At 36.8% G+C, this 461,373-nt stretch carries 368 protein-coding genes, 9 tRNA genes, 1 other RNA gene, 1 pseudogene and 3 riboswitches; of the genes and pseudogenes, 161 read left to right on the forward strand and 218 right to left on the reverse strand.

All coding sequences use genetic code 11. The features are described from left to right. Positions 1-174: 174 nt before the first annotated feature. Genes C8N28_RS11380 through C8N28_RS11405 form a run of 6 tightly spaced genes read right to left on the reverse strand, consistent with a single transcriptional unit; the run spans position 175 to position 11,964 of the window. Positions 175-2,631, reverse strand: a complete 2,457-nt coding sequence (locus C8N28_RS11380) for an ABC transporter permease (RefSeq protein ID WP_132225021.1) — start codon at positions 2,629-2,631, stop codon at positions 175-177. 13 nt (positions 2,632-2,644) lie between these two features. Further along, entirely contained in the window at positions 2,645-5,086 is a 2,442-nt protein-coding gene (locus C8N28_RS11385; protein WP_132225023.1) for an ABC transporter permease, read from the reverse strand. Positions 5,087-5,119: 33 nt separating this feature from the next. After that, positions 5,120-7,552 carry an ABC transporter permease gene (locus C8N28_RS11390; protein WP_132225025.1) on the reverse strand — a complete coding sequence of 811 codons (2,433 nt, stop codon included), beginning with the start codon at positions 7,550-7,552 and terminating at the stop codon, positions 5,120-5,122. A 24-nt stretch (positions 7,553-7,576) separates the two neighbouring features. Then, positions 7,577-9,952, reverse strand: a complete 2,376-nt coding sequence (locus C8N28_RS11395; RefSeq protein WP_132225027.1) for an ABC transporter permease — start codon at positions 9,950-9,952, stop codon at positions 7,577-7,579. Positions 9,953-9,981: 29 nt separating this feature from the next. Then, positions 9,982-10,656, reverse strand: coding sequence for an ABC transporter ATP-binding protein (locus C8N28_RS11400; protein ID WP_132225029.1), 675 nt, complete (start codon positions 10,654-10,656; stop codon positions 9,982-9,984). A 57-nt stretch (positions 10,657-10,713) separates the two neighbouring features. Next, positions 10,714-11,964 (reverse strand): efflux RND transporter periplasmic adaptor subunit, encoded by a 1,251-nt coding sequence (locus C8N28_RS11405; protein ID WP_132225030.1) that lies wholly within the window; start codon positions 11,962-11,964, stop codon positions 10,714-10,716. Positions 11,965-12,135: 171 nt separating this feature from the next. Here C8N28_RS11405 and C8N28_RS11410 point away from each other — a divergent pair, with 171 nt between their 5' ends. Together C8N28_RS11410 and C8N28_RS11415 are read left to right on the forward strand one after the other, a co-directional pair. Next, on the forward strand, positions 12,136-13,341 hold the full coding sequence (locus tag C8N28_RS11410; protein ID WP_132225032.1) for an NAD(P)/FAD-dependent oxidoreductase: 1,206 nt from the start codon (positions 12,136-12,138) through the stop codon (positions 13,339-13,341). Positions 13,342-13,393: 52 nt separating this feature from the next. Further along, positions 13,394-14,131 carry a DUF72 domain-containing protein gene (locus C8N28_RS11415; RefSeq protein WP_132225034.1) on the forward strand — a complete coding sequence of 246 codons (738 nt, stop codon included), beginning with the start codon at positions 13,394-13,396 and terminating at the stop codon, positions 14,129-14,131. 11 nt (positions 14,132-14,142) lie between these two features. Here the strand turns inward: C8N28_RS11415 and C8N28_RS11420 are convergent, their stop codons facing one another. The 5 genes from C8N28_RS11420 to C8N28_RS11440 form a co-directional block, all read right to left on the reverse strand. Then, positions 14,143-14,421 (reverse strand): Trm112 family protein, encoded by a 279-nt coding sequence (locus C8N28_RS11420; RefSeq protein ID WP_132225036.1) that lies wholly within the window; start codon positions 14,419-14,421, stop codon positions 14,143-14,145. After that, positions 14,399-15,055 (reverse strand): thiamine phosphate synthase, encoded by a 657-nt coding sequence (locus C8N28_RS11425; protein ID WP_132225038.1) that lies wholly within the window; start codon positions 15,053-15,055, stop codon positions 14,399-14,401. Before C8N28_RS11425 ends, C8N28_RS11420 begins: the two co-directional genes overlap by 23 nt. 2 nt (positions 15,056-15,057) lie before the next feature. After that, positions 15,058-16,110: an AIR synthase-related protein gene (locus C8N28_RS11430; protein WP_132225040.1), complete on the reverse strand. Its 1,053-nt coding sequence runs from the start codon at positions 16,108-16,110 to the stop codon at positions 15,058-15,060. 2 nt (positions 16,111-16,112) lie between these two features. Further along, entirely contained in the window at positions 16,113-16,838 is a 726-nt protein-coding gene (locus tag C8N28_RS11435) for a class I SAM-dependent methyltransferase (RefSeq protein ID WP_132225042.1), read from the reverse strand. A gap of 68 nt (positions 16,839-16,906) precedes the next feature. After that, a riboswitch (TPP riboswitch) is annotated at positions 16,907-17,005 on the reverse strand. 27 nt (positions 17,006-17,032) lie between these two features. Then, the gene (locus C8N28_RS11440) at positions 17,033-17,587 is read right to left on the reverse strand and encodes a sugar O-acetyltransferase (RefSeq protein ID WP_132225044.1); all 555 of its coding nucleotides are present in this window, start codon (positions 17,585-17,587) and stop codon (positions 17,033-17,035) included. A 125-nt stretch (positions 17,588-17,712) separates the two neighbouring features. Here C8N28_RS11440 and C8N28_RS11445 point away from each other — a divergent pair, with 125 nt between their 5' ends. The 3 genes from C8N28_RS11445 to C8N28_RS11455 all read left to right on the forward strand — a co-directional run bounded on the left by C8N28_RS11445 (position 17,713) and on the right by C8N28_RS11455 (position 21,585). Beyond that, positions 17,713-18,948: a DEAD/DEAH box helicase gene (locus C8N28_RS11445; protein WP_132225792.1), complete on the forward strand. Its 1,236-nt coding sequence runs from the start codon at positions 17,713-17,715 to the stop codon at positions 18,946-18,948. A gap of 221 nt (positions 18,949-19,169) precedes the next feature. Beyond that, entirely contained in the window at positions 19,170-20,144 is a 975-nt protein-coding gene (locus tag C8N28_RS11450; RefSeq protein WP_317127338.1) for a GlxA family transcriptional regulator, read from the forward strand. Between the two features lie 85 nt (positions 20,145-20,229). Beyond that, positions 20,230-21,585 (forward strand): FAD-dependent oxidoreductase, encoded by a 1,356-nt coding sequence (locus C8N28_RS11455; RefSeq protein ID WP_132225046.1) that lies wholly within the window; start codon positions 20,230-20,232, stop codon positions 21,583-21,585. A 10-nt stretch (positions 21,586-21,595) separates the two neighbouring features. On the opposite strand, the gene C8N28_RS11460 is transcribed toward C8N28_RS11455, so the two are convergent. Then, positions 21,596-23,338, reverse strand: coding sequence for an ABC transporter ATP-binding protein (locus C8N28_RS11460; RefSeq protein ID WP_132225048.1), 1,743 nt, complete (start codon positions 23,336-23,338; stop codon positions 21,596-21,598). 143 nt (positions 23,339-23,481) lie between these two features. Here C8N28_RS11460 and C8N28_RS11465 point away from each other — a divergent pair, with 143 nt between their 5' ends. Further along, on the forward strand, positions 23,482-23,943 hold the full coding sequence (locus C8N28_RS11465) for a VOC family protein (RefSeq protein WP_132225050.1): 462 nt from the start codon (positions 23,482-23,484) through the stop codon (positions 23,941-23,943). Between the two features lie 32 nt (positions 23,944-23,975). Beyond that, a complete protein-coding gene (locus C8N28_RS11470) occupies positions 23,976-26,087 on the forward strand; it encodes a M3 family metallopeptidase (protein ID WP_132225052.1) in 2,112 nt (703 codons plus the stop codon). 74 nt (positions 26,088-26,161) lie between these two features. Here C8N28_RS11470 and C8N28_RS11475 read toward each other — a convergent pair whose 3' ends face one another. Together C8N28_RS11475 and C8N28_RS11480 are read right to left on the reverse strand one after the other, a co-directional pair. Next, positions 26,162-26,596 carry an META domain-containing protein gene (locus C8N28_RS11475; RefSeq protein ID WP_132225054.1) on the reverse strand — a complete coding sequence of 145 codons (435 nt, stop codon included), beginning with the start codon at positions 26,594-26,596 and terminating at the stop codon, positions 26,162-26,164. A 53-nt stretch (positions 26,597-26,649) separates the two neighbouring features. Next, complete coding sequence (locus C8N28_RS11480) at positions 26,650-27,540, reverse strand: DUF3078 domain-containing protein (RefSeq protein ID WP_246012813.1); 891 nt, start codon at positions 27,538-27,540, stop codon at positions 26,650-26,652. A 145-nt stretch (positions 27,541-27,685) separates the two neighbouring features. On the opposite strand from C8N28_RS11480, the gene C8N28_RS11485 reads away from it, so the two are divergent. Beyond that, positions 27,686-28,969: a M23 family metallopeptidase gene (locus C8N28_RS11485; RefSeq protein WP_132225056.1), complete on the forward strand. Its 1,284-nt coding sequence runs from the start codon at positions 27,686-27,688 to the stop codon at positions 28,967-28,969. A gap of 10 nt (positions 28,970-28,979) precedes the next feature. Here the strand turns inward: C8N28_RS11485 and C8N28_RS11490 are convergent, their stop codons facing one another. The 6 genes from C8N28_RS11490 to C8N28_RS11515 all read right to left on the reverse strand — a co-directional run bounded on the left by C8N28_RS11490 (position 28,980) and on the right by C8N28_RS11515 (position 34,476). Further along, positions 28,980-29,900 carry a hydroxypyruvate isomerase family protein gene (locus C8N28_RS11490; RefSeq protein ID WP_132225058.1) on the reverse strand — a complete coding sequence of 307 codons (921 nt, stop codon included), beginning with the start codon at positions 29,898-29,900 and terminating at the stop codon, positions 28,980-28,982. 223 nt (positions 29,901-30,123) lie between these two features. Then, positions 30,124-30,588, reverse strand: coding sequence for a 3-oxoacyl-ACP synthase (locus C8N28_RS11495; protein WP_132225060.1), 465 nt, complete (start codon positions 30,586-30,588; stop codon positions 30,124-30,126). Positions 30,589-30,642: 54 nt separating this feature from the next. Then, a complete protein-coding gene (locus tag C8N28_RS11500) occupies positions 30,643-31,122 on the reverse strand; it encodes a heme-binding domain-containing protein (protein WP_132225062.1) in 480 nt (159 codons plus the stop codon). A gap of 138 nt (positions 31,123-31,260) precedes the next feature. Beyond that, a complete protein-coding gene (gene fabF / locus C8N28_RS11505; protein ID WP_132225064.1) occupies positions 31,261-32,505 on the reverse strand; it encodes a beta-ketoacyl-ACP synthase II in 1,245 nt (414 codons plus the stop codon). A 78-nt stretch (positions 32,506-32,583) separates the two neighbouring features. After that, positions 32,584-33,822 (reverse strand): hypothetical protein, encoded by a 1,239-nt coding sequence (locus C8N28_RS11510; protein ID WP_132225066.1) that lies wholly within the window; start codon positions 33,820-33,822, stop codon positions 32,584-32,586. A gap of 90 nt (positions 33,823-33,912) precedes the next feature. Beyond that, complete coding sequence (locus tag C8N28_RS11515) at positions 33,913-34,476, reverse strand: RNA polymerase sigma factor (protein WP_132225068.1); 564 nt, start codon at positions 34,474-34,476, stop codon at positions 33,913-33,915. A gap of 256 nt (positions 34,477-34,732) precedes the next feature. Here C8N28_RS11515 and C8N28_RS11520 point away from each other — a divergent pair, with 256 nt between their 5' ends. Together C8N28_RS11520 and C8N28_RS11525 are read left to right on the forward strand one after the other, a co-directional pair. After that, the gene (locus tag C8N28_RS11520; protein WP_165870335.1) at positions 34,733-35,410 is read left to right on the forward strand and encodes a DUF4397 domain-containing protein; all 678 of its coding nucleotides are present in this window, start codon (positions 34,733-34,735) and stop codon (positions 35,408-35,410) included. 163 nt (positions 35,411-35,573) lie between these two features. Next, positions 35,574-36,107 carry an RNA polymerase sigma-70 factor gene (locus tag C8N28_RS11525; protein ID WP_132225072.1) on the forward strand — a complete coding sequence of 178 codons (534 nt, stop codon included), beginning with the start codon at positions 35,574-35,576 and terminating at the stop codon, positions 36,105-36,107. A gap of 65 nt (positions 36,108-36,172) precedes the next feature. On the opposite strand, the gene C8N28_RS11530 is transcribed toward C8N28_RS11525, so the two are convergent. The 6 genes from C8N28_RS11530 to C8N28_RS11555 all read right to left on the reverse strand — a co-directional run bounded on the left by C8N28_RS11530 (position 36,173) and on the right by C8N28_RS11555 (position 46,972). Beyond that, positions 36,173-36,934 carry a 3-keto-disaccharide hydrolase gene (locus tag C8N28_RS11530; protein ID WP_132225074.1) on the reverse strand — a complete coding sequence of 254 codons (762 nt, stop codon included), beginning with the start codon at positions 36,932-36,934 and terminating at the stop codon, positions 36,173-36,175. Between the two features lie 38 nt (positions 36,935-36,972). Beyond that, positions 36,973-39,939 carry a PA14 domain-containing protein gene (locus tag C8N28_RS11535; RefSeq protein ID WP_132225076.1) on the reverse strand — a complete coding sequence of 989 codons (2,967 nt, stop codon included), beginning with the start codon at positions 39,937-39,939 and terminating at the stop codon, positions 36,973-36,975. A gap of 96 nt (positions 39,940-40,035) precedes the next feature. Next, positions 40,036-41,577 (reverse strand): RagB/SusD family nutrient uptake outer membrane protein, encoded by a 1,542-nt coding sequence (locus C8N28_RS11540; RefSeq protein ID WP_132225079.1) that lies wholly within the window; start codon positions 41,575-41,577, stop codon positions 40,036-40,038. Positions 41,578-41,604: 27 nt separating this feature from the next. Next, a complete protein-coding gene (locus C8N28_RS11545; protein WP_132225081.1) occupies positions 41,605-44,913 on the reverse strand; it encodes a TonB-dependent receptor in 3,309 nt (1,102 codons plus the stop codon). A 150-nt stretch (positions 44,914-45,063) separates the two neighbouring features. Next, positions 45,064-46,218, reverse strand: a complete 1,155-nt coding sequence (locus C8N28_RS11550; protein ID WP_132225083.1) for a FecR family protein — start codon at positions 46,216-46,218, stop codon at positions 45,064-45,066. Positions 46,219-46,378: 160 nt separating this feature from the next. Further along, positions 46,379-46,972, reverse strand: a complete 594-nt coding sequence (locus C8N28_RS11555) for a YbhB/YbcL family Raf kinase inhibitor-like protein (protein ID WP_221410230.1) — start codon at positions 46,970-46,972, stop codon at positions 46,379-46,381. A gap of 391 nt (positions 46,973-47,363) precedes the next feature. On the opposite strand from C8N28_RS11555, the gene C8N28_RS11560 reads away from it, so the two are divergent. Further along, positions 47,364-48,224, forward strand: coding sequence for a GLPGLI family protein (locus tag C8N28_RS11560; protein ID WP_132225085.1), 861 nt, complete (start codon positions 47,364-47,366; stop codon positions 48,222-48,224). A 24-nt stretch (positions 48,225-48,248) separates the two neighbouring features. Beyond that, positions 48,249-50,879, forward strand: coding sequence for a peptidase associated/transthyretin-like domain-containing protein (locus C8N28_RS11565; protein ID WP_132225087.1), 2,631 nt, complete (start codon positions 48,249-48,251; stop codon positions 50,877-50,879). On the opposite strand, the gene C8N28_RS11570 is transcribed toward C8N28_RS11565, so the two are convergent. After that, the gene (locus C8N28_RS11570) at positions 50,874-51,665 is read right to left on the reverse strand and encodes a helix-turn-helix domain-containing protein (RefSeq protein ID WP_132225089.1); all 792 of its coding nucleotides are present in this window, start codon (positions 51,663-51,665) and stop codon (positions 50,874-50,876) included. The two genes, C8N28_RS11565 and C8N28_RS11570, sit on opposite strands and share 6 nt — an antisense overlap. Positions 51,666-51,804: 139 nt before the next feature. On the opposite strand from C8N28_RS11570, the gene C8N28_RS11575 reads away from it, so the two are divergent. Continuing rightward, the gene (locus tag C8N28_RS11575) at positions 51,805-52,098 is read left to right on the forward strand and encodes a hypothetical protein (protein WP_132225091.1); all 294 of its coding nucleotides are present in this window, start codon (positions 51,805-51,807) and stop codon (positions 52,096-52,098) included. A 6-nt stretch (positions 52,099-52,104) separates the two neighbouring features. Here C8N28_RS11575 and C8N28_RS11580 read toward each other — a convergent pair whose 3' ends face one another. Both C8N28_RS11580 and C8N28_RS11585 read right to left on the reverse strand, forming a co-directional pair. Further along, on the reverse strand, positions 52,105-55,497 hold the full coding sequence (locus C8N28_RS11580) for a family 16 glycoside hydrolase (RefSeq protein ID WP_132225093.1): 3,393 nt from the start codon (positions 55,495-55,497) through the stop codon (positions 52,105-52,107). A 29-nt stretch (positions 55,498-55,526) separates the two neighbouring features. Continuing rightward, the gene (locus C8N28_RS11585; RefSeq protein ID WP_132225095.1) at positions 55,527-56,795 is read right to left on the reverse strand and encodes a Gfo/Idh/MocA family oxidoreductase; all 1,269 of its coding nucleotides are present in this window, start codon (positions 56,793-56,795) and stop codon (positions 55,527-55,529) included. Between the two features lie 234 nt (positions 56,796-57,029). Here C8N28_RS11585 and C8N28_RS11590 point away from each other — a divergent pair, with 234 nt between their 5' ends. Further along, entirely contained in the window at positions 57,030-58,163 is a 1,134-nt protein-coding gene (locus tag C8N28_RS11590; RefSeq protein WP_132225097.1) for a putative sensor domain DACNV-containing protein, read from the forward strand. Between the two features lie 191 nt (positions 58,164-58,354). On the opposite strand, the gene C8N28_RS11595 is transcribed toward C8N28_RS11590, so the two are convergent. Genes C8N28_RS11595 through C8N28_RS11605 form a run of 3 tightly spaced genes read right to left on the reverse strand, consistent with a single transcriptional unit; the run spans position 58,355 to position 63,453 of the window. Continuing rightward, on the reverse strand, positions 58,355-59,401 hold the full coding sequence (locus tag C8N28_RS11595) for a ThuA domain-containing protein (protein ID WP_221410231.1): 1,047 nt from the start codon (positions 59,399-59,401) through the stop codon (positions 58,355-58,357). Next, on the reverse strand, positions 59,376-60,242 hold the full coding sequence (locus C8N28_RS11600; protein ID WP_132225099.1) for a sugar phosphate isomerase/epimerase family protein: 867 nt from the start codon (positions 60,240-60,242) through the stop codon (positions 59,376-59,378). The genes C8N28_RS11595 and C8N28_RS11600 overlap by 26 nt, the downstream gene beginning before the upstream one ends. Before the next feature lie 46 nt (positions 60,243-60,288). Then, positions 60,289-63,453 carry a PVC-type heme-binding CxxCH protein gene (locus C8N28_RS11605; protein WP_132225101.1) on the reverse strand — a complete coding sequence of 1,055 codons (3,165 nt, stop codon included), beginning with the start codon at positions 63,451-63,453 and terminating at the stop codon, positions 60,289-60,291. A 237-nt stretch (positions 63,454-63,690) separates the two neighbouring features. On the opposite strand from C8N28_RS11605, the gene C8N28_RS11610 reads away from it, so the two are divergent. After that, positions 63,691-64,644: a CAP domain-containing protein gene (locus C8N28_RS11610; protein ID WP_132225103.1), complete on the forward strand. Its 954-nt coding sequence runs from the start codon at positions 63,691-63,693 to the stop codon at positions 64,642-64,644. 59 nt (positions 64,645-64,703) lie between these two features. Here C8N28_RS11610 and C8N28_RS11615 read toward each other — a convergent pair whose 3' ends face one another. From C8N28_RS11615 to C8N28_RS11655, 8 genes are all read right to left on the reverse strand, one after another. Continuing rightward, positions 64,704-65,597 (reverse strand): YncE family protein, encoded by an 894-nt coding sequence (locus C8N28_RS11615; protein WP_221410232.1) that lies wholly within the window; start codon positions 65,595-65,597, stop codon positions 64,704-64,706. Between the two features lie 344 nt (positions 65,598-65,941). Further along, on the reverse strand, positions 65,942-66,781 hold the full coding sequence (locus C8N28_RS11620; protein ID WP_246012814.1) for a glycoside hydrolase family 16 protein: 840 nt from the start codon (positions 66,779-66,781) through the stop codon (positions 65,942-65,944). A gap of 40 nt (positions 66,782-66,821) precedes the next feature. Continuing rightward, the gene (locus tag C8N28_RS11625; protein WP_132225106.1) at positions 66,822-67,742 is read right to left on the reverse strand and encodes a hypothetical protein; all 921 of its coding nucleotides are present in this window, start codon (positions 67,740-67,742) and stop codon (positions 66,822-66,824) included. Between the two features lie 11 nt (positions 67,743-67,753). After that, a complete protein-coding gene (locus C8N28_RS11630) occupies positions 67,754-69,274 on the reverse strand; it encodes a RagB/SusD family nutrient uptake outer membrane protein (RefSeq protein WP_132225108.1) in 1,521 nt (506 codons plus the stop codon). Between the two features lie 12 nt (positions 69,275-69,286). Continuing rightward, a complete protein-coding gene (locus tag C8N28_RS11635; protein ID WP_132225110.1) occupies positions 69,287-72,400 on the reverse strand; it encodes a SusC/RagA family TonB-linked outer membrane protein in 3,114 nt (1,037 codons plus the stop codon). A 221-nt stretch (positions 72,401-72,621) separates the two neighbouring features. Further along, on the reverse strand, positions 72,622-75,531 hold the full coding sequence (locus tag C8N28_RS11640; protein WP_132225112.1) for a triple tyrosine motif-containing protein: 2,910 nt from the start codon (positions 75,529-75,531) through the stop codon (positions 72,622-72,624). A gap of 107 nt (positions 75,532-75,638) precedes the next feature. Beyond that, positions 75,639-76,304 carry an FAD-binding oxidoreductase gene (locus tag C8N28_RS11645; protein WP_132225114.1) on the reverse strand — a complete coding sequence of 222 codons (666 nt, stop codon included), beginning with the start codon at positions 76,302-76,304 and terminating at the stop codon, positions 75,639-75,641. Between the two features lie 500 nt (positions 76,305-76,804). After that, on the reverse strand, positions 76,805-77,326 hold the full coding sequence (locus C8N28_RS11655) for a hypothetical protein (protein WP_132225118.1): 522 nt from the start codon (positions 77,324-77,326) through the stop codon (positions 76,805-76,807). Between the two features lie 186 nt (positions 77,327-77,512). On the opposite strand from C8N28_RS11655, the gene C8N28_RS11660 reads away from it, so the two are divergent. The 8 genes from C8N28_RS11660 to C8N28_RS11695 are packed head-to-tail and all read left to right on the forward strand — an operon-like array spanning position 77,513 to position 83,086. After that, positions 77,513-78,235 carry an SDR family NAD(P)-dependent oxidoreductase gene (locus tag C8N28_RS11660; protein WP_132225120.1) on the forward strand — a complete coding sequence of 241 codons (723 nt, stop codon included), beginning with the start codon at positions 77,513-77,515 and terminating at the stop codon, positions 78,233-78,235. A 1-nt stretch (position 78,236) separates the two neighbouring features. Then, positions 78,237-78,785, forward strand: a complete 549-nt coding sequence (locus C8N28_RS11665) for a hypothetical protein (protein ID WP_132225122.1) — start codon at positions 78,237-78,239, stop codon at positions 78,783-78,785. A 4-nt stretch (positions 78,786-78,789) separates the two neighbouring features. Beyond that, positions 78,790-79,050 (forward strand): phosphopantetheine-binding protein, encoded by a 261-nt coding sequence (locus tag C8N28_RS11670; RefSeq protein WP_132225124.1) that lies wholly within the window; start codon positions 78,790-78,792, stop codon positions 79,048-79,050. Between the two features lies 1 nt (position 79,051). Then, positions 79,052-80,404, forward strand: a complete 1,353-nt coding sequence (locus C8N28_RS11675; protein ID WP_132225126.1) for a beta-ketoacyl-[acyl-carrier-protein] synthase family protein — start codon at positions 79,052-79,054, stop codon at positions 80,402-80,404. After that, positions 80,401-81,216 carry an enoyl-ACP reductase FabI gene (locus C8N28_RS11680; RefSeq protein ID WP_132225128.1) on the forward strand — a complete coding sequence of 272 codons (816 nt, stop codon included), beginning with the start codon at positions 80,401-80,403 and terminating at the stop codon, positions 81,214-81,216. Before C8N28_RS11675 ends, C8N28_RS11680 begins: the two co-directional genes overlap by 4 nt. Further along, a complete protein-coding gene (locus C8N28_RS11685; RefSeq protein ID WP_132225130.1) occupies positions 81,206-81,613 on the forward strand; it encodes a holo-ACP synthase in 408 nt (135 codons plus the stop codon). The genes C8N28_RS11680 and C8N28_RS11685 overlap by 11 nt, the downstream gene beginning before the upstream one ends. Then, positions 81,610-82,440, forward strand: a complete 831-nt coding sequence (locus C8N28_RS11690; protein WP_132225132.1) for an alpha/beta fold hydrolase — start codon at positions 81,610-81,612, stop codon at positions 82,438-82,440. The genes C8N28_RS11685 and C8N28_RS11690 overlap by 4 nt, the downstream gene beginning before the upstream one ends. Further along, positions 82,430-83,086, forward strand: a complete 657-nt coding sequence (locus tag C8N28_RS11695) for a 1-acyl-sn-glycerol-3-phosphate acyltransferase (protein ID WP_132225134.1) — start codon at positions 82,430-82,432, stop codon at positions 83,084-83,086. Before C8N28_RS11690 ends, C8N28_RS11695 begins: the two co-directional genes overlap by 11 nt. 5 nt (positions 83,087-83,091) lie before the next feature. Here C8N28_RS11695 and C8N28_RS11700 read toward each other — a convergent pair whose 3' ends face one another. Continuing rightward, on the reverse strand, positions 83,092-84,570 hold the full coding sequence (locus C8N28_RS11700) for a tetratricopeptide repeat protein (protein ID WP_132225136.1): 1,479 nt from the start codon (positions 84,568-84,570) through the stop codon (positions 83,092-83,094). A gap of 147 nt (positions 84,571-84,717) precedes the next feature. After that, positions 84,718-86,382, reverse strand: a complete 1,665-nt coding sequence (locus C8N28_RS11705) for a glycoside hydrolase family 10 protein (RefSeq protein ID WP_132225138.1) — start codon at positions 86,380-86,382, stop codon at positions 84,718-84,720. Positions 86,383-86,553: 171 nt separating this feature from the next. On the opposite strand from C8N28_RS11705, the gene cfa reads away from it, so the two are divergent. Then, positions 86,554-87,669 carry a cyclopropane fatty acyl phospholipid synthase gene (cfa, locus tag C8N28_RS11710; RefSeq protein ID WP_132225140.1) on the forward strand — a complete coding sequence of 372 codons (1,116 nt, stop codon included), beginning with the start codon at positions 86,554-86,556 and terminating at the stop codon, positions 87,667-87,669. 92 nt (positions 87,670-87,761) lie between these two features. Here cfa and rhuM read toward each other — a convergent pair whose 3' ends face one another. Together rhuM and mnmE are read right to left on the reverse strand one after the other, a co-directional pair. Next, complete coding sequence (gene rhuM, locus C8N28_RS11715) at positions 87,762-88,712, reverse strand: RhuM family protein (protein WP_132225142.1); 951 nt, start codon at positions 88,710-88,712, stop codon at positions 87,762-87,764. A 99-nt stretch (positions 88,713-88,811) separates the two neighbouring features. Further along, complete coding sequence (mnmE, locus tag C8N28_RS11720; protein ID WP_132225144.1) at positions 88,812-90,170, reverse strand: tRNA uridine-5-carboxymethylaminomethyl(34) synthesis GTPase MnmE; 1,359 nt, start codon at positions 90,168-90,170, stop codon at positions 88,812-88,814. Positions 90,171-90,232: 62 nt separating this feature from the next. Here mnmE and C8N28_RS11725 point away from each other — a divergent pair, with 62 nt between their 5' ends. Beyond that, positions 90,233-91,075, forward strand: coding sequence for an MBL fold metallo-hydrolase (locus tag C8N28_RS11725; protein ID WP_132225146.1), 843 nt, complete (start codon positions 90,233-90,235; stop codon positions 91,073-91,075). Between the two features lie 72 nt (positions 91,076-91,147). Here the strand turns inward: C8N28_RS11725 and ypfJ are convergent, their stop codons facing one another. Next, positions 91,148-91,996 (reverse strand): KPN_02809 family neutral zinc metallopeptidase, encoded by an 849-nt coding sequence (gene ypfJ, locus C8N28_RS11730; RefSeq protein WP_132225148.1) that lies wholly within the window; start codon positions 91,994-91,996, stop codon positions 91,148-91,150. A 313-nt stretch (positions 91,997-92,309) separates the two neighbouring features. Between ypfJ and C8N28_RS11735 the strand changes: the two genes are divergently transcribed. Then, a complete protein-coding gene (locus C8N28_RS11735) occupies positions 92,310-93,170 on the forward strand; it encodes a sigma-70 family RNA polymerase sigma factor (RefSeq protein WP_132225150.1) in 861 nt (286 codons plus the stop codon). Between the two features lie 86 nt (positions 93,171-93,256). Here C8N28_RS11735 and C8N28_RS11740 read toward each other — a convergent pair whose 3' ends face one another. From C8N28_RS11740 to C8N28_RS11750, 3 genes are all read right to left on the reverse strand, one after another. Then, positions 93,257-94,093 (reverse strand): 3-keto-disaccharide hydrolase, encoded by an 837-nt coding sequence (locus tag C8N28_RS11740; protein ID WP_221410233.1) that lies wholly within the window; start codon positions 94,091-94,093, stop codon positions 93,257-93,259. 149 nt (positions 94,094-94,242) lie between these two features. Next, positions 94,243-96,132 carry a molecular chaperone HtpG gene (gene htpG / locus C8N28_RS11745; protein ID WP_132225151.1) on the reverse strand — a complete coding sequence of 630 codons (1,890 nt, stop codon included), beginning with the start codon at positions 96,130-96,132 and terminating at the stop codon, positions 94,243-94,245. A gap of 317 nt (positions 96,133-96,449) precedes the next feature. Continuing rightward, positions 96,450-97,493: a porin gene (locus tag C8N28_RS11750; protein WP_132225153.1), complete on the reverse strand. Its 1,044-nt coding sequence runs from the start codon at positions 97,491-97,493 to the stop codon at positions 96,450-96,452. 672 nt (positions 97,494-98,165) lie between these two features. On the opposite strand from C8N28_RS11750, the gene C8N28_RS11755 reads away from it, so the two are divergent. The 6 genes from C8N28_RS11755 (at position 98,166) to C8N28_RS11780 (ending at position 104,884) form a co-directional block, all read left to right on the forward strand. Further along, positions 98,166-98,993 (forward strand): prephenate dehydratase, encoded by an 828-nt coding sequence (locus C8N28_RS11755; RefSeq protein ID WP_132225155.1) that lies wholly within the window; start codon positions 98,166-98,168, stop codon positions 98,991-98,993. Between the two features lie 46 nt (positions 98,994-99,039). Then, positions 99,040-100,146, forward strand: coding sequence for a chorismate mutase (locus tag C8N28_RS11760; protein ID WP_132225157.1), 1,107 nt, complete (start codon positions 99,040-99,042; stop codon positions 100,144-100,146). After that, positions 100,147-101,397, forward strand: a complete 1,251-nt coding sequence (locus C8N28_RS11765; RefSeq protein WP_132225159.1) for a 3-phosphoshikimate 1-carboxyvinyltransferase — start codon at positions 100,147-100,149, stop codon at positions 101,395-101,397. A 22-nt stretch (positions 101,398-101,419) separates the two neighbouring features. After that, the gene (gene aroC / locus C8N28_RS11770; protein WP_132225161.1) at positions 101,420-102,514 is read left to right on the forward strand and encodes a chorismate synthase; all 1,095 of its coding nucleotides are present in this window, start codon (positions 101,420-101,422) and stop codon (positions 102,512-102,514) included. 89 nt (positions 102,515-102,603) lie between these two features. Beyond that, positions 102,604-103,833, forward strand: a complete 1,230-nt coding sequence (locus C8N28_RS11775) for an MFS transporter (protein ID WP_132225163.1) — start codon at positions 102,604-102,606, stop codon at positions 103,831-103,833. Between the two features lie 97 nt (positions 103,834-103,930). Continuing rightward, complete coding sequence (locus tag C8N28_RS11780) at positions 103,931-104,884, forward strand: aldo/keto reductase (RefSeq protein WP_132225165.1); 954 nt, start codon at positions 103,931-103,933, stop codon at positions 104,882-104,884. A 2-nt stretch (positions 104,885-104,886) separates the two neighbouring features. Here C8N28_RS11780 and C8N28_RS11785 read toward each other — a convergent pair whose 3' ends face one another. The 4 genes from C8N28_RS11785 to C8N28_RS11800 all read right to left on the reverse strand — a co-directional run bounded on the left by C8N28_RS11785 (position 104,887) and on the right by C8N28_RS11800 (position 109,289). Next, complete coding sequence (locus tag C8N28_RS11785; RefSeq protein WP_132225167.1) at positions 104,887-105,627, reverse strand: menaquinone biosynthetic enzyme MqnA/MqnD family protein; 741 nt, start codon at positions 105,625-105,627, stop codon at positions 104,887-104,889. A gap of 1 nt (position 105,628) precedes the next feature. After that, positions 105,629-106,255, reverse strand: coding sequence for a histidine phosphatase family protein (locus C8N28_RS11790; protein WP_132225169.1), 627 nt, complete (start codon positions 106,253-106,255; stop codon positions 105,629-105,631). Between the two features lie 26 nt (positions 106,256-106,281). Further along, positions 106,282-107,490 (reverse strand): aminofutalosine synthase MqnE, encoded by a 1,209-nt coding sequence (mqnE, locus tag C8N28_RS11795; protein ID WP_132225171.1) that lies wholly within the window; start codon positions 107,488-107,490, stop codon positions 106,282-106,284. A 65-nt stretch (positions 107,491-107,555) separates the two neighbouring features. Then, a complete protein-coding gene (locus tag C8N28_RS11800) occupies positions 107,556-109,289 on the reverse strand; it encodes a phospho-sugar mutase (RefSeq protein ID WP_132225173.1) in 1,734 nt (577 codons plus the stop codon). 150 nt (positions 109,290-109,439) lie between these two features. Here C8N28_RS11800 and ychF point away from each other — a divergent pair, with 150 nt between their 5' ends. From ychF to C8N28_RS11815, 3 genes are all read left to right on the forward strand, one after another. Further along, positions 109,440-110,540, forward strand: coding sequence for a redox-regulated ATPase YchF (gene ychF, locus C8N28_RS11805; protein ID WP_132225175.1), 1,101 nt, complete (start codon positions 109,440-109,442; stop codon positions 110,538-110,540). Between the two features lie 79 nt (positions 110,541-110,619). Beyond that, positions 110,620-111,345 carry an SIMPL domain-containing protein gene (locus C8N28_RS11810; protein WP_132225177.1) on the forward strand — a complete coding sequence of 242 codons (726 nt, stop codon included), beginning with the start codon at positions 110,620-110,622 and terminating at the stop codon, positions 111,343-111,345. Positions 111,346-111,454: 109 nt separating this feature from the next. Then, a tRNA-Lys gene (locus C8N28_RS11815) sits at positions 111,455-111,527 on the forward strand. Between the two features lie 89 nt (positions 111,528-111,616). Here the strand turns inward: C8N28_RS11815 and C8N28_RS13930 are convergent. After that, positions 111,617-111,748: a hypothetical protein gene (locus C8N28_RS13930; RefSeq protein ID WP_262708406.1), complete on the reverse strand. Its 132-nt coding sequence runs from the start codon at positions 111,746-111,748 to the stop codon at positions 111,617-111,619. Positions 111,749-112,574: 826 nt separating this feature from the next. Here C8N28_RS13930 and C8N28_RS11820 point away from each other — a divergent pair. The 5 genes from C8N28_RS11820 (at position 112,575) to C8N28_RS11840 (ending at position 118,013) form a co-directional block, all read left to right on the forward strand. Then, positions 112,575-114,920 (forward strand): AAA family ATPase, encoded by a 2,346-nt coding sequence (locus tag C8N28_RS11820; RefSeq protein WP_221410234.1) that lies wholly within the window; start codon positions 112,575-112,577, stop codon positions 114,918-114,920. Further along, positions 114,904-116,304 carry an McrC family protein gene (locus C8N28_RS11825; protein WP_165870336.1) on the forward strand — a complete coding sequence of 467 codons (1,401 nt, stop codon included), beginning with the start codon at positions 114,904-114,906 and terminating at the stop codon, positions 116,302-116,304. Before C8N28_RS11820 ends, C8N28_RS11825 begins: the two co-directional genes overlap by 17 nt. A gap of 107 nt (positions 116,305-116,411) precedes the next feature. Beyond that, the gene (locus tag C8N28_RS13980; protein ID WP_132225808.1) at positions 116,412-116,552 is read left to right on the forward strand and encodes a winged helix-turn-helix transcriptional regulator; all 141 of its coding nucleotides are present in this window, start codon (positions 116,412-116,414) and stop codon (positions 116,550-116,552) included. A gap of 278 nt (positions 116,553-116,830) precedes the next feature. Beyond that, a complete protein-coding gene (locus C8N28_RS11835; protein ID WP_132225181.1) occupies positions 116,831-117,340 on the forward strand; it encodes a Crp/Fnr family transcriptional regulator in 510 nt (169 codons plus the stop codon). Between the two features lie 82 nt (positions 117,341-117,422). Then, complete coding sequence (locus tag C8N28_RS11840; RefSeq protein WP_132225183.1) at positions 117,423-118,013, forward strand: NAD(P)H-dependent oxidoreductase; 591 nt, start codon at positions 117,423-117,425, stop codon at positions 118,011-118,013. 90 nt (positions 118,014-118,103) lie between these two features. Here C8N28_RS11840 and C8N28_RS11845 read toward each other — a convergent pair whose 3' ends face one another. From C8N28_RS11845 to C8N28_RS11855, 3 genes are read right to left on the reverse strand one after another with little or no spacing between them, the layout of a single operon-like run. Then, positions 118,104-118,568 (reverse strand): cyclophilin-like fold protein, encoded by a 465-nt coding sequence (locus C8N28_RS11845; protein WP_132225185.1) that lies wholly within the window; start codon positions 118,566-118,568, stop codon positions 118,104-118,106. An 8-nt stretch (positions 118,569-118,576) separates the two neighbouring features. Further along, a complete protein-coding gene (locus C8N28_RS11850) occupies positions 118,577-119,620 on the reverse strand; it encodes an alpha/beta hydrolase (protein ID WP_132225187.1) in 1,044 nt (347 codons plus the stop codon). Positions 119,621-119,631: 11 nt separating this feature from the next. Beyond that, a complete protein-coding gene (locus C8N28_RS11855) occupies positions 119,632-120,192 on the reverse strand; it encodes a sugar O-acetyltransferase (protein ID WP_132225189.1) in 561 nt (186 codons plus the stop codon). 116 nt (positions 120,193-120,308) lie between these two features. On the opposite strand from C8N28_RS11855, the gene C8N28_RS11860 reads away from it, so the two are divergent. After that, positions 120,309-121,130: a helix-turn-helix domain-containing protein gene (locus tag C8N28_RS11860; RefSeq protein ID WP_132225191.1), complete on the forward strand. Its 822-nt coding sequence runs from the start codon at positions 120,309-120,311 to the stop codon at positions 121,128-121,130. Positions 121,131-121,196: 66 nt separating this feature from the next. Here C8N28_RS11860 and C8N28_RS11865 read toward each other — a convergent pair whose 3' ends face one another. From C8N28_RS11865 to C8N28_RS11875, 3 genes are all read right to left on the reverse strand, one after another. Next, positions 121,197-122,330 carry an NAD(P)-binding domain-containing protein gene (locus tag C8N28_RS11865; RefSeq protein WP_132225193.1) on the reverse strand — a complete coding sequence of 378 codons (1,134 nt, stop codon included), beginning with the start codon at positions 122,328-122,330 and terminating at the stop codon, positions 121,197-121,199. Positions 122,331-122,484: 154 nt separating this feature from the next. Then, on the reverse strand, positions 122,485-123,252 hold the full coding sequence (locus C8N28_RS11870; RefSeq protein ID WP_132225195.1) for an SDR family NAD(P)-dependent oxidoreductase: 768 nt from the start codon (positions 123,250-123,252) through the stop codon (positions 122,485-122,487). Positions 123,253-123,351: 99 nt separating this feature from the next. Then, on the reverse strand, positions 123,352-124,290 hold the full coding sequence (locus C8N28_RS11875; RefSeq protein WP_132225197.1) for a helix-turn-helix domain-containing protein: 939 nt from the start codon (positions 124,288-124,290) through the stop codon (positions 123,352-123,354). A 119-nt stretch (positions 124,291-124,409) separates the two neighbouring features. Between C8N28_RS11875 and C8N28_RS11880 the strand changes: the two genes are divergently transcribed. Further along, positions 124,410-125,048 carry a Pr6Pr family membrane protein gene (locus C8N28_RS11880; protein WP_132225199.1) on the forward strand — a complete coding sequence of 213 codons (639 nt, stop codon included), beginning with the start codon at positions 124,410-124,412 and terminating at the stop codon, positions 125,046-125,048. On the opposite strand, the gene C8N28_RS11885 is transcribed toward C8N28_RS11880, so the two are convergent. After that, positions 125,045-125,356: a hypothetical protein gene (locus C8N28_RS11885; protein WP_132225201.1), complete on the reverse strand. Its 312-nt coding sequence runs from the start codon at positions 125,354-125,356 to the stop codon at positions 125,045-125,047. The two genes, C8N28_RS11880 and C8N28_RS11885, sit on opposite strands and share 4 nt — an antisense overlap. 74 nt (positions 125,357-125,430) lie before the next feature. After that, on the reverse strand, positions 125,431-125,787 hold the full coding sequence (locus tag C8N28_RS11890) for a bleomycin resistance protein (protein WP_132225203.1): 357 nt from the start codon (positions 125,785-125,787) through the stop codon (positions 125,431-125,433). A 104-nt stretch (positions 125,788-125,891) separates the two neighbouring features. On the opposite strand from C8N28_RS11890, the gene C8N28_RS11895 reads away from it, so the two are divergent. Beyond that, a complete protein-coding gene (locus C8N28_RS11895) occupies positions 125,892-126,512 on the forward strand; it encodes a methylated-DNA--[protein]-cysteine S-methyltransferase (RefSeq protein WP_132225205.1) in 621 nt (206 codons plus the stop codon). 43 nt (positions 126,513-126,555) lie between these two features. On the opposite strand, the gene C8N28_RS11900 is transcribed toward C8N28_RS11895, so the two are convergent. Continuing rightward, a complete protein-coding gene (locus C8N28_RS11900) occupies positions 126,556-129,273 on the reverse strand; it encodes a carboxypeptidase regulatory-like domain-containing protein (RefSeq protein ID WP_246012815.1) in 2,718 nt (905 codons plus the stop codon). 5 nt (positions 129,274-129,278) lie between these two features. Then, positions 129,279-130,169 carry a helix-turn-helix domain-containing protein gene (locus tag C8N28_RS11905; protein ID WP_165870337.1) on the reverse strand — a complete coding sequence of 297 codons (891 nt, stop codon included), beginning with the start codon at positions 130,167-130,169 and terminating at the stop codon, positions 129,279-129,281. 545 nt (positions 130,170-130,714) lie between these two features. On the opposite strand from C8N28_RS11905, the gene C8N28_RS11910 reads away from it, so the two are divergent. From C8N28_RS11910 to C8N28_RS11940, 7 genes are all read left to right on the forward strand, one after another. Further along, positions 130,715-132,058, forward strand: a complete 1,344-nt coding sequence (locus C8N28_RS11910; RefSeq protein ID WP_132225209.1) for a TolC family protein — start codon at positions 130,715-130,717, stop codon at positions 132,056-132,058. 9 nt (positions 132,059-132,067) lie between these two features. Further along, positions 132,068-133,204, forward strand: coding sequence for an efflux RND transporter periplasmic adaptor subunit (locus C8N28_RS11915; RefSeq protein ID WP_132225211.1), 1,137 nt, complete (start codon positions 132,068-132,070; stop codon positions 133,202-133,204). A gap of 22 nt (positions 133,205-133,226) precedes the next feature. Beyond that, positions 133,227-136,391, forward strand: a complete 3,165-nt coding sequence (locus tag C8N28_RS11920; RefSeq protein WP_132225213.1) for an efflux RND transporter permease subunit — start codon at positions 133,227-133,229, stop codon at positions 136,389-136,391. Positions 136,392-136,537: 146 nt separating this feature from the next. Next, entirely contained in the window at positions 136,538-137,359 is an 822-nt protein-coding gene (locus C8N28_RS11925) for a universal stress protein (RefSeq protein ID WP_132225215.1), read from the forward strand. A 56-nt stretch (positions 137,360-137,415) separates the two neighbouring features. Next, positions 137,416-139,983, forward strand: a complete 2,568-nt coding sequence (locus C8N28_RS11930; RefSeq protein WP_132225217.1) for a DUF5686 and carboxypeptidase-like regulatory domain-containing protein — start codon at positions 137,416-137,418, stop codon at positions 139,981-139,983. A 251-nt stretch (positions 139,984-140,234) separates the two neighbouring features. Next, positions 140,235-140,852: an outer membrane beta-barrel protein gene (locus tag C8N28_RS11935; protein ID WP_132225219.1), complete on the forward strand. Its 618-nt coding sequence runs from the start codon at positions 140,235-140,237 to the stop codon at positions 140,850-140,852. A 130-nt stretch (positions 140,853-140,982) separates the two neighbouring features. Further along, complete coding sequence (locus C8N28_RS11940; RefSeq protein WP_132225812.1) at positions 140,983-141,339, forward strand: DUF488 domain-containing protein; 357 nt, start codon at positions 140,983-140,985, stop codon at positions 141,337-141,339. Here the strand turns inward: C8N28_RS11940 and pgl are convergent. The 4 genes from pgl to C8N28_RS11960 all read right to left on the reverse strand — a co-directional run bounded on the left by pgl (position 141,316) and on the right by C8N28_RS11960 (position 145,884). Beyond that, the gene (gene pgl / locus C8N28_RS11945) at positions 141,316-142,047 is read right to left on the reverse strand and encodes a 6-phosphogluconolactonase (protein WP_132225221.1); all 732 of its coding nucleotides are present in this window, start codon (positions 142,045-142,047) and stop codon (positions 141,316-141,318) included. The two genes, C8N28_RS11940 and pgl, sit on opposite strands and share 24 nt — an antisense overlap. A 236-nt stretch (positions 142,048-142,283) precedes the next feature. Continuing rightward, on the reverse strand, positions 142,284-143,798 hold the full coding sequence (gene zwf, locus C8N28_RS11950) for a glucose-6-phosphate dehydrogenase (RefSeq protein ID WP_132225223.1): 1,515 nt from the start codon (positions 143,796-143,798) through the stop codon (positions 142,284-142,286). Between the two features lie 29 nt (positions 143,799-143,827). Beyond that, positions 143,828-145,258, reverse strand: coding sequence for an NADP-dependent phosphogluconate dehydrogenase (gene gndA / locus C8N28_RS11955; protein WP_132225225.1), 1,431 nt, complete (start codon positions 145,256-145,258; stop codon positions 143,828-143,830). Further along, positions 145,258-145,884, reverse strand: coding sequence for an HAD family hydrolase (locus C8N28_RS11960; protein ID WP_132225227.1), 627 nt, complete (start codon positions 145,882-145,884; stop codon positions 145,258-145,260). The genes gndA and C8N28_RS11960 overlap by 1 nt, the downstream gene beginning before the upstream one ends. A gap of 110 nt (positions 145,885-145,994) precedes the next feature. Here C8N28_RS11960 and C8N28_RS11965 point away from each other — a divergent pair, with 110 nt between their 5' ends. From C8N28_RS11965 to C8N28_RS12015, 11 genes are all read left to right on the forward strand, one after another. Further along, positions 145,995-147,011, forward strand: coding sequence for a class I fructose-bisphosphate aldolase (locus C8N28_RS11965; RefSeq protein ID WP_132225229.1), 1,017 nt, complete (start codon positions 145,995-145,997; stop codon positions 147,009-147,011). A 65-nt stretch (positions 147,012-147,076) separates the two neighbouring features. After that, the gene (gene tkt, locus C8N28_RS11970) at positions 147,077-149,083 is read left to right on the forward strand and encodes a transketolase (RefSeq protein WP_221410235.1); all 2,007 of its coding nucleotides are present in this window, start codon (positions 147,077-147,079) and stop codon (positions 149,081-149,083) included. Then, positions 149,080-149,541: a ribose 5-phosphate isomerase B gene (rpiB, locus tag C8N28_RS11975; protein ID WP_132225233.1), complete on the forward strand. Its 462-nt coding sequence runs from the start codon at positions 149,080-149,082 to the stop codon at positions 149,539-149,541. The genes tkt and rpiB overlap by 4 nt, the downstream gene beginning before the upstream one ends. Next, complete coding sequence (locus tag C8N28_RS11980) at positions 149,542-152,310, forward strand: bifunctional transaldolase/phosoglucose isomerase (protein WP_132225235.1); 2,769 nt, start codon at positions 149,542-149,544, stop codon at positions 152,308-152,310. A gap of 11 nt (positions 152,311-152,321) precedes the next feature. Further along, positions 152,322-153,116, forward strand: coding sequence for an HAD-IIB family hydrolase (locus tag C8N28_RS11985; protein WP_132225237.1), 795 nt, complete (start codon positions 152,322-152,324; stop codon positions 153,114-153,116). A gap of 143 nt (positions 153,117-153,259) precedes the next feature. After that, positions 153,260-153,754, forward strand: coding sequence for a thiol peroxidase (tpx, locus tag C8N28_RS11990; protein ID WP_132225239.1), 495 nt, complete (start codon positions 153,260-153,262; stop codon positions 153,752-153,754). A gap of 9 nt (positions 153,755-153,763) precedes the next feature. Continuing rightward, complete coding sequence (gene idi, locus C8N28_RS11995; protein ID WP_132225241.1) at positions 153,764-154,282, forward strand: isopentenyl-diphosphate Delta-isomerase; 519 nt, start codon at positions 153,764-153,766, stop codon at positions 154,280-154,282. 108 nt (positions 154,283-154,390) lie between these two features. After that, positions 154,391-155,557 carry an efflux RND transporter periplasmic adaptor subunit gene (locus tag C8N28_RS12000; protein ID WP_132225243.1) on the forward strand — a complete coding sequence of 389 codons (1,167 nt, stop codon included), beginning with the start codon at positions 154,391-154,393 and terminating at the stop codon, positions 155,555-155,557. Between the two features lie 45 nt (positions 155,558-155,602). Beyond that, entirely contained in the window at positions 155,603-158,761 is a 3,159-nt protein-coding gene (locus tag C8N28_RS12005) for an efflux RND transporter permease subunit (RefSeq protein ID WP_132225245.1), read from the forward strand. A 10-nt stretch (positions 158,762-158,771) separates the two neighbouring features. Beyond that, complete coding sequence (locus tag C8N28_RS12010; protein WP_132225247.1) at positions 158,772-160,121, forward strand: TolC family protein; 1,350 nt, start codon at positions 158,772-158,774, stop codon at positions 160,119-160,121. Between the two features lie 72 nt (positions 160,122-160,193). Continuing rightward, positions 160,194-160,265 (forward strand) — tRNA-Arg (locus tag C8N28_RS12015). A 77-nt stretch (positions 160,266-160,342) separates the two neighbouring features. Here the strand turns inward: C8N28_RS12015 and bla are convergent. After that, the gene (gene bla, locus C8N28_RS12020) at positions 160,343-161,236 is read right to left on the reverse strand and encodes a class A beta-lactamase, subclass A2 (protein ID WP_132225814.1); all 894 of its coding nucleotides are present in this window, start codon (positions 161,234-161,236) and stop codon (positions 160,343-160,345) included. Between the two features lie 362 nt (positions 161,237-161,598). Between bla and C8N28_RS12025 the strand changes: the two genes are divergently transcribed. From C8N28_RS12025 to C8N28_RS12040, 4 genes are all read left to right on the forward strand, one after another. Beyond that, positions 161,599-162,756, forward strand: coding sequence for an AI-2E family transporter (locus C8N28_RS12025; RefSeq protein WP_132225249.1), 1,158 nt, complete (start codon positions 161,599-161,601; stop codon positions 162,754-162,756). A gap of 65 nt (positions 162,757-162,821) precedes the next feature. Beyond that, a complete protein-coding gene (lepA, locus tag C8N28_RS12030; RefSeq protein WP_132225251.1) occupies positions 162,822-164,609 on the forward strand; it encodes a translation elongation factor 4 in 1,788 nt (595 codons plus the stop codon). Between the two features lie 8 nt (positions 164,610-164,617). Continuing rightward, positions 164,618-165,496, forward strand: a complete 879-nt coding sequence (locus C8N28_RS12035; RefSeq protein WP_132225253.1) for a bifunctional 5,10-methylenetetrahydrofolate dehydrogenase/5,10-methenyltetrahydrofolate cyclohydrolase — start codon at positions 164,618-164,620, stop codon at positions 165,494-165,496. Continuing rightward, positions 165,496-166,119: a 7-carboxy-7-deazaguanine synthase QueE gene (locus C8N28_RS12040; RefSeq protein WP_132225255.1), complete on the forward strand. Its 624-nt coding sequence runs from the start codon at positions 165,496-165,498 to the stop codon at positions 166,117-166,119. Before C8N28_RS12035 ends, C8N28_RS12040 begins: the two co-directional genes overlap by 1 nt. Positions 166,120-166,123: 4 nt before the next feature. Here the strand turns inward: C8N28_RS12040 and C8N28_RS12045 are convergent, their stop codons facing one another. The 3 genes from C8N28_RS12045 to C8N28_RS12055 are packed head-to-tail and all read right to left on the reverse strand — an operon-like array spanning position 166,124 to position 168,667. Further along, on the reverse strand, positions 166,124-167,128 hold the full coding sequence (locus C8N28_RS12045) for an MlaD family protein (protein WP_132225257.1): 1,005 nt from the start codon (positions 167,126-167,128) through the stop codon (positions 166,124-166,126). Position 167,129: 1 nt separating this feature from the next. Further along, the gene (locus tag C8N28_RS12050; RefSeq protein WP_132225259.1) at positions 167,130-167,903 is read right to left on the reverse strand and encodes an ABC transporter ATP-binding protein; all 774 of its coding nucleotides are present in this window, start codon (positions 167,901-167,903) and stop codon (positions 167,130-167,132) included. Continuing rightward, entirely contained in the window at positions 167,903-168,667 is a 765-nt protein-coding gene (locus C8N28_RS12055; protein WP_132225261.1) for an MlaE family ABC transporter permease, read from the reverse strand. The genes C8N28_RS12050 and C8N28_RS12055 overlap by 1 nt, the downstream gene beginning before the upstream one ends. Before the next feature lie 224 nt (positions 168,668-168,891). On the opposite strand from C8N28_RS12055, the gene C8N28_RS12060 reads away from it, so the two are divergent. Next, positions 168,892-170,145 carry a DUF6600 domain-containing protein gene (locus C8N28_RS12060; RefSeq protein ID WP_132225263.1) on the forward strand — a complete coding sequence of 418 codons (1,254 nt, stop codon included), beginning with the start codon at positions 168,892-168,894 and terminating at the stop codon, positions 170,143-170,145. A gap of 73 nt (positions 170,146-170,218) precedes the next feature. Here C8N28_RS12060 and C8N28_RS12065 read toward each other — a convergent pair whose 3' ends face one another. Together C8N28_RS12065 and C8N28_RS12070 are read right to left on the reverse strand one after the other, a co-directional pair. Next, complete coding sequence (locus tag C8N28_RS12065) at positions 170,219-171,322, reverse strand: YncE family protein (protein ID WP_132225265.1); 1,104 nt, start codon at positions 171,320-171,322, stop codon at positions 170,219-170,221. Positions 171,323-171,341: 19 nt separating this feature from the next. Next, complete coding sequence (locus C8N28_RS12070; protein ID WP_132225267.1) at positions 171,342-173,333, reverse strand: TonB-dependent receptor plug domain-containing protein; 1,992 nt, start codon at positions 173,331-173,333, stop codon at positions 171,342-171,344. Positions 173,334-173,426: 93 nt separating this feature from the next. Beyond that, positions 173,427-173,627: riboswitch (cobalamin riboswitch) on the reverse strand. A gap of 133 nt (positions 173,628-173,760) precedes the next feature. On the opposite strand from C8N28_RS12070, the gene clpB reads away from it, so the two are divergent. From clpB to C8N28_RS12090, 4 genes are all read left to right on the forward strand, one after another. Then, entirely contained in the window at positions 173,761-176,352 is a 2,592-nt protein-coding gene (clpB, locus tag C8N28_RS12075) for an ATP-dependent chaperone ClpB (protein WP_132225269.1), read from the forward strand. A 64-nt stretch (positions 176,353-176,416) separates the two neighbouring features. Next, complete coding sequence (locus C8N28_RS12080) at positions 176,417-178,888, forward strand: ATP-binding protein (RefSeq protein WP_132225271.1); 2,472 nt, start codon at positions 176,417-176,419, stop codon at positions 178,886-178,888. An 83-nt stretch (positions 178,889-178,971) separates the two neighbouring features. Continuing rightward, a complete protein-coding gene (rnr, locus tag C8N28_RS12085; protein ID WP_132225273.1) occupies positions 178,972-181,095 on the forward strand; it encodes a ribonuclease R in 2,124 nt (707 codons plus the stop codon). Between the two features lie 12 nt (positions 181,096-181,107). Further along, complete coding sequence (locus C8N28_RS12090; protein ID WP_246012816.1) at positions 181,108-182,100, forward strand: polyprenyl synthetase family protein; 993 nt, start codon at positions 181,108-181,110, stop codon at positions 182,098-182,100. Positions 182,101-182,175: 75 nt separating this feature from the next. Here the strand turns inward: C8N28_RS12090 and rpmA are convergent, their stop codons facing one another. The 3 genes from rpmA to C8N28_RS12105 all read right to left on the reverse strand — a co-directional run bounded on the left by rpmA (position 182,176) and on the right by C8N28_RS12105 (position 183,485). Next, on the reverse strand, positions 182,176-182,538 hold the full coding sequence (gene rpmA, locus C8N28_RS12095; RefSeq protein ID WP_132225275.1) for a 50S ribosomal protein L27: 363 nt from the start codon (positions 182,536-182,538) through the stop codon (positions 182,176-182,178). Between the two features lie 42 nt (positions 182,539-182,580). After that, positions 182,581-182,892 carry a 50S ribosomal protein L21 gene (gene rplU, locus C8N28_RS12100; protein WP_132225277.1) on the reverse strand — a complete coding sequence of 104 codons (312 nt, stop codon included), beginning with the start codon at positions 182,890-182,892 and terminating at the stop codon, positions 182,581-182,583. Positions 182,893-182,987: 95 nt separating this feature from the next. Next, entirely contained in the window at positions 182,988-183,485 is a 498-nt protein-coding gene (locus tag C8N28_RS12105; RefSeq protein WP_246012817.1) for a hypothetical protein, read from the reverse strand. Between the two features lie 134 nt (positions 183,486-183,619). On the opposite strand from C8N28_RS12105, the gene rnpB reads away from it, so the two are divergent. Both rnpB and C8N28_RS12115 read left to right on the forward strand, forming a co-directional pair. After that, positions 183,620-184,002: RNase P RNA component class A (gene rnpB / locus C8N28_RS12110), an RNA gene on the forward strand. Positions 184,003-184,087: 85 nt separating this feature from the next. Beyond that, on the forward strand, positions 184,088-185,512 hold the full coding sequence (locus C8N28_RS12115; protein WP_132225279.1) for a sigma-54-dependent transcriptional regulator: 1,425 nt from the start codon (positions 184,088-184,090) through the stop codon (positions 185,510-185,512). Here the strand turns inward: C8N28_RS12115 and C8N28_RS12120 are convergent. The 5 genes from C8N28_RS12120 to pfkA all read right to left on the reverse strand — a co-directional run bounded on the left by C8N28_RS12120 (position 185,509) and on the right by pfkA (position 190,167). Beyond that, entirely contained in the window at positions 185,509-186,072 is a 564-nt protein-coding gene (locus C8N28_RS12120; protein WP_132225281.1) for a YqgE/AlgH family protein, read from the reverse strand. The genes C8N28_RS12115 and C8N28_RS12120 overlap by 4 nt on opposite strands. A gap of 64 nt (positions 186,073-186,136) precedes the next feature. After that, positions 186,137-187,222, reverse strand: a complete 1,086-nt coding sequence (locus tag C8N28_RS12125; RefSeq protein ID WP_132225283.1) for a dipeptide epimerase — start codon at positions 187,220-187,222, stop codon at positions 186,137-186,139. Positions 187,223-187,323: 101 nt separating this feature from the next. Beyond that, positions 187,324-188,319 carry a type I glyceraldehyde-3-phosphate dehydrogenase gene (gene gap / locus C8N28_RS12130; RefSeq protein WP_132225285.1) on the reverse strand — a complete coding sequence of 332 codons (996 nt, stop codon included), beginning with the start codon at positions 188,317-188,319 and terminating at the stop codon, positions 187,324-187,326. A gap of 1 nt (position 188,320) precedes the next feature. Then, on the reverse strand, positions 188,321-189,169 hold the full coding sequence (locus C8N28_RS12135) for a hypothetical protein (RefSeq protein ID WP_132225287.1): 849 nt from the start codon (positions 189,167-189,169) through the stop codon (positions 188,321-188,323). 14 nt (positions 189,170-189,183) lie between these two features. Further along, a complete protein-coding gene (pfkA, locus tag C8N28_RS12140; protein ID WP_132225289.1) occupies positions 189,184-190,167 on the reverse strand; it encodes a 6-phosphofructokinase in 984 nt (327 codons plus the stop codon). Positions 190,168-190,318: 151 nt separating this feature from the next. Here pfkA and C8N28_RS12145 point away from each other — a divergent pair, with 151 nt between their 5' ends. After that, positions 190,319-191,014, forward strand: coding sequence for an NUDIX hydrolase (locus tag C8N28_RS12145; RefSeq protein ID WP_132225291.1), 696 nt, complete (start codon positions 190,319-190,321; stop codon positions 191,012-191,014). A gap of 362 nt (positions 191,015-191,376) precedes the next feature. Here C8N28_RS12145 and C8N28_RS12150 read toward each other — a convergent pair whose 3' ends face one another. Then, entirely contained in the window at positions 191,377-192,225 is an 849-nt protein-coding gene (locus tag C8N28_RS12150) for an N-acetylglucosamine kinase (protein ID WP_132225293.1), read from the reverse strand. 376 nt (positions 192,226-192,601) lie between these two features. Here C8N28_RS12150 and accC point away from each other — a divergent pair, with 376 nt between their 5' ends. From accC to C8N28_RS12180, 6 genes are all read left to right on the forward strand, one after another. After that, positions 192,602-194,080 (forward strand): acetyl-CoA carboxylase biotin carboxylase subunit, encoded by a 1,479-nt coding sequence (accC, locus tag C8N28_RS12155; RefSeq protein ID WP_132225295.1) that lies wholly within the window; start codon positions 192,602-192,604, stop codon positions 194,078-194,080. A gap of 9 nt (positions 194,081-194,089) precedes the next feature. After that, complete coding sequence (locus tag C8N28_RS12160) at positions 194,090-194,680, forward strand: riboflavin synthase (RefSeq protein ID WP_132225297.1); 591 nt, start codon at positions 194,090-194,092, stop codon at positions 194,678-194,680. Positions 194,681-194,845: 165 nt separating this feature from the next. Further along, positions 194,846-195,151, forward strand: a complete 306-nt coding sequence (locus C8N28_RS12165) for a hypothetical protein (RefSeq protein WP_132225299.1) — start codon at positions 194,846-194,848, stop codon at positions 195,149-195,151. 34 nt (positions 195,152-195,185) lie between these two features. Then, the gene (locus C8N28_RS12170; RefSeq protein WP_132225301.1) at positions 195,186-197,669 is read left to right on the forward strand and encodes a penicillin acylase family protein; all 2,484 of its coding nucleotides are present in this window, start codon (positions 195,186-195,188) and stop codon (positions 197,667-197,669) included. 10 nt (positions 197,670-197,679) lie between these two features. After that, entirely contained in the window at positions 197,680-198,033 is a 354-nt protein-coding gene (locus C8N28_RS12175; RefSeq protein WP_132225303.1) for a hypothetical protein, read from the forward strand. 19 nt (positions 198,034-198,052) lie between these two features. Continuing rightward, complete coding sequence (locus tag C8N28_RS12180) at positions 198,053-199,030, forward strand: LuxE/PaaK family acyltransferase (RefSeq protein WP_132225305.1); 978 nt, start codon at positions 198,053-198,055, stop codon at positions 199,028-199,030. Between the two features lie 17 nt (positions 199,031-199,047). Here the strand turns inward: C8N28_RS12180 and tyrS are convergent, their stop codons facing one another. Together tyrS and gyrB are read right to left on the reverse strand one after the other, a co-directional pair. Beyond that, complete coding sequence (tyrS, locus tag C8N28_RS12185; protein WP_132225307.1) at positions 199,048-200,331, reverse strand: tyrosine--tRNA ligase; 1,284 nt, start codon at positions 200,329-200,331, stop codon at positions 199,048-199,050. A 42-nt stretch (positions 200,332-200,373) separates the two neighbouring features. Continuing rightward, a complete protein-coding gene (gyrB, locus tag C8N28_RS12190; RefSeq protein ID WP_132225309.1) occupies positions 200,374-202,326 on the reverse strand; it encodes a DNA topoisomerase (ATP-hydrolyzing) subunit B in 1,953 nt (650 codons plus the stop codon). Between the two features lie 110 nt (positions 202,327-202,436). On the opposite strand from gyrB, the gene C8N28_RS12195 reads away from it, so the two are divergent. Then, positions 202,437-203,102, forward strand: coding sequence for an OmpH family outer membrane protein (locus C8N28_RS12195; protein ID WP_246012818.1), 666 nt, complete (start codon positions 202,437-202,439; stop codon positions 203,100-203,102). Positions 203,103-203,138: 36 nt separating this feature from the next. Here the strand turns inward: C8N28_RS12195 and C8N28_RS12200 are convergent, their stop codons facing one another. After that, entirely contained in the window at positions 203,139-203,537 is a 399-nt protein-coding gene (locus C8N28_RS12200) for an RNA-binding S4 domain-containing protein (protein WP_132225313.1), read from the reverse strand. A gap of 45 nt (positions 203,538-203,582) precedes the next feature. Further along, on the reverse strand, positions 203,583-204,113 hold the full coding sequence (locus C8N28_RS12205; RefSeq protein WP_132225315.1) for a DinB family protein: 531 nt from the start codon (positions 204,111-204,113) through the stop codon (positions 203,583-203,585). A 165-nt stretch (positions 204,114-204,278) separates the two neighbouring features. Here C8N28_RS12205 and C8N28_RS12210 point away from each other — a divergent pair, with 165 nt between their 5' ends. From C8N28_RS12210 to miaA, 5 genes are all read left to right on the forward strand, one after another. Beyond that, positions 204,279-205,097, forward strand: a complete 819-nt coding sequence (locus C8N28_RS12210; protein ID WP_132225317.1) for a 2,3,4,5-tetrahydropyridine-2,6-dicarboxylate N-succinyltransferase — start codon at positions 204,279-204,281, stop codon at positions 205,095-205,097. Then, complete coding sequence (locus tag C8N28_RS12215; protein WP_132225319.1) at positions 205,098-205,685, forward strand: L-threonylcarbamoyladenylate synthase; 588 nt, start codon at positions 205,098-205,100, stop codon at positions 205,683-205,685. It begins immediately after the preceding gene. A gap of 114 nt (positions 205,686-205,799) precedes the next feature. Next, positions 205,800-207,221, forward strand: a complete 1,422-nt coding sequence (locus tag C8N28_RS12220) for a CCA tRNA nucleotidyltransferase (protein ID WP_132225321.1) — start codon at positions 205,800-205,802, stop codon at positions 207,219-207,221. Positions 207,222-207,286: 65 nt separating this feature from the next. Beyond that, positions 207,287-207,871 (forward strand): IS1096 element passenger TnpR family protein, encoded by a 585-nt coding sequence (locus tag C8N28_RS12225; RefSeq protein ID WP_132225322.1) that lies wholly within the window; start codon positions 207,287-207,289, stop codon positions 207,869-207,871. Then, positions 207,871-208,794 carry a tRNA (adenosine(37)-N6)-dimethylallyltransferase MiaA gene (gene miaA, locus C8N28_RS12230; protein WP_132225324.1) on the forward strand — a complete coding sequence of 308 codons (924 nt, stop codon included), beginning with the start codon at positions 207,871-207,873 and terminating at the stop codon, positions 208,792-208,794. The genes C8N28_RS12225 and miaA overlap by 1 nt, the downstream gene beginning before the upstream one ends. A gap of 11 nt (positions 208,795-208,805) precedes the next feature. Here the strand turns inward: miaA and C8N28_RS12235 are convergent, their stop codons facing one another. The 17 genes from C8N28_RS12235 to C8N28_RS12315 all read right to left on the reverse strand — a co-directional run bounded on the left by C8N28_RS12235 (position 208,806) and on the right by C8N28_RS12315 (position 225,319). Further along, positions 208,806-210,047 (reverse strand): OmpP1/FadL family transporter, encoded by a 1,242-nt coding sequence (locus C8N28_RS12235; RefSeq protein ID WP_132225326.1) that lies wholly within the window; start codon positions 210,045-210,047, stop codon positions 208,806-208,808. Between the two features lie 103 nt (positions 210,048-210,150). Beyond that, a complete protein-coding gene (locus C8N28_RS12240) occupies positions 210,151-210,462 on the reverse strand; it encodes a DUF3467 domain-containing protein (RefSeq protein WP_132225328.1) in 312 nt (103 codons plus the stop codon). A gap of 79 nt (positions 210,463-210,541) precedes the next feature. Further along, the gene (rpoC, locus tag C8N28_RS12245; protein WP_132225330.1) at positions 210,542-214,825 is read right to left on the reverse strand and encodes a DNA-directed RNA polymerase subunit beta'; all 4,284 of its coding nucleotides are present in this window, start codon (positions 214,823-214,825) and stop codon (positions 210,542-210,544) included. An 18-nt stretch (positions 214,826-214,843) separates the two neighbouring features. Beyond that, positions 214,844-218,653, reverse strand: a complete 3,810-nt coding sequence (gene rpoB / locus C8N28_RS12250; protein WP_132225332.1) for a DNA-directed RNA polymerase subunit beta — start codon at positions 218,651-218,653, stop codon at positions 214,844-214,846. Positions 218,654-218,815: 162 nt separating this feature from the next. Beyond that, the gene (rplL, locus tag C8N28_RS12255) at positions 218,816-219,196 is read right to left on the reverse strand and encodes a 50S ribosomal protein L7/L12 (RefSeq protein WP_132225334.1); all 381 of its coding nucleotides are present in this window, start codon (positions 219,194-219,196) and stop codon (positions 218,816-218,818) included. Between the two features lie 64 nt (positions 219,197-219,260). Continuing rightward, positions 219,261-219,782: a 50S ribosomal protein L10 gene (rplJ, locus tag C8N28_RS12260; RefSeq protein WP_132225336.1), complete on the reverse strand. Its 522-nt coding sequence runs from the start codon at positions 219,780-219,782 to the stop codon at positions 219,261-219,263. Between the two features lie 2 nt (positions 219,783-219,784). Continuing rightward, positions 219,785-220,483, reverse strand: a complete 699-nt coding sequence (rplA, locus tag C8N28_RS12265; protein ID WP_132225338.1) for a 50S ribosomal protein L1 — start codon at positions 220,481-220,483, stop codon at positions 219,785-219,787. Positions 220,484-220,505: 22 nt separating this feature from the next. Then, a complete protein-coding gene (rplK, locus tag C8N28_RS12270; RefSeq protein ID WP_132225340.1) occupies positions 220,506-220,949 on the reverse strand; it encodes a 50S ribosomal protein L11 in 444 nt (147 codons plus the stop codon). Positions 220,950-221,021: 72 nt separating this feature from the next. After that, positions 221,022-221,567, reverse strand: coding sequence for a transcription termination/antitermination protein NusG (nusG, locus tag C8N28_RS12275; protein WP_132225342.1), 546 nt, complete (start codon positions 221,565-221,567; stop codon positions 221,022-221,024). Between the two features lie 12 nt (positions 221,568-221,579). Next, positions 221,580-221,774 (reverse strand): preprotein translocase subunit SecE, encoded by a 195-nt coding sequence (gene secE / locus C8N28_RS12280; protein WP_132225344.1) that lies wholly within the window; start codon positions 221,772-221,774, stop codon positions 221,580-221,582. 17 nt (positions 221,775-221,791) lie between these two features. Continuing rightward, a tRNA-Trp gene (locus C8N28_RS12285) sits at positions 221,792-221,862 on the reverse strand. A 74-nt stretch (positions 221,863-221,936) separates the two neighbouring features. After that, on the reverse strand, positions 221,937-223,124 hold the full coding sequence (gene tuf / locus C8N28_RS12290) for an elongation factor Tu (protein WP_132225346.1): 1,188 nt from the start codon (positions 223,122-223,124) through the stop codon (positions 221,937-221,939). Positions 223,125-223,185: 61 nt separating this feature from the next. After that, a tRNA-Thr gene (locus C8N28_RS12295) sits at positions 223,186-223,257 on the reverse strand. A gap of 62 nt (positions 223,258-223,319) precedes the next feature. Continuing rightward, positions 223,320-223,392 (reverse strand) — tRNA-Gly (locus tag C8N28_RS12300). A gap of 80 nt (positions 223,393-223,472) precedes the next feature. Next, positions 223,473-223,553: transfer RNA gene (locus C8N28_RS12305), tRNA-Tyr, on the reverse strand. A gap of 41 nt (positions 223,554-223,594) precedes the next feature. Continuing rightward, positions 223,595-223,667 (reverse strand) — tRNA-Thr (locus C8N28_RS12310). 281 nt (positions 223,668-223,948) lie between these two features. Beyond that, on the reverse strand, positions 223,949-225,319 hold the full coding sequence (locus C8N28_RS12315; RefSeq protein ID WP_132225348.1) for an NfeD family protein: 1,371 nt from the start codon (positions 225,317-225,319) through the stop codon (positions 223,949-223,951). A gap of 221 nt (positions 225,320-225,540) precedes the next feature. On the opposite strand from C8N28_RS12315, the gene C8N28_RS12320 reads away from it, so the two are divergent. Both C8N28_RS12320 and C8N28_RS12325 read left to right on the forward strand, forming a co-directional pair. Then, positions 225,541-226,401 (forward strand): DPBB and LysM peptidoglycan-binding domain-containing protein, encoded by an 861-nt coding sequence (locus C8N28_RS12320; protein WP_132225350.1) that lies wholly within the window; start codon positions 225,541-225,543, stop codon positions 226,399-226,401. Position 226,402: 1 nt separating this feature from the next. Further along, positions 226,403-227,047: a uridine kinase family protein gene (locus C8N28_RS12325; protein WP_132225352.1), complete on the forward strand. Its 645-nt coding sequence runs from the start codon at positions 226,403-226,405 to the stop codon at positions 227,045-227,047. A gap of 28 nt (positions 227,048-227,075) precedes the next feature. Here C8N28_RS12325 and C8N28_RS12330 read toward each other — a convergent pair whose 3' ends face one another. Both C8N28_RS12330 and C8N28_RS12335 read right to left on the reverse strand, forming a co-directional pair. Next, positions 227,076-229,439, reverse strand: a complete 2,364-nt coding sequence (locus C8N28_RS12330) for an endonuclease MutS2 (RefSeq protein ID WP_132225354.1) — start codon at positions 229,437-229,439, stop codon at positions 227,076-227,078. 1 nt (position 229,440) lies between these two features. After that, positions 229,441-229,992 (reverse strand): DUF4296 domain-containing protein, encoded by a 552-nt coding sequence (locus C8N28_RS12335; RefSeq protein ID WP_132225356.1) that lies wholly within the window; start codon positions 229,990-229,992, stop codon positions 229,441-229,443. A 61-nt stretch (positions 229,993-230,053) separates the two neighbouring features. Here C8N28_RS12335 and C8N28_RS12340 point away from each other — a divergent pair, with 61 nt between their 5' ends. From C8N28_RS12340 to C8N28_RS12360, 5 genes are read left to right on the forward strand one after another with little or no spacing between them, the layout of a single operon-like run. Further along, on the forward strand, positions 230,054-230,734 hold the full coding sequence (locus C8N28_RS12340; RefSeq protein ID WP_132225358.1) for a YggS family pyridoxal phosphate-dependent enzyme: 681 nt from the start codon (positions 230,054-230,056) through the stop codon (positions 230,732-230,734). Positions 230,735-230,737: 3 nt separating this feature from the next. Then, complete coding sequence (locus C8N28_RS12345; RefSeq protein WP_132225360.1) at positions 230,738-231,190, forward strand: GNAT family N-acetyltransferase; 453 nt, start codon at positions 230,738-230,740, stop codon at positions 231,188-231,190. Positions 231,191-231,200: 10 nt separating this feature from the next. Beyond that, entirely contained in the window at positions 231,201-232,007 is an 807-nt protein-coding gene (locus C8N28_RS12350) for an RsiV family protein (RefSeq protein WP_132225362.1), read from the forward strand. A 16-nt stretch (positions 232,008-232,023) separates the two neighbouring features. Further along, positions 232,024-233,295, forward strand: a complete 1,272-nt coding sequence (locus tag C8N28_RS12355; protein ID WP_132225364.1) for an aspartate kinase — start codon at positions 232,024-232,026, stop codon at positions 233,293-233,295. Positions 233,296-233,298: 3 nt separating this feature from the next. Continuing rightward, positions 233,299-234,477: a class I SAM-dependent methyltransferase gene (locus tag C8N28_RS12360; protein ID WP_132225366.1), complete on the forward strand. Its 1,179-nt coding sequence runs from the start codon at positions 233,299-233,301 to the stop codon at positions 234,475-234,477. A 1-nt stretch (position 234,478) separates the two neighbouring features. Here C8N28_RS12360 and C8N28_RS12365 read toward each other — a convergent pair whose 3' ends face one another. Further along, a complete protein-coding gene (locus tag C8N28_RS12365; protein ID WP_132225368.1) occupies positions 234,479-235,075 on the reverse strand; it encodes a DUF502 domain-containing protein in 597 nt (198 codons plus the stop codon). A 68-nt stretch (positions 235,076-235,143) separates the two neighbouring features. Then, positions 235,144-237,597, reverse strand: a complete 2,454-nt coding sequence (locus C8N28_RS12370; RefSeq protein WP_132225370.1) for a bifunctional UDP-N-acetylmuramoyl-tripeptide:D-alanyl-D-alanine ligase/alanine racemase — start codon at positions 237,595-237,597, stop codon at positions 235,144-235,146. Positions 237,598-237,655: 58 nt separating this feature from the next. On the opposite strand from C8N28_RS12370, the gene C8N28_RS12375 reads away from it, so the two are divergent. The 3 genes from C8N28_RS12375 (at position 237,656) to C8N28_RS12385 (ending at position 238,454) form a co-directional block, all read left to right on the forward strand. After that, the gene (locus tag C8N28_RS12375) at positions 237,656-238,144 is read left to right on the forward strand and encodes a regulatory protein RecX (RefSeq protein ID WP_132225372.1); all 489 of its coding nucleotides are present in this window, start codon (positions 237,656-237,658) and stop codon (positions 238,142-238,144) included. 82 nt (positions 238,145-238,226) lie between these two features. After that, positions 238,227-238,302, forward strand: a tRNA-Gly gene (locus C8N28_RS12380). A gap of 66 nt (positions 238,303-238,368) precedes the next feature. Next, positions 238,369-238,454, forward strand: a tRNA-Leu gene (locus C8N28_RS12385). Between the two features lie 106 nt (positions 238,455-238,560). On the opposite strand, the gene C8N28_RS12390 is transcribed toward C8N28_RS12385, so the two are convergent. Further along, positions 238,561-238,779 (reverse strand): hypothetical protein, encoded by a 219-nt coding sequence (locus tag C8N28_RS12390; RefSeq protein ID WP_132225374.1) that lies wholly within the window; start codon positions 238,777-238,779, stop codon positions 238,561-238,563. Between the two features lie 153 nt (positions 238,780-238,932). Here C8N28_RS12390 and C8N28_RS12395 point away from each other — a divergent pair, with 153 nt between their 5' ends. The 3 genes from C8N28_RS12395 (at position 238,933) to C8N28_RS12405 (ending at position 244,128) form a co-directional block, all read left to right on the forward strand. Beyond that, positions 238,933-241,311: a TonB-dependent receptor gene (locus tag C8N28_RS12395; RefSeq protein WP_132225376.1), complete on the forward strand. Its 2,379-nt coding sequence runs from the start codon at positions 238,933-238,935 to the stop codon at positions 241,309-241,311. A gap of 143 nt (positions 241,312-241,454) precedes the next feature. Beyond that, positions 241,455-242,612 carry a helix-turn-helix domain-containing protein gene (locus C8N28_RS12400; RefSeq protein WP_165870338.1) on the forward strand — a complete coding sequence of 386 codons (1,158 nt, stop codon included), beginning with the start codon at positions 241,455-241,457 and terminating at the stop codon, positions 242,610-242,612. Between the two features lie 103 nt (positions 242,613-242,715). After that, positions 242,716-244,128, forward strand: a complete 1,413-nt coding sequence (locus C8N28_RS12405) for a S41 family peptidase (RefSeq protein ID WP_132225380.1) — start codon at positions 242,716-242,718, stop codon at positions 244,126-244,128. Positions 244,129-244,208: 80 nt separating this feature from the next. Here C8N28_RS12405 and C8N28_RS12410 read toward each other — a convergent pair whose 3' ends face one another. Further along, entirely contained in the window at positions 244,209-244,931 is a 723-nt protein-coding gene (locus C8N28_RS12410) for a hypothetical protein (RefSeq protein ID WP_132225382.1), read from the reverse strand. A 453-nt stretch (positions 244,932-245,384) separates the two neighbouring features. On the opposite strand from C8N28_RS12410, the gene C8N28_RS12415 reads away from it, so the two are divergent. The 4 genes from C8N28_RS12415 to C8N28_RS12430 all read left to right on the forward strand — a co-directional run bounded on the left by C8N28_RS12415 (position 245,385) and on the right by C8N28_RS12430 (position 252,847). Then, positions 245,385-245,957 (forward strand): NADPH-dependent FMN reductase, encoded by a 573-nt coding sequence (locus tag C8N28_RS12415; protein WP_132225384.1) that lies wholly within the window; start codon positions 245,385-245,387, stop codon positions 245,955-245,957. A 30-nt stretch (positions 245,958-245,987) separates the two neighbouring features. Next, on the forward strand, positions 245,988-247,019 hold the full coding sequence (locus tag C8N28_RS12420) for an LLM class flavin-dependent oxidoreductase (protein ID WP_132225386.1): 1,032 nt from the start codon (positions 245,988-245,990) through the stop codon (positions 247,017-247,019). A gap of 109 nt (positions 247,020-247,128) precedes the next feature. After that, positions 247,129-249,924 (forward strand): DUF7133 domain-containing protein, encoded by a 2,796-nt coding sequence (locus C8N28_RS12425; RefSeq protein ID WP_132225388.1) that lies wholly within the window; start codon positions 247,129-247,131, stop codon positions 249,922-249,924. A 166-nt stretch (positions 249,925-250,090) separates the two neighbouring features. Continuing rightward, positions 250,091-252,847 carry a DUF7133 domain-containing protein gene (locus C8N28_RS12430; RefSeq protein ID WP_132225390.1) on the forward strand — a complete coding sequence of 919 codons (2,757 nt, stop codon included), beginning with the start codon at positions 250,091-250,093 and terminating at the stop codon, positions 252,845-252,847. A 79-nt stretch (positions 252,848-252,926) separates the two neighbouring features. On the opposite strand, the gene C8N28_RS12435 is transcribed toward C8N28_RS12430, so the two are convergent. Both C8N28_RS12435 and C8N28_RS12440 read right to left on the reverse strand, forming a co-directional pair. Next, complete coding sequence (locus C8N28_RS12435) at positions 252,927-254,573, reverse strand: ribonucleoside-diphosphate reductase subunit alpha (RefSeq protein WP_132225392.1); 1,647 nt, start codon at positions 254,571-254,573, stop codon at positions 252,927-252,929. A 21-nt stretch (positions 254,574-254,594) separates the two neighbouring features. After that, positions 254,595-255,569 carry a ribonucleotide-diphosphate reductase subunit beta gene (locus C8N28_RS12440; protein WP_132225394.1) on the reverse strand — a complete coding sequence of 325 codons (975 nt, stop codon included), beginning with the start codon at positions 255,567-255,569 and terminating at the stop codon, positions 254,595-254,597. Positions 255,570-255,697: 128 nt separating this feature from the next. After that, positions 255,698-255,830, reverse strand: a riboswitch (cobalamin riboswitch). Between the two features lie 158 nt (positions 255,831-255,988). On the opposite strand from C8N28_RS12440, the gene C8N28_RS12445 reads away from it, so the two are divergent. The 3 genes from C8N28_RS12445 (at position 255,989) to C8N28_RS12450 (ending at position 259,749) form a co-directional block, all read left to right on the forward strand. Further along, a complete protein-coding gene (locus C8N28_RS12445; protein WP_132225396.1) occupies positions 255,989-258,748 on the forward strand; it encodes a hypothetical protein in 2,760 nt (919 codons plus the stop codon). Positions 258,749-258,910: 162 nt separating this feature from the next. Beyond that, positions 258,911-259,069 (forward strand): hypothetical protein, encoded by a 159-nt coding sequence (locus C8N28_RS13855; RefSeq protein ID WP_221410237.1) that lies wholly within the window; start codon positions 258,911-258,913, stop codon positions 259,067-259,069. A 50-nt stretch (positions 259,070-259,119) separates the two neighbouring features. Then, positions 259,120-259,749, forward strand: a complete 630-nt coding sequence (locus tag C8N28_RS12450; protein ID WP_132225398.1) for a PRC-barrel domain-containing protein — start codon at positions 259,120-259,122, stop codon at positions 259,747-259,749. A gap of 22 nt (positions 259,750-259,771) precedes the next feature. Here the strand turns inward: C8N28_RS12450 and C8N28_RS12455 are convergent, their stop codons facing one another. Both C8N28_RS12455 and C8N28_RS12460 read right to left on the reverse strand, forming a co-directional pair. Next, positions 259,772-260,284: a CinA family protein gene (locus C8N28_RS12455; protein WP_132225400.1), complete on the reverse strand. Its 513-nt coding sequence runs from the start codon at positions 260,282-260,284 to the stop codon at positions 259,772-259,774. Continuing rightward, positions 260,277-261,128: an SDR family oxidoreductase gene (locus tag C8N28_RS12460; protein WP_132225402.1), complete on the reverse strand. Its 852-nt coding sequence runs from the start codon at positions 261,126-261,128 to the stop codon at positions 260,277-260,279. Before C8N28_RS12460 ends, C8N28_RS12455 begins: the two co-directional genes overlap by 8 nt. A 192-nt stretch (positions 261,129-261,320) precedes the next feature. Here C8N28_RS12460 and lpdA point away from each other — a divergent pair, with 192 nt between their 5' ends. Continuing rightward, a complete protein-coding gene (gene lpdA, locus C8N28_RS12465) occupies positions 261,321-262,709 on the forward strand; it encodes a dihydrolipoyl dehydrogenase (protein ID WP_132225404.1) in 1,389 nt (462 codons plus the stop codon). Positions 262,710-262,803: 94 nt separating this feature from the next. Here lpdA and C8N28_RS12470 read toward each other — a convergent pair whose 3' ends face one another. From C8N28_RS12470 to C8N28_RS12500, 7 genes are all read right to left on the reverse strand, one after another. Further along, positions 262,804-263,664, reverse strand: a complete 861-nt coding sequence (locus C8N28_RS12470; protein ID WP_132225406.1) for a TIGR02757 family protein — start codon at positions 263,662-263,664, stop codon at positions 262,804-262,806. Positions 263,665-263,684: 20 nt separating this feature from the next. Continuing rightward, complete coding sequence (locus C8N28_RS12475; RefSeq protein WP_132225408.1) at positions 263,685-264,299, reverse strand: HAD family hydrolase; 615 nt, start codon at positions 264,297-264,299, stop codon at positions 263,685-263,687. Positions 264,300-264,461: 162 nt separating this feature from the next. Next, positions 264,462-265,676 carry an MFS transporter gene (locus C8N28_RS12480; protein WP_132225410.1) on the reverse strand — a complete coding sequence of 405 codons (1,215 nt, stop codon included), beginning with the start codon at positions 265,674-265,676 and terminating at the stop codon, positions 264,462-264,464. Between the two features lie 4 nt (positions 265,677-265,680). Next, on the reverse strand, positions 265,681-266,991 hold the full coding sequence (gene thrC / locus C8N28_RS12485) for a threonine synthase (protein WP_132225412.1): 1,311 nt from the start codon (positions 266,989-266,991) through the stop codon (positions 265,681-265,683). Between the two features lie 26 nt (positions 266,992-267,017). Beyond that, a complete protein-coding gene (locus tag C8N28_RS12490; RefSeq protein WP_132225413.1) occupies positions 267,018-267,995 on the reverse strand; it encodes a homoserine kinase in 978 nt (325 codons plus the stop codon). Between the two features lie 12 nt (positions 267,996-268,007). Continuing rightward, positions 268,008-270,461 (reverse strand): bifunctional aspartate kinase/homoserine dehydrogenase I, encoded by a 2,454-nt coding sequence (thrA, locus tag C8N28_RS12495; RefSeq protein ID WP_132225414.1) that lies wholly within the window; start codon positions 270,459-270,461, stop codon positions 268,008-268,010. A 274-nt stretch (positions 270,462-270,735) separates the two neighbouring features. Next, positions 270,736-271,494: a YoaK family protein gene (locus tag C8N28_RS12500; protein ID WP_246012819.1), complete on the reverse strand. Its 759-nt coding sequence runs from the start codon at positions 271,492-271,494 to the stop codon at positions 270,736-270,738. A gap of 160 nt (positions 271,495-271,654) precedes the next feature. Between C8N28_RS12500 and nagA the strand changes: the two genes are divergently transcribed. The 3 genes from nagA to C8N28_RS12515 are packed head-to-tail and all read left to right on the forward strand — an operon-like array spanning position 271,655 to position 274,447. Continuing rightward, positions 271,655-272,773, forward strand: a complete 1,119-nt coding sequence (gene nagA, locus C8N28_RS12505; RefSeq protein ID WP_132225415.1) for an N-acetylglucosamine-6-phosphate deacetylase — start codon at positions 271,655-271,657, stop codon at positions 272,771-272,773. Then, positions 272,770-274,071, forward strand: a complete 1,302-nt coding sequence (locus C8N28_RS12510; protein WP_132225416.1) for a DEAD/DEAH box helicase — start codon at positions 272,770-272,772, stop codon at positions 274,069-274,071. Before nagA ends, C8N28_RS12510 begins: the two co-directional genes overlap by 4 nt. Position 274,072: 1 nt before the next feature. After that, positions 274,073-274,447 carry a YccF domain-containing protein gene (locus C8N28_RS12515; RefSeq protein WP_132225417.1) on the forward strand — a complete coding sequence of 125 codons (375 nt, stop codon included), beginning with the start codon at positions 274,073-274,075 and terminating at the stop codon, positions 274,445-274,447. Here C8N28_RS12515 and C8N28_RS12520 read toward each other — a convergent pair whose 3' ends face one another. Both C8N28_RS12520 and C8N28_RS12525 read right to left on the reverse strand, forming a co-directional pair. Continuing rightward, complete coding sequence (locus C8N28_RS12520; protein ID WP_132225418.1) at positions 274,448-275,314, reverse strand: DUF72 domain-containing protein; 867 nt, start codon at positions 275,312-275,314, stop codon at positions 274,448-274,450. It lies immediately after the preceding gene. Positions 275,315-275,359: 45 nt separating this feature from the next. Next, positions 275,360-276,250 (reverse strand): CorA family divalent cation transporter, encoded by an 891-nt coding sequence (locus tag C8N28_RS12525; protein WP_132225419.1) that lies wholly within the window; start codon positions 276,248-276,250, stop codon positions 275,360-275,362. A gap of 212 nt (positions 276,251-276,462) precedes the next feature. On the opposite strand from C8N28_RS12525, the gene C8N28_RS12530 reads away from it, so the two are divergent. The 8 genes from C8N28_RS12530 to C8N28_RS12565 all read left to right on the forward strand — a co-directional run bounded on the left by C8N28_RS12530 (position 276,463) and on the right by C8N28_RS12565 (position 287,159). After that, complete coding sequence (locus C8N28_RS12530; protein ID WP_165870339.1) at positions 276,463-276,996, forward strand: DUF4142 domain-containing protein; 534 nt, start codon at positions 276,463-276,465, stop codon at positions 276,994-276,996. A 27-nt stretch (positions 276,997-277,023) separates the two neighbouring features. After that, positions 277,024-277,635: a DUF4142 domain-containing protein gene (locus C8N28_RS12535; protein ID WP_132225421.1), complete on the forward strand. Its 612-nt coding sequence runs from the start codon at positions 277,024-277,026 to the stop codon at positions 277,633-277,635. Between the two features lie 213 nt (positions 277,636-277,848). Next, on the forward strand, positions 277,849-278,439 hold the full coding sequence (locus tag C8N28_RS12540; protein ID WP_132225423.1) for an RNA polymerase sigma factor: 591 nt from the start codon (positions 277,849-277,851) through the stop codon (positions 278,437-278,439). A 144-nt stretch (positions 278,440-278,583) separates the two neighbouring features. Further along, positions 278,584-279,621: a FecR family protein gene (locus C8N28_RS12545; RefSeq protein ID WP_132225425.1), complete on the forward strand. Its 1,038-nt coding sequence runs from the start codon at positions 278,584-278,586 to the stop codon at positions 279,619-279,621. A gap of 202 nt (positions 279,622-279,823) precedes the next feature. Continuing rightward, positions 279,824-283,174: a TonB-dependent receptor gene (locus C8N28_RS12550; RefSeq protein WP_165870340.1), complete on the forward strand. Its 3,351-nt coding sequence runs from the start codon at positions 279,824-279,826 to the stop codon at positions 283,172-283,174. Positions 283,175-283,186: 12 nt separating this feature from the next. Then, on the forward strand, positions 283,187-284,767 hold the full coding sequence (locus C8N28_RS12555) for a RagB/SusD family nutrient uptake outer membrane protein (RefSeq protein ID WP_132225429.1): 1,581 nt from the start codon (positions 283,187-283,189) through the stop codon (positions 284,765-284,767). Positions 284,768-284,844: 77 nt separating this feature from the next. Beyond that, positions 284,845-286,011 (forward strand): esterase, encoded by a 1,167-nt coding sequence (locus C8N28_RS12560; protein ID WP_132225431.1) that lies wholly within the window; start codon positions 284,845-284,847, stop codon positions 286,009-286,011. Positions 286,012-286,022: 11 nt separating this feature from the next. Next, positions 286,023-287,159, forward strand: a complete 1,137-nt coding sequence (locus tag C8N28_RS12565; RefSeq protein ID WP_132225433.1) for an esterase — start codon at positions 286,023-286,025, stop codon at positions 287,157-287,159. Between the two features lie 113 nt (positions 287,160-287,272). On the opposite strand, the gene C8N28_RS12570 is transcribed toward C8N28_RS12565, so the two are convergent. Then, complete coding sequence (locus C8N28_RS12570) at positions 287,273-289,843, reverse strand: TonB-dependent receptor (RefSeq protein WP_132225435.1); 2,571 nt, start codon at positions 289,841-289,843, stop codon at positions 287,273-287,275. Positions 289,844-290,423: 580 nt separating this feature from the next. Here C8N28_RS12570 and C8N28_RS12575 point away from each other — a divergent pair. From C8N28_RS12575 to cysI, 4 genes are read left to right on the forward strand one after another with little or no spacing between them, the layout of a single operon-like run. Continuing rightward, positions 290,424-291,329, forward strand: coding sequence for a LysR family transcriptional regulator (locus tag C8N28_RS12575; RefSeq protein WP_132225437.1), 906 nt, complete (start codon positions 290,424-290,426; stop codon positions 291,327-291,329). A gap of 27 nt (positions 291,330-291,356) precedes the next feature. Next, complete coding sequence (locus C8N28_RS12580; RefSeq protein WP_132225439.1) at positions 291,357-291,992, forward strand: peroxiredoxin; 636 nt, start codon at positions 291,357-291,359, stop codon at positions 291,990-291,992. 3 nt (positions 291,993-291,995) lie between these two features. Beyond that, positions 291,996-293,819: an assimilatory sulfite reductase (NADPH) flavoprotein subunit gene (locus C8N28_RS12585; RefSeq protein WP_132225441.1), complete on the forward strand. Its 1,824-nt coding sequence runs from the start codon at positions 291,996-291,998 to the stop codon at positions 293,817-293,819. 44 nt (positions 293,820-293,863) lie between these two features. Beyond that, on the forward strand, positions 293,864-295,531 hold the full coding sequence (gene cysI, locus C8N28_RS12590) for an assimilatory sulfite reductase (NADPH) hemoprotein subunit (protein WP_132225443.1): 1,668 nt from the start codon (positions 293,864-293,866) through the stop codon (positions 295,529-295,531). Between the two features lie 25 nt (positions 295,532-295,556). Here the strand turns inward: cysI and C8N28_RS12595 are convergent, their stop codons facing one another. Next, the gene (locus C8N28_RS12595; RefSeq protein WP_132225445.1) at positions 295,557-296,843 is read right to left on the reverse strand and encodes an erythromycin esterase family protein; all 1,287 of its coding nucleotides are present in this window, start codon (positions 296,841-296,843) and stop codon (positions 295,557-295,559) included. 26 nt (positions 296,844-296,869) lie between these two features. After that, the gene (locus C8N28_RS12600; RefSeq protein ID WP_132225447.1) at positions 296,870-297,520 is read right to left on the reverse strand and encodes a phosphoribosyltransferase; all 651 of its coding nucleotides are present in this window, start codon (positions 297,518-297,520) and stop codon (positions 296,870-296,872) included. Positions 297,521-297,683: 163 nt separating this feature from the next. Here C8N28_RS12600 and C8N28_RS12605 point away from each other — a divergent pair, with 163 nt between their 5' ends. Together C8N28_RS12605 and C8N28_RS12610 are read left to right on the forward strand one after the other, a co-directional pair. Next, entirely contained in the window at positions 297,684-297,863 is a 180-nt protein-coding gene (locus tag C8N28_RS12605) for a hypothetical protein (protein ID WP_132225449.1), read from the forward strand. A gap of 81 nt (positions 297,864-297,944) precedes the next feature. Continuing rightward, complete coding sequence (locus tag C8N28_RS12610) at positions 297,945-298,508, forward strand: HD domain-containing protein (protein ID WP_132225451.1); 564 nt, start codon at positions 297,945-297,947, stop codon at positions 298,506-298,508. Positions 298,509-298,537: 29 nt separating this feature from the next. Here the strand turns inward: C8N28_RS12610 and C8N28_RS12615 are convergent, their stop codons facing one another. Next, positions 298,538-298,750 (reverse strand): hypothetical protein, encoded by a 213-nt coding sequence (locus C8N28_RS12615; RefSeq protein WP_132225453.1) that lies wholly within the window; start codon positions 298,748-298,750, stop codon positions 298,538-298,540. A gap of 158 nt (positions 298,751-298,908) precedes the next feature. On the opposite strand from C8N28_RS12615, the gene C8N28_RS12620 reads away from it, so the two are divergent. From C8N28_RS12620 to C8N28_RS12630, 3 genes are all read left to right on the forward strand, one after another. After that, complete coding sequence (locus tag C8N28_RS12620) at positions 298,909-299,439, forward strand: 5' nucleotidase, NT5C type (RefSeq protein ID WP_246012820.1); 531 nt, start codon at positions 298,909-298,911, stop codon at positions 299,437-299,439. A 90-nt stretch (positions 299,440-299,529) separates the two neighbouring features. Next, positions 299,530-301,398, forward strand: a complete 1,869-nt coding sequence (locus C8N28_RS12625) for an Nramp family divalent metal transporter (protein WP_132225457.1) — start codon at positions 299,530-299,532, stop codon at positions 301,396-301,398. 3 nt (positions 301,399-301,401) lie between these two features. Continuing rightward, entirely contained in the window at positions 301,402-302,838 is a 1,437-nt protein-coding gene (locus tag C8N28_RS12630) for an APC family permease (protein ID WP_132225459.1), read from the forward strand. A 33-nt stretch (positions 302,839-302,871) separates the two neighbouring features. Here the strand turns inward: C8N28_RS12630 and C8N28_RS12635 are convergent, their stop codons facing one another. The 8 genes from C8N28_RS12635 to C8N28_RS12670 form a co-directional block, all read right to left on the reverse strand. Continuing rightward, complete coding sequence (locus C8N28_RS12635) at positions 302,872-303,945, reverse strand: alpha/beta fold hydrolase (RefSeq protein ID WP_132225461.1); 1,074 nt, start codon at positions 303,943-303,945, stop codon at positions 302,872-302,874. Between the two features lie 21 nt (positions 303,946-303,966). After that, positions 303,967-304,470, reverse strand: coding sequence for a VOC family protein (locus C8N28_RS12640; protein WP_132225463.1), 504 nt, complete (start codon positions 304,468-304,470; stop codon positions 303,967-303,969). Positions 304,471-304,494: 24 nt separating this feature from the next. Further along, the gene (locus C8N28_RS12645; RefSeq protein WP_132225465.1) at positions 304,495-305,412 is read right to left on the reverse strand and encodes a ClpXP adapter SpxH family protein; all 918 of its coding nucleotides are present in this window, start codon (positions 305,410-305,412) and stop codon (positions 304,495-304,497) included. Positions 305,413-305,527: 115 nt separating this feature from the next. Continuing rightward, positions 305,528-306,031, reverse strand: a complete 504-nt coding sequence (locus C8N28_RS12650) for a hypothetical protein (protein ID WP_132225467.1) — start codon at positions 306,029-306,031, stop codon at positions 305,528-305,530. 87 nt (positions 306,032-306,118) lie between these two features. After that, the gene (locus C8N28_RS12655; protein ID WP_132225469.1) at positions 306,119-306,700 is read right to left on the reverse strand and encodes a Crp/Fnr family transcriptional regulator; all 582 of its coding nucleotides are present in this window, start codon (positions 306,698-306,700) and stop codon (positions 306,119-306,121) included. 77 nt (positions 306,701-306,777) lie between these two features. Further along, a complete protein-coding gene (locus tag C8N28_RS12660) occupies positions 306,778-307,395 on the reverse strand; it encodes an alpha/beta hydrolase (RefSeq protein WP_132225471.1) in 618 nt (205 codons plus the stop codon). 36 nt (positions 307,396-307,431) lie between these two features. Then, on the reverse strand, positions 307,432-308,367 hold the full coding sequence (locus tag C8N28_RS12665; RefSeq protein WP_132225473.1) for a ring-cleaving dioxygenase: 936 nt from the start codon (positions 308,365-308,367) through the stop codon (positions 307,432-307,434). Between the two features lie 13 nt (positions 308,368-308,380). Continuing rightward, the gene (locus C8N28_RS12670; protein ID WP_132225475.1) at positions 308,381-308,914 is read right to left on the reverse strand and encodes a YceI family protein; all 534 of its coding nucleotides are present in this window, start codon (positions 308,912-308,914) and stop codon (positions 308,381-308,383) included. A 206-nt stretch (positions 308,915-309,120) separates the two neighbouring features. Here C8N28_RS12670 and C8N28_RS12675 point away from each other — a divergent pair, with 206 nt between their 5' ends. From C8N28_RS12675 to arsB, 3 genes are read left to right on the forward strand one after another with little or no spacing between them, the layout of a single operon-like run. Further along, positions 309,121-309,450, forward strand: a complete 330-nt coding sequence (locus tag C8N28_RS12675; RefSeq protein WP_132225822.1) for an ArsR/SmtB family transcription factor — start codon at positions 309,121-309,123, stop codon at positions 309,448-309,450. Positions 309,451-309,482: 32 nt separating this feature from the next. Continuing rightward, positions 309,483-309,899, forward strand: coding sequence for an arsenate reductase ArsC (locus C8N28_RS12680; protein ID WP_132225477.1), 417 nt, complete (start codon positions 309,483-309,485; stop codon positions 309,897-309,899). Positions 309,900-309,906: 7 nt separating this feature from the next. Next, positions 309,907-310,980: an ACR3 family arsenite efflux transporter gene (arsB, locus tag C8N28_RS12685; protein WP_132225479.1), complete on the forward strand. Its 1,074-nt coding sequence runs from the start codon at positions 309,907-309,909 to the stop codon at positions 310,978-310,980. On the opposite strand, the gene C8N28_RS12690 is transcribed toward arsB, so the two are convergent. Beyond that, complete coding sequence (locus tag C8N28_RS12690; protein ID WP_132225481.1) at positions 310,946-311,848, reverse strand: TIGR01777 family oxidoreductase; 903 nt, start codon at positions 311,846-311,848, stop codon at positions 310,946-310,948. The two genes, arsB and C8N28_RS12690, sit on opposite strands and share 35 nt — an antisense overlap. A 214-nt stretch (positions 311,849-312,062) precedes the next feature. On the opposite strand from C8N28_RS12690, the gene C8N28_RS12695 reads away from it, so the two are divergent. From C8N28_RS12695 to C8N28_RS12710, 4 genes are all read left to right on the forward strand, one after another. Continuing rightward, complete coding sequence (locus C8N28_RS12695) at positions 312,063-313,262, forward strand: di-heme oxidoredictase family protein (protein ID WP_132225483.1); 1,200 nt, start codon at positions 312,063-312,065, stop codon at positions 313,260-313,262. A gap of 8 nt (positions 313,263-313,270) precedes the next feature. Beyond that, positions 313,271-313,729: a QcrA and Rieske domain-containing protein gene (locus C8N28_RS12700; protein WP_132225485.1), complete on the forward strand. Its 459-nt coding sequence runs from the start codon at positions 313,271-313,273 to the stop codon at positions 313,727-313,729. An 11-nt stretch (positions 313,730-313,740) separates the two neighbouring features. Continuing rightward, positions 313,741-314,973 (forward strand): hypothetical protein, encoded by a 1,233-nt coding sequence (locus C8N28_RS12705; protein WP_132225487.1) that lies wholly within the window; start codon positions 313,741-313,743, stop codon positions 314,971-314,973. A gap of 77 nt (positions 314,974-315,050) precedes the next feature. Then, on the forward strand, positions 315,051-315,941 hold the full coding sequence (locus tag C8N28_RS12710) for a hypothetical protein (RefSeq protein ID WP_132225489.1): 891 nt from the start codon (positions 315,051-315,053) through the stop codon (positions 315,939-315,941). Here the strand turns inward: C8N28_RS12710 and C8N28_RS12715 are convergent. The 3 genes from C8N28_RS12715 to C8N28_RS12725 are packed head-to-tail and all read right to left on the reverse strand — an operon-like array spanning position 315,922 to position 317,837. Further along, positions 315,922-316,509, reverse strand: a complete 588-nt coding sequence (locus tag C8N28_RS12715; protein WP_132225491.1) for a TMEM175 family protein — start codon at positions 316,507-316,509, stop codon at positions 315,922-315,924. The genes C8N28_RS12710 and C8N28_RS12715 overlap by 20 nt on opposite strands. A 17-nt stretch (positions 316,510-316,526) precedes the next feature. After that, positions 316,527-316,946, reverse strand: coding sequence for a DUF983 domain-containing protein (locus tag C8N28_RS12720; protein WP_132225493.1), 420 nt, complete (start codon positions 316,944-316,946; stop codon positions 316,527-316,529). A 12-nt stretch (positions 316,947-316,958) separates the two neighbouring features. After that, entirely contained in the window at positions 316,959-317,837 is an 879-nt protein-coding gene (locus C8N28_RS12725; protein ID WP_132225495.1) for a helix-turn-helix domain-containing protein, read from the reverse strand. 129 nt (positions 317,838-317,966) lie between these two features. Here C8N28_RS12725 and C8N28_RS12730 point away from each other — a divergent pair, with 129 nt between their 5' ends. From C8N28_RS12730 to C8N28_RS12740, 3 genes are all read left to right on the forward strand, one after another. Then, positions 317,967-318,287 carry a DUF6660 family protein gene (locus C8N28_RS12730; RefSeq protein WP_132225497.1) on the forward strand — a complete coding sequence of 107 codons (321 nt, stop codon included), beginning with the start codon at positions 317,967-317,969 and terminating at the stop codon, positions 318,285-318,287. Between the two features lie 77 nt (positions 318,288-318,364). Then, positions 318,365-322,684, forward strand: coding sequence for a CusA/CzcA family heavy metal efflux RND transporter (locus C8N28_RS12735; RefSeq protein ID WP_132225499.1), 4,320 nt, complete (start codon positions 318,365-318,367; stop codon positions 322,682-322,684). A 7-nt stretch (positions 322,685-322,691) separates the two neighbouring features. Next, positions 322,692-323,888, forward strand: coding sequence for an efflux RND transporter periplasmic adaptor subunit (locus C8N28_RS12740; RefSeq protein ID WP_132225501.1), 1,197 nt, complete (start codon positions 322,692-322,694; stop codon positions 323,886-323,888). A gap of 202 nt (positions 323,889-324,090) precedes the next feature. Here C8N28_RS12740 and C8N28_RS12745 read toward each other — a convergent pair whose 3' ends face one another. After that, a complete protein-coding gene (locus C8N28_RS12745; protein WP_132225503.1) occupies positions 324,091-326,016 on the reverse strand; it encodes an FTR1 family protein in 1,926 nt (641 codons plus the stop codon). Between the two features lie 263 nt (positions 326,017-326,279). Between C8N28_RS12745 and C8N28_RS12750 the strand changes: the two genes are divergently transcribed. From C8N28_RS12750 to C8N28_RS12760, 3 genes are read left to right on the forward strand one after another with little or no spacing between them, the layout of a single operon-like run. Further along, complete coding sequence (locus C8N28_RS12750; RefSeq protein ID WP_132225505.1) at positions 326,280-326,732, forward strand: GNAT family N-acetyltransferase; 453 nt, start codon at positions 326,280-326,282, stop codon at positions 326,730-326,732. 18 nt (positions 326,733-326,750) lie between these two features. Beyond that, on the forward strand, positions 326,751-327,287 hold the full coding sequence (locus C8N28_RS12755; RefSeq protein ID WP_132225507.1) for a hypothetical protein: 537 nt from the start codon (positions 326,751-326,753) through the stop codon (positions 327,285-327,287). Beyond that, positions 327,280-328,686, forward strand: coding sequence for an MFS transporter (locus C8N28_RS12760; protein WP_132225509.1), 1,407 nt, complete (start codon positions 327,280-327,282; stop codon positions 328,684-328,686). Before C8N28_RS12755 ends, C8N28_RS12760 begins: the two co-directional genes overlap by 8 nt. 14 nt (positions 328,687-328,700) lie before the next feature. Here C8N28_RS12760 and C8N28_RS12765 read toward each other — a convergent pair whose 3' ends face one another. From C8N28_RS12765 to C8N28_RS12780, 4 genes are read right to left on the reverse strand one after another with little or no spacing between them, the layout of a single operon-like run. After that, entirely contained in the window at positions 328,701-329,609 is a 909-nt protein-coding gene (locus tag C8N28_RS12765) for a hypothetical protein (protein ID WP_132225510.1), read from the reverse strand. Positions 329,610-329,662: 53 nt separating this feature from the next. Then, positions 329,663-331,399, reverse strand: coding sequence for an STN and carboxypeptidase regulatory-like domain-containing protein (locus tag C8N28_RS12770; protein WP_132225511.1), 1,737 nt, complete (start codon positions 331,397-331,399; stop codon positions 329,663-329,665). Beyond that, positions 331,339-332,319 (reverse strand): FecR family protein, encoded by a 981-nt coding sequence (locus C8N28_RS12775; RefSeq protein ID WP_132225512.1) that lies wholly within the window; start codon positions 332,317-332,319, stop codon positions 331,339-331,341. Before C8N28_RS12775 ends, C8N28_RS12770 begins: the two co-directional genes overlap by 61 nt. After that, complete coding sequence (locus C8N28_RS12780) at positions 332,316-332,888, reverse strand: RNA polymerase sigma-70 factor (protein WP_246012821.1); 573 nt, start codon at positions 332,886-332,888, stop codon at positions 332,316-332,318. The genes C8N28_RS12775 and C8N28_RS12780 overlap by 4 nt, the downstream gene beginning before the upstream one ends. 151 nt (positions 332,889-333,039) lie before the next feature. Here C8N28_RS12780 and C8N28_RS12785 point away from each other — a divergent pair, with 151 nt between their 5' ends. Then, on the forward strand, positions 333,040-335,370 hold the full coding sequence (locus C8N28_RS12785) for a TonB-dependent receptor (RefSeq protein WP_132225514.1): 2,331 nt from the start codon (positions 333,040-333,042) through the stop codon (positions 335,368-335,370). Positions 335,371-335,390: 20 nt separating this feature from the next. On the opposite strand, the gene C8N28_RS12790 is transcribed toward C8N28_RS12785, so the two are convergent. Next, on the reverse strand, positions 335,391-336,074 hold the full coding sequence (locus tag C8N28_RS12790) for a phosphoribosylaminoimidazolesuccinocarboxamide synthase (RefSeq protein WP_132225516.1): 684 nt from the start codon (positions 336,072-336,074) through the stop codon (positions 335,391-335,393). Positions 336,075-336,222: 148 nt separating this feature from the next. Here C8N28_RS12790 and C8N28_RS12795 point away from each other — a divergent pair, with 148 nt between their 5' ends. After that, positions 336,223-337,863, forward strand: a complete 1,641-nt coding sequence (locus tag C8N28_RS12795) for an NAD+ synthase (RefSeq protein ID WP_132225518.1) — start codon at positions 336,223-336,225, stop codon at positions 337,861-337,863. A gap of 65 nt (positions 337,864-337,928) precedes the next feature. Here the strand turns inward: C8N28_RS12795 and C8N28_RS12800 are convergent, their stop codons facing one another. Further along, entirely contained in the window at positions 337,929-339,233 is a 1,305-nt protein-coding gene (locus C8N28_RS12800; RefSeq protein ID WP_132225520.1) for an ammonium transporter, read from the reverse strand. A 55-nt stretch (positions 339,234-339,288) separates the two neighbouring features. Then, positions 339,289-341,460: a glutamine synthetase III family protein gene (locus C8N28_RS12805; RefSeq protein ID WP_132225522.1), complete on the reverse strand. Its 2,172-nt coding sequence runs from the start codon at positions 341,458-341,460 to the stop codon at positions 339,289-339,291. Between the two features lie 506 nt (positions 341,461-341,966). On the opposite strand from C8N28_RS12805, the gene C8N28_RS12810 reads away from it, so the two are divergent. The 3 genes from C8N28_RS12810 (at position 341,967) to C8N28_RS12820 (ending at position 346,192) form a co-directional block, all read left to right on the forward strand. After that, positions 341,967-343,079, forward strand: coding sequence for a glycosyltransferase family 4 protein (locus C8N28_RS12810; RefSeq protein ID WP_132225524.1), 1,113 nt, complete (start codon positions 341,967-341,969; stop codon positions 343,077-343,079). Then, entirely contained in the window at positions 343,076-345,235 is a 2,160-nt protein-coding gene (locus C8N28_RS12815) for an amylo-alpha-1,6-glucosidase (RefSeq protein ID WP_132225526.1), read from the forward strand. Before C8N28_RS12810 ends, C8N28_RS12815 begins: the two co-directional genes overlap by 4 nt. A 66-nt stretch (positions 345,236-345,301) precedes the next feature. Then, complete coding sequence (locus C8N28_RS12820) at positions 345,302-346,192, forward strand: SDR family oxidoreductase (RefSeq protein WP_132225528.1); 891 nt, start codon at positions 345,302-345,304, stop codon at positions 346,190-346,192. Positions 346,193-346,197: 5 nt separating this feature from the next. Here the strand turns inward: C8N28_RS12820 and C8N28_RS12825 are convergent, their stop codons facing one another. The 9 genes from C8N28_RS12825 to cobA all read right to left on the reverse strand — a co-directional run bounded on the left by C8N28_RS12825 (position 346,198) and on the right by cobA (position 356,870). Beyond that, positions 346,198-346,383 carry a hypothetical protein gene (locus C8N28_RS12825; protein WP_132225530.1) on the reverse strand — a complete coding sequence of 62 codons (186 nt, stop codon included), beginning with the start codon at positions 346,381-346,383 and terminating at the stop codon, positions 346,198-346,200. Beyond that, complete coding sequence (locus tag C8N28_RS12830) at positions 346,373-347,548, reverse strand: PepSY-associated TM helix domain-containing protein (protein ID WP_132225532.1); 1,176 nt, start codon at positions 347,546-347,548, stop codon at positions 346,373-346,375. The genes C8N28_RS12825 and C8N28_RS12830 overlap by 11 nt, the downstream gene beginning before the upstream one ends. 195 nt (positions 347,549-347,743) lie before the next feature. After that, positions 347,744-350,263, reverse strand: a complete 2,520-nt coding sequence (locus C8N28_RS12835; protein WP_132225534.1) for a sodium:solute symporter family transporter — start codon at positions 350,261-350,263, stop codon at positions 347,744-347,746. A gap of 8 nt (positions 350,264-350,271) precedes the next feature. Then, positions 350,272-351,201 (reverse strand): dihydrodipicolinate synthase family protein, encoded by a 930-nt coding sequence (locus tag C8N28_RS12840; RefSeq protein ID WP_132225536.1) that lies wholly within the window; start codon positions 351,199-351,201, stop codon positions 350,272-350,274. A gap of 13 nt (positions 351,202-351,214) precedes the next feature. Next, positions 351,215-352,852 carry a sialidase family protein gene (locus tag C8N28_RS12845; RefSeq protein ID WP_132225538.1) on the reverse strand — a complete coding sequence of 546 codons (1,638 nt, stop codon included), beginning with the start codon at positions 352,850-352,852 and terminating at the stop codon, positions 351,215-351,217. Between the two features lie 113 nt (positions 352,853-352,965). Next, positions 352,966-353,658, reverse strand: a complete 693-nt coding sequence (locus tag C8N28_RS12850) for a FadR/GntR family transcriptional regulator (RefSeq protein ID WP_132225540.1) — start codon at positions 353,656-353,658, stop codon at positions 352,966-352,968. Between the two features lie 190 nt (positions 353,659-353,848). After that, the gene (locus C8N28_RS12855; protein WP_132225542.1) at positions 353,849-354,955 is read right to left on the reverse strand and encodes a TlpA disulfide reductase family protein; all 1,107 of its coding nucleotides are present in this window, start codon (positions 354,953-354,955) and stop codon (positions 353,849-353,851) included. A 16-nt stretch (positions 354,956-354,971) separates the two neighbouring features. Then, the gene (locus C8N28_RS12860) at positions 354,972-355,577 is read right to left on the reverse strand and encodes a TlpA family protein disulfide reductase (protein ID WP_246012822.1); all 606 of its coding nucleotides are present in this window, start codon (positions 355,575-355,577) and stop codon (positions 354,972-354,974) included. Positions 355,578-356,108: 531 nt separating this feature from the next. Next, entirely contained in the window at positions 356,109-356,870 is a 762-nt protein-coding gene (cobA, locus tag C8N28_RS12865; protein WP_132225545.1) for a uroporphyrinogen-III C-methyltransferase, read from the reverse strand. 199 nt (positions 356,871-357,069) lie between these two features. Here cobA and nirB point away from each other — a divergent pair, with 199 nt between their 5' ends. Genes nirB through C8N28_RS12880 form a run of 3 tightly spaced genes read left to right on the forward strand, consistent with a single transcriptional unit; the run spans position 357,070 to position 360,781 of the window. Then, positions 357,070-359,583 (forward strand): nitrite reductase large subunit NirB, encoded by a 2,514-nt coding sequence (gene nirB / locus C8N28_RS12870; RefSeq protein WP_132225547.1) that lies wholly within the window; start codon positions 357,070-357,072, stop codon positions 359,581-359,583. A gap of 21 nt (positions 359,584-359,604) precedes the next feature. Beyond that, on the forward strand, positions 359,605-359,961 hold the full coding sequence (gene nirD / locus C8N28_RS12875; RefSeq protein ID WP_132225549.1) for a nitrite reductase small subunit NirD: 357 nt from the start codon (positions 359,605-359,607) through the stop codon (positions 359,959-359,961). Between the two features lie 4 nt (positions 359,962-359,965). Next, complete coding sequence (locus tag C8N28_RS12880; protein WP_132225551.1) at positions 359,966-360,781, forward strand: formate/nitrite transporter family protein; 816 nt, start codon at positions 359,966-359,968, stop codon at positions 360,779-360,781. A gap of 60 nt (positions 360,782-360,841) precedes the next feature. On the opposite strand, the gene C8N28_RS12885 is transcribed toward C8N28_RS12880, so the two are convergent. The 5 genes from C8N28_RS12885 to C8N28_RS12905 all read right to left on the reverse strand — a co-directional run bounded on the left by C8N28_RS12885 (position 360,842) and on the right by C8N28_RS12905 (position 368,876). After that, complete coding sequence (locus C8N28_RS12885; RefSeq protein ID WP_132225553.1) at positions 360,842-361,807, reverse strand: metallophosphoesterase; 966 nt, start codon at positions 361,805-361,807, stop codon at positions 360,842-360,844. A gap of 48 nt (positions 361,808-361,855) precedes the next feature. Further along, positions 361,856-363,667 (reverse strand): RagB/SusD family nutrient uptake outer membrane protein, encoded by a 1,812-nt coding sequence (locus tag C8N28_RS12890; RefSeq protein WP_132225555.1) that lies wholly within the window; start codon positions 363,665-363,667, stop codon positions 361,856-361,858. A 50-nt stretch (positions 363,668-363,717) separates the two neighbouring features. Further along, complete coding sequence (locus C8N28_RS12895) at positions 363,718-367,110, reverse strand: SusC/RagA family TonB-linked outer membrane protein (protein WP_246012823.1); 3,393 nt, start codon at positions 367,108-367,110, stop codon at positions 363,718-363,720. Between the two features lie 148 nt (positions 367,111-367,258). Beyond that, positions 367,259-368,242 (reverse strand): FecR family protein, encoded by a 984-nt coding sequence (locus C8N28_RS12900; protein WP_132225557.1) that lies wholly within the window; start codon positions 368,240-368,242, stop codon positions 367,259-367,261. A gap of 82 nt (positions 368,243-368,324) precedes the next feature. Then, a complete protein-coding gene (locus C8N28_RS12905; RefSeq protein ID WP_132225559.1) occupies positions 368,325-368,876 on the reverse strand; it encodes an RNA polymerase sigma factor in 552 nt (183 codons plus the stop codon). 321 nt (positions 368,877-369,197) lie between these two features. Between C8N28_RS12905 and C8N28_RS12910 the strand changes: the two genes are divergently transcribed. Next, positions 369,198-369,905, forward strand: coding sequence for a hypothetical protein (locus C8N28_RS12910; protein ID WP_246012824.1), 708 nt, complete (start codon positions 369,198-369,200; stop codon positions 369,903-369,905). Between the two features lie 181 nt (positions 369,906-370,086). Beyond that, positions 370,087-371,001, forward strand: coding sequence for a pirin family protein (locus C8N28_RS12915; protein WP_132225561.1), 915 nt, complete (start codon positions 370,087-370,089; stop codon positions 370,999-371,001). A gap of 29 nt (positions 371,002-371,030) precedes the next feature. Here the strand turns inward: C8N28_RS12915 and C8N28_RS12920 are convergent, their stop codons facing one another. From C8N28_RS12920 to C8N28_RS12930, 3 genes are all read right to left on the reverse strand, one after another. Beyond that, entirely contained in the window at positions 371,031-372,566 is a 1,536-nt protein-coding gene (locus C8N28_RS12920) for a SulP family inorganic anion transporter (protein WP_132225563.1), read from the reverse strand. A 144-nt stretch (positions 372,567-372,710) separates the two neighbouring features. Beyond that, entirely contained in the window at positions 372,711-373,766 is a 1,056-nt protein-coding gene (locus tag C8N28_RS12925; RefSeq protein WP_132225565.1) for an NAD(P)-dependent alcohol dehydrogenase, read from the reverse strand. Positions 373,767-373,778: 12 nt separating this feature from the next. Beyond that, positions 373,779-375,452, reverse strand: coding sequence for an FAD-dependent oxidoreductase (locus tag C8N28_RS12930; protein WP_132225567.1), 1,674 nt, complete (start codon positions 375,450-375,452; stop codon positions 373,779-373,781). 267 nt (positions 375,453-375,719) lie between these two features. Here C8N28_RS12930 and glk point away from each other — a divergent pair, with 267 nt between their 5' ends. Continuing rightward, positions 375,720-376,748 (forward strand): glucokinase, encoded by a 1,029-nt coding sequence (gene glk, locus C8N28_RS12935; RefSeq protein ID WP_185140147.1) that lies wholly within the window; start codon positions 375,720-375,722, stop codon positions 376,746-376,748. An 85-nt stretch (positions 376,749-376,833) separates the two neighbouring features. Here the strand turns inward: glk and C8N28_RS12940 are convergent, their stop codons facing one another. Together C8N28_RS12940 and C8N28_RS12945 are read right to left on the reverse strand one after the other, a co-directional pair. Beyond that, positions 376,834-379,263, reverse strand: a complete 2,430-nt coding sequence (locus C8N28_RS12940; RefSeq protein WP_132225569.1) for an ABC transporter permease — start codon at positions 379,261-379,263, stop codon at positions 376,834-376,836. A gap of 383 nt (positions 379,264-379,646) precedes the next feature. Next, entirely contained in the window at positions 379,647-380,504 is an 858-nt protein-coding gene (locus tag C8N28_RS12945; RefSeq protein WP_132225571.1) for a hypothetical protein, read from the reverse strand. Between the two features lie 313 nt (positions 380,505-380,817). Here C8N28_RS12945 and C8N28_RS12950 point away from each other — a divergent pair, with 313 nt between their 5' ends. Genes C8N28_RS12950 through C8N28_RS12960 form a run of 3 tightly spaced genes read left to right on the forward strand, consistent with a single transcriptional unit; the run spans position 380,818 to position 385,140 of the window. Beyond that, positions 380,818-381,990, forward strand: coding sequence for an aldose epimerase family protein (locus C8N28_RS12950; protein ID WP_246012825.1), 1,173 nt, complete (start codon positions 380,818-380,820; stop codon positions 381,988-381,990). A gap of 3 nt (positions 381,991-381,993) precedes the next feature. Further along, positions 381,994-383,835, forward strand: a complete 1,842-nt coding sequence (locus C8N28_RS12955) for a glycoside hydrolase family 2 protein (protein ID WP_132225573.1) — start codon at positions 381,994-381,996, stop codon at positions 383,833-383,835. A gap of 6 nt (positions 383,836-383,841) precedes the next feature. Further along, entirely contained in the window at positions 383,842-385,140 is a 1,299-nt protein-coding gene (locus C8N28_RS12960; protein WP_132225575.1) for an alpha/beta hydrolase family protein, read from the forward strand. Positions 385,141-385,159: 19 nt separating this feature from the next. Here C8N28_RS12960 and C8N28_RS12965 read toward each other — a convergent pair whose 3' ends face one another. Beyond that, the gene (locus tag C8N28_RS12965) at positions 385,160-385,552 is read right to left on the reverse strand and encodes an ester cyclase (RefSeq protein ID WP_132225577.1); all 393 of its coding nucleotides are present in this window, start codon (positions 385,550-385,552) and stop codon (positions 385,160-385,162) included. Positions 385,553-385,804: 252 nt separating this feature from the next. Here C8N28_RS12965 and C8N28_RS12970 point away from each other — a divergent pair, with 252 nt between their 5' ends. Continuing rightward, complete coding sequence (locus tag C8N28_RS12970; RefSeq protein ID WP_132225579.1) at positions 385,805-386,242, forward strand: Fur family transcriptional regulator; 438 nt, start codon at positions 385,805-385,807, stop codon at positions 386,240-386,242. 38 nt (positions 386,243-386,280) lie between these two features. Here C8N28_RS12970 and C8N28_RS12975 read toward each other — a convergent pair whose 3' ends face one another. The 8 genes from C8N28_RS12975 to C8N28_RS13010 all read right to left on the reverse strand — a co-directional run bounded on the left by C8N28_RS12975 (position 386,281) and on the right by C8N28_RS13010 (position 392,642). Continuing rightward, the gene (locus C8N28_RS12975) at positions 386,281-386,757 is read right to left on the reverse strand and encodes a DUF4625 domain-containing protein (RefSeq protein WP_132225581.1); all 477 of its coding nucleotides are present in this window, start codon (positions 386,755-386,757) and stop codon (positions 386,281-386,283) included. A 59-nt stretch (positions 386,758-386,816) separates the two neighbouring features. After that, positions 386,817-387,749 (reverse strand): DUF4625 domain-containing protein, encoded by a 933-nt coding sequence (locus C8N28_RS12980; RefSeq protein ID WP_132225583.1) that lies wholly within the window; start codon positions 387,747-387,749, stop codon positions 386,817-386,819. A gap of 29 nt (positions 387,750-387,778) precedes the next feature. Next, on the reverse strand, positions 387,779-389,992 hold the full coding sequence (locus C8N28_RS12985) for a TonB-dependent receptor (protein WP_246012826.1): 2,214 nt from the start codon (positions 389,990-389,992) through the stop codon (positions 387,779-387,781). 170 nt (positions 389,993-390,162) lie between these two features. Beyond that, a complete protein-coding gene (locus tag C8N28_RS12990; protein WP_132225587.1) occupies positions 390,163-390,510 on the reverse strand; it encodes a hypothetical protein in 348 nt (115 codons plus the stop codon). Between the two features lie 77 nt (positions 390,511-390,587). After that, entirely contained in the window at positions 390,588-391,022 is a 435-nt protein-coding gene (locus C8N28_RS12995) for a MerC domain-containing protein (protein WP_246012827.1), read from the reverse strand. A 406-nt stretch (positions 391,023-391,428) separates the two neighbouring features. Then, positions 391,429-391,875, reverse strand: a complete 447-nt coding sequence (locus C8N28_RS13000; protein WP_132225589.1) for a DinB family protein — start codon at positions 391,873-391,875, stop codon at positions 391,429-391,431. Between the two features lie 10 nt (positions 391,876-391,885). Further along, a complete protein-coding gene (locus C8N28_RS13005) occupies positions 391,886-392,212 on the reverse strand; it encodes an ArsR/SmtB family transcription factor (RefSeq protein ID WP_132225591.1) in 327 nt (108 codons plus the stop codon). A 7-nt stretch (positions 392,213-392,219) separates the two neighbouring features. Next, the gene (locus C8N28_RS13010; protein WP_132225593.1) at positions 392,220-392,642 is read right to left on the reverse strand and encodes an SRPBCC family protein; all 423 of its coding nucleotides are present in this window, start codon (positions 392,640-392,642) and stop codon (positions 392,220-392,222) included. 286 nt (positions 392,643-392,928) lie between these two features. On the opposite strand from C8N28_RS13010, the gene C8N28_RS13015 reads away from it, so the two are divergent. Beyond that, positions 392,929-394,035, forward strand: a complete 1,107-nt coding sequence (locus C8N28_RS13015; protein WP_132225595.1) for a helix-turn-helix domain-containing protein — start codon at positions 392,929-392,931, stop codon at positions 394,033-394,035. A gap of 77 nt (positions 394,036-394,112) precedes the next feature. Then, the gene (locus tag C8N28_RS13020) at positions 394,113-394,793 is read left to right on the forward strand and encodes a hypothetical protein (protein WP_132225597.1); all 681 of its coding nucleotides are present in this window, start codon (positions 394,113-394,115) and stop codon (positions 394,791-394,793) included. 145 nt (positions 394,794-394,938) lie between these two features. Here C8N28_RS13020 and C8N28_RS13025 read toward each other — a convergent pair whose 3' ends face one another. The 4 genes from C8N28_RS13025 to C8N28_RS13040 all read right to left on the reverse strand — a co-directional run bounded on the left by C8N28_RS13025 (position 394,939) and on the right by C8N28_RS13040 (position 405,624). Next, on the reverse strand, positions 394,939-396,240 hold the full coding sequence (locus tag C8N28_RS13025) for a DUF389 domain-containing protein (RefSeq protein ID WP_132225599.1): 1,302 nt from the start codon (positions 396,238-396,240) through the stop codon (positions 394,939-394,941). Positions 396,241-397,201: 961 nt separating this feature from the next. Further along, on the reverse strand, positions 397,202-398,428 hold the full coding sequence (locus tag C8N28_RS13030) for a glycosyltransferase (protein ID WP_132225601.1): 1,227 nt from the start codon (positions 398,426-398,428) through the stop codon (positions 397,202-397,204). Positions 398,429-398,509: 81 nt separating this feature from the next. Then, positions 398,510-401,074 carry a tetratricopeptide repeat protein gene (locus C8N28_RS13035; RefSeq protein ID WP_246012829.1) on the reverse strand — a complete coding sequence of 855 codons (2,565 nt, stop codon included), beginning with the start codon at positions 401,072-401,074 and terminating at the stop codon, positions 398,510-398,512. Between the two features lie 635 nt (positions 401,075-401,709). Beyond that, positions 401,710-405,624, reverse strand: coding sequence for a YobI family P-loop NTPase (locus C8N28_RS13040; protein WP_132225603.1), 3,915 nt, complete (start codon positions 405,622-405,624; stop codon positions 401,710-401,712). A gap of 590 nt (positions 405,625-406,214) precedes the next feature. On the opposite strand from C8N28_RS13040, the gene C8N28_RS13045 reads away from it, so the two are divergent. Then, on the forward strand, positions 406,215-407,195 hold the full coding sequence (locus tag C8N28_RS13045) for an AlbA family DNA-binding domain-containing protein (protein WP_132225605.1): 981 nt from the start codon (positions 406,215-406,217) through the stop codon (positions 407,193-407,195). 44 nt (positions 407,196-407,239) lie between these two features. Further along, complete coding sequence (locus C8N28_RS13050; RefSeq protein WP_132225607.1) at positions 407,240-408,142, forward strand: STM4504/CBY_0614 family protein; 903 nt, start codon at positions 407,240-407,242, stop codon at positions 408,140-408,142. A 534-nt stretch (positions 408,143-408,676) separates the two neighbouring features. Here C8N28_RS13050 and C8N28_RS13055 read toward each other — a convergent pair. Next, the gene (locus C8N28_RS13055; protein WP_132225609.1) at positions 408,677-409,147 is read right to left on the reverse strand and encodes a JAB domain-containing protein; all 471 of its coding nucleotides are present in this window, start codon (positions 409,145-409,147) and stop codon (positions 408,677-408,679) included. 387 nt (positions 409,148-409,534) lie between these two features. Here C8N28_RS13055 and C8N28_RS13060 point away from each other — a divergent pair, with 387 nt between their 5' ends. After that, complete coding sequence (locus tag C8N28_RS13060; protein WP_132225611.1) at positions 409,535-409,882, forward strand: DUF4160 domain-containing protein; 348 nt, start codon at positions 409,535-409,537, stop codon at positions 409,880-409,882. A 51-nt stretch (positions 409,883-409,933) separates the two neighbouring features. On the opposite strand, the gene C8N28_RS13065 is transcribed toward C8N28_RS13060, so the two are convergent. The 13 genes from C8N28_RS13065 to C8N28_RS13125 form a co-directional block, all read right to left on the reverse strand. Further along, the gene (locus tag C8N28_RS13065) at positions 409,934-410,455 is read right to left on the reverse strand and encodes a hypothetical protein (protein WP_132225613.1); all 522 of its coding nucleotides are present in this window, start codon (positions 410,453-410,455) and stop codon (positions 409,934-409,936) included. Positions 410,456-410,568: 113 nt separating this feature from the next. Continuing rightward, positions 410,569-411,627, reverse strand: coding sequence for a hypothetical protein (locus C8N28_RS13070; protein WP_221410238.1), 1,059 nt, complete (start codon positions 411,625-411,627; stop codon positions 410,569-410,571). After that, the gene (locus C8N28_RS13075; RefSeq protein WP_165870341.1) at positions 411,608-412,165 is read right to left on the reverse strand and encodes a DUF4138 domain-containing protein; all 558 of its coding nucleotides are present in this window, start codon (positions 412,163-412,165) and stop codon (positions 411,608-411,610) included. Before C8N28_RS13075 ends, C8N28_RS13070 begins: the two co-directional genes overlap by 20 nt. 28 nt (positions 412,166-412,193) lie before the next feature. Beyond that, positions 412,194-413,198 (reverse strand): conjugative transposon protein TraM, encoded by a 1,005-nt coding sequence (gene traM / locus C8N28_RS13080; protein WP_165870342.1) that lies wholly within the window; start codon positions 413,196-413,198, stop codon positions 412,194-412,196. A gap of 395 nt (positions 413,199-413,593) precedes the next feature. Further along, positions 413,594-414,211 carry a conjugative transposon protein TraK gene (gene traK / locus C8N28_RS13085; protein ID WP_132225621.1) on the reverse strand — a complete coding sequence of 206 codons (618 nt, stop codon included), beginning with the start codon at positions 414,209-414,211 and terminating at the stop codon, positions 413,594-413,596. Between the two features lie 11 nt (positions 414,212-414,222). Further along, the gene (traJ, locus tag C8N28_RS13090; protein WP_132225623.1) at positions 414,223-415,440 is read right to left on the reverse strand and encodes a conjugative transposon protein TraJ; all 1,218 of its coding nucleotides are present in this window, start codon (positions 415,438-415,440) and stop codon (positions 414,223-414,225) included. 5 nt (positions 415,441-415,445) lie between these two features. Then, the gene (locus C8N28_RS13095) at positions 415,446-416,075 is read right to left on the reverse strand and encodes a TerB family tellurite resistance protein (RefSeq protein ID WP_132225625.1); all 630 of its coding nucleotides are present in this window, start codon (positions 416,073-416,075) and stop codon (positions 415,446-415,448) included. A 6-nt stretch (positions 416,076-416,081) separates the two neighbouring features. Next, entirely contained in the window at positions 416,082-416,708 is a 627-nt protein-coding gene (locus tag C8N28_RS13100; RefSeq protein WP_132225627.1) for a hypothetical protein, read from the reverse strand. Position 416,709: 1 nt separating this feature from the next. Continuing rightward, complete coding sequence (locus C8N28_RS13105; protein WP_132225629.1) at positions 416,710-417,399, reverse strand: conjugal transfer protein TraI; 690 nt, start codon at positions 417,397-417,399, stop codon at positions 416,710-416,712. A gap of 18 nt (positions 417,400-417,417) precedes the next feature. Continuing rightward, positions 417,418-419,907, reverse strand: a complete 2,490-nt coding sequence (locus C8N28_RS13110; RefSeq protein WP_132225631.1) for a TraG family conjugative transposon ATPase — start codon at positions 419,905-419,907, stop codon at positions 417,418-417,420. Then, positions 419,900-420,253, reverse strand: coding sequence for a DUF4133 domain-containing protein (locus C8N28_RS13115; protein ID WP_132225633.1), 354 nt, complete (start codon positions 420,251-420,253; stop codon positions 419,900-419,902). Before C8N28_RS13115 ends, C8N28_RS13110 begins: the two co-directional genes overlap by 8 nt. A 2-nt stretch (positions 420,254-420,255) precedes the next feature. After that, the gene (locus tag C8N28_RS13120; RefSeq protein WP_132225635.1) at positions 420,256-420,591 is read right to left on the reverse strand and encodes a DUF4134 domain-containing protein; all 336 of its coding nucleotides are present in this window, start codon (positions 420,589-420,591) and stop codon (positions 420,256-420,258) included. An 11-nt stretch (positions 420,592-420,602) separates the two neighbouring features. Then, positions 420,603-420,875, reverse strand: a complete 273-nt coding sequence (locus C8N28_RS13125; RefSeq protein ID WP_132225637.1) for a hypothetical protein — start codon at positions 420,873-420,875, stop codon at positions 420,603-420,605. Between the two features lie 299 nt (positions 420,876-421,174). On the opposite strand from C8N28_RS13125, the gene C8N28_RS13130 reads away from it, so the two are divergent. Then, positions 421,175-422,104: a hypothetical protein gene (locus tag C8N28_RS13130; RefSeq protein ID WP_132225639.1), complete on the forward strand. Its 930-nt coding sequence runs from the start codon at positions 421,175-421,177 to the stop codon at positions 422,102-422,104. On the opposite strand, the gene C8N28_RS13135 is transcribed toward C8N28_RS13130, so the two are convergent. Both C8N28_RS13135 and C8N28_RS13140 read right to left on the reverse strand, forming a co-directional pair. Continuing rightward, the gene (locus C8N28_RS13135; protein WP_132225641.1) at positions 422,105-423,625 is read right to left on the reverse strand and encodes an LA2681 family HEPN domain-containing protein; all 1,521 of its coding nucleotides are present in this window, start codon (positions 423,623-423,625) and stop codon (positions 422,105-422,107) included. A 258-nt stretch (positions 423,626-423,883) separates the two neighbouring features. Then, on the reverse strand, positions 423,884-424,744 hold the full coding sequence (locus C8N28_RS13140; RefSeq protein WP_165870343.1) for an RteC domain-containing protein: 861 nt from the start codon (positions 424,742-424,744) through the stop codon (positions 423,884-423,886). A 392-nt stretch (positions 424,745-425,136) separates the two neighbouring features. On the opposite strand from C8N28_RS13140, the gene C8N28_RS13145 reads away from it, so the two are divergent. After that, a complete protein-coding gene (locus C8N28_RS13145) occupies positions 425,137-426,492 on the forward strand; it encodes a hypothetical protein (RefSeq protein WP_132225645.1) in 1,356 nt (451 codons plus the stop codon). A gap of 87 nt (positions 426,493-426,579) precedes the next feature. On the opposite strand, the gene C8N28_RS13150 is transcribed toward C8N28_RS13145, so the two are convergent. The 24 genes and pseudogenes from C8N28_RS13150 to C8N28_RS13265 form a co-directional block, all read right to left on the reverse strand. Next, on the reverse strand, positions 426,580-427,503 hold the full coding sequence (locus C8N28_RS13150) for a response regulator transcription factor (protein ID WP_132225647.1): 924 nt from the start codon (positions 427,501-427,503) through the stop codon (positions 426,580-426,582). Between the two features lie 16 nt (positions 427,504-427,519). Next, positions 427,520-428,089, reverse strand: a complete 570-nt coding sequence (locus tag C8N28_RS13155) for a GNAT family N-acetyltransferase (protein ID WP_132225649.1) — start codon at positions 428,087-428,089, stop codon at positions 427,520-427,522. Positions 428,090-428,202: 113 nt separating this feature from the next. Beyond that, positions 428,203-430,203, reverse strand: coding sequence for a conjugal transfer protein MobC (mobC, locus tag C8N28_RS13160; protein WP_132225651.1), 2,001 nt, complete (start codon positions 430,201-430,203; stop codon positions 428,203-428,205). Next, positions 430,204-431,463 carry a relaxase/mobilization nuclease domain-containing protein gene (locus C8N28_RS13165; RefSeq protein WP_132225653.1) on the reverse strand — a complete coding sequence of 420 codons (1,260 nt, stop codon included), beginning with the start codon at positions 431,461-431,463 and terminating at the stop codon, positions 430,204-430,206. Continuing rightward, positions 431,445-431,804: a plasmid mobilization protein gene (locus C8N28_RS13170; RefSeq protein WP_132225654.1), complete on the reverse strand. Its 360-nt coding sequence runs from the start codon at positions 431,802-431,804 to the stop codon at positions 431,445-431,447. Before C8N28_RS13170 ends, C8N28_RS13165 begins: the two co-directional genes overlap by 19 nt. A gap of 186 nt (positions 431,805-431,990) precedes the next feature. Beyond that, entirely contained in the window at positions 431,991-432,266 is a 276-nt protein-coding gene (locus C8N28_RS13175; RefSeq protein ID WP_132225656.1) for a hypothetical protein, read from the reverse strand. Further along, on the reverse strand, positions 432,242-432,577 hold the full coding sequence (locus C8N28_RS13180) for a helix-turn-helix domain-containing protein (RefSeq protein WP_132225658.1): 336 nt from the start codon (positions 432,575-432,577) through the stop codon (positions 432,242-432,244). Before C8N28_RS13180 ends, C8N28_RS13175 begins: the two co-directional genes overlap by 25 nt. 345 nt (positions 432,578-432,922) lie before the next feature. After that, entirely contained in the window at positions 432,923-434,833 is a 1,911-nt protein-coding gene (locus C8N28_RS13185; RefSeq protein WP_132225660.1) for a heavy metal translocating P-type ATPase, read from the reverse strand. Positions 434,834-434,843: 10 nt separating this feature from the next. After that, entirely contained in the window at positions 434,844-436,052 is a 1,209-nt protein-coding gene (locus tag C8N28_RS13190) for an efflux RND transporter periplasmic adaptor subunit (protein WP_132225662.1), read from the reverse strand. A 5-nt stretch (positions 436,053-436,057) separates the two neighbouring features. Then, entirely contained in the window at positions 436,058-440,374 is a 4,317-nt protein-coding gene (locus C8N28_RS13195; RefSeq protein ID WP_132225664.1) for a CusA/CzcA family heavy metal efflux RND transporter, read from the reverse strand. 558 nt (positions 440,375-440,932) lie between these two features. After that, entirely contained in the window at positions 440,933-443,419 is a 2,487-nt protein-coding gene (locus tag C8N28_RS13200; protein WP_317127339.1) for a multicopper oxidase domain-containing protein, read from the reverse strand. A 35-nt stretch (positions 443,420-443,454) separates the two neighbouring features. Further along, on the reverse strand, positions 443,455-444,318 hold the full coding sequence (locus C8N28_RS13205) for an ATP cone domain-containing protein (RefSeq protein ID WP_132225666.1): 864 nt from the start codon (positions 444,316-444,318) through the stop codon (positions 443,455-443,457). A gap of 22 nt (positions 444,319-444,340) precedes the next feature. Beyond that, positions 444,341-446,446 (reverse strand): copper-translocating P-type ATPase, encoded by a 2,106-nt coding sequence (locus C8N28_RS13210; protein ID WP_132225668.1) that lies wholly within the window; start codon positions 446,444-446,446, stop codon positions 444,341-444,343. 69 nt (positions 446,447-446,515) lie between these two features. Continuing rightward, positions 446,516-447,577, reverse strand: a complete 1,062-nt coding sequence (locus C8N28_RS13215) for a class I fructose-bisphosphate aldolase (protein WP_132225670.1) — start codon at positions 447,575-447,577, stop codon at positions 446,516-446,518. A gap of 102 nt (positions 447,578-447,679) precedes the next feature. Further along, entirely contained in the window at positions 447,680-448,738 is a 1,059-nt protein-coding gene (locus C8N28_RS13220; protein WP_246012830.1) for a type II glyceraldehyde-3-phosphate dehydrogenase, read from the reverse strand. A gap of 71 nt (positions 448,739-448,809) precedes the next feature. Continuing rightward, on the reverse strand, positions 448,810-449,289 hold the full coding sequence (locus C8N28_RS13225; RefSeq protein WP_165870344.1) for a heme-binding domain-containing protein: 480 nt from the start codon (positions 449,287-449,289) through the stop codon (positions 448,810-448,812). 22 nt (positions 449,290-449,311) lie between these two features. Next, the gene (locus C8N28_RS13230) at positions 449,312-450,895 is read right to left on the reverse strand and encodes an efflux RND transporter periplasmic adaptor subunit (protein WP_132225672.1); all 1,584 of its coding nucleotides are present in this window, start codon (positions 450,893-450,895) and stop codon (positions 449,312-449,314) included. Between the two features lie 23 nt (positions 450,896-450,918). After that, positions 450,919-452,382, reverse strand: a complete 1,464-nt coding sequence (locus C8N28_RS13235; protein ID WP_132225674.1) for a TolC family protein — start codon at positions 452,380-452,382, stop codon at positions 450,919-450,921. Continuing rightward, the gene (locus C8N28_RS13240) at positions 452,369-456,223 is read right to left on the reverse strand and encodes an efflux RND transporter permease subunit (RefSeq protein ID WP_132225676.1); all 3,855 of its coding nucleotides are present in this window, start codon (positions 456,221-456,223) and stop codon (positions 452,369-452,371) included. Before C8N28_RS13240 ends, C8N28_RS13235 begins: the two co-directional genes overlap by 14 nt. Before the next feature lie 80 nt (positions 456,224-456,303). After that, positions 456,304-456,888 (reverse strand): DUF3347 domain-containing protein, encoded by a 585-nt coding sequence (locus tag C8N28_RS13245; RefSeq protein ID WP_132225678.1) that lies wholly within the window; start codon positions 456,886-456,888, stop codon positions 456,304-456,306. A 58-nt stretch (positions 456,889-456,946) separates the two neighbouring features. Next, positions 456,947-457,486 carry a DUF3347 domain-containing protein gene (locus C8N28_RS13250; RefSeq protein WP_246012832.1) on the reverse strand — a complete coding sequence of 180 codons (540 nt, stop codon included), beginning with the start codon at positions 457,484-457,486 and terminating at the stop codon, positions 456,947-456,949. Between the two features lie 611 nt (positions 457,487-458,097). Beyond that, positions 458,098-458,319, reverse strand: a complete 222-nt coding sequence (locus C8N28_RS13255; RefSeq protein ID WP_132225680.1) for a heavy-metal-associated domain-containing protein — start codon at positions 458,317-458,319, stop codon at positions 458,098-458,100. Positions 458,320-458,470: 151 nt separating this feature from the next. Continuing rightward, positions 458,471-460,704 (reverse strand): annotated as a pseudogene (locus tag C8N28_RS13260) (heavy metal translocating P-type ATPase); the annotation flags it as partial. A 91-nt stretch (positions 460,705-460,795) separates the two neighbouring features. Beyond that, positions 460,796-461,314, reverse strand: a complete 519-nt coding sequence (locus C8N28_RS13265) for a helix-turn-helix domain-containing protein (RefSeq protein WP_449369354.1) — start codon at positions 461,312-461,314, stop codon at positions 460,796-460,798. Between the last annotated feature and the right edge of the window lie 59 nt (positions 461,315-461,373).

The following is a 461,373-nucleotide window of genomic DNA, read 5'->3' on the forward strand; positions in this document are numbered from 1 at the left end:
TCACTTAAAGCAGCCTGCAACAAGGCTTGTTTTACCTGCAGGTTGTTGTTCAACGCCTGGTTCAATGCTTCCTGAACAGTCAGAACCTGTTGTGCTTGGCTCGAAAAAGAAAAAAGCAAACATAATATGGAAAATGCAATTTTAAAATAGGTTCTATTCATTACTTTCATTTAATTATTCGTCTCTTAAACTATCTACGGGGTTGGCTCGTGCAGCTTTTACAGTTTGCATACTTAGGGTTATAAGAGCAAAGAACATCATCACAAGGCCGCTCAATAAAAATATCCACCAGCTCATAGGAGTTCTATAAGCAAAGTCTTCAAGCCATTTATAGGAAACCCACCAGGCAATAGGCGCTGCGATGACAAATGCGATCAACACAAGTTGCATAAAATCTTTCGATAAAATAGAAACGATTTGTGCAACTGAAGCACCTAATACTTTTCTTATACCGATCTCTTTACCTCGCAAGTTTGTTGTATAAATTACTAGTCCCAACAAGCCTAAACAGCTGATAATAATAGCGAATACTGTTGACCATCTTAAAAGATTTGCGGTATGTTGCTCGCTTTCATAAAAATTAGCTATTGTATCATCCAAGAATGTATAATTAAAATCCTCATCGGGATACATTCCTTTATATATTTTCTGTATTTCAGCAATGGTATTTCTCCATAAGGTTCCATCAACATTATTCGCTTTTAATTGGATATGAAAAGTTTGACCATTACTACCACCGAAAACAACAGGCCCTATAGATGCGCGCAAAGACTGGAAATGAAAATCTTTCATTATACCTACGATGGGCATATTGCTCCCATTCCATTTCAGAAACTTATTAAGAGCCTCTTCTGGATGTTGAAATCCTAATTCATGAGCATAGCTTTCATTAATAAGAAATTCTTTTATAGTATCGCTTCTTTCTACATTTCTACCAGCCAGAATTTTAATCTTGTAAACATCTATATAATCTGGATCGCCCCAGCGTAATTGTACATTTACATTGGGTGTTATCTCTTCCTTACCATCAATAAACGATAAATTGGTAAAAGACATTCCTTTATCTGCCGGAGCAAGAAATCCTGTACTTGCATTGGCCACACCAGGCAAAGATTTAATTTCATTCAATAGCAACTTCCCATGTGTAGTAATGCTATCTCGTGGCTGATTAAAATTGATAATTGCTTCTTTGTTAAAACCCATATCTGCCTGAAGCGAGAAATTGATCTGTTTACTTATCATTAATGTAGTAATAACAAAAAACTGAGCTATAACAAACTGGGAGACAGTAAGTGTTTTTCTTATCCAAGCATTACGTGTTTGAACAGAACCTGCGGAGATTTGATTTTTCAAAACCAGAACAGGCTTGAAATTAGATAATATAAATGCAGGGTATATACCTGAAAGGAAGCTTATTGATATTATAAGCAACAACAAAAATAATACAAACGAAGGTTGATTCAAAAGATCAAAATGCAATCCAGAAGGAATGAAATCCTCAAACATCTTAAGCAACAATGGAGTTAGAGCAACTGAGACTATGGTTGCTATTAATGTAATGAAGAAGGTTTCACTTAAGAACTGTAATACCAATTGCTTTTTTGAACTCCCCATTGTTTTCCTGACACCTATTTCTTTTGCCCTTTGTGAAGCCTGCGCCGTGGTGAGATTAATAAAATTGATACAACCCAATAACAACAAGAAAGCTGCAATAGAAAGCAAACCGTATAGTGTTGGCTTATGCACAATTCTGTTTCCACCACCTTGATATTTGTTGTTGAAGTGCAAATCATTCAAAGGCTGCAGGTGATAGGCCATAGATCTATCAGCATTATTAGCCTCTTTATCATATTTATTCAAAATATCTTTTAACTGCATCTCTACTCTTTCAGCTGTATTACCTTTTGATATTTTGATGTATAATTGAGAATACGACATCCAATCATTCCATACGTCCATCATAAACTGATATTGAAGGTTAGTTTTTGAAATAGTTGGAAAGGAAATAAACTCAAGTGCTGTAAAGGCAGTTTGTTCATTCAAATCTTTTACAATACCCGAAACAGTTACATTGATATCATTATAAGTAAGTTGTTTACCAATGATATTTGTTGCAGCAACGCCAGGGAAATAAAGTTTTGCCCTGCTTTCAGTAAGTACTACAGTAAAAGGGTCTTCAAGTGATACCTGTTTCGAATTGGCAACCCATTGATAAGACAATAATTGAAGATACTGTTGATTGGTAAACACAATATCCGATTGCTTCTTATAAATAACAGGATTTTCAGAGTTACCAAGAACGGATACCTTCACTGTAGCATCACCCTGAAATTGCATTACAGGTACTGTTGCATCAATACCTGTAACTTCATTTTGAATTGCAGTACTAAGCGGTGAGGGCACAGCTGCAGAATGCCCCTCGGTACCACCATTGTACTTTACGTCAAGAACTACACGATAAATTCTATCTGCATCCTTTTGAAATCTATCAAAACTAAACTCGTAATTAACGATTAAAAAAATTACTAATGCTGCGCTGATGCCAATTGACAATCCTAATATATTAATAAGCGAGAGAACTTTGTTGTTCCAAAAGTTGCGCAAGGCAATTTTAAAATAGTTTTTAATCATTGTCGTGATTTAATTATTCATCTCTTAAACTATCTACAGGGTTGGCTATTGCAGCTTTTATTGCTTGGAAACTCACTGTTACCAATGCAATCGCAATTGCTAATAATCCTGCAAATACAAACATCCACCATTGAACTTCAATATGATAGGCAAAATCTTGCAGCCATTTATTCATAGCCCACCAAGCGATGGGAGTAGCAATTAAAATGGCAATTAGGACAAGCTTTATAAAATCTTTAGATAGCAACTGAATCACACTATTTACACTGGCTCCTAGCACTTTTCTAATACCGATTTCTTTAACACGTTGTTCAGTAGAAAAAGCTGCCAGGCCAAACAAACCAAGACATGCTATTATAACTGCTAATACAGCAAAACAGGTAAAAACATAACCCATCCGTTGCACATCATCGTACATATTAGCATATACTTGATCCAAGAAAGTAAATCGAATGGTTTGATTTGGAGAAAAGGTTTTCCATAATGAAGAGACCGACTGCATAGCTTCAGACATATTTGCTGCATCTAATTTGACCGAGATGATGGAAGGGCTATTACCTAAAACCATGCAAAGACCACCGATATCATCTTTTAAAGATTCAAAATTAAAGTCTTGCACTACACCTATCACTGTATAAATATCGCCATTGGTAATACGCGCTCCAATAGGCTCTTTTAAACCAAGCGATTTTACCAAAGCTTCGTTAATAATAACTGACTGAGAGTCAGTAGTCATTTGCGCTGAAAAATTACGACCTTGAAGCAACTCAATTCCCATTGTTTGAATATAGTCTTCATCGATTTCCCATCTTTGGGCTGATACTGAATTTCCGTTTGACACATCTTCAACATTTGAAAATCCATTGCCATTTCTTTTTACTCCATTAGCTCGTATCGGCAAATAATCACCAACTGAAACACTCTTTACTTGTGGGATTTTGAGTAACTCGTTCTTAAAGGTTTTAACTTGTCCATCTAAAGTGTTCGTACCTTGAATAAGCAATACTTGTTCTTTGTTATAGCCTATTTTTTCATTCAGAATGAACTGCATCTGACTATAAACGATAAAGGTACCGATGATAAGAATTATAGAAGTTGTAAATTGAAATACAACTAAACCACTCCTGAGAAACGGGTCTTTTGTTCCTTTACTTAACTTACCCTTTAATACGCTAATGGGCTTAAAAGCAGATAAATAAAAAGCAGGATAAAGACCAGCAAACAATCCGATAATTATAGTTGAACAAATAATAGCTGGGATAAGCCACCAATCTGTCCAAGGGAAAGCCAACGATTTACCTGTCAATTCATTAAAAAGTGGCAACATTAACCAAGCAATTATTAAACCCAATAAAAAGGAAAGAAAACTATATAGCATAGATTCTGTCAGGAATTGAGAAATAAGTCCGCTACGGTAGGACCCTGCTACTTTCCTCATACCAACTTCCTTTGCTCGATTTGCCGATTTTGCAGTAGATAAATTAATAAAATTAATGCATGCTATGAGGAGTATAAAAATAGCAATACCCCCAAAAAGCCATACAAAACGAATATCTCCTCTTGGCACTGTTTTATAATCATCAATATCAAAAGATTTCAGATGAATATCATGTACTGGTTGTAATTGCAGGCTAGTGGAATTGATTAATTCATCTGCGTCTTTATTTCCAGCTTTCTTCATTTCTGGAATAACATGATTTGTTAACAATCCTGCGGTAAGTTTCTTTTCAAACTGTTTAATATCCGTTCCTTCTTTAACTTGTATGTAGCCAACATAATTACTTGCTCCCCAATTTGTTTGCTCACCAGGATAAAACTCAACTCCGGTCATCGTTAACAGAAAATCATAAGAATATAAATGAGAAGTAGCTGGTAAATCAACCATTACTCCTTTGATAGTATAGGGCTTACTTTTATCATTATTCAAATAAATCACCTCACCTATTGGGTCCTGATTAGGGAAATATTTCTGTGCTTTACTTTCAGAGATAACAATTGTATTGGGTTCATCCAGAGCATGTGCTCTTTCACCATACACCATTGGTATCTGTAATATATCTAAAAGCCCTTGATCGGCAAAAGTGAATCCTTCTTCATATGTGCTTTTATTATTATCTGCTGTCATTACTTGATTACTACCTGCACCAAACAATGAATTAGGTAATAGCCGCCCAGCTAGTTCTATTTCAGGAAAATCTTCCTTGATTACTTTTGTTAAGGGAGCGGGTAATGCGGTACCTTTATATGGATTCCCATCATTTTTAAATACACCTATAATTCTGTATATCTGATTCTCCTTAGGATACGATCTATCATAACTTAGTTCATTATGAATGAATAAGGAGATTAAAATACAAGCCGCTATGCTAAAAGCAAAGCCACCAATTTTAATAGCAGAGTACATCCTTTGCTTTAACAGACTTCGCCAGGCTATTTTAATATAGTAGGATATCATAATCTTATCTCTTGTTTTTACTTATCAAAAATCCTATTCATCTCTTAAACTATCTACAGGGTTGGCTATTGCAGCTTTTAGCGCTTGAGAACTAACTGTGAGCAAAGCAATAAATACGGCTATTATTCCTGCCATCACGAACATCCACCATTGGATTTGTACACGATAGGCAAAGTCTTGCAACCATTGATTCATCGCCCACCAAGCGATTGGTGAAGCTATAACAATGGCAATGAGTACCAATTTTACAAAGTCTTTAGATAGAATTTTCACGATTCCTGTTACTGTAGCACCTAATACTTTACGAATACCTATTTCTTTGGTTCGTTGAAAAGCAGTGAGTGTTGCAAGTCCGAATAAACCAAGACAGCTAATAAAAATGGTAACCCCAGTAGCCGCTCCAACGAGTTTTGATGTATTTTGTTCTTGTTGATATAGTGAAGCAATAGTTTCATCGTAAAACTTGTATTCAAATGGCACTCCCGGATATATTTTTTTCCATTCTGTTTCAATTACTTGTATCGCTTTTCCCCATTGATCTGGTTGTGAAGAAGGTAGTTTAATATTTAGAGTTCTGAAGTTATTCTTCTCTGAAATAAAGGCTGCAGGCTCTATACCACTTTTTAAACTGAATTCATGAAAGTCTCGGACCACCCCGGTAATCGGTAAATTTTTATCATTATAGTTGGTTAGCTGTTTACCAATAGCAGATTCAGGTGTTGGAAATCCAAATGCCTTCAATGCCACCTCGTTGATAATGTATTCACGCGTTGTATCAGATTTCTGCAAATTACGTCCGGCGAGAAGGGGAATATTATACAAGTCAATATAATCTGTATCTATGTTTTTAAACATGACCTGTTGTTGAATTCTTCCAGTATCGCTCTGATAAGTAAGAATAGTAGCCATCATATTATCGCTCATTGGAAGTTCGCCAAGTGCAATTGCTGTAATTTCCGGGTGTTTCTCCAATTCCTGTTTCAAGACAGATAACCTACCTTTAAATTCCTCATTAATATGTATTTTAAATGGAACATCAATAGTGAGTACAGCTTCATGATTAAAGCCAAAGTCTTTATTTAAAGAATACCGTAGTTGCTGTCCGATAATGACAGCACTAATAATAAAAACTTGTGCTACAACAAATTGAAATACGATGAGGCACTTACGTAAATTAAATCTTATCCCACCGTTTGTCTTTTCAACCTGTCCCTTAAGTACATTCACGGTTTGTACACGAGTAATGAGCCATGCAGGATAAATACCAGAAAGGATAGTAACTATTGAAATAAGTAAGACGCCAAAGACTATCATTCCTTTATAATTGACAAAGTCTTGCATACCTTCCGGAATAAAATCACTGAATAGCCGGAAGGCAAAAAAGGAAAATAAAAAGGATAAGAGTATAGCCAATAAAGTGATTGTCAATGTTTCACCCAAAAAACGATTGATTAACATAGCTGGTGTACTGCCTAAAGTTTTTCTAATTCCTATTTCTTTGGCTCTTTGAGGTATTTGTGCAGTGCTTAGATTAATGTAATTTATACAGGCTAATGCTATCAAAAAAACAGCGATACCAATAAGTCCGTATAATACTTTTTTGTTAGCTGTACGAGTATTTGAACCATACTCAACAGCAAAGTGTTTATCGACTAAAGAAAGAGCGTCATACCAGGTTCTATAATTATATTTCTCAAAATTCTTCTTATTATATGATTCATTTATAGTATTAAGCTGTTGAAGAACAGCATTTGGAGTTCCACCGTTCGCCAATTTTATATACAATAAGTTATCTGAATTCTTTTCATCCCAATCATCGCTTATTAAATCTTGGGATGATATAGCAAAGAATTCCTGCGCATCAAAACTACTAGGATATTCCAAATCAGCAACTATCCCTGAAACGACTACCGATAATGTATCATTGTATATAATTGTCTTACCTAATGCACTTTGCACAGGCGTATCAGGAAAATACCTTTGCGCACGTTTCTGAGTAAGGACAACTTTGTTTGGTGCATCCAATGCCGTTTTTGAATTCCCTGCTAACCATTTATATGGAATCATCTCAAAATAGGACGATAAAGTACCTACTTGTTTCTCCGGATTGTCAAAACTTAGTGGCTTTTCCTGGTCTTTATTTATCGTGACAGTTTCACTGTATCTATAATACATCGGAACAACTGCTTTCAACCCACTTATATCATTCAATAAGGGAGATAATAGCCCTTTGGAGACTCCTGCAAAACCACCCTCTGTTCCATCAGAACTCGAAGCCCTGCTTACAATTTGAAAGATCTGCTCAGAATCTGGTTGCCCTTTGTCAAAACTAAATTCATAATCGACCATGCGATATATGATCCAGCTAGCACTGATACCAATTGCAAGCCCTAATACGTTCAAGATTGTGAATAATCTTTGGCGCCAAAGATGACGAAGCGTTGTTTTGATGTAATTTCTTAACATATCTTGTGTTTTACAGATTGTAAATTATTCGTCTCTTAAACTATCGACAGGATTAGCAATTGCTGCTTTGACTGCTTGAAAACTAATGGTTACCAATGCTATTGATAAAGCTAAAATACCAGCCACAACAAATATCCACCATGAAATATCTATACGATAAGCAAATCCCTGTAACCATTTACTTGTTGCCCACCAGGCAATTGGTATGGCTATTACAAAAGCTATAAAAACTAACTTTAAAAAATCTTTAGATAACAGTTGAACAATACTAGAAATGCTTGCCCCTAACACTTTACGTATTCCTATCTCTTTGATTCTTACTTGCATGGTATAAGTAGTCAGACCAAAGAGCCCTAAACAGGAAATAAAAATGGCAATACCTGCGAATACACGAAAAAGTGTTCCCGCACGTTGATCTGATTGATATTGCGCTTCGAATTGTTTATCAATAAAATTATAAGAGAAAGGACTATTATCTGCATATTTCTTATACTGTTTTTCTACAACAGCAATAGCTTGCTGTGCATTCTCAGCAGTAGTACGGATATATAATATATTTCCTTTCCACCAGGTAAAGAAAATTATAGGAGATATCTTTTCTTTTAAAGACTTAAAATTAAAGTCCTTTACTACACCTATAATCGTCCCTTTTCTACTATGGAAAGAAATCTGCTGTCCTACATAAGGTTGTTTTAACCCCATCTGCTTAACTGCAGTTTCATTTAAAATAAAATGGGAACTATCGATTGGTGTACCGGTGAAATCTTTTCCTTCTAAAAATGGAATCTTCATAGTGGAAATGAAATCTTTATCTATTACAAGCTGTGTAATTATCATATTGCTATTTGCCGGCTTAGCTTCCCAATCAATGTCACCTGTTGAACCTTCAAGGTTAGAAAAATTATAAGCATCAGAAGTAGCAATATTTAAAATACCGGGTTGATTATTCAATTCGGCTTTTATAGCATCCAAATGATCTACTACTTGTTGTGGTAATGGGACCGTAAAAACATAACTTTTATCATAACCCAGATCCTTTTTCTTTAAAAAGCTCATCTGGTTACTCATAATTATAGTACAAACCAGTAAAATAATAGATACTGAAAATTGGAAAATAACTAGTGCTTTCCGAAATGAAGCAGTTCCCAAACCTGAAGTAAATTTGCCTTTCAAAGACTCAATTGGCTTAAAAGAGGATAATAACAGAGCAGGATAAATACTTGAAGCAAGCAGTGTACCTAAAACGGCTATAGTTATTGCTTTCCATACAGTAACATCTGATAAACTAAAAAAGAGCACTTTACCCGAAAGTGTATTATAGAGAGGCATTAGCAAAAAGATTAAAGCAATTGCTATTAACGTTGCCAGGAAGAACAGAACGACAGTTTCTGTCATAAACTGAAAGAATAATTGCCATTTGTTTGCACCTATAATTTTCCGAACGCTGGTTTCTTTTGCTCTCAATAAGGCTCGTGCAGTAGAAAGGTTTACATAATTAATACTGGCAATGGCAAGCAACAGGATCACAACCAACATAAATATCTGCACCATTCTAAGTGCAGAATTATTCCCATCTGCACTTGTCAAGTGAATATCAGCCAAATTCTGCAATCGAAAAGCAACGTCACTATCACCATTTCGAGCTTTTTTATAAGCTGCCGAAAACGCCTCTCCTATTTTTTCGGAACTTGCATTAGGTTTCAGTTTTACAAATGTATCATACCTGAAATTCCCCAAATCTTCATCAATGGTTTTCCAATCTCCATTTCCACCATTTATAGTAAATTGTTGGGCATAAATACCCATTGGAAATAATGCATCATAGTGCATCGAGGAATTTTCAGGGAAATCTTGTAACATCCCCGTCACCGTAAAATTATTTTCAAAAAATATGATAGTTTCACCTATTGCATCTGAATCACCAAAAAGTTTTTGAGCAGTAGATTGGGTAATAACAACAGAGTTATTATTAGGAAAGACAGTAGCTTTGTTTCCTTGTACCAAGGGAAAATCAAACATAGAAAGGAAACCACTGTCTACAAATGCAACTATATTACCATCCAACATCTTCTTCTTTTCTTTGTCGGAAAGAACTTGATCGAATTCGCTTAGTACCCTTACAGATGACTGAACTTCAGGAATAGATTGTGCAAATACATTTAAAGGACCTGGCACTCCTTCCCAAGTAATATCATCACCATTTGTTTGAAAATGAGTACTGAGTTGATAAATATCCTGATAGTCTTTATTGAACTTATCGTAGCTTAACTCATGCTGTACCCATAATAACAACATGATACCTGTTGCCAAACCTACTGCTAGGCCACTAATATTGATCAAAGTATAGAACTTATTCTTCCATAAACTTCGCCAAGCTGTTTTAAAATAGTTCCGTATCATATTGATTTACTTTAATTTAAGAGATTGATCTACCCTACAACTTCCATTACTATTTGCCCATCTAGCATTCTAATTATCCGATCGCTATATCTAGCATCATGCTCACTGTGAGTTACCATTACAACTGTGGTACCTTGTTCATTCAGCTCTGTGAGTAATTCCATAACTGCACTTCCATTATTTGAATCAAGGTTACCTGTAGGCTCATCCGCAAGAATTAATTTAGGATTATTCACCACTGCACGAGCAACTGCAACACGCTGTTGTTGTCCACCAGATAGCTGTTGTGGGAAATGGTTACGACGATGCATGATCTGTACTTTTTCAAGAACCTCTTCTACCCTCTTTTTACGTTCGGCAGCAGGAACTTTAGTATAGATTAATGGAAGTTCTACATTCTCAAATATGGTAAGCTCATCAATAAGGTTAAAGCTTTGGAAAACAAACCCAATATTATGTTTACGCAGGTCAGATCGTTTACGCTCATTAAATTGGGCTACTTCAATATCATTAAAGAGATAGCTTCCACCATCTAGATCATCTAATAAGCCTACAATATTCAATAAGGTTGATTTACCACAACCAGATGGTCCCATCACAGCTATAAACTCACCTTTTTTAACTTCCATTGATAGGTTATTTAAGGCTACAGTTTCTACTTCTTCTGTGCGGTATAGTTTTTGAAGATCAGTTATTTTTATCATGTTAATATCTAGCTACTGTTTCTATGGTTTCAAAATTTATTCTTAATATTTAATCTGTTATTTAATTACAAGCTCCTGAACTTTCTCATAACTTTCATAACTTGATGTAATTACTTTATCACCTGGATTTAATCCTTGTAATACCTCGTAATAATCAGGATTTTGTCTTCCTAATTGAATGTCAACCCGATAAGCTGTTTTACCATCTTTATCCAGTTTGAATATCCAGTTACCTCCTGTTTGTTGATAAAAACCTCCTTTTGGAACAACTAAAGCCTTTGTTTCATCACTTAAAGCTAAACGTATTTGCAAAGTTTGTCCACGTCGTATACCTTTAGGAATCTCATCAACAAACTCCATATCAACCTGAAAACGGCCATTAGTTACTTGAGTATAAACTTTCTTTATACGTAATTTATAAGTTTTTTCGGATAGTGTAAATTCACCTTCCAGATCAGAGTATATTCTCGAAATATAATGTTCATCAATATCTGCACGAACTTTAAAACCACTCAATACATCGATCTGCCCTAATCGTTCACCAGAACTTTTACTTTGTCCAATTTCAGCATCAAAAGAAGTTAACTGTCCATCAACAGGTGCTCGAACAATTAAATCTCCTACTTTTCTACGCATAAGTTCAAGCGCACTTCTAGTACGATTATAGGTTTGTTCACTTTGATCTAAGGATTGTTTAGTAGAAATAGAATCCTGCTTTAAAATTTGTTGAGCAAGTTCCTTTCTTTGCTTTTGATAATTATAATCGTTCAGTGTCTTTTGATATTCCTGAGAACTAATCACCTTTTTTTCATAGAGGACCTTATTCATATCATATATCCGTTTCGCCTCTCTGTATGCATTCTCTACATCTGCCATTTGATTTAAATGTATGACCGTATTTTGTTGAGCATTGGTTTTGGCAATCTCCATTTGAGTAAGGAGATTTAATACTTGAGTCTCCTGATTAACCAAACTTAATTCCTGATCGGTATTCGATAAACGCATGATGGCGTCTCCCTTTTTCATTATGGCGCCATCCTCTACAAACTTTTCTTCTACACGACCACCCACTGAGGCATCTAAATAGATAGTACTGATAGGCATTATCATCCCGTTAACGGGTATGTATTCTCTGAAAGAATCATTTTTCACTTCCGCAATAGAGATTCTTTCTCTATCGACATTCAGTTTTGAATTTCCCGATGTAAAATAATAACTTGCTGTTATCAATAGTAACAAGGCAACAACACCTCCAACGGTTGCGATGCGCTTATTGTTCCACTTCTTTTTAATTAGTACTCTATCCATAGTAAATTATCAGATATAATCATCTGCTCTTCTATCTATAGACAAGCTTGTGCCATATATATAATATCAAGATAAACAGAAACTTACAAACATAGCGGCTTTTAAAAGTGTTCATATTCGAACAGTCTATGTTCGGTTATAGTGCTCTATTAATATATATTCATTTGAACTATGAAACTAACATCTTACGAACCCTTCTGGCTAATAAAAAATGGAATTATTGAGTCGTATCCCTCCCTCAAAGAAAACCTAAAAACCGATATCCTTATTGTTGGTGGAGGAATAACCGGGAGTTTAATAGCTCACCAATGCATAACTGATGGTTACAATACTATTTTAATAGATAAACGAGAAATTGCGCATGGAAGTACCTCTGCCACAACATCGATGTTACAATATGAAATTGATGTACCGCTATATAAATTAATTGAAATGATTGGTAAAGAAGGAGCTGTAAAGAGCTACAAGGCTTGTTATCAATCTATTGACACAATAAGAGGAATAGTGGCAGAAATACAATCAAAATGTGGTTTCAAAAAGAAGGATTCTCTTTATTTTGCTAATTCCAAAAAAGAAGCACGGTGGCTAAAGAAAGAATATGAAGTCAGAAAGCAGAATTGTTTAGACGTAAAATGGCTTTCAGCATATGATATTTTAGAGAATTACAACATCCATCAAACATTTGGAGGTATTCTTTCATCACAAGGAGCAAGTATGGACGCTTTTCAATTTACACATGATGTATTAAAATATAACAACCAAAAAGGCTTAAAAATATACGATAAAACTGAACTAAAAAAGATAAAGTATCTTGATGAAGGAATAATTGCAGAGGTGAATGAAGGAGTATTTATTGAAGCAGAAAAGATTATTTATTGTACAGGATATGAAACAACCGCTATCATCAAAGAAAACTTCGTAAAATTATTAAACACTTATGCCATGGTTGGTGAAAGACACGGAGATGATCAATCTCAATTAAACGATACTTTATTTTGGAATACAGCCTCTCCTTATATCTATATGCGAACTACAGATGATAACCGATTATTAATTGGTGGCGAAGATGAAAGGTATAGTAACCTGCAAAAACGAAACAACCTGGTTGATAAGAAAGCAAAAAGACTTGAAAAATATTTAGCAAAACACCTTCCTGACTATGACTTTACGATTGATTTTTCTTGGTGCGGTACATTTGGAGAAACAAAAGACGGTCTCCCTTATGTAGGCGATCATAAGAGTTTTAAACATAGTTATTTTGTATTAGGTTTTGGTGGAAATGGAATTACGTTTTCAGCAATTGGAATGCAAATGATTTCCGATATGTTACTAAGAAAAGAACATGAACTATTGCCGTATTTTAAGTTTGGCCGTTAGTGCTCAAAAACTGATGTCATAGAAATTTGTTAAGCTCCTTATAGGGTCAAAAATGAATAATATACATATAGGCACATCGGGCTGGAGTTATAAAGGTTGGAAAGGAAAATTTTATCCGGAAAAACTTAAGCCAACCGATTATCTTTCTTTCTATGCTCAACATTACAAGGTAACTGAAATAAATAGCAGTTTTTATCATTTACCTCTAGCTTCCACAGTTCATAAGTGGGTTGAACAAGTTCCTGACGACTTTTTATTTTGCCCTAAAATAAGCCGCTATTTAACCCATATGAAAAAGTTGCATGATCCGGAAGAACCCTTAGAACGTTTTTTTGATATTTTCAAACCAATGAAAGAAAAAATGGGTCCTATATTAATCCAACTTCCTGCAAGTGTTAGGTTTGATGCAGCAACTGAGGAAATATTTTACGAAACATTAATGAGGAAACACCCTGAATATGAATTTGCAATAGAAACACGAGATAAATCCTGGTTTAGTGATGAATCATTAGACCTAATGAAAAGGTATAATATTGCATTTGTAATCGCACAATCAGAGCAATTTCCATATAAAGAGTTTATAACAGCAAAAAACATTTACGTTCGCTTTCATGGCCCCAAAGCATTATATGCCTCCTCTTATAATGATCGAGTTTTACAAGAATATGCTGATAAATTCCTCTCATGGAAAAAAGAAGGGCATCGCATTTGGGCATTCTTCAATAATGATGTCAATGGTCATGCATTAGACAATGCCTCAACACTTTTGAGGTATTTACGATCATCATAAGCTGTAATAGCTTATTTGCTTTCAGAATCAATTAAGCGAAAATTCTTAAATTCTTTCCCTTGCAATTGGTTATTCCAACTTTCAATCACTGGCTGCTCTAAATTAAATTCTCTATACTCATCAGGACTCATAATAGGAACTCCTTTAATAATTGGATAATACCGATTACACTGTTTACAACTAAGCATTCCTTCTAATATATTTTTTTCAAGGTCTTGAGTAATAACTTGCAGTGATAAGTCGGCTTTATCAAAAGGACAACAAAGTTTATTGATAGTTTCTGGTTTCATTATTCTTATTTTTTAATAGTGTTAAATATTGTTTTGCGACTAGAGCTGGGTTTTCAGCCCCCATTATTCCTGAAATGATGGCTACTCCATCGTAATTTAATTCTTGTAGTTCCTGCATATTATTTAACTGAATTCCTCCTGCCAGGAATATGGGTAATGACGTTATTTGTCGCGCTCTTTGTATATTCTTAAATGAAACTAACTCGCAACTACTACTTGTTAAAGAAGGGAAAATTGAACAGAAAGAAATATAGCTCAATTGATTTCGATCTGCCCATTCAATAACAGACAGGTCATTATTACAAGTAATGCCTGCTAAGAAATCCCTTTCTATGCTCTGCTTAATTTGATCATAGTCTTCTGGAATTACATCAAAATGAACCCCATCAAGTGGAAATGAGTTTAACAATTTCCAATCGTTGTTTATGATTACAGGAACTTGATATTGATGGCATAAATTACATATCTCACGAATGGCTTCATCTTTGTTTATAATCCCTTGCCAATTATCCCAAATCTGGACTACTGAAATATCTGCAGATAAGGCTTCTTCAAGTTTTTTCAAAAGCATTGTTCTATTCATAGAAGGATCAATAACCAAGTATACTCCACCCGATATCTTATTTCTTTCCATAATTATTTCCATCCTTCCTTATAAGCATTAAAAAATGCAGTCCAATAGGGATCTTTCCCTGAATAAAGCAATTCGCTTTCTTTACTATCCTCTATTAATTTAATTCCCCTCTCCTTTTCTGTTAATTCACCGACAATAGCACAATCTATGTTTTGCTTTTTAAGTCGGTTTATAACATCCTTTTCGAAGCCCTTCTTTACTGCAATAATCATTGAACCTGCTCCAATACAATAACGTGGATCAATTGAAAACAAATCACATATTTGCTTTTGAGCTTCACCCATAGGTAAGCAATCATTATAAATACATGCTCCATTTTGGGATGCTATGGCCAATTCATAAATAGCTCCCAGAACACCTCCTTCTGTAACATCGTGCATAGCTGTTATTCCAGAATTATTAATATCTGAACCAACTGCCACTAAAGCATCATTAACTGATGAGGTTTTGTAAAATAAACCGCAACCATCATCATATATTTCTTTACCTAGTTTATTCTTTACTGTTTTAGGAAAGCTCATTGCTAAAATTGCTGATGAAGAAATAGCACATTGTTTAGTTACTAATAATACATTACCTGACTTAGCATTCTTAGAAATAAGTATATCCTTTTTAGGTGCAATGGTAGTTAATGTTCCACCGCCAGCAATAGTAGAATTCTGTCCCTCAATAAAGCCCGTATGCCCACCTGTAATAGCTATCTGTATTTCTTTACAAAACATATGAATGTAATTCCAGTATGTTTTAAAATCTGCTGTAGAGAAATGTGCTGGAAGATTTAATACAAATTGAGCATACATAGCAGAATGGCCCGTAGTTGCAATATCGTTTGCCATTAAATAAACAGAGAGCCAAGCAGACTCTTCTAGACCCAAGGAAGGAATTAACGATAATGGATCACTAGCCGTAGCCATTGCTAATCCATTCGGTAAATCAATAACGGCTACATCAACGCCAAAACCGGGTCCACAACTAACTTCTTTTCGATTATATCCACAGTTCTTAAGAATTGTATCTTCAAAAAAATTGTGTTGAATTTTACCAAGCTCTTTCATCTCTAATAGTCTACATCATTCAACTTGACATACAATCCAAAGAAATCGCCATAAGGCACGCTCCACTGCTGTACTGGGAACCATTTTGGCAAACCAGTACATGTCCACTCAATCGAATAATCTCTTCCTTTCAAAGCCTCATGTATAATATTGCTTAATCGTTGAGGAGTATAAAAAGTTGCAGTTACGTAAAATGGATTTTTACCAAATACTTGTTGCACACGCCTGCGAAGCACTTTTGGAGAATTACGATTCATCATTCCCATAGCAATGCCATATTTTGCTACTCTTGCAGCTTCTCGAATTACTTTTACAGGATCTTTGTAATACTCAAAAGTGGTTATAAAAGCCAAAGAATCAAACGTGTGATCTTTAAAAGGCATATGATGGGAATCTGCCATCACTAAATCACCTTCAAATAAATGAATAGCCTGTGAAAGCATTAAAGGCGAAATATCACCACCGGTTGCTTCAATTCCTATCTCCTTCCACCATCTGGTGAAACGTGTTGTACCGCAACCAAATTCCAATAATGTTTTTATTCGACTATCTTTGGAAACGAGCTGTTCCATAACCTTCTTTTGCCATACTTCAGCACGTTTATAACGTCCTTCATACCATTGCTCATACGTGTCCGTATTTTCACGATTAAAAAACCACTCTGGCCTGTTTTGCCAGTTCTGATGACTTTGAGGAATAAGTCCGAAATCTTTCTTTTGTATTTCCATTTCATATTTTGTTAAAAAACAAAAGCCCCAAATTCTTTTAATACCAAAAGATAATGGAGCCTAAAATGGAAATATCTTAGCTGCATCCCTACGTTGGCATTATCCAAATCAGGTATCGGGTTTTATCTCAGCCTAATCTTTTTGATTAAGCACCCCGTGCAATTGTTCTGCAAGATACTAAATGTTGAGATCTATTACAACCTCCGAATGACTTTACAAGGGTTACCTGCGGCAATTACATCAGATGGAATATCCTTAGTTACCACACTGCCCGCCCCAATGATGGTTCGATCTCCGATGGTCACACCCGGACAAATTACAGCACTTCCACCTACCCATACATCTTCACCTATTGTAATAGCTTTTGCAAACTCAAGACCGGAAGATCTTTCTACAGGATCAAGTGGATGAGTAGCAGTATATATCTGAACATTCGGACCAAACATGGTTCTACTTCCAATAGTCACTTTCATCACATCAAGTATCACACAATTAAAATTAAAGAATACTTTTTCTCCGGTGATGATATTAGACCCATAATCACAATAAAAGGGTGCTTCTATCCATATACCAGGTCCGGCATTTGGTATCAATTCTTTTATTATATCAGCTTGTAGCTCTTCTTCATCTTTTCTGCTATCATTCAACCTCTTTGTAAGTAATCTGGCTTTGACCCTTTCTTCAGCAAGTTGAGGATCACTTGCGTTATATAGTTCTCCGGCAAGCATCTTTTCTTTTTCTGTCTTCATATTCAAACCTAATATATTTATGTACCTTTGCAAAAAAATTAATCATTTTAGTTAACCATGCAGGTTTACTGATTCTTTTTAAGGAGCCTCTCTTAAAAAGAGAAATGACACTTAAGAAAAACAATTTGACATTCGAACAATTAAATCTTATTGAACCTTTATTAAAGGCAATTAAGACAGAAGGATACACAAATCCTACTCCCATACAAGAGCAATCTATCCCTGTTGTATTAGAAAAAAAAGACTTATTAGCCATAGCGCAAACCGGTACAGGTAAAACAGCAGCATTTGCTCTTCCTATTTTACAATTGCTCCATGGTAACCGTACAAGCCCGAGAACGCTGAAATCCTTGATTTTAAGTCCCACTCGTGAACTAGCTATTCAAATAGGTGAAAGCTTTGCCTCTTATGGAAAACATACTGGACTAAAACATACTGTTGTTTTTGGTGGTGTACCTGTAGGCAGTCAAATCAGCGCTTTAAGAAGTGGTGTTGACATTCTGATTGCTACTCCGGGCAGGTTGCTCGATTTGCTAAACCAACGGGCATTGAACTTAGCGCATATAGAGATATTTGTGTTAGACGAAGCCGACCGTATGTTGGATATGGGATTTATTAATGATGTAAAAAAAATAACAGCTAAAATTCCTCAAAAGAAACAAACTCTGTTTTTCTCTGCTACCATGCCTTCAGAAATATCTGGATTAGCAAATGGCATTTTAAATAATCCTATTAGAGTTGAGGTAACACCAATCTCATCTACTGTTGAGAAAATAACTCAAGCTGTTTATCCGGTTGAGAAAAAAGATAAGCCTTCTTTACTGATCCATTTATTAAAAGATAAAAAGATGACCAGTGTTTTGGTATTTACCAGAACCAAACACGGTGCAGATAAACTAGTAAAAGTTTTAAGTCGTGCTTCTATTTCTTCTGCAGCAATTCATGGAAATAAGTCACAAAATGCAAGGCAAAAGGCCTTAAGCTTTTTTAAAGAAGGAAAAATCCGCGTATTAGTAGCTACTGATATCGCTGCTCGTGGAATTGATGTCGATCAACTTAGTTATGTTGTAAACTTTGATCTTCCTAATCAAGCCGAAACATATGTTCACCGGATTGGCAGAACAGGGAGAGCAGGATTGAGCGGAAATGCTTTATCATTTTGTGATCATGAAGAAAGACCTTTTTTGCAAGATATAATTAAACTTACTGCACAAAAGATCCCTCTGGTTGAAGACCACCCTTATGCAATTACGTTTGGAAATACCATTGTAGTTTCAGCTAAGAAAAAGAATACACAAGCAAAAAAACCTTTCAAAGCTTTTAAGCAAGAAAATCGCAGAAAAGCACCTGCTTACAGATAAATCTCCTATTTCAGCTATCTATGAGTTACTCCTAAACAACTTATAGGTAGCTGATAATTCATTTCCCCATTGAATTATCATACTTCAGACCTCCCTTTATTTGTAAAATAATTTTAATATATTGTTGCATAATTAATCTCTTATACAGGCTATTTCAATAGATCGCGTTTAAGATATGCATAATACATATCTGGCTTTAATAGAGATTGATAAAATTATTAATGATGAAACATATCTCTTTGTTAATTCCACAAGGCAATTGTAGTCTAAGTAATTTAGAAGCTACTTATAAGATGTTTACAATGGCTAATGACTTCCTTATACAACAAGGCAAAGCTACTTTATTTGAGATAGACCTGGTAGCTCTCGAAATGGGAGGTCAAAGCAGCAATAGTATTTTTACGATCTCTCCTACAAAAACAATACAACAAATAGAAAAGACTGATTTAATAATCATTCCGGCAATTCATGGAAATTACAGGGAAATCATACAAGCAAACAAGCGTTTTGCACCTTGGATCATTAAATGTTATAAAGAAGGAACTGAGGTTGCAAGTTTATGTATTGGAGCGTTTTTACTAGCAAGCACAGGTTTATTAAACGGAAAGAACTGTACAACTCATTGGATGGCTTCTGCTGAATTCAAAACAATGTTTCCTGAAATAAATTTAATGGACGATAAGATAATTACAGATGAGCATGGCATTTATACAAGCGGTGGAGCTTACTCTTCCTTAAATCTAAACCTTTATTTGATAGAAAAATTTGCTGGCAGAGAAATGGCTATCTTACATTCTAAGATTTTTGAAATAGAAATTGACCGTACCAGCCAATCTCCTTTTATTATTTTTAGTGGTCAAAAAAGTCATAACGATGAGATTGTATTAGAGGCCCAAGAATGGATGGAACAAAACTACCAGGAAAAAATTAACGTGGATCAGCTCTGCGATCAATTTGCAATTGGAAGAAGAACTCTGGAGCGCCGATTTAAGAAAGCTACTGGTAATACAATGATTGAATACATTCAACGAGTAAAAATAGAAGTCGCTAAAAAACAATTAGAGACAGGCTACAAGAATGTAAATGAGGTAATGTATGAAACGGGTTATTCAGATGCTAAATCCTTTCGGGATGTCTTTAAAAAATCTACTGGCCTTTCTCCTATTCGTTATAAAGAGAAATTCATTCATAACTAAAAAACAGTATATCTTGATCTCTGTTTAAACAAAAGATACTGCTCTAATATAAATCAGGGCTAATTTAAGTAAAGCAAACATTGACATGGATCGCACCAAAAGACATTATAAAAATCTAATTATAGGTTTCGGTAAAGGGGGTAAAACTCTAGCTAGTTTTTTAGCTTCGCAAAAGGAACCGGTCGCTATTGTTGAACAATCAAATAAAATGTACGGTGGCACCTGTATTAATATAGCTTGCATTCCTACTAAATCACTCATTGTAAATGCTGAAAAGGGTGTTCCATATAATGAAGCATTAGCCATTAAAGATAAACTCACTTCTAGCCTTCGTCAAAAAAACTACGATAAACTAAACCAAGAAGGTACTGCAGATGTAATTACAGGGAAAGCATCTTTCGTGTCCAGTAATGAAATAAAAGTAGTTTTTCTATCGGGCGAGGAGATATTTATTACAGCAGATCGTATTTTTATCAATACAGGTGCTGAACCGAGATTCCCTAAAATAGCAGGTATTGATTCAAAGAAAATATTTACGAGTACGTCAATAATGGAACAACAACAGAAACCCGAGAAACTAATAATTGTTGGTGGAGGTTTTATTGGGTTGGAGTTTGCAGATATGTTTACAAAATTTGGCAGCAAAGTAACCATATTAGATGTTGCTGATGAATTTTTACCAAAAGAAGATGACGATGTAAGAGCAGCCATATATCAAGTACTTACAGACAAGGGAATTGATATTATAAACGGAATACAGTTACAACAAATAGAAGACATAAATGACAATACTGTAAAGGTCCATTTTAATCATGAAGGTAATAATATGACTATCAATGCCAATGCTGTATTGTTAGCTACAGGTAGAAACCCAAATACAGAAGGGCTGAACTTACAAGCTGCTGACATCAAAACCAATGAAAGAGGATATATTATAGTAAACGAAGAGTTAAAAACGAATATTCCTAATATATGGGCTATTGGCGATATTAATGGCGGGCCGCAATTTACCTATATATCATTAGACGATTTCCGAATTATCAAAAACCAATTAACAAACCATAAGTATACCTCTATCAAACAACGTGGAGATTTTCCGTCCTGTGTTTTTATTACCCCTCCACTAGCGCAGGCAGGTTTACGCGAAAAAGAAGCTATTGAACAAGGATATAGAATTAAAGTCGCCACGCTTCCTGCAAATGCAATTCCCAAAGCGGCCATTTTAAAGGAGATCAGAGGGATACTAAAAGCTATTATAGATGCAGATACCAACAAAATCTTAGGCTGTACATTATTCTGTGCAGAGGCTCATGAAATCATTAACATTATTCAATTGGCCATCAAACATGAGATACCTTATACTGCAATGCGAGATACGATCTATACTCACCCGACAATGACAGAAGCATTAAATGATTTATTTCAAAATGTTCCTGACTAAGTAGACCATATTATTTTCTTTCTCCCACCTGTTGCCGCCACATAGCATAATATAACCCTTTTTGCGCAAGCAATTCTTCATGAGATCCCGTTTCAGAGATCTTACCTTTCTCTAAAACATAAATCATATCTGCATGCATAATTGTAGAAAGCCTATGAGCTATAAGAATCGTAATTCTTTCTTTACTTGTTGATATCTCACGAATGGTATTTGTAATATCCTCTTCGGTGAGTGAATCTAATGCAGAAGTTGCTTCATCAAAGATAAGCAACCTAGGGTTCCTTAATAAAGCACGAGCAATGGATATTCGTTGCTTCTCTCCTCCAGAAAGCTTTAACCCATTTTCTCCTAATAGAGTATTAATACCCTTTTCCGATCTTTTCAATAAATAGGCACACGATGCTTTATTCAATGCCTCGATTACTTCATCGTCGCTTGCGTCTCCCTTTACAAATAATAAATTCTCTTTAATTGTTCCTGCAAACAATTGCGTATCCTGAGTAACAAAACCAATCTGTCTACGCAATTCATTATATCGTATTTCTGTAGAAGGAATACTATTAAAAAGAATTGAACCCGATACTGGCTTATAAAGACCTACTAATAATTTAACTAAGGTTGATTTACCTGATCCTGAGGGACCAACAAATGCAATCGTTTCACCAGAGCTCACCCTAAAAGAGATGTCATCGATCGCATTCATACTGGCTGTTCGATGGCTAAAAACAACATCTTTAAAAGACAGGCTTTTTAACAACCCTATTTCCTTTGGCGACTCAGGTCTTCGTTCAATAGGTTTTTGCATCAACTGGTCGAAACTAGTAATAGATGCTTCTACTTCCCGATAGCTAAGGATTATATTTCCTAAATCTTGTAGTGGTCCAAAAATAGAAGTAGAAATGAATTGCATAGCGATTAGTTCACCTGTACTTAATACTTCACGAAATATTAGCCAAAGAAGGATAAATAATACCGATTGCTTTAACAAATTAAGTGTCGTTCCTTGAAGAAAAGAAAGCGTACGCACTCGTTTTGTTTTCAACATCTCCAGATCATATATCTTTTGCGTTTGGGTATTTAGTTTTCGAATTTCAGGGAAAGTAAGTCCAAGGCTTTTTACCAATTCTATATTGCGTAAAGATTCAGTAATTACTCCTGCCATCTTGTTGGTCTCTTTATTAATAGATCGTTGAAAAACTTTGATCTTTTTGCTTAATAGCCCAGTTAACGAGCCAAGCAATAAAATACCGATCACAAACACAGGAACGAGCATCCAGTTTTTTGTAATCGAATACCAGATCAAGAACCCCATTCCTACAATGGATGAAAATAAAATATTAATAAAAGAATTAAGAAAGCGTTCTGTATCTGTTTTTGCCTTCTGAAGAATTGATAAAGTTTCGCCACTATGTTGTTCTTCATATTCTTGAAAAGAAAGCCGAAGTGTTTGCTTTAACCCATCATTAAAGATTTGCATACCAAAACGCTGAACTGCCAATCGAGTAAAATACTCCTGAAAAGCCTTCATGATTCTCGCTGCTACAGCAATTGCAATCGCAATTCCTAGCCAATAAAGTACTCCATTAATTAATTCCTGCTGACTTAGATTATTCGGATTGTTTGCATATTCATCAATTATTTTCCCAAAAATTATGGGATCAATTAAACTCAATAATTGTGCTATGGCAGCCAATACCAATGCCAGAACCACCCACCATCTTTGTTGCTTGAAATATTTCCAGAGAATCTGCATTATTATAAATATCCAATAAAATTTCAATTAGCCGCAATTATTAGGATAAATAATATTTAATGTTTTATCTTTAAAAATCAATAGCAGTATTTTCTGCAAAAAACACCATTAATCATTTACACATTAATCTTTAAAATTTAAGTATGAGAACATTTGCTCTAATGCTAACACTAATCCTTCCTTTTATTTTTTCAAATGCATCAGCTCAAACTACACCTGATCCAGAAAGCGCACGACTTGAACATATTGCTGTCTATGTAACTAACCTGCAAGAGAGTTCAGCCTTTTATAAAGCTGTCTTAAAACTGACTGAAATTGAAGAGCCTTTTAAAGATGGAAAACACGTATGGTTCACACTAGGTGCAGCAGGACAAATGCATTTAATTCAAGGTGCACAGAAGAAAATTGAACACGATAAGAACGATCATTTGTGTTTTAGTGTACCTTCTATTGATAATTTCATTGCAAGATTAGATCAACAAAAAATCGAATATACTAACTGGCCAGGTACTGAAAAAGCTCCTACTGTTCGTGTAGACGGTGTTAAACAAGTATACTTTCAAGACCCCGATGGGCATTGGATTGAAGTTAATGATGCAAGATAATTTTAATAAATTGCCTTCTTAAAATCGTTCTTATGAAAAAAAATCCACTATTCTTAATTTTAATAACTGGATTAAGCGTTTCCGCTTGTAATAATCAATCAGCCGGAACGAATGCCAGTGCAGACTTACAAAACAATCCCTTAATGGAGGAAAGCACACTACCATACTCTACTCCAGATTTCTCAAAGATCAAGGATGAACACTTCAAACCTGCGTTTATTGAAGCAATGAGGCAACAAACTGAAGCTATTAATGAAATTACTAGCAATAGTGAGGAACCCACCTTTGATAATACAGTACTCGCTATCGAAAAAAGTGGTGTATTATTAGAACGTGTAAGTAATCCTTTTTATGCTCTAACCGGCGCCAATACAAACGACGAACTAGAGGAAATCCAAGAATTTCTAGCACCAAAATTATCTGCGCACTACGATGCTATCTATCTTAACGACACTTTATTTCAACGCTTAAAAACTTTATATACCAAACGTTCAGAACTAGGACTAGATCAAGAATCTCTTAAGTTATTAGAAAACTATTATGAGGATTTTGAAATAGCCGGAGCAAACTTATCTGCATCCGATAAGGAGAAGCTAAAAGAAATAAACGCGAAAGAAGCTACTTTAACAACCAAATTCAATCAAACTTTACTAGCAGCAAATAACGCAGGTGCTATCATAATAAAAGACAAAGCTGAATTAGCCGGTCTATCAGAGAGTGAAATAAGCGCGCTGAAAGATTCAAGCAACTGGAAAATAACTTTACAAAACACAACCCAACAGCCCTTATTGCAATCCCTGGAAAACAGAGATCTTCGCGAAAAACTGTTCAAGGCTTCCTGGAATCGAGCTGATGGATCTAAAAACGATACCAGAGCTACCATTATTGAACTAGCTGAATTACGTGCTCAAAAAGCAAAACTTTTAGGCTTTTCTAATTATGCTGAATGGAGCTTGCAAAAAACAATGGCTAAAACTCCTGCCCATGTAATGAATTTATTTGATGGTCTAATTCCTGCTGCTACAGCTAAAGCCCGAAATGAATCTACCGTTATACAGGCTATGATTAAACAAAGCGGTGAGGATTTTGATTTAGAACCATGGGATTGGAATTTCTATGCAGAGAAAGTACGTAAGGCAAAATTTGATCTTGATGAAAATCAAATTAAACCATACTTCGAATTAAAAACAGTATTGGAAAAAGGTGTTTTCTTTGCCGCTGAAAAGCTCTATGGAATAACATTTAAGCAACGTACAGATATACCTACGTATCACGATGATGTACTGGTATACGAAGTATTTGAAGAGAATGGAGAACCCTTAGGTTTGTTTTATGGCGACTTCTTTGCACGTGAAAGCAAACGAGGTGGTGCATGGATGAGTAATTTAGTAACCCAGTCCAAATTATTCAATAAAAAGCCTGTTATATACAATGTATGCAACTTTACCAAGCCTTCAGAGGGTGAACCAGCTTTATTGACCTATGACGATGTAGTTACCATGTTCCATGAATTTGGACATGCTTTACATGGATTCTTTGCAGATCAAATGTACCCAAGTTTATCAGGCACTTCTGTGGCTCGTGATTTTGTTGAGTTTCCATCTCAATTCAATGAAAATTGGGCATTATATCCTGATGTATTAAAAAATTATGCTAAACACTATAAAACAGGCGAGCAGATTTCTCAAACATTAATTGATAAAATTGAAAACGCAGGAACCTTTAATCAAGGCTATGCATTAACAGAATATTTGGCAGCTGCCGATCTTGATATGCAATGGCATATGATTCCTGCTGATTTAAAAATAACCGATGCAAATCAATTCGAAAAAGATGCATTGCATAAAACAAAACTAGATGTTGTGCATGCAGTATCTCCACGTTATCGCTCAACTTACTTCTCCCATATCTTTGGAAGCGGCTATTCAGCAGGTTATTACTCCTATTTATGGACAGAAATGTTAGATCATGATGCATATAATTGGTTTGAAAATAATGGTGGTTTAACCAGAGAGAATGGTCAGCGTTTTCGCGATATGGTTCTTTCTCGTGGAAACACATTAGATTTAGAGGAAATGTACAAAACATGGAGAGGTAGTGAACCTAAAATAGAGCCTCTGTTGAAAGCAAGAGGATTGAATTAAGACTCCAATTCAAATAATAAGGAAGGGCTGAATAATTAAATTATTCAGCCCTTCCTTATTACAAACTATATTAACTATTGTTTCGCAAATCGCATCATTTCTATACCATCTGTATAAAAACTTAAGGTGTCACCATTTACTTTATAGGTTTCAACTTTCAGAAGCGTGCTTACAAAAGTAGCTTCTCCATTTCCCGGACAAGCCATCATTGTAGAAAGTGGATTATCAAACTTTATTTTATCATTATCCCTAACGATTGCACTACCGAAAGAATTGCAGCTGGTATTACCATTAATTTCATTTTTATCTAAATCAAAGGTAATAGTTGGCTTTTTCTCAGGATATAATCCTTCAAAGGCTATTCTAGGGCCTGTAATATAATTAAGAACCCATGTTCCTGCTAATGCAGTATCATCCTTATTGGCAGAATGACCTTTCAAAAGATTACAAGAGCTGATCATCACGCCAACTAAAAGAAATAAAACCAAAGTCGTTTTTTTCGTATTCATACGGATTATCTAATTAATATTCATTCAAAGCTGTTTCTCTTATAAAAACATTACTAGAATTTATAAGTAACACCAGCACCCAATATTTGTTTAACTTGTAAAGCTGGGCGCGTTCCTGATACTCCATCCTCTTCATAAGGAAGCATCGTATTATCATCATAAATTAATTGTACACCAGCATTTACTGTTACGAACCTATTCACTTTCATCAACAAATTTGCAGTATAATCCACATCCACATTTTGTGGATCTTCTAAATAATTAGAGTATAACTTTAATATATTTTCGAACGTTATGTTTTCTACAATTTCTCTTTTATAATAACCATTAAAAGAAGCACCAAACTCAAAGCGTGATTTTTCACCAGGATTAACACCATAGGCACCGATACTTGAAAGATAATCGTCTCCTACAAAAACAAAACGGGCTGCAGCTGGAGATACATTAAAATGAAAATTATCAGATTCCTTATAAGCCATACCAGGCCCAAAGCTTAAATAAGCAGGAGCAAATGCACCTGAAATAAGCTCTTTTGTACCGGCTGCATCATCGTATATATAACCATCAGTAAACTGTGTTTTGAAGTCGGCAAAAAAGGTATACAACCATTTCTCCGAGGCCTTATAACCTAATAAACTATTTAAACTAACCTGGTCATCATTCTTTCTCCAATCCCTATCTTTTTGTTTATTAAGACCATAACCCATAATTACTTTATTATCCCAGCTCCATTTATCTTTTTTATAATTAAAATCATAATTCAACATTAAATTTGCTGCAAAAGCATTTTCACCTCCTGCTGCCCAATTCGAAAAAGAACTCTGATTAATTAAAAAGGTGTTTTCACCATGGATACTCCAGCTTGAATCTGGCAAAGCAATATCTTGTGCATTTGCATTAAATATTAACGTAGCACTAATAATAGAAAGTAAGATTTTCTTCATTTTACTAATTTTAAGAATAAATTTTTGACCTTTAATTAAAATACATTCTAATACCAAAAACCATTCCATAATGTCTAAGCACAATAGTTAATATAAAAACAGGTATGATTTCTCAACATTTAATCAAATAACTTGTTCTGTATTTATGAGCAATAAAAGCATTTTTCTTATAGGCTGTGTATCAATTGTTATTACGATGTTTTTTTCCTGTAATAACAAATTCACTAACACGTTATTTAAAGGCAAAACTCCTCATCAGCAATACGAACAGCAGTTAATGGATGCCGGCTTAAATGGTACCGCTTTATTCAAACAATGGGTAAATGCTTCAAAACAAAGCATTCTTCAACCTATATCCATTGATGTACCTTATCTGGAAGAAGCTTACTTTGCAGCTGATAAACCAGATGCTGTAGCTTTTATTTTTGATGCCCGAAAAGGCGAGCAGTTACAAATAGAATTAGAACTACAGACACTAGATAGTACAAGGTTATTTATTGATTTATTTGAAACAATAGTAGATACAATTGAGCAACAATCTGCTATCTATTCAGCAGATACACGCGATTCATTAATAACTTATAACATTCAGGATGATGGCAGATATCTGCTTCGTATTCAGCCTGAATTATTATCTGATATTTCTTATAAACTTCAAATCACCGCGGAACCTTCTTTAGCAAATCCAGTTGAGTCAAGAGCCAAACAGAACATTGGCAGTTTTTTCGGTGATGGAAGAGATGCCAATTCAAGAAGACATGAAGGAATTGATATTTTCGCTGAAAAACTCACTCGCGTTGTTGCTGCAGCGAATGGTATAGTAAGCAGGGTTGGAACAAACAATTTAGGAGGGAAAATAATCTTTTTAAGACCCGAAGGTCAATCAATAAACTTATACTACGCACACTTAGATAGCCAACTTGTAACTACAGGGCAAATAGTAACTTTAGGAGATACTTTAGGATTAATTGGAAATACTGGTAATGCACGTACAACTCCACCACATCTTCATTTTGGAATATATACCCGGCAAGGTGCAGTTGATCCACTCCCATTTATTAGACCAGGTAAATCTAACCCTTCAAAAATCACTGCTGATACAAAACGCATTGGAGACACCGTTCGATCAATTAACAGCAGTATGATGGCCAATATTCCTTTGGTAATAAATGGTGTTGTTCAAAATAGTTATCGGGTTGTATTTCCAGACAAAAGCAAAACGTTCATCTTACAAAATCAAATTACAGACATAAGTAAGCCATTAAGAACTATCACTTTAAAACAATCTAAGATACTGTATGCTGAACCCGATTCATCCTCTGCCCATAAACAGAAATATCAATCCGGAATCCAGCTTACAGTAGCTGGAGAATATAATGATTTTTATTTTATAGAAAACAAATCAATAAAAGGGTGGATAAAACAGTAGAAAAGAAAGTCTACATAAAAGCATCTACTTCTCGATATGCTTCAATAAGACGTTGTTCTCCTTCTTTACCAGTACCTGATATACCATGCTCCATGCCAACAACACCCTTATATCCTTTCCCGTGTAAATATTTAAATATATTTTTATAATTTATTTCGCCGGTTGTAGGCTCTTTTCTTCCAGGATTATCTCCTGCTTGTATATAGGCGATTTCACTCCATGTTCTTTCCATATTGGCTATTAAATCTCCCTCATTACGCTGCATATGATATACATCATACAAAAGTTTACAAGAAGGGCTATTTACTGCTTTGCAGATCATATACGTCTGATTAGATGTTCTCAAAAATAAATCAGGCGAATCACTTAACGGTTCAAGTACCATAATAATACCATGTGGTTCTAATATCTCAGCTCCTCTTCTAAGTGCTTCAATAGTGTTTGCTGTTTGAATTTCAAACGAATGATTACGAAAAAAAGATCCGGGCACCACAGTGGTAAACTTAGCACCACATCGTTTTGATACCTCTATTGCCTGCCGACATCCTTTTAAAAAAATATCCACATTTTCTTGCTTTCCGGCAGCTAATGTATTTGCGCCATTTCCCCCTTTATCCAACACAAATACACCCATAGCCATTCCTAACTTAGCCAACAGATCACCTATTTTCTTTTGCTCTTCTGGCGACCTTCCCGCCATGCCATTATCTTCAATTCCACGAAAGCCCTGATCATACATAAATTGTATCTGATCCAGCATATTGTTCCCTGCTAAATTTTTAAACATTCCATCATGAGGGCCATAGTTTAAATTAAATGGTTGCCCTTCGGCAGCCTTTTGCATTTCTGTAGCACCCACAGCCAAACCACTGCTGGTCAGTAAGGCTCCTGTTGCCAAAAGTCCTTTTTGTAAAAACTCAGTTCTTTTCATTGTTTAAGTTGTTAATTACGAACATAATTCCGTGTTTAATAAATAATTGGCTATTATAATTACTGTAATTCACTAAAATAAACGATAATCTGGCAGAAAAACAAATACTGGGAGAATAAAATATGAATGGCAGAAAGAACATTGTTAGTTCAATGCCTAAGGTAAATTGAGAGAATATCCTCAATTATTTCCCGGTTTGGATCTGCTTAAATCCTGATAGAGTTTAATATACCTCTTCTATTATCTGAGAAACGCCATTGAAAACGAAATCATCGCCGCGTTCTTTTCCAATAAGAACCTGCCCTAAAGGTGTGGCTGGAGAAATTGCCATAAGAGATTGTCCGTGCACTTGCAGCTGACCAATACTAACGGCTATATAAAGCAATGCTTTGGAGGTTTTAACCAGTGAACCCGCACTAATCCGTTCACTAACTTTCACGCCCCTACATTGTTCTAATTGAAAAAGGATTTTTTTAGCCTCATAAAGCTGACTATTATTTCTATCAATATCTTGTTGCATCATTTCACGCGTTGTCTCATACTTATCCCCAGCGCTACTTTTTGTGTCATCCTGGCTCGCTTCGCGCGCTTGCAATAAAGCATGTTCCGCATTTGCTATTCGGCTTTTTATTGCCTCAAGACATTGCAAATAAACTGCATCTTTAAATAATTGCTTGCTAATTTCCATTTAATGAATCCTTAATCATATATCAATTAAGCACATCATTAAATTTTATGCTTATTAATTGATTTGAGCTAAATTTATTTCACTTATTAAGCTGTTAGCCCATTCAGTTAAAAGAGTTCTCTGATCGCTATTTAATTTCGTACCCTTATGAAGAATTGTATAAGATGTCAACGGCATCCCATCTCTCTCCATTTCTTCTTTCAGGTCTTCTGCCTTTTTAAGCTGTCGTTCCTTATTATATGAACCAAAATCACTAAAGTTCAAATGTCTTTTTCCATCATTAATGTGCCCCTCTAAAAACATTGCCGCAGGCTGTACATTAATATACCATGGATAATCGGTATTATTGCTATGACAGTCGTAACACGATTTCTGCAAAACACTCTCTACATCTGCCGGAACAGTATATAGATTGGTTATATCAGTTGCTAATTTTGTCGTCTGAACGTTACGTGGCGATTTCTTAATAAATTGAATGCCAACAACAGCGACTATAACAACCGCCCAAATGCTTAAACGTGTATTCCGTTTCATAATTTAGAATTAGAGGTTTACAATAATATTTGACAACAAAAATTTGCTATACTCAAATATAAATTATAGTATTCTAAATATGGACAGAATATGTAAAAGTTCTGTGACAGCTAATTGCCTTATAAAGACATTTAAAATCTATTTAAGCTTTTTAAATACAATAATTCCATTGTGTCCGCCGAAGCCAAATGTATTGCTCATCGTAACATCAATATTCTTCTCAAGCGCTTCTTGTCTAACGATATTAATATCAGCAGGAATTTCAGGATCTAAATCGGTTAGATTGATTGTAGGTGGCACAACCGAATGTTTGATTGCTAAAACACTGGTAATTGCTTCAATAGCACCTGCAGCACCCATCAAATGACCGGTTATAGACTTTGTAGCACTAATATGTAAATTCTTTGATTTATCTTTAAACAGCTTAGTTATTGCTTTTATTTCGCTAATATCGCCTACTGCAGTAGAAGTTGCATGCGCATTTAAATAATCTACATCTTCAGGGTTCAGGTTTGCATCTTCTAAAGCAAAACGCATAGCAGTACCAGCACCTTCGCCTTCAGGATGAGTAGATGTCATATGATAAGCATCAGCGGTCATAGCTGCACCACCAACTTCTGCATAAATGGTTGCATTTCTTGCTATCGCATGTTCATACTCTTCCAATATAAGCGCACCAGCGCCTTCGCCCATTAAAAAGCCGTCTCTTCCCGTATCAAAAGGTCTGCATGCAGCTTGAGGATCATCATTTCTTGTTGTCATAGCCTTCATAGAGCTAAAACCACCTACAGATGCTTCAGTTATAGGAGCTTCCGATCCACCAGTAACAATTACCTTAGCTTTTCCCCAACGGATATAATTAAAGGCATCCATTATAGCAGTATTCGCTGATGAACAAGCTGTAACTGTAGTATAATTAATACCCATTAGTCCATATTTTATAGAGATCATTCCTGAAGCCATATTGGCTATCAACTTTGGAATAAAGAATGGACTAAAACGTGGTTTGTAATCATTGTCGGCATATTCTCTAACCTGCTCTTCGAATGTAAGCATACCTCCTTGGCCAGAACCCCAAATAACACCTGTATCATATGGGTTCATGCTGCCAAAATCTAACCCAGAGTCTTCAATAGCCTCTTTCGCGGCTGCAAGAGCATATTGTGTAAAGGGATCTGTTCTTTTTAATTCAGCCCGATCAAGAAATAATGAAGGATCAAAACCTTTTAATTCACATGCTATCTGTGTGCGGAAAGCACTGGGATCAAATTTTGTAATTCTTCCAGCACCACTTCTACCATTTGTTAAACTATCCCAAAAAGTTTGAATATCGTTCCCTATTGGTGTTAAAGCGCCTATTCCTGTTACAACAACTCTTTTCATTTAATCTGTTTTAATCTCTAAAATTGACAATAATTGCAAAGATACAAATCTAGGGCATTCTACCTTCCTTTCATGTCTTTAAAACATCACTTTTATCTTCAATCCTGCATTCATCAATTTTACTTCCCTGTCTGATAGTTTACCTACCGGCACTTTAAGAAAAGGTTCAAGAAGAAGTTTTGTTTTACCATAAAAATCTTGTTTCTTACCTATAGAGAGATTAAAATAACCAATATTATTGTTTCCTTTAGAATCTGCTTCTTTAACAGGTTCCGTGTATTGTCTTGTAACCGTAGAATAAACAGTTGACTCTACCCCTGTTTTTGGATCTTTCACAAAGCTTTGTGAAACAACATCTGTTTCATATTGATAGGACTTATTTTCATCCAAAACCGTCAAAAGTGATACTCCCATAGATGCATAAAACCCATCACTTACCTGATATACAATCGACAATGGAATATCTAGAGCCTGCATAGAGGATTCAACACCAACCTTTCGGGTTGAAGAAGAAATTTCAACGGGCTTCATTTCATTAGCTGCATTAATCTTGGTAAAAACCAATCCGCTTGTCAGTGATACTTTATCAGAAAGTCGGCGTTCTGTGAAAACACCTCCACCATAATTCATTTTATCTGAAATAAAGGAAGAAGAAAGTTCAACCCCAAATTTCCAATTCTCATCATTATTAGGATTGCCTTCTCTATTTCCTATGTTTTCAGAGAGGAATACTGGACTCTCAAAAGGGCTAATTAACTCAATTTCTTTTTTGTTGCTATCAGGCCGCATCCTCTCAGCTTCCACTATTTGCTCTTTCTCTTCCACTTTAGAAACCTCCACTTCCGATGCAGCAATACTATTTATATTCTCTTCTTTTATACCTTTAATTTTAGATTCTGCATTAAAATGTTGCTGTGCTATTCGAGTATCTTGAACCTTAACTCCTTTATGAACTTCTATCTTCTCATTCTCTTCTTCCATCTGAGTTATTGGAGAAGATGAATCTGTACTTTCCTTACTCTCCCTATCATTAGATTTTTCCCTTTCAATATTTGTTATTTTTAATTGACTATCTGAATGATACGCTTTAAATACTGAAACAATTGATATTAAAAGAATCAATGATGCAGCCACAGCCATTATTCTCCTAATGCCTAAAAAGGACGTTCTATTAAAATCTTTTGCAGGTATCGATATCAGTTCCGTGGCTTGTTTTTTTTTGCAAAACTTTTCCCAAGCCCCTTCCTCATATGGAAGCTCATAATTCATGAGAGTCTCTCTGATCTCTTCAATTATTCTATCTTCTTTGTTTTTCATCAGAATAATTTGTTTTCTTAAGCGATGAAGCTATCATGAGTGTTCATCATCTTCTATTTGTAAGTTACTGAACTCATGATGGTTCCATATCTATTTTACAACTGACTTGAGGTATAAGCCCCTAAGTTTTTCTTTTGCTCTTGTTAAATAAACCCTGCTTGAACTGGATGGGATTTCAAGCATCTCTGCTATCTCCTCATGATTAAAACCTTCAATTTCATATAAACTAAAAACCGTCTTATGCATAGGCAAAAGCTTATTTAAAAGACCCATAATATCTGCCACATTCAAGCTATCATCGTAACTTTGGCTATAAGATCTCTCATGTTCATCCGACAACTCTTCATAATAAAGTGTAGATTTTCTTTTACGAATCTCATTCAAAGCCGTCCGAACCGTAATCTTTGCCAACCATGCTTTAAACACCTTATTAAAGTTGTTTTCATCATCACAAGTAAAAGATTCCATATGATTAAATGCCTTCATAAAACTATCATTTACAACCTCTTTTGCTATATCACGACTGGTTATATACCGCAATGACACACCCATAAGGTAACCCCAATAGTGTTTATATATCCGTTCCTTTAGGCGCTCATCAGCCTCCTTCAAGCATTTCGAAATATCTCGTATTAAATCGGTTTCAGCACTCAATTTTACTGCTTAACATAAGTATTAATGATATAAGCCGGCATCATCTGCTCTTACCATTATAAAACCCATTTTTAAGGAAAGTGCTACAAAAAATATTATTTAGGTCTATGAAAATTCATGAATAATATTTTTGAAATCTTTTGTAGCAGATTAGATTTCTACTGTGTTTTGGCAGCAAACAGTATTTATTAATTAACAAAAAACAATAATTATGAATTTCTATCAAAACTTAAAAAACGTGTCACTTTTAAAAACAATGAAACTGCCAATCCTTTGCTTGGCTTTAGCGGTTACTTATTCATCTTGTAGTGATGATGATAATCCTATGCCTAATCCTGATACTGCTATTGTATCTGTATATCATGCATCACCAAGTACAGATTCATTAGATTTCTACCTTGATGCTAAAAAAGTAAACTCAAAACTTGTCGGTCTTGGCGATAGTATCAATTATGTAGAAGCCTTTATTGGCGACCGCGTTGCAGAAATCAAAGGAAAAGACGGTGCGTCTATCTTTAAAGAATCGATCAAGCTCGAAAAAGACAAAGCCTATTCATTGTTTATAACAAATGAAAAAGACAAAGATGATGCAGAATATGTACAAATCACTGATGACTTGACAAACCCTGCTGAAGGAAAAGCAAAAATAAGATTTGTACACGTTTCTCCAGATGCAGGAAAGCTTAACCTAGCTGTAACTGGTGGTGAAGACCTATTTACAGATAAAGAATTCAAATCAGCCACTGAGTTCAAAGAAATCACTGCAGAAAAACAATCTTTCGAAGTAGTTGATCAAGAAAGCAATGCTGTATTGTTTACTTTAGAAGATGTGGATATTAAAGCTGGAAAAATATATACCATTTGGGTAAAAGGCTTAAAAGACACTGAAGACGATGCTCTGAAAATTGAAGCTATGGTGTACAACAATAAATAAGCAAGACAATATTAAAAAAGCAAGAGGAGCCAATCATTTTGATTGGCTCCTCTTGCTTTAGAACCAATTATATGAAGCATTTTTATATTTTTGTAACTTAATTATTATTGCTATATTGTTTTCTATACATAATAATAAACCATAGAAGGCAATATAAAGTAATATGATTGACCTATCCATTGAGTATTTGTTTCGAAAACATTATTCGCGATTATGTCATTTCGCCTGGCAAATACTCAGCGACAATGAGCTAATTGAGGATATTGTACAAGATGCTTTTATGGGATATTGGAACAATAAACATACCATAGCAAATAATGATATTGCTATAAAAAACTTCCTCTATACTTCTGTCCGACATGCCTGTTATAACATCATTCGTCGAGAAAAAGTAGAACAGCGATACCACCTGCTCAATCAAACTGAAACTGTTGAAGAGCTCCAAACAATAGCAAAAATTATCCGGGCTGAAGTAATGGATGAGATTTATAAAATTATCCAAACTATGCCAAATGGATGTCAATCGATATTTCGATTGGGATACTTAGAAGGATTAACAAACCCTCAAATTGCTGAGCAACTGAATATAAGTATCAACACAGTAAAAACTCAGAAACAACGAGGTCTAAAAATCATTAAGAGTAAACTCAGTCCTGAACTATTCTCTCTTCTAACTCTTGTATTTATAGAAGGGTAAATCATGTTATTAAGAAGAAAGCCAAGAACGACTGTTCTTGGCTTTCTTCTTAATAACAATTCGCTTTAAAGCTTACGTATCCAGATATTTCTAAAACTTATTGTTTCTCCATGATCTTGTAACATTATAGGACCGTCTCCATGTGCTTTATATTTTGGTATACCTATATAAGCACTATTCCCTTTATATTCTGAATTATTTTGAACAAGTACCCCATTATGCAGTAAAGTCAAACGAGCAGGACTAAATAAAGCACCATCCTCTTTAAATCGAGGGGCAATGTATATTACTTCATAAACATTCCATTCCCCTGGCATTTTCATCGCATTTACTAAAGGTGGAACTTGTTTATATAAGCTACCGGCCATCCCATTCACATAAGTTTCATTATTATATGAATCAAGGATCTGCAACTCATATCCTCCCTGCATTATAATTCCACTATTTGAACGATGCTGACCATCACCAACTACTTTAGCAGGCGTTTGCCATTCTATGTGTAATTGGAAGTCTCGGAAATCATCTTTTGTATAAATAGAACCTCCACTCTTCACTACAGTTAGGACATTATCTGTAATATTCCATTTTGGTATCTCCCCATTTCTAGTTTTCCATTGAGACAAGTCTTTTCCATTAAAAAGAACAAGGGCATCCGAAGGAGCCTCCTGACCAATACCTGGCGTAACTACTCGCGGTTGGGGTTCCCATACTTCAGTCATTTCCGGAACCATTTTCGGAACCTCAGCTACTTCTTTCGTTTGCGCATAAGTGTTGATTACATATGGTGTAATCAATGAAACCAATATATATTTAATGTATTTATTCATATTATTTATTATTAAAATTCATTTAAAATGATGTGCTTTTATTCGTTCGGTATATTATTCATTGTGTACCATGCCTCTGTTGACCAAAGAGTTGTATCAGATTCATTCACCATTGTTTCTCTATTGAGACGGAAATAGAGAACATATTTTTCTTTCATTGTTGGTAATTCTAAAGTCACCTTCTTTCGATCGGGCGATACAATAATATTCTTTATTTCTAAAGTCTCTTCATCTAAGTTTGGTCCTCCATAATTTCCAGTAGGTTCGTACCTCCATTGTTGAATATTATAATCAGTTGCCTTAGTACCAACCCCTGGCTTTAAAGGTTCAGTAAATTCAATTTCAACGCCATTGGATTTAGCTTTGATCGAGAGCATTTCAAAAGTAGATTTATGATTAAAAACAATCTTTTGCAAACCATATCGCAATTTTCCATTTTGTCCCCAATTGCCACCATTCCCTATACCACCAATATAAAGAGCACTATCTGGCCCCCATATTATACGGTTTACACCAGCTTCAAGTCCTTGAGTAAACCGGAATACAACTCCTTGATATTCTCCATTAATTTTCTCAGCAAATACACGTTTAATTCCTCCAATCGTAACATCTCCATGAATCATTTGATTCTTATAAGGTCCAACATTGAATTTAGCAGGCTGACTTGGAGAATTACCAATCTTGTCATGTTCCAAGTAAACTACAGGAAGTGTTTCTTTCATATTAGCTGTTTCTTCCATATGTCCTGCACGTGAACCATACCATGCCCCTTCAGTCACATGAACAATTTTATTTGCAGGTAGCCAATCTCCTTGATTATCTGCGATAAACATTTCGCCATCAATACCAAAACCAATACCATTTGGTGTCCTCAAACCTGTTGCAATGAATTCTATTGCACCTGTATCTTTTGAAATCTTAAAAACCTTACCTCTATCTGCTGCTTGAACTGGAGCCGATGGTCCAGGACCATTTAAAGCTAATGACAATGTTCCATAAAAATATCCATCTTTATATTCCAAACCGAAAGCAAATTCATGATTGTTGTTTGTACCTTTCCAACTATTATTAATTGTTCGGTATTCATCTATAATACCATCACCATTTAAATCAATCAACTTAGTCAACTCTTGCTTTTGTAGTACGTAAATCTCATCATTTACCACTTTTAACCCCAAAGGTTCCTGTAAGCCGTAAGCAACTCTTGTTACCTTAATCTGATCTGGATTATTACCTTTCACTCCATCTAAAACATACACTGCTCCAACAGAATCCCACGTACTTACAACTAGTTTACCATCTGACATAAAATCCATACCAGCTACCTTTGGTTCAAAACTATCAGGTCGAGCTTGGAATAATGTAAAACTTGGATGAAGATCTTTAAGAGAAGCTCCATCTCCCGGAAAATTAATTACTTTTTTAGCTAAAACCTCTGGCCGATTATTTGTTGCTTTAATCTGCGTATCTTTAAATGTAAAAACTTCAGCAGGAATAACAGTATAAGTATCTGTACCATATGGACGCCATTGTAAAGACATCCTTTTTTCACCACCTCGCTTATAATATTCATAAACAAAAGGATGTTTGCCTGCCTTTAAATCAATAACACCTTCCTTAACAGCAGCCATATTTCCTTCAGTCTCAATTATCATTTTGTCATCAATAAAAAGTCTAGTCCCATCATTACTTGCAAGTCTGAATTCTACCTTTATATCTTCTTTTATATTTAAATATCCACTTGCTTGAATAGCAAAATTTCTTTCGAAACCCTTAAAGTTTTTCTCAAAATCATCATTATATGCATGCAAAATATTTGCATAACCAGTTAATTCAGGAATGTTATTTCCTGTAATTTGAGGAAACCCATATAATTCATAATCTAGTTTATAAAGATTAAGAGCAACACCTGGCTTTTCAATCGATACGCTATTAATAGCGGTTGGTTGTTGAAAAACAAAGTCTTGGTTTGTATCCGGCATTATGCTCCTCAATCGATTTTCACTCGCTGAATCAATGTTCAAAATATAAGAAATCATTGCATTAGCATCAACAATTGATAGTTCAGAATGAGGGATCATCGGAACTTCACCCCAATTACCTACAGTTCCTTTAATTACATGTTCAATTAATAAATCATGATTGGCCTTAGTATTTCTATAACGCGAAGCAATCGAACGAAAAGATGGTCCAATTATTTTATTGTCAACATCATGGCAGGTTAAACAACTCTGGCTTGCAAATAAAGCTCCTATAACATCTTCCTTTTCTACTGTTTCTACAATTAGAGGAGCAATAGGCTTTGGTGTGATATTAATAGAAATCGAAGTCTCTTCATTATTCTTTAAAAAGAGGGTGCCATTCATTAGCAAATATTTCTTACCCGAAATATTCTCTACCTCCTCTTTGTGTAATACAAATTTCCCATTTGTATTTACTTGCTCCTTAGACTCAATAGAGCTAACATTCATCTTTAATCCTACGCTAATACCTTCAGGTATTTCCGAGGTTTTAAATACCCTTGTAAATCCCACCTTATTGTCACTCTTAGGATAAAATTCAGGTTGTTCATCCACCTTAATAATCCCATTATTATAATGCAGCTCATATTTCAGAGTAATTTGGTCATTAAGAACAGTATGACCTTTATAATGTATTTCAGGTGTAATTTCAGAACCATTGGCAATAATAATCCATGGATTTCCTTCTGGCTCTTCCATATAGGTATTACCATTTGAGATAGGCAGACCACTTTTACCATATACTGCACCTCCTAAATGTACACCACCTACCCAGACCTTATATAATGAACCAGTTTCTGTACTATAAGCAACCCAAAGTTTATCATTCAATCCTATGCTTATCATCCTCATTCTCGAGTCCAGATTTGATCTTACAATCCAATCTTTGGGTCTGTCCACATTATTTCCCTTATAATTAAAGGAATATAAAATGGTAGCGAAGCAACTCACTAGTATTATTGCTATAAATTTAATGTATTTCATCTTTTAACGGTTAATTTGTATGAGATCAAAATATCCCAATTGACTTTGTAAATGCTTCAAATTCAATTGGGATACATCTACAATAACATCCTTGAATTAATTATATCCTGGATTTTGGTCAAGGTTCGGATTACTTGCCCTTGCTGTAGAGGGAATCGGAAACAATTTCTCTGTGATAAAATCAGTTTTCCCTTTAAATAATTGCGGATCAGCAAATGTACCAAATCGTATCATATCAGTTCTACGGGTCATTTCTAAAGAAAACTCTCTACCTCTCTCATCGTAAATATCCTTTAATGTTAAAGTTGTATATAACTTTGAAGGATCGTCATTGAATGCTCTACCTCTGATAAGGTTAACATTACTAATGGCTTCAGCCATAGTTCCATTAGTAGCTCCTCTTAATATAGCTTCTGCCCTCATCATATATATATCGGAATATCTGTATATTACAACATCATTGTTTGCATTATTCCCTAAAGCATTCTTATCCGGAGCATATTTAATATTCCTTGCTCCAGCTAGTTTACCTAAATTATCTGCACCTCCTACATCATAAGCAGGGAAATAATAGGGATCAAGAACTATATTAACACCATTAAATACCAATGGTGTACCATCTTCATTATATTGTTGTCCATACAACCACTGCTTTTTACGAATATCATCATCATCATAAGAATCTAAGAATGCAGGTTGTGTGCACCAACCATTCCAACCACCTGCTTGCAATCCAAAAGTATAACGATGTGCCGAATGCAGCATTTTCTTAAATAACCAATTGCCAGTAGCCTTTTGCGCATCAAAAGGTATTGCCCAAATTATCTCTTTATTCGCAGGTCCATTAGTAGGACTGAACATATCAAAATAGTTAGCTGAAGACGATAATGTATACGCATTCGAACCAATAACTGCATCACTATGCTCAACTACTTTATTCCAATAAGTTTTACCTGCATAAACCTCAGCATTGAGATAGATTTTCGCTAATAAAGTATGTGCCATCCATTTCGTAGGACGACCATAGGTTGTAGCATTTACATCTTCTGATAAAAGATCAACGTTAGCCTCGATCTCTCCTACAACAAATTCAAACACCTCTGCTCTAGATGATTGAGATGGTGCTTCTGCCTTATCATCAAAAGTGGTAACAATAGGTATATTTCCAAATGCATCCAACATAGAATAATAATACCAAGCCCGCATAATTTTGATTTCTGCAAAAGTCCTTTCCTTTTCTGGTGACTCTGGTGCGCTTTCTAAAGATTTTAATATTCTATTACAAGTAGCAATAGCTCCAAATCCCCAATTCCATGAATTTTTCATTAATTCGTGAGAAGCTGTCCATTCATGATAGTGCATAACCTTCCATTTACCTCCATCAAACCAATCTCCTCCACGTGCAGGAATCAAGACTTCGTCTGTCCCAGTTGATTGCAAATCAAAATAATTATTATCAAAGAATTTTTGGGCCGCAACATAAATTGGCCCTGTTAATACTGCATACTGCTCAGGAGTACTCGGAAAATTCTTGTCGGTATACACCGAATAAACATCTTCATCCAACTTCGTACAAGAAGTTAGCATTAATAGGGGTACCATGAATGTAGATAACCCTTTTATAAATATATTTTTCATCTGCTTTTAGATTTAAATTTCTGTAAATTAAAAACTAAGATTTACTCCTAAAGTATAAGAACGAGTCTTAGGATAATAGTTCTGGTTATCTATACCTGGAGATAGACCTCCAAGTGATACTTCTGGATCAACTCCTGTATACTCAGTGATTGTAAATAAATTTTGGGCGGTGACATAAATTCTAGCGGTACTAAAACCTTTTATACCTGTCATATCAAAATTATATCCCAATGTTGCATTATCTAACCGTAAAAAAGACCCGTTTTCTAACCACCTACTTGAAGCTACCGGAGTTTCAAATATCCCTTCGTCAGCGGCAATTTCAAGCACATTATAGGTGCCAATCTGATCCAATCTAGAAAGGTTTGCACGAGTAGCATTAAATATCTTATTACCATAAACACCTCTTATAAAGATATTTAAATCAAACCTTTTATATTGAAAAGAGTTAGACCAGCCAAAAGTAAACTTTGGTAAGGCATTCCCCATTACCTGATAATCATTCGGTGTAATTAGCTTATCTGAAGTAACAATCTCTCCATTGCTATTTTCATAAATTGTTTTCTGTAAGTCAGAATCAAAACCTAAATATTTCACAGTATTAAAAGTGCCCACAGCTAAACCTGGTTTAACAAGATGAACATACTGTCCGGTCCATCCAGAAAGACCTACACCACCTTCTAATCTTTGTGTTACATTTAAGTTTCCGATATTGCTACTTAAAGAACCAATTCGATTTTTATTTGATGCGAAATTTGCGGAAGAATTCCATTTGAAGTCTTCCTTATTTATTATTTTAGCATTTAATGCTACCTCAATTCCCTTATTGGTCATCGAAGCACCATTAGCAAGTAATCTATTATATTGATATGGAGGAGTAGGAACGTCATAGGTATACAACAAATCATTTGTCTCCTTTGAATAGTATTCAATTGTTCCACCTAAAACTCCTCTAAAAATTTCAAAATCTAAGCCTATATTAAACATTTGTGTACTTTCCCATTTCAAATCAGGATTAGGATTCTGAATAACAGAGTAGCTATTCGTCCACTCTCCATTATATAAGAATTGAGAGTCTTGTGGTCCATATAAAGTCATGGATCGATATGGTGGAATATTTTGATTACCAGAAACTCCAAACCCAGCTCTAACGCTTAAATTATTGATCCAATCATGATCCCTTAAGAAGTTTTCTTCAGAAACTCTCCAAGCTGCCCCTGCCGATGGAAACATTGCCCAGCGATTATTTATCCCAAATTTAGATGACCCATCTCTACGTAATGTACCACTCAAAATATATTTTCCTTTAAAACTGTAATTAATGCGGCCGAAATAAGATACCAACTGTGATTTTGCTTTTTCAGGAAAATCTCTATAATGTAGTGTAGCATCCCCTTGTCCAAACGACAGATTGCCGCTTCCTATAGCATCAGATGAAAAAGTGTTTTGTCTTCCGCTAATTCCATCATTGATAATTACCTGTTGATAAGAATAACCAAGTAGCGCTTTAAAATCATGGTCATCATTCAATATCTTTGAGTAATTCAATACAGACTCAAAAGTATTATCAGTATTTTTAATAGAAGAGCGTTCAGCGTACCCCATTCCATTCGCCTGAACAGAGACGTCTCCCCTTTCCATATAATAGTTTCTATCATAATCTTCTCGTTGTAATGTTCCGGAAAGGTTAAGATTCAAATCGGGAAGAATTTTAACATCAAGACTTGTATTACCTAAAAAGACATTCCTTTGCCGATCCTGGTGTCTCTGATTAAGCATTGCAACAGGGTTTGAACCTCCTACTCCAACCAATTGATAGTAACCTCCATACATATTATATTGTGGATCATTGCTAGTAATAGGTGATATAGGTAAATAAAGAGCTGAATTAGCAAAGACACCATAATCTATATGATTGGAATTATTAATACTCGTACTTAATGTAAGTCCAAATTTCACTCTATCATTAAAAAGATCCTGAGTCAAAGCAAGTCTTCCAACCATACGCTCATAATCGTTATTCTTTACAATACCAGGATTATTAAAATAAGTTAACGAAGCATTGTAAGTAGATGATTCACCACCTCCTCTTAATGAAAGACTATGACTCTGAGAAACTGTTTTTCTAAATATTTCATCTTGCCAATCCGTATTAAATCCATTCTCTAATCCGTTTACCACTAAATTATTATCAGCAACAAATTTTCTATAAGCCCCAGGACTTAATACTTCTACACCTTTTGAGATGCTTTCAAATGCAGTATATCCACTATAATTTAAAACGGCCTTACCAGACCTACCTTTCTTAGTGGTTATTAAAATTACTCCATTAGCTGCTCTTGATCCATAAATTGCAGCCGAAGAAGCATCTTTTAATATATCAATAGAAGCGATATCTTCAGGAGCAAGCAAATCAATGGAAGCACCCGGCACGCCATCAATCACGTATAGAGGTTCAGAACTTGCTGTTAATGAAGACGGTCCTCTTAACTGAATGGTCGACCCTGCTGTAGGATCACCTCCTGGTCTATTAATTACCAAACCAGCAACTTTCCCGACAAGCAATTGACTTGGCGAAGAAACTACACCGCCATTAAATTCATCTGGAGAAACACTTGTCACAGAACCTGTAATTTCATGTCTTTTTTGAGTTCCGTATCCAACTACGACAACCTCGTCCAATTCCGATTCTGCCTCTTCTAAAACAACATTGATTGAGTTTTTCCCATCTAAAGGAACTTCCTGTTCAAGATATCCAATATAAGATACGATCAAGGACTCATTTAAACTTGGTATATTTAACGAAAAACGACCCTGGGCATCGGTTGTAGTACCAATCTCGCGCCTTCCCTTTAAACTAATCGATGCGCCTTGTAAAGGATTACCATCACTATCTATAATTACGCCAGAAACTGGCACGTCCTGCTGAGCAATCAATACACTCTGAGCTGGAAAATCACTGCTACCCCGTATTACATCAACAGTAACAGTACCAGCAATTAATTTATATCTCATTTGCTTATCTTCAGTAAGTCGATTAAGCGCATCGTCCACATCTACATTTCTCACGACAATATTTACAGATGAGGCTCGCTTTAATACTTCATTACTATACAGAAACCGATAACCAGTCTGCTTGGTTATTTCTGAGAAAACTTGCTCAATTTTTGCATTCTTAAATGAAAGTGTTACTTTCTGAGCCATGCTCTCGGCTCTTACACCCGTCACTAATATTAGCAATAGAAAAAGGGTCATCTTCATGATTAGTATGATTCTATTGGTGGTTGGAAAGCCAGAGGAATCTTCTGGCTTTTTGTCAAATAAAAAGTATTCCATACTTTTACTGGATTAAGGTTAATTAATAAGTTATTTAAATGGTTATTCGGTTAGCCTTAGCTATTCGGAGGTGCTACGAACACCTCCGTTTTTTTATTAATGGTTATGGGGGGTAATAATTGTATATATTCATCATAGGCTATTGGTTAATTATTTAAATTGTATAGTAATATTTCTTCCTGAAATATCATAAGTAGAACCGCTTATATAGGTTAACATTTCAACAACTTCTGATAAGTTTACATTCCTGCTTATACTTCCACTAAACATCTTATCTTTTGGAATCTGTCCTTCAAAGTTTATACTTATATCATACCAACGAGATAGCTGTTCTGCAATTTGAAGGATATTGTCATTTTTAAAATAAAAATCTCCGCTCTTCCATGCAACAGCTTTAAGCGTATCGGCCCGCTGGATAGTAATATCTTTTCTAACAATAGCTTCTTGTCCTGGCTTCAACAATCGTTGATCTGTCTGGCTTGCTATCTTCACTGATCCTTCCATTAAAGTAGTCGTTACGGCATCATATGAATTAATATTGAAACGTGTGCCTAATACTTCTACTTGAGTACCATTAACATTCACAATAAAAGGTCTACCAGTATCATGTGCAACTTCAAAATAAGCCTCGCCTTTCAAATAAACAATGCGCTCATCGTTATCAAAATTTACGGGAAATTTTAATTCAGACATTGCATTTACCCACACTTTAGTACCATCAGACAATATTAAACTATACGTTCCTGCTTTAGGGACTATCAGCGTATTATAAATTAATCCTCCACTTGCTAAACCTGAATTTGAATAATTTATTTGACCATCACTACCCATAATTAATGTTCCATCTTGTTCACTGAATGCACCTTGATGCCCCTCCAAACCAACTGAGCTTCCATCCGATAATACCAATTGAGCTTTATTACTGCCAGGTAATACATCATCTTTAAGTTCCGTTATTGCATCAGGCGTGACTTTCTGAATAGACGATGTTGATAATCTAAGAAGACTTATTGATGAGAACACGATTAAAACCGCCGCTGCAGCATAACCCGTATAACGAATCATCATTTTCAATCTATCCTGCTTCTTTTGATGAGAAATTCTTTCCCATGCTTCATCTACATTAACTTTACTAATAAAATCAATATCACTTTGCGCAGAATATCCTTTAAATGAATCTAAGAGTTGTCTGTTTTCATCTTTCTCTCCCAACCATTTCTCTAATATTACTTCCTCTTCTTCAGAGATAATACCCTGAAGATATTTACTTATTAATTGAGCGATATAATATGGTTTTCCTTTCATTACAATAAAGACACGCAAACTTAATATTGGGGTGACAAGAAATAATAATAACTTCCTAAATGAAAGAAAAGCTCAGATATGGGAAAAGCAAAAGGAGCCCTCCATAACGAAGCGGCTCCTTTTTAATTTAGGTTTATAAATGGTTAGTATTATTCAATAATTATTGCGGACGTTTAAATAAACCTACGTAAGCAGCTTTACCAATAACATGTCCCTCCATTGCATTAAAAATATTTATTTTAGTTTGAAGCCCTGTTTCAGCAGGCTTTAAATCCAATTTTATATCAAGTGCATACAGCTCAAATACATAATGATGCAAAGGACCAGTAGCTGGTGCACCCGGACCACGATATTGTGCTGTAGAACCATTAATTTGATAACTACCATCTGGAAGCTGTGAACCAGCAGGTAATCCTTCTGCTAAAGAAGTTGAGGTAGCCGGAATATTCCAAACAATCCAATGCAAATTATCATTGGTAGTTTTGTTAATTGCAACATCTAAATCATGCATATAAAGAACAAAGCTCTGTGTACCTGCAGGTACGTTTGTCCAATCTAACTGAGGTGAAGCACCACCTCCAGGAGCAGCGCCTGGTGCAGCCTGAGTAAATTTATTAGGTATGATACCTCCATCAGGAAATGCTGTTGAAGTTAATGTTAGCGGCGGTGTTCTTACCTGGGCTGCTTGTTGTGCAAAAACTGAAACTGAGCAGATAAGCAATGCAAGCATAAAGGATACTTTCTTAATTTTCATCGTCGTATAATTTTGGTTAATTTATTTTGGCTTAAATTTATTAATTTCTATGTAATATATACAATCTGTTCGTTTAATAATAAATCCATTAATTGCTGTTAAAATTCAACCCTCAGATAATTCGCCACAGTTCAAAATTGAATTACAGCAAACACAAACCCAACCTAAATTCGAACATCAAAGTCCAACATCTAATTTGCTCCTATCAAAAATACTTAATCATCATTAAAATCTCGATATTATAATAAGATTTTAGTATTATTATATAAAGGAGTTCGATCTGACCAACGAAGTAAACCCTTCAATAAAAAAATATTTTTATTTACGAATATTTCGTAATAATATGATACATTCGTAATAGCATAACGAACCTTTAAGAAATTATATAATTATGAAAAGAAAATACATCCTATTATTAGCACTGATAGTGTTCTTAAGTCAAAATCTTATAGCACAAGACAATGAAATAGCCTTAGCTAAGATTCATTATAACTTTGTACATATCAATGATACCACGCAGCTTGATAAAAACCATCACAGTGAAATGGTCCTATACTTAGGTCAACACTCCTCTTTCTATACAGATTATACCAATAAACGTATGGAAGAGGCTCTCAGAAAACAAGTTGAAAGTCCTAGTTTCGACGGAAGCCTTACCATTACAGGCATTGGATCAGGAACGCCAGAATCCTATTATACGGTCCCAGCTAGAAATCTACTTCAGCAAACATATAGCCTAAACGGTGAAAATTATTTAGTAGATGAAGAATTTCCCGAATTAAACTGGAAAGTAGGACAAGAAACTAAAATAATAGGAGGATATAATTGTCAAAGAGCTGAAACCCATTTTAAAGGTCGTGATTATATAGCCTGGTTTACAACAGATATTCCCTTTCAAGCAGGCCCTTGGAAACTGCAAGGCTTACCTGGTTTGATTTTAGAAGCAGCTGACAGCAAAAACGAAGTTCAATTCAAATATGCAGGTTTTGATAAAATTGAAACCAGTGGGTTAACAGTAGGCATACCCGAAAACACCATTAAGACGAACAAAAAAGCATTAACTAATCTAATAGAAGCAGTTAGTAAAAATCCCGCAGCAGCAATGAAGGCTAGTTCACAAGGTGGTGGTAGTAGCTCAGCTTCTCCTTTAGACTCGATAATAGATCCTTCTAAAATAAAAAGTATTTCAATAACGAAAGATGCAGTTTCAAAATCGCCCATTACCAATAATCCAATTGAGCTTGAAGATTAATAAAACGATACAAAAGCTTGCTCAATGAGAATTATCCTTCTATTTATTTTATTCCTTTCTATTGAATATTCTTATGCTCAAGAATATTCAATAGCGGGCGCTCTTAAAACTAAAGACGGTGAGGCTGTTTCGTTTGCCAGCATATTAATTAAGGATCCGGAGAACAAAGTTCTGGTTTTCAAAACAAGCGATTCAAACGGAGCTTTTACATTGACAATACCAAAAACTACAGAAGCAAACAAATTGGTACTTGAGATCAATCACCTTGGCTATAAGAAGATCCATCAAGATATAAAAGAAGGCATATTAGATTACGAGATCTTAATGGAAAAGCAAGCCATCGATTTATCAGAAGTGGAAATAAAAAGCAAACCTATCATTCGAAGTATAGGCGATACATTATCCTACAACATCGATTCTTTCGCTAAAAATGAAGATCGATCAATTAACGATGTAATTAAACGCTTACCAGGAATGGAGGTAAATGAAAATGGCAAAATAAAATTTAACGGCCAGGATATCTCTAATCTCTATATTGACGGTGATGACTTACTGGATGAAAAATATGCTTTAGGAACTAAAACCATTCCATATAACATGGTGAAAGACCTAGAAGTATTACAAAATCATCAACCATTAAAAGTATTAAGAAATAAAACGCTTAGTGATAAGGTTGCAATAAATCTTGTCATTAAAGAAGAAGCCAAGCTAAAACTTAGCGGTCAGGCAAAACTAGGCTTAGGCCTCCCTAAACAGTATGATGGAGAGCTAAACAGCATCCTTTTCAATAAGAAATATAAAATGCTTAATATTTTAAAAGGCAACAATATTGGGAAAGATCTATCTTCAGATTCTCAACCAGCCGGATTGCTATCATCTGGCACTGTGGGCAACCCTGGCTTAGCGAAAAACAGGTATTACTTTAATAATTCTGTATCTGCCAATGCCAATAATTTAATTAACTATAAAAATGGATTGCAATTAAAAGTTGGGATCAACATGCTGTTAGACAAAAACGAAATGAAGTATAATAGCATAACCAATCTATACTCCACTAACGATACCATTCAATACAGCGAAGAGCAAAATATTAACAATCACCCTTTCTTAACCGATATAAACTTAAATGCACAATTTAATAAGGAAAAATACTATTTTAATAACACTTTAAAACTCATTTATTCAAAAGAAACAAGCTCTTCTTCCCTGCTCAGTAATGAGGCAAACATGAATCAGCGATTAAAGAATCAGGTTCAAAGCTTTTCCAATGAATTAGAATATGTGCCTGAATTTAAGAATAAAAACATCCTACATTTCAATTGGCATCTCAGCTATTCTAATCAGCCGCAAACTTTATCTATCCGACCTGGTATTAATGCAGCTATTTTCAATGAAGGAATTCCTTTTGAAGCTATCAATCAATTTGCAGAAACTCCTACATTGGATAATCGTGTTTCTATAGCCTATCAACTTACGAAAGGAAGAATAAAGCAAAGCTATCAAGCAGGTATTGTAAATGAATTTCAAAACCTTAATTCTCAACTAAGATTTAAACAGTTTGATGGCTCAGAAACATCCTATCAATCCGATCATGATAATGACCTAAACTGGAATCGCAACCAATTCTTTGTTAACGGATCGTATGAATATAAAAAGGGCGCACTAGAATCCGTCTTTTCAGTTCCTGTAATTTTACAACGAATCTCCTATGATGACAAAAGTTTTAATTTAGATAAATCAGAAACACAATTACTCATCACTCCAACTCTAAGAATAAAATATCTGACAGGTTCTGAAAACTACCTGTCTTTCAATTACAAATTCAGCAACGAAACAGGAAATATCAATAATGTATTTCGCGGAGCAATACTCAGTAATTACCGCAGTCTGCAAGCCAATGATGCAGATTTACAAAAACAGTATAAACACAATCTAAACTTAGATTATAATTTCAGACGTTCTATCAATATGTTATTTATGAATGCTGGAGTTAATTATGTAACCACAAAGTCAACTACCATCACCTCCAATATAATCTCAAATAACATCTCTCAAACAATCCTCTTACCCTTAATTAATCATGTAAACAGCTTCAACATTCATGGAGGTATCAGTAAATACATTTTCAGCTTGGGAGCTACAGCCGACTTAAAGGCATCTTGGGGATACACACATTTTAATCAGCTTTTCAATAATGACCTTCTTCCTTTTAACAACATTTCGTTTATGCTTAATCCAAGCTTGGAGGCACGATTAATAAACCGTATTAGTATAAACTATAGCAGTATAGCTACCTGGACAACCAGTAAATCGGAAACAAAAAACAACATCGCTATACTTCCAGATCGTCAAATTCAAAACCTGGATCAATCTATAGGACTCACCTACGCTCCATATAAAAACACCTTTTTAAGAGTAAGCGGCAGGCATCAACTTACTAAGCAACCAGGAACTAAAAACGTTAATTATTTCTTTGCCGACGTAAATGCAAGCTATAAAATAGCCAAATGGCGCACAGATATAGAGCTTAACTTAACAAACCTGGCAAATATTACCTCCTATGAAACTCAAAGTATTTCAGCTAATAGCTCCGTTTATAGCAGTTATCAATTAAGAGGGAGAATGGCTGTACTTAAGTTTATCTTCAACTTATAGAAGTTCTCCGACATCAAACGAATAAACTCCTTTAAATAACTTGTTGAAATAGGCTGGCGTTTCAAATCCGGCAAGATAGGCTATCTCAGAAACAGTGCGATATTTGCCTGTTTTAATAGCTTCTTTAGCTATTTGTAGCCGTATAATACGGATATATTGATTAGGAGTAATCCCCATAATGGCTTTTGTACGTCTAAATAACTGCCTTTCACTCATTGCCATTTCATTACTCAGCATATTTATATTCAACTCAATTTTACCGGTATATTTCCTGATCAGCTTTTCAAACTCAGAAAGCCATGCCTGGTCGGCTGCAGAATACTCATCACCTATTCCTTCCTGAGAAGAATTACCCAAAATATCTGCTATCCTTCTATATTCTTCCAACTTCTTTCTATAGGTGATATCTTTAGCAATTGCAAAAATAACCTTCTCACTTTCAATAGTCATGGAAGTCCAGGTTAACCATACAATCTCGTTGCTCTTTGTTATATACCTATTTTCAAAACGTAAAAGAGGGTCATTATTTCTTATAAGCCTTCGCGTTCTTAAAGTTTCCTCTCTATCCTCAACATGTACAAAATCAATGATTAGCCTCTCAAATAACTCTTCTTTCGTATAACCTAAGGTCTTTGAAACAGCCGCATTTATTTTTTTAAAATACCCATCGTAGCCCGCAATACATAACAGATCGGGCGATAATTCAAAGAATTTTTCCAAGTCAAAAGAACCTTTTGAATCAGGTGTATTAACTGCCGATTTATCTATCGAAGGCGAATCATTCATTATAAGGCAATTTCCATGGCTAAAAATATTAAAAAACAATAGAATGTTTATTAACTATATATTTTGTCAGTTTTGTTCACTCAAATGTCAGTTTTATTAAACTTTATTAGCGGTATTTTGAGATATTAAAACCGAAAAGATGGAAATACTCGAAAAACCAATAGAGGTTGATTATAATAAAAACTTGTTAAAAACCGTAGCAGTACTATATAGTCTTCACAATGAACTATTAGCTCAATTAGCTAACCTGGTTAAATATAGCGAAACAGATGAGACAGATAAGTACATTACTGATTCACAAATCACAAACTTAATATCTTCTAAATCAATAAGCTCAATAGATTCTAATGCTCAAGATCTAATCGAACTTATTGAATTAATGAAAGAAAAGATGAATATCCTCTTAAACAGAACACTTCAACAAACAATGTAAAAACATTTACAGTTCTTTAATACGGATATTTTTGAAATGAACTTCAGATCCATGTCCTAGAAAAGCGATATGACCGCTAGTTCTTTTTAGGCCCGGATGATCCTTTTTATCCAGTGTACCATTCTTCACAGCTTCACTTAGATTTCCACTTAAAATTACCTTTCCGTTTAAAGTTACTTTAATATCATTTCCTTTAATATAAATCTCTTCCTGATTCCACTCACCCATTGGTTTAAGAGCACCTCGCTTTGCTGCAAGAATACCATATACAGAACCATGGTATTGATAAACTTCTAAATCCTTATACATATCAGCATCATCATCCAATACCTGAATTTCCATTCCAACATAAGCAGCATCACCGGTTAAAGGACTGCGAATCCCAATTCCATTATTAGCTCCCGGCGTTAAACGAAACTCAAAACGATAAACAAAATCACCAAATTCCTCTTTGGTATATAAGTTACCGCCTGAATCTTTAGTAGGATAAATAGCTAAAGTTCCTTCATCACTTACAACATAAGCCGATGTATTACCTTGCCATGAATCTAAATTAGTTCCATCAAATAAAACTTTAAACCCTTCGTTTTTCTCTTGTTCATTCAACTGAAAAATCTCTTTTCGTGGAAGTTCTTTTAAGAAGATATCCCGATAATACACTAAAGTTCCATGTGCCTGAAGCTCAATCTGCTCAACAGGGAAAATAGATTGATTTCTATCCCAATAGTTCTCTAATGTAACATTATCCACAACCAACTCTCCATTTAAATGAACAGTTACTTTCTCCCCTACCATTTTAATCTTCATGGTATTCCAATCTCCCAAAGGATTATCAGCAACCTTCGATGGCTTACTTTCATTCTCCTTATTATTATACAAACCTCCGGAACCAACTTCAGCACCTACATCTGTACGCGAAATATCCCACATCTGTACTTGAGGAGTTCCGCGCAAATAAACACCCGCATCTCCATCTTTTCCATTTTTATCAAGCTTCCAATCAACAAGCATCTCAAAATCACCATATTGCTTTACAGTTGCAATATTATTTCCCTTTCCCGTAAAAGCCAATATTCCATCTTTAACAATCCAGCCCTGACGCATTTCTTCATCAGCTTTTACTTGCGCAGCAGCCAATTCCGATTCACTCATTTTACTTCTTTTAATCGGATCAGCAACCAATCCCTTCCAACCGCTCAAATCTTTACCATTAAACAATGAAACATAACCTGCTCCTTTTGGCATTTCATCAATATGCTTAATTACTGCTTCTCTCAAATACCCACTCTCACTGCCACTTAAAAGCTCAATAACTTTATTAAGCAGGCCTTTAACATCTTCACCATTATAAGCCGGATTTAGCAAAGCAATGTTCATAACCGTGTTTGCAGCAACCCTTCCCAATTCCTTATCATCTAAAAAGGTTCCAGCAAACCTCAATGCATTATAGGTATTCGTTGCCTCAATATTTCTCAGAATACTCTGCTTTTGTGCAGCAGTCTGAGCTACTTCCATTAAATCACGATAGATCAAAAGCTTTCTTTCTCCAGTAATGTCAGAACTTGCAGTAAGACGAACCAAACCCTTCACTATAGCATCTAATTGGGCAGCATTTGTTGTTGTTCTACTTAAATCAATCAGCGTTTGAAGCGCACTTTGGTCTTTCCAGTTTGCTAACGACAATATAACCGCATTCTTTAAATCTGCATTATTCGTTTTGCCTGTTTCAATAACAGCTTCTAACGCATCTTTACCACCGATACCTGAAAGAACTGTTAAATACTTAACTTTCTGCTGATCATTCTGGCTATTATACTGACTAAGAATACTTGATATATCTTGATCTTTATTCGCACTATTTTCTACACTATTTATAATAGCTTGTTGAACATTCTTATTATCACCGTTTGTATTCATTAAAGCTAATAGAACAGGTAAATCAGTAGAACGCACTATTTGAGGAAGAGCCTCAAAAGCTGCCTTTTGTACAGCAGTATCATTATCGGTTAATAAACCCTTTATAGCAGAAAAACTTCCAGGATAAGCACGATGCGAAAGTACCTCAATAAGAACTACTTTATTTTGAGCAGTAGCTGTCGGAAGAGCTTCAACTAATAAAGGTTGAACCTGCTCTCCTCTCATGGTTAAAAAAGCCTCTTGTATCGCAGATCTATCAGTTGTATCTCCTTTTGCTAATAAGTTTAATAAAACAGGCAGAGCTTTATCACCCTCTAGTTTTGATAAAGCAGCAATAGCGCTGGCGCGTTCAGCACCCGACTTGCTCTTTAAAGACTTTTGTATTGAAGAAACAACTGAACTGTTATTGCTTCTAGCCAAAAATGTAATAAAATCAGCTTTGGCATCTGCATCAGCTTTCTTCAAACCTTTAACCCAATCATTGATAGTAGACTGGTTTAAAAATGGAGAAGCTAATTTTAATGCAGCCACACGATATTCCAAATTCTTATCATTCGCAGCTTTAACCAGACTCTTTGTATAATTCTCACCGTTTATTTTTGTCAAAATACTCAATGCAGCAATACGAGAATCTACCTGCAAATCACTATTCGTGTTTTTAAGTAAATCATTCGCTAAACTTTCAGCTAAAGCATTATTTTTCCCTACCAATTGTGAAATATAATGAATGTAAGAACCTGTAGCATTCGTTACATCATAAACATAATTCACGCTTGAAGCTGCATTCTTAAGAGCATTTGCAGATGCCGGCCCGGCTATATTAGAAAGTGAATATAATAACACCTTTTGTACATCCGGATTACTGTTTCCAATCATTGGCAATAATACCGATTCAGCTGCTGCGTACTTCGAATCACCCAAAGCTTCAATAACAGAAATTAATGCATGACCTTTTGCAGAAGGCAAAGCACCAATAAGAGCTTTAGATGCCAATTCAGAGCCAATGCTTGCTAATGCCCGCGATGCTTTTTCAGAAAGATATTCATCTGTTAAAAAAGGAGTTAAAGCCACAACTGCATCATCTTTTCCAGCCTTATGCAATAAGGAAATAACATATCCCTTATTATCTTTATCAGCAACTTCATTTAAAGCAGCATTAAGGCCTTGCACATATTTTGCACGTTGACTCTCTTTACCTGCTTGTTGTACATAAAAAGCATAACTGTTTGTAGCGTATTCAAGTTTTGAATTATTTCCCTGTCCGGGAGGAGTTAATGTCTTTAATAAAGCAGTAAAATCAGAAGCTTGAAAAGCATCCATTTGCTTCATGGCCTCATTTAATTTCTGCTCATTCAGCGAAGGCTGTTGAGCAAGAAGATCAGCAATCTTTGTTGTGGTAGTCCGTTGATCAACCTGTTGAGCATAGACCGGTGATTGCTGAATAAAAATTGCAAATAATACTAAATATAATAATTTGTTCATGAGTCTTTTATTGGCTTTATGAAATAATATTAGATGGTCCATGGTCCGCGCATTGGCTGATCAATTAAACGATTAGCTGCTTCGTCATTAATAAACTCCTCCTTAACCGCATCATACTTAAGTGTTCTTCCAAGCCTTACAGCAGTAAGGCCCATATTAACCAATGTACAAGAACGATGCCCGTTCTCTTCATTTAAAGCAAACTTCTTACGTGTTTTTACAGCTTCTATAAAATCCGTAACCTGTGCCTCAGGCTCAGGGAAAGAAGCTAATTTTTGCTCCATATTAGGAATATCCGAAACAAAACCACGGAATAATTTCCCGTCCGGGCCATCAATATAAGGTACATTTTCAATTGCCCCCTCACCATCTAAAATAATCTTACATCCATCTGCGTAGGTATACGTAATTTTACGCCAGGTACCTACTGCATCACTGTGTTGTTGCGGTGCATCAACTTCTATCGATATCGGACTTTCATTATCTTTTCCTAAAAAATATTGAACCGGATCTAAATAATGTTGCCCCATATCACCCAATCCACCACCATCATAATCCCAATATCCTCTAAAAGTAGTATGCACACGATGTTCACTATAAGGTTTAAAAGGAGCAGGCCCTAGCCACATATCATAATCAAGTTCAGCAGGAACCGGGTCAACAGGCAGGTTCTCTTTACCCACCCAATAAAACTTCCAATCAAAACCAGTATGACGCCCAACTGTAACTGTTAAAGGCCAGCCCAGCATTTTAGAGTCTACTAATTTCTTAATCTTTTTAACAGGAACACCCATCCCGTAAAAATTACTATCAAATCTAAACCAGGTGTTTAACCTAAAAATACGGCCATGTTGCTGAACAGCTTCCCTAACTCTTTTTCCTTCTCCAATAGTTCTTGTCATCGGCTTTTCACACCATATATCTTTCCCTGCTTTCGCAGCTTCTGCAGCCATAATACCATGCCAATGAGGTGGAGTAGCAATATGAACAATATCTAAATCAGGCATTTGAATCAAATCCCGATAATCTGCAAATTGCTTAGCACCATTTTTCAGCATATCAGCCGCAAGAGCGAGATGCCTTTTGTCTACATCGCAAATTGCGATAGTCTTTGTTCCGCCATAATTAAAGTGGCCACGGCCCATACCGCCAACCCCAATCACAGCTTTTGTTAAATGATCGCTAGGTGCCAGGTAACCTTGGCCTCCTAAAACAAAGCGAGGTACAATTGTAAATGCAGCTGTTGCAATAGCCGCATTCTTTAAGAATCCACGTCTAGAGTGTTTTTGTTTATCCATGCGTATTAAAGTAAATAATATTTATACAGGTTAAAAGCAGAATGATTTATTATTAGGATGTATGGTGTTTCTAATTTAGTATTTTTTATTAGAAAACAAACATTTATTAAAATTAACAGCCAAACAAAAACCTGCGATAAACACAAAAACACGCAATAATTAAATCGCTTTTTTGTAATTTGCTCCCCTGCTTAGCTATTACTATACAAGTAAATTAAAACATACAAGAGAAGCATGATTTCAGAACCTACTTATTTAGCAGCTAAAATGGTCTCAACTGAGATCAAAGAACACTTTATTGAGCAGCAGAAATCTCATCAGCATAGAGATTCTCAAACATCTCTGGTACCTGATACGTATGTTATTGAAGCAATTATCGACACCGCATTTTGGGCAAGCTTGCGCCATGAAGAAGGCTATACCCCTAAAATATCAATCGCTTATTTACCGCCTCAGGCAGGTCAGAATAATCTGATTTTAAGGCATTCTCAACGTCTCACTCCTTATCATTTAGTTAAACTATCGCCTGCTGTAATTGAGCCCGGTATTCATTTAGGAGTTTGGCACGATGGAGAGAACTTGTGTATTTGGGGAACTACGCATAATGTACCCGCATCTTGCTTTGTGCTAGAAGTAGTTGAAGCTGGTTTACTTGTAGTAAAACAAAAGCATGAGGCAGTTGGCCGCAAGTTTATCAACTTAGCTGTGCTAAAGGGGAATCAAATTAAAATGATTGACGAACGTCAATGGGGTTTTAGTAAAAAACCAGATATTTTATCTTCTCTTCTGGGTTTACCAATACCAGCTTTTGCCGGCAAGTCGGTCAATATTTTAGTAGAATTGGCTTTGGCTATGCGCAGACATGGCCGTGGAGCATTAATGCTCATTACACCTGCTAATAGTTCTGCATGGATGAAATCCATCGTTCAGCCAATTGGCTACAGATTAAATCCGGCCTATGCTTTGCTGCCTGATAACCCGGAAGATGAGATGGATTTGTATGAAGAATATGAAGCCCAATTGCATCGGGCAATCAATTCTATCGGTGGCTTTTCTGCTGTCGATGGAGCTACTGTCATATCCAACGACCATAAATTATTAGCCTTCGGAGCCAAAGTCGCACGATCAGATGCTGGTTTTCCGGTTGCGCAAATTCTACTGTCTGAACCCATTAAAAATGGGAAACCTGAACTACTAGACAGCACCCAAATAGGAGGAACAAGGCATTTAGCAGCCGCACAATTTGTTCATGATCAAAAAGACGCCATGGCTATGGTTGCATCGCAAGATGGTCTGTTTACTGTTTTTGTTTGGTCAGATGAGCTTAAAATGGTTCACGCACACAGAATAGATGCTCTTTTATTATAAAAACTCATTGCAAGATAATACATCAGATATAGCTGGTATTAGACTTGCTTTACATATTTGAGTTATCACCGAGTGATCCATCCGTTGTATCTGCGTTATTTTGCGTAAAACAACGCAGATACAACGGACTCTTCTTTTAAAAGTTCTTAAAAATGTATTAGAAGGTGTGTTTTAGCCTATTCTGAGGCCATTTATTTATAATCATTAGGCTTCAAACCTTTTTTGGAAGTTCCAAAGCCGAACATTAAAGGCTCATAGCTACCTACAAATTCCACGTTACTTTTCTCTGGTATTTTATCAGCTAAATCAACAGCCCAATAACAAGCATTGACGATGAGCCTTCTAAGATCTTCGTTTAATAAATCGATTGAAGACCCCATGGTTGTTGCAAAAGCCTTGCCTTTCTTTCCAGATTCAATGGAATAGCTTTTTGTCCATGCAACTGGCAGAATCTCCTTTTCCCAGCTTCCCTCACTTTCTGCTGTCATCCCCTTGGTTACTTGCCCCCAAACTAAAACTTCAGCATCTGTCACTAAATCATTGATACCGTACACATCTGTAGGCACCCAAATATCCTTTACACTGTTTAATATTGGGTTGGCTTTTCTTTTAGATAAACCGTTAATAAGTCCCCTGGTTCCTTCTTTTCCATGCTCACCATGATGATCAATCCAGGTTTCTCCTAAAACTTGCTTTCCAAATCCGCCTTCCCAACCTGCTTGTTTACTTGAATGGCCATATTTTGCATAAGGGCTATCTTTCATCTTATTACCAAAATTAAAAGCATGTGTAGCCGTTCTTAAACCAATTACAGGTTTACCAGCCTTTAAGTACTCGTCAATATACTTCATTTGCTCGTCAGGTAACTCTCTAAAACGAGTAGCTATGATGATCAAATCGGCTGAAGTAAGATTACTCAATCCGGGAATATTATTTTGATAAGTAGGATCTATATAACCAGTTTCAGGATCGATAGAAAACAGAACAGTTGTCTTAAAACCATGGTGGGTGGCAAGGATCTTGGCCAACATCGGCAAAGATTCTTCAGAATGATATTCTTCATCCCCTCCTATCAAAACAATGTGTTTACCATTGGCTTGAACTGGCTGAAATTGCAGCCATTGGTTCTCTTGTGCATTAGCACAACCTAGTTGAATAAAGAGAAAAACAATTAAAGAGCAGGTTGTTAAAATCAGGTTACGCATATCTGTTCTATTGATTAGGTATTTTATTTTCATGCTTTTTAAGCATTTCTTTAATAAATTTAAATCCTTGTTCGGCAATTGCCCAAGGTTCAGAATAGTCTCTCCAAACTCCAATAGAATTGGCAAAAGCAGGGTCATTTCTAGAGAAAGCCTCAATAGTGAGCCATCCATCATAGTTGATTTCAGCTAAGGTTGAAAAGGTTTCATCCCATCTTACATGTCCGTCACCTGGTGTACCTCTATCATTTTCACTAATATGAACGTGTGCTAAGACTGGCGAAATGGTATGAATGGATTGTGGAATCTTCTTTTCTTCTACGTTAGCATGATGGGTATCATACATCGCTTTCACATTAGGGTGATCTGCCAGATTAATTAACTTAGATAACTGCTCCATGGTATTGCACAAATAACATTCAAACCTATTTAATGCTTCTAAAGCCAAAGTAATATTTGCTTGTGCAGCATGATTCCCTGCTGCATACAATACTTCGGCCGCCCATTTATATTCTTCCTCTTGAGGAGGCATATGAGAGAAAATGGAATGGCCCGAATGGAATGGCCCGCAGATAATGGTTGCATTCATATCATGAGCTTTATCAATTGCGCGCCTAATCCGATCAATAGCCTTCTTCCTTACAATAGCTGACTTATCTATCGGATTTTCATCTTTCGTGCCCACCATAACTGCTGTAACACCCAGATCTAAACTACGGGTATAATCACCGAATTGCTTATATGCAGGGGTATCATCATCTCCTATAAAACACTCAACACCATTGTAACCAATGCTTTTCAATCGATCAACTATCGGAAAAAGATCATCCGACATGACAGCAGACCATACCAATACATTAAATCCAATTTTGTTCATTTCCATTATTCAATTTGGGGTGGCTATTATCTAACGTTTTCTTTATCTATTTCTCTAATGGATGCAAACTAAGTAATTCTTCTGGTGAATAAAAACCAGTTTTATTTTCAATGGAGGCTCTTACAGCTTTAACCTTTGCAGGAGAAATAGCTGGTGCTTTATTACCGAAAGAGTTTCTAACATAGGTTAATACTGATGCAATTTCTTCATCGTTCAGCATTCCTCCAAACGGAGTCATTGGAACCTGACCGGGATACTTTTTACCTAATACTTCAATGGGGCCTTGCAGACCTTTTAACGTTAATTTAATTAAACGATCTTCATTACCTAATGCCCATTGAGATCCTGAGATTGGAGGAAAGCCAGATGCTTCAAGACCTTTTCCATCGGGTTGATGGCAGGTAATACAAAAGCCATCGCGAGCAAAGATAGCACTCCCTTTAATGTAAAGATCTCTTTCAGCACCCTCAAGACTCGTTGTTACAACTGGTTCTTCCTCTTTCATTATTTCTCCTCTTAGTGATGCCAATGCGGTTTGGAAGGAAGGCATCATCCAATCATCAAGAGGCATTTTTCCAGCCTCATTTACAATTGCTAAACCTTGATCTTTTTCTAACCACGATGCTGCAACGATTGCCTCTAGCCGAACACGTCCATGTTCATCTTGAGCAGCCTTCATTAATAATTCTGTTTGATTAGGTATTTGATGACCGTTATACCCTAACACCTGAACTGCAGCACTTCTGGCATGATAATCTTTAGCATTTAACAAACGTCCCAGCAATTCCTGATCTACTTGATTCATTCCCCAGGTTACCCATAGAGCTTCTAACAGGTTGTGCTCAAAGTTGGGGTCATTCTGAGCAAGTTTTGCCACCCATGCTTTTGTAGCGGACAAAACTTCTGATACCTTGCGGCCTCTCAATTCATTTCTGGAGCGAGAACGCGTTCTGGCTTCCGGAAGTTTTAAGTTCTCTAATAGCTCTTCAATTGTAGCACCATCAACTTTCGCAGGTTTAACTAAAGGGCGAGATGGATAGGTTACTCTATAAATTCTTCCATGAACGTGATCACGAAGTGGGTCACGGGCATTATGTTGCATGTGGCCAATTAAGACATTATGCCAATCAATTATATATAAAGAGCCATCAGGTGCAAACTCAAGATCTACCGGCCTGTAGTTTCTATCATCTGACCAAAGAAGATCTTGTCTGTGCCTGCTTTTATAACCGGTTCCATCATCGTCTAATGTATGTTGTTTTGTACCCAAGAAACCGATGGTATTATTTAAAAGAAAATCTCCTTGAACTTCATCCGGAAAATGGCGGCTATAGATAAATTCAAGACCTGAAGTTGGTCGAACCCGATGATCTGGCTCAATTAAATCCTTGGAATTGGGATTAGATTGTCCAAACCGGAGTTTAATAGATCCCGGTCTCATCCATCGAACAGCCGGACTTGAGGTTTCTGTAAAGAAGTTCTCTCCCCATTTATCAAAGGCAATTCCCCATGGATTAGGAATTGGTAATTGAGCTACACGATCCAGTTTATGGCGCAGAGGATCATACCTGTAAAATCCACCATTAGTTGCACGAACCGGGCCGTAAGGAGTTTCAACATTGGTATGCAGAAAAACGCCCTCACCCATGTAAATTCCTCCTGCGGGGTCGACCGTATAGGCGCTGTGAGCATGATGGGTATCATGATCATCAAAACCACTTAACAGGATTTCTTTGGTGTCTGCTTTATCATCACCATCAACATCTTTTAATATTACCAGATTAGTTCCTTGAGAAAGATAAACACCTTCTTCTGTAACTTCAAAACCAATTGGGAGATGTAATTTATCTGCAAATACAGTTTGCTTATCTGCTTTTCCATCACCATCTGTATCTTCATAAATAATAAGCTTGTCATTTGGCTTAGGGTCTCCCGGCCTCCAATGAGGATAAGTTGGCATGGTAGCAACCCAGAGACGACCTTTATTATCAAAGGACATTTGAGCAGGGTTTTCTAAGTCAGGGAATTCTTCTTCTGAAGCAAATAGCTCTACTTTATAACCTGGCGCGACATGGAATTTATCAAGCGCTTCCTGACCATATAAATAATTAGGATCGCCATTTACTTTCGGATCATAATTGGTTTTAACCGGTGGCAATACAGATGTTTTTTGATCGGCAAGCGCTAAATCCATCTTCTCTCCCTTCGCAGCTTTCCATATGGCCTCATCTCTGATAGCAGTCATTTCACGTAATTTAGCGACTTCTGCCGGATAGTTATCTGCACCGAAAGGATCGTATCTACGTCCGTATGCATGAACACCATTAGGAATTTTAAAATCGCTGTGCCACATCCAGTTTTTTTCAAGCACGGCATCGTGCACTAAGTCTTTGTATTCTTCTGCTTCTAAAGAAGCATTTCCAAATATCTCATCTGCAAGGAGTTTTGAAAACTTGACATAACCATTGTCTGTTAACTGAAAACCATCAATAGTTAAGTCTTCTTTAGAGGAATTATACCATCTTTTTGATGGATTAAAAGCATCTACAAAAAGGATGTTATTTTGTGCAGCCACCTCTTCCATTGCATTGCTATACAGCTCAAGGTTTACATTCTCCTTTTTGCCGTTTGGAAGATCGATTTTAGCAGAAAGATCTTCAAATGCAATCGGTGAAACAATAGCCAATTGAAGAGTAGTGTCACCATTATATTTTTGTGATAAGGTATGTTTTATGAAAGCATCCAATTCTGCTTTATAATTTGCTAAACCTTCCTCGCCATCAAATGACTCATTATATCCAAAAAAAGCGATTATAATATCAGGCTTAAGGCTAAAAAGCCACTCATCTTCGGTAGGGAAATGACCTTCGCTATCAGCATAGTCTGCTAATTCAGGATGGAATTTTTCTGCACCAGGAAAGGCCCATGGCGATTTTCGTGCAGAATGGGGTCTGAACCCCGGTGTATTTCCTCCATCGCTCATATTTCGTATAAATAACAAGCTGTCTGGATAGCGTAGATGCATTTCAGTCTCGAAATGACCGTAATTCATCATTCTTGATCCTAGATTATTACCAATTAAAACAATACGAGATCCTTTTTTTAATTGAACAACGTTTTTATTTGAATTGGTGCACTGAGTGATGCTAAAAAGAACTAATAAGGCTCCTAAGAGCAAAGAGAATTTTCTAAATATTATGTTTCTTTTCATGGTTGGTTAAAGGGTTATAATAAGTGACCTAACGCTCTTTGTGTGGTTACACTCCCATTCTGTAATATAAATAAACGATTTTTTTCGCTAAAACGAGTTTTTCCGTTAAGTTATCTAAAGATAAAATATATCAATCGTAATACTATCCTGCCCTGACCTGAAATAGAGCTGATCTATTTATAAACTAAACTTTAAGATAAACTGCTTGTTTTATTTAAAGTTATAGCAATTAAAGAGATGAACTTTATCAGCATCATATTAATTATAATTTTATTACTGAGTACAGTTAATGGAATAACGAGAGGTTTTATCCTAAGTTTTACCAGCTTGCTTTCCTGGCTAGGAAGTCTTTTGCTGATGATTTTTCTTTATCCATATGTTGTGGATTTCTTAAAAAGAATAATGGAGGATAACCTTTGGATTATGCCTTTTGCGGTTTTTATTAGTCTCATTGTTACAGGATTATTTATGTCTTTATTATTCAACCAATTTTTAAGATTTATACCGATAAAGGCACATGATAATCTTGTAAACAAAATTGCTGGTGTTTTCCCCGGAGCTATTACTGGTCTTTTATATGCTGCACTTCTTTCATTGCTGCTATTGATACTTCCACTTTCAGAAAGGATTTCTAATGAAACCCGTAATAGTAAAATAGTCCAACAACTGACTCTTGGTTTAGACAAAGTTGAAAACCGCCTGAAGCCCGGATTTAAGGAAACCATTAGTCAGACAATGCAAATGACAACCATTGAGGAAGGTTCTAAAGAAACACTTAAACTTCCTTTTTCTGTTAAATTCCCGAAAGTCAGAGAGCCTTTAGAAAAGGAAATGCTGAACATGATTAATGTTGAGCGTAAAGCGCATGGCTTGGCCCCACTTGAAGTTGACAGCCGATTAACAAATGTGGCACGAGATCATAGTCGTGATATGTTTACACGATCGTATTTTTCACATATAAGTCCCGAAGGGCTATCTCCTTTTGACAGGATTAGAAAAGCAAATATTTTATTTTTAACTGCAGGAGAGAATCTAGCTCTTGCACAAACTATACCCATTGCTCATGAAGGATTGATGAATTCGCCCGGACATCGGGCTAATATTCTTAATCCTTCGTTTCGAAGGGTAGGAATTGGTGTTTTGGATGGAGGTATATATGGGTTGATGATTACCCAGGAATTCAAAAATTAAATTTACTATCTATTAATATTGGTACTATCAGACTTTCTAATAGTACCAATATTATTATTCTAATAATTTAACTTATACGCAGCTACTTCATTTTTCATAAAAGTAGGTACAATCACTAGGTTTTGATCTGCAATAAAGCCAATATCAGCTGTATTCGATTTTTCAGCCTTGGTATCAACCAATAAGGTTGCCTTATCACCTTTAATCAGATAAATTTCGCCAGCCCAGCGACTTGCAACGAATGTACTATCGTTAAGAATAACAAGTCCATCACCACCTTTAACTTCAGAATTAAGAAGGCTTCCTTTGTACTCTGTGGTGTCATATTTGTTCAATCCTTGTTTATCAAGAGTATATAAGCTTCCTTCATACAATTCTAATCCATTAATGCCATCGGCATTATTAATTACAGCCATTGTACTTCCTGCCTGATTTAATGAATAAACAGTACCTGCATCAGAATCTGAGAAATAAACAGTTGTTCCATCACTTGCAAGATCATTCAAGAATTTTGCTCCTTCAACAGGGATGGTTTTCTCAATGCTTGCAGTTTCTAAATCAATAATTTTTACTTCATCAACATCTGTTACGTAAAGTTTTCCATTTAAAATGGCCATACCCTTAGGTGCATTCAAACCTGTTACCCATTTCATGTTTTTAACAGAACCATCGGAATTAAGCAAAGCAATAAAACCATCGCCATCTTTTGCACTTGGATCTGTATTACCACAAGAAACATAGATGGTATTATTAGCAGGGTTATATAATGTGGATTCTGACCCTGTAAATGTAGAATCTGTTTTCCAAACTTGGGTAAGGCTAGCTACTGTATCCTGAACAACCTCATCGTTGTTGCTATTATCATTTTGATTCGTATTGTTGCACGATACAATGGCTGCAATACAAAATGTAAATGCTAAATAACTGAATACTTTGTTTGTTGTTTTTTTCATAATGTTGGGGTTTTAGATTGTATTTCTTTTTTCATAAAAATATATCGTTAAAAGTACAAAATATATCTTTTTTAAAGAATTAATAAATAAGTGATTACATTAATAAATTTACAACTTTAATTGATACCTCACTGATCTTCCTGCTCCTTCTTGATTAAAAACACCAATCTCATGCAGATGTTGCAAATCTCTTGTTGCAGTAGCTTTAGATGTTGTAGTAATTGATTAGTATCTGAATTAAAAACAAAAGGCGATTAATATCATTAAAAATGATATCAACCGCCAAATGCAACCAACCACTCCCGTTTTGACAAAGAAACGAGAAAGAACTTTATTTAACTTTACTATTGTAAATCATATACACGTACATAATCTACTTCCATTTTTGCCGGAAATGCATCTTCATCAACACCTTGCTGTCCTCCCCAATCGCCACCTACAGCTAAGTTTAATAACCAATGAAAACGTTTATCAAAAGGCCACACAGTATATCCTTTAGCTTCATTCGCTAGATGAAAAATTTCAACATTGTCTACAAAACCTTTTATATAATCTGGTGTCCAGTCAACCCGATAAACATGAAATTCTGTTGTAGCATTTTGAATTTTTTTGGTTGATGTTTTCTGAGTACCAATACTATGGTTGTAAGCCTCCGTATGCATACTGATATGTACTACGTCTTGATCATAGCCAACATGTTCCAAAATATCAATCTCTCCAGAAGCCGGCCAACCTCCATAAGCCCAATCAGTAGGCAACATCCATGCTGCAGCCCAGGTTCCTTTTCCAGGAGGAACTTTTGCACGCACTTCAAAACGACCATATAAAAAATCGCCTTTTCCCTTACTTACAAGACGAGCAGAGGTATATGTTAGGCCCTCAAAGTTCTCGCGCTTTGCTGTGATGGTTAGCAACCCATTTTCAACACGAGCATTTTCTAAGTTTGCTTCAGTATAATATTGAAGTTCATTATTTCCCCAACCGTTATTTTGGGAGCCAGCATCGTAACTCCATTTCTTAACATCGGGAAGGCCTTCATAATCAAACTCGTCTGCCCAGCTAGGTGTCGTAGAGAATGAATACTCTTTTGGCCCAATTGGTTCTGGCTGTGGTATATTAGGTTTTGGATTTTCACTCTCAGAACAAGCAAGAGAAAGTAATAGAATAGGAATTATTTTTAACATGGATTTCATAGTTTTATGGATAATTTATATGTTGGTATTACTAAAAAGAACGTAAAGTAAAGGTCCACCATCCTTCACCAGCTATATTAACACCTATTTTCAAAATGTCATATCCCTTACCGTCAACATTTTTCTTCATTTCTAAAATGTCATATAAGATAGATTCGCCTACCGGTCCTTCTGCAGTCTCACCTCCATTATGTGCTTTTTTCACACCAATTTGAGCACCTTTTCCAACTACTCTTAATTGTCCTAAATTTTTAACTCCTGTGCCTTCAGTTACTGAAAAACTAAATTCTCCTGAGTCCCATAATTTCTGATCCCCTGTTAAATTAGTGGCAGGTTCACATCCTTGAGTCTTATTTCCAAGATATCCATCTGCAAAGAAATCGCCTTTATTATCATAATTGAAGGTTCCTTCAGCATTAAATGAGAAGCTATACTCATCATTGAACTCACAGCTTCGAACTTGAATATCGCCGGCACCACTTGACCACCAGTCGCCATTATCAGGTCCGGGTCCAACTTTAAAAGCTCCAGCTTCTGGATTCAATTTCCATGTTCTGGCATCGCAACCTGCAATAAAACCAAGAGCTCTTGTATCTGCACAAGCTTCAGGGTCATTTTCACTCACAGTAACTGGTTTAGTTATATTTGCCATACCACCTTGCGAAACAACATTCAATTGTATATCGTATTGACCAGCAAAAATGAGGTTCAATTCAACTGTATCGCCCGTAAACTTTTGACCTGTACTAACAACTGTCCATTGTGCAATAGAAGGTGTGCTGGTTGTGTTAACTAGTCTAACCTTACCTTTTGTAAGATCAACTGCTTCGAAATCTGGTTGTGCAATTTTCTCTAAATGCAGGTTATCTCCTTCGATTTTGCATGCATTCAGAACCATCGTTCCCATCAAGACCCAGACTAAATAATGTAATTTTCTATAATTGAGTTTCATAATTTCCGTATTTATTTGGTTCCACCATATTCTTTATTCTGCTCTAACTTGGTATTGTCCAATTCTAGTAATGGTATAGGCAATACTTCATTCTTACCAACTACAAAACCGCGATCGCCTAAAGCTGCAGCTGCATCTCCCCAACGAACAAGATCAAACCATCGGTGTCCTTCACCTGCTAACTCAATTCGACGTTCTCTTTTAATATTAGGCATAGTTGCAGCTACAGGACCTAAACCGACCCTTGCACGAACAGCATTCAAAAGAGCAGCAGCACGGACCAAATTTCCACTGCCTCTAACAATTGCTTCTGCTTCTAATAAATAAGTATCTGCCAATCGAATATCATAGATATTTTGTGGAAAATTCAACTCAAATGATCCTGCACCGGTCCAGCGGTTAGATTCTCTTCCTGCGAATTTTTCAAGAAAATAACCTGTATCCATATATCCAGGAGTATAAGTACCTTTACCTTCGTCAACCAATTTATGCATATCTATAATGGTATATGGGTATCTTGGGTCATTCTTCATCAGATCTGCTAAATCAGCAGTAACGGGAAGAAAGCTCCATCCTGATACATAATCCGGGCCACCAGCACCAACACTGTAGCCACGCGGACCAACCATAATATTCAAAACATTACCTTCAGTACAGGTAATACATCCCCAATCTCCAACAGAAGTATTTGTAAATGAGATCTCAAAAATCGATTCACTATTAAATTTGTTATCTACTTCGAACAAGTCTGCGAAATTGTCTAATAAGCGATAACCATATTGGCTCGTTTGTCCTGGCTCTCCATTCACGGCAGCAAGCTGCTGTGCAGCCAAATCAAACTTTTCTTGTTGTAAATACACTTTTCCTAATAAGGCTTTGGCTGTACCTTGTGATACTCTGCCAGCTTCTGTTGCTGCAACAACCTTTATAGGGAGGTCTTCCATTATTGTTGTCAAATCGCTTTCAATAAATGCGTATATATCTGCAGGTGCTACTTGTGTCACTTCATATAGTTCGTTTCCTACCAATGGATGATCTATTAAAGGAAGATTTTTAAAGTAACGGATTAGGTCAAAGTAAAAGTAGGCACGTAGAAACTTTGATTCTGCTTCAAATCTTGATTTCTCAATTTCGTCCATTGGGATATCAGGCAATTTTGACAATAATATATTTGCCCGATTGATACCCATGAAATTCCGACGCCATAAATCCTCTTGTGGACCCACTGCTGGATTTAAGGTATAACTTGACCATGCTTGAAGATTAGGTAAATCAGATGAATTTCCACCACCGGCATAATGGTCATCCGAAGCTGCTGATGTTGCTAAAAGCTTTGTTGTATAGGAACCGCTTTGATAACCAACTATGTCATAAATAGCTACTAAACCATTATAAGCTTCTTGTCTATTGCGGTAATAATTATCTTCTAGATCTGTTCCTTTCGGCTTTAGTTCCAAGAAACTATCTTTACATGCCTGCAGACTAAAAAGAATCAGACACGCTATTATTGATGTGAATATCGTATTTTTCATTGTTGTCATAATTTAAAATGTTACATTAAGACCTACCATAAATGATCTTGCCTGAGGGTAAATTCCTCTGTCAATACTTAATATACCTCCTCCAATTTCAGGGTCGAAACCAGAATATTTAGTGAGCGTAAATAAGTTTTCTGACATCACATAAACTCTAGCCTTCTGAAGACCGATCTGCTGTGTCATTGAAGACGGAATAGTATATCCTAATTGTAAGGTTTTTAGACGGAAGAAATCACCATCTTCTAAATAGAAGCCAGATGGATATGCGAAGTTATTATTCGGGTCATTATCGCTAAGTCTAGGATAAGTTTCTGAAGAACCTGCACCGGTCCATCTTCCCAAAGCTTTGCTAGAATAATTTGCATTACCTATATCCAATCTTCTTAAACCTTGGAAAATCTTGTTTCCTGCAACACCTTGTCCAAAGACAACTGCGTCAAAACCTTTCCAAGCCACATTAAATGTAAGCCCAAATGCCCAGGTAGGTGTCGGATCACCGATAAATGTTCTATCGTCTTCACCAATTCCTCCATCATTGCTAAGGTCTGCCCATTTAAAATCACCAGGCTTTGCATTTGGTTGAATCAAACCTCCTTCAGCATTGGTATAAGCATCAATTTCTGCCTGAGTTTGAAAAATACCCAGGTTTTTAAAACCATAAAAAGAATTATAAGGCTGACCAACCATGGTACGTGTAATGTTGTAACTGGAAGCTTGAAAGCCAGCACCGTTTATAAAGCTAACACCTGCACCTATATTAGTCACTTCATTACGTACATAGGAAGCATTACCATTAACTGAGAAATCTACATCTCCCCATTTATTACGATAACCCAACTCTAACTCAACTCCTGTGTTTTTCATGTCTGCGACATTCGCAGCAGGGTTGCCAATTGCTCCTACGTAATATGGTATACGCGGATTTTGTAGTATTCCTTTGGTTACCTTGTTATACCAGTCAAACGTAACATTCAACCGATTAAGGAAAGTTAAATCAAAACCTATATTTGTCTGACTTGTTTCTTCCCATTTCAAATCTGGATTTGAAGGTGCATTCGGACTATATCCTACTGTATACATATCAGTTTGACCGATTGTATAGTTTCTACCTCCACTTACAGTAGCGATGTAAGCAAAATCGCCAATATTATCGTTACCAACAACACCATACCCTCCTCTTATTTTCAGTATATTAATACTTTCAACATCTGCGAGAAAATCTTCTTTTGAAGCTACCCAGCCAAGAGAGAACGAAGGAAACACACCATATTTATTATTAGAACCAAAACGAGACGATCCATCACGACGAATTAAACCTTCAGCCAAATATTTCTCTTGGTAGTTATAATTTAAACGTGCAAAAAGTGAAGACACTGTATGTCCCGCATTCTCATATCCAGACGAGTTTCGTTGATCTGTAGGAATATTGTAATTCATGGAGGCATCATCAAAATTGTCTACAGGAATATCGAAATAAGTTACATTCAACCCGGTAGAACGATTATCATAATAAGCTCCCTGTCCTATTAAGGCCTGGAAACTATGATCGCCAACTAATCGTGAGTAGGATACTGTATTTTCCAGATTCCAATCAAATCCCTTGCTTCTACTTCTTGTAAAATTATTCTGTGCATTCTGATTAGTTGCATTTAAATAAAATACTGGCGTAAAACTCTCGTTGCCCCAATAGGAAAGCTTAGATCCTAATGTAGAACGGAATGTTAAGCCTTCGATAGGTGAAATCTCTGCATAAACATTTCCAACAATATTATCCGACCATCCGTAATTTCCAAGACGCGTTTGGATATATGCCAGCGGGTTGGTCATTTCCTGAGTTACGGATTCTGAAATCCCATATGGATTTCCATTTTGATCACGTACTACTGGATTATCTGAATAAGGTTTACTGTTAATGATAGCTGGATCCGTTTCAACAACAGGTGTTAGTGGATCCAGGTTAATCGCTGCTGAAAGAGGGCCTCCAAACTCACTATTTGTGTTTCCAAGTCCTTGACTTTTTTCATGCGAATAACCAAGGTTTTGTCCGAATTTCAACCAGTCTTTTATTTTATGCTCTGAGTTAAGACGTATGTTAATTCGATTATACTTGGAAATTTCAGTTGCTACAATACCGTCTTGTGAAAGGTATCCAAATGAACCGTAAAAGGTTGACTTGTCATTTCCACCACTAATACTCAACTCATGATTATGTCGTTGTGCATTATTATTAAAAATCTGATCCTGCCAGTTGGTTCCTTCACCAAATTCCTGCGGATTAGCAAATGGCAATGCTTTACCAGCAGCAAGTGCTGACTCATTTCGCAGCGTTGCATACTCTGTTCCATTTAACAGACTGAGTTTACGTGCCGGAGCCGACGTTCCATAATAGGCATTGTAATTTACACGCATTGTTCCTGCAACACCTTTTTTAGTCGTTACCAGAATAACCCCTGCTGCTGCTCTTGCACCATAAATAGCTTGAGAAGAAGCATCTTTCAAAACCTCAATCGATTCAATATCCGATTGATTAAGATAGCTGATTCCGCCAGCGTCAACAACTACCCCATCGACTACCCATAATGGATTGTTGTTTCCGAAAGTAGTAATACCACGAACACGGATTGTGGCTGATGAACCAGGTTGTCCTGAATTACTAGCAATGGTCAACCCGGAAGTCCTACCTTGTAATGACTGCTCTATTCGGGTTACCGGCATCGATTCAAGATCGCTCCCTTTTACACTACTAATTGCTCCAGTAACTACACTCTTTTTCTGAGTACCATATCCTACTACAACCACTTGCTCAAGTTCGGTCAAGTCTTCGCGTAGAGATACATTGTAAATACCCGACGAATTTACAACGACTTCTTGAGTCGCCATCCCTATTTGTCGGAACTCCAAAGTTGCACTGGTCCCGGAAATAGTTAAATTGTACTGGCCATCCGCATTCGTACCAGTCGAAGTTGTAGTTCCTTTTACAGAAACGACGACCCCTGGAATGGGAGCGTTATCGGAAGCCCCGATAACTTTACCGCTTACTTGCAAAGTCTGAGCAGATAGCTCAGAAGCAAACATAAGCATACTTAATAACATGAATACATGTAGAATTCTCTGTTTCATAGAATGAAATTATTTAACATGGTTTAAAAATTTAGTTATAGCAATCCTTTGAGATAGCGGAGTGCTAGGTATGAAAGTAGATAGATAATGAGAAAACCAGAATTATCAGCCATCTACAATACCCCTACAATGGAATATTTCGTGATGTAAAAGCCACTACAATACCACTACAGCTAATTTGTATATAGCTATATATCAATTAATTAATAAATCATGAAATCTTATTCTGCTATGAACTGTAATAGGTAGGTGTGTAGATTGGTCTCAGGGCTAATTTCTAGCTTTTTTCGTAGCCGATAACGACCAACTTCGATTCCTTTTATAGTGATATTCATTAATTGTGCGATTTCCTTTGAAGATAAATTCATACGTAGGTATGCACATATTTTCAATTCATTTGAAGTTAAATCAGGATGCCTTGCTTTCAAGTTAGAAAAGAATCCCTCGTTTGCATTATTAAAATGTACACTAAATTTTTCCCAGTCCTCACTCGTACGTTCTCCTGATTTGACCAATCGCATTAACTGCCTAAAACTGATTGAACCCCAGTCAGCATCATCCTTTTTTGCAATTTCATGTATTTTGTCTTTAATCTTTGATAGAACCTCGCCGCGTTGAACTAAATGCATTGTCATACTCACCAACTCTCTATCTTTAAAATCAAGATCAGCTTTCAATTTCTCATTCTTAAGTCGGACTACCTCTTTTTCTCGATGATCTAATTCAAGCTGTCGAAGATATAATTCATTTTCGTGCTTCAATGTCAATTTACGTTTTTGCCTCTTTATATAGTAATATAGAAGCATCAAAAAGACAAGCGCATATATTATATAACTGAATGTATTTGCATACCATGCTGGTAATACATAAAAAGAATATGAAAGGACTTCTGATTCACTTCCACTGCTATTTCTTGATTTTACGTTGAAAGTGTATTTACCAGGTGACAAATTAGTATACTCTTTATCACTTTTACTATTCCAGGTGGACCAGTTTTTATCAAAACCTTCCATTAGATAGCTATACTCAACATTACCAAGCTGATCATAGAGTGTACTTGAAAAAGTGAACTGAAATGAATTCAATTTATAACTTAATTCTGCCAGATCCTGCGGAAACTGCCCATGTCCACCATACAATATCGTTTCATTCTTCTCCGCATCAAGAGCTTTCACAGTTCTTAATAGTACATTAGGCTCCAATATTCGTTCCCTATATTTATTATAATTGAGAAGAATACCTCCCTTATTTGCTCCAACAAATACATGGTTATTATCAAAAGCATAAACAGACTCATAGCCACCCAATACTCTTCCGTCTAATTCCGGAAAATAAACCAGGGTATAAGGTATTTCACCGTTTGATCTGGAAAAATCCAACACACCAAGTTTCTTCTTACTTACAAACCAAATATTTCCCGTTTTATCTTCATACATATACTCCGGCGAAACACCTTTTAAAGGTTTAAATAAATTCGACAACACAAATTTATCTTGAGATATATCATATTCATAAATACCATCTCGGGCTGAAACAAGGATGTTATTTCTGATATAGAATAAATAATTATTTAATGGCGAACTAAGCCCTTCATTCATTCCATATTCTTTCTGCGTCACAACCTTCTTTAAATCTTTCGATAGAAATAATTTAAAGACTCCCCGATAAGGGTGAGATACCCATACTGCATTTTCTCTTTCATCAAAATGAATGAAACGTAATGATTCCTCTGATCCCTCTACCTCTTTCGGATTAGAAAACTGACCATTATCAAATGAAATATGTTGAAGTCCCCAGTATGTTCCCGCAATAATACTTTGTGAAGGATATACTCTCGATACTGGTGTAAATAACCAGGTTCCCGGTGTTGAATAAATTTTCTTTGCGTTAAATCCATTAATACTATAGGCTCCATCTTCATGTCCCATCAACAAATTTTCGTTGATCTCATTCAACATCCATACTTGACCATCTGTGTCTGCTATCTTAACAAATCTCGAGTTAGCCATTCCGATATCTCCCAAATCTTTATACTGAAAACTACTTGCATACAACCCGTTAGATGTACCAACATAAAGCTTATTATCAAATATGCGCATTGTATAAGTACTGATAGGATTATCTTTATCAGGATGAATGTATTTTATAGCACTATTAATTGCTATAAAGTCTATTCCATCATCCAGCGCAAGCCAAATATTCTCATCCCGATCAATAAATACATCTCGAATATTATTTTTCTGCAGTCCCTCTCCATACATATATTTCTGTACTACTCTACCTTGTTTATCCATCACCAGTAAACCTGATGCTGTCGTTCCAAAAGCGAATAGATCTGTCGAAATTCTCTCACCACTATATATCCTACTAGTATACAGCATATTATCAACTTCCGTTATTTTAGGAAGTAACTGATTACCTACCAAGTAGAAAAGACCATTTTTTAATGTTGTAACTAATAAGGTATCTTGATTATAAGGAAGTATATGGGTTACAGGAGAAACATTGAGATCTGCATGATTAGCTAATGGTTTCCAAAACCCGCCATCATACTGCATCAAACCCTGCTCTTGAGATTGAGCATATAATTTACCATCAACCTCGCCCATATATTGCCAAGTATTCTTCGGTTTATCAACAGTAATACGTTCTCCATTATATCGAAAAATACGATTGTTCGTCATAAAGAAAACACCATCATCAACAATTGTGATGCGCCATACATCTGCAAATTCACGCTCTGTATTGATAATCAGAGGCACAAGCGAATGGTAGTGTAAGGTTCCTGTCTCATCCGCTTCAAAATATCCCAACTCATCTTGCCCGCCAACATAAATCCGATTTTTATTATCAACAGCTACCGAGCGCACAATTGTGCTATTTGGCAATGGAAATACTGACCAGTAATAACCATCAAAAGTCATTAACCCTTCATTATTGCCAAAGTACATGATGCCTTCAGAATCCTGATCAACGCTCCAATTCTGTAATCCAGCTTTATAAACCTCATTAGAATAATTTATAATTTGGGGTACAGCAATGGTACGCTGTGCCAAAGCATTGAAATTAACAACAAAAACAACAGCTATAACAGCAAACAAATAGCGGTTCATTTGGATAAATTGGTTCATGGTTTACTCAGATCTGACAAAAATAATTAAGCGATTTGGCTAAATATAATAAAATACTCGGATGGAGCTTATCTGCCTTAGCCAATTCAGAACAATCTTTACTATTCTTAAAATTGTTCTTTTACGATATGTGTGTCGTCTATGCCTAATTCTTGCAAAAAAATCAATACAGCATCCATCATCGGTGGTGGTCCGCAAAGATAAAAGTAAGTGTCGGAGCTCTCCATTTGTGCTTTAATTAAATCTTTTGTTATATATCCATGTTCAAACCCTGCCATTTCCTCTTCAGATAGAACATTAATAAAGTTTTCACCCAGCAAACGATTAAAAAATGCTTGGTTAATAATATCATTTGAAGTTTTGTTAGCAAATATGAGTTTGTTTTTACCAACACTATGTTGTTTTTCGAGACTTCTAAAAATGGAAATAAAAGGTGTGACACCTGCTCCACCTGCAATAAAAATCCCCTCACCTTTATATTGAATATCGCCAAATACTTCGCCGATAGAAAGTGAGTCGCCTTGCTTAAGCTTTCCTATTTGCTTTGTAACACCATTACGTTCAGGATAGGTCTTTATAAAAAACTCTAAATGATTATCTGAAGGTAAAGAGGTGAAAGTAAAAGGTCTTAACTCTTCTTCGAAACCAGGTTTATTTACAGAAACATCTACTGCCTGTCCGGGTACAAATGAAACATCTTGTGGTTTTTTCGTTTTAATGTGTACCACATTGTGTGTGTCATTTTCGATTGAAATTATTTTTATTTGCTCCATTATATTAGCTTTAATTACATTTCACCATAAAACCCCACTGTGCTATAAATATACTAAGGTTTTTTAACTAATGAGCGGACTTAATAATTGTAAAATATCAAATATTGTTTAATTAATTACTTGATAAAATCATAATAGTAGCTCTATGATCGTTTAATATTAGTGCACTAGTTTTGTAAATGCAAACAAGATAGCTGTAATTAATTTTATAAAGATCATGATCATGCTGGAATATGTAAAGTTGATTTTATCGAAGGTAAGTTTTGACAAGACTTTATTCGAAAGGGAACTGATTAAAAGCTTGAAAACGCTTAAAAAAGACGAACTAATACAACTTAAACAATGGTGTAATGAAAAATTCACCGATATACACTTACTTATCGTTAATAGAGTATTTCAACCTCTTGACTTAGCAAATGAAAATTATCTGATCAACTAAAACAGAAATAATATGAACGAATATTATTTGAAGCAATATACATCTGATGAGATCTAATAATTTACAGACTTTCCCTTTGCATTGCTTTTAATATATTTTTTCTAGCAACATGTATTGCGGGTGAACTTTCCCCTTCCATCATTTCCAATGCAGCTTTAAACTCTTGCATCAATTCAGAGCTCGAACGACAAAGTTCAAAAGCGATTTTCATACAAAGAGACTGAATTCCTGAAGGTTCTTTCTTTGTAATCATTCGCTCCAGACAAAAATCAAGAAAATCTACTCTTAGAAGACTCACTAAAGGCTGCTTGTATAAAAGAGTGAGTATTAATCTACGCTTTCCAGTATGTTGACAGATCAAAACCTCGTCAATCATTTCATCTTGTTTACAAAATAACCATTCGTTTTCCTTCAAAGAAAAATGGCTCATAACCCAAGCAGCTTGAAATGCAACCTTATCATTGGGGTCAAAGAGTAAACTGAATAACTCTTGTTTCTTTAAACCGTTATCTTGAATCCGATAAATAATTTCTTGCATATCATCCATGTTGATACGTTGCGAAAGTCTTTCTTTGATGTTCATTCAGTTACAATGAAGTATTTAATATTGACGTACAAATACAAAAATTTAGCGATATATAGTTAACGCGTACTTCGCTCAATAAAATATCACAGAAAATCAGAAACTACGTTTACAGCAAATTTAAGTTGTTTTGTCCGATTAATATTTTAATTTTGAGTAATCATTATAAACTTATTCAACAATCCATTGAGAAAACTCAAAGTATTGATTACAGGTTCCAGCTCTGGCTTGGGATTAGCAATTGCTAGAAAACTCAACGGTACTTACCACTTAATCTTGCATGCATCAAAAGAAGAACATGTTAAAGAATTAAGAGAAAACAACTCGGTACTAGCAGCTGATTTCAATGACCCTGCTGAGCTCAAGGCATTCTGTAAACGACTTAAAGCTGAGCATGGCGATGATTTATTTGCCGTTATTAATAATGCGGGAGTCACCTTCGATAAATCGCTGGTTTATCAACCAGAAACGGATATCGACACCATGCTCATGGTCAATTTAAAGGCACCAATCATGATCACCAAAACCGTTGTAAAATTATTTGGATTAAGAAAACGTGGTGTTGTTATACAAGTAAGTTCTTGCGTTGCAGAAACGGGTAACGCTTTTCAATCGGTTTATGCAGCAACCAAAGCTGGTCTGATTGCTTTCTCTAAGTCAATGGCTAAGGAAGTTGCCGTTTTATATGAACAACACGAAATACGGATCTTGACGGTTTCTCCAGGTTTAATAGAAACCCGTATGACCGATGCTGTACCGGCGAAAGAGAAAGAAAAATACTTGAATATGATTCCAGCACAGCGCTTTGGTAAACCAGAAGAAGTAGCAGAAGTAATCGCTTTTTTACTTTCGGATAAAGCGTCTTATATGAATGGTAGTAACATTCAAATTAATGGAGGGCTCTTATAATATGAACAGTCTCGTAGGCGTTGCACCAAATGAAATTCTTTTACACGGCCCCAGTAAGCTACTGATTGACCAGTACCATTGGCATTTGCCTAAAACCGGTATTGTAGCAAGTTACAGCCCCAAAGCGAAAGACACTTTGGATCACTTTGGAATCTTTCGTGGAGTTGATCAAATTGAAGCGTTTGCTCAAGCTACAACAGTATCATGTGCTACCTTTTTAGAGGCTAAAAAGCGAAACTGTGCCCCAATTGAGTTACGAGATCTTTTTGTTCCGGCCTTTATTAGTGTGGGACAGGTATACTTTCATCACTATCTGGAGGAAGGCGATACCTTTATTTGTGCGGGACAGATCAAGTTCTATAAATTCAGGCAGATGGTGTGCGATGGTCGGATTTACAAAGTACCAAAAGGATATGACCTTTCTGCGTACTTCAATGATTTTAATGAAGATATGCTGCATACATATATGTTTCCGCCGGACTTCATATTAGTAGCCGAATTATTTGATATTACAGGGCGAGCCTTAAAAAAAGAATTTTTCAATCAATAAAAATATGGAAAGACAAGACATCATTGATGGTTTAGTAGAAATTTTGAAAACTGTGCGAACAGTAGATCCTGCGAAATTAACCCAGGTAACCGAAGAAACCGATTTTATTGCCGATCTAGGCACTCCTTCTACCGAGATGATTAATATTGCCGCGAAAATCGAACAAAAGTTCGATATAGAATTTGACGACGACGATATAGATGATCTAGGCTCAAAGGTTAAAGATGTAGTCGATCTGATTGTACGTACCCAAGAAAAAGCTTAAGATGGAGCTCCAGGGAAGAAAAGTTGCAGTAGTAGGAATGGGTGGAGTTTTTCCTACCTGTACCAAGTTGGATGATTTTGCTGACAAACTATTTTCTAACCAAAGCCTTATCCGAGAGTGGGATCAGGCCAAACATCATGGAAAGCAAGTGCGTTCCAGCGTTTCGGGTTATGTCACAGAAGAAGAAATGCACTTAGAAGCTATTTATTCATCGCATATCGAAGATTATCCTGAAACATATTTAGATCATTTGAATCGTATCCCACATGCCCATTTAGCGACAGCAGACGTTGGCAGTATTTGGGCTATGTTGGCTACACTGGATGCTATAAAAATGGCAGATTGGCAAGAGGATGACATTCAATCCGAGTTGACCGGTGTGGTAGTTGGATCAGGTGGTAGTGGTACTAAAATAGCCAGATCTGCTTGGCGCAATTTTTTTGAACTAGGTAAAAAAAGTCGTTCCATTGGAACACATACTGTTGACCGATCCATGTTCTATCGCGAAGCAGCCAACATTTCCTGTCTCATCAAAAATAAAGGCGTATGTGAATCAATCGGCTCCGCTTGTGCTACAGGCTTAGGTAATATTGGTCATGCATATCGATTAATCCAATATGGAATACAAGATCGTGCGGTTGCAGGTGGTGTAGAAGGTACTTCTTTAGAAAGCTTTATAGGCTTTGATGGAATGCAAATTCTAAGCCGTGGGTTTACTCCTGAGGCAAGTTCCCGGCCATTTGATATCAATAGAAATGGTTTTGTTTGTTCGTTTGGAGCCGGAATTGTTTGCCTAGAGGCCTACGACATTGCTAAAGCTCGGGGAGCGAATATTCTGGGTGTGATTGATCGCTATTTCAATAATTCCGATGGAGATGGCAATATGTTCCATCCATCCTATGATGGACAAAAACGCTTATGGAAGGGTTTATTAGGAAATTCCGGTATGGTGCCAGATGTTGTTAAAGTACATGGAACATCCACGCAAGTTGGAGATGCTATTGAACTTTTCAGCATTGCCGATATGCTCGGTGATAAAGGTTATCATATTGCTGCGCCTAAATCACAGTTTGGCCACATGCTTGGCGCCTCCGGATCTGTTGAAATGATAGCTGCTCTTTTGATGCTTGAGCGACAAACCGTATTGCCTTGTCTCAACTCGGTTCAATTAAATACCGAGCTTGAGTATTTTCAACAGGCAGATTCGTGGGAAGGCCCTCAAACTCCGATGGCGCATTTTAGAGAGTTAATACCACAAGAAGCATTCAAAAAAGAGATCAATACCGTTGTTTGTTTGAATTATGGATTTGGAGGTACCAATAGTTCTATTTTATTATCAAAAGATACACAATGATCGATAACAAAGGCAAGGTAGCGATTGTTTTTGGAGTTCGAAACGAACATTCAATCGCTTATCATATCGCGCTCCGATTACATCAATCGGGCTGTCAGGTTGTCCTAAGCTATCTTCCCGACACGAAGGAAGAAGTGCTATACCTGTTGGATAAAGCAGGCATTGATACAACCAACACCGCGGCAGTCGATGTACGAAATGAAACAGAGATACAAGCTTTCGTAAGTCAGGTTTATGAACGCTTGGGTCCCATCGATTATATCCTACACGGTGTCGCTTTTGGGAATCAACAGGTTTTGTGTTACACCATTCCAGGCAGCCAACAACCAGCTCCTTCCTATATTGATATCCCATTTGAAGATTTCATGGACGCTATTAATATAAGCGCTTATTCGTTATTGCGAATCTGTCGATCAGCAGAACCCTTTTTATCGCCTGGCGCTTCAGTGCTAACCTTAACCTACAACGCATCACAACGTGTTTTCCCGGCCTATGCAGGCATGGCTATTTGCAAAGCCGCACTTGAAAACATCATGCTATATCTATCCAGTTATTTTAGAAAAACCAGTGTACGGGTCAATGCCATCTCTGCGGGACTGATCATGACAACATCAGCCGGCGCCATATATGGAGTACGAAAATTGCGCAAACTCGGCAGACAAACTGCCCCTTTGGGTAATGTAGATGCTGGAGATATTGCTGATACAGCTCTATATTATTTCTCGGACCTGTCAAAAAAAGTCACCGGAAATATCCACTATGTAGATGGAGGGTTTAACATTATGGGAGTTGCAGTAGAAGATGAAAAATAAGGTATTCGACGCGATAACGATTCCATTAGTTTCCGAAGAAAGTTTTTCCGTCGGAAACGATATCGTGTTTCTACCCGATTTCATTTTGTCTTTTAACCCCATGTTTCAGAAAAAGATCTACACATCAGAAGAGATTCTTTATTGCGATCAATTCGATAAACCCATGCTGCGTTACGCCTCTACCTGGGCCGCAAAAGAAGCCATTTATAAAAGCATTAAACAACTTTGCCCCACACCGATTGGTTTGTCAAAGATCACAATCATTCGGGATAAAATAGCAGGCATACCTCGTGTTGTATTGCCGGCATCATTTTCCCATTTAAAAGTCAGTTTAAGCATTACCCACGATGGTGATTATGTTTGGGCAATAGCAATATCAAAAATAAGTAGCGTATGACCGAACACTACTTTGAAAATAAACTGGTGCGAATGCATTACTATCAATTTGGTCATGGTGCAAAAAAAATGCTCTGTTTCCATGGTTATGGTATGCATGGTAAGCAATTTACTGTTCTTGAACCGGCTTTGGGCAACCAATATACCTTTTACGGATTTGATTTATTCTTTCATAAAGAAACCAAATTAAAAGATTCAAGCTTGAACGCGGTTAAGAAAGGTATTTCAAAGGAGGAACTCAGCCAGTTGTTTTTAGAATTTTGTGAGGCCCAAAACATTGTTCAGTTTTCTATTATCGCCTATTCTATGGGTTCTCATTATGCGACAACCTTAGTAGAAGAAATGCCTCATCGCATTCGGGAATTAATTGTCGCCGCTCCGGCCTGTTTTAACCCTGGCAAAGTCGTCTCCTTTTTAAGCCTCCATCCAATGGGTGGCATACTGCTTAAGTATTTAGCGCTACACACTGGCCGTGGCATGCCTCGGTTTTTATGGCTACTCAGGCGATTATCTGTTATAGATAAAAAAGCATATAATATATTGTTACGTGAAGTAGGTACATATGAATTAAGATTTGCTTTCTTTGCTTGCATTCGTTACAAGCGTTTTCTGACTTTAAACGCAGAAAAATTTGTTGAGAGGTTAAATACGCATCCCATCAATAGTTATTTTATTTTTGGTAAGCGCGACAAAAATTATCCTGTGAAAATTGGCCGATCCATCGTTCCTCGAATTCTTACGGCCCAAGAAATGGAAATCGATGCTAACCACGATATGATTCACTTGGAATTCGGGCAATTTTTAGTAGAATTGCTCCATGATCATTAAAGCCAGACCCTTTCCGTTATTCATTGTCCGAGGAGCCTTCCGTCTTTTAAGTTTCGGAATGCGACTTCGTTTCCATAAATTGGTAATTCGAGACATCCCCATCAAACCTGGACACTCCTACTTACTAATGTGCAATCATTTTAGTTTTTGGGATGGCTTCTTCGCCGCCTATCTCTGCTTAAATAGCATTTTCAAAACTCAAGAGATGAAAGGTTTTCATTTCTTAATATTAAAAAAGCAATTACAGATGAAACCCTGGCTTCGTTTCTTTGGTGGTTTTTCAATTGCACCAGGCACTCCTTCTGTTAATAGAAGTTTGGATCAAATGGCTAAGCTTCTAAGTCAGCCAGGCCATGTCGTATTAATGTTTCCTCAAGGAAAACTCGAATCCAACCATGTTCGAAAAATAGAGATGAAAGATGGAATCAGTTATTTAATTCCAAAAATAGAAGGCGATTGTCAATTGATATGGAGCACACAATTAATCGAATACTTTGAAAGCCTCAAAACCTCCGTTTATTTTGATATGCTTGATTGCGGTACTGCGGAAAACTTTGATTTTGATCAGTTTCGCAATCAAATCAATATTCATCATCAAGCAGCCATTCAGCGGCAACTTCGATTTACACAAGAAGATAAAGCTTAACGTTCCTAATTGCCTATTCGTTTTAAAGCACTTTTTGCCTTATTCTCGATGCTACTTTCGTATTCATGATTTTTCATAGCAATGGCCATTCGGTAAAAAGCTGCTGCTTGTTTCTTATTATTTTGGTTCTCATAAATATCACCAATATTCAACGCAGCATTCGCTGCATAATAATAAGATGTCTGTTTTCCCAAATCAATTGCTTGCTGATAGTGAGAAAGCGCCTTTGGATCCTGGCCCGATTCATCGTAAATCCTTCCTAACCGATAATGAAACTCAATCTTATCACGCTGAAGTTTAAAACTGTTTGTATTTTTCGTCTTCAGCTGCTCAAGCGCCCGATTATAATAGCCTCCATCAAAGAAAAACCGTGCACTCAATAACGAAGGATCTGGTGCAGCATCGTTCGCTTCCTTTAAAGCCTGTTTATCTTTCTCATCGTAATTATTTCCTTTGGTTTTAACGGACTGAAGAAACTCACGGTAGCGAGTATTATTACCTCTTAAATAATAGTAATAAGATAGCTTTAGATAAGCATCTTTTACATAATTAACTCCTTCTGTATTGTTTATAAAGTTCGCCAGATAAATGTTAGCATCGGCATCCATTCTATTCAATTTAGCAATTCCGAGCAAGTAGTCAAGTGATGGGAAAGCAATATACGCAGATCCTTTCGGCCGTCCCTGTAAATAAGCAATCGCCTTATCATTCTGATAATATTTCATGGACACGTATCCCTGAAGATAACTTTTCAATAGACTGGAATCATTAAAAGATTCGGTATAGCTTATCATTTTGTTATAACCAGATTGATGAGGTACCAGATCTGTTTCAATATAGCACAAAAAGAAAGCAACCTCTTTTTTATAAAAATCATAAGATTTTGGCATTGTAGTGAGCAATCCTTCTAATGTTTTTATACCTCTTGTCACATTACCCTTTAATCCAAGAGTACTTGTAAAACGCTGCAAGTTAGCCGGTATTGCTCCAAAAATGACATCAATCAAACCGGAACTTTTCTTATTCGGCGAAAAGTCAGGAAACCGTTCCGCATTACTGCGAAGCAATTTTTCTGCCTTCCAGATATCCATTGCTGAAGGGAAATAATCTTGAAATCTACTCTGAAGCAAGCCCCATTGCAAGTTTATCTCTGCCTGAGAATAAAAATAAAAAGGCGAATTCTTATCATTCCGTTCCAAGGCACTCAAACGGCTTGACTTTCGCGCCTTCAAACGCTCATAATCACTTTTATTTTCCGAAGCCAGCAGGCTAAAAAAATCTATATAGTTTTCTAATAGAACAATAATCCCATTGTTAGCATTTTGACTTTTTTCCGTCGCTATCCATTTTTTCGCCTCATTCATACGCAGGTCAAAAATAGCGTCATAAGCTTGTCGACAATTATAATTAAAATCGAAATTCGCTTTGGCAAATAGACTCGAAAACAATAAAAAACAGATTATAAATAAAGACTTTTTGATCATTGCGACAATGAGTTAAAAATGGCACTGCACTATCCGAATGCCATTGTTTAGAACCACAAAAATGGGAAAATATTTTAAGAGTTTTACGAAATCATTCTATAAAACCATTTCTTATCCATGCTCATCACCTAATGGCGGCAGGGTATTTTAAAAATATCCATTACTTGAAACATCCCCATAATTTAATGCAACCTCTAATCGTTTCACTACAAAAATATTGGATTTAGATACGATGGAAACTGTATTTTCTCCTTGAGTTAAACAATCTTCAGGCAATTCAAAAGCAAACATTTCTTCTCCTTCTTGCATACCATGTAAGCGATCATATTTTTCAGCATAATCTGGTATGCTATTGCTTAATTTCACATTATTTACATAAATATCCATTCTTGCCTTACGGTCAGTCCGTACAAACAATATTTGTTGTTTAGGTTTCGTGCTTTCCACAGCATCACCTATAAAAATGCTGGCATTACTTTTTTTACCATTTCCACAAGCCATAGGTAAATCCGCAACCTGCAAAACACCATAAGAATTTGTCACTCCATCTGAAGCACAGTATATTTTATTCGCAGTTTGCAATTTATCTACTGTTCCTAACTCTGTAAGTAATCTTTGCGATCGTGTTCTACAAACCAACCCGCTCTTATTTAATGCTTTTTCATAATCCACCTTACCATAATCGGCGAAATAAAAATTAAACAAATGTAATCCATCTCCACCCTGCCCCAAAATATGAGAGGCCATGCCTTTGTACATACCATCAGAAAAAAGCTCTCTTGGCTGATAGCCCCCATCATCGATAGAACCATATACAGGAATAGTTTGTTTTCCTGCACCGAAAAGATCTGTTTTAAATTTAGAAATAGGCATAGCAGTTTCACCCCTCCAATGCGCGCCAATAGAAATAAAGTCTATTAATCCCAGTTTAACCCATTCACGCACATCTAAGCCCTTTTCCAAAGATCCTTCAACTGTAATAGGAACTCGGGCAGATAATAGAATTTTCTTTCCACGCTTGGTTGAAACCGAATCAACTATATGCCTTACATCCTTCACAAACGAAGTTATTAAATGTGCTTTTGAAGGCCCTTCTCCAGTCTTAAACAAAACAATAAAACGCATAAAATCCAGATCATAACCATCTATCTGTTCATACTTCTCTAGTTGTTCGCGAATTAAATTCAATTTATGTTGTCGCACTTCCGGAAATGTAAAGTCCAAAGCTTGCGCACTATTCATTCCCTGCGTATCATCCCCTGTCCAATATTGGGGATTATTATACCAAAAATCCGGATAAGAAACCCGACAACGCTTGCTTGTATCAGCGAAATGAAGGTCATTTACTCTAAAAGTTATAATCGCTTCCATCCCACGTTCCTTTGCCCTGGTTAATGAAGCATCAATAATGTCTGTACCTTCTTTTTCCAGGTTAATGAAATTATTATAATAATTCTTAAAAGCATTACGTTCAGATTCACTGCCCTCACAACTTAAAGTTCCATTTAAGTCGTCACCAAATGGCCGTTCATATTTAGATCGATAAAACACAAAATCACTCCCTGTACACATCATAAAAGTAGTAACCACTCCCGCATCAGCAACCATATCTACATATCGATTTATATCTTCACGGGTTAAATCTGGCTTCCTATTAAACCACATATTTGCCAATGCATCTGTCCCATCGTTATTATGGATTAATCTGTATTTTGGTTTATCGTTTGTATGAGTAAACGAAGTTAAAATTGCTAATACGCCAAAAGCCATTAAAAAAATACTTCGGATAGAATTGGTTCTTTTTTCTTTCATTATCATAAAATAGTTGTTCTCATCGCAAAAGTAGCCATCATTATTAAAAGAAAGGCTTATTGAAAAATAAAACTTAACTCTCTATTTAAATTTTCGTAAAAGACTAATTTAACTATTCAAAATAGTTTTAAAATCATATTTTTATAGTTAGAATTAAATAATTAACCCTATATGATATCAATTAGACAAATCATCTTCAACACATTCGCAGAAGTGGGCATTACCATTAATGGCAATAACCCTTGGGATATGCAGGTGAATAACACGAAATTTTACGATAAAATTTTAAGTAGTGGTTCTATTGGTTTTGGCGAAGCATATATGGCGGGGTGGTGGGATTGTGAGGACCTAGATGGTTTCTTTTTCAGAGTACTTTACCATCGAGTAGATAAAAAAATCCCGATTGATATTTTTACTGTATTCTACGCTTTAAGAGCTAAGTTTAGAAATCTTCAAACCCATAGTCGTGCTAAACAAGTTGCTTATAAACATTACGATATAGGAAATGAGCTGTTCGAAAAAATGTTAGATAAACATATGATGTATTCTTGTGGATATTGGAAAGATGCAACCAATCTTGAAGAAGCACAAGAAGCTAAAATGGATCTCATCTGCAGAAAGTTAAAATTGGAAAAAGGGATGCGCGTATTAGAGATAGGTTGCGGTTGGGGCGGTTTTGCTAAATATGCTGCCGAAAAATATGGCGTATCAATAGTTGGAATAACTATATCAGAGCAGCAAGCAATCTTAGCTAAAGAGATTAATAAAGGATTACCTGTTGAAATAAGAATACAAGACTATCGCGATATAGATGAGAAGTTTGACAGGGTAGTATCCATTGCCATGTTGGAGGCTGTAGGCCACAAAAACTTTAGACAGTATATGGAAGTAGCTGAAAAAAACCTTACACAGGATGGCATATTCCTAATTCATACTATTGGGGGCAATTACGATGCTAAAACCACCGACCCCTGGATAGATAAATATATTTTTCCGAATGGAATGCTTCCATCAGCAAGCCAACTCTCTAAAGCCTGGCAAGGATTGTTCGTCTTAGAAGATTGGCATAACTTCGGACCAGATTATGACCTGACATTATTGGCATGGTTAAAAAACTTTGAAGAAAGTTGGGACAGCATTAAGCATAATTATGATGAGACCTTTCATCGCATGTGGCGCTATTTCCTTTGTGCAAGTGCAGCATCCTTCCGCTCGCGCAAAAACCACCTTTGGCATATCGTTTTAACTAAACCATTGCATGTAGGAATATATGAATCTGTGAGGTAAGAGAAATGTGCGGCTCTAATCATTCTAATAACCTTCTTGTTTCGTGGATACCAACCAGGACTTCTTTTATTTATTGATTTCTGTTGAGCACGCTAATAATAAGTTTTTTTTACTGTCTCCATTTCCTCGGGTTTACTTGAGGCAACTAACAAAGTAAGACTTGCAAGGGCTTCGTTACTTACGATTGGTTTTCGATTTTGAACGTAAAGCAAATCATTCTTTTCTAAAAAGAGTAGAAAGCAAGCTGCTGCTATACGTTTATTTCCATCTACAAAGCCGTGATTTTTCACAATTAAATATAACAAAGTAACTGCCTTTTCCTCTATGGATGGATAGAAATCTTCTTTGTTGAACCCTTTGGAAATTTGTGCTATAGCGCTCTGAAAACTACCGTCTTTCTCTTTTCCAAAGATGGCAGAATGGAAATCTGCCCTCATCATATTAATAATCTTTTCGTAATCAGCTGATTCGGGGTAATTAGCCAAGCGTTTGGTTAACCCTTTATCATCCAATTGTTCGTGGTCATAATCATCCAATAACTCCAAGCCTTTGGCAAAATGCTCTAACCAACCCAATTCCGTCTCTATGATTTTACCCTTGATTGCCCGGCTTAATATGCGAATACCATCTTTAAGTATCTGAACTTCTTGCTGTTTTTGAGCTAGACGGGTTTTGTTAATGGCATAACCTTGTACAAGGTAATCTCTTAAACGTTGGGTAGCCCATTGACGGAATTGGGTGCCTTGTTGAGATTTTACACGGTAGCCAACTGAAATAATGACATCTAGGTTGTAAAACTCTATGGCTCGTTTGACCTGTCTAACTCCTTCCTTTTGAACTGTCAAGGATTTCTTGACAGTTGCATTTCTTACCAACTCCTTTTCTCTAAAACAATTATTAATGTGTAAACTAATATTCTGCTTAGTCTGATTAAACAGGGCGGACATCTGTTGTTGTGTAAGCCATACCGTGTCCTGATCGAACGTTACCTCAACCTGTGTTTGACCATCCGTGGCTTGATATATTTCAATTTGGTTCTTCATTAGTTAAAATTCAGTTACATCATAGCATTATGCCAAAAATATAGTACAAAATAAGAATTTTACCTAGTCATACCCGAGAAATAACATTGAATAACAAGGTTACTTGCCAATACAAAACTTCGAAAAAATATTATCCAACAAATCATCCGTGGTAACCTCTCCTACAATCTCACCTAAATAATGCAAGGCTTGCTTAATATCCATTGCCAGAAAATCAGAAGTAATAGGATTATCAACGTTCTCTAAAACACGATTCAAAGCAGCTTCTGTATTTTTCAAAGCTTCAACATGACGAATATTGGTTAAAATGGTTTCATTGGTATTCAGATTCTTGATGTTAACAGTTTCAAGCAAACTGTCTTTAAGTTCATCAACACCGATATTCGACATGGCAGAGATAAAATGAACTGGAAGCTCTTTCAATTGCTCTTTCTGCAAATCAGTCAATAAATCTGATTTATTTACCAACAACAAATAAGGGATATCTTGTTTTTCCAAGCCAGCTATCTGACTAGCAATATCATCGAAATCTTGAAGAGCATCTGCCATATAGATAATAAGCTTGGCTTGCTTCATTTTTTCCAATGTTCGCTCCACCCCTTTTGCTTCAATTAAATCAGCTGTTTCACGAATACCAGCAGTATCGATAAATCTAAATATTACACCTTCGATATTGATTTCATCTTCAATGGTATCACGCGTAGTTCCGGCAATATCAGAAACAATGGCTCGTTCCTCATTTAACAAGGCATTTAACAAGGTTGATTTCCCCACATTGGGCTTTCCGGCAATAACAATAGGAATACCATTCTTAATTACATTCCCTAATTCAAAGGAAACAATTAAACGTGCAATAACTTTATTGATCTGTAAAACTAAATTCTTTAATTCTTCACGGTTAGCAAACTCAACATCTTCCTCTGCAAAATCAAGCTCAAGCTCTATCATGGAAGCAAAATGAATCAACTTTTCCCGCAATCCTTGTAATTCATTAGCAAAACCTCCACGCATTTGCTGCATAGCTATATCATGCGATGCCTTTGAATTAGAAGCAATTAAATCTGCTACCGCTTCTGCTTTACTTAAATCGAACGCTCCATTTACAAAAGCTTGAAGCGTAAATTCTCCTGGTTTTGCAGCACGGGCACCTTGCTCTATCAACAGATTGATAATCCGTTGAATAATGTAGCTTGATCCATGACATGATATCTCTACTACATTTTCTTTTGTATATGATTTTGGTGCAAGAAACAATCCTACCACAACCTCATCCAAAATAGTATCTTTATCCATAATCAACCCAAAATGAAGAGTATGGGATGCCTGTTTCGTTAAATCCTTACCTTTAAAAATCGAATTAATAATGAAAATTGCATCAGGTCCCGATAATCGGATAACTCCCAATGCCCCACTTCCGGATGGTGTTGATAAAGCAACAATTGTTTGCACGTTATTCATATCAACAAAGATAGAACTATATCAATGTATTCTGAAAATTGTACCTTCGTAAAAAACAGTTTATGAATTTATACAGCATTGATACTGGTTTATTTAAGTTAGATGGTGGTGCTATGTTTGGGGTAGTTCCTAAATCAATATGGAACAAAACCAACCCTGCCGATGAAAACAATCTTTGCACTTGGGCTATGCGCCTGTTACTGATTGAAGATGGGGATCAACTTATTTTAATTGATACAGGCCTTGGTGATAAGCAATCTGAAAAGTTTTTTAGCCATTACTATTTACATGGTGATGATACATTGGATAAGTCGCTACAAAAACACGGCTTTAACAGAGATGATATAACCGATGTTTTCTTAACGCACCTTCATTTCGATCACGTTGGTGGTGCAATTAAAAGGGAGGGCGACCAGCTCGTACCTGCCTTTAAAAACGCAAACTTCTGGAGTAATAAAAAGCACTGGCAATGGGCCACAGAACCCAATCAGCGAGAAAAAGCATCGTTTTTAAAAGAAAACATTCTTCCTATTCAGGAAAGTGGAAAGTTAAAGTTTGTAGAGGATAAAGAATCAGGAATACTACATCCGGATATCAGCATCCGTTTCGCTTTTGGACATACAGATGCGATGATGTTGCCACAGATAAATTATAAAGGGAAAACAATCTTATACATAGCAGATTTGCTCCCTTCGGTTGGACATATCCCTCTGCCCTATGTCATGGCTTATGATATGTTTCCATTAAAGACTTTGGAAGAAAGAGCTCAATACTGGAAAGAAATTGCGGATAATGAATATATCTTATTTTTAGAGCACGATCCTGTAAACGAATGTTGCACATTGCAGCATACAGAAAAAGGCGTCCGATTAAAAGACACCTTTACACTTGCTTCTATCTTATAATTACTCCCGATAATTATAAGACAAGAGCATTATTGCATCAATCTCAATTCAGTATTGCTGTATTAATGCTCTTTATTGCAATCCCAACTCGGTAAATGTATCTCCTTGGTTTACATCACCCCCTTGGTAACCTTTTTTAAACCAGTACATACGCTGCGCTGATGTACCATGCGTAAAAGTTTCTTGGTTGGCATGGCCTTGCATTTTCTCTTGAATAGTATCATCTCCTACTGCATTGGCTGCACTTAAAGCCTCTTCTATATCCCCTTCTTCTAGTTGATCCTGATTATAATGAGACCACACACCAGCATAAAAATCGGCTTGTAACTCCAATGCAACTGATAATTGATTAGCGCGCGTTGCATTTGAACTTTGCATCGCCTGCTGAGTCCGCCCACTAGTTCCTAATAGATTTTGAACATGATGGCCAACCTCATGGGCAATCACATAGGCAATTGCAAAATCACCTCCTTTTGCACCAAAACGATCTTTTAGCTCATTAAAAAACACTAAGTCCATGTAAACTGTTCGATCTGCAGGACAATAAAACGGTCCGGAAGCTGAACTTGCACCACCGCAACCTGTTTGAACTGCATCAGAAAATAAAACTAATTGAGGGTTTTCATAGGTTAAATTATTCTCCTGAAATATTTTCCCCCAAATATCCTCCGTATCAGCCAATACAACAGAAACAAACTCGCCCATCTGCTTATCGGCTTCGCTTAACTCTACAGTTCTTTCAGTACCTTGTTGAGGCTGTGTTAATTCAGCCGGAATAACCTGAGAAAGATCTGTACCGGTAAACATCTGTACAAGCAAAACAATTACACCAACCACCCCTCCACCTAGTAACATTTTACCACCCGACATACCTCTACGGTCATCCATATTAGAACTTTGTCTACGTCCTTGCCATTTCATAGTTTATTTATTTACATGAAAATTAAATAATGAATATTTTATTAATACGAAATATGTATTATATTTAAAAAACCATCACCCATAACACAAATTATATGCCTAATTTCTCATTTGAAAATCACATTACGAGATCTTTCACTGATCGCGGGAATTACATACTCAGTTGGAACAGTTTTTGCGCGCCAAAGTCAGTAATGAAAGCTTGATAAATCCCTCTTTATCAGAGAACTTTTCACCATTTTAATCGTTATTTGATTATATTTTATCTATTTTTGCACACTTTTGCATCAGAGGAGCACCTTAATATTACTTAATGAGACAGCTTAAAATTACACAGTCGATTACCAATCGTGAATCCCAGTCATTAGACAAGTATTTGCATGAAATTGGGAAGGTCGACCTTATTACTGCAGAGGAAGAAGTAATTCTTGCTCAAAAAATTAGAGAAGGCGATCAAGCCGCATTAGAACGTTTGACAAAAACGAATTTACGTTTCGTGGTTTCAGTAGCGAAACAGTACCAAAATCAAGGTCTAACCCTAGGAGACCTAATAAACGAGGGAAATTTAGGCTTAATTAAAGCCGCAAAAAGATTTGACGAAACAAAAGGATTTAAATTCATTTCTTATGCCGTATGGTGGATTAGACAATCAATTCTACAGGCCATCGCAGAGCAATCACGTATTGTACGTTTACCTTTAAACCAAGTAGGTTCGTTAAGCAAAATCAGTAAAGCATTTTCAAAATTAGAACAAGATTTTGAACGTGAACCTTCGCCAGAAGAATTAGCAGAGCAACTTGAAACAACTGTTGAAAAAATCTCGGATACACTAAGTAACTCCGGACGACATGTTTCAATGGATGCCCCATTTGTTCAAGGAGAAGAAAACACATTACTTGATGTTCTTGAAAACCATGATCCTAATACGGATAACAGTCTAATTGACGAATCCCTTTCAGAGGAAATTAGAAGATCATTGGCTACATTAACAGATAGAGAACGTGAAATTATTGTATTGTTCTTTGGATTAAGCTCTAACCACCCTCTTTCTCTTGAAGAAATTGGTGAGCAATTCAATTTAACAAGAGAGCGTGTACGTCAAATTAAAGATAAAGCTTTACAGCGTTTACGCCATACATCAAGAAGTAAAATATTGAAAACTTACCTGGGTTAAAACAGGATCAAGTTCATATCAAATAAAAAAGCAGCTATACAAAAGTATAGCTGCTTTTTTATGTAGAGGGCGCAAAGGAAGTTAACTTAATTTAATTTCTTAACCCACATATTTCTGAATGACACTTTTGTTGTTGCTTCGATCTCTATACCAAAATTACCCGACCAATTATTAGATGAAGCCGGATCGTCATCAATCATAATTGCCATCACCTGGCCATTCAAAATATGAATGCAAACAGGCCCTCTTGCAATCACAGTATATTCATTCCAATCATTCACTTTAACAAGCTTTTGCAGTTCGGCATTATCGCCGATATTACCCATTAACTTTTTGCTTTTATCTCCATACCCTTCCACAAGTTGTCCACGCCAAGCAAGAATACGCATTGGAGTATTTTCTGAATAAAACTGACCAGTCCATGGAGCGCTTGGCCAAAAATCTGCTTGAGGGCCAGTCATCATCCAATTTAAATTTACCGGACCAACATTGGCTGTTACCTTAGGTGAAATTGAGGCCAGCCATGGAATGCCCGTTTTGCTACGATATTGCATTCCTGTACCACCACTTCCTTCTACTTTTACCTCAAATTTTAATGTAAAATCTTTTGCTTCAAGATCGCGATAAACAATATAATTGTTGCCACTTGGATTCTCCGGAGTTGATTCACCAACGAGAGCTCCATCTTCCACACGCCAGAATTTCGGATTCCCATCCCAGCCTTTTAAGGTCTGACCATCAAAAATAGAAATGTACCCTTCATGATCATTAAAATCCATTGAATCAGGTTGAGTAAAAACCATTCTTCCAGTCTGGGGCGGGGTTGGTGCGGCTGGTTGCTGTGCAAATGCATAACTTATAGAAATCAAAAGAGTAACAACTAATGCCTTGGTTACTTTTAAATTAAGTGGAGATAGTTTCATAAGTTTAATAATTAAGTTTATATAAAGCTAATATATGCGAGGCTGAAAAGCATCCTGTTCCGTCATCCTAGCTAAACCCATTTAATACCAAATAAAAAAAGCAGTTACACAAAGGTGTAACTGCTTTTTTTATGCTTTAATATATTATTCTATATCAAACTAACACTGCGTTTAACAAAGTCGGTTAATTCAGAACCGGTAAGTAACCCTCTGCTTAACAATGCTAAATCAAAAGCTTGTTTCGCTAGTTTCTCTTTATTAGCTTCATCCTTTTCTTCTAAAATACGCTTAATCAACGGGTGATTACCATTTACAGTTACCTTGTAATTATCAGGCAAGCTTCCATAAAAGCCCATTCCTCCTCCACCGTTCTGTGCCATTTCTTTCATCCGGCGCATAAACTCATCCATGGTAACAGTAACAGGCATTGCATCTTCTTTTAAAGCTGTAATTTCTACCTGGTAGGTTTCTTTATGAATAGTTTTCTCAAAAATCGACTTAACCGAAGCGCTCTCTTCTTCTGTTAATGTTAGTTTCTGATCGTTATCTTCCTTTTTGATTAACTGATCAATAACATCTGAGTCAACTCTTTTCAACGAAGTCTTTTCTACTTTCGACTCTAAGAAACCAACAAAATGGCTATCAATCGGCGAATCAAATACAAGCACATCATAACCTTTATCTTTGGCAGATGCGATAAAGCTATCTTGGTTGGCTGTATCTGTACTGTATAAATATACTACCTGACCTTCTTTTTCATTCTGAATATCCTTCACCTTGGCAGCATATTCTTTCAATGTAAAGTATTCGTTTTCTGTATTCTTAACCAGGCAGAAATCAGTTGCTTTTTCAGCAAACTTATCATCGGTTAACATTCCGTATTTTACAAATACACCAATGTCGTTCCATTTTTCTTCAAAACCTTTACGATCTGTCTTAAACAGTTCACTTAGCTTATCGGCTACTTTTCTGGTAATATAAGTGTTGATCTTCTTTACATTACTATCTGCCTGTAGGAAGCTTCGTGATACGTTTAACGGAATATCCGGCGAATCAATTACACCATGCAATAACATTAGAAATTCAGGTACGATATCCTTTATCTCGTCTGTAATAAATACCTGACGGGAATAAAGCTTAATCTTGTTTTTCTGAATATCAAGCTCATTCTTAATTTTCGGGAAGTAAAGTATTCCTGTTAAATTAAACGGATAGTCTACATTTAAATGGATCCAGAATAATGGATCTTCAGCAAATGGGTATAATTCACGATAAAAAGCAAGGTAATCTTCATCCTTCAATTCGGATGGTGCTTTTATCCATGCAGGTGAAGTATTATTAATAATATTATCAACCTCTACGCTTTTATATTTTGGTTTACCTTCTTCATCTTCTCCATCAGGTTCAGATGTCGTTCTTGTACCAAATTTAATTGGAACTGGTAAGAACTTACCATATTTTGTTAATATCTCTTCTAAACGCGATTTGTTTAAAAACTCTTCCGAATCAGCGTTAACATGTAAGATAATATCCGTACCTCTTTCTGTTCTATTTCCCTCTGATATTTCAAATGAAGTACTTCCATCACATTCCCATTTTACCGGCTCTGCACCCTCTTGATACGATAAAGATTGAATTTCTACCAAGTCTGCAACCATAAAAGCAGAATAGAAACCAAGTCCGAAACGTCCTATGATCTCATTAGCATCTTTAGCCTCCTTAAACTTCTCTACAAACTCCTCGGCACCCGAAAAAGCAATCTGATTGATATATTTTTTTACTTCTTCAGCAGTCATCCCAATTCCACGATCTGAAATTGTAATGGTCTTAGCTTTTTCATCCAATGAAACGCTTACAGTGATATCACCTACCTCTCCGCTTATTTTACCCAAAGAAGATAAGCGTTTTAATTTTTGAGTAGCATCAACTGCATTGGAAACCAACTCTCGCAAGAAAATCTCATTATCTGAGTACAGAAACTTTTTAATTACCGGAAATATATTCTCGGTATGGATAGAAATATTACCTTTTTCTTTCATATTGAATCTTATAAATTTTAGTCTATCTCCTGTTAATCAATGAATGTTCCAATTCTAATCTATAGCTATTTAAAGATATAAATCAGTCACTATGACAGTTATAAACTGCCACCAGGGACTACTTTTCAAATCATTCTTGTTTCTCTTCTCAAATATAAGACGTTCATATCTCGATTTACTTGAACAAGGATCAAACAGGGTTCAAACAGGGACCAAACAGGGGCAAAACAGTCATATTTCCCTTGTTTGGTCCCTGTTTGAACCTAGCTTAATCCTTATTTATCTAATGCAAAGACTAAAGCAATATATTTTAAAAATTAAAAAGCGTAAACAGCAGCTAAAGAAAACTGAGATGCATTTTTTGTAGCAGCATTTGAAGAATCAAAAAAGGCAGAGTCTGAATTATTATCAAACCGTACTTCAGGAATCAATGTTAGTGGTCCGGCATGAACATTTGCTGATAAAGTAAAGGCCAGAGTTTTTGCTCCTTCAACATTAACAGCATCTTCCATAACATCTTTACGTTTAAAATATTCTCCACGTACACCCAATGATACAGTTTCAGAAAAAGCTTGTTGAACGTAAAGCGCTCCGCCAGAATAACCTCCGGCATCGTTAGATGCACTGTAATCTGCAGCATTCAAACCCAATTTTAACCCACTAGCCATTTCGTACGAAGTAGTTAAATCATAGATCGTTCCGGATGGATATCCAGTTAAGAAATTGAGGTAAGCATTCAAACCTTCTACAGGAGCTAAAGAAAGCTGTGCACCAAAATCAGAAACTCCATTAAAATCCTGGTATACATTCCAATCATTAAAAAGCCCGACCATCAACCCTACTTTATCATTGAAGGCGTATTTAGCTTTGATACCTGCATTTTGGAACGGTCCGGATGAAAAGAGGTACGATGTAGAATAGTTAAAATTACCTGTAGGCGAGATAATTTCATATCCTATAAAGGTTCCCATATAACCTGCAGTCATTGAAAACTGATCAGTAAACTGATAGTTTACATATAAATTCTGGATATGGAAACTATTACCATCTTCGCTGTTAGGAATAGAACCACTTAATAATCCAGCATTTTGCCCTCTGGGGCCAAAGGACAAATCGCCAACAAAAGAAGCCTTTCCTACTTTCTTCTGTGCAATCAGGTTAATCATTCCCAATGAAATCGAATTTTGCTCATTTGCGAAATAGGTAGGAATATTAGAAGACCCATCCTCAGTTTTATACTTTGAGAAATCGTATTTGTAATAGGTGTCTACAGAACCAGAGATTTGTAGCTTTTCATCATCTTGTGCATAAAGGTTGCCAACAAGTAGAGAAATCAAAACAAGGAGGAGCATTTTTTTCATTTTTTCTATTTTTTAAGGTTAATCATTAATATATTTCATACTATTTCTTAGTAATGATGTAAAATTATTAAAAAATATCCTTAAAAAACAAATTATTTATATAATATTTCTATTTATACATAACAAATATTTAAATAAGCCACTATTTACACAATAAAATATCATATATACGTTAATATTATAAACTATTTATACATTTAAACGAACATATAATTACAATACTCAATTATAAGTAGAAATTTATAGTTATATAATAAGAAATTACTAGACAATATCTTAATATTTGGATAAAATACAACCAAATTAGGCTACAAAACACCAAAACACTTAAAAGAAACCAACCAAAAGGATTGTATTTCAGAAATAATGAAGATTAAAACATAAAAACAGAACAAACAAAATCATTCCAGCATATTAAACAGAACATTCTATTGATATTCTGATTCGTAAAAAGGTATCTGCATTCATGTATGTGAAATTATTTTACATTTTTTGTTGATAAAATGAATTTCTTTTGTACTTTTGGCAATACAATGAAGCAAACAACAGCATATTGGTATTTTGGTTTCTTTTACTTTAGCAGTAACAGCCGGGATTGATATGCATATATAAAAGATAAAATGTATAAAAAGTCTCGGTAAACCCCGGGGCTTTTTTTTTGACAAAAAAACAATGGATAAAATACGCGTAGCCATACAAGGAACGAAGGCCTCCTTTCATGAAGAAGCCGCTTTTAAATATTTCGGAGAGGATATCGAAACAATTGAATGCGATTCTTTTAAAGCAACCTGCGATGCGTTAAAGCAAAAAAAAGCAGATTATGTTGTAATGGCTATCGAAAATTCAATAGCCGGAAGTTTGCTGCCGAACTATAATTTGCTTCAAGAATACCGCTTTCCTATTATAGGCGAAGTTTACTTAGGTATCCAGCTGCATTTAATGGCTTTACCGGGGATTACATTAGAACAAATAAAGTTTGTAGAATCACACCCCATTGCTCTGCGTCAATGTGCTGATTTTTTTGAAGAACATCCGGATATTAAGGTAAGCGAAGGAATGGATACGGCAGCCTGCGCAAAAAAAATTAGTGAAAATAAATTAACTGATACGGCAGCTGTAGCCAATGCATTGGCAGCTAAGATATATGGATTAGAAATCCTTGACCGTAGAATCGAAACGAATAAAAAGAACTATACTCGTTTTTTGATTCTTGCAGCTAAGCCTGGAGAAAATCCCAATGCCAATAAAGCATCCATATCTTTCCAGACTGACAACTCTATTGGATCTTTAGCAAAAGTATTGAACTATTTCGCTGAACATCAAATCAATATGAGCAAAATTCAATCAATGCCAGTACTAGGAAAAAGAAATGAATACATCTTCCATGTTGATTTTGAATGGAAGAAGCTTTCAGACTATGAAGCAGCCATCCGAAAAACATTGAAACACACGGTGAACTTCAATATTTTAGGAGAGTATCAGAAAAACGAAAAAGTATAAAATATAGCTAACAAGAATAATCAATAAGAATTTAACAATAAAAAAAATGAAACTTAATTTAAACATCGTACCTCTAAGCTCTTGGTTAAATACAGGTAAAGAACCTTTAATTATATCAGGACCTTGCAGTGCTGAAACAGAAGAACAACTGTTAGCTACTGCACATTTATTGGCAGCAACAGGTAAAGTATCTGTTTTGCGTGCCGGGATCTGGAAACCACGTACTCGTCCGGGTGAGTTTGAAGGAATCGGGAGCATTGGTTTAGAATGGTTAAAGCGTGCAAAAGAAGAAACAGGATTGCCTACAGCTGTTGAGGTTGCTACTGCAAAACATGTTGAAGAAGCTTTGGCAGCCGGTGTTGATATTTTATGGGTAGGTGCTAGAAGTACAGCTAATCCTTTCACTGTTCAGGAAATAGCAGATGCTTTAAAAGGTGTAGATATTCCTGTTTTAGTTAAAAACCCAATCAATCCTGATCTTGCATTATGGATTGGAGCTCTTGAGCGTATTAATAATGCTGGAATCACTAAAATAGGCGCTATTCACCGTGGTTTCTCTTCTTACGAAAAAACTTCTTTCCGTAATGAACCAATGTGGGATCTTGCTATCCAATTAAAAGCAATTGCACCAGAATTGCCAATGATCAATGACCCAAGCCATATTTGTGGTAACCGTGAGTTGATTCCTTACATCGCACAAAAAGCATTGGATTTAGATATGCAAGGTTTAATGATTGAATCTCATATCGATCCTTCGGTTGCATGGACAGATGCTAAACAACAATTAACTCCTGCTGCTCTTGCTGAATTGGCTGATAAATTAACACTTCGTAAAGCAGATTCTGACAACCCGGTTTTTGATGATCAACTAGCAACACTTCGTACAGAAATAGATAAGCTAGATACCTTGATTATCCAAAAAATTGGAGAACGCATGAAGATTGTTGAGAAAATCGGTACTTTCAAACGTGATAATAATGTAACTATTTTACAAATCACTCGTTGGGATGAAATCGTTGAAAAAAGAACTGCAATGGCAAGTGCTTTAAAGTTAGATAAAGACTTTACTGTTAAATTCTTAGAATTAGTTCATAATGAATCAATTCGCAAACAAAACGAAATCATGAACACAAAACCATCGGTAGAAGTTTAAATGGAAGCAAAAGATATCCGTTTAACAGCTTCTTCAAAAACGATTAAGGATACCATTCAGCTTACCGGATCTAAGAGCGAGAGCAATCGGGCTTTGATTATTCAGGCTTTAAGCAAAGGAAAGGTTGAAATTAAGAACTTATCAGAAGCTGCCGATACAGTTGCCTTAGAAGGCGCATTGCAACAAGCAAAAAATGCCGGAGATGCTGAGATCACAGTTGATATCGGCCCGGCAGGTACCGCCATGCGTTTTCTAAGTGCTTTTCTTCCATTAAATACAGGAAAATTTGTACTTACCGGAAGTGAACGAATGAAACAAAGACCTATTGGTATTCTATCAAATGCGATGAAGTCTTTGGGTGCACATATTGAATTTGTGGATAATGAGGGTTTCCCTCCTTTAAAAATAACAGGGCCTTTTGAGCAAAAATCGGCCGAAGTTACTGTAAAAGGAAACATCAGCAGTCAGTATTTATCGGCTTTGCTGTTAATATCCAACTCTCTTCCACAAGGGTTAAAGCTTAATATTGAAGGAGAATTAACCTCTCGTCCTTATGTCGAAATGACTTTGGACATGTTAAAGGAAACAGGGATCCAACACAGTTGGCAAGGAAATCAAATTCATATTGCTCCACAAACTCCGAAAGCGTCTACCCTATTTATAGAACCAGACTGGAGTGCTGCTTCCTATTGGTATTCTATAGTTGCTTTGGCTGAGGAAGCAGATATTTTACTGCCTGGATTAAAACCTTCAAGCCTACAGGGCGATCAGGAAATTAAAGATATTATGTTGGACTTTGGAGTTCTTTCGGTCTTTACCGCTGAAGGATTAAAACTTACCAAAGTAAAGGGAAGAAAATTAAAAGAAAGCTATAATCTTATCTCTTGTCCGGATCTTGCTCAAACTGTCATCGTTTGTTGCGCTGCATTAGGTTATGAAACATCATTTACCGGATTAGAAACGCTGAAGATAAAAGAGACAGATCGCATACTGGCTTTACAGAATGAATTGGCTAAATTTGGCGTAAGGCTTTATGAGGCAGAAAAAGAAACGTATCGAATAGATTGCAGTAAAAGATTTAATCCGGATACAATAACTATAAAAACTTACGAAGACCATCGCATGGCCATGGCTTTTGCCCCTCTTGCTTTGATCTTCAAGGAATTAATCATTGAAGAGCCGGAAGTAGTAGAAAAATCGTACCCATTATTCTGGAAGCATTTGGAACAAGTGGGTTTTAAAATCAATTAATTGAGAATAATCAAATAAGAAAATGGCAGGAAATTCTTTTGGTAAAGCTTTTAAGATTACCACCTTTGGTGAGTCGCACGGTAAAGCTATTGGTGTAATTATAGATGGTTGTCCTCCAAATGTTGAGGTTGATTTAGAGTTTATTCAGCAGGAGCTTGATAAACGCAAACCTGGCCAATCTAAAATTACTACTCAAAGAAAAGAGAGCGATACCTGCTCGATCCTATCGGGTATTTTTGAAGGTAAAACTACCGGAACGCCTATCATGCTTTTGATTCCAAATGAGGATCAACGTTCAAAAGATTATTCACATATTCAGGATAAATACAGACCCTCACACGCCGATTATACCTACCAGGTTAAATACGGAATTCGTGACTATCGGGGTGGCGGACGCTCTTCTGCAAGAGAAACAGCTGCAAGAGTTGCAGCCGGAGCTCTGGCTAAGCTATTCTTAAAGCAATATAATATTGAAATTTTCTCGCATGTTTCTGCTGTAGGAAAAATTCAAGCACCTAATCTAAGTAGCAACAATATCAAAGAATTACTGGCGATACGTGAAGAGAATATTGTGCGTTGTGCTGACCCTGCAACTGCTAAGGAAATGGAAAACTTTATTGGGGTGATCAAAAAAGAAGGCGATACAGTTGGTGGAAAGATAGCTACCGTTATTCAAAACGTTCCAGTAGGTTTAGGTGAGCCGGTTTTTGATAAACTACATGCCGATCTGGGAAAAGCGATGTTAAGCATTAATGCTGTTCACGGCTTTGAATACGGATCAGGTTTTGAAGGTTCAAGCATGCGCGGATCAGAGCATAATGATATATTTATCAATCCTGAACATTCAAATAAGGCTTTAAAAACCTTAACAAATTTTTCAGGCGGTATTCAAGGTGGTATTTCAAACGGAATGGATATCAACTTTAACGTAGCTTTTAAGCCGGTAGCAACCATTATGCGTGCTCAGAACACCATTGATCAGGAAGGAAACGATGTGGAAATTACAGGAAAAGGAAGACATGACCCTTGTGTGGTGCCTCGTGCAGTAATTATTGTAGAAGCTATGGCCGCATTGGTAATAGCCGATCATCTACTACGAAACAAAGCCTATCAATAAATTCATTATTTCTTTACACTTTAATGTATGAATTAAACCAATCTTTTTCATACTTTTGCATAGTGTATTAGTTACACTAAGTATTTGATATGAAAAAAGGATTATATGCATTATTACTCGGTGGTTTAGGAATAGGAATTACCGAATTTGTGATGATGGGTTTGTTACCCGACATTGCAAAAGATTTAGCTATTAGCATTCCTCAGGCAGGGCATTTAATTTCTGCTTATGCATTAGGTGTTGTAATTGGCGCTCCCCTATTAGTATTGATCGCAGGAAAGTACCCACCAAGAAATATATTGATTTTCTTGATGATCATGTTTACAGTTTTCAACGGACTATCTGCATTTGCTCCTGGCTATACAAGCTTGTTTATAAGTCGTTTATTGGCTGGATTACCACATGGAGCCTTCTTTGGTGTCGGTTCTGTAGTAGCAAGCCGAATAGCTCCTAAAGGTAAGGAAGCACAATCTATCGCCATCATGTTTGCCGGTTTAACCATAGCAAACATTGCCGGCGTACCGCTTGGCACTTATATTGGTCACCATTATTCATGGCGACTTTCGTTCGCTGTTATTGTTTTAGTGGGTCTTATTACTATAATAAGCTTAAAATACTGGATGCCAAATCTTCCTGCAAACAAAGAAAGCAGTCTTAAAACTCAATTAAACTTCTTTAAGAGTTCGAAATCATGGTTAATGATCCTTATGATTTCTATTGGTACAGGAGGTTTATTTGCATGGTATAGTTATATCGCTCCATTAATGACTGAAGTATCTGGCTTTTCAGCAAACTCAATTACTTATATATTAATGGTAGCTGGTTTTGGAATGTTACTTGGTAACTTCATAGGTGGTAGATTAGCTGACATCGTTTCGCCTGCTAAAGCATCTTTAATATTGCTTTCTACCATGGCTGTTACCTTGGTAATTGTATATTTCGTTTCTTTTAATCCTATTCTTTCTCTTGTTATGACTTTTGTAACCGGTGCAGTAGCATTTGCTTTAGCACCCTCTGTACAAATGTTAATGATTAATACAGCTAAAGGATCTGAAATGCTTGCAGCATCAACCAGTCAAGCAAGTTTTAACATCGGAAATGCATTAGGTGCTTTCTTAGGTGGTTTGCCATTAGCAGCAGGTTATGATTATACTTCTCCATCATTAGTGGGTGCATTAATGGCCTTAACGGGAGGTGTAGTAGCCTGGGTTATTGTAGTACAAAGCAGAACAGCTAAAGTAAAAGTAAGCCCTGTTAAAAAGGAAAAGAAAATACCTAGCATTGATTTCTTCAAAAAAAGTATAGCTCTTCAAAAGTAAGAGCTATATCATTTTTTAATCTTATTTTCGTCTACAGCATCATTATTGCTTAATTTTAATGTGAACATATTTTTGATTCCATTTTAATTAAGATATAATGAAGAAAAGAACGATAGGAAAATCTACTTTATCTGTTGCACCCATTGCTTTCGGGGCAAATGTTTTCGGATGGACGCTCAATGAAAAAGAATCTTTTAAGATTCTGGATGAGTTTGTTGACAATGGCTTTAACTTAATCGACACGGCCGATACCTACTCTACATGGGTTCCGGGAAATGTAGGTGGCGAATCTGAAACCATCATTGGCAACTGGATAAAACAAGGCAATAAGCGCGATCGCATTATTTTGGCTACTAAATTTGGTGGCGATATGGGTCAGGGTAAAAAAGACCTAAGTGCGAAATACATGAAGGAAGCTGTTGAGAAATCTCTTAAGCGCCTTCAAACAGACTATATTGACCTATACCAATCTCATTACGACGACTTAGAAACTCCGGTAGAGGAAACGATGGAGGCATTTAACCAATTGGTTAAAGATGGCAAAGTTCGATTCATTGGAGCCTCTAATTTAAGTGCAGAACGTATTGAAAGCTCTTTAAAGGTAAGCCAAGCAAACAATTGGGCTTCTTATGTATCCATTCAACCACTTTATAATTTATACGAGCGCGAGAAGTTTGAAACAGAATATGCTTTGCTGGTGAATAAATATGAGCTAGGGGTTCTTAACTACTACGCTCTGGCGAGTGGATTTCTAAGTGGAAAATACCGTGGCGAAAAAGATCTAAACTTGAGTGAGCGTGGCCCTGGAATAAAAAAATACTTAGGAAAACGTGGTTTTAAGATATTAAGTGCGCTGGATACTTTAGCCTTAAAATACAACGCCACTCAGGCTAGAATTGCTATTGCATGGCTACTTCATAAACCAGGAATAACTGCTCCTATAGCAAGTGCTACCAATACTGAGCAATTATTTGAATTGTTAAAAGCGGCAAGCTTGGATTTAAGCAAAGAAGATGTAGAATACCTGGATCAAGAAAGCGCCTGGCAATAATATTATTCTATCACCACTGCATTTAATTCATTAATGTAGTGGTGAAACAATTGAATAGCGTTTCTTTTCTCCAAGGTTAAATCGAAATCAATCGATTCTGTTAAGTATTTTCTCAAGTCAAAATTCTCAACCTTAGGCAACTCATCGATCAATTCATCGCGGTGATCCAAGCCATATTTCAATGTTTGGTTAAATAACTGGACAAAAGATTCAGGAATAGCCTTATTAGCAGCCCATACAGCATAGGCAAAAGGCAAGCCTGTAAAGTTAGTCCATGCCTCTCCTAAATCATAAGCATAAGGCTCTGACCCTACTTTTCCAAAAGTCCGATCACCTATAAGCACATAAGCATCTGCATTTTTATCTGTGCTTAATGTAATTGGTCTCTTCCAATAATTTTTCAATAAAACACGAGCAAGGTTATTAGAAGTACGTGAATGTGAATCTAAACGTAAAGTTTGAATCTCTTCAATCGGTTTTTTACTAAAAATAAAAACAGAAGTAACTGCACCCACAGAACCTATACAATAGTCTGCTATAATTTTATAATCAGGAATATCTAATAAAGCAGCAACCGGCACTAAACCAATATCAACCTTATTTTCAATCAATTTTTCTGCACAGATAGAAGGAATATCCAAACTGATATCACTGATTGCCAGTAACTCTTCATTCCGATTAATGCCATACATAAACGGGCTTGTATTGATATAAGATACGGCAGATATTTTTATTTTGTTCATGTTATCCTTCTAAATTAGTCAAATGATCTATGTTATAGAATAAATCAATTTTAAAATCAATTCCATCATAATCCACTTTATATAAAGCAGTATTTGTATGCGGAAAAGTATCCATGAATGAATAAGATTTATTAGTAAGCAAACAAAGCAACATCCGCATTGCACGGCCATGTGTACAAATCAGGATATTCTTATCTCCTTCTGTAATCTCGAGAATCTCTTTAATGGCATTTTTCTGGCGAATTTTCATCTCGTTAGGCGTCTCCCCCTCATCTACACAAACATCTAAATCACCATTGGTCCAACATTCAATTAACCGGTTAAATCCGGTCAAGATTTCTTCATCCTGATGTTTTCCTTCATATATTCCCCAACTAATCTCATCCAGGTCTGCAAGCTGAACCCATGGAATACCATCCTTAATAAAATTCTCTACAGTTTGATGTGTCCTTCTAAGAGTTGAGGTAATTATACGATCAAAAGGGATTTGGCGATAATTCTCATAAAACGCTTTTGCCTGTAAAATTCCATGTTCATTGAGCGGAGAGTTAACACCACGACCTTGTACAATACCCAATTTATTTAGGTCGGTTTGCCCGTGTCTTATAATGTAAAGTGATCTTTTCAAATTTAATTCGCTAAAGCCTATTGGGTTTATATTTTCTCTCCAATTACAGGAAGTGGATAATAACGTGCTTTCTTTTCATCTTCTTCCTCAAATACAACATCTTTATAATCTGTGATTACTTCGTATAAAGTATTACGTTCAATTGGATGGCGGCCTACATGACGAATCAGTTCAACAAGTTGCTGAGTGCTCATTTTCGGGGTTTGTTCTTCAGAGCCTGCCATAGAGTAAATTTTGGTTGTATCGTCTAACGTTCCATCAATATCATCTACACCAAAGCTTAAGGAAAGCTGTGCTGTATCGCGGCCTATCATAGCCCAATATGACTTAATATGATCAAAATTATCCAGGTAAATACGGCTTACTGCATAATTGCGAAGGTCTTCAATAACAGACACTTCGGGCACATAAGACATCTGATTATCTTTATTTCTAAATTTCAATGGAATAAAAGCCTGAAAACCACCTGTTTTATCTTGCAACTGACGCAGCCTTTCCATGTGGTCAATGCGGTGATGGTATTTCTCAATATGCCCGTATAGCATGGTAGCATTTGAGCGCATATCTAATTTATGTGCTTGTTCATGAATATCAAGCCATTGTTCTGCATTGCATTTATCAGCCGCAATCTGTTCTCTTATCTCCGGATGAAATATTTCTGCTCCTCCTCCAGGCATAGAATCCAGTCCTGCTTCTTTCATATACTTCATACCTTCATAATGGCTTAATTTCGCCTTCTTGAAAATATAATAGTACTCTACAGGAGTTAATGCCTTGATATGTAAGTTGGGTCTATGGGCTTTCGACTCACGAAAGAAAGAAGCATAAAATTCAAGATCTTGTTTGGGTACTACCCCACCTGTGATATGAACTTCTGTTACAGGTTCGTTATCATATTTACGCACGATATCCATCATGGCATCCACGTCCATCTCCCACCCTTCGTCTCTATTTTTTATAAGCCGTGAATAAGAACAGAATTTACAATCGTAAACGCATACATTGGTAGGCTCGATATGAAAGTTCCGATTAAAATAGGTGTAATTACCGTGCCTCTTTTCCCGAATATAATTAGCTAGAACTCCTAAATAACCCAGTTCACCTTTTTCAAATAGCAGAACACCTTCATCAAAACTAATTCGTTCTCCTTCAAGCACCTTACTTGCAATGGCTTTTAAACCTGCATCTAAACGTTCGTTCTCCAGTAAAAATTTAATCTTGCTTTCAGCATCCATACCCATATTCGTTTATGACAAATGTACGAAAACAGATGCATTTTTAATAAAGGGTAAAGGCATAGTTATATAAGATCTTTCATAATTAAGTCAACTTTTTCATCTAAAATCCTTTGCGATTCATTATAGTTGATATGTGGACCTTTTGCTAATTTAACATTACAGTAGAACTTGATTTTAGGCTCTGTACCGGAAGGCCGGATTGATATTACATCGCCCTCAGATGTTATAAACTGTAATACATCTGACTTGGGAAGATCAATAACTTCTTCAAGTCCTGAAGAGACTGTTAAAGAACGAGATGTGTTATAATCTTTAATACTAACGATCTCTATACCACCCAGATATTTCGGTGGTGTAGCTCTAAACTGATTCATCATTTCTGTAATTTCTTCAGCTCCTGCTTTTCCTTTTTTAGTAAGCGACACTTGCTTTTCTTTAAAATAGCCATAGTGTGAATAGATATCAAGTAAGGCTTCAAAAAGAGTTTTGCCTTCATTTTTAAAGTAGGCTGTCATTTCAGCTATAAAAGCACAAGAAACAACTGCATCTTTATCACGAACCAGATCGCCTATTAAAAAGCCGTAGCTTTCTTCTCCACCAAGTATAAATTCTTCTTTACCAGCTTTCAGGGTCATCAACTCGCCAATAAACTTAAAACCTGTTAGAACATCATAACACTGGATACCGTATTTCTTAGCGATCTCTAATATCAGGTTACTCGTTACAATGGTTTTAACGATATAATGATCTTTAAAAGACTGACCTTTATCTTTATAAGAGCCAAGTACATATTCGGCTAAGAGACTAAATATCTGATTTCCATTCAGTAGTTGAAATACACCTTCTGTATCTTTAACTGCTACTCCAACTCTATCCGCGTCAGGATCGGTTGCCATCACCACATCTGCGTCTAATTCTTTTCCTTTATTAGTTGCAAGCATCATGGCATCCCTTTCTTCGGGATTAGGATATACTACGGTAGGGAAATTACCATCAGGTTTAGCCTGCTCTTCTACCAAATGAACATTACGGAAACCCCATGCTTCCAATGTCTTTGGTACAACTGTAATCCCGGTTCCATGGATGGAAGAATACACAATTTTAAGATCTTTTTGCGCCTCAACGATCGATGGATTCAGTGAAAGTGCTTTTATTCCTTGAATGTAAGTATCATCCATTTCAGAACCTAAGTGTCTAATATTTTCTTCTTTCGCTTCAAATTTTATATCACTCAGATCAGCTATTTTATTAACCTCTCCAATTACATTGCTATCATGTGGTGCAACTAATTGCCCTCCATCTCTCCCGTAAGCTTTATAACCATTATACTCTTTGGGGTTATGAGAAGCCGTAAGCATTACTCCACCGTGGCAGTTTAATTCGCGAATTGCGAAAGATAATTCCGGCGTTGGCCTTAACTCATCAAAGAAATAGACAATCAGTCCGTTTCCAGAAAATACATTTGCAACAATCTTGGCGAAGTCTCTAGAATTATTACGGCTATCGTATGAAACTACCACACGTATTTCTTCTCCTGGATACAGCCCCTTCAGGTAGTTGCTAAAACCTTGCGTTGCTTTACCTAACGTATATTTATTAATCCGATTGGTGCCCACTCCCATGATTCCACGCAAACCACCTGTTCCAAACTCCAAGTCTTTATAAAAGGAATCTGTTAGCTCACCAATTTGATTTTCATTGATCATCGCCTGAACAGCTTCGATGGTCTCAGCATCGTATGGTTTTTCTAACCATAATTGCGCTCTTTGTTGTATTTGAGGGTCTATCGTAGCCATATTGTGTTTTATATTGATATTTTTCTTATATCTATAAAAGTAGCATGAAAAATATGATATGACAAATTAATACCTGTTAAAAGGTTAAAATTTTTATCTTTGCGACAATTTTACAATAGGTTAAATCCTATCATCTAAACTAAAATATCAATGGCATTACAATGCGGAATTGTTGGATTACCAAATGTTGGGAAATCAACTTTGTTTAATTGTTTATCGAATGCAAAAGCACAAGCTGCTAATTTTCCATTTTGCACAATCGAACCCAATGTTGGAGTAATTACAGTACCCGACAATCGATTAAATAAACTAAGCGAATTAGTTAAACCTCAACGCATTGTACCAAATACAATTGAGATTGTTGATATCGCCGGATTGGTAAAAGGAGCTAGCAAGGGAGAAGGTTTAGGAAACCAATTTTTGGGTAATATTCGTACTACCAATGCAATTATTCACGTTCTACGTTGTTTTGATGACGGAAATGTTATCCACGTAGATGGTTCTGTAGATCCTATCCGTGATAAAGAGATAATTGATACTGAACTTCAACTGAAAGACCTGGATACTGTAGAAAAACGCATCCAGAAAGTTGAAAAGATGGCAAAAACCGGTGGAGATAAAGATGCTAAGAAAACTTACGAGATTCTAACTGTAGTAAAAGCTACTCTGGAAAGCGGAAAATCTGTTCGTATTGCTCCATTAACTGAAGAAGACTTTGAGTATATAAGTGACTTAGGATTATTAACTCAAAAACCTGTTCTATATGTTTGTAATGTTGATGAAGCATCTGTAGTTGAAGGCAACAAATATGTTGACTTAGTTAAAGAAGCTGTAAAAGATGAAAATGCTGAAGTACTTATTATTTCTGCTAAAATAGAATCAGAAATTGCTGAGCTGGAAAGCTTTGAAGAAAGACAAATCTTCTTAGAGGATATGGGTTTATCAGAATCTGGAGTAACTAAATTAATTCAGGCAGCCTATAAACTTTTGAAACTTTCTACCTACTTCACAGCTGGTGTACAGGAAGTAAGAGCCTGGACTATCACTCAAGGTTTTACAGCGCCTCAGGCAGCTGGAGTTATCCACACAGATTTCGAAAAAGGCTTCATCCGTGCTGAAGTTATTAAATACAATGATTTTGTTGCTTTAGGATCGGAGAACGCTTGTAAAGAAGCCGGAAAACTGAGTGTTGAAGGTAAAACTTATATCGTTGAAGATGGCGATATTATGCATTTCCGCTTCAACGTTTAAACTTTTAGAAATCTTCTTTATTTTCTATAAATTGCTTAAGAAACGATGGCATGATTATTTCTTAAGCAATTTATAGATTATGAACAGAAATCATTTTATTATACCCGCTCTTATAATATCACTTGCAGCAATCATTGCTATAACAATTCTTGCTATTACTGTTAAGAATATAAAAAGTGAAGATCAAAGTATTAATACAACCGGTTCTGCTAAAAAGGTTATTGTATCCGATTTAGGAATACTTCGCGGAACTTTAAGTGTTGAAGCAGCATCTCCAAAAGAAGCTTATCAAAAATTACAAGTTGAAAAACCGATTGTCATTTCTTATATAAAAAATGCAGGCTTTAAGGAAGATAGCGTAGAATTCCAAACTGTTAATAGTTATGCGAATTACCGCTATGATCAAAATGGACGGCAAATCGGAATATCTTCCTATTCTACCTCACAAATGATAAGCATTTCATCAACAGATGTAAATAAAATTAAGGATGTGTCTTTAGATATTAGTTCGCTTGTTGAACAAGGAGTAAGTTTTATGGTAAATCAACCTGAATATTATTACACCAAATTAGGAGATATAAAGATTGAAATACAAGCAGAAGCAGCAAAAGACGCAATGACAAGAGGAGAAAGAATAGCTGAAGCCACTGGCCGAGAGTTGGGCACATTAAGACGTGCAAGAATGGGAGTTATTCAAATAACTCCTGAAAATTCCAATATGGTTTCTGATCAGGGAATAAATGATGTTTCTTCAATTAGAAAAGAAATAACAGCTGTTGTTAATGCTGATTTCTCGATAGAATAATCAATAATTTCACCATATCCTTAATGTAATTTTAGTTCAATAAGAACTAGAAAAAAATCACTAAATATCTTTTCATTTCGCATTTTATGCTTAATATTGCACCTCATTAGACTTCGTAGCTCAGCTGGTAGAGCAACTGACTCTTAATCAGTGGGTCCAGGGTTCGATTCCCTGCGGGGTCACAAAGAAAGGCGCCATAAAAGCGCCTTTTGTGTTTAAGTAACCGAAAAACCTCGGTAGTGGATAATTTCACCAAATTAAAAAGATACAACTACTTCCCTTTCGTGTGCTTATGTGGCTTCAGAGAAGGCGTATTTCCTGGAGTTTCTTTATTATCCCGCTGTCGTCTATCAGGTTTACCTGTTGATATTGCAATCCTTTTAGGACCAGGCTTAATGCTCATTACATACCTCCTTTCTTAATAAAATCTATAATAATATAAATTTACTATTAATCATTAGGATTTTGATTTTAAAAGATCGAAATGACTGCAGAATTTATCCACATTTTAGTATTTCTGAAGATCAAGACCAAATGTTGTGTTTATGCAAAATACAGGTGCTCGTTGATCATCGATAATTATATTATCTTTCAATAGGTTCAATCGTCTAAATCTTCTAATAAAGAGTTCTAGTTATGTACCAGTGAGTTCACAAGAAAGACCTCTCAATCGACTTAGAGACCTTCATATTAGAGTGACATGGGTTTGGGCGCAGTTTAGAAGAAATTATTAAAATAATTTTAATAATCGGATAGATTACCATCTCCTCTTTTTAAATGAGCGATTAGTTTTTTGTTTTATTCTCCAAAATCATTTTCATTGAAACCTTTGAAACAGAATAACGATTTCCTTTGAAGCAAATATGGCCGTTAGCGATGATCGTCTATCTCTACAAATATCATGACTGTCAGGATATGTCTTGGTTCCCCGGATTTCTTTATTCTTAATTTGAATTCAGGTATAATCTTTTCATATAGGTCAAAAAAATCCATTTTTAAACATTTGTTAAATCCACTCTTTTTAGTTTCTCTCATAACGAAACTGTTATATTTGTTTTTCGCAAAAAGATAAACTATCTTTCAAAGACTAAATACCGTTAAACCATATCTTATTGATCAACAATAATTTTAAATTGACCTCTTATTTATTTATAGAAATTTTATAAGATTAATCATTATTTACTGTTACATCTATACCAAATAAAAACCTAATAGCCACTTGGATTAATATGTCAGATACTAAATATACATGGATTCAAACCCATATTGACATTGTAAATTATCTTTCTGCAATGAAAGATAATCAAAAGGAATTGATTGAACTATTGAAGTCAGTTGGAATAAGAGGATTTAACGATAAAGATGAAACGGGCAAAGCCCTTGAACTGGAAGAAATTGATCCTTTTACATTTTTCTGCTATATATATAAATACGGCGATGCGAAACGACTAGAATTTCTACAAGAGATTGCGAAAAAAATATCAGCATCCATTCCGACTGATACCGATGGAGTGCCTTCCGCGCAAGCCCAAAAAGTTTGGCTTTTCCCGTATAAAGAAGAAAGAAAGAACAATGAAATAGAACGTTTATGGACATTCTTCAAAAAAGCAATTGCAGACGAAATTACAGATGAGGATTTTAAAGACCTTCTATCGATAAATAGCATCGGACTGACAAAGCTCACGGAAGCATTATTTTATATAAACCCCACGAAATATTTGCCTATAAATGGTCCCACTAAGCCATATATTGAGAATGATTTAGGGATTAATGTCAAGTTTAAAACTTATTCGGAATACAAATCCATTTTAAAACATATAAAGCAAAAGAAAAGTGATCCTTTTTATAAAATATCCTTTGATTCTCGTTTACTGAATAAAGAAAAGGGAGGTAATAAAATTTGGCTTTATGCTCCTGGTGAAAAAGCCTCTTTATGGGATGAATTCTATGAAAAAGGGATAATGGGTTTAGGTTGGGATTATCTAGGAGATTTAAATGAGTATCAAAGTAAAAGGGAAATTGCTGACAGATTGAACGAGCTAGAAAAATCAACTGGTTCAAAAATGAACTCCGCAAATGCGAATTATGATTTTAAAAATACCGTCTCAGTTGGTGATGTAATTATCGCTAAGAAAGGGAGAAGTGAATATCTCGGCTATGGAATTGTTTCATCTGATTATTTTTATGACGATACTCGAGAGTCATACAGAAAATGCAGAAAAGTGAAGTGGAAGAAGAGAGGTGTATGGGATGGGCTGGATCATAAAATTGTAGTTAAAACGTTAACAGACGTAACGAAATATCCGGATTACATTCAATTTTTGAAGAACCTTATCGGAATTACAGAAGTAAAAGAACCTATTCTAAGTTTAGGTACTGATAGCCAACAAACTCTAATGAAGCCTCACCCATTAAATGTAATTTTTTACGGCCCTCCCGGAACAGGGAAGACTTATACTACCCTTATTAGAGCCGCAGAAATCGTAACAGGATACCAGGTAAACGACTATAAGATGGCTTTGAAAATCTTTAATGAGAATATCGATGACCGAATAGAATTTATTACGTTTCACCAAAACTACAGCTACGAAGACTTTATCCAAGGACTTCGACCAGATACCGAAAATGATAATCAATTAACCTTTGAGAGGAAAGATGGCGTATTTAAAAGGTTAGCAGATCGAGCATTAAAAAACCTTAATGATTCAGAAAAACCCATAGTTTCTAAAAAATCTTTCGAGGAAGTATGGAACCAGTTCATCGACCCGCTAATTGAGGGTGAAGTGGAAGAAATTGAAGTCAAGATGAAGAAGGTATCTTTTTTTATTACTTCAATTTCTAATAAGTCAATCGATTTTAGAAAAACGAGTGGAGCTACGGCTCACACATTAAGCATTGGAACATTAAAAAAGATGTATGATGCCGAATCAGTGTTAGAAATACAAGGACTGTCATCATATTATGCTCCGTTGCTCGAAGAACTTCTTTTGAGAGGAAAGGACACTACGGGGAAAAAAGAGCAAATACAACTCAAGAACTATGTTATCGTCATTGATGAGATTAATAGGGCCAATATCTCTAGAGTTTTCGGTGAGTTGATTACGCTTATTGAACCAGATAAGCGGTCGGGAGGAGAAATCCCCTTGTCTTCAACATTACCGTCTGGAGATAAGTTTTCCGTACCCTCTAATCTTTATATTATTGGCACTATGAATACGGCTGATAAGTCCATCGCATTATTGGATATTGCCTTGAGACGAAGGTTTGAATTTGAATCGATGTATCCCAAATATGAAATTCCTGGGCACGAAATATATGATACAGATATCCTGCTGAAAATCAATGAACAGATTATAAAGTCAAAAGGGCATGACTTTCAAATTGGTCATGCCTATTTTATGGGTGAAAACAAGGACCTTGTATCCAGAATAAACAATAAAATAATTCCGCTACTACTTGAATATTATATGAACGATGAAAAAGAAGTAAAGTCGATATTAACGAATGCAGGTCTTGAATTAGTAAAGGATATATGGCCACTTAAAATTAGAGAAAAAAGTGATCAATCTATTTGAATATCAGAATAAAGCTCCCTTTCCTGACTCTTTTCAAGATATTGAAGCGTTTCTGGATGAAATTTGGAAGAAAAGAGAAAAATCAGAATTCTATTTAAATGGAGAAGAAGATAGGATCGAGAGCCAACGTTTTATTCAGTTTTTGCATCAATCGGGTGAAATTAAATCCAATAAATACGTCGGTGTAATACATTATGGAGCCCATAAAATAAATTTGCTACCCAAGATCTTCTTTGACTCGAATAAAGAATATTCATCAACACAAATCACTCAGATACAGAATCATATAATCTGGTGGTTGAGTTATTGCAGAAAAATCAAGTTTCCAAATTATCAATCAGCGTTAGGAAGCCAACAAAGTGATTTTTTTGAAGTACTTATCTATTTATTTTCAAAATACACCAGGGAACTTCTTAGTAATTCAATTTATCAACAGTATGAAGAAGTACATGAAGAATTGACTTTTATAAAAGGCAGATTAAATGCAACTGATTATATTAATCAAAATTTAAGTACTGGCCGCTGGCATAGACTTAATTGCTCGTATGATTCCTTTGTATTTGATAATAAGTTCAATAGAATAATAAAATATGTAACAACCTTCCTGTTTAATGCATGTACAAGTCAAGATAATAAAAAGAACTTAAGAGAAATCCTTTTCATTCTGGATGAGGTTTCAGATGAAAGAGCCACTGCTGAGCAGTGTGCATCTATTAAGTTTAACCCAATGCTAGAAAACTTCGACACGGTAAGAGACTTTTGCCATCTGTTTCTCTCTAATTCTATTTCCTTTGATTATAAAAATGATCTTAAGCTTTTCGCATTCCTCTTGCCTATGGATTACCTTTTTGAAGATTTTATTTTCGGTTTCATCGAAAAGGAGGTTGAATCTATTACTGCAAAAGCGCAACGAAGTGATGTCTACCTGGATCACGATAAGTTTTTTAACCTTAAGCCTGACCTATTCATAAAATCCGAATTTAAATCGCTCATAGCCGATACAAAATATAAGATTGTATATTCTAATGAAACAGACCCCAAGAAGGGAATTTCACAAAGCGACTTATATCAAATGATAGCATATGCAATCAGATTTGAAGTAGATGAGATTATTCTCTTTTACCCAAATACAGTGAACGATATTCAGGCAAACTCAACAAGCTTTATTATCGAAGATACTCTTGCAGGGAACAGAAAAATATTTATTAAAGCATTTAAGCTTCCATTTCTTAGTTTAGAGGTTTTAAACACCGGGCTAGATTTTAGTTTGGATATCAATACTCTATTTGAATCAACGAGAGCGAAGCTAAGTGAAAAGATTTTGAATATTTTCGAAGGAGAGCGGAGAGAGGATTCTAACCTAGGTGAAGATTTCGGATCCTAAAATTGTTGCGTTGAGTATAAAGATTACGTAGGGAGAAAACCTTCGAAAAGTAAGGCTTAAGTGTTTCTTATATCGTAACCGTAGCTGTTAAAAAAAATTAATATTGAATACAGCTATCTTTTAAACGAACAAGAACTGGGTATAGCGAATTAAGAAATAGACTTGTTGGGATTTCAGCGCGGGTACTTATCTCTAAAATAAAAGAATTGGAAAAGGACGGCTTAGTAAATAGAATCGTTTACCCATAAGTTCCTCCAAGGGTTGAATGAGCTAACTGATTCTGAAAATCCATAAAAAAAGATAATATCATTAGTGAATGAATGGAGTAAAACTAATATAAAAAATGAAAATAGTTTTTAAACGGTCATTTCTGGCTAGCTAAATTAATTCCAATCTTAAAGAATAGTAGTTGGATATCATGAAGTATGGTGATAACATTTTAAAGCAGGGACATGTATAACATGGTAAACGCAGCTGTTTCCTCGTTAGTAACATTGTAACAAAACTCTAAGTAATGACAAAATAAATGGATAAATTAAAACATCTTTTTACACGGTTAGAAGTTCCTGCAAAAACAACTCTTTTACAGGAAGGACAAATTTCAAAAACAATGTTCTTTATTGAAAAAGGTTGTTTACGGACTTGGGTCAATAATGACGGTAAAGAGATAACTACTCAATTTTTCTTTGAAAACGACAGAGTTGCTTCCATCGAAAGCTTTAGGACAAATCAGCCGAGTTTATATAGCATTGAAAGCTTAGAGCCCTGTATTTTACAGACAATTTCACAACAAGACTTCCAAAACGCTTTAGAAAACTTACCTGAAATAAAAGAGGAATTGGAAGGGCATTTATTCCGACGACTTTTACAGGCTCAAAAACTTTTCTATTCCTATCTTAAAAATAATCCTCAAAAACGCTATGAAGAACTTCTTGAAGAGCATCCTCATATTATTCAGCGTATTCCACAACATTATATCGCATCCTATTTAGGCATTACATCTGTTTCGTTAAGCAGGATACGCAACAGACGATAGGAAACCCATTTCTTTACAATTGTTATCGTTCAGGCATTTGCTACTTCTCAATTTTGCTAAATAAATTTAAACAAAGCAAAAAATGAGAGTAGCAATAGTATTTAATCATCCTTACGAAGGGAGCTATAACAATGCAATATTAAGTTCAGTAACCAAAGGACTTAAAAGTGGAAATCACGAGGTTGACCTGATGCATCTTGATAATGATGGATTTAACCCTGTAATGTCAAAGGCTGATTTGAAAGCTTTTATAGAGCACAAACCTATAGACCCACAAGTAATAGACTATAATGAGCGTTTGAAAAAAGCAGACCATCTGATTTTTATTTTCCCCATTTGGTGGGATTTGATGCCTGCAATGACCAAAGGATTTATTGATAGAGTTCTCACTCCGGGGGTTGTTTATGACCATCATCCCCGAGGTTTCGGATTAGTGCCACTTCTGAAAAACTTAAAGGGTGTAACCCTAATCACCACAATGAATAAACCCAAAATAATGTACTCTTTGCTCATTGGAAATTTAATAAAGAGAGCAATGATAAAAAGCGTTTTTAAAACTATGGGTTACAAAAACATTCAGTGGATTAGCTATAATATGGTAAAGTCGGTCGGTCAGAAAAAAAGGGTAAAATGGCTGACTGATATTGAAAGCAGGTTTTCAAAATTTAACTAAATCATAGCATTATGAAATTGAACATAAAATAATTAGCCGTTTTATAATTTTCTAGTTTTTCTTGTCGGAGGATTATCAGGTGTACACAGGTTATTCCAACTCGAAAGTAACAGTAACATTTCCTGAACCCAATGCAGAGGATAAGTCTCTTATATTATCAACCGTGCCTAGCTTTGTATAGCTGTATGTTGTTGAATGAGCTTTGTAAAATAGCACCAACGTTTTGGAGCCAAACAACATCAGGTCACCTTCCTTTATTGTTTTCGGACGAGAAGAATTTGTGATTAGGCTATGTGTCAAATCAAAATACTTTTCATTGCCGTTCAGCTCAATCATATTAATTGTCATAGGCAACAATTCTTTAAAGGCTATAGCCGTATTATTATCTAACAGCGTAGCTGTGAATACGTGTGAGTTAACCTTTATTTTGATTTTATCGTTGTTCATAGTATTAGCACTTTCTGCATGAGTTTTAGATTCCTCTTTCTTGTAAGTTGAAGCACTGCTAAAAATTATAAGAATAAAAATTAAAGTGAGCGAAAATGAATGTTTCATACGGTTTCCTACTTCAAATTCTCTTTAAAGAATTGCTCCAATTTATCGAAAGGAATAATATCCACTTTATCATATAAGTCAACATGAACGCCATTTGGAATAATTATCAGTTCTTTTGGCCCAATAGCTGCCTTGTAAGCATCTTCAGAAAAATAGCGTGAATGCGCGTTTTCTCCAGCTATCAAAAGCATCGGCCTTGGCGAAATCTCTTTGATGTAAGTCAGCAGCGGCATATTCATAAAAGACAGCGAATTGGTTGTTGTCCAGCCGGTGGTTGAATTTAATGAACGCTCGTGGTAACCTCGTGAGGTTTTATAATAGTCGAAATATTCTTTTACGAATTGCGGTTCATCGCCGTTTAACTTTTCTGGCAAATGAGTGGTAGGGTAAGCTGGTGTTCCATTCTCTGCGTCTTTCCAGCGTTGCAAACTCATTTGCTCCAAAGCTTTTGTGCGTTCCTCCAAAGTCATTGCATCATTATAACCCTTAGCGTTGACTCGCGACATATCGTACATACTTGTTGTGGCCACGGCTTTTACACGTTTGTCCACAGCAGTTGCATTTAAAGCAAAACCTGCCCAGCCACAAATACCGATGATGCCTATTTTATTTCTGTCCACTTGTTTCTGAAGCCCCAGAAAATCTACTGCTGCACTGAAATCTTCGGTATTGATGTCCGGTGAAGCCACATTGCGAGGTTCGCCACCACTTTCACCAGTGTAAGACGGGTCAAAAGCGATAACCGCAAAGCCACGTTCTGCCATCTGGTTGGCGTATAAACCGGATGATTGTTCTTTCACCGCACCAAACGGGCCGCTGATTGCTAATGCAGGCAATTTTTGGTTCTCTGTATTTTTTGGGAGGTACAAATCGCCAATAAGCGTGATGCCGTAGCGGTTTTTAAAGGTTACCTTTTGCCGAATTACCTTGTCGCTCAAGGTAAAGGTATAATGTTCTGTGTTATTCATATCCTCCTGATCTGATTTCTTGTTATATGCAAATAATTGTCCTGCTATCAAGAACACTATTACGGTTACTATGATCTGTTTCATTTTATTTTGTGTTAAATTGTTTTAAGGGTTTTTGCCGGAACACCACCTACAATTACATTATCCGGAACGTCTTTGGAAACCACCGCACCAGCCGCTACCACTGAATTCTCTCCAATAGTGACACCTTGCAGAATGATGGCACCAGCACCGATCCATGCATTCTTTTTAATGTGGATCTGTTTGGGAATAAGAAATTGCCGTTCTTGAGCTTCGATGGGATGGCCTTCTGTTAATAAACTGACTTTTGGAGCAATCTGTACGTTGTCATCAATTGTAATTCCACCCATATCCAGGAACACACAATCAAAATTGATGAAAACATTTTTACCGATTCGTGTATGCTTACCGTAATTAATATACAGAGGCGTAAAAACCGCAACACTTTCGTCAATCTCATTGCCCGTAATCTGGCCCAGCAGATTCCTGATTTCATCAGGATCGGCAGAACAATTCATTTTTAGTAGCAGCTTTTTTGTGGCGAATGCAGCCTCGCGCATTTTATAGGCTTGCGGGTCATTCGCCGAAATGGTTTCTCCATTTCGAAGCCTTTCAAAAATATCCTTAGTTTCCATATCCTTTTGAAGTTCTTAAATTACATTACAAATCTATGTACTAAAATACAGATTTATAAGGCCTGTTTTACGTCAATAATGTCACATATTACGTATCTTGCTGAAAGTTTTTAAAAATGGTCACCGCAAAAAACCAAATAGTAACTTTATTTAAAGCCACTTCTACCGAAGAGCTTCCACCGAATTTCCAATCGAAATTTCACACGCATATTTATTGTGAGCGCGGAAGTGTACAATTCAACTTCAATAATGGATCCTGGCAAGGGAAAACGGACGAGTTTATTTTCTGGTTAGCGGGCAGCGAGGTTTCGGACGTATCGTTTTCGCCGAATTTTCGCGGCACAGTGCTGCTTGTAGAGAAAAGTTTTTTGACCGATAATGTGCCCAGTGTAAACAGGAGCATCGATGCTCTTCTCTATTCCATGGAAAACCCCGTTTTACATCCAGGCAAGCAGGATAAGAAAAAGATTTTTAGCAATTTTCAGCTATTATACGATCGCTCGCAAGAAACCGACCATCGTTTTTACGAAGAAGCATTGAAACTCCAGATGCAACTGTTTCTACTAGAAATGTGGCATATCTTTGCCGAAGAGCACGAACGGCGAAAACGGAGTTTGCAAAGTGGCACATTGTACGAACGTTTTGTACAGCTGGTGCAGCAACACTGTATGATCGAGCGCGAAGTGAAATTTTACGCTGACCGGTTGCATATTACCCCGAAATATCTGAACCAGGTCTGTAAAGCCAACACAAGTATTCCAGCCTCGCAATGGATTCAACGTTATACAAAAGAGCGGATTATCCTTCTTTTACAGAATAAAAATCTAAGTATTGCCGAGATAGCCGATAAAATGAATTTCTCTAGTTATTCGTTCTTTACTCGATATGTAAAAAAGGTGCTGGGGATGAGCCCTCGAGCGTACCGAAAGAGGATTTGACCGATTATATATTTTTGCTAATCAAACTGATTATCAAAATCTATCTTTCAGAGCAAAACTTTGTACCTACAATTCCAGAAACTCAATCAACTCTTTTGCAGCAGCCCGACCAGCACGGTTGGCACCAATAGTGGAAGCAGAAGGACCATAGCCGGTTAAATGGATCCGCGGGTCTTTAGCAACTTGCGTAGCTAATTTTCCAGACATCTCAATACCGTTTTTATCATTCATCAACTTTAAAGGAGTAAGATGGTCTAAAGAATGAAGAAAACCTGTATTCCAAAAAATAACATCGGCATCAAGAGTCGTTCCATCTGCCCATCGAACGCCTGTTTCTGTAATTTCATCAAACATAGGTTTTCGATCTAAAACTCCATTTTTCAACATTCCCTCAATAGCGGGAGTGATTGGTAAACCCGTTACAGATACTACTGAATTTGGAGGCAGGCCTTCTCTTACTCTTTTCTCTACCATCGCAACAGCCTCGCGCCCTAATTCAGGAGTAAACTCATATTTTCTAAAATCAGGGGATCTACGTGCCACCCAGGTAGTTTGAGTTACCTTCGAGACTTCACCCAACAATTGAACAGCTGAAATTCCACCTCCCACAATAATGACATGTTTTCCAACGAACTCTTGTGCACCTTTATACTCACCTGTATGTAATTGCCTCCCTTGAAATTTTTCCCATCCAGGATACCTAGGGCAATTTGGAGTTTTCCAGGTACCAGTAGCATTAATCAACCCACGAGCACTGAATTGAACGCCATTCGTTCTGATGATAAACCGCCCATGTCTTTCTGTAACATCAATGACCCTTATTGGACGAATTACAGGAAGTTCGAAAGCTTTCTCATATTGCTCGTAGTATTTCGGAATTGCAAAATTTGCCTGTAATTCTTTATCTTTCATGTTTATAGCATCGGCAAAGCCCATTCCAGGTAGATCGTTGATACCGTTTACATTATTCAGCGTTAAAGAATCCCATCGATGTTGCCAAGCTCCTCCAGGCGCGAACTCATCATCTAAAACTACAAAACCTTTCCCAGGTTCTATTCCCTCTTTTTTTAAATGGTATGCTGCAGACAAACCTGCTTGTCCAGCTCCGATTACAACAATATCCACCTTATAGAATATATCAGAACCAACTTTGTTCGGTTCAGAAGGATCGGTATTAGGTAAATCTTTATCAGCTTTCATTTAAATCCTCTGTACAAGTTTCAATAAATCTCTTTCGTGCGGGGTTAAAACCATACACAAATATATCTTTTACTCCTCTCATAAAAAAACACCCATTTAGAGGGTGTTCAAAAAACAGGTCTCACCTGCCCAATAAGTTTAGGGGTATTAGAAATCAAAGAGCCACTCCACCAGATACTTCGATACGTTGCCCATTAATCCACCCTGCATCCTCTGTACATAAAAAAGATACTACACCACCAATATCATCTGGCAAGCCAACACGACCCAGCGCAGTAAGACTTGCTATATTTGCATTAATTTCTTTATTATCTCTTGTACGACCGCCACCAAAATCAGTTTCTATAGCTCCTGGAGCCACTACATTCACAGCAATGCGTCTTCCGCCCAATTCTTTTGCAAGGTATTTTGTCAATACTTCAACAGCACCTTTCATAGATCCATAAACAGAAGATCCTGGAAAAGAGAAACGAGTAAGTCCGGAAGAAATATTAATAATACGTCCACCATCATTGAGGAAAGGCAATGCTTTTTGTGTAAAGAAAAACACTCCTTTGTAATGGATATTCAAAGCATCATCAAACTGATCTTCTGTAGTCTCCGTAAACGGCGCGTACAACGCTGTACCAGCATTATTAATAAGAAAATCAATTTTCTTGCTACCATTTTGTTCTTCTAAACGTTCACTTAGCTGCTTGAAAAACCCATCAAAAAGTTGAATACTACCGGCGTCTAACTGAAAAGCCATGGCCTTTTGGCCAAGCGCTTGTATTTCCGCTACCACCTCTTCTGCTTTCTGTTGATTACTGTGATACGTAAGTATTACGTCAATTCCTTTTTTAGCCAAACTTAAGGCCATATTTCTTCCCAGGCCACGGCTTCCTCCTGTTACGAGGGCTATTTTACTTTTTGCTTTTGTCATCACTTATATTTTTTATTTGATGTAACAAAATTCAGTAAAAAAACAGCTTGCTTGTTTGCAAGCATCAATCCTATGTTTGCAAAATTCAAACATTTTGAACTATGAGCGAAAAGTAAGTGGAGTTAAGGTGGTTTGCTTCTTGAAAAAATTAGAAAAATGTGCAACCTCTTCAAATCCCAGACTATAAGCAATTTCGGAGACGTTCCAATCCGTTTGTTTCAACAGAATCTTGGCTTCCTGAGTAATCCGGCTGCTAATGATTTCTGTAGTTGTCTTTCCTGTATTTTCCTTTAAAACCTTATTGAGGTAATTAACATGAATGGCCAGCCGATCCGCATATTCCTTTGCGGTCTTTAATTGCAACCTCTGGTGGGAAGATTCCACCGGAAACTGTCGTTCCAGCAATTCGATAAATAGAGCGAAGATACGGGTTGCAGCATTCTGGGTGGAATGCAAAGGCGTAGCAGGTTGCAGCTTTTGTCCATAATGAATAAGCTCCAGCACATAATTGCGGAGAAGATCGTACTTATATTCATAGTCTGATGCTATTTCTTTTTGCATTTTTCTGAATACAAGTTCAATTTCTTCTGCCTGTTTATCTGTGATTTCAAAGACGGGATAACCTCCTGATTTAAAGATAGGAAGTTCGTCCAGCATAACACCAGATTTGTTTTTGATGAGAAACGCATCTGTAAAAACACAAAAGGATCCGGATTGGTTTTCATCCAACGGAAGCCAGTGATAAGGCACCTTAGGTGAAGCAAACAACAAAGCATTATGTGCTATATCAATAACTTTATCCGCATATTCTGCTCTATTCTTACCTCGTATCAGACTAATTTTGTAGTAGGCCCTCCGATTGTAAGGCATCGCTTGCTTTTGCTTTAACTGCCTGATAGTTTCAAAAATATCAAACACGTTAAAATGGCCAATCTCTTTATGAATGCCTGGCGGCAATAGCATATGAATCTCTTTACCTGTAAAAGCCACTGCTTGCTGATAAAACTCATCAAGCGATGTGTTTTCAATGTTCTTCATGGTGAGCTTCTGTTTGTAAAATTCAAAGGTAAGAAATATTCATAAACTGATGATAGACAAACAACTTAACTATCATGAAGCTGCTGTTTATATAAATAGATTTTACATTATATTTGTAAATGGATCAACACAAAACAGTACGCGTTATTGCTACTCTCTGTGCCCTTCTTGTGTGGGCAACAGTAATTCTGCAGTTTATCCTTATTATTCAAAACCGCACCTACCCCGTTCCAGAAACCATTATCCAGTTCTTCAGTTACTTTACAATTCTTACAAACATCCTGGTTGCCTGTTGCTTTACAACGATAGCGATAAAGCGAGAACCATATAAAACTACATTTTTTGCTAATCCAGGAGTATTGGCTGCCACGGTTGTTAATATAACTATCGTTGGAAGTGTTTACAACCTCATATTACGTGCGTTATGGACGCCTACTGGCCTACAACTTCTTGCAGATGAATTCCTTCATACTATTATCCCTATATTATATATAACATTCTGGCTGATAGCCGTCCCAAAAATTCATTTGCACTGGAGCAGGATATTCAACTGGTTGTACTATCCGCTCGGTTATTTTATTATTATACTTTTTTCAGGTTCTTTATCCGGATTTTACCCCTACCCTTTTATCAATGTAACAGAGCTAGGATGGTCACAGGTAATCATAAACAGCATCTTCATAACCGCTGCATTTATCTTTTTATCTCTACTCATAGTTTTCATTTCAAGAATGATGCAGCGAAACAAGCACTCTTAATTTTCGTATCCGCCCATACAACTCATACAGGCATTAGCATATAAATCATACTCATCGTAGGCAGCACCTATCTTACCAAACAGAGTTATTATTCTGTCTATCCTTATTTTAGCTCCGGTATTTAGAATTAGATAGACTCCGGCATTCTTTTCCTCTACCATCTCAAGAACGATACCTTTTTCATCAGCAACTTGACCGTTATTATCAAAAAAGAAAACTTTACCCTCGTTCTTTTTATTTATTGCTTCTTCTATTGCCTCTTTAAATTCCCAAGAGACAGGAAGATATGATATGTTTTTTGAACTCATGACTTATTAAATTTCTTTACTATTATATCCTTTACTATATAATATATTGAAATAGCTTTTTGTTTTACATCAAGCTATATATTCTGACCAAAAGTTAGTAGATTACTATCCGGGTCCAACATCGAAAATTCCCTTTGTCCCCAAGGTTTTGTTTGCAAATGCCCGTTCGGATGTATACTTAATTTCTTATCAAGCATCGACTGATATAAGGCATCAATATCATCTGTTCGGATATACACCTGTCCATAATTTTCTTTTGGATCAAGTTCCCTAAATTCAAAGAAATGGATTTGAATGCTATCCTTTTGCACCATTAAATAGCCATCATAGTCAGCATTCCCAAATTCCTGAAACCCTAATTTATTTAAGTAAAACTCCCTTGTTGCGGCTTTATCCCGCATTGGTATTTTTGGATTAATATCTGTCAACATATTCTTTGAGCTTTTGTTAAAATTACTAATACTAAAAATATACACAACAAATAAATTGTATATATTTTACCAAACTTCTAACTTTAAGCTTAAGACTAAAGAGAATGAATAACCAATTGGCAGCTAACGGTATCGAATTTGCAAATAAATATCATCCTTTATTTCAAAACAATTCTTCATATTTAAATGGAGTAAATAGTATTTCTATAATAGAGATCCTTACTCCATTAGGTCCTATGTTAGCTGGTGCCACATCAGAAGGCATTTGTTTATTAGAATTCGTTAACCGGGTTAAATTGGGAAAAGAATTTATTGAACTACAAGAATTGCTTAATGCAGCGATATTGCCTGGAAGAAACAAACACCTGGATCAATTAGAAAGTGAGCTCAATGAGTATTTCAAAGGAGAGCTAAAAGCATTTTCTGTACCATTACATACACCCGGCAATGAATTCTCGAAATCAGTTTGGAAAACTTTACAAGAGATCCCCTATGGAAAAACCATCTCTTATAAAGAACAGGCAGAGATGATGAATAACCCAAAAGCGATCCGTGCAATTGCATCAACCAATGGTCGAAACAGATTAGCAATCGTCATTCCCTGCCATCGCGTAATCGGCAGCAATGGAACCATGACGGGTTATGCTGCAGGAGTAGAAAAGAAAAAATGGTTACTTAGATTTGAACTGGAACATTCAGAAAAAGAAGAGGGCTACCTATTTTAAATGGCAGCCCTCAAATACATATCTTTATCACTCTCTTAGCCTCTTATTCAACCTGATAGCGATAAACAGACCTTCCAATGTGGCCATCTTCATCAATACCTTCAACCACTACACGAAAAGTTCCCTTACCGTCAGAGTTAAAATATTCAAAAGTTAAATCCCCTTTTTCATCTGTTAAAAGGTAAGGATTCCAATAAATAGTGGTTCTGTTATCTCTTGATTGCAAAGTAGTTTGAGGACCACTATATTTCGGCACATAAAATTGTCTTTCAGCACTATATCCATTCGGCATAAAGGTCATTATATTAGTTGGAGGAAAAAGATCAGCTAAATCCTGTGCACTCACCTTCGTCTTCTTAATCTCCTTCATATTTATTACCAATACCCCATTTGTCCTATTTCTAGAATTGATCCCACTCACACCATCATTCATAAAAACCTCTATAGATTCAATTCCCTCTACCTGTATACCCATGAGGTAATTAACGTCTACCTGCAAACCATTCGCATAAATTTCTATTGGAAGTCTATTCCCAGTATTATAAGATCTACTTAAATATAATAATCTATCCACATAGGTGAGTCCCATACTTCCCGTCAAACAACCTATTAATTCATTACAACCTTTAAGTTGATCGCCCTTATAAAGATAATCTGCCTGCATACTTAAGCCCGTAAGTGCTCCATAATCAGCATGACTCGGTGCTCTTGCAGCTCTTCCTTCAATGGTCACTTCTCTTAACAAAAAGCCTGAACTATTTTGAAGCTTACTATTTTGAAGATAAGTTTCCAATGCACTGTCAATATTTATAATCTCATCGGGCGCACTTGCACTTATATCTGGTTGAGGAAAAGGTTCTCCATCCGTCATGATCATTAAATTCTCAGAATTCAAATTATTACGGGCATTAATAACCACTTCAACTGAATCTTGAAAAGCCAGATCCGTAAAACTAAAACGTCCTTTATCATCAGTCTTTCCATCCTTATAAAATGATCTTTCAGGAATTTGTAAAAGCAACCTTCCATTCGTTAAGGGCATTCCATCTTTCCTTCTAATCATTCCCGAAACGGCTAAGCTTTTCTCTGGCAAATATGAAATAGCTGGTGGCTTATTAGTCAATACATCATTGTAAGTATACCTCCGATAACCCTGAGTTAGCATTAATAAATCTAAATCCGATAGCTTTTTACTATTTACATCATGAAAATAGTAATTAGGCTCTTCAATATAGCCCTCAATATCAGAACTTAAAAGCAAACTACTTAATATGGTTGTTTCCTTATCTTCATTAACCGGCACTTTGCTTTCATCAATAACTGCTACAGAAAAACTTCCTAAAGAAGGTTCTCCTGCTGAACTTGTATTCAATTTCATTTGAACTTTCTGCCTTTGAGTATACTTTGGAAGATCCGAAGTCAGATTCATAGTAAGAGAATCGGCCTGCTTAATAAAAGCAATCCGCTCACTAAGAATATTTCCAGAAGACGATAAAATGCTTAACTGAGCAATACCCGTTGGAAAGTTTTTCTTTGGAATAGAGCCTGAATATTCTTGGTTTCGCAATACACTCTGCGCTGCATAATAAACAATGCCTCCATTCCGGCCAATAATATAAAACCCTGAATTATAGTTCTTCTCAAGATAGGAACGATTAGCACGTATAACAAACTTCAAATTCGTTAAATCACTATTATCAACCGAAACACTAATGCCCTCTGCTTTCACAGTTGGCAACTTAAAGGTCCCTTTAGTTCCGTCTGCAAATTCAACATTTGCAAAATAAGTCTTATTGCTCCCAGGGGTAAACAAGAACTTACCCATACCTAAATGCTGAGAAGATATCTCAGCAACCGAGTTTCCTTCTGCATCCACAACCGTACCCTTCAATTCAACACCCAAACCATCCGAACGTAAAGCTTTAAAAGCCACTTCAGATGGTAAGTCAGCAATCAAATCGCCGCCTTCTGGAAAGAATTGAATATCATTCTGTAAAACAGCTGTCTTCAACGGAAAACTAACATTTACAGGTTTCGCTTTCCCTATTTCAACAGTTGCCACAAGCTGCCCGCTTCTCAAATCCACATCTTTAGAACTACTAAACTCAATATTCAATAAACCCTTAGCATCCGTATCTCCTCTTCCCCTGCTTATACGTTCATAATCAACAATAACCTCCCAGTTTACTCTACGGTTACTTAAAGGCACATTATCTTCGTTTTTAAATAAAACCTGAGCATTCACCTTTACATTCTTATCAGTAGCGGTACTATTAAATGTTATATTTGTACTTATATCCTTATTAATCGCATTCCCAACAAGCAAATTTTTGGAAAAGAAATAATTCGAATTAAAGTTTAACATCCATCTCGTATAAGCTCTAATGTGGTAGTTACCTTGTTTAAAAGATGCATCAGAAATCGGAATACTACCTGGTGCAACACCATTCATTACTGGGATCTTAATACTTTCAACGATCGAATCCTTGCTACTTAATATATCTACGTAAACAATCTTGCTTAATTCTGATGGTATATTTTGAATTGAAGTCAAATATGCCTTAAACCAAATGGTATCACCCACAGCATAATAAGGCTTATCAAAATGAAGGTATACTTTCTCTAAAGGGATATCTGTAACCTGCTTATTAACTTTTTCAACAATAGTAGTTACCGGAATACTGTCCTGCTGTGAAAATGCGGGAAGCCAAAAAACAGTAAGTAAGGATAAAATCGAAAACAGTCTAATATACTTCATCATAAATATTAAAAATCACTCTCTCGAAAAGATTTGGGAGAAAGCCCGGTTTGTCTTTTAAAATATTTCCCGAAAAAAGATTGATCACTAAAATGGAGCCGTTCAGCAATCTGACCAATACTTAATTGAGATTTGCTCAATAAAAACTTTGCCTCCAAGATAACAAGATCATTTATAATTTCACTAGCATTTTTTCCAGAATATTCTTTAACCACCTCCGTTAAGTACTTGGCAGATACATTTAATTGGTCTGCATAGGTCTTAACCGTACGAATTTCTCTAAACTGATGCTGTGCAAGGTTACTGAATTTAATTACCAAACTTTCCTGGCGAGAGAAGCTTAAACGCGTCATTTGTGTATACTTTTGTGCCAAGGCCCCTATCTCAAAGAGAAAAATATAAAACCCATGGATAAGTATTTCCTTTCCATAAGGATGAATTGCATATTTCTTAGTACGTTCAACTAATAGTCTGATCTGTCGCTTAACAAGAGCTGCATCTTCAGGTATCAAGTCCCATACCGGAAAGAATTTCGAAGAAAAATAACTAAATACTTCAGAGGTACCTTCAGGCAAGCCAATTTCTGCAATAAAATCGCTTGTAAAACTAAGCCCGGAAATAGATAAGGATTGATTCTCAGGTAAAGGCCCTAATAACATATTAGGAGATATATGGATCAAACTGTTCTCTTTGATTGCTATATCTTCCATATTTAAGCTAATTTCTCCCTGCCCTTCGGTTACCACAAAAATGGACATAAAGTCTGAACGAAAATTCCCTTTTAAATCAGCTCCTCTACAAACATTAAACTCTTCAATAACTGAAAAGCCATTCATAACCGTATGTCCAAACTTTACCCTAGTATGGTTCAAGTCCGCCATCTGGTATACTTCGTTCATAATCTTAGTGCTATCATTCATAAATCTCTCAATTAGACCATCATTCAATCTCGCAAAAATACTTTAATCTTCTTCAATAGATCTAAAAAAACAACTCTTTAAATTAATTTACATTATATTAACAATGTTAATTCAATATCAAATTGGTCATTTATACCTATCAAAGCTTTAACAATACAATATACCTTTACTCAAAAAAATATTTTTGGTAGACTGTTAATTTTCATTACTTTTACCCAATCATTAATATAATTAACTATTATACTCTTTTTTAGGTGCAAAGATATCAACTAACTTTTCCACTAAAAGGTTGATAATTCGTATAAGTTGGTCTATATAACTTATTTTTTCAATTATAGTCTATTTCTCCTATGTCACCCGAAACTAATTTTAGTTAAAATAAGTCAAATAGACCAAAACAACCGACAAGCAAGCCTTTTTTTAATTTTGATTTTTAGCGTTCTTTGCGCTTCATTTTTAGCAAAACAATATAGGAAGGCTAGTAGTTTATAGTCTCATTACATCTAAAGAAACAAATCATATTAATGAAAAATCGTAAAGAAATCTTCGTATATATAGGACTAATTGCACTTCTATTACCCGGTCTGGCGCAAGCACAAGTCAACAGCCCAACTCTTCAAAATGCAACGCTACCACAACTTGTAGAATATGCCTTAAAAAACAAACCTGAAATTAAACAAGCTTTAATCGATGAAGAGATTGGAGAACGCGATATCAATTCAGCTCTTTCGGGTTGGTTACCGCAGATCACGGCAAATGCTGATCTTAATCATACATTAAAGCAACAAGTTAGTCCGCTTACCATTGGTGGGGAGACCTCCTATATAAGTATGGGTTCTAAAAACTCATCCAATATTACTTTGCAGGCTGATCAAAAAATCTTAGACGCCGGACTAATCCAAGCTTCTAAATCGGTTAAATACTACCGTCAGCAGTATGATTTAAATACTGAAAAGCAAGTCATCAATACCATTGTCGGTGTAAGTAAAGCTTATTACGATATTTTAACAAGCCAGGAACAGCTTAAAATAGTTTCTGAAAATATCAATCGCTTAGAAAAGCAATTCCAAGACGCAAAAGCACAATACGAAGTTGGTTTAGTAGATAAAACTGATTTTCAACGTGCTCAAATTAGCTTAAGCAATTCAAAAGCAGATCTAAGAAGAACAGAAGAGCTTTTGAAATATAAATATGCTTACTTAAAAGCACTTATAGGCTACGATGCAGATAAAGACTTAAGCTTATCGTTCAACGGACAAGAAATGGAACAAAATGTATTGTTAGATACGACCGATATACTGAATTATCAAAATCGGGTTGAATTCCGCGAGCTTCAAACTCAAAAACAACTTCAACAAATCAATACCAACTATAATAAGTTACAGTTCTTACCAAGCCTATCGGGTTTTGTTAATTATAGCTGGGCTTTTAATAACAACGATTTTGGAAATCTATATGATCAATCTTATCCAGGATCCATTGTTGGATTAAGGTTGTCTATTCCAATCTTTCAGGGAACAAAACGAATTCAGGAAATTAAGAAATCACAACTTCTCGAAGAGCGCATCGACTTAGATCTGATCAATACCAAAAATCAAATCAATAGCCAATACGAACAAGCCATGGCTTCTTACAAAGCAAACTTAAACGACTGGAGAACAGCAAAAGAAAATGTTGAGATCTCAGAAGAAGTTTACAACACCATTAAATTACAATATGATGAAGGTATAAAAGCATATTTAGATCTAATGACCTCTGAAACCGATCTTAGAACGGCTCAGCTAAATTATCTAAATACATTATACAGCTTACTTTCAGCAAAACTAGACGTACAACAAGCATTAGGCACCATTTCATTAAATCAATAACATATAGCAATGAATCTCAACTCAATAAAATCAGGTTTTACAATATTAACAGGTTCTATACTTCTTGCAGCTTGCGGAGGTTCAGAACAACAGGCTCAACAAACTGCTCCTCCTCCAACAGCTGTTTCTACTTACACCGTTGAAAAGGAAAATGTAACAACAACCGATGAATATCCCGGAGTTGTAGTTGCTTTAAATGAAGTTGAGCTTCGTGCAGAAGTTGGTGGTTACATTACAGCTATCTATGTTAAAGATGGTCAAAAAGTAACAAAAGGGCAACGTCTATATGAGATTGATCGCACCAATTATCAGGCGGCTTACAACTCTGCTAAAGCAAATTTAGAAGTTGCACTAGCTAATAAAGCCAAAGCAGAAAAAGATGCTCAACGCTATACAGCTTTGGCAGAAAAAGAAGCGATTGCTAAACAACGTGTCGACTATGCTTTAACAGACCTAGCAAATGCATCTTCACAAGTAGCAGCCGCTCAAGCTAGCCTTGCAACAGCACAAGCTAATTTAAATCGTTCGATAATCACATCTCCTTTAACAGGAACGATCGGGATTTCGCAGGTAAAATTAGGTGCTCTTGTTAGTCCGGGAACAACATTATTAAATACTGTATCAACAGATAATCCAATGGCAGTTGATATATCCGTTAATCAGAAAGATATACAACGATTCTTAGAGTTGCAGAAAAACCCGGCTCAAAGCATCAGCGATTCTATCTTTAGCATCGAGCAAAATGGCATTTCGTATTCACTAAATGGCAGCATTGTTGCTATCGACAGAGCTGTTGATCCAGGTACAGGAACTATTAAAGTAAGGATCAGCTATCCAAATCCTTCCGGCATTTTAGTCTCAGGAATGACTTGCAATGTGAAGGTTTTAAACAAATCAAGCGTTCCTCAAATAGTTATACCGCATAAAGCAGTAACCGAACAACTCGGCAAATACTCTGTATTTGTGGTGGGCGACAGCAGTAAAGTGGAGCAGCGGATTATACAAACGGGAAGTACAGTTCAAGACCAAATTGTAGTTACAGAAGGTTTAAATGAAGGGGAAGTAATTGTTTCTGAAGGAACCATGAAACTCCGTCCGGGTGCAACCATTCAAGTTACACCAGATACTGCAGCTGCAACAAACTAGTCTTATTTAATTCACAAAGAATATGATATCAGAAATTTTTATCAGACGACCGGCCATGGCCATCGTTATCTCTATACTAATTGTCTTGGTTGGTACCATCGTTTTAACAGGTCTGCCAATCAGTCAATACCCAACTATTGCTCCTCCTACTGTTACAGTATCAGCGACCTATACAGGTGCCGATGCTCAAACCGTAGAACAAACAGTTACCACACCTATTGAAAGTCAGATCAACGGTACGCCGGGAATGAAATACATAAGTTCCTCAAGTACTGCCGATGGCCGTTCAACCATTACAGTAACTTTTGAAGTAGGAACCGACATTGATATTGCAGCACTGGATGTTCAGAATAGAGTAGGAATTGCAGAACCTTCCTTGCCAGAACCTGTAAGGCGTCTGGGTGTTACAACCAAAAAGGCCAATACAGATATGCTAATGGTACTGGGTCTGGTTTCTCCAAATGGAACTTACGACGAACAGTTTCTTGCAAATTATGTAAACATCTATGTAAAAGATGCGATGCTGCGTGTTCCCGGAGTTGGGGATGTAATGGCATTCGGACAGCCTTTTAGTATGCGTATTTGGATGGATGCAACCAAAATGGCAAGTCTTGGAATTACGCCGGCACAGGTAACAGCAGCCGTTCAAGAGCAAAATACACGTATTCCAGGAGGTAGCGTAGGTGGCGCCCCACAACAGAGCAACCAAACCTTCGAATATTCTGTAATCTTAGATGGTGCTCTTAGTACCGAAGAAGAGTTCAGAGAAATTATCGTAAAAACTAATCCAGACGGATCAGCAGTTTATTTAAAAGACATTGCTCGTGTAGAATTAGGTCAATTTGCCTATAACATTGCTGCTAAAGTAAACGGAAAAACATCTGCCATGATGGGTATCTATCAAACCCCGGGAGGTAATGCTGTTGAAACTGCCGATGGTATCTACAAAGCACTTGACGAATTAAAAGCTTCATTTCCAAATGATATAGATTATGTAATTGGTTACGAAACCGTATCGGTAGTAAACGCCTCCATCAATTCGGTTGTTAAAACTCTTATTGAAGCCATACTTTTGGTTACTCTGGTAGTATTTATCTTCCTTCAAAGCTGGAGAGCAACTTTAATTCCGGTTTTAGCTATTCCGGTATCTATTATTGGTACGTTTATCTTCTTTACTCTACTGGGCTTCTCAATTAACGTTCTAACCATGTTTGGTTTCGTACTGGCAATTGGTATCGTGGTAGATGATGCCATCGTCGTCGTAGAGGCCGTCCAGCATTACATTGATCAGGGTTTCTCACCTAAAAAGGCAACGAAAAAGGCCATGAAGGATATCTCTGCTCCGGTAATAGCAATTGCTTTAATACTAGCAGCCGTATTTATACCAGTGGGCTTTATCCCCGGAATGGTAGGTCAATTATACCAACAGTTTGCAATTACAATCGCAATCTCAGTATTGATCTCTGCATTCGTGGCTCTTTCTTTAACACCTGCTCTTTGTGCACTTTTACTAAGACCAACTACCTTAAATAAAGAATCGAAGGGATTAAGCGGAATGTTCTATAAGTTTAACACCTGGTTTGCCAGAGTTACTTCTAAATATTCAGAGAATGTTAGGTGGTGTTTAAAAAGATCGCCATTGGTAATTGTATTCCTAATCTGTATCTATGTAGGCACACTCGCTTTATTTGCAGCAAAACCTTCTGGATTTATTCCTTCTGAAGATGCAGGTATATTTATTATTGGTGCTTCACTTCCCGAAAACTCGTCGACCGTTCGTACGCAAGCTTTCGTTGATCGTGTATCCGAAACTATTCGTGAAAAGAACCCTGAAATAGAAAACGTAACTTCCATCACAGGTATCAACCTGTTAAGTGGTGCATTTGTATCAAATGCAGCAACATTCTTTGTTCAGTTAAAACCATGGGAACAAAGAGAAAGAGGAGTCGTTGATATAATAACCAACGTCTCTCAAGAGTTCGCAAACGACAAAGACGGAAGCGTTCAAGCTGTACAACCCCCTCCTATTCCCGGATTAGGTATAAGTGGTGGTTTTACCTTAGAAATTCAAGAACACCAGGCTGGCGATATCAATAACTTTGCAGGTGTTATAGGTCAATTCCTGGGTGCTGCTAATCAAAGACCTGAAATTGGCATGGCTTATACACTTTTCAATCCAAGAACACCTAGTTACCGGGTAAGCGTAAACCGCGATCAGGTTAAGAAAATGGGTGTATCGATTGGTAGCGTATATAGCACCATCGCCTCTAATTTCGGTAGTAGCTATATCAATGACTTTACCCGGTACGGACGTAACTTCAGAGTGGTAGCACAAGCCGATACGAATTATAGAAGTTCTATTGAAAGCTTAAACAACCTGTATGTTCCAAATATATCAGGTACAGAAGTGCCTTTGAATACCATGGTTTCTTATAAAAAAGAAGAAAATCCGGCTATTATAAATCACTTCAACCTATTTAGGTCCATACAAGTAGGTGGAGCAGCAATGCCTGGCTATAGTAGTGGCGACGCTTTAACTGCTTTAGAAGAAACAGCCGCTCAGGTATTGCCTGATGGTTATAGCTATACTTTCTCAGGTCTGAGTAATCAGGAGAAAGAATCAGGAGATGCAACAGCTAGTATTTTCACATTGATCATCGTGGTAGTATTTCTATTATTGGTTGCTCTTTATGAAAGCTGGTCAGTACCTTTCTCAATCTTACTAAGTGTTCCATTAGGTTTATTCGGAGCTATATTGGCACTCACGTTCTTGCCATATCTGGATAATAACATCTATGCACAAGTCGGGTTAATTACGCTGATCGGACTATCTGCAAAAAATGCAATCCTGATCGTTGAGTTTGCAAAAGAACGTGTTGATATGGGAATGGAAATAATTGCAGCAACAATCGAAGCAGTAAAACTTAGGTTAAGACCGATCGTGATGACATCTCTTGCATTCATCTTAGGTGTTATTCCTTTAATTTTCTCTTCAGGAGCCAGTGCAATTTCACGTCAAACCATCGGTTGGACAGTAGCATCAGGTATGACTGTAGCCACCATATTAGCAATATTTGTAGTACCGGTTCTGTTTGTAGTAATAACAAGAATAGCTTATGGCAAGAAGAAACTTGCTGAACTTCAGGCAAACTACAATCCGGAAGACCACAAAGACATGCTGCATTAATTTATATCCATGAAAACTATCATGAGTTTACATAATTCACAAAAAAGAAAAATAAACGCTCATGATAGTTTCATCACCTTTAAAAACAACTGCGTAGCACTCATTAATTCAATTAAAAGTGAATAGCGCATTAATAATTTATTCTGATGAAAACTTTAATTGTTGCGACAGACTTTTCGAAAGAGGCTGAAAATGCTGTGGAATTTGCTGGAGCAGCTGCACAATATACGCAGACCAAGGTTGTTTTGTTTAATTCATTTAACATTCCCTTGCATGCGTCCAACGCTCGCTTACCGGCAACGGTATTCAAAGAACTTCTTGACAATAATAGTTTGATGTTAAAGAAGAGAGCCTTAGAACTTTCTGAAAAATACTCAATAGAAGTTGAATATGATTCAAGCTTTTTAGAGCTAAATGATGAATTGGAAAATCTGTTTTTAAAGTTCGATGCTGAAATGGTTATTATGGGTACTGCTGCTTATTCATTAGAGCAGGAACTTTTTGGTAACTCTACAACGTCTGCAATCATGAAACAAAAGTTTCCGGTACTTGCCGTGCCAATGGGAGTTAAATTTAAAGCCATTAAGAAAATACTATATGCCTGCGATGTATTGAGAGGAATCAATGTCCGGATTTTAAATACGATTAAAGAGTATGCCAAATTAACGGATGCTGAAGTCGAAATATTTCACGTTCAGAATAATTTAAGAAAACTTGAAAATAATGTAACAGAATCCGAAAATTCTTCTCAAATAAGCGAAGGTTTAGAAGGTATTTCACACTCTTATAAGAACATACAATCAGAAATGATAATTGAAGAGATAAAGAAGGAAGTAAAACGTACTCAGGCAGATTTACTTATTATGGTTCCACAACGATATGGCTTTTGGCAATCGCTTGTTCATAAAAGTAAAACCCGGGTAATGGCATCTCAAAGCGAGATCCCCCTTCTCTCAATTCCTATATGATATAATAAATCAATATACTTGCAGAATTTTTAAGCAAGGTTAAGCATAAATATGCAATGACAAAGTCAATAATATTCAAATCCATTACTTTCATCTGTTTCGTTCTTCTACAAACTGGTTTTGTTTTTGGACAGACCACCAGTGTACGAGGAATAATTACAGACCTCGTAACAGGTGAAACACTTCCCTATGTTACTGTAACAGTGCCTGGTACAACCATCGGCACTTCTGCAGATGATGATGGTCGCTATACAATTAAACTATCAGGAAGCCAAACTAAGCTAAAATTCAATTTTATCGGCTATCTTCCGGTCGAAGTAGACGTTAAACCAGGCATAGATCAGGTTATTAACATCGAAATGGATGTTAATGAAGATATGCTGGATGCTGTAGTAATTACAGGAAAAAGAGGAAGATATAGAAACCGCGATAATCCGGCTGTTGAATTGATCAAAAAGGTAATTGAGCATAAAGCCGAGAACCAAATGGGCGCTCATGAATACGTTCAATACGAACAATATGAAAAGATCACCTTTGCTCTAAGCAATCTAAGCGAAAAATTTAAGAACAAAAAGATCTTTCAAAACTATCAATTCCTCTTCAACGAACAGGATTCAACCGACATGGGAGGAAGAATTACACTTCCGGCCTATATGGAAGAGAAACTATCAAACGTATATTATAGAGGAGACCCGGAAAAGAAGAAACAATATGTACTAGCGAATAAAAAGGCTGAGTTTGATCCAAGATTTATTGATAACGACGGACTATCTGCTTATTTTAACCGTCTGTATGAAGATATCAATATCTACGACAACAATATTTCTATTGCAACCAACCTATTATTGAGTCCAATAGCAAATAATTCGCCTACTTTCTATAAGTTCTTTATTACCGATACCATCAAAACCAATGATCCATGGCTGGTGGAACTAAGCTTTATTCCACGTAATAAAGCAGATCTGTTATTTGAAGGAAAATTATACATCACTTTAGAAGGCAATTATGCAGTAGAAGGTGCTTACTTAACTGTTAATAACGATATCAACCTTAATTTTATGCGCGGCTTAGAGGCCGATCTTGAATTCGACAAGAATGATGATGGTCGCTACTCTTTAAGCAAAAGTACACTCGCAATGGAATTCGCCATTACAGAAAAAGGTGGAGGAATGTACGGCGAGCGTACTGTCGACTATCAAAACTATGTTTTCGGCAAGCCGCAGCCCGACAGTATTTATTCAGGCCCGGCAGAAGTAATCGCTTATAATGTAGAAGAAAAGAAAGATGAAAATTACTGGAATGACATCCGCCCTCTCCCATTAAGTGCTGACGAAGTTTCCATCTATAGAAATGTCGATACGCTTCAAACCATCAAATCTTTCAGGCGGTTTATGGATATCAGCACCCTGGTTTTAGCGGGCTATAAGAGTTTCGGCAAGTTTGAAATGGGACCAGCTAACACTTTTTATAGCTTTAACCCGGTAGAAGGTTTCAGATTACGCATAGGAGGAAGAACAACTCCTGAGTTTAATAAACGTTTCTATGCAGAAACCTATGCGGCTTATGGCTTCAGAGATGAAAAATGGAAATACTTTTTAAGCGGTACTTACTCATTCAATAAGAGATCTATCTACAAGTTTCCAGGCAATTACCTGCGAGCAAGTTTCCAGCGTGATACAAAAATACCCGGACAAGAATTACGCTTTGTTCAGGAAGATAACTTCCTGTTATCCTTTAAACGTGGTGATAACCAGCGTTGGCTTTATAACGATATCTATCGTTTAGAATACGTTCGCGAGTTTGAAAACCATTTATCATTTAATGCCGGATTTACCAAATGGAAACAAACCCCGGCTGGGATCTTAACGTACCAACGGTTAAATACTGCAGGCAACAGCGTTAATGTAGAATCACTAAATACCAGCGAGTTAAACTTCCAGATACGTTATGCACCAAATGAGCAGTACTATCAAGGAAAACTGTACCGCACACCTATCTTTAATAAATACCCCATCTTTACATTAAATTATGATATGGGTATGAAGGGATTCTTGGACGGTGAATATAACTATCACAAATTAAGTGGAAGCATTTTCAAACGTATATACTTATCGCAATTGGGTTATGCAGATGTAACTGCTGAAGGAGGCTATATCTTTGGAAAGAATATTCCTTTCCCTTTATTAACCATACACCGTGCAAACCAAACTTATGCATATCAGCTCAACTCTTATAACCTGATGAACTTCATGGAATTTATGAGTGATAAATATGCTGCCATCGATGTTCAGTATTATATGAATGGCTTTTTATTCAACAAGATACCTTTGATCAAAAAACTAAAACTCAGAGAGGTTTTCAGCTTTAAATCACTGTGGGGTAGCTTAAGAAATGAGAACAACCCAACATACAATACAAACAATAATTTATTCTTGTTTCCATTAGATGAGAACGGCATGCCAATCTCTTATACACTTAACAAAGAGCCTTATATTGAAGGTAGTGTAGGGATCGCCAACATCTTCAAACTCTTCCGGGTAGATCTGGTAAAAAGATTCTCTTACCTGGATAATCCGGGCGTTTCTGAGTGGGGAGTAAGAGCTCGTTTCAAATTAGACTTTTAAGACAAAACAGACTTGAATAATAACAATAGGCCTAACACTCTTTTAATAAGAATGTTAGGCCTATTGTTATTATAACGCGAATTGTCATTGAATTCTCAACTTATCAAGATAAGTCATATTGACCAATCTAACCGATAATCCACCCTTGTATACCCTCCCATTTAGCAGGATATTTGTTCTAATCAAAAGGCAAAAAATGTATTGCCGATGAGATAATTTCAATTATTTAAAAACACATAACAACAAAAAAAATGAAAAAGATTTTCTTATCAATTGCACTATTAGGAGGTATCGTTTTAACATCTCAAGCACAAACAGACAAAGGTCAATTTATCGTAGGTGGTAATGTACAATATAGCACTTCCAAATCAGATGCAGATAATGCAAAAGCATCACACAGTTTTTCAATCGTTCCAAATGTTGGTTATTTCGTAGATAATAACATAGCAGTCGGTACTGGCATAGGATACCAATCAGCAAAATCTGCTAACCCTGGTAATTATGGCAAAAGAGAAGCTTTTGTAATCTCTCCTTTCGGTCGTTACTATGTTCCTGTTGCTGAAAAATTCAAATTCTTCGGACAACTTTCTGTACCAATGGCATTTGGAACTACAAAAGCAACGGATGCTGACTTAGAAGTTGGTGATAAAACAGGATCATCTACTTCCATCGGAGTAGCTTTATCTCCTGGTTTTGCTTACTATCCAAGCAAGAAAATTGGAATTGAGTTTGCATTAAACGGTGCATCTTATAACCACTACACATTGGAAGATGCTGATGGAAATGAAATCAAAGGACAAGGTTCAGAAGATTTCTCTATCGGAACTGACTTCTTCTCTCCTAGCATCGGAATCCAATTCCATTTCTAAGAGATAATTACTTTCAATTATAGCAGAAGCCACCTTGATCATTCAGGGTGGCTTCTCTTATTAAGAAAGGATGAGCAAGCCTTTAAACAAAAAGTTACGTACCTTGTTATTCAAGAAACATCAAATAAAAATGACCGTTAAGATCAAAAGGGTCTACGAAAAACCTGATAAAGAAGATGGTGTACGCATATTGGTAGACCGACTATGGCCCAGAGGGCTGACAAAAGAAAAAGCAGGTGCTGACCTGTGGCTAAAAGACATTGCGCCCAGCACCGAGCTTCGTAAATGGTTCGACCATGACCCTGAAAAATGGGGAGAGTTTAAAAAACGTTACTTATCTGAACTTCAAGAAAATAAAGATGCCGTATCACAACTGAAAGAGCAGATCAGGAAGCATCCGGTTACGCTCCTTTACGGTGCCAAAGATGAAGAACACAATGAAGCACTGGTTCTAAAAACCTATTTAGCCAATGATCTTACTCGCTGAATCTTTATCCAAAAACCAGGAAGTTTGGTTATCCTGACGGATTAACTGAGCCGGGTATTTTTCAGTATCGCGAACTTCACCAAAAATAGTTTCAACAGCTGCTGCTTTATCTTTTCCGTATACTAAAAAGGCAATGCGTTTTGCCTGATTAATCAAAGCTGCTGTTAAAGTGATGCGATCAGTATTTAGCTTATCAACAAAAACCGACTTTACAGAAGCTTCCTTCTCCTTCAAAACAGTTGTATAAGGAAACAACGATGCTGTATGTGAATCATCACCCAGACCCAATAAAATTAAATCGAAATGAATAGGTTTTTTTGTAAATTGTTTCTTAATGGTTTCCATGTAAGCCTCCGCAGCTTTATCCGGAGCTAACGATGTATCTATAGCGTGTATATGAGCTTCTGGAACCAATAGAGGCTCAAACAATGCCTTTCTCGCCATCAACGCATTGTTTTGTGGATCATTTGCAGGGACATTACGTTCATCTCCAAAAAAGAAATGTACCTTACTCCAGTCCAGCTTATTCCGATATGCCGGAGACGCCAGCAATTCGTATAGCTTCTTAGGTGAACTACCTCCCGAGAGCACTACATTAAAATGGCCATTATCTTCAACTGCTTCATTCCCGATCTCAACAAATGAATCAGCCAATGAGAAAAGAAGATTATCAACAGTTTCAAAAACTTTCAAATTCGGTTTATTCATGATTATGCATTTAATAAAATATCAATTAAAAAGCCAAGTTCTAACAATCTAACAAAGTTAAAGAATTAAAGATACTTTATTTTAATCAAACAGTGGTCAAACAGTGGTCAAACAGTGGTTGAACAGTGGTTGAACAGTCCTCAAGCAGTGGTAAATTGACTGCTTAAGGACTGTTTAAATACTATTTATTCACAGTTTGGCTCATATAAAGCTTAAACTAAGATGAAATAAGTTAATTATTCGTTATCAAATGGCAGAGTAAACCAGTGGAAACCATCTTGAGCAATCAAAGCTTCAGCAAGCTCTGGCCCCCAAGAACCAGCTTGGTAATTCGGGAAACTGAGGCTTTTACGGTTACCCCATGCATTCAAGATTGGCATCAACAATTCCCAGGCAGCTTCAACCTGATCACCACGCATAAACAAGGTTTGATCGCCTTCCATGATATCAGTCAACAGCGTTTCGTAGGCTTCAGGCTCACCGTGTTTGTAGGTTCCTTTGTAATTGAAAAGCATATCTACTGTATTAAGAACCATATCCAATCCAGGTCTCTTAACCTGTAATTGCAAACGGATGCTCATTTCGGGCTGAATGCTGATAACCAAGCGGTTTTGTTGCCAATTGTCGGTAACTTGAGTTGGGAAAACGCAATGTGGAACATCTTTAAACTGGATAATAATGGTCGAAGTATTTTGATGCATCCGTTTTCCAGACCGTACATAAAACGGTACGCCTTGCCAGCGCCAGTTGTCTACAAAAAATTTAACTGCAGCAAAGGTTTCTGTATTAGATTGCGGATCAACCCCTTTTTCTTTGCGATAACCTTCTACATCTTCGCCTTCAAGCCATCCTTTTGCATATTGTCCTCTTACAACATACTTCTGAACATCATCTGGCTCAAACTTACGCATGGCATGCAATACATCCACCTTACGGTTTCGTATTTCATCGGCCTCAAAGTTAATAGGAGTTTCCATCGCAACCAAACAAAGTAATTGCAACAGGTGGTTTTGGATCATATCTCTCATCGCACCTGCGCCTTCATAATAGCCTCCGCGGTTTTCAACTCCTAATTGTTCAGTAACTGAAATTTGCACATGCTCTATGTAATTGCGATTCCAGATAGGCTCTAAAATAGAGTTTGCAAAGCGGAAAGCCATGATATTCTGTACGGGCTCTTTTCCCAAATAATGGTCGATGCGGTAGATTTGCTCTTCCTGAAATAAAGTCGACAATAAAACATTTAAATCTTTTGCCGATTCAAGGTCATGTCCAAATGGTTTTTCGATAACTACTCTACTAGTCTTAGGATCGGTCGCTAAATTGTTTTCAGCAAGCTTAGACGCAATAATCGGGAAAAAGCGAGGTGCTACTGCAAGGTAATAAATTACTCTTGCTTTACTTTTATGCTTTGTTTCAAACGCTTCAATGAAATCGGCAAATGATTTATAACTGGCATTATCTTGCACATCAGAGCTTTGATACGAGATGTGTTGTGCAAATTCTTTCCAAAGTGTTTTATCTGCTTTTCCATTTCTAGAAAACTGATTTACTCCTTCAAGCATTTTGCCTTGAAATTCTTCATCCGTCATTTTAGCTCTTGCATTTCCAATAATTGCAAAATTATGCGGCATGAATTTATCTACAAATAGATTGTAAAGTGCTGGTGCTAATTTCCGCCAGGCTAAGTCGCCTGTTGCACCGAAAATAATGAAAATAGTAGGTTGTTCGTGAACAATTTTTGAAGCCATGAGCTATTATTAATATTTAACGTGTTTTATTATTTTTCTTCCCAATTAGTATGATAAGTTCCTTCGCTACCTATAAGCTCATAGGTATGTGCGCCGAAGAAATCTCGTTGTGCTTGTATAAGGTTATCTGGCATAGTTTCACTCCGTAAAGTATCAAAGTAGCTTAAGGAAGCTGCGTAAGCCGGCATGGCGATGCCTTGTTCTGCAGCTTTCGATACTACGGAACGAATATATGGCAAACTTTCCTGAATAAAAGATTCTATTTGGCTGTCAAGCAGCAAATGTGGTAAAGTTGGTTGTTTTTGAAAAGCCTTATAGATTGCGTCTAAGAAATGAGCACGGATAATGCATCCTCCCCGCCATATTTTAGCAATCTTAGCCAGATCTAATCCATAAGCGTACTCTTCTGATGCCTGCATCAATAAATGCATGCCTTGGGCATAGGTAATAATCATGCTGAAATAAAAGGCCTCTTCTAGCTTTGCGATAAATGCCTGCTGATCTTCAGATTGTAACCCGTTGGATTCATCCTTTGAATAAATGGCTGCAGCCTGAATTCTCAATTCTTTATATCTTGATAAATCACGCATGGCTACAGCGGTATCGATCACCGTTATAGGCAGCATTAAATCCATTGATATCTGCGAGGTCCATTTACCGGTTCCCTTTGCTTTTGCCTGATCTTTAATTAAATCTAAAAGTAGTTCACCTGTTTGTTTATCTTTAAAAGCAAAAATATCTCGTGTAATTTCTAACAGGTATGACTGTAATTTACCTTCATTCCATTCTTTAAAAACCTGATGGATCGCTTCATTATCTAACTTCAATCCTTTTTTCAAAACCTCGTAGGTTTCAGCAATTAATTGCATTAAGCCGTATTCAATGCCATTGTGCACCATTTTTACGAAATGACCTGATGCACCCGGACCAATATAGGTTACGCAGGGTTCGCCATTAACTTTAGCTGATATAGCTTCTAAAATTGGTTCAACTACTTTATAGGCTACTTTATCTCCTCCAGGCATCATGCTTGGGCCTCGGCGTGCGCCTTCTTCACCGCCTGATATACCCATTCCGAAGAAGTGAAAGCCTTTGCTTTCCAAATCCTCTACCCGGCGATTGGTGTCGGTAAAATGAGAGTTTCCTGAATCAATAATGATATCACCTTGATCTATTAAGGGTAATAATTCTTCAATAACACTATCAACGATCTTTCCGGCAGGTACAAGCATCATGATCGTTCTTGGACTTTTTAGGCTTGCAACGAAATCTTTGATAGTCGAAAAACCCTTTACCTTATTTCCAGCACCCTCTTCCTCTAATTGAGCAGCCTTCTGTGGGTCTAGGTCGAAACCTGCCACAGGGAATCCATGATCAGCCATATTGAGCAATAGGTTTCGACCCATTGTTCCCAGACCAATCATTCCTAATACATACTCTTTATTATCTGAATTACTCATTACTCATTGTGTGATTGTATTGTAAAACTATCGAAAATCTTCTTTGTCGACTCAAAATCCTGATGGTGAAAGCTATGAATGCCATGCTTTGCAGCTGCATTAACTAGCATGATCCGATCATCAAAATAAGCACATTCATGTGGCTGCATCTGCACAATACCTCTCGCTAATTTATACATCTCCGGGTCAGGTTTTCGCATGCCTACTTCGCATGAAGAAATAAAGCCGTCGAAACAACGATGCAATCCAAACTTCTCTATCCGATAATTATTCAATTCCTTTCCTTCATTATTCAGTGAAAAAACAGGGATCTTATATTTCGCTTTCCATTCAATTAACCACTGTAACATATTGGGTAACAGAACAGACTGAGAAAACATAAATTCTCTTACTTCCTCTTTATCAAAAGTTCTTGGATGGTTAAAAACTGTTGTTTCGATATATTCATCCAAAGAAATTTTGCCAATTTCATACAAATTAAAGACAAATTGATGTAATACTTCGAATTCTTTGTAATTAAGATTAAAATTTTGACAAAATACTGTTCTAGATTCATGCCCCCAAGCATTATTTAAGAGGACACCACCGACATCTAGGAAAATTACTCTTGGAGATAAAACATTCATGATATTCTAAGCATTTTCAAAACAATGTAAAGTATAAAATGTTTATAAAAAAGAAAATGTCCTAAATAAAAAGAAAAAGGAGATCGGGACTCCCCGCATTAATTAAATCAATGAAATCGAAAGAACTTACCGAAATAGCACTCGCCCTGGTTGCTAAAGATGGTGGCATTTTAGCAATGGACGAAAGCATTGCCAGTTGTAATAAACTCTTTGCTAAATTAAATATACCGCAGACTGAAGAATACCGTCGGGCTTACCGCCAATTACTAATTACTACACCTGGCTTAGCACGTTTCATTAACGGTGCAATCTTAAGTGATGAAACCATTCATCAACAAACAGAAGATCATATACCTTTCACAGAAATATTATCGAAAGCAGAAATCTTAGTGGGTATCAAAGTAGATTTGGGTACTATAGATTTACCTGGTTTTCCCGGTGAAAAAATCACTGAAGGGTTAGATGGATTGGGAGAACGCATGGCTAACTATTATAACATGGGTGCTCGCTTTGCAAAATGGCGAGCTGTTATAACCATTGGCGAGAACATTCCAAGCTGGGGATGTATTGAAGCAAATGTTCACTTATTGGCTCGTTATGCTGCTATTTGTCAGGAATACGGTATTGTACCTATGGTAGAGCCAGAGGTATTAATGGAGGGCGATCATAGCATTGAAAAATGCAGGGAGGTTACAGCAAAAACCTTATATGCCTTGTTCAATGAACTTTACAAACAACGTGTTGATCTTCGCGGGTTGATCTTAAAACCGAATATGATTGTTCCGGGTGTAGATTCTCCGGTACAAAAAGACATAGAAACAGTTGCTGATTTTACTGTCAACTGCTTATTAGAATCTGTTCCGGCTGCTGTACCTGGTATTACCTTTTTATCGGGTGGACAATCGGGCAAATTAGCTTCCCAACATTTAAATGCAATGCATTCCAATTTCGGACCGCTGCTACCCTGGAAACTTAGCTTTTCTTATGGAAGGGCCCTTCAATACCCTGCAATAGAAATATGGGGCGGCAAAAAGGAAAACACCGAAGCCGCTCAACAGGCTTTGCTTCATCGCGCTTCTAATAATAGTGCGGCAAATCGGGGCGATTACAGCGAAAGTCTGGAATAGTTCAACAATAAAAACAATAAATAATTACAATTGTAATTTAAATAATGAATCTTAATAAAACTCTCATGAACATAAATGAAAAATGTGTTAATACCATCCGATGTTTAGCAATGGACGCAGTGCAAAAGGCAAATTCTGGCCATCCGGGAACACCCATGGCACTGGCTCCTGCAGCATTTGCATTGTGGATGAACCATCTTCGCTTTAATCCAACAAATCCACAATGGCTAAACAGAGATCGCTTTATTCTTTCAAACGGGCATGCATCGATGTTACAATATGCTATGCTACATTTATGTGGCTATGATATTTCACTCGATGATCTAAAGAATTTCAGGCAATGGGATAGCAAAACCCCGGGGCATCCTGAATTTAGACTAACTCCAGGAATAGAGACCACTACCGGGCCTTTAGGACAAGGAATTATGAATGCCGTTGGAATGGCCATGGCCGAAGCTCACCTTGCAGCAATTTATAATAAGGAAGAGAAAATAATTGATCATTTTACTTATGTGTTTTGCAGCGATGGAGACCTTATGGAAGGAGCATCTCATGAAGCAGCATCCATTGCTGGTCATTTGGGATTGGGAAAACTAATTTGTTTATACGATAATAATCACATTACGATTGAGGGAAATACTTCAATCAGCTATTCAGATGATGTAGCTAAACGCTTCGAGAGTTATCATTGGAATGTTCAGGAATTAACGGATGGCGGAAACAATATAGGGCTTATATCCAGCGCTTTTGAACATGCAAAGCAAGTAACGGATAAACCTTCAATCATTATTCTTAAGACGCATATTGGTTATGGATCGCCCAATAAACAAGATACGCCTGAAGCGCATGGATCTCCTTTGGGTGAAGACGAAATAAAGCTGGTTAAAAAGTTTTATGGCTGGCCTGAAGATGCAAAATTTCTTGTGCCGGATGATGTAAAGGCGCATATGGATACTCTGATAGATAAAGGACGACAATTGGAAAAAGAATGGAATAACTTGCGTGATAGCTACCAGGTAAAACATCCGGAACTTTATCAACAATTAAAAAACAGTATACGACAAGAGTTACCCGATGGATGGGATAAGCATTTACCTGTTTATTTACCGAAAGACGGCCCTAAAGCAACACGAGAAATTAACTCGAGCTTTATTAATGCAATCGCAGATGAAATACCCTGGCTGATTGGAGGTAGCGGTGATTTGGAACCTTCTACTTTAACCATGATTAAAAGTTCGGGATATTTTGAAAAAGGAAACTATGGAAATCGAAATATAGCTTGGGGAATCAGAGAGCATTTAATGTGTGCAGCGAGTTCCGGATTAGCCTTACATGGCGGTCTTCGGCCGTTTGCATCAACCTTCTTTATTTTTACAGATTATGCACGACCAGCTATACGCCTGGCCTGTATTATGAAGTTGCCGGTTATTTATGTGATGACACATGACTCAATCGGGCTCGGAGAAGATGGAACAACTCATCAGCCTGTCGAGCATTTGGCATCTCTCAGAGCCATGCCAAATATGTGTGTAATTCGTCCGGCAGATGCCAATGAAGCAATGATGGCATGGAAATATGCACTGGAAAAAACAGACGGTCCGACGCTGTTAGTGTTGACTCGACAAAAGTTGCCAATTTTTGACAGGAAGGTAGTTTCTAATGCTAATGGGGTATCGAAAGGTGCATATATTTTGTTGAAAGAGCAGGAAAATAAACTTGATGCTATTTTAATTTCAACAGGTTCTGAAGTTCAACTTATTCTGGAAGCGCAAAAAGAACTTCACAATCAGGGAATCAATGCCCGCATTGTTAGTATGCCAAGCTGGGAAATTTTCAGAAAGCAATCGCAGACTTATCAGGATTCAGTACTCGACCCTGTTTGTAAGTTACGCCTTGCGGTAGAAGCCGGCTCTGCACAAGGCTGGGAAGAATGGGTTGGCGAAGAGGGTGATGTAATTGGCATTTCAATATTTGGAGAGAGTGCGCCCGCTAAGGAATTATTTAAACATTATGGATTTACGGTTGAACATGTTGTTCAAAAAGTAAAGGAAATGACTAAAAAGAAATCATGAAAGTTGTTTTAAGTTCTGATCATGCGGGCTTTGCATACAAAGCTGTTTTAATAAAAATGCTAACCGAAGAAGGTTATTCTATTCAAGACTTAGGAGCTTATACTGAAATAGCTGAAGATGACTACCCTGATTATGCAGCCAAGGTTGCGGAAGCTCTTCAAAATAAAGAAGCTGAGCGAGGGATTCTAATTTGCGGAAGTGCTGTTGGAGTAAGTGTGGCGGCCAATAAATTTAAAGGAATAAGAGCGGCTGTTTGCCACGACACTTATTCTGCGCATCAATCTGTAGAGCATGATGATGCAAATATTCTATGCATAGGCCAACGTGTAGTTGGTATCGCCTTAGCGCAGGACATTATTCGTTCATTTCTGAATGCGAGATTCTCAGATGAGCCTCGTCATAAAAGAAGATTAGCGAAAATAACTGCTATAGAGGATATAAATATGAAGGAGAATTAAATGAAAAATACAGTTAGCTTGCTAGATTATGGACAGAGCTATTGGCTTGATAATTTAACAAGAGGAAAAATAATTAATGGTGAAATCAAGGAGAGAGTAACAGAACAGGGACTTCGAGGTATTACTTCCAATCCCAGTATTTTCAGTAAGGCATTTACCAGTGGCGATGAATACGACAACCAGATTGAAAAACTAGCTAAAGAAGGTAAAACCAGTCAGGAAATTTATGAAGCGCTGACTGTAAGCGACGTTCAGAATGCTTGCGATATATTATTACCCGTATTTGATGCATCAATGGGTACGGACGGTTTTGTTAGTTTAGAAGTCTCCCCTTATCTTGCAAGAGACACACAGGGCTCTATGATTGAGGCCAGAAGACTTTACCAAGCTGTTAACAGAGTTAACTGTTATATAAAAATTCCCGGCACAAGAGAAGGGGTACCAGCAATTGAGGAAATGCTTTACGAGGGAGTCAATATCAATATTACCCTTCTATTCTCTATAGAAAACTATGAAGCAGTGGCTCTGGCCTACCTAAGGGCGCTTAAAAGAAGATTGAAAGAAGGAAAGTCTTTATCGAACATTGTTTCTGTAGCTAGTTTTTTCCTAAGTAGAATTGATGTTCTTGTCGATCAGATCTTAAGTCATTATATCATCTCATCCGATAATCCGGACGCAGATTCGCGTCCTGATCTACTCATGGGTAAGGCAGGTATTGCCAGTGCAAAGTTAGCTTATAAACGCTTTAAAGAGATCTTTCAGGGTAAGGATTGGGAAGAACTCGTAGAAAAAGGGGCCAATATACAACGCGTTTTATGGGCAAGTACAAGTACGAAAAACAAACTTTATAAGGATGTTTTGTATGTTGATTCATTGATTGGCAAAGATACAGTTAACACGCTTCCAGAAGAAACAATAGAAGATTTCAACGATCATGGCAGTTTAAAAAAGGATGCTATTGAAGAAAATATTGAAGAGGCCTACCAGGTATTCGATCAACTAGAAAGAATGCATATTGATCTTAAGTTTGTAACTCAGCAACTTGAGAATGAAGGCATTCAAAAATTCATGGATTCTTACAATAGTCTTATAGAAGGCCTGGAGGTAAAAAGATTAAAAGCATTGGGAGATCATGTGCCTACACAAGAAATTGCTCTTGCTGGCTTGGATGCAAAACCTGTTTATGCTTCTTTAGATGAATTACATTTTGGCAAACGCTTGTTTAAACAGGATCCTAATCTGTGGAAAAAAGATAAAGAACAAATAAAAGAAATTAGTGAACGTTTGGGCTGGCTTAGTTTGCCGGAAGATTCGATGAAAAAGCTGGATGAATTGAATGCTTTTGCACAGCAGATAAAAACAGAAGGTTTTAAGCATGTGGTTTTATTGGGAATGGGAGGCAGCAGCCTTTGTTCTGAAGTTGTTAAAGAGAGTTTTGGAACTGCAGATGGCTATATGGAACTGATAGTTCTTGACAATGTAGATCCGATGGCGATTTTAGAAGTAGAGAAAAACATTGACATGGTTAAAACTCTTTTCATTGTGGCTTCAAAATCCGGTACTACAACGGAAACTTTAAGCTTCTGTAAATACTTTTTTGAAAAACTAAAAGCAACAGGAAAAGTAAAACCTGGCAATAACTTTATTGCCATTACAGATAATGAAACTGCCTTGGTTAAAACGGCCAAAGAATATAAATTCCGGAAGATCTTTGTCAATCCATCTGACTTGGGTGGTCGTTACTCTGTTTTATCCGATTTTGGCTTGGTACCTATGGCTTTAACGGGAATAGATATTGGAGCACTTCTTCAAAGTGCACAAAGAATGCAAACAAGCTGTAATCCTACGATTCCAGCTAATAAAAATGTCGGGATATCTTTGGGAACTATACTTGGATTGAGTTCAAAGGCTGGTCGTGATAAAGTAACTTTTGTACTCTCAAATTCTATTAAATCTTTCGGTTTATGGCTTGAGCAATTACTGGCTGAAAGTACAGGAAAAGAAGGTAAAGGTTTGATTCCAATTCAAGGAGAGAGTCTTGGTACGCCTGAGGTTTATGGAAAAGATCGAATATTTGTACATATCATATTAACCTCGGATGATAATTCAGAAGATACAAAGAAAATAAGCCTGCTTGAAAAAGCAGGACACCCGGTTATAAGGATTAGTCTGCATGACAAATTAGATTTGGGAGGAGAATTCTATCGTTGGGAAGTAGCTGTTGCCAGCGCAGGAATTGTAATGGGTATTAATCCGTTTGATCAACCCAATGTAGAAGAAAGTAAGGAGAATACTCGGAAACTACTTAAAATTCAAGTGTCAAAAGGCGATTTAAAAAACACGGCTCCTACAAGGGAAACAGAAGACATTCGGGGTTCTATCCATACATTTCTTTTGCAAGCCAAAGCAAACGACTACATCGCTATACTACCCTATTTTTTGTTAACAGAATCAAGAAAAGAGCTTTTACAATCGTGGAGAAAAAAAATAAGAGATAGCTTTAAAGTTGCTACTACTCTACTTGAAGGCCCACGTTATCTTCACTCTACCGGACAATTGCATAAAGGAGGCCCTGATTCAGGACTTTATATTCTGTTTACCGGAGAAAGTGAAGAAGATGTATTAATTCCGGATGAGGAATATAGTTTTGCAACGCTGGGTTTAGCTGAGGCTATAGGCGACCTTAAGTCTTTAAACGATAAAGGAAGACGTACAATCCATATTCAATTAGGAAAAAACATAGATAACAAGCTCATTAAGTTAGCTTAAATATTTAGATCATGAAAAAGCTGATTATCTTCGACCTCGACGGCACTCTTGCTGATAGTAAATTATCAATTGACGAAGAGATGTCTGCTCTTTTAAACGAACTTTTAAAGATATTGAAAGTGGCAGTGATCTCTGGAGGCGATTGGTCACAGTTTAAAAAGCAAGTTGTTGATAAGCTACCCAAAGAAGCAAATTTTAATAACCTAACAATCTTACCTACCTGCGGAACTAAATTTTATGGCTATGAAACAGAGTGGAAAGAGCTTTATTCTGATGTTCTAACAAAAGAAGAAAAGGCAAAAATACTTAGTTCTCTAAAACAAGCCGTAACGCAAGCAAACTTAACGATTAAAAAAACCTGGGGGGAACAGATTGAAGATCGGGAAAGCCAGATCACTTTTTCTGCTTTAGGCCAACATGCACCTTTAAGCGAGAAAACAATGTGGGACCCTAACTTTGTTAAGAGAGAAAAAATTAAAGAGATCCTGGATACTTTAATCCCTGATTTTTCTGTTCGTTTAGGAGGTACTACCTCCATAGACATTACAAAACCCGGTATTGATAAATCATATGGCATTAAGAAACTTCAGGATATTCTTAAGATCCATCTTTCTGAAATGATCTTTATAGGAGATGCTATATTCCCCGGCGGAAATGATTATCCGGTTAAAGAAATGGGTGTAGCTTCCATACATATTGCTAATCCTACAGAAACTAAACGAGTTGTAGAAGCTATTATAGCATGTATGGACGATAGGCAGCTAACGACCTTTAGGGATATAGAAAAGCTGTTAGGCGGGCGTTGATCTGAGAAAGATTACAATCATGTGATTGCAAATCTATTTTAGAGCCTGTATAGTGCAGTTCTTAATTGGAAAGGGTTTGTAATTATTATATATTTGAAAAACAATCTTTCTATACATAAACTAAAAATTCAAAATATTATATCATGGCTACAATAACATTAAAAGGGAGTGATGTTAAAACTGTTGGAAACCTACCTGCTGTAGGTACTAAAGCAAAAGATTTTACTTTAGTTGGAACCGACTTGTCTGATAAAAGCTTATCAGACTATAAAGGAAAAAACGTAATCCTTAATATATTTCCAAGTGTAAACACGGGTGTTTGTGCAACTTCTGTAAGAAAATTCAATGAAGAAGCAGCAAAATTAGAAAACACTGTAGTGCTTTGTATTTCAAAAGATCTACCATTTGCACAAGCAGAATTTTGTGCTGCTCAAGGAATAAAGAATGTAGAAATGCTATCCGATTTCAGAACTAACTTTGGTGAAGAATACGGTGTTCAAATGGCAGACGGACCTTTAAGAGGTTTATTAAGTCGTTCTGTAATAGTGGTTAATAGCAATGGGGATATTGTTTACGAAGAACAAGTTCCTGAAATTACACAAGAGCCAAACTATTCTGCAGCCTTAAAAGCAATTTAAATTTAAAAAATGGATGAGTATGTAATCCTCGTTGATGAGGAAGACAATCCAATTGGAACGATGGAAAAAATAGAAGCTCACCAAAAGGGAGCTTTACATCGTGCTTTTTCCATTTTTATTTTTAACAAACAGGGTGAATTACTTCTCCAACAAAGAGCATTTGATAAATATCATTCTGCCGGGAAGTGGAGCAATACCTGTTGCAGCCATCCTCGCAGCAATGAAAAGACTAAGGATGCTGCAAATAGAAGATTAATGGAAGAGATGGGTTTAAGTTGTGACTTAACCCATCGCTTTCGATTTCAATATAAGGCTTCATTTGAGAATGGGCTAATTGAACATGAGATCGATCATGTATTTTTCGGAGTCAGCGACTCCTTACCAATTATAAACCATCACGAAGTCGCTGATTTTAAGTATATCAATCCAACTGATTTAGAGCTTGCAATAGAAAATAAACCTGAGGATTTTACTCCCTGGTTTAAAATATGCCTTGATCGTGTGATTGAAATCATTAGAGAACGGTAGACTTGTAACACAATATTTACCTATCGGTATTTGTTTTAAACGCATTTACTACCTGTTTTATTGTACATTTGAATTCATCAGATATTAACTATACCAACCAGTTCATTTATGTTTAATAGGATAAAACCACTATCAGCCTTTATTATCCCGGCCTTGCTATTACTTTCTTCATGTGGTGAAAATAAAGGCGCAGGTAATGCAGCGGATAATCAAGTCATGGACTTCCCTGTAATTACTATAGAGCCTCAATCAATTACATTAAATAGCAAGTACCCGGCAACCATTGAGGGTGAGCAGAATATTGAGATCCGGCCTAAGGTGGATGGCTTTATCGAAAAAATATACGTCGACGAGGGTGCAACTGTAAGAAAGGGGCAGCCTCTTTTTTTAATTAATGCACCACAGTATGAACAAGGTGTAAGATCTGCACGCGCTGCTATTCAAATAGCAGAAGCTGGTGTAAATTCTGCACAAATGGAAGTAAATAAGATACGTCCTCTTGTAGATAAAAAAATTATAAGCAGCTATCAGTTAGAGGGTGCTCAGTTTGATCTTGAATCTCAGCAGGCTCAATTGGCCAGAGCAAAAGCAGATTTAGTAAATGCTACAACCAATTTAGGATATACTCAGATTACCAGCCCGGTAAATGGAGTGATTGGTACATTGCCTTATAAAATCGGAAGTTTAGTAAGCAGTAATACTGCTCAGCCATTAACTGTTGTTTCAAATATTACCAATATTTATGCATACTTCTCTATCAATGAAAAAGAAGTTCTTGAACTGGCTGGCCGATTCAATGGCCCATCAACCAATGCAAGTTTAGCGGCAATGCCTCCAGTTTCACTTATTTTAGCAAATGGAGTTGAATATTCCTATCCAGGAAAGATTGAGACCACCAGTGGTCTGATTAATACTTCAACGGGTTCAATCAGTGTAAGAGCAAATTTCCCAAATCCGGAGAATACGATTAGAAGTGGTAGCAGCGGTGTTGTAACCATCCCGGTTACTTATGATTCAGCGATTGTTATTCCCCAGAAATCAACTTATGAAATACAGGGAAAAAGATTTGTTTATAATGTTCAGGATGATGGATCAGTTGTAAGTAAACCCATTACAGTTTTGAGCAATAATGATGGACAGTTTTATATCGTGACAGAAGGCTTAGCTGCTGGTGATAAAATTGCGATGGAAGGCCTGGCAACATTAAGAGATGGTTTAGTTATTAAACCCGTTATGGTAAATACAGACAGCTTATATCAATCAATTAACAAATAACCAAATTCTCTTTTTTTAGGGATTTAAGATATTTAATAATAAATTATGTTTAATCACTTTATTGAACGGCCGGTTCTAGCCACAGTAATATCAATTATGATTGTATTGCTGGGGATATTAGGGCTGATAAGTTTACCTGTTAGTCAATATCCGGTTATTGCACCTCCAACAGTGGTAGTATCTGCTTCTTACCAAGGGGCAAACGCTGATGTTGTTCTAACAAGTGTTATTGTACCGCTGGAAGAACAAATTAATGGTGTTGAAGACATGGATTATATGAGTTCTTCTGCAGGTAATAATGGAAGTGCTCGTATTTCAATTGTTTTTAAAACAGGTACCGATCCGGATATAGCAGCTGTTAACGTACAAAATCGTGTTGCTCGTGCTACCAGCCAGCTTCCACAGGAAGTTACCCGATCAGGGGTATCTACCTTTAAATCACAGAGTAGCAACTTGGTTATCTTTTCTTTATACAGTGATGATCCTACTTATGATCAAACCTTTTTACAAAATTATGCCGAGATAAACCTCGTTCCATTAATGAAGCGGGTTTCAGGAGTGGGAGAAGCTAGAGCATTTGGACAAATGGATTATACCATGCGTATCTGGTTAAAGCCCGATATTATGTCTACTTATGGCTTAATTCCAAGTGATATTAGTGCAGCCCTGGCAGAACAGAATATAGAGGCAGCTCCCGGCCAATTTGGTGAACAAGGCCTGCAATCCTTTCAATACACGATTAAATATACCGGGCGATTAAAAAATGTTACTGAGTTTGAAAACCTGGTGATCAGAGCAGGTGGAGATGGGCAATTTCTACGTCTGAAAGATGTGGCTAAAGTTGAATTAGGAGCAATGAATTATGCAACCTCTTCAACTACCAATGGTAAACCAAGTGTGGGTGTTGCCGTTAGTCAAACAGCCGGATCAAACGCACAGGAAGTTATTGAAGGAAGTTTAAAAGTACTGGAAGAAGCTTCTCTATCGTTTCCAAAAGGCATACAATATACGATTCTGGTAAATGCGAACGATTTCTTAGATGCTTCAATAAGCAAGGTTATTACAACTTTAATTGAAGCATTTATTTTGGTATTCCTTGTTGTATTCATTTTCCTGCAGGATTTCCGATCTACACTGATACCTGCAATTGCAGTGCCTGTAGCTATTATTGGTACTTTCTTTTTCCTGAATTTATTTGGGTTCACGATTAACTTACTTACCCTCTTTGCACTCCTTTTAGCAATTGGTATTGTGGTGGATGATGCCATCGTCGTCGTCGAGGCGGTCCACGCCAAGTTGGACGAAGGTTATACCTCTTCCCTTGCTGCAACAAAAGATGCAATGGGTGAAATTACAGGCGCTATCATCTCTATTACCTTGATTATGGCTGCCGTATTTGTTCCGATCAGCTTCATTACCGGGTCTGCAGGGGTATTTTACCAACAATTTGGGTTAACTCTGGCTGTAGCTATTATTATATCTGCTGTTAATGCCTTAACATTAAGTCCGGCTCTTTGTGCACTCTTTTTAAAACCTCATGCAGAAGAGCATAAAAAGCAAAACTTTATTGAACGGTTCTACGCTGCTTTTAATGTAGCTTTTGATGCAACTACTCACAAATACAAGAAATCTGTTTCTGCATTAATTAAAAGAAAATGGATCGCTGTAGCAGGAATCGCTGTTTTTGGAGGAATATTCTATTACCTCACATTAGTAACGCCTACTGCATTCGTTCCTACTGAAGATACCGGTTCTATCAACGTAGATATCGCCTTACCTGCTTCATCCTCTTCCGAGCGGACAGAAGCTGTTGCAATTCAAGTAGAAGAAATTGTACGCTCCATACCCGAAGTAGAGAATGTTTTAAAAGTAACCGGAAATGGGCAAATTAGCGGACAAGGCAGTAGCTATGCCATGTTAATTGTTAAGCTAAAAAGCTGGGATCAACGTAAGGGTGAAGGGCAAGATGTTCAATCAATTATCGGGAAATTGATTGCTAAAACAAAAGATATCAAAGAAGCCCGGGTTATTTTCTTTACCCCTTCTCCTATTCAAGGCTTTGGTAACTCACAAGGTTTTGAATTCCAATTACAAAATCGAACAGGTTCTGATATAACAACTTTTAGCAAAGTAGGTAGTGATTTTATCTCTGCACTAAGCGAACGGCCAGAAATACAGTCAGCAACCACTTCTTTTGACCCTAACTTTCCTCAATACGAAATTGAAGTGAACGTTGAGAAAACCAAAGAAGCTGGCTTTACTGTGAATGATATTCTTGGTACTATGCAAGGCTATTATGGAGGATCTTATGCTTCTAACTTTAACCAATTTGGAAAACAATACCGGGTAATGTATCAGGCAGAACCTGAATATAGAGCTAATCCGGAAGGTTTAAACACCATCTTCGTAAGAAACAAAAATGGAGATATGGCTCCTATAAGTAGTTTCATTACACTTAATAAAGTATACGGACCGCAGTCGATTTCACGATTTAACCTTTACACATCTATCCGGATTCAAGGTTCACCTAATCCTGGATATAGCTCTGGAGATGCAATTAGAGCTATTGAAGAAGTGGCTGCAACATCCTTACCAGTAGGATATGCCTTTGAATTTTCAGGATTAACGCGGGAAGAAATTTCTGCTGGTAGTCAAACTGTCTTTATCTTCTTACTAGTTATTGTATTTGTGTATTTACTTTTAAGTGCGCAATATGAAAGCTACATATTGCCATTTGCTGTACTGCTATCACTACCAATGGGGTTAGCAGGGACTTATATTTTTGCCAATCTATTCGGTGTTACAGATAATATTTATCTCCAGATCAGTTTAATAATGCTCGTGGGATTACTATCAAAAAATGCAATTTTGATAGTAGAGTTCTCGATAGCTAGAAGAAGAAATGGAATGCCGATTGTTCAGGCAGCATTAGAAGGAGCGCAAGCTCGTTTAAGACCTATCTTAATGACTTCTTTTGCGTTTATATTTGGTTTGGTTCCATTGGCTCTATCAAGTGGTGCAGGTGCTGTAGGTAACCGGGCAATTGGTACTGGTGCAATAGGTGGAATGCTCATCGGAACTATTTTTGGTGTATTTGTGATTCCTACCCTATTTGTTATTTTTCAAGGTTTGCAAGAACGTATTAGTGGAAAACCGCAAGCAGCAATTGAAGACACCTCAAACAGTAATACGGATTATGTTTAATAATAAGATTATGACTAAGCGAGTTTTAAGCTCAATACTCTTCGTGTCTTTCATCGGCATTTTATCTTCATGCTCGGTAACTAAACGCTACCAGTCGCCTGAAATTAGCACGGATAGCCTTTATAGAGATGTAACTACAACAGATACCAATACAATTGCTCATTTAAGCTGGGATGAAGTATTTACCGATCCTGCCTTACAAAACCTGATTCAAAGAGGTTTAGATTATAACCTGGATCTATTATCAGCTTATACCCGTATCCAACAAGCACAAGCATATTTTGATCAAAGTAAGGCTGCTTTACTACCTAGCCTGAGTTTAGGTGCAGGAGCTACCAGTGCGAAAACTCAATATACATTAGGTGCGTCATCGGCTTGGGAACTTGATATCTGGGGTAGACTCAGCAGTAGTAAAAGAGCAGAATTTGCCAATTTACTTCAAACTGAAACAGCTGCAAAAGCTATACAAACAGGTCTGATATCATCCATTGCAAATTATTATTATCGTTTATTAGCAATGGACCAGCAACTGCAAATTACTCAGCAAACAGTTATAAACTGGGATACGACAGTAGCAACGATGAAAGCTTTGAAAGAAGCAGCAACTGTTACTGAAGCCGCTGTTGTACAAAGTGAAGCGCAGCGCTATGCAGCCGAAGTTACTATTCCTGATCTTAAACAATCTATTAAAGAAATAGAAAATGCATTAAGTATATTGATAGGTTCTGTGCCAGGAGGTATAGAAAGAGGTCAGTTAATCAATCAACAAACATTAAGTTCTCTTAATACTGGAGTACCTGCTCAACTGCTAGCCAACCGTCCGGATGTAATGCAGGCAGAACTAAATTTCAGATCACAATTTGAATTAACCAATGTAGCAAGAGCATCATTCTACCCTACTCTTTCTATTACCGGCACTGCAGGTTTTAGTTCAGATGTATTAAATACTTTATTGGATCCAGGTTCATGGCTAGCCAGCATAAGCGGAAGTTTAACGCAGCCTATTTTTAATAAACGCGCTAACAGAACTCGTTTAGAAGTTGCATTAGCTCAACAAGAAGAAGCTAGATTAAATTTTAAAAATACCCTTTTGGTGGCCGGACAAGAGGTTTCAAATGCTTTATCATCATTTGAAACAGCTAAACAAAAAATAGCGATTCGTTCAAAGCAAACGGATGCCCTTCAAAAATCAGCTGATTATTCTCAGGAGTTACTTGAGAATGGTTTTGCGAATTATACGGAAGTAATTACCGCCAGACAAAGTTTATTACAAGCCCAGCTTTCAAGTGTTAATGATCGTTTGCAACAGCTAACAGCCATTGTAAACCTTTATCGTTCACTAGGCGGTGGATGGAAATAAAGTTTCTTAGATTGGTCTCGATGTTTATTATATGCTTGAAATAAACGGTTGATTATTCTATCTTTGCGCACCGTCCCCGTAGTTCAATGGATAGAATGTCAGATTCCGGTTCTGATGATATGAGTTCGAATCTCGTCGGGGACACATATAACCCGTATAAGTAGCTTTAAAACAACTACTTACACGGGTTTATTTTTTTAATACTTCTTTGATAGAATACCCTATTTCGACTTATTCAGGAACCAATCCCAAACTAATTTTGAAACATCAGCAATAATTTCTTCATTAACTTCCTGACTCTCTTTCGAATTGGAAACGAGAACACTTATTGCAACCTTTTCTCCAGTAGGTAGGACAACAATCCCCACATCGTTTATTGCAGCAGTTATTCCTTCTTCATTTGTACCGGAGGTACCTGTTTTGTGGGCAACTACTGTACCGGTTGGCAGTTTCCCTTTTATTCTCTTCTCCCCTGTTTTAGTTTCTACCATTGTATTCCACAGAAAATCATAACTTTCTTTCGACAGAATATTGCCTGTATTAAATTTACGCAACACGTCAATAGTTGATGTTGGTGTGGTCCAGTTCAAAAACTGAATGTTCCATTCTCTATGCATATCTTCTTCATTAACCTGAATGGAAAAGTCTTTAACACCAATTTTATGTATATAATTATTTACTACTTCTGCACCTCCAATCAGTCTTAAAAGAATATCACATCCATTATTATCACTTTGCGCAATGGTATATTCAAGGATCTTAGCTATTGTAAGCTGAACATTACCATTTGGATAATCATCCCGGATAGGACTCCAGGTATCAGGCAATAGGTCACTTTTCTTAATTAATATTTTTTGATTCAATGATAATTCTCCCTTATCTACTTTATCCAATACTGCTAAAGCAATATGAAATTTAAAAACACTTTGTAAAGGATAATGGATCTGATTATTAACACTTAATGTGTCTCCCTTTTCAAAACCAAAAACAGCAACTCCCACAGTTGCCTTTTTTGATATAAGAATTTGTTCTATTTGTTGTCTTAGTAAATCTGTCTGTGCAAAGGCAGCAAAGGATAAGAAGGAAAACAACATTACACTTATGAATTTCTTTATCATAATACTTGAATTGTCTTTTAGAAATCAATGTAATAAAATTAATAAAACTTCGATGCATTGTATTCCTTTTAAAAATGATCCCTCTCTTTTAAAACTAATAGACAACTCTTTTGTTGAGGTTTAGGAAAGTGCATTGGACACTCTGTATAAAACAGTATGAATTAAAATAATCCGTTAGATTTAATTAACAAACATTGAATGAATAAACAACTACTATTCAAACCTTTATATAACAATTTCCACAAGCAGTTCGTAGAACTTATTACTTTCTATTCCTTAATAGTGAACTTTCAATTTCATTTCACAAGTTTTTTTATGTAGTATTATATTACGTAGTACTCTAACCTGAATTAATAAATATGGAGCAAAACCCTCTCTCACAAACTTCTGTCTTTACAGTAGCTGCACGGTTAATTAGCATCGTTTTAATTATTTTAATTATGTACTGCTTACAAGGCGTCCTGGTACCCTTGCTCTTTAGTATGTTAATTGCCATTACATTATATCCTTTAGCAAGAAGAATGGAGATGTGGAAATTCCCACGCTTACTATCTTCAATTATTGCTGTTATCATTGGCATTATTGTGATTGCAGGACTTATTTACCTAATTGTGAATCAGGCTCTTAATATTGGAAAGAATGGTGATGACATGGCCGATAAGCTTCAGGGTATACTTACCGTCATTTTAAACTGGGCAAACACGAAATTAGGGGTGACCGATGTAATGATATCCCAGAAATTCCATGAGTTTACAGACAATGCATTATCGAATGCAACAACCTATTTGCAAACAGCATTTAGTTCAATAGGAGGAATTTTATCAAGCGTGGTTTTAGTTCCATTATTTGTATTCTTTATGCTTTACTATCGCGATTTCTTTCGTGAGTTCTTCTTAATTTCATTTAAATCTACAGGAAAGGAACGCGTACACACTATTCTGAATAATATCTATAGCGTAGTTCAAAATTACCTGGTAGGCTTAATTACTGTCATGGGTATTGTTGCAATATTAAATACAATAGGCTTACTGGTAATGGGGATTGGTTACGCATGGTTTTTCGGTATATTAGCTGCTCTATTAATGCTCATCCCTTATATTGGTATAGCAATCGGCTCTATTTTACCTGCATTATTTGCCATCGCTACAAAGGACAATGCATGGTATTCAATAGGTGTAATTGTTTGGTTTCAAGTCGTTCAGTTTCTAGAAGCCAATTTAATAACACCCAATATAGTGGGCAGTAAAGTAAGTATTAACCCACTAATGTCTATCGTTGGACTACTATTAGGTGGGATGCTATTCGGTTTGGCTGGTTTGATCCTGGCTCTTCCATTAATTGCTATTACGAAAGTGATCTTGGATTCTATTCCATCCCTTTCACACTTCGGATTTCTAATTGGCGAACCTGATAAAATCCATTTAAAGCCCCAAGCTAGTTTTATTAACATAAAAAGAAAGCAAACAAAGGCACCTAAGATTGAGAAAAAACAAGGAAATATTCCACCTAAAGAATAATTCTGCTCGTTTTACAAATCAAAGATTTATCTTTGCCTTTTAAAACGCATTTCTTATTCCCTTAAATGAAGCATATTCGCAATTTTTGTATTATTGCCCATATCGATCATGGTAAAAGTACCCTCGCTGATCGCTTATTGGAACATACACAGACAGTAACTCAACGTGAGTCTCAAAACCAGGTATTGGATAATATGGACTTAGAAAGAGAACGTGGTATTACCATTAAGAGTCATGCAATTCAGATGGACTATATCTTTGAAGGTCAAAAATATATTTTCAATTTAATTGATACTCCCGGACACGTCGATTTTTCATACGAAGTTTCACGTTCAATAGCTGCCTGTGAAGGTGCCTTATTGATTGTAGACGCTTCTCAAGGTATTCAAGCACAAACCATTTCCAATCTTTATCTGGCTATGGAGCATGATCTTGAAATAATTCCTATTTTAAACAAAATGGACTTACCTGGTGCTATGCCAGAAGAAGTAAAAGACCAGATTATTGAATTAATAGGTGGAAGCAGAGAAGATATTATTCCGGCATCCGGAAAAACCGGATTAGGTGTAGATAAGATCTTAGAAGCCATTATAAAAAGGGTTCCGGCACCTGTGGGTGACCCGGAGGCTCCGTTGCAAGCTCTGATATTTGATTCGGTGTATAATTCCTTCCGTGGAATTATGGCTTACTTCAAAGTTCAGAATGGAGAAATAAAAAAAGGGGACCGCGTAAAATTCATCGCTACCGGCAAAGAATATTATGCAGATGAAGTAGGGACGTTAAAGCTTACTCAAGCACCTAAGGATAAAATATCAACTGGTGATGTTGGTTATATCGTTTCTGGTATTAAAGAAGCTCGGGAAGTAAAAGTTGGAGATACCATCACCAATGTAGCAAGGCCCAGCACTGTAGCTATTCAAGGTTTTGAAGAGGTGAAACCCATGGTGTTTGCAGGAATATATCCTGTAGATACAGAAGATTATGAAGAACTCAGAGAAAGTATGCATCGTTTGCAATTGAATGATGCATCGCTTGTATTTGAACCTGAATCTTCTGCAGCTTTAGGTTTTGGATTCCGTTGCGGCTTCCTTGGTATGCTTCACATGGAGATTATTCAGGAAAGGCTGGAACGAGAGTTTGATATGACGGTAATAACTACCGTACCTAACGTTTCTTACATTGCACACACAACAAAAGATGGTGAAATAAAAGTCAACAACCCATCTGATTTACCTGATATAAGTAAAATTCAATACATTGAAGAACCTTACATTAAGGCTAGCATTATTACAAAATCAGATTATGTTGGCCCGGTAATGTCTTTATGTATTCAAAAAAGAGGGATGATTATAAATCAGTCCTATCTGACTTCTGATCGGGTTGAATTAATTTTCGAAATGCCAATGGGAGAAATTGTTTTTGATTTCTATGATAAATTAAAAACAATTTCAAAAGGTTATGCATCTTTTGACTACCATCAAATTGGCTATCAGCAATCTGACCTGGTTCGTTTAGATATTCGTTTAAACTCAGAGCCTGTAGATGCTCTTTCTTCACTGATACATAGAAGCAACTCGTATGATTTCGGGAAAAGGATCTGTGAGAAATTAAAAGAATTAATTCCACGTCAGCAATTTGAAATTATCATTCAAGCATCTATCGGTGCTAAAATTATAGCGAGAGAAAGTGTTCGGGCATTACGTAAAGATGTAACTGCTAAATGTTATGGTGGTGACATTTCCAGAAAACGTAAACTTCTTGAAAAACAAAAAAAGGGTAAGAAGAGAATGCGCCAGGTAGGGAATGTGGAAATTCCACAATCCGCTTTCATGGCAGTATTAAAATTAGACTAAAAGATACAATGGAATTATTAGACGGTAAACTTGTTTCAGCAAAAATAAAAGAGGATATTGCTGCGGAAGCTCTTGACTTTTTTAATAAGAATGGCAGAAAACCACATCTGGTAGCTATTCTTGTTGGTAATGACGGTGGAAGTGAAACCTACGTTGCCAGTAAAATGAGAAATTGTGAAAAAGTAAACTTTCAATCTTCTCTGGTGCGATACGATGATCATGTTTCTGAAGAAGAGGTTCTTCAAAAAATAAGAGAAATTAATGCCGATGAGACTGTAGATGGATTAATTGTACAGCTTCCTTTACCTAAACATATCGATCCTGAAAAAGTCACAGAAACAATAGACTATAGAAAAGATGTGGATGGTTTTCACCCAATCAACTTAGGTAGAATGATGCGGAACTTACCATGTTTTATTCCTGCTACTCCCTATGGTATTATGTTAATGCTTGAATACTACCAAATAGAAACCTCTGGCAAACATGCGGTAGTAGTTGGCCGAAGTAATATTGTTGGCAGCCCAATGAGTATTTTACTTGCTCGTAATAGTCAGCCCGGCAATTGTACGGTTACACTTACACATAGCAGAACAAAAAATCTTCCTGAGTTTATAAAACAAGCTGATATTATTGTTGCAGCTATAGGAAAAAAGAACTTCGTCACTGCTGATATGGTAAAAGATGGCGCTATCATAATTGATGTTGGAATCAATAGAGAACAATCTTCTGAAACAAAATCAGGCTATAAACTGTTCGGAGATGTTGATTTCGAGAATGTTGCATCTAAAAGTTCATGGATTAGTCCGGTACCAGGCGGCGTTGGGTTAATGACTATTGTTGGATTATTAAAGAACACATTAAAGTCAGCAAAAAAGGAAATCTACTAATGAATAATTCAGTCCCAGAAGATGGCACTTTACTTCCTTTAATGGAAGAATTTTATACAATCCAGGGCGAAGGTTATAATACAGGCAAAGCTGCCTATTTTATTCGTCTCGGAGGTTGTGATGTTGGTTGCCACTGGTGTGATGTAAAAGAAAGTTGGGATGCTTCTATTCATCCTTTAACTGCTGCTGACAAGATTGTTGAGCACGCAAAACAGCATCCTGCAAAAACAGTAGTCGTAACGGGTGGAGAGCCCCTCATTTACAATATGGATTACCTTACCAGGAAGTTAAAAGAAAATGGGATACAAACCTTTATCGAGACTTCCGGAGCATATCCACTTTCAGGAGAATGGGACTGGATCTGTTTGTCTCCTAAAAAATTCAAATCACCCCGTCCAGATATTACTCCCTTTGCTCACGAATTAAAGATCATTGTCTTCAATAAAAGTGATTTTCAATGGGCAGAAGATTATGCGAAATTGGTTTCTCCCGGTTGTAAGCTTTATTTACAACCAGAATGGTCAAATGCTGCTAAAATGACCCCACTCATCATTGAGTATGTAATGAACAATCCTAAATGGGAAGTTTCATTACAGACCCATAAGTTTATGAATATTCCTTAATTCCTTATTGATTACTGTTTTCAATAGAATCCTTTAAAGCTGCTTCAGCTTTCTTTGCTTCCCTTCTAAAGAAACCACGAAATAGAAAGTTAGATTGTAAAGCTTCCATATTTCTATCTAGTTTATAAGTGCTTGACTCTAAATTACCCATGGTTTGTTTTAACTGATCGGCTGTTTCAGGATCATTCAATAATAGTCCTAAGGCATTATCACTATCATTAAGCTTACTACTTGCATCACTTAGATTCTTAGTTAATTCAGAGGTATTTTGAGTAACGCTTTCTAACTGCGCAACAGATGCCTTAAGACTTTTGAAAACAACAGTATCCGTTAACAGTTCATTTGTTAAACCACCCTTATTATTTAATTGAGCAGTAAACCTTTCCAGGTTCTCTGAAACTCTCTTGGAGTTCAAAGCAGCCTGATTTAAGTTCAACATCATCGCCTTCATATTTACAGCCATCATAGAATCTGTAAAAAACGCACCGATAGTACCCTCTCCTCTTCTAACTCTTTCACTAAGATTCTTAATATCATCTGTTATTGAAACCAGGTTCTGATTATTTACCTGTAAAGTTGCCATCATGGCTTCTGTATCATTTCCTTCTTTTGAACGCAGCTGATCTCCATTTTCGATATAAGCCATATCGCTGCTTCCTCCTTCAATGACAATCATTTTATTACCAATAAAGCCTTCTGAGCTAATAACAGCAACAGCATCCTTACGAACATATTCTTTCGATGCTTCATTAATAACCATATCAATTTCTACACGGCTATCTTCTGTGAAGTTCACTTCTCTGATCGTTCCTATTTTAACACCTGAGAACCAAACATTTCCACCTTTTTTCAATCCGCCAACATTGTCAAAAACTGCTGTCACATGTACTACGTTGCCAAATCGGTTCTGTTGTCCTCCCATTATAAAGATTCCTGCAAGTAGAATAGCAATGCCTAAAAAGACAAATAAACCTACAATAATCGAACGTTTTCTTTCTGCTGAATTCATATTATTCTATAAAATTATAATCACGAAACGGTTTAACCCTTGGATCATCGGTATCGAAGATATCATTGAAGTTGCCTTGTCTCTCAAAAGTTCCGTCAAGTAACATTACAATACGATCGCCAACACTCTTTGCGCAAGCTAAATCATGGGTAATAATTATGGATGAAGTCTTGAAGCGATCTTGAACTTCATTTATTAATTTGTTAATTTCTATACAAGTTATGGGATCAAGCCCGGCAGTAGGCTCATCATAAAGCATAATTTGAGGCTGTAAAATCAATGTTCTGGCAATACCAATCCGTTTTCGCTGTCCACCGGAAAGTTCAGAAGGCATTTGATCAATAGATTGTAATAAATCTACCGCCTCAAGTACAGTTGTTACTGCTGTGTTTATTTCTTTACGTGTTAAATGTCGATTTACACGCACCAACGGAAACTCTAAGTTTTCTCGAACGGTCATACTATCATAAAGCGCACTACTTTGAAATGAAAATCCTACTTTCAAACGCAATGCTTGTAAATCTTTTACAGGGATATCTTTCAAAGAATGCCCTAAAACCTCAACTAATCCACTATCTGCCTGCAGTAAACCAACGATGATCTTAATCAACACAGACTTTCCTGTTCCCGATCTACCTAAAACTACTAAATTCTCGCCCTGATACAAGTCCAGGTTTACGCCTCGCAAAATATGCAAATCACCAAAAGATTTATAGAGGTCCCGAATCGTAATAACCGGTTCATCGTATTTTATAAACTCTTTTACCTTCTTCATTATTGAGGTATTAACTGTAATATTTGAACAATTAGCAGCTCTTCTATAAAAATCAAGAACATAGACATTACCACTGCCCAGTTTGCTGCCCGTCCTACACCTTCTGTTCCTTTAGAAGAAGTATAACCTTGAAAACAACCTACTATCCCAATAGTGAATCCAAACACAAAAGACTTAATCAAGGATGAGAAAACATCTCTAAATGTTATAGCATCAAATACTTCTGTAAAAAAGACGGTTATAGTAGTCGCTTCATTTTGAGCAATATTCATTTGTGCACCCATCAGGGCTACAAAAGCAGTATAGAACATCAAAACTGGTATCATTATAGATGTAGCCACTACCCTGCTAACAACTAAAAATTTAAAAGGATTTGTCCCAGATACTTCCATTGCTTCAATTTGTTCTGAAACTTTCATGGATCCTAATTCTGCTCCAATCTGAGAACCAACTTTACCGGCAGCAATTAAGGCAGTAACCAAAGGAGCCAGAGCTCTGATAACAGCAATGGCAATTAATGCAGGCAGCATTGCTTGAGCTCCAAAGTCTGCTAAAGAAGGGCGAGATTGTTTCGTAAAAACTACCCCGATAATAAAACCTGTTAAAGAAATTAAAGGAAGGGATTTAACACCTATTTCATAGCACTGGCGAATAATCTCCTTAAACTCAAAAGGTCCTACAAAAACCTCTCTAAAAAAGCGCATTACAAAACGGTGTATTTCAGCTAGCTCTACAAGGTATTTATCAATCGTTTTTGAAATCATTTATCTATATTAGAAATGATAATTTTTGCTCTACAGCAATATCTGGCAAAATTAAAAGTTATATTATTAAAACAGCACAAATTATAAACTTATTTAACCTTATCTATTAATAAATACTTAACAAATATTAATTATTATTTTAAATTAAAATTAAACCTTAACCAGGTGAACTTTGTCATAGTGGCATAAACTTTGAATAAAATTGAATAATAATCGACAAAGACATGAAAAACATAAGCAATAAAATAATACTTAGCCTTTCGTTTATCTTCCTCTTTCTAGCTACGGGCCTAAAACAGGTTCAGGCACAAAACGATCAAGTTTCGTTCCAACTTTTCTATGACGAACTTTCTCCTTACGGACAGTGGATAGATGATTCTCAATACGGATATATTTGGATACCCGATGTGAGAGGAGATTTTAGACCATATGCTACAAATGGACATTGGATCAATACAGAATACGGAAATACCTGGTATTCTGATTATGACTGGGGATGGGCTCCGTTCCACTATGGCAACTGGGTATATAACAACAATTATGGTTGGGCCTGGGTTCCTGGATATGAATGGGGACCGGCATGGGTATCCTGGCGCCAAGGAGGTGGACAATATGGCTGGGCTCCTCTAGGACCTGGAGTAAGCTTTGGTATTAGCATTAATATACCTTTAAGTCACTGGATATTCGTACCGCAACGTTACTTCTTTAGTCCAAGGATCTATAGCTATTACACACCATTTAATAGATACAATAGCTTCTACAACCGAACTACCATTATAAACAACGTTTATGTTTATAATAACCGCAACTATTATGGCGGACCAGGAAGGAACGATTTAGCCCGCGTAACCCGTACACCTGTAAGAGTCTATAATGTAAATAATAGCAATCGTCCCGGCAGAGCAACTATTGATTCAAGATCGGTTTCAATTTACCGTCCGCAGATCAATCAGGCTACTCGTACAACAAGCAGACCATCTCGTGTTGCAAATACCAGCGATATTAGAAATGAACGCCCAACAGCAGTAGCACCAAGAAGTTCTAACAGACCGAATGCAACGAATAACACAGGAAGACCAGCAGCTACCCGGCCAGAACAAGGCCGTGCAACTACTGTACGAGGCAACTCTGGAAACTCAAATAACAATCAAGGTTCTTCAGCTACAGCTCGTCCAACAACGCAACGTCCTGTACGTTCAACCGCTCCTGTACAGCGTCAGAACAATAATAACAACAATACCCAAGGAAGGGCTACTGCTCCTGCCAGACAAACTACAGCACGAAATTCTTCTGCAACACAGCAGAGCCGTGCTACAACACAAAGAAGTACGCCTGCTCGTCAGGCTACACAAGCAGCTCGTCCATCAGTAACAAGAGTAACAAGTTCGAGTCCGTCAAAGGGTTCATCAGCTGCTGCTTCTGGAAGAAGTGCACAGCCGAGCCAAAGTAGAGCTCGTAGTGATAGGAATAGCAGATAAATTATATATAATATTAAAACAAGGAGGGGGATTGCTAATAGCAATCCCCCTCCTTGTTTTAGCACCTTAAAGATTATCTTTTGAAAGCAAATACAGAAGGGAAAGCTCCTGCAGTATAAGTAAGATCAACTTTATTCAGTTTCTTATTATAACGGCGAACCTTACCTAACTCTGAATAATTAGCATCTGAAAGCCAGATATTTCCATTATCAGAATCGATTGCCAAACCGTAAATATGATTCAGTTCGATTCCTTTAAAAATGTCAGATTCCTTTAAAGTCTCAGTTGTCAAATCCATTTCTAAAAAGGTATCTTTATCTGCTTTATAATTACTACTTACCAGATAAGCCTTATCTTCATAAAATGTCATCAGGTGTGCACCAAATTCATAGGTTTTATCTACTTTATTAGTCTTGGTATCTATTCTATATAAACGAGAAGGCACTGCAATAGTCCAATCAATTGTATTGTAAATATCTGCTGAACTTACATATATTTTATCCTTTCCATCGGCAAATATATTATCAATATTATCAGCAACAGTAATCGTAGTTTCTACCTTTAATGAAACAGGATCAATTACTGAAACCGTATTATCGTATTCTCCTCCTGTTATCGCATCTGCCCACCCGGCATTTGCAACATATAATTTGTTTCCTGATGCCACAATACGTTCTGGTGTTCTGCCTACAGCAATTTCCGCTACTACCGTTTTACTAAGAGTATCCAAAACAAACACATCGTTTTTATACGAAGTAATGAAAGCTTTCCCACTATGAAAAGCTATATTACGAGGCTGATCAACATTAATCGTTTTTACAATTTTAGCATTGGAAGCATTTAATATTTCAATTTTATTAGACTCATTAACAACAACATATAACAAACTTCCATAAATACCCATGTCATTAGCTATGTCACCCAATGCTTTAGGCTTAGTTGGATCTGAAGAGTTTGCTGTTCCATAAATATCAAGTGTAATATTACCTGTTAAGAAATCAATATAAGAAAGGCTGGCATTGTTTGCTTGAAAATCTCCTTCATTAAGCACATAAACTCCACTTATCGGATCCGACTGCTCATCCGGAGTAAAAGGCTTATCTTTTGAACAAGAAGTAAGAAAAGCAGACAGCAACACAAAAGCTGCTAAACGGGAAATATTAAAATTAATTTTCATGGTGATATATATATATTATTTAATAAGAAATTTGAAAACTGATACGATAATTTCTACCCGGCATCGGATAATTTCTAATGACGGTATAGTTGATATTTGTAATATTATTTGCTTCAGCTAAAAGCTTGTAATTCAGTTTAGCCAATTTATTTTGATACGAAACAGATAGATTCTGAATAAACCAATCCTCCATTTGATTCCCAGCAATATTGGTTCTCAAACTATAACGCTCTCCTGTATAAAGCACATTATAATTCAAACCGAATGCCTTATAAGAAGCTGCAATAAAACCAGACCCACTATTTCGCGGAGCATATGGTATAAACTGATTAAAATTAGCACCATTAGGTGTCTTATCTAAAGCTTTTTGGTAGGTATAGTTAACCCCTAAATCAAGATTAATATTCGCATCCATAGCCACATTACCTGATACGCCAAGATCAAGGCCATTAATCTCTACCCGACCTAAATTAACCATTGACCACCTGAATAAATTCGCTAAAGGAATGGCTGTGATTCGATCTTTAATACGATTATGATAAGCGTCAGCCTTAAACGTTACTTGTTGAAAACGACTATTAAATGCTTTTTGCCAGGTAAAACCAAGATCATATTGATTTACATATTCAGGATTCAGACTGGTAGAACCAATAATGGTATAATACGAGTCATTAAAGGTTGGAGCTCTGAAAATAGACTTAAAAAATGAGCGAACATATAGGTTCTGATCAGCAAACGGTTTCCATGATGCAGAGATAGAAGGACTTAATATCTGCTTCGTTCCTGCACTATTGCCAACGCGCACATTTTCTTTTAATATTGCTGTTAATCCATTAGCTTGAATTTGAAAGTTATTCTTTTTCCATTCAATAGCCGCATTAATCAATAAAGTATGTCTTTCCGGATAAGCAAAATCCTTCAAATCGGCATCTAATTTATTGTAGAAGTAATCAACTGATACAGATGATTTTAAAGTATTTGATAGAACAAACAGATTAGCTGCTGAAACATAAGCTTCTTTCTGCTTATAGTTGTTTTCCAGAAAGCCCTGTGTATTGTGGAAATCAGGATCTTTGTAACGCAAATTTAAGCGATCGTACTTTGCATTAATTAATAAACTATAGATATCATTGTACTTCTTCTCCCATCTTCCCTGAACAAAGAAATCTTTATCCCATTGCCGGTCGTTAGAATAGTATTTATTATCAACTGCAGCTCCTGGCAGCCCTCGTTCTGATGTATAATTATAAAGACGAATTTCCCATATACTACTATCTTTTAATGTACCCATCAGTGCTGCTTCTAATCGCAAAGCATCAACATCAGAGTTTTGTCGATTAATCAGTGTATCGGTATCACCTTTTGCATAATAAAAATCATAACGGCCATTAGCCTTAACCCATTCTGTATTAAAACTCACACTTGTATTTTTTGAAAGCTTTTGCTGCCATAAAAGGGATGGATTAAATAAGCCAAAATCTCCAACTCGTGCACCTACTTTAAGATGACTAGTTTTTCCTTCCTCAAACACAGGCTTTTGTGATTCTAATAATAAAGTTGACGCTGATGAAAAAGCTTTTGCAGGAATGAGTAGTTTAGTTTGTTGCCCATTAAATAAGGTAATCGACTCAATATTGTCTAACGAGAACTTCCCTAAATCAACTTGTCCATTCTGAGCATTATTAATAGCTATACCATTATAAAAGATCGATGTATGATTTGAGCTTAGGCTCCGAACATCAATTGTTTTCATACCCCCAATTCCTCCATAATCCAAAACCTGAACACCTGAGAAAAATTTTATAGCATCTGAAACAGAGATACTGTTTAAATTATCCAGATCTTTTTTAGACAAATGCTGTACAGGCATCGTAGAAGCCTCCTCTTTGTAGAAAGTTGGCCGGGTTATTTCAACCCTCCTCAAGGTATCCCCATAATGCACAGTATCCACCTGAGCTTTGAGCAAAGAAGGAATAAAGAGAAGAATTAAATACAAATAAACTCTAGACACAAAAATCAATTAAATACAGGGGTTCGAACGCAACGAAATTAAGCATGATGAATATATCAAGCTGAATCTGGCTTCAATCCCCGAAAGCCTTTATACAATTCATTTCATTAGGCAGGTTTTCTGACTTGCTCCTCCCGATCTAGCCTTCCCATTCATTTTGAGAAACAAACAGTGGCAATAATTAGATCTGATTAATAGAGCTTACAGCTGCGGGACAGTTTTGGATTTTCACCAAATTCCCTTTTAATAAAGTATGATATTTAATCATCTTTAACCAAATGCAATGCAAATATAGAATAAAGAAAGACACAAAGCTTAAACTCAGACATTTTTTCATTCACTACTGAGTTCTATCAGCCATTATTTCAGCTAATTTCAAACTATCCATGATGGTATATGTTTTGATATTAGAAAAGAAAAAGATACTATGAATCTTAATAACTTCACAATAAAAGCACAGGAAGCTATTCAAAAAGCCTCCGAAATAACAATAGGAAATCAACAACAGGCAATTGAACCGGCGCACCTTTTGAAAGCTTTACTTATTGTAGATGAAAATGTTATTAATCATTTACTAAAGAAACTTAATGTTAACGTTAATCACTTAAGTGATTTGTTAGACACACAAATTAATAGCTATCCAAAAGTAAGCGGAAGCAATGTTTATTTGTCCAATTCAAGCAATTCCATTCTTCAAAAGGCTCAGTCCTATTTAAAAGAATTTAAAGATGAATTTGTATCCGTAGAGCATTTACTTCTTGCTATACTGGATTCAAACGATAAAGTCTCTGGTTTATTAAAAGATCAGGGAGCAACGGAAAAGGATTTAAAGACGGCAATTACTGAATTAAGAGGAAATAGCAGAGTAACCAATCAGAACGCCGAAGCTACTTATAACGCTTTAAATAAATATGCTCGTAATTTAAATGAGTATGCAGAATCAGGTAAGCTTGATCCTGTCATTGGGCGCGATGAAGAAATAAGGCGCGTCATGCAAATCTTATCACGCCGTACAAAAAACAATCCCATATTAGTGGGTGAACCCGGTGTTGGTAAAACAGCTATAGCAGAAGGCATAGCGCATAGAATCATCAAAGGCGATGTACCGGAAAATCTAAAAACCAAAACTGTATACTCCTTAGATATGGGCGCATTAATTGCCGGAGCCAAGTATAAGGGTGAATTCGAGGAACGATTAAAATCAGTTGTAAAAGAAGTAGCTGAAAGCGATGGAGAGATTATCCTGTTTATTGACGAGATTCATACTCTTATAGGTGCTGGTGGTGGAGAAGGTGCCATGGATGCAGCAAACATTTTAAAGCCTGCATTGGCCAGAGGTGAGCTTAGGGCAATTGGAGCTACCACTTTAAACGAATATCAAAAGTATTTTGAAAAAGATAAAGCTTTAGAACGTAGGTTCCAGATCGTTATGATTAATGAACCTGATACACAAGATGCAATATCGATCCTAAGAGGTCTGAAAGAACGCTATGAAACGCATCACAAAGTTCGTATCATGGACAGTGCCATTATAGCTGCTGTAGAGCTCTCTCAACGCTACATTACAGACCGTTTCTTGCCAGATAAAGCAATTGATTTAATGGATGAAGCTGCTTCTAAATTGCGTATAGAAATGGATTCAGTTCCAGAAGCTGTTGATGAAATCGAGCGTAAGATTATGCAGCTCGAAATAGAAAGGGAAGCTATTAAGCGTGAAAAAGATGAGAAAATGGTTAAAGAACTAAGCCAGGAGATCTCAGACTTAGTTGGCGAACGCGATTCCTTAAGAGCTGCCTGGCAAAGCGAGAAATCTCTTGTTGATCAGATCAACCAGGAGATGCAGAAAATTGAAGATTATAAATTGGAAGCAGAACAGGCTGAACGTGCAGGTGATTATGGCCGTGTTGCTGAAATTCGTTATGGCAGAGTTAAAGAAGCTCAAGACAACGTAACAAAATTCAAAAAAGACCTGGAAGAATACCAATCAGAAAACAGGATGCTGAAAGAAGAAGTAACTGCAGAAGATATTGCTGGAGTTGTTTCTCGCTGGACGGGAATTCCTGTGACCAGAATGGTTGAAAGTGAACGTGAAAAGCTTCTTAAACTAGAAGAAGAGCTGCATAAAAGAGTTGCAGGGCAATCGGAAGCTATTGATGCAATTGCCGATGCTATACGCCGCTCCCGGGCCGGACTGAGTGACAAACGCAGACCCATTGGTTCATTTATATTTCTAGGAACAACGGGTGTTGGTAAAACAGAATTAGCGAAAGCATTAGCGGAGTTTCTATTTAATGACGAGCATTTAATGGTTCGTATAGACATGAGTGAATACCAGGAAAGACATTCTGTTTCAAGGTTAATTGGAGCCCCTCCAGGATATGTGGGCTATGAAGAAGGTGGTCAACTGACTGAAGCTGTTCGAAGACACCCTTATTCAGTAATTTTACTCGATGAAATAGAAAAAGCACACCCGGATGTTTTCAATATCTTACTTCAAGTGCTGGATGATGGTCATTTAACTGATAATAAAGGGCGATTCGTCAATTTTAAAAATACCATCATAATAATGACTTCTAATATCGGCTCTCACCTTATTCAGGATAATTTTACCGATTTAAATGAGTTTAATCGTGAAGAAGTAATCGCTAAAACCAGAAATGAAGTATTTGAACTCTTAAAGAAATCCATTCGACCAGAGTTTCTCAATAGAATTGATGAGGTAATTATGTTTACTCCGTTAAGCCGTGATGAAATTGCAGAAATAGTTGCTTTACAATTCAACAACCTACAAAAGCAATTAGCTGAGATGGGAATCACAATTGAGGCAAGTCCGGAAGCTTTAGACTGGTTAGCACAATTAGGTTACGATCCTCAATTTGGGGCCAGACCGCTTAAACGGGTGATACAGAAAAGAGTATTAAACGAATTATCGAAAGAAATATTAGCCAATAAAATAAATAAGGATAGCAACATAAAACTGGATGTATTTGATAATAAATTCGTTTTCCTGAATAATTAACGGCTCAACTATTCGTTAAAATTAATAAAGGCACATTTATTGTGCCTTTTGCATTTACAACAGAATGGATAATAACACAAAAAATCAATCCGGCTCCAATGTATATCAAAAGGTAGTATTTGTTATCATCTCCTGCGGTATCGCATTGGGTTTAGCATATTTTATCAGCAAAGTTGCTTTCGATGAAATGCTAAATAAGGTGAATATAATTTCTACACCAAACGAAAAACTTCGCTTGGTGAGCCGTATCTCGCGTGATATATTACAAATAGATCAGGTGCAGAGAGCTCAGGTTTTAAATCATAAAGACTATAGCGGCTTTGCAAACGAATCTAACTTTATACTCCAATCGCTAGACACACTAAAAGGTCTGTATTCTATCAATAGTTTACAGAGTAAACGTATTGATTCCATTCGAGTTTTACTAAATGAACGAGATAAACTATTCAATTCTTACATCCAGGTAAGAAGAAACTTAGTAGATAATCAAGCTTTCTCAAATCAAATTAAAAACATTAGTTCCTTAATTCAAGAGGTCCCTAAGAGCGATAGTAAGATCATTACTACTGAAAAAAAGGTTACAACAAAAACGATAGACCCTTCCACTCAAGTCGATGACCGCGGATTCTTTGCCAAGCTTTTTGGTGTTAAGAACAAACCTGAAAGCAATGCTCAAGCAGACGTTCCACAAACGGTTCACGAAGAATTAAATGTTAAAATAGATACGATAGAGAATGTTCGTGATGAAAATACGGAAGCTAAAATAGATCAGGCCATTCAGGCCCTGGAAGCTAAACAAAGACAAAAAAGTGCAACATTTATAAACCACGAAACGGAATTAACCCTGGCAGGAAATATCCTGGTAAGTGACATGTTCAATATCCTGCATGAAGTAGAACAGGAAGCTATGCACCAAATGGAGTTTGAGAACCTGGAGGCCAGAACCGTGGTAAATCAAAGTGTAAGACGGATTAGCTTTATCTTACTATCTTTCTTTCTGATCTCTGCGGTATTGATCTATTTCATATTAACCGACTTAAGAAAAGGAACCAATTACCGTCTGGCGCTCGAAAATGCCAAGAATGCGGCCGAATACCATGGTGCTGCCAAGCAACGCTTTCTATCAAACATGAGTCATGAATTGCGTACGCCCCTACAATCGATAATTGGATATGCCGAACAATTAAAATACGCCAATAAAGACGCAGAGAAGATCAATGTTATATACCAATCGTCACAACACTTATTGCAAATTGTAAATGAAGTACTGGATTACAACCGCATTAATTCAGGTAAATTTAATTTTCAGAAAGAAGTACTCAACCTACAGGATCTTGCAGAGGAAGTAGCTACAGCCATGCGTCCGCAAGCCAAACAAAAGAATATAGAACTTAATCTTTCAACACGGATCGCGGGTGATGGATTGGTACTAGGTGATGCATTCCGTTTAAAACAGATCTTATTTAACCTGGTTGGGAATGCAATAAAATTCACAGACCATGGAGAAGTTCTATTACAGGTTACATCCACAGATTACGGTACAAATACTGATATTAATTACCGCATTCAAGATACCGGTCCAGGAATCCCAGCGGAAGATATTGATAAAATATTTGATGAATTTGAGCAATCCACGAACTCAGACTCAGGCATTCATTTTGGTAATGGATTAGGACTATCTATTGTAAAAACCTTAGTTAAGGCAATGAATGGCCAAATAGATGTAAAAAGTATTTTAGAAAAGGGTTCTGTTTTCACAGTAACCTTTAGTTTACCAACAGCCTCATTAGATCAAATTGCTCTTCCTGCCCTTCCAACATTAAAACCGGCATCTTCTTTCAAAAATACAGTCTGGTTGATAGACGATGATAACTTTATCCTGGATCTCTGCCATAGTATCTTAAGCAAGTATGGTATTGATCATCGGTATTTCCAATCACCTAAAGATGCATTGGATCACTCCTTTGATGAAAACCTGAGTCATATTTTCACAGATATGCGTATGCCCGAAATTAATGGCAAGGACCTCTATAAAAAACTCCGGGAGAAATATGATGGCTCAGTAAAAATCATTGCTTTCACAGCTCAGGCACTACCAGAAGAACGAAAAGATATTCTTTCATTCGGGTTTGATGGACTTCTTTTAAAGCCTTTTAAAGAAGCTGACCTGTTGGAAGCCTTAGGAATATTTGTTAATAGAAACGACTTTGTTATAGATGAAGATCAACTAGTTAAAGATAATCTGGAAGAACTGGATAAAGAATGGATTATCAAGCTCTTTACAAACGATACTGAAAAAGATTTAAAGGAATTACATGATAGCTTTCATTCTAAGAACCACGATAAAACCGAACTACTTATTCATCGCATGGCAGGAAGAACAGCACAATTGGGAGGAGATCATATTGCCTTTAAGCTTAGAAAGATGGAAATCGATCTCAGAAACGGAGAATCAATCACCTTACATCAAATAAAAGAAATCGATAATCTATTACAGCAGTTCATCTTAGACATTCATAAAAAAGAAATGTCCTAAGCATTTTATTTTCATAAAACCTTTTCTAAAATAATTGTTTTTATCTTAGCAGATAAAGCATTCCTACGTCCAATTTAACTCAAATGGCAAAAAATAACACATTTAAAAATATTCTCACCCAACTGATTACCGAAGTCTTACAAAAATCCGGTAATCAAGCTTTGAATTACAAGCAAGTAAGTGCAAAACTGAACTTGCCCGATCAAGACTCAAAGATGGGGATACAAGAAATCCTAAAAGCGGGTACTCGCTCAGGTATATTCAAAGAAGTAGCCAAAGGAAAATATATTCTTAAAGAACTGCGGACTGTACTTACCGGCAGAGTGGATATGACTGCTGATGGATCAGCTTATATTGTCACAGACGATGAATTTGAAGACGACATCTACATCGCTCCCAGAAAACTTAGAAACGCTCTCCATGGTGATATTGTAAAAATTCATGCCTATGAAAGTAAGCGTATAGGAAAGAAGGAAGGTGAAGTAGTAGAAATCGTAGAAAGAGCTCGAAAAAGTTTTACAGGAGTGCTCAAAGTGTCTCCACGTTTCGCTTTTCTAATTGCTGATGATCGTAAAATGCTTCATGACATCTTTATTCCTATTGAAGATTTAAATGGGGCTAAAGACGGTGAAAAAGTAGTAGTAACTATTACCGACTGGCCTGAAGGAAGTAAAAACCCGGTTGGAAAAGTTACTGACATACTCGGTGCTCAAGGAGAGAATAACACCGAAATGAATGCTATACTTGCTGACTACGGCTTTCCTTTATCATTTCCTACTGCCGTGGAAAAGGAAGCTGAAGAACTATCTGCACAAATACCTGCTGAGGAAATAGCAAAAAGAAAAGATTTTAGAAATAAATTAACCTTCACAATCGATCCATTTGATGCCAAAGATTTTGACGATGCTATTTCTTTCGTACAACTTGAAAATGGCAACTACGAAATCGGTGTGCACATTGCAGATGTTACGCATTATGTAAACCCGGATACAGCCTTAGATCATGAAGCCTTTGAACGAGGAACCTCGGTGTACCTCGTGGATCGAGTAATTCCAATGTTGCCAGAAAGGCTTTCAAATAATCTATGCTCTTTAAGGCCCAATGAAGATAAGCTTTGCTTTTCAGCCGTTTTCGAACTAGATGAAAAAGCAAATATTCTATCTGAGTGGTTCGGAAAAACAGTTATTCACTCTGATAAACGTTTAAGCTATGAAGATGCCCAAGAGCTGATTGAAAGCAAACAGGGTGAACTAAGCCAAGAATTAGAGCTCTTAAATAAATTGGCCTACATTATGCGTGATAAGCGCTTCAAAAGTGGTGCTATCAGCTTTGAAACAGCTGAAACAAAATTCCATTTAGATAAAAATGGAAAACCACTAGGAGTATATGTTCGAGAACGCAAAGACGCGCATAAACTCATTGAAGATTATATGCTTCTGGCGAACAAAAAGGTAGCTGAATTTATCGGAAAAAATCATAAAGGCAAAAGCAAACTAACTTTCGTTTATCGTGCTCATGATGTCCCAAAAGAATCCAGCTTGCTTAATTTCGCTCAATTTGCAGCTCGCTTCGGTTATAAAATAAACATGACGTCTAGCAAAGAAACTGCCCACTCCTTAAACCATTTAATGGAAGAAGTGGAAGGCACGAAAGAGCAGAATGTTCTTACCCAACTGGCTATCCGTTCCATGGCAAAGGCAATCTATACTACCAAAAGTACCAGTCATTATGGTTTAGGTTTTGATTACTATACTCATTTCACTTCTCCTATTCGTAGATATCCAGACATGATGGTACATCGCTTGTTAGAACATTATCTCGATAATGGTAAATCCGTAAGCGAGGAAGCCTATGAGAAAATGTCCGTACATGCGTCTCAAATGGAAAAAAGAGCTGCGGATGCAGAAAGGGCTTCCGTAAAATATAAACAAGCAGAATATCTGTTAGATCAAATCGGAACTGAATATATAGGAATTATCTCGGGTGTCACAGAATGGGGTATGTACGTTGAAATTGAAGAGAATAAGTGCGAAGGAATGATTCGACTGCGTGATATGACTGATGACTTCTATGCTCTTGATGAAAAGAACTATGCAATCATCGGCCAACGGAAAAAGAAAAAATATCAATTAGGCGATGAAGTTCGGGTAAGAGTTAAGAACGTAGATCTAACAAAAAGACAAATAGATTTTACCTTAGTATCATAAAAGTTTAGCTTTGTGCTTTTGACAGAAACTATGCAGGAGGTTAAGCTTTATCAAGATATTATTAATGAAGGTTTAAGAAATATTAAATTTCCAGAAAAGCCGGTAGATCTATACGAACCCATTCAATATCTATTAAGTATAGGTGGTAAAAGATTAAGACCAGCTTTGACACTTCTATCAGCCGAAATGTTTGATTGTGATGCTCATGCAGCTCTTCCTACCGCAATGGCAGTTGAAGTATTTCACAATTTCAGCCTGATGCATGATGATATTATGGATAAAGCTCCTTTACGTCGTGGGAGAGCAACTGTGCATGAAAAGTGGGGCACGAATACCGCTATTCTTTCAGGAGACTTTATGCTTATTCAGTCCTATCAATTCATTTCACAAAACGACCCTGCAGTCTTGCCATCCTTATTATCTGTTTTTAATCGCACAGCAGCCGAAGTATGTATGGGGCAACAATTTGATATGGACTTTGAGAAAAGCACCAACATCAATATCTCAGACTATATTGGAATGATCCGATTAAAAACCGCTGTTCTTATCGGAGCTGCTCTGCAATTAGGTGCTATTGTTGCAAAAACAGATAATAACAATGCAAATCTTCTATACCAATGCGGAGAAAACTTAGGAATTGCATTTCAATTACAGGATGACCTCCTAGATGTTTTTGGAGACAGTGCTAAATTCGGAAAACAAATTGGTGGAGATATCCTCGAAAACAAGAAAACATTCTTACTCCTAAAAGCACTGGAATTAGCAAACGAAGAAGACAGGCTTGAAATTCTATCCTGGTTAAATAAAAAAGAATATAACCCTGCAGAAAAGATCTCTTCCATCGTTAACCTATACAACAAGCTAAATATACAAAGCTATATTAAGCAAGAAATGAACCGATATACAGACATGGCTTTCTCTGCCCTGGCTGAAATCCCGATCGCAGAGAACAAAAAAGAACCTTTACACCGATTGGCTGAAACCTTATTAGTACGTAATCAATAATTCAATTCCTACATAACAGAAAAGGCTCAATTCATATGAATTGAGCCTTTTCTGTTATGTATAAGCTAGTGCTACTTATTCTGCAACAGGAGCTTCTGCTTTAGCAGCTTTAGTTTCTTTCTTTACAGCAGCAACTTTAACTTCTTTTTTCGCAGCAGGTGCTGCTTCAACAGTTTCAGGTTGTGCAAAAGGAATTACAGAAACGTATGATTTATTATCTGCTTTCTTTTTGAAAACAACTTTACCATCAATCATTGCAAAAATTGTATGATCTTTTCCTAAACCTACATTTTTATCAGGATGATGCTTAGTACCACGCTGGCGAACAATAATGTTTCCTGCAATAGCATCCTGACCTCCAAAAATCTTAATACCTAATCGTTTACTATGCGACTCACGGCCGTTCTTAGAACTACCCGCACCTTTTTTATGTGCCATTTTTTATATTTTTTTGGTATAAAATACCCGTTTTACAATCAATTATAATGAAATACCTGTAATTTCTATTTTAGAAAATTGTTGGCGGTGACCATTTTTCTTTTTATAGCCTTTACGACGTTTTTTCTTGAAAACGATTACCTTATCTCCTTTTAAATGTGACAAAATTTTAGCTGAAACCTTAGCACCTTTTAACGAAGGAGTTCCTACGCTAAATTTGCCACCATCTTCTGCTAACAATACATTGTCAAATTCAATACTAGCGCCTTCTTCTCCTTGTAAGCGATGTACAAAGATTTTTTGGTCTTTTGCAACTTTGAATTGCTGTCCGGCTATATTTACTATTGCGTACATTGTTAATTAATTAAATTGATGAATAAAATGAAGCGCAAAGCTAAGAATTTATTCTTCCTCTACAAAAAATATTATCGATTTGTTTTTAGGCCTGATTAACGATCTTGTGCATCGTTTAATAAACGCTGCATCTCCCCTACCAGAGACTTAGCCGCATCCAATAATTTAGGGTTCCCGTTATAATTAACATCCACCAACATCTGCTTACTCTTCTCCTTATAATTGAATTCTACATAGAAATGAGTTGATTTCTGAGCATCCTCCGGATTATCTGTCGAGGTCATATCATCCGGGAAATTCCAGAAACCCAATTCAGCTGCCTTATGGTGAATATAAATAAAGTCATCCTTATTTAAATGCACGGTAGTACTTACCAAAGAGTCACTTGCATTTAAATATTGATAGGTATTAGTCCTTGAGTCAAACTGGTTTATTAAATTAGTCCCTTCACCATACTTAAACACGATAGACTCCAGATCATAAGAACGATACGGCGCATTTTGAATCATTTTACTGTAGTAATAAACACAATAGATAAAGAACGATCCAAAAATAGATAAACTAAGAAAAATGGTCTTTGCGCGGTTGCTCATAAAGAAAAATTAAAATAATAAACGCAAAAATAGCTATTTAACCACAGCTTCACAACAAATCTGTTGAGACTCCATCTCAATTGCAGGTATTACTAAAAATCTCATTAATTTCATATCTTTGAATAAAACAATAAAAAGCAAGCTGAGCTGTCGCCGTAACATCGTGTTAAGGAGGAAAGTCCGGGCAACATAGAGCATCTCGCTTCCTAACAGGAAGGCAGTTGTAAAAGACTGACGGAAAGTGCCACAGAAAATATACCGCCTGCTTACATGTAAGCAGGTAAGGGTGAAAACGAGAGGTAAGAGCTCCCGGTTGTGTGTGGTGACACGCATGGCGGTAAACCCCGAGAGTTGAAAGGTCAAATAGGTTTCAAATCGGGAGTTGCTCGCTCCCTTTGCCATCGGCAAATTTGAAACGGGTAGACCGTTAGACCTTGCTAGCAATGGCAAGGCTAGATAAATGACAGATAAAGAATCAAATCTAAAACAGAATCCGGCTTATAGGCTTGCTTTTTATTTTAATAATATTGTTGCATTCTTACCCATTAATATTTATTCTTGCAAATAGTTTTGTGTAATATAAACCTTAGAATCCTGTATAAATGTCAAACAAGAAAAGCGGTACTAAAGTCTTAATCATTGATGATGAACGTGCAATTCGTAGTACTTTACGAGAAATTCTTGAATACGAAAATTATATTGTTACCGATGTAGATAATGGAATCGACGGTTTAGAAGTTATCAAAAAAGATAATATCAGTTTGGTATTATGCGACATCAAGATGAGCCGAATGGATGGAATGGAAGTTCTGTCTGAAGCTTTAAAGATCAAACCAGATCTACCCTTCATTATGATTTCCGGTCACGGAACCGTAGAAACAGCTGTAGAAGCAAGCAGAAAAGGCGCTTATGATTTTATATCAAAACCACCCGATTTAAATCGCTTGTTAATTACAGTACGCAATGCGCTGGAACGTGGCAACCTGGTTACAGAAACCAAAGTTCTTAAACGCAGAGTTAGCAAAACCCGGGTAATATTAGGAGAGTCTGAACCTATCAACCGAATTAAAGAAACCATTGACCGGGTGGCTCCAACAGAAGCACGTGTTTTAATTACCGGTGCAAATGGAAGTGGAAAAGAATTGGTTGCCAGGTGGTTGCATGAAAAATCAAACCGATGCGATGCTCCTCTTATTGAAGTCAACTGTGCTGCCATTCCATCCGAACTCATTGAAAGTGAACTTTTTGGTCACGAAAAGGGGTCATTTACTTCGGCTGTTAAGCAACGGATCGGAAAATTTGAGCAAGCTCATAACGGAACCCTCTTTTTAGATGAAATCGGAGATATGAGCCTATCTGCGCAAGCAAAAGTATTGCGTGCTCTTCAGGAAAATAAAATCACACGTGTAGGCGGAGAAAAAGAAATAGAAATTAATGTTCGTGTAATTGCTGCTACAAACAAAGATCTGCTTCAGGAAATAGAGAATGGCACATTCCGAATGGACTTATATCACCGCCTGAGTGTAATTTTAATTAATGTTCCGCCTCTTGCTGAACGTAGTGATGACATTCCTATTATTGCGAAAGAATTCTGTTCAGAAATATGCTCTGATTATGGAATGCCAGAAAAGAAACTGGCACCGGATGCTATAGAAGCTTTAAAGAGTTTACCGTGGACAGGGAATATTCGTGAACTAAGGAACATGATTGAGCGCTTAATCATATTAAGTGACAAGGTAATTACTCAGAATGATGTAATCATTTATGCAAATCCATCATCTGCACATCATAACAGCAATACTAGTCCAAGTCATAGCACTCCGCCTTCTCAAAATGGTCAGTCTGAAATCGATTACGATAAATTCGAATCATTTCAGGATTATAAAGACCAAACCGAGAAAAACTACATAAAATACAAGTTAGAAAAGAATGCCTGGAACGTGTCAAAAACTGCTGATGATATAGAAATTCAACGCAGTCATCTTTACAGCAAAATAGAAAAATACGGATTAAAGCGCGACAACTAATTCCACATTGGATTTTTAGGAAATTGGGCTATATGCGCATATTTAGGACCTAAATTAACAACCACTTCTTTCCATAAGTTCTCTTCATCATTCACAAAAATGATGTCGCTGTTAAAACTATTGCTTACTATCCAGGTATTTTCTTGAAGTTCCTGATCCAATTGACCAGCAGTCCAGCCAGAGTATCCTAAAAAGAATTTAATCTCATCTTCTTTAATGGAATTACTCGCTATCAATACCTTCAGCACTTCAAAATTACCACCCCAATAAATATTATCGCCCAGGTCAATACCACTATTCAACCGATCATAACATTTATGAACAAACTGAATAGAATCATGCCCCACCGGTCCGCCAATAAAAACACGGAAGTTGGCATTAGGAATATCTTCCATTACATCACTTAAAATTAATTCTGATGGTTGGTTAAGCACCCACCCTATTGTACCTGATGAATTATGTTCGCCTAGAAGAACAACAGAGCGATTAAAATTAGGATCAAGCATAAACGGCTCCGATACTAATAAACTTCTAATTTGAGGTTGAGTTTTGTTAATCATTTAAAGCGATTTATAGGTTGAAGGTATCACAATGATCTTATAAAAACAATACACAATAAAAAAATTACAATATACGAACTCCAATCCCGGGTCTTTCAGGAAGTTTTATTTTTCCATCCTCAATCCACATTCCCTCGTACAAGTCATTGGAAATCAATAAAGCCCCATCCAGATCAGCCCAGTCTACCACAGGAGCCAATTGAGCCGCTGCACTAATTGCACACGATGTTTCTGTCATACAGCCAAGCATAACTTTTAACTCCAATTCTCTGGCAAGCTCTACCATCCTTTTCGCTTCACGTAAACCGGTACACTTCATCAATTTAATGTTAATACCTGAGTAAACACCTTTTGCAAAATGAACATCACTTAATCGCTGAATGGCTTCATCTGCAATGGTAGGAATAGGGCTTCGTTCAGTAAGCCAGGCATTATCATCTACCTGCTCTTTAGGCATGGGCTGTTCTATAAAAACAACTCCCTTCTCTGCCAGCCAATAAGCCATTTCCAAAGCTTGTTCTTTATCCTTCCAACCTTGGTTTACATCGACACAGATCGGTGTATCTGTCAATTCCCTGATCGTATTAATCATCCTTCTATCACTATCCAAACCTAACTTAACCTTTAACAATTTATAAGGCTCCGCTTCGGCTACCTTCTTTCTTACAACCTCTGGCTCATCAATTCCAATTGTAAAAGACGTATTGGGTGTGTTTTCCGGATTATATCCCCAGATACGATACCAGGGCTGTCCCACTATCTTACCCAGCAGATCGTGTAATGCAATATCAACAGCTGCCTTTGCAGCTGTATTCCCTGTTTTTATATGATCTACATAGGTCAGGATATCATCTGTTAAGAACGGACTATCAAAAGAGGAAAGATCTACCTTTTCCAAAAAGCTTAAAACACTTTCATGACTCTCTCCCAAGTAAGGAGGCATCGATGCTTCTCCAAAACCAATATAATTTTCAAAAGCCAATGCCACCAAAACCACCGGAGTAGATGTACGAGAATTACTGGCTACTGTAAATACATGCTTTAATTCAAGAGAATAGGGCTTATAATACAAGGTGAACTTACCCATTTTCCGGGTAAAACCATCTTTAAACAAACTCTCTGAATGTGAATTATCTAACAGATTAACCATCTCTTTTTCGAAGCTATAAACGAAACAATATTACATAAAAAAACACCGAAATATTCGGTGTTCTCATTTATACTATTTAATAATTAAAGAAAAATCAATAATTATTTTATTGCGCCTACTTCTTGAACAAGCTCAATTAATTTATTTGAATAACCCCACTCGTTATCGTACCAAGCAACAACTTTTACGAAAGTGTCAGTTAAAGCGATACCTGCTTTTGCATCAAAGATACAAGTACGTGCATCTCCTTTGAAATCTTCAGATACTACTTCTTCATCTGTATATCCAACAATACCTTTCAATTCTCCTTCTGAAGCATCTTTAAAAGCTTGTTTAATTTGCTCATAAGTAGTTGAAGTTTTCAATTTAACGGTTAAGTCAACAACAGAAACGTCAGCAACAGGAACACGGAAAGACATACCGGTTAATTTTCCTTGAATTTCAGGGATAACTAAACCAACAGCTTTTGCAGCACCAGTAGATGAAGGGATAATGTTTTGGTAAGCTCCTCTACCACCTCTCCAATCCTTTTGAGAAGGACCATCAACAGTTTTTTGAGTAGCAGTAACTGCGTGAACAGTAGTCATCAAACCTTCAACAATACCGAAGTTATCGTTCAATACTTTCACCATTGGTGCAAGGCAGTTTGTAGTACAAGATGCATTTGAAACAATAGTTTGGTCGGCTCTTAATTCTTTGTTATTAACACCCATAACGAAAGTAGGCGTATCATCTTTTGCAGGAGCAGAAAGAACTACTTTTTTAGCGCCGGCGTCGATGTGTTTTTGAGCTGCTTCTTTTGTTAAGAAAAGTCCTGTACATTCTAATATAACTTCAGCACCAACTTCATTCCATTTTAAGTTTCCTGGATCTCTTTCTGCAGTTACACGAATAGTTTTACCATTTACTACTAAATGACCGTCTTTTTCTTCAACAGTTCCTTTAAAACGACCATGTGTTGAATCATATTTCAACATATAAGCCATGTAGTCTGGAGATACCAGGTCGTTGATTCCAACAACCTCTACACCACGTTCTATTGCAGCTCTAAAAGCTAATCGTCCGATTCTTCCAAATCCGTTAATTCCAATTTTCATTTTACTTGTTTTTATTTAAATAATAATTCAAAAGATTATGAATAGGCTCTCTAATGATAGTACCTATTTCGAAGTTATGGCCAATTGCCACATTTTCTAGTAATTCCTGATAGTCAAAGGCCACACTTCCTGTAAAACTCACCGTACTTATGTCGTGCCTTTCTCTTAATGGGATAAAATACTTTTTAAATAAAAGATTAAATCCTTTAATAACCAAATTCCTGATATAAATATTCTCTCGGTTTTCAAATGCAAACTCCGAGAATGAACTTAAAAACAACACAGGATTCGACTGCCTGTAAACTTTATCTAATATTAACTTGGCATCAAGCGAATACTTTTCATCAAATTTAAGAACAAGATCCGGAGGCATTGTCTGAGTAATATAATCTTGCAAAATATTTCTACCCAGCCAATTAGCAGAACCCTCATCTGCTAATATATAACCTAAACCATAGTTGTTTTGTTCAAGCTTTTTTCCATTATAATAGGCCGCATTAGAGCCGCTTCCAACAATCCCAACCAAGCCTCTATGATCTCCACAAGTGGCCAAAGCTGCAGCCTTTAAATCATGCCCTACAAAGACTTTCCCAAAGCGAAAGAACGAATTAAAAGCCTTTGATACAATAACCCGGTTCTCTCCCGAAGCGCCGGCTCCAAAAAAATAAATACGCTTTATCTTTTCGGCATAATTAATCAATGTATTATTCTTATTTAACAATTGTTCTATCCTGGCTGCATCATTATGATGAGGATTTATCCCCATCGTTTTAAATCCTGCAATCACTTTGCCCTTCTCAGCTAAACGCCAATCTGCCAAACGTGAACCACTATAAACAACTGCTATCATAATTAACTATCAAACTATATAGCTAAAATATGAGAAAGTTCAATCATATCTGGCGCCAATTTAAAAGCCTTATTGTTAATAGACTCTTCAATCGGAACATGTTGAATCTCATTACCTTTCAATCCAACCACTCTTCTTGTTTCTCCGGCTAGTAATAAATTAACTGCTGAAAAACCCAGCCTGCTCGCTAATACCCTATCAAAACTAGAAGGAGAACCACCTCGTTGCAAGTGCCCTAAAATAGTAACCTTCGTATCGTAAAAATCAAACTTGGTCTTAACGTGCTTCGCTATATTATAAGCACCTCCATTTTGATCGCCTTCTGCAATAATTACAATGGTAGAAGTCTTTTTACCTGCTACCGCACCTTCAAGCCTTTCGATAAGATCATCAATAGCCGTTTCTTTTTCAGGCATCAAAATAGCCTCTGCGCCTCCTGCAATCCCTGTATTTAAAGCTATACAGCCAGAATCACGACCCATAACTTCTACAAAAAACAGTCGATCGTGCGAAGCAGCCGTATCTCTTATTTTATCAATAGCTTCAATTACGGTATTGCAAGCTGTATCAAATCCCAATGTAAAATCAGAACCGTATAAATCATTATCAATTGTTCCCGGTATTCCTATCACAGGAATATCGTATTCACGAGAGAATACTTCAATACCGGTAAAAGTACCATCTCCACCAATACCTACCAATGCATCAATGCCTGCTGCTTTTATATTATCATACGCCTTCTTTCTACCTTCAACAGTCCGAAATTCAGAACAACGGGCTGTTTTTAAAATAGTTCCGCCTAATTGAATGATATTACTAACCGAGCGGCTGTTCATTTCAATAAACTGGTTATCAATCATTCCTTGATAACCCTGTAAAATTCCACTTACTTGCGTATTATTATAAAGTGCCGTTCGAACAACTGATCGAATACATGCATTCATTCCTGGGGCATCGCCTCCGGAGGTAAAAACTCCTATTCTTTTTATTTTCTGCACAAAAAATTAAATATCACGTCCAAATTATAAGATACGAATATAACGTGTATTTTTTACACTATCATAAAAAATTGTATTTTTTTTTACATTTTTGTATCAATCATAACAAAAATAGTAGTTTAATATTCATATCCATATAAATTCTAATATTTTGTATTCAAAGCTAACCCACCTTCAATCAACATTTACAGCCGACTGTGTTATCTTCGGTTTTGAAGAAGGCGAACTCAAAGTTTTACTAGTAGAACGTAATGAATATCCATACAAAGACTGGTGGGCATTACCTGGTTTCTTTGTTGAACATTCTGAAACTATTGACAATGCCGTAGAGCGAATTTTATACGAACATACAGGTCTGAGGAATATTTTCATGGAACAACTGTATACCTTCGGCGATCTAAAAAGACACCCCCAAGGACGTGTAATTACGGTTGCTTATTATGCTCTATTGCGCTTAAAAGGCCAATCAACGCTAAAACCGCATTCAACTTATGTTCGACAAGCGGTGTGGCATCCTGTCGAAAACCTTCCAGAGCTGGCATTTGACCACGCTCATATCATTGACCGCAGCTTAGAAAAAATCAGACAAAATATTAAATCTACTCCGATTGCTTTTGAGTTACTTCCAGAAAAATTCACATTAACCCAACTCCAAAAAGTGTATGAAGCCATTCTTGGTATCGCGCTCGATAAACGTAACTTCAGAAAAAAAATGCTAAACTATAACTTCTTAAAAGAGCTGGATGAAAAACAACAAGGAGTATCTTATCGGGCAGCAAAACTTTATAAATTTGATAAACGTAAATACGCTAAGATCTTCCAAAACGATCTGTCTTTTAAGAAATAAAGAACTTCATTAAAATATTTTTATTGCTAATTTATCGCATTCTTTAATTACGACAGAGCTTTATTTCAACAGCCATAAAATCCACACAAAAACAAGGTTTGATATTAATTTATCAAGCCTTATTTTTTTTCAAAGCATCTTCAATATTAGTTAATATCTCAAAAGGACCAAGCAAGGTTCAAACAGGGTTCAGACACGGGCGATAGGACTGCTTTGCCCCTGCTTGGTCCCTGTTTGAACCCTGTTTGGTCCTTGTTTGATTAAAATGAAATTTAAGCGATTATTTAATAATCCCAGAAATTGGATACAAAAAAAGGGACTCCCTGAATGGAGTCCCTTTTCTAGCTTTTTTAAAGAGCTATTTATTTTTTCATTTGATGAAATCTCACTAAATCATCTATTGGAGAGCGAATGATCTTACCCACTTTCATTCCGAATTCTTCAGCAGTCTCTTCCAAAACGTTTCTAAAGTTATAACCTACAGAACCAATGCAATTGAAAGAATAATCTTTGTAATTAGGGTACTTAGAAACTAAGTTAGTAAAGAAGTCAACAAATGATGTTTTAACAATATTTCTTGAGTATTCTATATTCACGTTGTTATCATAAACGAACTTGCTAAAGCCAGCACAGAAACGGTTAGCCAAAGGCTTAGTATAAACCCGGTCCATTACTTCATCAGGTGTAAGCTTATAGGTATTCCAGAATTCTTCACGAACATTAACAGGCATTAGTCCACGCACATAATCTGTCAGCAATTTTTTACCAATGTAACATCCGCTTCCTTCATCACCTAAGATATAAGCAGCAGAATCAATATTTAATGTAATATCATTACCATCATACAAACAGGTATTGGTTCCTGTTCCTAAGATAGCTGCAAAACCACTTTGTGTACCCAATAATGCGCGGGCAGCGGCCAAAAGGTCGTGACCGATAAAGATCTTTGCTTCTTCAAAGAAAAGTGCAAATGCATCTTTTATAATTTCTGCTTTCTCTTCATTATGAACCCCGGCACCATAATAGTAAACTTCTGTAATCTGATCGAGTTGTAAGTCATCCGGCAGCCCTTTTTTCAAGGAACTCTGAATGTATTCGCTGCTTACAAAGTAAGGGTTATATCCTTCTGTATTAAAATAGATATTTCTTCCCGAACCATCTATAAGACACCAATTGGTTTTTGTTGAACCGCCGTCAGCAATTATGATCATATGTAAATTTTATTTAAAATAAATCCTGTTATTATGCGTTAAATTATGGTTAATTCTTTCGCAAAATACGGCTTTCCTTATTTTTTACAAATTTTTATCAGTTTATTTTTTCCACGTTATTCCACGCGTATATGATAATCTGCGTTCTTGGGTTATAAATGCGTTATTTCAACAAATTTAAAGTTGCAAAATAGTGTGTACTTTTTACAATTAGTCACTGTTTAATTCAAGTTTTACTTAAAAGAAGTAATTTATTTATAGTTAAAGCAATTTATTAAATTTGTAAATGAACTAAAAATCACAGGAAACTCTTGACTCTTTGCATAGAAGAAAATAGCAAGTGAAATTTAGATAAAATTTAAGACAAATTATACTAATGAAAAAGATATTAGTTGCGAACCGTGGTGAAATTGCTATCCGGATCATGCGCTCTGCCCGTGAAATGGGAATCGCGACTGTTGCCGTTTTTTCAGCTGCGGATCGTTTAGCACTTCATGTACAATATGCCGATGAGGCTGTATACATTGGCGAAGCAGCTTCTAACCTGTCTTATCTTAGTATTGAGAACATTATCAATGCCTGCAAGGCAACTCATGCAGATGCCGTTCATCCGGGCTATGGCTTTCTTTCTGAAAACCCAACTTTCGCTAAAGCTTTACAAGAAGCGGGCATCAAGTTAATTGGTCCTTCGTCAGAAGCTATGGAGATTATGGGAAATAAGCTATCGGCAAAAGAAGCAGCTCTGCGCTATAATATACCAATGATTAAGGGAACTAAGAAGCCCATAAGAGATATTGAGGAAGCAAAAGTGCAGGCAGAAGAGATTGGGTTCCCTATTTTGATTAAAGCAGCGGCAGGTGGTGGTGGAAAGGGAATGCGCATTGTGAAAACTCAGAGCGAGTTTAAGGAAGAATTAAAATCAGCCATATCAGAAGCTAAATCTGCTTTTGGAGATGATTCTGTATTTTTAGAACGCTATATAGCTTCTCCCAAACATATTGAGATCCAGGTTCTGGCTGATGAGCATGGAAATGTGATTCATTTGTTTGAACGCGAATGCTCCATTCAAAGAAGACATCAAAAGGTCATTGAAGAAGCTCCTTCTCCAACATTAGATGCCAAGATACGTGAAGAAATGGGTGCCTGTGCCATTAATGTGGCGCGTTCTTGCAATTATGTAGGTGCAGGAACCGTAGAGTTTATAATGGATTCTGACCATAATTTCTATTTCCTGGAAATGAATACACGTTTGCAGGTTGAGCACCCCATTACTGAAATGATTACCGGCGTAGATTTGGTGAAAGAGCAAATTAAAATAGCGCGGGGTGAGGTTTTAGCTTTGCGCCAGGAAGATCTGAGTATTCATGGGCATGCCATTGAACTGCGGATCTACGCAGAAGATCCGGCCAATAACTTCTTTCCGGACAGTGGTATCCTGAAAACTTATAAACTTCCGGAAGGTCCGGGAGTCCGGGTAGATAATGCTTATGAGGCAGGGATGGAAATATCTGTTTATTACGACCCGATGATCGCAAAACTGGTTGTTTGGGCTGCTACCCGAGAAGAAGCTATACAGCGCATGAAGCGGGCAATTGATGAGTATCAGATTACAGGGATCGAAAGCACATTAGCCTTTGGCAAATTTGTAATGGATCATCCTGTTTTTCAAAAAGGCAGCTATACAACCAACTTCGTTGATTCGTATTTTAATACACGGACAATTTCTCCTAATAATGAAGAGGAAGCTAAAGTAGCCGCCATCATTGCCAGCCATATCTTTTCTAAAGAATTGCACGAAACATTAACTGAACCAAAAACTGTATCTTCTAACTGGAAGAGAAACAGAGTTAATTAAAATAATAATATGTTTACCGGGATAATAGAAACCATGGGTACCGTCACAGAGGTGACTCAAGAAGGAAGTAATCGTAATTTAAAAATAAAGTCTTCCCTATCAAATGAATTGAAAGTTGATCAAAGCATTTCTCATAATGGTGTTTGTTTAACTGTAACTGCCATTAATGAAGATGAGCATAGCGTTACTGCCATTAATGAAACGCTGCTTAAGAGTACGCTTGGGCAACTTAAAGTTGGCGATAAGGTAAACCTGGAGCGATGTACAGCTGTGGGTGGAAGATTGGATGGCCATATTGTTCAAGGGCATGTAGATCAAAAAGCGAGCTGTATTTCAAAGAAGGATGAGGACGGAAGCTGGTTATTTTCCTTCCGATACGATGCATCTATTGGAAATATTACTGTAGAGAAAGGCTCTATTTGCATTAATGGTGTAAGCCTCACGGTCTTTAACTCCGGACTTAATGAGTTTACCGTCGCTATTATTCCTTATACGCTTGAGCATACGAATTTCAAAGACATTGTTGTTGGAACTGAGGTAAATCTTGAGTTTGATATCATCGGGAAATATGTTTCCAAACTCTTGTCATTAAGAGCTTAATTTTTTCTTAAATTAGTATAATAAACTACTGATACATCTATCTATAAGAACACTGAGTTCAATATAATAATCGATGTTTAGCGAAAAGGAACAAAACATTTTCGCTAAAGGGTTGTTTTATCAAGTATTATTTAATATATTGATAATCAATCAAAAAAGAAAATTATGGATAAGTTGAAGAAGTTTGAGTTGATGGAAAAGATTGTCCGACAGATGCAGGATTTGAAAAACAGCCAGCAGGCAATCATTGAAAAAGTTGGAAAACTGGAGGTTGATAATTTTGATTTAAATGATAAGAACCTGGCGAAGGTATTATCGGATATACATCAGCGTACAGCCGACAATTTTGATTCAATTAATGAATTATTGAATGGTTTCTCTGATAAAACAGAAAACTTTGGTGAAAAAAACAACGTAGATAAATTAAAAGAACAACAAGAGATTAACGATATCAGCGGTAAACGCTCTTGATGCCAATATAACCCATAAACAACCATTAATCGCAATGCAAGGTACTCGCTTAGTAAAATTAGTTGTTTTTATTGCGATTACAGGTGGGCTTGCTTTCTTATTTAATTCAAAAATAGGTGACATCCCTCCCCTTGGAAAATTTCTAAATCCCTTTACGGGTTTTTGGCAAAATGCTGAAGACGTGGAGGATATTACAAATCAGTCTTTCATTAAAAGCGGGTTACAAGATAGCGTACGCATTTTGATAGATGAACAAGGGGTTCCGCACATTTTTGCAGAAAATGAGCATGATCTCTATTTTGCTCAGGGCTATATTACTGCAAAGGACCGGCTGTGGCAAATGGATTTTCAGACGCGTTATGCAGCAGGCAGGCTATCTGAAGTGGTTGGAAAAAAAGCACTTGAACTAGATCGGTATCAAAGACGAATGGGCATGGTTTATGGTGCTGAAGCCATGCTTAAGGAAAGTTTAAAAGACCCTCAGAGTAAGCTGATTATAGAAGCTTACTCTGAGGGTATTAATGCATATATTGAGGATCTATCTCCTCGCGATTACCCGATTGAGTTTAAGATCCTGAATTATAAGCCTGAAGAATGGACTCCGCTGAATTCTGCTTTATTGTTAAAATTGATGTCGGCTACTTTAGCCAGAGGCACCAATGAATTAGCGATGAACAATATCCTGGCAAAATATGGAGAAGAGGTTACCAATGATCTGTTTCCAAACTATCCTTTTAATGAAGATCCAATTGTTCCGATTGGAACACCCTGGAACTTTAATAAAGATACTCCAAAGCCTTTGATCAGCCCGTCACCGCTTGTTTCTTCAATCAAAAATAAGGACAAGGACAAGCAGGACTTTCTATTATCTTCTCGCTTATTAACAGCAAGCAAAGAAGAAAACATTGGCAGCAATAATTGGGCAATAGCTGGAAATCGATCCAGCACGGGCTTTCCTATCTTAGCAAATGACCCACACCTTGACTTAACGCTTCCTTCTATTTGGTATCAGATACAGCTTCATAGTCCCACCGTGAATGTATACGGTGTTTCTATACCCGGAGCACCCAATGTTATTATTGGCTTTAATGAAAATATTGCCTGGGGAGTTACCAATGTCGGGTCTGATGTATTAGACTGGTATAAGATTCAATTTAAAGATGATACGCATCAGGAGTATTTATATAATGATAAGTGGGAAAAGACGAGCCAGCGGGTTGAAGAAATAAAAATCCGTGGTGAGAAATCTGTTTTAGATACGGTTTACTATACCCTTCAAGGGCCAGTAAGCTATGCAAAAAATCAGAAACCGGCTGATTTCGGCATGGCGAATAACATCCCTGTAGATTATGCTTTAAAATGGGTGGCACACCTACCCTCTAATGAACTTAGAACATTTTACGAATTGAATAAGGCAAAAGATTACGAAGGTTATAGAAAAGCGCTTGTTTACTTTTCTGCGCCTGCCCAGAATTTTGTTTTTGCAGACAGGCAGGGTGATATTTCAATTACATCGAACGGGCTGTTTCCATTAAAGGAGAAAAGACAAGGAAAGTTTCTGCTGGATGGAAATGATACCACTGATCTATGGGTAAACAGGATTCCGGCAGAGGAGAATCCTACTGTAAAAAATCCTGAACGGGGCTATGTCAGTTCTGCTAATCAATGGCCGGTAGACCAAAGCTATCCTTATTATCTGGGATGGGAATTTGGCAGTTATGAACGTGCGCATCGGATAAATACTCAATTAGAAACCATGCATGCTGCTGATCTAAAGAGCTTTGAAGCATTACAGACCGACAATTATAGCATCCTGGCAGAGAATGTTTTAGATACTTTAGTGCATATCCTTCAAACCGATAAAGGATTAAACGACACAGAATCAAAGGCATTAGCATTGCTAGCTAAATGGGATCGTTTTTATGAAGCGAATTCTATAGCTGCCAGCGTGTTTGATACCTGGTACAATACCTTAAACAGAATGATATGGATTGATGACTTTGCCAGTGACGAAGAATTAATGCGCTATCCAAGTCGTGACCGAACGGTTCACTTATTATTATACGAACCAACATCGCCCTGGTTTTCTAATGACTCTACAAAACTAACAAGAGATGAAGTAGTGTCGGCCTCTTTTAAAGATGCCATTAAGCAGTTGGGAAAAAGCTATGGAGAGTTCGGTAACTGGGAATGGGGATCGGTAAAGAAAACTCATGTCCCGCATTTAGCTGATATCGGCGGATTTGGATCAAAGGTATTGAAGGTAGGTGGATCAAAGCACACGGTTAATGCCATGAGTGAAAGTAATGGACCGTCTTGGCGAATGATTGTGCTATTGGGTGAAAAGCCAAAGGCTTTTGGAGTAATACCTGGTGGACAATCTGGAAATCCGGGTAGTAAATTCTACGACAATCAAATTGCTACCTGGGAAAAAGGAGAACTCAATGAGTTACTATTTCTTGAGAATAGCGATCTGAACCAACAGGGTATAATTAAGCAGATTGAACTAAAAAAATAAAGGATTAAACATGTTTCTCTTTTTACTCATAATTGTAATAGCCTTTATCAGTCAGCTGATCTTCCCTTGGTGGATCATTATACCGATAGCGATAATTTGTTGCGGACTAAAGGCTAACTCCGCTGCATCGGCTTTTTTAAGTTCCTTTATGGCTATTTTTATCCTTTGGTTAATGATGAGTATGTTTTTGAGTTTCCAGAACGATCATATCCTATCTAATCGTGTGGGAGAAATGTTGGGATTAAAACTTGCCTCTTATAATTGGATATTGGTAGCTTTAATTAGCAGCCTGCCCGGAGCAATAACTGCTGGCTTTGCAGGCACATCGGGCTTCCTGTTAAGAAAGATTTTCAGCAATAATTGATACCTTTGTGGTATTAATTATGAATACACAGAAATTCTTTTCTATACAAACTGAATCAGCATTCAATGATATTGCGTTGGAGATTTTCAAGTTACAAGCAAAGGAATGCCAGGTTTATAACCACTACCTTCACTTTTTAAATGTTAAGCCTGATCAGATTACAGATATATCCGATATTCCTTTTTTACCCATTGAATTCTTTAAAACCCATCAAGTAGTATCAACAGATGGCCCGGCTGAACAAGTATTTTCCAGTTCAGGCACAACGGGTTCTCAAACAAGCAAGCATTATGTAAGTGATGTATCGATCTATGAAGAGAGTTTCAGAAAGTGTTTTGAACTTTTCTATGGGGATACCAAAGATGTAGCGATTTTGGCCTTGCTCCCTTCCTATTTGGAACGAACAGGCTCTTCTTTAATTTACATGGTTGATGATTTAATTAAAAGCAGCACTTGCCCGGAGAGCGGTTATTTTTTATATAACCATGATGAGCTGTATGAAAATCTGATAGCCCTAAAAGCTAAAAAAACACCTACTATTCTTTTTGGAGTAACTTATGCTCTTTTGGATTTTATAGAGCAATATCAGCTTCAGTTTCCAGAATTGATTGTTATGGAAACAGGGGGAATGAAAGGAAAAAGGAAAGAAATAATTCGGCAGGAACTACATGAGATTCTATGTGCAGGATTCGGAGTTCCTTCTATTCATGCTGAATATGGAATGACCGAATTATTATCTCAAGCTTACTCAAAAGGCAATGGTTTATTTACTTGTCCGCCCTGGATGAAAATATTGATAAGAGATATTAACGACCCCTTTAGCTATTTGGATACAGGAATATCGGGAGGTATCAATATTATAGATCTGGCGAATATCAATTCATGCTCTTTTATATCTACCCAAGACTTAGGCAAAGTGCATACCAATGGACAGTTTGAAGTATTAGGCCGCTTTGATCAGAGTGATGTTCGTGGATGCAACTTGATGATCCAATAACATCACTCTTTTAAATATTATTCAGCAATTAACAGGAAGTAATTCTTTTTACCACGCTGAGCAACCAGATACTTTCCATTAATCAGGTTATCTGTATTAATAAGCTGTGTAGGCTCATCGATCTTTTGTTTATTAATAGAAACTCCTCCACCTTGAATCATCTTCCGAGCTTCTCCTTTAGAAGGGAAAACAGAAGCATTCGTAGAAAGCAGATCTACTATATTAATTCCAGAGCTTAGTTCATCCTTAGCAATCACAAATTGAGGCACGCCTTCAAAAACTTCCAGGAGGTCGGTATCATTCAATTGAGCTAAGAACTCAAGAGAACCATTACCAAATAAGAAATCAGTTGTTTTTATAGCGGTATCGTAAGCGTCCTGACTATGCGTACGAATCGTAATATCTTCTGCCAATTTTCTTTGAACGAGTCTTTGATGAGGAGCCAGATCATGTTCTGCGATGATAGCTTCAATCTCTTCTTGCGGCTTTAAAGTAAAGATCTTGATCCAGTTTTTTGCATCTTCATCACTTGCATTTAACCAAAACTGGAAGTACTTGAAAGGAGAAGTTTTTGCAGCATCTAACCAAACAGCACCACCTTCGGTTTTCCCAAACTTGGTTCCATCTGTTTTCTTAATCAGCTTGGTTGTTAAACCGTATGCTGTACCGGCATCTTTTCTGCGGATTAATTCAGTACCGGTAACTATGTTACCCCATTGATCTGAACCGCCCATTTGAACGAGACAGTTATTGTTTTTCCAAAGATGGTAGTAATCATAACCCTGAATTAGCTGGTAGCTAAACTCCGTAAATGAAATACCATTCTCGCTCTCTAAACGTTTCTTCACAGAATCTTTAGCCATCATGTAGTTCACTGTAAGGTGTTTACCTACATCACGTATGAAATCAAGAAAGCCGTAATTCTTAAACCAATCGTAGTTATTGACCATCTCTGCCTGGTTTCTTTCGACACCAAACTCAAGGAATTTTTTCAATTGATTTTGAAGACAGGTTACATTATATCGTAATGTTTCCTCGTCTAAGAGATTTCTTTCTGCCGATTTTCCCGAAGGATCGCCAACCATTCCTGTTGCACCACCTACCAAAGCTACAGGCTTATGCCCTGCACGCTGGAAGTGGATTAACGTCATGATTTGTGTTAAATGGCCTACATGTAAGGAGTCTCCAGTAGGATCAAAACCTATATATCCGGCAGTTAATTCTTTATTTAATTGCTCTTCTGTACCCGGCATAATATCTTGCAACATGCCGCGCCAGCGTAATTCTTCTACAAAATTCATTCTATCTAAATGGGATACAAAAATAGTCTAAAGCGGTTAAATCTAGGTGTCTATTTTAGCATATCGTGCATTCCGTTCAATAAACTCTCTTCTTGGCGCTACCTCATCTCCCATAAGCATAGAAAATATACGATCGCTCTCTGCAGCATTTTCAATGGTTACCTGACGCAATGTTCTGGTTTCAGGATTCATTGTTGTAGACCAAAGTTGCTCTGCATTCATCTCTCCAAGACCTTTATATCGTTGAATACCAACACTGTCTTCCTTACCAGATCCTTTTAGGCGTTGAACCGCTGCATCGCGCTGACCCTCTGTCCATGCATATTCAAATTCCTTTCCTTTCTTCACCATGTATAATGGAGGATTGGCGATGTATAGATATCCGTTATCAATAAGTTCTCTCATATAACGGAAATAGAAAGTCAAGATCAACGTGTTAATGTGAGCTCCATCGACGTCGGCATCCGTCATAATGATGATTCTATGATAGCGTAATTTCGTTAGATTAAGTGCTTTAGCATCATCTTCTGTACCGATACTTACTCCCAAAGCTGTAAACATATTCTTGATCTCCTCACTTTCGTAGATCTTATGTTCCATCGCTTTCTCCACATTTAATATTTTACCTCTTAAAGGCAAAATAGCCTGGAATTCACGATTTCTTCCTTGTTTAGCAGTTCCACCTGCAGAATCTCCCTCTACCAGGTAGATTTCACATTTTGCAGGATCATTGTTTGCACAATCTGCTAATTTACCAGGAAGTCCGCTTCCGCTCATTACGCTTTTGCGTTGAACCATATCACGTGCTTTGCGGGCTGCGGCACGTGCAGTGGCAGCTAAAATTACTTTATTAACAATAATCTTAGCTTCGCGTGGGTTTTCTTCCAGGTAATTACCTAATATTTCTCCTACAGCTACATCAACAGCACCCATTACCTCGTTGTTTCCAAGCTTGGTTTTTGTTTGCCCTTCGAACTGTGGTTCTTGCACTTTTACAGAGATAACAGCAGTAAGACCTTCTCTAAAGTCATCACCGGAGATCTCTATTTTAAGGTTCTTAAGTAAGCCCGATTTCTCGGCATAGGATTTTAGTGTACGGGTTAACCCTCTTCTAAAACCAGCTACGTGTGTACCTCCTTCAATGGTATTAATATTATTAACGTACGAGTGTACATTCTCTGCATAGGTATCGTTGTATTGCAAAGCAAGTTCGACAGGAACTCCTTGCTTAACACCATCAATATGAATTGGTTGTGGAATTAAAGAATGTCTGTTACCATCCAGGTATTTAACAAATTCACTTAGTCCGCCCTGAGAATAAAACTCTTCCTTTCTAAAAGAACCGTCCTCTTGTTCGTCTCGCTCATCTGTAAGGGATAGCTTAATACCTTTATTTAAATACGCTAATTCGCGTAGTCTTCCTGCAAGCGTATCGTAATTATAAACGGTTGTTAAAGTAAAGATCGTTTTATCTGGATAAAAGGTAACTATTGTACCGGTACGTTCTGACTCACCAACAACTTTAACAGGATACAAGGGTTTACCACATTCGTACTCTTGTTTAAAGATCTTGCCTTCACGGTGAACTTCCGCAATAAGCAATGTAGAAAGAGCATTCACACAAGAAACCCCCACACCGTGTAATCCGCCTGATACCTTATAAGTATCCTTATCGAATTTACCTCCGGCATGAAGCATGGTCATAACCATCTCAAGCGCTGATTTATTTTCTTTCTTATTAATACCTGTTGGGATCCCTCTACCGTTATCTTCAACTGAGATTGAATTATCTTTACGAATAACAACGGATATGGTGTCGCAATAGCCTGCCATTGCCTCATCAATAGAGTTATCAACGACTTCGTATACCAAATGATGTAATCCCTTTACACCCGTATCACCAATGTACATGGATGGGCGTTTACGAACAGCCTCTAAACCTTCAAGAACTTGTATATTATCGGCTGAATAATTACTCTTATTTTCTTCGCTCATAAATTGATTTTACAATTCACAAAAATACGAAAAAATAAGCTAAATCTCAATTTGAAAGGGCTTAAAAACACATTATATTAGTCGATTTAAGCCTATTTATAATAATCTACATGACTATTGATTTAAATAGTTGGGAAATAACATGGAAATTTTATCTTTGCAATCATAGTAATCAAATTGAAATGAAAAACACACTCTTCAACGCAGGCTTAGCAATCGTATTTTCTACAGCCCTTATATCTTGTAATAGCAAAGGTACGGCTACTAATGCCTCTTCAAACGATAGTTTATCAGCTAATAATAGTGCAATTAAAGAAATCGTTTATGTAAACTCTGATTCTCTTTTGCACAACTACGAATACTTTAAAGATGTAACTGCAAGCTTTGAGAGCAAAACGAAAGCTGCTCAAGCTGACTTAACTGCAAAAGGTACTGCTTTTCAACGTGAAGTTGCTGAATATCAAGGAGCAGCAGGAAACATGAGTGCAGAACAACGTGCTGCTACAGAAGAAAGACTAGCTAGAAAACAAGAGGAACTTGGTCGCCTTAATCAAAATGCAAGTACTTCTTTAGGTCAGCAAGAAGCTGAAGAAAACGAGAAACTTTACAATAAGATTTCCGAATACCTTAAGAAGTTCTCTGCTGAAAAAGGATATAAATTAGTACTTACCTACTCTACTGCAAATCCAACAGTATTGTATGCTGATAAAAGCTTAGAAGTTACTAAAGAAGTTGTAGATGGCTTAAATGCTGAATACAAGAAAGAGAAAAAATAAGAATATCTTTAAAAAGAAGAGTAGCTCATTAATAAGCTACTCTTCTTGCCATTCGTCTCTTAAATTATCAATCTCTCTTCTATCTCTTTTTGTAGGCCTTCCGGCACCTCGATCTCGTTTTAATATAGGCATGTTAAAAGCCGATTTATAAGCTTGAGTTTCTTCTTCAGGTGTCAGATCCTGATAAAACTGAACAGCTGTCTTTGCATCTACTCGCTGCTTCAACAAACCAGTCACTTTTATAATCTTTCTTTCAATACCTTTTTGAACTTGAAAAGTGTCTCCAACCTTTACTGCATAGGCTGGCTTAATATTTTGTCCGTTTAGTTTTACCTTACCTGCATTGCAGGCATCGGTTGCCAAACTGCGGGTTTTAAATAAGCGTATTGACCATAAATACTTATCAATACGTAGTTTCTCCAATTCTTGCGCCATACACAAAAATATAAATTTCTTTAATGGGGCAATAGATTAATGCTTTTAAAACAGTTTTTCTTGTGGTGGTGTTGCTCCAGCTAATCTAAGATATACGGTTGTTTGTCCGCGATGGTGAGTTTGATGTTCAAAACACTTAGCCAATGCCGTGCCTTTTGTCATCTCAAAACGATCAAACAGTTTTGTATTTTCATTTAGTTTTTCAGGCGTCATTTTCTTTACACTATTAATGATAAAATCATATCCTTCTAAAACCAACTTTGTAACGTTTTCTTTTGATTTATCGACCGTTTTTTCTAAGCCTACCTTATCAGCAGGAACTTTTTCACCGGTTGCTGCAGAAGCAAAACTGTAGTTCGCATCTGTTAAATGCAGCATTTGTTCTGCAAATGAACGCATTTCAGCTGTAGGTTTTAAACCATAGCCTGATTCTGGCATTGCATCCAGGTATTCCTTTGTATAAGCCTTTGCTCTTTCCCAATCTTTCACGATTTCATCGACCTGACTTTGGGCTTTTGCCACAAATGAAAGACATAGAACAAAGAGAAGAACGGTGGATACTTTTAAAATTTTCATATGTGATTTTTTTATAATGTAAGTAACGCTAATTTAAGAAATATCTTCAAAAAATAGCATTCAAATAGATAGTCTTAACCGTTTTACTTATTTTTGTCTTTTATTAATTCTTTTTATTGGAAAATATCTATTTTCGTTCCAATATTTAGTCCCATAAACATTAAAATGGCCACAGAACTTAAAAAATTAATCGAAGATGCGTGGGAAGATCGCCAATTATTAGAATATAAAGAATATCAAGAGGCGATAGAAACTATTATCTTAAAATTAGACAGAGGAGAATTACGCGTTGCCGACCCTATTGGTAACCGTTGGCATGTAAATGAGTGGATCAAGAAAGCTGTGATCTTATATTTCCCTATCCGGAAAATGAAAGTTATAGAAGTAGGTCCTTTTGTATTCCATGACAAAATGAAGCTAAAAACCAATTATAAAGAATTGGGCGTTCGGGTAGTTCCTCATGGTCTTGCACGCTATGGTGCATTTTTAGGAAGAGGTGTGATCTTAATGCCCTCTTATGTAAATATTGGTGCTTATGTTGACGAAGGTACCATGGTTGATACCTGGGCTACTGTAGGATCGTGTGCACAGATTGGTAAGAATGTTCATTTAAGTGGAGGTGTTGGTATAGGAGGCGTTTTAGAGCCTATTCAGGCAGCGCCCGTAATTATTGAAGATAATTGCTTTGTTGGTTCTCGTTGTATTGTGGTAGAAGGCGTTCATGTTGAAGCAGAGGCTGTATTAGGTGCAAATGTTGTTTTAACAGCTTCTACTAAAATTATTGATGTAACTGGAGATCAACCTGTAGAATACAAATCTTTTGTTCCTGCTCGCTCTGTAGTAATTCCAGGTTCTTATACAAAACAATACCCGGCAGGGGAATATCAGGTTCCATGTGCTTTAATAATTGGTAAACGCAAAGAGTCTACAGATAAAAAGACTTCTTTAAACGATGCCCTGAGAGAACATAATGTTGCGATATAAATGAGCTCCAATTTTCATATATTCAAAAAAGATATAGAACAAGCTCTTGACGTATTAAGAAAAGGTGGAACCATATTGTATCCAACCGATACAATATGGGGTATTGGCTGCGATGCTACCAATCCTGAAGCGGTTGAAAAAGTGAATCAACTTAAGGGACGTGCTAAGGATAAAAGCTTAATTATATTATTAGATAATGACAATAAACTAAGTAGCTATGTACGTGAGATTCCAGATGTAGCATATGAGTTAATTGAATATTCGGATAAACCCTTAACGATTATTTATTCTGGCGCCAAAAACCTTAGTCCGAATTTAATTCCACCTGATGGAACCATTGGGATCCGGATTGTAAAGCACGACTTTTGTGAAGAATTAATACATCGTTTTAGAAAACCAATTGTATCTACTTCTGCCAATTTAACAAACCATCCATCACCAAAAAATTTCAGTGAAATAGATGAAGAAATTATTAAGGGGGTAGATTACGTTGTCAATTATCAACAGGAAGATCAACAAGAGAATTCTGCCTCAACAATTATTAAACTTGGACCTTCCGGACAATTCGATTTGATTCGAAAATCATAGATAACAACAATCATTTTACGAGAGATGCCAGCAGTGGTTCTCCTTATTATTTTGTGGCAGCTATTTTGTACTTTTGTGGCCAATACGCTTTTTTACCCGGTATAGACTTTCCCTATGAATGAACATTTACAACATCCTATCTTTAAAACCCTCGGAAATTTGGCTGATGCCAATGGAGTTGAGGTTTACGTTATAGGCGGTTTTGTTCGGGATCTGTTTATGAAACGGGATTCCAAAAACGATATTGATATTTTAGTTATCGGTAGCGGTATAGCTTTTGCAGAGAAGGTTGCTGAGGTTCTTAAATTAAAAGTTTCTGTATTTAAGAGTTTTGGAACAGCTATGCTTCATTATGAAAATATGGATATCGAGTTTGTTGGTGCCAGAAAAGAATCTTACCGATCAGACTCACGTAAACCTATTGTAGAAAATGGCACCTTAAAAGATGATCAATTGCGTCGCGATTTTACCATCAACGCAATGGCTTTAGGTTTAAATAAAGATAACTATGGGGAACTCCTGGATCCATTTAATGGCATAGAAGATATTAAAAACAAACTTATCAGGACACCCTTAAATCCAGCGGAGACTTTCTCTGATGATCCTTTACGCATGATGAGAGCCATTCGTTTCTCATCTCAACTTCAATTTGATATTGATGAAGAGGCATTAAATGCTATACAAACAAACAAGGAGCGCATTAAAATTGTATCTCAAGAGAGGATAATAGATGAACTACAGAAAATTGTGGGTTCAAAAAAGCCTTCAGTTGGGTTTGAGCATCTATTTAACACAGGACTTCTTGGAATTATTTTTCCGGCGATGGTTAATCTATATGGAGTAGAATCTATCAATGGGAAAAGTCATAAGGACAATTTTTATCATACCCTGGAGGTATTGGATAATGTTGCAAAAGAAAGTGAGGATATTTGGTTAAGGTGGGCTGCTATTATGCATGATATAGCGAAACCTTTAACCAAGCGTTTCGACGAAATACAAGGATGGACGTTTCATGGTCATGAAGACCGTGGAGCTAAAATGGTTCCGAAGCTTTTTGCCGAATTAAAGCTTCCTCTAAATGAAAAAATGAAGTTTGTACAGAAATTGGTCTTACTTCATTTGCGTCCGATTGTTTTAGCACAAGATGTAGTTACGGATTCAGCAGTAAGAAGATTGCTTTTTGAAGCCGGTGATGATATTGATAGTTTAATGATTCTTTGCCATGCCGATGTAACTACAAAAAACAAATATAAACGAAGGAAATATCGAGAGAATTTTGAACAGGTTCAACAAAAGCTCAAAGATGTTGAAGAGCGTGATCAAATAAGAAATTGGCAACCTCCAATTGATGGTGAGGATATTATGAAGTTCTTTGATATTAAGCCGGGAAGAAAAGTAGGGATTATAAAAAATGCAATACGCGAAGCCATCTTAGATGGGGATATTAAAAACAACAAAAAGGACGCAACCGAGTTTATGATTAAAACAGCTAAATCATTAGGTTTAGAGGCAAAGGACTCAAGCAAGCAGAACTAAATATTTTTTTAAAAATTTATAAAATCATTTAATTTTAAACATCTTCGCATAAAATTTCATTGATCATGGCAATTTATAGATTTAGAGTTACATTTGAAGATTACGATGAAGTAATTCGTGAAATTGAAGTGCTATCCAAGCATTCATTTCTTGATTTACATCGAGCTATTTTAGAGTCAGTTGGTTTCGACCCTGAGAAGCCATCCTCTTTCTTTATTAGTAATGATCAGTGGAAGAAGGGTGAAGAATTTGCATATTTGCCATCTGAAATAAAGATGCGTAAAGGAGTTCTCCTAATGGATAATACGCGTTTAAATCAACACATAGACGATCCTCATCAAAAATTCTACTATACATATAACTTTGAACGACCTTTTGACTTCCATGTTCAATTAATCAAAATTCTAGGAGAAGAGGAAGGCAAACAATATCCATTTTTATTTAAAAGTATTGGAAAAGCTCCTAAAATTTTCAATGCAGGCGGTATTCAGGAAGCACATTTAGGATCAGATGATGATGTCAAAAATGAATTCGATTTCTTAAATGACATGGCATATGATACTGAGGAAGAAGATGTTGACCTATTGGATGATGAAGAGACAGAGACTGATGAATTCTCAGACCCATCTGGTGGTGATGATGATTTTTAATGACTAATTTATCATCAAAAAATCTTATTTGTATAGTCGGCCCTACCGGCATAGGCAAAACTGCTTTAGCCATAGAATTAGCCAAAAAATATAGAACAGATGTAGTTTCTGCTGACTCTCGACAGTTTTATCGAGAAATGAATATTGGGACAGCAAAACCCGATGGAGATGAACTACAAAGTGTAACCCATCATTTTATCAATTCACACAGCATTCATGATAATTACTCTGCTGGTGATTATGAACGTGATGCTTTAGACTGCATTGATAAGTTATTTAAAACCACTGATACCCTAATATTGGTTGGAGGTTCTGGCCTTTTTGTTAATGCAGTATGCAAAGGATTAGACAATTTACCAAAACCGGGTCCTGGAATTCGTGAAAACTTAACCAGAATACTTCATGAGGATGGAATTCTTCCATTACAGGAATTATTGAAAAAGGTTGATATTAACTATTATAACGAAGTAGATATTAATAATCCGCAACGTATTATCAGGGCATTGGAGGTTTATGAAACTACTCAGGTACCATTTTCGGTATGGCGAAAAAAGGAAGCCGGATTACGTAAGTTCAATATAATAAGCATTGGCTTAAATACTGCTCGAGAAAATTTATATAACCGAATCAATCATCGGGTAGATTTAATGATACAACAGGGCCTCCTTGATGAAGTAAAAAACCTTTACCCCTATCGTGACAAGACACCCTTGTTATCAGTTGGTTATACTGAACTATTTGACTATTTAGATAATAAATATAGCTTGGATGAAGCTATTGAAAGAATAAAACAAAACACCAGAAGGTACGCAAAGCGTCAACTAACCTGGTTTAAAAAGAATGAGAATACAAAGTGGTTTGAGCCTAATGATTCGAAAGCTATTTCTGACTATTTAGAACTAATGTTAAGACAGAAAGCTTAGAATAAATCAGCTTACCACCGATACGCAACAGATAGGCCTGGAGAAAAAGCATGTATCTTATAGGTTCCGGATTTATATGTTTCAGGTATACCTGTCTCTGAATTTAAATCGCCTGTTCTCGATTGATTATTACCATACATCATGTTAGCATTTATTTCCCAATTAGGACTCGCTTTGTAACCAAAGCCTGCACTCAATACTATAGCATCACTATCTGGAGCATCTGGAGTTACATATCCGTCTTTTACTGGTGTAAAAAGATACGCTGTCCCTGCTCTTAAAGTTAGCTTATCAGTTGTATAGTGCTGAACACCTAACTTTATTGAACCTCCATTCCCGTAATTTCTTTCAGAACGGGTGTCCTGCAAGGCTGGAGTATTCATTGAATAGTCAAAAACAAGTTCTTTATACACTTTCCAATTAACAAAACTACCGTCAATTGCTATTGAAGTTCGTTCGCTAACAGGAATACCTAGTGCTAAGGTTGTAGTTGAAGGTAAGGGTATTTCTGAATCGAAAGTATTTCCTTCAGGAAAAACAGGTTTATAAGGTTCAGGCACATTAAATATAGCATCTCCGTTTTTCAATTTCGTTGTTACTTTCGAATGGTGTACAAGCGCGATAGATATCCCATTTTGTGTTTTATAATAGAGTCCGGCATTCCATCCATAACCCTTTCCTGTACCCGTTAATTGGGCATTCGCATCACTTCCATCGCTTAGGACCAAAGGAATAGCTTGCCGTAAATCAACCTCACCATAATTATAGATAAGCCCAAGACCGATTCCAAAATTCTCTGTAATTCGGTAACTGAATGTTGGCTGAAAATAAATGGCTTTTAAATCCACAGAGGTCAAACTATACTTACCAGACCAGGATTTATCCCACTCAACTAATCCACCAAATGGAGTATAGATCCCTAATCCTACTTTCCATTTTGCTTGATCGGGTCCCCAAAGTGCGTATGCAGCGAAAGGCGTAGCTATTTTATTTTTTACATGTTCTGTATCAGTACTTCCATCGGCCTTAAATGACGGCCTAAACATTGCTGCATACATACCTACACTTACTGAATTTTCATGCACTAGACTCATAGCGCCGGGGTTAAAAAAGACTGTTGACTCATCTAGAATCAGAGCTGCGCCAGCACCTGCCATAGCAGATTGCTTCACTCCCTGTAAATTGACTTGAAAACTTTGTGCAAACAGCAAAGCTGGAGAGCAAAGAAATAGTGCTAGAATTAGCTTTTTCATAAAAATTTCAATTAAGCAATAAAACAATTATTATTTAAAAACAGTCTTTTTACAATAGTGAAGAACAGTTGATATTGTGTTTTGTTCTAAAGGGTAAAAGGCATTAAGCTTCTGCAGTAGGCCCACCAAAATTCATTGGAAATGCTTGTCCATCGCGCGTATTAATTTTACCATGGACACTTTCGAATTTCTCAATATTATCTTCCATTGCTTTCATGAGGCGTTTCGCATGCTCAGGTGTCAAGATAATTCTCGATTTCACTTTTGCTTTTGGAATACCTGGCATTACTCTGATAAAATCCAATACAAATTCAGTATTCGAATGTGTAATAATAGCTAAATTAGAATAGGTTCCTTCTGCAACTTCTTCAGAAAGTTCAATATTGAGCTCCTGAGGTTTTTCTTGTTCATTCATAAATTAAATTTTAAATAAATATGCTAAAAAAAAGCCTGTTCAGAAATTCCGAACAGGCTTTTTTAAATTATTTCATTTATTATTCATCGTATTTCGATGCAAGAAGCTTTTCAAACTCTTCTTTCGAACCTACAATCATTCTATCGTACTTACGAAGACCAGTACCTGAAGGAATTAAATGCCCAACAATTACGTTTTCTTTTAGTCCTAACAAGTTATCTTGCTTAGCATGAATAGCTGCCTCATTTAATACTTTCGTAGTTTCCTGGAAGGAAGCTGCTGATATAAATGATTTAGTTCCTAATGAAGCACGGGTTATACCTTGTAAAATAGGGCTTGAAGTTGCCGAAATTGCATCACGCACTTCAACTAATTTCAAATCCCGACGTTTCAAGCTTGAATTCTCTTCACGTAATTTACGTGATGAAACAATTTGCCCAGCTTTTAATTCATTTGAATCTCCCGGATCAACGACAACTTTCTTATCGAACATATCATTGGTTTCCTCAATGAAATCCCACTTACTAACGTTATCTTTTTCTAAGAAAATAGAATCTCCTGGATCTTCGATATGAACTTTCTGCATCATTTGATGTACGATCGTTTCGAAGTGTTTGTCATTAATCTTTACACCTTGAAGACGATAAACCTCTTGAATACCATTAACCAGGTATTCTTGAACTGCTGCAGGACCCTTAATTTTAAGGATATTAGCAGGTGAGATTGAACCATCAGACAATGGCATTCCAGCTTTCACAAAGTCATTATCTTGTACCAAGATATGTTTTGATAGAGGAACAAGATATTTCTTGATTTGACCATCTCTCGATTCGATAGAAATTTCACGATTAGCACGCTTAACTCCTCCAAGAGTTACAACTCCGTCAATTTCAGTTACAACTGCTGGGTTTGATGGATTTCTTGCTTCGAATAACTCAGTTACACGAGGTAAACCACCTGTAATATCTCGGGTTTTACCTGTAGAACGAGGTATCTTAGCGATAATCGCTCCCACCTTCGCATTTTCTTTATCACTGATTGAAATATGAGCTCCAACCGGAATGTTATAATTACGAATCACCTCGCCATTTTTATCTAAAATCCGAATAGAAGGGTTTTTAGTTTTATCGCGTGTTTCAATAATTACTTTTTCACGGTGACCAGTTTGATCATCTGACTCTTCACGGAAAGTTACTCCTTCAATAATAGCGTCAAACTCTACTTTACCTGCAAATTCTGATATAATTACAGCATTGTAAGGATCCCAAGAACAAATAAGGTCTCCACGTTTCAAGATATCACCATCGTTAACGAACAAGAATGCTCCGTAAGGAATATTATTTGTCATCACGACTTTATTAGTATCTGTATCTACAATTCTGAACTCACCAGAACGTCCTAAAATAACGTGTTGTTTTTCTTGTGCACTATTCTCACGATCTACAAAACGAACGTTTTCAAACTCAATACGTCCATTAAATTTAGCTACAATCTGAGATTCTGCTGCAATGTTAGATGCAGTTCCCCCAACGTGGAATGTACGTAAAGTAAGCTGTGTTCCCGGCTCTCCAATTGATTGAGCAGCAATAACACCTACAGCTTCTCCCATTTTAACAGGTTTACCACTTGCAAGGTTTCTTCCGTAACAAAGTCCGCATACACCTCTCTTGCTTTCACAAGTAAGAACCGAACGTATTTCTAAACCTTCAACAGATGAACGTTCAATTTTATATGCTACTTCTTCATTGATATCTTGATCTGCTTTAACCAATAATTCGTTTGTTGCTGGATCGTAAACATCGTGAAGAGCAGTTCTTCCTAATATACGATCGTATAAAGGTTCAACTATATCTTCATTATCTTTTAATGCAGTAGTATAAATTCCTCTTAGAGTTCCACAATCTTCCTCAGTAACGATCATATCTTGCGCAACGTCATGTAAACGACGAGTCAAGTAACCCGCATCAGCAGTTTTTAATGCCGTATCCGCCAAACCTTTACGAGCACCGTGAGTAGATATAAAATATTCTAATACCGATAATCCTTCTTTAAAGTTAGAAAGAATAGGGTTTTCAATAATTTCTCCACCTGAAGCACCTGATTTTTGAGGCTTAGCCATCAAACCACGCATTCCGCATAACTGACGAATTTGTTCCTTAGAACCACGAGCACCTGAATCCAACATCATGTAAACAGAATTGAACCCTTGGTTATCTTCAGATAAAATTTTCATTACAGAAGCTGTAAGACGATTGTTGATACGTGTCCAAATATCAATAATTTGGTTATAACGCTCGTTGTTCGTAATGAAACCCATATTATAGTTATTCATTACTTCGTCAACTTCATTAGTAGCTAAGTCTATCAATTCAGCCTTAGCATCAGGAATATTTAAATCTTGAAGGTTAAAGGATAGTCCACCTCGGAATGCCATTTGGAAACCTAGTTGTTTGATATCATCTAAGAAATCAGCAGCACGTGCCATACCAGATATCTTAACAACTTTACCAATGATATCACGAAGTGATTTCTTGGTTAAAAGTTCATTAATATATCCTAATTCAACAGGAACTTTTTCATTAAATAAGACACGACCAACTGTAGTTTCAATAATTCTATTTTCAATTACTCCGTCTTCATTCTTAACATTTGCCTTTACCTTAATAAATGCATGTAAATCAACTCTACGTTCATTATATGCAATCATTACTTCTTCTGAAGAATAGAAAGTCATTCCTTGTCCCTTAACAATACGGGACTCATCAGATTTTCTACCTTTTGTAATATAGTATAGACCTAAAACCATATCCTGTGAAGGAACAGTAATAGGAGTACCATTTGCAGGGTTCAGAATGTTATGTGAAGCCAACATTAATATTTGAGCCTCAAGTATTGCAGCATTTCCTAAAGGTAAATGCACAGCCATCTGGTCACCGTCAAAATCCGCGTTAAACGACGTACAAACTAGAGGGTGCAATTGGATCGCTTTACCTTCAACTAACTTTGGCTGAAATGCTTGTATACCTAATCTGTGAAGTGTTGGTGCTCTATTCAGCAACACAGGATGTCCTTTAAGAACATTTTCAAGAATATCCCAAACGACAGGATCCTTGCGATCAACAATCTTTTTAGCAGACTTTACTGTTTTTACAATTCCTCGTTCAATCATCTTACGGATGATAAACGGTTTATAAAGTTCAGCTGCCATATCTTTAGGCAAACCACATTCATGCAGTTTCAGGTTCGGTCCAACAACAATTACTGAACGAGCTGAATAATCAACACGTTTACCCAATAAGTTTTGACGGAAACGACCTTGTTTTCCTTTAAGAATATCCGAAAGTGATTTTAAAGCACGATTACCTTCTGTTTTAACAGCATTAACCTTACGTGAGTTATCAAATAAAGAATCTACTGCTTCTTGCAACATCCGTTTTTCATTACGAAGAATAACTTCTGGAGCTTTAATCTCCAATAGTCTCTTCAAACGATTATTACGAATAATTACACGACGGTATAAATCATTTAAATCAGATGTTGCAAAACGTCCTCCATCCAAAGGTACTAATGGACGAAGTTCTGGCGGAATAATAGGAACAATCTTTACGATCATCCATTCCGGACGGTTTTCGATACGATCTCTGGAACCACGGAATGCTTCAACAACCTGTAAACGTTTTAATGCTTCAGTTTTACGTTGTTGAGAAGTTTCATTCGCAGCTTGATGACGAAGATCATATGAAAGCTGATCAAGATCTAAACGCTTAAGAAGCTCTTCAAGAGCTTCTGCTCCCATTTTAGCTACAAACTTCTGAGGATCTTTATCATCTAAATACTGATTTTCTTTAGGAAGGGTATCTAAAATATCCAGGTACTCTTCTTCCGTAAGGAAATCCATGTAATTAATTCCATCATCTTCTTTAATACCAGCTTGAATTACTACATAACGTTCGTAGTAGATTATCATATCTAGCTTCTTAGTAGGAAGCCCTAGTAGATAACCTATTTTGTTAGGTAAAGAACGGAAATACCAGATATGAGCAACAGGTACAACTAAGTTGATATGCCCCATACGCTCGCGACGAACCTTCTTCTCCGTAACCTCTACCCCACAACGGTCACAAACGATTCCTTTATATCGAATACGTTTATATTTTCCACAGTGGCATTCATAATCTTTAACCGGACCGAAGATCCGTTCGCAGAATAAGCCATCACGTTCTGGTTTATAAGTCCGATAATTAATTGTTTCGGGCTTCAAAACTTCACCACTTGATCGTTCTAAAATCACCTCTGGTGATGATAAACTAATGGTTATCGAAGTGAAATTACTTTTAATTTTACTATCTTTTTTGTAAGACATAGCTCTTTTTTAAGGGTACTAATCTAATGTGATATCTAAACCTAAACCTCTTAATTCATGTACTAATACATTGAATGATTCGGGAACCGATGGAGTTGGTAAGTTGTCGCCTTTTACGATTGCTTCGTAAGTTTTGGCTCTTCCTACAACATCATCTGATTTCACGGTTAAAATTTCTTGTAAAATATTAGCCGCACCAAATGCCTCAAGTGCCCACACCTCCATCTCACCAAATCTCTGACCACCAAATTGTGCTTTACCACCTAAAGGCTGTTGAGTAATAAGTGAATATGGTCCTATAGAACGAGCATGCATTTTGTCGTCTACCATGTGTCCAAGTTTCAACATATAAATAACACCAACTGTAGTTGGTTGGTCAAAACGATCACCTGTTAAACCATCATAAAGATACGTTCTACCTGAAGTAGGAAGTTCAGCTTTATCAATCCATCCTTCAACCTCTTCTGTAGTTGCTCCATCGAAAATAGGCGTTGCAAAATTAACTCCCAATTTTTGACCAGCCCAACCCAGAACAGTTTCATAGATTTGACCAAGGTTCATACGTGATGGTACACCCAGTGGATTCAAAACAATATCAACCGGCGTTCCGTCTTCCAAGAAAGGCATATCCTCGTCACGTACAATACGTGCAACAATACCTTTATTACCATGTCGACCAGCCATCTTATCACCAACCTTAAGCTTACGCTTTTTAGCGATATAAACTTTTGCCATTTGAACAATGCCTGAAGGAAGCTCATCTCCAACACTAATTGCAAACTTATCACGCTTATAAGCACCTAATTCTTCATTAAGTTTGATATTATAGAAATGCAATGTTTGTTTTATAAGCTCATTTTTATCATCGTCTGTAGTCCATTTGGTTGGATTAATATTCGCATAATCTAAATCAGCAAGAATTTTCTGAGTGAATTTAGCTCCTTTAGCGAATAACAATTCTTTATAAACATTGTATATACCTTGAGAGGTTTTACCATTTACAATATTAAAAAGCTTATCAACTAATCTTTCTTTAAGGACTTTAACTGCTTTATTAAAACGGTTATCAAGTTCTTCTAAGGCTGCTTTTTCTTCAGCTTTTGTAGTTTTCTTAGAACGAGAGAACAATTTAGTATCAATAACAACTCCTTGAATCGAAGGAGGTGTTTTTAAAGATGCATCTTTAACATCTCCAGCTTTATCACCAAATATTGCACGTAAAAGCTTTTCTTCTGGTGAAGGATCCGACTCTCCTTTTGGAGTAATTTTTCCAATTAAAATATCGCCATCTTTAACCTCTGCTCCTACACGAATAATTCCATTCTCATCAAGGTCTTTAGTTGCCTCTTCAGAAACGTTTGGAATATCTGGTGTTAATTCTTCTTCTCCACGTTTTGTATCACGAACTTCAAGCTCGAATTGATCAATATGAAGGGAAGTAAAGATATCCTGACTTACAACACGTTCAGAAATTACAATCGCATCCTCAAAGTTATATCCTTGCCAAGGCATGAATGCAACTTTTAGATTACGTCCTAAAGCCAGTTCGCCATTTTGAGTAGCATATCCTTCACAAAGAACTTGTCCTTTTGTAACTTTCTCACCTTTTCTAACGATTGGCTTTAAGTTAATACAAGTACTTTGATTGGTTTTCTTGAACTTAATAAGTCTGTATGTTTTAACATCATCATCAAACGAAACTAATTTTTGATCGTCTGATCTGTTATAGCGAATCTTGATCTCATTTGCATCTACATACTCAACGATACCTTCTCCTTCTGCATTAATAAGCGTACGAGAATCTTTCGCTACTCTGCCCTCTAATCCAGTTCCAACAATTGGAGCTTCCGGACGCAATAAAGGAACAGCTTGACGTTGCATATTTGAACCCATCAAAGCACGGTTGGCATCATCATGCTCCAAGAAAGGAATTAATGACGCAGCAATAGATGTGATTTGATTTGGCGCAATATCCATTAAATCTAATCGCTCTGGTTCAATGATAGGAAAATCTCCTTCATACCTGGCTTTTACACGAGGAGTAATAAAATTACCTTTTTCGTCGTATTCTGCATTCGCTTGAGCAATAGTTTTACCATCTTCATCCTCTGCAGACAAATAAATAACAGGTTCTTCTACAACAACTCTTCCGTCTTTAACTTTACGATATGGTGTTTCAATGAATCCTAAATTATTAATTTTAGCATGTACACAAAGAGAAGAAATCAAACCAATATTTGGTCCCTCTGGTGTTTCAATAGTACATAAGCGTCCATAATGTGTATAGTGAACGTCACGTACCTCGAATCCTGCTCTTTCACGAGATAGACCACCAGGTCCTAATGCTGAAAGTCTACGTTTATGTGTAATCTCGGCCAACGGATTGGTCTGATCCATAAATTGTGACAATTGATTAGTACCAAAGAAAGAATTAATAACAGACGATAAAGTACGTGCATTAATTAAATCTGTTGGAGTAAACACCTCGTTATCACGAATATTCATACGCTCACGAATAGTACGTGCCATCCTTGATAAACCTACACCAAATTGTGCATATAATTGTTCACCAACAGTACGTACTCTACGATTTGATAAATGGTCAATATCATCTACCTCAGCTTTTGAATTGATAAGGTTTATCAGGTATTTCACAATTGCAATAATATCTTGCTTTGTTAAAACCTTAGTCTCGTCAGGAGTATCAAGCTTCAATTTCCGATTAATCCTGTATCGACCAACATCACCTAGATCATAACGTTTGTCTGAAAAGAATAAACGATCGATAATACCACGAGCTGTTTCTTCATCAGGTGGTTCAGCATTACGTAATTGACGATATATATGTTCTACTGCTTCTTTTTCTGAGTTAGAAGTATCTTTTTGTAGAGTATTATAGATAATTGAATAATCAGCATTACTAGCCGCATCATCTTTTGATAAAATGATAGTCTTAGTACCTGAATCAATAATCATATCGATGTGATCGTCTTCCAGAATAGTTTCACGTTCCAGAATAATTTCATTACGATCAATCGATACAACTTCACCTGTATCTTCATCCACAAAATCTTCCACCCATTTTTTAAGAACACGAGCAGCTAATTTTCTTCCTAGTAATTTTTTTAAACCTGACTTACTAACTTTTACCTCATCAGCTAATTCGAATAATTCAAGAATATCTTTATCTGAATCATAACCAATTGCACGAAGTAAAGTAGTAACAGGGAATTTCTTTTTACGATCAATATATGCATACATCACGTTATTAACGTCAGTTGCAAATTCAATCCATGAACCTTTAAAAGGGATAACACGGGCAGAATATAGTTTTGTGCCATTTGTATGACGGCTCTGACCAAAAAATACACCTGGCGATCGATGAAGTTGAGAAACGATAACACGTTCTGCACCGTTGATAACAAATGTTCCTTTCGGAGTCATATAAGGAATAGTTCCTAAATAAACATCCTGAACAATTGTCTCAAAATCTTCATGCTCTTCATCATTACAAGATAAACGAAGTTTTGCTTTTAGCGGAACGCTATAAGTCAAGCCTCGCTCAATACATTCTTGAATATCATAACGTGGCGGATCAATAAAATAATCTAAAAATTCAAGAACAAATATGTTTCTTGAATCGGAAATTGGGAAGTTTTCAGAAAACACTTTGAACAGCCCTTCCTGGTGGCGGTTATCAGAAGTGGTTTCTAGTTGAAAAAACTCCATAAAAGACTGAAGTTGCACGTCCAGAAAATCAGGGTAATCAATAACCTTTTTGCTGGTAGCAAAATTTACTCTTTCGTTACGAATATCTTTATTTGCCAAGGGAATAAGAATTTAGTTTAAATAAACTGCGCGTTAGACTATATTTTTTATCCTAAAAGGAAACTTGCAAAGTCAAAACAAGTAATATTACTTTTTTCTCCAAACAGCAATAGACCCCGGAAGATTACCGGAGTCTAATGCCATAAGTACTATATTAGAGAACTATTTAATCTCAACAGTAGCTCCTGCTTCTTCTAGTTGTTTTTTCAAAGCATCAGCTTCATCTTTAGCAACACCTTCTTTTACTGGTTTAGGTGCACCATCAACTAATTCTTTAGCTTCTTTAAGTCCAAGACCAGTTAAGTCTTTTACTAATTTAACAACTGCTAATTTCGAACCACCAGCTTCTTTCAAAATAACATCAAAAGATGTTTTTTCTTCAGCTGCGGCAGCGTCACCACCACCTGCTGCAGGTCCTGCAACTGCTACTGCAGCAGCAGCAGGTTCAATACCGTATTCGTCTTTTAAAATTTGAGCTAACTCGTTAACTTCTTTTACTGTTAAGTTTACCAATTGTTCAGCAAACGATTTTAAATCTGCCATTTTATTTAAATTTTTTAATGTGCTTTATAATAAATAATAATTTCTCGAACCTTATAGGTGTCCGTTAACCTTCTCTTTCTTGTAAAGTTTTAACAATACCTGCAAGTTTGTTTCCGCCAGATTGTAAAGCAGAAATAACATTTTTAGCAGGAGACTGTAGTAATCCGATAATATCACCAACAAGTTCTTCTTTCGATTTCAAGCTTGCTAATAAATCAATTTTATCGTCACCAATAAACACTGCACTATCAATATAAGCGCCTTTTAAAATAGGCTTAGGGCCTGTTTTTCTAAGGTCTTTTATTAATTTAGCAGGTGCATTGCCGATTGAAGAAAACAATAGAGTAGATGATCCTTTTAAAACATCATTAAACTCTTCTGAATCTACACCAGCTAATTCCATTGCTTTTCGAATTAAGGTATTCTTAGCTACTTGCATTGAAATACCACTTTCGAAACATTTGCGACGGATGTCGGTTACTTTTACTACAGTTAAATCAGCAGTATCGGCAATATAAAAATTACCATTGGTCTTAATCTGATCTACTAAAGCTTCTACAATTTCTTGTTTTTCTTCTTTTCTCATGATTAGATTCCTGCTACTGATTTAGTTTCAACTTGTATACTTGGACTCATTGTTGATGAGACGTGTATACTTTTAAAGTAAGTTCCTTTAGCTGCAGAAGGTTTTAATTTAGAAATGGTTTGAAGAATTTCTAACGCATTTTCATAAATCTTATCTGCAGGGAAAGACACCTTACCTATTGAAGCATGAATGATTCCGGTTTTATCAACTTTGAAGTCAATTTTACCACCTTTTACATCAGTTACAGCTTTACCAACTTCTTGGGTTACTGTACCTGACTTAGGGTTTGGCATCAAGTTACGAGGGCCTAAAATACGACCTAATTTCCCAACTTTTGCCATAACACTAGGCATTGTAATAATGATATCAACGTCTGTCCATCCTCCTTCAATCTTGCTGATGTACTCATCTAAGCCAACATAGTCTGCACCGGCTGCTTTAGCTTCTTCTTCCTTATCAGGAGTACAAAGTACTAAAACACGTACGGTTTTACCAGTTCCATGAGGCAAAGTCGAAATACCACGAACCATTTGATTTGCTTTACGAGGATCAACGCCCAAACGAACGTCAATATCTACGGAAGCATCAAACTTAGTAGTGGTAATATCTTTTACTAAAGCCGAAGCTTCTTGTAACGAATATACTTTACCAGCTTCAATTTTGGTAAGTGCCGTTTTCTGATTTTTTGTTAATCTAGCCACTTTTTAAATTGATTTCTGTTAATTAATTGTTCCAGGGTGCATCTCCACTCACGGTGATACCCATACTACGTGCTGTACCAGCAACCATTCTCATGGCTGAATCAACAGTAAACGCATTTAAATCTGTCATCTTATCCTTTGCAATGGTTTCTACTTGTTCCCAAGAAACAGAACCTACCTTTTTACGGTTTGGCTCTCCAGAGCCTCCTTTTAATCCAGTCGCTTCAATTAATTGAATTGCAACAGGAGGAGTTTTAATGATAAAATCAAAGGATTTATCGGCGTAAACAGTGATGACAACAGGTAATACTTTACCAGGTTTATCCTGGGTGCGTGCATTAAACTGTTTGCAAAATTCCATGATGTTCACCCCTTTTGCACCTAATGCAGGTCCAACTGGAGGCGACGGGTTGGCAGCACCACCCTTCACTTGCAATTTTACTAAAGCACTGACTTGTTTTGCCATTTTTGATTTTAATTTAATTACTAAATGTTTGTTAGTAAGTTGGAAGCATATAACGTAACATTTACTTGTACTCTATTCTTTTTCTACTTGCATGTAGTTTAATTCAAGAGGTGTTTTTCTACCGAAGACCTTAACCATAACTTTAAGTTTTTTCTTGTCTTCATTTACCTCTTCAATCTCACCAGTAAAACCATTGAATGGACCATCAACAACTTTAACTGATTCTCCTACGAAGTAAGGAACATTGATGACTTCTGCTTGTTCAGACATTTCATCTACTTTCCCCAATATACGATTTACTTCTGCTGAACGAAGAGGGATTGCATTTCCTTCTTTATCACCTAAAAATCCAATTACACTATTAATTCCTTTAATAAGGTGTTCAATTTCACTATTAAGTGCAACTTCAATTAACACATAACCTGGATAAAAGTTTCGTTCTTTAGCAATTTTTTTTCCATCTCTCATTTGATAATACTTTTCCATAGGTATTAAAACCTGTGGAACCAAATGAGTTATACCCAAGCGATTAATTTCAGCTTCGATATATTGCTTCACCTTCTTCTCCTTACCACTTACGGCACGTACTACATACCACTTTAGTTTTTGATCTGCCATTAGTTATAATTTCTAGCCTACTGACTGATAAAACAATTTCAAAATAGAACTTGAAGACTCATCCATTGCTAAAATAATCAATGCTATAATTAACGAGGCAATCAGTACTACTACAGCAGAATTTTGCAATTCTCCCCAAGTAGGCCAAGTAACCTTATGGATCATCTCGTTATAAGATTCTTTAAAAAACTCAAGTACACTAGCCATAAAATATATACATTTTGCACGGGCACAAGGATTCGAACCCTGATCAAAGGTTTTGGAGACCTCTATTCTACCATTGAACTATGCCCGTAGTAACTTATAATAAAGTACCCTTGCTAATAAGCCGGGTACTTTATTGTTATTAATGTTTTACAGATTATAATCTTAAGCTGTAATTTCTGTTACTTGTCCAGCACCTACAGTTCTACCACCTTCACGGATAGCGAAACGAAGTCCTTTTTCCATTGCAATAGCGTTAATCAATTTAACATTGATAGTAACGTTATCACCTGGCATAACCATTTCAACACCTTCTTGCAAAGTAATTTCTCCGGTTACATCTGTTGTACGGAAATAAAACTGAGGACGGTATTTATTAAAGAATGGCGTATGACGACCACCTTCTGCTTTAGATAATACATAAACTTCAGCTTTGAAATCTGTATGAGGAGTTACTGAACCTGGTTTGCAAATAACCATACCACGACGGATATCAGTTTTTTCAATACCACGTAACAATAAACCTACGTTATCTCCAGCTTCACCTCTATCTAATATTTTACGGAACATCTCAACACCTGTTACTACAGATTTCAAGTTTTCAGCACCCATACCTAAGATATCAACTGTTTCACCAGAGTTGATAATACCTCTTTCAATACGACCAGTAGCTACAGTACCACGACCTGTGATCGAAAATACATCTTCTACTGGCATTAAGAAAGGAAGATCAGTTAAACGTGCAGGAATTGGAATGAAATCATCCACAGCTTGCATCAATTCTAACATTTTCTCAACCCACTGAGGCTCTCCGTTCAATGCACCTAATGCAGATCCACGAATTACAGGAACATCATCTCCTGGGTATTCGTAGAATGATAATAATTCACGAATTTCCATCTCAACTAGGTCTAACAACTCAGGGTCGTCAACTAAGTCAGTTTTATTCATAAAAACAACCAATGCAGGTACACCAACTTGACGAGCTAACAAGATGTGCTCACGAGTTTGAGGCATAGGTCCGTCAGTTGCTGCAACAACTATAATTGCACCGTCCATCTGAGCAGCTCCAGTAACCATGTTTTTTACATAGTCAGCGTGTCCCGGACAATCAACGTGTGCGTAATGACGCCCTGCAGTTGAATATTCAACGTGTGATGTATTAATAGTAATACCACGTTCTTTTTCTTCTGGAGCAGAGTCAATTGAATCAAATGAACGTGCTTCCGAATAACCAGCATCAGCTAGAACTTTAGTAATAGCTGCTGTTGTAGTAGTTTTACCGTGGTCAACGTGACCAATTGTACCAATGTTTAAGTGTGGTTTACTGCGGTCAAATTTCTCTTTTGCCATGTTGTATGCGAATTAGTAGATAAGTTAATTTTTTATTTTGGTTTCATTATTTACGCTTACGAGCCAATGATGGGACTTGAACCCATGACCTCTTCCTTACCAAGGAAGTGCTCTACCACTGAGCTACATCGGCTTGTTTGAAACACTAAAAAGTTAAGACCTCAATATCAAGGAATTAACTTTTTAATTTTCAAGAGCGGAAGACGAGGTTCGAACTCGCGACCTATAGCTTGGAAGGCTATCGCTCTACCAACTGAGCTACTTCCGCTTGTTTTAGTTTTATTTTGATTCGACAACCCCAAACATTTAAGGGATCGAATAAGACCCAACGTAGTCTCAATTTCATTGTGGGGGGAGAAGGATTCGAACCTTCGAAACCGAAGTAACGGATTTACAGTCCGTCCCATTTGACCGCTCTGGAACCCCCCCAACACTTAATTTCAAAAAAGCCCAATCGGCTTTTTAACGTGAGCCCCCTGCCGGGATCGAACCAGCGACCTACTGATTACAAGTCAGTTGCTCTACCAGCTGAGCTAAGGAGGCAATTTCAACCTAAAAGATTTATTTAGTGTCTATAATAGACCTTTTCCTTTAGGGACTGCAAAGATATACAAAGTTGTAATAAATCAAAAGAAAATTAAAACAATATTTTCTTTCTTATCACCCTTTCCCCTCTTTTCAGGCCACAAAGAAAGAAAAAATAAATCATTAAATTCTAACAATTTTTCAATTTCTTGATAAAAGTTCAAGCCAAAAATTGTTAGAGTTTAACAACTTGTTAACTCTTAATAAATTAGGTTTAGAATTAAAGAGAAGATTTAGCTTTATACCTCAAACTTTTGCCTGACAAATAGGTTATAATTCTCATGTTTCTCTACTGTCACCATCGTTCCTTTGATGATATAACCTCCTAAAGCTACTGCATCATACCATTTACCATCTATTTCTACTTTACCAGATGGCCGCAGATCAGTTCGTGCTATACCTTCTTTATCAATCAATGAAAAATCTACCACAGAAGAAACATAACCTTTTGATGAGTTTTGCTCATCTTCTAAAACTAGTCTCTTAAAGGTCCTGCTTTTTATAATACTTCTGCCAAAAATAACCGCCAAGACAATAGCTCCAACAATCGAAATAATTACCAACATAAATGATCTAAATAATAAGTTTGGCCCTGTTAATGAAAAATCAAAAACATCATTCGGTACCATACTGAAAGCAAAACTACAAATGACAAATGCAATTCCGGCAATACCTGCAATTCCAAACCCTGGTATGACAAATATTTCTAAAACTAACAATATGAGACCAATAATAAACAATAAAATCTCCCAGTTTGCTGCAAACCCCTCAATATATAATGGAGTAAAATAAAGCAAGCCAGAAAGTAACGCTACAATAAATGGGAGGCCAATTCCAGGAGAAGACATTTCAAAATAAATCCCTCCCATAATCAGAACAATTAAAAAACCTTGCACTGCAGGGTTAGTTAAAAAACCAATAACTGAATCAACCCAGGTAATTTGATGATCAATCAGAACTGCATTTCCTAAACCTTCAGCATCTAATATCTCATTGATGCTATTAACCTCGCCATCCGTAATACCCGCTTTAAGTGCTTCACCAGAAGTAAGACTAAGCAACTTACCTTTTTCCTTTAGACCAGGCACATCTACATCCGGATCAACAAATGCTTCTGCAATTCTCGGATCTCGATTAGTAGCTTCTGCCGTCGCCCGCATTAAAGCACGCATATAAGATTGATATTTCTCTGGCATAATCTCCCCTTCCCCATCAACTACACTTGCCGCACCTATACTAGACCCCCTGGTCATATAAATCTTATCACATGCTAAAGAAATCAAGGTTCCTGCTGAAGCAGCGTTGTGATTAATATAAACGATTGTTTTTATTGGAGAGTCCAATATTCTACTGCGAATAGAATCGGCAAAATTAATTAGGCCTCCAAATGTATTCATCTCAATAAGAATAGCATCTACATTCTCTGCTTCTGCCTTTAAATAAGCCTGCTGGGTAGTTCTCCATGCCGATGCATTAATCTCTTCACGTATAGAAAAACGATATACAGAAGCTTGTTCCTCTTGAGCTATACTTCTTTCAGTAAAAATAAATATAAAAGAAACCACACCTAAAAGCAATAAACAAAACCTTTTTAGTGTTTTAGAATTCATAAAGTATAGTTTTAATTATTAATTTTACCAATTGTAAATTGATAATTTGATTATAAATATACGTCAAATCATGCGTTATAATACATCATCGATCAATTCTTTTTAAACTAAAATAGGAACACAGCAGATTCTTAATAATTATTAGAAACGACTAAATACAAAAACAATATTTAAGACGTTCTTAATGCATATATAATCTGATTCACAACACGAAATATAAAATGAATATTAAATATATCAGTAAAGGGTTTATATTGGTTTTGTTTTTAATATTTGCTAAAACCTTGCAAGCTTCTTCCTTGGCCATTGATTCAATTGGAGTGGAAAACAATAATGGAAAACAAGTCATATTACATCGTGTAGAAGCCAAAGAAAGTTACTACTCTATTTCTCGAAAATATTCGGTTCAACCCAAGGATATTATCGCATTCAACAATAACAAATCACTCAAAATTGGTGATCTGATAAAAATACCAACTAACCGTGCTTTCGCTACCGCTACTCCAACGCCGGCTCCAACACAAAACACCGAATCAACTAACCAAAACAACATTCAATATAAGGTAGGTGCAGGAGAAACGTTATACACAATTTCTAAAAGATTCCAGGTTTCAATTGCTGAAATAGTTAAAGAGAACAAACTAAAGAATGAGCAGGATATAAAAGCCGGGCAAACAATCAATATACCACAAGGAGCTCCAGATCCTGTAATTGCAGAAACACCTGATGAAATTGAGGATACCGAAATTATTGAAGAGCCTTCAGCTTCACTTCCACTCCCTTCTAGTCGTTATGGACTAAGACAGGTAGATGAAAAAGGTATAGGCGTCTGGATGGATGGATTGAATGCCGATGAAGGAAATATGTTGGCACTTCATAAAACGGCACCAGTCGGTACGGTAGTCAAAATAACCAACCCCATGACACATAAAACTACCTTCGCAAAAGTTGTAGGTAAATACACTGATAATAACAATACGCGTGATGCAGTAATAGTTATATCGAAATCAACTGCCGATCTATTAGGAATACTCGATAAGCGCTTTCTTATAGATATCAGCTACGGCGTACCAGCAAATTAAAATGACAAAGCAATCTAACCAAAAACCCTATATAATAGGGGTTGCGGGTAATAGCGGGTCAGGAAAAACCTTTTTCCTGAATTGCTTTTTAAAACACTTTAAACCTGGAGAGATATCTTTAATATCTCTAGACAATTATTATATTCCAGCTGGCACCAAAACAAAAGAGGAAAATAAACGATATAATTTCGACTTACCTTCTGCATTTGACAAGGACGCTTTTTATAATGATATTAAGTCATTAATAGAATGGAAGACAATCACAAAAGAAGAATATACCTTTAATAACCCATTATTGAAACCAAGAGTTCTCGAAATTAAACCTTCACCAATACTTATAATTGAAGGTTTATTCATTTTCTATTATAAAGAAATCAATACATTAATAGATCATCGTATCTTTATGCATACAGATGAGAAAACTGCTTTAGCAAGGCGATTAAAAAGGGATTTTACTGAAAGAGGATATAACGAAGAAGACGTTCTATATAAATGGAATAACCATGTCATTCCTGCGTATCATCAATATCTGCTTCCTTTTAAAGAAAGCTGTAATCAAATTATAAATAACAGTATTGAAAATGAGAAAGACATTGATACTATCAGCAAAGATATTTCTGCTTATTTGAGACAAGCATTCTTTTAAAAAACAATCTAATATTTATGCTAATATTTTAGCTAAAATACACGTAGGTAATTCCATCTCCTCCCCGATCAGCGTGCTCATCCTCCATCCTATCAACCTCTTTATATTTTCGCAAATAATCTCTAATCATTTTACGAAGGATACCGTTTCCCTTTCCATGAATAATTTTCAAAGAAGGAAAACTCATCATGATGGCTTTATCAAGGTATTTTTCAATATCTGAAATAGCAGCTTCAGTCCTCATACCACGAACATCAATTTCCGGACTAAAGCTGGCAATACTTTCGGTCATATCAGTACCATGCAGCTTTCTTAAAGCTTTAGGAACATCTTTTCTAACGGTTTTTTCAACGCGATTCCTTTTAACTACAGAACGCAAATCTCCCATAGCTAAAATAAGATTGTCTTTAGCTATTTCCATAATCTGGGCAATTGTGCCGGTATCAATGATTTTAACCCAATCACCAATTTGAAACTCTTCTTTCTTTTCAGTTTTAACCACTTTAGCTGGTTTAACCAAATTCTTATCTAACTCTGTTTTAAGTACTTTCCTGAGTTCTCTGGTCTTATCTTTATCAGCATTCGACTCCTTGATTTCAGAAATAGTATTCTCAACCAATTTATTAGCATTTCGAAGCACTTCTTGCGCTTCTAATTTAGCTTGTTTCAGAAGCGTCTTTTTATTTTCTTCAAGATAAGCTTTCATAGACTCGTTTTCTTCAACGAGCTTAGCAAGCTGACTCTCTCTCTTTTGAAAGTTTCTCCTAGCTTCAAAAACCTCCTTCTTTTCACGTTCCAAGTCCACTAGCAAATGATCCACCTTCTTTTGCTGAACACCAATCTTCTGTTTCGCATTATTCAAAACATCATCTGGAAGACCAATTTTATGTGCTATTTCAAAGGCATAAGAACTTCCTGGCTTACCGATCTCAAGAATATACCGAGGTTTCATAACTACATTATCAAATAACATAGACGCATTTTCAATGCCTTCAGTAGAATTAGCAAAAAGCTTTAAATTAGAATAGTGGGTAGTTATCACTCCCCTTGCTTTCTTTTTATTAAGACTCTCTAATACAGCTTCAGCAATAGGCCCTCCAAACTGAGGGTCAGTACCTGCTCCAAATTCATCGATTAAAACCAAAGTCTTTCCACCAGAATTTTCTATGAAATAGCGCATCTTAGAAAGGTGAGCACTATAAGTACTCAAGTCACTTTCAATCGACTGATCATCTCCTATATCAGCAAAAATTAATTTAAAAACACCCATCTTTGAAGTAGGATCTGCAGGTATGAGTAAACCAGATTGAATCATAATTTGCAATAATCCAATGGTTTTCATACAAACCGATTTACCCCCGGCATTTGGTCCCGAAACTACAACGATACGCTGCTTTTCATTAATATTCACATATAAAGGAACAACAGTCAGTCCTTCTTTTCGATGGTTAAGGAATAAAAGCGGATGTCTTGCATTCCTCAAGCTCATAGAAGGTGTATTGTCAAGTTCAGGCATTTCAGCCTCTATGTCTATCGCAAATAAAGCTTTAGCACGAACAAAATCAAGCTTACTTAATAATCCATGATAAGATAATAATACAGAAGTATATGGTCTTAGCTCAGTAGTTAATTCAATCAAAATCCGGATCTTTTCTCTTCGTTTATCAAACTCTAAATCACGTAGCTGATTGTTCAATTGAAAAACCTCTTCCGGCTCTAAATAAACCGTTTGTCCGGTCGACGATTCATCATGAATAAACCCTTTTATCTTCCTCTTGTTTTCTGCCAAGATCGGAATACACAAACGACCATCGCGTATAGTTAAACTTCCATCAGCAGTCCAGCCTGCATCCTGTGCATTCTTGAAAAGAGAATCCATTCTTTTACGAGCCTCACGTTCTGCGCGTGAAATACTAGTGTATATTTCATGCAATTTTGGAGAAGCGCTTGGTTTCATCTTTCCATGCTGATCTATTACATTATCAATATTTTTGACAATGCTCTTCTCTACAGGCAAATGTTCAAACAAAGCTTCCAGGGCTTCATATTGACCATTCCTTTCCTGAAAGTAATGAATAACAGCAAAAACAGTCTTTAGAGAAAGTGATACTTGAAAAAACTCTTCTTCTGAAAGGAAAGAGCCTTCAACACGTATCTTTTCAACCAGATTTTTTATTGGATATAAATGATCAATTGGTAAAGGAGCATCATTAACAAGAATATCTTTAAATTCCTTCGTTTGTCTTAAAAACTTATCAATCTGCCCAAACTGATGCATAGGTTGAATCTTATCAACCATATCTTTACCCATAACACTCAAGCACCTCGCTTTAATAAGAGATTTAATCTCATTAAAACCTAATTTTTCGGCTGCATTTTCAGGATAGATCATGTCAAATATCAATTTTGAGTTTTAACTTCTCAAGAAGCTTGCTACGCTCCTCCCATGACCAAGGTTTTGGCTTTAAATCTGTTGAGTCCGAGTCTTTCCAATAAAGCAAATACTTTGCTATCTGAGACCTTATCGAATCATTTTTCAATCTCAACAAACTATCAGCAACATAAGCGTTTTTAATAGAGTCTCTAACAAATTTCTCTCTTTGCACCTTCCTGTTAAGCTCTTGAGCCGTAGCACCCATAGCTTTCAGTTGATTATCTACATCCGAATAAATACGATTAAGAACCTGAGGCTGAGACGAGTAATACTCTATACTCTCACGAACAATTACTGAATCTACATTATAATGCATATAAACACCTTTAATCAAATTCGCAGACATGCGCCTGGAAGAATCTGATGGCAGCGTATTCAAATACCCATCAATTAAGTGTAAATCTCTCAGCAAACCAGTCATTTCCTTCTCATTTATAATATGATCCGGTCGGTCTGATTTACAGCCAACTATAAAAATGAAAAAAAGTAAAATTCCTAAAAACCGTTGCATTTCTTAAATTAGCAGCAAAAATACAAATAATTACGCTGTTCGGGCATAAATATATAATCACATGAACACTTTTGAAAGGCTACAAGTTATCAACAAAGAGTTAGAAAATTATGACACCCAACTCATTGCAGTTTCAAAAACAAAATCGGTTGAAGAAATCTTAGAAGTCTATAAAGAAGGACAGCGTCATTTCGGAGAAAATCAGGTTCAAGAATTAAATGAAAAATATGACAAACTCCCAAATGATATTATTTGGCATCAAATTGGAAGCTTACAAAGAAACAAGGTAAAATACATTGCGCCCTATATTGGTGTCATCCATTCTGTGGATAGCCTAAAGCTCTTGCAGGAAATAAATAAACAAGCATTAAAAGCAAAACGAATTATTGATTGTCTTTTGCAAATTCAGATATCAGATGAAGACACAAAATCCGGACTTGATTATGCCGATACCATCGAGTTGCTGAGATCAGATGAATATCAGGAAATGAAGAATATTCGAATTATTGGACTGATGGGGATTGCATCTAATACTCCGAATACTAAAATGATAAAAGAAGAATTTCATGATCTTAAGGTTCTCTTTAACGGGATTAAAGAAAGCTTCTTCAGAAATGAAGATTCCTTTAAAGAATTATCAATGGGCATGTCGTCAGATTATAAAATAGCCCTTGAAGAAGGAAGTACCATGGTTCGTATTGGAAGTTTAATTTTCGGAGCTCGAGATTATAGCAAAAATTAAAGAATGGTTCATCAATTAAGAAAAGCTCAGAAACAAGATTGTCCTCGCTTACTTGAATTAGTAAAAGAATTGGCTGAATATGAAAAAGCTCCTCAAGAAGTAACCGTAAGTATCGAAGAATTTGAAGAAGCCGGATTCGGATCTAATCCTGTTTGGGAAGCATATATTATTGAAATAGAAGGAAACATAGAGGCGATGGCTCTATATTACACTAGATACTCTACCTGGAAAGGGAGAAGAATTTATCTTGAAGACATCATTGTAACTGATAAACACAGAGGCAAAGGTTTTGGGAAGTTACTTTTCGAAAAAGTTCTGCAAATAAGTAAGGACAATGGATATTCTGGATTAGTCTGGCAAGTACTCGACTGGAACGAACCAGCTTTAAACTTTTACAGAAAATATAAAGCTGAGTTTGATAAAGGCTGGTTAAATGGATCTATAACTAATAATTAAATAATACATTATGTATAAATCAACTCTATATATAGCTTCAATAGCTCTGATTCTTCTGTTTTCTTGTAATACAAACAACGATGAAAATAGTACTTCTAATGCTCAGCCTGATACGTTAGTATACAGCATAGAAAACTATTACTTAGAAAGTAAGCTTGAAAGCAAAGGAGTAGATTCCGTTAACGAAAAAACTTATTTTGAAGCCACCTATCCACGTTTTCAAGATGATACAATAAACGGTTATATTAATAAACTAATCACTCTAAACGATAACCCTGATAAACATTATAATTCCATGGAAGAAGCCGGACAAGGCTTTATTAAGGGTTATGAAGATTACCAAAAGCTTGATTATAGCAGTCCTTGGGCCTGGTATAGTAAAATAAAAGCAAGCGTTCCCGAAAATCACAAGTCATATCTAGGCATACAGGTATATCATGAAGACTTTATGGGTGGTGCTCACGGCAATTATGGAACTATTTTTAGCAATTTCAATTTGCTTTCGAAAAAAGAAATAACAATTCAGGATATTATTCTTAATAATAAAATGGATTCACTAACACTAGTTGCGGAACAAATATTTAAGGAAAATGAAGGAATTGATAGTCTTCAAAATTCATTTCCTAATTACTTTTTCGAAGACGGAAAATTTTCTTTGAATAATAATTTCTTACTACAAGAAAACAGCATATTATTTCTTTATAATATATACGAAATTAAAGCTTATGTAGAAGGTGTAACCAAACTAGAGATTCCTTTTAGTAAAATAAATAACTTTCTAACTCCACAAGCAAAAGAGATCCTTGGAATCAAATAAAAGCAGTATAAATCAAATGCAAGTATTTAAATTTGGTGGTGCATCAGTTAAAAATGCAGAGAGCATAAAGAACCTGGCTCGAATAATTGAAATGTATAAAGATGATGCCCTGCTTGTCATTGTTTCTGCAATGGACAAAACTACAAACAGGCTCGAGAATCTATTAAATGCATATTTCAATCAGCATGATAACGTTCATGAAATATTCGATGAAATAAAGAACTTTCATTACAAAATTCTAGAAGACCTCTTCCATGATAAATCTAATCCAATATTTAATGATGTAGCAAACACATTTGTCGAAATCGATTGGATAATTGAAGAAGAACCACAAGATGAATATGATTATCTGTACGATCAGATAGTCTCTATTGGCGAAATGGTTTCTACAAGAATTGTGAATGCCTATTTGCAACAACAGAATCTTCCAACCAAATGGTTAGATGTTCGAAACTATATTCATACTGATAATACGTACCGGGAAGGAAATATAGATTGGTTAAAAACTGAGGAGTCTATACAAAAAGATATTCCTCAACTATTAGAAAATTACATTCCAATAACTCAAGGCTTCTTAGGTGGAACGTCAGAAAACTTTACAACAACATTAGGAAGAGAAGGCTCTGATTATTCGGCAGCTGTTTTTGCTGCTTGTTTAAATGCTGAATCTGTTACTATTTGGAAAGATGTACCTGGCGTTCTAAATGCCGATCCAAAATGGTTTAATTCTACTGAACTTATATCTGAATTATCTTATGTAGATGCTATTGAACTAAGCTACTATGGAGCCAGTGTTATTCACCCGAAAACCATTAAGCCACTAGAAAATAAAGGAATTATACTTAATGTCAGATCTTTTATCGACATCAATAATGCAGGAACGATCATCCGTAAAACCAAAGACCACTTATCAATTCCTTCTTTCATTTTCAAAATTGACCAGGTCTTGATTTCTATACTACCAAAAGATTTCTCATTTATCCTTGAAGATAACCTAAGTCAGATTTTCAGTCTATTTTATAAGTATAAGGTGAAAATTAATATGATGCATAATAGTGCTATTAATTTCTCAGTTAGTGTAGATAACGATTCTGAAAAGATTTCAAAACTTATTGAAGAACTTCGTAAAGATTTTAAAGTTTCCTATAAAGAAAATCTTGAATTAGCCACAATCCGCTATTATAATCAAGATACCATTGATCGAGTATTAGTAAACAAAGAAATTATCTTAGAAGTAAAAAACTCGTACACCTGTCAAATGCTAATTGGTAATAAAGCATTAAATTAATTTATGAACCGCGAAGTATTAACACCAGCGGTACAACGCTTTCTATTAGAAAAAGCAAATGCAGATCCGCGTAAAATAGCCTTGACAAAGAGCCCCTATGAGAAAGTGAGCAGTTCAGAGTTAGCAATTCAAATCGAATCAAGACAAAAAGCAAAGAAAAAACTCCCTCTTTGGTTTAATAGCGACGCTATTTACTACCCTCCTGCTATATCTATCGAACAGGCATCTTCAGAAACAACGGCTCTTTACAAAAGCAAACTTATACCTAAGAATAGCACAGTAATAGATCTGACTGGAGGTTTTGGGGTAGATACTTTTTACTTCTCCTTAAGAGCAAAATCAGCTGTTCATTGTGAAATTAATACTCAGCTTTCTGAAATTGCAGCACACAATGCTAAACAATTGGAAAGAAATAATATCCAATTCATAAATGGAAACGGCATAGACTATATAGTAAGCAACAACACTTTTTACAATACAATCTTCGTTGACCCATCACGTCGGGTTAATACCAGAAAGGTCTTTAAATTAGATGACTGTGAACCAAACATCATCCAATACCAAAATGAACTGCTTAATAAAAGCCAACAAGTAATTATTAAAACATCTCCTTTACTAGATATCTCCTTAAGTATATCTCAATTAAATCATGTAAAAGAAGCACATATTATCAGTCTCAAAAATGAGTGCAAAGAATTGCTCTTCGTTTTAGAAAAAGGTTTCACTGATACACCATTAATTCATGCTACACTCTTAAATGACAAGAATGAATATACATTTTCATTCTTTGAGAATGAGGAGAAAGAAGCTGCGTATCAAATTGGAGAACCCATGCAATATCTTTACGATCCAGATGTTGCACTATTAAAAGCAGGCTGCTTTAAACTAATTGCACAACGTTATAAGCTCAAAAAACTTAATCTAAACACTCATTTGTATACATCAAATGAAAGGATTAAATCTTTCCCTGGCAGAATATTTAAAATAAAAGAAGTACTTGAATACAAAAACTTCAAGAAAACCAAAACCATTTTATCAGCAAACGTTATTGCTAAAAATTTCCCGGTGAATACAGAAAGTCTTCGTAAAAAACATAAAATAGAAGAAAGTGAAAATAATTTTATATTCTTCTGTAAAACCAGCAATGATCAGCTATCCGCAATATTTGCAGAACGTGCCTAATCTATTCCAAACCACTAACTCCGCCAGAAACCACCAGCTTCATTGCATCAGTTGCACTAATATTTAAGCGAGTAACTTTTTCTGCTTTTGCAATAGCAACCTGACCGGCGAAAGAATAAGCATAAGGAAAATAAACCATAACCTCTCCTTGCAAACCTATCTTAGACAAATCTCGTTGAGTCAAAAATCCAATCCGCTTTAAACCCGTGTCGTTAAACTCAACCATTACAGGTTCATTAAACTTTTTGGCATCACCAACAAATGCTTCAGTAAAATCTTTCAAAGAGGTATAGAGTGTATTGAAAAGAGGAACTTTATTTATGATTCTGCCAAACCAGTTATAAATGGGCTCAGTAACAAAATTTGTTATCAAAAACCCAACAAAGATCAAAATAAGCAATACACTGATAATTCCCAGGCCAGGAACATATATCGGATTTCCAAATTCATCCGTAAACATCCAAGTGCTTAAATTCAATACTGCATCCAAACTAGAAAACAGCCAATATATCAAAAATGCTGCTCCGACAAGGGGTAAGAGGACAATAGTTCCCTTTATTAAGTAATTAAAGATCCTGCGTAAACCTGCTTTTATCATTTGAATATTATTTTAACAAAGATAGAAAATCATCGATGGCTAAATTAAAGATATTTAAAGATAGGCACTTATTCATAAAAATAAATTCGCTTAACACGCTGCGATATGCCCGTCATAATCTCATAAGGAATGGTATCAATAGATGCTGCTAAGCTTTCAATACTAGGCGTTTTTCCAAACACAATAACTTCATCTCCTACTTTAACAGGTAGATCTGTTACGTCTACCATACACATATCCATACAGATATCTCCTACCGTTGGTACCAACCTTCCCTGAACCAATAACTTTCCAACACCATTTCCGAAACGCCGGCTATAACCATCCGCATAGCCAATTTTCACAGTCGCAATAGTACCACCATCTTTTAGAATCCCATTTCTATTATAACCTACTGTATCCCCTTCCTTTATTTGCTTAATTTGTGAAATACTCGTCCTCAAAATAGCTACTGTTTCTAATAAAGAACCCTCATTAACAGATCCAACACCGTATAAACCAATTCCTAAGCGTACCATATCAAACCTTGCTTCTGGCCAACGCTCAATGGCTGCTGTATTTGATATATGAACAAAAAATGAATAAGGTAAAACCTCTTTCAATTTCGTAGTAAATATTTTTAATTTGGTAATTTGTTCACGAGTAAAATCATCATGTTTCGGAGAACCGGATGCAGCTAAATGTGAAAATACACTTGCTACCTTAACTGAATTATTTGTTAAAACAATTTCAATCAACTCATTGAAATCTTGTGTATCAAAACCCAATCGATGCATTCCTGTTTCAACCTTTATATGAATCGGATATTCTTTAATTCCCCGATCCTCTAATAATACAATCAAGGACCGAAGAAGATCAAGCGAGAAAATCTCAGGTTCCAAATGATTATCAATAATAGCATCAAAAGACAATAGATCCGGACTCATAACCATAATTGGCAATTTTATTCCCGAAACCCTCAAAGCAATCCCTTCGTCCGGATAAGCAACTGCCAGATAATCTACCCTATTAAATTGCAATAAATTAGCAATCTCAAAACTACCACTACCATATGAAAAAGCTTTAACCATAACCATTAATTTAGTTTGGTTATCCAGCTTCCTTTTATAATAATTAAGATTATATTCTAATGCGTTTAAGTTAATTTCAAGGGAAGTATCATGTGTTTTTAAGGTCAACAATTTACTGATCTTCTCAAAATAAAAAGATCTGGCACCTTTTAACAAGATAGTCTCATCATAAAAGTTCATACCGGGCAAAGCCTTAATAAACTCTGCTGTAGAGTTATAGAATATTGCGCTCTTAGAAAACAAACCTGAGAAACTACTAATATCTTGTCCAATACCAATCAGTCCATCGATTGAATTACTTTTCAACAACAAAGCAACTGTTTCATATATAGATGCCTTATCCTTCTCAATACCAGGAATATCCGACAAAATTAAAGTGCGTTTTTTATGCTGATTTTGCTGCTGTAAGAAATTAAGAGCTATGGTTAACGATGCAATATCGCAACTATATGAGTCATCAATAATAGAACAATTATTAATTCCATTCTTTAATTCCAATCTCATTTCAACAGAAAGAAGAGCTTTCATCCGCTTCTGAATAATCTCTTGAGAGTAATTCATGCTTAACATTACCGACCAGCATATTATTGCATTCTCAACAGATGCGTCATCATTAAAAGGTATCTCAATGCTGATCTCATTTTTCTTAAACTCAGCATATATTGTCAGGAATCCTTTATCTTGCTCTTTTCTTAATACTTTAAGATCTGTTTCTTCGAAGCCCCATGTAAACAATTGAGGCCCCTCTGAAATCAACATTGATGGGATGTATTTAGGCGAATAAATTAACCTATCCGCTTCTTTAAACAATTTTAATTTCTCAACTATCTTTTCCTCCGTACTTCTAAAACCATCACTGTGTGCTGGCCCTATATTAGTCAGAATACCTACAGTTGGCTGAATCATTTCTCTTAATTTATCCATCTCACCAACCTTGCTGATCCCGGCTTCAATTATCGCTAAGTTATTATCTGCACTTAATTGCCACAATGAAAGAGCTACACCAATCTGAGAATTATAGCTTTTAGGGCTCCGAACGATATTAAAGTCGATAGCAAGCAGCTGATTTAACCACTCTTTAACCACTGTCTTACCATTACTACCTGTAATTGCGATAACAGGATAATTAAATTGCTTACGATGATACTTTGCCAGTGTCTGCAGAGCAGCCAACGTATCTTCTACATACAAGAAATTTGCATCAATATAATCTCTAACGGGAACAAAACCATCGGCAACAACAAAATTCCTCACCCCTAAATTATATACTACATCAACAAAACTATGCCCGTCCTTATTTCCCTTCAAAGCAAAGAATAAAGAATGTTTAGGATCATTTACCTTCCGGCTATCATAGATTAAATATCGAATACAATCATTCTCATTTCTGAGTAAGGCATGTTTAGTAATAATTGTTGCTATATCAAGTATAGTATAGGTAAGTCTATCCATTATGCAACGAATTTCATCAATTTTTGGGTTAAGAAGAAAAATTTATCAATTTTATCAAATGTTCGACCAAGAAAAGCAGAAAGAAATTCGCTTAACTAAACTTCAAGCAAAAAAACGTGCCGAAAACTTCTGCGCCTATCAAGAGCGTTCACAACAAGAAATAAGGGATAAACTATATAAATGGGGACAATATCCGGCTGACGTAGAAAATATCATTGTAGATTTAATAGCAGACAACTTTTTAAATGAAGAACGATTTACCCATGCGTATACATCTGGAAAATTCAAAATAAAACATTGGGGAAAGATAAAAATAGCGAATGGATTAAAATTTAAAAGAATCCCTCCCCGTTTAGTAAACGAAGCTTTAAATACGATTGATCCGGACGAGTATATTCATACACTTACGCAGATAATTGAAAAGAAAGCGCGGGTTTTAAGAGAAAAAGAACCCTATAAACGCAAAATAAAACTCGCTCAATATGCTATAAGCAGAGGTTTTGAGAAAGATTTGATTTTTGATATCCTGAATAGCAACGACTTATAACAAAAGTGTACTTTTTTTCAAAAAAGGCTTGACAAAAAGACAAATCTGCCTATATTTGCATTCACCAAAACAAAAACAATAAGCGAAAGTAGCTCAGTTGGTAGAGCGCAACCTTGCCAAGGTTGAGGTCGCGAGTTCGAACCTCGTCTTTCGCTCCACAAATCCCTTATTGCAAGGGATTTTACGTTTAAGAGACGTATATGTTAAGTAGGAATACTAAACATGCTGAAGTGGTGGAACTGGTAGACACGCAGGACTTAAAATCCTGTTCGCCCTAAAGCGAGTGCGGGTTCGATTCCCGCCTTCAGTACTTAACGGGAAAGACGACATAAACCTCGTTCTTTCCCGTTTTTTATTTCAATCCACTCTCCTTCCTTCAAGATATCATAGCTTATAAAAAAGCAGTAAGAACTGTATTAAATCTCATCTTCATCAATATCTCTAACATTCTCATTTTCCTGTTCCATTGCCGACCCACCAGTACTCTCTTCAATATCTAAATTACTATAATCTAAATCTTTATTCTCATCATTCTCTTGTTGTCCTTGCTGAGCAGAAGAATTTTTTCTATGGAAATTCCCTTTGTTATATTGTTCCTGATTTTCATCCATGATCCTGTCTTTATTGTTATTCAAGAACAACAGGATATCTCAGCCAATTGTTTTTAAACCAGGTGCATAAAAATATATCAAATATGATATACGTTTTACATACCTATTTAAACACTTTTATAACTTACGGCGTTTAAACAGATACCATATTTTACTTAAATTTTGAAGAATCAAATCATGATCAAATCATTACCCAACAAGTTATTTTTCTTATTCGCATTCCTAATTAGCACTCAACTTGCCTTCGGACAAAACTTTACCCTCAACGGTAAAGTAGTCAATGAAAACAACATTGGTTTAGCCAATGTCACTGTACAAATTCTTAATTCCAATCACAGTGGACAAACCAATGAGAATGGAGATTTCTCATTCAATCACATTACTAAAGGTTTCCATACTATTCGATTTACATCTTTAGGGTATGCTTCAGAAAATAGAACAATATCAATCGACAACAATATTACTATCGAAGTAGAGTTAGCTCAAATAAGTAATCGTTTAGATGAAGCCGTAGTAACGGCTTATAAACAAGAAAACGACCCACAGGAGCTGCCACTAAGCCTTTCAGTATTTGATGAGAAAAAAGTTGAAGATCATCATATCTGGAACATCAAGGATATAACCGCTATGGTGCCAAATTTAAACAGTTCAAATCCTGGCGACAACCGAAATGTAACTTCTATTCGTGGAATTACAACAACATCTTACAACCAAGCTATTACTACTTATGTAGACGGAGTAAGTCAGTTTAATCTGGATACCTATATCCCTTATTTGCAAGATGTAGAACGTATTGAAGTATTAAGAGGGCCTCAAGGAACATTATATGGACGAAATGCCATGGGAGGTGTGATCAATATCATCACTAAAAAACCAACCAATCAACAATCTATCTCTGCCGAAATAAATTTAGGGAATCATGGACAACAACGCTATTTATTAGGTCTGCGTACACCTTTGGTAAAAGACAAACTATTCTTCGGAGCTTCAGGTCTATACAATAAGCTTGATGGATTCTATACCAATGATTTCAATGATTCAAATTATGATAAGCAACATACCACTTTTGGAAACTTCTTCCTAAAGTACTTACCTAATGAACATTGGACAATGACCTTAAACTACAAGCAGGTAGCTAATAGAAATAATGGAGCATACCCCCTAGTTTTCGGAAAAGAAGATGCATTAAACAACCCTTTTCATTTAAGCCAAAATGCCTTAACCGAGATGGTCGACAATACAACGAATGCCTCGCTTTCACTTAATCATTATGGAAATGCTGTGAATTTCAGCTCACAAACAGCTTATCAATCTAATCAACGCTATTATAAAGAACCAATTGATAGTGATTTTTCTCCTTATGATGCAATAACACTCATCAACAACTACGGAAAAGACTGGAATAATGTAAAGGTTTTCACTCAGGAACTAAAACTATCATCAGTAACTAATTCAATTTCACCTTTAAGCTGGACAGGAGGAGCTTATTTATTCCATCAAGATCAACCTGAAAAACAAGGTATCCATTCAGGAAATGATTCAGCACCTGAAGATGCTGGCACAACTTCAATCCTTACTAACAAATCGTTAAGAAATGGAATCGCTTTATTCGGACAGGTAGGATATAAACTACTAAGCGACTTACAAATTCTAGCAGGAATCCGATATGATTATGAACATGTTAAACACAATGGAAGTGAGGAACTTGAGCTTGCTAACTCCGATATTGAAACCATTCAACCAAACATATCAGGTTCTGCGAGCTTTCATGCTTTCACTCCTAATGTAAGCTTACGTTATGATTTAGGAGAAGAAAGTAATATCTATGGAAGCTATAGCCGGGGCTTTAGAGCTGGTGGCTTATCTCCAATAGCATCAACCGAAGATAATCAACCTGCCTTACGCTCCTTCAAACCTGAATACAGTAACAACTTCGAAATTGGAAGCAAAAATGTATTTTTAGACCATAAGCTACAAGTTAATATAGCAGCTTTCTATACCCGTGTATACGATGCACAGGTTCCAACATTAATTCTTCCTGATGCCGTTACTTTAACTCAAAATACTGGACGAATGAATAGCAAAGGCATAGAATTAGAAGTAAATGCTAAAGCACTTTCTAATTTAGATATCTTTGCCAATCTGGCTTATACACATGCTCGCTATACTGATCTTAATATCGGACAAGAAGGAGAAAACGTACAACTAAAAGGAAATCGTCCTATTTATACACCTGATTGGACATCCATGTTAGGTGCTAAATATACTTACTCATTCGGCAAAGAAAAATCTCAAAGCATCATCATAAACACTTACGGTCAGTTTTTAGGTCGCCAATATTTTGATTTGAATAATACCATCGATCAAAAGGCGTATAGCTTATTAAATGCGAATGTAGGTTATGAAAATAATGGCTATTCAGTTACGGTATGGGGTCAAAACTTAGCAAACACCACCTATCTTGATTATGCCTATGATTTTGGAGCTGTACATTTAGGCAATCCGGTAACTTATGGCGTTACCCTAAGGAAAAGCTTTAACGGTAAGATTTTTTAGTAGTAATAATAAATTGAATTCAATATAACCGGTCATGGGCCGGTTTTTTTTATGAAACTTCTAAATGTAATTTCCATTAAGCCTTCATGGCTGTTGTTTCTATTCGTACTTTTGCTCTCATTTGTATACAGAAATATTGTTACATGAATTTATTAGTTTTTGCAATCTTATTCTCAGGAGTTTTACAAGGAGTTCTATTAGCTTATTTATTATTCAAAAAAAAGCCAGAACAATTATCAAATAAGTTATTAGCCTTCTTAATTGTTATTCTTGTATTCCATCTTTCCTTAATAGCTATTGATGTTAAAGACCTTTTCATTCGTTTCCCGCATCTAAGCAGGCTTTCATGGGTTATTCCACTATCATACGGACCACTTATATTATTGTTAACTCAATGTATCGTTACAATAAATTTCACACTTCAAAAAAAGCACTTAATTTACTTCTTGCCTCTTATCATATATGGTATTGCTTTGACACCATATTTCACGCTACCTGCTTATGAAAAAGTTGAATTTTTAAAAGACCCCATTCAAGTTAGCAATGCTGATTTTGGTATTTACAATAGTCTAACGGGTTTTATCCATATTGGATTTGTATTGTTTTCTCTATGGGTATTTTATACATGCAAGAAGAAATTACCTACTTATTTTTCGAACCCCAGCAGAGTTTACATAAAATGGTTAGAGCAGTTTTTATGGGCAATTTTGATTATAATGATCTTTTCTATAATAGCTTTCTTTGCCAAAAAGCATAACGCATCTTTCCTATCTGCAATTTATCCTTATAACTTTCTCTTAGTAGTCCCCCTTATCTATTGGATTGCATATAAACTCCTATTAAGCCATTCTAATTATAAAAATCCTCGAACCTCGATAAGCAATACTATTAATACAACCAATTTACCCTCCGAAGACATTGGTAAGAAATATTCAAAGACTGCCCTATCTCTTAAAGAAGTTGAAAAGATAAAATTGAAATTAAAAGAATATATGGCTAAAGAAAAACCTTATTTAAATCCAGATTTAAGCATAGATGATCTAAGCGCTCAATTGATCGTAAAAAGACATCATTTATCTCAGGCAATTAATATTTCATTTAACAAAAACTTCTTTGAGTTTATAAATGGTTACAGAATAGAAGAATTTAAAAAACAAGCAAAAGACCTGGACAATGACCATTTATCCATTCTAGGAATAGCTCTAAATTGCGGTTTTAACTCAAAAGCTACTTTTAATTCAGTCTTCAAAAAACAAGAAGGCATCACTCCGTCTACTTATATTAAAGAACAAGAAACATAAACAACAAATAGGTCTGTCCTTCTAAGATTAGACGACACAATGAAAAATATAGCTGTTCTTTGTGCTGAAAAACAAAGCATTTAGAACTACATTTTAAAATCTCATGAAAACCAAGATCGCTATTCTTTTTATTCTAATATCAAATTCTTTATCTGCTCAGTATAAAGATAGTACTTATACAAAAGTCCAAATTGAGAACGATTTGAAAATATTAAAAACAGCTATTACGCAAGCTCATCCAGGATATAATAGATTTTCCTCCGACTTCGACTCTGTTTTTAATGAAGTTTACAATCATCTCCCTGAGAAAATGACAATGTATGATTTCTATAAACAAGCAAATACTATCATAGCTTCTTTACAATGCGGACATACTAAACTTCATCCCAGCTTTAACTATTTCAGCTCCTACCCTTTCTTTTTTAACGATCAAAATGTCTTACCATTTACTGTGGATATACGAGCTAATAAAGCAACCATAATTAATAGTAATGATCAAACTCAAATACCTATTGGAGCGCAAATATTAAAAATCAATAACAAACCAATCGATTCAATCCTGTCGGTATTATACAAAGCGCAATTTTCTGATGGAAATATTGAAAGCGCCAAAGAAAGGGAAGTGGCAGATGAATTTAGTGCCAGATATTCAAACCTAATTGAAAATCCCACAAACTATACCATAGAATACCAATACAACAATACAACGTCTACCGTAACAACCAAAGGAATTAACAATGATATTTGGTATAAGTTAAAGGAAGAATCTCCATCTATCCTTAAATCAAATAATAACTTATCCTTTCCTCAGGATTCGATTGCTTATTTACGTATGGCCGACTTTTATTCTAATAAGAAAGGAATTAAAAAGTTTATAGATTCTGCTTTCCAAGCTATAAAAGCTAAAAATATTCATCACTTAATTATTGATGTACGGGGAAACCAGGGTGGCTATGATAAATTAGGAGCTTATTTATTCTCCAAAATTGCTTTAAAAGACTTCCTCTATTATGATCGTATAGAAGTTAAAGCAAAAAAGAAAAAACAGTTTTCCTTTTTGCCATATGCATCTTTTCCAAAAGTTATTGGACTGATGCCCCTATTTATTAAAAAGAAGGATAATAAGTTTCTATGGACTCGCCATGATAATTTTGGCATCCAGAAACCAGCAAAGAACAACTATACTCATAAAACCTATTTTTTAATGGATGGTCTTAGTTATTCTTCAGCAGCCGAATTCCTATCTGTGGCTAAATCAGAAAATCGCGGTCTGTTTTTCGGCGAAGAAGCTGGTGGGGCATATAGTGGAAATAATAGCGGTATCTTTAGTTTTGTTAATTTGCCTAAGACTAAAATGGTATTAGCCATGCCATTAGGAGGTTATTACATGCATGTAAACCCAATTCAAGATGGCTCAAGAGGAGTATTACCAGATTACAAAATAACGATGTCATCTAAAGATTTATTAGATCATAAAGATACCGTACTCGAGAAAGTTATAAGTCAAATAAAATAATAATCTTATTGGTTTCAAGATTCATAACAAAAGGCCTCTTTACATAAAGCAAAAGAGGCCTTTTATTCTATAATTATCAATTAATTACGTTGAATCTGGTCAATATCTACATCCAGATTATGATCTATTCTAAAGCCATACAATCCATCGGTAGGTAATTCAGCCTTAGTTTTACGAGCAACCTCTTTACCATTTATACTGAAGATTACATCATTGCCTTTAACCTCTATACCCAATACATTTTGTTGCAAACCGTTTGCATCCTCTTTAACAACAACATCATTGGCTGTCCAATTAGTAATAACCGGTGTTTCTGTGCCTTTACGGGTTTTAATCAAATACTCTCCTGTATTTCTAATCATAAAATAGGTATATGCCTGATTAGGGCCAGCAAGATCAGTTCCACCAATATACAAGCCATACGCAATTTGATGGGTTGGTTTTTTAAGCTGGGTTAAACGAGCAGAAAACTTTAAATCTCCACTCTTTGTCCACGCCGGATTGTAAAACGTAGAAGCTGGCCCTAATGTAGTATGAAAACCATCTCCCTTAGCTTGAAAAACAACTTGATTAGCTGGCGGTTCTTCACCTGTACGTCTGTTAGCATCTGTACGAACACTCCATCCGGTTGGAAAAACACCTCCGCCCTCAACAACTCTGTCAGGATCGGCACCCATGCCACCGCCCATTCTTCCTCCTTGAGGTGGAGTCTGCGGTTGTTGCTGAGCTAAAGTAACACTTGACAAGGCCAACATTGGAAATATGACCATGATCAGCATGCGATAAATAAAATACTTTTTCATTTTTAAATTGGTTAAATAAATGAATAATTGTTATGATTTAGAAAGCTAATGTAACTAATCTATCAGTAGATTAATTGCACTTCAAACTTGATTATCAAATAATAACAAGAATGTTTCACAAGAAAACCCTGATGCTATTAATAAGATGATACTTTCAGTGCTTATAACAACCTAACACCTAATTTAGTTCTAAAAAATTATGTGCCTGAGCGCTTTAAAATCTTTAAAATCTAGCTTGTTATATACACTTCAAAAAATTTCAAGTATATCGTCCATTGTATCTCCGTTAAAAAGGCCTAAAAAACGCAGACTCAACGGAAGGATTACCCGATAACCACCCGATAATGTATAGCAAGTTTAATACGAGGTATAAAGAAGGCCTATAAATCTCAGTATATTTTATCATTTATAATTTTTATACATTGCATTAGATAACCACAAATAATTTTCAATATGTACAAGCTTAAAATAATTACTTCTACTGTTCGTCCCGGTCGGAAAGGCCCTATTGTAGCAGCATGGATTACTGAATTAGCGAAGCAGAATCCAAATTTCAATGTAGAACTTTTAGATCTTGCTGAAATTAACTTGCCAATGATGAATGAGCCCAATCATCCTGTATTAAAGAAGTACGAACATGAACATACCAAATGGTGGAGTGCCAAAATAGACGAAGCTGATGCATTCATCTTCGTAACAGGAGAGTATGATTATAACTATCCTGCTCCTTTAAGGAATGCACTGGAATATCTTTCTCAAGAATGGGGATATAAGGCTGCCGGGATTGTTAGTTACGGGGGTGTTTCTGGAGGTACAAGAGCTTCCAACAGTTTAAAGGCAGATCTTTCTACCTTTAAGGTTGTCCCTTTAGTTGAAGCAGTAAACTTCCCTTTCTTTCAACAAAACATAAATGACCAGAACGAATTTGAAGCCAATGAAATTTCACACAAAGCTGCTGATAATATGTTAAAGCAACTGGTACGCTGGACAAAAGGCTTAAAATCAATAAAAGAAGATAAGGAATAATTTATTAAGTTTCAAGGAAACACAGAAGATATGGAATTAGGCTTAATTACTTTCGCTGATATGCTGCCAGAAACCTTAAGTGGAGGGGCAATAAATGCACATCAACGTATCAAAGATTTATTAGAAGAAATTCAATTGGCAGATCAATTAGGATTGGATGTATTTGGTGTTGGCGAGCATCATCGACCAGATTACGCGGTTTCATCTCCTGCAATTATATTGGCCGCAGCAGCTAGTATTACAAAACGTATTAAACTTGCAAGTGCAGTAACCGTGCTTAGTTCAGATGACCCGGTGCGTGTATTTCAAGATTTTTCAACCGTGGATCTAATATCAAGCGGACGAGCAGAAATAATTGCCGGCAGAGGGTCTTTTATAGAGTCTTTTCCCCTATTTGGTTATAACCTCAAAGATTATGATGAATTATTTACGGAGAAGTTAAACCTGTTACTAAAGATCAATCAGAATGAAGTGCTTTCCTGGACAGGCAAGCACCGACCTTCGTTTGAAAATAGAGGTGTTTATCCACGTCCTTATCAGCAAGAATTACCAATCTGGCTTGCTGCCGGTGGTACACCTGCATCGGCTGTGAGGGCAGCTACTCTTGGCCTGCCTTTAATGTTAGCCATTATTGGCGGTATGCCTGAACAGTTTGTGCCTTTTGTAAACCTGTACCGTGAAACTGCAAAAAATGCAGGTCAAGATATAACTAAACTCCAAATGGGCATCAATAACCATGTATATATAGGAGAAGATTCTCAAAAAGCAGGTGATGAATTTTATCCTTATTATGCATCGATGATGGATCGTGTAGGCCGCGATCGAGGCTGGCCTCCACATACACGCCAGCAATTTGATAATTCGAGATCATCAAGAGGAGCTTTAATGGTTGGTAGTGTTCAACAAGTAATTGATAAGATTCTATACGAACATGAACTATTTGGCAATACCCGCTTCTTAGCACAAGCCAGTATCGGGCATGTGCCTCATAAGCTAACCATGAAGTCTATTGAGCTGTTTGGTACAAAAGTGGCCCCTGTAATTAGAAGAGAAGTTGGTTGAGACAAAGGGAGATAAGGGCTAAAAAAAGTGAAAATAAAATAAAAAGTTACTTTGTTTTATTATTACATTTAGAGCCAAATAACCAAAATCAATTAACCACACTATTAAAATGAAAAAAACATTTACAAACAAACGGGACTTCTTTAAAGTAGGAGTCTCCCTGCTGATGGTGTCCATGACTTACATGATGTGCAGAACCCCTTATACTCCGGGATCTGACAACTATAGCAAAGTTGGACCTGCATTAAACCTTCCTGAAGGTGCTGACCCTGAAGGACCAGATTGGAAGGGTATCGATTTAGCTCCTAAGGCTCCTGTACTTCCATTATCTCCTGCAGATGAAGCAAAAAGATTCGTTTTGCAACCGGGTTATGCAATGGAACCGATCTTGACTGATCCTCAGATCGATCAACCTGCAGCTATCTCTTTTGACGGAAACGGACGTATGTTCGTTCTTGAACTTAGAAGCTACATGCTGGATGCAGATTCGAAAGATGAGCTTGAACCAACAAGCAGAATATCGAGATGGGAAGATAAGAATAATGATGGCGTTTACGAAACAGGTACTGTATTCGTTGATAGCCTTGTGTTTGCACGTTTTGTATTGCCTTATGGTAAAGATGCGATCTTAACCATGGAATCTAACGCAGACAACGTTTACAAATATACCGACACAAATGGTGACGGAGTTTCAGACAAAAAAGAACTTTTTACTACGAAGTACGGAAGATCTGGAAACGTTGAACATCAACAAGGTTTTATGTATTGGGGTATGGATAACTGGCTATATAGTACCTATAATGCATTCCGTGTACGTTATGATGGATCAGCTCGTGAAAACACTGGTGCCAATGGAGCACAATGGGGTGTTACGCAGGATAATGATGGTAAAATTTGGTTCCAGGGTGGCGCAAGTGGTGTGCCTTCTTATTTCCAGTTCCCGATTCATTATGGAAGATTTGCCGTTCAAGATCAATTAGCTGAAGGATTTAATGTTCCTTGGGGATCTCCTGTTTTAATCTCTGACATGCAAGGTGGTATGGATCAGATCAGAATGCCTGATGGTTCACTTAATAGTGTGACCGGAGGTGCAGGAAATGATGTATTCAGAGGTACCCGTTTGCCTGAAGAATTAGTAGGTCAATACTTCTACGGTGAACCGGTTGCTCGTATCGTTCGTCAGATCAATCCGGTTGTGACTGAAGGGGTTACTCAACTTCACAACGTTTTCCAAGATCAAAAACAAGAATTTATCCGTTCAACTGACCCATTATTCCGTCCGGTTGATATGACCACTGCCCCAGATGGTACAATGTACATTACCGATATGTACCATGGTATTATTCAAGAAGGTCAATGGACTCCAAAAGGAAGCTATTTACGTGCTAAAATTGAGCAATATCAATTGGATAAGGCTGTAAATATGGGCCGTATCTGGCGTTTGACTTATAAAGGAATGGACAGAGATAAAACTCAACCAAGAATGTTGGATGAAACTGCTGCTCAATTAGTGGCTCATTTAGACAATCCAAATGGATGGTGGAGAGATATGGCTCAACAATTGATCATCTTAAAAGGTGATAAATCAATTGTTCCGACTTTAGAGCAAATGGCTCGTACCGATAAAAACTTACTAGCTCGTTTCCATGCAATGTGGACCTTGGAAGGTTTGGGTGCTTTGAAGCCTGAGTTGGTTCGTGAATTAATGAAAGAATCAAACCCTCGTTTACAGATTCAGGCAATCCGTGCCAGCGAATCATTGTACAAAAACGGTGATCATTCATTTGAAAATGACTATAAAGCTTTTGCTAAGAACACCAACACAGACATCGCTCTTCAAGCAATCATGACCTTAAATACATTAGAAGTTCCAAATGCAGAAGTTGCTATTAAAGCAACCGTTGATGCGAATAAAGCTAAGGGTATCCAATTGATTGGTAATCAAATATTGAACCCACCAACTACTGGTGGTAACGCCAATGCAATGGCTGCCTTTACTGCTTCTGAACAAGAATCTATGAAACGTGGAGCAGTTATTTTTAATGAGTTATGTTCAGAATGTCATGGTGATAATGGTAAAGGTACGATTGTTAGTCCAGGTGTTTTAATGGCTCCATCATTTGTTGGAAATCCCCGTGTACAAGGTAATCACGATTACACTCTTAAGGTTCTTTTGAAAGGCTTAACTGGCTCTATCGAAGGAAAACATTATGCTGGAAGTGTTATGGTACCTATGGCAGAGAACTCAGATGAATGGATTGCAGATATCGTTTCTTATGTTCGCAATAACTTTGATAACAGCAGTTCTTTTATAACGAAAGAAGATGTTGCAGAAATGAGAACAAAAGTAGCTTCGCAATCGGCTCTTTATAACTATGATGAACTGATTACAACCATTCCAACCGTTCTACTATCAAATTCAAACTGGAACGTTACAGCCAGCCATGCGCAACCTACGGTAATAGGTGGTAAAGCAACACCTAGTTCAGCTTTCAATTTTGAAGGATGGACAACTGGTGTTAAGCAAGCACCAAACATGTGGTTCCAAGTAGAAATGCCAACTGAAACAACTTTGGTGGGTATAGAATTCGAATCTCCAGCAACAAGAATTCGTGCAGCTGCACCGGCTATGGGAGCTGCAGGAACAACTCCTGCTACCCGACCTGCAGTCACAACTCTTGAAACTTCCCCTCATAAATACATTGTACAAGTATCTACAGATGGAAAAACATGGTCTCAGGTAGCTGCAGGAGAAGGACAGAGAAAAACATCGATCTCCTTTAACCCGGTTAAAGCGAAATTCGTAAAAATTACTCAAACAGGATCTTCTAATGACGATAGTCCTTGGAAAATGCAGGGCATGAAGTTTTACCAAGCAGGAAAAACTGAATTTGCTGCTAACTAAGAAATAACAAAAACGAGAGTATTCTCTCAAACTAAAAAGACTGTCTTACTTAATTGTAGGGCAGTCTTTTTTTGCAATATTAAAAAAAAATCTATCTTTAGCGATTAATCAATTAACCACATTATACAATTTATTAACTAATTATTACTGACAGAAATCTAGACGTATGAAGAAAAAAATTACTTACAAAAGAAACCCTTTATTACTAGGCGTTTCGCTATTAATTGTCGCGACAAGCTATATGACATGTCGAACTCCTTATAATCCGGGAGCTGACAACTATAGCAAAGTTGGACCTGCTGTAGAACTTCCTGAAGGTGCTGACCCTGAAGGACCAGATTGGAAGGGTATCGATTTAGCTCCTAAAGCTCCGGTACTTCCATTATCTCCTTCAGATCAGGCTAAAAAATTCGTTTTGCAACCGGGTTATGCAATGGAACCGATCTTAACAGAACCACAAATTGAACAACCAGGTGCAATTTCGTTTGATGGAAACGGACGTATGTTCGTTCTTGAACTTAGAAGCTACATGTTGGATGCAGATGCAACAGATGAACTGGAGCCAACAAGCAGAATATCAAGATGGGAAGATAAGAATAACGATGGTGTTTACGAAACAGGTACTGTATTCGTTGATAGCCTTGTGTTTGCACGTTTTGTATTGCCTTATGGTAAAGATGCGATCTTAACCATGGAATCTAATACAGATGATGTTTACAAATATACCGATACAGATGGTGATGGAAAAGCTGACAAAAAAGAACTCTTTACCACACGCTTTGGTCGTTCAGGTAATGTAGAGCATCAGCAATCATTCCTTTACTGGGGAATGGACAACTGGCTATATAGTACCTATAATGCATTCCGTGTACGCTATGATGGATCAACTCGTGAATCAACCGGAACAAATGGTGCGGCATGGGGTGTTACGCAGGATAATGATGGTAAAATTTGGTTCCAGGGTGGCGCAAGTGGTGTACCTACCTATTTCCAATTCCCGATTCATTATGGAAGATTCAATGTAGAGGATCAATTGGCAGAAGGTTTTAGAGTTCCTTGGGGATCGCCGGTTTTAATCTCTGATATGCAAGGTGGTATGGATCAGATTAGAATGCCTGACGGTTCACTTAACAGTACAACTGGAGGTGCAGGAAATGATGTATTCAGAGGTACTCGTTTGCCTGAAGAATTAGTAGGACAATATTTCTATGGTGAAGTGGTTGCTCGTATCGTTCGTCAGATCAATCCGGTTGTAACTGAAGGGCTTACACAGGTTCACAATGTTTTCCAAGATCAAAAACAAGAATTCATCCGTTCAACTGATCCATTATTCCGTCCGGTTGATATGACCACTGCCCCAGATGGTACAATGTACATTACTGATATGTATCATGGTATTATTCAACAAGGTCAATGGACTCCAAAAGGAAGCTATTTACGCACGAAAATTGAGCAATATCAATTGGATAAAGCTGTAAACATGGGCCGTATCTGGCGTTTGACTTACAAAGGAATGGACAGAGATAAAACTCAACCAAGAATGTTGGACGAAACTTCTGCTGAGTTAGTAAAACACCTTGATCATCCAAATGGATGGTGGAGAGATATGGCTCAACAATTGATCATTTTAAATGGTGATAAATCAGTTATTCCAACTTTAGAGCAAATGGCTCGTACCGATAAAAACTTACTAGCACGTTTCCATGCAATGTGGACTTTGGAAGGTTTGGGTGCTTTGAAACCTGAATTGGTTCGTGAATTGATGAAAGAATCAAACCCTCGTTTACAGATTCAAGCAATCCGTGCCAGTGAATCTTTATACAAAAACGGTGATCATTCATTTGAAAATGATTATAAAGCTTTTGCTAAAAACACCAACACAGACATCGCTCTTCAGGCAATCATGACTTTAAATACGCTTGATGTTCCGGACGCTGCTTCAACTATTAAAACAGTTATAGCTGCAAATAAAGCTAAAGGAATTCAGCTTATTGGTGAGCAAATACTGAACCCACCAACTACTGGTGGTAATGCCAATGCAATGGCTACCTTTAATGCTTCTGAGCAAGAAGTTATGAAGCGTGGAGCAGTGATCTACAATGAATTATGTTCAGAATGCCATGGCGATAATGGTACTGGTACTCTTATTAGTCCGGGTGTTTTAATGGCTCCGTCATTTGCTGGAAATCCACGTGTACAAGGTAATCATGAATACATAACCAAGGTTTTATTAAAAGGACTATCAGGCTCAATCGAAGGAAAAGATTATGCTGGTGGTGTAATGGTTCCAATGGGAGAAAACTCTGACGAATGGGTTGCATCTGTATTATCTTATGTTCGAAATAACTTTGGAAATAGTGGTTCTTTTGTAACTACAGAAGATGTTGCAGAGATGAGAACAAAAACAGCTTCGCAACAAGCATTCTATGACTACAATGAGTTAATATCTAGTATTCCTAAAGCTTTGACGATTAATTCTAATTGGAATGTTACTGCCAGTCATGCTCAACCTACTTTAGTTGGAGGTAAAGCTGCTGCAAGTGGAGCGTTTAGTTTTGAAGGCTGGACAACCGGTGTTAAGCAAATACCTGGGATGTGGTTCCAAATAGAGATGCCGGTTGAGACAACAATATCTGGATTAGAATTTGACTCGCCCGGGGCAAGAACTCAAGGAACTACTCCTCCTACTACACTTGAAACCTATCCCCGCGAATTTATTATACAAGTTTCGATGGATGGAAATACCTGGACACAGGTGGCCCAAGGAAAAGGTAGCAGTAGAAAAACCTGGATACCATTTAAACCAGTTAAGGCTAAGTATGTAAAAATTACCCAAACAGCTACCGCCGAGAATGAAAGTCCTTGGAGAATGCAGGCTATGAAACTTTACCAAGTTGGAAGTATTAGTTTAGCTTCTAACTAAGATATTTGAAAGTTTTATAATCTAAAAAAGGCTATCTCAAGATTTGAGATAGCCTTTTTTATTTAGTCTTTATTAAAATTTATGCTTCACAACTTACACAGGTAACCATATTGGCAATAAACTCCTTTGACACACTCTGACTTCTTTGATAGTAAAGAGTCTTAACACCAAGCTTCCATGCTTCTATCATCAACATATTGACATCCTTTATAGGAAGATTAGAAGGAATATTCAGATTCAAACTTTGAGCTTGATCAATGTATTTTTGACGGATAGAGGCTTGCTGTATAATCTCGAGTTGACTTATTTCTTTAAACGTTTTAAAGACAGCTTTTTCTTCAACAGACAATTCATTTAAATGTTGTACGCTACCATGATTAAGCATAATACTTCGCCATATATCTTCATTATCCAACCCTTTCTCAACCAATAACTGCTTTAAATATTTATTCTTACGCATAAAATTACCTTTAGACAAACCAGCTTTATAGTAATTGCTACTAAAAGGTTCAATACCTGGCGAGGTTTGACCAAGAATTGCAGAAGAAGATGTAGTAGGTGCAATTGCCATTAAAGTTGTATTCCTTCTGCCGTAGTTTTTCAAGATCTCTGGCTCTCCATAAATACTCGCCAGCTCAACACTCGCTTTATCAGCTTTCTCGCTAATATCTTTAAAAATAAGACTGGTCAGAGTTTTAGCTTCCATACCTTCAAACGGAATCTTATTCTTTTGCAAATAAGAATGCCACCCCATAACTCCTAAACCCAATGCACGATGCCTTTTGGCAAAACGATTAGCGGAAGCCAGGTAATAGTTATCTTCTGTTTTAGCAATGAATTCTTGCAATACTGCGTCTAGAAAGTAAATAGCGAGCTTTACAGCACCCGTATCTTTCCATTCATCATAAAGCTCTAAATTCATCGAAGAAAGACAGCAAATAAATGACTCATCAAAATTAGAAGGCAAGGCAATCTCTGAACAGAGGTTGCTTGAATAAATCTTAAGATTTTTATCTTTATAGACTTGTGGTTTATTACGATTGATATTGTCAGTAAAGAAAATATAAGGCAGCCCTTTCTGCTGCCGGCTTTCTAAAACCTTAGCCCAAACTACCCTTTTATCGGTATCTCCATCAATCATTTCCTGCATCCAATAATCAGAAACACAAACTCCATTAAACAGATTTTGTATTGGATTGCCGATATTCTTAATCTCTAGAAACTCTTTAATATCCGGATGATCAATATCAAGGTAAGCAGCAAATGCACCCCGGCGAACCCCTCCTTGCGATATTGTATCCATCGCTGTATCAAACAGTTTCATGAAACTTACCGCACCACTGCTCTTTCCATTATCGGTTACAGCACTTCCGCGTTCACGTAAATGTCCGAAATAACCAGAGGTACCCCCTCCTATTTTGGTCTGCATAATTACCTCTCCAAGCTTATGAGTAATACCCTCAATATGATCGGGTACATATACATTAAAGCAAGATATTGGCAAGCCTCTTTCTGTACCCATGTTTGCCCAAATTGGTGAACTCAAACTCATCCAGCCTTTTTCTATCATTTCGATAAAAGCTTCAGCGAGCTCTGGTTTATATAATCGTTTTGCTGCAGCCATGGCTATCCTTTCGATAGCAGTTTTTGTTGTTTCACCTTTCAACAAGTATCCTCGGTTAAGTACTTGCTGACTTTCTTCATTTAACCACCAAAGTCTTTCCATTATATCTTAATTATTAGGAGTTTAAAACAAATCGTTCGCTGTAATACTTTTATCATGCTTGGTATAGTCTACTGGCCGCTTTGCAAAAAAATCGTCCATACTATTTGCAAAAACCTCTTCTTCAAACCAAACCATCGGTTGGTAATCACTCTCAGAAACATTAAATACCTTTTGCAAGCCTATTTTATACATGCTATCATCAACCCGGTACTTCATAAAATTGAGAAGATTCTTTTTGCTGACAATATCGATCTCGCCTTGTTCAAAGATCCAGTCTAGTATTTCTGATTCAACTTGAATAGAGTGTAAAACGATATCTGAAATTCTTTTTTTAGTAGCATCATCAAAGAACTCAGGAAACTCTTCTTTAATTTTATTTACAATATACATTCCCGCGTTTGCATGAACTTGCTCATCAACAGAGGTCCAAGCAATGATATTACTGATATTTTTCATCACTCCTCTAAATCGGGTAAATGAAAGTATAATTGCAAACTGACTAAAAAGGGATACATTTTCTATCAGCATAGCAAATAGAACCAGGGAGAAAAGATATTCTTTTTCGTTCTCTGATTTACTATAAGCTAAGGCATCTGAGAGGTAGGCAATTCTCTTCTCTATAACAGGTACATGAATTAATTGCTCAAATTCATTATTGTAACCCAATACTTCTAAAAGTCGAGAATATGCCTCAGAGTGTCGAAACTCACATTCAGCGAAAGTAGTTCCTAAGCCATTAAATTCTGGCTTAGGTATATGGGTGTATAGGTTGCCCCAAAAAGACTTTACTGAAACTTCAATCTGCGCAATTGCGAGCAGACTTCTCTTGATAACTTCCTTATCATTAACACTTAAATGAGAATGGAAATCTTGCACGTCTGCAGTGAAATCTACTTCAGAGTGAACCCAATAAGACTTATTAATTGCCTCAGTAAAATTTAAAATCTCAGGATATTCAAAGGGCTTATAGTTTATCCTTTTGTCGAAAATGCTCATATTAATAATTTTTTATTTTTTGAAATCCAAAAGCTAAAAAAGTAATATGTACAAACGGATAAACGAAAGCAGGGGATTCTTGTTGAATACCCTTGTATTCATTCGGACATTTACTTTTCTTGCGAAAGCAAAGTCAAGCAGATAAGGAAGGTAGCCTGGCTTTAGAATTAATTCTCTATTTACAGTTGCGCAACAGCTCGTGAATTACACACGATTCCCCTCTTTTTATTACAGGTGCAATACCTTATTGCTATGATTTTACAATAACAAAACTATCGTTTTAAAAATCGAATGCAATATTTATCAGCGAAGTATTTATCAACAACTGAAGACTTATCAACGAATGCTTATTCTAACATCTTGTTAACTACCAAATTATATTTATCTTTATCTAAGCCGTAACCTCTAACCAGCAAATAATGACAAAAAATATATTAATCTTTTTTGTTCTCCTTTCAAGTATGGCTTTTGCACAAGAAGCGCCAAAAACAGATATTAATGAAATTATATCCTCTGTTAATACTTTGAATGATAGCCTTGCCATAGAGAAGCTATACTTACAAACAGACAAACCTTCTTATTTCAGCGGAGATACTTTATGGTTTAAGGCATATTTATTTAATGCATCATCTTTTAATGCCAGTACTAAAAGCGGGATCATGTATGTTGAAATTGCGAATGATAGCAATAGAGTAGTAACCCGAATTATGCTGCCAGTTTTTAACGGTCTTGCCTCTGGTCAGATTGCTCTAAATGAGCAGGAAATACCCCAGGGTGGTTACACCTTAAGAGCCTATACCAATTGGATGCGAAACTTTGGAGAAGATTATATAGTCAAGAAACCTATTTATATTGGTAATGCGAATGACAAGGATTGGTTAGTAAATTATAGTATTCAACCTTTAACCAATACCGAGCAAGGAAAGATGCAGCTTTCTCTAGAGCTTGATCGGATTGATAAGAGTCCTCTGGGTTTAAGAGAACTGCAGGTACAAATTGCAGATGAGAAGAAAACATGGTTCAAGAATAATTTAGAAACCAATATTGATGGTTTATTAACGCTAGATTTCGAGCTTCCTCAGCAGGTTAATTCAAAAAACTTGACCTTAAACCTGCAGGATTTACGAAAGAATGAGGGCAATCGTAAGCTGTCAATACCCATTTCATTAAATCGTCCGGAGTTTATTGATTTGCAGTTTATGCCTGAAGGTGGTAACCTGGTTGCTGGTCTTCCCGCACATATAGCTTTTAAAGCAATCAATGAAGATGGCTTGGGAACTGATGTATCTGGAAAAATATTCAATAGTAGCTTGCAAGAAGTTGCTGAATTTCAATCTACACATAGAGGTATCGGTACTTTTAATTTTACTCCTCTAGAAAGTGAAGTATATTCAGCCAGAATAGAATTACCTAATGGCTTGTATAACAGTTATCCCTTACCTACAACAAAAAGCACAGGCATTACGATGGCTGTTAACAATTCGTTTCAAAGCGATTCATGTGAACTTATCATTCATGCAACACCCAATACGGTAACCGGTCCTTATTTCTTAGTTGGTCAAGCAAGAGGTATAGCTCTTTATGGCGCTTCTTTCAATCTAGGTAAAGATTCTTTAAAGTTAAAGATCAGTAAAGATATATTTCCAAGTGGGATTACTAAGTTCACATTAATCGGACCTGACAATAATGTGCTGAACGAACGGATTATATTTATTGACCACGATGACAATCTACGTATTCAACTTACTAGTAATCAAACATCCTATCAATTAAGAGATAGTGTTTCCTTAGCTATTGAAGTAACAGATAAAAACGGGATGCCTGTACAGGGAAGCTTTTCTCTTGCAGTAACTGATGATGGCCAGGTGAAAACAGATAGCCTTACTAACGGCTCTATCATCAGTCAAATACTATTAACTGCCGACTTAAAAGGAACTGTTGAAGACCCAGGATATTATTCACAATCTGCAAAAGACTCTAAGAAATGGCAAGATCTGGACCAACTGCTTCTAGCACAAGGATGGGTATCCTATGATTGGGATAAGGTATTCAAAGAAGGCCCTGTTCTTCCTTATGCTGCCGAACCAGAATTTTTAATAAAAGGGAAGGTTGTCAATATGTTTAACAAACCGGTTGCTAACTCAGGTATTGTGTTATTGTCAAAGAAGCCTTTTTTAACATTGGATACCATCACAAACGAACAAGGTCTTTTTATTTTTAAGGATATCCAGCCAGTAGACACAGCGGTTTTCTTTATTCAAGCCAGAAATAAAAATGGTAAAAGTTCGAATGTTGGAATAGAAATGGAAGAATTTTCCGCTCCTGACTTTACTCCTTTGAACAAACGTATGGTCCCTTGGTATGTCAATACGGATACTGTTAAATTACTGTCTGTAAATAAGCAAATTCAACTTGAAAAAGACCAGGAAGAGGCAACGTCAGGCACTTTGCTTAAAGCAGTGGTTATTGAAGGAAGGAAAGTAATCAAAGATTCCAAAAATCTAAACGGTCCCGGAGGAGCGGATGTGGTTATTGATGAAGAAGTATTGGAAAAAGTAGGCAGGATGACCTTAGGCGATCTGCTTTATAAAAACATTGAAGGCTTTGGTGTAAGAACCAATAGTTCCGGAGAACGTTATTATACAGTATATACTAAATTCGTTCACCTCATTATAGATGGTACAGATACTGAATTCTTTATGTCCGACTCTGCATCACAATATGAATACTTCAAAGATTATTTTGATTATTACGATGCTGAAGAAATTAAAGGGATAGAAGTGATGACAAGCACGAGAAATGCCCTTGCGTATGTTCAAAGATTTCTTAATCCTTTAGCGAAAATAACTGATCATATCTTTATCGAAGTAACAACACGCTCGGGACACGGACCTTTCTTAAAGAAAAGTATAGGAACTTACTTATTCAAACCCATGGCTTTTACCCTGCCGAGAGAATTCTATTCCCCTAAATATAAAGCTAGCAGCACAGTTGATATGACGGATATACGCTCAACTATTTACTGGGAGCCATTTATCACCACAGATAAAGATGGCAAAGCGACCGTGTCATTTTATACTGCCGATAACCCTGGTAGTTATTCGATAATAATAGAGGGCAGTGATATGCAAGGAAACTTGGGAAGCACAAGAAGTAATATTAAGTTAAAGAATAAATAATCCCCCACATTTATTCTCAAGAAAAGCTTTTATTCTAACAAGAGGCTTTGGTATGCAAATGATTTCCAAAAAATAAAACTTTTTTTAACCAGGATAGGTTAATTATTTAACGCATAAGTAGATTATGTAAAAAAATAAAATCATTGAATTAAAACTAAAATTATGGCTCAAATAGATGTAGAACCCAAGAAAAAAAGCAATTGGTGGATATGGCTGATAGTAATTGTAGTAATATTACTTATATGGCTTTTCTTACGAGGTGGTAATGATATGAATAATACCACTCCAACGACAACAGACTCAATAGCTATGACTCAATAAGTTAGTTGAATTATTGTTACCATTTAAAATGAACATTTAATAATAATATTATGGATAATACAAGATCAAATCATTTAGAAGAACTAAGAGGAAGCGATTATAAAATCGCAGAAGGCGCGCCAGATATTCAGGGTTGGAGAATAGTAGATTATACAGGCGAAAAAGTAGGTAAAGTACGAGATATGCTATTCGATAAAATAGCTCAAAAAGTCAGGTATATTATTACGCATTTAAATGATTCAGACTCAGCTTTAGGCAATCGTGATGTATTGATTCCTATTGGGAAAGCACAATTAAATACGAGCACCGAAGAAGTCGTAATCTCAGATTTAACACTAGCACAATTATCAAATTTACCGACTTATACCGGGGATGAAATTACTCCTGAACAAGAGTATGCAATTCGTAATACATTCTTAGGCACAATTGCTGGAGGAGTTACATCAGGAATAGCAGATTATAATCGAGATACTTTCTATGATAATAAGGATTTTGACGAAGATCGTTTTTATAACAGGGGTGATTATGCAGATAGAACAGCAGGTATAAATACAACTTCTGATCTAAAGGAAACAAGCAATCTGGATGAAGACGAAGATTCGGATATTACAGAAGATGTAAGACGAAGAAACGATGAACTATTTGATAATGGCAGTATCGATAATCCTAACAAAGTATAAAAAAATAGAGTGTTGAATCAACTTAATCACCGTTCAATAAATTTTTAAATAGCTTCAAAATTTGTTGAGTATAACATTCTTGTATACTGAAAGAGTCATCCTTCACTGCCTCTATATAACCTTCTAATACAATCTCCCGATCCTTGGCGATAGCATAATACGCATAAGGGTTTTTAAATTCATGATCAGGAATTTGTTGAGTAAAACCAGTAATAGCAATTGCATATTTACTTAAGAAAAGTTTATTAGCACCCAAAGCCATTTGACAAGCTACTTGAGAATTAACAAATTCATTGTGCTCGCCATAAATAGGTTCAACATCAAGAATCCTGGTTTTTTGTCCGCCCTGATAAACTGTGATTCCTCCTTGAAAAAACATGGTGGCACCTTCAGCCAAAGAAAAAGCAGTTTGTAAACAGCCTGATGTAACACTTTCGGCCACCGATAACGTAGCCTTCGATTTAATCAAAAATGAAGCAATACTTTGCAAATCATTTTTATCATAGAGTGATTTCTCTGCGTTTTTCTTAGCCATTTACTATTTCTCCTCCATTTGGATGAATAATCTGACCGGTCATATAACTTGCATCTTCAGATGCCAAAAACACATAAGATGGGGCAACTTCATTGGGCTGACCAGGACGGCCCATAGGAACATCTTTTCCAAATTCTGCAACCTTCTCTTCACTAAAACTTGCAGGAATCAGAGGTGTCCAAATCGGGCCAGATGCTACTCCATTTACACGAATATTCTTTTTTGCAAGATTATTAGCTAAAGAACGCGTAAATCCTACAATTGCGCCTTTAGTTGATGCATAATCAATTAAATGAGCACTGCCGCGATAAGCTGTTACAGAAGTGGTATTAATAATTGCGGATCCTTCTTTTAAATAAGGCAAGGCAGCTCTTGTTAAATAAAAATAAGCGAATATGTTTGTTTGAAATGTTTTTTGAAGTTGTTCATTACTAATATCTAACAAAGATTCTTGAGAATATTGGACAGCTGCATTGTTAACTACAATATCCAACTTCCCAAATACGTCAATCGTTTTGGAAACAATTAATTCACAGTGTTTATCATCTCTAATATCTCCAGCTATCAATAAACAGTTTCCTCCCGCCTCCTTTATTAATTTCTCAGTATCTTCTGCATCTCTTTTCTCGTTCAGATAGGTAATACAAACTTTTGCGCCCTCTTTTACAAAAGCTAGAGCAACAGCTCTTCCTATTCCACTATCACCGCCAGAGATAATAGCTACTTTACCTTCTAATTTTCTCTTCTGAGCATTATCTGCTTTAGATTCAGGCTTTGGACTCATCTTAAATTGATCGCCTGGTTGCTTGTCTTGTTTCTGAGCTTTAGGTGCTTGATCTTTCATAAGGTATCATTGTTTGTCAATGAAATAACACATCCTCAGATTTCTTGTTTTAATAATAGTATTATAAACTAACTTCGATGAGCCAATGAGGCTGGTTTGCTATATAGGATATCCTATAAAAAGTAAAAAATTATGTAAGTTTGCATCTGAAACAACATTATTAAGAAAATCTTTATACGTTAATATCAAAGCATGAATTACGACATTATTGTTATAGGAAGCGGCCCCGGAGGCTATGTTGCTGCTATCAGAGCTTCTCAATTAGGCTTCAAGACGGCTATTGTAGAACGTGAATCACTTGGTGGGATTTGTCTCAACTGGGGTTGTATTCCTACAAAAGCATTATTAAAAAGTGCTCAAGTATTTGAGTACCTTAACCATGCCGAAGACTATGGGATTAAAGTAAATGGCGGAGAGGCAGATTTCCCTGCTATTGTTAAAAGAAGCCGTGGAGTAGCCGATGGAATGAGTAAAGGGATTCAATTCTTAATGAAGAAAAATAAGATTGATGTTATTCTAGGAACAGCTACTATTAAAAAAGGTGGTAAAATTGCTGTTAAAGATGCAGATGGTTCTACCAAAGAATACGCTGCCAAACATACAATCTTAGCTACTGGTGCACGTTCTCGCGAACTTCCTAATTTAAAACAAGATGGTAAGAACATCATCGGTTACCGTCAGGCTATGAGCCTTGAAAAACAACCTGAATCTATTGTAGTTGTTGGCTCTGGTGCAATTGGTGTTGAATTCGCATATTTCTACAATGCAATTGGAACGAAGGTTACGATTGTAGAATTCCTGGATAGAATTGTTCCGGTTGAAGATGAAGAAGTTTCTAAGCAATTAGAAAGAAGCTTGAAAAAAGCTGGAATAACTGTATTAACCAGCTCTGAAGTTACAGCAGTAACGAAATCAGGCTCGGTTAACAAAGTTTCTGTTAAAAACGCAAAAGGAACGCAAGAGCTGGAAGCAAGTGTTGTACTTTCTGCTGTAGGCATCACTCCTAATATTGAAAACATTGGCCTTGAAGAAGTAGGTGTTAAAACTGAAAGAGGACATGTTATTGTTGATGATTTTTACAAAACAAATATCGAAGGTGTTTATGCTATCGGAGATATTGTAAAAGGACAAGCTTTAGCGCATGTTGCATCTGCAGAGGGAATTACTTGTGTTGAAAAGATTGCAGGTATGGATGTTAAAGCAATCGATTATGGCAATATACCAGGCTGTACATACTGTACACCAGAGATTGCTTCAGTAGGTTTAACTGAAAAGGCTGCTAAAGAGGCCGGTTACGAATTAAAGATTGGAAAATTCCCATTCTCTGCTTCAGGTAAAGCGAGTGCTGCTGGTGCAAAAGATGGTTTTGTAAAAATGATATACGATGCCAAATACGGTGAGCTTTTAGGAGCACATATGATTGGTGCTAATGTTACAGAAATGATAGCGGAAATCGTAGTTGCCCGTAAATTAGAGACTACCGGACACGAAATCTTAAAAGCTATCCATCCTCACCCAACTATGAGTGAAGCTATAATGGAAGCAACAGCTGATGCTTATGGTGAAGTAATTCACTTATAAAATTAACAGCAGAGTGAGGCATATTCTTTCGCTCAGTATAAAAAAAGGCCTTGGATTTGCATCCAAGGCCTTTTTTTATACTTTTTAATTATATTTACATTTCCTTCTCTACTCCCAATCCAAATAAAGCAAAATCATATTTAACAGGATCCTTTGGATCTAAATGACGTAAGTTTTCAGTGAGTTCTATCGCTGTTAACCAATCAGTTTGCTTTCTTGATATTAAGCCTAATTTACGTGCAACACGATCTACATGAACATCACATGGACAAATCAATGCTGCAGAAGATAACTTTGTCCAAATGCCAAAATCAACTCCCTTATCATCCTTTCGAACCATCCATCGCAAAAACATATTCAAGCGTTTGCAGGTTGATTTTTGTAATGGAGAGCTAACGTGCTTACGTGTACGCAGAGGATAGTCTTCTAAACTGAAGAAATAAGACCGAAAGTGATTTAATGCTTCTTCAATTATCACCGGCTCACGTCTTAAATCTTGCAAAAGACAAGCAGAAGAACTTAATTCAATACTTTCACCTACTGGAAGAAGATCCAAATACTCTTCTCTAAACTCTGACTGTTTTACCTTTGGAATAAAAGCTTCCTCCAAGGACGAATAATGACTATAATGATGCTTAAAGAAGCTTACAAAGTAAAGTAGATCAGTATCATTAAAAGTCCGATGCTTAAATCCCAGCAACGACTTTAAATCTCCTTCCTGATGGTTTATAATGTAATCGTATGGACTTCCATCCATACGTTCAATAAGATCTGCACATTTATTTAAAATTGTCTTTCGCTGACCCCACGCTAACATAGCAGCAAAAAAACCTATGATTTCAATATCTTCCTTTTTGGTAAAACGATGCGGAACACTAATCGGATCCAATTCAATAAAATCAGGTTTATTGAATTGTTCTACCTTATCATCTAGGAAAGCTTTTAAATCAAACATTTCAGGGCTATTCCAATCCTTTAAATCTCATCTACCCGTATCCAATCCATCCCTGCTGCTTCAGCAGCTTGAACACCTGGTATACCATCCTCAAAAACCACACAACTTTCTGGCTCTACACCTAAAAGTTCTGCTGCTTTTAAGAACGGGTCGGCATAGGGTTTCCCTTTGGGTGTTTCACCTGCACAGACTAATACTTCAATATAAGGCAAAATACCTAAAACAGTTAAGGTCTTTTGCACAGTACTTCTGCTACCACCAGACACTACTGCAATCCGGACTTTCCCAACATGTGCCAATAAGTGATCAACAACAAAAGGCATGGGTTCTGTTTTTTCAATAAACTCATTTACAAATACAGTAGATTTTTCTTTCCCAAAGACCTTAGGGTCTAAATTCGCAGCATATCTTCTATTGATTTCTTCAGCTACTTTAACAGTTGGCAACCCTGCCAATTCATCAACGATATCGGGATCCAAATCAATCCCATATTTAGATGCTGCCTTTACATAAGCTGCTTTATGCAAAAACATATTATTAGCTAAGGTTCCATCGCAATCGTATAAAAAGGCTTTATACTTCCCTTCCGTCTTTTGAGTTAATACGGCTAACTTATCAATCGTGTTATTTATCATCTCTTTATTTTAAATCATCAAATATACGGAATATTATCGACAGATTAGCTTCAAATAAACCCATAGATTTTATCTATACAATTTTATAATTATTTATCAATCAGATACTAATAGAGCTTATATATCGCATTAGTTTACACCATATCTGACTAAAGATTCCCACTAGCCGATCTCTTTGTGCTGATCTAAATTAGGGAGAAAGCCTGCAATCAAACCCAGTAATGGCAAGAAAGAACATACATAGTACACATAGGATATACTAGTTAAATCAGCTAATTGTCCTAATAATGCAGAACCAATTCCTCCCATTCCAAAAGCAAATCCAAAAAACAGACCTGATACCATACCTATTTTTCCTGGTAAAAGCTCTTGAGCATACACCAGGATAGCTGAAAACGCAGAAGCAAGGATAAAACCGATAATTACTGAAAGGATGGTTGTCCAGAATAAATCAGCATAAGGAAGTGCCAATGCAAAAGGAGCAGCGCCTAGTATGGATGCCCATATTACATATTTTCTTCCTATCCGATCTCCTATCGGACCACCGACCATAGTTCCCGCAGCGACTGCAAATAGAAACATAAATAAATGTATCTGAGATGCTTGTACAGACAAATTAAACTTATCTATTAAGTAGAATGTAAAATAGCTTGTGATACTAGAAAGGTAAAAATACTTTGAAAATATTAATAAAAGGAGAATAACAACTGACCATATAACTGTCTTTCTGGGATAAGAAGATTTTTCAACTTCCACTTTATGTTTCTTTAAAACATGAGCACGTAAAGCCTTCGGCTTATACCATCCTCCAATCCGGTATAATACAATTATTGCAATTAAAGCCGCCAGAGAAAAATAGATTACATTGAACTGTCCAAAGGGAGCAACGATAAGAGCTGCCAACAAGGGCCCGAAAGAGCTTCCAGCATTTCCTCCTACCTGAAAGATAGATTGTGCTAATCCTCTCTTGCCTCCAGAGGCAGCATGTGCCATCCTTGAAGCTTCTGGATGAAAAACTGATGAGCCTACACCAATAAGTCCCACAGAAAGCAATACAATAGGAAAACTGCCTGCCACAGAAAGAATAACCAAACCTATTAAGCTAAAGCCCATTCCAATAGGCAAAGCATAAGGAAAAGGCCTTTTATCAGTAAGATTACCTACAAGCGGCTGAAGAATAGAAGAGGACATCTGGAAAACCAGAGTTATTAATCCCACTTGTGTAAAGCTTAAAGAGAATGAATCTTTTACAAGTGGGTATATGGCGGGTATTAATGATTGAATAGTATCATTAAGCATATGAGAAAAGCTGATCGCAAACAAGATCGGATAGACTGTTTGCGATGCTTTTCTGGAAGATATTGGATCTGATTCCATGACATTAAGCCGGATAGTTCAAAAGGTAATTCTTAAACTCTGTATAACTAGTACTTAATAATTGTTTTTTCTGCTCTCTCTTTCTTAATTCATTTACGGATTCGGGAACCTTTATATTTTCACCAATTCCTTTTGGAAAAACGTCGGGGAATTTACAAGGATGCGCCGTAGAAAGAGCAACCAGTGCATAATCTCCAGGATTTTTAGAGCGATAAGCTTGACCAGCCAGCCAAGCAATCGCTGTATGCGGACAAACAATGTATTGATCTTTATAATAAACCTCTTCAATAGCAGCAGTAGTTTGCTTATCAGAATAAGTATCGGCTGTTAACTGCTTTTTAAGCGCGCTTATATCTTGATTGAATAAATCCATTATCCGATCCCAGTTACTCGGATTACCAACGTCCATAGCGTTTGACAGAGTTGCTATGGCAGTACGGGTTTCATAAGCTTCACCGCTTAAGAAACGAGGAACAACATCATTGGCATTTGTAGCTGCAATAAAGTGTTTAACAGGTAAACCCATTCTTACTGCAAATAGACCAGCTGTCAGGTTTCCAAAGTTTCCACTAGGTACAGAGAAAACCACATCCTTTATACCTTGTTTTACCAATTGGCTATAAGCATAAAAGTAGTAGAAAGTTTGCGGAATAAGACGAGAAATATTGATAGAATTAGCAGAAGTTAAGTTAAGCTTTTCATTTAGGTCATCGTCATTAAATGCCTTTTTAACAAGAGCTTGGCAGTCATCAAAAGTACCGTCAATTTCTAATGCATGAATATTTGAATCATTGGTACATAATTGCAATTCCTGAATAGGACTTACTTTCCCCTTTGGGAAAAGAATAGTTACCCTGGTATTAGGAACTCCTGTAAAACCCAATGCAACCGCTCCTCCTGTATCTCCGGATGTTGCAACCAGAACATCTAGTGTCTGATTACTTTTTTCAGAGAAGTAAGCCATAACCCTGCTCATAAACCGAGCGCCGAAATCTTTAAAAGCCAATGATGGCCCTTGAAATAATTCAAGAATATACGAACCATCCTTCAAAGCAACCAATGGAGCATCGAAGTTAACGGTTTCGTCAATAATTCTTTTAAGATCAGCAGAAGGGATATCATCCCCTATTATATTTTCAGCAACTTTAAAAGCAATCTCTGAAAAGCTATATTGATCAATATTTTTTATAAACTCTTCATCAAGTGTTGGTATAGATTCAGGCATATAAAGCCCTTTATCTTTGGGTAAACTAGCAAATACGGCTTCACGAAAAGGAACAAATGATTGTTTGCTATTGGTACTATAAAATCGCATAACGAATATATAATTAATGTAGAATATTAAATTTCTTTAGGTCCATCACTATTAATGGACGATACGTAAGTATTACACTCAATGCCATGAGCATTCAAATGTTTGCTGATTTTATGGCTAATTTCCTGGGCCAACTCTCTATTGGTTGTAAAAGAAAATACGGAAGGCCCTGATCCTGAAATACCAAAACTAAGAGCTCCGGCAGACATCGCTATTTTACGCATTTCATAAAATTCCGGAATTAATATAGCACGAGTAGGTTCAATTAGAACATCTTCCATACTTCGGCTGATTAAGTCATAATCTTCCATAAAGAGACCGCTTACCAAACCTGCAATATTTCCCCATTGCTGTACTGCATCTTTCAACAAAACCTTCTTACGGATCATTTCACGAGCAGCCCTTGTAGGAACATCAACATGAGGAAAGATAACTGAACAATATAGGTTCGCGGGAACCGGCAAATGTATGACATCCAAGGGCTCATAGCTTCTAACTAATGTAAAGCCTCCTAACAAAGAAGGAGCAACGTTATCTGCATGCGGATAACCACAAGCCAGTTCTTCACCCTTCATAGCCAAAGGCAAAAGTTCTCTTTGAGAAATAGGTTGCCCTAGCAATTGATTAATAGCATAAAGTCCGGCGACAGTACTTGCAGCGCTTGATCCCAAACCACTACCTATTGGCATATGTTTAAAAAGTTCAATCTCTACACCAATATCATTTCTCCCAATTAATTCCAAATAGTTCTGAACTGAAGCACTTACTGTATTCTTTTCGGCAGCCCAGGGTAAACGGCCATCGTCGCCCTGAATATTAACAATTTTAACGCCTGCTTCTTTTGTTCTGCGCATAATTACTTCATCACCCGGTTCATCTAAAGCAAAACCCAGAATATCATAACCGCAAATTACATTCGCAACAGTCGCAGGTGCAAATACACGCACCTCCTCTTTTAATTGTTTACCTACATGCGGTAAAGCCTTACTTTCTACAGATTCCATTATTTATTATCTTTATGCATTATGACCTACATTCACTAACTCTGCGAATACGCCCGCAGCTGTAACCTCTGCCCCCGCTCCTGGGCCTTTTACTACCAACGGTCTGTGGAAGTAGCGTTCAGTTGTAAACGATATTATATTATCACTTCCGGACAAGGTAAAGAACGGATGATTACTATCTACAAGAGCCAAACTAATATTGACTTTGCCGTTCTCTAACTTACCAATGTAACGAATAGCCTTATTCTCTGCTGCAGCTTTATCTTTCAACGCCTTAAAATGATCTTCAGAAGCTTTCAACTCTGCATAAAAATCATCTACAGATGATGCATTAAGACAATTATCTGGTAAAATATTTTCCAATTGAACATCTTCAGGCTCTAAAATCAATCCCGAATCACGTGCCAAAATTAAGAACTTTCTCATAAAATCAGAACCTTTTAAATCATCACGTGGATCAGGTTCAGTAAAGCCTAACTCTTGTGCAGTTTTCACTACTTCATAAAAAGTTTTATCACCATGATAATTATTGAAGATATAAGAAATTGTGCCCGATAAGATAGCTTCAATACTGATAATCTGATCACCACTTGTCATCAAATCCTTAAGCGTTCTTACAATAGGAAGTCCGGCACCAACGTTCGTTTCATAAAAGAAATCTACACCGTGTTTTCGTGCGCATTCACGTAGAGAACGATAGCGTTCATATTTACCAGAGTTTGCAAGTTTATTGCAAGTAACTAATGAAATATTTGAACTAAAAACATCTTCATAAAAACGAACCGGAGCTTCGCTTGCAGTATTATCAAGCAATACACAGTTGGGTAAGTTAAAGTCTTTCATTCTGGAAATAAAGCTTTCTAGATCTGCTTTTTCTCCCTCTCCTTCCAATGTATCTTTCCAATTACCCAAGTCTATTCCATCGACATCAAAATACATTTTACGACTATTGCTCATACCTATCATTTTCAATTCTATATCATTATTCTCTTGCAAGAACAAATGTTGTTTTTGAATTTGATTGAACAATGTCGAACTGATGTTTCCAGTACCTAAACAAAAAACATGAAGTGTAGTTTTTAATACAGAGAAGAATGCATCATGAACAGCATTTAAAGCTTTTGACAGATCGGTATGCGATATAATTACCGAGATATTGTATTCAGAAGAACCTTGTGCAATTGCGCGCACATTTATACCATTTCTTCCCATTGCATAAAACAACTTACCCGATATCCCTGGAGTTTGCTTCATCTTTTCACCAACAATAGCCAAAACAGACAGATTTTCTTCGAGCTCAGGAACATTGATTTTTTCAGCAGCAATCTCTAACTCAAATTCACTCTCTATAATTCTTTTAGCTTGCAAAGCATCCTCAGGATGAACTGCAAAGGTTATACTATGTTCTGAAGATGACTGCGTAATTAAAATAACATTAATGCTATTCTGAGCCAAGAGTGTAAATAACTTTCCACTAAAGCCCGCTTTCCCAATCATGCCACTTCCGCTGAGATTCAATATACTAACTCTATCAATAGAAGAGATTCCTTTAATTGGAAATATAGAATGACCACTATCACGCTGAATAACAGTTCCTGCAAAAGCAGGATTAAAGGAATTCTTGATTATAATAGGGATATCTTTCAGGAACGCAGGCATCATGGTAGGTGGATATATCACCTTAGCACCAAAATAAGATAGCTCCATTGCTTCTGTGTAAGATAATATGGGCAATGAAAAAGCTTTCTTAACAATCCGTGGATCGGCAGTCAACATACCATCAACATCTGTCCATATCTCTACTTGTTCTGCATCTAGTGCGGCACCAAAAATAGCAGCTGTATAATCACTTCCTCCTCTTCCTAATGTAGTTATTTTACCGGCAGCATTAGATCCAATAAAACCAGTTACAAAAAACATCTTTCCTGGATTATTTTCCCTAAAAGCTCTGATTAGGTTTCCAGATTCCAGGGCCTTTACGCGTGCATTTCCAAAACTACTATCTGTTTTAATCAAGTCGCTTGCATCTACAACCATCGTATCAGGAAAATATTGTGCAGCAACATGGCTAACCAGAAGTACCGAACAACGTTCTCCATAACTTAAGATACGATCTTTCGTTTGCAGGCTCAATTCCTGCAAAGTGAATACCCCTTGCAATAAATCTTCAAGTTCGTTGAGATAGATTTTAAGCTGTGTATAAACCGGATTCTGACCACGAACCGCGATTAGTTGTTTTACCACGTTGAAATGCAGGTTTTCTAAGGCTGTTAAATCACTTGCAAAATTAATCCCAACTGCAGCACCTTCGGCCATCTTTGAAAGTAGATTAGTTACTCCTTGCATGGCTGAAAGAACAATAATCGGTCTTTCTTCCAAGCTATCAATATCCTTCAATATTTTCATTAAACGGCTAATACTTTCTACTGAGCCGACAGAACTACCTCCAAATTTCAGTACTTTCATTATTTCTATATTACAAGTGTATTTTGTTTTTTATCCTAATCTTAATAATCTAATAAACAAAAAAGCGCCTCCCTGTGTAGAGGAAGGCGCTTCTGTTTATAGTATGCTTTATTACATCACAACATTACTGCCCCCTCGGTTATTAATAATACCGGTGGTAATAATAATGGATGTGATAATTGAATTAAATCTCACGTTCTTTTGTAAATTTTATCAAAGTAACTGTATAATTTTTAAAATTGCAAGGAATAAGTTAAAAAAACTATCATTTCACTTAATTATCAGTAAATATTCTTCGTTTCAAAAAATAAAGCTTGTATCGTATCAAATCATAGAACAAAGTAATAATCAAAAAGAAGGATGCTATAAGCAAAGTCTTCAGTTCATAATATTTGAAAAGGAAACCTCCTACAATACAACCAATAAAGAAAAACAAGATGATGGCCACCCTTAAATAGATACTCTGTTTCAGCCTCTTTACTTCAGAAGGAGCCCGATAAAATATAAGTTGAGCCAACTCTATTCCCAAATCTGTAAACAAGCCTGTTAAGTGAGTTGTCCTAACAATAGATTTAGACACCTGTGTAACCAATGAATTCTGAACACCCATCGCAAATAAGAGCGCTGATACTATTATATGTACATTATTTCCAGTGGTACCGTAAAAATAGCTATATACCCATACTAAAATCAAAACAAGGATCTCCACTATCATTGGTGGTAAGGCAGGCGAAAAATTTGATTTACTTCGTGAGGTAATTTCCGTTAACAAACCCGACAAAAACGAACCGAACAGAAAACATAGCACATACAATATAAAAACAAAGGCAAGTGTATAGTTTTCTAAAACCATCTCTTCTGCAAAAAACGCAAAATGGCCCGTAACGTTCGTTGTTAATGTTTTCACAGAAAAAACACCACAGATATTTACCATACCAGCAACGAAAGATAATAAGGTTGCTAATCGAAGGTTATGAGCAAGAGTTCTTCCCTTTCCATGATGACGAAACATATAACGATGCTTTTTATCCAAAAATACAATTTATTGGCCCGATCTGCATTTAATTATAATTAAATCATTTATGATTCATAATTTCACTTAATATTGAACTTATGAAACCATCATGAGTTCATAAAACTCACATTAGAGGCAAATGAATATTCATAACTTCGTCTCTTAAGAAATCACTCTGATGAAAACATTATTTATAAACGGAACTATTTTATTTGAAAATAAATTCCATAATAATCTGACAGTTGTTGTAGCTAACAATAAGATAGACAGCATTTATCGAACAGAGAAAGGTAAACAGCCCTTAGAGCAATTTAAAGTTATTGATTTAGAAGGCGATTACCTGGTTCCAGGTCTTATCGACTTGCAGTTATATGGAACTGGGGATAATTTCTTTGGTGGAGAACCTAGTATTCAAAATCTTGAAAATTTAGAAAATGATTTAATCCAACAAGGCATTTGTGGCTTTTTAGCAACAATCGCGACCAATACTGATGATATTGTCTTAAAAGCTATTGAAACAGCGAAGGCCTTTCGTCTTAAAAGTAAAGGAGCCTTTTTAGGTTTACATCTTGAAGGACCTTTTCTGAACCCAATAAAAAAAGGAGCACATCCAGAATCATTAATAAGAAAGGCTCAATTAAAGGAAGTAGAACATTGGCTTGAACTTGCTAAGGGAGAGATTAAAATGATGACTATTGCACCAGAACTTCAGGATGAGGAGGTTTTAAAATTATTACAAGATAACCATGTAACTTTATCAGTTGGACATAGCAATGCTAGTTACCAGGAGGCTAACGGCTTCTTAAATAAACAGGTCACAACTGCAACTCATTTATTTAACGCAATGCCTTCACTCCATCACAGAGAACCCGGTTTAATTCTATCTATTTTTGAAAAACAATCTTTTGCAAGTATTATTCCAGATGGTATTCATGTAAGTTATCCTATGATCGCTTTAGCAAAACGCGAGTTAGGTAAAAAACTTTTTATTATTACAGATGCGGTCGCTTCTTCTACAAGCGGGATCTATAAACACCAAAAGAAAATCGATCATTATGAAACTCCAGAAGGCATTCTATCTGGTTCAGCAATAACTTTATTAGAAGGAGTGAGAAACTGCATTAAAAATGTAGGAATAGAACCTTCAGAAGCGTTTGCGATGGCTTCTCAAATCCCAGCACAAGTTATCGGTATAGAAAATGAGCTAGGCAGTATTGCTATTGACAGAAAGGCAAATTTATTAAGGGTCGATAAAAATTTCGAACTGAAAGAAGTTTGGTTTACTTTTACAGCATGACAAAAGAGCTAATTCTTGAGAACTTAAAAATCCAGAAACTGAATGAAATGCAAATGGCCAGCATTCAAGCAGCTTCAACAAATGACATTACCTTATTAGCTCCTACAGGTTCAGGTAAAACCCTTGCTTTTCTATTTCCTCTATTAGCACGACTAAAAAAAGACACAAAAGGTGTCCAAGCTCTTATCCTTACACCTTCTCGCGAGCTTGCTGTACAAATAGAACAGGTTTGGAAACAAATGGGCACGGGCTATAAAGTTCTTTGCTGCTATGGAGGACATTCTACTAAAACAGAAAAAAACAGCTTTATTGAACCTCCTACTCTATTAATCGGTACTCCTGGTCGAATTTCTTATCACATCCGTAACGAAAGCTTTGATACTGCTAAAGTAAAAACTCTGGTTCTAGATGAATTTGACAAATCATTAGAATTTGGTTTCCACGATGAAATGAGCTTCATTCTTGAAAACTTAAGCAAGCTTTCAAGAAAAATACTGACTTCTGCAACCAAGCTTAATGATATACCTGACTTCGTTCAACTTGCTGAGAACGCTATTGAAGTCAACTTTCTAAAGGCAGACGAACATATCCCTAATATTGATATCAAAGCTGTATCTACAACAGCAGAAGATAAAGTAGAAACCCTGCTTTCTTTAATCTGCTATATTGGTAATAAACCCACTCTTGTGTTTTGCAATCACCGCGATGCAGTCAATAGGATTAGTGAAACCTTAGAAGATAGCGGCATCCAACATGGCATTTTCCATGGTGGAATGGAACAGGTAGATCGCGAAAAAGCATTGCTGCAGTTTAGAAATGGTAGCTATCATCTATTAATCTGCACTGATTTAGCATCCCGCGGACTTGATATTCCCGAAATTGCCTGCATCATTCACTTTCAATTAGGCAACGAAGAAACATTTATTCATAGAAATGGCCGCACAGCTAGAATGCAGGCAGAAGGAACCGCTTTCTTAATATTAAACGATGGAAAGTTTCCTGAATACCTAAAAGCAGTACCCTTAACCACCTTACCAGATAAAAACATTCTTCCACCTGCAACTGAATGGATAACTCTTTATATTGCAGCAGGGAAGAAAGACAAGATTAATAAAATAGATATTGTAGGAATGTTCTTACAGAAAGGTAAGCTTGCAAAAGACGACCTCGGCCGTATCGAAGTACACGATAAATCTGCTTATGCAGCGGTTAAGCGCACTAAAGTTAATCAGCTATTAAAATTACTGGCAAACGAAAAGATTAAAAACAAGAAGGTTAAAATTGGAATTGTAGAATAATATGAACTTAATAGGCAATATAATCTGGATTATCTTTGGTGGCTTTTTCGTATTCCTTGAATACCTGGTTGGCGGACTCATTTTATGTTTAACAATAATAGGAATCCCTTTTGGCATTCAATGCTTTAAGTTAGCCTTCGTTGCATTGGCTCCCTTTGGCATGGAATTTCAATCATCAGAAAGACCAACAGGGTGTGTATCAACCATATTAAATATTATCTGGATATTCTGCGGAGGAATATGGATCGCTCTTACCCATCTCCTTTTTGGAATCCTCTTATGTATTACTATTATTGGAATTCCTTTCGGAATGCAACACTTCAAATTAATGGGACTTGCTTTTACACCTTTCGGACAAGAATATAGCAGAAAGTAATTAAGCCATTTTAGGGACTTTAAGATCCAGGTCAAACCTCTTATTAAGTTTCTCAATGAAATAAGCTGAAAGTAAAGGAGACTCCTTTTCAACGTTCTGGTGCACAAAAAAATGTAATGACTCCAGACCTTCTGCCCTCCACTGTTCTATTCTTTCTAACCAATCGTCCAATCGAGTATAATCACTCGCATGATTTGCTCCAACATAACGAACAAATGCTTTCGGACTGGTTAAACGCATATGCAATAAGTCTCTTCTGCCAGCCGTATCTACAATAATAGGAGTTGTATTCTCTGATCTGAACAGCTCAAACACTTTATCAGTTACTGTCAAGTCACTAAACCATTCACTATTTCTCAATTCTACTGCCAATGGAATTACTTTAGGATATTCTTTCACAAACTTCTCTAAACGACCATAATCCTGTGGTTTAAAATTATCATGCACCTGAAGAAAGCTTATCCCTAAACGGTCTTCGAAATTACTGATCGCATCACAAAATTCAGTTACTTTATCTTCAACATTGCTAAGCCTTCCAAAATGACTGATAGCATTATTTACCTTTGGATAGAATTTAAAACCTTTCGATGTCTTATCTCTCCAAACCCGCACTTGCTCAGAACTTGGTGTTTTGTAAAATGTAGCATTTAATTCAATCGAGTTAAACTGCGTAGCATAATAAGTTAATTCATCTTTATTGCCTCGCGGATAAAAACCTTTCAGATCCTGCTTGTTCCACTTTGCACATCCCACATAAACTTCAAAAGATTTCTTATTGCCTGATGCAAGATTCTTCTTAGTATCTGCATGATCCTTCGGTAAGGTAAAATCTATCTCTCCCGGGTTTTCTATTTGACCAAAATTCATATAAAAACTATTAAATAAGCAACGTTCTATAAAGATTATTCAATCCTACAACCATTTCTTTCTCTTAAACCAAAGATAGACTATAATAGTAATCGCGATAATTACCATAACAACTATCGGATAAGACCATTTATAATGTAATTCAGGCATAAAAGCGAAATTCATTCCATAAAGCCCTACAATAAAGGTCGGAGGAAGCAAGAATACTGAAAAGATGGTTAAAACCTTCATTACCTCATTGGAGTTTTTAGAAGATAACGATAAATAAATATCAAGTAAATGAGTGGAATCCTCATGAGCCTGTTCAAAAAGCGTGTTGAGCTTTAAATGCAGATCTTTCAAGTCTTGCAAAACAACAATGTCATTATTCTCTACCGGTATCTTATTAATCACTTCTTTTGTTAATAAAACCAACTTCATACAAACAGAAGCCTTACGTCGAATAAGATATAAATCCTTTAATATTTCCTTAGTCAGCGGTTTCAAAAAGATCATCTCCTCATAGTCGTCAATATTTTTGGAAAGAGCGGAAACGGTGTTCTCGTACGACTGCAAAATATACCAGTTAATCTTCGTTACTAGTTCAATACTGCTATCATAGCTGCTTGCTTCAAATATCTTCTTTAAAAAAGGTTGCTTAATACGATGAACGGTAACAACCAAGTCTGCATTATAGAAAATAGCAACCTTGCTACTTATACCCTGTACCGTATGAGACTCAACAGGTATGTCATCTAACAATATACGTGTAATTGCGAATTGCATGTTTCCCAGGTTTTCATTCTTAGGAAGATGATCAGGCTGCAAACAATCACGTAAAGTATATTTATGCAACTTAAATTGCTTACTTATCTGTTTAATCTCTGCTTCGGATGGATTAGAAACATCAACCCATTTAAAACTCTGAGATTCCTTACTTAAATCAACAATTGCCATATCGTTCTTTTCTCAAAGATAAAATATTATTAGAAAGTAAGATTGAACAGCTTTAAACAATTTACTTCGTTACCCGTATTTATACTGATAACAAATGCGATTTCTACCATAAAATAAAATATGAAAACATAAGACTTCTTCATTAGTTGATAATGATAGTATTAATGTGAAGTGATATTTATTACTTCATAAAAATGGTTAAAAAGAATATTATGAAAAAATTAAGATTATTAAGTACTGTAATTATAGCTTTAATAACTGTACTAGCCTTTCAATCATGTGATGACGATGATGCAGATAACATCAGAATGGATAATCAAACATTTGTAACGAAAGCTTCAGGCAGCAATAACTTTGAAATCGCTGCAGGAACGTTAGCAATGTCTAAGGGTGAAAGCGAACTTGTAAGAGACTATGGAAATCATATGGTAGAAGATCATACGGCTGTTGGTGTTGAATTATCAGCCCTTGCAGAATCAAAAGATTGGATTATATCAACAGAATTACAAGCAGAAGACAAAATTAAAATAGCCACTCTTACCGCCTTAACAGGTACAGCTTTCGATAAAGAATATGCTGAAATAATGGTAGAATCTCATGAAGACGCTGTCGACCTCTTTACTAGCGCTTCAGGTTCAAATGGTGTTATGGATACAGAATTAAAAAGTTTTGCTTCCGGAAAACTACCCACTCTAAAAACACATCTTGAAGAAGCTCAAACTTTGGAGGCTGAAGTGGATAACTAGTATGACATTATTTTTAAAAATAAAATTATGAAAAAGTCAAGTTATTTGATCGTCTTTGCAATTCTTTTATGGGGATTACAAGCTTGTAACAACCGTAGTAAAGATAGCGTTGATTTAGCTGAAGATGCTAACAACACCAGTCAGGATACATCAGTGTATAGAACTGTTCCTGACTTAGGTGTAGCAACCAATGAGAGTTATAATGATGCTGACTTTGCCGTTCAGGCTGCCGATGGTGGAATGACAGAAGAGCAATTAGGAAAAATTGCATTAACCAATGCTCAAGACCAGCGAGTAAAAGATTTCGGACAAAGAATGATTACCGATCATGGCAAAGCAAATAAAGAGTTAATGACGTTAGCAAAAGAAAAAGGCATCGTCCTGCCAACTACAATTAGTAGAGAAAACTCCGAACATATGGCAGATTTAAATAACAAGAACGGTACGACCTTCGATAAAGATTATATGGACATGATGGTAAAAGATCATAAAAAAACCGTTCAGTTATTTGAAACAGCATCTCAGCAAGGAAAAGATGCAGATATAAAAGCTTTTGCTACTAAAACCTTACCAACACTGAAGCAGCATTTAGAATCTGCAGATTCATTGAATAATAGTTTAAAGGATGTTAATCAATAATAAAGGCTTAAGACTAAACATATCATATTTAGAAATGGCTCCATAAAATTTTGGGGCCATTTTTCGTAAAGGGTTATTTTAACAATAAATTCTTTCTTATTTAAATTTTTCCTATTTTCGGTCTAAGCATTCAATGCGTCTAACAGACACTAAAAGCTATAAGCATTGCTTATTACACCATATAAACCATTTTAAACTAAAAATCACTAAGAATTGAACATTCATAAAAAAGACGATGCATTTTTATGGAATAAATTGAAGGGAGGCTGTACCACAGCATTGGGCAATTTATATGATCTTTATATCGAGGAGTTATTTTCTTATGGAATTAAAATACATCAGAACCGAGAATTCGTTAAAGATTGTATACATGATCTATTCTTAGACCTATACAAGTACCATAATAATTTAGCAAAAACAGACAATGTAAAATATTACTTGCTTCTATCCTTAAAAAGGAAAATCATTAAAAACATTCAATTAAACAAAACTCATCTTCCAGAAATAGATATCCTTAATACTTACAATCAAGAATTTTATATAGGTTCTATCGAAGAAGAACTAATCAAAGAAGAAAGCTTTGCCGAGCAAGACTTAAAACTTACAAAAGCATTAGATCTTCTTTCGAAAACTCAAAAACAAGGCTTATATCTCCGTTTTAATAAAAACAAATCATACGAAGAAATAGCTAAAACAATGAACATTACAGTCCAAACCTCGCGAACCACAATTTATAGAGGAATAAAATCTTTAAGAAAAAAGCTGACTTTGCTTAGCATCATTATCTCAAGTATTCCTCTCTAGCTCTCAAGTATTCCTCCTTAAACTCTTCTTTGAAAAAGAAAAACATTCAGCAATAAAAATTTATTTTAAAATAACTGTCTATAAAAGCCTACTTCCTTACTTATATATATAAAGACAAAATTCATCACGTCTCTATATAAAATAATGAAAGACAGTAACACAAACGAAACACCTTCTCTAACACAAGAAGAAAAAGACAACTTAAAAAAACGTATTACCCATTCTATATTTTCATATAAAAGAAAACTTAGGATCAAATATGCCATCGCAGCTAGTCTTATCCTATTTCTTTCTATAGGTTTATTTCTTCATTACAATCATTCAACACCCCTCCAATCAATAGATAATGAAAAATATACATCCTTACTTCAAAATTTAAATGCTGATACCCTACAAAATGTGACATTGGTTTTAAATGAGAACCAAAATATTGATATAGCAGATAATAACTCAAGCATCTCCTACTCCTCCACAGGTGAAAAGATCAAGATCGGCAACTCACAAATCGTAGATGACAATACGCGTGTGACCATGAATACTTTAATCGTTCCCTATGGCAAAAGAACAAAGCTTCAACTATCTGATGGAAGCACCGTTTGGCTCAATTCAGGTTCAAAACTGGCCTACCCTGCTAGTTTTAATGAAGATAAAAGAAAAGTATACCTAGAAGGGGAAGCTATTTTTGAAGTTACTCATGACAAATCACATCCATTCATGGTTATTGCAAAAGATTTCGAAATTGAAGTACTGGGAACAGTATTTAATGTAAGTAATTATAGCGATGACCCTTCCATCAACACAGTTCTAAAAAATGGAAGTGTAAAAATCCAATACAAAGGAAATTCAATCAAAGATCAAAGTCTTATTATTAAGCCGGGTACGTTTGCCTCCTATTCTAAAGACTCACGCAGTATTTCAACAGCTACCGTCGATGTAGATAAATATTTTTCATGGAGAGATGGTATCATAATCTTCAAAAATGATAACCTAAAAGATATTATGAAACAATTATCGCGCTACTACAATGCATCTATTGAGATTAAAAACAAGCGGCTCGAAAATCAGACATTCTCAGGTTCACTGGATTTAAAAGAAACAGTAGAACAGGTTCTGAACATCATTAAAGAAACATCGGATTTCGAATTCGAAAAGACAACAAATAACCAATTTATTATTAACTAAAAACCAGGAAATATGAAATAAACATCAACTAACCTAATTAAAAAAGTCAGAAGATGCGCTAACATCCTCTGACAGTCGATTTAACATCGCTGGAAATCCAGCAATACTAAAATTTTAGAAAAACAAAATTATGAATAAAAATCGTATTGCCCCCAATAATTGGGAGAGGCACCGAATTTTCAGGTTTAAATTTTTAACCGCTATGAAAATATTTGTACTGTTGACTTGCATCGGACTAAGTTCTGCATATGCAAATGCATCATATTCTCAAACCAAAATGGATGTTAAAGTCCAAAGTGTAGGTATTGAGGACTTATTTAAACAAATTCAAAACTCAAGTGAATATATCTTTTTTTATAAAGATGGTATCCTGAATAAAAACCGGAAAGTATCTCTGAATCTAAAAAATGCAACACTCCCTCAGATTCTTGATGAAGTTTTCCACAACACCAACCTCGATTATAAGATTGATGACAGACAGGTAGTTATCAGACAAAAAGCAATGGTTCTCTCAAAAGAAACCCTAGTTGCTAATGTTCAAGCACAGCGGTTTAGAATTTCAGGAACTATAGTCGACCAACAAGGGCTAGTATTACCAGGAGCAAATATTACAGAAAAAGGAACCAGCAATGGTGTGGTTTCTGATGTAAATGGCAATTACTCCCTTGAAGTAAGCAACCGTAATGCAATCCTTCAAGTCTCTTATATTGGATATACTCTAAAGGAGATCAATGTTAATGGACAAGATAGAATAAACGTTTCATTAAGTGAAGACGCAACAGCATTAGAAGATGTTGTTGTTGTTGGTTATGGCGTTCAACGAAAAAGCGACTTAACCGGGTCTATATCACAAGTAAAAGCTGCTGATATAGAAAACCGTACCGTTACTACAGCACAACAAGCATTACAAGGTAAAGCTGCTGGTATCCAGGTTATACAAACTTCTGGAGCTCCCGGCAAAAATGCCACCGTACGTATCCGTGGGTATAGTTCTAACTCTGCCTCTGAACCTTTATATGTAGTTGATGGCTTAAGAATAAGTGATATCGGTGCCATTGATCCTAACAACATTGAAAGCATGGAAATTCTGAAAGATGCTGCATCTGCTGCGATATACGGCGCTGAAGCAGGAAACGGAGTAGTCTTAATTACTACAAAAAAAGGAAAACAAGGCAACGGAAAGATAACATATGATTATATGTATTCAGTAAATGAGTTAAACAAGATTCCTAAAATCATGAACTCCAATGAATATATCAATTACATGACCGAAGGAAACATCATCACAGAAAATGAGATATCCTCATTATGGGATGGTAAAACAAGTACTAAATGGACAGACGTAGCTTTTGAAAACTCAGTAATGCAAAGACATAATCTAGGTTTTCAAGGAGGAAATGACAAAGGTTCTTATTATGTATCCTTATCACACTTAAACCAGAATGGTATCATCAAAGGCGATAACGATGTTTATAAACGCCTAACCGGAATGATCAATGCTGATTACAAGATAAAGCCTTGGATAAAAATAGGAACAACAAATGTTCTCGAAAAATGGGAAACTAAATCGGTTTCTGAAAACTCTGAATATGGTAGCTTGCTGGCATCCGTTTTAACGATGGATCCACTAACTCCGGATGTATACGATGCTGACAAATTACCTCCTTTTATGCAAAACCTTCTCGATAATGGAAGAGTATTGCTCAGAAACCCACAAGGCCAGTACTATGGTTTATCTCAGATCTTTGAATCAGAGCAAGTTCATCCGGGAATTATGCGCGATAACAGTGTAGGTAACAATGGGGGTTCAAATCTTTTAGGAACTCTATTTGCCGATATTACACCCATCAAAAACCTAACTTTCACATCGAAACTGGGTTATAGAGGCTCATTTGGCAACGACTATACATTTGCAAAAATATATTATGCAAATGCCGTAACCTATAGAAATGACATCAATGTAAGCCGTACTTCAAGAAACAGCATCTATTACCAATGGGAAAATTTCGCGAATTATAATTTTAGCGTAAATGATCACAACTTTACAGCCCTCTTAGGTACCTCCTATCAGCACAGTGAAAGCACATCTGTAAATGGAGCAGGGAATGCAATTACTAAAGATGATCCTTTATATTGGGATTTAGGCTATCTAACACCTTCAGCTACTAAAACTGTTGGCGGAGGCTCCAATTACTCTCGTAAGATGTCATACTTCGGGCGTATCAATTACAACTACCTGGATAGGTACTTATTCCAGGCATCAATTCGTAGAGATGCCAGTGATACATCGGTATTGCCTTATGAAAACAGATGGGGAACTTTCCCGGCCTTTTCTGCAGGTTATGTAATTTCAGAGGAAGATTTCTTTCCAGAAATCAATGCCCTTTCATTCCTAAAACTAAGAGCAAGTTGGGGACAAAATGGCAGTACAGGCCCTTTAGGAGGTTACGCATACAGAGCTGCAATAACTTCAGGCGGAAGCTACCCGTATACAGATGATATTATCTATCAAATTGCATCATCACCTTCACGTTTAAGCAATCCAGAATTAAAATGGGAAACCTCAGAGCAATTAGACTTTGGTTTTGATCTAAGGGCATTCAAGAATCGTTTATCGTTGTCTTTTGATTATTACGACAAAAAAACCAAAGATCTCCTAGTTGCAATTACACCACCCTATGAAACTGGTGTAAGTACCACTACAGTAAACGCAGGTAATGTATCTAACAGAGGGTTAGAATTAGAACTGGGCTGGAATGATCAAATCAATGATTTCTCTTATGGTATCCGTGGAAATATAGCCACCCTTAAAAACAAAGTAACCTATTTAGATCCTAGTATCTCAAGAATAAGTGGAGCCTCTTACCATACAAACCAAGGAATAACAGCTTTTGAAGAAGGTTTACCAGTATGGTATTTTAGAGGATATCAAGTAGAAGATATCGACAATGCTACCGGTAATCCAATATTCAGAGATCAACTGACTGTAGATAGTAATAAAGATGGCATCAATGATCAAACAGACGGAATAATTAACGATGATGATAAGGTAATGATTGGAAGCGCGATCCCAGACTTTACTTATGGCATTACATTATCAGCTGCTTATAAAGGATTTGATTTAACTGTTTTTGGTGCCGGCTCTAAAGGAAATGATATTTTCAATGCTCTTACAAGAACAGACCGTCCTAGAGGAAATAAATTGTCTATATTTTATGATGATCGCTGGACTCCAGAGAACCAAAACGCACAATACCCTCGTCCAAATGCAAATGGAGAAGATAAATATTGGATTAGCGATGCAGCAATCTTTGATGGTTCTTTCTTCAAGATCAAACAAATTCAAGTAGGCTACAGTCTACCTCAAAAATTCTCAAAAGGCTTTCTTAGCAATAGCAGAATTTATGTTTCCCTTGACGACTGGTTTACATTTACAAAATATCCAGGCATGGACCCTGAAGCATCAGCAGGTTCAACTTCTGCATTGGGTGTAGACAAAGGTTCATACCCTATTTCAAGGAAAGCAGTTGTAGGTATAAATTTAACTTTTTAATTTTTAGAAATTATGAAATCAAAAATATTTTATACAAGCCTGCTATGTATGTTTATTATTCTTAGCAGCTGTAAAGATTCACTAATAGTTCCACAAAAAGGCGCAACCAGTACTGAAGACTTTTACAAAACAGATAGCGATGCACAAGAAGCAATTGCGGCTGTATATTCAGCTTGGAGAGGCTCACAATTCAATCAATATTTTCTAAAGAACCTTCTTTCCGACGATATAATTACTGGAGGAGGAGCTCGTGGAGATAATGCTCAATTTGAGCAAGTCAATGAATATAACTTCGGGCCTGCAAACACAACAGTAAGCGGTGTTTTCTCAAGTTACTATAATATCATCTATCTTTCTAACCAGGTAATAAATAATTTAGAAACAGATACAGATATAAAAGCCAGAGCAAATGCAGAAGCAAAAGTCGTACGCGCAGCAATTTATTTTGATCTGGTTACTCTATGGGGTGCAGTACCATTAGTAACAGCAGAATTAACTCCCAGCGAATATCAGCAACCAAATGGTAATATAGCAGACATTTGGAAACAGATCGAAACAGATTATACAGAAGCGATTGCCAGTGGAGCTTTGCCGAAAAAAGGCAGTGCTAAGAATTTAGCTGAACCTGCGCGCTTAACAGAAGAAGCAGCCATTGCCTTTCTTGGAAAAGCTCAAGTATTTCAAGGTAAAAACGCAGAAGCGGCAACTACCCTGAAGAAAATAATAAACCCTGGAAAATATAGCTTATATGCAGATTATGAAAACGTATTGCGTGCAGTAGCTGATTTCAATAACGAGTCTATTTTTGAATTTAACTCTATTAATGACCCTGATAATGCACTGAATCAAGGCAATACCATCCTTGGAACCATGTTAGGCTATCGTAGTGATAAATTAAATTTAACAGGTTATTATTCTGGTGTCCAGCCTATCTATCCAGCAGGATGGGGTTTTGCAAGCCCTAGAGTTGGTCTTTATAATGCCTTCGTACAAATGGAAGGTACAAACGGATATCGATTAAATAACACCATAAAAACATATAAAGATTTAATGGCAATGACCATCACCCTTAATCCAGGAACAGGATTATATGGAAATGAGGGTTATTTCAACTGGAAACAACGTTACATAGGCTCTGAAGTAATCCCAACTTCTTTTGGATTCACAATAACAGCCAACTATCGTGTAATGCGCTATGCTGAAGTTCTATTATTAGCCGCTGAAGCGTCTATTAAATCAAATGACCCAGCAAGCGCACTTACTTATGTAAATATGGTTCGTGAACGTGCCCATTTAACAAAACTGGGATCGGTTACCTTAGATGATATCAAGAAAGAAAAACGTTTAGAACTTTGTTTTGAAGGTGTAAGATTTCAAGATCTGGTTCGCTGGGGAGATGCAAAGAGTGCATTAGAAAACCAAGGTAAAAATGTTCCTGTATTCTTTGGCGTAAAAGGAGACGGTTCATTCGATGTACAATATCCGTATACAAATACTGTCTTTGGTTTTATAACAGGGAAACATGAATTACTCCCTTTCCCGGAACATGAAATGAACGTTAACAAACAAATTGATCAAAACAACAATTGGTAGATATATTCAGGTAGCATATCAAATATAGGTATGCTACCTATTTTAATTCAAATAAATAAATCAAATCAAATCAAACAATGAAAAAACAAATCGTTTTAACAATCTTCTTAGGGCTACTTTGCATTGCCTCTTATGCGCAACAGGCATTAGGTGGCGCCACAAACATCATTTCTCCAGAGGTCAATAGCAATCAAACAGTAACCTTCAGATTGCTTGCACCCAATGCAACAGAAGTAAAAGTATCAGGCGATTGGATGCCGGCGGAAGGCTGGGTACCTGGATCTGTAAATATGACTAAAGGAGAAGGAGGAATCTGGACTTATACAACCTCTGCTCTGCCATCCGACTTATATATGTACTCATTTCTCGTTGATGGATTTAAAACTACAGACCCTAATAATGTTTATCTAATCAGAGACGTAGCTTCTGTAACCAATGTCTTTATCGTTGGGGATGGAAAAGCAGATCTATACCAGGTAAACAATGTACCTCACGGAACTGTAGCTCGCAGATGGTATGATTCACCAGGAAATAACAAAAAGAGAAGAGTAACAATCTACACTCCGCCAAACTACGAAAACAGCAATGAAAAATATCCTGTTCTTTACCTTTTGCATGGTATGGGAGGAGATGAAGAAGCTTGGATAGCATTAGGAAGAACATCACAAATTATGGATAACCTGATTGCCCAAGGAAAAGCAAAACCAATGATCGTGGTAATGACCAATGGAAACGTTGCTCAGGAAGCAGCCCCGGGAGAATCAAGCCTCGGTTTCTACAAACCAACCATGCAGCTTGAAAACACAATGGATGGTAAAATGGAAGAAACCTTTTCTGACGTAATCAAATTCATAGAAAGCAATTACCGTGTAAAGGCTGATAAAGCGAATCGTGCAATCGCAGGTTTATCTATGGGAGGATATCACTCATTACACATATCAAGATACTATCCTAATACTTTCGATTATGTAGGTCTATTTTCTGCTGCTATTATGCCCAGTCAAACAACATCACCTGCATATGCAGACTTCGATAACACATTACAAAAGCAAAAAGATAATGGGTATAAACTTTACTGGATAGCTATCGGCAAAACAGATTTTCTTTACAAAACCGTAACCGAGTACAGAGAGAAACTTGATAAAATAGGTATGAAATATCAATACAGAGAAAGCGAAGGCGGCCATACCTGGACCAATTGGCGCGATTATCTTTCAGAATTTGTACCCTTATTATTTAAATAAACTCAAGAATTATGAAAAAGTCAATTATTCTAACTTTTATTATAGCTTTATGGAGCATAGCTTCTTTCGCCCAACAAGCTTTGGGAGGTGCAACAAATATTATCTCTCCAGAAGTTCATAATAATCAAACAGTTACTTTCAGGCTTCTGGCGCCCAATGCAAAAGAGGTAAAAATTTCCGGAGATTGGATGCCTGCTCCCCGCTCGGCAGATATGACCAAAAATGCAGATGGCATTTGGACTTATACTACCTCTGCTCTGGCATCCGACTTATATATGTACTCCTTCTTTGTTGATAGGTTTAAAACCACCGATCCTAATAACGTCTATTTGATAAGAGATGTAGCTACCGTAACCAATGTCTTTATTGTTGGAAATGGAAAGGCAGATCTATATCAAGTAAATAACGTACCTCATGGAACCGTTGCCCGTAGATGGTATGATTCGCCAGGAAATAATAAAAAAAGAAGAATAACCATCTATACTCCTCCAAACTATGAAAATACCAACGAGAAATATCCAGTTCTTTATTTATTACATGGTGCCGGTGGTGATGAAGAAGCTTGGATAGCTTTAGGAAGAGCTTCTCAAATCATGGATAACCTGATTGCCCAAGGAAAAGCAAAACCAATGCTTGTAGTAATGACCAACGGAAACAATGCTCAAGAGGCAGCTCCGGGAGAATCAAGTATGGGAATGTATAAACCATCTATGCAGGTAGCAAATACACCAGGAAAAATGGAAGAAACTTTCCCTGATGTAATTAAATTTATTGAGAGCAATTACCGCGTAAAAGCTGATAAAGCTAACCGTGCAATTGCAGGATTATCTATGGGAGGTGGACATACAATAAATATCTCCAGATTACATCCAAATACATTTGATTATATGGGCGTATTTTCTGCTCCGGGTGCTGCAGATGGAAATGCTGAATATGATAAAACATTAGAACAACAAAAAGCAAACGGATTCAAACTTTATTGGATTGCTGTAGGCAAAACAGATTTTCTATTTGATCGTGTAACAGCCTATCGGGCAAAGCTTGATCAAATGGGCTTTCCATACAAATACAGAGAAAGCGAAGGCGGTCATACCTGGACCAATTGGCGTGATTACCTATCAGAATTTGCTCCAATGTTATTCAAATAATAAAAAAGCAGGGGCACTCATAAATTTATGAGTACCCCTGCTTTTTATTATAATTGAGCGTCAGTTCTCTAGAACTAATCTTCTTCCTTTAGTTATAGATAGCAAAAATAATCTTAAAAACCATAACGTAAAGTCACTCCGAAAGTTCTTTGATCTCCAAGTACGCCGGCATAATGACCAGCATTACCACCTGCTGGCAATAGTTGTTCAAAATAATCCTTATCAAGCAAATTACGGCTCCATATATAGCCTGAAAGGCCGTAGGGAGCTTTAAAACCAGCTCTGGCATTAAGCACTGTATAACCGTCAATATTTAAATAGGTTGATGGAGATGAACTTGACGAGAATGAAGAACGGAAAGAGTCATCCAACGCAATAAAGAATTTCACATCTTTACCGATAGATTTAGCTGCGATAGCAAATTCGCCACCAATTGATCCGGCCCATTTTGAAACACCGGGAAGTACCCCTCCTGAAATATCTTTAAATGCTACCTGTACCCCATCTACTGTTAAACCTGTTTCTTCCAACGGAAGCGGTGCATTTGTGAATTTAACATATTTTGCATCCGTATAAGCAGCAGCTCCATAGAAAGAAAAGTATTCATTTACCCTAATGTTAGCATCAAACTCAATACCCTTTACGTTAACTTTCTCAGCATTTGCAATATAACCACGATTAACACCTAATTCTGCTGATTGAACATTGGTCTGATAATCCTTAATATCCGAATTATGGAACGTTAAATTCAATGTCAGGTTATCTGTTGGAGTAGTCTTAATCCCTAACTCATAATGCTTTGTATCTTCAGGTTTGATAACTGCCAGATCTGTTGCCGCTTCACCATTAATAGTTGGCAAACCAGCCACATTAACTCCTACAGGCTTAAAGCTAGTAGAATAAGTAGCAAAGGCATTAATACGTCTGCTAGGTTTGTAAGCTACCGTAAGCTGATAAGTGAAGTTGTTTTCATCAGCATCTGCTTTATATTGTTGACTGCTATAAACAGCATTTTTTAATGCAATCAATGCCGGATCAGTAGTTTCCAAACCACCTTTGGCAATCCGGTTATAATCAACAACCTTCTTATCATAGTTAAAGCGAGCACCCGGCAAAACATGCAAACCTTCTACAATTTCCCAATCCAGACTAGCAAATACTGCCGCACTTTGAGATTTGATAGAAGCATTTGTGTAGATACCATACCCTTCAAAAAGCCCGGGAGTTTTCCATAATTCACTGGTTGAGTTCTGTGAAAAACGCCATTGAGCTGAGCCAGATTCTTCAGTACCCGTAGTTTTAACTTCTTGATCCATGTAAAATACACCAACAACACCACTTAAATTAGAAGATAGCTCACCTGCATAACGAATTTCCTGCGACCAATTTCTATGTTTCGAAGGATTTTGTGATTTTGATAATGCCTGTAAACCTGTAAAATCCCGGTCATTAGAAGGATCCCAATTCCAATAACGCCATGCAGTAGTAGAAGTTAAAGTACCCGGTCCTATTTTAGCATCCAAATTCAAAGAAACACCACCCAATTGATTGCCCGATCTCCAAGGAGTATCATGATCTATTTTACGATCAAAAGCATTTAAGCTTGGCAGCGAATAACCAAGATCTGCAGTTATCGCATCAAATTGGCGATATGCAGGGCGTAATGTAGGTGCAACTCCTGCAACAACTTGCGCATAACCATCAGGTTTTTGATCAGTAAAATCTCCGGCAAGTGTAATAGAAAGATTCTCTGAATACTTGTAAAGCAGCTGAGCACGTAAACCCAGGTTATTGATATCATTAACAGAATATCCTGTTTTTACATTTTCAATCAGCCCGTCGCGTTGTGTTCCTGAAAAAGAAAGACGCGCAGCAAATTTATTGCTCAATGGGCCGGATATGGAGGCTTTTGCTTGAATATACCCATAATTCCCAAAACTGGTCTCAAAGGTAGCTTCTGGTATAAAACTAGCTTTACGCGTTATGATATTGAACGCCCCCGCACTTGTATTTTTACCAAACAACGTACCCTGCGGACCGCGCAATACCTCAATACGCTCTACATCAATAAAATCAATGGTTGCAGCCGCCGGACGAGCATAATATACACCGTCTACGTAAAACCCAACACCTGGATCAAGACCATCATTCGTAAGTCCGAATGGTGAACCTATTCCACGAATATTGATTCCTGTATTACGAGGATTAGATGTATAAAGCTGAACCGATGGAATAAGCTCTTTTACTCTATTGACATTAAAGGCGCCTGATTGTTCAATTTGGCTACCTCCTATCACCGAAATCGGGATAGGCACTTCCTGCAGGGCTTCTGAACGTCTTCTTGAAGTTACAACAATCTCATCCAGCAAAGAACTTTCAAGCAAAACTAACTCGACAGGTGTATCCTGAATTTGCAATATCTGAAAATCCTGGGCTTTGTAACCAACAGAACTAACCTGAAGGTAAAATGGAGGCTCTTGCCTTGAAGTAATACTGAAGGCTCCATTTTCATCTGCACTTACAGAAATATTAGTGCCTCTTATTACCACAGTCGCATGTGGTACCGGAACTCCATTAGTGCGCTTTATTATACCTGTTACAGGACTTTGCGCATAAGTAAAACCTGTGGAAAGCACGGTGCTTCCAAGGGTTAAAATAAAAAATAAGGTAATTATAGATTTCATGACTTGTCTTTGATCTTTAAATAAAAAATTAATTATGATATAAATACTGTGTTTAAATTGAATTACAGGGCTGTTTCAACATAAACTATCATAAACGATAAAGACTTTTTCGGGGTTTAAAACTGGATTTCGATTTGTTTTCATATATTGTCTACTGAATTAGTCGACAATATTAAAACAAGTTTTTCACACCACAAAATAAAATCTACTATTTTTATAGACTTTATAAAAATAAGGGACTTCAAGCAGCTTTAGATAATACTTAATCTTACCTTGCTTTACGTCTTAGAAGTATTCATGCACTATCCATGCGCTATATCTCAGCTTTTTTAAAATAAATAACGTAGATGTAGCACTAGAACGAGAAAGAATGTTTTCAATCATCTAAAGGAAAGTACAAGTGATTTAACAACTTTACTTCATCAAAATGTAATTATTCGATGATTGTTTATAATTATCCATTTATAGACTATAATATCTATAGTTATTATCAGTAAATTGCATAGTATACATTAAAAACTTTCATGCAAATCTCTCTTGATGTTATTTATCAAGACCTACATTTGATCAATCAACCACAATGGAAATACGATATCTCAGACTAATTAAGGCTATAGTTGAAGAAGGCAGCATCACTAGAGCAATGGATGTACTCCACTTATCTCAAAGTGCTTTAAGCTACCAACTCAAAGAAGCAGAATTACAAGTAGGAACCTTAGTCTTCTATCGTAGAAATAAAAAACTAATACTTACTCCTGTTGGCAAAAAGCTCTATGCAGTTGCTAATAAGGTCATTAAAGAACTAGACTCTGCCGAATCTGAAATAAAAAAGATGATGAATGGCGAGAATGGTGTCATCCGCATCAGCACTGAATGTTATACAAGCTATCATTGGCTACCAGCAGTTCTTAAAAAATTCAAGGGAGAATTTCCAAATGTGGAGATCGAAATCGTGTTTGAAGCAACACACCGTCCGATAGAAAAGCTGATAGAAGGTGAATTGGATTTAGCAATAACCAGCAATCCGGAACAGATTGAGCAGATTGAGTTTGTACAGCTCTTCTCAGATGAAATGCTTGCTGTAGTTTGTAACCACCACCCTTGGGCAAACAGAGAATATGTAGAGGCCGAAGACTTTCAGGATGTTTCATTGATTATTCATTCTTTACCTCTTGATACCGTTTCTATTTTCAGAACGCAATTGACTCCAAAGGGTATTAACCCTAAAAAGCTAATCGTATTGCCTCTTACTGAAGCATCGATAGAGTTAGTTAAAGCAAACATGGGTGTTATTGTATTGGCCAACTGGGCCTTACAACCCTATTTAAATGATGAGATTAAAGCCATAAAGATTAATCCGGAAGGCTTTTTCCGACAGCAGTATATCGCCAGGATCCGTAATCGGGACTACCCTGTTTACTTCGATTACTTTATCAAATTTCTTCGGGAAGAAATTAAGTTGGATACACAAACCATCAAGAATTAAATGTTTAACCTTAAATAATAAATAAAAATGAGTTTACAAATTGGAGACACTGCTCCTGATTTCAGTGCAACAACAACAAGCGGTGAAATTGATTTTCACAAATGGATTGGCAATGGTTGGGCAATCTTATTCTCACACCCTGCAGATTTTACACCTATTTGTACTACAGAGCTTGGTCGTACAGCACAATTAAAAGCTGAATTTGATAAGAGAAATACCAAAGTAATTTTTGTAAGTGTTAACGACCTTAGTTCACACGAAGGCTGGGTAAAAGATATCAATGCTACTCAAAACACGACTGTTAATTTTCCTGTAATTGCAGATCCGGATCGCAAAGTGGCTGAATTATATGGCATGATTCATCCAAATGCATCTACTACTGCACCGGTAAGATCGGTATTCTTTATTGGCCCTGATAAAAAAATTAAAGCTACCATCACCTACCCTGCTTCTACTGGCAGAAACTATGCTGAGATTTTACGTGTACTAGACTCTTTACAATTAACCAGCGAATACAGTGTTGGCACTCCGGTTGACTGGGAAGTTGGACAAGATGTTGTTATTTCTACCGCTATTAAAGATGAAGATATCCCTAAGAATTTTCCAAAGGGCCATCGTGTAGTTAATCCTTATTTACGTTACACCCCTCAACCAAATATCTAATTTATGGACTGGGAAACAGGCTTTAAAAGAGGGCCGTTTTCTGACGAACAAGCTAAAGAATTTAACAAACTGTTTTCTCAACTCAATGAGAATCAATTTCAATGGCTACGCGGTTTCTTAACAGGAATAGACCCTCTTCTACAAAATACGACTTCTTTTACTGATCTAAATCTAGCCGAACCTGAACTAAAGCAAATTAAATCTGTTTCAGCTGACCCCGTGTGGATACTTTATGGTACCCACACAGGAAACAGCGAAGGTTTAGCTAAGCAATCAGCAAAAGCAATTGGTGAATTAGGTTTCGAAACCAAAGTCGCAGATATGGGTTCTTTTAAAGTAAGAGAACTCAAAACGATCAAAAAACTACTCGTGATCGTGAGCACACATGGCTTAGGAGATCCTCCTCCGGAAGCAGAAGAATTTCATGCATTCTTACATAGTTCGAAAGCTCCTGAATTAAAACATATAGACTATTCTGTATTAGCCTTAGGCGATAGCAGCTATACAGAATTTTGCCAGGCAGGTATCCAATTTGATGAAATACTTGAAAAATTAGGCGCAAATCGAATCGCAAAAAGAGTAGAATGTGATGTTGATTATGAAGATGGCCATGCAGCATGGTTACAAGAAGTAATTTCTAAACTGACAGCTGGTAATGGAGGGAGTATACAAGCTACGGTAGTTGAGCAAAAACCTCTTATCAAGTTGGAGACAGTTTACAACCGTAAGAATCCATTTCCAGCAACGATCTTAAATAAAATAAACCTGAATGGACGTAATTCTGAAAAAGAAACCATCCATTTGGAGTTAGATTTAAAGGGATCTGAATTGCATTATGAACCAGGCGACGCGCTTGGAATTTATGCAATCAACTCTAAACGATTAACCGATGGAATACTAAATTTATGCAAGCTCTCCGGAGAAGAAAGAGTTAAAACCCATCATGGAGAGAAAAGCTTATTCGATGCTCTCAGCGACGATTATGAGCTTACTCCATTAACAAGTGTATCATTAAAGCATTATGCAGAACTTACTGGAAATGATAGCTTACAGAAAATAATTTCCAACAATAGTTCAATTGCAGAATACATCCACGGCCGCGACATTTACGACCTCTTGCAAGAGGTACCTTATAAATTATCTCCTGATGAGTTGATATCTATTTTACGGAAGAATACACCTAGAATGTACTCCATTGCCTCCAGCCAGGAAGCAGTTGATGATGAAGTTCATATTGCTGTATCCGTAGTTCGATATGAAGGTTATGGCAGATACAAAGAAGGCTTTTGTTCATCGTTTTTATCAGATCGTGTTCATACCGATGAGCAAGTGAAGGTTTTTATTGATCCAAATACTCGATTTAAGCTTCCCGCTAATCCGGATTCGCCTATTATCATGGTGGGTGCTGGTACAGGTATAGCACCATATCGTTCGTTTATGCAACATCGCGAACTGACAGATTCACACGGAAAATCATGGCTATTCTTTGGTGAAAGGAACTTCACAACCGATTTCCTTTATCAGTCGGAGTGGCTGCAATATATTAAAGACGGAGTTCTAACAAAAGCAGATGTAGCTTTCTCTCGCGATCAGGAAAGAAAGATTTATGTACAGCACAGGATGATGGAGAAGGGCAAAGAACTTTTTAATTGGTTAGAGAATGGTGCTCATTTCTATGTTTGCGGTGATGCACAGCATATGGCAAAAGATGTAGATTTTGCTTTAAAAGATATCATCCAAACTCATGGAGGATTGACAAAAGATAAAGCAGATGAATATATAAAAGCCATGCAGCAATCTAATCGCTATCAAACAGACATCTACTAAAAGCGTTGGTCTCTAATAATTTATAATACACAGCAAATAAGAAAATGGAGAATATAATTGCCAGCGAAGAAGTTTCGCAGGAAGAACACTTAAAAGGTGGAAGTAATTATTTACGAGGCACCATTATAGAAAGCCTTAATAATACATTAACAGGATCTGTAACGCCTGAAGATGCAAAGCTTATCAAATTTCACGGTTCTTATCTGCAATATGATCGGGATCTGGAAAAGGAACGTAAAAGGCAAAAGTTAGAACCGCTTTACCAGTTTATGACTCGGGTTCGGGCAGCAGGTGGTGTAACAACTCCTGCTCAGTGGCTGGTGCTGGATAAACTTGCAGATAAATATGGCAATGGCACATTAAAACTTACCACAAGGCAGTCTTTTCAGTTTCATGGCATCTTGAAAAGGAATTTAAAGAGTGTTATTCAGGATGTTAACAAAGCTTTGCTTACTACCATTGCAACCTGTGGAGATGTAAACAGGAATGTAATGTGTAATCCCAATCCTTTCCTTTCTTATGTTCATGAGGAGGTATTTGGACTCGCGAAAAAACTAAGCGATTACTTTCAACCCCACACAAAAGCATATTACGAGATTTGGCTGGATCAGGAAAAAGTTGCTGGTACAGAAGATGTAGAACCATTGTATCATAGCACCTATCTTCCAAGGAAGTTTAAGATCGGATTTGCAACTCCCCCACATAACGATATCGATTTTTTTGCCAGTGATCTGGGTTTTATCACTATTGAGGAAAACGGAGAGCTTTTAGGCTTTAACGTTGGAGTTGGCGGAGGTATGGGAAGTACTTTTGGAGATGCAAAAACCTATCCACGCCTATCTAATGTTATTGGCTTCATTACGCCAGATAAAGTTCAAGAAGTTGCAGAAACAGTGATCGCTATTCAGCGTGATTTTGGAAACCGGCTTAACCGTAAAAATGCACGATTGAAATATACGATTGATAATCGTGGATTAGATTGGTTTGTAAATGAGTTGAATTCCAGATTAGGTTACTCATTAGAGCCATCTCGTCCTTTTAATTTCACTACCAATGGCGATACGTATGGCTGGACTGAAGGCCACAATGGAAAGTTATTTTACACACTTTTTGTTGAAAACGGCAGGGTGAAAGATAAAAAGGGCTATACTTTAAAAACCGCAATTCGTGAAATTGCAAAGCAGGTTGAATGTGATTTAAGGCTTACCGGAAATCAAAATCTGATTATTGGCAATGTAGATAAAAGTGCTTTATTAACGATTGAAGGCATCCTTACTGAAAATGGAGTATTAAACAATCCTGAGAACACAGGTTTACGATTAAACTCCATGGCTTGTGTAGCATTAGGAACCTGCGGATTGGCATTTGCAGAATCAGAACGTTATTTACCTTCTCTGATTGATAAATTAGACGTAATTATAAAAGAAGTAGGTTTAGAAAACGAGCCTATTACTATACGTATGACCGGTTGTCCGAATGGTTGTGCACGTTCTGCGCTAGGTGAAATTGGTTTTATCGGAAGGGCAATAGGCACCTATAATTTATACCTGGGTGCCAGTTATAATGGCGATCGCTTAAATACTTTATACAAGGAAATGCTCTCTGAAGAAGAGATACTTCAATCTATAAAACCCATACTTAAAAGCTATGCCGATGAGAAGCTGGATGGAGAGCATTTTGGAGACTTCGTTCACAGAAAAAACATAGTATAATTCACCGTGCCAGGGTTATAGTACCTTAATATTCAAATGGAAAAGTCTCAGGTACTTTATGACCATCGGGGTGAATATGCAATGGATGTAAAGCTTTTGTCTGATCTATATAAATGAATGCATCATAGCGAGAATTCAATTTTGTAGGAACATAATTTCCATACTTTTCAAAAGCAGGATGGTAAACTACACCGATAGCGCGATGAGGTAGCATTTCATTATACCATTCACTTTCATTAGAAGAATCAAAGATTAGCAGTCTATCTTCATCAGACTCCTCATGTAAAATTTCTTCAATACTACCTGGACGAGCTGCTGGAACATACATTCTTTCAATAGCAGCTCCCCAGTTTTTTCCGGCAATTACCGTTCCTTCATAAGACCCGAATCCTACTAATACGGTATCCTTTTTACCTTTCTGCTGTCGCACCAATTGTCCTACATTAATATCTCCTGAATCTTTCATATCAGTATAACGTGCATCACCAATATGTGTATTATGTTCCCAAACAATCGCCTTAGCTTCATTACCATAAAATTTCAATATCCGGTTTAATGTATCAACCATATGAGTATCTCTGAGATTCCAGGTATTAACATTAAAACCCATCATATTGCGATAATACCTTTCTGCATTGACAGCAATTTCTGCATTCTGTTCTGTATTCAATGCAGCTTCGGGGTCATGGTCATATATCGGAGCTTTTTTACGAATTTCCTGTAAAAGGCTGATAACGGCTTCATAACAAGAATTACTGATTGAATGCAGAGATTTTGCATAGCGATGTTCATCTTCACCATAAGGTTCGAAACATTGAATAGCCTCTTCTGCAAGTTCAGCTGCTTTCGGATCATGCTTAGAAAGATAATCCATTAATGCTTCCAGAGATTCCCAAAGGCTATAAACGTCAAGGCCATAAAACCCAACTCTTTCATTTGCCGGAAGGCTAGAATTATATTCCTTAAGCCAATCTATCAGTGCAACGATTTCCCAGTTTGCCCACATCCATGTAGGCCATCGGTCAAATGCTTTCAATAATTCAACAGCAGTTTTATCCTGATCTGCATATCCTTTTATAAAACGGTTGATGCGATAACAATCAGGCCAATCGCCTTCTACAGCAATGAAATTGAATTTTTTCTCTAAGAGTAACCTCTTCGTGATTCGGGTACGCCAAACATAATATTCATGAGTTCCATGCGAAGCTTCTCCTAATAAAACATGGTGTGCATTATCAATTCGCAACATTAAAGGATCCAAGTCTTGGAAACCCTTCAAACCGGAAGCTATTTCTTTATAATCATTTAACATAACTTTATATTTTTATCCCAAAAAGGCTAATGCTCTGCCAGATCTAATAATTTCAAAAGATCATCATCATTAAAATCACCAAATACATCATAGACTTGTCCAACAGCATAGAATGGTTGCGGCTTCACCATTATTTCTATTTCATCAGCTTTATATAAATTTTCATCAAACCTTGAACCCGAAACAGGAGCCGCTATAATAATTTTAGCAGCCTTTTTCCTTTCACATAGTTCAATAACTGGTACAAGCGTTACGCCAGTTGCAATGCCATCGTCTACTAAAATCACCACCCTATCTTTCATAGTTGGAAGAGGCTTTCCATGACGATATTCATTAACTCTACGATCAACTTCTTGCTTTTGTTCTTTAATGATCTGGTTGATAACTTTCTCAGAAACTAATTCTTTACCTGTCTGTGCTATATAAACAGAATCTTCTTCTGCTATTGCACCTATTCCGTATTCTTTATGATTAGGCAAAGGCAACTTTTTTGAAACGATCAATGATAATTCTGCATTTAATTGTTTCGCTACATAGTACGCTACCTCTACACCTCCACGAGGGATACCAATAATTAAAGGGTTTTGAGTCTTATATTTCGCTTCTAAAAATAAACCTAATTGCTCACCTGCATCTTTCCGATCTTTAAAGAATATATTCTCATACTGACCAAACATCTCTTCTCATTTATCCAACATTCTCTATTATTAAAAACCCAAGAGAAAATAAAATGTTTAGAATAATTGAATATATATTCTATTAAAATGAAGGTTAGCAAATAGTTACCAACAAACAAGACGTTAAAAGAGCAGTACTATTAGATAGAAATGCATTATAATAATGAAAAGAAATAAAAAATTAATACTTGGTGGAATCATCATTTTGATTGGGGGAATGATGATGCGTTTTGCATGGTTTTTTATCTATGAGCAACTCAGTGTAGTCTTAATTTTAATTGGTGCAGGCCTTTTTATTGGTGGAGTTATTTATTTCGTTAACGCACTTTTTCAAAACAAATAATATTACTACTAAACATATATTGGCAATGCAGGTTAATATATTATTAGATATCATAAGAAAACTATAAGGCTAGGAGATACAATGGAAAAGATTTTGGAACAAATAAGAGATTTTGCAGATAAAGCACACAACGATCAAAAAAGAAAATATACTCCGGACCGATATATTGTACATCCAATTCGAGTAATGTTGATTTGTAAGGAGTACACAGATAATATTAATGTTCTGGCAGCAGCACTGCTTCATGATGTTCTGGAAGATACACCTGTGGATAAAGAAGAATTAAAGAAATTCTTGATGCAGATAATGACTCCTGTTGATTCAATTACAACATTAAACTACGTAATTGAATTGACAGATGTTTATACAAAAGAAGATTATCCGCAGCTAAACCGTAAGAAAAGAAAGGCAAAAGAAACTGAGCGTTTAGAGAAATCAAGTAGTGAGGCGCAAACTATAAAATATGCAGATATTATTGACAACAGCATAGAAATTGCAAATTATGATACTGATTTTGCACCAGTGTTTTTATCTGAATGCAAAAATACACTAGAAAGGATACCGAAAGGCAATGCTGATCTATATGAAAGAGCAATTAAAGTTGTTGAGGATAGTATTAACAAAGCAAACAATCGCCTTTCATGAATAAACGGAAACCTATTTGAGGAAGTGCTTTATCCTATTTTAAGAATTCTTTTATCGATCGTTTTGCCAATATTTCTAATATCATCTGGCATAAGACAAGTTCCTTCATCTCCAAACCACTTATCATTTGCTTTGTGAAGCGCTGCAATTTGTACCCCGTCTTGAAATACTTGAAAATCTGGATGAAGTGGATCTAACCGTTTCACTTCTACCTCGTAAAGTGCACCGTCAATTGTTGCCATAATCTTTAATTTTTCCATAATCAAACGATTTAATACTAATAAGCTACTTTTTAATAACTTTCTAAGAAATAAAAAGTTTTAATCGATTGGATGAATGTTTCTTAAAAAATCTTATTTTGAACGATACGAATTATTGAATAAACAGTTGTATGGAAAATATGAAAAAAACAATTGCGATTGACATGGATGGTGTTATTGCTGATGTCGAGGCACAATTTATAAGCTGGTACTTACGAGATTATGGAATAATAATAACAAGAGAAGACTTACAAGGTCGTAATGAAGATAATGCCTTTCCTGAAAAAGGCTTAATCAGAAAATTTGCCAGAACGCCTGGCTTTTTTCTTTCCGCACCAGTAATGGAAGGTGCAGTTGAAGCCCTTAAAATACTAATGGAAGACTTTGAAGTTTATATCGTTTCGGCGGCTATGGAATTCCCACTAAGTCTTTCTGAAAAACTTACCTGGTTAAATACTCATTTTCCTTTTATAAGCTGGAAGAATATTATTTTCTGTGGAAATAAGAACATCATTAACACCGATTATATGGTTGATGATCATATAAAGAACCTGGATAATTTTAAAGGTAAAACAATTATGTTTCATGCTTTCCATAATGTTAGCTATAACCATCATACTCGAGCTAATAACTGGAACGAAGTGATATCCTTAATAAAGCAAGACTTTTAAATCTTTCAGATTATTCTTGCAATCCGCTGAATATAATATAACTAAATATTATATTTAGACAATCGTCATACGAAAAGCAACCATGTTAGCGTGAATGATCAGGAAAAATCACTCCATGATGTACATCATAGTATATCGGTACAAGGCGCAAAATCAAAATTCAGAAAGGTACTAGGCTTTTTTGGACCTGCTTACTTAATCAGTGTAGGCTATATGGACCCTGGAAATTGGGCTACAGACTTAGCTGGTGGAAGTCAATTTGGCTATACTTTGATTTGGGTTTTACTGATGAGTAATATTATGGCGCTGCTGTTACAAAGCCATTCTGCTCGCCTGGGTATTGTATGGGGTAAAGATTTAGCACAATGTAACCGTGAAACATATCCTCGCGGGATGAACTTCATCCTTTATATTTTAGCCGAAATTGCAATTGCTGCCTGCGACCTGGCTGAGATACTTGGTATGGCTATCGGATTAAATCTCCTATTTGGGCTCGACCTGCTATGGGGTGTAGGGCTAAGCTTTCTCGACACCTTTTTATTGCTGTATTTACAGCGATTAGGTATGCGTAAAATGGAGATGTTCATTATTAGTCTAATTTTCCTGATTGGGGCCTGCTTTCTTGTCGAAATGGTGATAGCTAAGCCAGATGTCGGAGAAATTATGCAGGGTTTTATACCTTCCATACCCAATAAGGCTGCATTATATATCAGTATAGGTATTATTGGTGCTACGGTAATGCCACACAATTTATACTTACATTCTGCGCTTGTACAAACGCGTAAAATTAACAGGGATGAGCTTTCAATTCGCAAGGCTTTAAAATATAACTTTTGGGACAGTGCCATTGCTCTTAATCTGGCTTTTTTAATTAATGCTGCCATATTAATCCTTGCAGCCTCTGCCTTCCATCAAAATGGCATGAACAATATTGCTGACCTAGAGGATGCACATAAATTATTAGCACCTACTTTAGGCAGCGAATGGGCACCGCGACTATTTGCTATAGCACTTATTTTAGCTGGCCAAAGCTCTACTGTAACAGGAACTTTAGCCGGACAAGTAGTTATGGAGGGTTATCTTCGATTAAGGATAAGCCCTGTTCTGAGAAGAATGCTAACACGGCTATTAGCTATTGTTCCAGCTTTATTAGTAATTTATATCGCTGGTGAAGAACAGGTAGGGCCATTACTTATATTCAGCCAAGTGCTTTTAAGTATGCAGCTTGCCTTTGCTGTAATTCCATTAATTCATTTTGTGAGCGATAAAAACAGAATGGGTATTTTCGTTATTCCACTGCCAGTCAAAATCATTTCCTGGTTAATTGCCGCAATTATTGCTATTCTAAACTTTCGGTTGATCTATCAGGAAGTAGTTGATTGGATACAGAATATTCATAATCCATGGGCCGTCTTTGGCTTACTTATTGGAGCTTTTGGTCTGCTTAGTTTGTTAATCATGACGATAATTTATCCACTGATGAAAAACAAAAGAAAACCTAACATTGAAGTCCATCCTCCTTTCAGGGAGCCAAAAGAAATTAAAGTACCCGATTTGCAACGTATAGCATTGGCATTGGACTACTCTGCTTCTGATACACAAGTGTTAGCGTATGCTTTGATGCTTGCACAAACTAATACCCAGTTTATTTTAATTCATATTGTAGAGAGTGCATCATCAAGAATAATAGGTGAAGATACAGATGATTATGAGAAACGACACGATGAAGAAAGAATGGAGAAATATCTAAAAATATTTCAAGACAAAGGATACGATGCGAGCTATTACTTAAGTCATGAAAGCAGGGTTAGGGCCATCACAAAAATATGTAAAGAGAATAAAGCAGACATCCTGATTGTGGGTAGCCACGGACACCGGGGAATTAAAGATATGATATACGGAGAAACTGTAAATAGATTAAGACATCGAGTAAATATTCCTGTATTTATAGCTCAATAGCAAATGAAAGACATCGCACAAACCGGCCTACTACGTTCATTCGGATTAAAAATGGCCATTATTATTGTAATGAGTTCCATTATTGGTTCTGGTGTATTTAAGAAAGTTGCCCCTATGGCAGAAGGCTTATACTCTCCCACCTTGGTAATTGCAGCTTGGATTTCTGCTGGCCTAATTGTGCTCTTCGGCATATTGAGCATTGCTGAATTAGGGACTTTATTTCCTGATTCCGGAGGCCCCTTCTCCTGGCTTGAAAAGATATACGGCAAAACCATATCTTTTCTATATGGCTGGGCATCCTTTACGGTCATTCAAACGGCTGCAATATCCTCAATAGCTTTCGTCTTTGCAGGGGCTATTAACACATTTGTCAGTTTACCGCATCTGTCGCCTGCGCTTGAATCCATTACTTTCTTCGGTATTATACAACCTTTTGATAATATAGGAGCTAAGTTAGTAGCTTCTATTCTTATTATTATACTAACCTTAATAAATATCAAAGGAGCTAAGAAAGGAGGCTATGTAAGTCTGGTATTCACATTTATTATTACAGTTTGTATTGTGGTTATTTCCTGCTTAGCATTAAGCAGCAGTATTGGTAGTATAGAAACCTTTAAGAGAGTATCAATAAACTACCCTCCTGCAGGCTTTACATTTCTTGGCTTTTTTGGTGCAATGGTAATAGCAATGAGAAATGCATTTTGGGGATATGAAGGATGGATTACTTTAAGTTTTATTGGAGAAGAGCTGGAAGAACCTCATAAAACATTACCCAGAGCAATGATCATAGGCACTATTCTTATTATCGCTTTATATGCCATTATTAACTTCAGCTATCTCTATGTAATGCCGATTGATGAGATGCTTGCTGCTGTAAATGCAGATCAAAATAATATTGCAGCCATCGTAGTGATAAACAAACTATTTGGAGATGGAGGTGCTTTTATAATCGGCGCAATGATTCTTGTTTCTACCTTTGGCTGTACCAATGCTACTATATTGGTTTCATCCAGAATTTACTATGCAATGGCGCAAAATGGACTATTCTTTAAAGGTGCTGCGAAATGCCATCCTAAAAACAATACTCCTTCTAATGCATTAATTTATCAATGTATATGGGCTTGCTTATTAGTATTTTCTGGCTCATTCGATTTACTTACCGATCTGATCGTTATCGCAGCGTTTGTTTTTTATGGCCTTATTGTATTTGGAGTAATCTTATTACGCAATAAAAACAAGAATGTACACCGGCCATATAAAACTTTAGGCTATCCTTTTGTTCCAATCATATTTGTTGTTTTCTGCCTGATCTTATTAGTTGTTTCCTTTTTCGAATCACCCAACAAATCCATTATTGGAATTGGGTTGATCTTATCGGGGTTACCTTTTTATTATTATTGGAGAAAGCAAGCCAGTAATGGCCCTTATAAAGATTTATGAGGATGAATATAGGTCATAATCTTAATCTTTTCATTACTTTAACCCCTTTATTTCTTTTAGAAATTCTACAAGGTCTTGTACGAAACTTTGAGGATGTTCGTAATGGATATTATGCTCGGTATTATCATACTGAATTCGTCTAACCAGGTTAGGAAACTTCTTCTGAAGCTCCATATTTTCTTTTTCAAAAGGCAAGGGATCATTACTGGATACAGGATCTAAAATCAACATGGGAACTTGTAAGTTCCTGAATATAATCTTCGGCTGAACCATGGTTATGGATGCTCCATAAAGAGAAGCCTTATTAGGTTTCAATATAACATTACTATATTGAACACTATCACGCATTTGAAAGAAATCTAACAAACCAGCATAAGTAATCCATTTGTTATTTTTTTGCTTAACTACAGATAGTATTTCAAACTGAGTTCCGCCTTCTACAGGATCATAAAGACTATTATATGCCTCAAATTCAGTATTATACGATGAATTATATAACTCATCTAGCTCCTTGGGGAGAGCCAGATGACTAATCTTAGCTTGAAGACTATCATTACTCATTGTGTGGTTATAAGTATTAAAAGCAACGGAGCCGCCGTCTTCTAATATCAGAGCTAAAACTCTTTCAGGGTAACTATCATAAAAAGCACTGGCAATATATCCACCTCTTGAAAAGCCTCCTAAAATAGCTTTTCCAATTTTAAGAGAATCCATTAATACAAGAATATCATCAGCCGAATGATAAATAGAAACTTCATGGTCTGGTATCGGAGTCTTACCATGTCCGTAATAATCAATCGCAATGACATAATACCCTCCTTCAACTAAGCTTTCAGCAATGTTAGCAAGTTCGTAACTGTGAGTAAGACTCCCATGCGACCATATAAGAGGTGTATCTGATGAATTTCCCCATGTTAAATAATGCATTAATACATTATCTGTTTGAATAAAATCACCATGTTTCTTTTCAAAAGCTGAATATTCGATTTTCGCCCGATTATACGCTTCCTCTATTTTAAGATTATCTTTATTTGAGGAAGTCTGACTTAACACAGTCAGACTTATTAAGACGAATGAAACACTAAAAATAGTTCTTACAATATTCATGCACTACAAAGAACCGAATTATTAATCAAGTTCTGACAAAAGATTACGCAAATCCAATGACTTAGTATACATAATAACTGAACCATCCGGATTATGAGGCCATTCCTCTCTTGGTCTATCCCAATATAATTCCACACCATTCCCATCAGGGTCATTTAAATAAAGTGCTTCAGATACACCGTGATCACTTGCTCCAGATAATGGGTACCCTGCTTCAATCAATCGACTCAAAATTGCAGCCAAATCTTTCCTGGTCGGATAAACGATAGCGGTATGATATAGCCCTACATTATGTAAAGGAGCTGGTCCGGACCCTTTACTATGCCAGGTATTTAAACCAATATGGTGATGATAGCCTCCTGCTGAAATAAATGCAGCCTGATCACCATACATTGTAGTAAGCTCAAAACCCAATAGGTCACGGTAAAAACCAAGAGCTCGTTCAATATCAGATACTTTTAAATGTACATGACCGATATGTGTTTGCGCAGGCATTACATAACCCTGCTCTATTTTAGATGTCATCTTTTTATATTTTAATATTAAGGATTAAGAAACAGTCCACAATACGCCATTCTTCGAAACGTATTTACCTATTTTGTTTTGTTTATATAGTTCATTCAAAAACTCTTCAGTTTCATCCTTGCTTCTACTTGTCAATACTCCAAATTCCTTTGATGTAAGCGTTGGATAATGGCTAAATATGTTTTCAAAATCCGTATCAATAGCTTGCTTAACAGCTTCAGGATAAAGCTTTAACAATGCTTGTTCATAACTCTCATAAGGTTTTGAACCGTACACCTTAAACCTGTTATCATCTTCATCGGTAAAGAAAATTGTAGGGAAACCCCGTACACCCAACTGACCTTTTAATACTAAATCCTGATCGAACATTTCTTTTCCTCTGCCTTCAAAATCAACCTTAAACTGTTCTAGATCTAATCCAACCTGAGAGGCAGCAGCTTCCAAGTTCTCCCATTTCTCAATGTTCTTCTTTTCAAGAAATATCATTTCCTTAATTCTCCTTAAGAAATCTAAAGCCTTATCATTTCCTTGTAGTTGTGCAGCTTTAAAAGCAATGGATGGAGGATAAGATGACGATAAAGGGTCTTCAATCCAAACATCTCCATCGATAGGCATTTCATAATGAGCACCTGCTTCTTCCCAATGTACAGCAACATCTTTAGGATTACTAACATCACTTCCGCCATAAGTATTCCACCCTGCAAGCAAGCCCCCCATTCTATATTCTATATCAAAATACTCGCCGTATTCTAATTTCAATTTACGTAATTGAGGCTCTATTCCCCAACAAGAAGAACAAATAGGATCCGTAAAATAAAGAACATGTACTGGTTTTATTTTAGAGGAAATATCGGTTGCTTCATTTATAGATTGTGTCTCTGGAACTTCACAAATCCCTGTTTCTATATCGCAGAACAGCGCATTATTCTTTTCTTCGTTCATATTCATATATTTTAATTACAGAGGGAATTTCCCCTCTATTTCAATACCTTGGTTAAATCAAAAACTAAGCTTAATAAGTTATTATTCTTACCAGGCAATTCTCATTCAACAAATTTTAAACCTTCTCTGTTATTATAAAGCCCGCATTCTCAAATATCTCTGAAACGAGCTCTATTGCTTCCTGATCGGCTCCTGAAACCAAGAGTTCTAATCCGGATATGTCATGAAACACTTGAATAACTTTTGAATTTGGCAACATTGATTGCAAATCCTTTGTTTGAATTGAAGATAAATTGTGATTATCTGATGTGGAAATGCAAATCACTATCTTTTGAGTAGCAACAGCGCTTATTCTTTCGATAAGCTCTTTTTCAAGTGTTGTGTTATCAAAAAGGGCAATAATATCTGCCTCCCAACAAGCTTCTTTTGCACAATCAGTAGTTTCTATATCGGCATTGGGAATGTCACTTTTTATCTGATCTGTTAATTGCTGATATCGATATCCATCATTAGATATAAATAATAATGGGTAATTTGCTTGTGCAAGTTTCTTTACTAAAACTGTATACAGTTCATCTGCGGCACCAATAAATGCAATTGTTTGTTTAACTGCCATCATCTCTATTATTTTATAATACAAAAGTACGCCGACTTTTGGCTCGATTCGATGACTTAGGCTACAAAATGGTATTGATCTATGTCACTATTATCTACGAATAGCCATTTGTCCGCGAATGCGACTCAATGTTTCTCGTGAAATACCAATATAGGAAGCAATCATATGTTGTGGAACCCGTTGAAGGATATCTGGAAAAGCATGAATTAAATTATTATACTTTTCTTCAGCGGTTTCACTAAAAGATCCCATAAGTCGTCTCTGGGTAACAATAAGATTATTTTGAATTAAAATACGAAAATAACGTTCTAAAGCTGGAACTCTTTCCAGCAATAAATCCCAAGAAGGCTTAGTAATCAATAAGAGTTCAGAGTCCTCCAATGCTTCTATATTATAATTGGATGGCTCGCCGGTAAAGAAGCTATATAAATCGGCACACCACCATCCCTCTAAAGAAAACTGAAGAACATGCTCTGCCCCTTTCTCATCCACTTTAAATGAACGTAATAAACCTTTCTCTAAGAATATTGTGTATTTGCAAACATCACCCTCACCGAGTATGAACCTTTTTTTACGAAGCTTCTTCGGTTGAAAAAGAGTTTTACAAAACTCAAAATCTTCGTCACTTATGGAAACGGTTTCTGTTATTTTCTGATGTAGTAATTCAAACATACTATAAACGGTGGTTCTATATCTTTCAATGAAAAATAAAGATACTGAATTTCCGATTATGGTTATGTATTACCAGATCAGATAAAAATTATTCTATTGGCTCTGTCAATCTCATCCTGACTAATAAAATGGCCTTTATTATCATAAATCTTTTCACTAACATCTGCTTGCATATCCTTTAATATATCGATGGTTGTATACACTCTCTCTAATGGGATATGTGGATCGGGATTACTACTGCTAATAAATATGGGCGTTTTGTTAAAATTACCTTGATAGTTTTCCATATAAATTTTATCACCGATAAGCCCCCCGGAAAAAGCTGCTGCCCCGCCCCATTTCGCAGCATTGCGTGCAAGGAATTCTAATGTTAAACAAGCTCCCTGTGAGAAGCCTGTAAAATAAATATTCTCCATGTCAATTCCTTCTTTAATTACTCCGTCAACTACATCTTTCAGTATTTTAAGCGCAGATGACAACCAAGGCTCATTTCGGGATGGCGACATCATAAAAGAATAAGGATACCAAGTATTGTGAGTAGCTTGTGGTGCAAGCAAAGCATAATCTTCAACATGAAGGGATTGAGCAAGCGAAAGCATATCTTCCGCACTTCCTCCACGACCATGTATCATTATCAAAACTTTCTTTGCCTTGCTCAGCTCTGTTCCTGCACTAAATGAATGTTGAATATGCATATTTATCTGTTAAAGGATCAATCTTTACTCTTTAATCTATCTCAATATAGGCAATGCTTTTTCTATTCTTGCTCTATAACCTTCATATTGTTTTGGTAGCTTTAAACCGCTTCCAAGTTGATCGATAGACTCGTCAGTTCCAAAACCAGGATTATCTGTTGCCAATTCAAACAGCACTCCACCCGGTTCTCTGAAATATAAAGAATAGAAATAATCCCGGTCAATTTTCTGTGTAATTTGCAAACCTCTGCTCAAAATCTTTTCTCTGTACTCCATTAAGATGTTATCATCTTTAACACGGAAAGCAACATGATGGTTAGTCCCGCCAGCATTGACTCCTGAACCTGCTTGTGGATCTTCCAATAAATCTACAATAGCAGCATTTTCAACAGCATCCGTTACAAAACGATAGCGATTACCTTCTTGCTTAAATAACCTGTAGCCGAACACTTCTGTCAAAATTTTAGCAGTAGCTTCTATATCTCTCAAGGTCAATGTAACACTGTGAAAGCCTTTTATAGCTGTTGCAGTCTTAACTTCCTCAGTCTGCCAAGATTTTCTGCTATCTTCCTTATCAGGAACTATAAGCTCAATATTTAACCCGTCCGGATCTTGAAAAGGCAAATACAATTCACCAAACCTCTCAGCTATTTCACCTGCTGATACGCTAAACTTAGTAAACCGGTCTTTCCAGAAATCTAAACTTTCTTCGGGAACAGAATAACCGATATTAGTAGCCATTCCAGCACCGTTTCTACCTTGTTGTATTCCTTCCCATGGAAAGAATGTAATGATGGTTCCCGGGGTTCCGGTTTCATTACCAAAGTAGAAGTGATAGGTTTCAGGATCATCGAAATTGACAGTCTTCTTTACTAATCGCTGACCCAATACCTTGGTGTAAAAATCATAATTCCGTTGTGCATTTCCAGCAATTGCTGTAATATGATGCAATCCTAAAACTCTATCTTCCATTACTACTAAATATTTATGCTTGTTTTATTAATTGTACTTCAATGTTTAATTTAACTTCATCGCTAACTACCACACTACCAGCTTCTGTTACAGCACTCCATGTTAAACCAAATTCTTTACGGCTTAATTTACCTGCAAGCGTAAAACCTGCTTTTGTTTGTCCATAAGGATCAACAATTGTTCCACCATATTCTACCTTCAGAGTGATAGGCTTAGTAATGTTTCTGATAGTTAAATCGCCAGAAAGCTCACCTTCATCACCACTTACTTTATAGCTTTTTCCGATGAAAGATATATGTGCCTCTTCTTCACTATCAAAGAAATCAGCCGATTTCAAATGTGCATCACGTTGTTCGTTACCGGTATCGATGGAGTTAATATCTGCTGAAAATTGAATTTTCTTAGCAGTATTGAAATCATCTGTTTCAGTTTCTACTTCAAGATCAAATTTTCTAAAATAACCTGTTACAGTAGTGATCATAAGATGTTTTACTTTAAAAGTAATTTCACTGTGCGTTGGGTCAATTGCCCATTTAATGTTTGACATAATTTTTTGTTTTTATTTGTTAATATTTTTTTCTCTAATACAATACAAATGTAGGTTGAAAAGGTTATCAGCTCCAATGACATAAAATAATTAATGCCATTGATATAGATCACACAAAAGATTAAGAGAAAGTACACTCCCTATGAAATAAAAGATCAAATATATTTTGCATGCTAAGAATATCAATCGTAATATTGCAATATAATATGGGACTTACAAAAACTGAAATATTTACAGAAGACCAGAACAAGCTTGCCCAAGTACTGAAGGCATTAGCACATCCAGCACGGATTGCTATTTTGCAACATATCATTGCTTCTAATACCTGTATATGCGGTGACTTAGTTAATGAGCTAGGTTTAGCTCAGGCTACTATATCACAACATTTAAAGGAATTAAAGAATGCCAGATTAATTCAAGGCACAATTGAGGGTGTAAGTGTTTGTTACTGCATTCATCCTGAAAATTGGGAAGCACTAAAGCATAACTTAAACGATTTCTTAAGCACATTTAAAGGTAGCACACAATGCTGCTAGAATTAAAGAACCGCTAAATACCTACTAATAACATGAAGAAAATTTTAGTTCTATGCACAGGAAATAGCTGCCGCAGTCAAATTGCAGAAGGTTATTTAAGATATTACGCTAAAGATAAAGCACTAATCTATAGTGCAGGCATCGAAACACATGGTGTAAATCCGAAAGCTATCCAGATCATGAAAGAAGATGGAATTGATATTTCAGCCCATACATCCAACCACATTGATGAATATAGTGATATTGATTTCGACTTTGTTATAACCGTTTGCGACAATGCAAAAGAAAACTGTCCGTTCTTTCCAACCAAGGCAAAGAAGTTCCATTACAATTTCCCTGACCCTGCAAAAGCAATAGGAAACGAAGATGAGGTAAGCCATCAATTTAGATTAGTGAGAGACCAGATTAAACAATATGCTCAAAACTTCATCTCTGAAAATTTAAGCTAAACACCTTATGTCAGCAAATAATTGCGCACCTGCCCATGAAAGGAAAAGGCTTGGATTCTTAGAACGAAACTTAACCTTATGGATTTTCCTTGCAATGGCTTTTGGAGTTGCTTTAGGATATTTTATTCCATCAAGTTCAATATTCATTAACTCCTTTAATAGTGGTACTACCAATGTTCCTCTAGCTATCGGTTTAATACTTATGATGTATCCTCCCTTAGCAAAAGTTAAGTACGAAAACTTAGGAAAGGTTTTTAAGGATACTAAAGTATTAGGCGTTTCGCTTTTCCTAAACTGGATAGTGGGCCCTATCTTAATGTTTTTTCTGGCTATTATTTTTCTCAAAGATTATCCGGAATATATGGTCGGTTTAATCCTGATAGGATTAGCGCGCTGCATCGCAATGGTTGTAGTATGGAATGAGCTTGCAGAAGGAAACAGGGAATATGCTGCCGGATTAATTGCATTAAACAGTATATTTCAGGTTATTTTCTATAGTTTATTCGCCTATCTATTTATTACAGTATTACCCCCTCTATTTGGTATTGAAGGCTCTGAAATACACATTACCATTATACAGATCGCAGAAAGTGTTGGTATTTATTTAGGAATTCCTTTTGCTTTGGGTATTATCAGCAGGTATGCGCTTATTAAATTAAAAGGAGAAAACTGGTTCAATACAAAATACATCCCTTTCATCTCTCCCATTACACTCATTGCTTTATTATTCACAATTATTATTATGTTTAGCCTTAAGGGTGAATTAATCGTACAAATTCCGATGGATGTTCTACGTATTGCCATACCCTTGGTTATTTACTTCCTTTGTATGTTTATTTTCAGCTTCTTTATTGCAAAACGCTTTGGAGCTGATTACTCGAAAAATGCCTCCATTTCATTTACGGCTACAGGAAACAATTTTGAATTAGCAATCGCAGTGGCCATTGGTGTATTTGGTATCAACTCTGGCCAGGCCTTTGCCGGTGTTATTGGTCCTTTAGTAGAAGTACCAGCCTTAATTGCCTTAGTTAATCTTGCATTTTGGTTCAAGAAAAAATACTACGCAAAGCATCCCTTATAGTTGTATATCTAAAACTATAACCCTGCTTCTCGATCTTTTTTGAGCTCGTATTTGTACTCATCAAAACCAAACTGCTTTTCTCACCTAAAACAATATTTAATATAACCTTATTAATCTTTATTGGCCAAAGAGGACGGTGAAGAGCCTTAGCTACCTCCTGCGTAAATTCATGATTTCTTACCGAAGAAGGAGAACAAGCATTATAAGTTCCTTGATAAGTTGAATCACTAACTGCTTTTGCAAACATCCCTACCAGGTCATCGATATGAATCCATGGATACCATTGCTTACCATTTCCCAGATCTGATCCCATATAATTACGAACTATCTTGCGGAATTCCATTAAAGCACCCCCATCTTTACTAAGCAACAGGCCAATTCTAAACTTAACGACTCTAAATCCCATCTCTGCACCTTTATCAACTGCCTCTTCCCATTCCTGGCAGCAGTCTGCTAAAAAGCCCGTTCCTTTATTACTGTCCTCAGTTAATAATTCCTCACCCCGATCTCCATAATAGCCTACAGCAGAAGCTGAAATAACAGAACCTACAGACATCTTTGTTTCCTGCAGCACCTTATACAATAAAGCTATAGACAATGTCCTGCTCTCTACAATCTCCTTTTTACGCTCGCTTGTCCACCATTTATCTGCAATACTTTCTCCTGCTAAATGAATAATCGTGTTGATGCCTAACAAACAATACCGATCTATTTCCTGCTTTTGAGGATTCCAATAAAAAGCTTTTACTCCTTTCACATTCTCCGGATTTCTAGATAAAATAGAAACCTGATGACCCTCAGCCTGCAATCTTTCTATTAGATGCTTGCCAATTAGACCACTGCCGCCTGTAATCAAAATATTTTTCATTGTATCAATTGAGTTTTCACCGCAATATACTTGATTCTCTGCACCTCATTCAATCTTAATATTTATATAAATATAACAAAATTGAAGGTTAAAACCACAATACATAGCACAAACACTATAAGTTAGTATAATCTAACAATTATAGTTTGTATAATAAAATAATTTATTAGGTTTGCATAAAACAATTAATCATTAAAAGAAGATCATTTCCGACATGAAGAAAACAAATACTTTAATTATCATATTAGCAGGGATACTTTGTTCTGTTGCCTGTCAGAAAATCTTACCTGCTGCTCCAGAAGATCATGATCTTCTGGATGGATCTGTTCAAGGTTTAAACAATGAGCAAGCAGCTCGTTTCGGCAGAGGTGATCTCACATTTAACAATAAGATATTCACATCCGAAACAGGATTAGGACCTATATTCGTAGCCACCAGTTGCGGAAGTTGTCATCCCGGTGATGGTAAAGGTCATCCTTTTACCAGCTTAACGCGCTTCGGACAAACGGACGATACAGGCAATAAATTTCATACGCAAGGTGGTCCTCAATTACAAAACCGTGCATTGCCTGGTTATCAACCCGAAACAATCCCTCCTGGTGCAACATTTTCTACTTTCACTCCACCCATGGTCACTGGTTTAGGCTTTCTTGATTTAGTGAGCGATGCTGATATTCTCGCCATGGCTAAAAAAAATGAAAACAATATAGATGGAATCAGAGGCCAGCCAAATTGGATTACCTTGCCTTCTTATATAAAGCCAAAAGAAAACGCCATAGCAAGATATGATGGGAAATACATTGCACGTTTTGGACTTAAAGCCAGTGTCTATGATTTATTGCATCAAACCGTTGAAGCTCTTAATCAGGATATTGGGATAACTTCTATCTATAATCCGATCGACCAATGGTCTGGCCAGCCCATTGAACCAGAAATATTAGCCTCAGAAGTCCATAACCTGGTATTTTATCTGCAAACATTAAAAGCACCCATACAACGTAATCCTGAAAATCACACCATCAAAGCAGGAAAATCTCTTTTTAAGAGTATAGGTTGTGAAGGTTGTCATAGAGAAACCTTAAAAACCGGTACATCACTAATTACCGCGCTTAATAAGGTAGAATTCCACCCCTATACAGATTTGCTGGTTCATGACATGGGGTCAGAATTAGACGATAAATATACAGAAGGCACAGCAAAAACTTCTGAATGGCGAACTGCTCCATTATGGGGTCTCGGTTTAGTTAAAAATTCTCAAGGAGGAAAGTACTTTCTGATGCATGATGGAAGAGCAAAAAGTATAGAAGAAGCCATTCTCCTTCATGGCGGCGAAGCAAAAGTCAGCCGCGATCGCTACAAAGAGCTTCCAAATGAAGATAAAAGTCAATTAACCGCCTTTCTGGAATCTTTATAACCAACAAAATGAACCGAAGAAAATTCATTCAAAGATCTACTATCGTGTGTACAGGTAGTGTAATAGCATCAGCTTGCATTCAAAGCTGCACTTCACTAAAACTCCTTCAAAACAATATGATTGATGGAAATATTGACGGGTCTGATTTAATTATTCCTATTGATTCATTTAATAACAATGGGGTCAACAAACTATATGTTATTGTCCAAAACGAAATTCTAAAATACCCTATATGTGTGTATAGATTCAGTGATACTCAATATAATGCTCTTTATTTAGCTTGTACACATCAGGGCACTGAGCTCCAGGTTTTTGGTGAGCGACTTGAGTGTCCGGCTCATGGTAGCGAATTCGACAGTAAAGGTCGTATCGTAAAAGGTCCCGCCGAAGAGAATCTACGTTCTTTCCCCATAACCATCACAGCCAACGAATTGAAAATATCCTTAAAACCGCAACAACCTCATTAATAAATATTTCCATGAATAATAAACTATATTACTCTATCATAACCCTGCTGTGCTTTACTCTAAATAGCTATGCTCAGATTGATAGTACCTTAATAAAACCAGGCAGCGATACCACCAAAAGGTCATTAATGAATTTGGAGGCTATTCATAATCGTCCATTTACAAATATTGGTAATACTCCTGCAGCCTTAGGAGGATATATGGAAAGTAACTGGCAATATTTATCAACTGAAGGGGTATCTGAGGGTCATCAATTTCAGTTCAGGCGCCTTACCCTATTTACATCAGCTACCATCACCAAGCGAATTAAATTCCTGGCCGAAATAGAATTCGAAGATGGCGCTAAGGAAATTGCCATCGAATTTGCTGCCTTAGATATTGAATTAAGTCCTCTTCTCAATCTTCGTGGAGGCATGATCGTAAATCCAATTGGAGCATTTAATGAAAATCATGATGGACCTAAATGGGAATTTACCGACAGGCCTCTAGCCATGACCAACATGCTGCCTGCCACATGGAGCACACCAGGATTTGGTATTTATGGCAAGAAATCATTCAATAAATGGATGGCCAGCTATGAATTCTATCTGAGTAGTGGTTTTGATAACTCAATAATTGAAAACAGTGAAAACAAAACCTTTCTACCTGCTACAAAACAGAACAAAAACAGGTTTGAAGAAAGTGAAAATGGAACCATTTTCACTACCACCAAATTCGCTGTCAAAAACAACAAATGGGGAGAAATTGGTATTTCCCATATGGGAGGAATTTATAACAAATATAGAGATGAAGGGATTGATATTGACGATAAGAGAAGAGTAAATATATACGCTATCGATTTTAATACCCAAATACCCAATACAAAAACCTTTGTCACAGGTGAATTTGCATGGGTTTTTGTAGATGTTCCTGAAACTTACAGCCAGCAGTTTGGAACGAAACAACAAGGTGGATTTATAGATATCGTGCAACCTTTATACACCAGGAAAGTATTGGATTGGAACAATGCAACAGTAAACCTTTCCGTGCGTATAGAATATGTTGACTGGAACAAAGGACGATTTAAAGAAACAGGCCATCAAATCGGTGATGAAGCCTGGAGTTTCATGCCAGGAATTAGTTTTAGGCCGAGCCAAAAGAGCGTATTCAGACTTAATTACCGTTACCTAAAGACAAGAGATCTCTTTCAAAATACGCCAGAAAGAACTGATGCTCTTATAGTTGGAATTTCAACTTATTTTTAATAATTTATAATCATTATAAAGAATTAATTCATTTCAGGAAATAATTTTAATAAATAGTTATTGATTACTTTCGCAGCGTGAAAAAAATCTGCGTACTATTATTCTTGCTAGTTATCTTTAAAGCTAGTAATGCTCAAGAGATTACATTAAAACCAAACGGCACTGTCGACATCGGAAAAAGTATTTTCTCTACTAAAAATGAACGAAACTTCTCAAGAAAAGGAAACCTTTATATCCATTGGGGATATAACCTTTCATGGTATGGAAAAAGTGATATCCACTTTAAAGGAACAGGCTATGATTTCGTCTTAAAAGATGTTGTTGCACACGATAGACAATCTGACCTAAGCTTGAAATATCTAAGTCCAAAAAATATTTCCATTCCACAATGGAACATGCGAATCGGTTATTTCATTAAAGATAACTACAGCATCTCTATTGGTTGGGACCATATGAAATATGTAATGGACATTCCTCAGCAGGTAGCTATTGTTGGTCATATTGATGATAACGTTTCGAACCCAAGCATCCCTACAGGTAATTATGCAGGAAATTACAATGGAGAAATGATCACTGTTAATTCTGATATGCTAACTTTTGAGCATACCGATGGTTTTAACTATGCAAATGTTGAAGTTGAGCGTTATGATGATATTTGGGTTGCCCGTTCACAGAAAACCTCTTTAACATTGGAAACAGGTTTGGGTGCCGGATTGATTATACCAAGGTCAGATGTTCGCTTTTTCGAAACAGGAAAGAACAATAGCTTAAACGTTGCTGGTTATGGCGTATCCATTAAAGCAGGATTGAAATTTTATATTACTGAAGGATTATTCTTGCAAAACACAACCAAATTCGGAGCAACCAATCTGCCTAATATTCATACTACCGGTAGAAATGCCTTTGATAAAGCAAGTCAGAAAATCAATTATATAGAAAACTTCTTCGCTATTGGTTATCAGTTTTAACGATTGATCTTTCAATCCTTTTATCAGGGATAAACCAGGATGCTGCGATAGCGGCATAAATAAGAATGCTTAATATTGGCTGAATAAAGGCCAATATTATTCCGATAGCATAAGCTAACATAGATAGCTTCGTTTTAATATCTCTTTTATAGGCTTTACTTATTTGTGATAGCTCACCTTCTTCTTTAACAACAGCTTTAGCTAAGATCCACCAGGCAACGCTTGCCATTAAGAGAATAAAACCATACAAGGCATTCGGTATAGACGAATGGTAATTCTCCCCCATCCAGCCTGTAGCAAGAGGAAGCAATGAAAGCCAAAAAAGCAAATGAAGGTTCGCCCAAAGAACACTTCCATTAACATGCTGAACTGCTTGCCATAAATGATGATGATTATTCCAATAAATACCGATATAGATATAACTTAGTACATAAGTTATAAACTTAGGCAAGATAGGTGCAAGATCTGCAAGATGATCTCCCAGAGGGACCTTCATTTCTAATATCATGATGGTAATAATGATTGCTAATACGCCATCACTAAATGCCTCTAACCTATTTTTTTTCATAACTTATATCATTAATATCAGGCTACCTTCTGGTTTTTAATCCGATGTGATTGTTCAGCGATACCTGGCTGATACTTCAAGCCCGGATCGAGAAAGTGCATATGCAATACCCTTGAATATCTAAAATTAAAAGGAGCCAATAAAACTGTAAAAGTTGATATAACAGCTAAATATAGCCAAATGTTCTCTGAACCACCCGAGAAAAAGAAGGTAGCAATTCCTACGGCAATAACTTCTATTACATTCATGGCATAGCTCACATACATGGCAACATAAAAATAACCGGGGTGTCTTTCATAAAACAAATCACAGTACTCACAACGTATAAACATTTTCTGTCTAATCAAGCCCGGCTCAAACATCCTCCCTTTTCTACACCTTGCACATTTTGCATGCACAAGTGCATACCATTGACCAACCTCTTCCTTATTTTCCATTCAATATTATCTCTAATTATTAGTGCGTTCAGCTATATTTCTTCTAAATTCTTCTGGTGTAATTCCTATTTGCTTTTTAAAGAACTTGGTAAAATAGGAGTTATCATTAAAGTTCAATTCATTCGAAATTTCGGTAATGCTCATATCTTGACTTACCAGTAATCTCTTTGCTTCAAGAAGAATCCGATTCCTAATCAATTCTCCTGCCTGCATTCCTGTAACAGCCTTACAAAGCGAATTCAAATGATTTGGAGTTACAAACAATAGGTCTGCATATTCTTTAGGCAATCTTAATTCAGTATAATGTTTCTCAATGAGTTTCTGAAAATTCCTTAACAAAGTATAATTCGGCTGATGAAAAATTTCCTTCTTCAAATTCTGTTGTTTTATCATTAAAAACAACCGCAGTAGGATCACTTTCATAATATCGTTCTGCAAAGAATTCTCGGCATCACTTTCAGCAATCAAATCCTCAAAAAGATCTTGCACAGGCTCCTTCAAACTCTCATTCAGGTTAATTACCCCATCCTCGGCTATACCATTAAAAAAGGAAAAGGATTCAAGATAATCGGTTCGAAGCAAAAAAGACTGAAAGAATTCAGCAGTAAAATTAACCACATACCCATCAACCTCACCTTCAAAATCCCAACTATGTACCTGTCCGGGAACCATAAAGTAAATCTGATAAGGCTCAACAGAAAATTTATTAAAATCTATGGAATGAAAACCCGCTCCTTTTGTAAAGAACACCATATGATAGAAATTGTGCCGATGCGGAGAGTGGATATTCTTATGTCTTTTCAGGTATGAAGCAAACCTTTCCACCACAATATCTGAATTTCTTATTCCAGAAAGTGTACAAATCTCAAGTATGGGAATACTGTGCCTCATATATAGCACAAAAATACGTTTAACTACGATAATATTATGGTATTCCACTAATTAGCATGGTATTATTTACTTTAAGGATTACAAATGTATGTTCTCCTTTATAAAATCTTTTTCTAGATTTGTACCCGAATGAAACTGTTTAGTATATTTTTAGCAATCTTCTTTATCCTGTTGGACATCGCGCCTTGCGGTGACCAAATAGATTGCAATTTAGACCCTGGACAGAAAACAACTCTCGTAGACTCAGGAAACCATCCAGATAAACCTCATACCGAGGAAGCTTGCACACCATTTTGTTCTTGTGCTTGCTGCAGTATATCCATAGCTGGAGTTGATGCTTCATCTACCCTTTCAGCCTATATTCCAAAAACAGATCTAGCCATTAATCTAGCTACATCCTTCCCTTTAAGTGCTCAATTCAGCGTGTGGCAACCACCCAAGATTGCATAATAACCTAGCATTTCTAAATTAAATTCACAGGATATCTTATCCGGGCTTTTGCTATTGTTTATTATTCAATCAAATTCATGCTTAATAAAATTATTGCTTTTAGTATAAAGAATAAATTAGTTGTTGGCTTTTTTACTCTTTTATTGATAGTTTGGGGCTCATGGAGCGCAACCAAACTGCCAATCGACGCACTGCCTGACATTACCAATAATCAGGTACAGATCATTACAATTACTCCAACATTAGCCGCTCAAGAGGTAGAACAGTTTATCACCTACCCCATCGAAAAAAGTGTAGCAAACCTTCCCGATCTGGTTGAAATGCGTTCAATCTCAAGATTCGGACTTTCTTTAATTACAGTTGTATTCGATGAAAAGGTAGACATCTATTTCGCCAGACAATTAATCAATGAAAAATTAAAAGAAGCCGAAAATGAGCTACCAGAAGGTGTTGGCCGGCCAGAACTCGGTCCGGTTAGTACCGGATTAGGAGAAATCTATCAATATGTTCTTCATCCGGAAAAAGGCTCTGAAGATAAATATACTGCCATGGAGCTGCGCACCATGCAAGACTGGATCGTTGCTCGTCAACTCTACGGAACTCCCGGAGTAGCCGAAGTAAATAGCTTCGGGGGCTATTTAAAACAATATGAGGTTGCCGTTGATCCTGACCGTCTATTAGCTATGGGAATCAATATACAGGACATCTTCAATGCCTTAAAAAGCAACAATGAAAACACCGGTGGAGCCTATATTGAAAAAGCTCAAAGCTCTTATTTCATTCGGGGCATTGGTCTCATAACCTCTTTAGAAGATATCAAAGCCATCCCGATAAGTACCGAAAACGACACACCCCTTTTTATCGGAGACGTTGCTACTGTCGATTTTGGTCATGCCACGCGCTATGGAGCATTTACCTATAACGGCGAAAAAGAGGCAGTAGGCGGAATGGTGATGATGCTAAAAGACGAAAACACATCTGAAGTTGTAAAACAAGTAAAGGAGAGGATGGAAACTATCAAAAAATCTCTCCCGGATGATATTGTCATTGAAGCTTTTCTTGATCGGTCTGAACTGATCGACAGAGCAATCAAAACCGTAGAAACAAATTTAATTGAAGGTGCCTTAATCGTCATTTTTGTCCTGGTAGTATTTCTGGGCAATATGCGGGCCGGTCTTATCGTAGCTTCAGCCATTCCTCTTTCTCTATTATTTGCATTAGGAATGATGCGTGTATTTGGAGTAAGCGCCAACCTGATGAGCCTTGGGGCGATAGATTTCGGACTAATCGTAGATGGTGCAGTCATAATCGTTGAAGCAATTATGCATCATCTCGGATTACGTAAAAACCGCAATCCGCTCACTCAACATGAAATGAATCAGGAGGTGTATTTATCCGCATCAAAAATACGCAACAGCGCTGCTTTCGGTGAAATAATCATCCTGATCGTTTATATACCCATCCTAACTTTAGTAGGCACAGAAGGAAAAATGTTTAAGCCAATGGCTCAAACCGTAAGCTTTGCAATTTTAGGTGCACTCATTCTTTCTATGACCTACATTCCTATGATGAGTGCCTTATTTCTCTCCAAAAAAGTATCAGATAAGAAAACCTTCGCCGACAAAATGATGGAGAGCTTACAAAGGCTTTACTCACCTCTTTTAAAGAAAATGATACGATTAAGGTATTGGGTTGTAAGCATCGCAGCAGCAATATTCTTTTTCAGTATTCTTATATTCTCACGTATGGGAGGAGAATTTCTCCCTCAATTACAGGAAGGAGATTATGCTCTTCATTGCATACTTCCGCAAGGAAGTTCATTAACTCAAAGCATCGAAACATCGATGCAGGCTCAACGGATCTTACGCTCTTTTCCAGAAGTAGAATCAGTAGTTGGCAAAACGGGAAGTGCGGAGATTCCTACAGATCCTATGCCTCCGGAAACCACAGACTTGATCGTAAAACTCAAACCCAAAAGTGAATGGACTACCACGCAAGATTATAATGAATTAGCTGCTATGATGCTTGAGAAGCTGGAAGTAATTCCAGGAGTTTTCTTCGAAGCCTCTCAACCCATCCAAATGAGATTCAATGAATTAATGACAGGTGTCAGACAAGATGTAGCTGTTAAAATTTTCGGAGAAAACATGGATACCTTAGCAGTACTTGCTCCAAAAGTTGCCAAGGTTATTCAATCGGTTGCCGGTGTAGCCGATCCTAGTATTGAAAGAGTAACCGGACTTCCTCAAATTACCATCGAATATGATAGAGACCGGATGGCCAACTATAAATTAACCATTGAGGAAGTCAATCGAACAGTTAAAACTGCCTTTGCCGGTGAGAAAGCAGGTTCGGTTTTCGAAAATGAACGAAAATTCGATTTAATAGTACGTTTAGACACCAATCATCGGGGTTCTATTGAAGATGTTAAAAATCTTCTAATTGCTACTCCTAAAGGCAACCAAATTCCCATATCTCAAATAGCTGCCGTTTCCTTTAAAGAAGGACCGGCCCAAATCAGCAGAGAAGATGGAAAACGGCGCATCGTTGTAGGATTCAATATCCAAGACCGTGATGTTGAAAGTGTAGTAGAAGAAATACAGCAAAAATTAGAAGAAAGCGATATACTCCCTCAGGGATATTACTATACTTATGGAGGTACTTTCGAGAGTCTAAAAGAAGCATCAGCACAATTAATGATTGCTGTACCCCTGGCCTTATTATTGATTTTTGCTTTATTATATTTTACATTTCATTCAGCAAAGCAAGCACTCTTAATCTTTACAGCCATCCCTCTCAGTGCAATAGGCGGCGTTTTTGCCCTAATAATACGTGGAATGCCCTTTAGTATATCTGCAGGTGTAGGTTTCATTGCCCTATTTGGAGTAGCAGTCCTCAATGGCATTGTATTAATAGGAACTTTCAATCAATTAAAAAAAGAAGGTGTCAAAAACATATTTCAGCAGGTCTTGCTAGGTACACAAATAAGATTGCGGCCTGTTTTAATGACAGCATCCGTTGCCTCACTAGGTTTTCTTCCAATGGCATTAAGCGGCGGTGCAGGTGCAGAAGTACAAAGACCACTAGCCACTGTTGTAATTGGCGGACTTATTACTGCTACCCTCTTAACCCTCATCGTAATACCTTGTCTTTACATCATTTTTTCAAAAAGCAAAAAATTAAAAATGAATACCAAGCTATTAACTTGCTTATTAGCTCTCACACTATTAAGTATCCAGCTGCCACTGAAAGCACAAAGCTCGACAGAGCGCATTAGTCTGCAAGCCGCAATCGATACAGCATTGGCTGCCAATCTGCAATTCCAGATCAACAACGCTGAAACCGATAAAGCATCTTTTGATATTAAAGCCTCTTCTGAATTAGGAAAAACCGGCTTCTTTATCGATAACGATGACATACGACCCAATGACAGAGGTGACTACAAAATCGGTGTATCTCAAGATTTTGAATGGCCAGGTTTATATGCAGCTCGGAAAAATTACTTCCAGGAACAACTAAAATACGTACAGCTTAATCGGGAATTATTAAAAAACACCATCACAAGAGATGTCCGAAAGGTGTATTATGAACTTTGGTATTTACAGGAAAACGAGCAGCTGCTCAATCAGCTCGACAGCATTTATACGGAAGTTTTTCAGGCAGCCAAACTAAGATATGAAACCGGTGAAGTAGCTGCACTTGAGAAGATCGCTGCTGAGGTGAAGATGACAGAAATGAAAACTTTCATCAAACAAAACCAGCAAAGTATGTTCTCTCTTCAACAACAATTAATGGTTCTCCTAAACAAAGAGCAGCTTTATTTACCAATAGATGCACCCTTAGACAGAATGATGCCTAGAGCTGATACACTTCAAGCAAATCATCCATTAATCGTTTTACAGCAACAAAATATCAAGATTGCGGAATCAAACACCAGTCTTCAAAAAAACGCAAATATGCCCGAGTTTTCTATTAGTGGCTTTTCTCAAAAGCTATATGGACTCAATAACCCTTTGTCGGGTTTTGCATTAACGGTTAGCGTTCCGCTGCTAAATAGCAAATCAGCAATCAATAAAGTAAGGGCAGCAGAAGCAGAAAGAACGATTGAAGAGCAAAAGCTTAATTCGCAGCTGCAAGAATTAAACTCGCAAAAGCTGCAAGCATTAGCGGCTGTTGATAAGCAATCTGAACTTGTTCAATTTTATGAAAACTCTGGTTTAAAGCAGGCCAATGAAATCATAAAAGCAGCGCAGCTGAGTTATCGCAGTGGGGAGATCGGCTTTACAGGTTTCAGTGAATTTCTCAGTCAGGCCGTAAATATCCGCGAGAACTATCTCTTGGCATTAAACGATTATAACCAGGCTCAAATAAACTATCTATACCTCATCAATCAATAAAAGCACAATGAAAAGAATATATATAATCTTAGCTATCATTCAGCTAATCGCATTTTCATCCTGTCAAAACCAAACAACTGAATCGACCAACAATGATCCTATTGAAGAAGAGCATGAAGATGAAAATACGGTTTCACTTAGCCAGGAACAAATAAAAGCAGTTGATATTCAATTTGACACGATTGAACAAAAAGTTTTAAAAGATCTCTTAAAAGTAAGTGGTGAATTGCGTGTTCCTAATCAAAACAGGGCAAAAGCAACTACACTTTACCCGGGTGTAATTAAACAAATCTATATACAGGCTGGAAACTTCGTCAATAAAGGTGAGCGTATAGCATCCGTAACCAATGCAGATTATATTAAGATGCAAGAAGATTTTCTAACAATGACCACGCAAGAATCATTAGCAGAAACAGAATATAACCGTCAAAAAGACCTCTACGAAGGAAATGCAGGAGCCCTCAAAAATCTACAACAGGCAGAAGCCAATTTCAAAGCTTTAAGAGCAAGAAAGGCATCATTAATGCGACAGCTACAAATCATGGGAATTAATACTTCCCAAATAAACAATGGCAACTTAGTAACAAGCTTGAATATTGTAGCTCCCGTAAGCGGTATTGTGGGAAACATCTCTGTGCAAATCGGAAGCTATGTAGACACCAGCACACCCATTGCAGAGATTATTGACAACAGGAAAATCCACGTCGATTTACATGTTTACGAGAAAGATCTGGCTAGCTTCAAAGAAGGGCAAAATGTCGATTTCCTTCTTACCAATAATCCGGATAAAAAATTTACAGCTACCGTTTATTCAACAGGTTCTTCTTTTGAAGAAAACAGTAAAACCATCATTGTACATGCACAGGTTACGGGCGATAAAACCGGCTTAATTGATGGAATGAATATTACAGCACATATGGGATTTAATGATTCAAAAGTAGATGCTGTACCCAACGAAGCCATTGTTAGTCATGAAGGTCAGCAATATATATTTGTGGTGGATGAGGATCATTTAGAGAAACCCAATCACTCAGCAGATGAGGTAAGCTTTACAAAAATACCGGTCATAGCTGGTAAATCAGATATTGGTTATACGCAGATAACCTTTATTGAAGAAGCACCCAAAAATGCAAGAATCGTTACAAAAGGAGCCTTCTTTGTATTAGCTAAGTTGACTAACTCTGGTGGAGATCATGCTCACTAACAGTAAATAAACAAAGATCAAACAGATATTGAACAGTGGTTGAACAGTCCTTTTGCCCCTGCTTGGGGACTGTTCAACCACTGTTTGAATAAAATAAATCATTATGAATTCATTTAGTTCCTATTTTGTTGAAAAATGGATTCCATTAAGTATTAAAAAAAGATTTCAGTTGAGTTATTCTGTAAATCCCGGTGGAGCTATTCTATTCTTTAGATTTGATGGCAGATAGGTCTTGCTTTGGACGATCGGCATAGATCCACAAAACAATCGTTAATAGAATAGTTACTATTTGTGCCGCTAAAGATTGAACGGTCGGGTAGATTCCTAATGGTTCAAAACGAAGCCAATCGCTTACCAGGCTCATCTCGATGACCCCGGCTTCCTGCAAAGCAGAGAAACCTTTTCCTACTAATACAACGGCAAGGATTGCCATCGTGAGGGCTGAGATCTTAAAGATCTGTTTAATGGGCAGACGTTTTGAGTAGTACATCATCAATATAGTGAAAACTATTATAATAGCAGTCGAGGTGAGTAAAGCCCAGCCTATCGGTGAGCCGCTGCCTTCCGGAATATCCAATTTAAGTGCTGTTAAGAAAAGGATGACTTCGAAGGCTTCGCGAAACACAACAATGAACGAGAAGAGCATTAATCCCCACCAATTACCTGACTTTGATATTTTATTGATCTTAACTTCAATAAATTCCTTCCACTTTTTGATTTCTGACTTGCTGTGGAGCCAGGTACCCATAAAGATCAGGACAAATACGGCAATCAAAGAGCCTACTCCTTCCATCATTTCACGGCTGCTACCACTGATCTTTACAAGTTGATCTACAAAAAACCAACTTATTATCCCAATAACCAATGCTGCAATCCAACCCAGGTGAAGAAACTTAATAGCCTTCTTAATCTTCAAAGGACGAAGAATACTTAAGATAACGATGATAATTAACAGAGCTTCCAATGCTTCTCTAAGGAGAATAGATAAAGCTGCCCAGAAAGTAAATCCGAAAGAATAAGAGTTATTATCCAGAGTTCCCTGAGCTTGTATAATCAGCTCATTAACATCGCTGTATGTTGAACGAACCAACGCTTCATCGTCACCTTTTAAAGCATTGCGATAAGCTAACATTGCCTTTTCAATGGTAATAACAATATTTTTATCTACAGCTTTTAAAGTATTCTCTACAATTTCAACACCTTCAAGATAAGAACTTAAAGCCAATTGCTGCGCTTGCCTTTTATCCTTATTTAGATAGGCCTGCAAAGAGGCATCTAAGTTATTAGAAGCGATATCAAGTGGTAAAACGCGCTCTGGTTCATAATGGCGAATTTGATTAAGCGTGACCTGTTGATCGGCTTTCGCTAAACTGGTTTCCAATTGCTGATCAGTCCATTTACTAACGCTATCCAGGTTAATTCCAGCAGGTAAACTTGCTAATTTATTGTCTGCTTCCGGATGGCTAAGCGACATGATGTAAAAAGAAACATCCCATAGCTCAGCTTCAGAAAGCTCAGCAAAAGAACGCATTGCGGTACCTTCCAATCCTAACTTTGCAACATTATAAGCTTGTACAGCTGTAAGGTTTTTCAGCGTACCGGGCTCTTGAAAATTAGTTGGTGCCGGATCTAGACTTCCTGCAAGAATACCATCTCCTTTTCCTTGCGAACCATGACAGGACTGACATTTATCGTTATAAATCATCATTCCCGACTTTAAGCTAGGCCATTGATCAGGAGTTATTTTTATAAGACCCAGATCCAAGATCTTTTCTTTTATATCTCTCGCTTGTGTTTCTATTGACTCTTGATCTGCTTTTGTTTGAATCAACTTCTTCAAATTCTCCAGCTCTCCTCTTAAATCTACAAAAACCTGGCTATTAACCTGCGGAACAAGATTTTCATGATAAGTAATGCAAGTTTGTGTAAACTCTGCAATCTCCTCAAATTCTGCTTCGTTAATAATTTTGCCATCCGCCACTGCACCTTCGTAATCTTTTGCAATATAATCTAACAAAGTCACCAGGGTTCTAGCTTCCTTTTCATTAACATCGGTTTGAGCCGAAGTAATAAAAGGGTTCACTAGAAAAAGAATGAAAAACAAAAGTGTAATTTTCGAGAAGTTCATTTTAAAAAGAATCAATCAATTATTCGACGAATTGCTATCTGGCTTTCTTGTGTTCGCTGAAAGACTTAAGAGGATAGTAAAGAAATACAGACAAAGATATAACTATTTAGAATGATTAAAAATAATATGATCAAAACTAGATCGAAACAGGTAATTAATAGATTTCTGACCTTGTAATTAAATGTTTGTTTCTATATTGACAACAACTCTGTTGCAATTTTAAAAAAATATAGAATATAACCCATCGGTAGATAAAAATAAGGATGAAATATAAAGTGCTAATCAAAGAATATAAAGATTCAGACAAAGCTGAAGTCGTAAATTTGTTAAAACTCAACACACCTTCTTACTTCTCAACTGAGGAAGAAAAAGACTTGATATATTATTTAGACAATGAGATTGAAAAATATTATGTTATTGAAATCGATAATCAAATAGTAGGCAGTGGTGGAATAAATTTTGAGAATGATAAAACTACAGGAATAATAAGTTGGGATATTCTGCATCCTAAGTTTCAAAAGAAGAAAATCGGAACTTTATTGCTGAAGTACAGAATTGGAGTATTAAGTTCAATTGAATCCATAAAAACTATTACTGTTAGAACCACACAGTTAACTTATGAGTTCTATCAGAAGAATGGTTTTGAGCTTAAAGAAGTTGAAAAGGATTATTGGGCAGAAGGGTTTGACTTGTACAAAATGGAATATAAAAAGTAATTACATTCAGTAACAAATATGACTAAATCAGATATTTACGAAATAGCTATAAAGATTCTAGGGTTCTATTTAGTGACCTTATTAATTATACAGTTTAGAGAGGTACTTACCTATGTGACTGTCTTAATGCAAGCACAAAATAATCCGGGTATGATGGGAAACTTTAATCAAACACCCATTCTCATCGCAACAGTTTGTAGTTTTTTCGTTCTGGTAGCTTTTACCTGGCTTTTACTTTTTAAAACCAAGAAGGTAACAAAACTAGTTTGTAAAAAGGAAGACTTTGAAGAACCGATAAAATTCTTTACTGATAAAAAGACAATCTATGAAATTGCATTAACCATTGTTGGCTTACTAACAATCATTTTGACATTGCCCGACTTTGCTTATCGCTTAAAGAATCATATTCAGTCAATACAAAATGATTTTTCAACAGAAAGCTACGACAGGAGCTTTTTAGTAATAGCAGGATTAAAAATCCTGATCGGGATATTAATAATTATTTATTCAAAAACTATTTCAAGCTATTTCTCGAAGGATAAAATAAATGGATAAAAGACCTGCAACCTGGAAAGAATTATTCAAAGGTAAAAACGGATTAAAAGCTATTGCCTTAGCAGCAGGGGTAGTTTTGCATGCAACGGATGTTTTTCTTGCTACAACCATCATGCCTTCTGTTATTGAAGATATCGGTGGGCTTGCATTCTATTCGTGGGCAACTACTGTATATGTTGTAGCAGCTATTATAGGTTCGGTATTATCTTCCAGAAATTTATTGAAGAAGGGGCCTAAAATAAGTTACCGTGGGGCTATTCTTCTATTTGTTACCGGAGCATTATTATGCGCTGCAGCACCTTATATGTATGTATTGTTAATAGGAAGATTTATACAAGGAATTGGTGGCGGGTTATTGTTTGCTTTGTCTTATGCAATGGTGAATGTCATCTTTGAAGAACGATTATGGCCCAGAGCGATGGCTTTAATCTCGGCAATGTGGGGTGTAGCTACTTTTATTGGTCCATTTATCGGTGGCATTTATGCAGAGTATAGTCATTGGCGCATGGCATTTGTTACCTTAATGGTGATTGCCTTCGGATTGCTGATTCTAACAGAAAAGATATTACCAAAAAAGCTCTCTGTTGTAAATGAGCAAGCATATCTTCCATGGGTTCAACTTATGCTGATTACGATAGCCGCGCTAGCTGTATCTGGCGGAGCTGCAAGTCAGCATTTGATCTGGAATGTGGGCAGTATTTTATTGGCTGTTATCTTACTTTATTGGACTGTCAAGATAGATAAGAAAGCTACCAACCGCTTATTACCTCGCGGAAGCTATGATCTTACTAAAACTTTAGGAGCAACTTATGTTGTTATTGCACTTATAAATAGCAGCACGGCCGTGGAGATTTATATTCCTTATTTCTTCAAAGTTATTCACCAATATTCACCTTTATTAGCTGGCTATTTAACCGTTCTTATTGCTGTAGGCTGGACTACTGCTTCTATTCTTTTTTCAGGTATTTCTCTTCATAAAGTACGAAGCAGTATTTTCATGGGGCTCGGACTCATTTTTATCGGACTATGCGGATTGGCACTCATTATGCCCTCGCAAGACTTCTCCCATACTGCATTCTTTATTTTGATCTCTATTTGCCTGCTTATGGTTGGAATGGGAATTGGGATAGGCTGGCCACATTTACTTACGCGTGTATTAACCTATGCACCGAAGGATGAAGGAGAGAAAGCTTCTGCCTCCATCACTACGGTGCAACTTTTGGCTACTGCTATTGCAACTGCTTTTGCTGGCCTTGTAGTAAACCTTACAGGCTTAATAGAACCAGGAGGCCTGAAAGGAACTCAAAATGCTGCCACCTGGTTATTTAGTATTTTTGCTCTAGCGCCTGTAGCTACCTTCTTCCTACTTTTATATACATGGAAAAGCAAGAAGAGTTAAGGAATGTTCAGGCATTAAAAATACAGCTGAATTCCGCCAAGGAAACCAATGTTTACTGCATTCATTTCTCCATCTTTTAAACTATCTTTCCAGATATCGTTCTTGATCATATCTATTCCTTCTGGAGTATTTGTAAAGATATGGCTAACTGCCGGACCACCATATATTTCGATATTCTTAGAAATTTTATAAGCTGGTATCAAGCGGATTGTCCCTTTTGAATACATACCTTTTTTAAAGTCGATTAGTGCTGTGTTTGCAGCTTCTACATTTAAACTAAATTGGTTTTTAGTTAACAAATGTGCCCCAAAGCCGGCTTCGAGAGCATATCGTTGTTTGTCATTCTGAATATTAAAACCCAGACCAACAATACCATACATGATTCTTCCACCCGAACGAAAAGAAGCTAATATGGTTTGATCATCATCAACACTAATACCGACGGCCTTGGTACCATCTGCAATCAAATTGACGATCCCGATTGGGTAATCACTACTATCAGCGATATTCATAAAACCTGCGAACTGCACCCCATGAACTTTACTTGCTTTATTAATAAAACCGGCAAGCTGCACTCCATGCACATCTCCACGTGCTATATTTGCAAAACCTGCCAATTGAAATCCTTTACCATTTTCATAGCTGTTCAGAAATCCAGCTAGTTGGACTCCCTTAGCTTCTTCCCGGATAATATTTGCGAGTCCTGCTAAGCTAACTGCTTGTTCATTTTTTGATACTCCGGCAATGGCATGTAATGAAAGGATATTTGAATACTCTTTTGCATGAGTCCAATGATTGCTCAAGGGGTAAATTAATCCTACATGTACAGACCTTTCTTTAGAAGATTGTGCAATAGCAGAGAAGGAAAATTGTGATAATAGTAGAATTGCAATAATAGCAATACGAATAGATTTGATTTTCATTTTTGTCTCGTTTTAATTGAGACAACCTGAAAGGAGAACACCCCTATAAAGAATTAAAATAAAGTGATACCAAACTCCCAGCCTATCCAGCCATTGCTAGCTGAACTGAATTGCTTGCCTTGATAGCTGGTAAAGGGAAAGTCTTCTTTATAACCTTTAACTGCTGCTGTCCGGTCATCTACAAACAGGTTAAAAGCAGGACCGGCAAATACTCCAAAACGTTTTGAAATATTCAGATTTAAAAGTGTTTTTGCGCGATATAGATTACTGAGCTCTTTCCATTTTCCGAGGTAGACATTTTGAGTAGATAACTCTGTGGAAAGGAATAACCGATCATTAAAAATGAAATCATGTCCGAATCCTATTCCAAAGGTAAAAGCTTTCTGATTCTGAATAAAATTTCCTCCTCCTAATAAGACTGTATAAAATGCTGCATTACCCGTCTTAAATCCAACATTAATAGTATTAAACTCTGTATTTGATAAAATTAGATTCTTATATCCGTCCTTAATAAAATTAAAGGCCCCAATGCTTACCCCGGAAGAAGTATCGGCAACATTAATAAAACCGATTTGAAGGCCTTTTAAATTTCTTGAATAATTAAATAAACCAGCTAATTGAACACCATTTGTTTTTGCAAGACTCACATTTGCAAATCCAGCCATTTGAAGTCCTTGGATTTCTTTTTTTGCAATATTAATACCTCCGGTCATTTGGACGCCATGAACACTTCCTTGTACTTTATTGTATATTCCGGCCATTTGAACGCCGTTAACACTATCAAGCACCGAATTATTAGCACCAGCTAATTGAACTCCATTAACACTCCCTCCTACCAAATTGAATATTCCAGCGGCTTGTAAGAAATTGACATTTCTTTTATTGATGTTAAACCCACCTCCAAGTTCTACTCCGTTAACTCCTGAAGTATAACCTCCCAATACATTTATTGAAAATTTATTTATTACTTGTCCGCTTAAAGAACCATGCGTACTCAATCCCGGAGTTATGGAAGTCTGGAAAGGCGTATACGCAAAAAAACTTCCTAAGTTTAAACTTTGAAGTTTCTGTTTGGAAGAAACAAAGAACCTGCCCATTGCGGTCCTTTCAACCTTAAGTAAATCATCTCCAGGCTGATATCCATACCTTTCATTTTTACTACCTCCTGGTTTTATCAATACAGGAGCCAACAAAACAATCGTAGTGTCGCGATAGTATTCTTTACTGATGGTCAATGACAGGCTATTTACCGGATTCTTTACTTTGAGCTTGAAATAGCCTTTTTCATCTGTAAGCGTTGAAAGCAGAAGGCTTTTTTCATACACACTGGCATTAGCTAATTTAGCACCAGTCAGATCATCTACAACATACCCTGTAATGGTATGAATCTGATCGTATTCCAGGTTATCTTCAGAAACCAACTGTAAACGATTAGGGGCTAAACGAAGAATAACGTAATTAGGAGCCTCTTTATATTCATAATCTCCTTTCAAAAGTTTATTGAGAACCTCTTCTATACTTACTCCTTTAACGGAAATGCTAACTAAACTATCTTTGGGAATAACACTGCTGCTATAAGAAAAGTAAAAATTACCAGACCTGCTTATTCTATCCAATACATCACTCAATTTCTCATCTTTAACATCTATCGATATCAGCTGAGTCAGGTAATTTTGAGCAATAGCATTATTTGTAAATAAAAAGCAGATGAAGATTAAAAGATAAAATCTTAACGATGCAGAATAATTTGCTCGCCACTTTTGTCTGCTTTTATGTTCAATGTTTGGCATATTATATCTAATATCGCATCAAGCGACTTGTCTTTAAAAGTAGTATTCAAAAGTATATTTTTCAACCCATTTCCTTCAATAATAATTTGAGCATCGTAAGCCTCGTTCAAAACTTCAACCAATCTCCAGAGGGGTGTATCGTCTGCAATAAACTCTTTATTTCTATAATATTTATACAATTGATCTGTATTTATTTTTTTCTCGAAACTATTATCTGATTTATTGATATCAACCATTTCATTACGTTTTAAGCGAATAATGATATCTTTTTTACTGACCTCCACTATACCTGTTTCTACGATCAACTCTGTATGATCGTTTCCTGTTCTAATGTTAAAAGAAGTTCCGACAACCTTAACTTGTACATCATTAATGTTTACAATAAAAGGTTTAGATGGGTTGGGAGTGATATTAAAAAAGGCTTCTCCACCATCAAGGCTGATTGTTCTATTATTTCCAGAAAACCGTTTAGGATAGCTTAACTGACTATTCTTATTTAATGTAACTATGGAACCATCTGGCAAGGTATCTATTCTAATTTCGTTGAATGTTTGAACAATAATAGTAGAATTTAGTCCTTTTGGATTTATAATAGTAATATAAGAAAGCCATAAACCAACACTGACCAATACAAGAATTGCAGCTACTTTCAACCATTGAAATCCATCTGGTTTTCGACTGGAATTACTAATTTCTCCAGATTGAACTCTTTTCTGAAATCTGGCCCAGGCTTCATCTTCATTGACTTCATTCTTAAGGGCGAAAGCTTCGCTCGATTCCAATATTAATTTAAAATCAGCATATTTCTTTTCATTCTCAGCACTGTCCGCGATCCACTTTTCTACCAGCTCTTTTTCATCCGAACTAGTTTCGTTCACCAGATACTTAATTAATAACTCTTCATTCACCTTCTGTTTCATAGCTTATAAAGATTTAGTAATAGAAAAAGAAGAGGTAAAAAGTCGATGAGTTCAAGCCTTAGAAGCTTTAAAGCTTTACCCATCTGATTTTCTACAGTTTTAATGGATATATTTAATCTATCTGCAATCTCACGGTATTTTAATTCCTCAAAGCGACTCATCTGAAATACAGTTCTACAACCTTCAGGTAAACGACTCAAGGCTTCATGCAGACGCTCTTCGAGTTCTTTTAATTGTACCCGACTGCTTGAAGCTTCGCTGCTTTCATCTTTCATGACGTATACCTGATGTTGTTGATATTTTAGTTTCACTTTCTGATGCTTTAAATAATTCAGACTGTCATTATATACACTACGATATAGGAAAGCTTTGATTGAAGTATGAACCATCAGGTCTTCCTTCTTTTCCCAAAGCCTCATAAATAAATTTTGCACGATTTCTTCTGCAGCCAGTTCATCCTTAAGAAAAGTATATGCATAGGCATATAATGCTTTAAAATGAGCTTTAAACAGCTCTTCAAAGTCTAGATCTGCCTTCAAAGGATTAAGTTCTGCCGATAACTTTATCAAAATTCCCTTATGATATCAATGTGTTTTATTAATTCAAATATATGACAACATACCTTGGGTTTACCCCTATGCAAAATCAAAATAAATAATTACATAGGGGTAAAATGAATATTGGTTGTCATAATACCAAATATTCATTTTAACATCTAATATGAACAAGTTTATTTCAACTTTAGCACTTATTGTCTTTATTAACCTTTCTGGTTTAGCACAAGAACCGACACAACGTATACGAGGTATTGTTATTGATGAGGCATCTAATCAACCCTTACCTTTTGTAAGCATCGTTATTTTAAATAGCCAGCATGGTACAACCACTGATAGTTTAGGGAACTTTATACTAAACGATATCGTTGTAGGCAGGTATACAATTCTGGCTTCAAGAGTTGGTTATGAATCTTATTCGGCAAAAGAAGTACAAGTAACTTCTGGTAAAGAAGTGTTTTTGAATATCTCTCTCAAAGAGAATATAAACACGCTTAGTGAAGTTATTATTAAGCCTACAATAAATAAAGGGCAAGCGTTAAATAATACGGCAACTGTAAGTGCCAGGATGTTAAGTGTAGAAGAAGCTAGCCGATATGCAGGTGGATTTGACGATCCGGCCAGATTGGTTTCTGCCTTTGCTGGTGTTTCCAGCAATACAAATAATAACTCGATCGTAGTTAGAGGTAATAGTCCACAGGCTTTACAATGGAAAATGGAAGGTATTGAAATTCCCAATCCTAATCATTTTGCAGATTTAGATGCTTTCGGTGGTGGCGGATTAACTGCATTAAGCAGTCAGCTTTTAGCCAACTCCGACTTCTACACCGGTGCCATGCCAGCAGAATATAATAATGCCTTATCAGGGGTATTTGATATTTTTATGCGCAATGGTAACAATCAAAACCATGAACACACTTTTCAATTGGGTTTACTAGGAATTGATGCAGCTTCAGAAGGTCCTTTTAAGAAAGGAAAGCGTTCTTCCTATTTATTTAATTATCGATACTCAACCTTAGCTTTATTAGAGCCACTTTTACCAGAAAATTCAGGAGGTACAAGCTATCAGGATCTTTCTTTTAAACTTAACTTTCCGACAAAAAAAGCTGGTACCTTTTCAATATGGGGAATCGGGTTAATCGACGATTCAGGCGCAGAAGCAAAAAAGGATATGAGCGAATGGGAATATGATAGTGATATAGAAAATCAAGATGTAAAGCAATATATGGGTGCATCTGGAATGAGCCATAAGTTGTTCTTAAACAACAACCAGTATATTAAAACAACCTTAGCTGCAACAACAACCGTTCTTGACATGGTTACTGACAGATTAGATGATGACCTCTCTGTTTTTCCAAAAAACAGAATAAATAATAAAAACTATACCTTGACATTAAACTCATTCATCAACACAAAATTTAATGCAAAACATACCAATAAGACAGGACTTACAGCCACAGAAATGCTATATGATATTTCATTGAATAATGCCCTACCAATTGGAACACCCTTAGAGAACCTTGTTTCGGAAAACGGGCATAGTATGCTTCTTTCTGCTTATAGTAATTCGACTTTAAATTTATCTGAAAGATTTACAATGAACCTGGGAGTAAACGGGCAATTATTCACATTAAATAAGAATTATACCATTGAACCTCGTGTGGGAGTTAAATATCAATATTCGCCAACACAGGCATTGAGTTTTGCGTACGGTTTACACAGTCGTTTAGAGCGGTTAAACTATTATTTTGTAAAGGGGAATGTAGGTGAAGATCTTAATAAGGATTTGGACTTTACTAAATCACATCATTTAGTATTGGGGTATGATTTAAATCTATCAGAATATACTCACTTTAAAATTGAAGCCTATTACCAACATTTGTTTGATGTTCCAGTAATTCAAGACAGTTCCTTCTCATTAATAAACCAACAGAATGATTGGTTTTTCAATGCACCTTTAAAGAATGAAGGAATGGGAAAAAATTATGGAGTAGATATTACTTTGGAGAAGTACCTGTCTCAAGGCTATTATTATATGTTTACAGCCTCCATCTTTAATTCACAATATAAAGGCGGAGACGGAATATGGCGCGATACCCGGTATAATAGAAATTATGCATTCAATTTCTTAATCGGTAAAGAATGGCGGGTAGGTAGAAATAAACAAAATGTATTGGGGTTGAACGCACGATTGAGCTATCAAGGAGGTGAACGCTATTCTCCAATAAACACACAAGCCTCTCAACTATCTGAAGATGCCATTTTTGATGAAACTAACGCTTTCTCAAAACAGCTCTCTCCGGCTTTTACCAGTCACTTTACTGCAAGTTATAAAATGAATAAGGCAAAGTCAACGCATGAAATTGCATTTAAAATTTTAAATGCAACCATGCATCAAGAATTCTTAGGATTTCAATACAACTACCAAACTCAAGCAGTGGATGAATTTAGAGAAGCTCTTTTTGTTCCTAATTTAAGTTATAAAATTGAGTTCTGATGAAATTCAGAGATAGCCTGTTAACCCAAGAAATATCTTTCTAGCTCTAGAGGTACAATGTATTTACCATCTTTATAGACACGCATATTTCCACCGGATATTTCATCAATCAGCATGATCTCTCCGGTGGTTTTATTTCTACCAAACTCTAGTTTAATATCATAAAGGTCTAATCCTTTTTTGGCTAACTCTGACTTAATTAAACCGCAAATATTTTGGGTTAAGGCTTTAACTTCCTGATAGGCATCATTAGTAAGTATGCCTAACATTGCTAAGGTATCTTCAGAAATGACAGGGTCTCCTCGTTCATCATCTTTAATGGTAACTTCAACCAAGGCATCTAACTTTTGTGCTTCTTCACAATACGCAGCATATCTTCTATAAAAACTTCCTACAGCCCTATATCTGCAAATTACTTCTAAACCTTTTCCCAATACATCGGCTTCTTTTACAGTCATACTTACTTCGTTCAAATCAGCAGATACATAATGAGTGGCAATATTGTTTGCTTCCAATAATTCAAAGAAGTGTTTAGTCATTCTGAGTCCTGATTTACCAACACCTTCAATTGTTAAACCAACTGTATTTGCTCCAGGGTCGAATACTCCGTCGGTACCAGTTACATCATCTTTGAACTTTAACAACACTTCATTTTCACCCAAGCTGTAAACGTCTTTAGTTTTGCCTTTATAAATTAGCTTCATAAGAAATTGTATATAAATTTGTAAGCGTCAAAATTAATATAATTCCTTAAGTATATTAATTTTGACGGAACTTTAGCTTATCTTAATAAAAAGAAACAATGAGTTTATGCTGTTGTTCATAAACTATTAAAGACAATCTTATACTCGAATGAAAATAGCACTGGCACAACTTAACTATACAATAGGAGATTTTGCATACAATACAAAAAAGATTATAGATCATATTATTAAAGCAAAAAAGCAGGGTTCAGACCTGATTGTTTTTGCTGAGTTAGCAGTATGTGGTTATCCGCCCCGTGACTTTTTAGAGTTTGAAGAGTTTATTGATCTTTGTGAGCAGTCTGCTCAGGAAATTGCTAAATACACCATGGGCATTGCCTGTATTATTGGATTGCCAGTAAAAAACAACCTGGTTGCCGGTAAAGATTTATATAATGCGGCTTATTTTATTGAGGAAGGGAATATAAAAAACATTGTAAAAAAAGCCCTCTTACCTAACTATGATATATTTGATGAATACCGCTACTTTGAACCTGCAATTACCTTTAATTGCATTGAGTTTAAAGGCAAAAGAATTGCTTTAACGATTTGTGAGGATTTATGGAATATCAATAATAACCCTTTATATGTATCTAACCCGATGGATGAGCTGATCAAGCAGCAGCCTGATCTGATGATCAACATTGCAGCTTCGCCTTTCTCCTATTTACATGATGATGAGCGGGTAGAAACTTTATCGAAAAATGCGAGCCATTACAAACTTCCACTTTTATATGTAAATCAAGTGGGCGCTCAAACAGAAATTGTCTTTGATGGTGGCTCCCTGGCTTTTGATAAGAACGGTAATTTACTGGATGAAATGATGTATTTCGAAGAAGAAATTAGGGTATATGAATTTACAGACAATAAATTACAGGGATTAAAACCTATAAAGCATCAGACTGTATCTGATATTGAGCAAATTCATGATGCATTAATTCTAGGCATTAAGGATTATTTTCGGAAGTCCGGATTTAAAAAAGCTGTACTTGGCTTGTCGGGAGGAATAGATTCAGCAATTGTTTGTGCACTGGCCTGTCGTGCTTTAGGCCCAGAAAATGTTATGGCTGTATTAATGCCCTCAAAGTATTCTACGGATCATTCTATTGATGATGCCATGGATCTGGTTAATAATATTGGCTGTATGCATGAAATCATACCTATAAAGGAAGCAGCGGATGTATTTGATCATATGCTTGCCCCGGCTTTCCAAAATTTACCTTTTAATATAGCAGAAGAAAATATTCAGGCACGAATCAGGGGGATACTTGTTATGGCGATGTCTAATAAATTCGGATATATTGTATTAAACACGTCAAATAAGAGCGAATGTGCAGTAGGTTATGGTACATTATATGGTGATATGTGTGGTGCAATAGGTGTAATTGGCGATGTTTACAAAACGCAGATTTATCAATTGGCCCAGTTTATTAATAAAGATGGTTTAGTGATACCGGTTAATTCAATCGTTAAACCACCTTCTGCAGAACTTCGTCCTGATCAAAAAGATTCAGATTCTCTTCCTGATTATGACCAATTGGACAAAATACTTTTTCAATATGTTGAATTGAAGAAAAGTTCTACTGCAATCATAGCTCAAGGTTTTGAAGAAGGCCTGGTTAGCAGGGTAATTAAAATGGTCAATTCAGCAGAGTTTAAACGATATCAAACACCACCCATTTTACGTGTTTCTCCTAAAGCATTCGGCATGGGTAGAAGGATGCCGATTGTAGGAAAATATCTTTCTTAATAAAAGATGAAATAAAAAAGGTTGTCCTGTTCAGGACAACCTTAACAAACTAACCTAATTAAAAACTATAACTCTTCATCGTGCTGACTTCTGTCTAAGCCAACAAACTCAGCATCGTCAGAAACTCTTAATGTGCTGATCATATCTGTTATTTTTAATAGTAATAAAGAACCCAGAAAAGCAAATAATGAAACTGCGATAAGGGCTATAACATGAGCAGAAAACAATCCGGTTTCGCCAAAGAATAATCCATTGGTTGTAACTGCACTGTTTACTGAACTAGTGGCAAATACACCTGTTAAAAGCATACCTACCATACCACCCACTCCATGGCAAGGAAAAACATCTAATGTATCATCTATTCCTTTACGTGTTCTCCAAAGAACAACAAGGTTACTAACAACGGCTGCAACAATACCAATAACCAAAGAATGAGGAATTGTAACATATCCTGCTCCAGGAGTGATAGCTACCAAACCTACAACAGCGCCAATACAAGCACCCATTGCGGAAGGTTTTTTACCTCTTAAGATATCAAAGAATATCCATGCCATGGCGGCAGCGGCAGATGCTGTAGTTGTGGTTGCAAAAGCAGATGCAGCGAGTCCATTAGCTCCTCCTGCAGATCCTGCGTTAAATCCGAACCATCCGAACCATAGCAGACCAGTTCCTAAGATAACATAACTTATTCTGGCAGGTGCATGTGCAATATCTGTTCTCTTTTTAAGATATAATGCTGAAGCCAATGCAGCCCAACCAGCAGACATATGTACAACAGTTCCTCCGGCGAAATCCAACACACCTATTCCAGCTAATAAACCTGAAGGGTGCCATGTAGCGTGTGCCAATGGTGCGTAAATGAATATCATAAACAGGGTAATAAAAATCAGGTAAGAATTAAAACGGATTCTTTCTGCAAATGCACCTGTGATTAATGCAGGTGTAATAACTGCAAATTTTAACTGAAACATGGCAAACAAAGCGATAGGCACAGTTGGCATTGCAGGCCAGACATTGTTACCGAGCATTCCTTTCATCATAAAGAATGTTGAAGGATTTCCGATGATGCCACCAATATCATCTCCAAAGGCTAAGCTAAAACCAAAAACCACCCATAAAATAGTGATCAAGCCCATACAAACGAAGCTTTGCAACATCGTTGAAATTACATTTTTCTTGCTAACCATACCTCCATAAAAGAAGGCTAAACCTGGTGTCATTAATAATACAAGTGCAGCCGACATTAACAACCAAGCAGTATCACCCGTATCAATGGTTCCTTCTGTCATTGTTGTTACTTCTGTTGCGGGAGATACTAACGCTATAATAAGCGCAATAAGCAGGGCTCCGAATGGTACATATTTTTTCATCTTCTGTTTAATTAAGTATATATTGAACCTTTGTGAGTATTAGATTTTTAATGCTTTATTTTATGAATAGTAGTTCTCTAAATTTTGGTAGTGGCCAGATAGCGTCATCAATTAATAGTTCTAACTTATCTACATGATATCTGATAGGATCAAAATATGCTTTAACCTTTTCATCGTATGCAATTGCTTTCTCGCGACTATCTTTAATTACATTGGCCTTTTTACGCTCCTCAGTCATTTCGTAAACATTCGTTTTAATGAAATTGATATGCTTCGATAGTTCCTCAATAATGTGTATTTGGGCCTCATAAGTATCCTTACTAAAACCAATATCCTTTAGACCTTTTACGTTATTAATAATATCGGATTGGTATTTTATAGCTGAAGGGATGATCATATTCGTTACCAATTCGCACATGATACGAGCCTCGATCTGCAATTTTTTATAATAGATTTCCAAAAGGATTTCGTGCCTGGCATGTGCTTCTCTTTTAGTAAACACACCTGTTTTTTCGAAGATCTTTTCAGTTTCTTTTGATACCAATGCATCTAAAGCCCTGGGTGTAGTTTTAATATTTTGCAGACCACGCTTTTCAGCCTCAGCTGCCCATTCTTGACTATAACCGTTGCCTTCAAAACGAATCTTTTTAGATTCTTTAGTATACTTTTTAATAATCGTTAATAGAGCTACCTCTTTTTGATCGCCTTTCTCAATCAATTTATCTACATCTGCTTTGAACTTGATTAATTGCTCTGCAACGATCATGTTCAGAATTGTCATTGGATTAGAAGAGTTAGCGGAAGAACCTACTGCTCTTAATTCAAATTTATTTCCAGTAAAAGCAAAGGGTGAAGTACGGTTACGATCTGTATTATCCAAAAGTATTTGCGGGATCTTTGGAATGCTATGCCACATCTCAGCTTCTTTTGTTTTCTTAGATATTTTTGAGGTTTCAATCTCATCCAGTATATCATTCAATTGCTCTCCAAGAAAAATAGATATAATTGCTGGCGGAGCTTCATTGGCACCTAATCGATGATCATTACTTACAGATGCGATGGATGCTCTTAGCAAATCTGCATGCTCGTAGATCGCTTTTATTGTATTAACCAAAAAGGCAAGGAACATTAAATTATTCTTTGGAGTCTTTCCTGGTGACAACAAATTCTTACCGGTATCAGTAATCAAAGACCAGTTGTTATGTTTTCCTGAACCGTTGATACCTGCATATGGTTTTTCATGTAGCAAGACTTTGAAATGATGCCTTTTAGCTACTTTATCCATGACATCCATCAGTAACTGGTTATGATCAATGGCTAAATTGATTTCTTCATAAATTGGAGCGCATTCAAATTGTGAAGGAGCAACCTCATTATGACGGGTTTTCAAAGGAATACCTAATTTAAGGGCTTCTGTTTCAAAATCCTGCATGTATGCATAAACCCGATCAGGTATTGATCCGAAATAATGATCTTCTAATTGTTGGCCTTTAGCAGATGCATGTCCGAATAATGTTCTTCCTGTTAAATACAAATCTGGCCTTGCATTAAATAATGCAATATCTACCAGGAAATATTCTTGTTCAATGCCTAAAGAAGCACTTACTTTTTTAATATTCTTATCAAAGTAATGACAAACATCTGTAGCAGCTTTATCCATAATGGAAAGAGCTTTTAACAAGGGTGCTTTATAATCTAAAGCCTCCCCTGTATAGGATACAAATACTGTTGGGATACATAATGTTTTTCCGAAAATAAATGCCGGAGAAGATGGATCCCAGGCAGTATAACCGCGAGCTTCGAAAGTACTTCTAATTCCGCCATTAGGAAAACTTGATGCATCTGGCTCTTGTTGTACTAAGGCGTCTCCTGAAAATCTCTCAATCGCTTTACCATCAGAACCTGGCTCAAAAAAAGAATCATGTTTTTCTGCAGTAGAACCCGTTAATGGTTGAAACCAGTGAGTATAGTGGGTAACGCCTTTGCTCATGCTCCAAGCCTTCATGGCTGATGCAATCTTTTCAGCAACCTCTCGACTAATGGAAGATCCGCTTTCTATAGATTCTTGAACAGCCTCATAAGTTTCTTTTGGTAAAAAAGCCAACATATTGGCATTATTAAAAATATTCGATGCATAGAAGTCTGAAATTTTATCAGATGGTGGTTTAACCTCAGGAATCGTTCTGGTTAAAACAGTTTGTAAAGCTTGAACCCTGTTTGTTGTCATTTTGATAGCTAGTTTTTAGTAATAAATCTGTTCTTATCTATTTTTTTGATAAAAATACAGTAAAATATTTTTATTTAACACATATTTTCAAAAAAAATACCAACTTTTTGATAAATGATCAATAAAAAATATAACAATTGCTATTATTATAATATATAGTATCAATTTATATAGACAAAAACATTACTAAATCATATATTTTACCGCATTATAATCTATTTAATACCATTATCATTATATTAATTCAATAAAAACCAGAAATAATGCTACAATTAATCACAAATCGTGTAGTTTGTATTAAAATACCGAACATTTCAATACACAAAACAATTTTTCATCAAAAACAAATCAACTATTTCGAAATTATCATGAATTGGACTATGAAAATATACATAGGAGGCTGACACTAAATATTCTTATATACTGCAATCTCCAATTCAATGGCTTAATATTTTAAACAATTTTTTTAATAGTGAGTTATTAATATGTAAAGGATGGTAATGAGAATGAACGAAGAAAAAAACGGCAATATCAAAACAAAGCCTTTAAGAATAGCTCAAATTGCACCATTATATGAATCTCTTCCACCTAAATTATATGGAGGAACAGAAAGAATTGTGTATTATTTAACAGAAGAGTTGGTTAAACAAGGTCATGAGATTACTTTGTTCGCTTCAGGGGATTCAATTACAAATGCTAAATTAATAGCTCCTGTTAATGAAGGTTTACGTCTAAAAAAAGACTGCATTGATCCATTAGCATATCATATAATTGAGATGCAGGAAGTAATAAAGCATGCTAAGGAGTTTGACATTTTACATTTCCACACTGATTATTTACATTTTCCGTTTAGTAATTTAAAAGTGCCTTCAATTACAACCTTGCATGGCCGATTGGATATTCCTGAATTGCAAGACATTTACAAAGTATTTCCCTATCAAAAATTAATATCAATTTCTAATAACCAACGGCGCCCTCTCCCACAGGCAAAGTTTGTTAAAACAGTTTATCATGGCCTACCTGAAAACTTACATTCTTTAGGAAATGGAACTGGCGATTATCTAGCTTTTCTTGGTAGAATATCTCCTGAAAAGGGAATTGAAAGAGCAATTAGAATTGCCCTCGCAACCAATATAAAATTAAAGATTGCTGCAAAAATTGATAAAGCTGATTTAGCTTATTATGAAAATGATGTAAAATACTTACTAAATCACCCGCTAATAGAATATATCGGAGAAATAAATGAACAACAAAAAACAGAATTTTTAGGTAATGCGAAAGCTTTAATATTTCCTATTAACTGGCCAGAACCTTTTGGCTTGGTAATGATTGAGGCTATGGCGTGTGGCACTCCGGTGATTGCCTTTAATAATGGGTCTGTTCCGGAGATCCTTGAAGATGGTGTTACTGGGTTTATTGTGGACACAATGACTCAGGCTATTTTTGCAGTAAGTCAATTAAAATATTTATCAAGAATAAAGATTCGCCAAACCTTTGAGAAACGTTTCACTGCTAAACGTATGGCAGAAGATTATATTAATGTTTATTATTCCTTAATTAATGTTTCATTAAAAAGAGTTTACAGAAACGGTAATATTAAATTAAATGAACAATTATGAAAGAAGAAATTGTATATGAGGAAGAAAAATATCACATTTCGCCTGATGCAGTTAATTCTGATGAGGTAAATAATGTATTAAATTATTCGAATACATTTGTTGTTTTTGACCGTTCAGGAAATATTCAACCTCATGGAAAAATGGTACAGGGAATATATCATGACGGGACTCGCTTCATTAATAAATTAGTATTGTCTATAAATGGAGAAAAACCTATTCTGTTAAGTGGTTCGATAAAAGAAGGCAATTCAATATATTCAGCTGATCTTACTAATCCTGTACTTAAAGAGTGTAACATAACAGAAAATTCTATACATATTGAAAGACATCAGTTTGTAAGAGAAGGGGCTTTTTATGAAGAAATCAGTATTCTGCAATATGGTCCGGAAAATTGTTTATTCAATCTTGAACTTGCTTTTAACGGTGATTTCAAAGATATTTTTGAAATTCGAGGTTTAAAGCGGTCAGTAAAAGCAAATAATTCATACCCTATATATCATGATAATTATTTTGAAACGAATTATTTAGGGTTGGATGGTCTGGAACGTTCTTGTGAAATTCATTTTCTCTCTGATGCTGAATATTCATTAAAGAAGAATAAAGCAATATTCGTTATTGATCTCATTCCGAACAAATCGATTATTATCAATTATTGTATTCATTTTTTATTGGGAACAGAAAGAAAAGAAAGGCTTTCTTATAAACAAGCAAAGGAATTAACGCTTCTGGAGTTAAACGAAAGAAGGAATTTATTCTCTAGTATTAAAACCTCTAACCGACAATACAATCATTGGCTGTTTAGATCTGAAACTGACCTTATTTCTCTTCTTTCCCAAACTAGTCATGGGAAATACCCTTATGCTGGTGTACCTTGGTATAACACACCGTTTGGTAGAGACGGAATAATTGCTGCGATGGAAGTTTTATGGATTAGTCCTGAAGTTGCCAAAGATGTTTTATTATTTCTAGCAGCCAACCAGGCTGTTGATTTGATTCCCGAAAAAGATGCAGAACCAGGCAAAATATTGCATGAAGCGCGCAATGGAGAAATGGCTAATACAGGGGAAATACCATTTGCACAATACTATGGAACTATAGATGCCACTCCATTATTCATTATTCTTGCAGGCATGTACTATGATCGCACAGCTGATCTGGATTTAATCAAACAAATTTGGCCAAACATTAAAGCTGCCATTAATTGGATTGATCAATATGGAGATTTTGATGGTGATGGTTTTGTTGAATATATACACAAAACAGAGAATGGACTGACCAATCAAGGGTGGAAAGACTCTTTTGACTCAATTATGCATGAAAATAAACAGTTGGCTGAGCCTCCTATTGCTTTATGCGAAGTCCAAAGTTATGTATATGGAGCAAAAGTTCATGCAGGAAATCTGGCTTTATTATTCGGGAATGAACATTATTCTTCAACGTTATTTAATGAAGCGGCTTTGTTAAAAAAGAATTTTAATGATAAATTCTGGGATGAGGAATTATCTTGTTATGTTTTGGCTCTTGACGGTAATAAAAAGCCCTGCAGAGTAAAATCTTCGAATGCCGGACATTGCCTTTTTACTAAGATAGCAGATAAGGATAAGGCAGCTTTACTTGCTGACACTCTACTTAATGCAGATATGTTCAGCGGCTGGGGAATAAGAACTTTATCATCTTTATCAGGAAGATATAATCCAATGTCTTATCATAATGGATCCATCTGGCCTCATGATAACGCTTTAATTGCTTATGGATTATCTAAATATGGCTTACAAAGCCATGTTCTAAAAATCATGGAATCTATATTTGATGCCTCTCTATTTATAGACTTACAAAGGGTTCCTGAATTATATTGCGGTTTCAATAAGCGAAAAGGTATAGGGCCAACAGCTTATCCGGTTGCTTGCTCTCCACAAGCTTGGTCAGTAGGAGCTGTATTTATGTTATTACAATCTTGTTTAAGAATTGATGTTAATGCTGTAAATAAAACTATCACTTTTGATAGAATTGTGCTTCCAGAGTATTTAGATGAAGTTTATATCAAAAGTTTAAAATTGACGAACAAAATATTCCAACTTACGATTCATCGTTCTTTGGATGGAGTGCGTTTTAGCATAATACAAAAACCTGACGATTGGGAGGTTATTATAAAGTAAAGTAATTATGCTCTTTTTAAACTTTTATAAAAACATGCTGTTTTAATTTATAGAAAACATAAGAAGATGAAAGAAGAAGGAAATCAAAATCCCAAAGAAAAATATCCTGTTCCACCATTTCCAAAACAAGAACAGGTTATTCCAGGTAACGAAGAAGGCATGCATCCTAAAGCAGATCATGGAGAAGAATCTTATAAAGGTTGCGGTAAATTAGAAGGCAAAAAGGCGATCATTACTGGTGGCGATTCTGGTATTGGCAAGGCGGTCTCAATCGCATTTGCCAGAGAGGGTGCTGATGTGCTGATCTCTTATTTAGACGATATGGAAGACGAAGATGCTTTTGATACTGCTGAATATGTAAAGGAAGCTGGCAAAAGAGCTATTCTAATGAAGGGTGACATACGCGACCCTGAACACTGCAGGGCAATTGTACAAAAAGCTGTGGCAGAATTTGGTCAAATAGATATTTTAGTAAATAACGCTGCCTTTCAAATGGCCAGGAAATCATTAGCTGATATTTCAGATGATGAATGGGTTAAAAACTTCAATACAAATATTCATCCTATGTTTTATTTAAGTAAGGCTGCAGAACCTTATATGAAACCTGGAAGTAGTATAATAAATACAACTTCTATAAATGCGTATTCTCCTACTCCCATACTACTACCTTATGCTGCAACAAAAGCTGCAATTCAAAACTTTACGGCTAATTTAAGCCAGATATTATTAGAAGCAGGAAAAGGTATCCGTGTTAATGCTGTAGCTCCTGGTCCTATTTGGACTCCACTTATTCCATCAACTATGCCACATCCTGATACTTTTGGAAAGGATACACCAATGGGTAGACCCGGGCAACCAGTGGAAGTTGCTCCTGCCTATGTATTTTTAGCATCTGATGAGGCAAGTTATATTTCAGGGGCAACCCTCCCTGTTACTGGTGGACGAATAACCATTTAAATAGGTTATTTAAAATACTTCACTCCATATTTAATCATAATATAAAGAGGAATACCTAATGCAACCCATGAAAGAATATGCCATACTCCAATCCCCATTATAGCTAATAATAATCCTATGGTTGTTAGGACAGCCAAAAGAATAGGCATTACCCATGTTTTATTTAAGTAATAGTCATTTTTAGTAGGCATCTTCTTCGACAGTTGATAAAGTAAGCGATTCGTAATTGTCTATAAGTCTTTTTAATTGAGCGGCTTTCGCTTTTCGTCTTGCAAACCAAAGATAAAGTCCAGAGATCAATACAAGAATAGTAGCCAGATCAAAGATTACCCAAATGATTTTCATAGGAATACCACCGTAATCTCCAAAATGAAAAGGCTGAGAGATGAAAATGGTATTTAAATACCAGGGAAGATCTCTCATATCTGTAAACTCACCTGTTTCAGCATCAATTAATGCAGGTTTAATAATTCTTGAAGTTAAGGGCGTAGTTCCAATCATATAAACAGCATAATGATGGCTACTTGAATATAAAGTACCAGGATATGCAACAAAAGAAACTTCCATTCCTGGAGCTGCTTCCTTCGCTTTTTCAATAGCAGCATCAAGAGAACTTAACTTACCCTCTATTTTAGGTTTATCTTTATACTCAGACACCATTTCGGCCAATTGTCCGGACCTCCACATTTCTAATGCAGGATCTGCCAATGTATTAATAACACCTGTAATACCCACAACAAATGCCCATGCTAAAGTCACGATTCCAAGTAGATTATGCAAATCCAGCCATTTTAATCGAGATGATTTTTCGGTCCTTATCATTCCAAAATCAAAACGCTTCATGATTGGGCCATATAAAACAACACCAGAAACAATTGCTACAATAAAAAGCGTTCCCATTAATCCCAGAAAAAGTTTACCTGGTATGCCAGCAAGCATCTCTACATGGAGATAATACATTATTAACATGAAATCCATTTCATTTGGAGGTGCCTCAAGCACTGTCGCGGTCCTTTCATCCATAGTTAGATAATGATCTGCTTCAATAGGCGCTTCGGATGAGTCAGCTAATGTTACGAACATTTGATTTGGATGATGATCGGCATCCCAGAAAATATATTTTGCTTCTTTGCCTGGTATATGTTCCATGGCCTTTTGAAGAACCGCATCTTTTGAAAACTCAGGAGAGCCGGCAGGAAGTTCAGCAAGCTCTATATCCTTTCCAAGAAGATGATCTATCTCTTCATAAAATACCAGTGGCAATCCGGTGATGCATAGCATAAGTAAAAATATAGTGCATATAAGACTTGTCCATTTATGAACATCAAACCATCTTTTTATTGTTTTAGCTCTCATAAGTACCTAGTAATGATAATGATGGATATTTCTTGTTATGGGTTTATTTATTTTATCCATCGCCACAAATGTATTATTTAAAATTATTCTAAACAATATTTATTTGAAATTATTCTAAATAAGTAATTAGCGAAGGGAAAAAATAGCTGAATAATGCTTAATAAAATACCTGAGAACAATAATTGATTTGCCTTATTACAGTATACCTTTTTCTATTTTTTTAACAGGAAAAAATAAGCTTACGAGATAAGCTACTCCTACTGATACGAAAATTGCTATTGCCGGATACAGGAAAAAATTAACAAGATTTGCTTGGTGTACAATATATAAAACAATGGCACTAAAGATAAACCCGACTAACATTCCTGTACTATTAATCCTTGGAAAGAATATGCCTGCTGTAAACATTCCGGCTAAACATCCTCCAAGGAGACCGATTATTGTTATATATTGATCCCAAATAGAAGAATTTTGCAATGACGCAATATATATAGAAACAATTGCACCCATAAGCCCTAAACAAACGGTTGTAATACGTGCAAAATCAAACTGTTTCTTATCAGACGAGTTTGGCTTAAGCAACACAAAGAAATCCTTCGTAATAACAGTAGCCATTGAATTCATACTCGAACTAATCGTTGACATGGTTGCAGCAAATACACCTGCTATTACCAAACCTGATAAACCGGAAGGTAATTGATTAGTGATAAATCCAGGAAAAATATCGTCGGTTCTTCCAAAAGGATTTACTACAGCAGGGTGATGTTTAAAATATACCCATAACGCAGTGCCAACTCCAAAAAATATAATAGAAGCAGGAATCGTTAACAGAGCATTAACATAAATTGATTTTCTAGCCTCCTTTTCAGAGGAAGTTGTTAAATAACGTTGTACTACAACTTGATCAGACGAAAAAGTAACGAGTTGAGATAAGAACCCTCCAACCAAGACCACCCACAAAACAGGCTCTGTTATTGTTGATTCAAGTATAGCCCATTGAAATTTATTATTGTCTGCTGCTTCAGAAAAAAAAGCAGAAAAACCTCCATCTATGGAAAAAACAATAAATATTAGACTCGCCAAAGCACCACCTAATAATACAACCACCTGCATCACATCTGTCCACACGACAGCTTCAATACCTCCAAAAAAGCAATAAACTGTCGTAATCAGACTAGTTACAATAATACAGGTTGTTAAATCGATACCTATAATGGAACTTAACACCAAAGAAGGCAAATAAATAACCACCCCCAACCTGCCCAACTGAAACAATAAAAAGGTTAAACTTGCCAGCAACTTTATCGGTCGATTAAAACGAACCTCCAGGTATTCATATATACTTGTTACTTTAAGTTTTCTAAAATAGGGTAAATAAAAATAAACAATCAGAGGAGCAACGGCAACTATCATCATATTATTCATGAAATAGACCCAGTTTGTTGCATAAGCTTTCGCTGGAATTGCAATAAAAGTAAGAGCACTTAAGACAGTTCCGAAGATGCTTAAACCTGCAGCCCATCCTGGAATTTTGCCCTCTGCCAGGAAAAAATCGGCAGTTGTTCCATTCATTCCTCTGGAAGCAAAAACGCCAATGCCTAGAGTAAGTAAAAAATAGATCCCTAACACAGTCCAATCCCAGCCTTTAAATGCACCTGTTGAATTTAAAGGTTCACCGAACCATACCTTGTTCGTTCTAATGGATGGTTTAACCTCTCCACCGGGAATAACTATTTTCCCTTTCCACTCCACCATAGGTGTTGTAACAGGAGCCAAATCAGGAAAAGAGCCAATCTTTCCCCAAGTATTTGTAATGATATTATAAGAGAAAATGTCTTTTGAGAATCCAGGGTGAGAATTTACTGCCGGATCAAGATTAACATTGCTACCATCATCTCCACCAAAAACAATTAGATTGCTTTGTCCTGCACTTAATGCGGGATTAGGAGCACCAGCGACAGATACTGGTAATTCGGCGAGTTTGCTCCATCCTTCTTTTTCAGTAAAACGATAAGCATCTTTTAAATATTCTCTTTTACCTTCATTCAAATATACTCCACTAAAGAGGTAAATCGCATTATCTTGTACACCGGCCACTGAAAGCATTCTTGTTGGCCCAGGCCACGTTTCATTAATCTTCCATCCTTGAGCCAGATTACCCAGATCTAGTGTCCAAAAATTTTGTCCCGCTTCTTTTGAATCTGGATATCTAATTCCTCCTAATATATAAATCTTATTATTTAATAAAACTCCTGTTGAATTCGCAAGAGGTTGAGGCAAATCAGGTAATTTTTCATAATTAACAGATCCTTCCGAATAAGTCATTATATAAACTTCTGAATGATGCCCTTCTGCATTACTCCCCCCTATCAAAATAATTTTCCCGTTCCAACTGATCGAAACTCCATATCCGAGAGGCATGGGTAATTGTCCTACTAATTTCCATTCTCCCTCAGGTTGATCCAATGCATAAACCTGATCATGCCATACCTTTTCAGACCCTGTCCATGGAGCGCCGCCATCTGGAAAGTTAGCGCCACCAGCAACTAAAAGTGCATCATTTGAAACACCAGCGAAGGAACCCGCAAACCCAATGTTATCAGGAATATCCTTAGCAGATTGCCAACTTATATATTTCGTATCCTGTGCAAACAAAGGAGAGCTGGCCATAAAAAGGATAATGTTAATGAAACAAAAGAAAGAAGCTTTGATCATAAAGTCATTTAAAAAGAGTGATTTTTTATGCAATCTTTTACTGTTGAAAAGAATTCCTTTTTTTCAAGCTCTTCAATGAGCAGCTCCTTATCGGAAGCTTTTAATTCAAGTAAAGGTAAACGACAAGGTCCAAGATTAATTCCCTTAAATCCAACAATTGCGCGCTGAGCTGGTATTGGTGCAAATTTCACCAAAGATTGAACCATCTTTATTGACATCATCTGAAGATCGCGTGCTTCCTTTAATTGATTATTTTGAAAACACTCAATAATTCGGTTATATAAAGGAGCTGCAAAGGTATATGTACTTCCAACAGCACCTTTAGCTCCAACTGCTAAAGCTGGCAGCAGCATTTCATCAAATCCGAATAAAATATCAAATTTTCCATCTTTATGATTCAAACAAGCTTCATATTCATGCAAAGTAGAAGCTGTATATTTCACCCCCCTAAAACTAGGAATAAGTTCTTCTGCTAAATTTAAAAACTCAAGCATATCCATTGAAATACCTGTTAAATGAGGTATATTATAGTAATAAAAGGGTGTTTCGGGTGCTGCAGAAGCAATCTCTGCCATACTGATAACCAGGGCTTTCACGGAAGATGGTTTAAAATAAAAAGCGGAAACAGAGGAAATAGCATCTACACCTAACCCTTGAGCATGTGCGGCAAGTTTTTTAGCCTCATAGATTGAACTATGACCTACATGAACCATAACGATAATACGCTTATTTACAGCTTTGACATAAGCCTCTGCAATGGCCATCCGTTCTTCAATCGTAAGATTGGGTCCTTCTCCATTTGTTCCGCAAATGAACACTCCTGCTAAGCCGTCTGCTATCAAATTTTCAACGATTTCCGGAATGATATCCAGATTGATCTCACCATTATCTTTATAAGCTGCAAAGCTTGCAGCTATTAAACCTTCTATTTTCTTCATTAATTTCTATTATTTATTTCTTTATTATATCATCCATAGAAATTGCTTGAAAAACCATGTCGGCCTGACTACTTTCATAGAGTATACCAATAGTATTTTCATCAATATTTGCCAGACAGGAATAACCTCTACTTGATAACTCATCCAATAAAAGTCCTTTTTCCCAAGACGAACCATCGTTAAGGCTGTATTGGATGGTCATCCGATTGCGAGCAGTCATTGAATTAGGATTTGAGAATAATAAAACAGATTTATTCTCTTCATCATGATGTGAAATGATACTTGCCATACAGACCGGTTCAATTAAGGCATTATGCGAGGTAGAATGAACCTGCCAGTTTTCACCCAGATCTTTGGTTACTGCAATTGCTCTTCCATTCGTATGATCCGTAACTCCTTTATTTGAATTAGCACGCATATTCAGCATGATAGAGCCATCAGAGAGTTCTACTGCCATGCACTCCGTTGTAGATTCATTTATGGCGGGATTACTAGACTGCCAAGTCTTTCCCCCATCTTTACTATAGGTAATATTGGAGAATGCTTCACCAGTTTTATCTCTTCCTTGCGTTGGAAATACAAGTGTTCCATCCTTTAACGTAATTCCCTGCCCAGGAGCTGGCGCCCAAAGCCACCATTCTTCCTTTTTCCCCATTTCGGTAATGTTAATGGGATCTGACCAGGTCTTCCCATCATCTGTACTCTTCACAATTAGGAATTGTGAAGTCTGTTTAACTCCAAAACCTGGTTGTGAGCCTTTCGTTAACCACTGATGATTCCAGTTATTGCTCTCTTCGGTCAAGTTCTCGACCCATTTACCATCATCTCCAATCACCCCATGCATCCATAGCCCGGCGATATAAATCGCATCTGAATTTTTATCTACCAAAATACTGGCATCCGAAACTCCGTTGAACTTTTCGGGTAACCCACCCCATTTTCCCATATCAATTACTATTTGGATAGGCTCCCAGGTTTCCCCCTTATCAGTACTCCGATGAAGACCAATATCCATATTTCCTTGTAAATCTCTCGCACTTTCATATCGTGCATCAAAAACAGCCAGTAAGGTTCCTTGATTACTTGTTGCCAGTCCTGGTATTCTTGAGGTATGAACGCCATCCTGATTATGTTTCCTTACTGCAACCCCTATCCGTTGTTTAATGTTATTATTTGCCGATGGTTTATACTCTTTATTATCGATAAGAACCGACAATAAACTGGCATCAATTTCATTCAATAAATTGGCCTGTTCATTCAGTTCATAGGATAACCAAAAATAATTATCCCCACTTTTTAATTTTAAATTTCCCGACAAAACAATTTCATTATCAACATCTTCAACTATTGAGAACAACAAGGCTTTTGTTGTTTCCATATTTCCTGGAAGGGAATCCTGACCATAATAAAATAGCCGGACTCCTTTGATATCAGAAAGATTACTTGTACCATTAGTACTAATTTTAATACCGCCCAAAAACTGTCCTTCATCAGAGGTCGTAATTTTAATCCGTAAAACCGGATTTTCCTTCTTTCCCTTCAAAACCGGAATCTGCAATTGATGTTGACTAATCTTCACTTGAGGAGGCTTAACACCTAAACTTACGAACGGTGAACCAAACAACACAAATATTAATATCAGAAATCTCATCACGATTGGAATCAAGGTATTAAATGTATAACTACTCAATTACTATGTATATATGTTCTACATATTAAAGGTAAAAATAAAATATTATAAACAAAATTAAATGCTAAAAATATCTAGAAGTTTTCAAGACGATCAAAATGGGGCTTCAAATGCTCCAACATGCCTTTATTGAAATCTTCCTTCGTACCATGTTTTAGTATTTCAACAAGATCGGCATGATTAACAGTTCCTTGCGTTGGTTTATCTTCTCTTTCGGTTACATAAGCAAAAATAGGTAATAACATAATCTGAAAACGTTTAAGAGTTTCGTTTCCTGCAATTTCATACAATTTCCCATGAAAGGCTAATTCATGTTTTATACGAAACGTATTACCTATACCATCTTGATCTTTCGCAATTTTTTCTAATACGGCAATATCCTTATCTGTTTTATTACGATACAACAATTCCCCTAAGCCCATTTCGAGAACCAACCGCAATTCAAATATATCTTTCAAAGTAGTTTCATCCATGATAATTGGATCCAGTATCTTTTCAAAAGAACTTAAGATATCTGGACGAACAAAAACCATCCCACGCCTTTTCCTGGACTCAATCAGGCCCAACATTTTTAATCGGCTCAAACCTTCTCTAACAACATTCCGACTTACACCTAGAGCTTCAGCCAATTCCATTTCCTTAGGCAACGCGTCACCAGGTTGAAAGGCTGTCTTCTTTAAAAACTCCATCAGTTTGAGCTCCACTATATCAGCCATTGTGGGTGAATTAATTTTCTTCAAATCCTTTTTCAGTGCAATGGTTTTCATAAATCAAATATAGAGCAATTCTTTATATTGCTTAAGTGCAGAATAATCTAAATTCTCAAAGAATACAAAAGGTTAAAAAACCTAACGACAGTCGCCTTAGATAATTACGCTCTCACTTTTCTCCGATATATACTCTAGTATCTGCAGATTAACAATCTAGTATATCAAAAACGTCTTCTTAAATTCTTCTTTAAAGATTTTTTTCTAAGAACTGCTTCAAAGCAACTCCCCGTAAATTTTTACCAATTATTTTGCCATCTGGATTAATTAGAAATGATGTTGGAATTGCTGTGATATTATATAATTGTCCGGCTCCGCTATTCCATTGCTTAAGATCTGATAATTGTGTCCAGTCCAGCTTATCATCTTTAATCGCTTTTAGCCATGAAGCCCGATTTTCATCTAAAGAAACTCCTAATACTGTAAAACCTTTATTCTTAAATCTATGATATTGACTGACAATGTTAGGATTCTCTTCGCGACAAGGGACACACCATGAAGCCCAGAAATCTAAGAGAACATATTGACCTTTTAGATCAGATAGTTTAACGGCTTTTCCATCTGGAGTTAAAGAAGTAAAGTCAGGTGCATCTTGACCGATACTTAAAGGCTTTAATTCTTCCATATGTTTAACAAAAGATTGAACAAAAGGATTATTCGGAAATTTACTCTTTACTTCACTTGCATATTTAATTAGTTGTTCCTCATAGTTAGTTGGATCTATCGAAAACAAAAAGAGCATGCTATAAAATCCAGCAAGGTTATCTTTATTCTCATTCGAAAACTGCAGAGTCTGTTCAGATATCTTCTGAATAGAGTTAAAGCTTTTTTCCATTAGTTCATCCTGGATTACAGAAACTTCTTCTCCGCCATTTACTCTTTGTTCAAATTCATTTTGTAAAGCAGTTTGTTCTTCTTGAAACCTTTCACGGATTGCGCTAAGCTCTTGAAGTTTAGATGAAGTTTCGGATCCTTTAACAGAATATTGCGATGCGTCACTATTTAAATCAGTTTCAAATTCAACTTTATCTCCATTCTTCAGAACAAGCATATATGGCTTATATCCTATTACTAATGTATAGAGAGTAGCTTCTTTAGCTGTTTTTTCAAATTGGAACTTACCTTTGTCCAAAGTAATAGAATCAACTACAGTCTCTCCTTCATACAATAATATTTTGTTAATATCGCCTACGTTCTCAACATAGCCACTGACTATAAACTTATCGTTACTTACAGTATTACAAGATGCTAAAAGAAATAGGGAAATAATAGCCGTTAATAATAGTCTTATTTTCATTTTATATCGTATTTTATTATTCTGCAATTAATTTACTAACAAATACTTTAAACTCTTCATTGGAAAAATCCCCCATTCCTTCGTGCTTAAAAACTACTTTACCATATTTATTAAGAACCAATGTAGTTGGTATAGCTCCTCCCATATATGATGAGGGTATTGGACTTGCAGGTGTATAAACCGGTAAATCAAACTTTCTTTTATCCATAAATTTTTGTGATTTAGCAGGATTGTTATCAACATCAACCATCAAAAACATAACCTTATCGTTATCTCTAAAATTTGAATAAAGCTTATTGATAGCTGGCATTTCAGCGATACAAGGAGGGCACCACGTAGCCCAGAAGTTAATAAAGACAACCTTTCCCTTTTGATCGGAAAGTTCAATGACTTCATCTTCCATATTCCTGAATAATATTTCCTCGTTATAGGCATTAGCATTGATTTCTTCGACCAGATCTTTTGTTGATCCATCTGGTATACTTGGTTGAAATAAACCAATCTTCATTAGGTTCTGTATAACTATTCCTTTGAAATTTGGACTAAAAAGCATAGCCAATACAAAAACCATAAGGATTCCTGTAAAAATATTTGAAAGAGAAACCTTCTTCTTTAAATTCATTGTTGCGTTCATTATATAATTAGATATTCATGTAAAAGACAAATTCTCTTACATTTAATTCATTAATGCTTAAAATAGTAAAATGGAAATATAATAAGGATGGTATTATATAATGATAGATCTATTTTTCAAAAACAAAGGTATGTTATAAATAAAAAGCTTATTTCGATATTTTATATTAGAGCCTTTCCATGTATTTAAAATAGAAACAAACAGGTATAGATTTAATAAGGTTAGAAGAAACGGAAGTGGCAAACTGTTGTTATTCGTTTTTGATAAATCTAAAAAAGTTGCCTGATTTATCTTTCCTTCAAATGAACAAGAAAGATTTTCATAAACAAAAGATTTAGTATTACTTGGTTGCTTAGAACTTTCTACAATCGAAAAGGACGCGCTTGATAAAATAGTTCGAATGGGGCAAGTACCAGCCATCATGAAAAAAAGGCAAAGCAAAAGTACTATTGCTTTAACTTTATTATAAAAAGATGGAAGATGTTTGTCCATTAATTACTATGTTTCCTGCAAATTTAATTAATAAATAGCATTCAAGCCATGGTTAGTAAGTAACTTATCTAATATTTTACTATCGGTTGCTAATTCTACCACGCCTCCAATTACAATAATAGCGGGATTGCCTAATCCTTCAGTTAAAGCTGTTATGTTAAGGTCTTCCACTTTGCAGAATGCCTTCCGCTGATTTGGTAAAGATCCATTTTCAATAATACATGCCTGAATAGATCCTTTGCCGGCCTGTGAATATATTTGCGATATTTCGGCTAGCTTGCTCATGCCCATATAAATAACAATAGTTGCTTTGCTTTGAACTGCTAAATATAAGTCTGTCGACAAGGATCCGTCCCGTCGAGTGCCAGTAATAACCCAAAAACCTTCACTGATTCCACGATATGTTAATGGAATATCATTTAGACCACAGGTTTGCATGCTACTAATTCCTGGAATATAAGTAGCTTTTATACCGTTTTCTCGTGCAAATTCAAGTTCTTCAAACCCTCTACCAAAAATATAAGGGTCGCCGCCCTTCAATCTTACTACATTTCCTCTTGAAAGAGCATAAAATTTAATCAAATCGTTAATTTTTTCCTGAGTTATTGAGTTTTGATATGGTTTTTTGCCAACATACACCTTTAAACAGCTTGAATTTGCAAGACTTAACACTTCTTTACTCACTAAATTATCATATAATATTGTTTTTGCATCCTTAATTATCTTAAAAGCTTTAATTGTCAACAATTCTTTATCACCAGGGCCACATCCAACTATATAAAATTCCATATATTATTATTTATACTACAAATATTAACAACCATTATATTATTTTAATACGATTATCCAATAATTACTAAAAAATATTTAAAATACTAACAAATTTTTCAATGATTATTCAAATTATATATAAATATAATATATATTTGACATATAAAATTAATAGTTTATTGAATTATTCTATAAATAGTATAAAAAATACAATATTATGAAGCAAAATAATATAATTTTAATCGGAAACGGAATGGTAGGATACAAATTCTGCGAGAAGATGATATCCAAATCACATAATTTTAACATAACAGTTTTCGGCGAGGAATCTAGAAGAGCCTACGATCGCGTTCATTTAAGCGAATTTTTTAATGGGAAATCCTCAGAAGACTTATCTCTATGCACTAAGCAATGGTATTCTGACAGTGGAATCGAATTATATTTAAATGATCCGATCGTCAGAATTGATAGAAATAATAAAATAGTTTATTCTGCTAAGGGCAAACAATTAACATATGATTATTTAATTATAGCAACTGGTTCAGCTCCATTTGTTCCTTCGATACCTGGAATTGATAAAGACGGCGTATTCGTTTATAGAACAATTGATGATTTAAAAAAAATTCACACATATGCCTCGAGTGCCAAAAAAGGGACTGTGATTGGTGGTGGACTACTAGGACTCGAAGCCGCGAAGGCTTTGATTGATCTTGAATTAGAGGAGGCGCATGTAGTAGAGTTTGCTCCAAGACTAATGCCAAGACAAATTGATGATCAAGCTAGTGGTATACTACAAACTCAATTAAAGAATTTAGGCTTACAAATATTTCTAAACAAGGAAACTATTCAAATTGAAGGTGAAGACAGAATCCAATCATTACAATTTAGAGATGGAAGTAATCTCAAAACTGAAATGCTCATTATTTCAGCTGGAATAAGACCTAGAGATAAACTCGCTAAAGATTGCGGTCTTGAAGTTGGCAGCAGAGGTGGAGTTATAGTTAACGAATATATGCAGACTTCAGATTCAGCTGTTTTTGCGATTGGTGAATGTGCTCTGTTTGATGATAGTATTTATGGCTTGGTAGCTCCGGGCTATGAAATGGCTGATGTTGTGGTTAATAAACTAATAGGCAATCCTAAAACATTTAAGGGTTTTGACATGAGTACCAAGCTTAAACTTATTGGTGTTGATGTAGCAAGCTTTGGAGACCCTTTTATAGCTGAACCTTATTCCAGAACAATTGTGTTTGAAAACAAATTGAGAGGAATATATAAACGCATGAATATTAGTAATGACGGCAAGCACCTTCTTGGAGGAATTTTAATTGGAGACGCATCGGCTTATAACTTACTTCTACAGACAGTAACTAATAAAATCTTATTACCACCTAATCCTGAAGATTTAATCATAGAAGCCACTGAAAAGAAATCATCGGGCATTGGAGTTACCAACTTACCAGATGATGCCCTGATATGCAGTTGTGAAGGTGTCACTAAAGGCACTATATGCTCGGCTGTAACGGACCTGAAGTGCGAATCAGTTGACGCTATTAAAAAATGTACGAAGGCAGGTACTGGCTGTGGAGGATGTGTTCCGATGTTGAAGGATCTAATGCTTCACACTATGAAATTAAATGGCAAATATGTAAGAAATGTTGTATGTGAACATTTTGACTTAAGCAGACAGGAACTATACGATTTAATTAAAATACACAAACTAGATAACTACAATGACGTTTTAGACAATTTGGGTAAAGGAGATGGCTGTGAGATATGCAAGCCATTGGTGTCTTCTCTGCTTGCTAGTATATGGAATGATATGATCCTAAAGAAAGGCAATGATACGTCGCAAGATAGCAATGACCGATATCTTGCCAATATCCAAAGAGGGGGATCATATTCAGTTGTTCCAAGGATTCCCGGAGGAGAGGTCACCCCAGATAAGCTAATTGTAATCGGGAATGTAGCCAAAAAATATGGCTTATATACTAAAATTACAGGTGGTCAGCGTATTGATATGTTTGGTGCACACATGAATGATTTACCTTTTATCTGGGAAGAACTAATTGCTGCCGGCTTTGAAAGTGGTCATGCTTATGGAAAAGGTTTACGAACCGTAAAAAGCTGTGTAGGAAGCACATGGTGTCGTTTTGGCTTACATGACAGTGTAAGTTTCGCCATTCAGATAGAGGAAAGATATAAGGGATTACGAGCTCCGCATAAATACAAATCAGCTGTTAGTGGCTGCATACGTGAATGTGCTGAAGCCCAAAGCAAGGATTTCGGAATTATCGCAACAGAAAAAGGCTGGAACTTATATGTATGTGGCAATGGAGGGAGTAAACCGCAGCACGCCCAGCTGTTAGCAAGTGACATTGACAGTGAAACCTGCATCCGTTACATTGATCGGTTCTTAATGTTCTACATCAAAACTGCTGATCCTTTAACTCGTACTGCAACTTGGTTAAATAAAATGGAAGGAGGCATTGATTATCTGAGGAATGTGATTTTAAACGATAGTTTGAATATGGCTAAACAATGGGAGGATGAAATGAATCAATTCGTACAATCATATGCTTGTGAATGGAAAGCTGCAATTGAGGATCCTCAAATACGTAAAAGATTTAACCACTTTGTGAATGCTCCTGAAGAAAAGGACCCGAGTGTGAAGTTTGAAGAAATGCGCGGTCAGAAGAAAGTTGCAAACTGGTCAACAGTAACAGTATAATCAAATACAAAAACAATTACAATGGAAACAATAGTCACAGAAACAACATGGTTTGCAGCATGCAGAGTAGAAGACGTTGTAGAAAATGGAGGAGTTTGTGTTAAATACGAAAACCAACAAATTGCTTTATTCTATTTTACACGAAGAAACGAATGGTATGCAACGCAGAATGAATGTCCGCATAGAAAACAAATGGCTTTAAGCCGTGGACTGCTGGGCTCAACCGATGATGATTTAAAAGTTGCATGCCCCTTTCATAAAAAAACCTTTTCGATACGTACAGGTGAATGTCTTTCAGGAGATGAATGTTCTCTGGAAACCTTCCCTGTTAAAGTAGAAAATGGGATAGTCTATATTCAAGTACCTTTAAATAACTAATAAGATGGATTACGTAACCCCAAAAGAAGTTGCATCTACAATGATGAATGCAGCTCTAACAAAATCATCGTTATCGGTGAAAGATTTACTTATCAGAGGCAGTTTGTCAGGAGCTTTACTGGCTATTTCAGTTTGTCTGGCTTTCTTTGCCACCACACAAACCAATTTCACCTTAGCCGGAGCTATTATTTTTCCTGTTGGTTTCGTTATCATCGTTATCCTTGGCTTGGAGCTGGTAACAGGAAGCTTTGCTTTGGTACCCCTTGCTTATCTGGAAAGAAAAATAAGCATGAGGACTATGATAAAATGCTTATTTTGGGTTTTTACTGGAAATTTAATCGGTAGTGTACTCTTTGCCCTATTATATTGGGCAGCCGTTTCTGAATTAGGCACCATTGATACATTAGGTGCTATTGAAAAGATGATTGTAGCTGTTAGTGAGAAAAAGACAATTGGCTATGGACATAATGGCTTCGCTGGATTATTTACTGCTTTTGTAAAAGCAATTCTTTGTAATTGGATGGTGTGTATGGGAGTAGTAATGGCGATGACATCTAAATCTACCGTAGGAAAAATAATAGCAGCAGGTATTCCTATTTTCATGTTCTTTGCTCTCGGTTATGAACACGCAGTAGTAAATATGTTCGTTATTCCAGCCGGTATGATGTTCGGAGCTCATGTAACTATTGGAGACTGGTGGTTTTACAATCAGCTAATTGTAACGTTAGGAAACATTGTAGGTGGCTTGCTATTCACAGGAATTGCAATTTATTATACATTCAAAACAAAAGAAGAACCTCTTTCATCATTAACGAAATAAATATTAACAAAAAAGGCCACTGATCTCTTAGCGGCCTTTTTTGTTAATATTTACTCTAATCTATTTTCTTTTGAACTTTGGTTGCACAATTTCAACATTCTCTATAGAATATGTTGACCCATCCTCTTTCGTCTTCTTATAATAAGGCGAATACATTTCAGCAGAAACAGTACCTGCATCTAGATCAAAATGTAATAGACGCAAATAGCCTCCTCCCAAATCCTCATTTTGATAATTTTGAAGAACTTGATATATTTTGTTTCCATTTACTCCTTCATCTACTTTAAGAGCGGAGCTCATTACATGGCCACTTAAAACAAAACGGATATTTGGATAAAGCTTAACTAATCGATCAGAAACATATTGTGGACTAAAATCACCATACCCAGCGTTTCTATCTGCAATATCACCTTGTCCTGTTAGATAATAATGTGTCAATATGATAACATTATACTCATGATGTGCTTTAATGATATCTCCCGCCCAATTAATAGGCCCCTGACGAGGACAAAATTCTAAAGACACCACTAACCAATTAGCACCACCAGTTCTAAAGGTATAATAAGCATTATCACTCTTACCTTCTTCATACCTACCACGTTGAGCAATAAAACGAGAGGATGGAAAATAGGAATTAAATTTGGCAGTTTTACGCAGATTCTGATTAACATTTCCAGGTGCTGCACTACCATTGTATTCACCAACAGCTTCTGTATCATGATTACCAACAGCAATAGCATAAGGAATACCATCATTATCTAGTCGATCAAACTGCGAACTAATAGTTTCCCATTGCGACAAGTTGTCAAAATTAGCGACATCTCCTACATGTAGTACTATAGGAATGTTTAATTTCTCTTTATTTTCCAGTATCCAGTCAAATTGATTTTTAAACATATTGAAATTCTCATCAATAGCACTTTGTGAATCCGGAAATACAGGAATTGTAAACTTTTGTGCACGAACATCAAGTGAACAACCAAGCACAAAGAAAAGAATTAGTATACTATAGAGCTTATTTTTCATATTCATTATTTTAAAAATAAATTGTATCATAAAGATTATTGTTGATTGTTATTTATATCTAGGGTTTTCTACTAAATTAGGGTTATTTGCAGTACGCGCAAGAGTGATAGGAAGATAATAATGCTGACTTTCAAATATTGGTGGCTTTACTGCCCCATCAACGTTCAACCTTTTCTCCACTAAAAACTCACGACTCGTATAATCCAATATGTAGCGTATCCCGCTTTGGTTTCTTGATAAATAATCCTCAGCAATTCTCCAGCGTCTTAAATCCCAATAACGATGACCTTCAAAAGCTAATTCCACACGTCTTTCATTGCGAACCTGTTCAATATTCAATGAGGTTAACTCTTTAATTCCAGCTCTTCTACGTACCTGATTTAATGCGTCCAATGCTCCTCCTTCATTTCCTAAGGCATATGCTGCTTCGGCATGATTAAGCAAAATTTCGGCATACCGAAAAACAATGAAATCTTGTGTGGATCCAAAAATACCAGCAGTAGAACTATTTCCATTATCCTTCTTCTCATCTAAATACTTAAGTACGCCAAAGCCAGTTTGCGTTACCTTTTGATCACCATTTGCAAGCACTCCATTATAGGACCCAGTTGTAAGTATTGTTCCATCCTCTTTCCTAACACCATTATAGAACTCTAAATTGCGACCTTGCCATTTAGTATCCTGTGTGTAAACGGTTGCTAAAAAACGTGGGTCTTTTCCTGCCCATAACTCATCGATCGTAATCAATTTCCCTTTTAAACTTTCAAAGTCTAAAGTACCAGGTCTTCCATCAATATATTCAAAGGCTTCAGCAAATTCCAGATAGGGCGCATCATGAATACCATTAGCCCAACCATTTGGGAAAGGGCACTGAAAATAATCATAAGACCAACCTGCACCACTATAATCTTTATCACTACCGTCATGTTGAATAGCAAATATTATTTCAGAATTTCTCTTCGTCAAGAAAAGCTCCCTGAAATTTGCTGTCTTATCCGGATTTTGATCATAAAGCTGAAATCTGTTATCACCAATAATTTGAGAAGATGCTTTCATGGATTCTTGATAATATCTATTCGCCTGACTCCTTTCTATCCCAACAACTCCACCAAGCTCTACCGTACCATATTCTGCAATACTACCTGCATAAAGCGCTGCTCTGGAAATCAATGCCAAGGCTGCATAGCGTGATGGACGTCCCCAATTACTATCATCTATTTGGGAAAGGTCATTAAGTATTTCTTTTGCCTCTGAGATCACAAAATCATAGACTTCCTGTTCGGTGTTTCGTTTTGGATATAACTCTTCCTCTGGATCTGTACTTTGCTGAACTTTGGTTATCAATGGTACACCGCCATATCGCTTGACCATATAAAAATAATTAAAAGCTCTTAGAAATCTAGCTTCTGCTATTTTTTCTTTTTTAAACGTTTCACTTACTGTTGAAGATGGAAGATTTTCTATGATTTCATTCAAGGTGCGGATCACCTTATAGGGTCTTTCCCAATATTCTAGCAGCCCCCCGTTAATTTTAAGCCCATTGACTTTATATTGATAAGCATTTCCTGAAAAATTAGAAGTGGACTTTGATTCATCACTCACATTATTGACGTAAAAAATCGAGAAAAAGGGTTTACTTGAGTTCGCAACATCATCTGCTTCATTGTTCAATACTGTTGTATTGAGATATGCACCTGTTAAATACGAGTCTACAAGTTTTTCATCATTCCATACAATAGTTTCTGGAATCACATCTAATGGTTCTTTATCCAATACATTACATGTTGAAAAAATCAACATAAAGCTTGCAAGCATCCACCATCTAAAATATTTTGACTTATATGATAATTGAGTTTTCATCTATTTGTTTTTATTTACTTTTATTAATGATATCGATTTCTTGCACTTCACTAAAAAATTAATGTTAACCCAAAAGAAAGGTTACGTTGTTGAGGATAATAAAGAGACCCTCTACCTGAAGGCATCTCTGGATCCAGAGAATATTTATTGAGTGCGCTAAAAGTCAGCAAGTTTACCCCAGAAGCAAAGAAGCGTAAACTTTCAATTCCCGATGAACCCAATATCTTTTTATTTAAGGTATAGCCAATGTTTACCGATTTTAGGCGCATATAATCACCTTCAACTAACCTATAATCTGATGTCCAGCCATTTGAACCGGCACCACCTAAACGTGGAATAATCGCATTTCTATCATTATTATCCTCCGTCCATCTATTATTAAAATATTCTTCTGAATTACCATTAATCGAAGCAATCACATCAAAACCTAATGCGCCTTGCAACAGAAAGTCGAGATCAAACCCTTTATATCTAAATGAAGGATTTAAACCTACAATCCAAGTTGGAACAGTACCCTGCCCTATTTCTACCTGATCTTTCCAATCAATGACTTTATCATCGTTCATATCCAAGTATTTAACATCTCCTGGACGCAATGTACTATTGTCTCTTAAATCCTGATCGTAAGGTAAATTATCAATCTCCTCCTGACTAGTAAATAGACCATCAGATATATAGCCAAATGTGCGATCCGTCCAATTCCCTGATCGTCCATTAATCCTGTTTTGATCTAAATCAGCATACTCGGGTTCTTCGTAATGTATCCATTTAGAACGGGCCCAAGACACATTGCCTCGTATATTCCAGTTTAGTTCAGATACCTGGCCCATAGTAGCAATCATTACCTCAAAACCACGAGTATTAGTACTATTTAGGTTTTCTGAAGGAAGGGCTGATCCGAAAGAAGAAGGAAGAGTGATTAAACGATTAGCTGGAATGCCTGTACGTTCACGAAAAAAAACGTCCATGGAGCCATACAACTTACCATTCCAAAAGGAAAAATCTGTTCCCAAATTGTATATCTTCAATTTCTCCCATGTTAAGTCAGGATTCGGCAGACCTTTAGAAAGAATTCCCGGATACCTACTACTACCCCATAAGTAAGATCCACCAGTATTTTTACCACTAATATCGTATCCAGTTATATAGGCGAAATTCCCTACATTATCATTTCCTGAAGTACCATAACTAGCTCGCAATTTCAATGCATCCAAACTTTCCGAATCTTTTAAGAAATTCTCTTGCTCTAATCGCCAAGCAAGAGAAACCCCGGGGAAATAGCCCCATCTTGAAGCTGGAGGAAATTTTGCCGAAGCATCTGCACGCAAAGTTGCTTCTAAAATATATCGACTATTGAAAGTATAATTAAGACGCCCTACCCAACTCATACGGCCCATTTCGACTGTACCAGCATCATTAGTCATCCCTTCAGTACTTCCAGCCAGCATCTCATCTATTTCAGGTGTAATAAAATTAGAACGCGCTGCCGCTACAAAATCATTATAGTAATCTGTCGATTCAAATAAAGCTAATGCACTAAAATCATGTAAGTCATTGAATGTTCTATTATATGAAAGCGAACCCTGAGACAAAATTTGTCTGTCACTCGGCAAACTATACGATAAATTGGCAGTACTACCAAATGCTCCGGCATGGGTATAAACATCTGCAGCAAAATCATATTTATAGAAAGGAACTGGTTTTGAAAAATTCTTAGTAGAAGAATAATTTTGTTTATAATCTACCAAAGCTTTTGCCTGTAAACCTTCTATTTGTTGAAAGTCATACTTTAACTCAAAAACGGCACGTAAATCCTGACTTTTACGATCACTATAACCCGATAATTCTCTATCTGTAGTAATATGTGCCCCACCAGTACCTCCACCTTCTGCATAAGGTATTTTTCCTTTATCAGGAAATTCTGAAGGGTAAATAGGTAAAGTATTCCAAAAATCGCCCCAAATGTTATTATCTAGATTCCTTGTAGTATAATCCTGCATATTAATTGATGTAGATAGATCCATACGTGCAGTTAATCCGTTCGTAATAGTTGCATCAATGTTTGAACGAATATTATATCTCTGAAAACTTGCATCGCTTCGTTTAAAGAAAGTTTCTTGCTTTAGATAACCAATGGTACCGTAAAACTTTATTTTTTCACTTCCTCCCCTTACAGACAAATTATGTTGCTGTTGAGGTGACCATGTTCTAATTAATAAGTCGTACCAATCCGTATTAGGGTACTGAGGATCTCCTCCTTCATAATACTTTTGAATTTCTTCTGTGGTAAAAGGTGCAGTTGCTTCTGGTTGACCACCTTGTATATGACTCTCTCTTCGCATTTCAGCATACTGTCCGGCAGAAGCCATATGTGGCATATTGGTAATGCCTTGCCATGTCATTGAACTATTAAACGTAAGAGTCGGTTTTCCAATCTTTCCTCTTTTGGTTGTAATCAAAACGACACCATTTCCTGCTCGTGCTCCATATATCGAAGCAGAAGCATCCTTCAATACTGAAACTGATTCTATTTCATTTGTAGCGATAGAATTAATATCCCCTTCTGATCCATCAATTAATACTAGAGGACCATCAAAACCTCGAATCTTTAATGTTGCATTATCTGACCCCGGTAAACCAGTCGATTGTAATGTAATTAATCCTGGCAATTTACCAGCTAAAGTATTTGATACGGTTGCGACAGGAGTTTTTGTAATTTCATCTGCTGAGATAGAAGATACAGATCCCGCAAGATTCAATCTTTTCTGAGTACCGTAACCTACTACAACAACTTCATTCAGGTTATGTATATCTTCTTTCAAGATTACTTCCATTATGTATGTAGAAGGAACTAAAACTTCCTCCTGTTTGAAACCGAGAAAAGAAAAAACAAGAACATCTCCGGCACTAGCATTTAAAACAAATTTTCCGTCGATATCTGTAATACCAGAACTGGTCCCCCCTTTAATCTTTAGTGTAACTCCTGGCAAGGAATTTCCTTGCTCATCCATCACTATTCCTCTTACTTCTTTCTGCTGTTTTAACTCTGTTATGTTTTTCGCTTCCTCTTTGCTATTATCAAGCGTTTGATCTACGGGTGCTGTCTTACCTACAACCACATTATGATTAATTACCTCATAATCATAACCTGTATTTTTCAATAGATTACTTAATACGGTTGGAAGAGCTTCTTCTTTATATATCTGTGTTGATACTTTTAATGTACTAAGAAGATTCTTTTCATAAGAAAAATTTACACCTGTATTCGTTTCAATTTTGGCCAGTACTTCGGCCATGTTTTCATTTTCTATATTGATGGTTACATTAACTTTACTTAGGTCTTGAGCACTGCTTTCACTACTAAATACTAAACTACTAAAACCAACTATTACTATTAATATAATTGTTGTGACTCTCATAATCGCTATGATATTTTTTTTCATATTTTTGAATATTGTTAAATGGTATGATAATGCCAATTAATTATACAGCTATGCTAACAAACTTTCGACGGCAAGTTAGCTGCTGTCTTTTATTGTAGATGGGAGTTGTTCGTTCAACTTCCATTTACTATTTTTTTCTGTTTATTTTTTATTCATATAGTGTTATTATATTGTTCCTAATAAGATACTTCGCATCTGTAATTTTACTGATAACTCTCATGACATCTTCGATTTTGTTATTTGTATTAAATGTTGTTTTGTAATTTGCTGTTTTTAGTCTATTGCTTTGCGTTTCAAGGATAAGACCCCAAGTATTCTTTATAATGAGAGAAAGTTCCTGAAACGATACACCATCCAATCTAACTTCACCTATCTGCCAGGAGGTAGCCAGTTTAGCATCAGCATTCGTTACCTCATAACTTTCAGTCCGAGAATGATAGTTGATTTGCTGATTAGGATATAACAGACTTAATGTTTTGCCGGTGGCGGTAATACTCACTTTACCTGTAGATACTGTTACTTTAATTTGGTCAATTTCAGGATATGCTCTAATGTTGAATGAAGTACCCAAAACAATTGTCTTTAACTTACCTGTATTTATGATAAAAGGCTTTGTCGCATTGTGGGTAACCTTAAAAAAAGCCTCTCCTTCTAAATAAACTTCCCTCTTGTTGTTGTCAAAATGCTTTGGATATTTAATTACTGAGCCCGAGTTTAATAATATTTCAGAACCATCTTCGAGGGTAAGTTTTACCCTCTTTCCTATTTGTGCCTTGCTGATCTGTAATGTAGCCGCATCAACTATTCTCAGCTCATTAGCTTTTTTCACATAATTATAAAGCGGAAAACTGACGAAAAGGATTAGAACAGCAGCCACTTTCATCCAATTACTTGGTTTAAAGAATGGCTTTTCAATAAATGAATATTTTCTCGACGTTGGAATCTGAGCAATGATCCTGTTCAACAACCGTATACGTACTTTCTCTTCATGTTTATCGTCATGAAAAACTTTCAAGTCTTTACTTGTGGTATCAAAGTCGGCATACCAATTATTCAGCTTCTCTTGCTCGTCCGCTGTTAAACTTCCCTTACTTACTTTTTGTAATATCCGATTTCGTTCCTTCTCGTCCATTTATGCTCTTTGATTATATAACCGAACGGGATCAGGGTTTGTCCCAGAGCAAAACAAAATTTAATATAAGTAGGATGTTTTATTAACGATTACTAAACAAAACAGCTGACAATGTTATAAATATGTTAACTATTGAAGGGTTAAGCTCAACAGAGTTATATTTATGAATAGTTGCCCTGATTTTTTTCAAGGCAGTGCTTAGCTGGTTTCTTACAGTTTTACCTGATACTTTTAATCGTGTTGCGATCTCTTCATTGGAAAGTCTTTCTTCCCTGCTAAGCAAGAATATTTCTTTCATCTTTTCGGGAAGATTGTTTATTTCCTGTTGAACGATAAATTCCAGCTCGTTACTCAGCAACCAGGTATCGCTATAAGTATCGTCATAATCATTCTGTAATATCTTTTGATTTTCAAAAGATGTCTTTAAAATCTCTTTTCGGAAGAAATCTATGATGCGACTTTTAAGACGTTTATGGAGTAGTGCACGAACAGACTGTTCATTTTCAAAGTCAAAATCACTTTCCAGCAAAGACAAAAATACATCTTGAAGAATATCCTCTGCATTTTCTTCACTTTGCAACCGACGAAAAGCAGCAATGTATAATTCCTTCCAGAACTTATTATACATTATCATAATATATTGACTGTTATTTTGTCGTTTCAATTTTGGCAACTGATTTAATGCCTTCAAATTTACCAATGGCAATGTTATTATATTATTACGTTTGTATTACCAACTTAACGAACAGTTAGCTTTAATATCTATCATTGCGACACCATTTAATCACCCTATCAGCATTAATCATACCGGTCTTATCAAAATACTTGACCTTAAAAAATCATGGAATTGAAACGACAAAACAACAGTTAGTACAAGATATTAATGCATTGAATATTAATAAAAACATCTTTTAATATGGGCTGTTTTATAATTATATTAATCTCCGAAAGTGTTATGGCAACTTCAGCGAAAAAGACAACTACAGCAAAAGCATCTAAACCTTCTAAAGAGAAAAGTAATGCTAACGGAATAAAAAGGGATGCCAAAGGTTACAATTCCGTCAAGAAATTTGAAGGCCGTCAATATACTGGCATGCAAGTCGGCAGAAGTCATCACTGGGATTATGATCAAGGGGACTGGAAAGAAACTAAAATTACTCCAGATCTTTGGGAGATTAATTATGAAGTCATCAAACGTCGCAAAGGACATGCACCAGAAGGTAGTGGTGTTCCAATAGGCACCGAATATCATTGGTATATTTTATCGCATCAAAACGCAAAGAAATTAAATGCAAATGATTATTCTACCGAAATGCATGGTCTCAAATTCAAGCTTGCACATAAACGTGCTGATAAGGAGAAATGGAACCTAAGTGGCACCACGCAACGTAAACATCTGATCGCTTTTCTGAAAGAAATGATTGAACAACTAGAGAACGGATCTGTACCGTTAGAATTTGAATACGGCGGTAAAAAATATAAAGGCGAAGGCGTACCCGTGCCAGATACCTGTGATGAAGATGTTTGTTTTCAGTTGGACGTTGAACTGAACGATCAGGCTTTGGGTATTATCCGCTGTGCAAAGAGTGGCTGGAAGATGGATGGTATAGAACAAGAACTGGTAGAAACTATTGGCAATGAAATTTTTGCTTTTTACGAGTAATATAATTCCTGGGGAGTCTCATAAGACAATATTCATATTTCCCTGCTTACATAAACGGCAATTCCTATAGAAAATCGCAAAAACTAGACAGTAAAGGACTTGTTAACCCAAAAATACTTATATTGTATACTTAAAATTTACACATCAGATACTCCAATATTCTTAAACAGTAAGATAAATTATGCTTGAAATAGTAATTGAATCCCGTACTGCTGCAATAAGCGCTGAAATGAAAGTAAAGCGTATCCTCCCTTTCCGACTACATAGGATGATAGGTCCTTTCATCTTTATGGACCATGCAGGTCCAATAGTAAACCCGTCCGCACAGTCGTCAAATCTAGATGTACTTCCACATCCACATATTGGACTTTCGACAGTTAGTTATTTATTCGGTGGTGAAGTAACACACCGAGATAGTCTAGGTGTAGAACAAATCATTCGTCCAGGTGAAGTAAATTGGATGACGGCAGGTAGCGGAATAGCACATTCAGAGAGATTCGAAAATCCTTCTTCATTAGCAGGAGGCTTGGAAATGATACAAACCTGGGTAGCGCTTCCAGAAAAAGATGAAGAGGCAGCACCTTCCTTTGCTAACTATACACCCGATCAATTACCTGTTTTTACAGATAAAGGCATTTGGATGCGTCTCATTGCAGGTGATGCTTACGGATTAAAAAGCAATGTAAATACAAATTCTCCATTGTTTTATCTGCATGTAGTATTACAACAAGGTGCCCTCTTCGCACTCCCAAAAGAGCATTCAGAACGTGGCTTCTACATAGTCAAAGGATCTATCGAAATAGCAGGAATAACATATACTGAAGGAAAGATGCTTGTATTCACCAAAGGTGTAGACCCTCGGATTGTTACCAAAGAAAACACAACACTAATGCTCTTGGGTGGGGAACCTCTAGGTGAACGCTTCATATGGTGGAATTTCGTTTCCTCGCGAAAAGAGCGTATTGAACAAGCCAAAGAAGATTGGAAACAAGGCAGGTTCATTCTACCTCCTAATGACAATAATGAATTCATACCACTACCCGATGATAATTCCAGACCTTCAGGAACTCCTCCAAAACCTGAACCACTTTCTTAAAATAGGCTATCAAAATTGATTGTAATATTTTATTTATTGGGCATTACCTTATAAGTAGGATCCTCTTCCATAGTAACCACAATTACTCCCCTAGCCTTTTCAAGCTTACTTCTACAATCCTGACTTAAGTGTTTTAGTATAACTTGCTTATTCAAATCAGCATATTTAGCTGTAATCTTATTCAGTGCATCAATAGCACTCATATCTGCAACCCTACTATCTTTAAAATCGATTATTACTTCAGAAGGATCATTCTCAACATTAAACTTTTCTAAGAAAACGCTGGCTGAACCAAAAAACAAAGGTCCGTAAATTTCATATACCTTAGCGCCCTTTTCATTGATATACTTCCTTGCACGAATCCTTTTTGCATTATCCCAGGCAAATATTAATGCAGAAATGATTACTCCTACCAAAACTGCCAAGGCTAGATTATGAAGTATTATAGTTATTAATGCGACTAAAATTCCTACAAAAATATCTGATATTGGCATTTTATTAATGATCATTAAGGAGACCCACTCGAAAGTACCTATAGCAACCATAATCATTACTCCAACTAATGCGGCCATCGGTATTTTTTCTATTATCGGAGCGCCAAATAAAATAATGGTCAGAATGGCCAAAGCAGCAATAATTCCGGACAATCTTGCTCGAGAGCCAGCATTGAGATTAACTAACGTTTGAGCTACCATTGCGCACCCACCCATGCCACCAAAAAAACCATTAACAATATTGGCACTGCCTTGGGCCATGGCTTCTCTATTTGCTTTTCCCTTTGAATTAGTAATCTCGTCAACCATTGATAAAGTAAGTAATGATTCTATCAGACCTACACCAGCCATAATCAATGAAAAAGGAAATATTATTTTCAATGTTTCCATTGTAAACGGAACCATTGGAATGTGGAAAGAAGGCAAGCCACCTTGAATACTTGCAATATCACCCACTGTTTTTGTATCAATATCTAATCCTAACACAAGTGAAAAAACTATAATAATAGCAATTAAAGATGCAGGAATGGCTTTTGTAATTTTAGGAAAGAACAGTACGATAACGATAGTAAGCAAAGTTAGACCTCCCATTATATATAATGGAGGGCCTGTCAACCAGGCAGTAACTCCATTTTCAATAAGCTTAAACTGTTCTATTTGCGCCATAAAAATAATGACCGCCAATCCATTTAAAAATCCATACATTACAGGTTGTGGGATTAACCGTACAAATTTTCCCAATCTAAAGACCCCAACCAGGAACTGAAGAAGTCCTGCCAACGCAACTGCAGCAAATAAATATTCCACTCCATAGATCTTGCTTAAAGCGATTAACACCACAATAGTAGCACCTGCACCACCAGAAACCATCCCTGGTCTTCCACCAAAAACGGCTGTGATCAAACCCATTAAAAAAGCAGCGTATAGTCCAGTAAGCGGAGATAATCCTGCTAATATTGCAAAAGATAAAGATTCGGGAATCATTGTCATCGCAACTGTTAAGCCTGCTAAGAGTTCCGTTTTATAGTTTACTTTTTGCTTAAAATCAAAAAAGTGCAAATAAGAATTCATAATTAATTTTAAGAGATTATTTTATTACTGCAATCAAACTGTTCAACTGCGAAATGTTACGTAAATAAGTACTCAAAAGATTAAATAAAATAAATTCTATATAATGCATGAACTATGTACTTTATACCTTATATTATATAACTATCAATTCTTTAAAGAAGCCATATCAATTACAAAACGATACTTTACATCACCCTTTAAAAGACGTTCGTAAGCATTGTTGATGTCTTGCATCTTAATCAGCTCTATATCAGAAACGATATTGTGTTTACCACAAAAATCCAGCATCTCCTGTGTTTCAGCAATGCTTCCAATCGTAGAGCCTGCAAAATTTTTGCGAGCAGGGATCAAGCTAAAAGCTGCTATGGGTAAAGGGTGTTCCGGAGCACCAACTAATGCTAATGTACCATCTGTCTTTAATAAACTTAAATAAGCATTGACATCGTGCTGAGCCGAAACACAATCTAATACAAAATGTAAAGTGTTGACATTGGCTTTCATTTGTTCTTCATCTGTGGATAAAATTACTTCATCTGCACCAAGGCGTTTTGCATCTTCAATTTTTGAAGGTGAAGTTGTGATCACCACAACGTGAGCTCCTAACGCCTTAGCCAGTTTTACACCCATGTGTCCTAAACCTCCGATACCTACTACACCTACTTTTTGTCCGGGACCAACCTTCCAGTGTTTTAACGGCGACCATGTAGTTACACCAGCACAAAGCAATGGTGCAGTTGCAGCCAAATCTAAATTTTCAGGAACATGTAAAACAAAATCTTCATCCACTATTACACGTTCTGAATAGCCTCCAAAAGTCTGTTTATTCAAGTGTTTGTCTGCACCATTGTAAGTTTGAATATTTCCTTTTTCACAATACTGCTCCAATCCTTCTCTACAGTGTTCACATTCACGACAGCTATCTACCATACAGCCAACTGCGGCATAATCTTCAATTTTAAATTTGGTGACTTCACTTCCTATTTTGGTGACTCGACCTACAATCTCATGACCAGGCACATTTGGATAAACGGTACCATGCCATTCATTACGAGCAGTATGTAAATCTGAATGACATACCCCACAGTATAAAATATCGATCTCGACATCCTTCGCCGTTACTTCACGACGATCAATATTCATTTGTTTTAAATCTGCATCAGGTGCATCTGTACCAAATGCTTTTACAGTATATATATTCATATGCTAATTAATTTATTCGGGCAAAACTAAAAGTTGTTTTTGGCTTAACAATGCTTGTTGAAGTTTTTGATAATTTATTTCCTGAACATCCTGGGCATCATCAATCGCAATAGCAGCAGCGGTAGCAGCAGACTGGCCTAAAATCATAAATACCGGCTCCATCCTTACTGAACCGTATGCGATATGGGAACTAGACAAACAAACAGGGACTAGTAAATTCTTAACTTCTCCTTTTTTCGGAATTATAGCATCATAAGAAATACTATAAGGTTTTGGGGCGCTAACTCCTATATCACCTTCATTTTGCACATTGCCTTCAGGTGTTATATAGCGTTGCGTATTATGAGAATCCAAAGAATAGGAACCCATACCAATAGGTTTTGGCACTTCACGTTTGCTTAATACTTCATGTTCAGTCATTACATAATCACTTACCATCCTCCTGGCTTCTCTGATATAAAGTTGATAAGGCCAATTTCCATTATCTATAAACTCATCTTTTGCCAAACCCCATTCATTTAATTGTCTTTGCAAATCTACTGGAACCCTGGAATCATTTGCCATAAAATACATCAAACCTTTTTGATACACTTCATGTTGCTTTATAATTTCCTTACGTTTCTCATAAGACGATTCAGGATATTCATAGTTCATACCGATATAGTCAGTACTAAAAGGACCATGATTGTTAGTATCAGTTTTTCGATTAGGGATAGGATCAAACTTGTTGAATAATTCATTCCATCCACTTTGAAAAACTCGAATCAATAGTTCATACTGATTCGGATCATAACCAGCTGGCTTAGGAAAAGGAACTCTATTATCAGGATTGTTAGAAAGACACATTCTAAAACAATAAGCCTGAAGTCTATTATCACCTTCTCCCTTTCTTCCAGAGGGATATGGAGAAATACCAGCTAGAAGCCCGCTAGATTTATCCCCAGGAACTTTATATGGATCTATATTAGTCCTAAAATAATGCTGATGCTGAAAAACACCCGTTTGAACTCCATTCCATTGCTCATTATACACATCATTTCCCTCTCTGCCTACATGATAAGATACACCAGAAGCTGCCATTAAATCCCCTTCATAAGTTGCATCAATAAAAACACTGCCATGGAAAACTTTTCCCGACAGAGTACGTATAGAAATTATTTTACCATTATTCAGTTTCACACCATTCTCTCTATCCAACCATTCATCACGATATACTTTAATATTATTATTTGTAATAAAGTTTTCAAAAATTTCTTCGGCAACATGGGGTTCAAATATCCACATAGTTCTTTCATTACCATCAATTGCAGAAGTTCCTTGGCCTTTATTGCCATAATCCTCTTTCTTTTGCCATTTCCATGCTGAATCCGATTGATAGTGCAGATAGATTTGATGATAAAAATCCCTTGCTAACCCTCCTATTACTGTTTTATCACCAGTATCCGTAAATCCCAAACCTGAAGATGATAGTCCGCCCAAATGTATGTCTGGAGAAACCAGAATGACAGATTTTCCCATTCGTATAGATTGAACTGCGGCCGTAACAGCAGCAGAAGTTCCACCATAAATAATTATATCTGCGCTATATTCATTTTTTATATGTGCATCTACTTCAGTATTTAAAACAGTAAAAAAGAATAATAATATAATTCTTACAGTACTTTTTAATTTAAAGTCTATTATCATAATTCTGGATATTAATAGTATTCATTATAAAAGACCCAAGTGTAATATAGTGTTGCTATAATAAATATACAATTTATAGCGAAATTAGTTATTATGTTAACATTGATTATTCTGGATTGTAATTGATAAAAAAAAACAAATAAATTTTATGGCAGAACAGTCTCTGAAGCGATTAACACAGTAAAATTATCAATCCTCAATAAAGTGTCTGAAAATCTGTATCTTCGAAGGTAACTTCAATTTCTATGCAATAATAGAATGAATAACATGATCAATTTACCCCTATTTCTGCCAGGACGAAGCCAAAATAAAGTAGCTAAAATACTTGCTGTCGATATCGGTGGTACCAAAACAAGTTTTGGTTTATTTACCATAGTCGGTGCCAATGTAAATCTGGTTCAGGAAGAAACTTATCCTTCTAAAAATTATTTATCCTTTAACGTTATTTTAGACAAATACCTACAAGAACATGTTTCTTCTATTCCAGACATACTGTCTATTGGTGTAGCCGGCCCTGTTGTAGATGGCAAGGTGCAGCTTACTAACTTGTCCTGGTCAATCGATGCTAATGTACTCCAACAGGAAAAAGGCATTACGAAAGTTTTTTTATTAAACGACCTTGAAGCAACAGCTTATGGATTAGCAGGCATCGAAAAAGACGATTTAGCAATCATCCATTCGGGAGAACAAAAGAAAGGAAATGTGGCTATTTTAGCTCCAGGTACTGGACTTGGTGAAGCAGGATTATTTTGGGACGGTTCATGTTATCGGCCGTTCGCAACTGAGGGAGGACATAGCGAATTTTCTCCACGCACTGAGCTGGATATAGAATTATTTCACTATCTGCGCAATGAAACACCTCTCATCAGTTGGGAGTATTTAATTTCTGGAGATGGTATTTATCGCATTTATACTTTTCTGCGAGACATTAGAGGCTATAAAGAACCTACATGGCTTGAAGAAAAGTTAAGAACCGAGATTCCAGCAGCCGTAGTCAGTCATACCGCCATACGTCAGTTAAATGAAACCTGTGTAAAAGCTATGCAACTTTTCGTTACTTATATGGCCCGTGAGGCAACAAATCTAGTATTAAAATTAAAAGCAACAGGAGGCCTATTTCTTGGTGGAGGAATACCTCCTAAAATATATCCGTTATTACGAGATGAACTATTCCGACAACAGTTTATTCAAAGCGATCGCATGGAGCCACTTCTTCAGGACATCCCTATACACCTTATTTTAAACAGTAAAGCAGCATTAGTAGGTGCTGCTTATTATGGAGCTTTTTGTGATTAAGATAAAATACAAGTTTAGAGCAAGGCTATAAAAAATACTATTTTATAAGCTCAAATTGCATCTCATTAAAAAGAAACATTTTACACTATTCAGTTCTCAAACTCTTCACAGGATTTGCTATTGCTGCTTTTATTGCCTGAAAACTTATTGTTAAAAGTGCAATCATTATTGCAACAAGTCCGCCTGCAGCAAACAACCACCAACTAATGTTGATGCGATAAACATAATCTTGCAACCATTGATGCATGGAATACCATGCAATAGGAGTAGCAATCGCAAAAGCAATTGCAATGAGTATGATAAACTCTTTTGAAAACAAATAAACAATATTACCAGTGGTAGCACCGAGTACTTTACGAATACCAACTTCTTTTATTCTTCGCACTGCCATAAATGAGGCTAAACCATACAAACCAAGACAACTAAGGAATATTGCGATTGCTGCAAAAATCTTATACAACTCTGCTAACTGATTTTCCTGTTTGTAAAAACTTTCAATTTTATCATCAAGGAACTTGTACTCATAAACAAAATCAGGAAATGTTTGCTCAAATATGTTTTTAACGGATTGCATTGTAGAAGAAATGTTTGTTGTTGCAAGTTTTATTCCAGCCTGGTTGTACATGGTTACATTTGTGGTAATAAGCAACGGTGCAAGATCATGGCGAAAGGACCTGTCATTAAAATCTTTCAGCACGCCAACAACAGTACATTTTATTTGATCATCCCATATACTTATTTCTTTGTTTAATATTTCTTCAGGGTCTTTTATTCCCAAACTTTTCATGAGAGATTCATTCACCAAGAATTCTCTTGTCATGCTAGAAGGCTGTAAATTTCTTCCCGCTATCAGTTGCAATTTATAAGTCGATATATACTCGTTATCAGCAAATTTGGTAATAGCTTTAAAATCTGTTTCCTTTATCGCATGGTTAAATCTAAGTGGGTTCCACGTATCATTACCATCTTCAACGGGAGTATTGGAGCTGAAGCTTACTGCCTCCACTCCATTTATTGATAATAACTGTTCTTTTAAATAATCCAACCTGCTAATACGAAGACTATCTACACGAAAAGGAACATTTACAATTGCATCTTTATCAAAGCCTAATGGTTGGTCCATAAAATAATTCATTTGCTTTACAATGATGAGTGTTCCAATGATGAGCGCCTGCGCAATGACAAATTGAAACACAACCAGCCCTCTTCTTAATGAAACTCCCTTTACAGCATTTACTGTGAGTTTACTCTTTAAAGCATTAACAGGATTGAACCGCGATAAAACAATAGCCGGATAAAAACCGGCGAATGTGGTTACAAAAACTGTTACAGTCAAAAGAAAGAGAGCGATGGCAGGATTGCTCAATATATTAAATGAAAGCGTAAGTTCTAGAAGTTGATTAATATAAGGTAATGCAAGAATTGTTATGAGTACTGCAAGTGTTACAGCACCAATAACTATCAAAAATGTTTCAACTATGAATTGAATTTGCAATTGAGATTTACTGCTTCCTAAAACCTTTCTCACACCAACTTCCTTTGCACGATTAACAGCTTGTGCAGTAGAAAGGTTAATAAAGTTTACGCAAGCAATTAGCAGAATAATTGCTGCAATAAGCCATAATACATTCACTAGCTCATAACTAATTGTTTTGTTGCTGTAATTACCTGCTTCTGTATCATAATGTACCGCACTTAATGGCTGTATAATTTGACTATCCTTATTGATAGGAGATTTCATCTTTCGTGAATACGCATCCAATTGTTGATTAAACTTTTCAACAGAAATATTCGGCGGCAACAAAATATAGCAACCAAAATCGGTTATAGTACCATCCCAATCACTTGACCCAGCAACATAATCTGAAAAAAATCCACTATAAGAAGCAACAACTTTTAGATGAAAATCTGTATTTGCAGGTATCGTGGCAAGAATACCCGATACTTTCAACACTTCAGTGCTATGACTAAATTTGTAACCACCTGCTTCCAGCTTAATAGTTTTGCCAATCGCTGCCTCCCAACTACCGAAATATTTTTCTGCTATCTCTTTTGTAAGCAATACATTGTTTGGCTCATTTAATGACTCATATGAACCGGCAAGTAGTGGAAAATCAAATATTTTAAAGAATGAAGGTTCTGTATAAAACAATCCCCGTTGCTCTTTGAATACTTTCTCGGTCTTTCCATTACTATCAAATATCAACAACTGATCATTTTGACTTGCATAAATAGGTGCTACCTGTTCTAATTGGGAAAAAGCAGTTTTTAATCCTAGGGGTACTGGAAAGGGGATATCTTTTCCAGAAATTTCTGTATGTTGATATTCAGTTAATACCCGAAAAATGCTATCTTTCTTTGTATGAAAATTATCAAAACTTGTATGAAATTGTATAATGATAAAGATTATCATGCAAACTGAAATACCCACAGCTAAGCCAATAACATTCATAATAGCATAGCTTTTATTATGCATCAGATTACGCCATGCGACTTTCAAATAATTTTTAAACATACAATTACGATTTAATTTATAATGAAACCACCTATGAGTGGCTTCCTAAAAGAAATTCAATTGCTGTTCCAAAGACACAATATACTAACAATTAAGTTGTTAACAGATAAATCAAGACGAATAGTGTACCAAAACCGAACGCTGTATGTTCGGTTTTGAAATAGCATTTTGAAATTATTACTAAAAGGAAGTCACTTCTACCTCAGCCCTTTAATCAAAGTCATGTTCATATTACTACCTAAGTCTTAAAATAAATTTGTGTCAGCTTACCAAAATAGTTGGAATGAAATTGTCAATGAGAATGCGGCTAAATTTGTCACCAACAATTTTGAGTCATAAGTATTACCAGAATTACCAGTCGTCAAGACCACAATTAAATAGAATTAAAAACTTGCCACCTTAAAATTACTAATACCTATTGCAGCACCATTACTTAATTCGGTTCCTGTGCTAACATAAAAATACTTTCTCTCTTGATCACGGCTAAACATTTCGGTATCCAAAACCTTTACTTTATCTAAATAAATAACCATCTGTTTGTTTTTGACCTCAATAGCAACATGCATTTTCCCCACCGCATATTCAGCCAATGGAAAATCGATTGTATTATAAATCTTAGTATCGCTACTGGAATTAATAATAGTTTTGTTCCAATAATGTATTGAAGTGGAGGTAATGGCATTATCATTATAAGCGTCACTAATATAATTATTAATGGCATTATCGTGAGCAAAGCCGAATTTTAACTCCATTAAGTCTTTTGCATCTGTATTACTCTGAGTAGCAATATCAAACTCCAGAGTAAAGTTGTTAGGAAGTGGCGCATTACTTTTTAATTTGTAACTAGTAAATTCTTTTAGTAACAGCCAATTTCCGCTTTGATCAGGTAAGTTGGCAACAGAACCGCTTCCACTAGCCTTCCAAAACTGAGCCATACTCCCAATGGAATCTCTGGAAAGATCATCCGAAAAAACTAAGATAGATCCGGTCTTAAACTTGAAATCATTAGCTGCATTGGCAAATATATCTGAATCAGTTCCTTTTGCACCCCTTGTGGAAGAGACTGTGGCATCTTCTGAACTGCCCTTTCCTTCAAAAGCCTTATCGACAGCGTTATTTACCTTATTTTCAACTTTAGAAGAAACCTTGTCTTTAAATCGCTTGAGAATTTGAGCTTTTACGGGTTGAATAGGTAACAAAAAAAACAAGGAAATGACAATAGAAAATAAGACTTTTTTCATAATTAGTTATATGTAAACAATACAATATCTCTTTTGAGAATTTTGCATTGCATTTCACAAATATTGTTCCAAAGTAAAAGTCATTTTCAATAAAAAGACTTGAAATCCTACACTCTATAACCCTTAGTTACACCATTTTTTATCTGATTATTTTTTACAGCAAAAACGTCGGAAAATCTTGATAAGCGTAAGGTTTGTCACAATTCAAATACAAAACCTTTAAGTAATTATGGCTTAAGTCTACAAAAATAAATATATTAGTAGTATCTAAACTTAACTATAACCACATGGTTAAACAAAGACCTAATTAAATATGATGATAAACACTAAATGCCTACTTAGTCCACTCTTAATTCTGGGGTTAGGAATTGCAACAGGTTGTACTAATAATACAGCAAATCAAGAAAATAACATAGATTCAAAGCATGAGGTAACACAGATTTTAGACAGTGCATTTGAAAAGACAATTAATGGTAAAGAAGTCAAGCTATATACTCTCGAAAATGCAGAAGGGCGTAAAGCCTTGATCACTAATTATGGCGGTCGCTTAGTAAGTATGCAGGTGCCCGATAAAACCGGCAATTTAGTTGATGTAATTGCTGGTTTCGACTCAATTGAAGGTTATCAGCATTCAACAGAACCTTATTTCGGTGCAACTATTGGTCGCTTCGGAAATAGAATTGCAAAAGGTAAGTTTAGCTTAGACGGTAAAGATTATCAACTATTTATTAATAATCCGCCAAATACATTGCATGGAGGAAAGGTTGGGTTCCAAGATGTGGTTTGGGATGCTGTACAAATCGATCAAAGCACTTTGGAGCTGAATTACCTATCAAATGATATGGAAGAAGGATTCCCCGGGAATCTGAAAGTAAAAGTAACTTACGAGCTTAATGACCAAAATGAATTAAAAATTAGCTATGAAGCTACTACTGATAAAAATACTTTTGTAAACCTAACGAACCATGCCTTCTTTAATTTAAATGGCGATCATAGCGGAACAATCTTAAACCACCTTGTTAAAATTAATGCAGATCAATATACGCCTGTAGATAGTACACTTATTCCAATAGGGGAAATTATTACGGTAAAAGATACTCCCTTTGATTTCACAAGTTCAAAGATTATTGGAAAAGACATAGAAACGCAAAATGAGCAATTGAAGTACGGAAACGGTTATGATCATAATTTTGTTTTGAATGAACACGCTCCAACAACGGCTGTGGCAGTAGTACTTGGTGACATAAGCGGTATCGAAATGAGTATTTATACCGATCAGCCAGGTCTTCAGTTTTATAGCGGAAACTTTATGCAAGGGAAGAATACAATGAAAGGCAATCATAAGGATGATTTCAGAACTGCATTTGCTATGGAAACGCAGCATTTTCCAGATTCCCCTAATCAACCTTCTTTTCCTTCTACCTTACTTAAACCAGGTATGACATATAATTCAACATCAATCTATCAATTCAATATAAAGCGATAACACATGAAACAAATCTTAACAGGTCTTTTACTATTGACCAGCTTGAGCCTAATGGCTCAGGATAAAAATTGGGCACCTGTAGGTAATAAAATTATGTCAGAATGGGCCAGCAAGGTGGATCCAGCCCAACCTCTACCAGAATATCCGAGGCCACAAATGGTTAGGGAACAGTGGTTAAATTTAAATGGTTTATGGAATTATTCACTTCAGGCGAAGGATGATCAAAATAAGCCTCAACAATATGAAGGTAAAATCCTCGTTCCCTTTGCTGTAGAATCAGCCTTGTCTGGCGTTGGCAAAACAGTGGGAAAAGATAGTGTGATCTGGTACAACAGAACTTTTTCACTGCCATCGAATTTTAAAAACAACAATGTGTTGATGCATTTTGGTGCTGTTGACTGGCGTAGCGAAGTATATATCAACGGAAAATTAGCCGGTTCACATGAAGGCGGCTATGATCCTTTTTACTTCGATATTACAGAATTGTTAAAGTCAGGTAAAAATCAGGAAGTGACAATTCGTGTTTGGGATCCAACTGATGAAGGGCCTCAGCCACATGGAAAACAAGTTATAAAACCAGAAGGTATTTGGTATACACCAGTTACAGGAATCTGGCAAACAGTATGGATTGAAGCAGTACCTAAATCTTTTATCGCTTCTACAAAACAAACTCCAAATATTGATCAAGAAACCCTTAAAATAAGCACCGATTTAAAGAATTCCCTAGCTGGTGACGTAGTTCGTGTGACCGTGTTTGATGGGGCAAATAAATTAGTTGAACAACAAAATGCAGCTGGTGAGGAATTGACCTTAAAAATTCCTAATCCAAAATTGTGGTCACCTGACCAACCTTTTCTCTATAATCTAGATATTACTTTGATCCGAAATGGAAAAACAATAGATGAGGTGAAAAGCTATGCGGCTATGCGCAAAATATCTCTTCAAAAAGACGCAGCCGGAATTCAGCGAATAATGCTAAACAATAAATTCCTTTTCCAATATGGTCCGCTAGATCAAGGCTGGTGGCCAGATGGGCTATACACAGCACCGACAGATGAGGCGCTAAAATTTGACATTATGAAAACCAAAGAAATGGGCTTTAACATGATTAGAAAGCACATTAAGGTAGAACCTGCTCGTTGGTATAATTACTGCGATCAGCTAGGTATGTTGGTTTGGCAGGATATGCCAAGTGGCGATTTAGGAAATGGATGGGAACAAAGACCAGGAGTTCTTGATCGCGCAACCGATCAGAACAGAACGCCGGAATCAGAAGGTTATTATAAAAAAGAATGGAATGCAATTATAGATGCCCTTTACAACTTTCCAAGTATAGTAATTTGGGTACCATTTAATGAAGCTTGGGGTCAATTTAAAACAGAAGAAATTACGGAGTGGACCATGGCAAAAGATCCATCCAGATTGGTAAATAGTGCCAGTGGTGGTAATTATTATTTAACAGGACATATGGTAGATTTGCATAACTATCCCAACCCTGCAATGCCAAGACCAGATGTATTCGGCGAAAAATATGCTTTAGTGCTTGGTGAATTTGGTGGCTTAGGTTTACCAATAACTGACCATACCTGGCAACAAAAAGATAATTGGGGATACCAAACTTTTAAAAATCCAGAAGACATGTTTAAACGGTATAACGAGTTCACTAATCGTATTCAGGAATTCATTAAAAAAGGACTATCTGCAGCCGTTTATACGCAGACTACCGATGTAGAAGGAGAAATCAATGGTTTCCTCACTTATGATAGAAAGGTGATGAAAATGCCTATAGAGAAATTGAAAACAGTGAATAAACAACTATATACTGTGCCTGTAAATTTTAATTAAAAAATTATGAGAGATTATCTTTTAACAACTGCATTACTCTACCTTGCATTCTCACTATTCCCAATCAACGCCTTTAGTCAAAACGCACCACCTACTGTCGTAGCGGGAATTCCAGTTAATTATGATGAGGCTTTAGTAGGTTCTTATACTCTTCCAGATCCTTTAACCTTTCAGAATGGAAATAAGGTAACTGATGCAGCTTCATGGCTAACTAAACGAAAACCAGAAATCATTCGGTTATATGAAGAAAATCAATTTGGAAAGGTACCTTCAGCACTAACAGATATAAGTTTCAATGTTTTTGACAAAGGAACCTTGGTTTTTAACGGAACGGCCATTCGTAAACAAGTAACCATTTATTTCACAAAAGACACATCAATACATAAAACAGAGCTTTTGATCTATCTACCCGCAAAAGCTACCAAACCTTCCCCTTTGCTACTAAACTTATCCTTTTCTGCTAACTCAAATGTAGTAGATGATGATGGCATTAAACCAGGTATGATGTGGTCGCCAGACGGCAAAAGAATCCCTGCGCCTAAATCTAATTTTGGCAAACTCAATATTGAGCAGTTTATTAAAGAAGGAATAGGAATCGCAACTCTTTGCTATTCAGACATTGAACCCGATTTTAAAAATGGTATAAATTTTGGCATTCGGAACTTATACTTAAAAGAAGGCGCCACTCAGCCAGAACCTAATGAGTGGGGAGCAATTGCTAGTTGGGCATGGGGCCTTAGTCGTGCAATGGATTATCTTGAAACCGATAAGAATATTGATTCCAAACGGATTGCAGTTACAGGCGCTTCCAGGCTAGGAAAAACTGTATTATGGGCAGGTGCTAATGATGCTCGCTTTGCAATGGTAATTGCTAGTATTTCTGGAGAAGGAGGTGCCGCATTAAGTAGAAGAAATTATGGAGAAACGATAAAACATATCACTGATACTTCCCGTTATCATTATCAATTTGCAGCTGATTATCACAATTTTAGTGACCGGGTAAATGAACTACCTGTAGATGGCCATATGTTAATCTCTCTAATTGCTCCGCGGCCATTATTGCTACAAACAGGAAACTCTGACCTATGGTCTGACCCTAAAGGAGAGTTCCTGGCTGCAGTAGCTGCTGAACCTGTATACAATCTATTTGGACTGAAAGGACCAGGAACTACAACAATGCCTGCATCTGGAGATCAAAGCTTACTAAAAAACCAACTCGGGTATTACATGCATGAAGGCGGGCATAGCGTGCTTCCTGAAGATTGGAAGATTTTTATTGAGTATATGAAGAAGTATTTATTGTAATAGTTCGTATTTAAAGACTTTAAACCACTTGCATAAAATCGTTTCTGCTCCAGTGGTCTGTTATTTTTCCATCTTTTAAAATATCTATTTCAATTACGTTCATTTCTACTTTTTTTCCTGTGGGCATTTTTCCCATAAATTCTCCTATATGGGTAGCGGTTATTGTTTTTCTCAAAGAAACTGTATCCCCCTCTCCCAACACTTCGTGAATTTGTACGGAAACATCTGAAAAGCCTTTATGAAAACCGATAATGAATTGAACCATTACGCTTGCATCTGTCGGTGCGTTGGGGGGAGCAGTATGATTTACAAAATTATCTGCCAACAATTCTTTTGTAATTTCTGTATTTCCTGATTCAAAAAATTCTTTATTGAATTTGATAACCACTTGTTTATTTTTTTCTATTGCCATTTTGGTTATTTAATGATTCAAAGATATAGGCATGAAGCAACCTTCTCCAATGATATTTAAAGGAAAAAAGCCTTGACATCTGTCAAGATCAATCATTAAATTCCAATTATTTTTTTGCGGATTGGCTCCTTCCTGCAAAACCACAACATTTTTCTAAGTATTTCATTTACAAATCATTGAAATTAGGTTTCTCTCTATTCAATCTGAAAACTCCAAATTTTATTAATCAATCATTAACATTAACTTTGTAAAGTGAAAACAACTGAAAAATTTAATGATCTTCTTGATAAACACCATCTTAAAAAGACTGGACCACGGTTAAGTGTTCTATCTATTTTAAATTCAAGGGAAGTCGCAACATCACAACCCGATCTGGAACAGATGCTTGGAGAAGAAGTAGACAGAGTAACCCTTTATCGGATATTGAATACTTTTGAGAAGAGTGGAATTATTCATAAGATTCTGGATCTAAACGGAACTTCAAATTACGCCTTATGTTCACCTTTATGCACCAGCGAAAAACATAAAGATGAACATGTTCATTTTAATTGCACAATCTGTTTGAATATCTACTGTATGGATGAAGTCCAAATTCCTGCTGTTTCTATTCCAAAAGGGTTTAAGGCTACCAATAAAAATCTGATAATATATGGTTCTTGTGATAGCTGCAATAAAAAAGGCAAAGAATAAATATCTACCAATTCATTTATAAGAAAGCGACACGAAGCTCAATCTGTAATTTTAATGCTTAGTCCTTTGATCGTTTGCCATCCTTCCTTATCCGTCAGACGAATCATAAAATGATAGTCGCCCAGATCAACACCGACCGGTACGCTTACTTCTTGCTCAATTTCAAAAACCTTCAGGTTTTCGGGAATGTCGTAACTCTGGATCAACAAAAAAGGATTCTCAGGAATTTTGATAGGATCCAGATCGCAACTTTTCACTTCGGTACTGTGCGTATGCTGATCGAAGTTGTGATGAATGTCAATGCTTATCGAGCCGAGCTCTGCATTATCTTGCAGAATTACACTGAATATAAAGGTTTCTCCCCGTTTTATCGTTGCACATTGTTTAGGAAAGGCATTGGTACCCGTAATGTCTATTTCGGGGTATTCTGTATCTATTTCCGGCTGAGAATCTTTTTTACATGCACTAATAGCCATAACGAGGATCAGGAATAAACCTGTTAGCTGTTTTTTCATGATATATTATTATTGTGGAATTAAAAATGTCGGGGCTATTTTATGCCCCGGTCATTTGCTTAGTTAATTTCAACAGGAACCTCAATGTATTGGAAGTAGCTCATATTATAGGTAGTGTTTTTGTAGACTACCCCAAAATAATAGGTGCCAGACTCCCAAATTTTGTCACCATTAATAAGTCCAGGCTGTGGATTGTTATTATCTTTAACAGCTCCGACAATCAATGAAGGTATCTTGCGCGTCCATGTAAATGTCGCCGCATCAAAAACTGCGTTAGAAAAACTTCCAACCTTCTCCCAGCCTTTGTGCTCATAAACGTCATATACAATAACTTTGTCCATATCTATCTGATCGATATTCTCAGGCCTGTGACCTAACTTTTTGTTAATCAGAAGCAGGTACATTTTTCCGTCTCCTTTAACGCCGTCAATCGTAGTTTGTGAACTAAATTCGTTGTTTTTAGATAAATTAGCTCCCTCTACCGCGAATTTTCCGTCTCGATAAAAGAATGATCCATTTGTCTGTATATTCAGTTGTAACAATGTAGGATTTACCGGCAGATTCTCCGCTTTATAGATATTTATCTCCCTCTTTTCTTCAAGTGTTGTCCCATTTTGGTCATTAACAATAATTATGAAATCATACTTACCTTCGGCTGCGTCTTCCGGTATATCAAAATGCTTATGCACAGTCGCATTTTTAGCATCTTTATACTGATCCCAAGTAATTTCGAACTCCCATGGTTTAGTATAGGTCTCACCGCTTCTAGGCAAGATCTTAACCTGCACATTCTCGATTTTATCGCCAGCCAATATTTCGGCATTTAAGTGAAAGTCTTTCCCAATTACCCCTATCTGATTATTACCTAGGCCGATTTCGATGTTGTCGATGGTGGGCTTGGCCAATTCGGGCTCTGGTTGAGTGTCTTTCTTGCAAGCGTTAAAAGTGGCTACAAATAAGAATACTGCTGCAATAGTTTTTGTTGTTTTCATGTTTTTAAAATTGAATGGTTGTTATTTTATTAATTGTTATTATTAATGTTCATTGTTGGCGAGCCAATTAAAAAGGGAATTTTAAGTGCCAAAATGATGCTCCTTCCAGCCTCGGGCAGTTCTATCAACCTGTAAAAACTAGTGTGGTTCATATAGCGGGTATTTAATAGGTTTTGCGCCTGTAGGCTAACCATTATCTGCTGGCCATAAAGGTTGAATTCAGTACCTGCCTGTACATTCACAATCTGGTAACCAGGCGTTTTCTTTTCCGGAGGCACAATGTTGTTCTGTGCAGCTGCAACCCGATAATCCAACGACAGATAGTTGTTTTTCAAAAGGCTGTTTATCTCAGGTGACCATGTAAAATTGAGCAAACCTGTAACTGGTGGAGAAAAAGGCAGTGTATAGCCCTTTTTATCACCCGATAACTGTTCAGAATACAGATATTCTCCCAATAGTTCCGTACTCAGGTTCTTTAAGAATTTCCATTTCAGCTGAATTTCTCCTCCGTAACGCATAATCTGACTTTGAGCATACTGAAAAACTTGATTTCCTGCCCCATAGTAATAATCATGATCCGCAGTAGGATTAAGATAAATGTAGTTGGGAAAGTAGTTGTAAAAAGGACTGACCTGTACCGACCAATTTTGCTCATTCCACCCCAAGCTCAGATCTGCCTGGTACGACTGCTCCGGCGACAAAGCCGAATCTCCACGTTCGTAGCTGAAATAATGATAGTTAACACCGTTGGCTCCAAGCTCCTTAGCAATCGGAACACGAAAACTTTTACCTACATTGGCTTTAAAAGCGATTTTTCCAAGATTGTAATTTAAACCGGCAGACCATACCAAGCTATGAAAACTACGGTTCAAATCACTCGCCCTGACAAGATTTTGCGATATCATGTTTCCACCTTCATTGATTTCAGAATTGAACCAGTCAGTATATTTATACATCCGAATTCTGGCATAGTCGTAGCGAATAGCACCATGAAGAAGCATTCGATCATTCAGTTGAAACTTATCATAAATGAATATACCTCCTGTCGTTTGTTTAAAGGCTGGTATCAAGAACGTCCAGCCATTGATATCATTTTGCTGATATTCTCCGTTGAGACCAACAGTCAACCTATGTTTGCCTAGAACCATTTGGTCTCGAAGATTTAGAGAATATACCTGTTTATCAAATTCCCTTTCCAAATTAATAGGAATTCGCATTGTATCAGGATATACCGGAGGCATATAACCATGATTAATATATTGACTGAATTCTTGACGGAAATTATTCTGATAGCTCAGTTCCGCTTCATACTGATGAACACCCAATTGATAAACGCTTCGGTTAATAATCTTAAAATGGTTCACCTCCTGGCTTGGCATCAAGATATCCCGTGGCGAAACATCATGCAATTCAGCATTTATATTTCGAGGTTCAAGACCATGCGCATTGGCGAAAAAACCACTTTTCATACGCGTATTGCTTATATAAAAAATATTGCTGAAATGATCATCGATGTATCCGGCATTAAAATGCAGACCGCTTTCATGACCAGCTGTATTACGCAAGTAATTTTTATATAAGTCAACAGCATAGTTGTATACATACACCCTGTCAGTAGGTACTCGATAATCTCCGTAACTTTGATAGGTCAGCCTTGCATCAAAAAACAAGTGTTGTTTCCGACCAAAAAGATTTACAGAAGTACCATATAAATTATTGTTGGTCTTACCTATCAGGTCAATAGATCCGCCAAGCGTTTGTGGCGCAGGTATGTGAGGAGGCTTCACGTCAATTATCCCACCTATAGCACCAGAGCCATATATAAAAGATGCTGCACCTTTAATCAATTCAATCTCATCGGCTGCAAATTGGTCAATTTCCAATCCATGGTCAGCTCCCCATTGCTGCCCCTCATGTTTAACGCCATTATCAATTACCACCACGCGGTTAAATCCAAGACCACGTATCAGCGGTTTCGACTGCCCGGATCCAATCCCAATGGTCTTAATTCCTGGAAAACGCTCTAACGATTTCATGAGGCTACCTCCCAAATTTCGTCGGATAAATGTACTGCTGACCGTCTCAATGTTCATCGATTCCGTTTTCTTTCGTAGCTCGACAATACTCCTGGTAATTGTCACCTCCTGCAGTTCATTGATTAGCGGATATGACTTAATTGTATCATGCAAAGGCCGATCATTTCCCCCTGCTGTTATTTCAGATGGTTTTGAAGATTGACCCAAAAGCGGGTTTATAAGAAAAAAACAAAATAGAACAAAGTAGTAAACCTTCATTTTCAGTTACATAAGAATACAGATTAGAAATACAGGATAAATTCAATCACAAAGCAAAGACGGAGAGCCTCACGACTATCACCGAAAACATTTACGTTATGATATGATTGATTGGGTCGTTAGACCAAAGGATAGGGAGGCCCCCTATTGATAAAATCCTGTATATCGGTTTGATATCTTCTTGTAAGCTCAAGCGTGGTTAAGGAGCCATCTTGAAAAATGAACAAGGCAAAGGAAATAATTACACTTACAGCAATTTCCTCTTTTTTATGATGAGCGAAATAAGCACATATTTTGCAATCAACTGCATTCGATCCATCATTTAAACCATCAGATAAACTAATCTCAACAGAGTTATGATGAATATGAAAAGCTTCTATTGCAAAAATCGAAACATAGAAAACAGCAAGCAGAGCCAACAAAATCCGGCTAAAAGCACTTACTGAATATTTTCTGTTCCTTTTCAAAATTGTATTTATTTTTCTCTAAAAAACACTTTCAACAAATAATAAAAAAATGATATCATGAGCTTATAAAAGCTCCTCTATTTTGCAGATATGTCACAACGATGACCGTGATAGGGTTTGGATAATTTCCAGTTGAAATAATGGGAAGCAGCTATACAAAACCCTCCAAGAGGTACCAGTATAGGTTCCATTTCATGAAAACCCAAAAAATGTGCACCAAAAATCAACACAAAGCCGATCGTCAAAATAATCAACGGCTTTCTATTATGATGGTATTTCCGATAAGATGGGATTAACGAACCAATTCCAACAACTATTGAGAATGCTGTAATACTTGTTTCAACCCAAGACTCAACCAAGAAGCCCAAACCAATAAGCGGTAAAAAGGCAATCACGAAAGGCATGAGCGCGCAGTGGACAGCACATAATGTTGAAGCAGTAAAGCCAACACCATCCAATTTAGCTACAATACTATTTCTCCTGGCAGATTCTATTCCCATATCTCTTTTCATAAACAAGACTAACTAAATGAAACAATGTTGCAAACATAGAAATAGTATTTATTAATTGCAACTAAATTGCATTAATAAATACTATTTCTCTTAACCTAATTAAAGAGGTCATTAATTTCTGCTTGGAACTTTCGAAATATCAAAATAGTTAAGTTGTCCCCACTCCATTTAATGTATAAGTAACCGCAAACAGAATACACAGAAGTCCAACAATTAAATAAAAATAATTTCGAATCATTTCATTATTCAAAATGCACCAGATGATGTAATTAATTGTTTATCAATCCAATACAGCAAATTCCAACTCTCTAACTAATTTAATATAACGTTTTCAAGGATATTTATTTCTAAACTTGTTAATTCTAATAAGGTGTTTTTTATTAAAAGGCCTAGAAATTTGCGTTTCTTACTGTTTTCTTCCTTTCAATACCGCTGACGATATTTGCCCACAATGATGAGAATTGTGAAATAGCAGAATTGAAAACAATTTTATTTTTGATATTTTTCCAAACCAGGCTGTATCTATTTCTTCAAGCCATTCCTTGTCTGTTGTATTGGCAATCAATTCCTTAAGAGTATTATACCCTTTTTCAAAATATGCATGGCTTATTTCCAGGTTATATTGAATTTCTGTATCTTTTTGCCCAATTGTTGTTCCTTCCACGTCTGTTTCATAACCAAAAAATTCACCAATTAAATTCATCGTTTCGCCAATATGTCGATAAATAAATCCAACCGATGCTGTTTGTTCCGTTAAGCGAAAGTCAATATTCTCTGCGTTTATGTTCTTGCAGAAATGAGAACAGTCCATTCGGTTCTGTTCTAACATTTGTAATAAAATTTCTTTTTGCATTTGATATATTCTAATTTGAATTCTTTTTACCCTTTAAAATTGTATCTAGATTCTTCAATTTGATGTTCCAAAATTCATCAAAATGGTCTATCCAATTACGCAGTTCAGTAAAACCATCTTGATTTAAAGTGCAAAAACGTTCTCTACCAATACTTTTAATAGTAATAAAGCCAGCAGTTTCCAAGATTCCGATATGTTTGGAAACTGCCGGTCGGCTCATCTCAAAGTTTTCGGCTAAATTGCTTATGTTGTAACTATCTTTGGTAAGTAAGTACAATATTTGTCTGCGACTTGGATCCGCTATTACCTGAAAAGCATCAAGGGTTGGTGTTGCCATTGTTATTCTAATTTATGTGGTCAAGCATTTTTTGAATGTTCTTAAGCCAACCATCTGTCATACCCATTAGGATATCATAGTTTTCTCCTTTAAAGCCTGAGTGCTTCAAATTCAGTATTGTCCCATTCCCCTGTTCTTCCAGCGTCCACTCAACAATGGTGTCAAGCGTTGTTATTCCATAAACTGGTCCACCTTTCCAACTGTAAGTAAGTTTTTTAAATGGAACGATTTCAAGAACCTTACAATAAAAGATTCCGCTTAGTTCGAGGCTTGGAATAGGATTTGTTCGAAATTCGAACTCGTGCCCTACCACTGCTTCAAAATTATTGGGCATAAGCCATAAAGCTATTAACTCTGATTGTGTGAGATATTTCCAAACTTCGTACGGGGATTGCTCATAAATCCATTGATGTTTAATTTCTGTTTTCATATAGATAACTTTGAAGTTACGAATATAAGCGTAACCCTCGAGTTACACAAATTTTTATCTGGATTTTTTTTATAAACGCTTAGAAAGTTATTTCACACTTAAATAGTAAACAAAAGTCTCTCAAAGCTACATATCGCACCAATAGTTTTTTGTTTAACCATTACATTTTTTAGTTCGGTTGGATAACTTCGAACCAAAGTATAATGGAACGTATCTACTTTAATAAAAAATAACGACAATGAACAACTCAAATACTTAAATTTACGGAAACAGTCCCAATTATCCGATGTCTGAAATAAATACCTTAGCTGCTTTCTATGCCTTTTCAAGTGGAGCATTATGGCTATTAGGATCCCTTCTTTTTATGGGGTTCGATAAAGTGAATATCCAAGCCAACCGATGGCTTGGCGCATTCTATTATATTCTTGCATGCACTTTTACACAGCTTTTCCTGGAAGACTTTGGAATTGGAGGAAGTTTCCTTATCCATCTACTCGAACTACCTAGATGGGCAATGCTCCCCTGCCTTTATATGGCAGTAAACAGTTACGTGTCACCATCTTTGCCTAAGAAGAAATGGTTTTTCCATTTCGTTCCTTTTCTGCTTTTCCTTATATTTTCCCTGGTTTATTTAATGCCAAACCTATTTAATGAACAAAACGATCTATTGCCTTCGTGGATCGGGTTTATTGTTCGATACTTTTTCTTCATCCAGACGATTTATTACTGGATCCTCTGTTTCTCTTTGCTCCGTTGTCACCAAAAAAACTTAAAGATGGTGGCGTCGTTTACCGAAAAAATAGATCTTGAATGGCTAAGATATCTGTTGATTTCAGTATTATTCTTGATTTTCATTCGTATATTGAGTATATCCAATATTCAGGCAACTTATTTCTCTCCCATTCTATACTTTTTGGGGATAATCCTTTTGGCATATTCAACACTAACTCAAAAATCAATTTATGCTATCGAAACATATCATCCAGCGGAAAAAGATGAAATAGCACCCAAAAAAGCACTAAACGAACGACTTACACCTGAACAAGTTGAAGGACTCAAATATATAGTGATGCGAAAAACAGTCGATGAAAAACTATATCTCGACCCAAGCCTAACACTTTCAGCACTTTCAGATAATATAGGCATCAACACACATGAACTATCCTACGTCCTTAACAATGGAGTCGGCAAGAATTTTTATCAGTTTATAAATGAGTTGCGGACAGAAGAAGCAAAGTCACTTCTATTATCGGAAGATACCAAGCATTTAGATATGTTCGGTGTTGCTATCAGAGCCGGCTTCAACTCCAAAACTACATTTTATACCACCTTTAAAAAAGCAACTAAGCTCACTCCTAAAGAATACATTAAAGCAAATTCGGAAGCTCATTAACCGCATTCTGTTCATTTGCATCCATCCGAACTTCTTCTAATCGCTAAAGGGTTATCATTGCATAAAAAAAGATAATTATGAAAACAATGAACTCATTTAAGTCAGCAATCGCCCCAAAGATCCGTGTGGTCATCAGCGGCATTTTATTCGGAAGCGCAATTATTTCAATGAACTGTTTTGTACAAACACCCGCCCTAGCAGGTGTTATTGCACAAGGAGATAGCCAGCAATCTAAAACTGTACCTCTCGAAATGTTCGCAGGATATTACCAACTTCCCGATAATGCATCCTTTATTCAATTTGAGCTCAAAGACAATGTGCTTTTTGCCCAATGGAATAACAAAGAATATCAGCTTATCCAAATCAATGAAACAAACTTTGAATCAAAAGAAGAAGGTCACAAAGTCGAATTCCTAAAAGACAGTTCTGGTCAGTTTACTTCTGCTAAGATATTGGATAAAATCGTAACAGTAAAAGTCGAATTTGATCCCAAAATAGTCAAACCGCTATCTGCAGCACAACTTAAAGGTCTTGAAGGAACCTATAGTTTACAAAACAATAGTTTTAAGATCAATATCCGATCTTCAGCAAACGGATTGATATTAAAACAGCTATGGGACAATAAAGAAATTGCCTTTACGCCCAGATCGGAAACTTTTTTCCTGAATGAGGACGGCACTTTTCCTCTTACTTTTTTATTGAGCGATGGAGAAGCAACTCAGGTCACCTGTTTTGAAAAAGATGTTTGGCTAAAGTAAAGTAGGTTTTATCTTTTAGAAACCGGATAAAAGAGCCCAGCAATGACAGGCAAAAGCTTAAATTATCCGGTTTCTGCCTCGTTCTATAAGTTAGGAAGCAGCGGTTTATTATATATGTAATAATTGACAATAAAAAGGAATAATTTTAGTCGGCAATAAAAATCTCGATAGAATCTGCTTGCAAGCGCGTGTTAAGCCATGTTTTCAATTTCACTTGGTCTGCATTCAACAAAGGTTTTAGATCCGTCTTCAAAACAACCAAATAATAAGGAGTTGCTATTGAGTCCTTAAAAAACAGCTGCTCTCCGACAGAGCAGGCAATTACTTGGGGAAAAAAAGCTTCGATTTCCTTTAATAGAACTTTACCTAATTCTCGGTTCTTCTCAATACTATCTAATTTTAATTGATTGTTGGCTAAATCTAACCTCAGGCGGTTTAGTTCAGAAAGCGTTTTATCTTGTGTCGAAGTCTTAAGTTCCGTATCATTAATTTTAAACCCTTGCTGTATAGCCAGATCGGTTCCTTCCAAACCATAAAAGGGCAGTTTACTTTTTAATTTTTCCTTTTCAACTTCTGTAATAGCCTTACCGCCATAAGTCAATGATATTTTTTTAGCGGCAGCATTAATCTTTGATTGAAGCAGGTAGTCGCCTTCAATGAAGGTCTCGTTATTGATAAAAGAAGTGGCGTTTTGGTTATAGTTTTCCTGCTGTACCATAATATAACCAAAATAAATACTGGGAATCATGGTCATTAAAGCAATAAAGGTCACCCACCTGTTTGCTTTTATTTTTTGCCTCTCATCGGTATAAGTTATCATCGGAAATTTAAGAAGCCGAACTGTTATCAATGTGGCCGCTCCGATAAAAACTGTATTGATTGTAAACAAGTAAAACGCTCCCAAAAAAAAGCTCCAATTTGCCGTAGCGAGGCCATAACCCGCAGTACACAATGGTGGCATTAAAGCTGTAGCGATGGCAACTCCTGGGATGATGTTCCCTTTGACCTTACTCGACATTGCAACAATCCCAGCCAAACCTCCGAAAAGTGCTATCAGAACATCGTATATATTAGGCTGAGTTCTCGCCAAAAGTTCTGAATGAGCTTCGTTTATCGGAGTAACCAAAAAATAAAGGGTAGAAGTAATTAGCCCAGAGGCAACTGCAAAGACAAAATTAGAGGCTGCTTTTTTCAGCAGGAAAAAATCATAAGTAGCCAAACTGTAACCCATGCCAATAATCGGACCCATTAGTGGTGATATTAACATGGCGCCAATAATCACCGCGGTTGAGTTCACATTTAAACCCACACAGGCAATAAAAATTGCAAATATTAATATCCATAGGTTCGTGCCCTTGAATACAATTCCGCTCTCCATGACTTGATGGATCACCTCATAATCTTCTTGTTCGGAGCGAATATTGAATCTACGAAGCAGTTTGTTCATCTATTTTCTAAGTTGTTAATTCTGTTTACGCTTTCTTCAATAATGGAATAATCGGATAAAATTAATGCTTTTCCTTCTTCACACAAACATCATGCTCAAAATAAACAGAAAGTTGTCCATCAAGCGTACCGTAATGATTACTATTTTATTCCTTTAACCATTGAGGTTAACGTTCATATGGATGGGAATTAAAAAATATCCCGAACACTATTCCCCCTATAAAATAACAGACAGTATCTTTATAGTCAGCTGTAAATGAAGGACTCCATCGTGGAAATAAAACCTCACACACAACGGAGATCAGAACAGATACCATAATTATTTGAGGCCAAGAAAAAGTATAATCTGAACCTTTTCCGAATACGTAACGTCGCTCAAGGAGTATTAGGTGAAGTAATATTGGTAAAAATAGAAGAGGATCAAGATAAGAATCAACAAACGGTATACTAACCTGCAGTATTTTTTGTAAAACCTGGTGTGCAATTGCCAATGCCAATGCTATAATAAACCACCGTTGCAGCAACATCGCTTTCACCCTAGCATTCAAAGTGCGATCAAAAAAATTAGTAATAAGACGACGATCAGAATTGGAGAACATAAAATCAATAATAAGACTAGAGGCATCTTTGCCAGGCTCTTTATAATCTGTAAAGACCAATGATCAACCGGGTTTGGCTTCAGCCACCTCCAGAAATCAGTAGCGACACCTCCTATCTTCGTTCTGACCTCTTTAAAAATGGACTCTTTCTTATTTTCTTTCAACTTCAAATACAAACTAGTTATTTCATTTTTCTATTTGCATTGCTGCTAATAAACATTTCGTTACGTTCTTCTGAAATAATGGTCAAAAACCGCTCATAATGTTTCAATACGTCTGAAATCAGCTCATTCGTTATAAAACAAATTTATTCTTTTCTTTAACGTCGTTAAAGCCACCTGTCAAATATGATCTTCTACAATATTACCGTTGGTTTTCTTCAATTAATTCTATTGCTCTTTCTACTCCGTTTTCTGATTTGATTTTTTTTGACATTTCTAAGCTATTTGTATAAAGTGTTTCTGTTGACAATAATGCTTGGGCATTGTCAATTAGCATTCTTTCTGTCAAATTTTTCAGTGCTATGGGTCTTAAAGCTATTCCTTTTTTGAAACCAATATAACCCCAAAAGTACTGATCACCAAGTGGATATAAGACAGGACAAGTAAAAAACGGTTTTCCTGCAATTAAACAAGCAGAAACAGTACCAATACCCCCGTGATTAATTACTGCTTTGACAAGAGGAAATAGCTTGTCATATGGTGCGGACTTTATAACTTTTATATTTGGGTTTTCATCTAATCTTTTTGTGCTGTTAAAGCCCCAACCTTTAACTACAATAACTCTTACATTAAGCTCATTTGAAAGGTTTTCAATTGCTGTTGGCAAATCCATTTTAGTTTCAAATGTCATACTACCGAAAGTAATTAAAAGAGGTGGTGTACCTCGCGTTATAAAGTCAATAAGATCTTTATCCAATTCAATATTTGATGTGGTTGTCCAAAATCCTGTAAAATGAGTGCTTACAGAATAGTCTTTGGGCTTTGAGAGATAGGTTTCACTAATTCCATAAATAGATGGAAGTGTAGGCTTCTTAAATTTTAGCGAAAGTCCTTCGCTTTTTCTAAATTCATTTACTGGCTTCATCATCATACTTATACCAAGGTCCGATAATTTGTAGCTCAGTCTGTTAAGAAACGAAGGAATAGGCAAAGCACTGAAAACCGGATTAATAAATTCTGTTGTATATTCTATTGCCGGAATTACATTCGCCTTTATCATCTTATCTGGAAATTGATCCGCAAAATAGTCCCCCATTGTTTTGACATGAAAAATTACCCTATCGCTTTCTTTAGATAGTTTGTAAAAGATCTTCATTGAATTATAAATCATTGGATAAACCCAAACACGCAAATTCTTCTTTGCACGAAAAGGATTTTTCATCATTTTTTTTCCTTCTTCCGAGTTCATAAACTCTTGAAAGTCTGCTTCTATTGGCAAAAATTCGATGTCGTAAGATTTCACGAGTGCTGCAAAGTTCTTCGCTGTCGAAAGTGTTACCTGATGTCCACGCTTTTTCAATGCCTGTCCTAAAATTGCAAATGGTTGAACATCTCCTTGTGTTCCCATTGTTAATATCGCTATTTTCATTTTTGCGTGTTGTTGTTGAGCAGTCTGCAATGCTTATTAAAATACAATTACCGTATTTCGTACGTCTTACAGAATCGTATTTTACTTACCGTTTAATTTCTTTATACGCTCTTTTGCTAGAGGGATGACATCATCATCTCCTTCATAATTTTCAATCACACTTTCCAACGTGCTCTTCGCCTGAAATTTATCGCCTTTGCCAGCATAGGCATCCGCTAGCAAGATGAAGCTTTTGGCCACCCAATAGTCTGGTGACCCCATGCTGTTGATCACATCAAAGGCTGTTTTCTCAGCTTTATCATATTGTTTGTTTTCATACTGTAATTGTCCTAGGCGATACCGCGCTTCTGCACCGACTGCCTTTTGGCTCTTTTGCGCCGCTAGACTTAGCTCCTGCATGGCAGGCTCCACGTTCCCTTCCTGCAACATGAGTCGTGCGTCGTACAAATGTGCCATGGCAATTTCCTCCTCAGTTGCCTCATCATAAGTCTTTACCAACATCGAATACTTGGCAGCCTGCCCCAAGTCACCGATTTCGAAATAACACTTCATCAGGTTCGTTACCGCATAGCCATAGCGTTCTTTGTATTCTGAAGTGAGCTCTAGTTTTTTGAGGTGCACGATAGCCTCGTTGTATTCCTCCAAATCCAGATATAACGCTGATACCGTCAGCAAGGTATTCTCTGTATACTGACTCGTCCAGTCGTTCAGGATAATATTCAGGTCATGCAGCGCTTCCTTGGGGCGCCCACTATGGTACAAACTTACTCCACGGATATAACGGGCATGTTTTTCCTGTCTGGGTTTCGAAAATTTATCAAAATACGCATTGATCGCTTCCACGGCTGCCCCATAGGCCCCTCTGGAAAACAAGGAATTGGCTACTTGGAAAGCCATATTATCTTGTTCTGCGGGACTCAGAGCACTAACATTAACGTTGGTTGCGTAATTAATATAACCTGTAGTATCACCCTGATCCAGGTATATATTTTCAATGGAACGCATAGCCTGCACTGCCTCGGCAGTCGCGGTATGTTCCTCTATCACCTTTTGAAAAGTGGCCTTCGCAACTTCGGTCTCATTTTTATTGTACTGAACCAATCCGATGGTCATCAATGCCCGGGGAACATAACTGCTGCGCGGATATTGTTCTATCATCTTCTGCAAGCCTTCAATGGCGATATCGTAATGTCCTTCAGTGAAATACGTATATGGTATCTCAAAGGCTACGTCATCTGCGTAGTTCGAATTTGGAAATTGTTCGATAACAGACCGCATGATACTGAGCTTGGTTTCATTGTCACCTTGCAATCCATGAAGAATACCACGCTGAAACAATGCATAGTCCTGATTGGGAGCTTTGCCGTTGATCAACTCATCATAATATTGATTAGCTCGGCCGTAATTGCGCACGGCTAAATACGAATCACCCAAACGTGCAATCACATCATAACGTACTTTATCCTCCATTGAACTTCCCTCAAGAGACATAAAGCGTTCAAAATACTCGGCCGCTACACCAAAGCTGTTATTACGAAACGCCGCATAAGCCAAGCCATAGTTCGCATAATTGTATACATCGGTGTTTCGTGCAGCGGGCAACCGAAGGAACCGTGAAAAGTTATCAACAGCTTCTCCGTACTTGCGCACTTCATACATCGCCTCCGCTTTCCAATACGTGGCTAACGCCGCCATTTCCGCATCGAACGTAAATTTTTCGGATCGCATGAACATGGATATGCTGTTTTCAAAAGCGCGCTCGTTATAAAACTCCAATCCGCGATAATACGTTGCTTTTTGATAGATTATATCGGCTTCTCGCTCCCTATTGTCTAACATTTCTAGCAGACTTACCCCCGCATGGAAATTACTCGTACCCAATAAGATATCAGCTGAAAGTGTTTCTTCAGTCTCAGTTTCTCTAATCTCCAAATCACGATCCATAGATTTCTGAGCAATATATTCCTGTGTGATTTTCAAGGCAGCTGGTACAGAGTCTAATTCATATAAGATTTTAGCATAGTTAAACAACCCATCGACTTTCAATATCGGATCGAAATCCAATTTGGACGCTTGAGCAAATGCATTACTAGCACCTTGCTTATCCCCGGTTTCTAGGGCGATATGGCCTAAAGTAATCAGCGAGCTTTGATAAAAGGCATCCGAGGCTGTCATCTTCTTCATAAGAGAGACCGCTCTTTCATATTCGTGTGCTTGGTAGGCCAGATAGCCCATCCGGTAATTATCGATATTGTTTTGCGAAGCATCAGCGTGCTGTTCCAGCACGGTACTGTAATAAGCTTGTTTGAATTTGTTCTTTGCAAAATATCTGGCGGCGGCGATCTTGCGAAGCTCAATCTCTAGCGATTGACGATCAAAACTCATGTCCGGAGTCCGGCGCATCTTGATGGCATCGGCCAATATCGGCCGATATTCACGTACGACATCCAAAGACTCAATAATCGCAGGTTGATTTTCGTCTTGTTGCTCACTAGATTGTCGCTTCTCTTCCTGTTTTTTCTCCTCTTCCTGTGCATAGCCCATAACTAGCACTACTGAAAAGACCCCGGTAAGCAGGTATTTTAGGTAGTTATAGCCAATCCTTTCTTTTAATATCATTCTTTTTCCGTATTCGTTCTTATCCATATACCCATTTCAACTCTAGCTTGTCATCAAAATTCATTCCATAGACATCCATAAAGCAATATACACAATAAACTATGCAGGAACTTATGTATCCATCGGCTCCACGACTATTCATTGGCAAGTTCTCCCGTCACACAGGATAATGTTTCTTAAAATCAAGATCAACAGCTCGATATCGAACTGCTCGAAAAACACTCTACACAAAAATAGAGGCAGTGTCTCAGAAGATTCAACGCTAAAGTACAAGAACTTTGGATATATAATTCGAACTACAAATAATCGAATGTCAACAATCTGTGTAACAGATATTTATTGATATAAAAAAAGGAGAAAGCAGTTAACTACTTTCTCCTTAAGTCGGGGTGGCAGGACGCACCCTCTATATCCTAAATCACTTGTTATCAATTAATTACAAAATCAACTCAAACCAGGGTCACCTTTTGGTTCTCAACCTGTTTGGAACTATAAAGGTAAAGTTTCTTACCGGTACTTAAAAATCTATATTCAAATCGGCTAATTCACAAAGTTTTTATGTACGTTCATAATCAGTCAAAACTACCTTTTTTTAGAGGAAATGGTGTAAAAGACACTGCTTCCTACCTGCAAGAGACTAATTTATTAAAAATACTTCAATTTCATCCTGCTTTATAATAAATTGTAATCTTGTCTTTATTGTTTTTAATCGTACCTAATTTTTCAGGCAATAATTTCTTCACTCCTTCAATAAAGGATTTCAACCCAGGAAAATTGGGAAAACTCCTTTGTGTAGTGTCATTCATAGAAATATTGTTGTAAGGTTCGTCCCAAGTTGACTCTATATTTTTATAAGTTTCAATTGATATTTCTAATACTATCGGTGACAGGACCCTTATCCTTTCAGTCGTTGAGAACGAAAGCTTCAAAAGATTTATAACGTTGGCTATCTCGATAAGTTGAGACCATAAGGCATAGCGTGATAAAAAGGTTGTGATTGTCGAGCCGAGCTCATCTTTTTCTACTGTTTTGTTCGCTAGAATCAGGCGTACTAAATTAGCTTTTTGCTCGTCGCTATTCTGTGCGGAGTTAAGAGCACCTATCAAGGTTTGATCAGTAATTGAAAACTCGGAGAATTTTTCCAAAAAGTCGTCGAAGTACTTGCTAATGTACAAGTTTGTCAGTCCAGGATGATTAGTCTCTAAATCGTTGAATATCTCATTAACAAAACCAAAACGATTACTTCTAATTAAATAGCTGGCCTTTTCCTCGTTTAACTTTCCTACCTCTACATCTTCCAATTTTGGAGAAAGTTGCTCTATAAGTCCTTTATAACTATTCATGCTAAGCTCATTCCGGTAAAGTACTTCGTGAGACAAATCGATAAGGTTTTCTTGATCCGGATTACCAGTTGGCACATACGGTTCCTCAACAAGCACTTCATAAACTTCTGGATCATTTAGATAACTGGTGAGCGTATCTTCCAGAACTCCTTTATGAAAAAAATAAGTTGAAACATTATTCCAAGTTGGGCTTAACCGTCGTTCTGTAATTAAAAAATACCAATAAATCTCTGGAACCATCTGCATATCTGTTATGAGCGCATCTTGTTTTCTCACAAATGATTCAACTTTCTCCATATCCATTGTTTCGATATGTAGGAGTTTTATAATCGTTTCTTCGCTTTCTTTTACATTCAGCTCGCTGCTGCTAATAAGCTCCAAATATTCGGGCCATTTCATTTCAAGGTAACTTTTGAGGTTCTTAGCTTCCGAAGAAAGGACAGTAGTTAAGTTAGCCGTGATCCAATCATTTTCAGGAAATACCTCATAACCTCCAAATTTTCTCAGTATATATTTAAGGTTTTCCGAATTGATTTCATAACGATTCCCTTCATATGCAGCCTTAAGAGTCTTAGGCAATTTTTCAAGTAAACTAATTTTCTCTAGTGAAACATCTAGTTCATTCATGACCACTCCTAGTGTATCCTGGTTATCCTTAAGCAAACCATCTTCATATAGGTTTGAATTGAAGGATAGAAATTTGCTAAAATTCTTACTGGCATCGATTTTCTTCACGAAGGTATCGATAGAAAGATATCGGATGAATAAGGCTGCATATTTAGCTAATACTGCATCTTCATAAAAAGCCTCTTCAAAAAGGTGATCCCAGAATTCTGACCAATGAAGTCCAAGGGCAATAATAAATTCACTCTGATTTTTATTTAATTCTAAAAATTGATCAATAAATACAAGCTCGTTCCTACCTTTCAACATTTTAATTAATATGGAGAGTTCATGGTCACGGTTAGGCTGTTGTAGCAACCATCTCAGTAAACTAAAATTAAGTATGGCAGGATTTGAATATTGGCCAACACTTATCCAGTCTTTTTGAATGACGTCGATATTACTAATCTCATAGGTATAAGGTAAAGGTTGTCGGTTTAAAACACTCATCACAAAATTCATATCTTCCTTTTTTAAACTACCTTCAATAAAATAAGAAATATATGGATGATAATACTCGTCGATATAACCATTGGCCATAAGATAGATAAGGATAGGCGAGGTGGGCTTTTCAGTTGAAAACTCTAACTCTTCTTCATCAATTAAATTATCTCTAAAACTTTGACCCGTAATCGAGGCTCCCTGTTGTTTTGGTGAGACTATCCTTTCAGATGGAAATTCGAACTTACCCCCATCATTTATGATTTCTTTAAGACTTTGACCAGAAATCAAAGCACGTTGTTGTTTAAGAGAATCAATTTTTGCTTTGGTCCTATTTATACCCTCATTGCAATATGATTTAATTTGATCTTCGCGGTGGGAATAATTGTAGACTGGATCCACTTCCTTTTCTGCGTCGGAAAATGAGTATTCGAAATTAACTTTTCTGTAGTCACCATAATAACTACTATACTGAATAGCAGTAGCAGATCCTCCGTTTCGCCACCAATCAAAAATCTGATCTTCTACAAATTCGGAAAGACTAACTTTGCCGTTGAGCTCAAGAGATGCCATCTGGGGCATGGCCGACATTACTTTATAGATATAAAGTGTCCGAAGTTCATTAATATCTTTTATTTTGAGAGATTCAAGATCTCGAATGTAAGTTTGGAACTCATTTATCTCATGATCAATCTTTTCTTTTTGTTCATTGACATAGGCTTTCTTTTTTTCCAATACATGTATAATCATCCCTTCTCCCCTATGGAGTTCAGCAAAATCTTCAGGATGAAGATTTTTGAATATTATTAGTGAAAGTAACTTTTCAGGATCTAAGTCTTTAGTTAACTGCGTAAAATAGAGACTAAACTCATTAATGACATTTAACAACATTCGCATATCCTGTATATATAGGGTGACTGTACTTAATAGATCCCTTGGAATTTGCCGTCCTGGTATAATCCTTTCTAGCCTTGCAGCAAGTGCGTCTCCTGCGTTAGATATATTAATAACTGGAATAACTGGAACTAAAAAGTCAAAAAACTTAGTTCGGTTGTCCTCCGTAAATATATTGTCACGTACCGCATAAACAAAAGTCACCTTATGTTTGATCTGCCTTGAATTATTAATCAGGATGTTTATTTCCCTGAGTTTGGTAAATATCTCGGGGTCATTAAAACGATCTAAGTCTTCAATGACCACAATGCTGGTACGAGTTTCCTCAAAAAAATAGATTATTTCATCAAGATGTTTATTAAATATTGAACGGACTTCACCTTCCGAAAACTCAGCACCAGCAGAAACAACAGACAACTTAGTAAAGCGCAAATTTCTGATATTACGATAGAGTCGATACAATAAGTACATACAACCAAAGATCAAAATAACAAGAAAAACAAGGTCTAGTACAGATCTCATCTCGTTCGTAATAAACTGAAATTTTGTAAAATAACCTGGTTGCACCACATAAAAATAGGATAACACTAAGATTGATAGTGATAACGTCCCAAATAAACGCCTAAACCAATGTATAGGTCTTATTTTCACAAAACGTGAATCTGGTAGAGCATGACTTCTTTCGTGGTAAATGAGCTGTTGTAGTACACTGAGCTCTACCTTGTTTCGCCATTCACCCTCTTTATCCTTTATTTCGTCAAAAGAGGCAAGTGAAACATTCACAGTTCGGAATTCAGGATGGCGCTTTTGAAAAGTGCGGATAATACTGCTTTTTCCAGAGCCGTAAGGTCCCGTAATAGCAATATTGGTAACATTAGGATTCTTTATTCCCCAAAGTAACATATCACTATATAGCTTTTTACTATCTGCACTATCAATCGGCGCTAAGTCCTGATAACGATTAGTATTGGGGTTGAAAGCAAACTGAGTCAATCGGCCATCAAGAAATACAATAAGTGTAATTAATATTTTGCTGATTCTGGTTTTCAGCATACTAGGTATTAAAATTACCGCTGAATATGCGGACCTCCGTTCTCGATTCAGGGCAGCACGAAAAATCTTTAATCTTCTACGGATGTTGCTCGGACGAGCACCGTGCTTTTTCGGTATCGTAGCAGCTTTCTCAGGAGTCGGAGAGTTGTCTAGAGTATCCATTAGTTTAGAATGCTTCATCATTGTAAGTTAAATCTTATATATCTGTAATTTTGCCGTTGGGTCTCCAATAGGATTATTTTAAAAATGACTTTCGGTCTGCTATTATATACCTGAAAGTCTCAAAAAAATCTTTGCCAAGTATTTATCTAAGTCGCTCTAAAAAACATTAGACCAATTGTACCGAGCTTATTTATAGCGCTAAGGTTGTAAACAGCCTCTCCAACTCACCTTCTTTCGATTTCAATTTCAAATTTGGTTCAACCTTTTTATTAAATTGCTTGCAAGGAATAATTTCTGTCCTCAACAGAGAAATCTCTTTTTTTAGCGGTTCAATCTTCCCCTCATTTTCGACCAGCTCTGGTAATGGTAGTACTTTTTTTTCCTTATTTCCAGATAGCTGAATACATCATGATAAACAGCCTCAATACAAAAACTGATGTAATGTACCTATCACCTTTTTTTGTAAAACCTTTCCCAATTCATTCTTAATCCTTAACTCCATACATGCATGGTCGGATTGTTAAATAATACTTTAAAGCTTCCCTCTAAACATGACACAATGCCATATTATAAACCTAATGGTTATATTTGAATAAATCAATTATATAAAAATGAATTATTGCGAGCAAATCTTCAAGAAATCATTACGAGAGCTAAAGTACAAGGATTTAGAGTCTTTCTTTCAACAAGAAAGAGAAGAAAGTGAAATTCTTGAATTTAAATCACTAGGAAGAGATACTATGGATGCGACGCTGACTAAACATGTATTCAGAACTGTTTCCGCATTCCTAAATTCTTCAGGAGGCATCCTGATTTTGGGAAGCCCTGTCCCTACTGAAATTATAAAATATAAAAAAAAGGTGAAAATTTGCCATGGTATATTAACGTTAACATCAGAATATATAGAAAAAGATATTTTAATTAATCGGATTTCGACTGCTATATCATATATGCCTATCGGGATAAATATTCAAGTGATCGAACAGGAAAACAAGTATTTATACCTAATTGAAGTCCAAGAGAGCAATTCCAAACCGCACCAGCACAACGGCATATATCATATACGATTAGATGGGCAATCTAAACCGGCTCCACATTATTTAGTAGACGCAATGTTTAACCAAATAAAATATCCGGATCTTGATGTAACTGCATTCTTTTTATTGCACTCAGAAACCAGCGATACAATTAAGTTATGGGCTTATTTAGTTATTACAAATGAGTCTTACGTTTTGAATGCGATTGACTATGAATACAGAATCGATTTTCTATCGAAAGGCGCCTCATCTGAAGACAAAACCAAATCGTTCATGGAAAATATGAGGCTAAAAGTTCAACCTAAAACATTAGCTGCAGGAGACAAAGAAGAGATTGAAGATCACTTTTATGTAGATAAAGCTCATTGCAATGACAATCTATTCATTCGAATTAATGCTTATGCAGCAAATACACCCCTAATTTCAAGTTATTATCAAATAAAATTCGATGATAAAAGGTCCAGGAAAGGCTTGCCCATTCATAAAGAGTTATTTAAAAATATAAAAGGTCAGGAGAATAAAAAAATAGTACAAAAACTGACTGAGCAACAGTAAAGAAATAACTATTTTCAATCTAAACTAAAAGAAAACTATAAGGCATGGACGATTTATTTTCAATTCGGAATAAAAACAAAAACTTACCCTTAATATATGATAACTTCCCTGAAAAACCTAAAGTTCAAATCTTTCTATTATTTGGCAAATTGACATATAGTTTAGGGGAAGATACATGGGAGGTATTTTGGACTAATGTTCATTCACGCATACGTGAAGCGGTAGGCAAAAATGACCTTATAAATGGAAAATTCTTTCCGATGTCCTCATTTGAGGAGTCTAAGGTGTATTTTGAAAAGAAGGCATCAATTGAAGAAAGTTTCGATATTCTGGAAATTATAATGAGACTTTTAAAATGGTGTTATGAAAACGACAAAATCAATATACAAGATGCTGATATAGAAAAAATTACAAAAAAAATCAACAAGATACTACACAACAATGATATCGGATACGAATACTCAGAAGGCGCTATTATACGAATTGACAGCAAGCATCTACATAAAGAAATCATTAATAAAACAATAAACCTAACGAATAATGAATTATTTACCAATGCAAACGAGGAATATCTAAGTGCATTACAACATTTGAAAGCTGAGAAGAATAAAGAAGCATTAAATGACGCATTAAAGGCATTCGAATCAACATTGAAAATTATTTTCGACAATTTTGACTGGTCCTATGAAAGCAATGCAACATCGAGTAAACTCCTTGATATTTGCTTTCAAAACGAGCTTATTCCAAAGTATTTAGCAACGCATTTTACTGGACTGAGGGCAACTTTATCTTCAGGGATCCCAACAATACGAAATAAAAATGGCGCACATGGACAAGGAAGTAAAGCCATAACAGTTCCTAATAGCCTCGCTATTTATGCAATCTACCTAACAGGAACTAGCATTAACTACCTTATCGATGCTTTTAATGATTTTCCGAGGAAATAAAATACTGCCTTTTCGCAAAAAAACAAATCTTATATATACAGTAAATTTGAGTGTCGAAGCGCTTAGGTATCAGTTATCTTCTCCGCATGAGCACACTCTTCTGTAATAACAATATAAACTCCGCAGCCTCTTTCGGCAAATTTCAGTAATGGAAGGATGGAATGGAGAAAATTGTCGAACGTAGTTGCACCGCTTTTCGCTCATCTGCATTTCTTCCTTCGGAAAAAGCAGACGAGCCGCCCAAATCGTTTTGGATCATTCAAGAATCTGCATCACCTCAACAGTCCCCAAACTATTAATATCGTTCCCACCCATTTTAACATTCCCTCCAAAAAAAGGGTCAATAAGCCCATAAAGTAATTGCTGAGATGCTGTACGCCTCCCCACCCTCTACGGTTGAACTCCGCATCCCGACAAAAAGCTTGAAGGCTATTCCCGACCCCACCCATGTTGGGTAGGATACTGATTGAAAAAAACTGCTGATCGTTTCCACGTCCACTTTAGGTTAAGAATTTTAAAAAAGGGGTTTCCCCCTTAAATCATTCCCTCATCTGCGAATGAATAATAACGGTCAGATGTTATGATAACATGGTCCAATACCATAATATCTAAATAGCTTCCTCCAGTTTTAATCTTCTTGGTTAATTCAATGTCCTGCTGACTTGGTTGCAAGTTTCCTGAAGGATGGTTATGACTTAAAATGATGGAACTTGCACAAGCTTTTAATGCTGTTGAAAAAATCAGTTTGGGATCTGCAACTGTTCCAGCGATTCCTCCAGATGATACTTGAAATATCCCAATCACGTTGTTTGCTCTATTCAATAATAGGATTTTAAACAGTTCCAATAGTTCAATTTTATCCAAATCCCAATTATTATATAGAATCTCATAAGCGTCCTTGGATGACGTTACTTTTGGTCTTTCTGACGCTTTAAATTTGGGTCTGTAGGTTAAATTGATTTCTGATACCTGGTACAATGAAATCTGATCTTGTTGCGTAGCCATAATCTTAAATTTTAATAGTTAATAAATTAATTATGGCACTTTATCTGCCTCTATGAGGCACTAAGGGCAAGGTGGAGATTTTAAAAATGCGGAGGGTTCCCACTTCTGGGATACCCATTTTTCAAATACACCTTGGCATCAGCAAACCCGTGTGAGGAATTGGAGGCTAACTTTGTGGGATAATTGATGTGTTAATTCTTTTTTTCGGGTACCCTATTTACAAGATTCCTATCTATATTTAAAACCTAATATCTTTTTTTAAGAAAAAACTATCTTCATGACAGAATTGGTTAAGTTAAAATTTCAGTTGAGACCTTATATTTAAAAATTTTCCACGAAATCAATAAAATCCTTACTATATTTAGGAAACCCGAAATCCTTACGCTGATGGCTGATGATATATTAGAAAGAATAGTAGCAGATGCTTTACGCATTTATCTTAGCTATGACGACCGGACTATTGAGTTTTTATTGAATAACCCAAATTACGCGGATAAAAAACGAATTGAGACGATTGAACATCTTGAGGTATTGATACATTCAGACGACCATCTTCCTCCGCATTTTCACGTCAGGTCAAATGATTTGAAGATTAATGCCAAATTCTCTATTGAAACGGGCGAACACTTGTCAGGGCCCATCCGTCCAAAAGATGTTAAAAAAATTAATGCCTTCTATCAGAGCATAAAGGGCAAAACAGTTTTACAAACCGTTTGGAAAAAGTTTCATGGTTGAAAGCTGCTTCGGGTAATGTTTTTTTAATATTCTAGCTTTTATTGATATAAGTTATTTCCGATTATTTCCGATCCTCCATCCATCATCATAAAGTACGACGTTGACTTTGCGTACATTTTCTTTCTCAAGGTCTATTTTCGATACCTTAGAAAAAGGCGAAACATTCACAAAAGTCGTCTTGTATTCAACCACAGCTCGGTTCTCACCATCCTCCATTTGAATTCCCGTCACCTCCTCAATCACCTCATCAGCAACTTTAACCTGCTGTATTTTCTCATCATTGACCGGTAGTAGATACTGTTCTGCTTTTTCGGTAAAGGAGATCAAGGGCTCACCAACCTCGCTTAAAGACTGTGTTCGCTGAACGGTAATGAGACCCGCATCTTCAAGTCCAGCATCCAGTAATCTTTTAGCATCCGCAGGATCAGCGACATAAATATCTTCAGTAACCGGTTTGGGGTAAGTGTTTTCTTCTTTAAGAATGGATAGCACTGTTTTCCGGTCAAGTTTTTCTTTGGATTCACAGGAGGTAAGCAAAATTGCAACGATGCAGAGGGCTAGAATACTTTTCATAACGAGTGGTTGATGAGACGATTAGGAACTATACTATAAAATTAACGAATCATTTTCAAATGTGTTGTATTAATTGGAAAAAACAAATGAGCCCGATTGGGCTCATTCATTGATCAAACACTTAGCTTTTTTTTCCTTCGTGTCTTCTGCTTGGGAGTGCCGTCCTCAGCATCCGGCTTTTGTTCTTTCTTCGCATCAGTTTTTTGTGCTACCGCTTGTCGGCCGACTGAATTTTCCGTTTGAACGTTCTGCCTTTTAACCATATTCATTTTCGGATCATATACATTGATGTTTTTATATTGCGGTACAGCCTCAATGAAATACTTTAATTGATTCCCGTCCTTTTCCATCGTAACCTGCTGGACGTTACCCTTCTTCAAAGAACTAAGAAGCATCAATTTTTGTTCTTCACTACCCATTTCTTTGATTGGAAAATTGGAAAGTGTCTTTTCCAAATCATAGCCATATTGCTCACTAAACTGATTTAACTTATGATTTCCCTTATCATCTTTATTTTCAAAGTCAATCTTTAACCAAGCACTATAGGGGTTTCCCTTCCTGTTAATCAGATTTCTAAAGACGGAACGTCCCTCCAATAAATTATAGGCTTCCTTTGCAGTTACTCCATTCCCTTTGTTAATGTAAAACGATTGGTTTTTGTTATGGTCTGGATTACCATTTTGAAGGGAAGCATCATAACGATTGAAAAAATACATATCAGTGGAATCCGACCTCTTAAAATGGAGGGTGTAATCCATCTTGTTGTTGAAATGGGGGATTTCTAATTTGAGCTGAAATTCTTTTTGCTGCTCACTAATGCTCTTTTCCAAAGCTTCGTTTAACTTGTCGCCGAATCCAAAATACTTTAAATTGGATTGCAGGAATTCTAGATTTTGTGTATTCATAAACTTTATAATTATTAGATTCTCATAAATTAGTCTAAGCGCTTCCTTATAGCGGTTGCCATCCGCTGCACTGTTCTCGAAGGGACGGGGCTTCAGATGGCTTGGCATCTTAAAACACTTCAATTCGGAGCTTATCTCCAAGACTGATTTGCTTTCAACTCCGACCCAATCCTTGTTAAGCTTTACTTCATTTTGCAGAAAAGCTAGGATTTGAGTCCGATCTTTTTCAGACACTACAATGAATTCTTTATTCGATAGCACTCGCATTTTCAATATCGGATTGTTTTGCTTTCAAATAAAGGTGCCGTCCTCCATTCTTTTCATAGACTTCCATGATAAGAGCTTTATCCTTTGTGATGGGAAACTTATCCAAAGCAAAGACGTATTGTTCTGAATGCTGGCCCTCGACAGTATTGTTACCTGTACCGTAGGAATGAACCGTCTCCAATTCCCTTTCCTGGGTAACTGTACGTTTCGCTGTTTCTAGATCTCGCACATAGAAGCGAATGAAGTCGATGTCGTAGTTGATGTTCGACCGGTTTTCGATCTTCACTTTGTAATAGAGTGTGTTGTCTCTGATTTGGAAGCCGCCCAATTGTGCGGAAATTTTTCCGCTTTTATCGCGGTCAACCTTATTGAAGTTTCTTTGCCCATATATTCTCTTACAAATATTTTCCTTCGAATAGATGCTTTCGTATGTATCCTTCTCAACTCGGTAATCGGAGGACTGACTCGCATTGGACAAGGATATTACGCTATCCTGAGCGTATGCTATTGGCTGAATGATATAAAGCAGCAACAGCATCCAAAATTTTAATGCTTTCATAACGTTCCTAGTGATTTTTGATATTCTTATCTCTTAGCAATAGCTGATATCCGGCTTTGACTTTAACCCGTACCTGCTTAACTTTTTTTCGAAAGAGACCTTTCGCGGCATCAACCCCAGCGCCGGCTACTTGGGCAGAAAGTGAGGGGTCTAAAGACATCACTTGCAAGCTTTGGATAGCATCATTCACTCCATCCTTTGAAGCGTCGCGAGTAATTGCTCCGGGAATATATAATCCTTCCAGACCGTCTAAATCATAAGCAGATAAAGCGATCGGTAAAATTGAGTTCTGATAACGAAGGGATGCAATGTTGATTTTTAACCGTTCATCGTCTATAGTTGCTACTCCATAGACGAATCGGTTCCGTGGGATTAAGACTCCATTGACATGAATGCTATCTAAGAGGCGGAGCTTAATAACAGATCCCGAAACGATATCCTGATCTTCATGAATTGTGGCTTGTATGGTATTGCCTTTTTTTGAGTCTGATTCTTCGTTAACAATTGCCGGATTGTCGCTACTTGCGCCAAGCGCATAAACGCTATTCTGCATGTCGACGGATTCATTCGGTACATCTTTCGTTTCAAGGTCTGGATATTGAATTTTCAGAATCTTATCGAGGACTTCATTCAGTTGTTCCATTTCTTTATCCTCTTCCTCTCCAGCCTGAAAAGACAACATTAGCTTTTCCAGTCGCTCTACGTCTTTGGTGATATTGGAGGAGCTTTCATACGCAGAAGTTTCCGCTCGTGTATACTCGGATTCAGGAAGAGTAGGGCTATTTATCTGTTCTTCAATTTTGGCAAGCTTAGATGTGATTTGCTCTTCGTTAATATCGAGCTCTTCATCATTAGCATTTGAGAACGATAATGACTCAAAAATATCATCGGCACTACTGTTTGCGTCAGTCTCATCTTTTTCCGATGCTTCGTAGATACTGAATTTATCCTGCTTCTCTTCCGTGTTGAATTTTGCTTCAGGTAGCTCTGTATTCAGTCCGCTCTGAACCACATCTTCCGATGCGTCGTTCCCATTTTTTCCGCCGCCCAGGGACCAAAATGCCAAGGTGACAAATGGTAATACGAGGAGCGGTAAAACCAATAGAAACTTCCGTTTCTGTAGCATTTTTGCTGATTGCTGTTTTTCCATGATGTTTGATTTTTAAGGTGAATAGATTCTAATAAAGTGATGTGAAAATCAGGTAAAGACTTAAGGCGCTAAAGATGACGCTGATGATAAGTAGCAGAATCTGTTTTTGGCTCTTTGTGAAATGTGCAGTTCGTTGGTTTAAAAAGCTAGCCAATCGAACCTGCCGACCAATGATCTTGTTCGCAATCTTCCGAGCTGTAATCTCCTGATTTGGATACTCTGACTTTCGGTGAGAGTTTTTCTTCTTGTAGAACATACTAGTTGGATTGGAGGGCTGTATCGTGGTTACTTATCGTTTGCCACCGCTCGATAAGAAAGCCATGGGGATTATTGTCGGAACGGCTCACGTTCCTTAGATACCCTTGTGTGATTAAATTCCGAGTTGTAGATGAAGTGGAACGGATGAGTTCCTGAGTTGCGTAGCACCGGAAGAAATAAGGGTATTGATTCACGTCGAGATGAACACTGTCAATACTAATCTTCTGACTGATATTTGCGGATATCAGATTGGAATAGTACCCTTTTTCTTTCAGATTATCATACTGAGATTTTGCAGAACCATCTGCCAAATACAGTGCTTTGCCGACGTTAGTCTTAATAACCTTATCGTCCGGGTCGAGTGAGAAGAAGTACTCATGAAAAGTTTTGACATGATCCTTTGCTTCGACGTGAATGTTTTCTTTTCTGCCGGCGGAGAATGCTTCCAAAGCTTTCCCGTTGGCTAAAATATAGATCCGATTCTGTGCGGCTTGAACCGCTTGGTAGCTCTTAACCAATGAGAAACCTGAGATAAAAAGGCATGCCAGTATCAAGAAAATACTGAAGATTTTTATATGCCTAAAGGCTGTGTCGATATTTTTTAGTTGCTGAAACATATGCTTTTTGCTTAATTGTTATTACCTGATAGTCTATCCTCCTGAAACTTTGATTGACTTGTCTGGTCATTTCCGAAATACCCGGAAGACTGGCCGTATCCCGCCATACCTTGTGACATCTGTCCACGTTGATCGCCCAGTGAATCAGCCATCATTCCACCGGCAGCAGCACCGGAGGCGACGACGGTACTTGCAGAACTTATAACCATGGAGTTCACTTTCTGGAGAAGTCCGTTTCCACCTCCGGCATGCACGACGTAATTCGCAATCGTTGGAACAGTAAAGTATCCTACAATGCCGATCACCATAAAAATGAGATAGGCTGTATCCGTAGAGCTGAAAAAAGTGTCACCAGCAGACTCGACTTGGTTTATGTCTAGTTTTAACATGTTTTCTTGAATCTTACCCAGAATGGAGCCGAAGATATTGGCAATAGGGAGCCATAAAAAGACATTAATGTACCGGGCAAGCCAAACTGTCAACGTGTGCTGAAAACCATCGAAGACGGCAAAGCCAAAAACTAAAGGACCAAGAATGGCGAGCACAATTAGGTAAAAAGTACGGATGGTGTTTATACACAAGGCAGCAGCTTCGTAGATAACTTGCAGGACTTCACTCATCCATTGCTTGATTGAATTCCGGAAATTATAGGACTGCTTATCCATCCAAAATTTCATGTCGTTCCCAATACTTTCGAAAATGCCTTCTTCTCCTTCGAGTGCTTCCTCAGGGTGCGTGTATTTATACCATTTCTCACGGTCGCCACTCCCGGTTTCTCCTACGTACATGTCCCATGATTTGGAATTCTTAACAGCCTGTTCCTTTTTTGCCAAAAGAACCGCGATGGCTTTGTCTGAATCTTTCACCATACCGCCAGTTGCGCCAACAATGGGCTGAAGGATGCCATTCATAAGCGATAGAACTGCCGGAAAAAGTAAAATAGCGAGGCCTAATGCAAACGGCCTAAGGAGTGGATAGAAATCCAATGGTTCCGCAGCGGCAATTTGTCGCCATACTCGCGAAGCGATATACCATAATGCAGCAAACCCTGCGATTCCCCGAGCGACCCCAATAAGCTTACTTGACAATTCGATCATCTCGTCATAAACTTGATCCAGAACGCTTTGGAGGCTACTGATTTCACCTGCCAAACCTTGAGCGAATAAATTTTGCGGCAAGGAAGCACCAATAATCATCAAGAAGACGATTAGAAATTTTGAATTTTTCATAGTGCTCAGTTTAGATTTAAGTGATAGAGCTTCTGGGATGCTTCTACATCTCGAGCTTCTTTGCTTCGTTGTAAAGCCATAATTTTAGCGTTCTTATTGAACATCCGAAGGAATTGCAGTTTATCTTCCGTTTCTGCAAAAATCCGGTCGATCGCCTGAAGCCGCTCGTCATCACTCATACTTAGCTTTGATGAAGTAATTACCGTTGCCAGCTCATCCAGGCTCTGAACACTTTGGTCGATCAGGTTGCCATAGACACTTCCCATATATTCAATCTCGCCGTCATTGAAAAATCCGCTCAGCTTAAAGCCCTTATAAGCTCTTTTATATTCCTGAACGATGTATTTCTGATAACGTATGATATCAGGAACACGTTTGTAGTTCTTTATAGCAGGACTTACTGCAAAAAGGCCGTCGATGAAAGCGTCGTGAAGGTTGAAGTTTCCTTCCGAAATGTTTTTGATCGTTGTATAGCCACTGCTGACAACCTGATATCCCTTCTTCATATCTGCCAGTATGTTTTTTAGCTGTGATAGCTTTTCATAGTTCAGCAGCAATTGTTGTACTTCGTGTGACTGTGCCCGCGATGAAAAAGTCGTCGTGGCAAGTATCAGGAGGATCCATATAATTTTCATAATTGTTTAATTTGGGATCTGATATAGATCGAATGATTTTTCTAGGTTTCGCTTTTCTTGTTCGATTTGCTGGTCAAGAATCTTTATCTGACTGATAAAGGAGCGGGTAAACTGAAATTTATCCTGCATTCGCTGATGGATCTTTTCGAGGCGTTTCAGTCGCTCATCATCTGACATCTCTAATTCTCCCTTAGAAACTAGTAGAAGAAGCTCGTCCAAATCAAACTCACATTGTTTGAAGACTTCGGCTTTGACATTTTCCACGTATGATTTATGATGAGCATAGCTGCCAACCTTAGCGACTAGATTGAACTCTTTCTTTATCGAAACTTGCCAACCGACGATATCCGCAATCTTCTTGTTCTCACGAATTACCGAACTCACCATCTCAAGGGAATTGAAGAAATCACCATGAAGCGTAAACTCACCGTTCGAGAAAGCCTTTATGGAATTGATCCCTTGTGAGGCAATGTCATATCCATCTTTTAAATAACCAGCATAGATTTTCATCGCTAGTATTTGCTGAAGCAGATATTTCTTTTGAGTTTTCTTTTGTTTGAAAATCTCATCCCAGGTTTGAGCTTGACTGCCAAGCGAAAAAAAAAGAAAGATGATGCATAGAGTAGCTTTCATATCAGTCTGCTTTTAATCCATACAATCGTTGAACCGCCTCAACCTGTTCCTGACTCTTTGAACGCTGTAAACTCATCACAATGCTTTGGCTGTTGAACTGCCGTAGATCATTGAAGTTCTCATCGATCTTATCTGCTGCTTCATTGATCAGCTCCAATCTTTTGGCATCGCTCATTTGAGTCTTGAAGGAATTGACGACTAGAAGAAGCTGATCCAGATTCTTCGCGCTTTCTTTTAGAATTCCAGCATATACCTTGTGCATATAGTCAAGCTCATCAGCGGTGAAGTTTTTGTCTTGTTGTGCGAGATTCCACGCTTTTTTGTATTCTTCCACCAAGAACACTTGCTTGGTCGTTACACCCTTGATCCGCTGATAGTAGGAAATGGCAGCTTTCACTTTCCACAAATCCGTATAGTATTTACTGTATAATTCCTTTTGCCGTTCCGTCCAGTCTGAGATTTCTGTAAGTTTCAATTTGGATAGCTGGTTCTCCATCACCTTTTGTGCGTTTTGTAGCCAGATGGTCTCATTCTGCATCCTTTGAATTTTAAGATCAACAGCCTTGATAACCTTTTTTACACCTGCCTTTATTACTTCAACCACGGCCAGCTGAGCATTCGCCTGCTTCATGGGCAGTGATACCATAAGCACAATCATACTGACTGGCATATAAATCATAAATTTTTTCATGTTCACTTCGATTAGGGTTTAAAATTCAGTTTTCAACTCCTTTGCAAGCACGGCAATTCCTCTTTCCGTACTTCCGTATTTGCGCGTGTACTCTTGAACCTTCATTTTTTCACTTTCTTCTGTTGTGTAGGCTAGATATTCCTCAGGACTAACCTCCGTGCGATAAACCTTGCTTAGCTGGCCACCAAGACTGATGAAAACTTCCTTGTATTTCAGGTTCGGGTCATTGGCTTTGTTTACAGAGAGGATCTGTACTTTTTCTTTCTCCGTCAGCCCCAGAAGCGCCTGTATCAGATCGAATTTGTTTTGATACTTGGATTGATCCAACAGGATTTTACAGTCGGAATTATTGATGATCGTCTCTTTCACAATGGGCGAACTAATCACATCTTCAACTTCCTGGGTGACGATGATCGCTTCTCCAAAGAACTTACGAACCGTTTTGAAAAGGTACTTTATGTACTCCGCCATGCCTTCCTTGGCTATCGCTTTCCAGGCCTCCTCAATCAAAATCATCTTCCTGATTCCTTTGAGTTTCCTCATCTTACTGATGAAGGTTTCCATAATGATCAAGGTGACTACCGGGAAAAGAATCGGATGATCTTTGATGTTGTCCAGTTCAAAAACGATAAATCGCTCATTTAACAGGGCAAGGTTCTCAGTCGCATTCAGTAAGTAGCCAAACTCACCATCCTTATAGAAAGGCCTTAAGACATAGAGTAAGTTGTCCAGATCAAAATGCCGTTCTTTCACGTTATCTCTTTTAAGCTGTTGCGCAAAGTCGGATTTCAGGTAATCGTAAAACGTATTGAAACAGGGAAAGAGCGAGGGCGAATCGGCTAACTTTGAATAATAACCTTGCAGGGCGTTGGACAAAGCGACATATTCAGGGCGTTCCAATACTTCATCTTCCTTTTTCCAAAGTGCCAGAATTAGACTTTTTAAGCTTTCTTTCTTTTCTGTATCTAAGATATCGCCAGCTGCTATATAGAAAGGGTTGAACTGGATCGGATGCTTTTCATCGTAAGTGAAATAGTATCCACCTACCAGATCGCACAAGCCTTTATAACTATGACCTACATCGACCAATAGAATATGGGTGCCTTGTTCATAATAGCTTCTGACCATATGGTTGGTAAAGAATGATTTTCCCGAACCAGAGGGACCAAGTATAAATTTGTTCCTGTTAGTGCAGACTCCATTTCTCATAGGTTCATCAGAAATATCGACATGAACCGGTTTTCCTGTCAATCGGTCTCCCAGACGAATGCCTACCGGACTTAAGGATGTTCGGTAGTTGGTTTCAAGACTAAGGAAGCAGCATGCCTGTTCCAGAAAAATATCAAAGGTGTCGTTCATCGGAAAGTCCGCTTCATTTCCTGGGATACCTGCCCACCAAATCTGAGGCGCTCCGTCAGTTTCTTGTTTCGGAATTGCGTCCATCTGTGCCATCGCAGAAGAGACGTTTGTCCTTACAATTTTTCTTTCTTCTGGATTATCAGACCACGCCAACACATTAAAATGTGACTTAATTGGCAATCGCTGTTGACTTATGGCTTCGTTCAGGAAATCCTGAGTGGCATCCCGACCAATTGAATTCTCTCGAGAATAGGATGAGAGCGACTGGAGGCGCAAACGTTTCGCCTCCAGTTTTTTTAGGGTCTTAACCGAGTCATCAATAAAAATGTATTGATTGTAGATGTGATTGCAGTTCAGTAGCTGCCCCAATGGTGAGGCGAAACCAATGCTGCACTTCGTTCTATCCGTGCTGTATTTGTCGTAGTTAATACGGGATCTGCACAGTGAAGGCAGGTTTTCAGCATCAGAAAGACTAAACAATTGGCAATGATTTTCACCAACTTTAATCTCATCTTTTAAATGCACATCCTTCAACGCTGGCTTCTCCGACTCATTCAATAAAAAGCAGTAACGTTCAATTAATCCGGCCTTTTCGTTTGTTCCAGCCAATTGATCATTGGATAAACGATTGATTTTGACAAATCCACTGTCCGTCATAATCCGCTCAAATTGATTGGCTTTGTCAAAGAAGTCATTAATGAACCCTGCTTTCAATACTTCACCAGGAACAATTGATTTTCGGAACAATCCAGAGAAAGCCGAAGTCGCTGGTCGTCTTCCATCAGGTTTTTTTGATAAGAAGACGTAGCATTTATGGTTCAAGAACGGGCGCTCATTAAAAAAACGTTCGCTGCTGGATGAGAGAAAACTTCTGCGGCCTTGTGCTGATTCTTCGCCGTTCCCAAAACCTGGCTTGTAAGCGTCTAAAACAAACCAGTCCTGTTTATGAAAACAGCTATGCTTGGGAAGTACACGAATTGCCTTAACCCAGGCCTGATGAAATGCTTCGTACTCATGATTGGAAAGTGAGAAAATCTCGGGAAGCGTAATCTCATAGGCTATAGTGATATCACCGTATACGGAAATAATCGAGTTGTTTTCGACCTTATAGATTGGTAGTATTCTTTCAATGTCGATTGGCTTAGCCATAGTCACTCCTTTCTTTTTTGTTGGCAGATCTTGGTTCCAGCTTGACAAAGAGTTTGCGCGACTGGAATCGAATAAACTCTGGAGTATATTTTTTAGCGAGCCTTTTCAATAATCCATATTCTCCGAATTTGTGGCTCAGGCGGAATACTGTTATGAATAATCCGAACCCTAAGCTGCCTACTATCAGAATGCATGCAAACAGATTTAACCCAATGATATACATGGAAGCAAAAAGGATAAGGAGAATGACCAGCCCGATTGCCAGGTAGGTGATATACTGCGCCTTCAATCCCTTGAATTCAATCGGCTTGTTGATCCCTTTGTTGATTTTATAGATCGTCGCCATAACTAAATACCAAAAAATGATTGGAGAACCGTTGCGACTACTACCAGAAATACACAGCTACCAAACCAAGCGGCTGCAACCTTTCCGGTATCATGCTCACCGCCGTTCCACTTTTGATACACTTTAATTGCGCCGATTAAACCAGAGACAGCACCAATTGCGTACATTAAATCCGTACCGGTTGAAAAGTAACCTTTTACTTTGTTCGTAGCTTCACTTATTCCGGCATTGCCATCCTGAGCGAATAAACTTCCTGCAACGAGTATGAGCGCAATAGTTGCCAGGCTTACCAACACGTTTTTTTTAGATAAATTGATTGATTTTGAGTTTGATTTCATGATTGTGGGGATTAAAGGTTTTCTTCGATTGGCTGATTGAGATCCTCTTGGGAGAATTCGAGCTCTTCGGAATTTAAAGAGTGATCATTATGATCCACCGCAATTTTTCCAAGAACTTCTTTGCGAGGTCCGTCTGGTTCCTGAACCGACTTCCCGCTTTTAATCCTTTGTAGTATGGCGAGTAATTCAATGCGGTAATAAAGCAGAATGACCACCGAATAGTATCCAGCGATCAGGATTGCCAAGGCCTGCAAGTATTGCAGCCATGAAATTGATGTTAACATAATCCTTCAGTTTATCGAACAGCTCCATTGCTGAACTGAAGGCAAAAGTGGGGGGAGTTTGGATTAGGAATTCACACCTTTAGGGGGAGGTGTGTGTTTTTAAAAAATATAGTCGATTCTTTAAACCTTAAATCAATGGTAGTGGATCACAGTAAATATTATGTGTGTTCCAGAAATATTCTTTCTTAAAGAAACTTCTATTGTTGAAGGGAACAATTCAGCTAGGTTTATCCCTATCTTATAAATTTGATCGAAAGATGTAGTGAAACTAATTAACTTTACAGTTTTAGCTTTAATTTATGTTATTCAAAGACCTCTTAGATCAGAAGTACAAGGAATTAAGACCTCAATTTGAACAATTGTACTATCTCGCTCTCAAACGACAAACACATGATAGCGATTTGCTTCTTATTCACTTGAATGCATTTTATAATTCTGAAACACATACATGGAATAATCTGGAGGAAAAAATGAGCCCATATATGTTTGGCTTAAGCCATGAAGGTCATTCAGAGCACACACACCATAATTTTATCGGAGAGTATATGAAAAAAAATATGTCTGATAAATCGTTAACAGATTATCTTTTAGACGTCGAGTTCTCGGCTGCAAGAAGAGTAGAAATTGATATATTGACTTTCAAGGAATCTATATCTATCCAAACTGAAATGCTGATTTATTTAAAAATATGGGAGTCAGACAGTTTTATTAAGAAATTTTTTCAGCTTGCTAATTTGATCGATGGGAGAGCATATGACTGGCATTATAAACTCATGACTACCAGTAGAGAAAGAGGAACAACTGGAAGTCGAGATGTCATAATTCGGAGGAAAATAAGGGATAAATTTGAAAAGGACATTCCCAGATTATACGCTGCCTTTAAAAGATCGTACAATTTTCAGATCAGGAATTCAATCGCACATTCACAATATTCAATATTAGGACGTCATATTCAACTTAATAACTATGTTAAGGAAGACCCGTTTAGTCATATCAGAGTACAATCTTTCGAAGAGTGGACCGATAGATTTCATGAAACCTTGGTTATCTACACTTTATATCACGAGTTGTTAGGAATCATTAACCATAATTATGGAGTTGTTTCTACACAAATGGGAGATGCCGTACCAATAAGAATCACAAGACAAGATCCCATAACTGAAATAGAATACCGGTATGTTCATTACAGAGCAGCATTTAAAGATTGGGGCTGGCAACCAGATAAATAATTATATTCGATCTTTAAACGGTACATCCGGCAAATACATAAGAATGGTATGCTTTTGTTCCTTTCCTACTTCCTCATGATGGATTGCTAAAGAGGTGTAAATTATTGCAGCTCTTATTAGCCGTAACTGCTTAAATGTTTTTTGTTCGAATTTTGCTCTGCCAATCGAGAATGTGAAATTATCTTCATCCTCTCCCCAATTTCCATATTGTTTGATCTTGAACGACTTGTGTTCGATGTGATTTCTAATTTCTGACAACTCCTTTGCTTCAGGTTCAATAGCTTCTACATGTGCGTCATCTTTATCAAATAAATCTTTGCTTAGCCAATATAAGCCTCTTAAGGCCAAGTTCCGATTGCCCATGAAAATATTTCGTAAAGACCTATCTCTATTATTTTCATGCCATAAGCCTCTAAAGCTTGTCCTATTTCGGGGCATCCCTACTTTTAAATAATCGTTTAGGAGATACGCTATTTTATCAAATAGAGAGTAAATTATTCTGTACGTAATTTTAATCTTTTCAAGGTTATACGAGTACTCCGCATAATCTGAAGTATCTACCAAAACAATGTCCTTATCACCATAAGACTGGGATGGCAATCTAGTTCCTTCATAAAATAAAAATCTTGCAGTTCCGTATTCTTGTTTAATTTGATTAAATAATGTATGATATTTTGGAGTTGCGTTAAGTTCCACCGTCATACTTGGCAAATGGAGAAGATCATGTGAAGCTATTTCCAAGGGGCCTAAATCATTCAAAGAGTTGAGATATAAAGTGTTTTGAAGGCACCATTCTCTGTAAGACCTTAGCTTTTTATTTTTACCTAAATCAAATTCAAAAGATTGCTTGGAATCTAAATATTCCTTGGGCCATTGCCTTTCGATGTTTTCTAATAGTTTTTTAAAGGATTGATACGCATTCGGATGAAGAAAATTCTTATAGTTAAGTGTTTGTTTTAAATGTTTATAGGCATGGTAAACAAAAATAGTTTTATGAGAACTAGAGTAAAGGCAACCAGCGTAGCTAAAAAGTCCATGACCAATATTTCCTAATGCCATAGGAAAATAAGATATGACAGAAAGAGCTTTATTCCACCATTCCTGTGCATCAATAAAACGTCCGACATGGGAAAAATGATTACCTAAATTGGTGTAAACCTGACATTGAAGCTCTGATTTTTCTTTATTAAAATCTTCGATCGAAATACATTTCCTAAGATGGAAGAGTTCTTTACTTAGCTCTTGTTGGTCAAAGTCCCAACTTTCTGATTTTTCATATCGGGTGAAAAAGCGTCTGGAAGACCATCCGTTAGCAAGATAATAATGAAAACGAATAAGATCTGAATTAGAAAGGTTGCCGTCGGCAATTTTTAAGCTAAGCTCCAGTCCTTTATCAATTCCTTTGGGATTATTTAAGTCTAATGATAAGTCAAATAATTCTCCGATAAAATCAAGAATTTCAACATCGTTGAAATTTGTCGGATCAAGCTCTAGAAGTTGATCAAAAGATCTTTTGCTCATAATTTACGTTGTAATTCTGAAAAAATAGCGGTTAGAGTGGTGTCGATAACAATTACTTTACCAGACACCAAATCAAATTTAATAAATAACTTGTTATTAACTTTGATTCGCCATACTCGCTCACTTCAAACCTATTTGTGCACTGCCGAACGTGTTGAAAAGAAAACATCCCGCTAAGACTAATAACAGAAATTATTTCATAGCAAAAGACGAATTGAAACGGTCATATTATAACGATGTGATAATGCAGGAATACTTTTACAGCGGGAAATTAATACTTTTTAGTTCTGGTTGCTTCAGCTCATGCTTACTATCCATTTTCTTAACCAAGCGGGTTCTAAGCTTATCTAAGAATACTGTACGTTCCTTTTTTCGGTTGGAAATGTCGGTGTATTTATGGTAATAATATTTTAAATCGACCTGAAAAACATTTTGGAAGTAGAGAACTAAAGATTTGATTTGAACATCACCGTTATTGAAGGACCCGCATTCCACTAAAGCATAGAGTAGTTCTACCAAATCTGACTGGCTTCCAGTCCAAACGATCGGTGTATCCGGCTTAATTCTACAATCTCGATTTATTTCCTTGCACTTCGTCATTAGAAATTCCTGATACTGCTCATTTGCGATGACCTTCGATATCTTATAATCATGACTGGTCGAAAAGATTTCGTCGCCCTGAAAATCTTCTATTTCTGCGTAGACATCGAAATGTCCCCTTGTGAAATAGCATGTGTCGAGATGAGTTGAACCAGAACGGTAGTATTGATAAAAAGCTTGATTATGATCAAAGAAATGCTTAAGATCAGTTAACTGCGATGTTATAAATTCCGAAACGACCTGCTCGCTTCCGACAGGCTTTTTAATATGATAGTTATACACCTTGATGTAATAGATGTACTTACTATAAAATAGAGGTTTAATGATTTTAAAAAAATGAATTTCTTCATCAAGCGATTCAAAAAAGTAACCAGCTAAAAAACGCTTTAAGATTCCCAGTGCTTTTTTGCACAATGCTATTGCGTCTTTCAGTTGTTCACATTCCGAGGTAGGCTTTAAGGAAGTAGCGTATAATTCAGTTTCAAGGGCGTACAGTAGTCGATCAGAAAGATGCTTCATAATAATCTTCATTAAATCAACACGATGAGAGAATCATCAGTTGGTGGGTGATACATAAATTATTAGTGAAGGGCAAAATTGCTGAAAGAAATAAGGTCAGTAAATACTTATTTCGGCGGATTGATGTACTCAAAAAGGAGTATTCTATATGTTTTTTGTTGTAAACACTCAATCATCCGTTGTGATAGTCATTTCTGTCAGCGAAATAAGTCATCAAGGCGATTAATCGTCAAATATAAATTGTCGTATAGATTGATTAGTTTAGACGCGGGAAACATACGTTTTTGGATAACAGCCGATAAAATACGATTGGGCTACCTAGCGGTCTTGAAGTGATTAACTTTAGGTCGTTACCTAATTGTGGTATTTAATTATCAACAGAGTAGAAATAAATGGGAATATTAGAAATTTGCGTGCCTCTTATTGTCGCAATTTTTGGCGTTGCTTACCCCTTAACAATTAGTGAAATAGGGAATATAAACACAAAATATAGTTCTGAAAAGTTAAGTAACCGGTTAAGAAATGAAAAGGAATGGAAGATATTTAATATAGCACTATATATATCTTTGGGCTCGATTGCCGCTTATATATTTGGGAAAATTTTTCTATTTCCCATTCGGATTAACCATCTTTTAATTTGGACGATTTTCTGTTCCGCAAGCGCTCTGTCAGTTTCTTTCCTATTCTTTGTAAGGAAAATATTTGATTATAAAAGCGATGTTAATTTAAGAAATTATCTTCTAAGAGAAAACCAGTATAGTGATACGTTTGACGAACTTGCTGATCTGTTTGCATATTTCATTAAAAAAGATCCCGTATCAACAGACTACGAATTAGTGAGATATTTTTCATTAGCATTCGACAGCAGACGAAAAGCTCAGATAAATTCGAAAACCGGTGTAATTTACTTTGATGTAAAATACTTGAGCTTCATAACCCGATTTCATAACATTGTTTTAAAGTTGAATAGACATGAAGCGGTTCACTTGCAGTATAACATTTCAGGAGGAGAATGGTTGCTAGGACACGAAAGATATGGAAGGATATCTGAAGATACGTGGCGCGTTCTTTGGCGAAACTTGTCTACTGCAATCGAAAATAATAGACCTGATATTGCATTTCGATTCTGGAGAAATATCTATGATTATTATGATAAAATGCCAGTTGTATTGCCGGAGAATGTAGATGGACAAGTCATAAATAAAACCGTCGTTGACTTTCGACAAAATGAAAGACAAGACGTCATTGATTTTGTAACGGCTCTTGGTGGCTTGTTGTTTCATACCTCAAACTTGAAGGCAATTAATAAGATATTTTACTACACCCAGAGTGAGCCAGCTCGATATAAAATTCTTCCGGATACTATTAGAGATATATTAATACTTTATGGACAGTATTATAGTGGCGAGCAATTAAGATATGCACTAATTGACCTAAGTTTTCCATTCCCTGACGAGGAAGGAGTCAATTCGGCAGGCGTAATTTTTACAAATATCTTCAGTTACATTGTTCTCTTATATCTAAGGTTGTCAACAATTCATTCCCCATTCGTTAATTATGAACCGATGGAATATAAGGGAATGAACGGAAACCAAGTAAGTGCATTCTTGAATTTTCACGGCCATTTTAAGAATTCATTAGATTTTCTCACGAAAAATGACGCATTATTAAGAGATGTTTTTGGGATAAGGGAGTTTAGGCAAGACCCAATTGTGTATTTCGAACAAATTGTCAATCATTACGAGTAACCTTTGGATACTAATAATGTTCGGAGCTTGTTGTGTGGCAATTCGACTTTTACTATTCCGTTCATTCTCATGGATAGCCTAGATCACTCAATTTAACTTGTGTTCCAATTTATGAATCAACTCGATCCGATTATTGGAGTTCGTTTTTGCAAAGATATTCTGGACGTGTTTCTTAACAGTCGATTCCGAAATAAATAGTTCATTGGCTATGTCCCTATATTTATTCCCTTCCCGGAGCAGCCGAACGATTTCTATTTCCCGGTTGGTCAACTGGTAGTTTTGAGTATTCTCTTCAATGATAAACGTCCGATCACCATAGGAGGACAATTCAAGAAGTTGTTGGTATTCATTTCGGGCGGTCGTGACAGATTTCGATAAGAACATAAAAGTGATTATAACCAATCCGCCATTAGAGAACAGAACTTCTACAAGCTGTCCCCAGTCGTAGTAAGCTATCAAGGGCATGGCCGCCCAGGGAATCACCGCTGCATAAACCGCTATCACTTCGATAAAGCTATCCTCGTTCCGGTCCTTATATTTTATTTTTATCGCTTTTAATATTTCCCACAGAATCACGAATGCGTAGAAAAATGGAATGATTACCCCGTTTTTGACAGCGTAGTCGAGGTTGTTATTTAAGGAGTAGACCACGACAAAAAAGATGAGGAACGGCAGTAGGAAGAATAACAAAACTCCGTAGTTGGCATGGAATCGAAGGTTTTCGAGTTCGAAGGCCTTGTAAAAATAGTAAGGAATGTAGGAAGCCATCAAGAATCCGCTTCCATAGGCAATGCTGTTTTGAGCGGCAATTGGAATTTTAATATTGGGATCGGGGAATAAGCCTCCAGTAATATTGTAGATGATTAAGATTAAAAGCAGAATCAGGTAGTAAAGTCTTTGCTTCTCCTGAGGCCGCGAAAGAAAATAGATAAGCTGATAAAAAAACATCACAGATTCGAGAACGACGAAAATGAATGTTACTAGGAGCATCTCTGTACCAAAGACTTCCATATCGAGATAGTTTTGATTATTCCCTGTTCAAGAAATAGAGTTTATAGGATAGATTTAATTCATTATATACCTGGAATCCGAACTTTTCATACCAAGGGAGGTTGCTAAGCGTAGAAGTTTCAAGATATAAGGGTTTCTGTACTTTTTCGCTGTAGTAAATGATTTCCTCCATCAATTGAGAACCGATGCCTTTGCCCTGTTCTTGCGGATCTACACCAATAAACCATAAATAGTTCATTGGTTTTTGTGGTTGAAGTTTCTTGATACTAGATTCCCTCTTTAGAGCTTTCCCGATATTGGATACTCCGATACAATTCAGAATTAATTTAACATCGAGGAGCACCGACGAAAGATTCGTTTTCTTCGTTTCTGGATAAAGGATAAGTGCAACAGCATGCCGATCATCTGACAGAAAGATGTCTCCAAATTGATGGCAGACTTCAAAAGAATAATCCATTAAATATCTGATTCGGTTACTTTTCCTGTTTCCAGAATTTGCGATGTAATTTACGCTTTGGTTGTTCTCAAAGGATTTAGATAGGATATCTACAACCAGTTGTTTGTCGCCATAATTCGCTTTAATCATGATCTTTTTTTAATGAGATGGGTTCGAGCTAGAAGCCAAACAAAATTAGTTATTAATTAAATTACGTAGCTAAGCATTAATATTCAACGAGTTGACATGCTTTTTATTATCTATTACATTCTCATAGTGCGCATTTTCGAATTTCCTGGCTGATCCGAGTTATTTCCAGAGAAGGTCTCGTTCTGGCGATTCGATCCGAGTTCTGCCGCTAGTATTTCCTGAACATCCTGCTTTATTTGAAAGTAAGTCATCTCTACAATTTCCGAATCAATGGTTCGGATTTTCGGAATTGGTTTGAAGCTCGTCTCTTCCTTTTTTAGTCCACCGTGGTCATTTTGAATCTTATTGTGAAAAACTTTTAGATCAATTTCTGTGTGAGGATCATCGGCTACCATGCCTACAAATTCTCCCGAAGATAGCGTAGAAATTTTGGAGGCTGGTATCGCATAATCTAGCTGCGTTGATTTAGATAATGAAGTATCAGAGCTGTTAATTGAAATGCTTCTTCTTTGTTGTTGTATCTTGCCAAAGCGCTCGGATAAGTGTTTAGCAGTATCCCCGGTTACCTGTCCGGAAATAACATTTCCGACGATGTTTAAAATCACTTCGGCCTGCTCTCTTCCGTAGTCTTTTTTCAATTGACTATAATCTTGAACGGCCAGAGACGTAGCGACCTGATTAGATCTTGCAGTAGCGATCAGGCTGTCCATGTTGTTGAAGTAGATGGTAGGGAACTCGTCAAAAATTAAGCTACATTTCTGTTTGTCTTTTTGATTGACCAGTTTGATCATTCTGGAAATATATAAACTAAGCACAGCACCGTATACCTGTTGCTTTTGGGGATTGTTTCCAACGCAAATGATTTTGGGGTCATCTGGGTTATTTAAATCCAGGGAGAAGTCGTTTCCGGATAGAACATAATAGAGGGCGGGGGAAGATAGTTTCGCCATACTTATTTTTGCACTTGCTACCTGACCTTCCAATTGGTCAAAAGCCTCGTTCTTCCACGCTGATATAAAGGGGTTAATAAGCACTTCAATTTCGGGTTCCCGATTGAGAATCGCAAATAAGAATTGATACTCGACCTGCATCAACTCAATTACATGCGGTAAGGTGCAATAAATGCCGTCTTTGTACTTCCTCAAATACCAGATAACAGCAGTTAGAAAATTGATCGGAGATTCCACAAAGAAATCGCCTTGCTTTTTAATCCACTCCCTATTCAATCCTAACATAATGGTTCTCGCCGCTTCGGTTGCATCAGTGATGTCAGTCATGCCATTCGGATCAAGTGGATTGCAACGGTGCGTATGTGATAAATCATCAAAGTTGATCACGTAGAAGCTTGCCGGATTTTTGTCGTTCAATAGGGTATTATAAGCAATGCGTGTGAGATCATCGTATTTGAAATCATAGATAAACATAGAAAAGCCTTTCTTGATATGCTGAGAGATAATGTGCCGTATTGCGAAATAGGACTTCCCGGATCCAGGTGTTCCTAACACTAATAGCCCACGAAAAGGATTAATAATATTAATCCAGCTGTCGCGAAATTTTCCCTTGAAATAATATCGAGCCGGAAGATTGATTGAATATGGGTTGTCTAACTTCCGTTCCTCTTGCGGAAACGTTTCATTGTCCCTATTGAAAATATCGCCCATCAAATTGAATTTGATCAGTCTCGATAAGCGGGTACCGCTCGTTAAAACTAAAATATATCCCAGTGAGCAGATGGCGATGTAAAGCGACACAAGGGCTTTGAGGTTCAGATTTAGACGGAAACATAGTACGCTGCCAAAGAAAAGAGATATCGCCAAAATTCCGCATATAATCCAGGCCTTTGCATCCGTTTTCTCGTCTTTGCGGCCTTTCGCGCCAATCAAAGAAATTAGGAGAAGGCCAAGTGCTGCCGACTTACTCAAAACGGTTGATTCGAATATTTTAATATTTGATATGATTCGGATGACTTTATCAGTTATCTCCGAGGAAAGCCCTAGCTCGCTGAAGGCCACATAACAGGACAAATAAAAATGAATGATAAGTATGGCTATGGATAGCAATCTGGTAAAATCCAGAATCTTCCTTAAGCCCTGTTCGTTTTCTCCAGTTCTCATTTAATTGGAATTTAGTAGTGATCTCTTCCGTTTTTTCTTCCGCTTGTTCTGAAACATGCCCTCTGGCAGGGAGTTATTCTGCGGATCAACTTCCATTAAGGCGTCAAGTACATTTTTAGAATCAGAAGAGAATGGGATACCGTTCCGCTGATAGCCTTCGAATCGTACTGGTACAGGATGATTCTGTTTGCTTGTATTAGGTTCCGGATTGGAGGCGTTTGTCTTGCCGAACCACTGACTTAAAGCATTCGCACTATAGGACTTACCCAAGTCGCTCCCATTAAAAACCGATTTTGTGTTATGGTCAATGAACGTGACGCCGTACAGGCGACCTTCTTCATTTCTGCGAAACAATACATTAATCCCTTTTGAAGATAAGGCCTGTTGGAAACCAGCAGGACTTGCTTTTGCTTTCATGACTTGATCGATAGAGGTCTTGAGCTGACCTTTCTGGGTAGACTTTCGTTTTTTATTCGATTCAAATTTCCTCTCCAGGCTCTTTAGCGTAGGAGAACTGTAAATGCTACTGGCCTTGATCGGAATTCCAACCTTTCGACCCTTCTCATCAAGTGCCCAATACAATAACCCGTTCTTAGCATACATGGTAGAATTTTTAGAACCACGATCTGCCACAACGTTAAAACATGATAGTGCTGCGTTAAATTCTGAAAGACTTGAAAACTTGTAAGTGCTCACTACACCTTGCACCACATTAGAGATTGCCCTTTTAGTATCGTCTGTCCCATAGTTGACTTTTGACAATCTCTGATTCTCCGTCTTTCGTAACTCGGCTTGCTTTGCAGGAATCAGCCCATACTGTATTTCAATTGCCTTACGCGCTTCCTCTGATTTCGTTTTTCCCAAGTTGTGCAGGCTTATCCGTTTACCGGTAGATTTGATATTTGTGGTGACGATATGGATATGAGGATGACCAGCATCATTGTGCGCATAAACCAGATAGGGTTGGTCTTGAAAGCCGATTTCATTCATATACTGGTCAGCAATTTCGATTAGCTTTGAATCCGAAATTTGTTCGCCTACCGCGAAGTTGAGCGAAATATGAACCGAGTTAGTTTTGCTTCGTTGATTGGACATCGTCAGATTAGTAAAGCGTTGTAACTTGTCGTAAAAATTGAGATGTTGCAGTTCTTTATGAAATCCATATTGCCCAATGAGTTCAGCCTTTCCCTGATTCACTTTGCGTTCATTATAGTTTAGTGCGCCTGCTATGTTCCTTCCGCTCATGATTTTTGCGACCATATTTCCGAATAGTTATTCAGTTTGTCCTTGATTTCTCTCATAGACGGTTCAAGCTGATCCCTAAGAACAGTCAAGGCTTCTTGCCACAATTTGGCATCCGGCATACCCATTACGCTATTAAGTTTATGCACGGCCTGATTGAAATTATTTCCAATATAGTTCAGTTCTCTTCTAAGCTTGATCAGTTCCTCCAACATGTCATCCATGGACTTATCGCGGTATGTAAAGATTACCGGCTTCTGAAGCAAGACGTTTCGGTTGTACTCACTCATATATTGGAACATCGATTTTCGGAACCGTTTTTCAAGGAGCTTAAACTCATTCGGCTTCAACCTAATCAAAATTACCCTGGAACGATTTTCATCCGTATTTGCCATAATTTGTCATTAAAGAATGCGACTTCGGAGGATATTTTTACCATGACAGATCCTGACTTCGGAAGGGCGGTCAATTTCCGTTTGTATTACAAACGTACATCTTGCTGATTGCAGAAAACGACGCAATCTACCTTCAAAGATCCTTCAATTTCAAGGGGTCATCAGCTTCGATTTGCTTCGGAGATATGGACGGTTTTTTTGCCTTCTCCACATCCAATCCAAAGCCTTCCCTCGCCAGTTCTTAACCGGAATTCCTTTCGTTCCTGTCCAGTGCCGGGCCGAGTATTCTTTGAAAAAGGATTCGGCATCCTCGTGGCCGAAACCTTTTTGATCAAAGAAAATGGTTACTTGTACAAAACAAGGAATATCAGTATTCGAGTTCTTAGCCACATCGTCAAGTTTTAATACATATCTTCCTTGTTGCATTTCTTGGCTTCCATCATGGCGTGAATATCTTCATAGTCATAGTAGATGGATCCACCGATTTTGGTAAAGGGTAAAGTTCCGGTATCGCGAAGTGTTTGAAGGAAGCCGTGGGATATTCCAAGTAGTTTTTTAACCTCAGTAGACTTTAACCATTTTTTGCCGGGCTGGCCTTTGCTTTCTTTGATGATCTGCTTTATTTCATTCAGTATTTCATCCTTGAAGTTTTCTAAATCGCCTATGGTTAGCAATTGATCTTTTGTTGGAAGAAGAGACCGTACTCCTTTCTTTTGTTGTTGAGATACTAGTGTCATAATTCATTGTTTTTGAATTACAAAAGAAGAAAGGAAGCGTATTGTAAGTTCACACCTTGTTGGTGAGGTGTGTGTTTTTAATGATTTTGGAACCCGCATTCTTTTGAAATCAGCAAAGGTCTCACGTTCACTTCACCAGTAAAGAGCTTTCACGGCATAAATTCTCCCTCGTTCCTCAGTCCGATTTATTCCATGTTCTCTTGACAGGTTCATTCACTTAGGAGAGGGGAGCTTTATCAAAAGGAATCCGAGGTTTTGCGTCTAAAAATTTAATGAAAGTTAAAAAGGCCGCCCTTACTTGGGCAGCCTCATGAGATTTAAGAGAAAATTGATGTTTCTACTAGCTTAGTCCACTTTCTTATTCTGAATTCTTACTGCATTTAAAATTGCCACTAAAGCTACTCCAACATCAGCAATCACCGCCTCCCATAAGGAAGCCACGCCGCCAGCTCCTAAAGCAAGGACAATAATCTTAACGGTCATTGCAAGGATAATGTTTTGCCAGACGATATGCCTAGTTATTTTACCAATCCTAATTGCTGCTGCTATTTTTGTAGGCTGATCGTTTTGAATGACCACATCCGCTGTTTCTATTGTCGCATCGCTACCTAACCCTCCCATAGCGATACCAACATCGGCCAAAGCGATGACGGGTGCATCATTTATCCCATCACCTACAAAAGCTAATTTATCAATTGAACTCCTTAGCGCTTCCACCCTTTCAACTTTTCCATCAGGTAACAGACTTCCGTAAGCTTCGTCAATACCTAATGTACGGGCTACCTGATCAACAACCGTCTGCTTATCACCTGATAGCATTATTGTTTTGATTCCCATGCGATGCAAATCACTAATTGCTTTTTGAGCGTCCTCTTTGATTTCATCTGCAATGGTGATATAACCAACATATTCTTTATCAATTGATAGCACTACAATTGTGTCAACGATTTGCTCTACTTCTTTCGGATAAGGGATGTTGAATTTTTTCAATAGTTTCACATTTCCTGCCAGCACATCTTTTCCATCGATAAGCCCTTTTAGTCCATGTCCTGCAACTTCCTCAATATTATCGGCTTTAAGATCTTCATAACCGTCATGAGCATATTCAGTCACCGCTTTTGCAATTGGGTGGGTTGAATATTTTTCTATTGCAGCTGCGATTTTTATTAATCTATCTTTTTCGATGCCAATAGCAACCACTTCTTTTACTTTAAACACTCCTTTGGTTAAGGTTCCTGTTTTGTCCATAACGACCGTTTTAACTTGAGTCATTACGTCCAGAAAGTTCCCACCTTTAAACAAAATTCCTGTTTTAGAGGCAAGTCCAATCCCGCCGAAATATCCTAAGGGTATAGAAACTACCAATGCACATGGACAACTGATCACTAGAAAAACAAGCGATCGATATACCCACTCTTGAAATACATAATCGCTTACGAAGAAGTAAGGAATTATGACCAAGGCAACTGCAAGAAAAAATACGATCGGAGTATAAATTTTCGCAAATCGGGAAATGAAGAGCTGCGTTTGCGATTTTCGGGATGTGGCATCTTGCACCATTTCCAAAATTTTGCTCAATTTACTGTCTTTGAACAATGCTTTAACTTTTACTTCCGCAGGAGTATTCAGGTTAATCATACCAGCCAATACGTTTTCCCCTTCATAAAGCGTGTCCGGCTTGCTCTCTCCAGTAAGAGCAGCGGTATTGAAAGAGGCATTAGCCGATATTAATTCGCCATCCAGTGCTACTTTCTCACCGGGCTTTATTTGGATGCGCTCTCCAAGTTCTACATTCGAAGGATGAATCGTTTCTGCTTTACCGTTCCTTATGACCGTAACCTCATCCGGGCGGATGTCCAACAATGCCTTTATATTTCCTTTGGCTTTTTGCACAGCTGAATCTTGAAACCATTCGCCGATTTGGTAGAATACCATCACAGCGACCCCTTCTTCATATGAGCCGATCAAAAAAGCCCCAATCGTTGCCACGCTCATCAGCACAAACTCATTAAAAAAATCACCTCGCTTTGACTTTCTCCAAGCAAGGTCTAATACATTTTTACCTGCTAACCAATAGGCAATCAGGTTAACAATCAACAAGGGGATGGAGGGCAATTTATATTCAAACCCATACTGTCCTACCAATAAAATTACCAAGATGGCCAATGCCGTCAATAAATTTACATGGGCTTTCCATCCTGATTTTTCGACCGAATGGTCATGTACGTCTTCTACTGTTTGCTCAGTTGTTTCCATGGTTTCTCTTTTAATGTCCGTGGCTATCTCCTGTGTCCATCATTTTCGCTAAAATGAAAAAGGCGCCTTTGTTCGCGATCTTGGCGTTTTTATCAATCTCTTGAACAGGGGTTATTTGGGTGTACCCCACATCGGATTTTGTAGTGATAACCGGTACCCGTATAAAGGTGATTCCCTGATGTTCGTCCTCAACCAAATCATTCTTGGATTCGTCCTCATGATCCTGTACGATGAAGATATAATCTTTTCCATCTTGGTTCACAACCGCCTCAGTTGGGACTGCATCAACGGTGGATTTATCAAAGCCTACATTCGCTATTATATTCATCCCATCAATTAAACCAACTTTCCCACCTGTAACTTCGGCATGCACAATGATGGTTTTGCTGTTGTCTTCAAAGGAAGAACCAGTGGAGAAAATACGGGCAGAATACCGCTTTTCCTGATTATTGGTCAAGTAAAAATCAAGGTCTTGCCCAACTTTAAAACGTGGAAGATCTTTTTCATACACATGTAAATCAACATGAATCTTACTGTTATCGATGATCTCGGCAATTGGGGTACTTGTATCTACATAACTGCCTATCTGTACCAAAGAATTACTTAAAACGCCGCTTATTGGAGCCAATACATATAAACTTGTAACGAGGTTTCCATTGCTTATGTCAGAAGTGTTTATTCCCATCATCTGCAACTGCTGTTTCAGGGATGCTTTTCGGGTGCTTAATGCGCGAAACTCAGTTTCTGCACGTTGAAGATTCTTTAGGGCACCCGCTTTTCCTTCATAGAGTTCTTTTTGTCTTCTATATTCCGTTTCGGCTAGGGTGCTTTCGGTAGTCAGATTGAGGTAATCTTCCTGCATCTTTATGTAATCCGCATTCGTGATGGATGCGATCCGTTGTCCTTTTTTAACAGCACTCCCGGGCTGGATGTAAATCTCCTTTATTATACCGGGATAAAGGGTCGTTGCGTTTGCCTTGTTCTGATTGGGCACACTTAATTCCCCGTTAATCTTTAAGCCGTCCGATAATGATTTTTGTTCAATTTGACCCAGCTGAATACCAACTGCCTTTATTTGCTCATCGGTTAGAAAAACAGAATTCGGAATCTCTTCATGGTCTTCAATCGGATTCTCTTCGTTCCTGTTGTTGGGTTGTTCGTTCCGGCAAGAAACGAGGAAAAGAATTAAAAAGATATTTATAATGATAATTGCTTTCATTTTCGTTATTGATTAATAAAATAAAGATAATTTATTTGCGCTTGATTATAGGCGTTTAACGCCTTCAAGTAGCTTTCCCTCAAGGAAACAGCCTGGGTAAGGAATTCACTAAACTCTGAAAAACCGATTTCGCCACTCCGATAACTAAGACTAGAAGACGAAATGATCTGCTTTGCCTGTCTAAGTCCAGAATCCTCATAAAACTGAACCATCGCCAATTGTTTTTGCATTTCTGCATTTGCTTGTTCTTGTCTTGATTTCAATGTAATGACCTGATAATCGAGTTTTTGCTTTTCAACGTCCTTTTGCGCTTCCGCCGCGCGTACTCGATTTTTTGCTGCCTTGGCCCCAAAAAGGGGAATGCCCATAGTGACTGAAAACCCCGACAAGGGGTTATCGACCCCATATAGCTTTTGTGAAAAAGCCCTTACAGAGAAATCAGGCATATTGGTGTTTCTTTGAATTTTTATTTCCGATTCCGCAATTTTGGTGTTTTGTTGCTGAATTGCGATAGTCGGATGAATACCGCTAGAGGCATTAGCTGCGAGCTGGATTTTCTCCAAGGGTTGATCTATCACCACAAAACGTTCGTCCTTATTCAATAAAACCATAAGCTGCTGTTGAAGCAAGACAATGTCCTGATCGTTCTGCTTCCTGAAAGCCTGCATTTCATTCATTTTCACTTCAGCTGCGATCATTTCCATTTCGGCAACATCACCAGTAGAATACCGCAATTTTGCAGCTTGAAATGCCTCTGTATAAATGCTGTCCAATTGAATTAGTAGCTTCCCTTTATCCTGGAGATACCACAATTCATAGTATGTCTGACGGACATCTCTTTTAATGGTGGCTTTTAATACCTCCCTGTCCAATTGGACAGATTTAAGTTGTTGATTGTAATATTCTTTCCTTGCAGCATAGAGTCCTGGCCACTGAATATCCTGGGAGATACCAATTTTCAGCTCACCATTATCCCCAGGTCTATAATCATCATTCTCTACGAAAAAGCCAGTATGGGCAAGCTGTGAAGATGACTTTACATCAAAGGCAGCTTTTTGAGTTTCTGCATCATTGATGGTAAACTGTAAATTGGCGGTCAAAGCAGTATCGATGGCTGCCTGAAGAGTCAAACGCTTCGGTGTCTGTTGCGCAAGTGCAGGTAAGGTAAAAGTACACAGGGCTACGACCAAAGCGATCAGCATTTTTGGATTCATTGTGATTTTCTTTTTTCCTGAAAAAATAAGGTAAAGGCACGGAATGACAATCAGGGTTAATAACGTTGCGGTGATAAGACCACCGATGACCACCGTTGCCAATGGCCGCTGTACCTCTGCACCCGCTCCTTGGCTTAAGGCCATGGGTAAAAATCCCAATGAAGCAACCGAGGCAGTCATCAATACAGGACGCAACCTGATTTTAGTTCCTTTCAATACCCGGTGAAGAATATTGGTGAATCCGTCTTTTTCCAGCTGATTGAAAGTCGCTATCAATACGATTCCATTTAGCACAGCGACACCAAACAGTGCAATAAATCCTACCCCGGCGGATATGCTAAAGGGCATTCCGCGCACCATCAATGCCAGCACTCCACCAATTGCACTTAGAGGGATTGCGGTAAAAATCAATAATGCCTGCGTTACAGAATGAAAGGTAAAATACAGTAAAGCGAAAATCAAGAGCAAAGCTAAGGGAACGGCAATCATCAACCGGTCTGAGGCCTCTTTTAGATTTTGAAAATTCCCTCCATAGGTATAATAATACCCTTGAGGCAGTAAGTCGCTTTCTTGCAACTTATTCTGAATATCCTCTACCACACTCTCAACATCCCGGTCTTTCACATTAAAACCGACGACAATTCTTCTTTGTCCGTCTTCCCGGGTAATTTGTGCAGGCCCCTCTTTTAAAGATACGACTGCTACTTGCGATAAGGGAATTTGGTTTCCATTGGGTATGGATATCAACAAGTTTCCAACGTCGTCAATAGAACTCCTATGAACGCTATCAAGTCTTACTACCAAATCAAATTTTCGCTCATCTTCAAAAACCACACCAGCCTTTTCACCGGCAAAAGCAGTTCGGAGACTTTGGTTTACTTCATCAACGGTTAATCTATAATTGGCCATACGGTTTCGGTCATAATCTACGTTGATCTGCGGCAAACCGGAAACACGTTCGATTCCAGGATCGGTAGCACCTTCGACCGATTGAATGATAGCCGCTACTTTAGGGGCTAAGGAAGCTAAGGTGTCAACGTTTTCACCGAAAATCTTTACCGCTACATCCTGACGGACACCGGTCATTAATTCATTGAATCGCATTTGAATAGGCTGTGAAACTTCAAAGAAGACACCAGGAATAACCTCAAGCTTCTCCATCATCTCTGATGCTAATTGTTCATAGCTTTTCTGATCAGCCCATTCCTTTTTAGGTTTCAAGGTAACAATCAGATCTGTCGTCTCTAATGGCATCGGATCGGTGGGTATTTCAGCACTTCCTGTTTTTCCAACTACTGTTTTTACTTCCGGGAAGGTTTTTAGAATTCGTTGCGCCTGCATGGAAGTCTCGATGCTCTGGCTAAGAGAACTGCCCTGTGGCAGAATGCAATGCAAGGCAAAATCACCTTCCTGTAATTGGGGAATGAATTCACCTCCCAATCGGGAAAACAGAAACAGGGAGAAAATAAAAATAGATGTAGCAATAACTACAACAATATATTTTATCCGGATTGCTTTTTTTATAACCGGCATATATAGCTTTTGGAGATAAGCCATCATTTTGTCGGAAAAAGTGCGCTTGTCTGATACCTTTTTAGAAAGAAATAAGGCACTGATCATTGGTATATAAGTGAATGACAGAATAAATGCGCCCAAGATGGCAAAACCTACTGTTTGAGCCATGGGCTTAAACATTTTCCCTTCTATTCCCACCAAAGTCAGGATAGGCAAATAAACGATCAAGATAATGATCTCACCAAAAGCTGCACTTTTTCGTATTTTAGAAGCTGATAAATAGACTTCGTGATCCATTTGCTGCTGTGTCAAGGGATTCCTGTTTTTACGTAATCCTAAGTGGTGCATGGTGGCTTCTACGATGATGACAGCACCGTCAACGATCAATCCAAAATCAATGGCTCCCAGGCTCATCAAGTTTGCACTCACCCCAAAGACACGCATCATTCCCAAAGCAAACAACAAGGAAAGTGGGATTGCTGAAGCAACGATTAATCCTGCCCTTAAATTGCCCAGAAAAAGCACCAATACGAAGATCACAATGAGCGCACCTTCTACCAAATTGGTTTCAACTGTTCTGATCGCCCTGTTAATCAAATCTGTACGATCAAGAAATGGCTCGATAATGATATCGTCGGGCAATGATTTTTGGATAACCTCTATTTTCTCTTTTACATTCTTTACCACTTCGGCAGTATTTGCACCCTTTAGCATCATTACCATTCCGCCCACTGCTTCTTTTTCGCCATTATAGGTAAAGGCTCCATAACGTGTGGCATGTCCAAAATCTACGGTTGCTACATCTCCAATAAAAAGCGGAACATCTCCTGTAGTCTGTATGGGTATATTCTTAATATCCTCAATGGAAGTAATGAGACCAATCCCGCGGATGAAATAAGCGTTTGGCTTTTTTTCAATATAGGCGCCACCTGTATTTTGGTTGTTTTTTTCGAGAGCTTCGAAGACATCGGAGATGCTAACACCCATGGCACGCAAACGGCTGGGGTCAATGGCTACTTCGTACTGCTTCAGATAGCCACCAAAGCTATTCACCTCAGCTACTCCAGGGGTGCCGTATAATTGCCTGGCTACAATCCAATCCTGCATGGTCCGTAGCTCCATGGCAGAGTATTTATCTTCTGACCCCTCGGTAGGATGCAAAGCATATTGGTAGATTTCACCTAGTCCTGTGCTAACCGGACCCAGCTCAGGCCTGCCCACACCTTCCGGAAGCTCTTCTTCTGCCTCCTGAAGTTTTTCGTTTATCTGTTGTCTGGCAAAATAAACATCTACCTTTTCTTCAAACACAACCGTGATGACGGAAAGTCCAAACCTTGAAACAGAGCGCATTTCAACAAGATCTGGAAGATTGGCTAAAGTCTTCTCAATAGGATAAGTTACAAATTGCTCCACTTCCTGAGTAGCCAAAGTAGGTGTGACGGTGATGATCTGCACCTGATTATTGGTAATGTCAGGCAAAGCGTCAATAGGTAATTTGGTGGCACTCCATGCACCCCAAACAATCAGCAAAAGCGTAAAAAAGCCAACGACTAATTTATTCTTAATGCTAAAAGCAATAATTTTATTAAGCATAAAAATATTTTTGAATAATAAATAAATGATAACGCTACTGAATGGTAGGTTACAATGAAAATCTTTATTTATTAAACAAGCTTAGGCGGCTGCCAAATGGAATGTGCGGTTAGTGGTAACCTCGCATTGGAATAGTTGATGTTTATATCCCGATGCTCTTCATTAATCTTAGTCGGGTAAACGTTGTTTGATTTCAACATGGAAATACTGCAACAACTGCAGGAGCAAAATGGAGTACATGCTTCCTCTGTATGCGATCCTTCCGAACTATGATCCGCGATTGAAATGGAGGATGGTTGAGTGGAATTTATTTTACAGTCTTTTTTATCTCCGCAAGGTGCTAGGGAAAGCAATACCATATAAAGGGCGATAAAAGATGTAAATAATCTCATTTGGTACAAATATAAAAAAAGATTAGTATACAAGCATATATTTTATATAAAGTCGGACGCGTTCGGGGGATAAGGTTCTGAGATACGCCCAAAGAAAAAAGCGTTGCCAACTGACAACGCCTTTCTCAACCACTAAACTAAAACTAAAACTAAAATCTGGACATTTCTAATAAATAAGGGTCAACCCAATGCCCCAGCCCATATCACTATCATAATGGCTCGAAAGAGCAGTGTGCTTGGTCAATATATATTTAAGTCCTCCCATATATTCTTTGTCTGTGTTGACCGAAAATGCGCCTCTCAACCGTGGAGCTAACGGAATGTCTTCTCTACGTAACTGTAAACGAACAATGCCATCCGTGAAAACTTCCGCCTGAAAATCTATAAGCATGGGTAACGTGTAAACAAATCCCGCGCTTAGAGCAGTTCTCTCATTTTTAGAGCTTTTCTGGCCAAAGACGTTTTTTTCAATCTCATGACTTCCGAACTCTCTATATCTCCAACCGAATCCCACAAAAGGCATAAACCATTGCATCTTTCCAATGTATCTTCCAATACGCGCTTCAGTTTCGTATCCATGTTTGTCATTATAACCTAGTCTCCATTCTGCCCCAAAACTCCATCTCGCATTTTGTAACATAGCCTGTCCATCATTACCGTTCGTTGCGAAATCATTTTCTGCCATAAAGTGTAGTTGGTTACTTTCTCTTTGGAGCTTTTTATACGCATATTGTTTATCGGGGAGCTCAGGGTTTTTATAATCTCCGACTTCGAATACACGGTTCATGCCTGCCATCATATGATATAGAATGTGGCAATGAAAGAACCAATCTCCTTCGGTATTCGCAGCAAATTCTATGGTGTCTTTTTCCATAGGCATGATATCAATTACATTTTTCAGCGGTGATTGAACCCCATGACTATTTAGGACCCTAAAATCAAATCCGTGAAGGTGCATAGGATGGCGCATCATGGAATTATTAATAAGCGTTATTCGAAGGATCTCGCCCTTTTTTACCGGGATTTTATCTACCTCTGAAAGCACCTTATTGTCCAAGCTCCATACGTATCTATTCATGTTGCCTGTTAATGTGAAAGTGATTTCTTTAACGGGCTGGTCTTTGGGTAATTCAGTATTATAGGGTGATTTGAGCATGTCGTAATTTAAAGTTACTATGTCAGTATCTCCCATATCATGACTAGAATGATCCATTGCCTCATCCATTTGCATCTTATTGTCCGCTTGATCGCCGGTAATTTCTGGATACATGACGGTATTCATGTCCATTTTCTGAAGGCTCATGTTCATTCCCATATCTTTCATATCACCGTTCATTTTCATCATGTCGTTCATCATTTTCATCCCTTCGAAGTACCTAAGCTTAGGTAGTGGCGGATGAGCTTGTTTAACACCTTCCCCAATAAATATTGAGGTCGATTTTGTACGATCTTCTGGCGTTACCAAAAGTTCGTAGGAAGCATCTTTTTCTGGGATAGTTACGACGATATCATACGTTTCTGAAACACCTATGATCAATCTATCGACTTCAACAGGTTCGACATCATTACCATCATTGGCAACCACCATGAATTTCCCTCCTGCGTAATTCACCCAAAAATAAGACGAGGCCCCTCCGTTGGATATTCTTAATCTTACTTTATCACCTGCTTTAAACTGAGAAAGTTGTTGTCCGTCTGCACCATTGATTAAAAATTTATCATAATACACATCACTTACATCCATGGCAAGCATACGTTTCCATTCATTTATTACTTTAGTTTTGAAATGCCCCTCTTTTATAGCATCAAAATAGCTTTGCGTGGATCCTTTTTTTATAGCGAACCAGTCATTGGCGTTATGCAGCATCCTATGGACATTATCAGGGTTTAAGTTCGTCCACTCACTTAGAATCAAAGGTACGGTCGGGAGGTCATCAATACCTTTTCTAAACGTTGGATCATCCTGACGCTTTTCCATTATAAATGAACCATACATGCCTATCTGTTCTTGTAAGCCTGAATGGGAATGGTACCAATGAGTTCCGGTCTGAATTATCGGGAAACTATAAGTATATGTTGAATGAGGTTTGATTGGCTTCTGTGTAAGCCAGGGTACACCATCCTCCTTGTTGGGTAACATCACACCGTGCCAGTGCAACGAAGTTTCTTCATCCATCATGTTATGCACAACGATGACAGCGGTATCCCCCTCTGTGAAAGTAAGTGTAGGCATTGGAATTTGTCCATTAACGGCAATGGCTCTTATCGGTTTTCCCCCGAAGGTTACTACGGTATCTTTTACATAAAGATCATACTTTACGACTTTCCCACCTTTAGTATTTTTTAGGGGAAGAACAGGAATGACCTTTTGGTCTTTTGCATCCATATCCATTTTTCCATGAGTACCGTGCATTTCATTGTTATCTTTTAGCACCAGTTTCATGCCACATTTCGGACAATTTCCTGGTTTATCCGAAATAACTTCGGGGTGCATAGTGCACGTATATAACTTCTGATTTATGCTTTCCTCAACCTTATGAGAATAATCACCGCTTTTCTGGTTTGAAACCTCGGGTAAATGCTCTGTTTGAGCGTACAAACCTAGGTGTATCAACATCAGTGCTGATAGGAATGTATATATTTTAGTTTTCATTTGTATATGTTTTATTCCTTAATAATACCCTTTACCTAATCTATGTTTGATTTTTTATTTCGTCTGCATAAACTAGCAGACTCCCAAATTATATTAGGTATCCTACTTTCGCTAATACCTAAGTCCCCTAATATTTCCGCATTTAAACTTTGACAAAGCACAATATTCATGGCCAACAATTTTCGCTTTTCTCTTTGTGAAAGCGATACAATCGATGTTACCGGGTGTAATCCCAATTTGTCAATCCTGTCTTTCAGACTACTATTAAGTGGAAAATCCCAGGACATCATTTTTAAATCCGAACAGGTGCCATAAGTAATTGCATCCGTAGAAAACCTTGTGTTGGTAACCAGCCATCCGGAAAACTTTCTTGGCAAACTAGCGTCATCTTGTTCGAATTCTCGCTCTATATCCCAAAATCTTGCCCGAACATATAAGGAATGCTGTACACTACAGTACGACTTTTGGGTTGAGTGAAATTTACATTCCATCATGTTCAACTCGAATGTGTTTTCTGCAACCACATCAACTTCATGATCTACGCATTTACCCGATACGGTAATTCCTGTTTTTACAGTATATCCCTCCGCTATAAAAAGCGAACCAACATATTTCTCAAATGGAAACCCCGACGGTCCCAGTGCAAAGATTGCTTTCTTTAAATTATATCTGCCAGCCAAGGACTTGTCCATTCTTTTAAGGTTTCCAAATACACTTTCGTAGATTTTCTTTGTTGAAATCCCTTCATAAAGAACTTTGTACGTTTGCTGTAGAACTAAGGTGATAGCCCGCTCGTCAGCTCCCACTTTGCGTAGAACCTTTATGATTTTGTTGGGATCAAAAGGTACGATCCGTCCATCGCTTTTCGTTACCATTATTTGAGGCAGGGCGTTTTCCATTCTGATGTCTATAAGTTTAGATTCATTTTTTATTAAGCTTTAGTAAAGTTGCATTAAATGCGACGACGATGGTACTAACGCTCATTAGAACTGCACCCATAGCCGGACTCAATACAAAATTGGGGTACAGTATACCAGCTGCCAGGGGAATGGCGACTATATTATAACCGACAGCCCAAATCAGGTTCTGTATCATTTTCCGATAGGTCCTCTTTCCAAAGTCTATCAATTTTACAACATCCCTCGGGTCACTGTTTACCAGAATAATATCTGCTGTCTCAGCGGCCACGTCCGTCCCGGAACCAACGGCAATCCCCACATCAGCCTGCGCCAAGGCAGGAGCATCATTCACGCCATCGCCCGTCATGGCAACAATTTCACCCTTGGCTTGAAATTCTTTTACTTTCTCTTGTTTGTTATGTGGAAGGACATTGGCTAGAAATCCATCCAGTCCTAATTTGTTAGAAACCGAAGCTGCAATTTTCTCATTGTCGCCTGTTAAAAGAAATGATTTTATTCCCATTTGTTTTAGCTGACGTATGGCTTCCTGAGAACCTTCTCTTATACGATCCGCGAGTGTGATAATACCTATTACCTTGCCATCAATAAACACATAATTTATTGTTTCTGTATCCTGATCGATTTCCGAAGGGACGGTTGGTTTATCAATTTTATTTTCTGTAAAATAATTTGGTCCCGCCGCAACAATTTCTTTTCCGTTCACCGATCCTTTTACGCCAATGCCTTGCATGTATTGAAAACTGTCAGATTTCCATAGTTGAAGCTCTTTTTCTTTAAGAAGCCTGATCATGCCCTTTGCAATGTGGTGTTCGGAATTTTGCTGTACAGCCGCTGCATATTGGATGATTTCATCTTCGGTGAAGTTATCTAAAGCAATGACCCGTTGCACTTCATGTGAACCCTCGGTTAATGTTCCGGTTTTATCAAAGATAACAGTCGATAAATTTCGGGTAATCTCAAACGCGGTCCGGTTCCGGATAAGCAGCCCATTGGTTGCAGATAAGGTAGTCGAAATAGCAACCACCAAAGGAATCGCTACGCCCAGCGCGTGGGGGCAAGCGGTTACCATTACCGTTACCATTCTTTCCAGCGCGAATGCTAAATCTCCACTCGTGTTATACCAATATCCAAATGTGGCGACACCGACTCCAATCGCAATGAAAGTAAGCCATTTGGCAACTTTATCTGCAAGGTTTTGAGTATTCGACTTGGCGGTTTGTGCATCTTGTACAAGGTTAATAACCTTATTTAGATACGTATCTTTTCCTACCCCTGTCGCTTTTATTTTCAGAGCTCCATCCCCGTTAATGGCTCCAGCTATAACCTTTGACTTTGCTTCCTTTTTTATCGGAACACTTTCACCTGTCAGCATACTTTCGTTTACATAAGAAAGCCCTTCAATCACATCGCCATCTGCCGGTACTTTCTCTCCGGGTTTGATAATGACAATGTCGTTGTTAGCCAATTCGTCGAGCCTTACCTTACGTGCTTCACCGTCTCTCTCTACCGTCACCTCGTTTGGAAGGAGCGCTACCAAGGTTTGAAGGGCTTTGGACGCTGCCATCTGCGAACGCATTTCCAACCAGTGTCCAAGCAGCATAATCACGATCAACGTTGCCAATTCCCAGTAGAAATCCATCCCTTGAAGGCCAAATACGACTGCCGTTGAATAAAAATAGGCCACTGAAATAGCGATGGCTACCAAAGTCATCATCCCAATGGCTCTCGCCCTAATTTCCCCAACCATCCCTTTCAAAAAGGGCATCCCGCCGTACAGATATATTAAAGTCCCCAGGACAAACAGTACGTATTTGTCACCAGTAAATTCCAGATTGAATCCAAACCATTCTTGGATCATGTGTGAAAGGGCGAGGATAGGAACAGTAATAATTAAACTGACCCAAAACCTTTTCAGGAAATCATGTGTATGATGTCCTTCATGTTTATCATGTTGGTGTGCGGAATGCTGCTGCTCCCCGTGTTCATGGTGTTTGTGGTCGTGGCTACGAGCTTTTCCAAACGGAACTAAAGCCATCCCGCATAATGGGCATTTCCCCGGCTCATCTTTGAGTACCTGGGGGTGCATTGGACAAACGTATTTTTTCATAACAAAAGATTTAGAATTCAATATTTTATAATATGCGTTGGAGAATATGATAGATTTTTAAATAGCCACTTACGCAATTGTAATTTTATCGTCCAAATAAACTCTTTGGACCGCATTGATTAATTCAACCCCTTCAACGAATGGTTTTTGAAATGCCTTTCTTCCCATAATCAACCCAGTTCCTCCTGCTCGTTTATTGATTACAGCCGTTGTAACTGCTTCAACTAAATCAGACTCGCCTTTGGATCCACCTCCTGAATTGATTAATCCTATTTTGCCCATATAGCAATTGGCCACCTGCAATCTGCATAAGTCTATAGGATGGTCTGTGGTAAGCGCTTCATACATCACATCGTCATACTTTCCAAATCCTATTTCTCTAAATCCAAAATTGTTGGTTGGTAGTTTTTGTTTGATTATATCTGCCTGAATAGTCACACCCAAATGATTGGCTTGTCCTGTTAGATCTGCAGCCTCGTGATAATCTTCCGTTTCGGTTTTAAAAGCATCATTACGGGTATAGCACCATAAAATGGTTGCCATTCCCAAACTATGTGCTTCTTCGAAGGCTTCAGCTATTTCTTTAAGCTGCCTGTTGCTTTCTTTTGAACCAAAATAAATGGTGGCACCCACGGCAACTGCTCCCATATCCCAAGCTGATTTAACCTTTCCAAATAGTGTTTGATCATATTTAGTTGGATAAGTAAGCAGTTCATTGTGATTGATTTTTACAACAAATGGGATTTTGTGTGCATATTTTCGGGCGTTCAACCCCAATACACCAAACGTAGATGCCACACCGTTACAACCAGCTTCAATGGCTAGTTTTATTATATTCTCGGGGTCAAGATAGTCACGATTTTTATAGAACGAAAAAGCGGCACTATGTTCAATGCCTTGATCGATAGGCAAGATGCTTAAGTAACCTGTGCTTCCCAGATTTCCGTGATTGTACAACTGGGATAGGCTTCGCAATACTTGTGGATCTCTATTGCTATTTCCAAATACCCGATCAAGACCATCCTTACTGGGAGTGTGCAATTCTTCCTTCGTTATTTTTTCACAAACGTGGTCCAAATAGAAGGATGCCTTTTCGCGCAACAAATCAGCGATATTTTCGTGTGTCTTCATTTTTTTACTTTGATTAATTCCTAAACTTTTTTTTTTGAAATGGATATTGTCGTATGTGCGTATCCGAATTATTTACCCGATAGCTTATTCTCTGCTTACCTCCTAATAAAAACTTTGCTTTATTCCCAGGCTTTCGTTCGTTTTTCTCATTGACTTTTCAGCATGTGGTTCTACTCCAGTCAATGCACGGATAGCATCTATGGTTTCGGGGATTACGATGGCCTGATTGTCTACTATGTACGCATAAAACAATTCATCGCCCTGTACTTTCAGCATATCTTTCCATACCGCTACTTCATACATATCGCCATACGGACGACCCATCTCCAGCATCAGTTCTTTCACCGTATTGTTAGCTGGCAGCCCATCGCTGTAATTGATCATGGCTATTCTTGTAGAATTGGCAAATGCCCGCAATACTTCTTCTTTTGTGGTCTGCCGGGTAAGCTGCACATTCCAGTAATGAAGGTGACTTAGGGTTTGCGGTACTTTAATAGCGGTGGTAATTACATCCAACGAGGGATCAATCGTTTGTGCATCCGGGCCTTGATGGCTGGGTATATCTTTTTCAGGAACGAGGGTATTCATTATACCATTTAAATGACTTTCCCAAGGGTCGGTTGCTCTCCGAAGCAATGTGCCTCTTGCTTTTTTTAGAAGTCCGGCATTTTTTAACGCCGTAAGCGTACGCACGATAGAGGTGGTGTTGCATGAGACTACACGAGTGCTTTCACGTCCTAAAGCGGTCTCGTAATTGTTTTCAGCGCTAAAAGAGTGTCCGGTGGTTTCATGTTTTTCTCCACCCTGTAAGATAAACTTTTTACCAAGTTTTTTATAAAGCTCTATATTTTGAGAAGCAATTTTTTTGGGCGTGCAATCAATTACAATATCCGCAGTCTGCAACATATCATCTAAACTGCCCATTACGGGAATACCAGCCTCTTTCATTTGGTTATTGACTGGTTGGTCAAAACCATAAACAGGATAACTTTTACTTACTGCCATATTAATACGCCAGTCACTAACAACATCACAAACACCAGTTAGCTCCATGTCATCCTGAAGCGTTATAGCATCAGCTACCCGTTTACCAATTACGCCATATCCATTGATGGCAACTTTAATTTTTTCCATAACTATATTATTAGATTGGTGTTCCATTGTTCATGTAATTAAAATTTATGTTTTTAGTCTGTATCAGAAGTAACTGTTTCTTAATTAACACTATAAATTTACTCATTATCCGCCAACGAGTTAAAGTAATTAACCAACAACTCCTTATCTTCCATACTTAAACGAGATCCCGCATGCATCCATAAATAGGAGTTCAGTGGCATTTTACCTTGCTCAACTTGGTTAGTAATTTGCGTAAATTTTGAATTAAGCTTCCGGCGCCCATAAGAAGGCAGTTCATCAAAATTTAACTTTTCCTTTCCATCTTTGACATGCTTTTCCATTAGCCAAGCCATGGGTTGTATTTCACTGTACCATGGGTAATTGGTGCTATTGCTGTGGCAGTCATAACAAGAAGCGGCCAAAATCGCGTTAACTCGTTTACCGACTTTAAACGTATCAACAAATGCCTTTCCCGCAGGAGCGCTTGATGTGTTCTTTTGAGGTCTTGCTAACTGCATTAACAAAAACACGGTTAGCAAAACCATCAAGATTATTTTGGGTTTAGATGTTGCACCCTTTTTCCTAATGCTTTCCATATTGAACTAATTAGATTAAGGATTAGCGTTCATACAGGCAACAGCTTGGCAGATCATCATAAGTTGCTTTAGATGCTTTGTCCAATTCTGTGTCATGGCCGACGCTTGCAATAGCTTTACTTATGTTGCGCTTTGAAGTTACTTTGGAATCGAAATTCAAATGAATGACTTTGGCTTTTACATCCCAGTTCGCTGAAGAAACGCCCTTTACACCTTTCGCTGCTTTTTCGATGCGGCTTTTGCACATCTCACAGTTACCCGACACTTTTAGCATCTCGTGAGTTTTACCAGCACTGCTTTCCATGTTGCTATGTTGATGTCCAGCTGATACCGCCGACTGATCATTGTTCATCATGCTTACTTTGCCTTCTAGCTGAGCACTTGCATCTACAGTAAAAGCGCCATTTGTTACAATCTCTTCACCATTTTCCAGTCCCGACATGATGACGTATTGGTCACCCAGGGAAGGGCCTAGTACAATCTCCCGGAGTTTAAAGGCCGGTGTAGAGGTATTTGGCGCCTTCACATATACAATGGAACGCTTGCCGGTCCACAATACTGCCGATTTTGGAATTACCATCTCCTTACTGTATCCTTTTAAAGGAGCAGTAATTTGTGCTGTTGCATACATTTCCGGTTTCAGATTTCGGTCCCTATTGTCGGCTTCAACTCTGATTTTTGCGGTTCTCGAACTAGCATCAATCATTGGATTTATAAAAGCTATCCGTCCTTTGTATACCTTTCCCGGAACGCTCTGCAAGGTGTACTCGAGTTGATCTCCAACCTTTAAAAACGGCAGATCTGTTTCGTAAGCATCAAAAATCGCCCATAACTTTGAAAGGTTCGAAATAGTGTACAATACACTTCCCTGATTGATGTAATCGCCTTGGTTTACATTCTTTGCTATGACTACACCGCTTGTATTTGCGTGGATATTCACATACGGAGAAGCGCTGCCCGATTGTAGAATTTTGTTTATCTGATCTTCTGATACCTTCCATAAACGCAGTTTTTCTTTGGCGGCATCCAGTAGTAACGGTTGAAGATCTTGTAGTTTTGCTGCTTCCAGTAGTTCCTGTTGTGCCGTCAATAGGTCAGGAGAATATATTTTTGCTATCAATTGACCTTCCTTAACGGACTCTCCGGTAAATGTTACATATAGATTCTCTATACGACCGTTAACGTGAGAAGTTTGGGATTGCTGCAGACGTTCATCTACTTGAATTGTACCGTATAACTGTACTTCTTTAATAGCATCTTGGTGACCAACTACTGAGGTTTGGATATTTGCCAAAGCGATTGCCTCTTTTGACATCTGGATTGCATCATCGTCAATCACATCATCACCACCACCCCCGGATGATTTCAAGGGTATCAAGTCCATCGCGCACAAGGGGCATTTACCCGGTTTATCCATTTTTATTTGTGGATGCATGGAGCAAGTCCACACCGTACCGGCTTCCTCTGTTTCCTCGGCCTCGCTCTCAAGGTCATGACTATGGGATGTGCCTCCTCCAAATATCGCCCAACCCAATAGTAATCCGGCCAGCATAATTGCCCCGTATTTTACCCCATTATTTTTAAATATATTCTTCAATTTGCTCATTGCTAAGTATTTAAATATTTTTGTTATCTGTTGTATGCTAATAAGTTCACTATTGACACGGCCATGGTATTGTAATTGGCTAGCGCTTCTGCTTTTCTAAGTTGATAGTCTAATAGTTGACGCTGCACTTGAATGACATTGCTCAGGTCGCTTTTGCCGGTTATGAACTCTTTTACGATTAAACTATAAGTAGTTTGAGCAAGTGTTGTCTGCTTTTCATACAGTTTCAAAACCCGTTCTGCATCATCCAATTGACTTTTGAAACCATAATACTCGCTTTTCAGGGTATTGAAAGTGTTTTTAAAATTTTCCTCACTTGACCTCCGCCACAATTCACTTTCTTTTTGCTGGGCATTGTATTTTTTACGAAACAGCGGCAGGCTCACTGAGACCATCGGCATAATCATATCTTTCCCATTCATACCCTCCATGGCGAGCATCGTGTTGTTGGTTTTGCCGACAAGCATATATTGAGCGCCGATACCAATCATCGGATAGCTCATTTTTTTATCCATTTCTGCTTTCGCTTTAAAAGCCAAACCTTGTTCTGAAATCATTTTAAGCATGGGATTGTTATTTTCAATAATTCTCAAAGCTTCTTCTTCACTATATTTGAAGTCCGCTTTTTGAATCTCGTTACCCAGCATAACTTCTTGGTTGGCTTCCCTATTTAACAATGCATTGAATTTTGCTTTTTCGGCTTTGATTTGAGAATGGAGGCTTGCCATGTTATTTTCAATTTCAGCAATTTCCAGTTGAATTCGGAGAACCTCTGACATGCCCGATTGTGAACCACCTGCCATGCCGCCCATGCTCCCTCCAGATGAGGTAGACATACTTGAGCTAGCAGCTGGAGTTGTCGTTGAGCCACTTCCCATACTCATACCACCCATGCCAGATGAGGCAGTGGAGGCAGAAGGTGCGGAAGGAGCATTGCTGCTAACGGTCGGAACCGGGGTAGGTCGAGCAGTACTGGATGGGGAAGAAAATTTCCTCAAGGCCAATTGCTCCAACTGATCTAATATTTTTTTATTTTCTTCATTATTGTGTAGCTGCTCGTTCAGTTTTTGCATCGTATACCATTGCGTGCTGACCTGTAGAATCAAGTTATTCACTGCTTCCCGATATTGCTGATCTTGCATATTAGCCATATGGGTTGCTTCTGTCCGAGCAGCTTTTCTTGTACCAAACCAAGGAAACATCTGCATCAAACTGACATTCCCAATGGAGCGGCCACCAACAATTTCCATGGGCATGGTGTATGCTTCCAAAGATAGTTCGGGATCCTGAAAAGCTCCCGCTTGCGGAATTTTTTCAAGGAAAGCCTCATGCACTAGGCTCTGCGACTTTACGCCGGGATTGTTTTCTATCGCGACCTGTATGTAATGTGATAGTGAATCCTTCCTATGCTCTTGAGCGAAAGCATTCGAAAAGAAACCTAACCCTACAACTAGGATCGTTACTATATATCTGTTATTCGTTTTCATCAGTTATTTGATTTTTATTTTTAGACCTGTTTTCCTTTCTAAGGGCCGATTCTCTCCACCAACATTGGAATACCGGCACTACAAACATGGTCATGGATTGAATTAACATCCCTCCAAAAGTTGGGATCGCCATCGGCACCATAATTTCCGCTCCTTTGCCCGTTGAGGTCAATACAGGCAACAGGGCTATCAAGGCAGTCGCAGTGGTCATCGCAGCAGGCCTCACGCGCTTTAACCCCGCATAGATAACAGCCTCCCTGATCTCGTCTTTTGTTCTTGGGTTGCGGGCAACAAACGTATCATGTATATATGTACCCATTAGTACGCCGTCACTTGTAGCCAACCCAAAGAGGGCTATAAAGCCTACCCAAACGGCTATACTGAGGTTAATGCTGTGCATCTGGAACAAGTCCCTCATATTCGTCCCACCCACAGAGAAGTCCATGAACCATGGCTGTCCGTAGAGCCATAATAAAATAAACCCTCCAGCAAGTGCCACAAATACGCCAGAGAAATGGATTAAAGAAGCAGTAATCGTCCGGAATTGGAAATATAGGATGAGCAAAATGGCCAATAAGCTCATCGGTACAATCAGCAGCAAGCGTTTTGCTGCGCGTTCTTGCTGTTCATAATTACCAGCAAAAACGTATGTTACACCGTCTGGTAAAGTCAGTTCCCCCGAAGCTATTTTTTCCTGTAATATGTTATCAGCTTCACGCACGACCTCTACCTCGGCCTTGCCACTTATTTTATCAAATATCACGTAGCCTAATAAGAACGTGTTTTCACTTTGAATCATTTGCGCCCCTTTGGCGTATTCAATGTCGACCACATCACCCAAAGGTATTTGTACACCTGTCGCCGTAGGGATGATTATTTTTCGTAAGGCGTCAGGGTCATCCCTTAATTCGCGCGGATAGCGTAGGCGTACGGGGAACCGTTCTCTACCTTCTACCGTATTGGTCAATGACATCCCGCCAATTCCCGCACTGATCACTTCTTGGAGTTCTGCTACGGTAATTCCATACCTCGCCATTTTATCCCTGTTCAAATGCAATTCAATATAGGGTGCGCCTACTGCACGGTCGTAAAAAACCGTAGACGGCATAATCGAGGGAATATCTTTCAAGGCAGTTTCCAATGCTTTTCCTCCAGCTTCTATCGATTCAAGGTCAGGCCCGGATACCTTTAAGCCCATAGGGGCCCTCATACCTGTGGACAGCATGACCATTCTTGCTTCAATAGGTTGCAGTTTTGGTGCGGAAGTTAGTCCCGGCAAATGGGAAACATTGACAATTTCCTGCCAAATATCGTCCGCTGTTTTGATTTCGGAACGCCATTGACGAAAGAACTTACCGCCTTTGTCAGTTATCAGACTATCTCGTGGAACTTGTCTGAATCCCTGATCTAGATGGTAGGTATCTCCGTTGATCAGTTCAAAATGTCCGTCTTTGTTTGTTTTGAAACGCTCCCTATGACCATTCTCGTCTAAAATATACTCAGGTATATAATTGATTGTATTTTCAAACATTTGGGTAGGTGCCGGGTCTAGGGCAGAGTTTACGCGTCCCCATTTACCTACGATGAGCTCAACCTCCGGAATGTTCTGGATGCGTTTGTCCAATGTCCGGATGAATTGTAGGTTTTGTTCAATACCGGTATGTGGCATACTTGTCGGCATCAGCAAGAAAGAACCTTCATTTAAACTGGGCATAAACTCTTCGCCAATACCCGGAAATGTTTCGGTTGATTTCTGCCAAAAAGCTGTTTCCTTGAACGACTTCCATCCGATAGTCTCAAAGCCCTTGGCTACAAATCCGAAGCTTCTTTCCGTACCCATCCAAGCCAACAATCCGAATACCAGGGTTATGATAGGTATGGACATAAACTTCCATCGATGGGAAAGCGACCAGCGCAAAACCTGCTCGTAATAGATCACCAGTGCCCACAACATCCCTAGGATGGCTCCAATTGCCAAAAACACAAATACAAAGTTAAGCGTCGTACTGGCTTGCGTACCCAGCGGCAGCCATTCCACCGTCAGGTAATACATGGCCACAAAAAGCGTAATTGCTACATTGATATAGTTGGCAAATTTCTCTCCTTTCCAATTCGGTGTAAACAGATTATTTATTCCGATCAGGGTCAAAGCAAAGGCTATAAAAACGCCCGAGTATATCCAAAGTCCAATACCTGCTGCCACTAAGAAATAGTTGGCAAACTGGCGCAGCTTCTTACCGTTCAATCGAATCGAATAAACGTAGTAGGCCAGTGTTGGCAATACGATGATTCCTAAGAGAAAAGCTGAAGTTAATGCAAAAGTCTTGGTATACGCCAGTGGTTTGAACAGCTTACCTTCTTGGGCTTCCATCATAAAGACAGGCAAAAAGCTGATGATGGTGGTGAGCATAGCTGTAGAGAGTGCGCCCGAAACCTCCGATACGGCTCTAGAAATTAAGTTTACGAAGGCCTTTCCACGGCTTTCAACACCCCGGGCCCTTTCTTCATCCATATAGCGCAAAATGCTTTCTATAAATACGATCCCGACATCCACCATGACACCGATTGCGATTGCGATACCTGAAAGGGCAACGATATTTGCCTCAACACCCATCTGCCGCATAATGATAAATGTGGCTAACACCCCGATTGGTAGGATACTCGATATCAGTATCGATGCGCGCAGATTAATTACCAATACGATCACCACAATTATACAGATCAGGATTTCGTGCGAGAGCGCATTTTCCAACGTTCCGATCGTTTCCTGAATCAATCCCGACCGGTCATAGAAGGGAACTACTGTCACCTTGGAAATGGTTCCGTCCGCTAATGTCTTTTGAGGAAGACCGGCTTCCATTTGCTTGATTGTAGCCTTCACATTATTGATAACCTCCATCGGGTTTGCTCCGTACCGAGCTACCACAACACCACCTACCGCCTCGACACCTTCTTTATCCAAGCCTCCACGTCTTGTGGCAGGCCCTAGGTTTACAAATCCTACATCTTTTATTTTGACAGGCACATTGCTCCGTACGGTTACCACCGCATCTTCCAGATCTTGGACGTTCTTAATATAGCCAAGTCCGCGCACCAGGTATTCTGCCTTATTTATTTCGATTGTTTCAGCACCGATATCGAGGTTGCTATTTTGAATGGCCGACATGATATCCATTACGGTCACATTATAGGCACGCATAGCGTCGGGATTGATATCCACCTGGTATTCTTTAACAAACCCGCCAATGGAAGCTACCTCCGCAACTCCTTCTGAAGCTGCTAAGTTATACTTAGCGTAAAAATCCTGTACTGTACGTAATTCATCGGGATCCCAACCACCGGTCGGTTCACCGGTTTCTGGATTGCGTCCTTCTAAGGTATACCAATAAACTTGACCTAATGCCGTCGCATCTGGACCCAATGCAGGGATAACTCCTGTCGGTAGGGTGCCCGCAGGTAATGAATTGAGCTTTTCTAATATTCTGGAGCGGCTCCAATAAAATTCGACATCTTCCTCGAAAATTATATAGAGAAACGACATGCCGAACATGGAACTGCTTCGGATTGTTTTTACCCCCGGAATTCCCAAAAGGGATGTAGTTAGGGGATAGGTGATTTGTTCCTGGATATCTTTGGGAGATCTCCCCATCCATTCTGTCGCTACAATCTGCTGGTTATCACCAACGTCGGGAATAGCGTCCACCGGAACAGGATCACTTGGCAACAGGTTTTGATGCCAATTAAAGGGTGCTGAAATTAGCCCCCAGGTGATTACTACAATCAATAGTAGAATGGTAATCAATCTATTATTGAGAAAGTATTTGATAATATTATTAAGCATACATATACAGTTTTGACATGTTTATTTTAACATACAGGTTCAACAATGAAGTGGAACCTGTATGCTAAAAACCGTTGACCTTACATTAACTCTTCTTGAACTTCGCCACAGGTAAGCATTCCTTCGCCGTAGTACGGATTCTTGATTTCTTTGCTATCGCTCAACCAGTAAGCGCCTTTATTGTCGTCATACATCGAGCAAAAAACCTTATATAAAGGCTTTTCTGTGCCAAACGTCTTTGCGATATCGTAAAAGTCTTTGCTTAGTGTCACCAAGTGTTCACGCTGGTGAGCAATATTGCCCACGTTGTCTGAGATATGTTCAGCATGTTCTTGGATATCGGCAGCAATATCCTCGTATGTGGTTTTGTCTTCCGCACTAAATCCATCTGATTTGACTTTAGGCAGAGCCTCTAACATGCCGTTGGCGGCATTGGCTGCTTCTTTATCATTATCTGATGATAAGGCAAATGTTAAGTGCTCGTAGTGCGCATACAATTCGGAAAAATTACCCTGTTCAGTGCTCGTCGCATCATTGGCAACAGGCGCCGTTTGACTCGCATGATCTGAATGCTCTGCGCTTTCAGATTTTTTTTCTGCATTTCCGCCGCAAGCTGTTAAAGCCAATACTGAGGAGGCAATTAAGCCTAAAAATAAATGTTTCATTGTCGTGATTTTTGTTAATTGTTAAAACTGCTTTATGTAATTTGTATATGTTGCTTTATTATTTACTGTTGTTAATCGTTTCTGTGACACTTCCGCACGTCAGCATCGTGTTGCCGTAATAAGGGTTCTTGGTTGCTGATTCTTTACTTAGCCAGTTTGCGCCTTTTCCTTTGTCGAACATCGGACAATGTTGGTAAAATACTGGTACAGCTTGATTTGATCCCTTCGCCAATTCGTACATTCTTTTAGAAAGTAAGGCAAAGGCTTGTCTTTGTTGCGAAACGTTTTTGGATTTGGAAATTGCTCCTGCGCTAATAGTTAGGTCATTCGTAACCTTCATCCATGCATTATGTTCTTCTGAGGAAAGCTTGCCTATATCCACGGCTTTAATCGCTATGACCATACTTGTCGCTTTCGTAGCCGCCATACTGGCATCGCTGCTTACAAAAGCATCTTTAATGGAAAAATAATTATTGAAAACAGCTGTAAATTGAGGTGTGTTTTGAGTCGTTTCATTTGCAGAGTTGACTTGGGCAAAACCGTTTATATATGACAGTAATACAGTGATTACCATCAATATTTTTGATATTGATTTCATTCGTTGTTAAAAAAAATAATAAATAGGGGATTTCCGAAAACTGGTTTAGCTTTCGACAAGACGCACTTTTGGCTAGTCAGCCAATTTTAAGCTATTTTAGGCGGTTGCCAGATGGAATGAAACCCTGAAGAATAATAGGGTTGATTGTGTAATTGGAATGATCTTTCGCACTCAAAAAGAAAGGCTTTTTGAGAATCTTTCGTATCGTGCATCCAAAATGTAGGAAAAGAACTGTGACACGATTTCTGGCCGCAATTTCCCGAACAGTCAGTACTTGCATCTTCTTTGCAACAATCTTTTTCGCAAGAACCTTCAGCATGATGGCCATCTGAAGAATCACTGGAACAAGATTTTTCTTTTTTGACGACTTCGGTGGTATGAGATGAGCACGCGGAGGCTTCTGCTGGAATTAGAAAAAATCCCAGTAAACATAAACTTAAGAATATCTTTAGCATTTTAGACATATATCCCAGTTATGACAACCTCATCTCGGCGCAAATTTATACTATTTTTTGTAAACGTTACTATCTTTTATAGGAAAAGTAAAAGTGGGCACAACAATCATACTATTATCCCGTCACTGATTGGTTTTCTAACGAACTTTCGATATGCTAGGAATTGATAGTCTCTATTTTAAAACCTGCCCGCTTCACTATGTCGATAACCTGTCGTTCAGTTGCTCCATCGGAAGTAACAGTTAGCACCTTATCCTTGCTGTCTGTATCCACTTTCCAATGAGAAATTTCATCAGTGTTGTCCAAATGAGGTTTTACAGATCCTATACAGCCGCCACAATTGATGTTGGTCTTGAATTTAAGTTCTTTATTTTCCATTTTTTTAAACTTCATATATTATTTGATCATGTAAATTTCAGGATTACTTCGTTATGTATTGTTATGTAATTTCTTGTTTGATTTGCGAGATTTACTGATTTGCTTTTTCAATTTCAACCGCAGACTGTTACTTACCACGCTCACACTGCTCAGTAGTTACGGTTTGTTTTGACAAACGGATTGCCTGGGGTATTTTTGTAAGGTCTGATGAAATGATCGTCATTTTTGCAACGTCCATAGCAATATCACTTCCTTTACCCATCGCAATACTAACGTCCGCGGTAGCAAGGGCTGTACTGTCATTGATACCATCGCCAACCATCGCTACCACTTTGCCTTTCTGTTGCAGCTCTTTGACAAAGTCGGCTTTGTGCTGTGGCAATACTTCCGCTTTGTAATGCTTGATGCCCGTTTGTTGTGCAATAGCTTTGGCTGTTGCTTCATTATCTCCGGTCAGCATATATAAGTCAATGCCCATATCTTGCATTTCTTTGATAGCCGCTACCGATGTTTCTTTGATTTTATCGGAAATAGCTACTACCGAAAGAGCCTGTCTGCTATTTGAAAACCAGATAACAGTTTTAGATCGTTTTCCCCATTCATCAGCCTGTTGTTGCAATTGCTCTGCAATACTGATGTTATTTTCAGCTAATAATTTTTTATTCCCTACAAAAAAGGTTTCATTATCGTAATCTGCTTTTGCGCCTTTACCCGTGATACTGTCAAAATTTGATAATGCAGTAGTAGCAACTCCATCCAGATGTTTAACAACGGCTTCCGCCAATGGATGTTCCGATTGCTTTTCGATGCTTAATAAAATGTCTTTCGAGGTATCGTCATTGTTCATCCATTGGATGCCTGTTACCTCTGGTCTTCTTTCGGTAATGGTTCCTGTTTTGTCCAAAACGATAGCGTTTACTTTTTTAGCCAATTCCAGACTCTCTGCATCTTTAATCAAAATACCGTTTTCGGCGCCTTTACCAACGCCCACCATAATAGCGGTCGGTGTTGCTAAACCTAAAGCACAAGGACAAGCTATAACCAATACTGTAACGGCTGCCAATAATCCGTGTACTAGGCCGCTATCACCACCCAAAACCCACCACAATACAAATGTTAAGATTGCAATACAGATTACTATGGGAACGAAAATACTTGCAATTTTATCTACCAATTTTTGAACGGGTGCTTTGCTTCCCTGTGCATCCTGTACCATTTTGATGATTTGGGCAAGCATTGTTTTATTACCCACTTTAACCGCGTTGAACTGGAAACTGCCTTTTTGGTTGATTGTACCTGCAAATACCTTTTCATTTTCATTTTTCAATACGGGAACAGGCTCGCCGCTCAACATACTTTCATCTACATACGAACTGCCCGATACCACCATACCATCTACCGCAATTTTTTCGCCCGGCTTAACCAGAATTAGATCACCTACGTTCACTTCTTCGATGGCTTTTTGTGTTTCCGTACCGTCAGCTTCTATCACAATCACCGTCTTCGGCTGTAGGCTCATCAGTTTTTTAATTGCCGAAGATGTATTGCCTTTGGCTTTTTCTTCCAACAATTTACCTAACAGAATGAATGCAATAATGACGGCTGCCGCTTCAAAATACACGTGTGCTTCCAATCCTCGCTGAAGCCAAAACTCTGCAAACAACATATTAAAAACACTGAACACATAGGCAATACCCGTACTCAATGCTACCAAGGTATCCATATTGGCAGAACGGTGTTTTGCCTGTTTCCAAGCGTTTACAAAGAAATCCCTTCCCAACCATAATACAACAGGTGTAGAAAATGCCCACATAATCTCATTGCCATAAGACATATTCATAAAGAACATACCGATAATGACTACCGGCAGTGATAGTATTACCGCCCAAATGGTTTTATTTTTAAGCTTTCTGAATCTTTCGGCGTGGATAGCTTCTAATGTTTCCGGCTGCTTGTTTTCGTCTTCAAGGAGTAAGTCATAGCCGCCGTCCTGTACCGCCTTTCTGATTTGCTCGGAATTGGTTATATTCGGAAGGAACTCCACGGTAAGGTTGCCTGTACCAAAGTTTACCGAAGCATCTAACACGCCCGGAACGTATTTTACCATACTTTCTGCACTGCCTGCACAAGATGCACAGGTCATACCCAATACAGGAAAGGTTTTCTTAACAGCAGTAACGCCATAACCCAAGTCTTTAATGACTTTACAGCTTCTCCTACTACCTCATTATCATTTACGGTAATAGCAGCCCTGCGATTGGTGAGTTCTACTTTGTGGGTTTCTACACCTTTAACCTGTGCCAGTCCCTTTTCAACGACTAATGCGCAGTGTTCGCTTTCTACATCTTCTAAAGGGAGGTAAACTATTTCTTCATTTGTTCCCATATTTCGATTGCTTTGTATTTTACATTGCAAAGGTGGCAACAATAAAGGGTACTTCTATTGTAAAGTTATGGGTTTGATTTGTAAGATTTGCTTAAACCTTATCCAATGGCTTTCTTTTATCTTCGCGAATTTGTTTGAAATAGCTTGGTGTCAATCCAGTTACTTTTTTGAATTGATTACTCAGGTAGGCAACACTTGAATAGTTGAGACGGAAAGCGATTTCACTTAACGATAACTCATCATAGACCAACAATTCTTTTACTTTTTCAATTTTTTGGGCAATGAAATACTTTTCAATAGTGGTACCCTCAACCTCCGAAAACAGGTTAGATAAGTAATTATAATCGTGATGCAATTGACTGCTTAACACATCTGAAAGGTTGGCTTTTGCATCATTATTGTGATGATGCACCAAATCAATGATGATATTTTTTATTTGTTCAATGACGCGGCTTTTTTTGTCATCAATAAGTTCAAAACCCAATGCAATTAAGGCCTTTTCCAATTTAGTTTTATCGTCAACTGTAGGCTCTTCGTCTAATATAACTTCTCCCAGCCTGATACCTTTTAAATCTAAACTGAATTTAGCCAATTCATTTTGCACCACCATAATACAGCGGTTACAAACCATATTTTTTATAAAGAGTGTCGTCATGTTTTTTTGAATAG

Source organism: Albibacterium bauzanense, from assembly GCF_004339765.1.
Classification (GTDB): domain Bacteria; phylum Bacteroidota; class Bacteroidia; order Sphingobacteriales; family Sphingobacteriaceae; genus Albibacterium; species Albibacterium bauzanense.

Bases quoted from the DNA above. Each gene is read 5' to 3' on its own strand.
- C8N28_RS11550 (WP_132225083.1), bottom strand. From the start codon at position 46,218: ATGAAAGGAAAACCATATTATATCGCTCAATTAATAAGTAAATATCTT.
- C8N28_RS12760 (WP_132225509.1), top strand. From the start codon at position 327,280: ATGGATAAAAGACCTGCAACCTGGAAAGAATTATTCAAAGGTAAAAAC.
- clpB (WP_132225269.1), top strand. From the start codon at position 173,761: ATGAATCTTAATAACTTCACAATAAAAGCACAGGAAGCTATTCAAAAA.
- C8N28_RS12400 (WP_165870338.1), top strand. From the start codon at position 241,455: ATGAATTTATTAGTTTTTGCAATCTTATTCTCAGGAGTTTTACAAGGA.
- C8N28_RS13155 (WP_132225649.1), bottom strand. From the start codon at position 428,089: ATGATTAAAGCGAATTATGGCGACAAACAACTGGTTGTAGATATCCTA.
- cobA (WP_132225545.1), bottom strand. From the start codon at position 356,870: ATGGAATTTTATATAGTTGGATGTGGCCCTGGTGATAAAGAATTGTTG.
- C8N28_RS11740 (WP_221410233.1), bottom strand. From the start codon at position 94,093: ATGAAACTATCTCCACTTAATTTAAAAGTAACCAAGGCATTAGTTGTT.
- traJ (WP_132225623.1), bottom strand. From the start codon at position 415,440: ATGAAAAATTCAAAATTTCTAATCGTCTTCTTGATGATTATTGGTGCT.
- C8N28_RS12700 (WP_132225485.1), top strand. From the start codon at position 313,271: ATGAACCGAAGAAAATTCATTCAAAGATCTACTATCGTGTGTACAGGT.
- C8N28_RS11820 (WP_221410234.1), top strand. From the start codon at position 112,575: ATGTCAGATACTAAATATACATGGATTCAAACCCATATTGACATTGTA.
- lepA (WP_132225251.1), top strand. From the start codon at position 162,822: ATGAAGCATATTCGCAATTTTTGTATTATTGCCCATATCGATCATGGT.
- C8N28_RS12945 (WP_132225571.1), bottom strand. From the start codon at position 380,504: ATGAAAAAAGTCTTATTTTCTATTGTCATTTCCTTGTTTTTTTTGTTA.
- C8N28_RS12175 (WP_132225303.1), top strand. From the start codon at position 197,680: ATGTTTCTCTTTTTACTCATAATTGTAATAGCCTTTATCAGTCAGCTG.
- C8N28_RS12355 (WP_132225364.1), top strand. From the start codon at position 232,024: ATGCAAGTATTTAAATTTGGTGGTGCATCAGTTAAAAATGCAGAGAGC.
- C8N28_RS12445 (WP_132225396.1), top strand. From the start codon at position 255,989: ATGACAAAAAATATATTAATCTTTTTTGTTCTCCTTTCAAGTATGGCT.
- C8N28_RS11485 (WP_132225056.1), top strand. From the start codon at position 27,686: ATGAGCAATAAAAGCATTTTTCTTATAGGCTGTGTATCAATTGTTATT.
- C8N28_RS13055 (WP_132225609.1), bottom strand. From the start codon at position 409,147: ATGGCTACGCAACAAGATCAGATTTCATTGTACCAGGTATCAGAAATC.
- C8N28_RS11380 (WP_132225021.1), bottom strand. From the start codon at position 2,631: ATGATTAAAAACTATTTTAAAATTGCCTTGCGCAACTTTTGGAACAAC.
- C8N28_RS13855 (WP_221410237.1), top strand. From the start codon at position 258,911: ATGGCTCAAATAGATGTAGAACCCAAGAAAAAAAGCAATTGGTGGATA.
- C8N28_RS12345 (WP_132225360.1), top strand. From the start codon at position 230,738: ATGGTTCATCAATTAAGAAAAGCTCAGAAACAAGATTGTCCTCGCTTA.
- C8N28_RS13075 (WP_165870341.1), bottom strand. From the start codon at position 412,165: ATGCTGTTGCTGCTTTATATCATTCAGCCAATAGCATACGCTCAGGAT.
- C8N28_RS13210 (WP_132225668.1), bottom strand. From the start codon at position 446,446: ATGAAAAAATACGTTTGTCCAATGCACCCCCAGGTACTCAAAGATGAG.
- C8N28_RS13195 (WP_132225664.1), bottom strand. From the start codon at position 440,374: ATGCTTAATAAAATTATTGCTTTTAGCATTAAGAATAAATTAGTCGTT.
- C8N28_RS12725 (WP_132225495.1), bottom strand. From the start codon at position 317,837: ATGAGGCACAGTATTCCCATACTTGAGATTTGTACACTTTCTGGAATA.
- rplJ (WP_132225336.1), bottom strand. From the start codon at position 219,782: ATGAGAAAAGAAGAAAAACAAGAAATTGTAGAAGCTTTAGTAGATCAG.
- C8N28_RS11870 (WP_132225195.1), bottom strand. From the start codon at position 123,252: ATGACAAAAGCAAAAAGTAAAATAGCCCTCGTAACAGGAGGAAGCCGT.
- C8N28_RS13220 (WP_246012830.1), bottom strand. From the start codon at position 448,738: ATGGAACACCAATCTAATAATATAGTTATGGAAAAAATTAAAGTTGCC.
- C8N28_RS12920 (WP_132225563.1), bottom strand. From the start codon at position 372,566: ATGAATTCTTATTTGCACTTTTTTGATTTTAAGCAAAAAGTAAACTAT.
- C8N28_RS11705 (WP_132225138.1), bottom strand. From the start codon at position 86,382: ATGAAAGAAAAAAGAACCAATTCTATCCGAAGTATTTTTTTAATGGCT.
- C8N28_RS12545 (WP_132225425.1), top strand. From the start codon at position 278,584: ATGAAAGACAGTAACACAAACGAAACACCTTCTCTAACACAAGAAGAA.
- C8N28_RS12915 (WP_132225561.1), top strand. From the start codon at position 370,087: ATGCTTGAAATAGTAATTGAATCCCGTACTGCTGCAATAAGCGCTGAA.
- C8N28_RS12790 (WP_132225516.1), bottom strand. From the start codon at position 336,074: ATGAAGCTAATTTATAAAGGCAAAACTAAAGACGTTTACAGCTTGGGT.
- C8N28_RS11415 (WP_132225034.1), top strand. From the start codon at position 13,394: ATGAATAATATACATATAGGCACATCGGGCTGGAGTTATAAAGGTTGG.
- rnr (WP_132225273.1), top strand. From the start codon at position 178,972: ATGGCAAAAAATAACACATTTAAAAATATTCTCACCCAACTGATTACC.
- C8N28_RS11585 (WP_132225095.1), bottom strand. From the start codon at position 56,795: ATGGATAAACAAAAACACTCTAGACGTGGATTCTTAAAGAATGCGGCT.
- C8N28_RS12365 (WP_132225368.1), bottom strand. From the start codon at position 235,075: ATGATAAAAGCAGGTTTACGCAGGATCTTTAATTACTTAATAAAGGGA.
- C8N28_RS12535 (WP_132225421.1), top strand. From the start codon at position 277,024: ATGAAAAAGTCAAGTTATTTGATCGTCTTTGCAATTCTTTTATGGGGA.
- C8N28_RS12910 (WP_246012824.1), top strand. From the start codon at position 369,198: ATGGCAACTTCAGCGAAAAAGACAACTACAGCAAAAGCATCTAAACCT.
- C8N28_RS11540 (WP_132225079.1), bottom strand. From the start codon at position 41,577: ATGAAAAATATATTTATAAAAGGGTTATCTACATTCATGGTACCCCTA.
- C8N28_RS11490 (WP_132225058.1), bottom strand. From the start codon at position 29,900: ATGAAAAGAACTGAGTTTTTACAAAAAGGACTTTTGGCAACAGGAGCC.
- C8N28_RS12980 (WP_132225583.1), bottom strand. From the start codon at position 387,749: ATGAAAACAACAAAAACTATTGCAGCAGTATTCTTATTTGTAGCCACT.
- accC (WP_132225295.1), top strand. From the start codon at position 192,602: ATGAAAAAGATATTAGTTGCGAACCGTGGTGAAATTGCTATCCGGATC.
- C8N28_RS12795 (WP_132225518.1), top strand. From the start codon at position 336,223: ATGAAAATAGCACTGGCACAACTTAACTATACAATAGGAGATTTTGCA.
- C8N28_RS11980 (WP_132225235.1), top strand. From the start codon at position 149,542: ATGAAAAATACAGTTAGCTTGCTAGATTATGGACAGAGCTATTGGCTT.
- arsB (WP_132225479.1), top strand. From the start codon at position 309,907: ATGTCAGCAAATAATTGCGCACCTGCCCATGAAAGGAAAAGGCTTGGA.
- C8N28_RS12555 (WP_132225429.1), top strand. From the start codon at position 283,187: ATGAAATCAAAAATATTTTATACAAGCCTGCTATGTATGTTTATTATT.
- C8N28_RS12855 (WP_132225542.1), bottom strand. From the start codon at position 354,955: ATGAAAATAAGACTATTATTAACGGCTATTATTTCCCTATTTCTTTTA.
- C8N28_RS13035 (WP_246012829.1), bottom strand. From the start codon at position 401,074: ATGGATAAGAACGAATACGGAAAAAGAATGATATTAAAAGAAAGGATT.
- C8N28_RS12800 (WP_132225520.1), bottom strand. From the start codon at position 339,233: ATGAAAAAATATGTACCATTCGGAGCCCTGCTTATTGCGCTTATTATA.
- C8N28_RS11425 (WP_132225038.1), bottom strand. From the start codon at position 15,055: ATGGAAAGAAATAAGATATCGGGTGGAGTATACTTGGTTATTGATCCT.
- C8N28_RS11460 (WP_132225048.1), bottom strand. From the start codon at position 23,338: ATGCAGATTCTCTGGAAATATTTCAAGCAACAAAGATGGTGGGTGGTT.
- C8N28_RS11800 (WP_132225173.1), bottom strand. From the start codon at position 109,289: ATGGCTACGATAGACCCTCAAATACAACAAAGAGCGCAATTATGGTTA.
- C8N28_RS13000 (WP_132225589.1), bottom strand. From the start codon at position 391,875: ATGCAAAAAGAAATTTTATTACAAATGTTAGAACAGAACCGAATGGAC.
- C8N28_RS12905 (WP_132225559.1), bottom strand. From the start codon at position 368,876: ATGATAATGTATAATAAGTTCTGGAAGGAATTATACATTGCTGCTTTT.
- C8N28_RS11810 (WP_132225177.1), top strand. From the start codon at position 110,620: ATGAACAGAAATCATTTTATTATACCCGCTCTTATAATATCACTTGCA.
- C8N28_RS11885 (WP_132225201.1), bottom strand. From the start codon at position 125,356: ATGAGTTCAAAAAACATATCATATCTTCCTGTCTCTTGGGAATTTAAA.
- C8N28_RS11595 (WP_221410231.1), bottom strand. From the start codon at position 59,401: ATGAAAATAAAATACCTAATCAATAGAACAGATATGCGTAACCTGATT.
- C8N28_RS11865 (WP_132225193.1), bottom strand. From the start codon at position 122,330: ATGAAAGCTGATAAAGATTTACCTAATACCGATCCTTCTGAACCGAAC.
- C8N28_RS12930 (WP_132225567.1), bottom strand. From the start codon at position 375,452: ATGATAATAGACTTTAAATTAAAAAGTACTGTAAGAATTATATTATTA.
- C8N28_RS11405 (WP_132225030.1), bottom strand. From the start codon at position 11,964: ATGGATAGAGTACTAATTAAAAAGAAGTGGAACAATAAGCGCATCGCA.
- C8N28_RS12600 (WP_132225447.1), bottom strand. From the start codon at position 297,520: ATGTTTGGTCAGTATGAGAATATATTCTTTAAAGATCGGAAAGATGCA.
- C8N28_RS12215 (WP_132225319.1), top strand. From the start codon at position 205,098: ATGAGCTCCAATTTTCATATATTCAAAAAAGATATAGAACAAGCTCTT.
- C8N28_RS11610 (WP_132225103.1), top strand. From the start codon at position 63,691: ATGAACTTTATCAGCATCATATTAATTATAATTTTATTACTGAGTACA.
- htpG (WP_132225151.1), bottom strand. From the start codon at position 96,132: ATGAAAGAAAAAGGTAATATTTCTATCCATACCGAGAATATATTTCCG.
- C8N28_RS12880 (WP_132225551.1), top strand. From the start codon at position 359,966: ATGGATTACGTAACCCCAAAAGAAGTTGCATCTACAATGATGAATGCA.
- C8N28_RS12000 (WP_132225243.1), top strand. From the start codon at position 154,391: ATGTTTAATAGGATAAAACCACTATCAGCCTTTATTATCCCGGCCTTG.
- C8N28_RS13190 (WP_132225662.1), bottom strand. From the start codon at position 436,052: ATGAAAGCAATTATCATTATAAATATCTTTTTAATTCTTTTCCTCGTT.
- C8N28_RS12940 (WP_132225569.1), bottom strand. From the start codon at position 379,263: ATGTTTAAAAATTATTTGAAAGTCGCATGGCGTAATCTGATGCATAAT.
- C8N28_RS11400 (WP_132225029.1), bottom strand. From the start codon at position 10,656: ATGATAAAAATAACTGATCTTCAAAAACTATACCGCACAGAAGAAGTA.
- C8N28_RS12125 (WP_132225283.1), bottom strand. From the start codon at position 187,222: ATGGTTAATCTGTTAGATAATTCACATTCAGAGAGTTTGTTTAAAGAT.
- C8N28_RS11480 (WP_246012813.1), bottom strand. From the start codon at position 27,540: ATGAAGAAAATCTTACTTTCTATTATTAGTGCTACGTTAATATTTAAT.
- C8N28_RS12065 (WP_132225265.1), bottom strand. From the start codon at position 171,322: ATGAAAATTAATTTTAATATTTCCCGTTTAGCAGCTTTTGTGTTGCTG.
- C8N28_RS13020 (WP_132225597.1), top strand. From the start codon at position 394,113: ATGAAAACAATGAACTCATTTAAGTCAGCAATCGCCCCAAAGATCCGT.
- C8N28_RS12330 (WP_132225354.1), bottom strand. From the start codon at position 229,439: ATGATCTATCCTGAAAATGCAGCCGAAAAATTAGGTTTTAATGAGATT.
- C8N28_RS12325 (WP_132225352.1), top strand. From the start codon at position 226,403: ATGACAAAGCAATCTAACCAAAAACCCTATATAATAGGGGTTGCGGGT.
- C8N28_RS12170 (WP_132225301.1), top strand. From the start codon at position 195,186: ATGCAAGGTACTCGCTTAGTAAAATTAGTTGTTTTTATTGCGATTACA.
- fabF (WP_132225064.1), bottom strand. From the start codon at position 32,505: ATGAAAAGAGTTGTTGTAACAGGAATAGGCGCTTTAACACCAATAGGG.
- C8N28_RS13040 (WP_132225603.1), bottom strand. From the start codon at position 405,624: ATGATGAAGCATTCTAAACTAATGGATACTCTAGACAACTCTCCGACT.
- C8N28_RS11935 (WP_132225219.1), top strand. From the start codon at position 140,235: ATGAAAAAGATTTTCTTATCAATTGCACTATTAGGAGGTATCGTTTTA.
- C8N28_RS12695 (WP_132225483.1), top strand. From the start codon at position 312,063: ATGAAGAAAACAAATACTTTAATTATCATATTAGCAGGGATACTTTGT.
- C8N28_RS12650 (WP_132225467.1), bottom strand. From the start codon at position 306,031: ATGATGGCAGTTAAACAAACAATTGCATTTATTGGTGCCGCAGATGAA.
- C8N28_RS12615 (WP_132225453.1), bottom strand. From the start codon at position 298,750: ATGGCAACAATTGACGGTGCACTTTACGAGGTAGAAGTGAAACGGTTA.
- C8N28_RS12425 (WP_132225388.1), top strand. From the start codon at position 247,129: ATGAAAAAAACATTTACAAACAAACGGGACTTCTTTAAAGTAGGAGTC.
- C8N28_RS12475 (WP_132225408.1), bottom strand. From the start codon at position 264,299: ATGATAAATAACACGATTGATAAGTTAGCCGTATTAACTCAAAAGACG.
- C8N28_RS12200 (WP_132225313.1), bottom strand. From the start codon at position 203,537: ATGGCGCAAGAATTGGAGAAACTACGTATTGATAAGTATTTATGGTCA.
- C8N28_RS13070 (WP_221410238.1), bottom strand. From the start codon at position 411,627: ATGCGAGTGCTATCGAATAAAGAATTCATTGTAGTGTCTGAAAAAGAT.
- C8N28_RS11760 (WP_132225157.1), top strand. From the start codon at position 99,040: ATGAAACTTAATTTAAACATCGTACCTCTAAGCTCTTGGTTAAATACA.
- C8N28_RS12120 (WP_132225281.1), bottom strand. From the start codon at position 186,072: ATGATTAACAAAACTCAACCTCAAATTAGAAGTTTATTAGTATCGGAG.
- C8N28_RS13045 (WP_132225605.1), top strand. From the start codon at position 406,215: ATGAATTATTGCGAGCAAATCTTCAAGAAATCATTACGAGAGCTAAAG.
- aroC (WP_132225161.1), top strand. From the start codon at position 101,420: ATGGCAGGAAATTCTTTTGGTAAAGCTTTTAAGATTACCACCTTTGGT.
- C8N28_RS12610 (WP_132225451.1), top strand. From the start codon at position 297,945: ATGGAAAAGATTTTGGAACAAATAAGAGATTTTGCAGATAAAGCACAC.
- C8N28_RS13140 (WP_165870343.1), bottom strand. From the start codon at position 424,744: ATGAAGCATCTTTCTGATCGACTACTGTACGCCCTTGAAACTGAATTA.
- C8N28_RS11930 (WP_132225217.1), top strand. From the start codon at position 137,416: ATGACAAAGTCAATAATATTCAAATCCATTACTTTCATCTGTTTCGTT.
- C8N28_RS12005 (WP_132225245.1), top strand. From the start codon at position 155,603: ATGTTTAATCACTTTATTGAACGGCCGGTTCTAGCCACAGTAATATCA.
- C8N28_RS13005 (WP_132225591.1), bottom strand. From the start codon at position 392,212: ATGGCAACACCAACCCTTGATGCTTTTCAGGTAATAGCGGATCCAAGT.
- C8N28_RS13225 (WP_165870344.1), bottom strand. From the start codon at position 449,289: ATGGAAAGCATTAGGAAAAAGGGTGCAACATCTAAACCCAAAATAATC.
- C8N28_RS12205 (WP_132225315.1), bottom strand. From the start codon at position 204,113: ATGAAAATTTTAAAAGTATCCACCGTTCTTCTCTTTGTTCTATGTCTT.
- nusG (WP_132225342.1), bottom strand. From the start codon at position 221,567: ATGGCAGATCAAAAACTAAAGTGGTATGTAGTACGTGCCGTAAGTGGT.
- C8N28_RS12350 (WP_132225362.1), top strand. From the start codon at position 231,201: ATGTATAAATCAACTCTATATATAGCTTCAATAGCTCTGATTCTTCTG.
- C8N28_RS12885 (WP_132225553.1), bottom strand. From the start codon at position 361,807: ATGAAAAATAAGCTCTATAGTATACTAATTCTTTTCTTTGTGCTTGGT.
- C8N28_RS13145 (WP_132225645.1), top strand. From the start codon at position 425,137: ATGGGAATATTAGAAATTTGCGTGCCTCTTATTGTCGCAATTTTTGGC.
- C8N28_RS11910 (WP_132225209.1), top strand. From the start codon at position 130,715: ATGAAAAATCGTAAAGAAATCTTCGTATATATAGGACTAATTGCACTT.
- C8N28_RS12360 (WP_132225366.1), top strand. From the start codon at position 233,299: ATGAACCGCGAAGTATTAACACCAGCGGTACAACGCTTTCTATTAGAA.
- C8N28_RS12375 (WP_132225372.1), top strand. From the start codon at position 237,656: ATGTTCGACCAAGAAAAGCAGAAAGAAATTCGCTTAACTAAACTTCAA.
- C8N28_RS12785 (WP_132225514.1), top strand. From the start codon at position 333,040: ATGAACAAGTTTATTTCAACTTTAGCACTTATTGTCTTTATTAACCTT.
- C8N28_RS11640 (WP_132225112.1), bottom strand. From the start codon at position 75,531: ATGAACCAATTTATCCAAATGAACCGCTATTTGTTTGCTGTTATAGCT.
- C8N28_RS12025 (WP_132225249.1), top strand. From the start codon at position 161,599: ATGGAGCAAAACCCTCTCTCACAAACTTCTGTCTTTACAGTAGCTGCA.
- mobC (WP_132225651.1), bottom strand. From the start codon at position 430,203: ATGAGAACTGGAGAAAACGAACAGGGCTTAAGGAAGATTCTGGATTTT.
- C8N28_RS11500 (WP_132225062.1), bottom strand. From the start codon at position 31,122: ATGAAACGGAATACACGTTTAAGCATTTGGGCGGTTGTTATAGTCGCT.
- C8N28_RS12220 (WP_132225321.1), top strand. From the start codon at position 205,800: ATGAATGAACATTTACAACATCCTATCTTTAAAACCCTCGGAAATTTG.
- C8N28_RS11965 (WP_132225229.1), top strand. From the start codon at position 145,995: ATGAAATCGAAAGAACTTACCGAAATAGCACTCGCCCTGGTTGCTAAA.
- thrA (WP_132225414.1), bottom strand. From the start codon at position 270,461: ATGAAAGTACTGAAATTTGGAGGTAGTTCTGTCGGCTCAGTAGAAAGT.
- C8N28_RS11735 (WP_132225150.1), top strand. From the start codon at position 92,310: ATGAGACAGCTTAAAATTACACAGTCGATTACCAATCGTGAATCCCAG.
- C8N28_RS12995 (WP_246012827.1), bottom strand. From the start codon at position 391,022: ATGAAAAGAGATATGGGAATAGAATCTGCCAGGAGAAATAGTATTGTA.
- glk (WP_185140147.1), top strand. From the start codon at position 375,720: ATGATCAATTTACCCCTATTTCTGCCAGGACGAAGCCAAAATAAAGTA.
- C8N28_RS12510 (WP_132225416.1), top strand. From the start codon at position 272,770: ATGACAAAAGAGCTAATTCTTGAGAACTTAAAAATCCAGAAACTGAAT.
- C8N28_RS12395 (WP_132225376.1), top strand. From the start codon at position 238,933: ATGATCAAATCATTACCCAACAAGTTATTTTTCTTATTCGCATTCCTA.
- C8N28_RS12335 (WP_132225356.1), bottom strand. From the start codon at position 229,992: ATGCAACGGTTTTTAGGAATTTTACTTTTTTTCATTTTTATAGTTGGC.
- rpmA (WP_132225275.1), bottom strand. From the start codon at position 182,538: ATGGCACATAAAAAAGGTGCGGGTAGTTCTAAGAACGGCCGTGAGTCG.
- C8N28_RS13100 (WP_132225627.1), bottom strand. From the start codon at position 416,708: ATGAAAGCTACTCTATGCATCATCTTTCTTTTTTTTTCGCTTGGCAGT.
- C8N28_RS12720 (WP_132225493.1), bottom strand. From the start codon at position 316,946: ATGGAAAATAAGGAAGAGGTTGGTCAATGGTATGCACTTGTGCATGCA.
- C8N28_RS12435 (WP_132225392.1), bottom strand. From the start codon at position 254,573: ATGGAAAGACTTTGGTGGTTAAATGAAGAAAGTCAGCAAGTACTTAAC.
- C8N28_RS13265 (WP_449369354.1), bottom strand. From the start codon at position 461,314: ATGGTGGTGCAAAATGAATTGGCTAAATTCAGTTTAGATTTAAAAGGT.
- C8N28_RS12580 (WP_132225439.1), top strand. From the start codon at position 291,357: ATGAGTTTACAAATTGGAGACACTGCTCCTGATTTCAGTGCAACAACA.
- C8N28_RS11875 (WP_132225197.1), bottom strand. From the start codon at position 124,290: ATGAAGAACATTGAAAACACATCGCTTGATGAGTTTTATCAGCAAGCA.
- C8N28_RS12320 (WP_132225350.1), top strand. From the start codon at position 225,541: ATGAATATTAAATATATCAGTAAAGGGTTTATATTGGTTTTGTTTTTA.
- C8N28_RS12165 (WP_132225299.1), top strand. From the start codon at position 194,846: ATGGATAAGTTGAAGAAGTTTGAGTTGATGGAAAAGATTGTCCGACAG.
- C8N28_RS13215 (WP_132225670.1), bottom strand. From the start codon at position 447,577: ATGAAGACACACGAAAATATCGCTGATTTGTTGCGCGAAAAGGCATCC.
- C8N28_RS11600 (WP_132225099.1), bottom strand. From the start codon at position 60,242: ATGAACAAAATTGGATTTAATGTATTGGTATGGTCTGCTGTCATGTCG.
- C8N28_RS11410 (WP_132225032.1), top strand. From the start codon at position 12,136: ATGAAACTAACATCTTACGAACCCTTCTGGCTAATAAAAAATGGAATT.
- C8N28_RS11750 (WP_132225153.1), bottom strand. From the start codon at position 97,493: ATGAAAAAAATGCTCCTCCTTGTTTTGATTTCTCTACTTGTTGGCAAC.
- C8N28_RS12640 (WP_132225463.1), bottom strand. From the start codon at position 304,470: ATGACATCTAAAATAGAGCAGGGTTATGTAATGCCTGCGCAAACACAT.
- C8N28_RS12450 (WP_132225398.1), top strand. From the start codon at position 259,120: ATGGATAATACAAGATCAAATCATTTAGAAGAACTAAGAGGAAGCGAT.
- C8N28_RS11905 (WP_165870337.1), bottom strand. From the start codon at position 130,169: ATGAACGAAGTATACCAGATGGCGGACTTGAACCATACTAGGGTAAAG.
- C8N28_RS12420 (WP_132225386.1), top strand. From the start codon at position 245,988: ATGGAATTAGGCTTAATTACTTTCGCTGATATGCTGCCAGAAACCTTA.
- C8N28_RS11675 (WP_132225126.1), top strand. From the start codon at position 79,052: ATGGAGCTCCAGGGAAGAAAAGTTGCAGTAGTAGGAATGGGTGGAGTT.
- C8N28_RS11780 (WP_132225165.1), top strand. From the start codon at position 103,931: ATGAAGAAAAGAACGATAGGAAAATCTACTTTATCTGTTGCACCCATT.
- C8N28_RS11925 (WP_132225215.1), top strand. From the start codon at position 136,538: ATGAAAACTTTAATTGTTGCGACAGACTTTTCGAAAGAGGCTGAAAAT.
- C8N28_RS12430 (WP_132225390.1), top strand. From the start codon at position 250,091: ATGAAGAAAAAAATTACTTACAAAAGAAACCCTTTATTACTAGGCGTT.
- C8N28_RS12010 (WP_132225247.1), top strand. From the start codon at position 158,772: ATGACTAAGCGAGTTTTAAGCTCAATACTCTTCGTGTCTTTCATCGGC.
- C8N28_RS11520 (WP_165870335.1), top strand. From the start codon at position 34,733: ATGAAACTGCCAATCCTTTGCTTGGCTTTAGCGGTTACTTATTCATCT.
- C8N28_RS12035 (WP_132225253.1), top strand. From the start codon at position 164,618: ATGGAATTATTAGACGGTAAACTTGTTTCAGCAAAAATAAAAGAGGAT.
- C8N28_RS11725 (WP_132225146.1), top strand. From the start codon at position 90,233: ATGAATTTATACAGCATTGATACTGGTTTATTTAAGTTAGATGGTGGT.
- C8N28_RS12370 (WP_132225370.1), bottom strand. From the start codon at position 237,597: ATGGATAGACTTACCTATACTATACTTGATATAGCAACAATTATTACT.
- C8N28_RS12160 (WP_132225297.1), top strand. From the start codon at position 194,090: ATGTTTACCGGGATAATAGAAACCATGGGTACCGTCACAGAGGTGACT.
- C8N28_RS11695 (WP_132225134.1), top strand. From the start codon at position 82,430: ATGATCATTAAAGCCAGACCCTTTCCGTTATTCATTGTCCGAGGAGCC.
- C8N28_RS11555 (WP_221410230.1), bottom strand. From the start codon at position 46,972: ATGAAAATTAAGAAAGTATCCTTTATGCTTGCATTGCTTATCTGCTCA.
- C8N28_RS11985 (WP_132225237.1), top strand. From the start codon at position 152,322: ATGAAAAAGCTGATTATCTTCGACCTCGACGGCACTCTTGCTGATAGT.
- C8N28_RS11530 (WP_132225074.1), bottom strand. From the start codon at position 36,934: ATGAATAAATACATTAAATATATATTGGTTTCATTGATTACACCATAT.
- C8N28_RS12815 (WP_132225526.1), top strand. From the start codon at position 343,076: ATGAAAGAAGAAATTGTATATGAGGAAGAAAAATATCACATTTCGCCT.
- ypfJ (WP_132225148.1), bottom strand. From the start codon at position 91,996: ATGAAATGGCAAGGACGTAGACAAAGTTCTAATATGGATGACCGTAGA.
- C8N28_RS11940 (WP_132225812.1), top strand. From the start codon at position 140,983: ATGACCGTTAAGATCAAAAGGGTCTACGAAAAACCTGATAAAGAAGAT.
- C8N28_RS12645 (WP_132225465.1), bottom strand. From the start codon at position 305,412: ATGAACGAAGAAAAGAATAATGCGCTGTTCTGCGATATAGAAACAGGG.
- C8N28_RS11450 (WP_317127338.1), top strand. From the start codon at position 19,170: ATGATGAAACATATCTCTTTGTTAATTCCACAAGGCAATTGTAGTCTA.
- C8N28_RS12715 (WP_132225491.1), bottom strand. From the start codon at position 316,509: ATGAAAAAAAATAGGTTAGAGGCATTTAGTGATGGCGTATTAGCAATC.
- C8N28_RS12415 (WP_132225384.1), top strand. From the start codon at position 245,385: ATGTACAAGCTTAAAATAATTACTTCTACTGTTCGTCCCGGTCGGAAA.
- C8N28_RS12860 (WP_246012822.1), bottom strand. From the start codon at position 355,577: ATGAATTTAAAGAAGAAGGTTTCTCTTTCAAATATTTTTACAGGAATC.
- C8N28_RS12565 (WP_132225433.1), top strand. From the start codon at position 286,023: ATGAAAAAGTCAATTATTCTAACTTTTATTATAGCTTTATGGAGCATA.
- C8N28_RS13065 (WP_132225613.1), bottom strand. From the start codon at position 410,455: ATGAAAAGTATTCTAGCCCTCTGCATCGTTGCAATTTTGCTTACCTCC.
- C8N28_RS13105 (WP_132225629.1), bottom strand. From the start codon at position 417,399: ATGAAAAAATTTATGATTTATATGCCAGTCAGTATGATTGTGCTTATG.
- C8N28_RS12195 (WP_246012818.1), top strand. From the start codon at position 202,437: ATGACTATTGATTTAAATAGTTGGGAAATAACATGGAAATTTTATCTT.
- rplL (WP_132225334.1), bottom strand. From the start codon at position 219,196: ATGGCAGATTTAAAATCGTTTGCTGAACAATTGGTAAACTTAACAGTA.
- C8N28_RS13030 (WP_132225601.1), bottom strand. From the start codon at position 398,428: ATGAAAATAGCGATATTAACAATGGGAACACAAGGAGATGTTCAACCA.
- C8N28_RS12735 (WP_132225499.1), top strand. From the start codon at position 318,365: ATGCTTAATAAAATTATTGCTTTTAGTATAAAGAATAAATTAGTTGTT.
- C8N28_RS13050 (WP_132225607.1), top strand. From the start codon at position 407,240: ATGGACGATTTATTTTCAATTCGGAATAAAAACAAAAACTTACCCTTA.
- C8N28_RS12660 (WP_132225471.1), bottom strand. From the start codon at position 307,395: ATGCATATTCAACATTCATTTAGTGCAGGAACAGAGCTGAGCAAGGCA.
- C8N28_RS11690 (WP_132225132.1), top strand. From the start codon at position 81,610: ATGACCGAACACTACTTTGAAAATAAACTGGTGCGAATGCATTACTAT.
- C8N28_RS13120 (WP_132225635.1), bottom strand. From the start codon at position 420,591: ATGAAATCAAACTCAAAATCAATCAATTTATCTAAAAAAAACGTGTTG.
- C8N28_RS11880 (WP_132225199.1), top strand. From the start codon at position 124,410: ATGGATCAACACAAAACAGTACGCGTTATTGCTACTCTCTGTGCCCTT.
- C8N28_RS12210 (WP_132225317.1), top strand. From the start codon at position 204,279: ATGGCCACAGAACTTAAAAAATTAATCGAAGATGCGTGGGAAGATCGC.
- C8N28_RS12225 (WP_132225322.1), top strand. From the start codon at position 207,287: ATGGCAATTTATAGATTTAGAGTTACATTTGAAGATTACGATGAAGTA.
- C8N28_RS12575 (WP_132225437.1), top strand. From the start codon at position 290,424: ATGGAAATACGATATCTCAGACTAATTAAGGCTATAGTTGAAGAAGGC.
- rplU (WP_132225277.1), bottom strand. From the start codon at position 182,892: ATGTACGCAATAGTAAATATAGCCGGACAGCAATTCAAAGTTGCAAAA.
- C8N28_RS13250 (WP_246012832.1), bottom strand. From the start codon at position 457,486: ATGAAATCAATATCAAAAATATTGATGGTAATCACTGTATTACTGTCA.
- gap (WP_132225285.1), bottom strand. From the start codon at position 188,319: ATGAAAATTGGAATTAACGGATTTGGAAGAATCGGACGATTAGCTTTT.
- tuf (WP_132225346.1), bottom strand. From the start codon at position 223,124: ATGGCAAAAGAGAAATTTGACCGCAGTAAACCACACTTAAACATTGGT.
- C8N28_RS11430 (WP_132225040.1), bottom strand. From the start codon at position 16,110: ATGAAAGAGCTTGGTAAAATTCAACACAATTTTTTTGAAGATACAATT.
- C8N28_RS12550 (WP_165870340.1), top strand. From the start codon at position 279,824: ATGAAAATATTTGTACTGTTGACTTGCATCGGACTAAGTTCTGCATAT.
- C8N28_RS11420 (WP_132225036.1), bottom strand. From the start codon at position 14,421: ATGAAACCAGAAACTATCAATAAACTTTGTTGTCCTTTTGATAAAGCC.
- C8N28_RS12055 (WP_132225261.1), bottom strand. From the start codon at position 168,667: ATGATTTCAAAAACGATTGATAAATACCTTGTAGAGCTAGCTGAAATA.
- C8N28_RS12315 (WP_132225348.1), bottom strand. From the start codon at position 225,319: ATGAATTCTAAAACACTAAAAAGGTTTTGTTTATTGCTTTTAGGTGTG.
- C8N28_RS12470 (WP_132225406.1), bottom strand. From the start codon at position 263,664: ATGTTTGATTTAAAAGCTTTCCTAGATGATAAGGTAGAACAATTCAAT.
- C8N28_RS12235 (WP_132225326.1), bottom strand. From the start codon at position 210,047: ATGAAAAAGCTAATTCTAGCACTATTTCTTTGCTCTCCAGCTTTGCTG.
- nirD (WP_132225549.1), top strand. From the start codon at position 359,605: ATGGAAACAATAGTCACAGAAACAACATGGTTTGCAGCATGCAGAGTA.
- C8N28_RS11510 (WP_132225066.1), bottom strand. From the start codon at position 33,822: ATGAAAAACAAAGAAGATAGAATAATTGAAGAGATCAGAGAGACTCTC.
- C8N28_RS11890 (WP_132225203.1), bottom strand. From the start codon at position 125,787: ATGTTGACAGATATTAATCCAAAAATACCAATGCGGGATAAAGCCGCA.
- C8N28_RS13025 (WP_132225599.1), bottom strand. From the start codon at position 396,240: ATGAACAAACTGCTTCGTAGATTCAATATTCGCTCCGAACAAGAAGAT.
- ychF (WP_132225175.1), top strand. From the start codon at position 109,440: ATGGCATTACAATGCGGAATTGTTGGATTACCAAATGTTGGGAAATCA.
- C8N28_RS12925 (WP_132225565.1), bottom strand. From the start codon at position 373,766: ATGAATATATATACTGTAAAAGCATTTGGTACAGATGCACCTGATGCA.
- C8N28_RS11920 (WP_132225213.1), top strand. From the start codon at position 133,227: ATGATATCAGAAATTTTTATCAGACGACCGGCCATGGCCATCGTTATC.
- C8N28_RS13175 (WP_132225656.1), bottom strand. From the start codon at position 432,266: ATGCAACAAGGAAGATATGTATTAAAACTTGACGATGTGGCTAAGAAC.
- C8N28_RS13095 (WP_132225625.1), bottom strand. From the start codon at position 416,075: ATGAAAATTATATGGATCCTCCTGATACTTGCCACGACGACTTTTTCA.
- C8N28_RS12850 (WP_132225540.1), bottom strand. From the start codon at position 353,658: ATGAAAACCATTGCACTGAAAAAGGATTTGAAGAAAATTAATTCACCC.
- C8N28_RS11635 (WP_132225110.1), bottom strand. From the start codon at position 72,400: ATGAAACAGAGAATTCTACATGTATTCATGTTATTAAGTATGCTTATG.
- C8N28_RS12965 (WP_132225577.1), bottom strand. From the start codon at position 385,552: ATGGCAATAGAAAAAAATAAACAAGTGGTTATCAAATTCAATAAAGAA.
- gndA (WP_132225225.1), bottom strand. From the start codon at position 145,258: ATGAGTAATTCAGATAATAAAGAGTATGTATTAGGAATGATTGGTCTG.
- C8N28_RS12825 (WP_132225530.1), bottom strand. From the start codon at position 346,383: ATGCCTACTAAAAATGACTATTACTTAAATAAAACATGGGTAATGCCT.
- C8N28_RS11545 (WP_132225081.1), bottom strand. From the start codon at position 44,913: ATGGAATACTTTTTATTTGACAAAAAGCCAGAAGATTCCTCTGGCTTT.
- C8N28_RS12745 (WP_132225503.1), bottom strand. From the start codon at position 326,016: ATGAACTTCTCGAAAATTACACTTTTGTTTTTCATTCTTTTTCTAGTG.
- C8N28_RS12690 (WP_132225481.1), bottom strand. From the start codon at position 311,848: ATGAAAAATATTTTGATTACAGGCGGCAGTGGTCTAATTGGCAAGCAT.
- C8N28_RS13245 (WP_132225678.1), bottom strand. From the start codon at position 456,888: ATGAAACATTTATTTTTAGGCTTAATTGCCTCCTCAGTATTGGCTTTA.
- C8N28_RS11840 (WP_132225183.1), top strand. From the start codon at position 117,423: ATGAGAGTAGCAATAGTATTTAATCATCCTTACGAAGGGAGCTATAAC.
- mqnE (WP_132225171.1), bottom strand. From the start codon at position 107,490: ATGGATGCTGAAAGCAAGATTAAATTTTTACTGGAGAACGAACGTTTA.
- C8N28_RS12775 (WP_132225512.1), bottom strand. From the start codon at position 332,319: ATGAAACAGAAGGTGAATGAAGAGTTATTAATTAAGTATCTGGTGAAC.
- C8N28_RS11475 (WP_132225054.1), bottom strand. From the start codon at position 26,596: ATGAATACGAAAAAAACGACTTTGGTTTTATTTCTTTTAGTTGGCGTG.
- C8N28_RS11470 (WP_132225052.1), top strand. From the start codon at position 23,976: ATGAAAAAAAATCCACTATTCTTAATTTTAATAACTGGATTAAGCGTT.
- C8N28_RS11765 (WP_132225159.1), top strand. From the start codon at position 100,147: ATGGAAGCAAAAGATATCCGTTTAACAGCTTCTTCAAAAACGATTAAG.
- C8N28_RS12180 (WP_132225305.1), top strand. From the start codon at position 198,053: ATGAATACACAGAAATTCTTTTCTATACAAACTGAATCAGCATTCAAT.
- C8N28_RS12830 (WP_132225532.1), bottom strand. From the start codon at position 347,548: ATGAGAGCTAAAACAATAAAAAGATGGTTTGATGTTCATAAATGGACA.
- C8N28_RS12050 (WP_132225259.1), bottom strand. From the start codon at position 167,903: ATGAAGAAGGTAAAAGAGTTTATAAAATACGATGAACCGGTTATTACG.
- C8N28_RS13930 (WP_262708406.1), bottom strand. From the start codon at position 111,748: ATGAGCATTAAGCCTGGTCCTAAAAGGATTGCAATATCAACAGGTAAA.
- rplK (WP_132225340.1), bottom strand. From the start codon at position 220,949: ATGGCAAAACAAGTCAGTGCTTTAGTAAAATTGCAAGTGAAGGGTGGT.
- C8N28_RS11835 (WP_132225181.1), top strand. From the start codon at position 116,831: ATGGATAAATTAAAACATCTTTTTACACGGTTAGAAGTTCCTGCAAAA.
- C8N28_RS13015 (WP_132225595.1), top strand. From the start codon at position 392,929: ATGTCTGAAATAAATACCTTAGCTGCTTTCTATGCCTTTTCAAGTGGA.
- traK (WP_132225621.1), bottom strand. From the start codon at position 414,211: ATGTTTCAGCAACTAAAAAATATCGACACAGCCTTTAGGCATATAAAA.
- gyrB (WP_132225309.1), bottom strand. From the start codon at position 202,326: ATGAGCGAAGAAAATAAGAGTAATTATTCAGCCGATAATATACAAGTT.
- nagA (WP_132225415.1), top strand. From the start codon at position 271,655: ATGAAAACATTATTTATAAACGGAACTATTTTATTTGAAAATAAATTC.
- C8N28_RS11775 (WP_132225163.1), top strand. From the start codon at position 102,604: ATGAAAAAAGGATTATATGCATTATTACTCGGTGGTTTAGGAATAGGA.
- C8N28_RS12405 (WP_132225380.1), top strand. From the start codon at position 242,716: ATGAAAACCAAGATCGCTATTCTTTTTATTCTAATATCAAATTCTTTA.
- C8N28_RS13135 (WP_132225641.1), bottom strand. From the start codon at position 423,625: ATGAGCAAAAGATCTTTTGATCAACTTCTAGAGCTTGATCCGACAAAT.
- miaA (WP_132225324.1), top strand. From the start codon at position 207,871: ATGACTAATTTATCATCAAAAAATCTTATTTGTATAGTCGGCCCTACC.
- zwf (WP_132225223.1), bottom strand. From the start codon at position 143,798: ATGGCTTCAAAAATTGTTCACGAACAACCTACTATTTTCATTATTTTC.
- tkt (WP_221410235.1), top strand. From the start codon at position 147,077: ATGAACATAAATGAAAAATGTGTTAATACCATCCGATGTTTAGCAATG.
- C8N28_RS11845 (WP_132225185.1), bottom strand. From the start codon at position 118,568: ATGAAACATTCATTTTCGCTCACTTTAATTTTTATTCTTATAATTTTT.
- C8N28_RS11645 (WP_132225114.1), bottom strand. From the start codon at position 76,304: ATGGAGCAAATAAAAATAATTTCAATCGAAAATGACACACACAATGTG.
- C8N28_RS13200 (WP_317127339.1), bottom strand. From the start codon at position 443,419: ATGAAAACTAAAATATATACATTCCTATCAGCACTGATGTTGATACAC.
- C8N28_RS12135 (WP_132225287.1), bottom strand. From the start codon at position 189,169: ATGATAGCAGTTGTTTATAGTGGTTCACGTTTGGCAGATTGGCGTTTA.
- C8N28_RS12520 (WP_132225418.1), bottom strand. From the start codon at position 275,314: ATGAATTTTGGTCAAATAGAAAACCCGGGAGAGATAGATTTTACCTTA.
- C8N28_RS12740 (WP_132225501.1), top strand. From the start codon at position 322,692: ATGAAAAGAATATATATAATCTTAGCTATCATTCAGCTAATCGCATTT.
- C8N28_RS12585 (WP_132225441.1), top strand. From the start codon at position 291,996: ATGGACTGGGAAACAGGCTTTAAAAGAGGGCCGTTTTCTGACGAACAA.
- thrC (WP_132225412.1), bottom strand. From the start codon at position 266,991: ATGCGATTTTATAGTACCAATAGCAAACAATCATTTGTTCCTTTTCGT.
- C8N28_RS11455 (WP_132225046.1), top strand. From the start codon at position 20,230: ATGGATCGCACCAAAAGACATTATAAAAATCTAATTATAGGTTTCGGT.
- C8N28_RS11395 (WP_132225027.1), bottom strand. From the start codon at position 9,952: ATGATACGGAACTATTTTAAAACAGCTTGGCGAAGTTTATGGAAGAAT.
- C8N28_RS12705 (WP_132225487.1), top strand. From the start codon at position 313,741: ATGAATAATAAACTATATTACTCTATCATAACCCTGCTGTGCTTTACT.
- C8N28_RS12845 (WP_132225538.1), bottom strand. From the start codon at position 352,852: ATGAGATTTCTGATATTAATATTTGTGTTGTTTGGTTCACCGTTCGTA.
- C8N28_RS12665 (WP_132225473.1), bottom strand. From the start codon at position 308,367: ATGGAAGATAGAGTTTTAGGATTGCATCATATTACAGCAATTGCTGGA.
- C8N28_RS13115 (WP_132225633.1), bottom strand. From the start codon at position 420,253: ATGGCGACGATCTATAAAATCAACAAAGGGATCAACAAGCCGATTGAA.
- C8N28_RS11895 (WP_132225205.1), top strand. From the start codon at position 125,892: ATGAATAACCAATTGGCAGCTAACGGTATCGAATTTGCAAATAAATAT.
- C8N28_RS11855 (WP_132225189.1), bottom strand. From the start codon at position 120,192: ATGGAAACTAAGGATATTTTTGAAAGGCTTCGAAATGGAGAAACCATT.
- C8N28_RS12675 (WP_132225822.1), top strand. From the start codon at position 309,121: ATGGGACTTACAAAAACTGAAATATTTACAGAAGACCAGAACAAGCTT.
- C8N28_RS12040 (WP_132225255.1), top strand. From the start codon at position 165,496: ATGAATAATTCAGTCCCAGAAGATGGCACTTTACTTCCTTTAATGGAA.
- tyrS (WP_132225307.1), bottom strand. From the start codon at position 200,331: ATGAATTTTGTAGAAGAATTACGCTGGCGCGGCATGTTGCAAGATATT.
- C8N28_RS13165 (WP_132225653.1), bottom strand. From the start codon at position 431,463: ATGGTCGCAAAAATCATGAGCGGAAGGAACATAGCAGGCGCACTAAAC.
- C8N28_RS12820 (WP_132225528.1), top strand. From the start codon at position 345,302: ATGAAAGAAGAAGGAAATCAAAATCCCAAAGAAAAATATCCTGTTCCA.
- C8N28_RS12765 (WP_132225510.1), bottom strand. From the start codon at position 329,609: ATGAAAATCAAATCTATTCGTATTGCTATTATTGCAATTCTACTATTA.
- C8N28_RS13255 (WP_132225680.1), bottom strand. From the start codon at position 458,319: ATGGAAAATAAAGAACTTAAATTCAAGACCAACATCAATTGTGGCGGC.
- C8N28_RS12105 (WP_246012817.1), bottom strand. From the start codon at position 183,485: ATGAGCAACCGCGCAAAGACCATTTTTCTTAGTTTATCTATTTTTGGA.
- C8N28_RS12150 (WP_132225293.1), bottom strand. From the start codon at position 192,225: ATGATCATAATTGCTGACGGCGGTTCAACAAAAACCAATTGGTGTCTT.
- C8N28_RS12655 (WP_132225469.1), bottom strand. From the start codon at position 306,700: ATGTTTGAATTACTACATCAGAAAATAACAGAAACCGTTTCCATAAGT.
- C8N28_RS11495 (WP_132225060.1), bottom strand. From the start codon at position 30,588: ATGGAAATTAGCAAGCAATTATTTAAAGATGCAGTTTATTTGCAATGT.
- C8N28_RS12060 (WP_132225263.1), top strand. From the start codon at position 168,892: ATGAAAAACATAAGCAATAAAATAATACTTAGCCTTTCGTTTATCTTC.
- C8N28_RS12975 (WP_132225581.1), bottom strand. From the start codon at position 386,757: ATGAAAAAACAGCTAACAGGTTTATTCCTGATCCTCGTTATGGCTATT.
- C8N28_RS13060 (WP_132225611.1), top strand. From the start codon at position 409,535: ATGGCTGATGATATATTAGAAAGAATAGTAGCAGATGCTTTACGCATT.
- C8N28_RS11785 (WP_132225167.1), bottom strand. From the start codon at position 105,627: ATGAACAAAATAAAAATATCTGCCGTATCTTATATCAATACAAGCCCG.
- C8N28_RS12890 (WP_132225555.1), bottom strand. From the start codon at position 363,667: ATGAAAACTCAATTATCATATAAGTCAAAATATTTTAGATGGTGGATG.
- C8N28_RS12480 (WP_132225410.1), bottom strand. From the start codon at position 265,676: ATGGAATCAGATCCAATATCTTCCAGAAAAGCATCGCAAACAGTCTAT.
- C8N28_RS11670 (WP_132225124.1), top strand. From the start codon at position 78,790: ATGGAAAGACAAGACATCATTGATGGTTTAGTAGAAATTTTGAAAACT.
- C8N28_RS12810 (WP_132225524.1), top strand. From the start codon at position 341,967: ATGAACGAAGAAAAAAACGGCAATATCAAAACAAAGCCTTTAAGAATA.
- C8N28_RS11960 (WP_132225227.1), bottom strand. From the start codon at position 145,884: ATGAATGTTTTATCTCCAAGAGTAATTTTCCTAGATGTCGGTGGTGTC.
- C8N28_RS12730 (WP_132225497.1), top strand. From the start codon at position 317,967: ATGAAACTGTTTAGTATATTTTTAGCAATCTTCTTTATCCTGTTGGAC.
- rpiB (WP_132225233.1), top strand. From the start codon at position 149,080: ATGAAAGTTGTTTTAAGTTCTGATCATGCGGGCTTTGCATACAAAGCT.
- C8N28_RS11680 (WP_132225128.1), top strand. From the start codon at position 80,401: ATGATCGATAACAAAGGCAAGGTAGCGATTGTTTTTGGAGTTCGAAAC.
- C8N28_RS11535 (WP_132225076.1), bottom strand. From the start codon at position 39,939: ATGAAATACATTAAATTTATAGCAATAATACTAGTGAGTTGCTTCGCT.
- C8N28_RS11755 (WP_132225155.1), top strand. From the start codon at position 98,166: ATGGATAAAATACGCGTAGCCATACAAGGAACGAAGGCCTCCTTTCAT.
- C8N28_RS12620 (WP_246012820.1), top strand. From the start codon at position 298,909: ATGAAAAAAACAATTGCGATTGACATGGATGGTGTTATTGCTGATGTC.
- C8N28_RS11620 (WP_246012814.1), bottom strand. From the start codon at position 66,781: ATGTTAAAAATAATTCCTATTCTATTACTTTCTCTTGCTTGTTCTGAG.
- C8N28_RS11560 (WP_132225085.1), top strand. From the start codon at position 47,364: ATGAAAAGAAAATACATCCTATTATTAGCACTGATAGTGTTCTTAAGT.
- C8N28_RS12755 (WP_132225507.1), top strand. From the start codon at position 326,751: ATGACTAAATCAGATATTTACGAAATAGCTATAAAGATTCTAGGGTTC.
- secE (WP_132225344.1), bottom strand. From the start codon at position 221,774: ATGGCTAGTGTACTTGAGTTTTTTAAAGAATCTTATAACGAGATGATC.
- C8N28_RS13205 (WP_132225666.1), bottom strand. From the start codon at position 444,318: ATGGAAAACGCCCTGCCTCAAATAATGGTAACGAAAAGCGATGGACGG.
- C8N28_RS12560 (WP_132225431.1), top strand. From the start codon at position 284,845: ATGAAAAAACAAATCGTTTTAACAATCTTCTTAGGGCTACTTTGCATT.
- C8N28_RS12340 (WP_132225358.1), top strand. From the start codon at position 230,054: ATGAACACTTTTGAAAGGCTACAAGTTATCAACAAAGAGTTAGAAAAT.
- C8N28_RS12840 (WP_132225536.1), bottom strand. From the start codon at position 351,201: ATGAAGAAAATAGAAGGTTTAATAGCTGCAAGCTTTGCAGCTTATAAA.
- C8N28_RS11575 (WP_132225091.1), top strand. From the start codon at position 51,805: ATGGAAATACTCGAAAAACCAATAGAGGTTGATTATAATAAAAACTTG.
- C8N28_RS12960 (WP_132225575.1), top strand. From the start codon at position 383,842: ATGAGAGATTATCTTTTAACAACTGCATTACTCTACCTTGCATTCTCA.
- rhuM (WP_132225142.1), bottom strand. From the start codon at position 88,712: ATGAAGAACCAAATTGAAATATATCAAGCCACGGATGGTCAAACACAG.
- C8N28_RS11385 (WP_132225023.1), bottom strand. From the start codon at position 5,086: ATGATATCCTACTATATTAAAATAGCCTGGCGAAGTCTGTTAAAGCAA.
- C8N28_RS12770 (WP_132225511.1), bottom strand. From the start codon at position 331,399: ATGCCAAACATTGAACATAAAAGCAGACAAAAGTGGCGAGCAAATTAT.
- C8N28_RS12605 (WP_132225449.1), top strand. From the start codon at position 297,684: ATGAAAAGAAATAAAAAATTAATACTTGGTGGAATCATCATTTTGATT.
- C8N28_RS12240 (WP_132225328.1), bottom strand. From the start codon at position 210,462: ATGAATGAACAAGAAAAACCTCAGGAGCTCAATATTGAACTTTCTGAA.
- C8N28_RS11665 (WP_132225122.1), top strand. From the start codon at position 78,237: ATGAACAGTCTCGTAGGCGTTGCACCAAATGAAATTCTTTTACACGGC.
- C8N28_RS12635 (WP_132225461.1), bottom strand. From the start codon at position 303,945: ATGAATATTGTAAGAACTATTTTTAGTGTTTCATTCGTCTTAATAAGT.
- C8N28_RS11860 (WP_132225191.1), top strand. From the start codon at position 120,309: ATGGTCACCGCAAAAAACCAAATAGTAACTTTATTTAAAGCCACTTCT.
- C8N28_RS12630 (WP_132225459.1), top strand. From the start codon at position 301,402: ATGAAAGACATCGCACAAACCGGCCTACTACGTTCATTCGGATTAAAA.
- cfa (WP_132225140.1), top strand. From the start codon at position 86,554: ATGATATCAATTAGACAAATCATCTTCAACACATTCGCAGAAGTGGGC.
- C8N28_RS12680 (WP_132225477.1), top strand. From the start codon at position 309,483: ATGAAGAAAATTTTAGTTCTATGCACAGGAAATAGCTGCCGCAGTCAA.
- C8N28_RS12950 (WP_246012825.1), top strand. From the start codon at position 380,818: ATGATGATAAACACTAAATGCCTACTTAGTCCACTCTTAATTCTGGGG.
- C8N28_RS12440 (WP_132225394.1), bottom strand. From the start codon at position 255,569: ATGAGCATTTTCGACAAAAGGATAAACTATAAGCCCTTTGAATATCCT.
- C8N28_RS11570 (WP_132225089.1), bottom strand. From the start codon at position 51,665: ATGAATGATTCGCCTTCGATAGATAAATCGGCAGTTAATACACCTGAT.
- C8N28_RS13125 (WP_132225637.1), bottom strand. From the start codon at position 420,875: ATGTTAACATCAATTTCATGGCTGCAATACTTGCAGGCCTTGGCAATC.
- C8N28_RS11850 (WP_132225187.1), bottom strand. From the start codon at position 119,620: ATGAAACAGATCATAGTAACCGTAATAGTGTTCTTGATAGCAGGACAA.
- C8N28_RS12670 (WP_132225475.1), bottom strand. From the start codon at position 308,914: ATGTCAAACATTAAATGGGCAATTGACCCAACGCACAGTGAAATTACT.
- C8N28_RS12410 (WP_132225382.1), bottom strand. From the start codon at position 244,931: ATGAAAAAGTATTTTATTTATCGCATGCTGATCATGGTCATATTTCCA.
- C8N28_RS12750 (WP_132225505.1), top strand. From the start codon at position 326,280: ATGAAATATAAAGTGCTAATCAAAGAATATAAAGATTCAGACAAAGCT.
- C8N28_RS13230 (WP_132225672.1), bottom strand. From the start codon at position 450,895: ATGAGCAAATTGAAGAATATATTTAAAAATAATGGGGTAAAATACGGG.
- C8N28_RS11625 (WP_132225106.1), bottom strand. From the start codon at position 67,742: ATGAAACTCAATTATAGAAAATTACATTATTTAGTCTGGGTCTTGATG.
- C8N28_RS13110 (WP_132225631.1), bottom strand. From the start codon at position 419,907: ATGGCTAAGCCAATCGACATTGAAAGAATACTACCAATCTATAAGGTC.
- C8N28_RS13185 (WP_132225660.1), bottom strand. From the start codon at position 434,833: ATGGAAACAACTGAGCAAACAGTAGAAGACGTACATGACCATTCGGTC.
- tpx (WP_132225239.1), top strand. From the start codon at position 153,260: ATGGCTACAATAACATTAAAAGGGAGTGATGTTAAAACTGTTGGAAAC.
- C8N28_RS12045 (WP_132225257.1), bottom strand. From the start codon at position 167,128: ATGAATTCAGCAGAAAGAAAACGTTCGATTATTGTAGGTTTATTTGTC.
- C8N28_RS12455 (WP_132225400.1), bottom strand. From the start codon at position 260,284: ATGGCTAAGAAAAACGCAGAGAAATCACTCTATGATAAAAATGATTTG.
- C8N28_RS11615 (WP_221410232.1), bottom strand. From the start codon at position 65,597: ATGAAAAAAACAACAAACAAAGTATTCAGTTATTTAGCATTTACATTT.
- C8N28_RS11565 (WP_132225087.1), top strand. From the start codon at position 48,249: ATGAGAATTATCCTTCTATTTATTTTATTCCTTTCTATTGAATATTCT.
- C8N28_RS12835 (WP_132225534.1), bottom strand. From the start codon at position 350,263: ATGATCAAAGCTTCTTTCTTTTGTTTCATTAACATTATCCTTTTTATG.
- C8N28_RS13130 (WP_132225639.1), top strand. From the start codon at position 421,175: ATGTTATTCAAAGACCTCTTAGATCAGAAGTACAAGGAATTAAGACCT.
- C8N28_RS12525 (WP_132225419.1), bottom strand. From the start codon at position 276,250: ATGGCAATTGTTGATTTAAGTAAGGAATCTCAGAGTTTTAAATGGGTT.
- C8N28_RS11605 (WP_132225101.1), bottom strand. From the start codon at position 63,453: ATGAAAAGAAACATAATATTTAGAAAATTCTCTTTGCTCTTAGGAGCC.
- C8N28_RS11685 (WP_132225130.1), top strand. From the start codon at position 81,206: ATGAAAAATAAGGTATTCGACGCGATAACGATTCCATTAGTTTCCGAA.
- C8N28_RS11915 (WP_132225211.1), top strand. From the start codon at position 132,068: ATGAATCTCAACTCAATAAAATCAGGTTTTACAATATTAACAGGTTCT.
- C8N28_RS13180 (WP_132225658.1), bottom strand. From the start codon at position 432,577: ATGACACTAGTATCTCAACAACAAAAGAAAGGAGTACGGTCTCTTCTT.
- C8N28_RS11580 (WP_132225093.1), bottom strand. From the start codon at position 55,497: ATGAACAAATTATTATATTTAGTATTATTTGCAATTTTTATTCAGCAA.
- C8N28_RS12900 (WP_132225557.1), bottom strand. From the start codon at position 368,242: ATGGACGAGAAGGAACGAAATCGGATATTACAAAAAGTAAGTAAGGGA.
- cysI (WP_132225443.1), top strand. From the start codon at position 293,864: ATGGAGAATATAATTGCCAGCGAAGAAGTTTCGCAGGAAGAACACTTA.
- C8N28_RS11630 (WP_132225108.1), bottom strand. From the start codon at position 69,274: ATGAAAAATACGATATTCACATCAATAATAGCGTGTCTGATTCTTTTT.
- C8N28_RS11440 (WP_132225044.1), bottom strand. From the start codon at position 17,587: ATGAAGACAGAAAAAGAAAAGATGCTTGCCGGAGAACTATATAACGCA.
- C8N28_RS12490 (WP_132225413.1), bottom strand. From the start codon at position 267,995: ATGGAATCTGTAGAAAGTAAGGCTTTACCGCATGTAGGTAAACAATTA.
- C8N28_RS12080 (WP_132225271.1), top strand. From the start codon at position 176,417: ATGGATAATAACACAAAAAATCAATCCGGCTCCAATGTATATCAAAAG.
- C8N28_RS11465 (WP_132225050.1), top strand. From the start codon at position 23,482: ATGAGAACATTTGCTCTAATGCTAACACTAATCCTTCCTTTTATTTTT.
- nirB (WP_132225547.1), top strand. From the start codon at position 357,070: ATGAAGCAAAATAATATAATTTTAATCGGAAACGGAATGGTAGGATAC.
- pgl (WP_132225221.1), bottom strand. From the start codon at position 142,047: ATGAATAAACCGAATTTGAAAGTTTTTGAAACTGTTGATAATCTTCTT.
- mnmE (WP_132225144.1), bottom strand. From the start codon at position 90,170: ATGAATAACGTGCAAACAATTGTTGCTTTATCAACACCATCCGGAAGT.
- C8N28_RS11700 (WP_132225136.1), bottom strand. From the start codon at position 84,570: ATGATCAAAAAGTCTTTATTTATAATCTGTTTTTTATTGTTTTCGAGT.
- C8N28_RS12515 (WP_132225417.1), top strand. From the start codon at position 274,073: ATGAACTTAATAGGCAATATAATCTGGATTATCTTTGGTGGCTTTTTC.
- C8N28_RS12570 (WP_132225435.1), bottom strand. From the start codon at position 289,843: ATGAAATCTATAATTACCTTATTTTTTATTTTAACCCTTGGAAGCACC.
- C8N28_RS12115 (WP_132225279.1), top strand. From the start codon at position 184,088: ATGTCAAACAAGAAAAGCGGTACTAAAGTCTTAATCATTGATGATGAA.
- C8N28_RS12595 (WP_132225445.1), bottom strand. From the start codon at position 296,843: ATGTTAAATGATTATAAAGAAATAGCTTCCGGTTTGAAGGGTTTCCAA.
- C8N28_RS12805 (WP_132225522.1), bottom strand. From the start codon at position 341,460: ATGACAACAAACAGGGTTCAAGCTTTACAAACTGTTTTAACCAGAACG.
- lpdA (WP_132225404.1), top strand. From the start codon at position 261,321: ATGAATTACGACATTATTGTTATAGGAAGCGGCCCCGGAGGCTATGTT.
- C8N28_RS11590 (WP_132225097.1), top strand. From the start codon at position 57,030: ATGATTTCAGAACCTACTTATTTAGCAGCTAAAATGGTCTCAACTGAG.
- C8N28_RS13240 (WP_132225676.1), bottom strand. From the start codon at position 456,223: ATGCTTAATAATATTATCAAATACTTTCTCAATAATAGATTGATTACC.
- C8N28_RS11435 (WP_132225042.1), bottom strand. From the start codon at position 16,838: ATGGAAATACAAAAGAAAGATTTCGGACTTATTCCTCAAAGTCATCAG.
- C8N28_RS11900 (WP_246012815.1), bottom strand. From the start codon at position 129,273: ATGATGAAGTATATTAGACTGTTTTCGATTTTATCCTTACTTACTGTT.
- rpoC (WP_132225330.1), bottom strand. From the start codon at position 214,825: ATGTCTTACAAAAAAGATAGTAAAATTAAAAGTAATTTCACTTCGATA.
- idi (WP_132225241.1), top strand. From the start codon at position 153,764: ATGGATGAGTATGTAATCCTCGTTGATGAGGAAGACAATCCAATTGGA.
- C8N28_RS13150 (WP_132225647.1), bottom strand. From the start codon at position 427,503: ATGGAAGTCTTTGGTACAGAGATGCTCCTAGTAACATTCATTTTCGTC.
- C8N28_RS12530 (WP_165870339.1), top strand. From the start codon at position 276,463: ATGAAAAAATTAAGATTATTAAGTACTGTAATTATAGCTTTAATAACT.
- C8N28_RS11655 (WP_132225118.1), bottom strand. From the start codon at position 77,326: ATGAACATCAAAGAAAGACTTTCGCAACGTATCAACATGGATGATATG.
- C8N28_RS12460 (WP_132225402.1), bottom strand. From the start codon at position 261,128: ATGAAAGATCAAGCACCTAAAGCTCAGAAACAAGACAAGCAACCAGGC.
- C8N28_RS13010 (WP_132225593.1), bottom strand. From the start codon at position 392,642: ATGAAAACAGAAATTAAACATCAATGGATTTATGAGCAATCCCCGTAC.
- C8N28_RS11525 (WP_132225072.1), top strand. From the start codon at position 35,574: ATGATTGACCTATCCATTGAGTATTTGTTTCGAAAACATTATTCGCGA.
- C8N28_RS13235 (WP_132225674.1), bottom strand. From the start codon at position 452,382: ATGAAAACGAATAACAGATATATAGTAACGATCCTAGTTGTAGGGTTA.
- C8N28_RS12955 (WP_132225573.1), top strand. From the start codon at position 381,994: ATGAAACAAATCTTAACAGGTCTTTTACTATTGACCAGCTTGAGCCTA.
- C8N28_RS12895 (WP_246012823.1), bottom strand. From the start codon at position 367,110: ATGAAAAAAAATATCATAGCGATTATGAGAGTCACAACAATTATATTA.
- C8N28_RS11390 (WP_132225025.1), bottom strand. From the start codon at position 7,552: ATGTTAAGAAATTACATCAAAACAACGCTTCGTCATCTTTGGCGCCAA.